Raw genomic sequence first — 411653 nt, 5'->3', positions numbered from 1 at the left:
GCCCGGTCCCATTCCGAACCCGGAAGCTAAGCTCCTCAGCGCCGATGGTACTGCACTGGTGATGGTGTGGGAGAGTAGGACGCCGCCGGACTTTTACGTTGACGGAGAGCCGTCACCGCCCAACCCTTAGCGGGGTTGGCTGCGGTGGCGGCTCTTCGCCGTTTCCCCGGCCCGCCGGATGACCCGTTCCGGGGCTGTAACAGACGCGTACACCCCGGTTTCGTATGCCACGGCGGCCTTCCGGCCACGGCGCCCTCTACTGCACCCCCCGGCGCGGAGCTCGGGCTGCCGCTTCCGTTGGTATCCAAAGTGGGCGCATCCAGGCGCCCTATAGGTCCCCTGAACGCGTTCACTCACCGCGCTGAAGGGCCGGTGCCTCGCAGCGCACGGATCGCTATCCCGATCGGGTCACCCGCCGTGGCCGGCCACGACGGTCGCGGGCAGCGGGGATGTAGGCACGCACCAGACGGTCCGCTCCGTGATGAAACGCGGATAGGGCCAGCCAGGGCTGGCCCTATCCGCGTTTCATCACGCGCCGCTCCCGCGAGCGACGCAACTCCGGGCTACACAGCGGATCACGGCCCCTCGGCGAGCGCGCGGATCAGCCTCGGAAGTACGCCCTCGACCGGGGCGTCACCAGCAGGATCAGCAACACCAGCGATCCGAGCGCCAGCCCCCAGCCGTCGATCGCGGTGAGCAGGACGTCCACCGACGTGTAGCCGAGCGTCATGACGAACGCGAAGCTGTTGCCGCGGGACAGCCCGTACGCGACCAGCGCCGCAACCACGAACCCGACGCCCAGCGCGGCCGCGGTGCCGAAGTCCTGCTCGGACGCGTGCCGGAGAGCGCTCAGCAGGAACACTGTTGCCTGCAGGCCGACCAGGATCGCGGCGACCACGACCCGGCGGGGACGAGCCTCCGACGTCCGGATCCAGGCGGCGAGACGCCGGATTCGGCTGGTGCGCTCGGTTCGCCGGTAGGGCGCGGTCAACGCCGCCGCGAGTGCGGACGGCTGCTGGTCGGTGGTCATGGCTCCTCCTGTGGCCGGAACGGGTTCCGCTCAAGCGTCCTGGGGAAACCGCAGGTCGACCGTCTGAGGCCCGACCCGGAAACTGTTCGCGCGCCGACGGTGCGCGACAACTGCCTTGCTCGAGCAGGAACTGATCAGTAGGAACAGGACATGACTTCACTCGGTGTCGTTTTTCGTCCCCAAGTACCTCCGGAGCAGTTGCGCGCAGTGGCCCGCGCGGCCGACGAGGCCGGGCTGGAAGAACTCTGGCTCTGGGAGGACTGCTTCTGGCAGAGCGGCATCGCGGCGGCGGCGGCAGCGCTGGCCGTCACCGAGCGGCTGCGGGTCGGCATCGGACTGCTCCCGGTGCCGTTCCGGAACGTCGCGCTGGCCTCGATGGAGATCGCGACCCTGGAGCGGATGTTCCCCGGCCGTTTCCTGCCGGGCGTCGGCCACGGCGTGCAGGAATGGATGGGTCAGGTCGGTGCGCGGGAGTCCTCGCCGATGACCCTGCTCCGCGAACATGTGGACGCCATGCGGACGCTGTTGCGCGGCGAGGAAGTCTCCACGTCCGGCCGGTACGTGACGCTCGACAAGGTGAAGCTCGACTGGCCACCGGCGCAGCCACCCCAGATCCTGGTCGGCGCGGTCGGCCCGAAGACGCTGCGGCTCGCGGGGGAGGCCGCCGACGGCACGATTCTGGACGGCCAGAACTCGCCGGAACGCGTCCGCTGGGCGGTCGGCGAGATCGAGGCGGGCCGGGCGGCAGCCGGTCGCACCGATCCGCACCGCGTCGTCGTGTTCACGTCTGCCACGACCGGCCCGGACGCCGCCGAGCGTCTGCGTCGGGAGCACCAGGCGTGGGGGCACGACGTCACCAGCGATCTCGGCGTCGCCGGCGACGCGGAGGCGTTCGCGAAGGGCACCGCCCGGTACGTCGACGCGGGTGCGGACGCCCTGGTGTTCACGCCGACCGCCGACGAGGCGGATCTGGAGGGCTATGTGCGCTTCGTCGCGCAGGAAGTCAAACCGCTGGTCGGGTAATTCTTCGATCATGTGTGCGATGATCGCCGGGTGGCTGAGCCCTCGGCGCGGGCGACGATCCTGCACGCTGACCTCGACGCGTTCTACGCGTCGGTCGAGCAGCGGGACGACCCGCGCCTGCGCGGCCGCCCGGTGATCGTCGGCGGCGGGGTCGTGCTCGCCGCCAGCTACGAGGCGAAGGCCTGCGGCGTCCGCACCGCGATGGGTGGCCGGATGGCCCGCGCGCTGTGTCCGCAGGCGATCGTCGTCCCGCCCCGGATGAGCGCGTACAGCGCGGCCAGCAAGGCCGTCTTCGAGGTGTTCCGCGACACCACTCCGCTCGTCGAAGGTCTCTCGATCGACGAGGCGTTCCTCGACGTCGGCGGCCTGCGGAAGGTGAGCGGCGAGCCGGCCGACATCGCGGTCCGGTTGCGGTCGGAGGTCCGGGCGCGGGTCGGCCTGGCGATCACGGTCGGCGTGGCCAGGACGAAGTTCCTGGCGAAGGTCGCCAGCGGTGTCGCCAAGCCGGACGGCCTGCTGGTCGTGCCGCCGGACGCCGAACTGGACTTCCTGCACCGGCTGCCGATCGAGCGGCTCTGGGGTGTCGGCACCGTCACCTCGGCCAAGCTGCGGGAACGACGGATCACCACGGTCGGTCAGGTGGCCAGGCTCGGTGAGGCCTACCTGGTGTCGGTGCTCGGGCCGGGGGCCGGGCGGCACCTGCACGCGCTCGCGCACAACCGCGATCCGCGCCCGGTCGTGGTGGGTCGCCGCCGCCGCTCGATGGGTGCGCAGCGGGCGCTCGGCCGCGGCCCGCACGCGGTCGCCGACCTGGAGGCCGCGCTCGCCGGTCTGGTCGACCGGGTCAGCCGCCGGATGCGCGCGGCCGACCGGGCCGGGCGCACGGTGACGCTGCGGCTGCGGTTCGACGACTACACGCGCGCCACCCGCTCGCACACGCTGCCCCGGCCCAGTTCGTCGACGGCCGTGCTGCTCGACGCCGCCCGTGAGCTGCTCGCCGCCGCGCTGCCGCTGATCGAGGAGCGCGGCGTCACGCTGATCGGGGTGGCGGTCGCCAACCTCGACGGCGTCGGTGAGCAGCTGATGCTGCCGCTCGACCGCCCCGACGACGGCGGGCTCGACTCGGCACTGGACGCCGTCCGCACGCGGTTCGGCTCCGCTTCGGTGACCAGGGCCGCGCTTCTCGGCCGCGGCGAAGGCTTCACGGTTCCGCTGCTTCCGGATTGATCGGACTCCCGAATCGATTGTGCGCGGGCCTATCCTCGACGTGTGGCCACGCTTCCGGAACCCACGTCCCCCGGTCACCCCGAGACCGGCGTCCTCCGTGCGTCCAATGCCGACCGCGAGCGAGTAGCGGCGGCGCTGCACGAGGCGGCCGCTGAGGGTCGCATCGACTTGAACGAACTCGACGCGCGGCTGGCCCAGGTCTACTCGGCCCGCACGTACGCCGAGCTGCAGCCGCTCACCGTCGACCTGCCTGCCCCGCGTGCCGAGTTCGTGCCCGCGCCGCCGGAGCCGCACGGCTTGGTGCTGCCGCCCTCGAGGAGCGCGGTGGCGATCATGAGCGGGTTCAAGCGCAGCGGCCGCTGGACGGTGACCAGCAAGTTCGAGTGCCTGGCGTTCTGGGGCGGCGGCACCATCGACCTCCGGGACGCGGTGTTCACCGAGGGCACGGTGACGATCCGCGCGGTCGCGATCATGGGCGGGATCGACGTGATCGCACCCGAGAACGCGACCGTGCACGTCACCGGCTTGGGCATCATGGGCGGCTTCGACCACGGCGCGTCGGCGGTCGGCACGCCCGGTGCGCCGATGATCGTCGTCACCGGGTTCGCGTTCTGGGGCGGCGTATCGGTGAAGCGGCGGCCGAGCAAGGCGGAGGCTGAGCGTCGTCGGCTGGAGCGCAAGCGCCTGAAGGCCGAGAAGAAGGCCCAGGACGAGATCAGCGACTGACGGCCGGGCCGCGGAGACGGCCGGGCGGGAGCGTGCGGCCGCACAGGTACAGCAGCAGGTCGGTGCCGTGTCCGGAGAGCGGCTCGCCGTCCCCGAGCGTCCAGTCCAGGTCGTCCGCGCACAGGCGGATACCGGTCAGGTCGACGCCGAAGACCTTCCGGCCGCGCTCCGCCGACCAGCCGTCCAGCACGGTTCGCAGCGTGGACTCCGGCACGTGCCAGTCGAGCCCGAGGGGCACTGCGATGTCGAGCGCGTGCACGGTGTCGTGGGTGAGCGCGCCCCCGTAACCGCCGCCCGGCGGCTTCCACGGGTGGTTGACGTTGTCCCGGACGGAGGCGGTCAGCTCGGCGGCGGTGAGCGCCGCGGCGTCCGCCTTGGCCCGGCGGTCGGCGAGCCGGTTGAAGTTGCCGCGTGCCAGCGCGAAGTGCCAGAAGAACTGGGCGGGGGAGTAGCGGAACGCCATCGTGACGTGGGCGATCACTTCGCGGACGCGCCAGCCGGCGCAGAGCGTCGCTTCGTCCCAGCGGGGCTCGGGCAGGGCGGCGAGCGTGTCGGCGAGCTGTCGGCGCTGGGCCGCGATCGCGGCGCGGATCTCGTCCATCGGGGGTCCTTCCGGAGTGCGGTGGTCACTCCACCGACGAACGGTGACCCGTGAGAGAGGACAGGCGGCGCTGCAGATATCGGCGTTCGGGTTCGGTCGCGGCCCGGTCGATCGCCTCCCGGTAAGCGTGCGCGGCTTCGGACGCGCGGCCGAGGCGCCGGAGCAGGTCGGCGCGGACGGCGGGGAACAGCGGATAGTCGGCCAGCTCGCCCCGGAGCGCGTCGGTGAGCGCCAACCCGATGTCGGGCCCGTAGGCCATGCCCACGGCCACCGCCTGGTTCAGCGCGACGACGGGGGAGGGGGTCAGCTCGCGCAGCGTGCCGTAGAGCGTGGCGATCTGCCGCCAGTCGGTGTCGGCGGCGGTGGGGGCGGTCGCGTGGCACGCCGCGATCGCCGCCTGCACCTGATACGGCCCCGGCCGCCCCGACGGCCCGAAGCGGCCTGGGGACGGTCCGCGGCTGCGGCGCAGTGCGGCGTCCAGAATGGCCTCGGCCTCGGCGATCGCCACGGCGTCCCACCGGCTACGGTCCTGTTCCTCGAGCGGGACGATCTCCCCGTCCGCAACCCTGGTCGCGGACCGCGACCCGTGGAACAACATCAGCGCCAGCAGGCCGGCGGCCTCCGGCTCGTCCGGCATCAGGCGGTGCAGCAGCCGGGCCAGCCGGACCGCCTCGCCGGTCAGCGGACGACGGACCAGCTCCGGGCCGGCGGTGGCCGCGTACCCCTCGTTGAACAGCAGGTAGAGCACCGCGAGCACGGCGGGTGTGCGTTCCGGCAACAGATGCGCCGGCGGCACCCGGTACGGGATCCCGGCGTGCCGGATCTTCTGCTTCGCCCGCACCAGGCGCTTGGCCAGCGTCGACTCGGAGACCAGGAACGCGCGCGCGATCTCGGCGACCGTGAGCCCGGCGAGCGTCCGCAGGGTCAGCGCCACCTGAGCGTCCAGCGCCAGGGCCGGATGGCAGCAGGTGAACATCAGCCGCAGACGATCGTCGTGGATGTCGTGCGTCTCGGGCGGAGCCGGTGGGTGCGTCGCGACCTCCCGGAGCTTGGCCGCGCCGACGGCGTCGCGGCGCAGCCGGTCGAGCGCCCGGTTCCGGGCGGCGGTGGTCAGCCACGCGCCGGGGCGGCGGGGGACGCCGTCCTCCGGCCACCGCGCGAGCGCCTGGGCGAACGCGTCCTGGGCTGCCTCCTCGGCCAGGTCCCAGTCACCGGTGACGCGGATCAGCGTCGCGACGATCTGCCCCCACTCGGTGCGGAAGGCGTCGTCGATGATCGCGGTGACGTCAGTACTCACGGGATCAGCGGGCGGACCTCGATCGAGCCGTACGTCGCGGCCGGGTGCTTCGACGCGATCTCGATCGCCTCGTCCAGATCGGCGCACTCGATCAGGCAGAACCCGCCGATCTGCTCCCGGGTCTCCGCGAACGGCCCGTCGGTGAGCAGAGCCTCGCCGTCCCGGACGCGGATCGTCGTCGCGTCCGCGGGTGGCCGGAGCCCGGCGCCGCCGTACAGGACGCCCCGTTCGATCATCTCGGTGTCCCAGCCGCCGCAGCCGTCGTTCGCGTGTTCCTCGGCCGTCTCGTCGCCGCAGATCAGCAGTACGTATTTCATGGAGTCCTCCTCCGCTCACCCAACCGACGAACGGCGGCGGCGCGCAAGGACACGATCAGCGCCAGGCCCAGACCGGCTGTTCGAGGTGGGCGACCTGGGTCGCGCGTCCGTGCAGCGCCACCTCGCGGAACTGGTGGAGGACCGCGGCGGTCGGCGCGTGGATCAGGCTGCCCACCAGCGGCACTTGGATCACCGGATGCTCCGACTCGGGGATCCGCAGGTAGCGCGGTTCGACGTCGAGGTCGGCCAGCGGAATGGTGTACACCTCGGCGACCTCGTCGCGGTTCGGCGCCAGCGGGGGCGCGTCGCCGAGCGCGAACACCACCGGTGTGATCACGTAACCGGATCGGGTGGCGTAGTCGTCGAGCGTCCCGACGTACGAGTTCTGCGGCGCCACCACACCCAGTTCCTCGCCGAGCTCGCGGAGCGCGGCGTCCACCGCGTTCTCGCCCGGGTCGAGGCGGCCGCCCGGCAGCGCGAACTGGCCGGGGTGGGCGCGCAGCCGCGACGCCCGACGGGTCAGCCAGATGCCCAGCGTCGAGCCGGTGCGATTTACGACCAGCGCGACCGCGGCGTGGCGTAAGCCCTCGGTGGGGAGTGCGGTGGGACGGAACGCGCGGACGTTGGCGACCAGCGCGTCCAACCCGATGTTCATGCCACGGACTCTACGTCGGGGCTCGCGGTGAACGATGTGGACGGTCGGTTACCCTGCACGCGTGGACGCGCAGACCGACGGCAGGACACCCGCGGAGCTGGACACCGGCGTTCCCCACCCCGCCCGGGTCTACGACGCCTTACTCGGGGGCAAGGACAACTTCGCGGCCGACCGGCAGGTCGCCGACGCGATTCGCGCCAACCCCGCGGGTGAGATCGGGCCGCTGGCCAACCGCGACTTCCTCCGCCGGGCCGTGACGTACCTGTCCACCGAGGCCGGGATCGACCAGTTCCTCGACGTCGGCACCGGGTTGCCGACCGCTCCGAACGTGCACGAGGTCGCGCAGACGATCAACCCCGCGGCCCGCGTCGTCTACGTCGACAACGATCCGATCGTCCTCGTCCACGCGCGGGCGCTGCTGGTCAGCGCGCCGGAGGGTCTCACCAGCTACGTCGACGCGGACATCCGCGACCCCGAGACGATCCTCGCTCACGCTCGGGAAACCCTCGACTTCAGCCGCCCGATCGGTCTGCTGCTGTTGGCGATCGGGCACTTCCTGGACGACGAGGACGACGCCTACGGTGTCGCCGGCCGGCTCGTCGAGGCGCTGCCGTCCGGCTCCTACCTCGTGATGTCGCACCTGACCGGCGAGTTCCAGCCGGAAGAGACGAAGAAGACCGAGGCGATGTACAAGGCGCAGGGCATGAAGCTCCGCGCCCGCTCCGAGGAGGAGTTCACCCGGTTCTTCGACGGCCTCGCGCTGATCGAACCCGGCGTGACGCTGACCCACCGCTGGCGTCCGGACGCACTCGACCGGATCCCGGCGGACACCCCCGGTGAGCAGGCTCCCGGATACGGCGCGGTCGGTCGGAAGGCCTAGGTCAGGGCCAGCGTCACCATCGTGAGGTGGTGCAGGCCCGCCGATCCTCGGGTGCGGGCGATCTCGCCGTTGGTGTACCAGCCGGCGAACGGCACCGATCCGGCCACGGCGCCCAGTGCCGCGGTCTCCCGCTCGACGCCTTCCGGGCCCAGCATCAGCTTGCGGACCGCACAGTCGAACGTCAGCAAGCCGAGCGGCGGCGTGCCGTCCAGCTTCTCCAGGGCCTGACGGCAGGACTCGTCGGCCGCGGCGACCAGCGCGTCCTCGTCGGTGTCCATCAGCCAGACCAGCCCGCCCTGCGGCACGTCCGCGAGGCAGGCCAGCGACCGCTCGTCCGGGTCGCCGCCGTGGATCACCCGGATGTCCTCGCCGCCGCGCCGGTTCAGCCCGAGCGGTGAACGCAGCGCGGCCAGGGCGAACGCCGCCGGGTCGCGGGCGAGGTCGGCGTCCAGGCCGGCGCGGGCCGCGTAGACGTCGAGGGCCGGCTGCTCGTCGAGCTCGTAGACCCGCCCGGCGGCGCTCCGGGTGACCGACATCGGCGCGCCGGTGTGCCGCCAGCCGTGGGCGATGCCGACGCCCAGCGGCGTCTCGCAGGCCAGCCCGACACCGACGACCGCTCCGGAGAGCACCTCGATGCGGTCCGCGGTGCCGGCGATCTGGTAGGTCCGGACGTACGCGAGGTCGTCGCCGGAGCTGCCGCCCACCAGCGGGGTCGCTGCTCCGGCGACCGAGTACGCGCCGCGGACGAGTTCCTGCTGATCCTCGTCGAGGCTGTCGAAGAACAACAGCAGCGCCCGGTGCGGCAGCGTGAGGTCGGCGGTGCACTCGGCGGCGTCGGCCGCGGCGTCTCGTCCGGAACGGTTGAGTGGGGCCACCCGATACGAGGCCTGCAGCCCCGGGCCGCCGTAGGCGGCCACCGTGACCGCGTCGGTGCCGTCGGCGCCCGCTGTGTACTGCCCGGACGTCGAGGTGCCGACGACGATCGGGTTGCCGGTGAGCTGAGACCGGACGCCGTCGACGAGCGCGTCCAGGTCGTCGCGCACCCGGGTGAGGACGACGACGAGCGTGGCGTCCCGGCCGGCCACCGCGGCAGCCGTGGCCTCCCTGCCCGCCCGGCCACCGTCCGCAGCGTCGCTCGTGCCCACGCTGAACCAGCGGGTCGGTCCGTCACCCATGCCAGCCGGGTCGTCCGGCCAGACCCCGACCTTAGGGTTTCGGCTCGGGGCCGACGTGATCGCGCCAACTCCGACGGGGCTCCCAGCCGAGCAGCCGTTTCGCCTTGGAGCAGTCGATGCCGCTCGCGTCCGGCCGGGAGACCGGCCGCAGCTCGGTGGGCGCGTCCGGGTACGCCGCCCGCCAGGACGCGTGCAGGTCCCGGCCGCCGACGGTGTCCGCAGCCGCGATGTAGAGCACCTCGTGGCCAGGTATGTCGGATTCGGCCGCGAGGACGATCGCGTCCCCGAGGTCGTCGGCGTCCACATACGACCAGCCGGTGAGGCTGGGAGCGTCCGGGTCGGCGACGATCGGACCGAGGTTCAGCGGGTAGCTCGCGGCGTTCTGCACCCAGGTCGGCCGGAGCGAGAGCACCTTCAGGTCCGACCGCCGCACGGCGGCGTCGCAGAGCTGCTCGCCGAAGTGCTTGGCCAGCCCGTACGGGTCCTGTGGCGCGGCCGGGTGTTCCTCGTCGAGCGGGAGGTACACCGGGTACCAGGGACGCTCGGCGAAGTGGAACCCGGTGACGGTCTCGCTGGAGATGTTCACCAGCCGGGGCACACCGCACCGGACGCAGGCCTCGACGACGTTGAACAGCGCGCCCAGGTTGTTCTGGAACACGGTGGCCGGGGCGTGACGTCCCGGTGCGGGGATGGCACCGGCGTGGACGACCGCGTCATAGCGGCCGGCTTTCTGGCCCTCACCCGCGCTGAAACCGCCCACCAGCGCATAGACGTCGCCGGCATCGGTCAGGTCGGCCCGCACGTACGGGACCCTCTCTGCCGCGGGCGCGTCCGGCGCCGGACGGTCGAAGGACGGCGGCGCGAGGTCGGTCGCGGTGACGTCGTGTCCGGCCGCGACGAGTGCCTCGACCGCTGCGACGCCGACCTTGCCCCGGGCGCCGGTCACCAAAGTCCTCACGATGTAACTCCTACTCTGAGCGCATGCGCCTCGTGATCATGGCCGACACGCACGTGCCGAAGCGCGCCCGGGACCTCCCGGCGCCCCTCTGGGACGACGTCGACGCCGCTGACGTGGTGTTTCACGCCGGTGACTGGGTCGACGTCGCCCTGCTGGACGCGCTGGAAGCGCGGGCCGCCCGGCTCGTCGGTGTCTACGGGAACAACGACGGACCGGCGTTGCGGGCCCGGCTGCCGGAGGTCGCCCGGGTCGAGCTGGACGGGCTGCGGGTCGCGGTCGTGCACGAGACCGGTGCGGCGGGCGGCCGGGAGCGGCGGTGCGCGGCCCAGTACCCGGACGCCGACGTGCTGGTGTTCGGGCACTCGCACATCCCGTGGGACACCACGGCTCCGAACGGGCTACGGCTGCTCAACCCGGGGTCGCCCACGGATCGACGTCGCCAGCCGTTTGCGTCGTTCATGACCGCAACCGTTCTCGACGGTGCGCTGGTCGACGTCGATCTTCACCGTTTGTGAAGGCTCACGCGGGGGTGCGCCAGACCCTCCCGTGGCGGCCGATCAGGCGGTCGGCGTCGGTCGGGCCCCAGGACGCGGCCTCGTACGTGGGGATCGGGCTGGTGTCGTTCGCCCAGTGCTCGATGATCGGGTCGACGATCCGCCAGCACTGCTCGACCTCGTCGGTCCGGATGAACAGCGTCGCGTCCCCGAGCAGCGCGTCCAGGATCAGCCGCTCGTACGCTTCGGGCGATTCCTCCTGGAACGTCTGGTCGTACGAGAACTCCATGCTCGCGGTCCGCACCCGGAACGAGTGACCGGGCACCTTCGCGCCGAACCGCAGCGAGATGCCCTCGTTCGGCTGGATGCGCAGGATCAGCGCGTCCGCCTCCAGCTCGGTGAGCTGGTTGCCCGGGATCGGCAGGTGCGGCGGACGCTGGAACTGCAGCGCGACCTCGGTGACCCGGGCCGGGAGCCGCTTGCCGGTCCGGACGTAGAACGGCACGCCTGCCCAGCGCCAGTTGTCGACGTCCAGCCGCAGCGCCGCGTACGTCTCGGTCCGGGACAGCGGGTCGACGCCCGGCTCCTCGCGGTACCCGGGCATCAGCTCCTCCCGGGTGCCGCCGCGGGTGTACTGGCCGCGGACGGCGACGTCGGCGACGTCCCGGTCGGTGGGCAGCCGGATCGCCTGCAGCAGCTTCACCTTCTCGTTGCGCAGCGCCTCGGCGCCGAACGAGGCCGGCGGCTCCATCAGCGCCAGCGCCAGCACCTGGAGCACGTGGTTCTGCACGATGTCGCGCATCGCACCCGCGGTCTCGTAGAAGCTGCCCCGGGTGCCGACGCCGAGCGTCTCGGCGACCGTGATCTGGACGGAATCGACCCAGGACCGGTCCCAGATCGGCTGGAAGATCGAGTTCGCGAACCGCAGCGCGAGCACGTTCTGGACGGTGTCCTTGCCCAGGTAGTGGTCGATGCGGAAGACCTGCTGCTCCTCGAACGCCGAGTGCACGGTCGCGTCGAGCTGCCGGGCGCTGGACAGATCGGTGCCGTACGGCTTCTCGATCACCAGCCGGGAGAACCCCTCCTCGGAGCGCGGCCGGTTCAGCCCGGCGCCGGCCAGGCCGTTGATGATCGGCGTGAATGCCTGCGGCGGCGTCGAGAGGTAGAACAGGTGGTTGCCGCGGGTGCCGCGCTGGTGGTCGAGCTCGTCGAGCAGCGTCGCGAGGCTCTTGTACGTCTCCGGGTCGTCGTAACCACCGGACACGTACCGCAGACCCCCGCCGGCCAGCTGCCCCAGATCGCCCAGGCCGGAGTCGCCGAGGACCGAAACTCGGAACTCGTCGTCGGACATCGGCGTGCGCGCGACGCCGACCAGCGCGAACTCCTTCGGCAATCTCCCGTGCCGCGCCAGGCTCGCGACAGCAGGGATCAGCTTCCGCCTGGTCAAGTCCCCGGACGCGCCGAAGATCACCAGCGTGGATGGCGGTGCGCTCCGGTCGTCCGCGTACTGCGCGGCGATATCCATCGTCGATCCCTCTCGTGCTGCGGCCGTCTGTATCGATGCAATCGTTAGTCGACGTCGGTCAGACTGCCAGGTCCGACTGAACTACGGATGACTGGTGCGTTCGGTTGAATGCGGGACCGAATCCGGCGGTCCGGGGCGCTGCGCTCAGTATGCGAGTCGCTCGGTCGGGTTGACGACCGCGATGGTGGCTGCAGGATGGGACCCTGCAGCGAATGCGTACTTCATTGCGGACGCCGCTCGCGGGGTCATCCCGGGTGCCGTTCCGGGCTCCCTCGTGGTCGCCGTTCGGGGCCTCGTTGCAGGTGCCGTTCCTGGTCGGTGCGGTGGTGCTGGCTGCGGTGCTCGTACCGGTGCTCGGGGTCGGTGGCCGCCCGCTCGGTGTCGACCTGGCCGTTGGGCGTGTGTTGTCGTCGCCGGGGTCCGACCTCGCCGGCGCGGTGACACAGCTGGGTTCGGGCGCGGTGCTCTATCCGGTGCTCGCCGTGCTGGCGTTCGTGCGCGTTTCGTCGGGGTCGTCGTGGCGCCGTGCGGTGGTGCCGCTGGTCGTGCTGGCCGTCGCGCAGATGATCGAAGCGGTCACGTTCGTGACGCTGGTTCGCCCGACGCCGCTGGACGGCTCCGGCTCGTTCTCGTCCGGGCACGCGATGGCGGCCGTGCTGGGGTGGGGCCTGGTGGCGCGCGAGTTCCGGCGACCGCGCCTGTTCTGGCTCGTCGGGATCGTGGGCGTCGCGGTGGGGCTGAGCCGGGTCGTGCTGGGGTTGCACTGGGTCACCGACGTGGTGGCCGGGTGGGCGCTGGGCGTCATGGTGCTCGCCGCGGTGGCGGCGTGGCCGGCGCCGGTCGGTGGGGTCCGTGCGCCCGTCCTCGAGCCGTCGGGCCCTCCGCGGTGGCTGACCACGTCGCGGGGCGCCTGGGTGTTGCCGGGGCTCGCGCTGCTGGTTCCGCTGGTGCCGCTGTTCCTGGTGTCCGGCGACGATCGGATGAAGGACCTGCTCGTCTACTACGGCGCCGGCAGCACCGCGGGGACCGGCTCGGACGTCTACGAGTTCCGCACGGTGTTCGACATGCCGTTCACTTACCCGCCGTTCGCCGCGGTGCTCAGCGAACCGCTGTCCCGGGTGCCGCTCGGGCTGTTGCAGGTGCTGTGGGTGGCGGCGTCGCTGGCCGCGCTGGTGGGCGTGGCGCGGTTCGCCATGCAGCCGGTCGTCGCGCGGATCGGGTTGCCGTTGACGCTGGCGCTGCTCCTGGTGTCCGCGCCGGTCCGCAGCCACCTCCGGTTCGGGCAGGTGGGGCTGTTTCTGGTGTTGCTGGTCGCGGTTGATCTCCTTCGCCGGCACCGCCGGGAGGGGATCGGTCTGGGCGTCGCGATCGCGGTGAAGCTGACCCCGGCGGTGTTCGTCCCGTGGCTGCTCGTCACCCGTCGCTGGCGGACGTTCATGACCGTGACCGTGACCGCGGTCGGCGCCACCCTCGCCGGGCTGTTGCTGCTCTGGCCCAGCGCCGCAGAGTACCTTTGGCGCGCGCTCTGGGACTCGGACCGGTTCGGCGCCAACGACGTCGTCGGCAACCAATCGGTGCGCGGCATGCTGCTGCGCACCGGCCTCCCCGACCACACCGTGTCCCTGCTCTGGCTCGCGTCCGCGCTACTACTCGTGGCGGTGGCGACGCTCGGCGCCCGCCGGCTCGAGCGCGACGGAAACCGACTCGGCGCGGTCGGCGTGCTCGCGGCGCTGTCGGTCGCGGTATCGCCGATATCCTGGGTGCATCATCTGGTGTGGCTGGTGCTGCCGCTGTCCGCGCTGGTGGCGGCGCGCCGCTACGTGCCTGCCGCGGTCTGGGCGGTGCTGCTGACGGTCAGCCTTCCCTCGATCGGCGCGGCCGGTCTGCGCGCGGGTGCTGCTCACCCGGTGTTCTGGCACTTCGTGGTGGACGCTCAGGGGCTGACCGCCGTGGCGGCGGTGCTGTTCCTGCCGTGGGCGGTGCGGGCCCGACCCTAGCTCAGCGTGGGACGCGGCCGGTGGCGGCGATGAGCTGGTCGAAGAGCGGCGCGTCGGCCGGGACCTTCACCCTCGGACCGAACAGCCCGGGGATTCCGTCGGGGCTCGAGGCGGCGATCGCGTCCACCCACGCATGGGCGGCGCGCACGGCGTCAGCCAGCGCCGGGTCGTCGCCCGGGTAGCGGCGGCCGAGGGCGACGGCCAGGTCCCAGCCGTGGACGAGCACTTCGTTGAGCGCGACGGCCGCGGCCTCGTCGGCGGCCATCGGGAGGCCGCCGGCGCTGGTGTGGCCGCTGCGGGACTCCGGCGCAGCCCAGGCGTCGGCGAGTGCGGTCAGGCGGGTGGGGATTCGGTCGCGCCAGTCGTCGCCGAGGTGCGACACGTCTGGGGTCGGCGGCGGGCCCGGGTCGACGGACTTCGTGGCGGCTCCGGTGAACGCGACCGCAAACGTGTCGATGTGGTCGAGCAGCTCACCGACGGGGATGCCGCCGCAGGGCGTCCGGGTCGTGAGCTGGTCGTCGGACACGTCCCGGATGAGCCCGCACAGGATCTCGGCGGGAGGACGCAGGTCGGCCGTCATGACACCGACCGTAGACGGCGGCGCGCCGAACGAGCGGCGGTACGCGTGAGCCAGCTACCCGACAAATCGGTGGCGAGGGTTGCGCGGGGTGGCTACGGTGCGAAACGCGCCTGGACAGGCGCTGTATCAGGACTCGAAACGAGGGGAGCCGGCCGTGCGCTACCGCACCGCTGTCATCGTCCCCCGGTCGTTGTTCGAGGTGATCCTGGTGTCTTCGGTGAGCCCGGTGTTCCAGCCGCGCGGCTGATACCGGAAGAACGGACGCCCACCCGCGAGAACGCCTCTCGCCGGGCGTCCACATTGCGCAGTTCTGGCAGAGCAACCAGAGAGGGCCGGAAGGCCATGCGCGCCGTACGCACCACCGAAACCCTCGCCCGCGTCCGCAACCTGGGCATTCTCGCCCACGTCGATGCCGGCAAGACCACCACCACCGAACGGATCCTCTATGCGACCGGTACCACCTACAAGCGGGGCGAGGTGCACGACGGCACCACCGTCACCGACTTCGACCCGCAGGAGCGCGACCGCGGGATCACGATCTTCTCGGCCGCGGTCAGCTGCGTCTGGGACGACCACCGCCTGAATCTGATCGACACGCCCGGCCACGTCGACTTCTCGGTCGAGGTGGAACGGTCGCTGCGGGTGCTCGACGGGGCCGTCGCGGTGTTCGACGGCGTGGCCGGCGTCGAGCCGCAGAGCGAGTCGGTCTGGCGGCAGGCCGACCGGTACGGCGTGCCGCGGATCGCGTTCGTCAACAAGCTCGACCGGGCGGGCGCGGACCTCGACGCCGCGGTCGAGTCGATCCGGACGAGGCTGTCCGCGGTGCCGCTCGTCGTGCAGCTGCCGATCGGCCGGGAAGACGGTTTCACCGGCGTCGTCGACCTGGTGGCGATGCGGTCGTTGACCTGGGAGGACGAGCTGAAGCGCGGCCCGATCCCGGATCAGCTGCGGGAGGAAGCCGACGCGCGGAGGAGACGTCTGGAAGAGGCCGTGGCCGAGTTGCATCCGCTCGCGTTGGAGGAGTTCCCGAACCTCTCCGAGGCGACGCTGACCGCAGCGCTGCGCGACCTGACCCGCACCGGCGCGGGGCTGGTCGTGCTGTGCGGGTCGGCGTACCGCAACCGGGGCATCGAGCCGCTGCTCGACGCGGTCGTGGCCTACCTGCCGTCGCCGCTGGACGTGCCCGCGGTGCGCGGTACCTGGCAGGGGCACGACGAGGAGCGTCCGGCCGATCCGGAGGCACCGTTCGCCGGGCTCGTGTTCAAAGTGTCCGCGACCCCCACCGGTCGGCTGACCTACGTCCGCGTGTACGCGGGCACGCTCGCGAAGGGAGGACACGTGCTGGACGCCGCAACCGGACGCACCGAACGGATCAGCCGGATCCTCCGGGTGCAGGCGGACCGGCACACCGAGGTGCCGCGCGCTGGTGCCGGCGACATCGTGGCGCTGGTCGGTCCGAAGGCCGCCGCGACCGGCGCGACGCTGTGCGCACCGAACGCGCCGCTGCTGCTGGAACCGCCGACGTCACCGGAACCGGTGGTGTCGATGGCGGTCGAGGCTCGGCGGGGCACCGACACCGAACGGCTGGCCACCGCGCTGGCCCGGTCGGTGGAGGAAGACCCGGCGCTTCGCGTCCGCACGGATCGGGAGACCGGGCAGACGCTGCTCTCCGGCATGGGGGAACTCCACCTCGAGGTGGCGGTGGAGAAGCTGCGCCGGGACTACGGTCTCGCGGTCAACGTCGGCCGGCCGCAGGTGGCGTACCGGGAGACCGTGGTCTCCGGCACCGAGGGGTTCACGTATCGGCACGTCAAGCAGGACGGCGGCGCGGGTCAGTTCGCGGTCGTGGTGCTCGACGTCTCGCCGGGCGAGGACTTCGAGTTCACGTCGTCGGTGGTCGGTGGCCGGGTGCCGCGCGAGTACGTCCGGGCGGTCGAGGCCGGCTGCCGGGACGCGCTGGCCGAGGGTCCGCACGGGCATCCGGTCATCGGCGCCCGGGTGCGGCTCACCGACGGCGCGACGCACTCCAAGGACTCCTCGGAGTTCGCGTTCCGCACCGCCGGCAAGCTCGCGCTGCGGGCGGCGCTGCGGGCGTGCGTCACCGCCGTGCTCGAGCCGGTCGTCGAGGTCACGGTGACCGTGCCCGAGGGCGCCGTGGGCAGCGTGCTCGGTGACCTGACCGCGCGTCGCGCCCGGGTCACCGACTCGGCGACCCGCGGTGGGACCGTCGTCGTGACGGCGGTCGTGCCGCTGTCCGGGCTGTTCGGGTACGCGACCCGGCTGCGGAGCCGCAGCCAGGGCCGCGGCACGTTCAGCACACGTCCGGCCGGCTACGCGCAGGTACCGGCCTGACGCGACGCGGGGTGCCGCCTTCCGGCGGCACCCCGCTTTGCGTTCAGAGCAGCCGCAGGTCCTCGGCGGTGATCGAGCGGCGGCGTACGAGCAGGTGCGCCACCTCGTAGTAGTCCGGCAGGGTCAGCGCCCGGCGACGGCTGACCTCGACGTCCTCGTCGGTCTCCGGCGCGGGTGCGAACACCCGAATGCCTTTGTGGACGACGCTCGGCGCGGCGGGAAGCCCGAGCTCCTGCTCCTCCAGGCGCCGCCGTGCCTCCACCCGTTCCCGCAGATCGGGGACCTCGGTGAAGTAGAGGTCGCAGAGCCGGCGCACCTGGTCGCGGATCTGCTTGCGGCTCCTGGTGGCGAGCCTGCGCTGCACCTCCTCGTACGAGGCGGGCAGTTGTTTGCCGCGCAGCAGCGGTTCGCAGAGCGCGGCGGCCACCGGTCTCAGCTCGGTCGGAACCGGCGGGAGGCTCGTCGTCGGACGGTCGTCGAGCACGGTCGGCAGCGCCGGCTCGATCCGCTGCTGAGCGACGACGAGCACGCAACCGTCCGGGCCCCGGACGTACGCCAGGTCACCGGGGATCGATTGGGCCGCCCCGGGATCGGGCCGGGCCGGGTCGCGCGGTGGCAGCGGCGGTTGCGGTGGCATCCCCGGTTGGGTGATCCACAGTTCGTGCTTCTCCGACAGGTTGCGAACCCAGAGTTCCCCCTCCATACGCCAGATCCGTCCGGCGACGCGTGACAGTGACTCTCCGTTGATCGCCGAAAAAATGATGAGATCGCATTTGTCGTCGCGACCGAACGTGATGCGGTCGCCTTCCTTGACGAAGGAATAGACTTCCTCCGGCTCATACAGGTACCAAACGGATAACACAGGGTCTTGCGACATCGGTCCCCCCACCCCAGTGATCGGCCCACCCCCGTATTCACATTCTGCGCCCAGGAATCAAATCGGAAGAGGGGCGTCCGGTGAGCACAGTGGGTAATCAGGCTGGGCGGCCGCCCAGGGATCAGCTGGGCGCGACGGCGAACGCGGTGACTGCTTTGGCCAGAACCTGGTCGCTACCAGCGGAGTCCGACAGCGTCAACGCACCCGGCGGCGACCCGTGGACCCCGTCCGGCGCCACCGTCGACGGACCGGTCAGCAACGCCGTGCGCCCGTCGCCGAGGTCGGCGCCCTGGCGCGCCCGTGCGCCGGTGCTGCGCCACACCGTGCCGTCCCGGCGGTGGACCTGCGCGGTCGCCGAGGCGGTCGGCCTGCTCGCGGGCGTCGCCGCGCACGGGCCCGGACCCTCCAGAAGGGACGCGTAGACCGTCCCCGCCTCGTCGAACCAGAGGTCGGAGACGAACTGCGGCACCGCGGAGAGCGGTGGTGCGATCGGGGATCCCTGGCCGGACGCGAGGTCGACCAGGACGACGGTCTCGGTAGCGGGACAGCCGGTGACCGTCCGGTCGACCGCGTATGCCAGCTGCGACCCGTCCGCACTGAGCGTGCCGTGCCGCGGCGTGGCCTCGGCGCCGGTGTCGTGGACGCCTGCCGCCGTGCCGTCGGCGTTCACCCGGTGGATGGCGCTGGAGCCGCCCGGCGCCGCGGCCGTGGCCACGAACACGCCGTCCGCGCTGCCCACCAGCAGCGACAACACCGGGCGGTCGCCGCCCAGATCCACGGACAGACCGGAGAGCTGCAGCGGCTGCGGCGAACCGGAGTCGGGGTAGCGGTTCACGGTGTCGACGGGCTCCGCGGCGTCGGAGATCAGTTCGTCGCCGTGCCACGCGACCGCGCCGCAGCGCGGGTCACACGTCCACTGCCGAACCGCGCCGCCGGTGACCGGTGCTTCGCCGACCCGGGTCGTCCCGGTCGTGGTCTGCACGGCCAGCCACGCGAGCCGCTCGCCGTCACCGGACCAGATCAGGCTCTCGACACGCCAGCCCGACGGAACCGGCGCGACGGTCGTGAACGTGCCGGTGGAGTCACGGATCCGGACGCCGGCGCCGTCGGCCACCGCGAGCCGCGGAACGGCCTCCTGGGGCGCGGCGTCCCGCTCGTCGGCGGACGTCTGGCAGGCGGACGCCGCCACCGCCACGACCAGGCCGGCGACGAGAGTTCTCGACCTCGTCATGGGTACCCCCGGACCACGACTACCACGGCAGGTGCTCATCCTGGCCCCGGGGGAGGACCGGGCGGGTGGCTTTTGGCCGCTGCCCAACCGGTTGGGGCACCTGCATGACAGCCGGACGGAGGAAGTGCCGACCCGCTACCGCGGACGCCAGCGCTTCCACAGCGCGGTCGCGGCCGCCCGCGTCTTGCTGTCCCAGACCAGCTCCACCTCGACGGTCATCTCCGCCTCGGTGGCCGACGCGACGACGGCTCGCAACTCGACGGTCTCGGTGAGCGGGGCCGGACGCAGATACCGGACGTCGAGCCCGGCGGTGACGTACGCCAGCGCCGCGCCGGGCAGCGGTGGCCAGCCGCGCCGCTCGGCCTCCAGCATCACCGCCGCCGCGCTGTGGCAGTCGAGCACGGTGGAGATGATGCCGCCGTTGAGATAGCCGAGGCCGTTGTCGTGCTCCGGCCACGGGGTGAACGCCGCACTGACGTGGCCATCGGCGGGGTAACTCCGCAGTTTCAGCCCCTTCGGGTTGCCGTGGCCGCAGCCGAAGCACGGCAGCTTCGGATAGAGCCGCTCCTGGATGCTCAGGGTGTCGTCGGTCATCGGGCCTCCGCTCGTCGCAAATTCAATTGTCGCCTCATCCGGCGGTCTCTACGGTGGTTCCCGTCAGCGCGGAACGAAGGGCAGGAACCATTATGTGCACCGGCTTCGAGCTGGGACATCGGCGGGAGTAGCGGCGAATTCCGCGCTCTTCTCGCCGCCCTTTCGGATGCCGAATGAGGCGGCTTTTTGTTTTGCGCTCTCACCAAGGACCGGTGCCGGGAACGGACAGTGCAAGCCTCGGGCCGGCTGCGACCTGACGCGTCGTCGCGGCTCGCCGGCGGGAATGGCCACCCGCACAACGAGGCAGGTGCGCCGTCCCACCCCGGCACCTCAAACGACACACCGATCGACGAAGGGAGACCCGGTGGACGTCCTCGTACTGAACGCCGACCTCGGCCCGCTGCACCGGGTCAGCTTCCGGCACGCCGTCCGGATGCTCGTGCGCAGAGTCGCCGAGGTGCACGAGTCCCACCCCGGCCGGCTCGTCGGCACCTACCCGGCCCCGCGAGTGGTGCGGCTGGTCACGTACGTGGTGACCCGCTGGCGGCACAACCGCGGCCCGGCCTGGACCCGGCCCGGCGTGCTGGTCCGCGACGGCAGGCGCTGCGCCTACTGCGGACGCCCGGCCTCCACCGTCGATCACGTGCTGCCGCGCTCGCGTGGCGGCGCCAACACCTGGACGAACACGGTCGCCGCGTGCGGCCCGTGTAACCACCGCAAGGGCGACCGGACGCCGAGCGAGGCCCGGATGCCGTTGCAGATCATCCCGGCGGCGCCCACCTGGGCGGCGCTCGGAAAGTGAGGCCGGCGGGCCCGGGCGAATCCCGGGCCCGCCGGACTAGTTTGTACGCGTGAACGGACCGCGCCGCGCACCGGGCGACCTGCTCGTGCACCTGCGCCGAGCGCGCGACCACGCCGACCGGCACTACCGCGAACCGCTCGACCTGGACGCGCTGGCAGCGGTCGCCGGGCTCAGCAAGTACTACTTCCAGCGGATGTTCACCGCGACCTACGGGCTCTCACCCGCCGCGTACGTCTCGCAGCGCCGGGTGGAGCGCGCCCAGGACCTGCTCCGGGCCACGAACCTGACCGTCACCGAGGTCTGCACGGCGGTCGGCTTCGCCAGCCTCGGCTCGTTCAGCAGCCGGTTCCGCGAGATCGTGGGGGAGAGCCCGAGCGAGTTCCAGCGCCGCTGGGCGGCGACCGGCGCGCCGCACATCCCCGGCTGTTTCGTGTTCATGTGGGGGCTCGCCGAGAAACGAGCAAGCGAGGAGAAGCGCGAGGAAAAGCCGTCCTCCTAGCCTGGTCCCATGATCACCAACATCTCGATCACCAGCGTTTTTGTGAAGGACGTCGACGCGTCCAAGGCCTTCTACCTCGACGTGCTCGGGTTCGCCGAGCACACCGACATCACGCTCGCCGACGGCTCCTACCGCTGGTGCACGATCATGCACCCGTCCCAGCCCGAGCTCCAGGTGCATCTGACCGTGCCCGGCCCGCCGCACTCACCGGAGATGGTCGCGGCGATCAACCGCGCGCTCGACGAGGGCGGCATGCACGGGCTCGGCATGGACGTCGACGACTGCCGCAAGACCTACGACGACCTGCGCGCGAAGGGCGTCGAGTTCCTGCAAGAGCCCGAGGAGCGTCCGTACGGCGTCGAGGCGGTCGCGCGCGACAACTCCGGCAACTGGATGGTGCTGGTCGAGCACCGCGCCTTCTCGCCAGGTGACTTCGACTGATACCCGGCCCATTACGGTGGGGGTATGGCATCTACTGCGCCGTTGGTCGTGGTCATGGGTGTGACCGGCTGTGGCAAGAGCACAATCGGCGCGCTACTCGCCGAGAAGCTGGACATCGCGTTCGCCGAGGGCGACGACCTCCATCCGCCGGAGAACGTCGCCAAGATGAGCGCCGGTCAGCCGCTGACCGACGAGGACCGGTGGCCCTGGCTCGGCAAGATCGCCGACTGGCTCGCGGATCACGCCGCCGAGGGCGGCGTGATCCCGTGTTCTGCGCTGAAGCGCAGCTACCGCGATCGGCTGCGGCAGGGTGCCCCGGGTGTCTGGTTCCTTCATGTGGACGTTGATCGCGAGACGATCGTGCGGCGGGTGAGCGAGCGCAAGGGGCACTTCATGCCGGCAACGCTCGTCGACTCGCAGTTCGCGACGCTCGAGCGGCTCGGCCCCGACGAGGCGGGCGCGGCGATCGACGGCACGCAGACACCCGAAGGCATCGTCGAAGAGGCGCTGCGCACGCTTGGATAGGCCCATGGGTAGCGAGGAACGTGCCGGGGTTTCGCTCACCAACCTCGACCAGCCACTGTTCGACGGGGCCGACGCGACCAAGCGTGACCTGGTCGACTACGTCGACGCGCTGCACGAGCGGATGATTCCGCACCTGCGGGACCGGCCGCTCTCGGTGATCCGGGTGCGGCCGGGCCAGCAGCCGTTCATGCAGAAGAACGTCTCGAAGTACACGCCGGACTGGGTGCCGACCGTCAAGCACTGGGCGGAGTCGTCGCACCGTGAGATCGCCTACGCGCTCGGCAACGACCGCCGGACGCTGCTCTGGCTGGCCAACCAGCGGGCGATCGAGTACCACGCGGCGCTGGTGCGCGCCGGGCACTGGGACCGCCCCACGCACCTGATCATGGACATCGACCCGCCAGAAGGTGGCGCGTTCGAGCTGGCGGTCCGCGCGGCGCACCTGGTCCGGCGCGCGCTCGCCGACATCGGGATGGCCGGGGCCGTGAAGACCAGCGGTTCCAAGGGCGTGCACATCTTCGTCCCGGTCGAGAATGCCGACCCCGAGGAGGTGGCGGCCGCGACCAGGGCGCTCGCCGCTCGGGCCGAGCGGCTCGACCCGGAGCTGGCCACGACCGCGTTCATCCGGGAGGACCGCGGCAACAAGGTGTTCCTCGACTCCACCCGGGCCGGTGGCGCGACCGTCGCCGCCGTGTACAGCCCGCGGATCCGGCCGGGCACGCCGGTGTCGTTCCCGGTGTCCTGGGACGACTTGGATGCGGTGTCGCCGCGCGACTTCACGCTGCGCACAGCGTCCGCGTTGTTGGGGGAGCGGGATCCGTGGGCAGACGCCCTACCCGAACCGCAGCCCCTCGACGAGGGGCTGATCGCCGAGGGACGCACGATCCCGGTCGCCAGGGTGCAGGCGATGCACGAGGGCAAGCGCCGCAAGCGCGCGGCCGAGAAGAAGGACCTAGGCGAGCAGGCCCAGTAGCTCGGCCTCGGCGGCGACGCCGCGCGCGAGCTCGTCGAGCAACACCCGCTCGTCCGGGCCGTGTAGGCCGCTCAGCGCGTCCTGGACGCCGAACAGCAGCACCTCCGGCGGGTGCGGAACCCGCTGCAGGGCACCGGCGAACGGCACCGAACCACCGTCGGCCTGCAGGATCGGCTCCCGGCCCCAGGCCGTCGCCAGTGCCTCGCGCGCTGCGCGCGCGGCCGGTCCGTCCGCGGCGGTGCGGACCCCGCCGCTCACCGCGCGGCGGGTGACCGCGACCGGCACGCCGAACGGCCGCTGCTGCTCCAGGTGGGTGACGAGCGCATCCTGTGCGGCGACCGGGTCCTGCGTCGGGGCCAGCCGGACGCTGATCCGCGCTCGCGCGACCGGCGGGACGACGTTCATCGCGGCGGTGAGCGGCGTGGCGTCCAGACCGATGACGGTGAGCGCCGGGGAGGCGTAGAGGCGTTCTCCGGCCGTGCGTCCGGAGCCTCTGCCGAGCACGGGGACTCCGGGGGTCTTGCCGGGGACGTCGATCGGATCCGTACCGGGCCACTCTTCGTGAACCAGCCCCGGGGACGGCTACCGTGCCGTGCTCGTCCAGCAGGCTGTCCAGTACCCGGACCAGCGTGAGCAGCGCGTCCGGCGCGAGGCCGCCGAAGCCGCCGCTGTGCACGGGGTGATCCATCGTGCGGACCTCGACGTCGACCTCCGCGAGACCACGCAGGGTCAGCCCGAGCGTCGGGACGCCGGGCCGGATGTTGCCGGTGTCGGCGATGACCGCGGCGTCGGCGCTGAGGTAGTGCGGTGGTACCGCGTCGAGGGCGGCGGCCAGCCCGGCACCGTACTCCTCCTGGCCCTCCACCAGCACGGTTACTCCGACCGGCGGCCGTCCTCGCCAGGCCCGGATCGCACCCAGGTGCATCGCGAAGTTGCCCTTGTCGTCGGCGGTGCCGCGCCCGAACAGGGCACCGTCGCGGACGACCGGGTCGAACGGCGGCGTGGTCCAGGCGACCGGGTCGCCCGGCGGCTGGACGTCGTAGTGGGCGTAGAGCAGCACCGTGGGCGCGCCCGGCGGAGGAGGGATCCGGCCGGCGACGGTCGGTGGCTGGCCCGGGATCGGCAGCAGCTCGACGTCCGGCACGCCGGCGTGCGTCAGGAGATCGGCGGTCAGGTCGGCGGCCCGGCGCAGCGGTTCGGTCGGATGGCCGGGAAACGCCACCGACGGGATCGCGACCAGCCGCGCCAAGTCGGTGACGAGGCCGGGCAGGAGCGAGGCGGTTTCCACCATGTCGCTGTCTTCACCACGCGGGGTGGAGTTCACACTAGTGATGGGTGTTTTGTGCTGATTGTGATCGGGAATCCCGTGGTGACCGAGGAGGGATGATGACTGCTGACGACGTCGACCTCGAGGCGGTCGACTTCCTGTTGAACCAGCACGCACAGATCCGAGCCGGGCTCCGCGAGGTGGCGAGTGCGCACGGCCCGGCGAAGGCCGCCGCGTTCGCCGATCTGCGGCGGCTGATCACCGTGCACGAGACCGCGGAGCAGGAGGTGCTCCATCGGAGGATGCGCGAGTTCGCGGACGCTGAGCCGCCACCGGAGCCGCGGACCCTCCGCGCATCGGTGGACGAGTCGCCGTTGCGGGCTCGCCCCGCGGGCCTGGACATCAACGCGCTGCTGGGGCAGGAGCAGCACGGCACCGAGCTGCTGGCGGAGCTGGACCGGCTGGACCCCGCCTCGGACGAGTTCGACGCCCGCTTCACCCGGTTGGCGGTGGAGATCATCGCGCACGCCGACCACGAGGAGACCGAGGAGTTCCCGGTGGTGCGGGAACGCCTGGACGCGAACGAGCGGCTCCGGATGGGGCGGGCGCTGCGGGTGGCGGAGGCGTCCGCGCCGCGGCATCCGCAACCGGCTACGCGGAGCACGATCGCCGACCGTGTCCGCGAGGCGATCCGCGAGGTCTTCAGCTCACGCTGACGACCCCGCGCCCCGCGGCCGCGTCGGCCAGCGTCGGTGGCAGGCCGAGTGCCGGGAACAGCAGCGTGCCGAACGTCGTGATCTCGACGATCCGGCCGTCGGCCACCCGCAGGACGTCGATCTTGAACGCGCGGAACACCGTGTCTCCGGGGCGCCGCAGGTAGCTCGCCGCAGCCGGCATCCGGTTGACCGCGATCGGCACCAGTCGCCAGTCGCCCTCCCGGTCCGGTCCGACGGCCCGCTCGATCAGCGGTGCGATCGCGTCCAGCCCGCGGAACTCCAGGCGGTCCGGCGGCATCGTGATCCGGATGTCCCGGGACGCGATCCGGATCGCCGCCGCGGCGTCGCACCGCTCGTTGGCCTCGACGAACTCGGCCAGCAGCCGCTTCTCGTCGGCGGTGAGGTCGGGGGACGGCCAGTCGGCCCGTCGTGCCGGGATGTGCCCGGCCAGCGTCGTCCTGGCCCGCTGCAGCGCGCTGTTCGCCGCCGCGACGCTGGTGCCGAGCAGCGCGGCAGCCTCGGCGGCCGGCCATCCGAGCACGTCGCGGGCGAGGAACACCGCACGCTGCCGCGGCGGCAGCACCTGCAGCGCGACGATGAACGCCAGCTCGATCGTCTCCCGGGACACCGCCACCGCGTCCGGCTGGTCGTCGGTCGGCGCGATCTCGTCGAGCAGCCGGTCCGGGTACGGCTGCAGCCAGGACGCCTCCGCCGTGGCGTCGGCGGCGGGCAGCCTGCGCGACGTGCGGCGGAGTGCGTCCAGGCAGACGTTGGTCGCGATCCGGTACAGCCAGGGCCGTACCCCGGAACGGTCCTCGAGACGATCCCGGCTCCGCCACGCCCGCAGGTACGTCTCCTGCACCGCGTCCTCGGCCTCGTGGAACGACGCGAGCATCCGGTAGCAATGGACGTGCAACTCGCGGCGGTGCGGCTCGGTGAGCGTCTCGAACGCGGTCACCCCCGAGGCGTCCGGTTCGTTACTTCCTGCACCAGCCAGACGTTGCCGTCCGGGTCGGTGATCTGCAGGAACGAGCCGTAGCTCTCCCGCTCCGGGTGCAGCCCGGCGGTCTGACCGGCAGGCCCGAAGTGGAACGGCTCCCCGGCCTCGACGCCGCGAGCGACCAGTTCCTTGTGGGCCGCCTCCAGGTCTTCCACGACCAGGTGCAGGCCGCGCAGCGTGCCCGGCTCCATCTGGTTGCGCATCAGCGTGATCGAGCACGCCGAGCCGGTCGGCGTCAGCTGGACGATGCGAAAGTCCTCGCCTGCGCTGTGGTCGACGTCCAGCTGGAAGCCCATCTTGTCGAGGTAGAACGCCTTCGCGCGATCGATGTCCGACACCGGCACGATGACGAGTTCCAGCTTGTAGTCCACGGTTCTCTCCTCCGCAGCGACGACTCTTCACTGATACAACGTCGGCCGCGCGGAGAACTCATCGGTCGACCGATGACCTATTCCGCGTCGCGCACGAGCAGCGCCACCTGCACCCGGTTCGTCAGCTCGAGCTTGGTGAGGATCCGCGACATGTACGCCTTCACGGTCGCCGTGCTCATCAGCAGTTCGCGCCCGATCTCGCTGTTCGTCCGCCCCTGGCCGACCAGCACCGCGACCGCTCGCTCACCGTCGGACAGCCGCCCCAGCAACCGCTGTGCCTCGTCGCGCCGCGGATCGCCGTCGGGCTCTGCCGCGAACGCCATCACCCGCCGCGTGACGTCGGGTGACAGCATCGGCTCCCCGGCGGCGACCAGCCGGATCGAGCGCGCGATCTGCGCCGGGGGCGTGTGTTTGAGCAGGAATCCGCTGGCGCCCGCCCGCATCGCCCGGCGGATGTGCCGGTCGGTGTCGAAGGTCGTCAGCACGATCACCTCGGGCGGGTCCCGCCGTGCTCGGAGCTGTTCGGTGGCCGTCAACCCGTCGATCAGCGGCATCCGAATGTCCATCAGGACGACGTCCGGATGTAGGGAATTGACGGCGGGAAGTACCTCGGCGCCGTCGCTGATCGCACCGACGACCGTGAGGTCGTCGAACTGGCCGAGCATCATCTCCAGACCGGCACGGACTAGCGCGTCGTCGTCGACGATCAGCACGCGGATTGAATCCTTGTCGGCCGACCCCTGCGGACGACGTTCAGTCTGCGGCGATTCGTGGGGTTGAAAAGGGTTCATTGTCACGGCGTCCGCTCCGGGACCCAGGCGGAGAGGCGGAAGTCGCCGGTGTCCGTCCGCCCGTGTTCCAGCGAGCCGCCGACCAGCTCCATCCGTTCCCGCAGCCCGACCAGCCCGCTGCCGGCGCCGGGCAGCGAGGCGCCCGCGGCGGACATCCGGTTCGTGATCTCCACCGCCAATCCGCCGTCGCGGTCGGAGAGCACCACGCGGACCGGCGCGTCCGGTGCGTGTTTCCGGGCGTTCGTGAGCCCTTCCTGGACGACCCGGTAGACGTGCCTGCCGACCCCGTCGGCGACCGGGCCATCGCTCCGGTTGTCGAGCGTGACCGGAACGCCTGCCTGCCGGGACTGCTCGACCAGCGCGGGCACGTCCGTGAGCGTCGGTTGCGGCCGGTCGGCGTCGTCGCCGTCACTGCGGAGCATGCCGATCACCTCGCGCAGGTCCTCGAGCGCGGCGTACGCGGATTCCCGGATGACCCCGGCCGCCCGCCGCTCGTCCTCCGGTGCCGACTTGCGTACCTCCAGCGCGCCCGCGTGCACCGCGAGCAGCGAGATTCGGTGAGCGAGCACGTCGTGCATCTCCCGGGCGATCCGCTCCCGCTCGGCGTGCCGGGCCTCCTCGACACGCAAACGCTGGCCCTCCTCGGCCTCCCGGGCACGCGCCTGCCACGACTCGACGAGCAGGCGCTGGGACCGCACCAGTTTGCCGGAGGCCACCATCGCGGCGTCCAGCGCGAGCACGATGACGACCGCGGCCACGTACTCCGGTGACCCGTGGGCGACCACCGTGAACGCCCCGACGAACAGCGAGGCGTGCAGCCCGGCGACGGCCAGCGTCACCGGCCACGACCGGTACCGGGCGACGACCGCGAGCACGACCACGGACGCCCCCATCGAGACCGTGGACACCGCCAGCATCGGGATCAGCGCGACCGCGATCGGCACGGTCCAGCGGCGTCGGGCGATCACGAGCCCGCCGCACGCGAACGCGCCCAACACCACGTCTGCGACCGGGTGTTCCACGCCGTCGTCGGCGAGGAAGAGCAAGCCGAGGGCGAGGGCCAGCACGGTCAGGCCGACATCGACCCGCCAGTTCCGCATGTGGTCACCGTACGGGGCGCCGCGCGGGGGGACTGCTCTCGAAAGATGACGGCCTCGTCGACCTTGGTCTATGCCTCCGGGTGCAGCACGTCGCCGGTCTCCAGCAGCGACTTGAGGTTGGCCAGGATCTCCGGCCGGCCGCCGGTCTTGGGGGTGCGTCCGCTGAGCGCCCCACTGCCGCGCCATGTCCAGGCCCGCCCAGGGCTCCTGTAGCGTCTGGCCGTTGCGCCGGTTGAGGCGGTCGAGCAGCTCGCGCCGGTGGGGATCGGGTTGCCTGTCAAGGTTCTAGCGCTCGGACGCCGGGCGTGCGTCCCAGCGCCACGTGTCGCCCCGGTCGGGGTGTCCGGGCAACGCGCCGCGGCCGGTCGCCCACAGCAGCGCCGGCCACGGCTCGGCCTCCGGCGGCGCGTCCGGGAACAGCCGGTGCAGGGAGCGGCCGCACAGGTCGGCGGGCGGTGACCAGGGGCGCTTCAGGCCGCGGGCCAGGTCCTCGCCGTGCACCAGCGTCTCGACGACGCCCATCGCCGCGAAGCCCTCCGGGTCGGACAGCCCGTAGCCGTGGTGCGCGCGCCGGTCCGGTGGCGCGTCCCGGACCGCGGTCGCGAGAAAGACCCCGCAGACCTCCAGCGCCTGGAGAAGGCCGGCGGTACCGGCCGAAGGCTGGAGGAACAGGGAGTTCGCCGGTCCGCCGTCGCGGGTGGTGCGGTAGTCGAACGGGACGACGTCGTCCCGCGGCGGATCGGACGCAGCCACCTGGATCGCGTAACTGAACAGGTCGTCGACCAGGTGCTCCAGCGTTTCCCAGCAGCTCCACCGCAGGTCACCGGCCGGCACTCGCCAGGAGCTGTCGGGGACGTCGGCGAACGAGCGCCGCAACAGGTTGACGCTGGCGGTCACGTCGTCGCCGGTGACGGGATCCATGGGCCGGACTGTATTGCCTCCCGCGCGGTCCGGTGGAGCGCTTATTCGACGCCGATCCGCCGCAGCGCGTCGAGCGATTCGCGCCGATCGCACTCGATGCGCGCGTAGGCGACCGCCTCGGCGACGCGCTCGTTGCCGGACGTGATCGCACGGTAGAGCTGGCTGTTGCCGACCGACGGGTCGGGCGCACCCGGCTCGGCCGTCAAGTAGAACAACCACGTCATCCGGCCGGAGACCGGACGCATCAGCGTCGCCATCAACGCGTTCCCGGTGAGATCGACGATCGCGTCGTGGAACGCCGACCGGGTCTGCGCGATCCGGTACCGGTCGCCCTCCGCCGCTCCGGCCGCCGACCGCTCCAGCGCGGCGGCGAGCAACTCGGTCGACGCGCCGGCCGCGACCTGGCGCGCCGCGTACGTCGCCGCGCCCACATCGAGACAGAGCCGCAGGTCGAAGAGGTCGTGCGCGGCCGCGAGCGACCAGGTGGAGACGACGGTCCCGCGGCGCGGCAGCGTTCGGACGAACCCGTCCATCTCGAGCAGCGGCACGGCTTCCCGCAGCGGTACGCGGGAGACCGCGAGTTCCTCGGCGAGCCGCTGCTCGGCCAGTCGTGAGCCTTGTGCGTACTGTCCGCGGATGATGCCTTCGCGCAGCGTCGCGTAGATCTGCCGGGAGAGCGATTCGGGTCTCGACAGCGATCCGTTGGGATCAGCCATCGAGGTTCTCGCGAGTATCCGGGCGCATGACCCCACTATCCCGGATCGGAAATCCGCCCCGGTCGGCGGTGGGTAGACATTGGACAGTCGGCGGGGGTACTTCAGGGGTAGGACAGGTCGATACCTCGGCGGGACGCTGTTCGCCGGCTTCCGGAGCACGCTCGGTACACGGCGGGATCACCGCTGGTTTCCGCGACCGGACGAGGTGCGAGATGTCGGAACGAACGATGGTGGCGCCCACGGCGTCGCCCGGGCACAAGCCGCCCTCGGCGGTGCAGGCGTCGGCGGCGTGGTGGGTGACTGCGGTAGCGGCCGGCGTGGTGGAGACGATCGGCACGGTGGCCGTGCTCGCCAACGACGGCGAGGCGATCGGCCCTCTGCTGGCGGGCGTCGGCGTGCGGGCCGTGGTGTACACGGTCGTACTGCTGGTGGTGGCTGCGTTCTGGCGGGGACGCCGCTGGGCGCGGATCGCGCTGGGGCTCGGGCTCGGCGTGGTCGGCATGCTCTCGCTGGTTGCCGACCCGATCTCCTGGCTGGCCGACGGCAATTCGCTGGGCGACGCGCTCGGGTCGGCGGACCTGCAGCTCGCGCTGGTGATCGCGATCCGCACGCTGCACGTGGTAGCGGTCGTCATGGCGTGCGTGTTGATGTTCCGCCCGGCCGCGAACCGGTACTTCCGTCGAGCCGGGTAGTGAGTTCTGTCGGCCGACCCCTGCGGACGGCGAGGCGGTCAGTGCGTTCGGGTGAGGTTCGGCAGGGCGTCGCGGGTGTGGGTGAGGAACGTCCTCGCGGCGGGGTTCGTGGGCCCCGCTCCGTTGGCCGCCTTCGCCGCGCGCCAGGCGAGCGCGAGTTGCCCGCGGAGCGGCGGGTCGACGATCGCCACCGCGCGGACGCCGTCCGGCGGTGGTGCGACGACCGACGCCGGCAAGATCGCGACGCCGAGCCCGCGGGCGGCCAGGTCGGCGAGGAGGAACGGGTCGCTCGCCTCGAACGCGATGTGCGGTGCGAATCCGGCCGCGGCGCAGGCGTCCTCCAGGCGGGCCCGGATCCCGGTGCCGGTGGGCAGGCTGATCAGCGGCTGCCCGCGCAGGTCCGGAATCGCCAGGTCGGAGCGGACGGCCAGCGGGTGGTCGTCCGCGACCGCGCAGACGACCGGTTCGTCGGTGACGATCTGGGTTGCGAGGTCGGCCGGTGGGGTGGTCGGCAGCCCGATGATCGCGGCGTCGAGCGTCCCGGCGCGCAGCGCGTCGACGAGGTCGTTCGAGTCGCCCTCGGTGAGCGTGATCTCGACCGCGGGATGCTTCTGGTGGAACTCGGCGAGGATCTCCGGGAGACCGAGCGGGCCGCAGGACGTGATCATCCCGAGCGCGACCCGGCCGCGCAGCAACCCGGTGAGCTCGTCGACCGCGTGCCGGGCGGCGTCCACGGCGGCCAGCGCGGCGCGGGCGTAGGGGAGGACGGCGGCGCCGACCTCGGTCAGGCGGACCGCGCGGCCGGAGCGGTCGAGCAGCGGCTGGCCCAACTCGCGTTCGAGCTGGCGGATCTGCGCGCTGACGCCCGGCTGGGCGACCCGCACCTGGGCCGCGGCCTTCGTGAAGCTGCCGTTCTCCACGACCGCGAGGAAGTACGCGAGCTGGCGGAGTTCCATAACTAGCGATTCTAGTTGGGAGAAGAAGCTGGTCTTTGACGTCTGGATCGGTGCGGAGCACGGTGGAGGTGTTCGTTCCCCTACCCGTACAACGGAGCTGAGATGACTGCCGACCGCGAACGTGCCGCCACTCCCGAAGACCTGGCCCGGCTGTTCGTCGAACGGGCCAACGCCGACGACGCCGAGGGCATCGCCGCGCTGTACGAGCCGGACGCCGTGCTCGGATACCCCGTCGGTGCGACGACCGTCGGACGCGAGGCGATCCAGGCCCTGTTCGAGAAGGTCGTGGCGAAGATGCCGCCGCAGAAGGTCGAGGAGCCGCTGCCGACGCTGTACCACGGAGACCTCGCGCTCACCGCGACCCGCCCGGCCGACGGAACCGGCGGCCGCGCCCAGGTAGCGCGCCGCCAGCCCGACGGGACCTGGCTGCGCATCCTCGATCGGCCGGAGTGACGCCTGACGTCGCTCTCAGCCCCGCCCTTCCAGGCGGGGCTTCTCGCGTGATCAGGACTCGGCTCGGCGGAGGAGCGCGTAGGCCAGCGTGGCCAGGCTGGCGGTGGCCAGAACGGCGCGGACGATGTTCCAGCGGACCCAGGACGCCTCGAAGTCGGCCCTGACGGCGGCGAGGTCCGCGATCCGGGCCGGGTCGCCGGCGTCGTTCAGCTGGTTGTTCAGCGGCACGTTGAGCACGAACGTGATGAGCAGCGTCGTGACGTAGATCGCGGCGGCCACCGCGATCCAGAGCGCCGCCGACCGCTCGCCGGCCCGCCACTCCAGGATCCCGGCGAGCACGGTCAGGATGAGCGCCCCCGCGAAGCTGAGTGCGAACCACCCGTTCAGGATCGCCACGTTGATCCGCTGCATGGCGTCCACGAAAGTGCGGTCGTCGACCTGGCGCAGGCCGGGCATGACCGCGCACGCAAACGTGTAGTACAAGCCGGCCGCAAGGCCGGTCGCCGCCGTCGCGGCGATCAGCGTGACGTTCCTGAACAGCATCGAAATCTCCCGTTGAGTGTTGTCCGATCCGGACTTCAGTCAACGGCGTCGCGCCGCCCGGAGGCCATCGTCGGGCGGCTCGCCCGCATGCGCGAGCGTCCACCCGGTCGACCCGGCCCCAAGGCCGCGGCGCACGCGTTGCCGTTCTGGTTCACCCGCGAGATCGGCGAGTACGCGATCGTGCACGGCGCCGGCGCGAACCACGTCGTCCGCGATCTGGTGCACACGTCGATCACGCTCGCGGTGGTGCTCGCGCTGGGAGCAGGCGCCTCGGCCCTCCGGCTCCGGCGCCTGACCCCGCCAGGCGTGGGGGTCAGCTGAACGCGTTGCGGGCGGCCTTGGAGCCCCGGCGAGCCAGGCCGAGGAACCCGTACGTGCCGTGGTCGCGGAACTCGGCCGCGGCCTCGGCCGCCGCGCCCAGCGCCGCGAACGCGAAGCTGCCGCCGATCGACACCCGGCTGACGCCGAGTTCGGCCAGCTCGGCGACCGGCGGTGTGCCCGGGAAAGCGAGCACGTTGACCGGCCGGTCGACCGAGGTGACCACCGCGCGGATGTCGTCGGCGCTGATCAGGCCCGGCGCGTAGAGCACGTCGGCGCCGGCCTCCTGGTACGCCTGCAGCCGGGCGATCGTGTCGGCGAGGTCGGTGCGCTCGTAGAGGTAGTTCTCGGCGCGCGCGGTGAGCACCAGGCGCGTCGGACCGGAGTGGGCGGCCTCCGCGGCGGCGGCGATGCGGTCGGTGGCCGCCGCGAGGTCGTAGATCGGCTCGTCGTCGCGGCCCGTGGCGTCCTCGACGGAACAGCCGGCCAGACCACTGTCGATCGCCGCGCTGATCAGCGCAGCCACCGCGGCGGGCACGTCGGCGAAGCCGTTCTCGAAGTCGGCGGAGACCGGCACGTCGGTCGCGGCGGCGATCGCCGCTGCGTGCGCGAGGGCCTCCTCCCCGGTCACCTGGCCGTCGCTCCGGCCGAGCGTGGCCGCGAAACCGCTGCTGGTGGTGGCCAGCGCGGAGAAACCGAGCGTGGTGAGGAGGAGGGCGGAGCCGACATCCCAGGGGTTCGGCAGCAGCAGCGGACGCTCGCTGCGGTGCAGATCGAGGAAGTGCTGCGCCTTGGCAGCAGTAGTGGTGGTGGGTGACTCGGTCATGGCGTGACCGTAGCCATGAGCACCGACAGAACTCTCGATGTGGCCCCTCGGCGGGCGCGGGCGGCGGTGGGGTGCGAGGCTACCTCCGCAAACGCTGACCTCGACGAAGGGCGGACCGGAGTGGCCGAGCAGATCCGGGCGGCGCGGCCCGGCGGTGACAGTTGGATCGACTCCGCTGAGCACCGGGCGTGGCTGGACGTCGAGCGTGACGGGTTGTTCGACTTCGCGGCACGGTCGGTGCACCCGGCGGGGTTCGGCTGGCTCAGCGACGACGGGACGATCGACCCCGAGCGTCCGATCGAACTGTGGATCACCTGCCGGATGACGCACGTGTTCGCGCTGGCCACGCTCGTCGGGCGACCGGGCGCCGCGGAGCTGACCGACCACGGCCTCGCGGCGCTGACCGACCGGTTCCGCGATCGGGTGGACGACGGGTGGTTCTCGTCGATCACCGTCGACGGCCCGGTCGACGACGGGAAGGCCGCCTACGCGCACGCGTTCGTGGTGCTCGCGGCATCGTCGGGGGTCGCGGCCGGGCGCCCGGGGGCGGAGGCGCTGCTCACCGACGCGCTGGCCGTGAACGAGCAGCGATTCTGGCGCGAGGCCGACGGCATGGTGGTCGACGCGTGGGATCGACGCTGGTCGGCGGCGGACCCGTATCGCGGCGTCAACGCGAACATGCACACGGTGGAGGCCTACCTGGCGGCGGCGGACGCCACCGGCGACCTCGTCTGGCAGGCCCGCGCCGACCGGATCACCCGGCGGGTGCTGGGCTGGGCGTCCGCGAACGACTGGCGGATCCCGGAGCACTTCGACGAGGACTGGAACCCGCTGCTCGAGTACCACCGGAATCAGCCCCGCCACCGATTCCAGCCGTACGGAGCGACGATCGGGCACGGCCTGGAGTGGTCGCGGCTGTGCCTGCACCTGGCCGCGGCACTGGCCGCAGCCGACCCGACCGCCGAGGTGGACGCACTGCGCGAGGGCGCGATCGCGCTGTACGACCGGGCGGCGGCCGACGGGTGGGCCGTGGACGGTGCGGACGGCTTCGTCTACACCACGGACTGGTCCGGGCAGCCGGTCGTGCGGGACCGGTTGCACTGGGTGGTCAACGAGGCCACGAACGCGGCGGCCGCGCTCTGGATCGAGACCGGCGACCCGCGTTACGCGGCGCCGTACCGGCAGTGGTGGGACTACGCCGACCGGTACCTGATCGACCGCGACCGCGGCTCGTGGCGTCACGAGCTGGACCCGGGGAACGCGCCGTCCGCCGAGGTGTGGAGCGGCAAGCCGGACGCGTACCACGCGGTGCAGGCGACGCTGATCCCGCAGTTGCCGCTGGCGCCGTCGCTGGCGGCGGCGCTCGCTCGGGGCTAGGGGGTTAGTCCTGTGTCAGGCCGCTCCCCGGTGACCACGACGCGCGGCTGAGGGCCGAGGCCGCCGCCTGTTCGTACACGGCGGCGGCCAGCCAGGCCACGACGAAGCGTCGTCCGTCGTCGTCGGCGAGCCGGCCGAACGTGTCGCGGTGGCCCGGTCGCGCCGAGGCGTTGAGCGTCGCGAGCAAGTCGGCGCCGGTCTCCCAGCGGCTCCGGCGCAGCAACTGCTGGTCGCCGCGGGCGAACGCCTGGACCGCACGGCCGCCCTCGACCGTGCGGTCGAGGTGACGCCGGAGCAGACGCAGCGCGGGGTCACCGGCGAGGGGCGCCGGGCTGTCCGACGGCGGGCCGTCGGCGGGGGCCGGGGTGAGCCCGGCGAGCGGGCCGGTGATCATGCTGCGGTGGAGGCGGTCGTAGCCGAGGTCGGCGTGGCCGCCCCACGCCGCAGGCAGCCGAAGCCCGGCAAGACGGTCGGCGCCAGGTCCGCCAGGTCCGCCAGGTCCGTCGGGTCCGCCAGGTCCGCCAGGTCCGCCAGGTCCGTCGGGTCCGTCGGGGCCGGAGCCGGGGCTGGGGCCGTCGGCGTCGTCCGACGCGGGGCCGTTTGAGGCTCGGCCGTCCGACTCGGGCGCGGGGGCGTCCGACGCGGGCCCGTCGGGCGCGGGGGCGTCCGAGGCCGGGCCGTCGGGCGCGGGGCCGTCGGGGGCTATGGCGAGGGCGTGGACGACACCGGGGCGGGCCGGGTCGGGCCGGCCGATCAAGCGCAGCGCGACACCGCCCGCAGCGGCCAGCACCCGCAGGTTGTCGCGGTACGCCAGCTCCGGGCCGTCGATCGCGATCGCGAGCGTGACCAGCCGTTCGTCCTCCGTGACCGCGAGCACGCCGCCGCTGGCCGAGCCGATGATCTCGACCCGGAGGAACAGCAGGTCGGCCCCGGCCGGCCGGTCCTGCACGGGCAACTCGATCGCGGCGAAGGCCCGGTCGAGCTGAGCCTCGACCGGCTCGTCCCAGAGCGCGGCCAGCGGTGCCTCGTCCCACGTGGCGCCACCCGACCGCACCGCGCGGACGCCCTGCCCGGCGCCGAGTTGCCGGGACTCGCTGGCCGTGGCGCCGGTGACCATCAGCCCGGCGCGGGCCAGCTCCCGATGGCTCAGCAGACCTTCGCCGAGCGGGATGCCCGCGTCGCCGGTGACCGCCGCTCGCTGGACGTCACCGGGATAAATGTCCGCGACCAGCCAGAACACGCCGTCCCGGTCGACGGTGTAGGTCGCGGTGCCCGCGTGCCCGGAGCGCGCGAGCACCGGCACCGAGCAGAGGCCGACCAGGCGGAGGCTGCCCCGTGCGGTGTACTCGCGACGGGCGGTGCCCAGCAGGGGTGCCGCCTCGGCGTCGGGAAGGCCCGGATCACGGAGGCGATGGGCCAGCAGGAGCAGCGCGCGCAGGTCGTCGCTGAGTGTGCCCAGCCGGTACTGCGGAGCACCGGACCGGGCGTCCTGCAGGTGCGCAGCGACCTGGCGGGCCCCTGCGGCGAGGTGGTGCAGGCCGTGCGCGCGAGCATCGTGTGCGGCGCGCAGCAGCGCGGCCCGGAGCACGACGCCGCTGCCGGTGACACCGGCGGTGAGGACGGCACCGGCCGCGGACCAGACCGCGTCCGCGGCGGCGCGTTGCACGGCACTCAAGCCCGTGGCAGCCGGTTCGTCACCGGGTTCCTCGGCGGGCGCCTCCGTCGCGTCCGACGCCGCACCGGTCGCTGGGTCCGTCGCACCGGCCGCCTCTTCCGTCGCCACCGGCGCGGCTGACAGCACAGCCGCGCGGTGCAGGCAGGCCGGGGCGAGCAGGCACGTGCACCGTGCGTTGTCCGCGGCACGCACCGCACCGTCGACCGTGCGCAGCGTGACGACCGTCGCGTCGTCGACGTGGACGGACCATTCGGCTCCGTCCACGCTGACCGTCCAACCGGCCACCTTCGACACCGCGGCGTCCAGCCGCTTGCGCAGCCGCCCGGGTAGCGCGTCGACGCCGTCGGCAAGAACCAGCGCGTCGACCGGGGGTAGTGGTTGGTTCATCGGACGTGCTCCCCGACCCAGCGAGCCAGCTCCAGCGGGCTGAGCGCGGCTACGGGCATGCCTGCGGCCACCAGCCGCTCGGCGATCGGCACCGAGTACCGCGGCTTCCCGGCGTCGTCCAGGCTCGCGCAACCCAGCAGCGTGCAGCCCGACTCGGCCAGGGCTCGCACCTCCGACAGCAGGCCACCCACGCTGTACCCCTCCTCGAAATCGCTGATCACCGCAACCAGCGTCCGGGTCGGCACGGTCACCAGCGAGCGGGCGTGCCGCAGCCCCGCGGCGATGTGCGTGCCGCCGCCGACCCGGACCTCGAGCAGGAGGCCGAGCGGGTCGTCCACCCGGTCGGACAAATCGATGACGTCCGTGGAGAACGCTACGAAGTGCGTGGTCAGCGCCGGGACGCCGGCCAGCACGGAGGCGGTCAGCGCCGACCAGATCACCGACGCCTCCATCGAGCCGGACACGTCGACGACCAGCACCAGACGCCAGTCGACGCTGCGCCGCGCCCGGGTCCGGAACACCGGCCGCTCCGGAACGACGACCACCCGGCCGTCGTCGGTGCGGTGCGTGGTGGCCAGGTTCGCGCGCAGCGTCCGGGGCAGGTCGAGCGGCCCACCCGGCCGGTACGTCGGGCGCGGGGACGCCAGGCCGGTCAGCGCCGGTCGGATCCGGGTCGCGAGCTGTTGGGTCAGCTCGGCCACCAGCCGGGCGACCAGCGGCCGCAGCCGGGCGAGCGTCGCCTCGGGGACGCCGCCCACCAGCGAGAGCACGGACTGCAGCAGCTCCACCGACGGACGCGCCGACGCGGGATCGAGCTCCAGCGCCGCGTCGGTGCGCCCGGCTTCGACCGCCCGGCCGAGCACCTCCTCGCGGACGCCCGGCCCGAACAGCACCGCGAGCTCCTCCGACCACTCGCGGGCCGTGGGATAGGACGCCGCGCGCCCGGCGCGAGCGTCGGCGTCGTCCTGGGCGCCCTCACCGCGTCCGGCGCCGTACAGCTCGTCGAGTGCGCTCGCGTAGCGGACGGCCTCCTTGCCCTGGGCGCCGGGGCGACCCAGCACCAGCCGCCACCGGTCCACGGTGCTCAGCTCACCCCCAGAAACCTGCGCGCCCGCCGAGCGGAGCCCTTCCGGCGCGGGCGGCTCAGCAGAGACGGCCGCCGCCACCGGCAGGTGATACCGCTCGAGTGCCGCCCTCCCGGCACGGTCGGCGAGCAGCCGGTGCAGCAACGCCTCGGGGTCGGGCACCACGTCGATCTCGGCCGCCCCACCGATCTCGGATATCCCGTCGCCGAGCCGGTCGGTCACGACCGCGAGCAGCCGGTCGCGCCCGGCGGGGCTCAGCACGTGGAAGCCGCCGCGCAGCGCGGGTAGCCGCTCCAGGAAGTCCTGGTCGGCCAGCGTCTCGACTCGGTCGAACAGGCCGTCCAGCACCGCGCCCCCGGTCTCCAGCAGCGGACCGGACGCCGCGAGCAGGCCGGTCAGGCGCCCCTGCAGGACCCGGCGGCGGTCCGCGTCGGTCGCGCTGTCCACCCAGGACGCGACCCGCTCGCCCAGCCACTCCGGCTCCGCCAGCCCGAGCAGCACCTGCGCCGCGCTCGCGGCCGCCGCGATCAGCGGGCTCCCGTCGTCCGCCAGCCGCCCCAGCGCGTCGGCCAGCCGCAAGCCGACGTCGTTGCGGAGCGCGAGCGCGATCAACGCCCGCGCGTCCCCGACGTCGGTGGAACCGGCCAGGCCGTCGAGCTGACGGACGGCGGCGGCCCGGATCGCCTCGGTCGCCCCGGCGAGGTCACCCAGCTCGGGGAGGACCGACGGCGGCAACCCCGGCACGTGACCCAGCCGGACGCGGTCCAGCGCCGCCAGCGCGTCGAGCAGCTCCGGCAGCGTGCCGGTGGCCGGTGCCGTCAGCGCGAGCGCCGTCAACCGCTCCGCGGCCAGATCGATCAGCCCGCACGCGGCCGCGGTGGTGAAGCCGTCCACGACCTCACCCGCGGTCGGCCCACCCGCGTCGACCTGACGGCGGTGCCGGAGCCGGAGCGCGCCCTCGGCGGCCTGGGCGAGCGTGACGCCCTGGACGCCCGCGACGTCCAGCGACGCCTCGGTCGACGGTGTCCAGTCGGCCGTCCACCGCGTGGTCAGCCCCGCGAGCCCGCCCACGCCGACGACGTCGGTCTCGGACGCGTAGGGCACCCGGCAGACCGTGAGCCGGCGCAGCGCGATCTCCCGTCGGCGGTCGAGATCGGAGCGCAATGGGTCGAGCCGGAGATCCCGGGGCGGGTCGCCCGGGCCGGGCAGGCGGAGCGCCACCAGGTCCCGTTCGATCGCCGACCGCAGTCCCGAGCGCGGTGCCGCCGGTGCCACCCGGCCGCGGCGCTCGCCGACCAGCACCCGTTCCATCGCCTTGGCCACTACGCGGCCACGGCCCTGCACCTCGCCTTGAGCGAGGACGCTTTGCACCGCCTCCACCAGCTCACCGCGCCCGGGCGCGGGCAGGCCGCGCAGCTGAGCCAGCCCGGTCGCCAGCTGGACGGCTTGTCGCGCCTCGCCCGGACCGGCCGGATGACCCGCCTCCCGGACCTGCGCGGTGATCCCGACCAGCGCGGCGATCGCCGCGTCCTCGACGGCGGCGGTGTCGCCGCCCGCGGCCAGGACCTCCTGCTGCCACTGCGGATCGCGGATGCCCGCCGGGTAGCCCGACCGGGAATCGAGCAGCGCGAACGTGTAGGGCACCAGCGACGTCACGATCTGGGTGTCCGGGCGCTCGGCGGCGGGCGGGGTGTTGCCCGCGGCCGCAGGGTCGACGTGCAGCGCCGGGGCGTGGAACGCGCCGACGACCGCCGCGATCCGCTGTGCCCCGGACGCCAGTGCCTCCGCGACGCACCGGCGCATCCACTCCTCGCGGCGCAGGTCGACCGGGTCGACGCCGCCCTCGCGCTGGGCGTCCGTGCGGAACGCCCAGCCCACCAGCAGCGCGGCCCGCCGCACGGCCTCCGGCGTCGACCCGGGAGCACGCGCCTCGACGGCGCGGTCCCAGAGGTCGTCGTCGACCCGCCCGGTGTTGCCGGCCCGCAACGCATCGGACAGCAGCGGACCGCCCGGCCCCGCCGTGCCGGGCCCGGCCGTACCGGGCCGAGCCGAGTCCGGTCCAGCCGAGTCCGGTCCAGTCGAGTCCGGTCCAGCCGAGGCCGGGCCCGCCGCGGCAGGCTCGGTGTCGGTCCGGTCCCAGCCGCGGTCGGCCAGCGGCAGGTCGCACGGGACGACCCGGACGCCGTTCCGTGCCGCCCACCGCACCGCCGCCAGCTCCGGCGAGAAGTCGGCGAACGGGTAGAACGCCAGCGCGTTGTCGCGCCCGTCGGTGCCGGCCAGGGCCACCGGCGCCACGGTCGCCGGATCGGCCAGCCACGGCAACCAGTCCGCGAACTCGGCGGGCAGCTCGACCAGCAGGACGTCCGGCCGCGCGGCGTCGAGTAGCCGGGGCACCACCGCCGCGAGCGCGGGGGAGTGGTGCCGCACCCCGATCAGGTACGGCGTGGCCTGCTCGGCGAGAGCGTCGACGACCCGCGCGGGATCATCCGACTGCATGCCGTAGCTCCCAGAGCTGACGCCAGAGCCGCGACCCCTCCTCCGCGCGCCGCCGGACGGCGCCGTCCCAGTACCCGAGCAGCGTGGCGGCGTCCGCCGGGTCGTCCTTGGCGGCGACGCCGCGCAGGTGACCCGGCAGCAGCGACAGCACGTCCCGGTCACCGGGGAAGTAGGCCGCGGCCAGCGCCAGCGACGTGGCCACCGACACCGCCTCGGCCGTGCTCATCACCGTGGACGGACGTTGGACCTGCCACCCCTCCACGGACTCGCCGGTACGCAGGTCGCGGAACGCGGTGAGCAGCGCCTCCAGCACCGCATCATCCACGCCGAACGCCGCACCCGACCGAGCCACGGTCTTCGTGGCCTGACGCTTGACCAGCGCGATCTCGTCCGCGAGCGTCGGGATCGGACCGACGGTCTCCACGTTGAACCGCCGCTTGAGCGCCGCGGACATCTCCGAGACGCCGCGGTCGCGGATGTTCGCGGTGGCGATGACCGTGAAGCCGGGCGCCGCGGCCACCGTGGCGTGCTCGGTCGCCGCCAGCTCCGGTACCGCGATCCGCCGGTCGGAGAGGATCGAGACCAGCGCGTCCTGCACCTCCGGCAGGCACCGGGTCAGCTCCTCGATCCGCCCGACGGCGCCGGTCCGCATCGCGGTCAGCACCGGGGACGGCACCAGCGCCTCCGGGCTCGGCCCGTTCGCCAGCAGCAGCGCGTAGTTCCAGCCGTACCGGAAGTGGTCCTCGGTGGTGCCCGCCGTGCCCTGGACGACGAGCGCGCTGGTGCCGCTCACCGCCGCGGCCAGCAGCTCGGACAACATCGACTTCGCGGTGCCGGGCTCGCCGACGAGCAGGAGGCCCCGCTCCCCGGCGAGCGTCACCACGCACCGCTCCACCAGCGCCCGGTCACCGACGAACTTCGGGCTGATCTCCCGGCGTTCCTTGCCCGCGGCCAACGCCTGCCCGTCGCTGCCCAGCACGAACGTCACCACGGCCCGGGGCGTGAGCTGCCACCCCGGCGGCCGCGGCCCGTCGTCGTACCGGGCCAGGAACGCCAGCTCCTCCGCGTAGGTGTCCTCGGCGGGATCCACCTGCCGGGCGAGTGCGGTGTCGGTCGGGGTGCTCATCGGCGCCTTCCGGTCTGCAGTTCGTCGAATCGCGGTTCGTCGCCGTTGCGCACGCGATCCCAGGCTGCGGCGAACAACTCGGGGATCGGGAGCAGCGGCACCACCCGCCGGTGGGTGGGTTCGCCGGCCGCGAACCCGTACAGCGGGCTCTTCCAGGCCTCGATCGGCGGAAGCGGTGACTTCAGTGCCAGCCAGCCACCGGGCAGGAACAACGTCCGGCTCGCCCGGGAGCGCTTCGCCTCTGTGACCAGCGGCGTCGCGGCCAGCTCGGCGCGCGCCTTCTTCAGCCGGGCGGGCTTCCACCCGGTCCACTTCGCGACGTTGCGGTCGGTGGGATCGGGCAGGGCCAGCAGCTGGAGGTAGACCGTGGCGGCGTCGGCGCTCAGACCGAGCGTCGTCGCGGCCTCGGTGACCAGGTCGGGCACCGAACGGCTCGGGTCCTGCGGTGGGCCGGCCGCCGGATCGACGGCCGCCGCGGCGTCGAGCAGGCGCGGCAGCCAGTCCGACAGCACCACCCGGAGCGCTTCGATCTCTTCCGATTCGTCGGCCCTCGCCTCGAACGCGCGCAGCGCCGGGTCGTCGGGACCGGAGAGCAGCGCCGGGCGCACCCGGACCCGCCGTCCGTCGCTGCGGTCCGGCGTCACGAACGGCCCCAGCTCGATGCGGTCCTCGTCGCGGCTACTGCGGTCGACGGGGGTGGTGCCCAGGTCGTCGGCGAGCGCGGCCCACTCGTCCTCGTCGAAGTACTGCAGGGGGATCTCGTGCTCCGGCTCGGAGATCCGCGCCCGGTAGAGGCGAAGTGCCTCCGGCAGCACCGTGCGCAACTCGTCGTCGACCGGCAGGTGGTATGCCAGCCACGGCAACGCCCTGGCCATGGCCGTCAGAACGTCGTCGGCGTCGGGGTCGCGGATGTCCAGCCGACGGTGGTCGACCTGCCCGGCCGCGTCGCGGGGCAGCGGCGCGATCCACCGGCACGCCTCCGGCGAGCGCAGCCCGATCGCGAGCGTCAGCGGACGTGGACGCCAGCACAGGTTCGCTTTGGACAGCGCGATGAGCACGGTTTCGGACACCGGCGCGCGCCGACCCAGGCTCCGGTAGAAGTCCACGAGGCCGTCCAGGGCCGGTCCGTCGTCCCAGATCCGGCCGGGCTCGGCGGGCAGGAGGGTGCCGACCAGCGCGGCCCGGTTGATCCTTCCGCCGTAGTCCCACGTGTCGTCGACGATCTCCAGCGCCGCGACCGGGATGCCGATCTCCTCCGCGGCCGCCCGCACCGGCGCGCCGGGGTTGACGAGGCCGTACAGCAGGAGGAGCGCCTCGGCGCGCGTGATCCCGGCGCGCTTCGACAGTTCGTCGACCCGCTCCGGACGCCACTCGATCGGCCCGCGCTCGCGCGCCGCCGCGACGTACGACCGCACGGTCTCCTCGTCGAATCCGGCCAGCAGCGGGTAGTCGTAGGAGATCTGGATGCCCGGTATCGGCGCGAACTCGCCGTCCGGCTGGTAATCGAGCAGGTCGACGCTCCACCGTTGCGGGTCGTCGTCGGCGGCGTCCGGCTCGCTCAGCCGCAGGATGCGGCCACCGTTCCCGTTCGGCTGCAACCGGTCGGGGCCCGGCTCGGTCTCGGTCGACCCGATGATCCGGCGCAGTCGCCCGCCCGGCGCCAGCAGGCCGAGGTCGGCGATCAGCTCGGCCAGTTCGAGCAGTGCCTCGCGCTCCGCGAGCCCGACCGGCAGCACGAGCGAGCGGTAGAGCGGCGACACCGCGCGGTAGAGCACGGCCGGGAACACCTGGAGCGCCTTGAACCAGTCGTGGTCGCCCTCCAGGTCACCCTCGCGCGGAGGTACCCCGTCGACCAGGGCGCGGCCGGCGGCCGTCAGCAGACGAGCAGCCTCGCCGCCGCGGTCGTAGCAGCGGGGGATCAGCAGCGTGAGCCCGTCCATGAGCGGACCGTCGGCGGGCTTGCCGCTGACGACCTCCTTGACCGCCACCGGCTCCGCCGACGCGGCGTGCTGGAGGCCCGCGCTGAGCTCGGCGAGCAGCGCGGCGCGCTCGGCGGCCAGCGCGACGATGCCGACCAGCCCGTTGACCAACTCGGGGTGGGTGACGCCGGGCAGCACCTCGGCCACCGCGGCGCGGACCTCGGCGGTGGCCTCCGCAGGGGTCAGCCGCCGCTTCGCCGCCTCGGCTTCCTCCACCACGGCGTGGTCACGGGCACCGGCCGCGAGCAGCAGCGCGGCCTGCTCGTCGGTGACCGCACGCAGCACCGCAGACCCGGCGAGGTCACGGGGGCGCAGGTGGTGCCAGCCAGCCGGGCGCGTCACCAGCGGGGTGCCCGCGGCGAACGTGGGTCGGCGCGCACCGATGTTCACCGCGGCGACCACGAAGCCGTCCGCGTCCACCACGGACAGCGTGTCCTCGCGCCACTGATTCCGGCGCAACAGGCCGAACACGGTGTCCGACCCGGGGAAGCGCACCGCCTGGATCAGGCGGGTGTCCTCCGGTGTCCGGACACGGATCGATCGTCCGTCGATGCCGGTACCGATGGAGATGCCGTCGGCCGTGGTGCGCAGTCGCAAGCCCACCAGTCCGTCGGCGGCTGCGAACGGGCTCGTGTGGCTACCGGACACCGCGGTCTTCAACGTGCTGCCCGCGATGTCGAGCTTCTCCCCGTCGACCGGGTCGGCCTCGAAGAACGCCGGCATCGACACCCGGCCGCGCTCGCCGGTCGCCGGGTCGAACTCGACGATCGTGGAGGCACCCTCGTCGTCCTGGCCGTAGACCCAGAACGACCGCCCGTCGGTGTACACGCGCCCGGCCACGCTGTGGGACCGGTCGCCGACGTGCAGCGGCCTGCCCCCGGCGGTGCGACCTCCGCCGGGCAGCGGCAGCGAACCGTCGTCCGGATGCCACGCCGAGAACGGCAGCTCGATCAGAACGTCGTCGGGCGTGCCGCTCCAGTAGGCCGACCGGTTGGGCCCGGTGTCCCAGGAGACCAGGAGCTGGCCGTCGACGTAGCGGAACGCGGTGAGCCAGAGGTACTCCCGCTGGTCGCGGGGGATGCGGAGTGCGTGCCGCAGTACGACACCGTCGGAGTCGAACACCGCGACGTGGGTGTTGTGCCGGAGGACGACGTGGGGCCACTGGGTGAACTGCTGGACCTTCTCGTCGTCGTCATCGGACCGGGGCGGCGGCACGGACTCGGTCACGTACTGCTCGAACGCGGGCCAGCCGTACTCGTCGACCAGACCGGAGCGGAGCGTCCGGCCGAGGACCGCCGCCAAGTCGTGCGTCCGGATCCGCTCGGTAGCGGCCGGGTTGAGCGCGAGCAGGCGCCCGTCGACGAGCTTGTCGAGCCGCTGCAGCTGCGGCTCCAGCGTCGGCAGGCCCTGCTGCTCGATCGACTCGGCCAGGTCGTCGAGGAAGTGGGTCAGCGCGACCCGCAGCCCGGCGGACGCGAGGGCCGTCTCCACCAGCGCCGGGGAGGGCCGCCGCGGCAGCCCGGCCTCCGCCGCCCGTACCAGCGCGCCGAGGAAACGGGGGTCGGCGGCGAACGCGGCGAGATCACGACGACCGTCGGTCTCGTCCCTCAGCCACTGGCCGACGTCGACCTGGAAGCTGTCGCTCGGGTCGGCCACCGGAAGGCCCAGTGCCAGCGCGGTGTCGTACAGGTCGAGATCGGACGACCAGTCGAGTTCGAGCTTCAGCGGGACGCCGTCGGCACGGACGCGGTCGGCGGCGCGCTCCAGTAGCGCGTACAGCGGGGCGGACCGCTTCGTGCTCCGCCTGGTCTGCGAGTCGCGGTGCTGGGCGAACCGGTGGAACCAGCCGGCGACGCTGTCGGCGGGATCGGCGGCCGGGTCGCCGCTCCCCGCGGGCGCCACCAGCGCCTCGGTCGCGCCTGCTTCGGCCAGTAGCTCCAGCCAGGCCTCGCTGTCCAGGTGCTCGGGGAAGAACGTCAGCAGCCGCCCGCGGATCGCGGGGACCTCGGCGGCGAGCCGGACCAGCGCCGGTCGGTACGCCTTCCAGAACGCCTCCGGCGCCTTCGGCAGCGTCGGCGCCTCGATCAGGTCGCGCAGCACCTCGGCGTCGGCCTCGGCCTGGTCGAGCCGGGCCGCCTTCGCCAGCCGACGCAGGTCGGCGACCATTCCGGCGTAGGGGGCCAGGCCGCCCAGCGTGCGCTCGACGCAGAGGCGGCGGAACCGGTGGTAGGCCGCCGCCGGCTCACTGCGGGCCGCGAGCGTCCTGGCGTGCGCGGTGAGCGCCTTCGCGGTCAGCGCCCCGGCCAGCGCGAACTCCAGGAACACCGCGTGCTCGCGGTCCTCGTCGACGGCCAGCGCGTACGACTGCTCCGCCTCGCGGGCCTTGCCGAACATCATCGCGGCGTACGAAGGGCTCTCGGCGGCGATGAACGCCCGCCCGGCCTCCTCGTAGTACGTCGGGAGGAAGTGCGGCACGGCGCGGGCCAACCGCGCGCCGAGCTCGTCGAAGCCCTCCTTCGCCGGGCCGACGCGGGACTTCGCGATCCGGGCCAGCCGTTCGATCTCCTTGACCAGCGCCAGGGCGTGGTGGCCGTTGGCCGGGTCGTTGACGAGCGCCCAGGCGGGGAACCCGAGCGCCTGCCTGCGGACGGTGCCGACCTCGGTCGACCGCTCGGGCGCCACGAAGCCGAGGAACTCCATCGAGAGGTCCTCGGCCGCGTGCAGCGTGCCGGGCACCAGCCGGACCACCGTGCGGCCGTCCAGCACCGGGTGCTGGTAGGCGCGGGTGAACAGCGCGTCGACCGTGTCGGACGACGCGACCTCGGTGCCGACCGGGAGCACCGCACCCGCGTCGAGCAGCGCGTCGAGAGAGGTGCTCACGCCGCGTCCTCCTTCTCTACGACGCGTCCGGCGTACAGGCCGGCGGCCATCCGGTTGCCCTCGGACCAGGCCACCGGCCCCACCTCACGCAGCGGCAGCGCGACGCCGTCCGAGCGGGTGAAGAACAGGTCACCGGTCTCGGTCGAGTAGTACGGATCGTCCGACCCGACCCAGGAGCGGGCCTCGACGACCTGGCCGTTCTCGAAGACACGACAGACCGCGAACCCACCGCGGACGCGGAAACCCAGCTGCGAAGCCCTGGCGGTGAGGTGACGCAGCTGGTCGTAGCGCCCGCCGGAGTACCGGGTAACCCGCGTCGCGGCCGCGTCGAGGTCGGCCGGGCGCACCCAGACCTCCCGGAACAGCTGGTCGATCGCTTGGGACAGCTCGAGGTCGGCGGCGAATTCGCGGAGGTCGTCGATGTCCTCGAGCAGGACCGGGTGCGGGAACAGGATCTGGTCGGCGTCGAGCCGGACGGTCTCACCGTCGAGGTCGACGATGCCGATGCCCTTCTCGCTCGCGTCGCGGAGGAAGCCGACCTGTTCGCCGTCGGGGGTCGTGACCACGAGGTTGCGAGCGGCGGACGCCCAGGCCTCGTCGGCCCAGACCTCCGCCAGCAGGGTGGCGGGAACCTGCAGCGAGCGGACCATCCAGCGTTCGACGTCGGCCCGGCATTGGGCTTCGTGCCGGGTGAGCCATTCGGTCAGCTGTTTCAGGCCCACGACCACCGGATCCTCGCGGACCGCCTTGGGCACTGAACGTAGCGTCTTGCCCGCCGCGTTGCGGCACACGAGGTTTTCGCCGTCCAGCGTCACCTCGTAGCCGCCCGCCACCGCTAACCAGGCCATCCAGCCACTCCCTCCACGTCGAACGTGGCTGGAGGCTAGCGAGCCCGTCCGACAGTTCGGCGGGCGGCTACGGAGAGTCCCAATCCGGCCGTGCGGCCCGGCACGCCGCACGGCCGGGCACCGCACTCCCACCGGCGACGATGCGCCCGGTGTCTACCATGGAGCGGACGGTAATCCGGGTCCGGCGGCCTAGCCTGGTGCCAACGCTGCTACCCACGATCGCATCCGGGGCGGGATAGTGGTGGATCGATCCGAACTCGGTGCGTTCCTCCGTGCCCAGCGGGCCCGGCTCCAACCCTCCGACGTCGGCCTGCTCCCGGCCGGCGGTCGTCGTCGCACCCCCGGCCTGCGCCGGGAAGAGGTCGCCGAGCTCTCCGGGGTCTCCAGCACCTGGTACACCTGGCTCGAGCAGGGCCGCCCGATCGTCGCGTCCGTTCAGGTGATCGATGCGCTGGCCCGCGCGTTGCGGCTCGACCCCGACCGGCACCGTCACCTGCGCACGTTGGCCGGCCTGCCGGTGCCGCAGGTGGAGACGGCCGCGGCGGACGTCGCGCCGCGGCTGCAGCGCCTGGTCGACAACGCGTCGCCGAGCCCCGCGGCCGTTTACGACCGCCACTTCGACTTCGTGGTCTGGAACAAGCCCTACGTCCGGGTCCGGCACGATCCGGCCACGCTCCCCGACGACCGGCGCAATCTGATGTGGACGATGTTCACCGACGCCGAGTACCGGGCCAGGATGGTGCGCTGGACCTCGGCCGCACAGGCTGTGCTCGGCCAGTTCCGCACGTCGGTGGGGCAGCGTCCGGACGACCCGCGGTTCACCGAGCTGGTCGCCGCGCTCATCGACGCGAGCCCCGAGTTCCGCACGTGGTGGCCGAACTACCTCGTCCGTGACGTCAACCCGGAGGCCGTCGAGGTCGACCACCCGGCGGCGGGCCGCCTCTCGCTGGAGCTCTACCAGCTCCGTCCGGTCGAGTTCCCCGACCTGCTGCTGGTGTTGCAGGCACCGGCCACTCCGGACGACCGCCGCCGCGTGCAGGGCCTACTACGGTAGGGCGCATGTCGGTCCCGAACGCGGCCCGCGCACTCGGCGGCACCGACCAGCCGAACGCGGCCCGGATGTACGACTACCTCCTCGGAGGCTCGCACAACTTCGCCGCCGACCGGGCCGCCGCGGACGCTCTGCTGGCCGTGGCACCGGACGCGCGGGCCAACGCCAGGGCGAACCGCGCGTTCCTCCGCCGGGTGGTGGGCTACCTGCTCGACCAGGGCGTCCGGCAATTCCTCGACCTCGGGTCCGGCATCCCGACCGCGGGCAACGTCCACGAGATCGCGCACGCGCGCGATCCGGGGACGCGGGTGGTCTACGTCGACGTCGAGCCGATCGCCGTGGAGACCAGCCGCCGGCTGCTGGACGACAACCCGTGCGCCGAGATCGTCCACGCCGACCTGCGCGACCCGGCGGCCGTCCGGAGCGGCACCACGCTGCTCGACCCGGACGAGCCGGTGGCCGTTTTAGCGATCGCGGTGCTGCACTTCGTCCCGGACGGCGACGCACCGGCCGACGTCCTCGGCGCGTATCTCGAACCGCTGGTCGACGGCAGCTACCTCGCGCTCTCGCACGTCGTCGTCGACAACGCACAGCCACCGGCGTCGGAGGGTGGGCTCGCGGTCTACGCCCGCACCACCACGCCCGTGACGCTGCGGGACTCCGGCCAGGTCGCCGCGTTCTTCCACGGGCATCCCCTGGTCGAGCCCGGCCTGGTCCCGGTGTCCCGATGGCGGGCCGAGACCACGGCGGAGCCCTCGGCGATCCACGGCGCGGTCGCGCGCGTCACCCGATTTTCCTAGTTAACCGCTATGTTTCGTGTCGCATCTTCGTCGAGTCCGTTGACCCCGCCTTTCACGGGGTGTTTCGTGGAGGACGTGGAGCGGTTCGTGAGCGTCGTCCGCCGCCACGTGGACCTGCTCCGCGTGGCGAGTTCGCTCTGTCCGTCCAGCGGGTAACGCCTCTCGTGAGCCGGAGGGGTGCCACCGTCCACCCCCCGCCGTGAGAGGACCTGCCATGACAGCCGCCACCGACCACCCGGTCGACCAGGTGACCGCGGACGTCCTGGTCATCGGGGGCGGCGCCGCCGGCACCTGGGCGGCCCTCGCGGCCTGCCGCGCCGGTCGGTCGGTGGTGCTCGCGGACAAGGCCTACACCGGCACCAGTGGCGCAGCGGCGGCCGGCGGCGCCGACGTCTGGGACGTCCCCGCGGACTGGGACACCCAGGAATCCGAAGTCGGTCACCGGGCGAGCCTCGGGGACGGCCTGGCCGACCCCCGCTGGCTGGAGCGGGTGGTGGAGGAGACCAGGACCCGGCTGAGCGAGTGGGAACAGGTGTCCGGCGAGCGCACGCTCCCCGGGTCGGCGCACCTGCGGTGGCAACGATCCCGGTTGCAGCGGCGCGGAGTGCGCATCCTCGACGACAGCCCGGTGCTCGAACTGCTGGTCGACGCAGACGGCGCGGTGGCAGGTGCGCGCGGTCTGACCCGGGGAAGGGGCTACGAGGTGCGGGCCGGGGCGGTCGTACTGGCCACCGGCGGCTGTGGGTACGAGGCCCGCGCGGTGGGTTCCGACGTGAACAGCGGTGACGGGGCGCTGTTCGCCGTCGAGGTCGGCGCGGACCTGTCCGGAGCGGAGTTCACCGCGATCCACCCCGTGATCCCCGAGCCGAACCCGGTACTGACCACCGGCTTCTCCCGGTGGGCCCGGTTCTACCGCGCGGACGGCACACCGGTGCCCGGCACGACCGGCGTCCGGGGCCGATCGGTACTGGCCAGGGCGGCCTCGGCCGAGCCGGTGTTCTGCCGCCTCGACCGCGTGGACCCGCCGATGCGCTCGGCGCTGCGCCTGGCGCAACCCGCGTTCTTCGCGCCGTTCGACGCCGACGGCGTCAACCCGTTCGTCGATCTGTTCCCGGTCTCGGTGCTGTTCGAGGGCTCGATCCGGAGCAGCGGCGGTGTCAGCCTGCGCGGCGACGACTGCGCGACCGGCGTCCCCGGCCTGTACGTGGCGGGTGACGTGGCCGCACGGGATCACGTGTTCGGTGCGACGCCGGGTACCGGCGCGGAGAACACGGCCTGGGCGATCGCGTCCGGCAATTGGGCGGGTGCGGGAGCCGCGGACTTCGCGGCCCGGCTGGGCCGCAGGCACGGCTCCCGGACCGTGCGCGCGACCGGCGCAGCCGGGCTGCGCCCGACGGGCACGCCCGGTACTGACTTCCGGGACGTGATCCGGACGGTGCAGGCCGAGGTACTGCCCTACGACGTCGGTCACCTCCGGCACGGCGACCGGCTGAGCGCCTCACAGGCCGAGTTGGACGCCATGTGGGGGCACGTCCGTAGGTCGCTGGGCGGTGCCGACGCTGTCCGTGCGCGTCGGGCCGCTGCGATGCTCGCCGCCGCCCGCTGGCTGCACGCGGCCGCGCTGGCCCGCACCGAGAGCCGCGGCGTGCACCAGCGGTCGGACTTCCGCGCCGCGGATCCGGCCCAGGCCCGCCACCTCACGGTCGGCGGTCTGGACCAGATCTGGACGCGTCCGGGCGAGATCCTGCCCTCGGTCCCCGCCAGGCTGCCGTTACTGGCCGCCGGTCACCGGGCGTAGTCGTAGAAACCGCGTCCGGACTTCTTGCCCAGCAGACCGGCGTCGACCATCCGCAGCAGCAGCGGAGGCGGGGAGTACAGCGGCTCTTTGAACTCCTCGTACATCGACTCGGCGACCGACTTCGTGGTGTCCAGGCCGATCAGATCGATCAGCCGCAGCGGCCCCATCGGGTGGTTGGCGCCGAGCACCATGCCGTTGTCGATGTCGTCGGCCGAGGCGAAGCCGGACTCGAACATCCGGATCGCCGACAGCAGATACGGGATCAGCAGCGCGTTGACGACGAAACCGGCCCGGTCCTGGGACCGGACCACGGTCTTGCCCAGCCGCTCGGTCGCCAGCTCCTCCACCCGCGCGCGGGTCTCGTCCGAGGAGAGCAGCGACGGGATGATCTCGACCAGTTTGAGCACCGGCGCCGGGTTGAAGAAGTGCACGCCGATGACCTGGGTCGGGCGGGAGGTCGCCATCGCCAGCTTCATGATCGGGATCGAGGACGTGTTCGACGCGAAGATCGCGTCCGGCCGCGTCACGATCTTGTCCAGCTGGGAGAAGATCTCGATCTTCAGCGGCTCGACCTCGGCCACCGCCTCGACCACCAGATCACGGTCGCCGAAGTCGTCGATCGACGTGGTGTAGCGAATCCGGCCCGCGGCGGCCTCCCGGTCGGCGGCGGAGAGCTTGCCCGCCTTGACGCCCCGGTCGAGCGAGTGCTCGATCCGGCGCTGCCCGGCGTCGAGCGCCCCGGCGTCCACCTCGGCGACGATGACGTCGAGGCCGGCCCGTGCGCACACCTCGGCGATGCCCGAGCCCATCAGCCCGGCGCCTACGACGCCCACCCGCTCGATCGTGCTCATGATTGCTCCTTCCGGTTGTCCAAGACCTATCACGGCCCTCGCAACGAGCACTCGTAGGTGGCTCCCGGTAGTGCGCCGTAACACCGACAACAACTCGTTGGAGCGTGTACTCTGGTAACTCGCCGCTACTGACGCCGCATCGCTGCGGAGTCGGATCCGTGCGGCAGCGGCACTGTCGACGAGGGGCCGATGGGTGGGTTCGTAAACGTGCCCGACGTGTCCGTCGGTCGGTCCGCGGCCGGGCTCCCCAGGGTTCCCGGTCTGGTACTGCTCGGCGAGATCGGTCGCGGTAACGACACCGTCGTCTACCGGGCACGCCGGGAGAGCACCGGCGGTCCTCCCGGTCCGGACTACGCGGTGAAGGTGCTCGGCGTCGCTGCGAGCGTCGGGGAACCGGCGCGGCATCGGTTCCGCCGTGAGGCCGCGGTGCTGGCCTGCGTCGACCATCCGGGCGTCGTCCGAGTGCACGCGGTCGGGGAGGTCGACGGCCGCCCCTACCTCGTGATGGAGCTGGTCGAAGGCCGGTCGCTGGCCGAGACGCTGCACGCGGGCGCGCTGTCGCAGGCCGACACCGCCGCGCTCGGCGCCGCGGTGGCCGACGCGCTCAGCGCGGCGCACCGCGTCGGGCTCGTCCATCGCGACGTGAAGCCGCACAACATCATGGTCCGGCCGGACGGGTACCCGATGCTCGTCGACTTCGGCCTGATCGACTTCGGGCCGGGCTCCGTTTCGGACGAGGACGACGGACCCTGCGGCCTCGTGCTCCGGCCCGGCACCGGCGTCGTGGCGGGCACGCTCGCCTACAGTTCGCCGGAGCAGTGCGGCATGCTGCACCGCCCGGTCGACGGCCGATCGGACCTGTACTCCCTCGGTGTCGTGCTGTTCGAGTGCGTCACCGGCCGCCCGCCGTTCGCCGCCGCGGACGTCGGCGAACTGATGCACCTGCACGCGACCGCGCCACCGCCCGACCCGCGCGCCTTCCGGCCCGACCTGTCCCCGGGGTTCGCCGCGATCGTGACGCGCCTGCTGGCCAAGGACCCCGACGACCGGTACCCGAGCGCGGGCACGGTCGCCGACGACCTGCGGCGGCTCCTCCCGGACGCCGTCCCGCCCCGCGCCGGCGCCGTCCCGGCGGGCATCGACGCCCGCTCGCCGCTGCCGCTGGTCGGCCGGGAGCGGGAGCTGGCCGCGCTTCTGGGGCACTGGCACCACGCCGCCCGCGGTGTACCGACGGCCGTCGTGCTCGACGGGCCACCGGGCATCGGCAAGTCGCGGCTGGCCGAGGAGCTGGTCGCGGCGATCCGGGCCCGTGCGGCCGGGCGGCCCGGTCCGGTCGTGCTCACCGCCAGAGCGACCGACGGCGCGGCCCCGCTGGCCGGTCTCCGGGCCGCCGTGGAGCAGTACGTCCGCGCCGTCGAGCACCTGCCGGGCGCGGTCCGGCGCGAGGCCAGGCACTGGCTGGCGACGGCCGCGGCCCCGGTCAGCACCCTGTTACGTCCGCTCTCACCGTCGCTGGCCGCGCTGCTGCGCCTGCCGGAACCGGCGGAGGAGTCCGGCAGGCACCAGTTCCCGGCCGCGGTGGCCACGTTCCTGACCGAACTCGCCCGCTGCGCGGGCGGGCTGCTCATCCGGGTCGAGGACGCTCACGTGCTGGACGCCGCGAGCGTGCGGGTGCTGGCCCAGATGCTGACCGAGCAAGCGCGCACGCCGGTGCTGGTGGTGGCGACGTCCCGCGGCACGTCGAACGCGACCAGCCTGCTGGCCTCCCGGGAGATGCAGGCGCTCGTCGACGAGCGGATCGCGCTCGGGCCGCTCAGTCCCACCGCGGTCGCGGAGCTGGTCGAGCGGCTCTCCGGCCGGATGGATCTGGGCGTCGAGTTCGCGGCGCGCATCGCGACCGCTGGGGCCGGGAACCCGCTGGCCGTCCTGCAGTACTTCCAGGCCGCGATCGAGGGCGGCCTGATCCGGCCGTCCTGGGGGCGCTGGCTGGTCGATCTGGACGGGCTGGCGAACGTCCGGCTGCCCACCGACGTGGTGGAGTTCCTGGTCGCGCGGTTGGAGCAGCTGAGCACGCCGGTGCGGTCGATACTGGCGGCGGCGGCCACGCTCGGCGTCCGCTTCGACCCGGACCTGCTCAGCGCGGTCAGCGGCGCGACGCCCGACGACGTCCGCGCCACCCTCGACGAGGCCGGCCGGATGCGCGTCGTGGAACGACGCGGCGGTGGCGACTTCGGGTTCGTGCACGCCGGGATCAGGCGCGCGCTGCTGAAGGCTGCGGATCCGCTCGCCCTCCGCGCCGTGCACCAGCGCGCCGCCGAGCTGCTCACCCCGGCCGACGGAACCGGCACCGGCGACCCGGGCCGGACGTACGCGCTGGCCAAGCACCGGATCCAGGGGGAGGTCGAGCGCAACCCGGCGGCGGCGGTCCGAGCCTGTGTGGACGCGGCGCAGCAGGCGCTCGCCGACTACTCGGCGATCGACGCGGTCATGTACTGCGACACCGCGGAACGGACCGCGAACGCGTACCGGATCCCGCTCCCACCGGAGTTCGACGAGACCATCGGCATCGCGCTGCACCAGGGCGGACGCTACGCCGAGGCGCTCGACCGGCTCGCGGCGGCGGCCGCGCGGGCGGAGAACCCGCTGGACCAGGCGCGGCTGGTGATCGGCATCGGACAGGTCCACCTGAGCCGGTGGGATCCGGCGGCCGCGGACGACGCGTTCGAACGGGCGCTGGTGGTGCTGGGCGAACCGCTGCCGCGGCACCGGATCGCGCTCGCGGTGTCCAGCGGCTGGGCGGCGATCCGCGGCGTCACCCGGATGCGCACCGGGCTGGGTGCGGGCACCGCGTCCGGTCCGGAGCGGGAGCGCCTCCGCCTGGTCACCCGCGCGCTGGTAGGGCTGGCGAACAGCTGCCTGTTCGGAATGCGTCCGCACCAGATGCCCGCCTACGCGTTCCGGGCCCTGCTGCCGGCTGCCCGGATCGGTCCCACCGCCGAGTACGTGACCGTCTGCGGCCTGATCGGCGTCGTCAGCGGCGCAGCCGGTCGGCGCCGCTCCGCGCGCCGGGCGTTCCACCGGGCCCGCGAGGCCGCGGACCTGCTCGGCGACCCGCAGCTGGCGGTACAGACCGCGATGCACGAGGCCGAGGCCAGGTACCTGATCGGCGACAGCGCGTCCGACCGGGCCGCGGCGCTGCTCGGCGAGCGTGGCCACTGGCTCGACCTGTTCCTGTTCCTCAACGGCATCGCGGTGTTCTGCTGGCAGCGGTTGATCCGCGGTGACGTCGTCACCGCGATGGCCGCCTACCGGCGCGGCGCGCGCCGGCTCACGTTGGGCGACGAGGACGACGCGGCGTTCTTCCTGGTGGGGGCATCGGTGACCGCGGCGTGCGGCCGGCTGACCGACGCTGCCGAACAGCTGACGCAGCTCCGCGAACTGGTCGCGGCCCGCGAGGGCGGAGCACCGGGGCTGCGTGTCAACGTGGTGCTGACCGAGGTCCAGGTGGCGGTCGAGTCCTCCGACGTCGGCGAGCACTTCGACGCGACGCTGGCCTGGTTCGCGTCGTTCGGCCTGGCTCCCGCCGCGCTGCTCCCGGTTCAGCGTGCGATCTACATCTACCAGGCCTACGGGCGGCTCGAGCAATGTCGTCAAGCACGGCGTCGGAACCGTACCGACGGGGTGCCGGACGCCGCGCTCGGCGCGGCACGACGGGCGGTGGACGAACTCGCGAAGGCCGTACGCGGCCGCAACCTACGAGTGCACTCGCTGGTCACGCGGGCTGAGCTGCTCCGGCTGGAGGGTGATCCGAAGGCCGCGCTGGATGCGGTGCTCGCGGCCGCCGCCCCGATCCGGGAGGCCTCGTCGGCGCTGGCCGAGTACGAGGCGGCCCGGGTCCGCGCCAGGGCGTTGCTCGAGCTCGGCGAACCCGGTGCGGCCCGGCGCGCGGCGCGGGACGCGGTCGACCTGGCCACCGAGCACGGCTGGCCCCACCGGGCGGACTGGGTCCGGCTGGAGTTCGAGCTGGTCGCCGAGTCACCGATCGGCACTCACGACCCGGACTGGGATTTGTCGCGGTCGGCGGTGGACCGGGAGCGGCTGGTGGCGCTCGAGCAGGTCAGCAAGGCCGCCGCCCGGGTGCTCGATCCGCGGGAGCTCGCGCGGGTCGGGCTGGACGAGTCGATCCGCATCCTGCGAGCCGAGCGCGGGCTGCTGTTCCTCACCGACGAGGAGACCGGCCGGTTGGAGCTGTGGCTCGGCCGCACCGCACGCCGGGAAGACCTGGTCGCACCCGCCGGGTACGCGACGTCGCTGGTCGACCGGGTCCGGCTGAGCCGCAGCGAGCTCGTGATCACCGGCACCGAGGACGGCGCGGCGCTGGGTTCGGCGAGCGTGCTGGAGCACGGGCTGCGCAGCGTCGTCGTCGCGCCGCTGGAGCTCGACGGGCGGCTGCTCGGCGTCGTCTATCTGGACAGCCGGCTCGCGACCGGCGTGTTCCGGCCGCGCGACGCCGGCATCCTCACCGCGATCTGCGCGCACGTGGCGGCGGCGCTGGAGACGGCCAGGGCGGCACAGTTGGCCGGCGAGGTCCGGGCCGTCCAGCAGGAGTACAAGGTCGCCGACCTGCTGCGGGTGGCGATGACCTCGGTGTCCGGCACGCTGGACCCGACCGAGGTCCTCAACCGCCTGCACCGTGCGCTGGAGGCGATGCTGCCTGGCGGCGTGTCGTGGCTGGTCGAGCAGGACGAGACCGGGCAGCTATTGGTTTCGGGCGAGGCCGGGTTCGAGATGGTGCGCCCGGCGACGCTGAAGCTGCTGCTCGCGGTCGACGAGCCAACCGTGGTGGCGATCGACGCACCGACGAGCCTGCTGGTCGTGCCACTGACCGTTCCGGAGTCGGCGGAGAGCCCGGCCACGCGGATCGGTTTTGTGCTGCTCGCGGCCGACGGCCCGGACGCGTTCCGGGAGAGCCACCTCGGGCTGGCCGACGCGCTGGTGCGGCACGGGATGGTCGCCTACCAGAACGCGGTGCTGTTCCGGCAGGTCACCGAACTCGCGACGATCGACGGACTGACCGGTGTCGCCAACCGTCGGCACTTCTACGAGACGGCGACCGTGATGACCGCGGCGGGTGGCCCGGCGGCGGCGATCATGGTCGACATCGACCATTTCAAGCAGGTCAACGACGGCCACGGGCACCGCGTCGGCGACCAGGTGATCGCCGAGGTGGCGGCCCGCCTGCGGCAGGCGCTGGGTGCGACGGGGGTGCTGGGCCGGTACGGCGGCGAGGAGTTCGCGATCGTGCTGGACGGCGCCGACGCCGCACGTGCGGTGCAGGTGGCGACCGAGCTGCACGCCGACATCGGTGCGCGGCCGGTCGACACCGACGCCGGCCCGCTGGCGGTCACCGTGAGCGTCGGTGTGCACTGCGCGAGCGGCGTCGACCTCGGTCTGTTGCTCAGTACCGCCGACGAGGCGCTCTACGAGGCGAAGCGCGGCGGCCGTGACCGGGTCGTCGTGGCGAACGGTGCACGTTCCGGCGGCCGCTAGGTGCGCGCAGGGGCCGCCGGAACGTAGCGGTCACACCGGGCGGCCGAGGCCGTTCGGGTCGGGCTCCGGACCGGCCGCGCCGGCTCGCAACTGCCCGCCCGGCGGGGTCCCGTCGCCCCCCTCGTCCGCCAGCGGCGCCGGACGGCCGACCTCCTCGGCGAGGCGGTCGGCCACCTCGTGTTCGGTGAGTGCCGGCAGCATCGTGTCGACCTTCGCGTCCGCGGCCAGCTCGTCGTACACCTCGCGGACCTCGTGCTCGATCGTCTCGCGCTCGACCGAACCCTCGTAGCGCTCGTCGAAGCGATCGGTGATCCGGTCGAGCACCTTGTCGGTGTCCTCGAACGGGTTGTGCGTCGTCACGGCCGTCTCCCTCCCACAGGCTGTCTGTCCGGCCCTACCCGGGCCCGTTCGGCGGTTAACGGTCCAGAAGATGAACAATCACGGACCGAAGGTGACCCCGGTCGCGTAGGCGTTCGTGACGAACGCGAGCTGGCTCGGGCTCGTGATCAGCGTCGACCCGCCGTTGAACCGCAACCCACGGAAGTCGACGTCGTCCAGCAGGCCGTTCGGGTTGCCCGCGACGACGGTCGGCAGCGCCCGCGGCGGGCCGGCGAAGACGACGTCGTCCACGTCGACGCCGGTGAGCGACCCGGAGCCGGTGACCTCGAAGCCGAGGTACCGCTCCTGGCACTCCTCGACCCGGATGTCGCGGTAGTTGATGTCGCTGACGTCGCCCCCGTCGCGGACGAAGATCGAAATCGCGTCGCGGGCGTACGGGTCGCTGCGCGCGAGCTTGTGGATGACGTCGATGTTCTCGTAGCTGACGCCGGTGATCGGGGCGCCGGTCTCACGTCCGATCTCCAGCGCGTTGCCCGCGCGTCCGTTGAAGACCACCGAGTCGTGGACGTAAATCTGGCTGGTCGATCCGGCCCACGCGCCGTCGGACATGCTGCTCTTGATCGCGATGCCGTCGTCGTAACTGCGCACGAAGACGCCGTCGACCTCGACGTTCCGGGATGCCACCACGTCGATGCCGTCCGGGGTGCCGGTGCCGTCGTCGTCGCGCCAGTTGATCACCTTGATGTTCCGCAGCGTGACCTGCGCGGAGCGGCGGCTGACCACGCCCCAGTGCTTCTGCCCGAGGAAGATCGGGCCGTCGATCGTCACGCCGGTCGAGTTGTTGATCCGCAGCGGGCGTCCGTGGTCGATGACCGCGGTCGAGTCGACGATGCCGCGCCCGGTGACCGCGGTGCCGTCCGCGCCGGGGCCGCTCTCGCTGTCCGCACCGATCCGGATCTTGCCGCGCAGGATCGCGCCGCCGGCCAGGTACAGCCGCGTGCCGGGCGGTACCGCGTAGGTCCCGCCGGGGCCGGAGGCGCCGGGCACGATCTGGCCGGCCCCGTCGACCGTCCAGACGCCGGGGCCGACATAACGGGTGGTCGGCGTGTTTCCGGTGGGTGCCCCCACCTCGAGCGGGTTCGCGAACAGGAACAGCGGCGGGTAGGTGTCGGTGTCCGGGTCGATCTCGAAGCTGTAGGAACCGGGCACCGGGATCGTGAAGCGGAACGTCCGGGGCGCCAGGCGGGTCACCCGGACGGCGGCATCCCGCGGGCGTAGCACCGCGGTCGGGGAGTCCTTGCTGGTCGTCACCGTGACCGCCACCGGGCCGCCGCCGAACGAGAAGTTCGTGAACGCGCCGAGCCCGGTCGGGTGGACGGGCGAGCTGCGGCCGCCGACCGAGACCGCGTACTGGCCGGTCGTCGGCGCCCCGGGGGGAGCCGGGTAGGTGACTACGGTCGCCGCGGACGCCGGCGCGGCGCCCCACGGCGCCAGAACCGTCAAACCGAGCAGCGTCGCCGTGGCCACCAGCGTGATGCTGAAGCGTCGCAAGATACTTAAAAGACCCATACCCGCGGAACGACCCGGCCGAGTCCACAGTGATGAGAACGCGGCGACGCGCAGCCGATCGGCCACAGAGGACTGCCCGTAGCGCTCATCACCCCGGTTGGGTCGCGGTCACCGGCGTTGCCGCGGTGCGGGTGAGTATCCGCCTGTGGTGCGGGGCCCGGCGGCGAGGGGGGAGTGATCCCCCGAAGGGCGTAGTAACCCGTCGACTGTCCAGTTCGAGTCGGAAAGCGACCACTGCGCAGTGCGGCATGGGGGTGCCAAGAATGTCGTAGCGGGGGTGAACCATCCTCCGCGTATTTCCGTGGTGACGTTGCGCTATGGGTCACGCGGCGAGTTTCTGTGCCGACACAGCGCTGCCGAAGAAGGGGCTTGCGGATGCATCCGGGCAAGGCTGTCCGCGCGGCTGCGATGCTCGCCGTCGCCGCCGTGGGGTACGCGACCCTCGGGGGCCCGGCCGTCGCCGAGCCGCCACCGTCGGGCGGGGCGACGTGCCCGCCCGGCGAGGACTGCGAGGTGCGCGCCGAGCAGCCGGGGACCGGGCCGCGCCCTCGCCCGGAACCGGGTGACCCCGATCCCGGCCCAGGCCCGACCGGCCCGCCGGAGCGAGCCTGCAACAACCCGGTGTTCTGCCCGCCGGGTGAGGCGCAGCCCGAGCCGGAAGGCGAGACGGCACAGCAGGTGGCGCTCCGCGAGTTCGCGAAACTGCCGATCCGGGGGCCGCAGATCGGCGTCGCGCCCGACCCCGAGGGCTCCGGGCTGGTCGGCCTGCCGGTCTGGCTCTGGACGGACGTCACGCCGCTGACCTGGGGGCCGTACACCGCGACCGCCGCGGTGCCGGGGCTCACCGTGACCGCCACCGCGACCGCTACCCGGATCACCTGGAACATGGGCGACGGCAGGCAGGTCGTCTGTGACAACCCCGGCACGCCCTACCGGCCCTCCTACGGCAACGCCGCGTCGCCCGACTGCGGCTACCGGTACGCCCGCTCCAGCCGCTCGCAGCCCGGCGGCACGTACACGATCACCGGCACGACCAACTGGGTCGTGAACTGGGCCGGTGGCGGCCAGAGCGGCACGATCCCGCAAACCAGGCAGACCCAGATCCAGGTCCGCATCGACGAGCTCCAGGTGGTGACGCAGTGAGCCGCAGCGCGACGGGAACCCCGACGCAGACCCCGGTGACCTCGGGGCCGGTGCCGGCACCGCGGGTGGTCGGCCAGCGCCGGGTCCGCACCGGGCACCTCGGCCTCGCGGTCGCGCTGGTCGCGATCGGCGGGCTGCTCGCGGCGTTCGCGTTCTACGCCGCCACCCGCACCGGCGACTACCTGGCGGTGGCCCGCCCGGTGGCCGCGGGCGCCACGATCACCGCCGAGGACCTCGCCGTCGTGCAGGTGAACAGCACGGTCGGGCTCACCCCGCTGGCTGCGTCCGAGCGGGGCTCGGTGGTGGGCAAGCGCGCGAAGGTCTCGCTGGTGCCCGGCACCCTGCTGACGAAGGACCAGCTCACCGACGTCGAGCTGGTCGGCCCCGGCCAGCAGCAGGTCGGCATCGGGCTCAAGCCGGAACGGATGCCCGCGAAGCGGCTCAGCCCCGGTGACAAGGTGCAGCTCGTCTCCACTCCGGCACCCAATGCCACGTCGGACGAGCCGGATTCGTCGGAAACGTTTGCCGCGACCGTCGTCGACACCTCGCCGCGGACCGACAACGACGCGACGACCGTGCTCTACGTCGCGGTCTCGGCGAACGACGCTCCGCGCGTGGTCGAGCTGGCCGCCGCCGAGCGTCTCGGCGTCGTGCTGACCGGGGCCCGCTGAGATGGCGCTCGTTGTGCTGGCGTCCGCGAAGGGATCGCCCGGCGTCACGACCGCCGGTCTGGCGTTCACGTTCGCGTGGGCGACGCGCACGGTACTGGCCGAGTGCGACCCGGCAGGCGGTTCGGTGCTGGCCGGCTACCTCCAGGGCCAGGTCGACGCCGGGCGCGGGCTGATGCCGCTGGCCGTCGCCGACCTCCGCCACTCCGGTGCCAACGATCGACTGGAGAGCGAGTTCTGGGCCCAGCTGGTCGACCTCGCGCCGCCGGACCGGCAGCGGCTGCTCCTGCCGGGGCTCACCGACCCGGCCCAGTCCGGCACGCTCGCGCCGCTCTGGAACCGCTTCGCCGGCTTCTTCGCCCAGCTGGAGTTCGGCGACCCCGGCTACGACGTGGTCGTCGACTGCGGTCGGCTGGCTGCGCCTGCCACCCCCTGGCCACTGCTCTGGGCAGCGGACGCCGTCCTGCTCGTCGTCCGCCCGACGCTGCCCTCGGTGTCGGCAGCGGTGCCGACGCTGGGCGCGATCCGTGCGCAGCTTTCCGAGCGCACGGCGAGCCTGTCGTCGCTGGGGCTGCTCCTGGTGGGTGAGGGGCCCTACTCGGCGGCCGAGGTGTCGGGCCAGCTCGGTGCGCCGGTGGTCGCCGCGCTGCCGGACGACCGCAAGACCGCCGACGTCCTGAGCACCGGCGGTGACGTGCGGCTCTCGCGTCCGCTGCTGCGGGCCGCCGCGAACGCCGAGGCGCGCGTACGTGCGTTGGTCGCCGACCACCGCCAGCAGGTGCCGCGTCGCGCGGTCCGGAGGGAGGTGGCAGCGGGCCATGGGCCTTTCTGATCCGCCCACCGACACGAGCGCCGAGGCGGGCACCGGTAGCGCGCCCGTCGATCCGCTGGCGGTGCCCGAGTACGACACGCCACCACCCGCCACGAGCTATCCGCGTCCGCCCGAAGGCGAGCCGGTCCAGGTCTCGTCGGGCACAACCGTGTTCCCCCAGGCATTCCCTTCGGGGCCGGCCGGATATGCCCCGTCGGCGACGGGGATGCCGTCGAACGCGCTTCGCTCGGCGCTACCGCCGCCGCCGCGTCGCCCGCCGGGACCGCCCGGACCGCTGGGTCCGCCGAGTCCGCCGGGACCGCCGGACCCGCCGTCGTCGAGTGGATCCGATGCGGTGATGTTCCTGCCGCCCTCGGTCGTCGATGCGACGCCCCGCCGGCCGCAGCCCGGGCCTCCGCCCACCGTGGGCCCGGGGTCGGGTTCGGGGCAGGGTCCGGGGCCGCGACACGCGGCACCCGCCGCGGTCGACTACGCGGCGGTGCGGTTGCTGGGGCGGCAGATCAGCGAGCGGCTCTCGCTGTGGTTGCGCAATCATCCGGACGCTTCGGAGGACGATCGCCGTCGGGAACGGGACCGGGTCGCCGGCCAGCAGGTCGCGGAGTGGGTCGACGCACAGCGGCGGGCCGGGGTGCCGCTGGGGGCGGCGGACGAGCGGGCGCTGCTGGAGGCGGTGATCGCCGACCTGGTCGGGTTGGGTCGTCTGCAGGCGTTGCTGGCGGATCCGTCGATCGAGGAAGTGCACATCCTGGGGTGCGACCGGGTGCGGATCACCCGGCGGACCGGTGCGGTGGAGATCGGTTCGCCGATCGCGGAGTCCGACGACGAGATGGTGGAGATCCTGCAGACCGCGGCAAGGCGGGCGGGGTCGACCGAGCGGTCGCTGTCGACGTCGCGTCCGGTGCTGGATCTGCAGTTGCCGGACGGGTCGCGGCTGGCGGCGGTGTATCAGGTGTCGCACCGGCCGTACGCGGTGATCCGGCGGCACTCCACGCTGGACGTCACGCTGCCGGATCTGGCCGGTGGGCGGGGGGATCTGGCGGAGATGATCGATCCGCTGATGGGGGAATTCCTGTCCGCGGCGATGCGGGCCGGGCTGAACATCATGGTCGCCGGGCTGGCCGGTGCGGGAAAGACGACGCTGTTGCGGGCGCTGGCGGCCGAGATACCGCGGCAGGAAGCGTTCGTGGTGCTCGAGGAATCCCGCGAGCTGGGGCTGCACGCGTCGCCGCGGCATCCGTGGGCGATGTCGTTCGAGGCCAGGGAGGGGCACGGGGAGCGAGACTTCTCGGGGCGTCCGGCCGGTGAGGTGACGATCGCGGACCTGATCCCGCTGTCGCTGCGGCTGGGTGTGCTGCGGGTGATCGTCGGTGAGGTGCGGTCGCGGGAGATCGTGCCGATGTTGCAGGCGATGACGACCTCGCGGGGGTCGATGTGCACGATCCACGCGCGGACGCCGCAGGCGGTGACCGAGCGGATCATCGAGTTGTCGCTGTCCCACGGCAAGGACATGACCGTGGAGCTGGCCCGGCGGATGGCCGGGAACGCGCTGGATCTCGTGGTGTACGTGACCGTGCAGGACGAGACGCCGATCGGCGGGCGCAAGCACCGGTTCGTCTCGCACATCGAGGAGATCGACGGCGTCACCGGCGACCGGATCGCGACCACGACCGTGTTCGGCCCCGGCACCGACGGCCGGGGCGTTCCCAAGCACCTGCCGGGGCGGACCCGCGAGCAACTGCTGCGGGTCGGATACGACGCCCGCGCGCTCGGCGGCTGGATCGAGGCCGGTCACGGCGCCTGGCGACGGCCGCTGGAAAGTCTGCTCAACCGGGTGCCGACGAGCACGGCGGGGGTGATGGTGTGAACCTGCGGCTGATCGCCGGGCTCGGCGGCGCGCTGGTCGTCGCGGGGGTCGCGCTGGGCGTCTTCGCGTTGATCGGCACCGCCCGTCCGGCGCGCCCGACGTCGTCCGCCGTGCTCTGGTGGCGGCGGGCGTGGAACGGCGACGGGCTGAGCGCGCAAGACCGGCGGGTCCGGCAGGCGTTGCTGCTCGGCGCGCTGGCGGCCGGGGTACTCGGCTGGCTGTTCACCCGGATGCCGATCGCGGGACTGCTGGCCGCGCTCGCGGTGCCGGGCGTCCCGTGGCTGTTCACGGTGGGGAACAGCGAGAAGCGGGCGATCCTGCGCATCGAGGCCGTCGGGGAATGGGCGCGTCGGCTCAAGGACATCTCCGGCACCGGCGTGGGGTTGCAGCAGGCGATCGTCTCGTCCACCGCGACCGCGCCCGCGGCGATCTCCACCGAGATCGGGACGCTCGCCGCGCGGCTCCAGGCCGGGTGGAACGGGCGGATCGCGCTGCTGCGGTTCGCCGACGAGATCGCCGACCCGGTGTGCGACCAGGTGGTGGCCGCGCTGATCCTGCATCTGTCCGACCGGGGTGAGCACTTGGGCGACGTCCTGAACTCGATCGCGTCGGCGGCCTCCGCCGAGGTGGCGACGCGCCGCGAGGTGGAGGCGAAGCGGACGCAGCCGCGGTTCGCGGTCCGCTTCCTCACCGGTCTGACGCTGCTGGTGCTGGTCTACGGCGCGAGCCGCCCGGACTACATGGCGCCGTACGGCACGTCGACCGGGCAGCTCGTGATGGCCGGGCTCGGTGGCGTGTTCATCGCGCTGCTGGTGTGGGTTCGGGCGATGAGCCTGCCGCCCAAGGCGCCCCGGTTCCTCTCGGTACCCGGGAAGGGCGAGTCATGATCGCGTCCTGGCAGTTACCGGCCGCGGTGCTCGGCGGTGCGGCGGTGGGCGGTGGTGGCTTCCTGCTGATCCGGGAGATGCTGCCCGCGGTACCGGCGCTCGGCCCGGCGTTGCGCCGGCTGCACGAGCCCACGGCTACTCCCGTGGCGTCGGCGTCGGGCTTCTCCGGGCTCACGCGGAGGATTCGCGTCCCGCAGCGGGACCTGGCGTTGCTCGGCCGGACACGGGAGCAGTACCTGGTCTCGCTGCTGCTCTCCGCGTTGATCGGGTTGGCGACGCCGCCGGTGGCCGGGTTCATCTTCGCGGCCGCCGGCATCCACCTGCCGGTAGCGATCCCGGTCGGTGCCGGGCTGGTCTGCGCGGTGCTGTTCATGTTCGTCGCGCACCGGGACGTCATCGAGAAAGCCGCCAGCGCCCGGGCTGAGTTCGTCCGGGCGGTCTGCACCTATCTGGACCTGGTGGCCCTCCAGCTCGCCGCAGCGCACGGACCGGTGCAGGCGTTGGAGCAGGCGGCCACGGTGTGCGACGGCTGGGTCTTCCAGCGGATCCGGGAGGCGCTGCTCCGGGCGCAGATGCAGATGCGGTTCCCGTGGGCCGAGCTGCGGTTGATGAGTCAGGAGATCGGCGTGGCCGAGCTCGGCGACGTCGGGGCGATCATGCAGTCCTCCGGCACCGAGGGCGCCCAGGTCCAGCAGACGCTGCGGGAGCAGGCCGACTCGCTGCGGGATCAGATCCGGACGACTGATCTGGCCAGGGCCGAGTCGATCACGTCGCGGCTCGACATCCCCGGGGCGGCACTGGTGTTCGTCCTGGTCCTGTTCGTGCTCTATCCGTTCATGACGCGTATCTGAGGGAGTCTCATGAAGCTGTGGCTCACGCTGTACCTACGGGTGCAGGAACTGACGCGGGAGCGCGACCGAGGTGACGGACCGGTGCCGACCTCGATCATCATCGCCGGGCTCGCCGTGCTGGCGGCGGCGGTGGTGGCGTGGGCCACCACCAAGGCCAATAACGCGATGAACTCGGCGCCCTGACCGATGCTGCGTCGTCGCCTGCGGGGAGAGCGGGGTTCGTCGCCGGTCGAGTTGGCAATCCTCGCTCCGGCCGTGCTGCTCGCGTTGTTCGCGTCGATCCAGGTCGCGGCCGTGTTCATGGCACGTTCGGTCGCGCTCTCCGCAGCCCAGGAGGCGTCCACGGCCGAGCGCGCGTTCACCGCGCCGCCGGGGGCGGGGGAGGACCGCGGCCGGTCGTTCCTGGCCAGGGCCGGTGACTGGCTCACCGACGGCCAGGTGACGGTCGAGCGTGACGGGCAGCAGGTCACGACGACGGTGACCGGGCAGGCGATCTCGCTGATCCCGGGCTTCACGTTCACCGTGTCGCAGTCGTCCCGCGGCGAGGTGGAGCGGTTCACGACGGACGACGGTCCATGAGCGCCTACCGGGGTCTCGACGAGGACGGGTCGATCGCGGTCGAGTTCGCGATCCTGGTGCCGGCGTTCGTGCTGCTGATCGCCGTCGCCGCGGTCGTGGGCAGGCAGACCGTGGCGCAGACCGCGATCGAGGGTGCCGCCCACGACGCGGCGCGGGCGGCGTCGATCTCCCGGACGGCGGCCACCGCCCAGGCCCGGGGGGACGAGGCGGCGCGCAGCGTCCTGGAGGACCACGGCCTGCACTGCGACCCGGTGACGATCACCGTCGACACCGGCCAGTTCGCACGTCCGGTCGGGCAGCCCGCCGCGGTCACCGCGACCGTCTCGTGCTCGGTGGCGTTCTCCGACATCGCGGTGCCGGGCATGCCGGGCAACCGGACGCTGTCCGCCACGTTCACCAGCCCGCTCGACGTCTACCGGAGCCGGTCGTGAGCGGGGACCGGGGGCGGGTCAGCGTTTTTCTGGCGATCGCGCTGACCGGTGTCCTGATCCTGATCGGCATGGTCGCCGACGGCGGTGCGCGGCTCCGGGCGATGCAGCGCGCCGACAACATCGCGGCCGAAGCCGCCCGGGCGGCCGGGCAGGGCATCGACGGCGGGACGGCGATCCCCGGCGGCGAGAAGCGGCTCGACCCCGAGTTGGCCGTCCAGGCGGCGCAGACCTACCTCGCCGAGGCCGGGGTGCCCGGTACGGCGACGGTCAACGAGGAACGCACCCAGGTCGTCGTCGAAGTCCAGGTCACCCGTCCGACCGCCATGCTCGGCCTGATCGGGATCGACACGATCCAGGTCACCGGACGCGCGACGGCGGTCCTCATCACCGATCAGACCCAGCCCAACCAGTGAGACGGAGGCGGCGATGAGTTCCACGTCCACGAGCCGGCGCGCCGGTCGGAGCAGACCGCGGCAGGTGCTGTCCGGTCTCGCTGCCCTGCTCGTGCTGCTGGGGACGCTGATCGGCGTGCCTGTGCTGCTGGCCGTGCTGGGCGGCAACCCGCTGCCGGACCACGTGCCGTCGGCGGCCGAGGTCGGGAACGCGCTGACGTCGCCGGACGACGGGACGCTGTTCCTGCGGGTGCTGACGGTCGCGGGGTGGCTGGGTTGGGCGACGTTCGCGCTGTCGGTACTGGTCGAGGTGCCGGCGGCGGTGCTGCGGCGGCCGGCGCCGCGCTTGCCGGGGTTGCGGGCCCAGCAGCGGATCGCGGCGACGTTGATCGCGGCGGTGGCGCTGATCGCGGGTTCGTCCACTGTGGCGAGCGCGGCGATGGCGCCCGCGGCGAGCGCGGCGATGACGCCCGCGGCGAGCGCGGCGATGGCGCCACCCGCGGCGAGCACCGCGGGCACCGTGGGCACCTCGGTGGGAACTGCTGGGACCGTGGTGGGCACCGCCGCGCCGGTCGCCGGGTCGCTGGGTACCGCGTCGTGGTCGGCGGCGGTCCCTCGGGACGCGTTGCCGCCGCTGCCGGTACGGACGGTGTCACACCTGCCGACCGATGCGGCGTCGTTCCCGGGTAGCGCGGTCCGCCCGGTGGCGGGGGGCAGCACGTACGTGGTGGCCCCAGGGGACCGGCTCGCGGACATCGCCGCGCGGTTCCTGGGCGATCCTGATCGGTACCCCAAGCTGGCGGCCGCGAACAGTCTGTCCGATCCGGACGAGATCGCGGCCGGGCAGCGTCTCGTGCTTCCGGCGGACGCACGGGACCGCGGAGCGTCGCAGTACGCGGCGGGCCCGGTGCAGGGGGCGTCGTCCGGGAGCTACGTGGTGGCGCCCGGTGACCGGCTGTCGGACGTCGCCGAGCGGTTCCTGGGTGATCCGGATCGGTATCCGGAACTCGCGACGGGTAGCGGCGTGGATGATCCCGACGAGATCCGGCCGGGGGAGCGGATCACGCTCCCGCCGGACGCGCGCGACCGTGGCACGGACGAACACGCCTCCGGCCACGTAGACACCAAGGCCCCGGACACCAAGGCCCCAGAGGGTAAGGCCCCGGACGGCAAGGCCCCGGACGGTAAGGCCCCGGACGGCAAAGCGCCTGACAGCAAGGCGCCGGACGGGAAGGCCCCCGACGGCAAGGCTCCCGACAGCAAAGCACCGGCCGAGCCCGCGCCGGGCGGCGGCAAACCCGCCCCGGTGCCGCCGGCGCCCACCCCCGACTCACCCCGAACTCCCGACTCCACCCGAACTCCCGACCGGAGCCCCGCCACGCCGGCACCGGGCGGCGTTCCCCAGACCCAGGAACGGCCGGATTCCACCCTCCCGACGGGCGCGAGCGGCGGCGCCGACCCGCAGACCCGCCCGGCGGCCCACCACGAAGGGCTGTCCCCGCTGCTCCCGGTCGGCGTCCCACTCGCCGGGGCCGGACTGCTCACCGCCCTCCTGCTCGCCCGCGGACGCCGTCAGCAAGCCTTCGTCGGCCGCCACCGCAGGCACCGCGGCCACCGCAAGCCCCCGCCGAAGAACAACCGCCCCACGGTCGTCCGCGACGGGTTCATCGCCGCACCTCCGCGCCCCACTCCGGGGATCCCCGCCCAACGGCAGACCGAGCCCCGCGCCGACCTCCCACCGAGCACCCCGGCCGAACCGGACGCCAATGCCCGGCTCGACCTGGCGCTGCGCGTCCTGGCCACCGGCCTCACCGACCGCTCCCCGGACGAGATGCCGGACGTCCTCGGCGCCTGGGTCGAACAGGACACCGTCCGGCTCATCCTCAGCCGCCCGTGCCCCGACCCGCCCGCGCCGTGGACCGGCGCCGAGCTGACCTGGGAGCTCGCCGCCGACGCGGAGCTCCCGGACACGACCGGTGTCCCCGCGCCCCTGCCGATGCTGGTCACGGTCGGCACCCGCGGTTCCACGCCGCTGCTGCTCGACGTCGAGCGGCTCGGCGTCCTCACGCTCACCGGCGACGAGTTCCGCGCCGACGACCTCCTCCGGCACATCGGCGCCGAACTCGCGGGCGCCCCGTGGAGCGACGACGTCGAGATCTTGATCGCGGGCTTCGACTCCGAGCAGACCAACCACCTCGCGATGCTCGGCGACGGCCGGATCGAGCCGGTGCCGACGATCGCGGACGGCATCGGGAGGATGCGGCGCCGGGTCTCGCAGGCGCTGGGTATCGAGCCGAGCGCCGCCGGCCGCCACGCGGCCAAGGACGAGGAGGACGAGGACGAGTGGGCGCCGACCATCCTGCTCGCGGCCGATCCCGACCTGGAGGAGACGATCGCGCTCGGCGAGCTCGACGCCGACCTGGCCACGACCGGGCGGTGCGGGGTCGGCGTGGTCGCGTCGCTCCGCGGCGACCTCGGACGGTGGCCGCTCCCGGTGACCGAGGACGGTGCCATGTCCGCGGGTTTCATCGGGATCCACGAGCCGGACCTCCTGGCAGCACGGCTCTCACCCTCGCGGCTCGGCAGCCTCGCCGAACTGTTCGTCGACTCCGCGCTCAAAGGCTGAGCACGGCGCGAAGGCTGGGCACGGCGCAAAGGCTGAGCACGGGCGCCAAACCCCCCGCCAACCCCGCGACCCGTGACGTTCGGCATGCTGAAGACGCCCGGCGTGTCCGGGTGACCACCGATGCCGGTGCGGGTGATGGTGGCGTGTGTCCGGACCGACGGCGTGGTAGGGGAGAAGCATGGGGCTGGTCGTGGGAGTCGACGTCGGCGGCGCACGCATCGCGGCCGGCCTTGTCGACCCCGACGGTCGGGTGCTGATCCGGCAGACCGTCCCGACCCCGCCGCGCCCCACTGACCTCGTGCCTTGCGTCCAAGCCTTGGTGAACGCGTTTCGCGGCGGGTACACGATCTCGGCGGTCGGGCTGGGCATTGCGGGTTTTGTCGACCGGGACCGGTCGACGGTCCTGTTCTCATCGCTCGCCGGATGGGCGGACCAGCCGATCGGAGTGGAACTCGAGCAGCATCTCGACCTGCCGGTCGTGGTCGAGAATTCCGGCAGCGCCGCCGCCTGGGCAGAAGTGCGTTACGGCGCCGGGATCGGCGAGACGAGCCTGGTCAGCTGCGTGATCGGTACCGGGCTCGGTGGCGGGTTCGTGATCGACGGACATCCCTACCGCGGCCGGTTCGGCGTGGCGGCGGAGTACGGGCACATCCCGGTGGTCCCCGGTGGACTGCTGTGTGGGTGCGGCAACCGTGGATGCTGGCAGATGTACGCGTCGGGTGCCGCGCTGGCCCGCGAGGCCAAGCAACTCGCCGTGTCCGGAGCGCCCGAGGCCAAGCCGCTGCTCGCGCGGGCCGGGGGTGACGTCGACGAGATCGGTTACCGGGTGGTGGCCGCGGTGGCCCGGGACGGCGACCCGGCCGCGCTCGCGCTGGTCGAGAACCTGGGGCGCTGGCTGGGTACCGGCATCGCGACGGTCGCGTCCGTGCTCGACCCGGGGTGCGTCGTGATCGGCGGGGGACTGCTCGCGGCGCTGGCCGGCGTGGCAGCGAGCGCGGACGGCGACGGCGTCGAGCTGCTGCTCGAATCCGCGCGGGACGAGTTCCGCCGCAGCCTGCCGGGGCGCGGTTATCGACGCGAGGCGAGCATCGAGCCGTCGCGGCTCGGCACCGACGCCGGGCTCGTCGGGGCTGCCGACCTTGCCCGCTCCCGCCGCTGAAGTCGGGGCGTTTCGGTCCGGCGACCGACTCCCTGGTCCGCTCGGGTAGGACCGATTGGGGGTCGCGTGTCCCCCAATTGGCCCCCAGCTCGGGGGCAGTTCGTCGTGGAGCGCTGGTCTGAGCCTTTTCGGGGCGGTACGCATGCCCACGTATCTGCCATGGTGTAGCCGTGTTCGGGTGCCCGCGCGGACGTCAGTCCGTTCTCGACGGTCGCGCTGACGTGTTCGGCTGTTGCCCGGGCACGTTCGCCGCCTTCCTCGGGATGCCGTGACGTTCTCGCCAGCCTCCGGCGACAGACGTGCGGTCAACCACGACGGCGCGCTCCCCGGGGGTGCCGATCAGCTGGCCGAGGACGTCGAGAACCAGCGTCGCGCGGCCGCGTTCGTCGCCCACCGGAAAGCGGTCTGCCGGGACGAGCTGTGCCGGGTGTCCGCGGTGTGCGCGCTGGGCTGGCTGATCGCCTACCAATTGTTCGCCTGGGCGGCCAGCGGCACCTGGGCCGCGCCGCTGATCACCGATGCGCTGTACCTGCTGCCGATCGCGGCCGCGACGCTCGCCGGTATGTTCGCGGCGCGCAGCAGCACCGGCCGGATCAGGCTGGTCTGGAGCTGGCTCGCCGCGTCGCACGCCTGTTGGCTGGCGGGCGAGCTGACGTGCAGCGTCTGGGGCGTCTGGATGTCGTCCGACCGGGCCGCGGCGATCGTCGAGACCGATGCGTCGATCCCGCTCGCCGAGATCGGGTTCACGGCCTCGTACGCGCTGTTGGTCCCGGCCGCGTGGGTCGGGTTTGTGGAGACCCGGAAGCTCTGGCGAGCCCGCGCGCTGCTGGACGCCGCCCTCGTCGTGCTCGCGGTCGGGTCGGTCGCGTGGCGCCTGCTCGGCGGCACCGACCCGGTACGCGCGGACATCGTCGCCGACCTCGCCTACCCGGCCGTCGGCCTGGTGTTCGTCGTCGCGCTCGTCGGTGCCGGACTCGCCGGCCACCGCGGGATCCCGTGCTCGATCCTGCTGTCGATCGTCGGGTACCTGTTCGGCATCGTGGCCGACGCCGGGTACGCGTTCGCCGACGCGAACGACACGTACTCCGACGCCAGCCTCGTCAACCTCGGCTGGCAGGCGCAGGCCGTCCTGCTCACGCTCGGCGGCCTCGCCGCGATCCGGCATCCCGACGTGGAGCCGCCGGCGGAACGGTTCGACCACGACCGGGCGTTCGGTGCGGTGCTGGTCTCCGGTCTGGTGGTGGCGCTGCTGGTCGGTGTGGACCAGATCCGGAACCAGAAGGTCGATACGGTCTGGCTCGCGGTGACCGGTCTGGTCCTCACCGGTCTGCTCGTCCGCCAGGTCCTCACCACCCGGGAACGGACCAGGCTCGCCCAGGAGCTCGACCGCGCGCTCCAGGAGCAACGGCGCACCGCGGTGACGGACGGCCTCACCGGCCTCTACAACCGGCCGTTCTTCCAGGCGCTCTTAGGGGTCGAGGCCCGCCGGGCGATGCACGGCAACGGACGGGCCGGGCTGATCCTCGTGGACCTCGATTCGTTCGCCGAGATCAACAAGGTTCACGGCTGGGCGACCGGTGATTCGGTGTTGGTGCAGGTAGCCGACCGGCTCCGGATCGCGGCCCGCCCCGGTGACGTCCTGGCCCGGTATGGCGGTGAGGAGTTCGCGTGTCTGCTGCCGCAGACCGGTGAGGAGGCCGCGATGGAGGTCGCCGAACGGTTCCGCCAGACGCTCCGTCGGACGTCGATCGTCGTCGGGAGCGGTGCCTCGGTGGCGGTGACCGGGTCGTTCGGCGTCGCGACCGCCGCCGGCCGACCCGCCGAGGCGCCCACCGACGACGTGCCGGAGACCGCCCTGGACATGGAGCGGCTGGTGCGGGACGCCGACCGAGCGCTCTCCGACGCGAAGGGCCGCGGCGGAGACCGGGTGGTCGTCGCAGGAAGAGCCGACCGGCGGACGCTCGCCGACGACCTCGACGTCCCGGCGGAGCTCGCGTGGCTCGCCGATCGGGTCGATCGTGTGCTCAGCGACCACGAACACAGCACTGCGGTGGCGCGATGGTGTCTGCTGGTCGGCGGATACCTGGCGCTCGACCACGTCGAGCTGCGCCAGGTCGTCGCGGCCGGACGCTTGCACGACATCGGGAAGTTCGGGGTGGGCGCCGCGATCTTGCAGAAGACCGATCCGCTCACCGAGAGCGAGTGGGGAGCGCTGCGCTGCCACCCGGAGGAGGGGGCACGGCTGCTCCGTGGCGTCGGCGGGCACGCGGCGCTCGCACCGTTGGTCGCGGCGCACCACGAGCGGTGGGACGGCCTCGGCTACCCCGCCGGGATCAAGGGTGAGGACATCCCGCTCGGTGCACGGATCATCGCGATCTGCGACAGCTGGGCCGCGATGCGCGTCGACCGGCCCTACGCGCCGGCCTTGGACGCCCGCTCGGCGCGCGACGAGATCGAACGCGCCCGTGGCACGCAGTTCGATCCGATCGTCGTCGACGCGTTTCTCGCGCTGCTGGATCAGGACCTGATAGACGACCCCGCCCCTTTGTAGGCGGCCCGTCCAGAACGAGGCTGACGGCCGTCTCGCGCGGTTGCGACCAAAACTAGGTCGCGGCCCTCACTGCGACGGACGTCAGCCTCGCCCTGGACGGGCTCCAGGTTCGAGCAAGAACGGGCGCGCCTGGCGGCGCTTCATGATGTGGACGCTGAGCGCGGCGGCGGTCGCGCCCACCGTGTTGAGCAGGACGTCGTCGACGCTCGTCACGCGGCCGATCGCCAGGGCGTACTGGAGAGCCTCGACCGCGAGGGAGCCCGCGCAGGCGAGCGCCGCCACCGTCGTCACACGGAGGTCCCAGCGCAGCGGGGCGCAGAACCCTAGCGCTGCGAACACCAGCAGGTTGCCGCCGATCTGCTCCACGGCGACCGCGGGCTCACCGCTGAGCTGGGACAACAGCCCGACCAGGGGCACCGCTTCGATCGACCGTCCCGATCCGCTCGGGGTCAGGATCATCCAGAGCCAGGGCGCGGTGCCGACCACGAGCCCGACCTCGGCGAACGACCACCGCCACGGATGCGGCGACCCGCGACGGGTCCGCCACCGCGCCAGCGCCACCACGAGACCCGCCGCCGGCACCAGCGCGATCGTCGCCACCGCCACGACGTTGCCCCACGCGCCACCCACCATGGGCGAGATCGTGCCACACACCCGGGAATGGTTGACACGTCATCTACATTGAGAGGTGTAGTCCACCCGGGGAGGTCCCGATGCCCGCCGTAACCGTCGACAACCCGCTCGCGCTGCCGAGGCTCGCTCCGGTCGATCCCGTCGTCGACCGCCCGCGGCTGGTGACCAGCCTGACCACGGCGCCACAGGGTTACGAGGGGGAGGGGTTCCCGGTCCGGCGGGCGTTCGCCGGTGTCGACCTCCGGGCCCTCGACCCGTTCATCCACATGGACCAAATGGGCGAGGTCGAGTACGGCGCCGGTGAGCCCAAGGGCACGCCCTGGCACCCGCACCGGGGCTTCGAGACCGTGACCTACATGATCGACGGCGAGATGGCCCACCAGGACTCGAACGGTGGCGGTGGCCTGATCACGAACGGCGACACCCAGTGGATGACTGCCGGTGGCGGGATCCTGCACATCGAAACGCCGCCCGAGCACCTGGTCGCGAGCGGCGGGCTGTTCCACGGCTTGCAGCTCTGGGTGAACCTGCCCCGGACGCTGAAGTTCGCGCAGCCGCGGTACCAGGACATCCGGGGGAGCAAGGTGGCGTTGCTCAGCTCGGACGACGGTGGGGCGCTGCTCCGCGTCATCGCCGGTGAGCTCGCCGGGCACGCGGGGCCGGGAAGCACGCACACGCCGATCACGATCGTGCACGCGACGCTGAGCCCTGGCGCCAGCGTGACCGTGCCCTGGCGACGTGACTTCAACGCGCTGGCGTACGTGCTGGGTGGCTCGGGAACCGTCGGCGCCAAGGGCCGTCCGTTCCACACCGGGCAGCTCGCGGTGCTGGAGGACGGCGACACGATCACGGTCACCGCGAACCCGACCCAGGAGTCCCGGACGCCGAACCTGGACGTCGTCCTGCTCGGTGGGCAGCCGATCCGCGAGCCGGTGGCGATGGCCGGGCCGTTCGTGATGAACACCCGCGCCGAGGTGGTGAAGGCGTTCGAGGACTTCCGCGCCGGCCGCTTGGGGAGCATTCCCGCAGCGGACGGCGCCGCGTCGTAAGCGGCGCATGCCGGTGACCGGACTCCCCGAGGGGGCCCGGTAACCGTGCTGCGGTCAGCCGCTCAGAACGGCGGTGGGTCGTCGTCCGGGTCGGAATCGACGGCACCGACCGGAACCAGCGGCGCGGGCTCGGCGGGAACGGGAGCGTCGGTGGCCTTCCGGCCGTCTCTGGGCACGGTGAACTCCGTGAGTTCCTCCGGCAGGTCGTGCCCGGCTGCCTCGACGGAGTAGGTGTGGCCCGTGGGGCTCGTCCACGTGCAGGTCCGGCGCTCGACGTCGTGGACGACCTGCCAGCCGGCTTCGTCCTTGACACGATGATGCCGGCGGCAGAGCGGCACGAGGTTCGCGCGGTCGGTGGTGCCGCCGTCGATGCGCCTGACCGTGTGGTCGAGGTCGCAGCGGTACGACGGCTGTGAGCAGCCGGGGAACATACAGGTCGGATAGGTCGCCCGGACCAGCGCCGCCAACGGTGCGGGCGGGCGGTAGACCGACCGGCCGAAGTCGGCGATGATGCCGCGCCGGTCGGCGAGCCACTTTTCCCAGGCCGCGTCTCCGGCCAGCTCGCGGGCGATCGACGGCGGGACGGGGCCGTAGCCGGTGAGGTCGCCGGGCCCCTCGGTGGCGCCGAGGACGGTGCTGAGCGGGGCGACGAGCGCTACCCGGGGTGGGGCGGCGCGCTTGCCGGTGACGATTCCCCGGACGGCGCGCGCCCACCGCCGCAGGAAGGCGTCGGACGCGCTGCCCGGCCCGGCAGCGCCGCCGTCGCAGCCGCCGTCGCCGGTAGTCGCGTCGTCGTCTGTGGTGGTGCCGCCGGTGGCGTTCGGCCGACCGGTCGGTGTCGCCGCCTGGCCCGGGCCGGCCGCGCTGTCGGGGCGGGCTGCCTTGTTCGGGGTAACCGCCTCGTCCGGGAGGACCGTCTCGTCCGGGAGGACCGTCTCGTCCGGGAGGACCGTCTCGTCCGGGAGGACCGTCTCGTCCGGGAGGACCGTCTCGTCCGGGAGCCAGGCACGATCGCCGGCGGCGAGGAAGCCGAGCTCGGCGAGTGCGACGAGCGCATCGGCGCGACGCTGGTCGATCGTGCGATCGTCGCCCTGGAACCGCGAGCGGCCCGCCAACCGGTCGAGCGTGGCGCGTACCCGCGCGGCTCCCTCGGCCGGGAGGAATGCCCGCAGCTCGGCCATGGCGTCGGGAAGCGGGTGGAAGTCGACGCGCCGGCCCTTGCGGGCGCGCTTCGCTCGCTTGTCGGCACCCTGAGGGTCGGCCTTGATGACTTCCTTCCGTGCCCGGCTGGCGGTCTGTGCCGGTGTCTTGGTGGCGGCCGCACCGAGCAGCCGTGCCTCCGCCTCGGCGGCGCGATCGTCGTCCTCGAGTGGCTCCAGGCCTTTGACGATCTCGGCGGCGTGCCGGTAGGTGATGCGTCCCTCGGCCAACGCGCGGCCGGTGAGGAACCGGCGGGTCGCCAGGGTGCGGGCCACGTCGATGCGCTCGGCGGCCCCGGTGTTGGACATGCGTAACGCCGAGGCGACTTCCTCGCGACCCCAGTCCTCTTCCTCGGAGATGGGCGTGATCCCGGTGATGTCGAGAATCGCGGCGTTCAGTCGCGAATCGACCCAGGCGGCCACCTTCTGCCAAGCCTGAGCGATGACGACCTGGTCGGCGGCGTCGGGCAGCGCCTCGAGGAGGCCGTTCGCGTCGACTCCGGACCGGGGCATCGGATCGATTGCCGCGAGGGCGGCAACCAGCTCCGGGCCGGGCGAGTGAGTCCGCAGGTGCGAGAGATCGGGGTGATCGTGCATGACCAAAGGCTAGAACGCCTGTACGACAAGTTACGGTTGTCCACAGGTTGAAATTCGGTGGGCGGATCCGGGCCGAGGCCCGGATCCGCCCAGTCGTTCGAGCGAGGTCAGCCTCGCCCGGCAGATCCCGACGCACGCCCGACGGCGCCGTCGCGTCGCGTTTCTCCCTCGCACTGCCCCTCGGCCGGCGACGCGACCGGTGGCCCGACCGTTGGCCCGGCTGGTGGCGCCTCCGATACCGCGGCCGGCAGCACACGCGACGGAACGAACCGGGCTAGCCACTCGGTCCGTACCACCGCCAGCGGCCCGATGATCGCCAGCACCAGCACGTATCCGGCCGCGAACGCCGCCACCCGTGGGTCGAGCCCGGCGCCGATCGCCAGCGTCCCCAGCACGATCGAGAACTCGCCCCTGGTGAGCACCGTCACCGCGACGTTCGTCCCGGCGCGTCGATCGAATCCGTACAGGCGCGCGGCACCCAGCCCCGCCACCAGGTTCAGCAGGATCGTCAGCACGACCGCCACCGCGATCGGACCGGCCACCGCCAGCACGTCGCCCGGGTCGATTGTCAACCCGAACGTGAAGAAGAACAGCGCGGCGAACGCGTCCCGCAGCGGATGCACCAGCGTGGTGACCCGCTCCGCGTGCGGTGTCGACCCGATGACGAGGCCGATCATGAACGCCCCGATCGCGTCCGAGACCCCGAGCTCCTCGGCGGCGCCCGCGGCCACCACCGCCAGCCCGACGAACATGACGACGAGCAGTTCGTCGGCCCGGACGTCGAGCAGCCGCGACACCAACCGGCTGCCCCAGCGCGCCAATCCGAACAGCAGCACGAGGAACGCGAACGCGACACCGAACTGCCCAGCTGCGGCGGCGAGCGACGAAGCGTCCCCCAGAACAGGCTGCAGTGCCGCCAGGTAGAAGGCCAGGAACACGTCCTCGACCACGATGATGCCGAGGATCAACCGGGACTCCGGGTTCCGGAGCCGCCCGAGCTCGATCAACAGCTTGCTGACGATCGCCGAGGACGAGATGCCGACGACCCCGGCCATCACCAGCGCTTCCCGGGTGCCCCAGCCGAGCGCGAATCCGAACGCCAGACCGCCGCCGATGTTCAGGACCAGGTACCCGAGACCGGCGATGACGAGCTTCCGTCCGCCGTTGACCAGGTCGTCCAGATGGAACTCGAGGCCCAGGTAGAACAGCAGGAACACCAGGCCGAGTGTGGACAGCAGCGTGAAGTGCGACGGATCCTCGACCAGGGCGATCCCCGGCGTGTGCGGGCCGAGCAGCACCCCGGCCAGGACGAACAGCGGGATCGTCGGCAGCCCGATCTTGGCCCCCAGACGAGCCAGCACTCCGGCGGCGAGGAACGCACCGCCGAGCGCGAGCAGGATCTCCGCGGTGTGCATCAGACCACCGCCCCGTTGCCGACCCGAACGGGCGACTTCGCGGTGCCGCGGACGCGACCCGGCCACCGGTTCTCCAGTACGACCGCGAGCGGTGTCGCGGTCAGCGCCGACGACGCCGTGCCGACCAGCACGCCGGCGAGCAGCGCGATCGCGAAGTCGGTCAGCGAGTCACCACCCAGCACGGCCAGCGCGGTGAGGATGAACAGCGCGCCCAGCCCGGTGTTGACCGTGCGCGGCACCGTCTGCAGCACTGCTTCGTTCGCGACGTTCGCGAACGGGGTCGCGCGGTTCGCGCCGCGCCACCGCTCCCGGACCCGGTCGAAGATCACCACCGAGTCGTTCACCGAGTACCCGATCACGGTGAGCAGCGCCGCGAGGAACACCCCGTCGAGTGACTTCCCGAGCCAGGCGAACAGGCCGACGACGATCAGGACGTCGTGCAGCATCGCCACGACCGACGAGACCGCGAACGTCCACCGGAACCGCAGCGCCAGGTAGGCGGCCTGCGCGACCAGCGCGACGGCGAGGCCGATCAGCGCTTTCGTCCGTAGCTCGCTGCCCAGCGACGGGCCGATCTGCTCGTCCCTGATCCGCTCGACCGCTCCGCCGGACGCCTCGGTGAGCGCGTTCCGGATGCGCTGCTCCTCGTCGTCGGAGATCCGTTCGGTCCGGACGCTCACGTCGGAGTCGCCGGACTCCACCACCACCGCGCGCGGGAACCCGGCGTCGGCCACGGCCTGCCGCGCGTCACCGATCGCGATCGGGGACGCGGTCGTGTACTCCATCAGCCGGCCGCCGGTGAACTCCACGCCGAGGTTCAAGCCGCGGAGACCGATCCCGGCCAGCGCCACCACGACCAGCACGGCCGAGCCCGCCAGGAACACCTTGCGGCGCCGCATCAGGTCGAGGTTGCGCCCGGTGATCCACCGCTGCACGCGGCCGGGGCCTGCCAGGCCGGTCCAGGCCGGGTGACGCCGCACCCACGGCAGCGCGACGAGCACCTCCATCAGCACGCGGGTGAACAGCAGCGCGCTCACCATCGAGGCCAGCACACCGATCGACAGCGTCACGCCGAATCCGCGGACCGGCCCGGACGCCAGGAAGAACAACAGGCCTGCGGCGAGCAGCGTTGTGACGTTCGAGTCAGCGATCGCCGAGAGCGCATGCCGGAATCCGCCGCTCACCGCCGCTGGGAGACCGCGCGACACCTCTTCCCGCGAGCGCTCGAAGATCAGCACGCAGCCGTCGATCGCCATCCCGATCGCCAGGACGAATCCGGCCAGCCCGGGGAGCGTCAGCGTCGCGCCGAGCGCGGTCAGCGCACCGTAGGACAGCGCGCCGTACCCGGCCAGCGCGACGGCGGCGACCAGACCGGACAGCCGATAGACCAGCAGCAGGAACCCGACCGTGAGCGCGACGCCGATCACTGCGGCCTCGGCGCTCGCGCGGATCGCGGCGGCACCGAGCGTGGGGCCGACCGTCCGCTGCTCGACGGTCTCCACCGGCACCGGCAGCGCGCCCGCCTTCACCAGCAGCGCGAGGTCGTTCGCCTCGGCCTTGGAGAACGATCCGGTGATCTGGGTCGACCCGCCCACGATGCCGACGTCACAGCGCACGTCCTCGCCGACCTGCGGCGCGGACACGATCTCCTGGTCGAGCACGATCGCGACCCGGCGCGTCGGGTCTCCCGCCGGGGAGCACGCGGCCCGGCCGGTCACGGTCTCCCACGCCTTCTCGCCGGAGCCGCGGAAGTCCACGGTGACGAACCAGCCGAGGCCGCTGGTGGCGTCGAACGACGCCGCGGCGTCGGCGATCCCTTCCCCGGTCAGCGCGGGCGGGCCGAGCCGGAGGGGCACTCCCGAGTCGTCGGTCAGCGTGACCTCCGACGCCGGGTCGGACGGCGTGGAGGACGGCGGGTCGGACGGCGGTGAGGGCGGTGGCGGGCTGGGCGCCGTGGCGTCCTCGGCATGACCGAGGACCGGCCGCACGGTGAGCTGTGCGGTCCGGCCGATCACGGCTGCCGCTTCGGCCGGGTCCTGGACGCCGGGCAGCTCGACGATGATCCGGTTCTCACCGGAGCGGGTGATCGTCGGCTCGGTCACGCCGAGCGCGTCGATCCGGCGGCGGAGCACCTCGACCGTGCGGTCGGTCGCTTCGGCGTCCGCCTTCGTCGTTGAAGTGTTCTTGGTCTCGAGCACGATCTGGGTCCCACCGCGCAGGTCGAGGCCCAGCCGTGGGGTGGCAGTGACGGTCAGATAAACGGAGACGGCGACGACAGCGCACGCGAACACCGCGCGCGCCAGGATGGCGCGTGTCATGGAAGTCCTCCGGACGGAAAGCGGTCACCGGCGCGCGCACGAGGAAACGGCGCGGGCCGGACGGCTCAGAAGTGTCCGGAGGTGGGTGGGGCTCGGGTGTCGGGGAGTCCGGTGGGCGCCGGTGGCGCGCGGGTGGGCGCACCGGTCAGCGCCCGGCCGGCCGGGAGCAGCGGGTCGGCGACGTCGACGCCGGTGACCGTGGTCCCGAGCGGCAAGGCGTCGGGGTGTGCGCGGTAGGCCGGTGCCGAGTTCTCGTGCCTGCTCTGCGGCCGCTGTCGGTTCGCGGTGCCGGTGACCGCGCCGTGCACGGCGGCACGAACGACGGCCGGTGCGGCCCCCGAGGATGGTGCCCCCGAGGACGGTGCGGCCGAGGTGGGCGATGCGGTTGCGACGCCCAGGCCCGCCGTCGCGAGCAGCGCCGCGCAGAGCGTCAGGACGAGCCGAGCCGCCGCGCGCACCACGAGGGGCACGTGCCCTGCGGTGGCGTGCGGCATCAGCGGACGTGGTCCTCTCGAAGGGCGGCGGTGACCACCACCCTACGTGACGAACAGGTCAGCTGCTGTCAGCGCGGCGCTGGAGGGCGAGCACGCAGACGTCGTCCTCCAGCGCACCGGCGGCCACCATTCCGCTCGTGACGCCCTCGATGACCGCATCGGCAGACACCGGCGTCGGGGACGCGACGATCTGGGCCAGGAGCGTGGCGAGCTTGTCCTGACCGACCTCCAGGTCGGCGTACCGTCGCTCGATCAACCCGTCCGTGTACCAGAGCAGCGTGCCGTCCTCGGGCAGCGTCAGCGTCCGGGTCGTGTAGACCCGGGTACTGGCCGCGCCGAGGATCGGGTCGCTGCTCTCCAAGACGCTCACCTGCGGACACGCGCCCGGGACCGGTGGACTGGCGAGCAGCGGATACGGATGGCCCGCGTTCGCCCACTGCAACACGCCGGTGCCCGGGTCGTACAGGCCGGTCACCGCGCTGACCAGCGTTCCGCTCGGATAACCGAGGATCAGGAGCCGGTTCAGCCGGGTGAGGACCGCGCCCGGATCGGGCTGCTCGAGCGCGTACCCGCGGTTGATCGCCCGCACCTGGCCCATGATCGCTGCGGCCTGCTGATCATGGCCGACGACGTCGCCGATCGACAGCGCGATCCGCCCGTCCGGCAGCGCGAACGCGTCGTACCAGTCGCCCCCGACGTCGATCCGGTCGGCGACCGCGAGGTACTCGGCTCGCAGCGCACCACCGGGGACGTCCGGCAGCTCTTTCGGCAGCATCGCCCGCTGGAACAGCTCCAGCACCCGGCGCTCGGCCTTGGCCTCGGCGCGTGCCTCGGCGATGTCTCGTTGCGCGGCAACCAGCTCGCCCTGAGTGGCGGACAGCTCGCCTTGCGCGGCAGACAACTCGCCCTGCGTAGCGAACAGCTCGTCCTTGGTGACCTTGGCTTCGGTGACGTCCTGCACCACGCCCCAGAGGCCGATGACCTCGGCGTCCGGGTCGTTGCCCGCGCGGACGGCCTCGCCGTGCACCAGGATCTCCCGCACCGAGCCGTCGGTACGGATCATCCGGGTCTCCACCGTGAACGGCCCACCCGTGGAGAGCGCGCGGAGGTACACGGAAGTCAGGCGCTCGAACTCGTCCGGATGGACGTGCGCGCGGAAGTCCTCGTCGGTGACCGGCGGTTCGGTGCGCCCCATCAGCGCGCACAACTCCTCCGACCAGATGGTCCGCTGGCCGGCCACGCTGACCTCGAAGCCGGCGAGCTGGGCGATCCGCTGTGACTCCAGCAGCCGGTGGCTGAGCTGCGCGGTCACCTGCAACTGGGACGTCTCCCGCTCCAGCTGCTCGAGCCGGTTCCGCTCGGTGATGTCGGCTACGACCGCGCCGATGCCGGTGATCGAACCGCTCGGCCCGCCGGACAAGCGCACCGGGAACGCGTCCACCATCAGCTGGCGGGACGTGCCGGCCGGCGTGGTGACCGACAGCAGCTGGTGACGCAGCACCGTGCCCACGGTGAGCACCGACCGGAGCTGCTCGGTCAGCTCCGGCGGCACGTCCGGAATGACGTCGGCCAGCGTCCGGCCCAGATGCGCGCTCGGCGACAGCCTGCTCAGCCGGGCCAGCGCCGCGTTCACCCGGACGAACCGCAGGTCGCGGTCGAAGAGCGCGATGCCGACCGGCGCCGCCTCGACGAGCGGATCGAGCACGGCGGTGGCGCGGCGGGCGGCGTCGCCGAGCAGGTTGTCGACCCAAGCCACCGCGAGGACGGTCAGCGCGAGGAACACCCCGGCCCAGACCCATTCGTTGGTCTGGTCCTGCGGGAGCGGCTTCGTGGACAACTCGACCGCGGCGACCAGCGCGCCGGTGGCCACGACGGTCGCCAGCAGGCCGGGGCCGCGACCTCCGATCACGGTGGCGGCGACCACCGCGACGAGAAACAGGAAACCCGGGATCACCTGCGCGGCGGGCGTCGTCGCGATGACCAGACCGGGGGCGATCGGCAGCAGGGCACCGACCACCCACCGACCGGGCCCGGCGATCCAGACCCGTCGCCTGCCCTGCAGCGTTCGACGCAGCAGGGTCCGCCTGGCGAGCTTCACCGCTGTCCGCTCCGTTCGCCGGGGGTCGACCGTTCGTCGGCGAGCTAAGGGTCGTCAGGAGACGGCGCCCTGACCAGAAGGCCCAGCGTTCGCCAGCCAGAACGGTTTCATGGCGACGCACGGTGGACAACCCGGTGCGTCGTGTCGCCCGGGTTATCGGAATCCGAGGGCCGATTCCGGCCCTCGGACGAACGTCAGCCGAACTGACGCAGGCAGACCGTCTCCGGCATTGCCTCCAGCGCGGCGAGGACGTCGTCCGAGAGCACGCCGGGCACGTCGGTGACCACGTAACCGAGCTCGCCGCGCGTGTTGAGCAGCTGCCCCTCGATGTTGACGCCGTGCTCGGCCAGGATCCGGTTGACGGTCGCCAGCACGCCCGGCGTGTTGCGGTGCAGGTGGGCGAGCCGGTGCGTGCCCGGCGTCGGCTCCAGGTTGAGCGGCGGCAGGTTGACGCTCAGCGTCGTGCTCCCGGTCTCCAGGAAGCTGCGCAGCTTCCCGGCGACGAACCGGCCGATGTCCTCCTGCGCCTCCTCGGTGGAGCCACCGATGTGCGGGGTCAGGATGACGTTCGGCAGGCCGCGCAGGTCGGAGTGGAACTCGTCGCCCCGCCGCTTCGGCTCGTGCGGGAACACGTCGACCGCGGCACCGGCCAGGTGACCGCTGACGATGTGGTCGCGCAGCGCCTCCTGGTCGACCAGGAAACCGCGGGACAGGTTGAGGAAGATCGAGCCCGGGCGCATCCGCTTGAACTGGGCCTCGCCGAACAGGCCGGCGTTGCCCGACCGCCCGTCGACGTGCAGCGTGATGACGTCCGCCCAGTCGAGCAGGTCCTCGAGGTTGCTGTACCGGCGAGCGTTGCCCAGGGCCAGCTTCTCGGCGGTGTCGTAGAACCCGACCGACATGCCCAGCGCCTCGGCGAGCACCGACAGCTGGCTGCCGATGTTGCCGTAACCGACGATGCCCAGCCGGCGCCCGCGCACCTCGTGGCTGCCCTCGGCGGACTTGTCCCAGACGCCCTCGTGCAGCGCCTTGTTCTTGTCGGTCAGCCGGCGGGTGAGCGCGACGATCTCGGCCAGCGCGAGCTCGACGACACTGCGGGTGTTGGAGAACGGCGCGTTGAAGACCGCGACGCCACGTCCGGCGGCGGAGACGAGGTCGATCTGGTTGGTGCCGATGCAGAACGCACCGATCGCCAGCAGGTCGGGTGCCTTCTCCAGCACCTGCTCGCTCACCTGGGTCTTCGACCGGATGCCGAGCAGTTGGACGCCGGACAGCGCGTCGATGAGTTCCGACTCGTCGAGCGCGCCGGACCGGGCGTCGACCTCGACGCCGGCCGCGCTGAGGATCGCCTCGGCGTGCGGATGCAGGTTCTCCAGCAGCAGTGCCTTGAGCATGCACCCATTGTCACCCGATTCCGCGCGGACTCGAAATCGCCGAGGTCGAGGCTCAGGCTCCCCGACCGGCGCGATCAAGGAACTGTGCGGAGGGTCACTGGATCGGTCAGGGTCAGCGGTGCTCGGACTCGGAGCGTTCCGCGGCCGGGCCGTCGAGCGCGAACAGCAGGTCGAGGCCGACCGTGACCATGGCCTTGCGGACGAGCGGCGGGACGCGCTGCAGCGTCGTCAGCCGCCCTTCCTCGGCGGTCAGGTGGTGCAGCCGGACGAGGAAACTGAGCGCCTGCGACCCGATGAACGTCACACCGGTGAGGTCGACGACGACGTCGGAGGGCTGTGCGTCGGCGGCGGTGGCGAGCGCCGCTTCGAGGGCGTCGGCGGCGAGCAGGTCGATCTCTCCGGAGAGCGTGATCGTCACCAGGCCGGGGGCGGTGGAGCAGGTGACTCGGCTCGGCGAACCCGGCCAGCCGTTGTGCGTGGAGCGGTTCTCCATCGAGGTCCTCCTGCGGCAGGACCCCGGTGTGAGAGCACCGCGAACCCTGGCCGCGTCAAAACGCGCGGAGGCCGCCTGCTCGACCCGGAAGTCACGCGGGGGGCGTGACCCGGGGGACATCCTAGGCCGTAGTGCGTATCTGCCCGGCAGGCGGGTAAATCCCTCCCGACTCGGACGAGGATTCTTTCGACGCGTGGGAGGCACGATGACGGTCAGCGGTGGCGCAGGAGCGCTCGGCGTCGACCCGGAGCAGTTGACCGACGACGATCTGCTGCGCGAACTGCGACGTCTGCACGACATGCGGCACGAGACGCTCCGCCACGGCTCGGACGACGCGCTGGACGCTCACACCGTCCGGACCGGCGACCTGGAGGCGGAGTACCTGCGGCGGTGGCCGCAGCGCGAGGTCGACCCGGAGCGGCTGCGGGCAGGAGCGCGCAGCCGGGGCTGAGTGGCGAGGCGGGCCCCTAAGGTAGTTGCATGCGCTATCTACCTCTCGGGACGTCCGGGCTGCTGGTGTCGGCGGTAGGCCTGGGGTGCAACAACTTCGGTGGACGACTGGACGTGGAGCGGACGCGTGCGGTGGTGGACGCCGCGCTCGACGCGGGCATCACGCTGCTCGACACCGCCGACGGGTACGGCGGACGCGGAGCCTCGGAGACCGTCCTGGGTGAGGTGCTCGCCGGACACCGCGACGAGGTCGTCCTCGCGACGAAGTTCGGGCACCAGCGCAGCGACATGGGCTACGGCCCGGCGGCCGGGGCCAAGGGTGGCCGGGCCTACATCCGGCGGGCGGTCGAGGGGTCGCTGCGGCGGCTGCGGACCGACCACATCGACCTCCTGCAACTGCACACGCCCGACCCGGTGACGCCGATCAGCGAGACGCTCGCCGCGCTGGACGAGCTGGTGCGCGCGGGAAAGGTCCGGTACGTCGGGCACTCGAACTTCACCGGCTGGCAGCTGGCCGAGGCCGCGCACGTGGCCCACGAACTCGGCACGGTTCCGTTCGTGTCCGCGCAGAACCACTGGTCGCTGCTGGAGCGTGACGTCGAGCGGGAGGTCGTGCCCGCGGCGTTGCACTACGGCGTCGGGGTGCTGCCGTACTTCCCGCTCGCCAACGGGCTGCTGACCGGCAAAGTGCGGCGTGGGCAAGCGGTGCCGGAGAACTCCCGGCTGGCCACCCGCGAGGGTTACATCACCGAGGACAAGCTCGACCGGGTCGAGGAACTCGCGAAGTGGGGCGCGGAGGCCGGACGTTCGCTGCTCGAGATCGCGATCGGCGGGCTGGCCGCGCTGCCCGGCTGCAGCTCGGTCATCGCCGGCGCGATGACGCCCGAGCAGGTGCGCGCGAACGCCGCCGCGGGTGCCTGGGTGCCCACCGCCGACGAGCTCGCCGCGATCGACACGATCGTGCCGCCGCCGTCGGCCTGAATTGTCGGTGGGCCGCGCGAGAATCCGTGCCGTGCTGATCGCGCTCGTTCCGGAGTGGGGCGGCGGCGGCTCGCTGGCGGAGATCGACGCGGCGGGTAACGTCGCCGGCCCCGTGCGGTGGTGCGCTGACGGGGCGGCGCTGGCCAGGGAGGTCGCCGCCCGCGAACGAGCCGACCGGCCGCGCTGGCTCTGGCCCACCGCCTCGGCGGTCTACCCCGCGCTGCTCGCGGCCGGGGTGCGGGTGGAGCGCTGCCACGACCTCGAGCTGGTCGAGTCGCTGCTGGTCGGCTACGAGGGTCACTGGGGTGAGCCGCGGTCCCTCGCGGCGGCGCTGGCCAGGGCGCGCGGCCTGCCGATCCCGCCCGATCGGCCGCCGCGTCCGCGCGACGTCCAGCCGGTGCTGTTCGCCGCCGACGTCGAAGCGAGCGCCGACGCCGTCGACGTCGCCGTGGTCGCCGAGGTCTATCGCGCCCAGCTGGCCCGGATCGCGGCCGTCGAGCACCCCGAGCGGTTCCGGCTGCTGGTGGCCGCGGAGTCGGCGGGCGCGCTGGCCGCAGCCGAGATGGGGCACGACGGGCTGCCGTGGTCCGTCGAGCGGCACGACGCGCTGCTGGAGAAGATGCTCGGGCCGCGCCCGCTCCCCGGTGACCTGCCGGCGCGGCTGCACGAGATCGCGGCCGAGGTACGCGTGGCGTTCGGCGGGATGCCGGTCAACCCGGACGCCCCCGCCGACGTGGTCCGGGCCTTCGGGCGGGCGGGCATCCAGATCCCGTCGACCCGCTCCTGGGTGCTCAAGCGCGTCGACCACCCGGCCGTCGCGCCGATCCTCGCCTACAAGGAGCTGTCCCGGCTGTTCGCGGCCAACGGCTGGGCCTGGCAGGACACCTGGGTCTCCGGCGGGCGGATGCGCCCGGAGTACGTGCCCGGCGGTGTCGTCTCCGGGCGGTGGGCCACCCGCGGTGGTGCCGCGCTCCAGCTGCCCAAGGTGGTCCGGCAGGCGGTGGTGGCCGACCCGGGGCACGTACTCGTGGTGGCGGACGCCGCGGCGCTGGAGCCGCGGGTCCTCGCCGCGCTCTCCGGTGACCGGCGGATGGCCGAAGCCGCCGCGGCGGGCGACCTCTACACCGCGCTGGCCGCCGACGCGTTCGACCACGACCGTGCCCGGGCCAAACTCGGCATGCTGGGCGCGCTCTACGGCCAGACCAGCGGCGAGGGCGGCCGGTTGGCGCACGTGCTCCGCCGCCGGTTCCCGGACGCGCTGGCGGCGGTCGACGCCGCGGCGCGGGCCGGGGAGGAGGGGCGGCTGGTGCGGTCGCAGCTCGGCCGCACGTGTCCACCGGCTACCGGGTCGTTGCCGACGACCGACATCGAGGAGGGCGAAGCCGGCGACAGCGCCGCGCGGCAGGCGGCCCGCGGCCGCTTCACCAGGAACTTCCTGGTGCAGGCGACCGCGGCGGAGTGGGCGTTGATCCTGCTCGCCGGCTTGCGCCGGCGATTGAATTCGCTTCCGCCTGGGCCGACCGATCCGGGCGGCGCCCGGCTGGTGTTCTTCCAGCACGACGAGGTGGTCGTGCACTGCCGCGCGGAGGCCGCGGACGACGTGCGGAGCGCGGTTCTCGCGGCCGCCGACGAGGCACGTCAGCTGCTGTTCGGCCCGACGCCGGTGAAGTTTCCCCTGGACCTGGCCGTGGTGACGTCTTACGCGGACGCGTGAACCTCGTTGCGCGATTCGAGCTGGTCGAGCACCTGGCGGTGGACCCGGTGCTCGATCACGAACGAGAGGAACGGAACCGTGCCGGCGAGCATGACGCCGATGATCTTCCGCACCGACCAGCGCAGCCGGAGCGCCAGATCGAGCGTCACCGCGAGGTACACCATGTAGAGGAAGCCGTGGATCGGGCTGACCACCGCGCTCAGCTCCGGGGTGTCGCCGATGTACTTCAGCGGCATCGCGACGAGCACCAGCACGAGCAGGCCCACGCCCACCACGTAGGCGGCGATCCGGAAGCGGGTCAGCGCCGACTTCACTGAGGGGTTCACGGGGCGGTCCTCCGGGCTGCGGGGTCTTCAGGGGGTGTCGCGGGCGCGTTGAGCGTGGCGAGGTAGGCGTTGTACGCGTCGAGCTGCTCGTCGGACGGCTCCGCGGGCTCTGCCGTGGTCGGCCGGTAGTGCCGCCGGACCTGGACCGTGCGAGGCCGCGGTGCAGCGTCGTCCGAATTGGTTTGAGGCGGGTCCGATTCGGCCGTAGGGCGAAGTTCGATCCGCAGCATCCGATACCAGACGTAGCAGACGAACGCGGCGAACGCCGGCCATTGCAGGGCGTAGCCGATGTTCTGGGCGCTGCCGGTGAGCGACTGCGCGCGGCCCCACTGCCACCAGGCGAGCCCGAGGAAGACGCCGATCAGCACGATCGCCACTGCGTGGCGAACCAGCCATCGCCGGGAGAGTAGGAGCGACCGCACACCCCGAGGCTACCCGGCCGCCCCCCGGTCGCGGAGAGGCCTACCGAGGTCCGTGACGCTGATCGCGCCGCAGGTCGAGCTATGGACGCCTACGCGAGGTCGAAGAGTGCGTCGACACCGGTGATCTGGAGGATCCGGAGCGCCGCGGGCGACGGCCGGGCCACTTGGAACTTTCCGCCGACGTTGCGTGCCTCGTGCCAGAGCGTCACGAGCATGCCCAGGCCGGTCGAGTCGAGGAACGTCACCTCGGCGAGGTCGACGGTGAGCGTCGGCGAGGGCGCAGCCGTGCGGAGCGCCGACGTGGCCGCCGACCGCACCTGACCGGCGGTGTCGAGGTCGAGCGCACCGGAAGCGCGCAGCACGATCTCGCTCCCGATCTGTTCGATCGTGAGCGACCAGGGCGTGTTCTCCAGCATCTGGTCCTCTCCCGCCCGCTGCGCCGCCGTGCGGTGGTACAGCGACCGCGGGCGGTCAGGCGCCGGCATCAGAATCTGTGTTCTGCTTCGGGGCCCCCGGAGCCCCTTCTCGCTTCGGAGCGTAATGGGGAACGTACTCCTGGCCGGACAGGGCACCGATCGCCGCTACGATTCGGTCGGTGACCGCGCGGCGCGCCTTGGCCTTGCCTGCCTGGCCCTTGTGCTCCTCGAACGTCATCGGCTCGCCGAACCGGATCCCGACCCGCACCGGGCGGGGGACCGTCCGGCCGGGCGGCAGCGCCCGCTCGGTGTTCATCATCGCGACCGGGACGACCGGGACGTCGGCGGTGAGCGCGAGCCAGGCGACACCGGTCCGGCCGCGGTAGAGCCGCCCGTCGGGGGAGCGGGTGCCCTCCGGGTAGATGCCGAACAGACCGCCCGCGCGCAGCACCTCCAGGCTCGCGTCCAACGCCTCCTGGGCGGCCCGGTTGTTGCCCCGGTTCACCGGGACCTGCCCGGCGCCGCGCATGAACCGCGCGGTGAGCCGGTTGATCGGACCCTTACCAGTGAAGTACTCCTGCTTCGCGACATAAACGACGTCGCGGTCGAGGACCAGCGGGACGAACACCGAGTCCATGATCGAGAGATGGTTGGAGGCGAGGATCGCCGCGCCGGTGGCCGGGACGTGCTCCTTGCCTTCGACCCAGGGACGGAACGCCAGGTGGAGGATGGGGCCACCGACCGTCTTGCTCAGGCCGTACGCCATGGGAGTTCCTCCTCAGGCACCGCAGTGATTCGGGCCTACCCTAAGGCTCCTGCGGTCGGGGCGACGCGGCCGGGCGGCGAAGACCTCTGGGAAAGAGTGACTCGTCGCACTCATGGCGCAACGGAACGTTCCGACTCCGTGTCCCGGTGTATCGCGTCGTGCATCGTGGACAGCCGCGCCCCGGTGCCGCCCCATCGCCCGGCGACGATCTCGGCGGCGATGCTCACCGCGGTCTCCTCCGGGGTTCTCGCCCCGAGGTCGAGGCCGATCGGCGACGCCAGGCGGGCGGTCTCCTCCGGGGTCAGACCGGCTTCGCGCAGCCGCTGGAGCCGGTCGTGGTGGGTGCGGCGGGAACCCATCGCGCCGACGTAGGCCGTGGGGAGCCGCAGCGCGACCTCCAGCACCGGTACGTCGAACTTCGGGTCGTGGGTGAGGACGCACAGCACCGCGCGCTCGTCCACCCGCCCGGCGTCCGCCTCGGCTTTGAGGTACCGGTGCGGCCACTCCACGACCACCTCTTCGGCGTCCGGAAAGCGTTTTTTGGTGGCGAAGACCGGCCGAGCGTCACAGACCGTCACGCGGTAGCCGAGGAACGACCCGATCCGGGCCAGCGCGGCCGCGAAGTCGATCGCGCCGAACACGATCATCCGCGGTCGCGGAGCGAAGCTCGAGACGAACAGCGTCAGGTCGTCACCGCGGCGCTCGCCGTCGTGGCCGTAGTGGACGGTCGCGGTCCGGCCGGTGGCCAGCAGGCCGCGGACGTCGTCGGTCACCGCCTCGTCCAAGCGGTCCGAGCCGAGCGTGCCCGCGACCCGGTCCGGCCACACCACCAGGCGGCGGCCGACCCGGTCGTCGCCGGTCGGGGCCGCGGTGCTGGCGACGCAGGTCACGACCGCGACCGGTGCGCCGCCGCGGATCGACGCCACGACCTCGCCGAACTCGGGGTATGAGGCGCGGTCGATCCGCTCGACCCAGATGTCGAGGATGCCGCCGCAGGTGAGTCCGACCGCGAACGCGTCGTCGTCGGACACGCCGTACCGCTCCAGGCTCGGCGTACCGGTCTCGATCGTCTCGGTCGCCCGTTCGTAGACCGCGCCCTCGACGCAGCCGCCGGAGACGCTGCCGACCGCGGTGCCGTCCGCGCCGACGAGCATCGAGGCTCCGGCCGGCCGGGGCGCGCTCTTCCAGGTCGCGATGACGGTGCCGACGCCGACCGACTCGCCGGCTTCCCACCACGCGTACAGGTCGTCGAGCACCTCACGCATACGCCACCGCCTCCACGTACGGGCCCATCCCGCAACTATGACCGGTGTGTGGCGGGACTGCTACGCCGCGGCGACGTCGAAGAGGTAGCCGTAGAAGAAGCCGCCGAGGACCAGGGCGCCGACCCCGATCACGAAGATCCGGTTTCGGCGCGACATTCCCGGCATCCACTTGCGCTGCGCCCAGTTCAGCAGGAGGCCCGCCAGGATGACGAACACGACGATGATCATCGTGTCCGGATTGTCGCGCAGCGTTCCGTCCTCCTGACCCAGCAGCACGCCTTCCACGGTACGACACCGGGGGAGGACGCTCGGTGCCCGAGGGGTGAGCGAACGTGAGTTCGCACACGGTCCCAGCGGGTGCCGAACGGATGGGACAGAATCCGCGAATGGCATCTCGTTGGAAGAAGGCGTCCCCGGCGTTATTGGCCGCAGGACTCGGGACGATGGGCGCCCTGCACTTCGTCGCCCCGAAACCGTTCGCCCGGATCATCCCCAAGGCCCTGCCGTACCCGGAGGCGCTGGTCGCGCTCAGTGGTGCGGCCGAGCTGGCCTGCGCGGCGCTGGTCGCGGTGCCGAAGACCCGTCGCGTGGGTGCGCTGGCGTCCGCGGCGCTGTTCGTCGCCGTCTACCCGGCCAACGTGCAGATGGCGCTGGACGCGCGGAAGACGTCGAACACGCAGTACAAGGCGATCGCCTACGGGCGCCTGCCGTTCCAGGCACCGCTTATCGCCTGGGCCCTATCAGTGGCACGAACGGCCTCCCCAGAACGACGCTGACGGCCGTCTCGGTCGGTTGCGACCAAAGGAGCGGTCGCGGCCCTCCCTGCGACGGACGTCAGCCTCGCCCTGGGGAGGCCGAACGGCCCGCCCAGGCGAGTAGGTCGTCGGCGGCCCAGGTGTTGATCACCGTTGCCGGGTCGACGCCGCACGCCGCGGCCCGGGCACAGCCGTAGGGCTGCCAGTCCAGCTGCCCAGGCGCGTGCGCGTCGGTGTCGATCGCGAAGTGGCATCCGGCCTCGACCGCGAGCCGCAACAGGCGCTTCGGCGGGTCGAGCCGCTCCGGGCGGGAGTTGATCTCGACCGCGACACCGCGCTCCGCGCACGCCGCGAACACCGCGTCGGCGTCGAACTGGCTCTCCGGACGCTTGCCCTGGCCGGTCTTCTCCCGGCCGGTGACCAGCCGCCCGGTGCAGTGCCCGAGCACGTCGGTGTGCGGGTTCTCGATCGCGGCCAGCATCCGCTTGGTCATCACGTCCGCCGGTGCCCGCAGCTTCGAGTGCACGCTGGCCACAACCAGGTCGAGCTCGGCCAGCAACTCGTCCTCCTGGTCGAGGCTGCCGTCCTCGTTGATGTCGACCTCGATGCCGGTGAGGATCCGGAACGGCGCGAGCTCGGCGTTCAGCTCGGCCACCACGTCCAGCTGCTTGCGCAGCCGGTCCGCGCTCAACCCGTTGGCGACGGTCAGCCGCGGCGAATGATCGGTGAGGACGACGTACTCGTGGCCGATGTCGCGGGCGGCCTCGGCCATCTCCCGGATCGGCGAGCCGCCGTCCGACCAGTCCGAGTGCGTATGGCAGTCACCGCGCAGCAGGGCCCGGAGCGCGCTGCCCGCCTCGTCCACCGAGCTACCCGCGGTGGCCTCCAGCCGCCGCAGGTACACCGGCACCTCGCCGGTCAGCGACTCGGCCACGCAGCGGGCGGTCACCTCGCCGATGCCCGGCAACTGCTTGAGCGTCCCGGCCTCCGCGCGCTCGCGCAGGTCGGCCTCGTCCAGTTTCGCGACCGCCGCGGCCGCCGAGCGGAAGGCCCGCACCCGGTAGGTCGCCTCGTGCGCCCGCTCCAGCAGGAACGCGATCCGCCGCAGGTCGGCGACGGGGTCGCGGGCTTGATCGGTCACGGCCTCACCGTACCCGCGAGGGCGTCGAGGCGTGGGATACCTCATGCTTGGGGCATGACCTCGCGCAAGAGCATCGAGTGCTGGCTGATGGACATGGACGGGGTGCTCGTCCACGAGGGCGTCCCGGTTCCCGGCGCCCCGGAGTTCCTCGGTCGGCTGGTCGAGAAGGGCCGTCCGCACCTCGTGCTGACGAACAACTCGATCTACACGCCGCGTGACCTCTCGGCGCGACTGCAGCGGGCGGGCATCGCGGTGCCGCCGGAGTCGATCTGGACCTCGGCGCTGGCCACCGCGCGCTTCCTCGACGACCAGCGTCCGGGCGGTACCGCGCACGTCGTCGGCGAGGCCGGGCTCACCACCGCACTCCACGAGATCGGCTACATCCTCACCGACGCCGAGCCCGACTACGTCGTGCTGGGGGAGACCCGCAACTACAGCTTCGAGGCGATCACGACCGCGATCCGGCTGATCGACCGCGGCGCCCGCTTCATCGCCACCAACCCCGACCCCACCGGGCCGTCGCACGAGGGCGCGCTGCCGGCCACGGGGGCCGTGGCGGCGCTGATCAGCAAGGCCACCGGTGTCGAGCCGTACTTCGTCGGGAAACCGAACCCGCTGATGATGCGGTCGGCGCTGAACGCGGTCGACGGGCACAGCGAGAGCACGGTCATGATCGGTGACCGCATGGACACGGACGTGATAGCCGGCATGGAGGCCGGGCTGGAGACCGTGCTGGTGCTCACCGGCGTCACTCAGGCCGGGGACGTCAACCGGTTCCCCTTCCGTCCCTCCCGCATCCTCGAGTCGGTGGCGGATCTCATCGACGAGGTTTAGGGGCGGGGTGCCCATGGCACGATGGACGGCGAGATGGCGGACGACGGACTTCGGAGCGAGCGGCGGCCCGATCGACGCGTCGAGCGTCGACTGGCCAACCGCCAGGTCATCGAGGACGCCGCCCTCTGGCTCTTCGCGACGAAGGGCTACGAAACCACCACGGTCGACGAGATCGCTGCCGCCGCTGGGGTGAGCGTCCGGTCGTTCCACTACCACTTCCCGACGAAGCGGGACGTGCTGGTCGGGGACCTCAGCGGCCAGGCGGACGACCTGGCCGCCGCGCTCGCCGCCCAGCCGGACGGGCAGCATCCGCTGGTGGCGCTGCGGGCCGCGCTGCACGCGATCGGCCTGCAGCAGGACGTGCGCCACCGGGAGCGGACGCTGCTGCGGGCGCGCATCCTGCGGGGCGAACCGCACCTGATGCCGCTGGCGCACGAGCTGTTCCGCGGGTTCGGCCGGGTGCTGGCCGAGGACGTCGCCCGCCGCTCCGGTCTCGACGCCGAGCGGGACGCCTATCCGCGGCTCGTCGCCTCGGTGGCGGTGGCGGCGCTCGGCGCGACCGTGATGTCGCTCGCGCCGGAGCGCTGCGATCAGGGTGCGCTGGAAGAGGCCATCGACAGTGCGCTCGGCTGCGTGCTGGCCGGGCTGCCGACGCCGCCTGCCTGAAGCGGTTCGGACTGAAGCGCTTCGGTCTGGCGGGCCTCGGTCTGGCGGGCCTCGGGTTGCGGGGCATTGGCCTTGGCCGGGATCCGTGCCGCGGGGAAGATCTTCGTGCCGAGCAGCAGGTAGCGCGCCAGGCCGCCGACCGCGGACGCGGCGAGCATGACGGTCAGCTTCAGCCCGGTGCTCGCGTCGGTCACCGTCAGGTCGAGGACGAGCAGCGCGCCGGTGGTCACCAGGTACGAGAGCAGGACGGTGCCGGCCGCGGCGATCCGGGCGGGCAGGCCGCGCCGGTCGCTGCGGAACGTCCAGGACCGGTGCGCCTCGTTCGAGGCCAGCGTCGAGATGATCGCGGCGACGGTGTTCGCGGCCGCGGACGGCATGACGACCAGCAGCGGAACGAAGATCACCGACGAGAGCAGCGTCGACGCGCTCCCCACGACGACGAAGCGGACGAACGGCCAGACGTGCTCCCGAGCCACCGCGATGGCCTTCGTACGGGCGGCGCTGGGCCGCACCACGGCCAGCGCGACGAGCAGCAGCGCGCACCCGATGATGCCGTCCAGCCAGTAGTGGTTGCCGGTCACCACGACGACGATCACGGTGATCACCGGGTGCGCGACCGCGAGCCACCGCCAGCGGCTGCGCAGCGTCCGGACCAGCGCGATCGCGACCAGCACGGCCCAGGCCACGTGTAACGACGGCATCGCGGCGAACTGGTTGGCCAGGCCGGTGCCGACCGGCCCGTAGACGGACTGGCCGTAGACGTGGGCGGTGTCGATCATGCCGTGGCCGGTGAGCATCCGCGGCGGCGCCAGCGGGTAGAGCACGTGCCCGATCAGAGCCAGGCCGGTCAGCAGCGCGAGCGTCCAGCGGAACCACGGATACGCCGACGGCCGCCGCACGAACAGCCAGATCAGCACCGCGGCGGTCGCGGGGAAGTGGACCCGGGCGTAGTAGACGCCCATCGCCTCCACCAGCCATGACCAGTGCAGCGCGGCCTGCTGAACGGTGTACTCGCTGGGTAACCCGATCAGCCGCTCGAAGTCCCAGACCGACTCGGCGTGGCTGAACGCGGTGCCGGTGTGGTGCGACGCGAGGAGCCGCCCGCCCATGTAAGCCAGATACAGCACGGCAACGAGCGGGATCTCCCGGAGCGCACGGCGCAGCAACGTGTTGCCGGCCGACGACGCGACCATCGAGGTCCCAGGAAGAAGAAGTAATCGCAGGGAGCTCATCCGTCACCTCCTACGCGGCACACACTACTGCGCAATGCAAACTAGTACTCAGTGCGCAGGTGAGGGTGCTGGGTTCGGGAGGCTCCGCATCGTCGCTGCTCACAGCTCTTACGGTCTACTAATTTTCAGGATCTGCAAAGTTGCTTAGTACATGCTCTTAATCACAGAGCTAGATCCCTGACACTTCCTGGACATCAAACGGTCCAGTTGACGTTAATCAGCCGCTTTGGGCGGTCCGCTGGAGGCGCGGACGACCAGCTCGGGGGAGAAGCGCACCTGGCGGTGGACGTGCGTATCGGTGGCGTCGGCCTCGGCCAGGAGTAACTCCGCGGCCGTGCGTCCCAGCAGGTGGCGGGGCTGGCGCACGGAGCTGAGCGGCACCGCCGCCGCGGCGGCGAACTCGATGTCGTCGTACCCGACGATCGACAGGTCGCCGGGCACCGACAGCCCTCGCGCCACCATCACCTGCAGGACGCCGAGCGCGAGCAGGTCGTTCGCGCAGAACACGGCGGTCGGCGGGGTGCGCAGGCCGAGCAGCCGCTCGCCGGCATCCCGGCCGGACGCCACGTTCAACGCCGCCCCGGCGATGATCTCCATGTCGCCGCCCGCGAGCGCGCCCCGGTAGCGGTCCGCGCACTGGGCCAGGCTCATCGGTCCGCTGACGTAGGCGATGCGCTCGTGGCCGAGGTCGCGGAGGTGCGCGGCGGCCAGCTCGCCGCCGAGGACGTCGTCCACCGCGACCGAGCAGTGGTCACCCTCGCCCGCGTGCCGGTCGACCAGCACGACCGGCACACCACGCTGACGCATCCGGGTCAGGCGGTCGCCGTCGACGTCGACCGGGGTGATCAGCACACCCTGGACGCGCTGCTCCTCGAGCAGGTCGAGGTAGGCCTGCTCCTTGTCCCGGCGCTCGTCGGAGTTGCAGAGGATGACCGCGAGCCCGGCCTCGTTCGCGGCGTCCTCGACCCCGCGGGCGACGTCGGTGAAGAACGGGTTCGTGACGTCGAGGACCACCAGGCCCAGGGTCCGGCTGCGGCCGGCGCGCAGGTGTCGCGCGGACTCGTTGCGGACGAAGCCGAGCTCGTCGATCGCGCGCCGGACCCGCTCGCGGGTCGCCGGAGCCACCGCGTCCGGGCGGTTGAGCACGTTGGAGACGGTGCCGACCGACACGCCGGCTCGCTCCGCGACTTCGCGGATGCTCGTCGTCCCCATGGGTGCCTCCTGTACGCGGCCTTTGTCTCCGGTGGCGCGGCCTGCGCCGGAGCGTACTGGTTGCCCGAACCTTTTTGAAACGTCTCAACCGATTGCGAGCGGTGCTCGCAGCGCCATCGCCCGTTAACCGCCAGGGTCACGAGAATGTCACGCAGGCGAAACCATTGACACGTGATGGCGCTCACTCGTACGGTCAGCGCCACCGCGTTGAAACGATTCATTCCCCTCATCGGGAAGACCTGCAACGGAGCGTGTCCCGTGTCCCACAGCGAGCCCTCCCGGCCGCTGCTCTCCCTCGAAGGGGTGGGCAAGACGTTCGGAGCGTTACGTGCGCTCGACGGCGTCTCGCTCGACCTGTACCCCGGTGAGGTGCACGCCCTCATGGGTGAGAACGGCGCCGGTAAGTCCACCCTGGTCCGCATCCTGGCGGGCGTCCACCGGCCCGACACCGGCGTCGTCCGGCTCGACGGCGAAGAGGTCACGTTCGCCGACCCGGCCGCCGCGCGCGACGCCGGCATCGCGGTGATCTACCAGGAGCCGACGCTCTTCGGTGACCTCTCGGTGACCGAGAACGTCTTCATGGGCCGCCAGCCGCTCGGCCGCTTCCGCGCGATCGACCGCAAGGCCATGCGGACGCAGGTCGAGGCCCTGTTCGCCCGGCTCGGCGTCGCGCTCGATCCCGACCGTCCGGCCAGCGGCCTCTCGATCGCCGATCAGCAGCTCGTCGAGATCGCGAAGGCGCTCTCGCTCAACGCGCGCGTCATCATCATGGACGAGCCGACCGCCGCGCTGTCCTCCCGCGAGGTCGAGCGGCTGTTCACGGTCGCCCGCACGCTCCGCGAAGACGGCGCCGCCCTGGTCTTCATCTCGCACCGGCTCGACGAGGTCTACGCGCTCTGCGACCGGGTCACGGTGCTGCGCGACGGCAAGTTCGTCTCGGCCGATCCGCTGGCCGACGTGACCGAGGACGAGCTGGTCCGCCGGATGGTCGGCCGCGACCTGGACGCGCTGTTCCCGAAGATCGACACCACGCCCGGTGAGGTCGCGCTGAAGGTCGAGCGGCTCACCCGCGAGGGCGTCTTCACCGACGTCTCGTTCGAGGTGCGCGCCGGGGAGATCGTCGCGCTGGCGGGCCTGGTCGGCTCCGGCCGCAGCGAGATCGCCCGGTGCGTCTTCGGTATCGACAAGTACGACGCCGGGTCGGTCACGGTCCGGGGTTCGTCGCTGAAGGCTGGGCGCCCCACCGCGGCGATCGACGCCGGGATCGCGCTGGTCCCCGAGGACCGTCGCCAGCAGGGCCTGGTCATGGAGCTCTCGATCGAGCGCAACGCCACGATGACGCAGATGGGCGGGCTGGCGCGCTTCGGCCTGCTCAGCGGCCGGGCGGAACGGGCCCGCGCCAAGGAGTGGTCGACCCGCCTGCAGCTGAAGTACCGGCGGCTGTCCGACGCCGTCGGCGTGCTGTCCGGCGGTAACCAGCAGAAGGTCGTCCTCGCCAAGTGGCTGGCGACGCAGCCGAAGGTCCTGATCGTGGACGAGCCGACGCGGGGCATCGACGTCGGCACCAAGGCCGAGGTCCACCGGCTGCTCTCGCAGCTGGCATCCGAGGGCGTCGCGGTGCTGATGATCTCGTCAGAGCTTCCGGAGGTGCTCGGCATGGCCGATCGCGTGCTCGTGATGCGGGAAGGCCGGCTCGCCGCCGAGTTCGACCGCGCCGACGCGACCGAGGAGACCGTGCTTTCCGCGGCCGTCGGGCGGAGGGCAGCATGACCACGGCAGTCGTAGAGAAGCAGCGTTCCGCCGCCGCGCTCCTCGGCCGGTTGGCCAAGGCCCGCGAGCTCGGGCTCCTCGTCGCCCTGTTCTTGCTGTTCGGTGCGACCGCGATCGTCAACCCGCGGTTCATCGGGGTGCAGAGCCTCAAGGACATCCTGCTCAACACCGCGATCGTCGCGTTGCTGGCCGTCGGCCAGACGCTCGTCGTCGTGACCCGCAACATCGACCTGTCGGTCGGGTCGGTCCTCGGGCTCTCCGCGTTCGTCACCGGTCTGCTCTTCGCCGACCACGACATCCCGATCGTGGTCGCGTTCGCCGTCGGCATCGTGATCGGCGCGGTCTGCGGTGTGGTCAACGGTGTGCTGGTCGCGGTCTGCCGCATTCCGGCGCTGGTGGTGACGCTCGGGACGATGTACGTGTTCCGGGGCATCGACTACTGGCTGGCCGGCGGGCGGCAGGTCAACGCCGCGGACATGCCCTCGGCGTTCCTGAAGATCGGTAGCGGCTCGATCGCCGGTATCCCGATCCTTCCGCTCATCGCGCTGGTCCTGCTCGCCGCCGCGGCCTGGGGCATGCGCAACCTGCGCTCGGGCCGCGAGCTGTACGCGATCGGCTCCAACCCGGACGCGGCCCGGCTGGCCGGTATCCCGGTCGGGCGGCGGCTGTTCGTCTCGTTCGTGCTCACCGGTGCGCTCTCCGGTCTGGCCGGTGTGCTCTGGGCCGCCCGGTTCGGCACGATCGACGCCACCGCGGCGACCGGTTTCGAGCTGAACGTCGTGGCCGCGGTCGTCGTCGGCGGTGTCGCGATCTTCGGTGGTAGCGGAACCGTGGTCGGCGCGGCGCTCGGTGCGCTGCTGCTCTCCACGATCGGAAGCGCGCTGGTCGTCCTGAAGGTCGAAGCGCTGTGGGAGCGGGCCATCACCGGCGCGCTGCTGCTGCTCGCGATCACGATCGACCGGGTGCTGGCGATCCGCGCCGAACGTGCCCTGCGGGCCAGCGCGAGCCGAGGCGCCACGACCGTGCCCAACGGCAACGGGGCCGCGCCACCACCCCCACCGGCAGACGAGCCTGCCGTGGCCACCAACGTCTCCGAGGGGAGCACCCGCCGATGAGCACCACGGTTCTCCCTCCGAAGGAGACGTCCGAGCCGCGGCCGTCGGCCTTCGCCGAGCACTCGCCGCTGCGTCGGCTGCTGTCCTGGGAAGGCGCGATCACCGCGCTGCTGATCTTCGCGGTGCTGGCGGCCTCGTTCGGCGTCGAGGGCTTCGCCGACTCGTTCAACCTGACCAACGCTCAGCTCGACATCGTCGAGATCGCGATCCTGTCGCTGACGCTCACGCTGCTGGTGGTGATCGGCGAGATCGACCTGTCGATCGCGTCCAACCTCGGCATGTGCAGCGCGCTGATGGGCGTGCTCTGGAACGCCGGCCTCTCGATCGAGACGATCATCCCGATCACGATCCTGGTCGGCGCCGTCGCCGGAGCGCTCAACGGGTTCCTGGTCACCGTGCTCGGCCTGCCGAGCCTCGCGGTGACGATCGGTACGCTCGCGCTCTACCGGGGCCTGGCGTACGTCCTGCTCGGAGACAAGGCCGTAGCCGACTTCCCGGTCGACTACACGAGCTGGACCAGCAAGACGATCGGCAGCCTCCCGATTCCCAACCCCACGGTGCTGGTGATCATCCTCGCGATCATCGTCGGCATCCTCCTGCACGCGACCCCGATCGGCCGCTCGCTCTACGCGATCGGTTCGAACAAGGAAGCCGCGCGGTTCGCCGGCATCCGGGTCAAGCGGATCACGTTCTGGCTGTTCGTCGCGTCCGGTGCGTTCGCCGGCCTGGCGGCGATCATCTACACGTTCCGCTTCTCCAGCGCCCGCGCCGACAACGCGAACGGGCTGGAGCTGACCGTCGTCGCGGCGGTGCTGCTCGGTGGCGTCTCGATCTTCGGCGGCCGGGGCACGCTGCCCGGCGTCATCGTCGCGGTGCTGCTGGTCGGCGTCATCCGCAACGCGCTGATCCTCGACGACGTCGCGCCGGACACGCTCATGCTCGTGACCGGCGGGCTCCTGATCATCTCCGTGCTCGCTCCCAACGCCGTCACCTGGGGACGGGAGCGATGGCGACTACGAAAGCTGGCCCAGAAGGCCGCTTCGACGTCCTGAATTACCCAACCCCCGCCACACTGTCCGAAAGGCCTCAACAATGATGTTGCTCCGTGCACGGAGAGCCGTCGCGTTCTCCGCCGCGCTCGTCGCGGTGACGCTCGCCGCGGCCGCCTGCGGTGGCACCACCAAGGACTCCAACGACGACTCGGCCGCCGGCCCGGCGTCCTCGGCCTCGGCGAACCCGGACGCTCCCCTCAAGGAGGGGCTGAAGATCGCCTTCCTGCCCAAGCAGGTGAACAACCCGTACTTCACCGTCGCCGACAAGGGCGGCGAGAAGGCGGTCAAGGAGTTCAAGGGCACCTACAAGGAGGTCGGTCCGTCGGACGCGAGCGCCTCCTCGCAGGTTCAGTACATCAACACGCTGACCCAGCAGGGCCAGGACGGCATCTGCGTCTCCGCCAACGACGCGAACGCGGTCGTCCCGGCGCTGACCCAGGCCCGTCAGCGTGGCGTCAAGGTCGTCACGTTCGACTCGGACGCCGCGGTCGCCGGCCGCGACGCGTTCGTGAACCAGGCCGACCCCGAGGCGCTCGGCCGCACCGAGGTGCAGCTGCTGGCGAAGCAGATCGGCGAGAAGGGCAAGATCGCGATCCTGTCCGCGACGCCGAACGCGACGAACCAGAACGCCTGGATCGAGTTCATGAAGGACGAGCTCAAGAAGTACCCGGGCATGGAGCTGGTGAAGGTCGCCTACGGCAACGACGACGACCAGAAGTCCTTCCAGGAGACCCAGGGTCTGCTCCAGGCCTACCCGGACCTGAAGGGCATCATTTCGCCGACCACGGTCGGTATCGCCGCGGCGGCGCGTTACCTGTCGGGCTCGCCGTACAAGGGCAAGGTCGCGCTGACCGGTCTGGGCACGCCGAACCAGATGCGTCAGTACGTCAAGGACGGCACGGTCAAGCAGTTCGAGCTGTGGGACCCGGCCAAGCTCGGTTACCTCTGCGCCTACGCCGCCGCTGCGCTGTCCTCCGGGCAGATCACCGGTAAGGAAGGCGAGAAGTTCAAGGCCGGCGAGCTCGGCGAGTACACGATCGGCAAGGACGGCGCGATCCTGCTCGGCCCGCCCCAGGTGTTCGAAGCCGCCAACATCGACCAGTTCAACTTCTAGTAGTGCACGGCCCGCTGAGGGCCACGCTGCCGAGCCGGCGCGACAACTTGAGTGTCACCTATACGCGGCGTCGTCGCCCCGGATCGGCAGCGAGGCCCTCAGCGGGCTCCAGCTTCAAACCAAGGACAAAACATGCAGCGCGTTTGTCTTCTGGGTCAGGTTGACCCGGAACGTCTGGACGAGTATCGCGAGCGGCACGCCGCGGTCTGGCCCGAGATGCTGGCCGCGCTGTCGAAGCACGGCTGGACCAACTACTCGTTGTTCCTCAAGGACGACGGCCTCCTGATCGGTTACCTGGAGACCGAGGACTACGAAGCGGGGTTGGCCGGTATGGCCGGCGAGGACGTGAACGCCCGCTGGCAGGCCGAGATGGGCCCGTTCTTCATCGGCCTCGAGGGCCGCCGCCCCGATGAGGGCTTCCTGGTCGTCCCCGAAGTTTTCCACCTCGACTGAAAGAAACACCATGTCCCGAGTGACCGAAGTACTCAACAGCCAGCACATCGAGCTGCCTTCCTGGGCGTTCGGCAACTCGGGGACCCGGTTCAAGGTGTTCGCCCAGGCCGGCGTCCCGCGCGACCCGTACGAGAAGATCGCCGACGCCGCCCAGGTGCACAAGTACACCGGTGCCGCCCCGACCGTCGCGCTGCACATCCCGTGGGACAAGGTCGACGACTACGCCGACCTGGCCCGCCACGCCAAGGACCTCGGCGTCGCGATCGGCACGATCAACTCGAACGTGTTCCAGGACGACGACTACATGCTCGGTAGCGTCACGAACCCGGACCCGCGCGTGCGGCGCAAGGCGACCGATCACCTGCTCGAGTGCGTCGATGTCATGGACCAGACCGGCTCCCGTGACCTGAAGCTGTGGTTCTCCGACGGCATCAACTACCCGGGCCAGGACGACATCCGCGCCCGGCAGGACCGCCTGGCCACCGCACTGGCGGAGGTGTACGCGCGGCTCGGTGACGACCAGCGGATGCTGCTGGAGTACAAGCTGTTCGAGCCGGCGTTCTACGCCACCGACGTGCCGGACTGGGGCACCGCCTACGCGCACACGCTGGCGCTCGGTGAGAAGGCCGTGGTCTGCGTCGACACCGGGCACCACGCCCCGTCGACCAACATCGAGTTCATCGTCGCGTTCCTGCTGCGGGCGAACAAGCTCGGCGCGTTCGACTTCAACTCCCGCTTCTACGCCGACGACGACCTGATGGTCGGTGCGGCGGACCCGTTCCAGCTGTTCCGGATCCTGTTCGAGGTGCTGCGCGGCGGCGGCTTCGACCGCGAGCACGGCGCGCTGGACGAGATCGCGTTCATGCTCGACCAGTGCCACAACATCGAGCCGAAGATCCCCGGCCAGATCCGCTCGGTGATGAACGTCCAGGAAGCCACCGCCAAGGCGCTACTCGTCGACCGGGAGGCGCTCGCCGCGGCCCAGGCCGAGGGTGACGTGCTCGGTGCGAACGCGGTCTTCATGGACGCCTACAACACCGACGTGCGGCCGCTGCTGGCTTCGCTGCGCGAGGAGAAGGGGCTGGACCCGGACCCGATGGGGGCCTACAAGCGGTCCGGTTACGCCGAGAAGATCGTCGCCGAGCGCGTCGGTGGGACCCAGGCCGGTTGGGGAGCCTGACCCCTTTCAGACCCCGGCTCGGGCGGGCCGGCCAGGAACCCCCGCCCGAGCCGGTACACACCCGAGTCGCTACCGATCGACCGCGAAGGACTCCGTAATGACGAGCGAGACAGTCGCCGCGCTGCTGGCGCGATCCAATCGACTGGGCGCCGACCCGCGCAACACCAACTACGCCGGCGGGAACACGTCCGCGAAGGGCACTGAGATCGACCCGGTCACCGGTGGGCCGGTCGAGCTGCTGTGGGTGAAGGGCTCCGGCGGTGACCTGGGCACGCTGAAGGAGTCCGGTCTGGCCGTGCTGCGCCTGGACCGGCTGCACGGACTCGTCGACGTCTACCCGGGCGTCGAGCGCGAGGACGAGATGGTCGCCGCGTTCGACTACTGCCTGCACGGCCGCGGGGGTGCCGCGCCGTCGATCGACACCGCGATGCACGGCCTGGTGGACGCCGCGCACGTCGACCACCTGCACCCGGACTCGGGCATCGCGCTGGCGACCGCCGCCGACGGTGAGGCGCTGACCAAGGAGTGCTTCGGCGACAAGGTCGTCTGGATCCCGTGGCGTCGCCCGGGCTTCCAGCTCGGACTGGACATCGCCGCGGTGAAGGAAGCGCACCCGCAGGCGATCGGCTGCATCCTCGGCGGGCACGGCATCACCGCCTGGGGCGCGACCGCCGAGGAGTGCGAGGCCCGCTCGCTGGAGATCATCCGCACCGCGGAGAAGTTCATCGCCACCCGCGGTGCGGCCGAGCCGTTCGGGGCCGTGGTGGATGGGTTCTCGCCGCTGCCGGAGAACCAGCGCCACGCGAAGGCCGCGGCGCTGGCCCCGGTGATCCGCGGCCTGGCGTCCACGGACAAGCCGCAGGTCGGGCACTACACCGACAGCGACGTCGTGCTCGACTTCCTGTCCCGGGAGAAGCTGGCGCCGCTGGCCGCGCTCGGCACGTCCTGCCCGGACCACTTCCTGCGCACGAAGGTCCGTCCGCTGGTCGTCGATCTTCCGAGTACGGCAAGCGTCGAGGAGATCGTGGCGCGGCTCTCCGAGCTGCACGCGGAATACCGCGAGGAGTACCAGGCCTACTACGACCGGCACGCGACGCCGGACTCGCCTGCCCTCCGTGGCGCCGACCCGGCGATCGTCCTGGTGCCGGGTGTGGGCATGTTCAGCTTCGGCGCGAACAAGCAGACCGCCCGCGTCGCCGGTGAGTTCTACGTCAACGCGATCAACGTCATGCGTGGCGCCGAGGCGATCTCCACGTACGCGCCGATCGCCGAGTCGGAGAAGTTCCGCATCGAGTACTGGGCCCTCGAGGAGGCCAAGCTCCAGCGGATGCCGAAGCCCAAGGCGCTGGTCGGCAGGGTCGCGCTGGTCACCGGCGCGGCGAGCGGCATCGGCAAGGCGATCGCGGCCCGGTTCGCCGCCGAGGGCGCGTGTGTCGTCATCGCGGATCTGGATCTGGAGAAGGCGAACGCCGCCGCGGCCGAGCTGGGCTCGTCCGATGTGGCCGTCGGCGTCGCGGCGAACGTCACCGACGCCGCGGGCGTCAAGGCCGCCTTCGACGCCGCCGCGCTCGCGTTCGGCGGTGTGGACCTGGTCGTCAACAACGCCGGCCTGTCGATCTCCAAGCCACTCGCCGACACCACCGAGGCCGACTGGGACCTGCTCCACGACGTCCTGGCCAAGGGCTCGTTCCTGGTCTCGAAGGAGGCCGCGCGGGTGATGACCGCCCAGAAGATGGGCGGCGACATCCTCTACATCTCCTCGAAGAACTCGGTCTTCGCCGGCCCGAACAACGTCGCGTACTCCGCGGCCAAGGCCGACCAGGCGCACCAGGTCCGGCTGCTCGCGGCCGAGCTGGGTGAGCACGGCATCCGGGTCAACGGCATCAACCCCGACGGCGTGGTCCGCGGCTCCGGCATCTTCGCCGGTGGCTGGGGCGCCTCCCGGGCGGCCGTCTACGGCGTGCCGGAGGAGGACCTGGGCAAGTTCTACGCCCAGCGGACGCTGCTCAAGCGTGAGGTCCTGCCCGACCACGTCGCCAACGCCGCGTTCGCGCTGGTCGGCGGCGAGCTGACGCACACCACCGGCCTGCACGTCCCGGTCGACGCAGGCGTCGCGGCAGCGTTCTTGCGATGACGTCACTGTTCGCAGCGGTCGACCTCGGCGCGTCCTCCGGACGCGTCGTGGCCGGCCGGGTCGGGCCGGAGACACTGGAGCTGACCGAGGGGCACCGGTTCGTCAACGAGCCGGTGCGCCTGGCCGGGACGCTGCACTGGAACGTCGCCGGCCTGTACGCCGAGATCCTGCGCGGCCTGCGGTTCCTCGGCCGCGACCACGGCGTTCCGACGTCGATCGGCGTCGACTCGTGGGCTGTCGACTACGGCCTGCTGGACGACGCCGGCGCGCTGCTCGGGCCCCCGGTGCACTACCGGGACGAGCGGACCGAGGGCGTCGCCGAGGAGATCAATCGTCGACTGGGGCCGGACGCGCTCTACCAGCGGACCGGCCTGCAGATCCTGCCGTTCAACACGATCTACCAGCTGGTCGCCGCGCGCGACACGGCGGCGTACCGGGCCGCTCACGACCTGCTGCTGGTGCCGGACCTGATCGGGTACTGGCTCACCGGGGCGCGCGGCGCGGAGGTCACCAACGCGTCCACCACCCAGCTGCTCGACGTCCATACCCGGACGTGGGACACCGCGCTGGCCTCGTCGCTGGGCCTGCGTCCCGAGCTCCTACCGGCGCTCCGGCAGCCGGGGGAGTCGCTCGGCGGGCTCCGGGAGGACGTGGCCACCGAGGTCGGGTTCGACGCCCCGGTCGTTGCCGTGGCGTCGCACGACACCGCTTCCGCGGTGATCGGCGTCCCCGCGGTGGGCGACCGCTTCGCGTACATCTCGTGCGGAACGTGGGGCCTGGCCGGGCTGGAGCTCGACCGCCCGGTGCTCTCGTCGGCGAGCCGGGAAGCCAACTTCACCAACGAAGCCGGGATCGACGGCACGGTCCGGTACCTGCGGAACGTGATGGGTCTCTGGCTGCTGCAGGAGTCGGTGCGGTGGTGGGAGCGCTCAGGTTTGCCTGCCGATCTGCCGACGCTGCTCGCGGACGCGGCGGGGGTCCCCGCGGGTCGCACGGTGATCGACGTCGACGATGCCCGCTTCCTCCCGCCGGGTGACATGCCGGGCCGGATCGCCGCCTACGCCGCGGAGACCGGTCAGCCGGTGCCGAGCGCGCCCGACGAGATCGTCCGCTGCATCCTCGACAGCTTGGCGCTGGCGTTCCGCCGCACGCTGCGGGAGGCCGCCGACCTGGCGTCGCACGACGTCGACGTCGTCCACATCGTGGGTGGCGGAGCGCGCAACGCGCTGCTCTGCCAGCTGACCGCGGACGCGACCGGCCTGCCGGTCGTGGCCGGCCCGGTCGAGGCGACCGCGCTCGGCAACGTGCTCGTGCAGGCCCGTGCTGCCGGGCTGATCGCCGATCTGTCGGACGCCAGGCGCCTGCTCGCCGCCACTCAGGCGACAGTTCGCTACGAACCCCGGCCCGGCATCGACTGGGACAGCCTCGCGGGCCGGCTGGCCTCGAGCATCGCTAAGGTATGAATTAGTGCGAGTTGCCCTGTTTTTGACGTGCTTCAACGACACCATCTTCCCGGACACCGGGAAGGCGGTGGTACGGCTGCTGGAGCGGCTCGGCCACACCGTGGATTTCCCGCTGGCCCAGACGTGCTGCGGCCAGATGCACTTCAACACCGGGTACCAGCGCGAGGCGATCCCGCTGGCCCGGAACTTCGTCGACGTGTTCGGTGAGTACGACGCGGTCGTGGCACCGTCCGGGTCGTGTGCCGGGATGGTGCGGCACTTCTACCCGCGGCTCGCCGCGGTGTCGGGGAGCGCCTCGTTCGCCGACGACGTGGAAGCGATTCGGCCGCGGGTGTACGAGCTGAGCGAGTTCCTGATCGACGTCGCGAAGGTCGAGGACGTCGGCGCGTACTTCCCGCACCGCGTCACCTACCACCCGACCTGCCACTCGCTGCGGATGCTGCACGTCGACGACAAGCCGCTGCGGCTGCTGCGTAACGTCCGCGGGCTGGAGTTGCTCGAGCTCGGCGGTGCCGAGGAGTGCTGCGGGTTCGGCGGGACGTTCGCGCTGAAGAACGCCGAGACCTCGACCGCGATGCTGGCCGACAAGGTCCGGCACGTCCTCGACACCGGCGCCGAGATCTGCGCGGCGGGCGACAACTCGTGCCTGATGCACATCGGGGGCGGCCTGTCCCGGCTGCGGACCGGCGTCGGCACCCTGCACCTGGCCGAGATCCTCGCGTCCACCGAGTCCGAGCCGTACGGGGTGGTTTCGTGACTACGTTCCTCGGTATGCCGCCGGTCGGACAGGGGCGCCTGCACGGTCGGCCGTTCCCCGGCGAGGCCCGGAACGCGCTCGGCAACGACCAGCAGCGTGCGAACCTGCGCAAGGCCACCGGCACGATCCGCGGCAAGCGCGCGGCCGTGGTCGGCGAGCTCGACGACTGGGAGGAGCTGCGCCTCGCCGGCGCCGCGATCAAGGACCAGGTCCTCTACGACCTGCCGGCGCTGCTCCAACAGTTCGAGGAAGCGTTCACGGCGGCCGGGGGCGTCGTGCACTGGGCGCGGGACGCCGCCGAGGCGGGTTCGATCGTCACCGGGCTCGTGCAGGACGCCGGCGCGAAGCACGTGCTGAAGGTCAAGTCGATGGCCACCCAGGAGATCGAGCTCAACGAGGTGCTGGAGGCCGCCGGGATCACCGCGCGGGAGACCGACCTCGCCGAGCTGATCGTCCAGCTCGGACACGACCAGCCCTCGCACATCCTGGTGCCCGCGATCCACCGCAACCGGGCCGAGATCCGGGAGATCTTCCGCCGCGAGATCCCGGGTGTTGATCCGGAGCTGTCCGACAGCCCCGCGGATCTCGCGGGTGCGGCGCGGACCTACCTGCGGGAGCAGTTCCTCGACGCCACCGTGGCGATCTCCGGCGCGAACTTCGCGATCGCCGACACCGGCACGCTCTGCGTCGTCGAGTCCGAGGGCAACGGCCGGATGTGCGTCACGCTGCCGAAGACGCTGATCTCGGTCGTCGGCATCGAGAAGCTGCTGCCGACCTGGCAGGACCTCGAGGTGTTCCTGCAGCTGCTGCCCCGGTCGTCCACCGGGGAGCGGATGAACCCGTACACCTCGTTCTGGACCGGCGTCACCGAGGGCGACGGCCCGTCGAACGTGCACGTCGTGCTGATCGACAACGGTCGGACGCGGGTCCTCGCCGACGAGATCGGACGCCAGGCGCTGCGCTGTATCCGGTGCTCGGCGTGCCTGAACGTGTGCCCGGTGTACGAGCGGGTCGGCGGGCACGCGTACGGGTCGGTGTACCCGGGGCCGATCGGCGCGATCCTGTCGCCGATGCTCACCGGGTTCGGGGACCACGGTTCGATCAACACGACGTTGCCCTACGCGTCCTCGCTATGCGGGGCCTGTTTCGAGGCGTGCCCGGTGCGGATCGACATCCCCGAGGTGCTCGTCCACCTGCGAGCCGGGGCGGTCGACGCGAAGCGCGAGAAGAAGCTCCCGACCGCCGAGCGGCTGGCGATGAAGGCGCTGGGCTGGGTGTTCGAGAAGCCGTCGAGGCTGGCCGCGGCGCAGAAGGCGGGCTGGGCCGGGTCGGCGCCGCTCGGTGGCAGGAGTGGTCGCATCGGAGCCTTGCCCGGGCCGCTGGTCGGCAAGTGGACGTCGGCGAGGGACGCACCGACCGTACCGAAGGAGAGCTTCCGGGCCTGGTGGAAGAAGAACCACTCATGACGAGCGCGAAGGACGAGATCTTCGCCCGGCTCCGGGCGGCCGTGGCCGAACACCCGGGGCGGGGCGCCGGGGGCCTGCCGCGCGACTACCGGGGCGCCGGGGGAGTTGACGGCCCGGTCGACCTGGATCTGCTCGTCGAGCGGCTGGAGGACTACAAGGCGACGGTTCGCCGCACCACGTCCGCGGGGCTTGCCGCCACCGTGGCCGCGGCGCTGCGTGATCGCGGGGTGCGGCGGCTGGTCGCCCCGGCGGGGCTGCCGGAGGAGTGGCTCGGGGCCGTCGACGGCGTGGAGTTCGTCGCCGACTCCGCGGACCTCGGGCCGCACGATCTGGACACCGTGGACGGGGTGATCACCTCGTCCGCGGTGACGATCGTCGCGACCGGCACGATCGTGCTGGACGCCGGGCCGGGCCAGGGGCGGCGTGCGCTGTCGCTGGTGCCGGATTATCACCTGTGTGTCGTCCTGGGCGACACCGTTGTCGACGGCGTACCCGCCGCCGTCGCGCGGTTGGACGCCACGCGTCCGCAGACCTGGATTAGCGGCCCGTCGGCGACGAGCGACATCGAGCTCAATCGCGTCGAAGGCGTCCACGGCCCCCGCACCCTCGAAGTGATCGTCGTCGCGTAGCGGGAGCGGACCCGTTCGGGCCGGCTATGGCTCGCCTACGTGGGTCCACTTACCTCGTCAGCCTCGGGCACGATAGGTGAAATGGGGAACCTGCTCGCCGTCAGCGACCTGCACGTCGGATACAAGGAGAACAGGGACGTCGTCCGGTCGCTGCGTCCTCTCGCCGAGGACGACTGGCTGATCGTCGCCGGGGACGTCGCCGAGCGGCTGGAGCACGTCGCCTGGACGCTCAAGGTGCTGACGCTCTCGTTCTCCACGGTGATCTGGGCACCCGGCAACCACGAGCTGTGGACGTCGCCCAAGGACCCGGACGCGCTGCGCGGAGCAACGAAGTACGACGCGCTGGTGGAGATGTGCCGCGCGCTCGGTGTACTGACCCCGGAGGATCCGTACCCGACGTGGGACGGCGGCGCGGAGCCGATCACGGTCGCGTCGCTGTTCACGCTCTACGACTACTCGTTCCGGGCCGAGGGCCTCACCGCCGAGCAGGCGCTGGCGCAGGCCTACGACGCCGGGATCGTGGCCACCGACGAGGCGCTGCTGCACCCGGACCCGTTTCCCAGCCGTGCGGAGTGGTGCCGCGCCCGGGTGGAGCACACCCGGGCCCGGCTCGACGCCGAGCTGCCGGAGGATCAGCGGACCGTGCTGGTGTCGCACTGGCCCCTGCACCCGACGCCGACCAAGCGACTGCGGTACCCCGAGTTCGCCCAGTGGTGCGGAACGACGCTCACCGCCGACTGGCACCTGCGGTACCGGGCGGCGGTGGCGGTCTACGGGCACCTGCACATCCCGCTGCGGGACGTCGTCGACGGGGTGCCGTTCCAGGAGGTTTCGCTCGGCTACCCCCGCGAGTGGAAACCGCGGTCCCGCCCCCACGGCCTGCCCCGCCTGATCCTCCCCGCCGCTACTCCCTGACGGTCCTCAGAAGTCCTCGTCGTCCAGCGCCTCGTGGACCACGTGCCGGAGCCAGTTCACGTCCCCGTCCCCGACAGTGGCCACGAGCCCGGCCACCAGCCAGATCATCGCGGGCGCGGACTCGTCCCCCAGCAGGTCGAGCAGGTCTCCCACGGTCAGTTCGCCGGACTTACCGAAGAGCTCCTGCTGCGCAGCCGGATCCTTCGTCCGGCACAGGGGGATTGCCACCACCGCGGCCCGCTGGGCGTACTCGCAACCGAAGGTGTCGCTGACCCACGCGGTGGCGGCTTGCAGCTCCACTTCGTCGATCCCGGCTCGCGAGGCGGCGAACAGCAGGATCAGCGTGCACCGCAGGACCGCGAGGTACGCGGCCTCGGCGGCGTCCTCGTCCTCCTCGTACGAGACGCGCCGGGGTAGGTCGAGGATGGCGCGTGCTGCCGCGGTGTCAGCGTCACCGTCGACCAGGGCGGAGACGATGTCGTACAGCTCGTCGATGGCTTCCGCGTAGTACTCCGCCTCGGGCCCGGCGTCCAAGTACCGGGAGACCGCGGCCTCGTAAGCATCGATCTCCTGCACGGAGTACAGGTGCTCGTTCTCGTCGGTGATGAAGTAGCCGACCTCGACCGCCGCCCGCACCAGAGCGATCGTCAGTTCGTCGCCGGACTTCTCAGCTGCGGCGAGCAGCGCCGCGTTGAGCTTTTCCGGAGGATAGGGAACGGGGGTGTCGGCCTCCGGATCGAAGAACACGGGATCCCCGGGCTCGATGTCACGTCCGAACTTCGCCCGGAAGCGTTCACGCTGGTCGGAGAAGAGTCCGCCGACGTGCGGAGGCAGCGTCACGCACTCGGAGCCGTCGGCGAGGATCGTCCGCTGGGCGAATCGGGGGTCCCCGGTTCGTCGGGCGACGAGCGCGGCGTGACGCTCGGCGTGCCTCTCGTACGCGGCCAGGCTCCGTGCGCGGCGCGGCTTGCTCATCGGGGCGGCACCCACCTCTCGGCGATCGGGTGCCGCCATCCTCGAATCCCGCGGGGCCGCGACCTCGGTTATCCACAGCCCCGCAAAAACCTCAGCCGGCCACGGGGACAACCGCTCCGTCGCGGAGGTAGACCGGGATCTCGTGCAGGGGAGCGTCGGCCTCGATCGTGGTGCCGCCCTCGAGAACCTGCCCGCTCCAGACGTGCGTCCACCGCGATCCGCGCGGCAGGTACACGCTCCGCGCACGGGCGCCGGCTTCCAGGACGGGTGCGACCAGCACGTCGGGCCCGAACATCAGCTGGTCGTCGACGTCCCAGGCCTGTTCGTCGTCCGGAAAATCGACGAAGAGCGGCCGCATGGCCGGAAGCCCCTCGGACGCCGCTCGATCAAGCTGTTGATGCAGGTACGGCCGCAGCCGTTCCCGCATCTCCATCACCGATTTGATGATCGGGTACGCGGTGTCCCCGAACGCCCACACCTCGTTCGGGCCGCCGGTCATGTCCCAGCCGGTCGACATCCGTGGCTCGCGGTTGCCGTGCAGCCGGAACAGCGGACAGAACGCCCCGTACTGGAACCACCGGACGATCAGCTCGCGGAAGTCCTCGTCGGACGCGTCGCCGCCGTGGAAGCCACCGATGTCGGTGGTCCACCACGGAATGCCGGCGATCGCGATCGACAGCCCGGCCCGCACCTGGCGGCGCAGCGATTCCCAGGTGGCCGGGATGTCACCCGACCAGACCGCCGCCGAGTACTTCTGCGAACCCGCCCAGGCGGAGCGGCACAGCAGCACGGTTTCCGGGTCACCGGCGGCAGCCATCCCCTCGGCGAACATCCGCGCGGTCTCCCGCGGGTAGATGTTCGCGACCTCCGCGCCCGGCCCGGCGTGAAACGCCAGGTTCGCCGGGTGGCCCGGGTTCAGCTCCGGCTCGCAGGCGTCCAGCCACCAGACCCGGACGCCCAGGTCGAAGTAGTTCTTCTTGGCGACCGACCAGAGGAACTCCCGGGTCCGTGGGTTCGTCGGGTCGTGGAACGCGATCGGCATCGGCACGGCCATGCCCTTGTCGCGGATCGTGGCGTGGAACTCGGCCCCCTGGTCGGTGCCGACCAGCATCCCGCCGTCGCGCAGCGTCTCGTAGTTCTCCGAGAGCGGCGAGATCGTCGGCCAGATCGAGACCATCAGCCGGACGCCCAGGTCGGAGAGCTCGGCCATCATCGCCGCCGGGTCCGGGTACTCGGCGGGGTCGAACTTGTAGTCGCCCATCGCGGTCCAGTGGAAGAAGTCGGTGACGATCACCTCCAGCGGGAGGCCCCGGCGCTTGTGCTCCCGCGCCACGGACAGCAGCTCCTCCTGGTTCCGGTAGCGCAGCTTGCACTGCCAGAACCCGGACGCCCACGACGGCAGCCGCGGCGCGTGCCCGGTGGCGTCCGCGTATCGGGCCAAGATCGCGGCCGGCGACCCGGCCGTCATCCAGTAGTCGATCCCGCGCGCCTGGGACGCCGTCCAGCGGGTGACGTTGTCGGCGAACTCCACCCGCCCGACCGCCGGGTTGTTCCACAGGAAGCCGTAGCCGCGGTTGCTCAGCACGAACGGGATCGACACCTCGGCGTTGCGCTGCACCAGGTCGAGCGCGAGTCCCTTGTGGTCGAGGCGGCCGTGGGTGCGCTGGCCCATCCCGTAGAGCCGCTCGCCCGGGTACGCCTTGAACTGCTGGTGCACCTCACCGGCGCCGGACCGGTTGCCGTAGAAGACCCGCGCACCCGGCCACCAGAAGTGCTCACGCTCCTCGGCCAGCAACTCCTCGCCGGTCGACGTCCGTACGAATCGCACCACCGGAAAGGGGAACCCGTCGCCTTCCGGGATGTCCACGAGAACGGTCAGCTCGCCGTTGACCAGCTTCCCGCCGTCGATCGTGACGGGACCGGACGGCGGCGGGTCGGTCAGCGCCCCCACGTCTGACGACGGAATCGCCTCCCGCGCGGAACGGACCCGGACGCTGTCCGCGCCCCACGGTTCGATCCTGAGCACCTCGTGCTGGAAGCGCACTTCCAGTGCGTTCAACGGTTCCTCCTACTTGAGAGAGCCTGCGGTGGTGCCTGCCGCGACGTACCGCTGCGCCACTGCGAGCAGCACGACCGCGGGGATCGACGCCAGGACCGCGGTGGCCATCACCGAACTCCAGTCCTCGACGAACGTTCCGATGTACGTGTAGAGGCCGAGCGTCACCGGCCGGACGTCCTCGGTCGTGGTGAGCGTCAGCGCGAACAGGAAGTCGCCCCAGGTGAACAGGAACGTGAAGAGCGCGGCGGTGACCAGCGCGTTCCGGCTCATCGGCAGCACGATCGAGCGGAACGTGCGCAGCGGGCCGGCGCCGTCGACCCACGCCGCCTCGATCACTTCGCGGGGCAGCGCGCCCATGAACGCGCGCAGGATCAGCATCGCGAACGGGATGCCGGTGCTGGAATCGGCGAGGATCAGGCCGCCGATCGAGTTGAGCAGGCCGAGGTCGTTGTACGCGCTGTAGAGCGCGTTGGCGACGACGATGCCGGGCACCATCTGGCTGAGCAGGACGCCGAGCAGCACTGCGCCGGCCCAGCGGATCCGCAGGTGTGCCAGCGCGTACGCGGCGGGCGCGGCGATCAGCAGGCTGAACACCACGCTGCCGAGCGAGATGATCAGGCTGGTCATCAGGTGGCCGCCCTGGTCGCGGATCGCTTTCGCGTACCCGCTGAAGTCGAGGTCGACCGGGACCCACGGCGTCTCGACCGCGCCGCTGGACGGCTGCAGCGAGACGTTGACCATCCAGTAGATCGGGAACAGGACGACGGCGAGGATCAGGATGCCGCCGGCGGTCCATCCCCAGGACTTCATGCTTCCCTCCGGGCGGCGCGCAGGTAGAGAAAGGCGAACACCAGCGACACCGCGATCAGGATGTTGCCGAGTGCGGCGCCCTGTCCGAAGTCGAACTCCACGAACGACAGGTGGTACGACTGCGTCGCGAGCGTCTGGGTCGCGTTGGCCGGGCCGCCCCGGGTCAGGCCCAGGATCAGGTCGAGCACCTTGATCGTGTAGACCAGCCCGAGCACCAGGACGACGTTGACCACGGGCCGCAGCAGCGGCCAGGTGACGTAGCGGAACGCCCGCCAGCCCGTGGCGCCGTCCAGCGCGGCGGCCTCGTAGAGATCGGTGGGGATGTCCTGCAGCCCGCCGTAGAGGATCGTCGCGTTGAACGGGATGCCGATCCAGATGTTGACGATGATGCAGGCGATCAGCGCCAGCGACGTGCTGGTCAGCCAGCCCGGATCGGTGGGGAGAACCCGGTTCAGGACCCCGTTGTCCTGGTCGAGGATCCAGCGCCACACCGCGCTGGCCACGATCAGCGGGATCAGCCAGGGCAGCAACAGCAACGAGCGCAGCAGGCCCGACAGCGGGAACCGGCGCCGGAAGTACACCGCGATCGCCAGGCCGAGCACGAACTGCCCGGCGATCGACCCCGCGGTGAACAGCGCGGTGTTGAGCACCGCCTTGTCGAACACCGCGGAGCCGATCACCGCGCTGTAGTTCGCGAGCCCCACCCAGGGCGCCTCGCCGGTGTAGAACGTCGACGTCGTGTACTTCTGGAAGCCCATCACGACGTTCTTGACCACCGGGTAGCCGAAGAACAGCACGAGGTAGGCCACCGCCGGCACCAGGAACAGGATTTCCAGTGCCCGGTGCCGGCGGCGTAGATCAGCCATTCTGGGCGTCCTGCAGCGCCTTCAGCGGGGGCGCCCCGCCGGTCAGCGCTGACTGGACGGCCGTGTAGATCTTGGTGGCTGCCTTCGGCCAGTCCTCACCGAGCTCACCGGTGCGGGCCCTGGCGTCCTCGACGAGCTTGCTGAACGCGGCCATCGTCGGCTGATCGGCGACGAACTTCGCCTGCAGCGCCGACTTCGTCGGCACGGTCTGCCGCTCCTTGGCGAGCAGCAACTGGTTCTCGTCCGAGTTCAGGCAGGCGACGATCTTCGCCGCGTTCTTCTGCTTGTCTTTGTTGCCGGTGTTCGGGACGGTCCAGGTCTCGCCACCGAGCGGGGCGACCGCGGTGCCACCCGCCTTCGGCGCCGGGATCGGGACGACGTCGTAGTTCAGGTCCTTGTTCTCGTTGAGCAGCGGGAACTGCCACGGTCCGTTCACCATCAGCGCGGCATTGCCCGCCCGGAACTGGTCGGCGACGTCCGCCTGCGTCCAGCTGACCACCGACTTCGACGCTGAGCCGTCGTTCACCAGGTCGACCCAGAGCTGGAGCGCCGCGGCGGTCTCCGGTGTCGCGATGTTCTTCTCGTCGCCGCCGTTCGACCACATGAACGGCAGGAACTGCCAGGTGCCCTCGTAGTTGGCCGGCGCGGAGAACGCGACGCCGTATTGCTTGCCCTTGGTCAGCTTCTTCGCGGCGGTGCGGAGCTCGGCCCAGGTCGTCGGCGGCTTCACGCCGGCTTTCGCCAGGATGTCCTTGTTGTAGAACAGTCCGATCGTGTTCGTGACCGGCTGCAGACCGTAGAGCTTGTCCTCGTAGGTCGACGCGGCGACGACGCCGGGCACGTACCCGTCGGCGTTCAGGTTGTAGTCGGACAGCGGGGAGAGCGCACCGGTCGCCGCGATCTGCTGCAGGTCGGGGTTGTCGAGCATGAGGACGTCCGGCAGCGTCCGGGACGAGCTCTGCTGCAGCACCTTGGCGATCAACGTGTCGCCGGGCACCGCCTCCCGCTCGATCGTCAGGCCGTTCTCGTCGGCGCAGGCCTTCAGCACCCTGTCGTAGACGGGCTTGTCGGGGTCGTTGTTGTAGTAGTCGAGGACTCGTAAGGACGTGGAGTCTCCGGACGAGCCGCCGCCACCGCCGCAGCCGGCGAGAGCGAGCGGAAGCACCAGCGCCAGAGCGGCTGCGGTGCGGAACATCGATCGACGCTGATCCATGTGCGGTCCTTTCCCGGGGGATCGTCGATGCGTATCGATGAGCGGCGTGCGTAAGGACGGTGACCTCCCCGCGTGCTACGGCGCGGGCATCACCGTCTGCCGACGGGTGAGTTGGGGGGCGACCAGGTCGACCCGCGGGGGACGAGGTGCCTCCGCGGGCTGTTCGAGCAGGCGGAACAGGGTCTCCATCGCGCGCCGGGAGACGTCCCGGGGTTCGAGGGAGACGTTGGTGATCGGCGGCTCGGCTTCGGCCGCCGCGGCGTCGGTGAGCAGACCGATCACCGAGAGGTCCCGGCCGGGGACCACGCCGCGCGCGGTGAGCGCGTGGACGACCGGCTGGACGGTGTTCGACGCCGGGATGATCACGCCGAGCCGGCCGGCCACCCGGGTGGCGAGCCGGTCGGCGGTCTCGCCCGCGGCGGCCCGGCCCCACTCCACCGGCGCCACGACCTCCAGCGGCAGGCCGTGGCCGGCGGCGGCGACCCGGGCAGCGTCGTAGAAGCGCCGGACGTAGTTGAGGTCGCGTTCGATGATCTCCCCCGGATGGCCGACCAGCACCAGGCGGTCGTGGCCGGTCGCGGCCAGCTCGTCCACCGCGAGCCGGGCGGCCTGTCCGAAGTCGAGGTCGACGCAGTGCAGGCCGTGCGGATCCTCGGGGACGCCGATCAGGATCACCGGCGTGCGGACGCTCGCGGCGACCGGCAGCCGCTCGTCGTCGGTGGCGTGCAGGTCCATCAGGATGATCGCGTCGCACAGCGACCGTCCGGCGAGCCGCCGGATGCCCGCGGAACCCTCGTCGGTGGTGACGAGCAGGACGTCGTGGTCCCTGGCCCGGGCCGCGCCGGCGATCGTCTCGATGAACGGGAGCAGTCCGGTGGTGTCGACCCCGCGTCCGAACGGGACGACCAGCCCGACGACGTTCGTCCGCTGGCTGGCCAGCGCACGCGCCCCGGCGTTGGGTTCGTAGGTGAGGCGGTCGATCGCGTCCAGCACCCGGCGGCGGGTCTCCTCGGAGATCGGGCGCTTGCCGCTCATCACGTAGGAGACCGTGCTCTGGGAGACCCCGGCGAGCCGGGCCACGTCTTTGCTCGTGAACGCGACCACCGGCCACCTCCTCGCGCCGCTCCGTCGATGCGTATCGACGGACGCGAGGTTAAGCCCAGTCGCGAATCGAGCGCAAGCACTCCGCGGATTCACCCGTGATCGGCCTCTAAGGAGCGCTTAGAGGCCGATCACGCGTGAATCAACGCCGGGCGAGCGTCTCCCCGATGAGCTTTCCGTAGCGGGCCAGGTGGCGGTCGGCGGTGAAGAGGTCGAGCGCGCGTTCGCGGCCCGCGTCGCCGATCTTCGCGGCGTAGTCGGCGTCGGTGAGCAGGCGCCGCAGGGCGTCGGCGAACCCGGCCAGGTCGGACGCCTCGACGAGCAGCCCGGACTCCGCGTCGACGATCTGCTCCAGCAGCCCGCCGACCGTGCTGCCCACGACCGGCGTCCCCTTGAGCATCGCCTCGACGACCGTGAGCCCGAACCCCTCGGAGATGCTCTTCTGGGTGATCACCGCCGCGTGCCGCTGCAGCGCGTTGATCACCAGCGCGTTCTCCTCCAGGTCGGTCATCGGGATGCACGCCAGGTGGATCCGTTCCCGGGCCGCGCCGGGCAGCGCGCGCCAGGCGCTCATCGCCTCCAGCATCTGCTCGGCGCCCTCCGGGTCGTCCGCGTAACCGCTGATCGCGGGCCCCACCAGCGCCAGGTGCGCGTCGGTGTCGAGCAGGTGGTCGGCGAACGCGCGGGCGACGCCCGGCATGTCCTTCATCCGGTCCCAGCGTGAGATCTGGACGACGAGCGGCGCGTCGGCGGGCGCGGGCGGCCCGGCCTGGAGGATGTCGGCACGGCGGGCGATCGGGCTCGTCGAGCCGTCCTTGCGGGTGAACGTGAGCCCCGCGGGCGCGGAACCCGCGATCAGCCCGTAGTGGGCCAGCACGTCGCGGACGAACTGCGGCTCCAGCGGGCGGTTCTTCGGCGCCATCGGGTCGATCGACGACCGGAGCGTCCGCAGCCGGCCGCGTTCCATCCAGTCCGGCGCGTACTCCACCCGGGTCAGCAGGTACGTGTCGGCGGGTTCGACGTACCGCCGGATGAACTCCCAGCCCTCGACGTCGTGCGGCGTGCTCACGTCGACGCCGATGTGGCACCGCCACAGCACCGGGACGCCCAGCTGCTTGGCCAGCGGCACCAGCCCCGCGGGTTGCGGGTCGTGCACCACGACGATGTCGTCCGGGCCGACGATCTCCGCGAGCCGGGCCTGCACTCCCTGATGAACGGCGAAGTAGTCGGCGTGCTCCGCCTCGCCGAGCGGGCCGTCGTCCCCCGGTAAGCCGTAGATGTGGTTGTGGATCCGCTTGGTGATCTCGAAGAACCGCTCGTCGCCCTCGATCACGTGCCACTGGGCGTCGATGTCCAGGCCGCGGGCGTAGGAGACCAGGCTCTCCAGCATCTCGGCGACACCGCCGCCGGCGGGCGTGGAGTTGATGTTGACGATCTTCCGTCCGGCGAACCGCTCGGCGGCGTCCCGGCCGGCCGCGGCGAACGCGGCGTACCGCTCGGCCCCGATCGACTGCTCGAGCAACCGCGGGTCGCGGGCGGGCGGCGTGACGTCGTACAGGCGGCTCATGAGGCACGGTCCTTCCGGTTCGGGGCGGGGTGTCGCGGCAGGGGGTCGTGTCGCCCAGGGGGCGCTGCACGGACGTCGATCGACGCCGGTGGCAGGCGGCCATATCGCCACGGACGGACGTCGATCGCGGGCATGCCGGCGCGGGCCGCCGCGAGCAGTCCTTCGTCGCTGTCCTCGTAGACCAGGCATCGCTCCGGCGGGACACCGACCCGCTCCGCAGCGAGCAGGAAGATGTCCGGCTCCGGTTTGCCCGCGCGGACGTCCTCCCTGGTCACGATCGCGTCGAACAGCCCGTCGAGGCCGAGCGTCCGCATCGTCGCCCGGATCACCGGCCCGGATCCGCCGGACGCGACGACGAGCGGCACCCGGCCGTGGAACGCGCGGGCGATGCCGGCCACCGCGGACAGCTCGCGGACGGCGTCCGGGGACTGCAGGAACAGCGCGTCCCGCTCGGCGCTCACCGCGACGGCGTCCAGCGCCCCCGCCGACAGGACCTCGATCATCTCGTCCGACGACATCCCGGTCCGGGCGCGGTACCAGTCCTCGTCGAGCGGGATGCCGTAGCCGGCGAGCGTGCGCGCCAGGGCCTGGTAGTTCGCCGAGGTGCTGTCGACGAGCGTCCCGTCCCAGTCGAAGACCAGGCAGCCGGCGTCGTCGGGGCGTGCGACCAGCGGCACGTTTCCACCTCGCCCTCATCGGCCGGCGCCGGAACCGACAGTACGAATCGGATGGACGGCGGGACAAGAACCGACCCTGCCATCCGACAGTGGTAAGGAGACAAACTGTCCGCACCGGAATTAGCGCCTTCTGACAACTGCAGATTCATAACTGTGGGATTTCACAATCTGCTTGACGATTTTGCATATCGCCGTTACGGCATCCGGGTGCACCGATACAGAAATTCGGATATTGACCGCTCGCTGTCACATGAATACGGTCTACTCGCCAGTAGGGGCCTGACCAGAAAGGCCGTGAGGTGACGAGTTCTTCGGCGAAATGGGAAGTGCGAGCCGAACTTCCGATCCATTACGAGATCGAGGAAACCCTCGACCTGTTGTCGGTGGACAATCCCACCCTGCTCGGTTCCGTGGACCGTGCGGGAACAGGCGCGACTCAATTGGTCCTGGTCGACACCACGATCGACCGGCTGTACGGCGACCGGCTCCGGGCGTACCTGGAGTACCACCGCGTGCGGTACCACCTGATGCCGCTCCCGAGCGCCGAGGAACAGAAGACAATCGACCTGGTCCTCGCGGTGGCCAGCGCGATGAACGAGGTGAAGGCGTTCCGGGTGCGGAACCCGCCGATCGCGATCGGCGGCGGGGTCATGCTCGACATCGTCGGCCTCGCGGCCAGCCTGTACCGTCGCGGAATCCCGTACATCCGGGTGCCCACGACGCTGCTGGGCCTGGTCGACGTGAGCGTCGCCGCGAAGACCGGGGTTAATTTTGAGGGCTTCCGGAACCGGCTCGGCTCATACTCGCCGCCGCTCCGGACGTTGATCGACCGCAGTTTTCTGGCCACCCTGCCGCGGCGTCAGCTCCGCAACGGAATGGGCGAGATCTTCAAGATGGCGCTGATCAAGGACGTCCGGTTGTTCGGGCTGCTGGAACGGTATGGCGCCGCGTTGATCGAGGGCCGATTCCAGGACGCCGCCCCGCCGGGTGGTACCGCGGCGGGCGGTGGTCCTCCGGCTCGGGTCGGCTCGAACGTGGCCGACGAGGTCATCGGTCGCGCGATCCAAGGAATGGTCGAAGAACTTCAGCCAAATTTATGGGAAAAGAAACTCGAGCGCTCGGTCGACTACGGCCACTCGTTCTCCCCGCTGCTGGAGATGCGCGCGCTCCCCGAGCTCTACCACGGCGAGGCGGTCGCGCTCGACTGCGTGTTCTCCGCGTTCCTCGCCGAGCACCGTGGCTTCCTGGAACCGGAGGACGTCCACCGCGTGGTGGCCTGCGCCCGGTCGCTCGGACTCCCGGTCTGGCATCCGCTGTTTTGCGACCCGGACGCCCTCGGTGAGGCGCTCGCCGACACCGTCCGGCACCGCAACGGCGACCAGAACCTGCCGGTGATGGCCGCGATCGGCTCCGCCCGCTTCCTCAACGACGTCACGCCGGCCGAGATCGAGGCCGCGGCGGCGGCGATGGCCGAACTCGCGCCGGTCGGTGCGCGATGAACGACGACTTCGAGGGCCGCGTCGTCCTGGTGACCGGCGGCAGCACCGGAATCGGGCAGGGCGCCGCCGAGGCGTTCGCCGTCGCCGGCCTGCGGGTGATGATCGCCGCCAGGGACGCCGCGCGCGGCGAGGCTGCGGCCGCCGCGATCCGCGACGCGGGCGGCGAGGCCCGCTTCCACCGCGCCGACATCACCGATGCCGACGACGTCCGGACGCTCGTCGAAGCGACCGTGGACGCGTACGGCAGCCTGGATTTTGCGTTCAACAACGCGGGCGCCGCACACGGTGGCGGCATCGCCGACCTCACCGAGGAGGCGTTCGACGCGACGTTCGCGGTGAACTCCCGCGGCCTCTGGCTCTGCCTGAAGTACGAGATCGCGCAGATGCGCAGGCAGGGCCACGGCGCGATCGTCAACAACACGTCGGTGCACGGCTTCCGTGCGGTGTTCCCGAACGTCGCCGCGTACATCGCGTCCAAACACGCGGCGGTGGCGCTGACCCGGGTGGCCGCGATGGAGGAGGCGGCCCACGGCATCCGGGTCAACGGCGTCGCGCCCGGCCCGATCGACACCGCGATGCTCGCCGAGTCCGAGCGCACGGTCGGCGGCGCCACGGCCTGGAAAGCGCTGATCCCGGCGGGCCGGGTCGGCCGGGTCGACGAGGTGGCCGGGGTCGCGCTCTGGCTGTTCTCGTCGGCCGCGAGCTACGTCAACGGGCAGGTCGTCGCGGTCGACGGAGGTTTCCTTGCGAGCTGAGGAGTACGACTACATCGTGGTCGGGGCGGGCCTCGCGGGGTGCGTCGTCGCCGGGCGGCTCGCCGAGACCGGCGCGACGGTCCTGGTGCTGGAGGCCGGGCCCTGGGTCGAGGACGAGCGGATCACCCGGCCGAGCGGCTGGCCCTGGCTGCTCGGCTCGGACTACGACTGGCGCTACCGCACCGAACCGCAGCGCCACCTCGGTGGGCGGGTGCTGTCCTGGCCGCGCGGCCGGCTCGTCGGTGGTTCCGGCGCGATCAATGCCCTGGTGTGGATCCGTGGTGCACCGTCCGATTTTGCCGCCTGGGCCCGCTACGGCGGGCCGTCCTGGGGTCCGGACGCCATGAGCGAGCGATTCACCGCGCTGGCATCGTCCGGACGCGTGAGCGTCGAGCCCCAGTACCGGCCGCACCCGTACGCGCTCGCGTTCGTGGAGGCGGCGGTCGCGAGCGGCCTGCCGCCGAACCCGGACTTCAACCGCGGGGACCAGGAGGGGATCGGCCTCTACCGGATCACCCGCCGCGGCCCGCACCGGTTCTCCACGGCCGAGGGTTATCTGCGCCCGGCGCTGGAGACCGGCCGCCTCACGGTGGTGCCGGACTCGCCGGTGGAGCGGATCGTCCTCGAGAACGGCCGGGCCACCGGGGTGACCAGCGGTGGCTCCACGTACCGCGCGAGCAGGGAGGTGGTGCTCACCGCCGGAACCGTCGCGAGCCCGCAGCTGCTCCTGCTCTCCGGCGTCGGCCCGGCCGACGAGCTCCGGCCGCACGGCATCACCCCGGTACTGGACCTGCCCGGCGTCGGCGCGAACCTGCACGACCACGTGCAGATCTCGGTCTCCTACCGGACCCAGGACCTGGTGCCGCTGGCGCCCGAGTCGAACCTCGGCGAGGCCGGTGGGTTTGTCGCGTCGCGCCCCGGGCTGCCCGCGCCGGACATCCAGCTCTCGTTCGCGCCGATGGAGAACCTCAACCACGCCGAGGCGCTCGGCGGCGGGTTCACGATCGGCCCGGCGGTCACCCGGCCCCGCAGCCGGGGGACGCTCACCCTGCGCTCGGCGGCCCCCGGCGAACCACCGCGGATCGACCCGAACTACCTCGCCGACCCCGCCGACGTCGAGACGTTGATCGAGGGCGTCCGGATCGCGCGGGCGATCGCGGCGACCAAACCGCTGGCCGACCTGCGCGCCGACGGTGCCGCGGACCGTTTTCCCGAACCCGGCAGGCGGGAGCTGGAGGAGTTCGTCCGGGCCGGTGCCGAGACCCAGTTCCACCCGGTCGGCACCTGCCGGTTCGGCACCGACGACGAGGCGGTGGTCGACCCGGAGCTCCGGGTGCGCGGCGTCGAGGGACTCCGGGTCGCGGACGCGTCGGTGATACCGGAGATGATCACCGGCAACATCCAGGCCGCGACGATCGTGATCGCCGAACGCGCCGCGGAGCTGATCCGGGGAGGGCACTCGTGAGGTGGGGAATCCTCGGCGCCACCGGGTACATCAGTTCGCTGCTGATGCCCGCGATCGTGGCGTCCGACAAAAGCAGTTTGGTGTCGGTCGCCAGCCGGGACCCGCGGGGTGCCGAGGTCGTGGCCGAGCAGTACGGAGTTCGGGCGCAGCCCGACTACGCGGCCTTGGTGGCCGACCCGGACGTCGACGCGGTCTACGTGCCGCTGCCCAACACCGAGCACCTCGAGTGGACGCTGCGCGCGCTGGCGGCCGGGAAACACGTGCTGGTAGAGAAGCCGATCGTGTTGCGGGGCGCCGACCTGGCGCGGATCGCGGACGCCGCCAGGGACGCCGACCGGCTGGTGATGGAGGCGTTCATGTACCGCTTCCACCCGCAGCAGGCGCGGGCCGCCGCGCTGCTGGCCGACGGCGCGGTCGGGTCGCTCCGGCTGGTCCGGGCGTCGTTCGCGTACCCGATCGCCAGCGGGAGCGGGAACATCCGGCTCGACCCCACGCTGGGCGGCGGTGCGACCTGGGACGTCGGTGTGTACGCGGTCGACGTCGCCTGCGTGGCGTTCGACCGGGAGCCGCTGACGGTCACCGGGCAGTCGACCGTCCGCCCGGGAGAGTCGGTGGAGACCAGCCTGGCCGGGGTGCTCGACTTCGGCGAGGGCCGGCGTGCGGTGCTCGACTACAGCATCGACTACGGGCCGTGCGCGGAGTACCAGCTGCAGGGGGAGTCCGGCACGATCACCGTCCACAACGCCTGGGCCAAGGACGGACAGCCCGGCCGTATCACGGTGACCACCGAGAAGGAGACCTGGACCGAGGAACTGCCCGCGGTCGACCACTACCGGCTGCAGGTCGAGGCGTTCGTCGCGGCGGCCACCGGGCGGGGCCCCGCCCCGGTCACGCTCGCGGAGAGCGAGCGCACCGGCCGGGTAGCGGCGGCGTTGCGGGCCGCGGCGGCCGAGGGTCACATGTTGCCGCTGCCGGAGTACACCTGGTGATCCCCTAGCGCTCCACGATACGGACGACCCGGACGATCGGTCCCACCTCGAGCGTCGCCACGTTGCCCCACTCCACCACGAGGTCGCCGTCGGCGGTGGAGTACTGCAGGCGCCCGCCGCGATGCAGATCCTGCGGAAAGCGGCGGAGCGCGTCCTGCGGTGACCGCGCCACGACCCGGATCACGCGCGCGGTGCCGTCGATCGCCACCCGCACCCAGAATTCGCGGACCTCCGTGGTGCTCGCCCCGGACGCCGCCGCTGTCGGTTCTGACGGGTGTTCGCGCTGCATAGCGGCACAGTATCGAACGAAAGTTCGAAGCGTCGTGCGGGTGGTACCGGCGCGTCGATCGTGAGCTGCGTGGTGATTGAGTTGTTCGGGACGAACGGGGCAGGTCGATTCACTCATGTTCCTTCGGCACCCGGTCGTACCGATTGCCAGCAACTCGTGATTTTCTGCAGATCACTCTTCAGAATTAAGTCGGCACCCTCAGCGACGAGGGTCGTTCTACTGGTCCATGGCGACGGGATCGGAGACAAGTTCATGGGTCGTTACGTCAAGGAGCGCGGCGAGGGCGCGCAGACGTATTACTGGTACCCCGGTCAGAAGACCGACTGGGTACAAGCGGGCATTGCCGTGGGCAGCGGCTTGGTCGCCGCCCTGGCGATCCGGTTGGCCACCGACAGCACGATGTGGGCGGCGGCGGTCGGGTTCTCGGTATCCGCCGGGTTGGCCGGTACCTATCTCGGGCGCCGGGACGCCCGGGCGCTGGCCGTGACCAACGTGAGCCGGCTGTCGGGGATCGTGCTGATCGCTCTGGCGTTCGTGCGGGCGCTGGCCAAGGGGTCCGGTGCCGCGCTGGCGGCGATCGTGATCGCCAGAGCCGCGACGCCCGGCTTCTGGACCGAGTGGGTGCTTCCGCTGGTGCCCGCCGTGATCGGTGCGATCGCGCATCACGTCGGCATGGTCTACGAGAACCTGGAGAAGGCGTCCCAGACGCCGGTCAAGGCCTCCGACTCGGAGCTGGCCAAGTTCGCCGCCGAGATGCGGGCGGCGAAGGAAGCCGCTGCGGCGCAGGCGCCCACGGAAGAGATCTCCTCGGTGTCGGCACCGCCCGCACCGGCGACCGCGCCGGTGACCTCGCCGGCGACCGCGCCGCAGGGGGTTGCGGCGTCGTTGCCGGGGGAGGTGGACGACCGGCCGGAGACCGCGTTCCGTTCCGAGGGCGCACCGACGAGCGGGCGGCGCGCGGTGTTCTCCCGCCGCCGACCGGGGATGAGCGAGGCGTTCTGACTCCACCGGCGGGTTGACGTTTCGGGTGCTCCGCTGACGTCGTCCCGGCGGTTCGGCACACTCGGGGCATGCGTGGGTGGGTGTCCGGGGACGGTTGGCTGACGAGGGCCCGCCGTAACGGCGCCTACCAGCGCTTCGTCGATCGCACCGACGACGTCATGCTGGTCCTCGCGCTGGTGTTCGTCGTCGTGCTGGTCTGGCCGTTACTCGACCGCGATCTCCCGCCCGGTCTGCGTGAGGCCCTGCACTGGGCCGACATCGCGATCTGGCTCGTGTTCGTGGTCGAGTACGGCATCCGGCTGCTGCTCGCCCCGCAGCGGTGGACGTTCGTCCGGGAGCACATCCCGGACCTCGTCGTCGTGCTGGTGCCACCGCTGCGCAGCCTGCGGGTCGTGGCGGCGCTGCTGCGGCTGCTCGGGCTCGTCAGCATGGTCGGCAGGCTGTCCAGGCAAAGCCTCGAAGTACGCACCGGCACCTACACCGCGATCCTCGCCATCGGGGTGCTGTTCGCGGGCGCGGTGACCGTCTACGACGCCGAGCAGGCCGACCCGGACGCCAACATCAAGACGTTCCCGGACGCCCTCTGGTGGGCGATGACGACGATGACGACGGTCGGATACGGCGACCGGTTCCCGGTGACCGGTCAGGGGCGGTTGATGGCGGCCGTCCTCATGCTCGCCGGGATCGCGATCCTCGGTATCGTCACCGCGAGCATCGCCGCCTGGTTCATCGGCCAGTTCTCCGCGGTCTCCGCGGCGGTCGAGACCGCGGCCGAGTCGGTGGAGGAGGCCGCGGAGTCGGTCGAGGACGCGGTGGATCACCAGACCGAACTGCTCGCCGCGGTGAGAGAACTGTCTCAGCGTCTCGCGGGTTTGGAGAGTCGGGTTGACGACGCGGTGCGCCGTCTTGACGCCGTCCGACACACCGAAAAAGGCGAAACCGGTACAGAAACGGCTCTGATGCGCGACGATTAGGGCATCTGACCGGGTAGAACGGCTTGGCACGGCACCTGCCCCGAGGGCATCATGAGTGTCGACCACCTGAGTGATGAGGGCGTTGGGGAAGGCGTACCTCGTTCCTTCGGGAGGTCTCCGGTGCCAGCACGTGGCGTTCTGTACGTCCACTCCTGCCCGCCTGCGGTGTGCCCGCATGTGGAGTGGGCTGTCGCACGGGTCCTTGGCGTGCCCGTGAATCTGAAGTGGACGGCGCAACCTGCCGATCCCACGACCCTGCGTACCGAGTCCCAGTGGACCGGTAGCCCGGGGACCGCGGGCGAGATCGCCACCGCGCTGCGTGCGTGGCCGATGACCAGGTTCGAGATCACCGAGGAACCCAGCCCCGGCGTCGACGGCGAGCGGATCATGCACGTGCCGGGCCGCGGCGTGCACCGCAGCGCGATGAGCGCCAACGGCGACATCATGGTGTCCGAGGACCGGCTGCGGAGCCTGCTGGCCACCGCGGTCGGCCCGGACGCGATCGCACACGGCCTGGAGAAGCTGCTCGCCGCCGAGTGGGACCTCGAACTCGAGCCGTACCGCCACGCCGGCGACGGCGCTCCGGTCACCTGGCTGCACAGGACAGGGTGAGTACGGTGGGGCCGTGCCCCGCACCGCACAGCTACCTCTCACCCGTTCTGGCCGTCCCGGCTCAGGAAGATCGCGCCGACCGCTCGTCCTGGCGATCGCCGGGGTCGTCGTCCTCGGCCTGGTCGTCAGCGGCGTCTGGGTGGCGCGGTCAGGGCCCGACCCCGACCCGGAACGCTCAGCCGCGCCACCGTCGCCGTCGCCGTCCTTAGCCGTGCCGTCCGGGGATCCCGCCACCCAGGCGAGAGCCATCGCGGCCCAGCTGGCCGACGTGGACCTGGTCGGCCAGATGCTGATGCCGTTCGTCTACGGCGACGAGGTGGACGACGTCGACGACGCGACCCGGAAGGCCAACCTGGCCCGCACCGGAGCCGCGACGCCGTCCGAGATCGTGCGGAAGTACCGGCTCGGCGGCGTGATCCTGGTGCGCAAGGCAGCCGGCGACCCCACCGCGGCCACGAACCCCGCGTCCAACGTGGGGTCGCCCGACCAGGTACGGCGGTTCACCGACGGGCTGCAGAAGACCGCCGCGACGCTGCCCGCCGGGGTCCCGCTGATGGTGGGCGTCGACCAGGAGCACGGCACGGTCACCCGGATCCGGGACGGCGTGACCCGGCTGCCGACCGCGATGGCGTTCGGTGCCGCCGACGATCCGGAGCTGACCGAACAGGCCGCGTACGTGTCCGGCACCGAGCTGGCCGCGCTCGGCATCCACGTGGACTTCGCCCCGGACGCCGACGTGATCGGCGGACCGGGCAACACCGTGATCGGGTCCCGCTCGTACGGCGCCGATCCGACGGCGGTCTCGCGCCACGTCGCGGCGTCGGTGAAAGGTTACGAACGCGCCGGGATCGCGACCGCGCTCAAGCACTTCCCCGGCCACGGGCACACCGACGTCGACAGCCACGAGGCGATCCCGGTCCTGGGCCAGGATCGGGCGTCGCTGGAGCGCGAGGACCTGGCGCCGTTCCGGGCCGGGATCGACGCGGGCAGCGAGATCGTGATGTCCGGCCACCTGGACGCGCGGGCGATCGACCCGGGGACACCGGCGTCGCTGAGCCACAAGGTGCTCACCGACGTGCTGCGCGGCGAGCTGAAGTTCACCGGGATGGTGGTGACCGACGGCCTGGACATGAAGGCGCTGACTGACAAGTACTCGCCGGGTGAGGTGGCGGTGCGGGCGGTGCTGGCCGGGAACGACCTGCTGCTGTTACCCCCGAACGTCGCGGCCGCGCAGCAGGCCCTGCTGACCGCGCTGAAGTCCGGACGCCTGCCCCGGGAACGGGCGGTGGAGGCGGTCACCCGGGTGCTGACCGTCAAGCTGACGTCCCGGCCGGCGGCGCCTGCGCTGTCGTCGCTGAAGTCGCCGGAGCACCAGGCCGTGGTGGACGAGGCCGCCGCGAAGGCCGTGACGGTGTTGCGCGGGAAGTGCGACGGTGCGCTCGTCGAGGGGCCGGTGACGATCACCGGTGGCTCGGCCGAGGCGCGGGAGGCCCTGACCGCGGCGCTCGGAAAACAGGGCGTGCGGGTCGGCGGCGGTGGGGACTCGATCCACCTGACCGGGTACCTGGACGAGCCTGCGGACCTTCGACCGGCGACGGTGACGGTGGCGACGGACACCCCGTACCTGCTCGCATCCGCGAAGTCGCCGACGCTGCTGGCGACCTACGGCAACGTCGAGGCGTCGATGAAGGCCCTCGCCGCCGTACTCGCCGGCAAGGCAAAAGCGCCTGGCCGCTCCCCGGTCCCGGTGAGCGGCCTGCCCCGCAGCGCCTGCTGAAGCGGATTGCGTTCGGAAGGGTTATAGCCCTTCCGACCGCAATCCGCGTGGGTCAGATCGCGCGGAACGCCAGCGCGACGTTGTGGCCGCCGAAGCCGAACGAGTCGTTGACTGCGGCGGTGATGTTCATCTTCCGCGCCGTGTTGGCGGCGATGTCCAGGCAGACCTCGTCGTCCGGGTCCTCGAGGTTGATCGTGGGCGGCACGACGCCGTCCCGGATCGCGAGGACGGTAGCGATGGCTTCCACCGCTCCGGCCGCGCCGAGCAGGTGCCCGGTCATCGACTTCGTCGCGGTGACGACCGGGTGGTCGCCGATCGCGGTCTGCAGCGCCTTCAGCTCACCCATGTCGCCGGCCGGGGTCGACGTCGAGTGGCCGTTGACGTGCTGGATGTCGGCGCCGGTCAGGTCGCCGTCCTCGAGTGCCTCGCGGACGGCACGCGCCTGCCCGGTACCCGAGGGATCCGGCTGCACGATGTCGTAACCGTCGGCGGTGATGCCCGCACCGGCGAGCACCGCGTACCCGGAGCGTCCACGCGCGCGGGCGAAGTCGGCACGCTCCAGGACGACCATGCCGCCGCCCTCACCCAGGACAAAACCGTCCCGGGCCTTGTCGAACGGACGCGACGCGCGGTGCGGCTCGTCGTTCCGCGTCGACATCGCACGCATGGCGGCGAAGCCGGCCATCGGCAGCGGGTGGATGCAGGCTTCGGCGCCACCGGCCAGGACGACGTCCGCCTTGCCGGAGCGGATGAGCTCCAGGCCCATCGCGATCGCCTCGGCGCCGGTCGCGCACGCGCTGACCGGGGCGCGGACGGCCGCCTGCGCGCCGAGCTCGAGCCCGACCACGGCGGCCGGGCCGTTCGGCATCAGCATCGGGACGGTGAGCGGGGAGACCCGGCGAGGGCCCTTTTCCCGCAGGATGTCCCACTGGCCGAGCAGCGTCAGCGCACCACCGATGCCGGAGCCGACCACAACGGCGAGTCGCTCCGGATCGACTTCAGGGGCACCGGCGTCGGCCCACGCCTCGCGGGCCGCGACGACCGCGACCTGCTGGACGCGGTCCATCCGGCGCGCCTTGACGCGCTCGATGACCTCGGTGGGCTCGACCGCGAGCCGGGCGGCGATCCGCACCGGCATCTCGGCGGCCCAGTCCTCGGTCAGCGTCTTCACGCCGGACCGGCCGTCGAGCATGGCTTGCCAGGTAGTAGCGGTGTCGCCACCGAGCGGGGTGGTCGCACCCAGCCCGGTGACGAGTACCTCGACCTTCGCCCCGGAGCCGGTGGGCGCCGAAGCGGCGGAGACCTTAGCGGAGGGGCGCTCGGTCATGAGCTCAGGCCTGCGCCTGCGAGATGTAGGCCACCGCGTCGCCCACGGTCTTCAGGCCCTGCACGTCGTCGTCCGGGATCTTGACCCCGAACTTCTCCTCCGCGGCGACAACCACCTCGACCATGGACAGCGAGTCCACGTCCAGGTCGTCGGTGAAGGACTTGTCGTCCGCCACGTCCTCCTTGGAGACGTCCGCGATCTCCTCGAGGATCTCGGCCAGACCGGCGCGGATCTCGTCGTTGCTGCTCACAGTGAGTGGGTTCCTTTCGTTGTGTGGTGGAACGGAACGGCTCAGGGGATGGTGACTACCTGGCCGGCGTACGTGAGGCCGCCACCGAAGCCGAACAGCAGGGCCGGGCCACCGGATGGCAGCTCACCCCGTTCGACCAGCTTCGACAGGGCCAGGGGGATCGAGGCCGACGACGTGTTGCCGGACTCGACGATGTCCCGGGCGATGACCGCGTTGGTAGCGCCGAGGCGCTTCGCGATCAGATCGATGATCCGGACGTTGGCCTGGTGCGGGATGAACGCGACGAGCTCCGACGGGTCGACCCCGGCGCGCTCGCACGCCTGCTTGGCGAGCGGTGCGAGGGCGGTGGTGGCCCAGCGGAACACCGCCTGACCCTCCTGACGGATGTACCCATCGTCGTCGATGTTCAACACTTCGCCGCGCGGGCCGTCGCTGCCCCAGTACACCGGCCCGATGCCGTTCTGCTCGGACGCGGTGACGACCGCGGCGCCCGCGCCGTCGGCGAACAGGATGCACGTGGTGCGGTCCTGGAAGTCCATCACGTCGGTCAGCTTCTCCGCGCCGATCACCAGCGCGGTCTTCGACGCACCCGCGGTGATCGCGTGCTGCGCGGTGGCCAGCCCGTAGCTGAAGCCGGAGCAGGCGGTGTTGACGTCGAACGCGCCCGGGGCGTTGATGCCGAGCCGGGCGGCGACCTGGCTGGCCACGTTCGGCAGCATGGTCGGCGGGGTCAGCGTCGCGACGACGACGAGGTCGACGTCGGCGGCCTCGATGCCGGCGGCGGCCAGCGCCTTACCGGACGCGGCGACCGACATGTCCAGAGTGGTCTCGCCCTCGGCGGCGAACCGGCGAGCCTTGATCCCGACCCGCTCCTGGATCCAGGCGTCGTTGGTCTCGACGCCCCAGTCGGCGGCGAGGTCGTCGTTGGTGACGACCCGGGCCGGCTGGTAGTGGCCGAGGCCGACGATGCGAGCGCCGGGCCCGTCAGAGAAGCGGCTCATGAGGAAGCCTCCGAACTGTGCTCGGCGATCAGCGCGGCGGCGGCCGGCAGGTCGTCTGGAGTGTTGACGGTGACGACCTGGACGCCCTTCATCGCGCGCTTGGCCAGCCCGGCCAGCGTGCCCGCGGGGCTGAGTTCGATCGCCGCGGTGACGCCGAGTTCGAGCAGCGTCGCCTGGCAGGAGTCCCAGCGCACCGGCGCGGTCACCTGCCGGACGATCCGGGCGAGTGCGTCCGCGCCGCTGGTCACCGCGGTGCCGTCGGCGTTCGAGAGGAGCGTCCGCTCCGGTTCGCTCACCGTGACGTCGACCGCGCCGAGCGCCTCGCGAGCCGGCGCCATGTACGGGGTGTGGAACGCGCCCGCGACCTGCAGCGCGATCACCCGGGCGCGGGCCGGCGGGTCGTCGGCCAGCTTGGCCAGCGCGGGCAGCGGGCCGGCGGCGACGATCTGCCCGGCACCGTTGCGGTTCGCCGGGGTCAGACCCAGCGCGTCCAGACGCTCGAGGACGTCGGCCTCGACGCCACCGAGCACGGCGCTCATGCCGGTCGGTTCGAGTGCGCAGGCGGCGGCCATCTCGCGGCCACGCACACCGGCCAGCGTCACCGCCGCCTCCGGGGAGAGGACGCCGGCCAGCGCGGCAGCGGTCAGCTCACCGATGCTGTGTCCGGCGACGACGTCGGCTTTGTCGACGGGGAGGAAGGTGCTGACCATCAGGCCGGCGCCCACCAGGAGAGGTTGGGTCTTGGCGGTGTCCCGGATCTCGTCCGCGTCGGCTTCGGTTCCCAGCCCGGCGAGATCCAGGCCGGTGGCGGTGGAGTAATCGCGGAGCACAGCGGTGGCCCGGTCGGCGCCATCCCAACCGGTGAGCCATGGAGAGAGGAAACCTGGCTTCTGCGAGCCCTGTCCGGGGGCGAGTAGGGCGAGCACGTACTGAGCCTTGCAACTGAACGGCCCCTTGCGCGGTATGGCGAGCGACTAACTCCTACGCAGCTTTTTGGAGGTTTCCTCCAAAGGTTGGGGGGTGCCGGTGACGCGGGTCACCAATGGGCCTCATTAGCCAGCGTGTGATGGTCTGAATCGGTACACCGGGTGTGGTTCTCAGGACTGGCCGTGCATCCGTCCGATCGCGAGCGCCAGTCGCAAACTGAACGCGTCCCGGGGATTGGTCGGCACCAGGCCGGTGATCTCCCCGATCCGTCGCAGCCGGTAACGGACGGTATTGGGGTGAACGAACAACATCCGTGCGGTCCCCTCCAGCGCGCCGCCGCTGTCGAGGTAGACCGAGAGCGTCTCGACGAGCGTCGGGCCCGCGGCGTCCAGTGGCTTGTAGACGTCGGACACCAGCCGCCTGCGGGCTTCGGTGTCGCCGGCCAGGACACGCTCGGGCAGCAGGTCGGCCGCGGCGACCGGACGGGGCGCGGCCGGCCAGGCCGCGACCGCACGCCAGCCGGCTTCGGCGGCGCGCGCGGACTCCGGTGCGCCGGAGAGCGTCGGCACCGCGTGGCCGACGACGACCGGGCCCGGCCCGAACTCGGCGAGCAGCATCTGGGTCGCGCGGACCGGATCGTCGGCGCCACCGAGGACGGCGACCAGCCGCTGGCCCTGCACACCGGCCAGCACGTCGAGCCCGGCGCGGCGGCCGGTGTGCACGAGGCTGTCGACGATCTGGTCCGAGTCGGTCACGGTCGCCGGGCTCGGGGCGGTGCCGATCACCACCGCCACCGGTGAGAGGTCGGTCCACCCCAGGGCGGCGGCGCGACTGGCCAGCGCGTCCGCCGGGTCACCGCGGAGCAAGGCGTCCACGAGCAGGGCTTGAAGGCGCAGGTCCCACGCGCCGCGGGTCTCGGCGGCCCTGGCGTAGACCTCCGCGGTCGCGAACGCGATCTCCCGCGAGTACCGGAGGATCGCCTCCCGCAGCTCGGACTCCTCGCCGGGCGCGGCCAGCTCGCCTGCCTGTTCCTCGGCCACCTCGACGGTGATCTTCACCATCGCCAGGGCCTGCTGCAGCGTCACCGAACGGGCCATCTCCCGGGGAGCGGCGCCGAACACGTCGCCGGTCACCTTCGGCCGCATCACCGGGCTGCGCATCCACTGCACGAGCGAGCCGATGCCTGCCTGCACCACCAGCGTGACCCAGGAGCGCTGATCAGCCGGGAGCGAGCGGAACCAGGGGAGCGTGTCGTCCATCCGGGCCACGCTCCGAGTCGCCAGCGCGCCGGACGCCCGCTCGAGGCGGCGAAGGGTGGCGGTGAGCGGGGCGGTGGTCACGGCCGAAGCGTGCCACGTCCGCGTGCGGGCTACACCGTTCGGGGCCCGGGCATTGTCCGGGCCCGCACGCGGACTAGAAAAGCTCCTATGAGCGAACCTCTGCCGGAAGGCGGCGCGCCGGGCCGGCTGGTGCGGTACGGCGACGGCCCCGATCAGGTGGCCGAGTACTACGCCGCCGAGGATCCGGTGGCGCTGGTGCTGTTCCTGCACGGCGGCTACTGGCGGGCGCGCTACGACCGGACCCACGCCCGGCCGCTGGCGGGCGCGCTGGCCGAGACCGGGTTCGCGGTGCTGCTCGCGGAGTATCGCCGGGTGGGGCAGCCCGGCGGGGGATGGCCGGGCACGCTGCGCGATGTCGCGACGGCGGTCGATGTGCTTCCGGGTGCGGTGGCGCCGGAACTGCCGCTGTTGCTCGCCGGGCACTCGGCGGGCGGGCAGCTCGCGTTGTGGGCGGCGGCCAGGCATCACCTGCCCCCGGGCGCGCCCGGCGCTCTGCTCCGGGGCGCGCCCGGCGCGGGTGACAGCGCAGTCGCCGGGGTTCTCGCGTTGGCGCCGGTCGCGGACCTGGTGGCCGCGTCGCGGCTCCGCCTCGGCGACGGCGCGACCGACGCGTTTCTCGGTGGCGGCCCGGCCGACCACCCCGACCGCTACGCGGTCGCCGACCCGGCGGCGCTGCCGCCGCCGGGTGTCCCGGTGACGGTTCTGCACGGCGCGTCCGACGACGTCGTTGTGCCGGACGTCGCCGAGCGGTACGCCGCCGACGGGCGCGCCGAGCTCGTCCTTCTGCCTGGCGCCGACCACTTCGGCGTGATCACCCCGGGGTCGCGGGAGTGGCCGCACGTCGTCGCCGCTCTGCGCGCGCTCGTCCCGATAGTCCGTTAAGCAGGCAAATGCCCGTAAGCTTGCCGCAACGTCTGCCTTATGGGGGGTATGAGGTGCGGGAAGGTGCGCGGAAAAGGCCGGTGCCGACGGGCGTGGAACGGACGCTCGGCGAGGACGAGTTGATCGTCAGCAAGACCGACCCGAAGGGGATCCTGACCTACGTCAACGACGTGTTCCTCCGGATGTCGGCCTACACGGAGGACGAGGTGCTCGGCCAGCCGCACAACATGATCCGGCACCCCGACATGCCGCGCTGCGTCTTCAAACTGCTCTGGGACACGATCAAGTCCGGGCAGGAGATCTTCGCCTACGTGGTCAACCTGGGCGGGGACGGCGCGCACTACTGGGTGCTAGCCCACGTCACGCCGTCCTTCGGCCCCGCGGGCCAGATCGTCGGATACCACTCCAACCGCCGCAGCCCCGACCGGCTGGCGATGGACATCATCCGCCCGCTCTACGGGGAGCTGGTGGCCGAGGAGCGTCGGCACTCCCGCCCCGCCGAGGCGATGGCCGCGTCGACCGCGATGCTGCACGAGCGCGCGGACGCGGCCGGCGGTTACGAGCGGTTCGTCTGGTCGCTGGAGTCGACGAAGGTGGGCGGCCGGTGAAGTCGCGTGGGGGCGCCGACGGCCTGTCCGAGCTCGAGGTCTACCGCGCGGTGCTGCGGGCCGTCGCCGCGACCAGCGAGGCCGCCAGCAACGGCGACTTCGAGGCGCGGGTTCCGCGGCTGCCCGGCGAGGACGTACATCCGGACGTCGCCACCACCCGGCACAGCATCAACCACCTGCTCGACATGACCGACGCGTTCGTCCGGGAGGCCGGTGCGTCGCTCGCCTCGGCCACCGAGGGCCGGTTCCACCGGCGGTTCCTGGAGCGGGGGATGCACGGTGCGTTCCGCGCCGGCGCCCGGTCGATCAACCAGGCCCGGGACGCGATGCAGGTCGGCGCCCGGCAGGCCGAGGAGGTGGCCGGCCATCGGCTGGAGCTGGCCGGTGAGTTCGAGAGCGCGGTGCTGTCGGTGGCCGAGCACGTCGCCGCCGCGTCCACCGAGCTCGGCGCGTCGGCACAGACTCTCGCGACCGCGACCCGGAACGCGGTCGACGCCACCGACCAGGCCACCGGCACGATCCAGACGATGAGCGAGGCGTCCGCGCAGATCGCGCAGATCGTCCAGATCATTACGAAGATCGCCGCGCAGACCCGGCTGCTGGCGTTGAACGCCACGATCGAGGCCGCCAGGGCCGGCGAAGCCGGCAAGGGCTTCGGTGTGGTCGCGACCGAGGTCAAACAACTGGCGGACGAGACGTCGCGCGCCAGCGAGCGGATCCTTGAACAGGTCACCGACGCCGGTTCCCGGACGGACGACGCGGTGGGGGCCATCCGCAGCGTCACCGCCTCGGTCTCCGAGATGGACCAGATGGCGGCCGGTATCGCCGAGGCGGTCGAGGGCGGCGGGGGTGTGGGTGGCCTGTCGCAGATGGCCGAGACGCTGAGCAGCGAGGTGACGAAGTTCCTGGGAGTGCTACGTCAGGGTTGATCTCTGGCGTGTCACATCTGTGTAATTACGTCACCGAAGTTCTACTCTGTGCGTATGGCGAAGCATCGTGCGATTTGTCCGTCTCTGGTCACTGTCGCGTCCCTCCTGACCCTGGTGCTCGGGGCCGCGGTCATGGCCGAGGTCGTGATCGCCGCGGTGCCCGGAGCCCTGTTCTGGCAGTTGGGCGTGGGCTGGGTGGCCTGCTCGGTGGCTCTCGGGCTGCGCGAGGGGCGCCGCTGGGCGCTGTACGCCGCCGCGACGCTGGCGGTGATCAGCCCCGGCCTCGCGATCGTCGCGGCGGACGAGGTCGCGGCGGTGGCCGCGGTTCCGTTCCTGCTGGCGCCCACCGCGCTGGCGCTGCTCGTCCCCGAGCGGTCGGCGCGCTGGCTGCGCCGTCGCCGCCCGGTGGCCGCCACGGTCGGCGCCCCGGTGGGTGCGCCGGCCGGAGCCCCGACCCGTACGTCGGCCGCGCTCGCGGTCCAGAGCGACTACGCCCTCGTCGGCGTCGCGCCCGGTGGACGCGTGAGCGGGTGAGCTCCCCGGGCTGAGGGCCGGTGAAATCACCGGTCGGGGAGCCACGGCCGGCGAGCGCTGAGCGCTCGCCGGCCGCGCCGTTCTCCGGGCTCAGATGTCGCGTAGGCGGGGCAGGACGCGCTCGGTCACCTCGAGCGTCCACGTCGACGGGTCGTCGGTGCCCTTCGGGCTGAGCCAGACCTGTTCGACGCCGACCTTGGCGTACTCCTCCATCGCGCGGAGGAACCCGTCGGTGTCGCGGATCGGGTCCAGGCTGGTGATGATCGTCTTCTCGATCTGCGCCGGGTCGCGGCCGACGTCCGCGCAGTGTCGGCTCAGGACGTCGATCTTGTGCGCCACGGTCTCGACGTCCGGCGCGAACAGGTTGCACGCATCGCCGTACTGCGCGACCAGCCGCAGCGTCTTCTTCTCGCCGGAACCGCCGATCATCACCGGTGGGCCGGGCTGCTGGATGGGCTTGGGCTGACAGATCGTCTCCGCCAGCGAGTAGTGCGTGCCCTCGTACGGACCGTCGTCGTCGCTGAACATCTGCCTCGTGATCCGCAGCGTCTCCTCCAGCCGCTCGAACCGTTCGGCGACCGGCGGGAACGGGACGCCCAGCGCGCGGTGCTCCTTCTCGTACCAGGCGGCACCGATGCCGAACATCGCCCGGCCGCCGGAGAGGACGTCCAGCGTCGCGACGGTCTTCGCGAGCAGGCCCGGGTGGCGGTAGGTGACGCCGGTGACGAGCAGCCCGAGCCGGACCTTGCGGGTGATCCCGGCGAGGAAGCCCAGCCCGGTGTACCCCTCCAGCATCGGCTCGGTCGCCGGGGCCATGGCCTCCATCTGGAACCAGTGGTCCATCAGCGTGAACGTGGTCGCTCCACCCTCGTCCGCGGCGCGCGCGGTCGCGGCGAGCAGCGGCGCGATCGTGGTGTTCCCACCCGGGTAGGAGAAGTTCGGATAGTGGATCGCAAGTTTCACGTCTCGAACGTAACCGGCCCCGCCCTCCGGCGCGGGATTCGGCGGGGGTAGGCCTTCGCGGTTTCGGCGAGGCGTTCGGCGTGCTCGGCTTGGCGTCGCCAGTGGCCGTAGAGCGCACCCTTGGCGGCCAGCCGGTCGAACGTCGTGATCGTGTCGGCCGAGACGAACGCCGGCTCGGCGTCCCGCCACGGCGTGCCGGGCAGTGGCATGAACGTGTGCGCGTGCACCCGCCCGCCCAGGTCGGCGACCGCCTCCGCCAGCCGCAGGGACGCCTCGGCGTCCGCGGCCTCCTCGCCGGGCATCCCGAACAGGAAGTCGACGTTCGGCCGGAACCCCGCCTCGACGGCGATCCGGACGGCGTCGAGCACCGGCCCGGCGCCGTGGCCGCGCCGGGACGCTGCCAGCATCCGGTCGGACCCGGACTGTGCCCCGATGATGATGTTGTCGTTCGAGACGTACTTCCGGAGCATCCGCATCGCTTCGGGCGTCACGTGCTCCGGCCGCACCTCCGACGGGAACGACCCGAAGAACAGCCGGCCGTGCGGTGGCAACTCCGCCCGCACCGTGCCGAGCAACTCCTCCACCGCGTCCAGGTTCGGCTCGTCGGTCTGGGTGCCGTAGGAGAGCGACGTCGGCGTGGTGAACCGGACGTCCTTCATCCCGTCGTCCACCATGGCCTTCACGTGCCACCGGACGTTCTCCACGCTGCGGTGCCGGAACCGGGCCGAGAACATGAACGGCGTCTGGCAGAACTTGCAGGCGTAGATGCAGCCGCGCGTCAGCTCGATCGGGCCGAACTTGTGGTAGCGCAGCGAGAACGAGCCGAACGCGTCCAGTTCCCGGGTCACCGCGGGCCCGGTCCGCAGCGCGACACCGTCCGCGTCCCGCACGGCCAGCCCGCGGACGCCGGTCAGCGGAGCGCCGGTGCCGACGGCGTCCACCAGCCGGATCACGGTCGTCTCGCCCTCGCCGATCGCCGCGACGTCCCAGCCCGCGTCGAGTACCTGCTGCGGTTCGGCGGTCGCGTGCACACCGCCCGCGACGTGCAGCACTCGCTCGTCGTCGGCCAGCGTGCGGATCGTCGCGAGTTCCACGGCGAGCGCGGCGGCGTCCGGCGAATAGAAGGACCAGAGGACGAGCACGCGGTCAGCCGACCGCAGGCCCTCGGTGATCGCCTCCGCGGTCGCCTCCGGCGAGGTCGCGAACGCGACCGTGAACGGCGTTTCGGGTGGTTCGGCCTCCAGCGCGCCGAGCAGCGCATGGTGGCCGTAGGTCACGGCCTTCCGGTACCGAAGGACGACGGCGACGCTCACCCCGCCATTCTGACGGACGCCAGCGCGCGGTCGAGGTAGTGCTGGGCGCCCGCGCGGCGAGCCAGCACCTCGGCCGCGGCGTAGTGGGCAGCCGCCGCCTCGGCGTCGCCGAGATACCGGGCCGCGTCGCCGAGGTACTGGGCGACCGGCGCGAACGTCAGCGTCCCGGTGATCCCGCCGCAGAGCTGATCCTGGTACGGCCGGAGCGTCCGGTACGTGGCGCGCACGACCGCGGGCTCGTCGAACGCGATCGCGGTGGTGATCCGGCACGCGTACCAGCCGGGGGCCAGGAAGTCCGGCGGTAGTTCCTCGTCCGGCCGCCAGATGCTCCGCGCCTCGTCGAGCCGTCCGGCCGCGAGCAGGATCCGGGCTTGCGGTTCGTGGGCGATGCGTCCGAACTCGGCAAGCGTGGGCAGCTCGCCGGCGAGCGCGGCCAGCGCGTCCTCGCCGCGCGCCTCGGCCACCCCGACGCGCGCGGCGAACCCGAGCAGCGGACCGCCGTTGCCGCCCGCAGCCGTGATCGCGTCCGCCAACTCGGAGTAGGCCGCGTCGGCCTGCGCGAACCGCCCGGCGAGCGAGTGCCGGAGCCCGAGCGCGGCGATGCCGACCAGCCGCGCAGCGCCCAGGTGCAGTTGCGAGGTCATCTCGTCCGCGGCGCGGCGGTGCCGGTCGAACGCGTCGACGTCCCCGGTGGCGGCTGCGACCTGCGCCGACGCCTGCTCACCGAGCAGCGCGAGCAACACCCGGCCCGACCGCCGTCCGACGTCCAGCGCGGTCCGGGCCAGGTCCCGCCGCCGCTCCAGTGGAACGCCGAAGTACGACGTCCGCAGCGCGGCCGCGGTCGCGAGACCGATCAGGTCCGGGTCGCCGGAGCGCCCGGCGAGGGCCACCGCTTCGTCGGCCAGTTCCCGGCGCCGGGCGGCCGAGATGCCGGCCGCCGGGTCCTCGGACTCGTTGACCAGCGCGCACAGCAGCCGGCAGCGGTCGTCGTCGTCCGCGCTGCTCGCCAGCAGCGCGGAGACCTCCGCGACCAGCGCCGGATCGTGGTGCCGGAACCGGCCCTGCAGCCAGAGCGTGGGGACGGCCCACGCGGTCATCGCGGTGCCGAGCAGCGCCGGATTGGCCGCCGCCCTGGCCAGCGCGATCGCCTCACCTCGCGCGACGACCGCCTCCGCGCGGGCGCCCTGGGTGGTCAGCGCGCGGCAGAGCGAGAGCAGGAGCGCGACCCGGTCGCGGGCGGGGGAGCCTGCGGTCGCGGCGGCGTCCGCGGCCTGCCGCCAGAGCCGCGCGGCCTCGGTGTACGCGCTCCGGCTCTCGGCTTGGGACGCCGCGCGCCCCGCCGCCGACGCCGCGGCGGCGCTGTGGCCAGGGCCGGCCAGGGCGTAGTGGCGGGCCAGGGCCGCGACGTCGTCGGGACGGACCCGGCTGACGGCCTCGGCGACCAGCCCGTGCCAGCGCGAGCGGCGGGGTGGCGAGATCTGGTGGTACAGCGCGTCGCGGGTGAGCAGGTGGCTGAACCGCAGCCGGTCGCCGTCGGCCTCCAGGAGCCCGGCGACCAGAGCGGCGTCCACCGCGTCGAGCACGTCGTCCTCGTCGACGCCGGTGTCCTGGAGCAGCTCCAGCAGGACGTCGAGGTCGACCTCGCGGCCCACGACGGCGGCGAGTTTGAGGACGGTTGGTCCGGGGGCGGGCAGCAGCGAAACCCGGTGCCGGACGACGTCCAGAACACCGGCCGGGACCGCGGGCGCCTCGGTGGTGCCCAGCAGCAGTCCCAGCTCACGGGCGTAGAACGGGTTGCCGTCGCTGCGCCGGACCGCGTTCGCGACCGCGAGGTCGTCCAGCGGGCGGGCCGCGGCGGCCCGGACCAGTGCCTCCACCGCCTCGGCGGGCAGCGCGCCGAGCGGCACCCGCGCCGGGTGATGGCGCGCCACCTTCGCCAGCGCCGACTCCAGCGGCCCGGCGACCTCGCCGTCCCGGTACGCGACGACGGTCGTGACCGCGGCCCCGTGCAGGTTCCCCAGCAGGTGGCACAGCAGGTCGAGCGTCGCCTGGTCGGCGCGGTGGGCGTCGTCGAGGATCAGCAGCAGCGGACACTCGGCGGCGAGCGTCCGGAGGAACGTGGTGGCCGCGTGCCGCAGCCGGAACCGGAGCGTCGCCGGGTCGACGTCGGCGGGCGCGCTGTCGTCGACCAGCAGCGGTCGCAGCTCCGGGACGTCGTCCGCGCCGGGCAGTGCCCGCAGCAGTTCCACCCAGGGCCAGAGCGCGGGGGCGCCGTCCACTTCGGGGCAGTGTCCCCAGGCGACGCGCCAGCCCTGCGAGCGGCGGTGCCGATCGAGTGCGGTGAGCACCGCGCTCTTTCCGCTGCCCGCGTCGCCGGTGACCAGCGTGAGCGGCGCTGAGGCGTCGCGCAGCCGGGCGAGAACGTCGGCCCGCCCGAACAGCGCGGGCGGCGGTACCAGCGCCACGCCCTCGGTCAGGGCCGAGACCCCGGCTCCGGCGCCGGCCCAGGCCTCGGCCCCGGCCGCCGGCCCAGCCGACGCCGAGGTGGCCGACGCCGCCGTGGCGGGCGCTGCGAGGGACTGTGCTGTCAGCGACGGGGCCTGGGCGAGGATGTCGGCTTCCAGCGCGCGTAGCGCCGGCCCCGGATCCACGCCCAGCTCGTCCCGCAGCGACTCCCGCGCCCGTCGCAGGGCCCGGAGCGCGTCGGCCTGCCGGTGCGCGCGGTAGAGCGCCAGCGCCAGCAGCTGCCACCGCTGCTCCCGCAGCGGTTCATCGTCGACCATCGCTTCGAGCTCGGCGATCAGCGGGCCGGTGTCACCCCGTTCCAGGCGGACGCCTGCCAGCGTCTCCCGTGCCGCCGACCGCAGTTCGCCGAGTCGCGTCCGCTCGGCGACGGCCCAGGGCGCCTCCGGGTAGTCGGCGTACGGATCGCCGCGCCAGAGGTGCAGGGCGGACTCCAGCCCGTCCGGGTCACCGCGTTTCACCGCCTGCTCGAACCGCCAGGCGTCCACCGCGTCGACATCCACCCGCAGCGCGTAGCCGGCGGGCAGGCTGACGATCAGGCCGGTCCTGGCCCGCGCCGGACGGTCGGGTTCCAGCGCCCGGCGGAGGTGCGAGACGTAGGCCTGCAGCGCGCTCTGCGGCTTCGGTGGCGGTTCGTCCGGCCACAGCGCCCCGATCAGCCGCTCGGCGGGCACCACCGCACCCCGGGCGACGACGAGCAGGGCCAGCACGGCTCGCTGACGTCGGCCACCGAGGTCGATCGGTTCACCGTCGCGAGACGCGCTGACCCCGCCCAGCACGGCGAACTCCAGCCCCACGGCGGGTCACGCTAGCCGTCGTCACCGCACCGGACCGCGTAACGGTCAGCCACCCGACTGGGCGGATCAAGCGCTCCGCAAGAGCGACTCAAGAGCGCGGGGTGACGCTGCCGGCGACAACCGACCGACCGGAGGATCCGATGACCACCGCCACCGCTCACCCCGCCGTGCCCGACCTGTCCGCGTTCCTGCTCGCCCACGCGGGCTTCCGGGTGGAGTTCGGCCGCCTCGCCGAAGCGCTCCCGCACCCGCGGGACGCCGCCCACGCGGCGCTGCTGGAGGACCAGGCCGACTTCCTGCTGTCCTACCTGCACCACCACCACAGCGACGAGGACACCGTGATCTGGCCGTGGCTGCGGGAGCGAGCCCCGCGCTCGGCGCCGCTGCTGGACGAACTGGAGGAGCAGCACGAGCAGATCGACCCGGACGTCGCCCTCGCGGGCGATCGGTCCCGCCCGGTCGCCGAACGCGCCGCGGCGTTCGCCCGGCTCCACGTGGCGCTGAACCGCCATCTGGACGACGAGGAGCGCACCGCGGTCCCGCTGATCCACCAGCACGTCAGCCACGCGGAGTGGCTGGCGCACGGGCAGGAAGTGGTCAAGAGCTACGACAAGAAGCGACTGCCGCTGCTGTTCGGCTGGGCGTGCGGCGCGGGTGCTCCGGCGTTGGTCGCCCAAGCGCTGGCCGAGTTCCCGGTGCCGATCCGGGTGCTGTTCCGGCTGGTCTGGTGGCCGGCCTACCGTCGTCGGCACCAGGCGCTGTACGGGACGCCGCTGCGCCGCCGCGCCGACCGTCCTTAGAGCGGGCTGGTGGGCGGACCGGCGCCGGGGCGCTGGCTCGGGAAGACCACGCCGGGGGGCGGACCGGGCGGAGCGTCCGACGGCGACGGCGGCCGCTCCGGCGCGACGTTCCACGTCAGGGTCACCGAAACCGGGGCACGGGCGCCGGGCGTGGGGGACTCGTAGGTCACGTCGACTCGATCCGGTCGTCCCGGTGCACCGTTGCAGACGCACTGCGCGAGCCACGTCCCGGAGGGCGTCCGGTCGGGACCGTCCGGCGCGGAGCTAATGACGACAGCTGTTCCGTCGGAGAGTCGGACCTGGTCGGGCACGAGGGATCGCCTCCTTAGCGGGAGCCCGGCCGGTTCGGGGCATGGGGCATCGCAGGCGTCGTTGATCTGAGATGACCGGTGTTGCGCGGACGGCCGGGGTGACCACGCGCTAGCTGGGGGTTACCCGCTCATCCGGGGGGCAATCGGATCGAACCAGGGTGGCCTCGGGGCGTACGCCCGCAGGCCACTGTGTGGACGGCGTCGCGTCGTTACGGTGGCCGGATGGATGGTGCCCTGCCGCAACGTCGAGTCTTGGCGCTGGTGTCGGTGGTGGTCGTGGTGGTGCTGAGCCTCCTGTACGTGCTGCCGTACGGAACGGCGGGGGCGGCCGGTCCCTGGCTCGTGCCCCCGCTGATCGTGGTACTGGGCTGGCCGCTCGTGGCGCTGCGGCGCCACCCAGTATCCGCGCTGTCGGTGGTGCTGCTGTCCACCGTGGCCCTGACCCCGCTGCTGGACGTCGAGGTCGTCGGGCCCGTGGGGGTGCTGGCGATGGACGCGGCCGTCGGACGGCTCGCGGCCACCCGGTCCTGGCGGGTCTCGCTTCCGGGCGCGGTGGTGGCGCTGCTGGTCCAGGCCGCGCTCGCCGCGACGTTCTACATGACGGCGGCCGACGACGCTCAACGCTCGATCGCGCTCCTGACGCTGATCATGGTCTGCGTGTGGACGATCGGGAACTCGGTGCGGCAGCGCAGCGAGTTCGTCCGGGCGCGGCGGGTCGAGGAGACCGAGCGTGCGGTCACCGCCGAGCGCCTCCGCATCGCCCGCGACCTGCACGACCTGATCGCCCACAGCATGGGCGTGATCGCGATCCAGGCCGGCGTCGGCCGCCGCGTCATCGACAACCGCCCCGACGAGGCCCGGAACGCGCTCGACGCGATCGAGACCACCAGCCGGGAGACGCTCGCCGAGCTGCGCCGGACGCTCACCGCGCTCCGCCGCACCGAGCCCGAGGGCCTGCCGACCGCGCCGTCACCCGGTCTCGCCGACCTCGACCGGCTGATCACCACGGCCGCGGACGCCGGGGTCCGGGTGGAGGTCGAGCGCACCGGCGCGATCCGGGACCTGCCGGGAGATCTCGACCTGTCCGCGTACCGGATCGTCCAGGAGGCGGTGACGAACGTCGTGCGCCACGCGAGCACCGACCGATGCCGGGTCCTGCTGGACTACCGCGACGACGCGCTCTCGATCGAAGTGCTCGACGACGGGCCCGGCACCGGCGCGCCCGGCACCGGATACGGCCTGGTGGGAATGCGCGAGCGGGTGACGCTGCTCAACGGACGATTCACCGCCGGGCCGCGTCCCGAAGGCGGGTTCTGCGTGGCGGCGTCCATTCCGGTGCCCTCATGATCCGGATCGTGCTCGCCGACGACCAGCCGCTGATCCGCACCGGCCTGCGCGTGCTGCTCTCCGAGACGCCGGACCTGAAACTGGTCGGCGAGGCGGCAACCGGCACCGAGGCGGTGGCGCTGGCCGAGCGGCTGCTGCCGGACGTCGTCGTGATGGACCTGCGGATGCCGGAGATGGACGGCATCGAAGCGACCCGCGCGATCAGCGCGGCCACCCCGGACGTCCGTGTGCTGGTGCTGACGACGTTCGACGACGACGAGTACGTCTACGGGGCGCTGCGGGCCGGAGCCAGCGGCTTCCTGGTCAAGGACATGGGGCTGGACGAGATCCTGGCGGCGATCCGCGTGGTGGCCGGCGGCGACGCGCTGATCGCACCGAGCGTCACCCGGCGCCTGGTCGACATGCTGGCCGGCCGCACGGCAGCCCCACCCGAGCGTCCGTCGGCCAACGGGATCACCGACCGGGAACGCGAAGTGCTGACGCTGGTCGGACGCGGACTGTCGAACGCCGAGATCGCGTCCGAGTTGTTCATCAGCGTCGCCACCGCCAAGGCGCACGTGGCGCGGCTACTGACGAAGCTGGACGCCCGCGACCGGGTGCAACTGGTGATCCTGGCCTACCAGTTCGGCCTCGTCAGCCCACGGGATTAAGCCTGCTGACCAGGGGCGATATCGCCCGCGGAGCGATGTGGACGGACGGTGCCCGGCGGCAGCGTCTAGCGCATGTCGAAACTGCGCGTCGCGTTCGGGGTCCAGCTGCTGGTCGTGGTGGTGTTCACCCTGCTCTGGAACCCGCTGGACTTCTCCATCTACCGGCTCGGCGGGCAGGTCGTCGGCGACGGCACCCGGCTCTACCTCGAACAGCAGGCCGCGCACTGGTTCACGTACACCCCGTTCGCGGCGGTCACGTTCGTACCGCTCTCGGCGGTGCCGCTCGTGCTCGCGCGGACGCTCTGGGCACTGGCGTCGGTTGCCGCGTTCGTGGTCGCCTGCCGCGGAGTGCTCGCGCTGGCGGGCTATCGGCGCGTGCTCGCCGTGGTGGTCGTCGGCGGGCTGCTGCTCGAGCCGGTCTGGCACTCGCTGTTCCTGGGGCAGATCAACCTGATGCTTTGTGCGCTGGTGGTGACCGACCTGCGGCGGGGCGCGTCCGGGAGGTGGGCGGGCATCGGCATCGGGATCGCGGCGGCGATCAAGCTGACCCCCGGGATCTTCATCGTGCTGCTGCTGGCCGCGGGACGGGTCCGGGCCGCGATGATCGCCGGGGCGACGTTCGCCGGCGGGACGCTGCTCGGGTTCCTGGTGGCCCCGGATGCCTCGCTCGTGTACTGGCGGGACATCTTCTACGACACGACGCGGGTCGGCGTGCCGTACGTCAGCAACCAGTCGCCCTATGGGGCGCTGGTGCGGCTGCCGGGTGAGGTCGGCGGGTGGTACGTCCTCGTGCCGCTGGTCCTCGGAGCCGTCGGGATCGGAGTGGCCGCCGTGTACGCCCGGCGCGGGGACTGGCTCGCCGCGCTGGCCACCACCGGGCTGACCGGTCTGCTGGTGTCGCCGATCTCGTGGAGCCATCACTGGGTGTGGGCGCTACCGGCGCTGGTGGTGCTGGTGCGGGACGGTTACCGCCGAGCCGCTCTGGCCGCCGTCGTGGTGTTCGCGACGTCGCCGATGTGGGCCACCCGCCTCGTCGACCGCCCGGGCGAGCCCTGGCTCGCCGTGCCGTTCACGGTCGTCCAGAACGCGTACCTGCTCCTCGGGCTCGCACTCCTCGCGCACCTCACGCTGTGCCTACAGAAACGCTCCGGCACCGTCGAAACGGCACCGGAGCGTGTTCTGGCTTAGGACGCGCCGCCGGTCTCGCCCGGAGGGGCCGCGGTCACGTCGTCGATGCGGTACTTCGCGACCGCGTCCGCCGCCACCGAGGCCTCGATCTCGCCCCGGCGGGCCAGCGCCCGCAGCGTCGCCACCGCGATCGACTCGGCGTCCACCTTGAAGTGCCGCCGCAGCGCGTGCCGGGTGTCGGACGCGCCGAACCCGTCGGTGCCGAGCGAGGTGTAGTCGCTCGGAACCCAGCGCGAGATCTGGTCCGGCACCGCCCGCATCCAGTCGCTGGACGCGATGACCGGCCCCTCGGAGTCGGCCAGCTGGGCAGTGACCCACGGCGTCCGCGGCTCGGCGTCCGGATGCAGGAGCGCGTCACCGTCCGCGGCGACCGCGTCCCGCCGGAGCTCGGTCCAGGACGTCACCGACCACACGTCGGCCGAGACGTTCCAGTCCTCGGCCAGCAGCTGCTGGGCCCGCAGGGCCCAGGGCAGTGCGACGCCGGACGCGAGCAGCTGCGCCCGCGGCGCGCCGTCCACGGTCCGCCGCGACGGCGCGAACTTGTACAGACCCCGGAGGATGCCCTCCTCGGTCACGTGGTCCGGCATCGCGGGCTGGACCATCGGCTCGTTGTAGACGGTCAGGTAGTAGTAGATGTTCTCCGGGTCGTCCCCGTACATCCGGCGGAGAGCGTCCTCGGTGATCACCGCCACCTCGTACGACCAGGCCGGGTCGTACGAGACGACCGCCGGGTTCGTCGAGGCCAGCAGCAGCGAGTGGCCGTCCTCGTGCTGGAGCCCCTCGCCGTTCAGCGTCGTGCGGCCCGCGGTGGCGCCGAGCACGAACCCGCGGGCCAGCTGGTCGGCGGCCGCCCAGAACGCGTCGCCGGTCCGCTGGAAGCCGAACATCGAGTAGAAGATGTAAACCGGGATCATCGGTTCGCCCTGGGTGGCGTACGACGTCCCGACCGCGGTGAACGACGCGACCGAACCGGCCTCGTTGATGCCCTCGTGCAGGATCTGGCCCTGCTGCGACTCCTTGTACGCCAGCATCAGCTCGCGGTCGACCGAGGTGTAACCCTGGCCGTGCGGCGAGTAGATCTTGGCGGTCGGGAACAGCGAGTCCATGCCGAACGTCCGTGCCTCGTCCGGGATGATCGGTACGAAGCGGGCCCCGATGTTCTTGTCCTTCATCAGGTCCTTGAGCTGCCGGACGAAGGCCATCGTGGTGGCGATCTTCTGCTTGCCGGAGCCCTTCTTCAGCTGCGCGTAGGCGTCCTTGCCGGGCAGCTGGAGCGGCGTGGCCTTCACGACCCGCTTGGGAACCGAGCCGCCGAGCTGGCGACGACGCTCCATCAGGTACTGGTACTCGTCCGAGTCCTTGCCGGGGTGGTAGTACGGCGGCAGGTACTTGTCGAGCTTCTCGTCCGGAATGTCGATGTAGAGCCGGTCGCGGAAGGCCTTCAGGTCCTCCACCGTCAGCTTCTTCATCTGGTGGGTGGCGTTGCGGGCCTCGAAGTGGCTGCCCAGCGTCCAGCCCTTGATCGTCTTCGCGAGGATCACGGTCGGCTGGCCGGAGTGCTCGGTCGCGGCCTTGTAGGCGGCGTAGAGCTTCCGGTAGTCGTGGCCACCACGCTTGAGGTTCCAGATCTCGTCGTCCGAGAGGTGCTCGACCATCTTGCGGGTGCGCGGGTCGCGCCCGAAGAAGTGCTCGCGGACGAACGAGCCGGACTCGGCCTTGTAGGTCTGGAAGTCACCGTCCGGCGTGGTGTTCATGAGGTTCACCAGCGCGCCGTCGGTGTCGGCGGCCAGCAGCGGGTCCCACTCGCGGCCCCAGACGACCTTGATGACGTTCCAGCCGGCGCCGCGGAAGAACGCCTCCAGCTCCTGCATCACCTTGCCGTTGCCGCGCACCGGGCCGTCGAGCCGCTGCAGGTTGCAGTTGATGACGAACGTGAGGTTGTCGAGCTCCTCGCGGGCGGCCAGGCCGATCGCGCCGAGCGACTCGGGCTCGTCCATCTCACCGTCGCCGAGGAACGCCCAGACGTGCTGCTTGCTCGTGTCGCGGATGCCGCGCGACTGCAGGTACCGGTTGAACCGGGCCTGGTAGATCGCGTTGATCGGGCCGAGACCCATCGAGACGGTGGGGAACTCCCAGAAGTCCGGCATCAACCGCGGGTGCGGGTAGCTGGACAGGCCGCCGCCGGGGTGCGAGAACTCCTGCCGGAACCCGTCGAGCTGGTGCTCGGTCAGCCGGCCCTCGAGGTACGCCCGCGCGTACATGCCCGGGGACGCGTGCCCCTGGAAGAAGATCTGGTCACCGCCGCCCGGGTCGTCGTGACCGCGGAAGAAGTGGTTGAAGCCCACTTCGTACAGGCTCGCGCTGGACGCGTACGTCGAGATGTGACCGCCGACCTCGACGCCGGGACGCTGCGCCCGGTGCACGAGGATCGCGGCGTTCCACCGCATGTACGCGCGGAGCCTGCGCTCGATGTGCTCGTCGCCGGGGAACCACGGCTCCCGCTCCGGCGGGATGGAGTTGATGTAGTCGGTGCTGCGCAGCGCAGGTACGCCGACCTGCTTCTCGCGGGCACGCTCCAGCAGGCGCAGCATGATGTACCTGGCCCGCTGACGGCCGGCGTTGTCGATCACTGCATCCAGCGACTCGAGCCACTCGGACGTCTCCGTGGGGTCGATGTCCGGGAGCTGACTGGGCAGCCCGTCGCTGATCACCGGGAGCCGTTCGCGTGAGTTCGCCACGTCGATCCTCGTCACACTCGTCGGTGGGTAGGTCCGGTCGATCACGGTCGGCGACCGGCCGAGGCCACTTTTCGCTTTACCGATCCATCCTGCCCCCTGGTGGCCTGGATGGTTAGCGCCGGGGGACCGTTACTGGTGGGTAGTGTGTTCGCCCGCACCACCCGTCGCAGCGGACACGGAGGCGACGGGCAGGATAGGGGATGTGGACAGCGAGATCATCACCGTCCGTACCGGATCCAAGCCGGTCGTGCTCGACCTGACGGACAAGGCGTCGGCGTTCGTCCGAGGTCGGGGCGACGGCCTCCTGCACGTCTTCGTCCCGCACGCGACCGCAGGCCTGGCCGTCCTGGAGACCGGTGCGGGTAGCGACGACGACCTACTGGCAGCGCTGGAGGACCTGCTGCCGGCCGACGACCGGTGGAAGCATCGGCACGGCAGCCGCGGGCACGGGCGCAGCCACGTGATGCCCGGGCTGATTCCGCCCTATGCGTCGCTGCCGGTGCTCGGCGGCGCGCTCGCGCTGGGAACCTGGCAGAGCCTGTGCCTGGTTGACCTGAACGTCGACAACCACGATCGCCAGGTCCGCTTCTCGTTCCTCGCCGGGTGAGTGTGAGGGGGCCTGACCTGCGGGTACAAACCTGGCGCAGGTGGTCCGTCAATACCCGGTGGGCGCGACGCGTCGCGTCCATCTGAGGCCAACACTTGCGTTGCGCTGGATGAATGTGTGGACTACCGGACTAGGCGGCGACGCGCCGCCATCAGTAGGAGGAGGGAACCGAAGAGTGAGCGCGACCGCGGGTCACGCCGACGGCGTCAAGAGCCCGGCCGACCGGCTCGGCATCCAGCCGGGCATGGTGGTCATGGAGATCGGCTTCGAGGAGGACTGCGCCGAGGAGCTGCGTGACGCCGTTGCCGACCGGGTGGGTGACGACCTGGTCGACGAGGACTCCGACGAGGTCGTCGACGTCGTCATGCTCTGGTGGCGGGAGGACGACGGTGACCTGTTCGATGCACTGGTCAACGCGCTGAGCCCGCTCGCCGACAACGGCGTCGTCTGGCTTCTGACGCCGAAGGCCGGCCGGCCGGGGCACGTCGAGCCGAGCGACATCAGCGAGGTCGCTCCGACCGCTGGCCTTCAGCAGACGTCGAGCATCAGCGCCGCGCAGGACTGGTCCGGTGCGCGACTCGTCGCACCGAAGGCGGCGCGCTCCAAGCGCTGACCTGGGCCGCCCGCCGGCACCGGCAGCGTTCGCTCCGGTGCGTCTTTGGCGTGCGTTCACTCGAGGAGGGACAAACTCATGCCCGTCGAGGTCGGTGACCTGGCCCCGGACTTCACGCTCGCGGACCAGAACAACCAGCCGGTGTCGCTGTCGTCGTTCAAGGGCGACAAGAACGTGCTCGTGGTGTTCTATCCGCTCGCGTTCTCCGGGGTGTGCTCCGGCGAGCTGTGCGCGCTGCGTGACGACCTGCCGCGGTTCCAGAACGACCGCGTGCAGATCCTGACGATCAGCGTCGACTCGTTCTTCGTGCACCGGGTGTGGGCGGACCAGGAAGGTTTCGACTTCCCGCTGCTGTCGGACTTCTGGCCGCACGGGGCGGTGGCGCAGAGTTACGGCGTGTTCGACGAGCAGAAGGGCTCCGCGCGGCGCGGGACGTTCCTCGTCGACACCGAGGGCGTCGTGCGGTGGAAGGTCGTCACCGAGCTCGGCGTCGCCCGCTCGGCCACCGACTACGCGAGCGCGCTCGCGGCCTTGGAGTCGTGACGGGGGTTCGCGTTACGGGTGGCGGGCTGCGGCCCGCTACCCTCAGAGGAGTCCCATCCGGGCGCATAGCTCAGCGGAAGAGCACTCGCCTTACAAGCGAGGGGTCGTAGGTTCGAACCCTACTGCGCCCACCTGCACGGCCCGCCCAGAACGACGCTGGACGGGCTCCACCGCCGTTTTCTTAAGGGAGGGCCGTCCCGCCGTTATTGGGCGTTCGCTACTGCGGCGGGCACTCGGCGGGGAGGTCTCGTTCCAGGATGTTCGTGGCTCTGGCGTAGTCGGCGCCGCGGATGGCGGTCGCCATGTTGTCGCCGATCAGGGCCAACTCCTGATCGGCGGCTTTCCGGGCCTCGCCCGCGAACCGCTCCCACTGCACCGGGTCCGGGTTGCCGCCGAACAGCGCGGCCATGTCCATTGCCCAGTCGCAGAGCTCCGCGTGCGTCAGCGGCACCAGCGGTCTCGTCTGCAGCGGCGACGGCGACGGCGACGGCGAGGGCGCCGGTAACGCGCTGGAGGTGACCGGGGCCGGGCTCGGCGGCGTCGGCGTGGGAGCCGGATCGTCGTCGCGCAACAGCGAGCAGCCGGCCACGGTGGCGAGCAGAAGCAGAGCAGCGAGGGCGCGCACGGCGCCGAGAGTAAGGGCAGCCGCCCCGTGCGGGAAGATTCTTTCGGGTCCGAGGATTGGATCTGTTCCAGCTTGGTAACCCGGGTCCGTGGTTACCACGACCGACGAGAACCGGGAGCGGCTGCGTTCGGCCGGCCTCCGGATCACCACGCCGCGCCTCGCCGTGCTCACGCTGCTCGCTCAGGGCGGCCATCACACGGTCGACGAACTGACCGACGCCGTCCGCGCGCGCATCGGCGCGGTGTCGACCCAGGCGATCTACGACGTGCTGGCCGCGCTCGTGGACAGCGGCCTGGCCCGGCTGATCGAGCCGGCCGGGAGCGCACGGCGCTACGAGGCGCGGGTGGCCGACAACCACCATCACCTGGTGTGCCGGGATTGCGGCCGGATCGAGGACGTCGACTGCGCGATCGGCTCCGCGCCCTGTCTCGTCCCCTCCGACCACCGCGGCTTCCAGCTGGACGAGGCCGAAGTCACCTGGTGGGGCCGGTGTCCTTCGTGCGTGGCCAGGTCAGCAAACGGCCAGCGCGTCGCTGGACTCCCAGAGGTCGCGGAGTGACGTTTCCAGGGAGCGTGTCGGGGCCCAGCCCAGGGCGCTCCGGGCGGCGCTCACGTCGCACTGCTGCCACGGCACCGCGGTGTCCCGGTGGATTCCGCCACCGTCGGTCCGCAGCCCGCCGGTGTAACCGGCCAGCGTCAGCAGCGTGTTCACCATCTCGCGCACCGGTGTCGCCACCCCGCTGCCGACGTTGAGCACCGAGGGCAACGCGCCGTGGCCGCGCGGCCGGAGCGCGGCCATCGCGACCGCGTCCGCCACGTCCCGGACGTCGACGTAGTCGCGGACGTCGTCCAGCGGGCCGGTGGCGATCACGCCTGCGCCCTCCGCCTCGACCTGGCGCAGCTGCGCGACCACCCGCCCGGGGATCGTGGTCGTCGGCGCCTCCGGGCCGATCGGCGTGGTCACGCGCAGCGCGACCGCGTCCAGACCGGCCGCGGCCGCGGTCCGCACCAGCCAGGTGGCGGCCAGCTTCGAGAGGCCGTACGTGGAGACCGGCCGCTCCGGCGTGTCCTCGCTGGCCGCGATGCCCGCGGGCACGCGTCCGTACTCGGCGGCCGAGCCGACGTGCACGAGCCGCATCGGCTGCCCGGATGTGAGCAGCGCGTCGACCAGGTTGCCGACCGCAACCAGGTTGTTCGCGGCCATCGCCGCCGGGTCCGTGTTCGGTGCGGAGGCGGCGCCCGCGCAGTTCACCACGGTGTCGGGGCTGACCTCCCGGACCGCGTGGGCGACCCCGACGACACCGTCGGTCAGGTCGAGCTGCACGTCAGCGTGGACGTCGCCGCGCCGCGCGACCGTGATGACCGTGACGCCGGGCTCGGATGCGAGCCGGGCCCGGACGTGGTGCCCGACGAACCCGTCCGCTCCGAGCAACAGGAGTCGCGTCTGCGTCGTCATGGCACCGTAATGCCCTAATTGTGAGCAAATCACGCCTGTGAATTCCGGCGGCGCCGAGCGTTCCGATCGAGCGAGGTTCGCTCTGGTCCGGGTAGGGCACCATGAGTTCGGCGCCCGAACAGCAGGATGAACCGGACGATGGGGAGGTCTCGATGTGTTGCCGGGAATTTACCGGCTCCTCACGGCTTGGGTACGCAAGCCGGAAACCATCGGGGCTCGCTAGTCCAGCCGCCAGTGGGCGGCACACGCAAAGGCGGTGGATAGGTGGGCGGAGAGCGTGAGGCTGTGGTGACGCCGACGGTTCGACAGGTGGCGGACGCCGCCACGGTCCGGGCATCGGAGCCGTTGACGCTCGGCGTCGAAGAGGAGTTCCACGTCGTCGACCTGGACAGCCGCGAGCTGGTCCCGCGTGCGCCGGAGCTGCTCGCGCACCTGCCCGCCGCGTCGTACTCGCCCGAGCTGCACCGCTCGGTGGTCGAGACGAACACCCAGGTGCACACCAGCCTGGAGCGGCTCCGCGACGAACTCGTCGCGCTCCGCCGCCAGGCCTGCGAGGTCGCGGACGCCGTCGGACTGGGCATCGTCGCCGCGGGCACGGTCCCGCTGGTGGACGTCGAGGAGCTGTCGGTCACTCCGAACGCCCGCTTCGAGCGGATGCTCGACGACTACCAGCTGCTCGCCCGTGAGCAGCTGATCTGCGGCGCGCAGGTCCACGTCGGCCTGCCCGACCGGGACGTCGCGGTCGCGGTCGCCCAGCGGGTCTCCCAGTACCTGCCGGTGCTGCTGGCGATCTCGGCCAGCTCTCCGTTCTGGATGGGGGAGGACACCGGTTACGCGAGCATCCGGTCGTTGCTCTGGCAGCGCTGGCCCACCGCGGGTGCCAGCGGGCTGGTCGAGTCGGCCGAGGACCACGACGCGCTGGTGGCCGAGCTGATCGCGTCCGGGACGATCACCGACCCCGCGATGATCTACTTCGACGTACGGCCGTCGGCTCACGTCCCCACGCTCGAACTACGGGTCACCGACGCCTGTCCCGCAGTCGACGACGTCGTCCTGCTGGCCGGTCTGTTCCGGGCCCTGGTCCGGCGTGAGCGCGACGCGGTGGCCAACCACTACCCCCTGCCGCGCATTCGGGGACCGCTGCAGCGGGCCGCGATGTGGCGGGCCGCGCGTTCCGGGCTCGAAGGTGACCTCGTCGACCTGTCCGGGTTCGCACGTCCGGTACCGGCCGCCGAGGCCGTCCGTGGGCTGGTCGACTCGCTCCGGCCGCAGCTGGAGGCCGCGGGCGACTGGGAGTACGTGTCGGCGCTGGCCGGTCAGGCGCTGGCCCGCGGCAGCGCGGCCGACCGCGCGCGGCGTGCGTTCGCCCGCCGCGGCCGGCTCGCCGACGTCGTCGACATGCTGCTGGCCGAGACGCGCGCCGGTGGCGCGGTCACGGTCGGCGGCTTCGGTGGCCAGGAGGCGCTGCTCGCCGGCTACCTCACCGGCGACGCGCTGGTGCGCCCCGACGGCGACGAGGTGATCGCCGAGGACGGCAGCGTCGTCCCCGCGTACGAGCCGATGCTGCAGGTGCTGGAGCGGCTCGGGGCGGGCGGGATCCGCGACCGGGAGAAGGAGCGGGACGCCGAGCAGCGGTCCCACCGGATGACGTTCCGGGTGGCCGGCGAGACCACCGCCCGGCTGTTCCCGTTCGACGTGATCCCGCGGATCGTCCAGGGCGACGACTGGGAGGCGCTCGGCCGCGGCCTGGTCCAGCGAGCCCGCGCGCTGGACGCGTTCCTGCGGGACGTCTACGCGGACCGCGAGGTCGTCAACGACGGCGTCGTCCCGGCCTGGGTGGTCGACGGCGCACCCGGCCTGCTGCCGCTGGCCGCGCTGATCCGCCAGCCGGTCCGGGCGCACATCGCCGGGATGGATCTGGTCCACGACGCGTCCGGCCACTGGAGCGTCCTCGAGGACAACCTGCGCGTGCCCTCCGGCCTCGGCTACGCGGTGCAGAACCGCCGGCTGACCGAACACATCTGGCCCGACCTGCCCCGGCCTGCCGGGTTGCTGTCGGTGGAGACGCTGCCCGCCTTACTGCGGACGACGCTGGAAGCCGCGGCGCCGCCTCGCATGTCCGGCCGGGGCGGCGGCCCGCAGGTCGTCGTGCTGAGCCAGGGCCCGGTCGACTCCGCGTGGTTCGAGCACCAGCTGCTCGCCGAGGAGATGGGTGTGCCGGTCGTCCGCACGACCGACCTCGTCGTCGACGACCGCGCGGTCTACCTGCACCGGCACGGGACCCGGCGCCGGGTCGACGTGATCTACCTGCGGATCGACGAGGACACGCTGGTCCACGCGCCCGCCGGGGACGGGCGGCCGCTCGGGCCGCCGCTGCTCTCCGCGGTCAGCGCGGGCACGGTGACGCTCGCGAACGCGCCCGGCAACGGCGTCGGCGACGACAAGGCGGTGTACGCCTACGTCCCCGACTTCATCGAGTACTACCTGGGGGAGAAGCCGCTGCTCGCGCACGTCCCCACCTACCTGTGCGGCGACCCGGAACAGCGCGACGAGGTGCTCCGCAGGCTGGACCAGCTGGTCGTCAAGCCGGTCGACGGGTACGGCGGCGAGGGCGTGCTGATCGGGCCGCGCGCCACCGACGAGGAGATCGACGCGGTGCGCCGCCAGATCCGGGCGGCACCGCACCGCTGGATCGCGCAGGAGACCCTGCACCTGTCCACGAACCCGGTGTTCGACGGCAGCCGGCTCACACCACGCCACGTGGACCTGCGGGCGTTCGTGCTCCTGGGCGACAGCCCGGCGGTGGCTCCGGTGGCGTTGACGCGGGTGGCTCCGGAAGGCAGCCTGGTCGTCAACTCTTCCCGCGGTGGCGGGGCGAAGGACACCTGGATCCTGGGGGCCTGACGCGCCACGGGCTGTGGCGCATGCGACGTCGATCCGCGCATGAGAACCGGTAATCGCGGACACCAATCGGGGAAGTTACACCTGAGACACGCCCGTGTAACCGGGACGGCCGAGGCTCGAAAGCCGTCGAGGTGCACTCCGGCGTGAGGAGGAGGACTCGATGTGCGGATTCGGCGGAGAGCTGCGCCTGGACGGTCGGGCCGCGGACGTGGACGCGGTGGCCAGGATGGTGCCCTGTCTGGTCGATCGCGGACCTGACAGCGGTGGTCACTGGTCGAAGGGGCCGCTCGCGCTGGCGCACCGCCGGCTGCAGATCATCGACCTCTCGGAAGCGGGCGCGCAGCCGATGGTCGACGAGGAACTCGGGCTCGTGCTCGTGTTCAACGGGATCATCTACAACTACAAGCAGCTGCGCGAGGAGTTGCGAAGCGCCGGTTACCGGTTCTTCTCCACCTCCGACACCGAAGTCGTCCTGAAGGCGTACCACCGCTGGGGGCCGCGGTGCGTCGAGAAGTTCCTCGGCATGTTCGCGTTCGTGATCAGCGAGTGGGAGACCGGCCGCGTCGTGCTCGGCCGCGACCGGCTGGGCATCAAGCCGCTGTACCTGTCCGAGGTCCCCGGCCGGCTCCGCTTCGCCTCGACGCTTCCCGCGCTGGTCGCCGCCGGTGACCTGGACACCTCCGTCGACTCGGTCGCACTGCACCACTACCTGACGTTCCACTCGGTGGTGCCGGCGCCGCGGACGATCCTCAACGGCGTCCGGAAGCTGCCCCCGGCCACCGTGCGGGTGATCGAACCGGACGGCACGACCGACGAGATCCTGTACTGGAAGCCGGAGTTCTCCCGCCTGCACGACTACTCCGACGACGAGTGGCGCGACCGCACGCTGGCGGCGCTGCGGCTGGCCGTGGAACGCCGGATGGTCGCCGACGTCCCGGTGGGCGTCCTGCTCTCCGGTGGCCTGGACTCCAGCTTCGTCGTCGCGTTGCTGGCCGAGTCGGGCCAGACCGGCCTGCAGACGTTCAGCATCGGGTTCGAGGACGCCGGCGGCGAGAGCGGCAACGAGTTCGTCTACTCCGACCTGATCGCCGAGCGGTTCGCGACCGATCACCACCAGATCCGGATCGAGACCCGGAACATGGTGCCCGCCGTCGACGCCGCGATCGGCGCGATGAGCGAACCGATGGTCAGCCACGACTGCGTCGCGTTCTACCTGCTCTCCGAGCAGGTCGCCAAGCACGTGAAGGTCGTCCAGTCCGGACAGGGCGCCGACGAGGTGTTCGCCGGCTACGACTGGTACCCGCCGCTGGCCGACGTCCCCCGCCGGGACGCGCTCGACGCGTACCGGAGCGTGTTCTTCGACCGGCCGCACGCCGCGCTCAACGACCTGCTGCAGCCGGAGTGGCGGCTGCCCACCGACGTCAGCAAGGCGTTCGTCCAGGCGCACTTCGCCGCGCCGGGGGCCGCGGAGACCGTCGATGCGGCGTTACGGATCGACAGCCAGATCATGTTGGTGGACGATCCGGTCAAGCGTGTCGACAACATGACGATGGCGTGGGGCCTGGAAGCCCGGGTACCGTTTCTCGACCACGAGTTGGTGGAGCTCGCGGCGGCCTGCCCGCCCCGGCTCAAGCTCGCGGCCGGCGGCAAGGGCATCCTCAAGGCCGCTGCTCGCGGGGTCGTCCCGGACGAGGTCATCGACCGGACCAAGGGCTACTTCCCGGTCCCGGCGATCCGGCATCTGTCAGGGCCGCTGCTCGAGCAGGTCGCCGACGCTCTGACGTCGGAGGCCGCCAGGCAGCGGAACATCTTCGATAGTGGGCAGGTGTCGGCCCTGCTCGACAAGCCGAACGACACCCGTACGACACTCGGGTCCAATGCGCTCTGGCAGTTGGGGTTGCTGGAGCTGTGGTTGCAGAAGAGGGGAGTTGGATGACCACTGGCCTCGGCACCGGCGACGGTGCGAACTGGGTGGCTCAGCCGGAGCCGGAACCCGCACCGTATGCGGGGGATCCGGCCGCCGCTCCGGCCAGTTGGGGCGCGACGCTCTCGCCGCGGGGGGACGCGATCGCGTTCGTGTCCGACCGCGGCGGCGAGCCACAGCTCTGGACCAGTTCCGTCGACGGCGCGCACCCGGTCGAAGTCCCGACCGGGCCGGAGCCGGTGGAAGAAGTGCGGTGGTCACCGGACGGCGAATGGCTCGCCGTGCTGATCGCCCCCGGTGGTTCGGACCGCACCGAAATCTGGGTGGTCCGGCCCGACGGAACCGACCTGCACCAGATCGGCGGGTTCGGTGGTACCAACGGGTTCTTCGGCCACTGGAGCCACGACGGCGCCTGGCTGACCGTCGCCGAGGCGGACGCCGCCGGGCGCAGCGCCGCACACCTGATCGACCCGTCCACCGGCTGGCGGGTGACGGTCGGCGAGGCCGACCTCCGCGCCGCGATCGACGTGAGCCGCGACGGCACGACCGCGCTGGTCCGCTGCGGCCTGCGCAGCGCCCGCTGGCTCGAGGTCGTGGACGTCGAGAGCGGTGCTGCGCACCGGCTGTTCCCCGCCGACGGGGACGGCTCGACCGACCTCGGTCACCTCTCCGCCGACGGTGGATCCGTCTACGTGCGTACGGACGTCGGACGACGGCTCCCCGCGCTGGTCGCGGTTCCGGTCGGCACCGACGGTCACCCCCGCGTGCTGGCCCAGCGCGACGACGCGGAGCTCGAGTACTTCACGCTCAGCGAGGACGGTGGCACGGCCGCGCTGCTCTGGAACGTGTTCGGCGGCCGCAGCGAGGTGTCGGTGCTCGACCTGCGCACCGGCGAGGAACGGTCGCTGACCGACCTGCCGGGCGACGTCGTGGGCGACCTGGACCTCTCCGCCGACGGGGTGACGCTCGCGCTCACCGCCGAGAGCCCGTCGCTGCCGCCGACGATCTGGGTGATCGAGGTGGCGAGCGGCGCGGCCAAGCCGGTGACCTACCCGCCGCCGCTGCCGGTCGCGCCGATCGTCCCGGAGTTGCACCGGTTCATCGCGCACGACGGCCTGGAGCTGACCGGGTGGCTCTACCCCGGCGCCGGAACGTCCGGAGCCGGGCCGATGGTGCTCCACTTCCACGGCGGACCGGAGGCGCAGGAGCGTCCGGTCTGGAACCCGCTGTTCCGGGAGGTCGTGTCCCGCGGGATCTCGGTGTTCGCGCCGAACGTCCGTGGGTCCTCCGGGTTCGGCCGGGCGTTCGTCAACGCGGACAACCTGGAGAAGCGGCACGCCGGCATCGAGGACGTCCGGACCGCGGCCCGGTACGTGATCGACGCCGGGCTGGCCGACCCCGCGCGGCTCGGCGTGTTCGGCCGGTCGTACGGCGGTTACCTGACGCTGGTGGCGCTGACCCAGTTCCCGGAGCTGTTCGCAGTGGGCGTCGACACCTGCGGGATGGCCGACCTCCAGACGTTCTACGAGCGCACCGAGCCGTGGGTCGCCGCGGCCGCCACCAGCAAGTACGGTCACCCGGACCACGACCGCGAGCTGCTGGCCGAACTCTCGCCGATCCACCGGATCGACCGACTGGTCGCCCCGCTGCTGGTCGCCCACGGTGCGAACGACACGAACGTGCCGCTGTACGAGGCCGAGCAGGTGGTGGCGGCGCTGGAAGCGCGGAACCATCCGGTGCAGTACCTGCTGTTCGACGACGAGGGCCACGAGGTGCTGCGCAAGCCCAACCGGGTCGTGTACGTGAAGGCCGTGGGGTCGTTCCTGGCCGCGCATCTCGCGTCGTGAGCCGTACCGCCAGTGCGGTGGTGACGCTCGGGGACGAGTGTCTCGGGGAGGTCGGGCCGTTTCCGGTCGACGTCCCGTGGTGGGCGGAGGTCGCTCCGGTCGTGGACGCCGTCGAGGAAACCCTCGGCGTGCCGGTGGTCGTGCTGCGGCTGCTGTCGGTCGAGCAGGGCGAGGGTGCTCGGGACGGGCACGTCACCTACCACGTCGAGGCGTCGGAGCGGCCGGGGTCGCTGCGAGCCACCGCGTTCACGCTGGACACGCAACCGCTGCGGCTGCCGTGGGCGACCGCTGACGGCGTGCGGGAACTGCTCGCGTGGGCGGCGGACGCGGTACCGCTGACCGGTCGGCCGCGCCAGCACAAGTCCTGGAACCTGGCCGCGCTGTTCTACCTCCCGACCGCCGACGGGGGTGCGTGGCTCAAGGCCACACCGCCGTTCGCCGCCGACGAAGCCGCCGCGATCGGGTTGCTGCGCGAGGTCGACGCCGGGATCGTGCCGCGGGTGCTGGCGTCCGCGCCGGGGCGCTTGCTCCTCGCCGACGTTCCGGGCGAGGATCTCTGGAACGCATCCGAGACGCAGGTGACCAGCACGATCACCCGCTTCGTCGCTGCCCAGGCGGCGGTTGGGGGATCGACGACTGCGGCGCCGGGATACTCCGGAAACGCGTCGGCCCCTCTTCGTGATCGGACGTCGGCGGTACTGCGCGCACACGTCGAGGCGCTGCTCGACGGACCGGTCGCGGCGGAACTGAGCGCCGACGAGATCATCCGCGCCCGCGCGCTGAACACACGCTGGGCGGCGCTGGAGGAATGCGGGCTGCCGGACACGCTCGTGCACGGCGACTTCCACCCCGGCAACTGGCGCGGCACCCCGGAAAGCCCGCCGACGGTGATCGACTTCGCCGACGCGTACTGGGGCAACCCCGTGCAGGACGGCCTGCGGGCGATCGACTATCTCCCGGAGAGCCGGCGCGCCACGGCCGCGAAGGCCTGGATCGCCGCCTGGGGCGCGGCGGCCCCTGGGTCGAACCCGGCCGAGGCGCTGCGCCTGGCCGAGCCACTGGCGCACCTCGCGTTCGCGGTGCGGTACCAGGAGTTCCTCGACGGCATCGAGCCGTCCGAACGCATCTACCACCACGGCGACCCCGCCGCCGCGATCCGTCACGCGCTGGCGTCCGCCTGAGCCTCCCGCTCGGCGATGTACGCGTCCAGCACCGCGATCGCCGCGCCGAGCGTCGTGCTGTCGGTGTTCCGCCCTCGGTGACCGAGGTACGCATTGACGGAGTCGAGCAGTCGTTGGTAGGTCGATCCGGACGGCAGGCCGGCCAGGAACCGCCGGAGGGCCGTCGGAGCCACCGCGGGCCACGCAGTCTCGGGCTGGTGCCCGAGGTAGGCCAGCAGCTCACCGGCGGCCGACTCGCTCAACACGCCGCCGAACTGGTCGAGCATCTCGACCGCGACGCCACCGGAGATGAAATCCCCCGGGCCGATGTGCGTGAACCGCTGCTCGAGCGCGGCGAGCACTTCGCTGCGGTGCTCGAGCGGAATCCGCTCCGGTGATCGCGCCAGCAGGAACGCGGGCAGGATCGTCGGGTACTCGATCGAAAGACGCAGTTCGGCGGCGAGCAGTGGGTCGTCCCAGAGATACGGACAGCGGAGCGCGAGCGCGGGCAGCCGGTGGCCGCCGAGCAGCCCGGCCGCGCCGTCCGGCGGCGGACCGCTTCCCACCAGGAGCCGCACGAAGCGCAGGACCAAATCGGGCGGGAGCTGCGGGCCGTCGTCGATCAGGCAGTTCACGAGCACGTTCACCGCGTGCTCGGAGAGCGTCGGCAGGCGCTCGACGTTGGCCTCCAACGTGGCCAGCAAGTCCCGGTAGACGTCCTCGTCGTAGGTCACCAGGCGGCGGAGGCCCGGTGTCGGCCAGCGGTTGCGGAGTAGTTGGGCCAGCTCTCTGCTGACGTCGCGGGTGAGCTGGGTCGGCGTGATGAACGGCATCCCCAGGAGCTCGGCGCCGATCGCGAGGACGCCGTCCAGCGTCGGGTCGTCGGTCAGCTGCGCCACCCGGCGCTGCTCGGCCGAGGTTCCCCACACGTGCTCGGGGTAGTTGGGAACGACGAGCTCGGCGTCGGTGCGGACGAGCTTGCTGAACAGCGCCGAACGTCCCTCGGCGTCCAGGCCGGCCTGCCAGAGCCGCACGGTCGACGTCCACTCGTCCGGCTCGGCCAGCGCCGCCACCGGGACCGGCTCACCACAGAGCACGGCGAGCGTCACGAGGTTCGCCGTGTAACAGGCCAGCCGCCGCACCGGGTCGTACCGCGTCGGCGCGTACCCGGCGGCACCGTCGTTCGGCGCGCGGTCCCGCGCCCGCCGGAACAGGTCGATCGCGGCCTCGCGCACGTCCGCCGCCTCGGCGCCCAGCGCGGCCAGCCGCTGCCGCGCGAACGCCACGATCGGTGCCCGGACGAACAGCGTCTGGTGGGACAGCAGCTCGCGGAGCCGTGGACTGTCCAGCGGCGCGGCGTCGATCCGGTCGGCAGTCCGGGCCCGGTCGGCGGCCAGCTGGTGCATCAGCGTGACCGTGAACTCCGCGACCAGGTACTCCTGGAACGTCGCGTGCAGGAACTCGTACGTGCGCAGCTCGGTCGCCTCGTCGGTCGAGCGAGCGACGTGGATGAAGAAGAACGCCGCCAGCGCCTGCTCGGCCCGGCTGACCGGTTGCCCGGCGTCGGTGCGGGTCACCTCGCTGCTCCGCGGCAGCAGCGCCCCCAGGTCGTGGCCGAGGTCGTCCTCGCTGACGAACTGCTGACCGCGGTTGAACATCGCGAACGCGGCGAGCGACAGATCGCCGCGGAGCTGGGTCGCCCGCCGCCGCGCGTCGGCCGGATCCAGGTCGCGGGCCACCTTGTCCCCGACCTGCCGGGCGATGAACGTGTCCAGCAGCCGCCGGTACAGCTCGGCGCCGGACAGGTCCTCGGCGGCCAGCGACTCCACACCGCCCTGCGCGGCGTACACGGCCAGCAGCGTGAGCAGCAGCGGCTGCCGGGCGATGTCCCCGTGGTGCAGCGCCTCCGCGGCGGTCAGCGCACGAAAGCCCGGCGTCGGCGCGTTCGCCCGGTTCCACGCACCGATCCACCGCTCCACCTGGTCGTCGTCGAAATCCTCCAGCCTGATCAGGACACTGCCGTCCGGCACCTTGGCCCGGTCCATCACCAGCGTGCGGGACGTGACGATCGGGATGACCGAGTGCCCGTAGTGCCACTCCTTGGCCTGGAACGCGGCGATCCGCTCCAGGTAGCGCGACTGGACTACGCCGGTGGTCTGGATCAGCTCGTCAAAACCGTCGAAGATCACGACCTTCGTGGTCGCGGTCTCCCGGGAGAACTTGCCCCAGTCGACCCGCTCGTGCACCTCGGCCCGCAGCGCCTCCTCGATCTGCTCGTAGATCTCGGCTTCGGCGTCGGCGCGGCGCAACCGGATCAGGATCGCGGTGTACGCGGTGGACGGCAGCCGAGCTGCCACGATGCGGCTGAGCAGCGACTTCCCGGCGCCCGGGTGACCGAGGACGATCAGCGGGTGCCGCGCGGCGTGCGGGTTGGCGAGGTAGCGGGCGAGGTACCCGGCGAGCCCGTCGTGCGTGTCCTGAGTCGCCCACCACGCCTCGTCGCTCGGCATCGCGTCATTGGTCGCGACGGCCTGCCGGAACCGCGGGCTCACGAACCCGTCGGCGACCAGCGGGAAACGCGCGCCGGGGGTTTCCCGCCACAGCCGCTCGCCGAGGACGGCCGAGGCCTGGGTCGCGAGCTTCGCCGTGACGTCGGAGGCCTGACCGTCGCCGGCCACCGTCGTCGTGAGCAGCCGGGTCAGCTCGGTCAACGTCTCGGTCTGGGCCGCCAGCGCGCCGCCGACCGCGTCGACGGAGCGGCGGGTCGCGGCATGCTCGTCCAGGTCGGACCAGAACGCGAACTCCGGCAGGTCAGCGCCGAGACGGACGTACCGGTCGCGGTAGTAACCCAGCGCCCGCTCGACCACCGCCCGCCGCAACTCGGCGTCGTCGCCCGGCGGCCGGACGTGCGTCCAGGCCGCGAGTCCGGACACGAACCAGAGCGTCTCGTCGGCCAGCAACTCGAGCCGGGCCTGGATGTGGCCGAGGTTCTCGGTGAACGGGCTGGTCACCGTCGGCAGCGCGATTCCCGGTGCGCCCAGCAGGTCCGGCGCGTCCGCGCGCTGGACCAGCGCCGACCGTTCCGCGTCGGTCACCTCTAACCGGTCGTAGCCCGGCCCGACCTCCTGCCGGAAAGCGTCGAAGAACGCCGACAACACCAGCACGGTGTGGGCGGCTTCCAGCATCTCGAGGTGCTGCTTGCCCCGTGCCACCTTGATCCGGGCCGGCGCGATGTCGGTGACGTGCCGGAGCAACGCCATCAACTCGGTCTTCGGATCGATCAGCGCGAGCGAGGAACCGCCGGTGAACGGTGCCGCGGCCAGCAACACACCGCCGAGTGCCCGGTCCAGCCGCGTCATCCGCTCGTCGCCGCGGGCGAGGAGTGTGAGCGCCGCCCCGTAGCTGAGCCGAGGGGTGTCGAACATGCGAATCTCCTCGCCGCGTGGCCATCGGCCCCGACAGGTTAGCCTCCTGGCGTGGTCACGATCGGGAAAGTCGTCCGGGTGTTCGACGAGCTCTATCCGCCGGATCTCGCCGAGAGCTGGGACGCGGTCGGCTTGGTGTGCGGTGATCCGTCGACGGACGTGCAGAAGGTGTACTTCTGCGTCGACGTCGTCGCCGCCACCGTGGACGAAGCGCTGGACTGGGGCGCCGACCTGATCGTCGCGCACCACCCGCTGCTGCTGCGTGGCGTCACCGCGATCCCGACGACCACGCCCAAGGGCCGCACGCTGCACCGGCTGATCCGGGCAGGCGTCGGCCTGTTCGTGGCCCACACCAACGCCGATTCCGCCCTTCCCGGCGTCTCCGATGCCCTCGCCGCGCGCCTCGACCTGCAGGATCTGCGTCCGCTCAGCCCGCGGCCCAAGCAGCCGTTCCACGGCATCGGCCGGATCGGCACGCTGCCGACCCCGCTGCGGCTCGCCCGGCTCGCCGAGCTGGCCGCCAAGGCCCTGCCGGCTACGCCCGGCGGGATCCGCTACACCGGTGACCCCGACCGCCTGGTGCGGACGGTGGCCGTCAGCGGTGGTGCGGGTGACAGCTATCTGGGGGACGCCACGCGGGCGGGCGTCGACGCGTTCCTCACCGCCGACCTGCGCCACCACCCGGCCTCCGAACACACCGAGGCGGGCGGCCCCGCGCTGCTCGACGTCGCGCACTGGGCGACCGAGCAGCCGTGGCTCGTCCAGGCTGCTACGGCCCTGACCACCGGCTTGCGGAACGCTACGGTGGAGACCTTCGTATCCGACCTCGTCACCGACCCGTGGACGAACGCGGTGGTGCCGGTCCGACAGCTCTGACGTACCGGCACCTGTGAAGTATGGGAGAACAGTGAAGGCACCCGCCGCAGACCAGCTCCGCCTGCTCGACCTGCAGGCGGTGGACCTCTCGATCGACCAGCTCGCGCACCGGAAGCGCACGCTGCCCGAACACGCCGAGATCGAGAAGACCGCCGCCACGCTGGCCGCGCTCCGCGACGAGCTGACCGGCGCCGAGTCCGCGGTGGAGTCGCTGGACACGAAGATCCGGAAGCTGGAGAACGAGGTCGAGCAGGTGCGGGCGAAGGCCGACAAGGACCGGCAGCGGATGGACTCCGGTGCGGTCGGGTCGGCGAAGGAGCTGGAGCGGCTCCAGCACGAGGTCGAGACGCTCGGCGCACGTCAGTCCGCGTTGGAGGACGACGAGCTGGCGCTGATGGAGGAACGGGAGACCGCGGACGCCGTCCGCGCGGAGGTGCAGGGCCGGTTCGACGCGGCGAACGAGGGGCTGGCCGCGCTGGAGCTCCGCCGCGACACGATCGAGTCCGAGATCGACACCGACGTCGCCGCCCGAACGGCCGAGCGCGAGCCGCTCGCCGCCGCGATCCCGGACGACCTGCGTGCGCTGTACGAGAAGCTGCGCGCCTCCAGCGGTGGCATCGGCGCCGCGGCGCTGCGCGCCCGCCGGTGCGGCGGCTGCCGGATCGAGCTGTACGGCACCGCGCTTCAAGACGCCAAGGCCGCGGACGAGGACGAAGTGCTGCGCTGCGAGGAGTGCCGCCGGATCCTGGTGCGTACCGCGGAGTCCGGTCTGTGAGCGTTGAGCACGTTGTCGTTGAGGCCGACGGCGGATCGCGGGGCAACCCCGGCCCCGCCGGATACGGCGCGGTGGTGCTCGACCCGGAGACCGGCATCGTGCTGGCCGAGCGGGCCAAGGCGCTCGGCGTCACGACGAACAACGTCGCGGAGTACTCCGGGCTGATCGCCGGGCTGGAGGCCGCGCAGGCGCTCGGTGCGCGCCGGGTCGACGTTCGGATGGATTCCAAACTGGTCATCGAGCAGTGCTCCGGGCGGTGGCAGGTGAAGCAGCCTCACCTGCGACCGCTGGTGAGTCGGGCCACCGCGTTGCTGGGCTCGTTCGAGGCGACGACGATGACCTGGATCCCGAGGGCGCAGAACAAGGCCGCGGACGCACTGGCCAACGCGGCGATGGACGGCGAGGACATCGCCCGCGACCACGCCGCCGTCGCGCCGGCCACGGACGATGCTTCCGGTGCCGCGGCGACGCTGTTCGACGCCGACGGGCCCGCGGCGGAGAGCGGCTCGAGGGATACCGCTGGTGTGAGTGGCACCGACCCGACGGCGACCGCACCGGCGGAGGCGTTGCGCGGTACGCCGGCGCAGGACCGTCCTGCGGTGGCGCCCCGGCACGCGTCGATAAAAAACGCGGGACCGGGGTGGGGGCCGCAACGGCGGGCCACCACGACGGTGCTGGTCCGGCATGCCTCGTCGGTGCTCTCGCCGGAGAAGCGGTTCTCCGGGCGTGGGGATGTGCCGCTGTCGGAGGACGGTGTGGCGCAGGCCGAACGGGTGGCCGCGCGGCTGGGGGCGCGGCCGGGTCTCGACGTGGTGGTCAGCTCGCCGCTGCGCCGCGCCCGGCATACCGCGGAGCTGATCGCGAAGGCCGCCGGTATCGAGTTGGTCACCGACGACGACCTGGTCGAGACCGATTTTGGCGCCTGGGAGGGGCTGACGTTCAGCGAGGCGCGGCGGGCTGATCCGGCTGCGGTGGACGCCTGGCTGGCCTCGCCCGACGTGGCGCCGCCGGGCGGGGAGAGTTTCGCACAGGTCGCCGAGCGGGTGCAGCAGGCCCGGGAGCGGCTGGTCGCCGACTACGCCGGGCAGACGATCGTCGTGGTCTCGCACGTCACGCCGTTGAAGACGCTGCTGCGGATGGCGCTGGAGGCGCCGCCGACGATGCTGTACCGGCTGCAGCTCGACGTCACGGGCGTTTCGGAGGTCGACTGGTACGCCGACGGTCCGGCGAACGTGCGCCTGGTGAACGACGCGCACCACCTGACCGGCTGAGCGACCGCCGAGCGCGCTGGCGTGACCGCTTGGCGCGGCATCGGTTCCCGGTGGGGCATTTGCGGGCTAGTGTCTTGTGACCTGCACCACTGCGATTCGGTGTGAGGAGACCGCTATGTCCACTACCGAGGAAACGCCGTCGCCGCCTCCCTCGGAACCGCCGGTACGGTCCGACCGCAATCACTGGTACTGGTTGCTGCTCGTTCCGATCGTGATCCCGCTGATGCCGATGCTCTACAACCACACCGATCCGATCTTGTGGGGCATTCCGCGGTTCTACTGGCTCCAGCTGCTGTTCGTGGTGCTGAGCGTCGGAATCACGCTCGTCGTCTACCGGCAGACGCGGAGGCGATGACCGATGGAAGTCAAAGTCACCGAGCTGACGATCTTCATCATCCTGTTCGCGTTCGTCAGCGTGCTCGGGTTCGTCGCGTCGCGCTGGCGGCGGCCCGACACGATGGAGCACCTGGACGAGTGGGGGCTCGGCGGTCGGAACTTCGGCGGGTGGATCACCTGGTTCCTGCTCGGCGGTGACCTCTACACGGCCTACACGTTCGTCGCGGTGCCCGCGCTGATGTACGGCGCCGGCGCGATGGGCTTTTTCGCGCTGCCGTACACGGTGGTGCTGTATCCGCTGGTGTTGCTGCCGTTGATCCGGCTCTGGTCGGTCTCGCACGTGCACGGTTTCGTGACGCCCGCCGACTTCGTCCGGGCCCGGTTCGGGTCGTCGACGCTGGCGTTGCTGGTCGCGGTCACCGGGATCGTCGCGACGATGCCGTACATCGCGCTGCAGCTGGTCGGCATCGAGGCCGTGCTGAAGGCGATGGGCGTCGAGGGCAAGTGGCCGATCACGATCGCGTTCCTGATCCTGGCCATCTACACGTACAACTCGGGTCTGCGTGCACCGGCGCTGATCGCGTTCGTCAAGGACACGCTGATCTACCTGACCGTCATCGTCGCGATCGTCGTGATCCCCACGAAGCTCGGCGGCTGGGACGCGATCTTCGCGGCGGCGGGGGAGAAGTTCAGTCAGCCGGCCGCGCAAGCCGCGGGGTCGGGGTTGCTGCTCAACGCGAACAACCAGCTGAACTACATCACGCTGGCGTTCGGCTCGGCGTTGGCGCTGTTCCTCTACCCGCACTCGTTGACCGGGGTGCTGTCCGCCCGTTCACGCGACACCGTCAAGCGGAACATGGCGGCGCTGCCGGCGTACTCGTTCGTGCTCGGGCTGCTGGCGCTGCTGGGTTTGATGGCGATCGCGGCCAAGATCGTTCCCGTCGGGGCGGACCCGGAGGCCGGCGTTCCCGGAGACCGCAACACGGTCGTGCCGTTGCTGTTCGACTGGGCGTTCCCGTCCTGGTTCACCGGGATCGCGCACGCGGCGGTCGGGATCGGTGCGCTCGTTCCGGCGGCGGTCATGTCGATCGCGGCCGCGAACCTGTTCACGCGGAACATCTACACCGAGTACATCCGGCGGGAGGCTTCGCCGGCCGAGGAAGCGCGGGTCAGCAAGCTGGTCTCGCTCGTCGTGAAGTTCGTCGCGGTCGTGCTGGTGCTGGGGCTGGACACCCAGTACTCGATCGACCTGCAGCTGATCGGCGGCGTGATCATCCTGCAGACGCTGCCCGCGGTGGCGCTCGGCGTGTTCACCCGGTGGTTCCACAAGTGGGCGCTGGTGGCCGGATGGGTCGCAGGGATGGCGTTCGGGTTCTGGATGCTGTGGACGATCCCGAACCCGGCGACCGACCGGAAGCACTTCGGCGGCTCGGCGTTCAAGCTGTCCGAGCTGGGGATCGACACCAAGTGGACGATCTATGCCGGGTTCCTGGCGATCGCGCTGAACCTGCTCGTGGTCGTGCTGGTGACGTGGGGTCTGCGCGCGGGCAAGGTCGCGGACGGTGGGGACGTCACCAAGCCGTCGGACTACACCGCCGACCTGGGTGACCCGAAGGTGCACGACATTCCAGAACTGGTCGGGGAGGGGCGGCCGTCGTCCTCGTCGACGTAGTAGGGCTGCCGGGTGGCCTGCCGTCCCGGTCGGCAGGCCACCCGGTCCTTTGCCCGCGGTCGTTCACCGTCCGGCCGCGCCGGCTGCTGGGCCGGGCGGCCCGGCGGGTTCCGGCGGTTACGCCGGTGGGATGGGGCGGGCCTTGGCTGCCTCGACGGCGGCGGTGTAGTCCGCGGGACGCAGGAACCCGGCGTCCCGCGCCTTCGCCGCCGCAGCGGTGTACTTCGCGACGTAGTCGGCGTGGGTCGGGTAGCGGCTCCGCAGCTTCGCGGCGTCGAACGCCGTTGTCGTGCCGAGCAACAGACACGCACCGGCGACGTTGCCGCCGCTGTTCGTCGGTCCGTAACTCGCGATCGGCGCCTCGATGTCGGGCAACCGGATGCCGCCCTTGACGTTCTGATCGGCGTCCCGCTCCAGCAGCACCGGCAGTCCGGCGATCACCGGAGCGCGCGGCGCGGGGGTCTTCGTCCGGATCCACTGGTTGAGCGCGTGGTACGCCGCGTTGTGCACGTAGTGCGCCGGCATCGAGTTGAGCGGCTTGTCGCACCGCACCGGGTTGCCGTTGTCGATGATTTTCTCCCGGGCGTTCACCTTGTCGAGCGACTCGGTGAGGTACTGGTCGCCGTGCGCGGTACCGGCCACCTCCCATGTGCGGAGGTTCGCGGCGTCCGGCTGACGGCTCACGCTGTAGACGATCGTGTCGGTCTCGGACTGCACCTGGAGCGTGGGCACGCCCAGGTCAGACCGGATGTTCGACACCAGCGGAGTGGTCTGGCCGCTCGCGAGCTCGGCTGAGCCGGTCGAGCGTCCGTGGATGAGGAAGCCGTCGAACACCTTGTCCCGCGGCTGGATCGCGTTCGCGTAGGTGACCAGCCGAAGAGCTGACTGCGAGTGGCCGGACGCGATCAAGCGCTCGGCCTTGAGGTGCTGGCCTGCGGCTTTCGCGGCCTGGGAGAAAATGTCGTACGAGGCGGCGTCACCGGGTGTGGTCACATCCGGGTAGCGGACCGGGTCGTAGCTCTTGAGCTTGTCGATCCCGACCTTCTGCGCGGAAACTCCCACGTACGCGTACCCCTCGCGGACGAACTCCTCCCAGGACTGGCCGAACTCCACCGGGATGTCCACGCCGAAGCTGACGTTGACCCACTCGACCACGACCGTGCCGTTGAACTTCGCCGGGTTCGTCGGACGGCGGACGACGATCCGCGTCGTGTACGGCGCCTGGCTCGCGGGCTTCACGTTCCACTTGCCGTCGCCGCCCAGGCTCCCGTCGGCGGTGTAGCTGGTGGCCGTGCCTTTGACCTTGTACTCCTCCTCGGTGTAGCCGAGCGCGGGAAGGTCCTGGGCCGTCGGGCTGACTCGCCCCTGAATTCCTTTGCCGAGGTCGGCGGGGATCAGCGTGAGGGTGGGGGTTTCGACCGCGTGCGCGGGCGCGTGAAGCCCGGCCGCGACCAGTGCCATGAGGATGAGGACGCCGTACCAGCGGCGTTTTCGCGGGGCTGCCATGTCGCTCCTCAGCAGTGAGGGGTGTTGGGGGCCGCGACGTTAGCGCTGGCTTGCGGTGATTCGCAGAGGAATAAGGCGATAAGAGCAGTTCTTGTCACGCCGCTACATCGCGCAGGTCCAGGGGGCGATCGGGGTTGTTCGCGGCCGGATAACCCCGGCGCGAGGGCGGGCTCGCCCGGCTGCCCGCTGGGGCGTGCCTGCGGCACGGGTCACTCTTTCCTAGCCTCAGAAATTTGGCCATCTACCGACGTGTCCCCGCGCGGGGATAGGTCGGTGCATGGCCACATTTCTCGCGGTGTGGCGGGTCGTCGCTGCTCCCGCACTCCGTGGCCGTACTCGGGTGCGCCTGGCGAGCGCTCGGGCACCTCGTTCCGCGCGGGGCGTCAGGCCCAGATCGCGCGGTAGAGCAGAACCAGGCCGATCACCGTGCCGAAGATGACGATCGTCCAGCGCAGGGCGTTCGCCGACAGTCGCCGTGCCAGCCTGGCGCCCAGGTACCCACCCGCGACCGTGGCCGGTGCCGTCACCGCTACCCCGAGCCACGACACCGGTCCGAAAATCGCGTACACGACGACCGTGACCAGCCCGACGACCGCCGAAAGGACGTTCTTCAACGCGTTGACGCGCTGCAGCGTCTCGTCCAAAACCAAAGCAAGAACCGCAACCAGGACGACGCCGAGCGCAGCACCGAAGTAGCCGCCGTAGGCGGAACCGAGGAACGTGAGAATCACCAGCGTGGCGTTTTTCCGCGCGCGCGGCAGCTGGGCGGGGTGGCCGACCAGGTCACGGAGCTTCGTCTGGAAGCCCAGCACCGCCGTCGCGCTCAGCACCAGGAACGGGACGATGTACTCGAACACACCGGCCGGCGTGACCAGCAGCAGGATGCACCCGGCGATGCCGCCGACCAGTCCGATGGGTGCCAGGCTCAGCGCCCGCCGCCGCTGGCCCGTGAGTTCGGCGCGGCTGCCGTAGACGCTCGACCAGTATCCGGGGGTGACCGACAGCGAGTTCGTCACGTTGGCCGACACCGGGGGCAGGCCGGTGGCGATCAGCGCGGGGAACGTCAGGAGCGATCCACCCCCGGCGAACGCGTTGACGACCCCCGCAGCCAGCCCCGCGACGATGAGCAGTGTGATGTCGGTCAGTGACAGGTGCATCGGCCTCACCGTACGGGGCGGGGTGCGTAACATTGGCGCCGCGGCGGACGAGCCGGCCGGGCGGTCGCGTCAGTACCCAGTGGTGCTGCCGAGGAACGTCCGGGCTTCACAGGGCAGGGTGGTTGTTAACGGCAACCCGGGGTGACCCGCGGGAAAGTGCCACAGAAAACAGACCGCCGGGCGCGGCTTCGCGACCGGTAAGGGTGAAACGGTGGTGTAAGAGACCACCAGCGCCCCGGGTGACCGGGGCGGCTCGGTAAACCCCACCCGGAGCAAGGTCAAGAGGGGCGACCTCGGTCGCCCTGCGTGAGCGTTCGAGGGCTGCCCGCCCGAGCTCACGGGTAGACCGCTAGAGCCTGTCGGCAACGGCAGGCCGAGATGGATGGCCGCCGGCCAGGGCAGTGCCGCGAGGCGCCCTGGCAACAGGACCCGGCGTACAGGCCGACTCGTCCGCCGCCCTTCGCTGTTGAGAACGCCGGTCCTACCCTCCGCAGCGGCGCGCCGGGCAAGTGGGGGTGGGAAAGCCCCCAGCGTCCCCGATGCGGAGTAAATCACGCGACCGTGAGGTTGGATGCGCCGCCGGGGCGGCCGCGTAGGAGTTCGCGCCCGTTGACCTCGATCGTCCGCTCGGAGTCTGCTCCTACGCAGAAGTGCAGCGTCGCCCGCCCGCCCACGAAAAAGTGAAAATTTCCTGCCCGCCACAGGCGGTGCGGAAGGCGGTCCACCAGCCACCTGAGCATGGCATCAGCCTAGGACCGGCGGTCCCCGCGACGGAACGGGGTTGATCAATTTGTGGGCTCGTGCCAACGTGCTCGCTTGAAATGCGGTAACCTCTCGCACACACATGTGTACGAGTGGAGGTTGGCTGTGGCGGAGCGGTTGAATCGAGCGAGCGACCGGCCGGCGTATCGGCAGATTGCTGACCGGCTACGCGCCGAGGTTGCTCGGGGTGACTTCGCGCCTGGAGCGCAGCTGCCGTCGGAGAGCGCACTGGAGGCCCGTTTCAAGGTCAGCCGGGTGACTGCGCGGCGGGCGCTGAGCGTGCTGGTGAACGACGGTCTCGCGCAGTCCGAGCACGGACGCGGTTACTTTCTCCGGACTCCACCGCCGGTCCAGCGGCTGTCGTCCGATCGGTTCGACAGCCGCGACGCCGGTACGGAGGACGCGCCGGTCGAGGTGCTGTTCGTGGGAAGGGGACCGGTGCCGGCCAAAATGGCTGAGCGGCTCGGGCTGGTCGCGGGAGACGACGTCATCGTGCGGAATCGTCGATACCTCCTCGAGGGGAGGCCGGCTCGATCGGCGGTTTCTTATATCCCGCTCGACATCGCCGCGGGAACTCCGATCGCCGAGGAGGACCCCGGTCCCGGTGGGATCTACGCGCGTATGGAGGAACAGGGCTTGACCTTCGACAAATACGACGAGGAGGTCACTGCTCGAGTCGCCACCGAGGAAGAGTCGCGCTTGCTGCTGCTTCCTGGGTCCACCCCGGTGCTGCAAGTGGTCCGGACAGCTTTCGCCGACGGTCGGCCCGTCGAGGTCTGCGAGGCGGTCATGGACGCCGCAGCGTTCGTGCTGGACTACTCACTCCCGGCGAGGCGCTCCTAGGCGAAAGATCGCGAGGGCTCGGGCGACCGGTGCACCAGTGCGCGAATCGCCCGGGACGGTCACGGGGCACCCATCCGGCGAATCTGACGGCGGGTGATCGCCGCCCCTGGCCGTCGCATGCCGAGGGGCGCGGTCGATGGTTGTCGCGTTGTCGGGGTGCGGCTCTCGTGGGTGTCCCCGCGTGGGTGCTGGAGCACCCGCGCGGGGACACCCATCTGCCGGCGCCCGCTCCGCGAGGGCTGGCGCGGAGGCGGACGGTGCCCACCCGGCACGGGACGGGGGAGCCGGACGGCCTAGACGAACTTCGCATCACGCGGCCAAGGCACCGGCTCCTGAGCCGCTGCGCGGCGTCGCTGGTAGTACGCGAACGTCGCGATACCCAGCGCCACCCCCCACGGCAACCACAGCAAACCCGGCACCCCGGCACCAGTGAGCCCGTCCGTGAACGCGTACCGCAGCACGGTCAGCCCCGCGACGCTCACCGCCAGCGCCACCACGGTCGCCGGCACCACCGCCAGCAGAGCCGGCACCCGCCGCCCACCGAGAGACGGCACCCACGCGGGCAACCGCTCGCCCCAGCGCATCACGAGCCCGAGCGTCAGCAGCACCCCGATGACGTCCGGGATCACCAGGCTCCACGCCGTCAACGGGCTCAGCCCTTTCGCTTCCAGGTCCGCGGCGAGCTCGTCGACGAACTCCTCCGACACCCCGAGCGGAACGCCGAGGTTCCACGCGGCTCGCTGGAGCGCGTACGGCAACGGCGCGAGCACCGCGACCAGCGTTGCCCAGCGGCCGATCTGCAACCAGCGCGCGGAGGTGCCCGAGGCGGCGTCCACATGTAGTGAACGGAACCCGGCCCGGCCCAGCAGGGCCGCACCGAACAGGCAAAATACCTGGTTGAGCAATGGCCAGTCGACCAGGCCGAAGTACCCCCGCAGGCCGTACGCGAGGTTTTGCAGCACGCGGGCGTCCGGCACGCACACGACGATCAGCGCCGCAGACGCCAGCAGGATCACACCCGACGCACGCCGTTGCGGGAGCACCGCGGCCAGGAACGCCACCAGGCAGCCGACGAACAGCACGGCGCCGGTCGGGCCCGGCTCCGCGTGGGCGAGCCAGTGATCCATCTCGACGGCGCGCCGGTCGCCAACGCCGAGCGGGAAGCCGGGCGCGCCGAACGCCCAGGCAAGGGACAGGGAGCCGTAGACGGCGCACCACAGTGCGGCGAGTGATCGAGACATGCCTCGAGCCTCGGGCGACCGCCCGCCCGGAGGTATCTGCCGATCGGCAGAGGTGCGCTGCCGCCTCGCCGCTCTATCGTGGACCGGTGACTCGGCTGATCGGCACCGCCTCGGTCGTCGCGGTGGTGCTGGGGACGGCCATTGTTGCCGTGCCGCTGCCAAGCCCGGCGCTCGTCGTCCCGTCGGTCGTCGGCGTGCTCACGCTCGCCGCGGTGGTGGCCACGTGGCCGCGCAGCAAACGGTGGCTGGCCCCGGCGACGTTCGGCGTCGCCCTGGTGAGCCTGGGCGGTTCCGCGCTCTGGTTACGCAGCCCGGGCCTGGGCGGCGGCACCTGGACGCTGCTCCTGACCGCGGTGCTGATGGTGCTGCTCGCGTTGCTCTGCCGCTGGGCTCCGCCGGTGTGGGCCTGGGCGGTCGGTGTGCCGGCCGTGGTCGCCGAGGCACTGCTGATCCTGCCGACCACGGGTTCCCCGCCGCTGCGCGGCTGGGAGGCGGTCGGGGCCTGCGCGTTCTGGTCACTGGCGGGCCTGGTCGGCGCGGCTTCCGGCACCTACTTACGCCTTTTGGACGCTCGACGCGGCGCCGCCGTACGCGCCGCGCGCCGTGCCCAGCAGGTGCGGCTCGCCGCGGACCTGCACGACCACGTCGCCCATGACGTGAGCGCGATGGTGCTGCAGGCGCAGGCAGCACGGGTGCTGCTCGGCGACCGGGCGGGTGACGTCGCAGCGGTGCTGGAGCGGATCGAGGCCGACGGGGCGCGAGCACTCACCTCGATGCAGCAGTCGATCCGGGTCCTCCGGGAGGACGACCCGAAGGACCGGGACGTCGCCGACCTCACCGCGCTCGTCGAGCAGCATCCCACCGCGGTCCTGCACGTCGACCCCGAACTCGCGCAGGTGCCCGCCGCGCTGTACCGGGTCGTCGCGGAGTCGCTGACCAACGTCCGCAAGCACGCCGGACCCGACGCCGGAGCGGTCGTGCGTCTCGAGCGCGACCAGGACCGTCTCGTCGTCACGGTCACCAACCCCGCCGGGACGAGCAGCCAGGGCCCGGGCCTCGGGTTCGGCCTGTCGAGCCTGGACGAACAGGTGCGGACGCTGGGCGGAACATTCAGCGCCGGACCGGTCGGCCACCACTGGGAGGTACGGGCCGTGATGCAGCGATGATCCGAGTGTTGATCGCGGACGACCAGGACGCCGTGCGGTTCAGCTTCCGCACGATCCTCGGCGCGGCGCCGGACATCAGGGTCGTGGGTGAGGCCGCGGACGGCAACGCGGCACTGACCCTGGCCAAAGAGCAACTCCCCGACGTCGCGCTCGTCGACATCCGGATGCCCGGGATGGACGGTCTGGAGCTCACTCGGGTCCTCGGCGAGGCCGTCCCGGCAACCCGCGTCGTGGTGGTGACCACTTACGACCTGGACGCCTACGTGCACACCGCACTCCGCAACGGCGCGTGCGGCTTCCTGCTGAAACACTCCGGCGCCGGGTTGCTGACCGAGGCGGTCCGGGCCGCGGCGGCGGGGGACGCGCTGATCAGCCCCGAGGTCACGGTCCGGCTGCTCCGCGAGCTCGCGACGCCGAGCCCCGCCGAGCACCCGCTCACCGACCGCGAGCTGGACATCGTCGCGCTGGTCGCGGAGGGCAGGACGAACGCCGAGATCGGCGCGACGCTCTACATCACCGCGGGCACGGTCAAGACGCACCTCGCGAACATCCAGCAAAAGCTCGGTGTCGAGAATCGCGTCGCGATCGCGGCATGGGCGTGGGACACCGGCCACTGCACGCCGCGCCGCCCGACGCGGCCGTAGGCTCGGAACATGGCGACTTTTGTGCCCCAGCACCTGACGCTCCGCTCGGAAACCTTCGCGATCGAGCGACACGACACCGACGAGATCGTCGGCAGCGGCGACTGGGTCGCGCTGGTCCGTGGAGCGAGCGGCCTGACCGTGATCCGTACCGCCGCCAACGGCGCCGACGGCTGGCGCGCGTTCGAGGGAGACATCGGGCACGAGCTCGACGTCCCGGGAATGCTCGTCAGCATCCTCTCCCCGCTGAGCGAAGCCGACCTGCCGGTGTTCGCGGCGTCCACCTACAACGCCGACCTCGTCCTGGTGCCGGCGTCGTCCGCCGAGAAGGCGGTCGTCCTGCTGCGAGCCGCCGGCCACACCGTAACCGACTAGAGTTTTCCTACCGACAAAGTAGGGGGTTGCGATGGGGCTCGACCAACACGGCCTGCAGACGACCGTGGGCAGCCAGGCGGCTCTCGACCACTACGACCGCGCGGTCGACGAACTGCTGCACTTCCGGGCCGAGGTGGTCGCCGAGTCCGACGCCGCGCTCGCCGAAGACCCGACGTTCCCGATGGCGGTCGCGCTCCGCGGATACCTCGGACTGCTCACCACCGACGTCGACGACGCGGTGGCGGCCCGGACGTACCTCGCGAGCTACCAGCCCGGCGCCGCGAACGAGAGGGAGCGCGCCCACCTCGGCGCGGTCCGGACGCTGGCCGACGGCGACTTCCACGGCGCCGGACGGATCCTCGCCGAGCTCACGGTGGAGTACCCGCGGGACGCGCTCGCGCTGGCGGTCGGCCACCAGATCGACTTCTTCACCGGCAACGCCACGAGCCTGCGCGACCGGGTCGGGGGCGCCCTGACGTCGTGGCGTCCGGACGACCGGCACTATCCCAACGTCCTCGGCATGTATGCGTTCGGCCTCGAAGAGGCCGGTCACTACGACCGGTCAGAGGACGTCGGACGCGAGGCCGTCGAGCGTGACCACCGGGACGTCTGGGGTATCCACGCGGTCGTGCACACGTACGAGATGCAGGGCCGCTTCGGCGAGGGCACCCGCTATCTCGACGACCGGCTGGACGACTGGTCGACCGACACGTTCTTCAACGTCCACAACTGGTGGCACTACGGGCTCTACGCGATCGAGGCCGGCGATCGGAACCGTGCGCTGGACATCTACGACACGGTGTTGCACGGGCCGAAGTCGTCCGGTGTTTCCCTCGAGCTGCTCGACGCCGCCGCGCTGCTGTGGCGCTTCGCGCTGGCCGGTGACCCGCAGCCGGAGCGGTTCGCCGACCTAGTCGAGCCGTGGCAGCAGCGAACGGCGACCGCCTTCTACGCGTTCAACGACGCGCACGCCGTGATGGCCTACGTCGGCGCCGGACGATTCGACCTCGCCGAAGCGCTGATCGCCGACCGGGTCGCGTGGCTGCGCACGCCGCACCCCGGCGTGAGCAACCAGGAGATGACCGCCCGGGTCGGCCTGCCGGTCTGCCAGGCGCTGCTCGCGTTCGGCCGCGGCGAGTACGACACGGTCGTCGACCTGCTGTATCCGATCCGGGGTCACGTCAACGAGTTCGGCGGCAGCCACGCGCAGCGGGACGCGGTCTACAAGACGCTGATCGAAGCGGCTCTGCGGGCCGGTCGCCTTGCGATCGCCCGATCGTTGGTCAGCGAACGGTTGAACGTCCGGCCGTGCAGTCCGTACAACTGGCTCAAGCAGAGCGAACTGGCCCGCGCCCTCGGCGACGAGGCCGCCGCGGTGGCGGCGGGGGAGCGGGCCGCGGCGCTGGCCCACGCGGGCGGTGCTCGTTTGTCGGACGATGCGGCCGGGCATCTGCGGGATGGATCCGACAGAGAGGTCAGGTGATCGGTATGGCGGAGGAAACCCGGTACTGGTGGAACCTCAAGCACAAGCGGGTCGAAACCGACGAGGACAAGGGCAAGGCCGCTGACCGGCTCGGCCCGTACACGACCCGCGAGGCCGCCGAGAAAGCGTTGGACACCGTCGCCGCGCGTAACGCCGCCGCGGATGCCGAGGACCGTCGCTGGAACGACTGACCGGCGCTCCCGGGGTACCGTCGGTAGCGGACTCTTTTCGGTCGGCGTCTGCGGAGGTCGCTGAGGCTGAGCGAAGGCCGGTGGGTTGAAAAGGGTTCGCTGAGTACTTCGGGAGGCACCCATGGCGCAGCACGGCTCCGAACCCGTCCGTCCTCTGCGGGCCTCCGACAGTGACCGGCAACGGGTAGCCGACCTGCTGCGTCAGCACACCTCCGACGGCCGGTTGACGATCGAGGAGTACGAGCAGCGGGTCGACGCCGCGTACTCCGCGCGTACGGTCGCGGAGCTACGGCCGTTACTGGCCGACCTGCCGGTCGCGCTGGACGAGGTGCTGCCGCTGCGGACGCCTGCTCCGGCCGCCCCGGTCCCGTGGCGCGGCGAGCAGGCCGATCCGTGGATCCGCGTCGCGGTGATCGGGATCGCGGTGCTGCTGGTGGCCGGCGCGGTGGCGGCGGCGAGCCGCGGCTTCTTCGCGCTCTGGCCGCTGTTGCTGATCGGCATCTTCATGTTCGGCGGCCGCGGTGGTGGCCATCGCCACCACCGCTAGCCGCCGGCTGTCACGAGGTCAGTGGAACGTGTGTTCCTCGGCCGGGAAGGCCCCGGCCCGGACGTCCTCGGCGAAGCGGCGCGCCGCGTCGTCCAGGATCGCGTCCAGATCCGCGTACTGCTTGACGAACCTCGGCAGCCGCCCGGTGCGCAGGCCTGCCATGTCCTGCCAGACCAGCACCTGAGCGTCGGTGTACGCGCCGGCGCCGATGCCGACCGTGGGGATGCGGACGGCGTCCGTAATGCGCTTGGCGACGTCGGACGTCACCATCTCCAGAACCACCGCGATCGCACCGGCCTCGGCCAGCGTGACCGCGTCGTCGACGATCCGGTCGGCGTCGTCGCCGCGACCCTGGACGCGGTAGCCGGACAGCAGGTTCTCGTGCTGCGGTGTGAACCCGACGTGGGCGAACACCGGGATGCCCGCGCCGGTCAGCGCCTCGACCTGCGGTGCGACCCGCGCTCCGCCTTCGAGCTTGACCGCGTGCGCGCGCCCCTCCTTGAGGAACCGCACGCCGGTGGCGAGCGCCTGCTCGGGACCGGCCTCGAACGAACCGAACGGGAAGTCGGCCACGACCATCGCGCGCTTCGCTGCCCCGCTCACGGCTCGAACCAGCGGGATCAACTCGTCGACGGTCACCGGCAGCGAGGTCTCGTTGCCGAACACGTTGTTCGACGCGGAGTCGCCGACCAGCAGCACGGGGATGCCGACCCGGTCGAACAGGGCGGCCGTGTACTGGTCGTAGGACGTGAGCATCGCCCACCGCTCGCCGCGCTCCTTGGCGGCGACCAGGTCACGGGCACGGACCCGGCGATGCGCCGGTCCGCCGTACAGAGACGTCTCTTCGGACATCATCGTCCCCTTTCCTCCTCGAGGCCCACGTGCGCGGGTCCCCGGGTACGGCCTCATCGTCGCACCGGAGCGGCCGCTGCGGGCGTGGGGTTCGTCACCCTTGCGGAGGTTCGGTCAGGGGAGGGTTACCCGCTGCGCGCGGTTCACGCGCAGCGCTCGGAGAGCGTCCCCAGCGAGTTGTCGCTGCCGGTCGCCCCCACGTTCCGGGCTGCCTTGTCGAAGTACCCGGCCGCTGCCCGGATGTCGGTGGCGAGCCCGGTGTCGGACGTCGCTGCGGCCTCTTTCCGCAGTTCGTCGGCCGCGGCGGCGTAGTACTGCTGGGCCTTGCTCTTCGCGGCGTTCACCTTGGCCTGGTCGCCGGTCTGGAGCGCGGGGGTGAGGACGGCGAGCGCGTTCCGGCTGGAGTCCTGGACGATCTTCACGACCCGGTCGCAGACCGCGTCCGTGCCGCTGCCGCCGGTGCTCGACGGTGTGGAGGCGGGTGCGGTGGTCGGCACGGAGGTGCTGGTACCGCTCGCCTGCGGAGCGTCGTCCGAGGAAGAACAGGCAGTCGCACCGAGGAGCAGCAGACCGACGACCACGAGCATGGGTTTGGAAATCACGAGCCCGACGCTACTGACGAGTAACGTCGGCGGTGGGTCTTTCGCCCGTTTTTGTGCAGGCGGTATATCTCGTCTGTGCACGAACTCGCCGAATAGGATGAAAGTTGATCCGGCCGGATGTGATGAGGGCGTCAATCCGGGGCCACAACCGGCGATTCCCCACATGGTGCCCCAAGGCCGTAACGTCGTCGTAACACCGTCCCGGAAGACTCCGGGGCCAGGCTTCGAGCACCAACTGGAGGGGTAGGCGTCGTGGACCGTCAGCAGGATTTCGTGCTGCGCACGCTGGAAGAGCGAGACATTCGCTTCGTCCGGCTGTGGTTCACCGATGTGCTCGGGACGCTGAAGAGCGTCTCGGTCGCGCCGGCGGAGCTCGAGGCCGCGTTCGAAGAGGGCATCGGGTTCGACGGGTCGGCGATCGAGGGCTTCACCCGCGTCTACGAGGCCGACATGGTCGCGATGCCGGACCCCTCGACGTTCCAGGTCTTCCCCTTCGAGGGCGCGGGCTCCGGTGAGAGCGCCCGGATGTTCTGCGACATCCAGATGCCGGACGGGTCGCCGTCCTGGGCCGACCCGCGGCACGTGCTGCGCCGCGCGCTGCGGAAGGCCGCCGACAAGGGGTTCACGTTCTACACGCACCCCGAGATCGAGTTCTTCCTGCTCGCCGACCACCCCACCGACGGTCGCCGGCCCACGCCGGTCGACTCCGGCGGCTACTTCGACCACACCACGCATGCCACCGCCCGTGACTTCCGGCGGCAGGCCGTCCTGGCGCTGGAGCGGATCGGCATCTCGGTGGAGTTCAGCCACCACGAGACCGCGCCCGGCCAGCAGGAGATCGACCTCCGCTACGCCGACGCGCTGGCCACCGCCGACAACATCATGACGTTCCGGCACGTCATCAAGGAGGTCGCGCTCTTCCAGGGCGTCTCCGCGACGTTCATGCCGAAGCCGTTCACCGACCTGGCCGGCAACGGCATGCACACCCACCTGTCGCTGTTCGAGGGCGAGCGCAACGCGTTCCACGACCCGGGCGACCCGATGACGCTGTCGAAGACCGCGAAGGCGTTCATCGCGGGCATGCTGTTCCACGCCCGGGAGTACACCGCGGTCACCAACCAGTGGGTGAACTCCTACAAGCGGCTGTTCGGCGCGATCCAGCCGAACACGGTGAACGAGGCGCCGAGCTCGATCTGCTGGGGTCACCTCAACCGGTCGGCGCTGGTCCGGGTGCCGCGCTACGGCAAGCCGCACTCGGCCCGGGTCGAGATCCGTTCGGTCGACGCCGCGTGCAACCCGTACCTGACGTTCGCGGTGCTGCTTACCGCCGGTCTCAAGGGCATCGAAGAGGGGTACGAACTCCCGCCCGGTGCCGAGGACGACGTCTGGTCGCTCTCACCCGACGAGCGGCGGGCGCTGGGCTACCAGGACCTGCCGCACGACCTGTCCGAGGCCCTCGGCTACATGGAGAAGAGTGAACTGGTCGCCGAGGCGCTCGGTGAGCAGATCTTCGACTTCTTCCTGAAGAACAAGCGGGCCGAGTGGGACGACTACCGCCGACAGGTGACCGCTTACGAGCGGCGTCGATACCTGCCCTTTTTGTAAGCGGGCACTGGCTCTGAGCGTGCCCGCGCGGGCAGTCGATAGCCTGCAAGGGTGAGCAACCCACGACTGCTGGTCGTCCAGAACGACGCCGAGGACGACGCCCGCCGACTGGGTGACTGGCTCACCGAAGCCGGCGGGGAGCTCCACGTGGTGCGGGCCAACGACGGCGAGCCGCTCCCGGCCGACCTGACCGGCTACGACGGCCTGGTCGTGCTCGGTGGCGCCCAGCCCGCCTACGACGTCGACGGGAAGCCCGCATCGCCGTGGTTCCCGGCGTTGCGGGGCCTCCTGCGCGAAGCGGTGGCCAACCGCGTGGCCACGCTCGGCGTGTGCCTCGGCGGTCAGCTGCTCGCCGGTGCGCTGGGCGGCCGGGTCGAGCCGGCCCGCAACGGACCGGAGATCGGGGCGTTCCTGGTCGCCAAACGCGACCTGGCCGAGACCGACCCGCTGTTCGCGATGCTGCCGTTCACTCCCGACGTGTACCAGTGGCACGTCGACGAGATCACCGTGCTGCCGCCGGGTGCGGTCCTGCTGGCGTCCTCGCCGCGGGTGCCGCACCAGGCGTTCCGGCTCGGCGAGCGGGCCTGGGGCATCCAGTTCCACATCGAGTGCGACGTGCCGATGCTCGCTGACTGGGCGGCGAGCGACGACGGCTCGTTGAGCCGGACCGGCCTCGACGCCGAGGACGTACTCACCCGCTGCGCCGCCGTGGAGGACGACATCGAAGAAGTGTGGCGTCCGTTCGCCGGGCGGTTCGTCGCGCTGGCCGCCGGCCGTCTCTCCGGCCGCGGCATCCCGCTGCCGGTGGTAGACGCATGACCCGGCCCCAACCGGTCGGCACCAGCCGGTTGGCGCGGCTCGGTTTCGTCAACCCGGGGCGCGCCGCCGAACTGCTCGGTCCCGACGGCCTCGGGTGGTGGAGCCCGGAGACGTCCACACCGGCCGGTCCGGACGGCGAGGTGCTGATCACCGAACTCGCGGCCGCCGCCGACCCCGACCTGGCGGTGCTCACCCTGCACCGGTTGAACGCCGGTCAGAAGGACCCGACGACGCTGACCGAGGCCCTCCGGACGGACGTCGGTCTCCGGCACCGGCTGGTGGGCATCCTCGGAGCGTCCGCGGCGCTCGGCGATCACCTGTGCGCGTTCCCCGACGAGTGGCGCGCGTTGGTGACCGGTGTGTGGGAGCCTTCCCCGCCGTCACCCGAACTGCTCCGTGAAATCCTGTTGGACGCTGTGGGCGCGCCCACCGACGCCGGGGAGACCTGGGGTAGCGGCGGGGTGAAGGCTCGGGGTGCCGGGCCGGAGATCGTCGCCGATCTGCGGCTGGCCTACCGGCGCTGTCTGCTGCGCACGGTGGCCAGGGACCTGAGCGACGCCGGGCCGAACGGCCGCTCGGACGTCGCGATGATCGCCACCGAACTGGCCGACCTCGCCGAGGCGACGGTGCGGGCAGCGCTCGCGGTGGCCGCAGCCGCACTTCCGGACGACGCTCCCGCGGTCCGGCTCGGCGTCATCGGGATGGGCAAGTGCGGCGGCCGGGAGCTCAACTACGTCAGCGACGTCGACGTGGTGTTCGTGGCCGAACCGGGTGCGCCCGGCGAAGATTTCCCGGCGACGGAGAACCCGGGACCGGCACTCCGTACCGCGACCACGCTGGCCGGCACGATGATCCGGATCTGCAGGGACGTGGCCTGGCAGGTCGACGCGGCGCTGCGGCCGGAGGGCAAGGACGGGCCGCTGGTCCGGACCCTGGCTTCGCACGCCGCGTACTACAAGCAGTGGGCCCGCACCTGGGAGTTCCAGGCGCTGATCAAGGCCCGTCCGATCGCCGGTGACCTCGACCTGGGCATGGCGTGGATGGCCGAGGTGACGCCGCTGGTCTGGGGCACCACCACCGGCTCGTCGCGCCGCGAGGGTGCGGCCGGCCGCGAGGGCGCGGTGGCCGAGATCCGCGCGATGCGCCAGCGGGTCGAGCAGTCGCTGCCGGTCAAGGAGGCCCCGCGGGAGATCAAACTGGGCCCCGGTGGCCTGCGGGACATCGAGTTCGCGGTGCAGCTGCTGCAACTCGTCCACGGTCGGGGCGACGCGACGCTGCGCAGCGGCAACACGCTGGACGCGCTGCGGGCGCTGATCGACGGCGGGTACGTGGGTCGGCTCGACGGTGAAGCGCTCGACTCGTCCTACCGGTTCCTCCGCACGGTCGAACACCGCCTGCAACTGCAGCGCCTACGCCGTACCCACCGGCTCCCGACCGACCACGACGAGCTGCGGTGGCTCGCCGCGACGCTCGGGCACCGCGGTGGCGGCGACCCGGTGGAGGGTTTCTCCGCGGAGTGGGCCCGGCACGCGCGCGAGGTCCGCAGGCTGCACGAGAAGCTCTTCTACCGGCCGCTGCTGGAGGCGGTTGCCACGGTCTCCAACGAGGACCTGCGGATGCTCCCGGCGTCCGCGCAGGCTCGGCTGGAGGCGCTCGGGTTCAGCGACCCGGCCGGCGCGCTGCGGCACGTCCAGGCGTTGACGCAGGGCGTGTCCCGGCGGGCGCACATCCAGCGGGCGCTGCTACCCGCGATGCTGGGGCTGTTCGCCGACGCGCCGGACCCGGACGCCGGCCTGCTCGCCTACCGGCAGGTGTCCGACCGGCTCGGCGCCACGCCCTGGTTCCTGCGCCTGGTGCGGGACGAGGGGCTGGTGGCCGAGCGGCTGCCGACCCTGCTCGGGACCAGCGCTTACGTCGCCGACCTGCTCACCCACGACCCGGAGGGGCTGCGGCTGCTGGCCGACGACGCCGAGCTGGTGCCACGGTCCCGTGACGTCCTGCACGGGGCGCTGCGCGCTGCGGCCGGCCGGCACTCGGAAGCGGAGTCCTCGGTGGTGGCTGCCCGGGCGCTGCGCCGTCGTGAGCTGCTGCGGACCGCGTTCGCGGACCTGCTCGGCTTCGACGACGTCTCAGCGGTCGGCCGCGCGCTGACCGACGTCACGGACGCCGTCCTGGTGGCTGCGCTCTCGGTCGCGGAGCGAGTGGTCGCCGAGAACCGGGGCGGCCGGCTGCCGATGCGGATGGCGATCATCGGCATGGGGCGGCTCGGCGGCGCGGAGATGTCGTACTCCTCCGACGCCGACGTGATGTTCGTCCACGAGCCGCTCGACGGCGCGACCGAGCAGGAGGCGACGGTCGCGGCCCGGGCGGTGGCCGAGGAACTGCGCCGGTTGCTCAGCTCGCCGGCTCCGGACCCGCCGCTCGGGATCGACGCGAACCTGCGTCCGGAGGGGCGGCAGGGTCCGCTGGTGCGGTCGATGGGTTCGTACAGCGAGTACTACCGACGCTGGTCGAAGCCGTGGGAATGGCAGGCGCTGCTGCGCGCCCGGCCGGTCGCCGGCGACGAGGACCTCGGGCGGCGGTTCATCGAGCTGATCGACCCGCTGCGCTACCCGGCCGAGGGCCTGGACGCGTCCGCGATCACCGAGATCCGCCGGATCAAGGCCCGGGTGGACGTCGAGCGGCTGCCACGCGGCGCCGACCCCGCCACCCACACGAAACTCGGGCGCGGCGGGCTCGCCGACGTCGAATGGACCGTGCAGCTGTTGCAGTTGCGCTCCGGGGCGAAGGTGCCGGGGCTGCAGACGACGCAGACGATCGCGGCGCTGGAGGCGGCACGGGACGCCGACCTCATCACGGCGGCCGACCACGACGCGTTGGTCGCGGCGTGGGAGATGGCGGCGGAGGTCCGGAACGCGTTGATGCTCGTCCGGGGTCGCCCGTCGGACCAGTTGCCGCGGCACGGGAGCGAGTTGCACGGGGTGGCGCGGGCGCTCGGGCGACCCGCCGACGCCGATACCGGCGAGTTCCTCGACGACTATCTGCGGACGATGCGGCACGGACGGCAAGCGGTGGAGCGGGTGTTCTATGCCTGAAACGGTGTCGCCGGCGTCGCCCCACCGGGACGCGCCGACCTCGGATTCGTCCGCGTCTGCCGCAGCCGAAACGGACACCGACGCGTCGTCCTCGGCGTCATCCTCCGACGGCGAGCCGGGCGCGGCGGCTCCGGTCTCGCCGCCGGTGGAGGCCGCGGACGCCGCCGCGCCGTCCGCGGCGGCGCCGGCTGACGAGGTCGCCGCCGCGGCGGATGAGGCGCGGCCCGCGTCTGCGGCGGATGAGGCTCGGCCCGTGGCCGCGGCGGGCGGGGCGCGGCCCGCGTCTGCGGCGGCGGCCGATGAGTCTGGGCCCGCGTCGGCGGAGGCGTCGGTGGCGCCGGAGGCGGAGCCGGTGGCGGTCGAGTCGGCGGCGCCCGCGGAGGCGCCGGTGGCGGCGCCTGCTGGGGCTGGCTCGCGGGCTGTCGTCGATGCGGGCGCTCAGGTGAGGGCCGCGGAACCCGCGACGGCTATGCACGGAGGGCTCGGCGGCGTGAGCCTTCGGCTGCCGGTCGGCTCGGAGCCACCGCGGCGCGACGGCGGACGCTGGGACGGTTTCCTGGACCGTCTGCTCCCGGAGTCCCACCGCATGCCGGTGACCGTCACATTCCTGACGTCCCTGCTGCTCGCGGTCGGTTTCCTGTCGCTCCCACTGGCAGGCACCGACCTGTCCGCGCAGGTCGCCCGCGGTCACTTCTTCGACGAGCACGGCTTCGTCCCGATCGACTTCCGCTGGTACGGCGGCGTCTATCCGTTCGGCTACAGCGCGTTCACCGGCCCGGCGAACGCGATCTTCGGCTCCCGTGGCGTCGGCGCGATCTCGGTCGTCGTCTCGGCCGTCGCGTTCGCCTGGTTGCTCGCCCAGGTCGGCGCCAGGCGTCCGCTCACGGCCGGCGTGCTGGGCGCCGTCACCGGCGTGTTCAACCTGGTCAGCGGCCGGACGACGTTCGCGATGGGCATCGCGCTCGGGATGCTCGCGCTCTGCGTCATCGCCGCCTCGGCCCACCGCTACCGGGCGCCGTACGGCACGGCCGGGCACTGGATCAGGGGCCTGTTCTCCTCCCGCGCGACCTGGTGGGAACTGCTGCTGGCCGGAGCGCTCGCCGCCGCGAGCACCGCGGCCAGCCCGGTCGCCGGGCTGTTCGTCGGGTTGTGCGGCGCCGCCCTTCTCCTCTCCGGGATGGTCACCGAGGGCCTGGTCCTCGGCATCGGCGCGGGCATCGCGATGGCCGTGCCGACCTTCGTCTTCCACGACGGCGGTGTGCAGCCGTTCAGCGAGGAGTCGATGAAGGTCTGCGTGGCGGCGTGCCTCGCGGTCGTGCTGCTGGTGCCGCGCCGTGGCTACCAGGCGGTGCGGATCGCGGCCCTGCTGTCGGCGGTCGGCGCCGCGTTGACGTACTACACGGACAACCCGGTCGGCAGTAACGTCGTCCGGCTGTCGATGCTGTTCGCGGCGCCGGTCGTCGTCGCGATCTCCACGCTCGACCGGCGGCTGCTGGCCGGTGTCGTCGCGTTGCTCTGCTGGTGGCAGCCGCCGTTGATCGGTGGCGACCTCGCCTACGCGGGCGCGCGCGAAGCGACCCGGCTGTACTACCAGCCGCTGATCGCCCAGCTGGAACACCGCGGCCCGGTGGGCCGCGTCGAGGTGGTGCCGCTCCGCGACCACTGGGAGTCGACCTACGTCGCGGACGTGGTCCCGATCGCGCGCGGCTGGGAACGCCAGGTGGACGTCGATCGCAACCCGTTGTTCTACGACGACACGCTCGCCCCGGACACGTACCTCTCCTGGCTCTACGAGAACGCGGTCAGCTACGTGGCGGTGCCGCGGGAATCGCGGCTGGACCCCGCAGGGCGCGAAGAGGCCGCGCTGGTCGAGGCGAACCTCTCCTACCTGCGCAAGGAGTGGGAGAACAGCGACTGGTCGCTCTACCGGGTGGTCGGCGGACCGGCCGTGGTGCCGTACCCGGCGCAGCTGGTGTCCAGCGGGGCGACCGGCGTCCGGTTCACCAGCCCGGTCGCGACCGACCTCACCGTGCGCGTGCGGTGGTCGCCGTGGCTGACGCTGCGCGGGCCGGAGGGCTGCATCGAGCCCGACGGCACCTGGGTGAAAGTGAAGCTGCAGCGGGCCGGTACGTACTTCCTGACCGGGACGTTCGACCAGCCCTGGCGCTCCCGCTGCTGACCGCGCACTCCCGCCGCACGCGCTGGGGCGGCCCAGCCTCAGGCCGCCGAGCCTCGGGCCGCTCGCGTCCGGGCACGCGCTCAGGCTGCGCGCGCTCAGGCTGCGCGGCTGAGGACCGTGCGGACGGGCGCCGGGCGGCCCGATCCCTCGGCCGCCCTGGCGAGTTCTTCCGCCGCACCGGCCTGGGCCAGCACGGACGCCGAGCCGGTGGCCTCGCCCACTGCCCGGCTCCACGCCGCGGCCCGCAGCGCCTCGTCCGCCGCGCCGAGGCGGGCGTACGCCTCGGCGAGCCAGCCGGTGACCAGACCGCGATTGCGCCGGTAGACCGGAGCGAGCCCGGCCAGCGCCGTGCGGAGCTGTACCGCGGCCTCCGCCGGAGCGTCGAACCGCAGCGCGCAGGCGCCGCGGTGCGCGAGCACCCACGCGCGAGTGCAGTGGCCGCCGTAGCCGGCCCGTCCGTCTCCTGCGGTCTCGCGGGTGTCGGCGAGAGCGGCAGCCCGGCGTAGCAGGGCTACGCAGCGGCGCCGGTCGCCGACCGCCGCGTAGGCCCGCGCCTGCTGGACGTGCAGCGCCGCGGCCAGCGGGGGATCCGCGTCCGCACCGGACCGCCGCGCTGCCCGCGCGAGCGACAGCGCACCGGCGGCGTCGCCCCCGGCGGCCCGCAGCTGGCTGCGCCGGTGCAGCACCCAGGCCAGCGCGGTGCGGTCGTCGCCCTCGTGCGCCCAGTCGAGCGCCCGGTCGGCCCAGACCGTGGCGTGATCGAGCTGCCCGACGTCCTGGTGCAGCCAGGCGGCGGTCTCCGCGTACCGGACGGAGAGGCAGAGCAACGCGGTGCGGGCCGGGCCGGCGGCGGTTCGCAGCAGCGTCGCCAGCGTCGACAGGTGATCGAGCGCGGTGGGCAGCGCGGCTTGCGGACCGAGCAGGTTGTCGGTGCGGACGAGGAGGTGCCAGTGCTGCCGCAGGTGCTCGATCGCCTCCTCGACCGGCACCGGCCCGGACGGTGCGTCCGCCGCGAACGCGGCCGCAGCAGCGCGTCCGGCTGCACCGGGCGAGTCCGACGCAGAACGGCCACCTGCGCGGGGCTCGCGTGACGCGGGCTGGCTGGAGGCGCCGGGTTCGCGTGACGCGGAGTGTCCGGAGGCGCCGGTCTCCCGCGACGCTGGGCGTCCGGTGGCGTCGGGTTCGTGTGATGCGGTGTGTCCGGTGGCGCCGGGTTCGTGTGATGCGGTGTGTCCGGCGGCGCCGGGTTCGCGTGACGCGGTGTGTCCGGCGGCGCCGGGTTCGCGTGACGCGGTGCGTCCGGTGGCGTCGGGCGGGCCGGACGGGGAACCGGAGGACGCGGGCGGCGAGGACCCGGCACGCGGGTGGGCGGCCGTGCCGAGCGCCCTTCGAGCCGCTTCCAACGTGCCGCCGGTGCCGAGGGCGGCGTCGCAGCGGCGGTACAGGTCGACCGCGCGGACGTCGCCCGCCTCGGCGTTCGCGATCGACGACCGGCTGTACCGCACCCGCAAGGCGAGTTCGCGCTGCGTCAGACCGGCTCGTGTCCGGTGCTGCCGGAGCGCCGCCGCCAGCCGGTGCGCGTCGGCAACCGGCGACCTCTGATCCACCCGATCCATGCGCCTCACCCTCCCCCGGCGAATCCAATTTGTCCCCTGACCGAGGCGTCCGGTCCAGTGCCGCGGGCGTCCGGACACTGTCCGGTCTTGTCCGGCCGTCCGTCCGGTGTCCGGCATCGTAGAAGCGCCGTCGGACATTTCCCCGGACCGACTTTGCTGCCTCCACGAACGCCGGAAACGCCGGCGTCCGACGGGGAGGTAGCACCGATGGCCGAGCGCAATCCCTGGTTCGACCCCACGCCCGTGCGGGCAACGCCGCCCACGCCGCCCACGCCGCCTGCGCCGCCTGCGCCACCCGCGCCGCCTGCGCCACCCGTGCGGCCCGGGCGGCCCGCGCGGTCTCGCACCGGTCAGCCCGACCCCGCCGAGGAGGATCCACCGTCGCCCTGGCAGCTCCGTCCGCTGCCTCGAACCCGGTGGCTGCTGCTGCGGGAGGAGGTACCGGTCGCCGTGCTCGGCGTGCTCAGTACCGGCGAATGGTGGATCTGCCCGGTGGAGGAATCGCTGCCGTGGGCCGAGACGTACGCCTCCCGCCGTGCGGCGACCCGCGCGGTGTTGATCTGGTGGATGCACACTCATCCGTTCACGGACGACTGAGGCTCCCGGGCGGGGCGCGAAGTTCGCTCGCCGGGGCCGCGTCTCGCCGGTACTGTGTGCGTCGTTCGGATCCGTGCACGAGTCGAGGAGGTGAGACCCATCAACGTCTGGTTTGGCTGGGTGCTCCCTCCTCACCGCCGTCCGGGCTCCTCCCGGTAGGGGAGGGACCGCGGGAGCGCCCTTCAACAGGTGAAAGGCCCTCTCATGTCGGTTTCCTCGCTGTTCCCTTCCGAGTCGGTCATCGTGAGCCGTCTGCGTGCCGCCGGATGCGTCTTCGCGGAGGACGAAGCCCAGCTGCTCATAGCCGCGTCGCCGTCGCCCAACAAGCTGATCGCCATGGTCGATCAACGCATCGCCGGTCTGCCCCTCGAACACGTCCTCGGCTGGGCTGAGTTCTGTGGGCTCCGGATCACCGTCGACCCGGGGGTGTTCGTGCCCCGGCGCCGGACCGAGCTGCTCGTTCGGCAGGCCGCGGCGCTGGCTCCGTCGGCGGCGACGATCGTCGACCTGTGCTGCGGCTCGGGGGCGCTGGGCGTTGCGCTGGCGGCTGCTCTGGACGGCGTCGCGCTGCACGCGGTCGACATCGACCCCGCCGCCGTCCGGTCCGCGCGGCGCAACGTGCTCCCGGTCGGCGGGCATGTGTACGAGGGCGACCTCTACGCGCCGCTCCCGCCGACGCTGCGCGGCCGGGTGGACGTCCTGCTCGCCAACGCGCCGTACGTCCCGACCGAGGCGATTCGGCTGCTCCCGCCGGAGGCGCGTGTGCACGAGCATCGGGTCGCGCTCGACGGTGGTCCGGACGGACTCGACGTGCTGCGGCGGGTGATCCGGGACGCGGCGAGCTGGTTGGCGCCCGGGGGACACCTGCTGGTGGAGACCAGCGAGCGCCAGGCGCCGACGCTCGCGTCGTTCGTCACGGCGTCCGGGCTGGACTGCCGGACGGTGTCCGCCGACGAAGCGCACGTCCTCGTGGCCACCGCCGCCTAACGGCGACGAGCTCGCCGCGCGCTACGCCTGGGCGACGAGATCGCCGCGCTACGCCTGGGCGACGAGGTCGCCGCGCTACACCCGGGCGACGAGGTCGCCGCGCGCTACGCCCGCGCTGCCGATCCGCTGGCAGCCGGTCGCGGATCACCTGTTCCGGGCGAGGCGGTGATCCCGCGCGGACGCGAGGATCAGGGCGCAGATTGCCCCAGCCCCGCGGGCCGACGGCTCGCGGGACGGGAGAGAAGGGCGGACGCAGTGGCCGACGAGCACTCGGCGGGACGACCGACGACCGCACAGCGGCGGGCCCTGATCCCGCTCGCGCTGGCCCAGTTCATCTGCAGCTTCGCCGGTTCGAACATGAACGTGATGATCAACGACATCAGCTCCGATCTGGACACCACGGTGCAGGGTGTGCAGACCGCGATCACCGCGTTTCTCCTGGTGATGGCCGCGTTGATGATCCCCGGCGGCAAGCTCACCGACCGCTACGGGCGGAACCGGTGCTTCCTCGCGGGGCTGGCCCTGTACGGCGTCGGCGCGCTGGTGAGCGCGCTGGCGCCGGGCTTGGGTGTGCTGATCCTCGGCTACTCGATCCTGCAAGGGGTGGGCACCGCGCTCCTGATCCCGCCGGTCTACATCCTCACCACGTTGCTCTTCACCGGCCTGACGTCCCGTGCTCGCGCGTTCGGCGTGATCAGCGCGCTGGGCGGCGTCGGCGCCGCGGCCGGCCCTCTGATCGGCGGGCTCATCACCTACGCGATCAGCTGGCGGGTGGCGTTCGTCTTCCAGGCGGTGATCGTCGGCGTGATCGTCTGGCTGGCCCGCCGGATCCGCGACCCGCTTCCGGCGAACCCCACGCTGCCGTTCGACGGGCGGGGCGCGGCCCTGTCAGCGGTCGGGCTGATACTGCTGGTGCTGGGAATCCTGGCGGCCGACGACAACGTCTGGTTGATGCTCGGGCTCATCGCCGCAGGCGCCGCCGTGCTGGCGTGGTTCTTCCGTTCCACGCGCGCCCGGGAGCGGGCCGGCGACGAGGTCCTGCTGCCGACGCGCCTGTTCCGCAACCGCACGTCCAATCTCGGCCTGGTCACCCAGAACGCGCAGTGGCTGGTGCTGATGGGGTCATCGTTCGTGGTCTCGGCCTACCTGCAGGTCGTCCGCGGCTACGACGCGATCGAGACCGGCGTCATCTTCACCGCGGTCACGGTCGGCCTCCTCACGTCGTCGCTGGCCGCCGCGCGACTCGCCAAGCGCCGGTCGCAGCGCACGCTGATCATGGCGGGCTTCGGCCTCACGGCCTGCGGCATCGGGGTGCTGCTGGCGATGGTGATCGGCTCGCCCAGCGCGTGGGCGTTCGCGCCGGGGCTGCTGCTGATCGGGTTCGGTCTGGGCGCCATGCTGACCCCGTCGGTGAACGTCGTCCAATCGAGCTTCGACGAGGACCTGCAGGGCGAGATCTCGGGTCTCTCGCGCAGCGTGTCCAACCTGGGCTCGTCGCTCGGCACCGCGATCGCGGGCACGATCCTCGTCGCCGGTCTCACGAGCACGCCCGAGCGGGCGTACGGGTTGGCGATGGCGGTGCTGGCCGTGGTCTCGGTGACCGGCGTCCTGGTCGCGTGGCGTCTACCCACCTCGCTGTCGGCGGCCGACGCACGAGCCTGAACCTGCGTGGGGCGCCGGTACCCTCCGCTGCGTCGTCCCACGGATCGTCGCAAGGACCGGGATCTGCCGCTGATCGGCTGAGCGAAAAGCCGCCGGCCGCGTGCTCCGTGCGGAGCAGAGGCGGCCGGCGGCTCGGCGACGTCCTGACGGGGCCTACCGCTCGATCAGATGTCGAAGTACAGCGCGAACTCGTGCGGGGTCGGGCGCAGACGCACCGGGTCGACCTCGTTGGCCCGCTTGTACTCGATCCACGTCTCGATCAGGTCCGAGGTGAACACGCCACCCTCGAGCAGGTAGTCGTGGTCGACCTCGAGGCGGTCGAGCACCTCGGGGAGCGAGCCCGGAACCTGCGCGACCTCGGCCAGCTCGTCCGGCGGGAGCTCGTAGAGGTCCTTGTCGACCGGCGTCGGCGGCTCGATCTTGTTCTTGATGCCGTCCAGGCCGGCCATCAGCATCGCGGAGAACGCGAGGTACGGGTTGGCCGACGGGTCCGGCACCCGGAACTCGATCCGCTTGGCCTTCGGGCTGCTGACGATCGGGATACGCGTGCAGGCGGAGCGGTTGCGCTGCGAGTAGACCAGGTTGACCGGGGCCTCGTAGCCCGGCACCAGCCGGCGGTACGAGTTGACGGTCGGGTTGGTGAACGCGAGCAGCGACGGGGCGTGCTTGAGCAGACCACCGATGTACCAGCGCGCGGTGTCCGAGAGACCGGCGTAGCCGACCTCGTCGTACATGAGCGGGTTGCCGTCCTTCCACAGGCTCTGGTGGGTGTGCATACCCGAGCCGTTGTCACCGAAGAGCGGCTTCGGCATGAAGGTGACGGTCTTGCCGGCGTTCCACGCGGTGTTCTTGATGATGTACTTGAACAGCATCAGGTTGTCCGCGGAGTGCAGCAGCGTCGAGAACTTGTAGTTGATCTCGGCCTGGCCGGCGGTGCCCACCTCGTGGTGACCACGCTCGACGCTGATGCCCACCTGCTGCAGCTTCTGCACCATCTCGTCGCGCAGGTCGGCGTAGTGGTCGACCGGGGGGACCGGGAAGTACCCGCCCTTGTAGTTCGTCTTGTAGCCGCGGTTGCCGCCCTCTTCCTCGCGGCCGCTGTTCCAGGCGCCCTCGATCGAGTCGACGTAGTAGAACGAGCTGTGCTGGTTCGTGTCGAAACGAATCGAGTCGAAGATGTAGAACTCCGCCTCGGCACCGAAGTACGCGGTGTCGGCGATGCCGCTGGTGGCCAGGTACTGCTCGGCCTTCTTGGCGATGTTGCGCGGGTCGCGGGAGTAGGCCTCGCGGGTGAACGGGTCAGCGATGAAGAAGTTCAGCGCGACCGTCTTCTGCACTCGGAACGGGTCGACGAAGGCCGTCGAGACGTCCGGCAGCAGCAGCATGTCCGACTCGTGGATGGCCTGGAAGCCACGGATCGAGGATCCGTCGAACGCCAGTCCCTCTTCGAGGATGTCCGTGTCGAACGACTCGACCGGGACCGTGAAGTGCTGCATGACACCCGGGAGGTCACAGAACCGGACGTCCACGAAGCGAACGCCTTCGTCCTGGATGTACCGAATCAGTTCATCGGGCTGGGAAAACATCCGTCCTCCGTCAGTGTGGGTCGCTGGCCACAACGTAGGAAGCGCCCGTTGCCTGCCAATGTCCCATCAGTTTCGCGGATGTTAACCAGGGTGACGGTACGAAGGCGGGAGCGCCCATTCTCGGACAGCTTAGGACGAAGCAACGACGCTGCGTAGGCCGCCCCGGGTGTTCCGGCTCCGTACGTGTCAAACCTTGTTCACGCTGCGGGTTCACGGTTGGCTAGGCTCGGGGGGTGAGTGAGGACCGGTCCAGTGCGTCGCGCGGCGGTTCGGCCGCCGTCGAACTGCCAACTGCGTCATTCGGACGCCGTGTCGCGGCGTTTCTCGTGGATGGCGTGCTGTGCGCGATGGTCGCCGGGCTGTTCACCTACCCCGACCCTCCGGGCGGCTGGAGCACGCTCGTGTTCCTGGTCGCCTACACGCTCTTCATCGGGCTGTTCGGAGAGTCGCCGGGGATGCGGCTGCTCGGGATCCGCTGCCTGGGGGTCGCCGACAGCCGTCCGATCGGGCTCTTCCGGGGGCTGCTGCGCACGCTGCTGATCATCGTGCTGATCCCAGCGCTACTCACCACCGCCGACGGACGTCGCTACCACGACAAGATCGCCGGCAGCATCGTGCTCCGCAACGCGCCCACCGCATAGCCCGCCGCGCCGCCCCGCCCGCGACGCATGGCGCGCTGCACCCATGAGAGCGGCCCCACCTAGGCCACCCATAACGCGCCCAACCGGGTCCACTCCCAGGCCACCCCGCGGAACAACGCGGCTCGCCGCCAGGCGCGCGCAGTTGTCGTTCAAACAACGGCGCTGGAGCCCGCCGCTCACCGCCCCCGGTACATTTGTTGTTTGGCGCCCTTCATGGCCCGCGCGCTCTTCGGCATCGGGCCCTTGGGGATCGGGGGACGGGCGCCGCCGAGGCCCTGGAGCCGCTGCGCAACCTGCCCGACCTGCCCCGGCGTCAAGCTCTTCGGCAGCTTCTGCAGGTGCGACTGGAGCTTCCGGATCGAGACCTTGTCCTCGTCCTCGCCCACGATCACGTCGTGGATCGGCACGTCGGTGAGCACCCGGCTGATCCGCTTGCGCTCGGTGTTGACCAGCTGCTTCACCCGGTGGCTGGCGCCCTCGCCGAGCAGGATCACGCCCGGCCGCCCCACCACCCGGTGGACGACGTCCTGCTGCTGGCTGACCTGCACAGCGGGCGTGAACTTCCAGTTGCGCTGATTCCGGTTGCCCGGCATCGACTCGAGCACCGCCAGCGCGGCTCCCGGTTGCCCCTCCACCTGCGCATACGTCGCCTTCTGCACCCGCCGGCTGAACACGATCAGCGTGGCGAGGATCGCGATCAGCACCGCGAGCGGGACGATCACCCACAGCCCGGTGAACCAGGCGACCCCGATGCCGATGAGCAGCGGCACCAGGAACGCCACCAGCATCAGCGGGACGATCAGACGATCGTGCCCCCGAACGAACTTGAATACCTGGAAGATCTGCCGAAGCCGCTGGCGGAAGCCGACTTTCTCGGGGGTGGTGGAGGCCATAAGTCGAGTCTAGAGCGCCAGGCGCGGTAGGGAACCGTGAGCCTGGCTACCAGCGCAGTTCAGTGGGTGTGGCCGGCACCCCGGTTCGCCTGACGAACCACTCCGGGCACCGCGGTGAACGCGGTGGCGGCTTCGCGACGGTCACGGGCACGGCGGTTGTCTTCGCTCATTGCGGCCCAAGCGTTACGACGCGCGGTGCGCTGCCCACCTTCGGGGAGGAGCGCGATCGCGGACGTGAACAGCTGGCGCAGCGGCTCGACGGGAGTCACAGGCACCTCCTGCTTACTGTCAGTAGTAGGTCGTTTGCGGTCCGCACAGAACATCATGCCGGACCGTCATGTCCGATGTGTGTCCTCCGGATAACTGCTCCGGGACAGCTCAAACCGAACAGCGGTCGCTGAGCAGCGTTAATTGAACGCGACAGCAGGCGCGGACGCCGCCGCGCGAGCCTCGATCGCCTGCTGGTAGAGCCGGCCGGCGCGGTACGAGGAGCGAACCAGCGGTCCGGAGAGCACCCCGGCGAAGCCGATCTGCTCGGCCTCCTCACGGAATGCGACGAACTCCTCCGGCTTCACCCAGCGGGAGACCGGGTGGTGCCGCGCGGACGGACGCAGGTACTGGGTGATCGTCACCAGGTCGCAGCCGGCCTCGTGCAGGTCGCGCAGTGACGCGGAGACCTCCTCCGGCTCCTCGCCCATGCCCAGGATCAGGTTCGACTTGGTGACCAGCCCGGCGGCGCGGGCCTGGCGGATGACGTCCAGCGAACGCTCGTAGCGGAAGCCGGGGCGGATCCGCTTGAAGATCCGCGGCACGGTCTCGATGTTGTGGGCGAACACCTCGGGCGCAGCCTCGAACACCTGGCCGAGCAGCTCCGGCCGGGCGTTGAAGTCGGGCGCGAGCAGCTCGACACCGGTGCCCTGCCCCAGCCCGTGGATCTGCCGCACGGTCTCGGCGTAGAGCCACGCACCACCGTCGGCCAGGTCGTCGCGCGCTACGCCGGTGACGGTCGCGTAGCGCAGCCCCATCGAGGCGACGCTCTCCGCGACCCGCCGCGGCTCGTCCCGGTCGAGCGCCTGGGGCTTGCCGGTGTCGATCTGGCAGAAGTCACAGCGCCGGGTGCACTGGTCGCCGCCGATCAGGAACGTGGCTTCCCGGTCTTCCCAGCATTCGTAGATGTTCGGGCAGCCGGCCTCTTCGCACACCGTGTGCAGGCCCTCGCGCTTCACCAGGCCCTTGAGCTCGGTGTACTCGGGGCCCATCTTGGCCGTCACGCGGATCCAGGGTGGCTTGCGCTCGATCGGAGTCTCCGCGTTGCGGGCCTCCAACCGAAGCAGTTTGCGTCCTTCGGGCTGCACCGTCGTCACGTTCGTTGAGCCTACGCCGGATCACCGACAAGTCGCCGAGCCGCGGAACGCAGATTTGGTCGGGCGGTGGCCGCGGGGAAGTTGTCACCTCGTTGTCAGCGCGGAAACGAGCCGTTGGCTGTGGCGCGATGATACTTACGAACCGACTTGTCCGGATCTTGTGGTCTCGCTAGCGTGCGTGCGCCCCACCCACGGTGTCGAAGCTCACCTGAAGGAGCCCCGCTCGTGCGCCTACTCAGCCTGTTACTCGTTCTGGTGGTGGGGTGCGGAGTTCTCACACCGGCCGCCAGGGCGGACGAGAAGTTCACGGTCCGGTTCGTCGACCTCGCCGGGCACGACGGCATCAAGCTCGGCGCGAACGTCGTCACGCCGACGTCGCCCGGCCCGCACCCGCTGATCGTCCTCCCGGGGTCGTGGGGCGGTGGCAACACCCAGAACCTGCTGTGGTCGACCGAGCTCGCGAAGCGCGGCATGATCGCGGTCAACTACGCGACCCGGGGTGCTGGCGACTCCGGCGGCACCGTCGACTTCGCCGGCCCGGACGACGTCCGTGACGTGCGGTCGGTGATCAACTGGGCGCTCGCGAACACCGACGCCGACCCGGCGCGCATCGGGTTGGCCGGGATCTCCTACGCGGGTCCGATCATGCTCAACGCGGCCGCCGCCGACCCGCGGATCAAGGCCGTCGTGATGACCAGCGGGCTCGTCGACATCGAGGAGATGCTGATCCGTCAGGAGACCCGGTACGGGCTGCTCGCGCTCGGGTTCCGGGTGACCGCGGCGATCACCGCCCGGACCGCACCGGACTTCAACACGATGCTGGACGACTTCTTCGCGAACCGGAACATGGACGAGCTGCGCGCCTGGGCTCGGGAGCGCTCGCCGGTCACCCGGCTCGACGCGCTCAACCGGAACGGCACCGCGGTCTACATGGCGCACGCGTGGAACGATTCGGTCGCGCGGAACGGGCAGATCATGCGGTTCTACGACCGGCTCACCGGACCGAAGCGGCTGGAGCTCTACCCCGGCGACCACGTCAGCCCGGAGCTCACCGGCGTGCTGACGCTCCCCAACGAGGCGTTCGACACGCTCTACCGGTGGCTGGAGGTGCACGTCGCCGGAGTCCGGAACCCCGCCGACGTGGCGACGCCGATCCGGTTGCGCCCGCGCACGCCCGATCGGTCCGGCCCGCTGGAGACCTACCGGTCGACGGCCGAGTTCGAGGCGCCGGCCACCCGGTACGGGCTGGGGGCGCCGGGGACCGCGTTGGCGCCGGGGGAGACCTCGGCGTGGCAGTCGTCGATCACCGCCGATTCGACGACGTCCGACGCCGGCATCACGATGGGGACCTCGACGCTGGAGGCGCTGACCGGGCGTCCGCCGACCGTCTGGCTCCCCGGGGTGGACCGCCGCCGGGCGTTGCTGTGGCAGTCGGCGCCGCTGGCCAGGGCGACGAAGCTGCGCGGCACCGTCGACCTGCACTTGACGGTGGTGCCGAACGATGCGGTGGGAACCGTCTTCGGCTACCTCTACGCGGTGGACGGCGCGGGCACCGGTGAGCTGATCAACCACGCCTCGTTCACCTGGACCGGGGCGACTCCCGGGCGCGCACGGACGATCGACGTGCGGTTCGACCCGATGGCGTTCGACGTGCCCGCCGGACGGCGGCTGGCGCTGGTGGTGGACGCGAAGGACCTGATGTACCTGGACGAGAACACCACGGGGGAGACGCTGCGGTTCACCGGCCCGGCGTCACTCGACCTGCCGAGCCGAAACTAGGCCTCGAGCGTGATCTCCAGCCCGATCTGGCCGGGGCGTGCGATGCCGATCACCCGGCCGATCGCGGCGCCCAGCGCGGAGATCCGGAACTGCCAGCCGTACTTGGCCTTCATCGCGGTGTTCAGGGCCGGGTTCTCGTCCCGGCGCATGATGCGCGCGTGGGCCGCCACCGGTTCGCCGAGCAGCGAGCCACCGCGGTCACACGGGGCGACGGTGGCGACCGGCGTGTGCCGCAGCCGCTTGACCTTGCCGGACTCCGCGCCGGTCCAGACCAGCAGGTGGCCGCCCGACGGGGCGGCCCAGACCGGCGTCGGCACGGGGGTGCCGTTCCGGCGGTAGGTGGTGAGGCTCAGGTAGGGCTCGGCGGCCAGCGCGCTGAACGTGTCCGACGTGGTACCGCCATCCATCTGGGACACCTGGCCACCTCCGGTAGGGCGGATACGGTCGGGTCTGCCTACCACGAGTGTGGGCTTCCCGTCGGCCGTTACCCCCGCAACCGGGCCGCGAAACGTCAGACCCGGTCGGGTCCGCCCGCCAAAGAGGGGAGCCGCGGCTCCACCAGACCGACGACGTCATCGACGGTCACGGTCCGGCCCAACTCGGCCGTCAGCGACGTGACGCCGGCGTCCTGGATGCCGCACGGCACGATGCGGCCGAACGCGTCCAGGTCGGGGTTGCAGTTGAGCGCGAAGCCGTGCATCGCCACCCGGCGGCTCACCCGGACGCCGATCGCGGCGAGCTTCCGCTCCGGCCCGCGCTCGTCGGCGGGCACCCAGACGCCACTACGGCCCTCGACGCGGCCGGTCGCGAGGCCGAGGTCGGCGCAGACCTCGATCAGCATCGCCTCGATCCGGCGGACGTAGGCCACCACGTCCAGCGGGCGCGGCAGCTGGACGATCGGGTAACCCACCAGCTGACCGGGGCCGTGCCAGGTGATCTTGCCGCCGCGGTCCACATCGACGACCGGGGTGCCGTCGAACGGCCGCTCCCAGTCCTCGGTGCGGCGGCCGGCCGTGTAGACGTTCGGGTGCTCGAGCAGCAGCACGGTGTCCGGAATCGCGCCGTCGACGCGCGCCGCGTGCAGCCGGCGCTGCTCGTCCCAGGCCTCGCGGTACTCGATCAGACCCGGCAGCCGCCGGACGTCGGTAGGCGCCGTCGGGACCAGCATCTCCGTCATGGTCGCGAGCCTACGCCGCGCGGTGGCGCCCGACCGTGCGCCAGGTCACGTCCTCACTCACGCCGCTCACCACGCCATCGTGCACGGGTAGCGATAGCGTGCGGCGGGTGAGGAACGTCCGCTGGCTGGTGCCCGCGCTCTTGATCGTCGGCTGGTTGGTCGTCGGCGGAGTGTTCGGTCCGTACCAGGCGAAGCTGTCCGAGGTCCAGAAGAACGACAACGCCGCGTTCCTGCCGAGCAGCGCGGAGGCCACCGAGGTAGCCGAACTGCAGGAGCGGTTCGTCGACCAGCCGACGGTGCCCGCGATCGTCGTCTACCTGCACCGCGGCGGCCTGACGCTGGAGGACGCCCGCACGATCCAGGGCGACGTGGCGAAGATCCGCGCCGCGAACATCACGGTCGGCGAGATCTCGCCGATCATCCCGTCCCGGGACGGCGAGGCAGCGCAGGTCATCGTGCCGCTCGCCGGCGCCGACGGCGAGGTCACCGAGCGCGAGGTGTCGCTGATCCGCGACATCGTGCAACGCCCGGGGCCGCTGACCGCGCACGTGGCCGGGCCGTCCGGCATCATCGCGGACTTCTTCGAGGTCTTCGGCGCGATCGACGGCCTGCTGATCGGCGTCACCGCGCTGGTCGTCGCGGTGATCCTGATCGTGGTGTACCGCAGCCCGATCCTGCCGCTGGTCGTGCTGACCACGGTGGGGCTGGCGCTCGGTGCCTCGGCGGGCGTCGTCTACGCGCTGACGAAGAACGGGACGCTCGACCTCAACGGTCAGTCCCAGGGCATCCTCTCGGTGCTGGTGTTCGGCGCCACCACCGACTACGCGCTGCTGCTGATCGCCCGCGCGCGGGAGGAGTGCGGCAGGCACGCGAGCCGCTGGGACGCCGTGCGGGCCGCCTACAAGGGCGCGTTCGAGCCGATCGTCGCGTCCGGCGGCACGGTCATCGCCGGCCTGCTGTGCCTGCTCTTCTCCGACCTGGCGTCCAACCGCAGCCTGGGGCCGATCGGAGCGATCGGCATCGTCGCGGCGCTGCTCGCCTCGCTCACGTTCCTGCCCGCGGTGCTGGCCCTGCTCGGGCGCGCGGCGTTCTGGCCGTTCATGCCGCGCTACGGCTCGGAGCGCGCGCTGCGGCACGGGATCTGGGACCGGGTCGCGCAGATGGTGTCCCGGCGGCATCGCCGGATCTGGATCGTCACCTCGCTGGTGCTGCTGCTCGCCGCGGCGTTCGCCCCGACGTTCCGGGCGAACGGCGTCACTCAGACCGACGCGTTCCTGAAGCGGGTGGACGCGGTGCAGGGCGAGGAGATCCTGCAGGGGTACTTCCCGGCCGGGTTCGGGACGCCGGCGGTGGTGATCGGCCGGGCGGAGGCGCTGGAGCCGATGGTCACCGCGGTGAAGAGCGTGGACGGCGTCGAGGCGGTCACGCCGTTCACCGGCACGCTGGACTTCGACCCGAACGCGAAGGCGAAGCCTCCGAAGATCGTCGACGGCCTGGTCGAGATCGACGTCACGCTGGCCGACGCCGCCGACAGCCCCACGGCGATGCGCGCCGTCCGCGACCTGCGCGAAGCCCTGCACGCCGTGCCCGGTGCGGACGCGCTCGTCGGCGGGTACACCGCGACGCTGCTGGACACCCAGACGACGACCAGCCGTGACCTGCGGACGATCGTCCCGATCGTGCTCGCGGTGATCTTCGTGATCCTGGCGCTGCTGCTCCGTGCGCTGGTGGCGCCGCTGATGCTGATCGCCACCGTCGTGCTCTCGTTCGGCGCGACGCTGGGCGTCGCCGCGCTCGTCTTCGACCACCTCTTCGGGTTCCCGGGGTCGGACCCGGTGGTCCCGCTGTTCGCGTTCGTGTTCCTCGTCGCGCTCGGGATCGACTACAACATCTTCCTGATGACGCGGGTCCGCGAGGAATCGCTGCGACACGGCACCCGAGCCGGCACGCTCACCGGCCTGCGGGTCACGGGCGGCGTGATCACGTCGGCCGGCGTTGTGCTCGCCGCGACGTTCGCCGCGCTGTCGGTGCTGCCGATCCTGTTCCTCGCCCAGATGGCGTTCCTGGTCGCGTTCGGCGTCCTGCTCGACACGCTGGTGGTGCGGTCGCTGCTGGTGCCCGCCGCGACGCTGGAACTCGGGCGGCGGATCTGGTGGCCCAGCCGCGCCGCCCGGATCGTCGACGCCGACGACGAGGAGTCAGTGCAGGACGCCCGCCCACCCGTGAGTGCGGGCGATCGCGCCGAGCGTTGAGTCATCCAGCGCGCCCAGCGCGTCGGTGTCGTTGCCCAGCCGCGAGGCCACCGCGCTCGCCAGCTCGGTCGCGCGGTACGGCGCCAGCTCGAGCAGGTCCAGCGCGATCCGCCACCAGCCGGGGTTGGCGTCCACCGCGAGCGGGCCGCCGCAGCGGTACCAGACGGCCAGGCCCTCGATCAGGTCGGCGCCCAGACCGTCCGGGTCGGTGAGCCGGGCGACCGCAGCCACCGTGCGTGCCGCGCCGCCGTCCCAGCCGTCGAGGTGACGCAGGACGAGCGGGTGCAGCGACGTGTCGCCGAGCGCGCCGGCCGCCTCCACCTCCAGCAGCCAGACGTCCGACCGGCACAGGGCGGTCCGGACCGCGGGGAGCGCACGCGGGTCGCGCCGGCGGGCCAGGCCGATCAGCGCTTCGCGGCGGGCCTCGCCGTGCCGGTCGGTGAGCCGGGCGGCCAGTGCCTCGCGGATCGTCGGGCCGTCGATCTCGTCCATCTGCGTGCCGAGCCCGAAGCACGCCCAGTTGCGGACGTCACCGTTCGGGTCGGCCGTGAGGCTGATCAGCGCGTCGACCGCGAGCGGTGCGAACGGTGCGTTGATCTCCATCGCGGCCAGGTGCGGCAGTGCACGGGCGACCGCCGTGCGGACCGCGGGCGCGTCGTGGTCGACGAGCCCCAGGACGGGCCCGAATGCCGCGACCTCTCCGGCGGCCGCGTCGACGGCGCCCGCGAGGTCGTCCGGCTCCGAGGTCGGGTCCCCGGCGAGTGTGGTGAGGTCCATGCGATCACCGTCCCCCGAACGCGAACGCCTTACACCGGAACAATCGCATCCTCCGGTGGGGATGAGACTACGGCGCGCCGTCCCGTTTGTGACCGGCTCCTTCAGATGCTTGTGGATAACTACGTTTGCGCCAGTGCCGGATGTCCCGAATATGCCGCTCTGGTGTCGGTCAGACGAAATGCGCTTGTGGACGCTCGACGCGGCGCCGATCCGGCCGGGCTAGCGTCCCCGGGCCATGGACGGAACTTCACTGGCCGAATTACTCGCGCGGGTCGACCGGGTGCGGTGCGGCGAAGCAGTCGCGCTGTTCGCACCGCTCGCCGACGCGCTGGCGGCCGCACACGCCGCGGGCGGCACACACGGTGCGGTCGGCGCCGACACCGTCGTGGTGGCGCCCGACGGCATCCCGTACTTGGACGCGGGCCTGGCTCCGGGCGCACCACCCCCGGACGACGTCCGGGACCTCGCCGCTCTCCTCGTCATCGCGCTGGTCGGGCCGTGCGGCGTCGACGACTGGGCCGAGCGCGCCTTCGCGCTCGGGGTGCCCGCCGGGCTGGTGACGATGCTGGCCGGCGCGCTCGCGACCGAGCCGGAGCGGCGTCCCACCGCCGCCGAAGTCGCCACCGCACTCCGAAAGACGTGCGACCCGCTCCCGCTCGACCGCCTACTCGTAATCGAGGATCTCAGTGCAGGGCATACCGAAGCGCCGACGCCACCGTCGGATCAGTGAACGTGAACCCGTGGTCCAGCAACACGCCGGGGATCGCCCGCTGACCGCTCAGCACGCCCTCGTCGGCGAAGTCGGCCAGCGCGATCCGCAGCGCGAACGCCGGTACCCGCAGCACGGTCGGCCGGTGCACCTGCCGCCCGAACTCCGCGGTGAACTCCGCGTTGGTCACCTGCTCCGGCGCGGTGAGGTTCACCGGCCCGGAGATCTCGTCGGTGTCGATCAGGAACCGGATCGCGGCGACCTCGTCGCGCAGCGAGATCACCGGCCAGTACTGGCGCCCGGTGCCCAGCGACCCACCCAGCCCCATCATGAACAGCGGCTTCAGCCGACCCAGCAGGCCGCCCGACGGCGCCAGCACCAGGCTGGAGCGGAGGTGCGCGACCCGCACACCCGCCTCCTCGGCCGGCGTCGTCGCGCCCTCCCACGCGCGGCAGAGGTCGGCGAGGAACGTGTTGCCCGCCGGGGCGTCCTCGCGGATCTCCCGGTCGCCGGTGTCCCCGTAGTAGTCGATGCCGGACGCCGAGATCAGCGTCCGGGGAGGCTTCTCGGCCCTGGCGGCGGCGGTCGCGATCGTGGTGGTGCCGTCGACCCGGCTGTCGATCAGCTTCGCCTTGTACCGCGACGTCCAGCGCCGGTCCCCGACGCCCGCGCCGGCCAGGTGCACGACCGCGTCGACGCCGGAGAGCACCTCCGGGTCGAGGCGTCCGGTGGCCGGGTCCCACCGCTCCTCGTCGGGCCGGGTCGGTTCGCGGCGCACCAGCCGGGTCACCGTGTGCCCGTCCAGTCGCAGCGACTCGACGAGGGCCGTTCCGATCAGGCCGCTGGCACCGCTCACCACGATCCGCATGGAGAGATCGTCTCGCGGCGGCACACCGCGCGCGAGTCGGGGCGCGCCGGGAACGGCACCGGCCCGCCCCTGACGGGACGGGCCGGTGCCGGTGTCGTGCCGGGAAACTCAGGCCAGGCCGAGCTCGCCCTCGAACGCCCCACCCTCCAGGCGCTCCTTGACCGCGGTGAGGAACCGCGCGGCGTCCGCGCCGTCGACGATCCGGTGGTCGTAGGAGAGCGCCAGGTACACCATCGACCGCGGCGCGATCACCTCGCCGAGGTTCGGGTCGTTGATCACCACCGCGCGCTTCACCACGGCGCCGGTGCCGAGGATCGCCGAGTTCGGCTGGAAGATGATCGGCGTGTCGAACAGGGCGCCGCGGCTGCCGGTGTTGGTCAGCGTGAACGTGGCGCCGGCCAGCTCGTCCGGGCTGACCTTGTTGTTGCGGGTGCGGTCCGCGAGGTCGGCGATCTTCCGGGCCATGCCGGCCAGGTTGAGGTCACCGGCCTCCCGCACGGTCGCCACCAGCAGGCCGCGCTCGGTGTCGACGGCGATGCCCAGGTGCTCGGCGTCCGGGTAGGTGACCGTGCCTTCCTCGAGGTTGAGGATCGAGTTGACCTGCGGGTACTGCTGCAGGGCCTCGACGGCGGCGACCGCGAAGAACGGCAGGAACGAGAGCTTCACGCCGTGCCGGGCCTGGAAGTCGTTCTTGGCGCGCTGCCGCAGCTGGGCGATCTTCGTGACGTCCACCTCGACCACCGTGGTCAGCTGCGCCGCGACCTGCAGCGACTCGACCATGCGCTGGGCGATCACCTTGCGCAGGCGGCTCAGCTTCTCGGTGCGGCCGCGCAGCGGCGACGGCTGGGCCGGAGCCTTCGGCGCGGCGGCCGGGGCCGCCGCGGAGGCAGCGGCGGGCGCCGGAGCCGCGGCGGCTGCCTTCTTGGCCTCGGCAGCGTCCAGGATGTCCTGCTTGCGGATCCGGCCACCGACCCCGGTGCCCTTGACGCTGTTCAGGTCGATGCCGTGCTCGTTGGCGAGCTTGCGGACCAGCGGCGTCACGTAGGCGCCGTGACCGTTGTCGGTCGACTCGGCAGCCGGGGCGCTGGGGGCTGGGGCGCTGGGCGCCGGGGCGCTCGCGGCCGGCGGCGGCGTGGACTCGACCGCGTTCCGGGCCGGGGCCTCGGACTCCTCGGCCGGCGGGTTCTCCGGCTCGGCCTGCTTCGGCTCGGGCTTCGGCTCCGACTCCGGCTCGGCCTGCGCGGCGGGCTCCTGCTCGGGGGCGTCCTGCTTCGGGGCGTCCTGCTTCGCCGGTGCGGCACCGGCCGCGCCGATCACACCGAGCTCGCCGCCGACCTCGACAGTGGCGTCCTCGTCCGCGGTGATCGAGAGGAGGGTGCCTGCCACCGGGGAGGGGATCTCGGTGTCGACCTTGTCGGTGGACACCTCCAGCAGCGGCTCGTCGACGGCGACGGTGTCGCCGACCTGCTTGAGCCAGCGGGTCACGGTGCCCTCGGTGACCGACTCGCCGAGCGCGGGCATCTTCACCGACGTGCTCTCGCCACCGCCGTCGGCGGGCTCGGCTTCGGCCTGCGGCGCGGGCGTGTCCTCCGGCGCGTCGGTGGAGGGCGCCTCCGCGACGGGCGCCTCGTCCGGAGCGTCCACGGTCTGCTCCTCGGCCGGGGCCGGTGCGCCGGAATCGGCGTCCTCACCGGCCTCGCCGATCACGCCGAGCTCGCCGCCGACCTCGACAGTGGCGTCCTCGTCCGCGGTGATGGAGAGGAGGGTGCCTGCCACCGGGGAGGGGATCTCGGTGTCGACCTTGTCGGTGGACACCTCCAGCAGCGGCTCGTCGACGGCGACGGTGTCGCCGACCTGCTTGAGCCAGCGGGTCACGGTGCCCTCGGTGACCGACTCGCCGAGCGCGGGCATTGAGACGGAGGTCGGCATGGTCTGTGCGGCTCCTTGAACTATTCGGGCAGTGGATCTGGGTTCGGCGGCGTCGACCGGTTAGGTGTGCACGTGTAGCGGCTTCCCGGCCAGCGCGAGATGAGCCTCACCGAGCGCTTCGGACTGGGTGGGATGCGGATGCAGGAGCGGCGCGACATCCTCGGGAAAAGCCTCCCAGTTGTAGATCAGCTGGGCCTCGGCGGCCAGTTCACCCATCCGGCTGCCGACCAGATGGACACCGAGGACCGGGCCGTCCTTGGCGCGGAGCACAGTTACCGCGCCGGCGGCCCGCAGAATCGTAGCCTTTCCGTTCCCGGCGAGGTCGTACTGGACTTCCTCGATCTCGTACCCCCGGGCCCTGGCCTGCTCGGTGGTCAGCCCCACCGAGGCGACCTCCGGCTCGGAGTAGGTGACCCGGGGCACGCCCGCGTAGTCGATCGGCGTGACCGGCAGGCCGGCCACCCGCTCGGCCACGAGGATGCCCTCCGCGAACCCGACGTGTGCCAGCTGCGGCGTCGGGATCAGGTCCCCGACCGCCGAGATCGTCGGCACGTTCGTGCGGCACAGCTCGTCGACGAGGACGTGGCCCCGCTCCATCGCGACCCCGGCGTCCGGATAACCGAGATCGGCCGAGACGGGCGCGCGGCCGACCGCGACGAGCAACACGTCGGCGTCGAGCGCGGAGTCGTCGGAGAGGACCACCCGCACCCCGGTCTCGGACGGCTCGGCCGACACGAAGCGGGTACCGGTGCGGAACCCGATCCCGCGGCGGCGGAACGCGCGTTCCAGCCGATGGGAGGACGACTCCTCCTCGGTGGGCAGCAGCCTCGGCAGCGCCTCGACGATCGTCACGTCCGCGCCGAGCGAGCGCCAGGCGCTGGCGAACTCGACCCCGATCACGCCGCCGCCGAGGATCACCGCGCTACCCGGCACCTCCTCGAGGCGGAGCGCGTGGTCGCTGGTGAGCACGCGCCGGCCGTCGATCTCCAGCCCGGGGAGCGTGCTCGGCACCGAACCGGTGGCCAGCACCACGTGCCTGCCCTCGTAGGTCTCGCTGCCGACCTGGACGGTCGTCGGGGACGTGAGCCGGCCGGTGCCGTGCACGACCGTGACGCCGCGGCTGTTCACCAGGCCGGTCAGGCCGCGGTACATCTTGCTCACGACGCTGTCCTGGTAGGCGAGGACGGCCGCTAGGTCGACGCCGTAGAACTCGGCCTTGATGCCGAAGCGGGCGGCGTCCCTGGTGGTGTCGGCGACCTCTCCGGCGTGCAGCAACGCCTTGGTCGGGATGCATCCGCGGTGCAGGCAGGTGCCGCCGAGCTTGTCGCGCTCGACGAGCACGACCGAGAGCCCGAGTTCGGCCGCCCGGAGGGCACAGGAGTAGCCGCCACTGCCACCGCCGAGTACGACGATGTCGTGCGTTGGCCGCCCTCCGCTCACTGCGTCTCCCGCGCTCCTGAGTTCGGTAGCCGTTGGCTGGGTCGCCGACCGGTTCGCCCGGTGGCTCCACCAATCTTGTCACTCGACGAAGTCCGGCCGCGACGTGGGTGTCGTCAGTGTGAGCATCTCCAGTGGCGTACCGAACCACGCCTCCGCAGGTCGTGCAGGGTGCCTACACTGACCGGAGGAGGTGCCCCCGTGAGTTGGTTACGCCGAAAGAAAACCCGGCCGGGGACGCCGCGCGGCGCGCAGCGCGAGGATCTCGCGCACCTGGAGGAGTTCGCCAGGACTCGGCGCGGGGTGGAGGCGTTCGTCGAGCCGCAGACGAACGTGACGGCGATGACGGTCATCCTGATCGCCACCGACGGCGAGTGGACCCGCCGCCGGATCGGCAGCCCGGACGACGCCCGCAAGCTCGGCCAGCGTCTCGGCATGCCCGTCTACGACGTCGCCGCGGTCGGCTACCCCCAACGAATGCGCGACTGGAGCCGCCGCAACAAGTAAGTGCGGCGGCTCACCGCGCTATCCCTTGAGAGCGATGTCTTCTACCAGGGCGAGCAGGGTGCGGATCGGGACGCCGGTGGCGCCCTTCGGGGTGTAGCCGAACGGGGCCTTGGTGTTGTACGACGGCCCCGCGATGTCGATGTGGGCCCACTCGACACCGTCCGGCACGAACCGGGACAGGAACGAGCCGCCCTGGAGCATGTGCCCCGCCCGGTCGAACCCGGCGTTGATCTGCGTGACATCGGCGATCGCGGAGTCCATGCCGGAGCGCACCTCGTCCGGCAGCGGCATCGGCCACATCGGTTCGCCGGTACGGCTCCCCGCGTCCTTGACGCGGTCGAGCAGCTCGGTCGACCCCATCACCCCGGAGATCCGCTCGCCGAGCGAGACGATCTGGCCGCCGGTGAGCGTCGAGGTCTCCAGCAGGTAGTCCGGCGAGTCCTCGGCGGCTCTGGCGATCGCGTCGGCCAGGATCATGCGGCCCTCGGCGTCGGTGTTGAGCACCTCCACCTTCGTGCCGCCGTACATCGTCACGACGTCACCGGGGCGGTAGGCCGAACCGGACGGCATGTTCTCGGCCATCGGCACGTACGCGGTGACCCGCACCGCGGGCTGCAGCGCGGCGATCGCGGTCATCGCCGCCACCACGCACGCCGCGCCCGACATGTCGCTCTTCATGTCCTGCATGTTCTGCGCCGGCTTGATCGAGATACCGCCGGTGTCGAACGTGATGCCCTTGCCCACCAGCGCGACGTGCTTGAACTCGTCGCCGTTCGCCGGGGGCTGGTACGCGATCCGGACGAGCTGCGGGCCCGCCGCCGATCCCAGGCCGACCGCGAGGATGCCGCCGTAACCGCCGGCCTGCAGAGCGTCCGTATCGAGGACCTCAACTTCCAGGCCGGCCTCGGCCGCCGCCGCGGCAGCCTGAGCCGCGAACGCCGGCGGACGCAGGTCGTTCGGCGGGGTGTTGATCCAGTTCCGGGCCAGCCGCACCGCGTCGGCGACGGCCTTTACCCGGTCGACCTCGCCCTGCAGCTCGATCTCGCCGCGCCCGGTGGCATCGGCGAGGTACACGATCTCCCGCACCGGCGGACGGTAGGTCGGCGGCAGCTCGCTCTTGTACTGGACGAAGTCGTAGGCGGCGAGCGCGGCGCCCTCCAGCACGGCCCGGGTGAGCGTCGGGTCGGAGTCGACCAGCGCCAGCCCGACCCGGTCGGTGCCGATCAGCGCGCGGATCGCCGCACCGGCGGCCCGGCGGTAGTTCTCGTGCGGTTCCGGGCTGCCGGGCGTGGGCTCGGCGGGCCCGAGACCGACGGCGGCGACGACCGGAGCGGTGGTCGCGCCGAGCGTCGCGACCTTGACGACCTCACCCGCGACGCCGTTCGCCCCGAGTCGGGAGAGGACGTCGAGCAGGCGTCCGCCGAGGGCCGCGTCGACGGCTACGGCACCGGGGCCGAGACTCAGCTGCTCGCCGTCACGATGGACGCCGACAACGACGGCGTCGACCTCCGCGTCGACGGCGCCAGCGGCGGAGACGGTCAGCACGGCTGCCTCGGTGGGTCGCGTCATTCTCGCTCCAGAGCTCGGTTCGGTGCCTCGGCGATGCTACGGCTCGACACCCGGGCCGCCTGCGCTCGGCCCTGACGGTACGTTCGCCAGCATGACCAGCAGCGACCCGAGTAGCCACCTCGCCGCGCCCGAATCCCCACTTCGACGCTCGCCACTGCACGACCGGCACGTGGCGCTCGGCGCCAAGTTCGCCGAGTTCGGCGGGTGGGAGATGCCGCTCCAGTACTCCGGTGTCATCGACGAGCACACCGCGGTCCGGACGACGGTCGGTGTGTTCGACGTCTCGCACCTCGGAAAAGCGCTCGTTGCCGGGCCGGGGGCGGCGGAGTTCGTCAACTCCTGCCTCTCCAACGACCTCGGCCGGATCGGGCCGGGGAAGGCACAGTACTCCCTCTGCTGCGACGAGAGCGGCGGCGTCGTCGACGACCTGATCGTGTACTACTACGCCGACGACAAGGTCTTCCTGGTGCCGAACGCGGCGAACACCGCGGAGGTCGTCCGGAGGCTGGACGCGGCGAGGCCGGACACCGTGACGGTCACCGACCTGCACGCCGAGTACGCGGTGCTGGCGGTGCAGGGCCCGCGGTCGGCCGAGCTGCTGGCGACGATCGGGCTGCCCGGCGACCACGACTACATGGGTTTTGTCGAGGCGGAGCACGAGGGCGTGCCGGTGATCGTCTGTCGCACCGGTTACACCGGTGAACACGGGTACGAGATCCTGCCCCGCGCTGAGTACGCCGAGCCGCTCTGGGACGCGTTGCTGGGCGCCGGTGAAGACCTCGGCGTCCGCCCGGCCGGCCTGGGCGCGCGGGACACGCTGCGCACCGAGATGGGCTACCCGCTACACGGCCAGGACCTCTCGCTCGACATCAGCCCGGTGCAGGCGCGCAGCGGCTGGGCGGTCGGCTGGAAGAAGCCCGCATTCTGGGGCCGCGAGGCGCTGCTGGCCGAGAAGGAAGCCGGGCCGCGTCGCCGCCTCGCCGGGCTGGAGTCGCTGGACCGGGGGATCCCGCGGCCGGGGATGGCGGTGCTGGACGCGGACGGAGGCACGATCGGCACCGTGACGAGCGGCACGTTCTCGCCGACCCGGAAAGTGGGCATCGGTCTCGCGCTGCTGGACACCGCGGCGGGCGTGTCAGCCGGGGACGAGGTGACGATCGACGTTCGGGGACGGCGTTCGCGGGTTCGAGTGGTCGATCCGCCGTTCGTTCCGTCGCACGTTCGGTAGAAGCTTCGCTTCGATCCGCGCTGATGTGTGTTCGCTGAGGGATCACCGGGTAGGCCGTTGAGGGCCGCGGCGGACTCGTATTTCGACGTAGCCTGGAAGCTGACCACCCGAAATCAACCGCAGTCGACCTGCCTGAGGCGAATGACTGAGCCAACTCTGCCCGCCCGTCCGAATCCATCCAGCCGCGAGGCCGCTCCGGACGTGAAGCCCGCGTCCCCGGCGGTGGACCCGACCCCCGGCGCTGTCGTGCCGGACGGCCGAGGTGCGGCCACCCCGTCGTCGTCCGGTACAAGACCGGGGGACGTGACGGGTGACGCGGAAACGGGGATGGCGAGGGGGAAGCCACCAGCCCTCGAGGAGCCGACGACACGCGGGATCGACGCGTTCGAACTCCCGCCGCTGCCGCCGCTCTCGGCCGCCCCGGATCCCGCGCTGGCCACCCCAAACCTGGCCAATCCGCCGAAGCCGGCGGAAGCGCCAAACCCGGCCGAGGCGCCGAAGCGGGCCGACGTGTCCGCGCCGTCCGAGGCGCGTGGTGCTGCGAAGCAGTCTGCGGCGGCGGAGGCGGCGATTCCGCGGCCGACGGTCGCTGGGGAGACGAGCGGCGCGGCGCGTTCCACCGGCATCCGTGGGGCGGCGTCGGTGCGGCCGACGTCGGGCGGGGAGTTTCGGGCCGCTGCTGCGGCGGCCACCGGTGGTGCGCTCTCGACCGGCTACCCCGGTTACACGACCCGTCGCGCCGGCTCCGCGTCGACCGGCTCCGCGTCGACCGGCTCCGCGTCGACCGGCTCCGCGTCGACCGGCACCGCGTCTTACGGGACGCCGCGGGCGCCCGGGGCGTCGATGCCGGCGTCGGAGGTGCCCGCAGCGCTCCGTGGTCCGACCACGGAGAAGGCGGAGGAGGAGAAGAAGAACTTCCTCGGCATCTCCGGCCCGCAGGTGCTGGCCGGAGCGCTCGCCGCGTCGACGTCCGCGGTGGCGGCGTCGTACCTGGGAGTCGCGGGCACGGTTCTCGGCGCCGGTCTCGGCAGTGTGATCGCGACCGTGACCACGGCTGTCTACCAGAAGTCGATCCAGCGCTCGAACAAGGTGCTGTTGAAGGTCACGACGACCGTCGTCGGCGGCCAGGAGGGCGTGGACGACGTCCTGCACGCCGGGCACGACTCGACGGTGCTGGCCCCCGACCCGAACCTGCCGGACGCCGCGCAGGTCGGCCGCGGTCTACCCGACCCGCGCCTGGCCGATTCGCACCACGCCGATCCGAGCAGGGCTGATCCGCACCACGCTGACCCGAGCCGTGTTGATCCGCGCCGCGCTGACCCGAGCGGGGCCGATCTGGACGGCGCCGACCCGAGCCGTGTTGATCCGCGCCGCGCTGACCCGAGCAGGGGCGATTCGCACCACCCCGATCCGAGCGGGGCCGATCTGGACGGCGCCGACCCGAGCCGTGTCGATCCGACCTGGGCCTATCTGAACGGCGCTGGTTCGTCCCGTTCCGGCCCGGGCTGGGCAGAGTCGAACCGGACCGACCCGAGCCGGGCTGAGACGCACGTGATCGGCGCGGTCCCGGACGCGACCCGGCCGTTCGGTGTGCCCGTCGACGAGACCGTCGTGGCCGGACCGACGCGGCCCGCCTACGGTTCGGCTGCGGTGCCGCCGCCCAACCGACCGGCGGGCAACGTCTACGGCGGTGGCCCTTCGTGGTACGACGGTTTGCCGTGGAAGCGGATCGCGATGACGAGCGCGGCGCTGTTCGTGCTGGTCATGGGCATCGTCACGACGATCGAGGTGATCGAGGGCCGGAGCTTGGCCGACGCGGTGAACGGCCGGAAGGGCGACGGCACCACGGTCAGCCGGGTCGTCGGGAAGGACAACAGCGGTGCGTCCACGTCGCCGACGCCCTCGGAGTCCGAGAGCAGCGACGACACCACGCCGACCGAGACCCCGAGCGACGGGTCGAGCCCGTCGGACGGGTTCAGCGAGAGCCCCACCGACCAGCCGACGGAATCGCCAGGTCCGTCCGACAGCGGTGACCCCTCCGACGGCTCGGACGAGCAGCCGATCCCGGCCGAGACGCAGGGCGGCGAGGATGTCGAGTCGTCGGCGCCGGTGCAGCCGATGGGCCGCACGGCGACCACGACGCCGAGCGCGAGCCCGCTCCGCTGAGCTTCCGCACGCGGGGGTGGTGAAGCGCTGCACACTTTGTGCCGTCAGAGGGGCACAAAGTGTGCAGCGCCTCCACGTGGTTCGCGCGGGCTAGCGGGTGAGGGGTACGGACAGCGACCAGGGCTCGATCACCAGCACGACGAGCGCGGCCGTGGTCGCCACCTCGCACGCGGCGCCCAGCACGTCGCCGGTGATGCCGCCGAACCGCCGGACGCAGTGCCGGACGAGCGCCCAGGCCACGACCAGCCCCGCCGCGACGGCGAGGGGGCCGCGTAGGACGGTCGGGCCGCCGAGTGCGGTGGCGAGTGCTGCGCCGATGACCACGACCAGCGTCGTCACACCCACGGCCACCGGGGACAGCGTCCCGGCGACCAGCGCCCCCAAACCGGTCGGACGGGCGGACGCGACGCCGGCCCGGCAGGCCCAGGTGATCGCGGCGCGTCCGGTTGCGGCGCCGACCGCGGGCAGCAGCAGGATCGGCAGCACCGCGCGCTGCTCGGTCACCGCGGTCAGGCAGGCGACCTGGGCGACGCCGACCAGCAGCAGCGTCACGACGCCGAACGCACCGACGTCGGAGGATTTCATCACGGCCAGCGCGCGGCTCGGGTCGCCGTAACAGCCGAGGCCGTCGGCGGTGTCGGCGAGCCCGTCGAGGTGCAGGCCGCGGGTGAGCAGCGCGAGCGTCCCGACGCCGAGCACCCCTGCCACCAGCGACGGGATGCCCACGACCAGCGCGATCAGCAGGACGGCACCGGCGGCGAGGCCGACGGCTGCGCCGACCAGCGGCGCCAGCCGCATGGCACCGCTCGCGGTCTCCCTGTCCATTCGGCCTGCGCGTACCGGAACGACGGTGAGCAGGGAGAACGCGAGCCGCGCCGAATCACCCACCGCTCGGCGCCGCCCCGTCCCCGGGCTTCACCCCGGCGGCTGGCCGTCGCTCGGCCGGCTCCGGGTCGACCGCGAGCGGATCGACCGGATCTACCAACGCCGGATCGCCGGGATCCACCCCGGCGGCTGGCCGTCGCTCGGCCGGCTCCGGGTCGACCGCGAGCGGATCCGTGGGATCGTCCACCGCCGGGTCGGCGGGGTCAACCGCGGCCGGGTCGGCGGGAGCGTCCAGCGCCGGGTCGGCGGGCGGTGCTGGGTCGGCGGAGGGTGGGGCCGGGGCGCTCTCGTCGGGAGCCGTGGCGGTGGTGACCTCCGGGGCGGGTGACGCGGCCTCTTCCGGGCCGCGGGGGCCCGCGTCGTAGCCGCCGACGCCGCCGATCACCTCGTCCGGATCCGTCGAGACGGGCAACACCGGCTCGGGCTCGGGTTCGGCCGGGCGCGGTGCCGCCGCCGTCAGCTCGACCGTGGCGGTGAGCATCGGCAGCGTGAGCAGCGCGGCGGCGCCGTCACCGAGCCGCACCCCGAGGTCCATCGCCGGCCGCAGCTTCAGCGCGTTGAACGCCTGCTTCTCCCCGGCCCGTCCGGACGCGTGCGGTACACACCACCAGCCGGGCGCGTCCGGGGCCAGCGCCCTGGCCACCAGCGCCGCCGCAGCGACCCCGACGCCGTCCAGCAGCGCCGGTGTGCGGCGGGCGGCGGTGCGCACCAGGAACCCGGCCGCGGCAGCCAGGTCGGCCCCGCCGCCGATCGCCAACAGCCGCCGTGTCGCCAGCGTCGCCGCGGACTTCGCGACCCGATGCATTCCGTCCCGCACCGCCGCGCAGCGTGCGATCCACACCGCGTCCGGGAGGTACGCGTCGTAGCCGAGCGCCTTCACCGGCTCGACCTCGGAGAGCGCACCGATCAGCACGGTGGCCGGAACGATCGCCGACTCGGTGGCCACGGCCGGGATCACCAGGTCGGCGCCGGCGTCGACCTCCTCGTCCGCGACCACGGCGCCCAGGTCGAGCGCGGCCTCGACCTCCTCGGGCGTGAGCGGATCGTGCCGGTCGACCGAGGGACTGCCCGCCCGCACCCGCCGCGCCGAGACGTTCCCCGGCAGCGGCCCGCCGGCCAGCGCGGCGTCCACCACCCGGATCGAGACGTCGGCCCGCCGGGCGAGCAGCGGAAGTACCCCCTCGCCCGCGAGCAGCGCGTGGACCGTGGCCGCGCCGTCGGTGACCCCGTGGTCGGCGGCGAACGCCACCAGCCGCACCCGCTGGAACGGGGCATCATTGCCGGGACGCACCGAACCCACCCACCGGGCGAAGCCGGCGAGCGCACCGGTGGTGGTGCCCCAGCCGGACAGCCGCGCCTCGGCGGCCTCGCCCGCGGCCCAGTCGGCAGCGACCGGCGTCAGGCTCTCCAGCAACGACGGCGGAGCTTCAGGTTCGGGCGGCGGAGCGCCCTCGACATCCGGCTCGCTCATGAGGTGGCTTCCACTGAGTTGACTCGGGAGAAGAGGAGCCCTGGCGGCCGCGCGGCGGAGCGCAGGAGGTCGCCGGGATACACAGTCACGACAGGAGGCTATCCGGCCCATCCGACAACCGAAGTGCCCGCCCGGCGACCACCAGCACCGCGTCCGTGCAGACGGTGGCCAGCCGCTGGTTGAGCGTCCCCTGCGCGTCGACGAAAACCCGGCCGGAGCGGGTGGCGGGCACGACCGTCCAGCCGACCTCCGGACTGACCAGGACGGCGTCCGCCCGGCACTCGGTCAGCGCCGTGACCAGGTCGTCCACGTCGGCCGCGATCGCCGACCAGGGGTCGGGCAGCTCCCAGGCCGACGCCGCGTCGAACGCGCAGACCAGCCAGCTGCCGACGTCGTCGACGAGGAGCACGGTTCCCGGATCGGCGGCCCGGAGCGCCGCCGGGAGCGCGGCCGCGGAGGTGCCGACCTCGAGCGTGTCCCAGCTCGCCGGGCGGCGTTCACGATGTGTACGGACGCGGGTGGCCCAGTCCGGGTCGCCGGGGCGGTCCGGTGCGGTCGCGAGGTAGCGGACCGGTCGACCGTCCGATGCGGCCCGCTGCTCGGCCCACCCCGACTTGCCCGAGCGGATACCACCGAGAACCAGCGTGTGCACGGGACGTCCTTCCTGGTCGTGCCGCCGCGCGGGCGCCGGGCCGCTGCGCGGAGCGGGCGGATGAGGCGCGATCCGGCGGGCGGTGTCGTAGGTTCGGCCTGAACGGTCGAGGGGAGAGACTGCGGATGACGTGGCAGTGGCGATACCAGGGCAGCAGCAGCGGCAGCGAGGTCGGTGAGGTCTCGGAGGAGTTCCCGAGCCAGTCGGACGCGGAGAGTTGGCTCGGTGAGCAGTGGCGGGAGCTGCTCGCGGCCGGCGTCGACGAGGTCGTCCTGGAGGAGAACGGCCGCAAGGAGTACGCCATGCCATTGACGGCGGAGTAGTGCACGGCCCGCCCAGGGGGCGAGCCTGACAGGCGAGCGAGCCTCCTTATGACAGCAGGCCAAAGGTCACGACGTCGGCTCGCTCGACTGCCAGCCTCGTCCTGGGCGGGCTCCACGTCAGGGCACGCGCCTGCGGCGCGCGCCCTGCAGGCGTAGTCCTAAACGCGGGTGCGAGGCGAGCGGGTCAGCGCGGGATCGCGCTCGATCACCGGGTCGAGGGCGTCGTCGATCGCCTTCAGCAGGTCGGCGTCGAGCTTCACCCCGGCCGCCTTGACGTTCTCGGTGACCTGCTCGGGCCGGGAGGCACCGATGATCGCGGCCGCCACGTTCGAGTTCTGCAGCACCCACGCGATCGCGAGCTGGGCGAGCGAGAGCCCGGCCTGCTCGGCGAGCGGGACCAGCTGCTGGACGCGGGTGAGGACGTCGTCGCGGAGGAGGTCCTTGACGAAGTCGGCGCCGCCCTTCTCGTCGGTGGCCCGAGAACCGGAGGGCACCGGCTGACCCGGCTTGTACTTGCCGGTGAGGACGCCCTGGGCGATCGGTGACCAGACGATCTGGCTGATCCCGGCCTCGACGCTGGCCGGGACGACCTCGGCCTCGATGACCCGCCACAGCATGTTGTACTGCGGCTGGTTGGAGATCAGCGGGATGCGCAGCTCACGGGCGAGCTCGGCGGCGCGGGCGATCTCCTCCGCGCGCCACTCGGAGACGCCGATGTAGAGCGCCTTGCCCTGCCGGACGACGTCGGCGAACGCCAGCATCGTCTCCTCGAGCGGGGTCTCGTGGTCGAACCGGTGGGCCTGGTAGAGGTCGACGTAGTCGGTGTTCAGCCGCTTCAGCGACCCCTCGATGCCCTCCATGATGTGCTTGCGGGACAGCCCGCGGGCGTTCTTGCCTTTGCCGACCGGGAAGTACACCTTCGTGAACAGCTCGTAGTCGGCGCGGCGGACGCCGTCCAGCGCCTTCGCGAGTACCCGCTCGGCCTTCGTGCCTGCGTAGACGTCGGCGGTGTCGTAGGTGGTGATTCCGGCGTCCAGGGCGGCTCGGACGCAGGCGATCGCGGCGTCCTCCTCGACCTGCGAACCGTGGGTGATCCAGTTGCCGTAGGCGATCTCGGAGATGTAGAGCCCGGAACGACCGAGTGTGCGGAATTCCATGACCCGACCCTAATCGGGTCGCCCGGCGGCCGGGCGCGGCGCTAGGGTCGATCCCTGCCGGCCGGCGGCGGGCACCTGCTCAGGTGCGCGGCGTGGTGGCTCATTCGAGCACATCACGCGAGGGGAGAGCTCGGTGTCGGCGTTTGCCGCCCTGGTCAGGGCTGGTTTCCGACGTCATGCCACGTACCGCCGCGCGATGCTGGCCAGCGCGTGCACGAACTCCGTCTTCGGGTTCCTGAAGACCTACGTCCTGCTCGCCGCCGCCGCTGCTACCGGGACGGCCGCCGGGTACGACGCGGCGGAACTGGCGATGTTCGCCTGGGCGAGCCAGGGGCTGCTCGGCGTCGTCCAGCTGTTCAGCTGGGTGGAGGTGGCCGACCGGATCCGCACCGGCGACATCGTCACCGACCTGCTCCGGCCGGTGAACCCACTGGTGGCGTTCCTGGCCGCGGATCTCGGACGGGCCGGCCACGCGCTGGTCATCCGGCTGACCGTGCCGATCGCGCTCGGCGCGCTGTTCTTCCCGCTGCGCTGGCCCGCCCAGGCTCGGACGTGGTTGTGGCTGGTCATCTCGGTCGTGCTGGCCACCGTGACCAGCTTCGCCACCCGGTACCTGGTCAACCTGCTGGCGTTCTGGTGGCTCGATGCGCGCGGGCCGAACACGCTCTGGCTGTTCGGTGGGTCGCTGTTCTCCGGGCTCGCGGTGCCGATCCCGTTCTTCCCGGAGTGGGTGCAGACCGTGCTCTGGTGCACGCCGTTCCCGTGGATGCTCCAGGCGCCGCTCGACGTTCTGCTGGAACGGGGCTCTCCGGTGGCGTTGGTGTGCGGTGGTGCGCTGGCCGCTGGTGTGATGCTGGCCGCTGCCTCCCTGCTGCAGCGGATCGCGCTGCGACGGCTGGTGGTGCAGGGTGGCTGACGCGTATGTGCAGCTGCTCCGGGCGCAGGTCCGGAGTCAGACGCAGTACCGGCTCTCGTTCGCCGTTGATCTGGCGCTCAACGCCGGCATCACGGTGATCGACGTGCTGGTGTTGCTCGCCGTGTTCCGGGTGACGCCGTCGCTGGCCGGTTTCGGCGTCACCGAGACGCTGCTGATCGCCGGCATCGCCCAGCTGGCGTTCCAGCTCGCCGACGTCGCGGTGGGCAACCTCGAGCGGGTGCCGTTCTACCTGCGCACGGGACTGCTGGACGCGGTGTTGCTGCGGCCGCTCTCGACGTTCGGGCAGCTCGTGGTGCTGGACTTCTCGCTGCGCCGGGCGGGCCGGGTGGTGCAGGGGCTGGCGACCTACGGGGTGGCGCTCGCCGTGGCCGACGTCGACTGGACCGTGCCGCGGGTGCTGCTCGCGGCGGTGGCACCGTTCGCCGGGGCGGTCTGCTACGGCGCGATCTTCACGGCCGGCGCCGCGACGATGTTCTGGCTGGTGGACGGGGGAGAGGTGGTGAACGTGTTCACGTACGGAGGCCGCGACTTCGCGAGCTATCCGACGCCGGTGTACGGCCCGTGGTTCGGGCGGGTGTTCGGGTTCGTGATCGGGTTGGCTTTTGTCGGGTACTTCCCGGCGTTGGCGTTGCTCGGGCTCTCCGACCCGCTGGGGACGCCTGCCTGGCTGCATTGGTGCGGGCCGGCGGTCTCGCTCGTCTGGGCGGCGGTGGCGAGGGTCGTCTGGCGGGTCGGCGTCCGGCACTACCAGAGCACGGGCTCATGAGCGTCGTGCTGGCCGACGGGCTCCGGAAGGAGTTCGTGGTGTGGGCGAAAGCGGGGCGGTTCCGGCGGTCGCGGCGGACCGTGGCCGCGGTGGACGGCGTCGACCTGCGGATCGAGCCGGGCGAAATGGTCGGCTACCTGGGGCCGAACGGCGCGGGCAAGTCGACGACGCTCAAGATGCTGACCGGCATCCTGACGCCATCCGGCGGATCCGTGCGGGTGTGCGGACTGAACCCGGTGCCGGACCGGACCCGGTTGGCGCGGCGGATGGGCGCGGTGTTCGGACAGCGCAGCCAGCTGTGGTGGGACCTACCGCTGTCCGAGTCGTTCGCGCTGTTGCGTTCGGTGTACCGGGTCTCGTCCGGGCCGCACGGCCGGCGCCTGCGTGAGTGCGTGGAGCTGCTGGAGATGGGGCCGTTCCTGGCCACCCCGGTGCGGCAGCTCTCGCTGGGACAGCGGATGCGCGGCGAGCTGACCGCGGCGCTGCTGCACGACCCCGAGCTGCTGTTCCTGGACGAGCCGACGATCGGCCTGGACGTGGTGAGCAAAGAGGCCGTCCGCGGGTTCCTGGCCGAGCTGAACCAGCGGCACGGCACGACGCTGGTGCTCACGACCCACGACCTGGCCGACATCGAGCGGCTCTGCGACCGGCTGGTCGTGATCGACCGTGGGCGGGTCGTGCACGACGGGACGCTCGCGGCGCTGCACGAGCGGTACGGGTCGCGGCGGCGTCTGGTCGTGGAGCTGGACGGACCGTGCGCGCCGCTCGCGGTGGCGGGAGCCTCCACCGAGCTGGTGGAGGCTGACGGGCGGCGTCAGACGTTGGCGCTGGACGGGCCGCTGCCCGCGGTGGTGGCCGCGGTGGCTGCGGCAGCACCGCTGCGCGACCTGCGGGTGTTGGAACCCGCGATCGAGGACGTGATCAGGAAGCTGTGGGTCGGTTAGACCTTCTCGCCGATCTTGACCTGCGGGGACGGGGAGCGCATGCGGCGGAACTGCACCGAGCGCATCACACCGTAGAACGTCAGGCCGCCCATCTTGTCGGGCGCGTTCGGGAACCGCTCCCGGACGTTCTTCTTGATCATCCGGGAGATCAGGAACACGTCGGCCAGGATCGCGACGATCAGCAGCAGCCAGAGGATGTTGGCGCCGAACCGCACGGGCGCCGGCCACTGCGGCTGCGAGAACAGCAGTACGGCCAGCGCGCCGATGAGGAAGTACGAGCCGACGTTGCGGCGCGCGTCGACGAGGTCGCGAACCAGGCGCCGGACCGGGCCCTTGTCGCGGGCGGGGAGGTACTTCTCCTCGCCGCGACGCATGCCCTCGTACGCCCGGGCCCGCTCCTCACGCATCTTGGCCCGCATGGCCTTCTTGTCGGTCGGCGCGGGCGAGCTCGACACCGCGCGCGGCCGGCTGTTCGCGGTGCGCTTCGGCGTCGGCCGGCCCTTGGCCGGGGTGTACGCCTTGCCCGCAGGGGCTTCCACGGGTTCAACCGTCTCCGGCACGTTCTCGGAGGCGGGGGCGGACTTGCGACGGAGAAGGCTCACCTGTCCAGCGTATCGGCCGCTCGCAGGGGCACCAGGGCTCACCCGGGAAGTGCCAGCATCTGGTCCAGGGCGACTCGGGCGAAGTGTGCGGTTTCGGCGTCGACGGTGATCCGGTTGACGACCTCACCGCGCGCCAGCGACTCCAGCGACCACACCAGGTGCGGCAGGTCGATCCGGTTCATCGTCGAGCAGAAGCAGACCGTGCGGTCGAGGAAGACGATCGTCTTGTCCGGGTGGGCCAGCGCGAGCCGCCGCACCAGGTTGAGTTCGGTGCCGATGGCCCACGACGAGCCGGCCGGCGCCGCGTCCAGCGTCTTGATGATGTACTCGGTCGAGCCGACCAGGTCGGCGGCCGTGACCACCTCGTGCCGGCACTCGGGGTGCACGAGCACGTTGACGCCCGGGATGCGGTCGCGGACGTCGAGCACCGACTCGAGCGTGAACCGGCCGTGCACCGAGCAGTGCCCGCGCCAGAGGATCATCGTCGCGTCGCGGAGCTGCTGGGGCGTGAGGCCACCGCCCGGCTTGTGCGGGTCGAACAGCACGCAGTCGCTCTTCTCGAGGCCGAGCTCGAGGACGGCCGTGTTCCGGCCCAGGTGCTGGTCGGGCAGGAACAGGACCTTCTCACCCTGGGTGAAGGCCCAGTCCAAAGCCCGCTTCGCGTTGGACGACGTGCAGATCGTGCCGCCGTGCCGACCGGTGAAGGCCTTGATCGCGGCGGAGGAGTTCATGTAGCTGACCGGCACCGTGGCATCCGCGACGCCGGCGTCCTTCAAGACCTCCCACGCCTCGTCGACCTGCTGGTCGGTGGCCATGTCGGCCATCGAACAGCCGGCGGCCAGGTCGGGGAGGATGACCTGCTGGTCGTCCTTGGTCAGGATGTCTGCGGACTCGGCCATGAAGTGCACACCGCAGAACACGATGTACTCGGCGTCCGGACGCGCGGCGGCGTCCCGGGCGAGCTTGAACGAGTCGCCGGTGACGTCGGCGAACTGGATGACCTCGTCGCGCTGGTAGTGGTGACCGAGGACGAACGCGCGGTCGCCGAGCTTCTCGCGGGCCTTCGTCGCGCGCTCCACCAGCCCGGGGTCGGACGCAGCAGGCAGGTCGCCGGGGCAGTCGACGCCGCGCTCGGCGTTGGGGTCGGTGCCACGCCCGAGGAGCAGCAGCGCCGCAGCGGTAGGGGAGGGCTCGGCGAATCCCTGAGCGGTCAGGGTCGGCAGCCCGAGGTCGGTGCTCACGCTCACTCCGATCGACGCGTATTACCGCGGGGTTAACCATCCTGGCACCAACTCCGCCCACGGCCAGTAACGCTCATCACTCCCGGACGCACAGGTCGCGCCGGATAATGCTGTTTTCCGGCCGTCGAAACAGCAATCCGCGGTCACGGCCATACGGCACGATTGGCTCATGCGCGTACTGGTGGCTCCGGACTCGTTCGGCGGCACGTTGTCGGCGGGAGAAGCCGCGGCGGCGATCGCGGCCGGGTGGAAACAGACGGCGCCCGACGACACGGTGGTGACCCGCCCGCTGTCGGACGGCGGGCCCGGGCTCGTCGAGGTGATCCGGGCGACGCTCGGTGGCTCGCTGGTCCCGGTGCGGGCCTGCGGCCCGCGGATGGAGCCGCTGGACGCGTCGTTCCTGCTGGTGGACGACGTGGCCTACCTGGAGTGCGCGACGGTCGCCGGTCTCCAGCTGGTGCCGAAAGCCGAACGTGACCCGAAGGTGACGACGACCTACGGGCTCGGGCTGCTGCTCGCGGCGGCGGTCGAGTCCGGCGCCCGCAGGGTCGTCATCGGGTTGGGCGGAAGCGTGACCAACGACGGGGGCGCGGGGCTGCTGGCGGCTCTCGGTGCCGGGCCGGTGGGCGTCTCGGGTACGGCGCTGCCGCCGGGCGGTGGCGCGCTCCGGGCCTGTGAGGGACTGGCCGGGCTCCCGGCGCTGCGGGGCGTGGAGATCGTCGCGGCAACCGACGTCGACAACCCGCTGACCGGTATTCACGGGGCGTCGGCGGTGTACGGGCCGCAGAAGGGCGCCACCGACAACGACGTCCAGATTCTGGATGCGGCGCTCTCGCGCTGGGCCGACGTTCTGGTGCGTGACCTGCCCGGTTGCCCGCCGGACGTCGCCGCGCTGCCCGGAGCGGGTGCCGCGGGTGGGCTCGGTGTGGCGTTGCTCGCACTCGGCGGTCGGCGGGAGGCCGGGATCGGGCTGGTCCGGCGGCTGATCGGGTTCGACACCGCGGTCGCGGACGCCGATCTGGTGATCACCGGTGAAGGGTCGTTCGACTACCAATCGCTGCGCGGGAAGGTGGTCGCCGGGGTGGCGTCGGCCGCTGCCGAGCACGGTGCGCCGTGTGTCGTCCTCGCGGGGCAGGTCGCGGTGGGGCGGCAGGAGGCCGCGGCCGCACACGTTGACGAGGCCCGTTCGCTGGTCGAGCACGCCGGATCGGTGGAGCGAGCGATGGCGGACGCCGGCGAAGTGCTGACGTCGTTGGCCGCCCGCACCGCGCGCGACTGGAGCCGGGCCCGGCCGATTCGCTGAGTCTTGTGCAACCATGGGGAATGGACGCCGGGACCCCTCTGGTTGTCCCGGTAGTTGACCAGCGACCTAACGGGAGCCGACTGTGACCGTCTCCGACACCACCCACGAGCACGCTCCGACCAACAACGGTGTGCTCCTGACCGATGGCGCCGCCAGCAAGGTCAAGGCTCTGCTCGACCAGGAGGGCCGGGACGACCTGCGCCTGCGCATCGCCGTCCAGCCCGGTGGCTGTTCCGGCCTGCGGTACCAGCTCTTCTTCGACGAGCGGTCGCTCGACGGTGACACGATCCTCGACTTCAACGGCGTCGAGGTCGCGGTCGACCGGATGAGCAAGCCCTACCTGGGCGGCGCGACGATTGACTTCGTCGACACGATCGAGAAGCAGGGCTTCACGATCGACAACCCGAACGCGACCGGGTCCTGCGCCTGCGGCGACTCGTTCCACTGAGCTAGAGCCTTTCGCGACGGCGTCCGTCACCGGTTCCCGGTGGTGGACGCCGTTTCGTGTGCCCACACGTCGGGTGCGCAGCGCGTCCGGTGGCTCACCCGGTGTGCCCGCATCGTGGGCGTACGGGAGTGAGCGCCGGAAGTGTGCATTAGGCTGTCGCCCGTCGATGTCCCCACCGACTGTGTCGGCCCGCAGCGGCCGTGTCATATCTCTAGCGCCCGGCTCTCGAGGCGCGGTGCCCTTCAGCTGTTTACCCGGATGGAGAAAACCCCGGATGGACGCCCTATGAAAATCGCTGTCACCGGGTCGATCGCGACCGACCACCTGATGCACTTCCCGGGCCGGTTCGCCACGCAGCTGATGCCGGACCAGCTGGACCGCGTCTCGCTGTCGTTCCTGGTCGACGACCTGGTCGTTCGGCGTGGTGGGGTGGCCGCCAACATCGTGTTCGGGATGGGCCAGCTCGGGCTCCCCGGCATCCTGGTCGGCGCGGTGGGCAACGATTTCGCTGACTACCGCTCGTGGCTGGAGCGGCACGGCGTCGACTGCGACTCGGTGCACGTCTCCGAGTACGCGCACACGTCCCGGTTCGTCTGCACGACCGACGACGACATGTGCCAGATCGCGTCGTTCTACGCCGGGGCGATGAGCGAGGCGCGGAACATCGAACTCGGCCCGATCGACGAGCGCGTCGGCGGGCTGGACCTGGTGCTGGTCGGGGCCAACGACCCGGAGGCGATGGTCCGGCACACCGTCGAGTGCAGGCAGCGCGGGCTGCGGTTCGCCGCCGACCCGTCGCAGCAGCTCGCCCGGATGACCGGTGACCAGGTGCGGCAGCTCATCGACGGGGCCGCGTTCCTGTTCACGAACGAGTACGAGAAGACGCTGCTGGAGTCGAAGACCGGCTACTCGGCGGACGACGTGCTCGACCGGGTGGACGTGCGGGTCACCACGCTCGGCAAGGACGGCGTCGAGATCGTCGGCCGGAACATCGGGCGGATCCACGTCGCGTGCGCGACCGAGGCCGTGAAGGCCGACCCGACCGGCGTCGGCGACGGGTTCCGCGCCGGGTTCCTCACCGCGCTGTCGTGGGGCCTGGACCTGCAGCGGGCGGCCGAGGTCGGCAACCTGCTGGCGACGTACGTGCTGGAGACCGTCGGTACGCAGGAGTACCAGGTTGACGCGACCGAGTTCGTGAAGCGTCTCGGCGACGACTACGGGGACCGCGCCGCTGAAGAAGTAGCCGCCCACATCGCCCGTTAGGTGGGCGGCCCGCCGAGGACGAGCCTGACGGCCGCGCGCAAGGCCCCTGCGCGCGCACGCCAGCCTCGTCCTCGGCGGGCTCCGGGTTAGAACGAGGGCCGCTTAATTGTTACGACGGACGTCGTGCGCGTCGCCGTCGGCGCCCTGGTACTCGTGGGCGCGCATGCGGCACCAGGCCGGGATGTCGACGCGGGCCGCGGGGTCGTCGGCGAGCACTCGCACTACCGCACCCACCGGCACCTCACCGATCCGCCGCGCCAGGTGAATCACCGGGAGCGGGCATCGCATCCCGCGGCAATCCAGGGTGAGTTCGGGCGTCACAGGCCGGTCACCCCCGCCGTCGCGCGCAGGTCAGCCACGATTCCCGGCAGCTCCGCGAGGAACCGCTCCACGTCCGCCTCGGTCGTCGCGTGGTGCAGCGACACCCGCACGTTTCCGTGGCTGAGCACCCCCATCGCCTCCAGCACGTGCGACGGGGACAACGTCGACGAGGTGCACGAGGACCCGGACGACACCGCGAACCCCCGTGCATCCAGTGCGTGCAGCAGCGCCTCGCCGTCCACGTACAAACACGAGAACGTGACGAGGTGCGGCAACCGGTCCACCGGGTCACCGACGACCTCGACGTCCGGGACCGTCGCCGCCACCCGCTCCCGGATCCGGTCGACGAGCGGTGCCAACCGTGCGCGCTCCGCGTCGGCCGACGCCGCGACCGCCCGCAGCGACGCGGCCGCGGCCACGATCGCGGGCAGGCTCGGCGTCCCCGGAGCACGACCACGCTCCCGCTCGTCCGCCGGCCACGGCGAGGTCCAGCGCGTCCCGGCACGGACGACCAGCACACCGACGCCGGCCGGGCCGCCCCATTTGCGTGCGCTCCCGGTCAACAACGACCAGCCGCCGGGTACCGGAGTACGGCCCAGCGACTGCGCAGCGTCCACATACAGGGGAACGCCGGCCGAGGCGCACGCCGCAGCCACCTCCGAGACCGGTTGCACCGTCCCGACCTCGTGGTTGGCGCTCATCAGCGCTGCCAGCGCGACCCCCGGTCGCGCGACCTCCTCGGCGAAGGCCGAGGTGGACACCCGGCCGGCACGGTCCACTCCGACCGGGACCGCCGTGCCGTGGGTCTCGGCGGCGTGCAGCACCGCGGAGTGTTCGACGGCGGAGTGGACGAACACGGATCCGGCGCGCCGCCGCCCGGCCAACCCGCCGAGGACGGCCGCGTGCGCGGCCACCGAGCCGTTCGCGCAGAACGTGACCTCGTCCGGGCGGGCGCCGATCACCTCGGCGACCACGGCCCGGGAGGCCTCCAACAGCTGACCGGCGCGTCGCGCCTCGGTGTAGAGCCGCGCGGGGTCGGCCCAGCCGTCGTCGAGAGTGGCCAGGAACGCCTCCCGCGCGACCGGGTGCAGCGGCACCGCGGTGGCGGCGTCGAAGTACGTCCGTATTGGCGGTTCCCGGTCGTCGGACACGTTCCGGAACGCTACCCCGGCGCGTCGGCGACCCCTGCGGGTCGGCGCCTCGGGGGTCCAGTAGTCTACGTTCGGTCGAAGGGATTAGACCCGACTGGAGCAGGTACGTCGGGCGCCGATGAGGAGGGCGACTGGTGGGGGCAAACCCGTCAGCGAGTGCCGAACGTCGTACTCGGCGTTCTGGTCGGGCCGGGCGCTTTGCCGCCGTCACCGGCGTTGCCGGCGCGACGGCGCTGCTGCTCTCCGGCTGCTCTACCGAGGAAGTACTCCGGTTCGGATGGCCGAAGGGGATCACCCCGCAGGCCGAGCAGATGGAAGACCTCTGGACCGGCTCGGTCATCGCCGCCCTCGCGGTCGGCGTGTTCGTCTGGGGCCTGATCTTCTGGGCGGTGATCCGGTACCGCAAGAAGAGCGACGAGCTGCCCGTGCAGACCCGCTTCAACCTGCCGATCGAGATCCTCTACACGGCGGTTCCGTTCCTGATCATCGCGGTGCTCTTCTACTACACCGCGATCGTTCAGACGTTCGTCGACAAGCAGAAGGCCAACCCGGACCTCACGGTCTCCGTGGTGGCGTTCAAGTGGAACTGGCAGTTCCTCTACCCGGAGCTCCAGGACAAGGAAAAGCAGCCGATCGGCACCATCGGGTCCACGACCGAGATCCCGGTGCTGGTTGTGCCGACCGGTGAGCGGATCCGGTTCATGGAGACCTCCGACGACGTCATCCACTCGTTCTGGGTGCCTGCGCTGCTGTTCAAGCGCGACGTCGTTCCGGGGCGGACGAACTCGTTCGAGGCGACGATCAACAAGGGCGAAGAGGGTGCCTACGTCGGTCGGTGTGCGGAACTCTGCGGCACGTACCACGCGAACATGAACTTCGAGCTGCGCGCGGTGACGTCGGAGAAGTTCGATCAGTTCATCGCGGCGAAGCAGAACGGTGCTTCGACCTACGATGCGCTGGAGTCGATCGGTGAGAGCCCGATCGCCACTACGACGACGCCGTTCAACCCCGACCGCACCTCGCGTCAGCCGAGCTAGGAGAAGCGACCATGAAGAGCGAGTCCAGGATCTTCAACCTGCTCGCCGTGTTCCTGTTCGCGTCTGCGGCGCTGTACGGCGTGTGGACGTCGAAGACCACGTACCACACCGACTGGGTCGGTACGACGGCGCTGGTCCTGTCCGGTCTGCTGTGCGGCATGTGTGGGCAGTTCTTCTCGCTGGTCGCCCGGCGGATCGAGCCCCGTCCGGAGGACCGGTCGGACGCGGAGATCTCCGAGGGCGCCGGTGACCTGGGCTTCTTCAGCCCGGGCAGCTACTGGCCGTTCGGCATCGCGGTCGCCGCGACGGTGACCGGGCTGGGTGTGGCGTACTGGTTCCCGTGGCTGATCGCGCTCGGCGTCATCGCCGTGCTGATGGCCGTGACCGGGCTTCTCTTCGAGTACTACACCAAGCCCGGCGAACACTAACGACGGCGGCCCGTCCAGACCGACGCTGACAGCCGCGCGCAAGGCCTTGAGTATCAGTCATACGAGGCGGCCTTGCGCGCGGATGCCAGCGTCGCCCTGGACGGGCTCCAGGTTAAAACCAAGAGCCGACCCCTACCGGGTCGGCTTTTTTGCTTTTGTACCTGCTACGGCGGGAGCGCGCCCAGAGCGGAGCTGGCAGTCGAGCGGGAGGCCGCCTCGTATGTACTGATACTCAAGGCCTCGCGCTCGCCTGTCAGCGCCGTTCTGGGCGGGCCGTGCACTATGCGGCGTGTTGGGTGGCCCAGGCTAGTTCAGCGGCGGACCGGACCACGGCCAGCTGATCGGCGTTCAGGTACGGCTCGACCACCGGGGCCAGCTGGGCGTAGAGGCCCAATGCGGCACGGCACGAGTCGGCCAGCTGTTCGCCCCGCAGACCCAGCGCCGCGTCCTGTGAACGGCGCCAGGACGGCCCCATCGCGTCGGCCACCAGGTCGAACAGGCGGTGCTCGGCGTCGTAGAGGATGCGGTGGTGCACGGCGGCGACCACCGGTAACCGCGTCGACAGCCGGTTGCGGGTGACCGCGGCGGACGTCCGGCGCCCGGCTGCGAGCGACCCGACCAGCCGCTGGACGACCTCGGCCCGCCCGGTCATCTGGCCCGCGATCCAGGCCCGCCGTGGCCCCTCGATGTCCGACCAGCGCCACGCACCGGCCTCCGCCGAGAGTTCGTTGGCGGTGCCGTCGGCGTCGTGCAGGATCACCGCGGCGCGCCAGCCGGGCACGGTGCTGCCGGCGAGTTTGGGGTCGGCGAACGATCCGCGGACGGCGTCGGCCGTCCGCCAGGACACCGACATGAGCAGACCGCCCAGCTGGCGGTGCGTGTACTCCGGGCCGTTGCCGAGCGCGACGAGATCGACGTCGCTGTGTTCGTGGGCGTCACCACGGCTCTGACTACCGAGCAGGACGACGCCGCTCGTCCCTGCGGCGACGAGATCGGCGACAGTCGCTGCCACCGCGGCGGCAACCCGCGGAGGGAGAGGGGGCGGCACGGGCTAAGTGTCCCATCGGGTCCGGACTGACGGAACGTTTCGTCAGCATTTCTTCACGTACTGTCGTCCAGTGTCCGCATGCTGTTCGCACGCGGCTCACCTGCGACAACGCTAGTTCCCGGACGGCCCCCGGTGGACGTCATCTTCGTCACGCCGCCGGGCTGCGGCGGCCCGCCACCGGGGCCGCGGCTGCCTCGCGACGGGGCCGCGGCGGCCCGGCCACCGGGCTGCGGTCGCCCCGCGCCGGGGGCAACGGTCGCCCCGCGCCGGGGGCAACGGTCGCCCCGCGACGGGGGCAACGGTCGCCCCGCGCCGGGGGCAACGGTCGCCCCGCGACGGGGGCAACGGCCGCCCCGCCACCGAGGGCTGCGGCGGGCTCCGCCGTAGCCCCGGTGAGCGAGCGTCAATCCTGGGTCGCGACCGCGATCCAGCGGTCCAGCGCCGTGCCGGCCGCCCCGGAGTCGACCGCTGCCGCCGCCCGCTCCAGACCGCCTCGCAGCGACGCCTCCAGCCCGCCGGAGAAGCCCTCGTACGCGGCGATCCCGGCGGCGGCGTTGAGCAGCACGGCGTCCCGCACCGGGCCGCGCTCACCGGCCAGCACCGCGCGGGCGACCTTCGCGTTGAACGCCGCGTCGGCGCCGCGCAGGTCCGACCGCTCGGCCCGCGGAACGCCCAGATCCAAGGCGTCCAACACGACCTCGGTCACCGATCCATCAGCGACCACCCAGAGCCGCGTAGCGGCCGTGGTGGTGAACTCGTCCAGGCCGTCCTCGCCGCGCATCACCAGCGCCGAAGCGCCCCGCTGTGCGAAGACCCCGGCCATCACCGGCGCCATCCGCAGGTTCGCGCAGCCCACGGCGCTGGCCCGGACCCGGCCCGGGTTGGTGAGCGGGCCGAGGAAGTTGAAGAACGTCGGGACGCCCATCTCACGCCGCGCCACACCGGCGTGCCGCAGCCCGGGGTGATACGTGGGCGCGAAGCAGAACGCGATTCCGGCCTCGCGGACGCACGTGGCCGCGCGCTCGGGCGTCATCGTGATCGGCACCCCGAGGTACTCGAGGAGGTCGGCCGCGCCGGTGCTGCTCGACGCCGCCCGGTTGCCGTGCTTGACCACCGGGATACCGGCGCCGGCCACCACGATCGCGGCCATCGTCGAGATGTTGACGGTGTGCGCCTGGTCGCCGCCGGTGCCCACGATGTCGACGGCGTCCGGCGAGACGTCGATCGGCGTCGCGGCCGCGAGCATGCCCGCGACCAGCCCCGACACCTCCTCCGGCGTCTCACCCTTGGCTCGTAGCGCCATCGCGAACGCCGCGATCTGCACCGGGGTGGCGTCGCCGGACATCACCTGGCTCATCGCCCAGGTGGTCTGTTCCGGGCTGAGCGACTCCCGCGCCAGCAGCGTGTTGAGCAGCGACGGCCAGGTCTGGGGGAGCGGGGCCGTCATCGCGCGACAGGCAGCGCGCCCAGCGTGCGCCGCAGCACGTCGGCTACGGTGCTCGCGGCGGCTACCGGGTCGAGCGGGTGGGACAGCACCGCATCGGCCTCCGACCACGTCGCCAGCCAGCGGTCGACCTTGCGCGCCAGGACGATGCACACCGGCGGGCAGTCGTCCACCTCGTTCTTGAGCTGGCGGGAGATGCCCATGCCGCCGGTGGGCCACGCCTCGGCGTCCAACAGAAGAAGGTCGAGCCCACCGGCGTCGGTCAGCGCGACGACCTCCTCGCCCGTGCTCGCCTCCACCCAGGTGATCGGACCGACGTCGGCCGCAGGCCGGCGGCCGACCGCCATCCGGATCCGCTCGCGGACGGCCGCGTCATCGCTGTATACGAGGACGGTCGCGGGCGTGGCACTGGCCTTGGTCATCTGTCCGGGCTCCCAACGTGCGGCGGCTTGAGCGGATCGTAGCGCCGACCCCCGACACCGCACCGCCTGGTTATGGCCGCCGCTCGGCGAGCCGGGCCAGCCGGGCGTTGTACGCGTCCAACGCGTTGTCCTCGCCGGAGGTGCGGTCGAGCTGCCGGTCGATCCGGGCCGCGGTGCGCTCGTCGGAGCGGATCCACTGGGTGACGAACGCGGCGAGCATCAGCAGGCTGATCAGGTCGCCGGACGCCCAGAGCAGGCCGCCGCCGACCTGCTGGTCCATGGCCGGAGAGACCCAGCTCAGGTTCAGGCCCTCGTAGTAGGAGGTCGCGATCCGGCCAGCCATCTGCATGATGATCACGCCCAGCACGGCGTGCAGCGGCATCGAGATGATCATCATCAGCGCCCGCGCCGGGTACGGCCAGCGTCCGGGGAGCGGGTCCAGGCCGATCAGCGGCCAGAAGAACAGCGAGCCGACGACCAGGAAGTGCACGTGGGTGAACTCGTGCAGCAGGGTGTTGGTCAGCGTCGCCGGGTACCAGCCGGAGAGGTAGAGCGCGTACGGCGTCGCGATGAAGAACACGAATGCGATCAGCGGGTGGCTGATCAGGCGGAAGTAGCGGCTGTGCAGGAACGCGAGCAGCGCTTTCCGGCTGCGCGCGGGCAGCGTGCGCAGCGCGAGCGTCACCGGCGCGCCGAGCGCCATCAGGATCGGCGCCACCATGCTCAGCATCATGTGCTGAACCATGTGAGCGCTGAACAACGTGTCGTCGTACGTGCCGACGCCGGACAGCGTCGCGAGCGCGATCACGCCGAGCCCACCCGGTACGAACGCGAGTGTTCGTCCGATCGGCCACCGGTCACCCCGGGCGCGCAGCTTGTGGACGCCGTAGAGGTACAGCCCGGCGACGACCACGAGCGCGATCGCCATCCACTGGTCGAGGTTGGCCGCGGTGAACACCGTGGCAGGAGTGAACACCGGTAGCTCGACGCTGGTCAGGGCCGTATCGACACCCGTGGTGGACAGCACCGCTCCACCTTAGGCCGGAATCTACGACACGACGTAGGCACCCGGTGCGTGCGCTGGGATTCGGGCGGGACATAATGCTCCCGTGACGACGGCCACGACCAGTATCGAGAAGAGCCAGATCCACTCGCTGACCCGGCCGAACATGGTCAGTGTCGGGACGATCGTGTGGCTCTCCAGCGAGCTCATGTTCTTCGCGGGTTTGTTCGCGATGTACTTCTCGATCCGAGCTTCCGGCCCGGGTCAGAGTCTCTGGCACGAAGAGACCGAGAAGCTGAACATCCCGTACGCCCTGGTCTTCACGGTGATCCTGGTGGCGTCGTCCGTGACGTGCCAGATCGGCGTGTTCCGCGCCGAGGTCGGCGACGTCTACGGGCTTCGGCGGTGGTTCGCGATCACGTTCGTGATGGGGCTGATCTTCGTGCTCGGCCAGGCGAACGAGTACCGCAACCTGGTGCACGAGGACGTGACGATCGCGTCCAACGGCTACGGGACGATGTTCTATCTGACGACCGGCTTCCACGGCTTGCACGTGGTCGGCGGGTTGGTCGCGTTCTTGCTGATGATGGGGCGGAGCACGCTCGGGCGGTTCACCCCGGCGCAGGCCACCAGCGCGATCGTCGTCTCGTACTACTGGCACTTCGTCGACGTGGTGTGGATCGGACTGTTCGCGACGATCTACTTCGTCAAGTGATGCCGTCCAACCAGTGGCCGTCCGCCACGACTGGCTCCTCGACCGACAAGGTGAATCCATTGACCGAGCGCTTGCGCGAGGTACGGCTAGCAGAGTCGCCGTGCGATCATGCCGGCTCCGAGCGGAGCGAGGAGTCGGCATGATCGCCTCCGCCGCCGCCCGTTTGAGGCGCCGGTTTCGAAACCGGGCTGGAAAGGCCGGGCGAATCGTTGTCCTCGCCCTGGCGCTCGGGCTGATCGGCGGCGCGTACGCCACGTTCGCGCCGACCGGGCAGGCTGACGAGACTTCCAGCTCGCTCGCGGTCCGCGAAGGACAGAAGCTCTACGACAAGAGCTGCATCAGCTGCCACGGCACCAATGCGCAGGGTGTGGAAGACCGCGGTCCCAGCCTGATCGGCGTCGGTTCCGCCTCGGTGGAGTTCCAGGTGACCAGCGGTCGCATGCCCGCCGCGCGCCAGGAGGCCCAGGTCCAGCGCAAGCAGCCGGCGTACGACGACGAGCAGGCCAAGCAGCTCGCCGCCTACATCCAGTCGATCGGCGGCGGCCCGGAGATCCCGGACGGCAACCTGCGCGGTGACGAGGCCCTCGGCGGCGAGCTGTTCCGGGTGAACTGCTCGTCCTGCCACGCGTTCTCGTCCAACGGTGGTGCGCTGTCCTCCGGCAAGTACGCGCCGTCGCTCGAGCCGGCCACCGACCGTCAGCTGTACGCGGCCATGCTGACCGGGCCGCAGAACATGCCGGTCTTCGGTGAGAACCAGCTCACGCCGGAGGAGAAGAGGGCGATCATCGCCTACGTCCAGACGCAGAAGACCGACGCCGACCCGGGTGGCTGGGGCATCGGCCGGACCGGCCCGGTGCCGGAGATGGTCGTGATCTTCGCGGTGGGCATCGTGGTGTGTCTGTTCGGGGCGTTGTGGATTGCGGGTAAGTCATGAGTGAGCACGGGAGCGGGACCCCGGTCGACTTCGACCCGACCGACCCCAAGCACAACCAGTTCGACCTGGTGCGGGAAGGTGCCCGGCGGGACGGCGTCGAGATCGTCCACTACCAGCCGCGGTTCGCGGTCGCCGGCACGAAGCGCGAGAAGCGAATCGAACGTACGATCGCTTTCCTGCTGATCCTGACCGGCCTGGCGGCGCTGGCGTTCATCGTCGTCTACGTGGCCTGGCCGTACGAGTACGAGCAGGGCCGGGGCCCGGACAAGCTGTACACGCCGCTGCTCGGCTTCACGATGGGCACCGCGCTGTTCGCGCTCGGCGCGGCGATCATCGTCTGGGTCAAGAAGCTGATGCCGGAGGAGGTGGCGGTCCAAGACCGCCACGACAACAACCCCAATTTGGACGAGCGGGCGCTGACCGCCGCGACGATCATGAACATGGTCGACGAGACCGGCATCAAGCGCCGTCCGCTGCTCAAGGGCGCGCTCGCCGTCGGTGCGGCGCCGCTCGGCCTGATGGCGATCGTGCCGCTCGGCGCGCTGATCAAGGACCCGCACGGGGACGACCAGCCGCTGTGGACCACGGGGTTCAAGGAGGGCGTCCGGCTGGTCCGGGACGACGGCACGCCGATCCGTCCGGGCGAGGTCTCGGCCGGCGGTCTGGAGACCGTGTTCCCGGGCATCCCGCACGGCACCGGCCTGAAGTACGCGGACTCGCCGACGCTGCTGATCCACCTCCGCGAGGAGGACGCCAGGGAGTTCAAGCCGCGGAAGGGCTTCGAGAACGCCCACTACGGCAACTACTTCGCGTACTCGAAGATCTGCACGCACGCGGGCTGCCCCGCCAGCCTCTTCGAGCAGCAGACCAACCGGCTGCTCTGCCCGTGCCACCAGTCGCAGTTCGACGTCAAAGACAGCTGCCGACCGATTTTCGGTCCCGCGACGCGGCGACTGCCGCAACTTCCTATTACCGTGGATGAAGAGGGCTACTTCGTCGCCCAGAGCGACTTCAAGGAAGCTGTCGGACCGGCCTTCTGGGAGCGTCCGTAATGCCACTGCTGCCGAAGATCAAACCAGCTGCTGTCGGCACCTGGGCGGACGACCGTCTGGACGCTTCGACGCCGCTTCGTCGCGTGTTCAACAAGGTCTTCCCTGACCACTGGTCGTTCATGCTGGGCGAGATCGCGCTCTACTCGTTCATCGTCCTGCTGCTGACCGGCACGTTCCTGACGCTGTTCTTCACCCCGTCGCCGCAGGAAGTCATCTACGACGGCTCCTACACCCGGCTGCAGGGCGTGGAGATGTCGAAGGCGTACGACTCGGCGCTGAACATCTCGTTCGAGGTCCGCGGTGGTCTGGTCATGCGCCAGATCCACCACTGGGCCGCGCTGATGTTCGTCGCGGCGATGCTCGTCCACATGTTCCGGACGTTCTTCACCGGTGCGTTCCGCCGCCCGCGTGAGCTGAACTGGGTCATCGGTGTCACGCTGTTCGTCCTGGGCATGTTCGAGGGCTTCCTCGGCTACTCGCTCCCGGACGACGCGCTCTCCGGCACGGGTCTCCGCATCGCCAGCGCGATCATCTACTCGATCCCGGTGGTCGGTACCTGGGTCTCGTTCGCGCTGTTCGGCGGGGAGTTCCCGGGTGAGTTCATCTTGGAACGCTTCTACATCATCCACGTGCTGCTCCTGCCCGCGGCGATCCTCGGTCTGATCGCGGCGCACATGGGCCTGCTCGTCAAGCAGAAGCACACCCAGTTCCCCGGCCCGGGGCGGACCAACCAGAACGTGGTGGGTCACCGGATGTTCCCCGGGTTCGCGGCCAAGGCCGGCGGCTTCTTCATGCTGGTGTTCGGCGTCATCGCCGCGCTCGGCGGTCTGGTCCAGATCAACCCGATCTGGCTGTTCGGCCCGTACGAGGCGGCGGTCGTCTCGGCCGGTTCGCAGCCCGACTGGTACATGATGTGGCTCGACGGCGCGGTCCGGCTGATGCCTGCGTGGGAGTTCCGCAGCTTCGGCTACACGATCCCGGCGATGTTCTGGCCATCCGTGGTCCTAGCCGGCGTGATGTTCACGCTCGCCGGCGCTTATCCATGGTTGGAACAGAAGTACGGCAAGGACCGCGGGCACCATAACCTGCTCCAGCGTCCGCGGGACGCGCCTGCCCGCACCGGCCTCGGCGCGATGGCGATCAGCTTCTTCGTCATCCTGCTGCTGTCGGGTGGCAACGACATCATCGCCGACAAGTTCGACATCAGCCTCAACGCGACGACGTGGGCGGGCCGGATCGGCCTGTTCGTCGTGCCGCCGCTGGCGTACTTCTTCACGTATCGGATCTGCCTCGGTCTGCAGCAGCACGACCGCGAGGTGCTGGCCCACGGCGTGGAGAGCGGCATGATCCGGCGGCTTCCGTCCGGACAGTTCATCGAGGTGCACCAGCCGCTCGGTGAGCCGGACGAGCACGGCCACGTCGAGCTGGACTACGTCGGCGCCCCGGTGCCGAAGAAGATGAACAAGCTGGGTGCCGGTGGGCGCGCGATCCGGGGCTTCTTCATCCCGCTCGAGCGTCCGGAGGAGGTCGCGAAGACCGCCGTCGGGGCGGGCGACGACGGCAAGAAGCCGTCGGAGCTGAGCGGCGCCTCGTCGGTCGACTCCGGCAACTACTGACCGAACGACCAGGGCCCCGTCGATCCTCGTGATCGGCGGGGCCCTGTCGTGTGCATCGCCGCCGAGGCGGTGAACACTTTGTGCCCCTATGGCGGCACAGAATGTTCATCGCTTGGGACGGGTCGCCGCGGCATGCGGGCGGGGTGGGTCAGTCGGTGCCCTCGAGGCCGATGGAGAACGCAGCGTCGAGGTCGTGGCGGGAGTAGGCGCGGAACGCGATATGCGTCTCGGTGTCGACGATGCCGGGAACCTTGCTGATTCGGCCCGCGATCACCTCGGCGATCTCCTCGAACTCGTGGACCCGCACGATCGCGATCAGGTCGACGTTGCCCGCGGTCGAGTACACCTCGCTGACCCCGGGCAGGTCGGCGAGGGTCTGGGCGACCTCGGGAATCAGATCGGTCTCGCAGCTGATCATCACGATCGACGTGATCACGTGGACGCTCCTCGGGGTCCCCCGCGGCCCGTTCCGCGGTGCGGTCGCCAGCCTAGTCACTTGGGTTCAGAGGGGCGCCGTCGCAGCCCGGAGCGGCTTGTATCCGCGCTTCGGCGAGTTAGGCGTGGACAGTGAGCGCGTCGGCGCGGATGGCGTCGGTGAGGGACTCGTGCGCGTCGACGCGCGCTCCCGGCCACACCACGCAGCGGACGATTCGCCCCGCGACCACCGCTCCGGCGCCGACGACGGACTCAACGGCTTCGCCGGTCACGACCGCGGCCGGGTCGATGCCGGGCTCGACGCCGGCGACGTAGCGGCGGTCACCGGCGCCGGGGCCAGCGCCGTCGGAGGCGGCGGATCTGGCGTCGGCGTCGGTGTCGGAGCTGTCGGCAGTGCCGGCGCCAGCGCTGGCGTCGGAGGCAGCGCTAGCGGGGGTGTCGGCGGCGTGGCGGCGGGCGTGCAGGTTCGCGGCGAGGTAGTCGGCGGGGTTGCCGCAGTCGATGAACGTTCCGTCGAACGGCGTGAGCTCCAAGGCTCCGGCGGCCCAGGCGGCGCGCCACAGCACCTCGTAGAGCCCGGTCGGCTCCGGACGCAGCCGCGCCGCCGCCTCCGCCGGGAGGAGGGAGACCCCGGCGAACCGCCACCGGTCGAAGTCACGCCGCCGGTCACCCGCCTCGACGACGAGCAGCCGCGGCCGCTCCCCGCTCCACCCGGCGACAAAATCCGCGGGGAGCGCTCCCGCGAGGTACGCGTCGGCGTTGACCACGAGGACGTCCCGCCCGGCCACCCAGTCGCGCAGTGCGGCCACGGCGCCTGCGGTGCCGAGCGCCTCCGGCTGCTCCACCGAGAGGTGCGCCCGGCCGGCGACCGCCGCCGCGATCTGCTCAGCATGGTGGTGGGCGTTGACCGCGACAGCCCCTGGGCCGCTCAACCCGAGCGACGTCAGGCGGGCGAGCGCGCGGTCGAGCAGCGGGACGTTACCCACCGGGCAGAGCGCCTTCGGCCGCAGCTCGGTGAGCGGGCGCAGCCGAGTGCCCGCTCCGGCGGCCAGCACAACCGTGCAGAGGCCCCGATCGGTCACGCGCGCTCTCCGCGGCTCGGCGCGTCGTGCTTCGCGGCGGCAACATCGGCTTCCGGGTCGGCAAACGGTTCCCCGGGCTCCCCGAGCACCTCGTCGGTCCGCGCTCCGGCAGCGCCGCGCCCGTCAGCAGCCGGTGGGAGCGCCGTGCGGAGGTCTCCGCCGTTCCGCGGACCGGCCGCGCTGCCGTCGTCGGGCCGAGCGCTGGCCGTGCCGCCTTCGGTGGCCTGCGGTCCGGCCGCGCCGTCTTCGTCGGGCTGTGCGTCGGCTGTGCTGTCTTCGTCGGGTCGAGTGCCCGCCGCGCGGAGGTCTCCGCCGGCCCGCGGACTGGCCGTGCTGCCGTCGGTGGACTCAGCGCTCGCCGCGTCGGCGTCCTTGGGCTGTGCGCCGGCCGCGCCGCGTTCGTGGGGGTGAGCACTAGCCGTGCTGCCTTCGTCGGGCTGTGCGCCCGTCGGGCTATCTCCGTCGGGTCGAGCGTCGGCCGCGCTGATTTCGTCGGGCCGAGAGGCCGCCGCGTCGGCGTCGTCTGGCTGAGCGCTGGCCGTGCCGTCTTGGCGGGGCTGAGCGCTGGCCGTGCCGTCTTGGCGGGGCTGAGCGCCGGCCGTGCCGCTTTCGCCGGCCCGCGGATCAACCGTGTCGCCGTCGTTGGGCTGGGCGCCGGCCGCGTCGACTACGTCGGGCTGAGTTCCCCTTGCGCCGGGGCCGTCGGTGGTTGGTGGGTCCTCGGCGGTTCGGGGGGCGGCTGCGTCGTGGGGCGTCTCGTCGGCATTGGGGTGGGCGGGCGAGCCATCGGGGCTGAGCAGACCCGCACGACCGAGGAGGCGGAACGTCGGGCCGGTGAGCGGCGGCAGGGCGTCGAGCGCGAACCAGCGTGCTTCGCCGATCTCGACCTGGTCGACGGTGACCTCGGTGGCGTCCGCGTCGACGGTCGCGGTGAAGATCAGGTCGACCTGCTGGACGAAGGGGTTCACGTGCGCGTTGGGCACGATCGGCGCCACCGCGTCCGCGTCCAGCGTCACCCCGATCTCCTCGCGCACCTCGCGGACGGCAGCGTCCCGGGGATGTTCGTGCCGGTCGAGCAGGCCACCCGGCAGCGACCACCCCGTGGACGGCGGCTGTCGCACCAGCAGGAGCCGGTCGTCATGGTCGCGTAGTAGCACCACCGACCCGAGGGTGTAGTTCGGCGTCCCCAGCCGGACCAGCCGCCGCCGTACCCGCAGCGGAAGCCGCCGGAACACCTCGATCGCTCTGCGGCGCAGCACCGCCCGGGCCGTACGGGCTGGACTCGGGTTCACGGGTGCCATGACTGGACAGGTTAGAGCGCTCTGCGGCGGCGCCCGGTACGGGAGTCGGCGTCGCGCTCACCCGGGACAGGTCGGGGACCACGGACGCCGTCGGCCTCGGCGCCCGCGCCGGACGTGACTCCGGCCGCAACCGGCGGCGGTCGTCGAACGGATCCGCGCCCTGCCTGCCCGCCTCGATGCGGGTCAGCAAGTCGGCCCATCGCCCGGCGCCCCTCGCCGGCGACGCCCAGATCGTGTCGACCTTGACGAGCCGGGTCTCCGGACGCTCCACCCAGGCCAACACCCGCTCGATCTCCTCCAGGTGGACGCCGTCGGACGCCGGATCGCGCACCACGGTCTCCGCGGACGCCACCAGCTGGTCGACCACCGGCAGCGGCGGGACGCCGCGCGCCGCCACACCGGCTGCCGCGAGCCGCCCGTGCCGGACGACCGAGATCTCCCAGCCGCCCTGCCCGTCGGCACGGGCGGCGACCAGCTCCGGCACGCTGCTGATCGCCTTGGTGCGCTGCGACCGGATGCAGGCCCGCAGCAGCGCCGCGAGGCGGTTCCGCGCGGTGGCGGCGTCCTCGTACCGCTGCCGGTCCGACAACGCGTCGATACGGGCAAGTAGACGCTCTACCAGCGGCGACGGGTCACCCTGCACCGCCTCCCGGAACGCCTCGGCGTGCCGGCCGTAGGCCTCGACCGAGACGCGGTGCTCGCACGGCGCCTCGCACTTGCGGATCTCGTAGAGCGCGCAGGCCGGGCTGGTGCGCCGGGTCGACAGCACACCGCCGCACTGCCGCAGCGGAAGCACCTCGTACACCGCGGTGGCGGCCGCCTCGGCGGACCGGCGGGAGGAGAACGGGCCGAGGTAGGCCGTGCCGTCGTCCCGGGCCTGCCGGACCACCGACAGCCGCGGGTAGGCGTCGGTGGTGAGCCGGAGCCACAGCCGCCGTTCGGGATGCTTCGACCGGCGGTTGTACGGGGGCTTGTGCGCCGCGATCAACCGCAGCTCACGGACCTCGGCCTCCAGCGAGTGCGCACAGACGATCGCCTCGATGCGCTCGGCGGCGTTGATCATCTCGGCCATCCGGGACCGCTGCTCGGACGAGTGGAAGTACTGGCGCACGCGCGAGCGCAGGTCTTTGCTGGTGCCGACGTACAGCGGCCGGTCGGTCGCGTCCCGGAACAGGTAGACGCCCGGCGCGCTCGGGACGCCCACCGCCAGATGCCGCTTGCGGCGCTGCGCTTCGGAGACCTGGGTGGTGAACGTCTCCAGCTCTTCCAGCGTCTGGATGCCGAGGTTGCCCAGCCGCTCCAACAGCCCGTGTAGAACGTCCACCGTGGCCCTGGCGTCGGCCAACGCACGGTGCACCGGCGTGGTGGCGGACCGGAAGAACGCGGCGAGCGTGGCGAGCTTGCAGTTCCGGACCTCGTCGCGGCTCAGCGCCCGGCGGGCCAGCACGGCGGTGTCGACCTTGCGGAAGCCCGGCCACACCTGGTCGTGCGCTTCGCAGGCGGCCTTGAGGTGGCTCAGGTCGAACGGCGCGTTGTGCGCGACCAGCACCGAGCCGTACGCGAACTCCAAAAAGGCCGGCAGCACCTCGGCGATCGGAGGTGCGGCTGCGACCATGGCGTCGGTGATGCCGGTGAGCACGGTGATGAACGGCGGAATGCCGATACCGGGGTCGACCAGCGTCTGGAACTCGCCGAGCACCTCGCCGCCGCGCACTTTGACCGCACCGATCTCAGTGATCGCCGATCCACCCGGCGCGCCGCCGGTGGTCTCCAGGTCGACGACGACAAACGTGGTGTCGCGCAACGGCTGGCCGAGTTCGTCGAACGTCGACTGAATCCAGCGTCCGGACCCGGCGGGCTCCGCGGCCGGGATGGGGATTGTGGTCGACGGGTGGTGCTGCTGCATGGGCCGACCGTAGGGGGTGGGTGGGACAAAAACGTGGCCTGCCACCTTCACCTGGTCAGACGTGGTCCGTCGTGCCGCCGTCGACCGGTGGGGAGTGGAAGACTGGCAGCATGTCCACCATCCGGCCCGGGCGGAACACAGGCTGGCGCGTCACTCCGCGGCCCCTGTGACCGGCGACCACCACAGAACGGACGGCGCTCAGGACGAGACTCCGAGCGCCGAACCGTTGCTGCCGGATGCCGTTCGGGCGCGAGTCACCGCGCTCGCCGTCGACTTGTTCCCCGGCCTGGGGCCGGACGTGCTGCCCGCCCAGCTGCGTCGATTCGCGCAGTTCACGCCCGCGCGGCGCGCCCGGCTGGCCGGTCCGGCCGTGGTCGCCCAGCTCGCCGCCGACCCCGTGTTCCGGGAGCGCCTGGCGGAGCGGGCGGTCGAGGCCGCCGGACCGCTCGGCGCGGCCGTGGCCGCCGGGACGCCGCCCGGAGCCGCGGACCCCGTCGAGGTCGCCGCGCTCGCCTACCTGGCCCGTCCCTCGCACTGGACGACGCTGGTCGAGGCCGCGTCGGCGACCGTGGTGGCGGCGGCCGAGTCCGAGCAGGTGCAGGCCGCGGCCCGGCAGGTGGAGCGGCTCACGGAGCAGCTCGAACGGGCCCGGGTGAACGCCAAGGCCGACGCCGACAAGCTGCGATCCGACCTGGCCGCGGTTCGCGCCGAGGCCGACGAGCTGCGCGCTCGCGTCCGGGAGTTGAGTAAGGCGCTGCGCGACTCCGAGCAGGACGTCCGGCGGCTCACCGACGCGGTCTCCACCGAGCGGGGCCGGGTCGCGGCCGCGTCCAGCACCTCGGACGCCGAGATCCGCCGCCTCCGTTCTCGGCTGGCCGACGCCGAGCGGGAGCTGGAGCTGGCGAAGTCGGCGAGCCGGGCCGGTCGGGTGACCGACGAGGCCAGGCTCTGGCTGCTGCTGGAGACGATCGGCAACGCCACCCAGGGCCTGCGACGCGAGCTCGCGGTCGCACCGCCGGACACGCTCCCCGGGGACGCCATCGCGGCGTCCGCGGCCGCTGCGGCGGGCAGCCGGACCAAGGCGGGCGGGCAGCTCTGGGCCGCCGACGATCCGGCCCGGCTCGACCAGCTGCTCGGGCTGCCCCGCGTCCACCTGGTCATCGACGGTTACAACGTCACGAAGACCGGGTTCCCCGGGATCGCGCTGGAGCAGCAGCGCACGCGCCTGCTGGCCGGGCTGGCCGGCCTCGCCGCGCAGACGAACGCCGAGATCACGGTGGTATTTGACGGAGCGGGGCGGCCACCGGCGGCGCCCGGGTCACCGCGCGGCGTGCGGGTGATCTTCAGCCCGCCGGGGGAGACCGCCGACGAGGTGATCCGGCGGCTGGTGCGCGCCGAGCCGAAGGGGCGGCCGGTCGTGGTCGTGTCGTCCGACAAGGAGGTGGCCGACGGGATCCGGCGCGCGGGTGCGTACGCGGTGCCGTCCGTAGTGCTGGTGCGGCGGCTCGACCGGGCGTAACCGGTTTTGTCGTACCCCTTGCCTACTGTCCGTGGCAGAAGAGATGCACGGAAGGAGGCGACGAAGGATGCTCATCGACTGCGACGCGTGTGGGGTTCGCGGCTCCGGCTGCACCGACTGCGTGATCAGTGCATTGGTCGGTGCCCCACCGGCAGGCGTCGAGCTGACCGAGCTGCCGGCCGGCGTCGAACTCGACGAGGTGGAGAACGCCGCACTGCAGGCGTTCGTGTCCGCGGGGTTCGACCCGGAGTTCGTGTCGATCACCGCGGCCACCCCGCCCGAGCACGAGCGCCGACGGGCCGACTGGCTCGGCGCCCGCCACGCCGACGAGGAGCGTGCCCGCAGGCGAGCGGGCTGACCGCGCGCCCCGACCGGCCCCGCGCGGTTAGACCCGCGTGGACGGGCGGACGCGGCGCGAGCGGCTGGGCCATGCGGACGGTGGTGCGGCGCTGAGCGGACGCCCGCGGGGACGGTGGTGCGGCGCTGGACGGACGCCCGCGGGGAGGGTGGTGCGGCGCGAGCGGATGACCGCTGGTTGGGGAGTGGGGTGGGGCTGGGATGATCGGAGAGTGTCCAGCCGAGCCGTCGCCCTGATCGCGTTCCTGGTGCTCGGTGCCGCCGTCGTGGTGACTGCCGGGTTCCTCACGCCGTGGCGCACCGCCCCCGCTGGTGACGCCCGCCCCGCGGTCACCGTGCCCCGCGCCGACGCGAGCACCGACTTCTCCGAGGACGAGATCCGCCGCGGCAGCGTGTTCCGCGCGGCGCTGCGGCCGTGGTCGCTCACCCGGCTCGGACTGGGACTCGTGATCGCGCTGGCGTTCGGCCTGACGCCGCTCGGCGCCCGTTTGGTGTCCGCCGTCGCGCGTCCGCTCGGTGGCGCGTGGTGGGTGGAGGCGCTGCTCGGCGGCGTCGTCCTGGGGGCCGTGGCGACGGTGGTGACGCTTCCGCTCGCTGCCTGGTCGGAGGTCCTGCTGCGCCGGTACGGCCTGTCGACGCAGAACTGGGGCGGCTGGCTGGCCGACCAGGGCAAGGCGTGGGCGGTCTCGGCGGTACTGACCGCGGTGGTGACGCTGGTGCTGTTCGCGCTGATCCGCGCCACGCCGAACTGGTGGTGGACATGGGCCGCGGCCGGTGCCGCCGCGTTTGTGTTCGTCGCCTCGTTCGCGTTCCCGATCCTGATCGAGCCGCTGTTCAACAAGTTCACTCCGATGCCCGACTCCGCGCTCCGGACCAGCCTGTTGCAGCTCGCCGAACGCGACGGCGATCCGGTGAAGGACGTGCTGATCGCCGACGCATCCCGGCGGACGACCGCGCTCAACGCGTACGTCTCCGGTTACGGCGCCAGCCGGCGGATCGTCGTCTACGACACGCTGCTGAAAGACGCGCCGCCGGAGGAGGTGGAGTCGGTCGTCGCCCACGAACTCGGCCACGCCGTCCACCGCGACGTCGTCACCGGCACCGTGCTCGGGGCGCTGGGGGCGGCGTCCGCGGTGTGTGGGCTCGCGGTCCTCGGCGGGTGGGCTCCGCTGCTGCGCCGGGCCGGCGTCGACAGCCTCGCGGACCCACGGTCGGTCGGCCTGGTGCTGGCGATTATCGCGGTCGTCGGGGCCCTGTCGACACCGCTGCAAGCGCTGGTCTCCCGCCAGATCGAGGCGCGTGCGGACGAGCACGCGCTGGAACTCACCCGCGACCCGGAGGCGTTCGTGTCGATGGAACGCAGGTTGGCCCTGCAGAACCGGGCCGACCTCCGTCCGAACCAGTTCTTCCAGCTCTGGTTCGGCACCCACCCGACCACAGTGGACCGCATCGCGGCCGCCAGGGAGTTCGCCGCCCGCGAAGGCCTCCCGGTTCCGGCACCCGCCCGATGAGCGCCTCGGGCTCCCCGCCGGACGGCCCGGGCTCCCCGCCGGACGGCCCGGGCTCCCCGCCGGACGGCCCGGGCTCCCCGACGGACGCACCGGGCTCCCGGACGGACGGACCGGAGTCCCGGACGGACGGCCCGGTGCGCCGGGCGGACGCGTCGCCGCCGCCGACGAACGTCCGGCGGACGTTGCTGGTCACGAACGACTTTCCACCCCGTCCGGGTGGCATCCAGACGTTCGTCCACCAGCTCGCGGTGCGGCAGCCGCCCGGCTCGCTGGTGGTCTACGCGTCGCGTTGGAAGGGCTGCGAGGAATTCGACGCCGAGCAGCCGTTCCCGGTCGTCCGGCACCCGACGTCGCTGCTGGTCCCGACGCCCGGCGCGGCCCGGCGGGTCGTTGCGACCGCGCTGGAGTACGGCTGCACCACCGCCTGGTACGGCGCCGCCGCCCCGCTCGGGCTGCTGGCGCCGGTGTTGCGGCGTCGCGCCGGTGTGGACTGGCAGGTCGCCCAGACCCACGGCCACGAGGCCGGATGGGCGGCGTTGCCCGGTCCGCGGCAGCTGCTCGGCCGGATCGCCGACGGCGTCGACGTGATCACGTACCTCGGCGCGTACACGCGGTCCAAGCTGGCCGGTCCGGTCGGTGACCGGGCCGAGCTGGTGCACCTGCCCGGCGGCGTGAACACCAGCGAGTTCCACCCCGGCGTGGACGCGTCGGCGGTGCGTGAGCGGTACGGGCTGGGTGACCGGCCGACGATCGTCTGCGTGTCCCGGCTCGTTCCGCGCAAGGGCCAGGACCAGCTGATCCGGGCGTTGCCGGAGATCCGGCGCCGGGTGCCGGGTGCGGTGTTGCTGCTGGTCAGCGGTGGCCCGTATCGCGAGAACCTGCAGAAACTCGCGGCGCGGCACGGCGTCACCGAGCACGTGAAGTTCACCGGGTCGGTGCCGTGGGCGGAGCTGCCCGCCCACTACGCAGCGGGGCACGTGTTCGCGATGCCGTGCCGGACCCGGCGTCGGGGGCTGGACGTCGAGGGGCTGGGGATCGTCTACCTGGAGGCGTCGGCGACGGGGTTGCCGGTGATCGCCGGTGACTCCGGGGGGGCGCCGGACGCGGTGCTGGAGGGGGAGACCGGGTACGTGGTCGGGGGACGCGACCTCAGCGCGCTGGTCGACCGCGCGTCCGAGCTGCTCGCCGACCCTGCCAAGGCGCAGGCGATGGGGAAGGCCGGCCGCGTCTGGGTGGAGCGCGACTGGCACTGGGACACCCTCGCCGCGAGGATGGCAAAGCTCCTGAGCGGCCCGCGCGCCGGCGCCTGACGCCGATCGACGCGAAACCGGGCTCTAAGCGCGCCTTAGAGCCCGGTTTCGCGTGAACCAGCGGCCAGCCGCCGCGCGGCCATCCGGAACGCCGCCGCGCGGCCATCCGGAACGCCGCCGCCGCGCGGCCATCCGGCACGCCGCCGCGCGGCCATCCGCCGCCGCCGCGCGGCCATCCGCCGCGCGGCCTGCGGGCGTCGGCCCCGGCCTGCGGGCGTCGGCCCCGGCCTGCGGGCGTCGGCCCCGGCCTGCGGGCGTCGGCCCCGGCCTGCGGGCGTCGGCCCCGGCCTGCGGGCGCCGGCCCCGGGTGCGGGCTGGCGGGCGGTGGCGCGCGGCATCGCGTCCGCGTGACGCAGAAACAGCAACCGGCCCGGTCGCGCAGACCGGGCCGGAGCGGAAGTACTGCCTACAGACCCGGGGTGTTCGGGGCTTCCAAGAGCCCCAGCCGCAACGCGGTCATCAGGGCCTGGGCGCGGTTTCCCGCACCGAGCTTCTCGTAGAGCTTCGAGATGTGGGTCTTCGCCGTCGACTCGCTGACGTAGAGCTGCTTCGCGATACCCGCGACGCTCATCCCGTCGGCCAGCAGACGAAGGACCTGGCTCTCCCGCGGGGACAGGTGCGGGCCACTCGGGGTCAGCCGCCGCTTCATGGCGCTGGCGAGGTCCGAGGCTGTGAACGCGTTCGGGGACGACGCCGCGTGCCGCGCGGACGCGACCACCTCGTCGGCCGGCGCGTTCTTCGGCACGAAGGCCGAAGCCCCGGCTTCCAGCGCACCGAACAACTGGTCGTCGCCGGCGTACATGGTCAGGACCACGATGCCGATGTCGGCGCGGGACGAACGCAACGCCTTCGTCGCCTCCAGGCCGCTGCCGTCGGGCAACCGGAGATCCATGATCACGACGTCGGGCTTGAGTTCGGCCGCTTTCCGGAGAGCGTCGGCGACGGACCCGGCCTCCCCGACCACCTCAAAACCCGGATCGCGCTCGAAAGCGTGGCGGAGCCCTTGCCGAATCAGATCGTGGTCGTCGACGAGGAGAACAGTCGTTACCCCGCCGCTGGCCTCGCCCCCCGGCGGGCTGGGGAAGGACCTGTTGTCAGTCACTGTCTGGCCGCACCTCCTGCAGTGTCACGTTATACGATCCGTCGCCTAAAGTTCTCATATCAGGGCCTCTGTAGCTGATGGCCTGGGAAGATGCATTCCGTTCGGCCATAATGGACGAACTAGGCCGCGCGTTCGAGGTGCGGAAAACGCTTGTTGGTATGAATTATGCCATTAGCAACACTGCGTAGGCATCCCCGTACGAATCGTGCCGAATACATAGGGATAAATGGGACTATTAACGACTCTGTCCGACGGTACGGTTCAGTAACCGTCGCAGCTTATCGGGCCCCCGGTCAAGCTCTGCGCGAGCCCACCGTCACCCGGCGGTTCCTTGACGTGTCTTCCCACCGAGCACGACTCTGACCGTCGTCCCTTTGGGGGCACGCGGCACGATCTCCAGCTCCGCCCGGACCCGATTTGCTCGCTCAGCCATGATCGTCATTCCGTAGCGCCCGTCCGGCCGGCCCCGGCCGAGCCCCTTTCCGTCGTCGCTGACCTCGATCTGCGCGTACGGCGGGTCGACCTCGCAGGTGACCCAGAGATTCGCGGCCCCGGCGTGCTTGCGCGCGTTCGTCACCGCCTCCTGCGCGATCCGCAGCAGTTCGGATTCCACGGCGGCGGGCAACCGGGCGGTCGACTCGTCCAGCGACAGGTGCACCCGCAGGCCGGCCGAACTGCCGATCGTCCGGGCGTAGTCGGCGATCGCGCTGCCCAGGCCGCCGTGCCGGTCGACGTCGCTGCGCAGCTCGAACAGGCTCAGCCGCAGCTCGGTGATCACGCGGGTGACCTCGACGCGGAGCAGGCGCAGTGTGCTCTCCGCCGCCTCGCTGCCCTCCGGCAGGTCGGCGATCGCGTTGTCGATCCCGTACCCGACCATGACCAGTTCCTGGGCGACGCCGTCGTGGATCTCCCTGGCCAGGCGCTGCCGTTCCTCGACCGTGGCCAGCCCGCGCACCTCGTCGAAGAGCAGCGCGGTCTCCAGCCGGAGCGCGGCGTTGTTCACGACCTCGGTGGCCTCGGTGACCGTGGTCGGCGAGTACGCCCCGACCCGGTCGGTCTCGAGCACGACCAGCCCGACGGTCCGCACCCCGGTGATCATCGGCAGCACGAGCACGGAGACCGGCGTGCCCGGCCCCGCGCGGTCGAGCGTCCGGGCGGAGACCTGGGGTTGCTGGCTCGCCCAGGTGTCGGCGAGCGGGGTGTCGGCGTCGAACGACGTCTCCCAGGCGACGCGGCCGGGCGCGCGCTGGGTCAGCACCTCCAGGCGGCCGCCGCCGCTGCCGGTCAGGACCGCGCTGCGGTCGGCGGGTGCGACCCGCTCCAGCTCGTCGAGCAGCCGGTCGGCGAGGCTGCCGGGGTCGAGCGTGCCGGGAAGCTGCCGCGCGATCGTCCGCAGCTGGGTGAGCAGACGCGCGGCCTGGACGAACTCCGGCTCGACGGCCTCGCTCCGGCTGCGGATGAGCCGGCGGACGGCGAGGCCGACCGTCCCGGCCACGGCGGCCAGGATCGTCCACTCGAACGCGGCGAGCCCGAACGCGTCCTGACCGAGCTGGTCCTGCAGCGCGCCGGAGACGAGGAGCGCGGCGATCGCGACCGCGACCAGCGCGACGAGCTCCACGGCGCCGAACACCGCTCCGACCGCGAACGCCGGTGCGGCCAGGTAGGACAGCACGAACGCCGGGTGGACGAACGCTTCCTCGGCAGGCGGTGTCGCGGCCGCCATCGAGACCACGATGACCTCGGCGAGCCAGCCGATCCGGGCCGGCCACGGCCGCTCCGGTGCGATCAGGCCCGGGGCGGCCGCCAGCGCGAACAGCGCGCACCACAGCAGCGTCGGGGCGATCGCGTCGGTGCTGGCCAGCGACAGGACGATGAGCAGTACCAGCAGCGAACCGCGGACCAGCCGGGTCAGCGCAGCGGTCTCCCACAGGGCGGCGGGTGGAACCACCCGGCGGAGCCAGGCCGACCGGCCGGGGCGGGTGTCGTCGTCAGGTGTAGATCGCGGCGATCTCGTCGGCGTACTCCTTCTCCACGACGGCGCGCTTCAGCTTCAAGCTCGGCGTCAGTTCGCCCGTCTCCTCGGTGAAGTCGCGGGGGAGGATACGGAAAACCTTGACCGCTTCGGCGCGCGACACGGCCTGGTTAGCGTCGTCCACCGCAGCCTGAATCTCCGACCGCAGGTCAGGGTCGTTCGCGAGATCGCCCACAGTAGCGTCAGCGGGCTTGTCGTGCTTGGCCTTCCACGGTCCGAACGCGTCCGGGTCGATCGTGACGACGCAGCCGATGAACGGCTTGCCGTCGCCGACGACCATCGCCTGGCTCACCAGCGCGTGCGCCCGGATGCGGTCCTCCAGCACGGCCGGAGCGACGTTCTTGCCGGCGGCGGTGACGATCAGCTCCTTCTTGCGGCCGGTGATCGTCAGGAAGCCGTCGTCGTCGAGCGCACCGAGGTCACCGGTGTGGAAGAAGCCGTCCTTGAGCGCGACCGCGGTCGCCTCCGGGTTGTGCCAGTACTCGGCGAACACGTGGTCGCCGGCGATCAGCACCTCGCCGTCGTCGGCGATCCGGACCGTCATGCCGGGCAGCGGCCTGCCGACCGTGCCGAGCTTGACCGCGTTGTCGACGTTCGCGGCCGTGGCCGGCGACGTCTCGGTGAGGCCGTAACCCTCGGAGACCCAGAGCCCGATCCCGCGGAAGAAGTGCGCGAGCCGGGCGCCCAGCGGGGCGCCACCGGAGATCGCGTGCGTGCAGGCGCCGCCGAGCGCGCCCCGGAGCTTGCCGTAGACGAGCTTGTCGAAGAGCGCGTGCTGGGCCTTCAAAAGGAGCCCTGGGCCCCCGGAATCCAGCGACTCGCTGTACGCGACCGCCACCCGGTCCGCCCGGTCGAAGATCGCGCCCTTGCCCTCGGCGTGTGCCTTCTGCTTCGCGCCGTTGTAGACCTTCTCGAACACCCGCGGCACGGCCAGCACGAACGTCGGGCGGAACTCCTGCAGGTCGCCCATCAGGTTCTTGATGTCCGGCGCGTGGCCCAGCGTGACCCGCGAGTAGACGGCGCCGAGCTGGATCAGCCGGGCGAACGCGTGCGCCAGCGGCAGGAACAGGAGCGTCGAGGCGCCCTCCCGGAACATGCTCGGCAGCGACGGGATCGCGTTCCCCACCTCGAACAGCAGGTTCTTGTGGGTGAGGACGCAGCCTTTCGGCCGGCCGGTGGTGCCGGAGGTGTAGATGATCGTGGCGGTGTCGGCCGGGCCGAGCGCGGCGCGGCGTTCCTCGATCTGCGCGTCGTCGACGGATGCCCCGTCCGCGGTGAGCAGGCCCACCGCGTCCGCGTCGATCTGCCAGATCCGCCGGAGGTCGGGCAGGTCCGATCGGACGCTCTCGACCAGCGACTGGTGGCCCGAGGACTCGACGACGACGCCGACCGCGCCCGAGTCGCCCAGGATCCACTGGACCTGCTCGGCCGACGAGGTCTCGTAGATCGGCACGGTGACCGCGCCGGCGGACCAGATCGCGTAGTCGACGAGCGTCCACTCGTAGCGGGTGCGGGCCATCAGGCCGATCCGGTCGCCCGGCTGGACACCGGACGCGATCAGGCCCTTCGCCACGCCGATCACCTCGGACCGGAACTGGGCGGCGGTGACGTCGGCCCAGCCGGACCCGGACGGGCGGCGGAACGTGACCTTCTCCGGGACCTCGTCGGCCGCGCTCCAGACCATGTCGGTCAGGTCGGCCCCATCGGGCACCGTGTAGACGGCGGGCTGAGCGAACTCACGCACCACGGCCTCGCTTTCCTACTGTCCGGACGCTGGCAGGTTAAGCCCGGTTCGGGCTGACGCGGGGCTTCGAGCCCGGCGCGTCGGAACCGCACGGTACCGATGGCCTGCGACGACCCTCGGAGCGGAGGTACCCGTTTCCGCATCGACGGTATCTCGGACGGGTCGGGCGTGGCGCGGGTCACGCCGCCGGGCGTGCGCCTGGTGGCATGCTTCGGGAGTGCCTCACGTGGACCTGATCGAGGAGACGTTCCTCGCCGTTGACCCCGACGTGGTGTCCGCCGCGATCCGCGAACCCCGGTTCACCGCCGACCTCTGGCCGGACCTCGACCTGTCCGTGTTCATGGATCGCGGGCGCGACGGTGTGCGCTGGAGCGCGACCGGGGCGCTGGTCGGCAGCGTGGAGGTGTGGCTCGAGCCGTACGGCGACGGCGTCGTCGCCCACACGTTCGTCCGGGCCGATCTGACCCGCAGGGGCAGCACGACCGAACCCGCGCAGATCGACGACTGGCGGAAGACCGCCGCCGAACACCAGCGCAGGGCCCGGCACGCCAAGGCGGTCTGGTGGGGCGTGAAGGACCGTCTGGAAGCCGGCCGGAAGCCGGGGGAGCCTGCGGTATGACCCGGATCCACGTGGTGTCCGACGTCCACGGTCGGGCCGACGCCCTGGCGCGAGCCGGTGACGGCGCCGACGCGCTGGTCGTCCTCGGCGACCTGCTGCTCTACCTCGACTACGCCGACCCCACCCAGGGCATCCTGGCCGACCTGCTCGGCGCGGAGGCCGGTGCGGAGTTCGCCGAGATGCGCAAGGAACACCGGTTCGGCGACCTGCGCTCGGTCGGCGCGCGGCTGATGAGCGATCCGGCCGGGCTGTCCGCCGCGATCACCGAGGCGGCGAAAGCCCAGTACGCCGAGCTGTTCGACGTGATGCCCACGCCCGCGTACTGCACCTACGGCAACGTCGACATGCCCAAGCTCTGGCCGGAGTTCGTCGACGACAAGCGCCGGATGTTCGACGCGGAGGTCGTCGAGATCGGCGGCTGGCGGTTCGGATTTGTCGGCGGCTGGCCCCGCAAGGTCCTCCCGGCTGCTCAGCCCCGGCGCACCACCGGCGCGCGCCCCCCGATCGTGCAGTTCGGAGCGGACTTCTCACCCGAGGAGTACGCCGCCAAGGTCGCGGCGCTCGGCCCGGTCGACGTCCTCTGCTCGCACGTGCCGCCGGCCGTGCCGGAGCTCCGGTGGGACACCGTGACCCGGCGTCCGGAGGTGGCGTCCGAGGCCCTCCTGAACGCGATCGAACAGCACCAGCCGCGGTACGCGCTGTTCGGGCACGTCCACCAGCCGCTCCAGCACCGCCTGCGGATCGGCCGCACCGAGTGCGTCAACGTGGGTCACTTCCGGGCAACCGGCGAGCCGTTCGTGCTGGAGTGGTAAGCAGAGCACATGGCGGACTCTTCCCAGCAGTCGATCAGCATCGCCGCACCGGTCGACACGATCGCCTCGGTCATCAGCGATTTCGCGTCCTACCCGGAGTGGGTGGGCGCGGTGAAGAGCGTGGAGATCGTCAGCGAGTACGAGGACGGCTACGCGCACCAGGCCCGGTTCGTCCTCGACGCGGGTGTGGTGAAGGACGAATACACGCTGGAGTACGCGTACGCCGAGGACCTCAGCCGGATCGAGTGGACGCTCGTCGAGAGCACGATGATGAAGGTCCAGGACGGCAGCTACGACCTCGAGGACAACGGCGACGGCACCACCACGGTCACCTACACACTCACCGTCGAGCTGAACATGCCGATGCTCGGCATGTTCCGGCGCAAGGCCGAGAAGATGATCATGGACACCGCGCTCAAGGACCTGAAGAAGCGCGTGGAATCGTGCGGGTAGTCCTCTTCACCGGTAAGGGCGGAGTCGGCAAGACCACCTCCGCGGCGGCCACGGCGGTCCGGGCAGCCGAACGCGGGAACACGACGCTGGTCGTCTCCACCGACCCGGCACACTCGCTCGCGGACGCGCTCGACGTCCCGGTCGGGCCCGAGCCGACGCCCGTCACGGACGGGCTCTGGGCCCAGCAGGTCGATACGCAGGCGCGGTACGAGCGATACTGGGGCACGCTGCGGAACTACCTGACGGCCGTGCTCCGGCACGGGGGCCTGTCCGGCGTCGCGGCCGAGGAACTCGTCGTGCCGCCCGGGCTCGACGACCTGTTCGCGCTGTTCGCGGTGCACGAGGAGGCGCGGTCCGGGCGCTGGGACACGGTCGTCGTCGACTGCGCGCCGACCGCGGAGACGCTCCGTCTGCTGACGCTTCCCGACGTGCTCGGCTGGTACACCGACCGGCTCGCGCCCCTGCACCGCCGGCTGTCCGGGATGGCCCGGCCGGTGCTCGGCCGGGAACTGCAAATGCTTATTCCGGACGACGGTGTGCTCGACGCCGTACTGCGGCTTCAGGGCGCGCTCGCCGACGTCCGGAACCTGCTCACCGATTCGCTGACCAGCACGGTCCGGCTCGTGCTCACGCCGGAGGCCGTGGTGCTCGCCGAGGCGCGTCGCACGTTCACCGCGCTGGCGCTGCACGGGTTCGTGGTCGACGGCGTCGTCGTCAACCGGGTGATCCCGGACGGTGACGACCCCTGGCGCGCCGGGTGGGCCGCCGCGCAGCGCGAGCGCCTCGCCGAGGCCGAGGAGAGCTTCGTCGGCGTCCCGCTGCGCACCGTCCCGTACTTGCCGGTCGAGCCGGTCGGAACCGAGGCGCTCGCCGCCCTCGCGTTCGAGCTGTACGGCGCCGACACCGACCCGGTTGCCGCCGTCCCGGTCGAACCACCGCTGCGGCTGGACGGCACGGTCCTCTCGGTCGCGGTGCCGCTGGCCGACCGTTCGGAGATCGCGCTGTCGCGGGTCGCCGACGAGCTGATTCTCACCGTCGCCGGCCGGCGCAGGCTGCTGGCGCTGCCCGAGGTGCTCCGGCGGCGTTCGGTCGCCGGTGCGACGCTGCAGGACGGACGGCTCGAGGTGCGGTTCGCGGCGGCACAGGCCGGTGCGTCGGCGGGTTCGTCCGCCGGTTCGTCGGCGGGTTCGCCGGCCGGTTCGTCGGCGGGTTCGTCCGCCGTCGGAGGTGGGGACGCATGACCGTCCCGCCGCCGGGGCCGCTGGTCGACGAGGCCGTCCGGTTCGCCGAGGCGCTGTTGCAGCGTGTCCGGGGCGCCGGTGCGCCGGAACTGCCGCCCGAGCTCGTGGCCCGGTTCTCCGGCGCGGTGGCGGACGCGGCGGTGGCCGGCGCCGACCTGCTGCGCGTGGTCGCCGAGGTGGCCACCGTGGTCGGTGAGCGCGCCGCCGCGGAGACTGACGACGACGATCCGCCGGTGGAGCGCATCGATATCGGCTGAGCCACAGCCGAAAAAAGGCAGAACCGTACGCCACGGGTGGAGCGATCGACACCGCCTGACCGGCGTGCCATACGCTGCGACGGAACCGGCCGCACGCCGGTGAACGCCGGAGATTCTGACCGGCGCCGTTGCACTCACGGGAAGGTGCATTGGTGTGGTGAGGCGCGCGTGACGCTGACTGTCGGAGTCGACGTCGGAGGAACCAAGGTGCTGGCCGGAGTAGTTACTCCGGAGGGTGAGGTACTGGCTACGGTGCGGCGTCCCACGCCCAGCCAGGACGTCAACGACACCGCGCGGGTCATCGCCGAGGTCGTCCGCGAGCTGGACGAGGACTACGCGATCGAAGCGGTGGGCGTCGGCGCAGCGGGCTGGATCGATGCATCTCGGTCGGTCGTGCTGCACGCGCCGAACCTGGCGTGGCGCCGGGAGCCGCTGCGCGACCGGATTCAGGAGCGGGTCGACCTGCCGGTCGTCGTCGAGAACGACGCGAACGCGGCGGCCTGGGCCGAGTACCGGTTCGGCGCCGGACGCGACCAGCACCACCTACTGCTGATCACGGTCGGTACCGGCATCGGCGGTGGCGCTGTCGTCAACGGCGAGGTCTACCGCGGCGAGTTCGGCATGGCCGCGGAGTTCGGCCACGTGCGGGTGGTGCCGGACGGGCACCCGTGCGGCTGCGGCGCCAGCGGCTGCTTCGAGCAGTACGCGAGCGGAAAAGCGCTGGTCCGGTTCGCCAAGGAACGCGCCAGGGACGACCGGACCGGCGCGCGGACGCTGCTGGAGATGGCCGGCGGCGACGTCGACGCGATCGACGGTCCGATGGTGACCCGGGCCGCACAGGCGGGCGACACGGTGTCGCTGGCCTCGTTCAGCGAGCTGGGCGACTGGCTCGGCTGGGGAATGGCCGATCTGGTCTCGGCGTGGGACCCGCGCTGCATCATCCTCGGCGGCGGGGTCGCGGAGGCCGGTGACCTGCTGTCGATCCCGGCCAGGGAGACGTACGCGAAGGTGACCGCGCTGCGGGGCCGGACCGAGGCGGCCGAGGTGCGGATGGCCGCGCTCGGCAACAAGGCCGGCCTGGTCGGCGCGGCCGACCTCGCGCGCATCCGGTGATGGCTGGGGCGGCTGAGCCTGCTGGGGCCGCTGAGGCTGGGGCCGCGGTGGCTGCCGGGGCGCCTGCGGCGCCGCGGGTGTGGCTGCGGGTGCTCAACTGGAACGTGCGCGGGCTTCGCGACGACGTGGACGCTCTGGCGCGCACCATCCGGGGCACCGCACCACACGTTGTGGTCCTTCAGGAGGCACCGCGCGTGCTGCGGTGGCGCGCTCGTGCGGCGCAGCTGGCCCGCCGCTGCGGGCTGGTCGTGGTGCGCGGTGGCGGCGACGCGTCCGGGAACCTCGTCCTGGCGTCGCTGGCGGTGACCGTGCGCGAGACCGCGGTGGTGCGCCTGCCGTTCACGCGGTTCCAGCATCCACGGGCGGCGGTCGTCGTCCGGGGCGCGCTGGCCGGTGCGCCGTTCACGGTCGTCGGCGTCCACCTCGGACTCACCGGTCCGGAACGGGCCGCGCACGTCCCGGTGCTGCTGGACGCCGTGCCCGGCGACGAGCCGACCGTGGTCGCCGGCGACGTCAACGAGACCGCCGACGGCCCGGCCTGGCGCGCGCTCACCGAACGGCTGGTCGACGTCGGCGCCGACGACCCGACACCGACGTTCAGCACCCGGTCTCCGCGTCGCCGCATCGACGCGTTGTTCGTCTCGCCCGGCGTACCGGCCCGCGGCTACCAGGTGCTCGACACGCCGGAGGTCACCCGGGCCAGCGACCACCGGCCGCTGGTAGCGGAGTTCGGCCTCACGCGCTGACGTCCGGTCAGGCGCTGAGGTTCGGCGTCAGGCGCTGACGCGGGCCGCCGGGCGAACCACCCGTACCGCGGCGAGCCACCGTTCCAGCGGGAGCGACGTCCCACGCCGCACCGCCAGCCCGGCGTCCATCAGCACCGCGTCGGGCACCTCGGCCAGCGCCGCGACCTCGGTCCGCGCCAGCAGCGCCTCCCGCTCGGGCTCGTCGAACCAGTCGGGGTCGTGCCCGGTAAGCGTGCACCAGAGCGCGAGTACTCGTGTGTGTCTGTGCGGAGTGAGCGTGCCGACCATCGGGACCACCTCCCACCGTCCACGGTGAGGGATGCGCGCTACCGGCTCGCGGCGGCCACGTGTCCGTCCGGGAAAGAGTCTTAGACCACCGCTCCGTCGTCCGGGTCGTCCTCGTTCCAACCGTCCCGCAGACGCCACACCAGCGCACCGGCACCGCCGAGGATGCCGCAGAGCGCCAGCAGCAGCCGCACCTGCTCGCTGAGCCCGAGCGTGTCCGACCGGAACAGCAGCACCAACCCGGCCGCGATCGCCAGCAGCGCACCGACGACCGGCGCGGACAGCCGGGGGAGCGGCGGTGGCGGTGGCGGCTCGTATCCCTCGTCCTCGTCGGTCGGGAAGTCTGTCGGTGGCGCGTCGGTGCCGGTCAGCCGGTCCCGCCCGAGAGGACGCTGCTCCGCCTCCGGTGAGCGAGGCTTCTCCGGGCCGGGCTCCGCCGGTGGCGCCGTCGGGTCCGCGGGAGGCTCGACGGTCGTCGGCGGGTCGGGTGCCCGGTCGGACGCCGCCGGATCGGGCCGCACCGGCTGGTCGGCCTCACCCGGGGTGCGGATCGGCAGCGGATCGGCGGCCGGATCGGTCAGCGCCGGAGCGTCCACTACGTCGGACGCGGATTCGGGCCCTGGCGACTGGGACGGCTCGGGTGAGTCGGGCGGATCGGGCACCGCGCGGCGGCTCGGACGGTCGGGCGCGGCGGTCGCGTCGTACCCGGCGACGATCCGCTCCCACTCGACATCGATGTCGATCTCCAGCGGCTGCGTCGGCGTCGTCGGCAGGCCGGACCCGGGCCCACCGGCCGCGTCGTCCTCCTGCACCGCCTCGAGCAGGCCGCGGGCCTCGTCCAGCCGGTCGCGGTCGACCCAGAGCCGGTCGGTCGGCCGGGCAGGCAGCGACGTCGACCGGACGACCGGGTTCAGGTCGGCGCTCGGCGCCAGGTACGCGGCGATGCCGACGATGCCGAGGACGTCGAGCAGGTGCTCGCCGATCCGCGGGTCGACGTCGGCGAGCGGCACGAACTCGGTCGCGTCCAGGCCGTTGTCACGTCTACCCCGATGCGGACGCCCAGGAGTTCCGGTCATCGGCTACCGTCCGTCCCCGCCGGGCTCAGCAGCGACGCGATGAACTCCGCACTGCCCTCGAAGATCGCCGGTGCATCGTTGTCGAGCGTCGCGACGTGGTAACTCTCCGAGAGGAGAACCTCGGACTTCACCGCCGACGCGACGCCGGCCAGCAGGGCCTCGCCGCTCGCGGGCTCGACCACGTGGTCTTCCAGGCTGCGGAACAGCCGCACCGGCACCGTGACCTTGCCCAGGTCGGCACGGACCAGCTTCCAGAGCTGGCTCAGCGACGCCGCGGCCTTGAGCGGTAGCCGGTCGTACGCGAGTTCGTGCGCGCCCGGCTTCTTGATGTCGTCGCTGATCCCCGGGAACGACCCGAGGACCCGGCTGACCACCGGCAGCAGGGCGGCGTCCTTGCGGAGCGTGAGGTACGACGGGTTGACGAGGATCAGGCCGGCCGGCTCGGTGTCGCGTCCGGCGTGCTGCTGGACGAGGCGGGTGACCAGCGTGCCGCCCATCGACAAGCCGCCGACCACCACCGGTGTGCCGGGAGGGAGCCGGTCGCGCAGCGCGAGGTACTCGTCGTCCACCGCGCGGTACCAGTCGTGCCACGTGGTGCGGTTCATGTCCTGCCAGCGCGTGCCGTGCCCGGGCAACAACGGGCACGCCACCGTGTACCCGGCGGCGTGCAGCGCCTCGCCCCACGGGCGGATCGACTGCGGAGTACCGGTGAAGCCGTGGCTCAGCAGCACGCCCGCCGGCGCGTCGGATCCAGCGTCGAAAAGGAATGGTTCTGCGCCGGGCAGCACGGACGGTGAACTCTTTTCAACCTCACCGATCCCCGCAGGCTGATCGCCGTCTGCAGGAGTCGGTCGAAAAGAATTCATCCCCACCTCCCAGGAGCTCCGCCGGGCGCCCGGTCCGGGCAGCGCCGAGCGGTCGTGTCAACCGTCCGTGTGCGGTACGCACGGTCATCGTCGGCCGGCCGCAACCGGATGGGCACGGCGAGCTTCGGCCACCATCGTGACACGAGGCGGCGTCATCGGCCCCGCGTTCGGGGCACCTCGACACCGTGCGGACCAGTGAGTCGGAAGTGGCAGCTGGGACAACGTGCGCCCCACCGGCCCGGGAAGGGGGTATTCGGCCGGGCTTGCCCCGCTCGCGCCCCTGTTCGGCGGGCGTGGCGAACGCCACTCTGGGTACACCCACCCAGAGAGACCGGAGCGCCGCCGGCCGTCCAACCGCCGGTACGCTCGACCCGCACGGCCGTCGAGGAGGTCTGGTGTTCTACTGGGTGTGCAAATACATCCTGATCGGGCCGATTCTCCGGGTGCTCTTCCGGCCGGTGCTGGAGGGGGTCGAACACATCCCCGCGCACGGCCCGGCAATCCTGGCCAGCAATCACCTGTCGTTCTGCGACTCGTTCTTCTTCCCGCTGATGGTGCCGCGCCGGATCACGTTCCTGGCCAAAGCCGAGTACTTCACCGGTAAGGGCCCCAAGGGTCTGTTCTCCCGGCTCTTCTTCAGCGCGGCCGGGTGCGTCCCGATCGACCGGGCGTCCGGCTCGGCCGCCGAGGCCGCGCTGACGACCGGTGCCCGCATCCTCGGCGAGGGCCACCTGCTCGGTATCTACCCCGAGGGCACCCGCTCGCCGGACGGCAAGCTGTACCGCGGCAAGACCGGCGTCGCGCGGCTGGCGCTGCAGACCGGCGTGCCGGTCATCCCGGTGGCGATGATCAACACCGACCAGGTGCAGCCGATCGGGCAGCTGATCCCGAGGATCATGCGGGTCCGGATGCGGGTCGGAACGCCGCTGGACTTCTCCCGCTACGCGGGGATGGACGGCAACCGCTTCGTCGAGCGGTCGGTGACCGACCAGATCATGTACGAGCTCCTGCAACTGTCCGGCCAGGAGTACCGCGACGTCTACGCGGCGTCGGTCAAGAGCAACACGTCGGACGCCGAACCCGGCCGCACCGCGGCCGAGCGCATTGCCGCCTGACCGGGCAGGTGACCGGCGCCCTGCCGGCTTCACCGTCGAGGTCACCGGGTGGCGAGGGCTCGCCGCGTTCCGGTTCCTGACGCTCACCTACGCGGTCGCGCTCAACCTGGACGACCTGGGCCGCGTGCGGAGCCCCGCCTGGTGCGTCGCGACGCTCAGCGTGATGGCCGGGTGGAGCGTCGTCGCGACCTACTGTTACGCGCGTCCCCGGCTGCGGACACCGGTGCTGCTCGCCGTCGACCTGGTCGTCGCGCTCGCCACCGTGCTGGCCACCCGGCTGGTCGAATCGCCCGAGCGGATCGCCGGGGGCGAGTTCACGGTGCCGACGGTGTGGGCCGCGACCGCGGTGATGGCCTGGGCGCTGCGCTGGGAGATCGTCGGCGGCCTGCTGGCGACGCTCGCGCTCGGCGTCGCGAACGTCCTGGTGGTGAGCGGCCAGCCGACCCGCGGGACCGTGCACAACATGATCCTGGTGTTACTCGCCGCGATCGTGATCGGCTACGTCGCCGAGGTGCTCCGGCAGGTCGACCGGATCATGGTCGACACCTGGCGGGAGCAGGGCGCGGCGGCCGAGCGTGACCGGCTCGCCCGCCAGATCCACGACGGGGTGCTGCAGGTGCTCGCGCTGGTGAAACGACGTGGGGCCGCGCTGGACGGCGAGGGGCGGGAACTGGCGGAGCTCGCGGGTGAGCAGGAGGCCGCGCTCCGCTCGTTGATGACCGGCGGTTCGGCGGCCCCGTCCGACGGCGAGGTCGACCTGACCGCACTGGTCGCGCCGTCCACCGCGCACTCGACGATCGAACTGGTCGCGCCCGCGTCGCCGGTGCTGCTGCCGGCGGCGGTGGCCTCGGAGGTCGCCGCGGCGGTCGGCGCGGCGCTGCACAACGTCGCTGAGCACGCCCCCGGCGCGCACGCCTGGGTGGTGATCGAAGAGGTTCCGGACGCCGTCTGCGTGACCGTCCGGGACGACGGACCGGGCCTGCCGCCGGGGCGCCTGGCCCAGGCTGCGGCCGAGGGTCGACTCGGTGTGGTTCAGTCGATCCGCGGCCGGATCTCCGAACTCGGCGGCACGGTGACGATCATGGGTGAGCCTGGTGAGGGGACAGAGGTGGAACTAAATGTCCCTCGGTGACGAGTCCGTCGGTGAGTCTGTGCGGGTCATGGTTGTCGACGACCACCCGATGTGGCGTGACGCCGTGGCTCGCGACCTAGGCGCGGCGGGCTTCGACGTGGTCGCCACCGCGGGCGATGGCGCCGCCGCGGTGCGGATCGCGGCCGCCAGTCGTCCGCAGGTCGTCGTCATGGACCTGCAGTTGCCGGAGCTGTCCGGCGTCGAGGCGACCGCGGCGATCCTGGCAGCCGACCCGGCCTGCCGGGTGCTCGTGCTCTCGGCCAGCGCGGAAAGGCCGGACGTCCTGGACGCGATCCGGGCCGGGGCCACCGGCTACCTGGTCAAGTCGGCGGGCGCCGGGGAACTGGTGGACGCCGTCGCCCGCACCGCCCGCGGCGAGGCCGCGTTCACCGCGGGCTTGGCCGGGCTGGTGCTGGGCGAGTACCGGCGGCTGGCCGCGGGCCCCGAACCGGCGGCCGGCCCCGCGTTGACCGGCCGGGAGACCGAGGTGCTGCGGCTGGTGGCCCGCGGGCTGACCGCGAAGCAGGTCGCGTCCCGGCTCGGGTTGTCGATCCGCACCGTGCAGAACCACCTGCAGAACGTCATGGACAAGCTGCAGGTCCACAACCGGGCCGGGCTGGTGCGCTACGCGATCGAGGCGGGCCTCGACGACGGCGCCTGATCAGTCAGTCCACCCGGATCGTCGGGAACCTCCGGATCCGGGTCAGGAACTTCCGGGTCCGGGGTGTCCAACGGATCGGTCGTCGCGAATCGGAGCAGCAGGCGGGCGCGGTTACGCAGGCCGAACGTGGTCAGGCGGGTGGTGAGCTCCGGCACCGGCGCGACTTCACCCGCTCGCGCGGCCCGCAGCGACCAGGCCGTGGCCAGTGCGGCGTCGGTCGCGTCGCCCATCCGCTCGTACACCGATGCGGCGACCGCGTGGTGCAGCGCGGCCGTGCCGTGGTCACCGCCGTGGCCGGCCAGCCCGCCGTTGACCACCGAACGGGCGGCCCGGACCCAGAGCGTCTCGCGGGGAGCGGCGTCCAGCACGCCCTTCAGCCAGCCCGCGGACTCCTCGGCGCGCGAGCCGCAGCGGACGCCGGTGAGGACCGCCGCGTGCGCGGCCGCGGCGAGCCACTCCCGCGGTGCCAGCGGCTCGGCCGCGTGCTCGGCCTCCAGCCGGCGGAGCGCGACCGTCGCCTGGTCCGCAGCGCCGGTGACCGCCCGGTAGAGCGCGCCGTGCGCGAGCGCGTTGGCCAGCGCCAGCCGGGTGCCGTGCCGGGCCGCGGTGACGACGATCAGCTCCGGGTTGAAGCCGGTGTCCTCGCCCCGCAGCGCGCGGAGCCAGGCGGCCAGCGTCCGCAGGTGCGCCCACTCGGCGTCCAGCGTCTCGTCGCCGGTGAACGCGGCGTCGGCGGAGGCCAGCGTCGCGTCCCAGTCGCCGTCGAAGTAGGCCCGCATCGGGGTGTGGCCGGGGTGCGGCTTGCCGCGGTAGGCGAGCGTGGTGGCGGCCGCCTCGTCCAGCAGCGCGAAGCTGCGAGCGATCTCGCCCTCCTCCTGCAGCGCGCTCGCCAGGTTCTCCGACGCCCGGCGCAGCGACCGCAGGTGATCGGTGCGGCTGCGGTCGACGGCGCGCTCCAGCAGCGTGAGCCCGGAGAGGTCACCGGCCAGGTAGCGGGCCGCGCCCTCGGTGATCTGCGCGTTCACCTCGAGCTCGGGCAGGCCGAGCCGGCGGGCCAGGTCGCCGGCGGTCTTGGCGGCGTTGGTGGCCTCGTCGACCTCGTAGCTCATCATCCGCAGCCGGGCGAGTTCGGCGTGCGCGGCGGCGCGGACCGGACTCTCGTCGCCGGCGCCGTACGGGGCCAGCGCGCGGTCGAGGTGAGCGAGGGCAGCCGTACGGTCGCCACGGGCCCACGCGACCTGGCTGAGCAGCGTCCGGGCCGACGCGGAGGCGTCGCGGGCGCCGAGCACCTCGAGCTGGCTGGCGCACCGCGCGACCTCGGTCGCACCACCGGCCGCGGTGAACTGCTCCGCGTCGGTCGCGAACCGCAGGCGCCACCGCAGCACGAGCGCGGTGAGCCGAGCCACCTCGTCGTCCCTCGCGGCGGGGTGTTCGAGCGCGGCGAGGTCGTCGAGCGTGACGCTCGTCGACGAGTCGTCCCACAGCGCGAGGGCCTTGTCGAGCAGGTCGACGGCGGTCGGGGCGGCGTGCAGGCTCGCGGCCCGTTCGGCGGCGGCCACCAGTGCGGTGCGGGCCGGCTGCAGGAACGGGCGGACGTCCATGTGCAGCGTCCGGGCCAGCTCCAGCGCGGCCACCCGGTGGTGGGCGACCGCGTCGACGGTCTCGGTGGTACGACCGGTGACGTGCGACTGCAGCCACCGGGCGGCCCGCTGGTGACGGACCACCCGCAGCGCGCGCGGCTGCCTGCGGTAGGCCAGGTCACGGACCACCGCGTGGGAGAAAGCCAGCGCCGGCTCGCCGGCCAGCACGTGTCCGGTGGCCGGCCGGATGAACGCCTTGGCCCGCAGCTCGGCCAGCAGCGCCTCGACCTCGTCGCGGGCCAGCTCGGCGACGGTCGCCACCGCACCCGGCCAGAACACCTCGCCGATCACCGCGGCGGCCTGCAGCGCGCGCTGGTTCCGCGGCCCGAGCAGGTCGACACGGCTGGCGACGACCGAGAGGACCGAGTCGGGCAGCGGCAGCGCGTTGTCGAGGTCGTCAGGATCGCCGTCCGGACGCTGGTCGGCCAGCATCCGGACGTACTCGTGGGCGTAGAGCGGCGTGCCGGCGGCCAGCACCGTGAGGTGTTCCAGCGCCTCGTCCGGGATCGGTGAGTCGCCGGAGAGCGCGCGGAACAGCGTCAGCGTGTCGTGCGGGTCGAGCGGCGGCAGCTCGACCAGCGCGTGCCGCGGGTGCGCGGCGTCGTACCAGGGCACGTTCTTGCCTGCGGCGAGGAGTTCGGGCCGGGCGGTGGCGAGCACGAGCAGCGGCCCGTCGACGGTGTCGACGAGCTGGCGCAGGAAGTCCAGCAGCGGCGGCTCAGCGAGGGCCAGGTCCTCGATCACCACGACCAGCGGACGCCGTGCGGCGAGCCGCCCGAAGAACATCCGCCAGGCGGCCTGGGCCTCGTCTGCCTCGACCGGCGGTGCCGCGTAGCCGACGAGCGGGGCGAGTGCGTCCACGACGCTGGCCCGCTCGGCGGTGGTGAGCAGGCCGTGCAGCGAGTCGACGACCTTGCGGCGGGCGGTGTCGGCGCTGTCGGACTCCAGCACACCCGCGTAGCCGGTGACGACCTCGGCGATCGCGGCGAACGGACCGCCCTCGCCGCCGGCCAGGCAGCGGCCGCCCACCCAGCGGACGCCGACCGGCATCGCCTGCTCGGCGAGCCGGTTCAGCTCCCGGACCAGACGGCTCTTTCCGACGCCGGCCGGCCCGACGACCGTCACCATGCGCGGCGCCCGGTCGTCGATCGTCGCCCGGAGCAGACCGGCGAGGTGATCGAGGTACGGGCCGCGGCCGACGAACGGGCCGTGGTCGCGGTGGCGGTCCCACCGGCGCTGGACCAACCGCAGCGGACGCCAGACCGGAACCGGACCTGCCTTGCCCTTGACCATCACCGGCGGCATCTCGGCGTACTCGACGTACTCCCGGCTGGCCCGCCACGTCGCCGACGAGACGACGATGCCGCCGACCGGGGCGTGCGACTGCAGCCGGGACGCCACGTTCACGACGTCGCCGGCGACCAGGGCCTGGCCGCCGTCGCGGATCGCGTCCAGATCGACGACGACCTCGCCGGTCGCGATGCCCACCCGGGCACGCAGCGGCCCGGCCGGGCCGATGATCCGGCCGTCGAGGTCGGCCTGCAGCTCGAGCCCGACCCGGACCGCCCGGACGGCGTCGTCCTCCTGGGTCACGGGTGCGCCGAACACCGCCATCACGGCGTCGCCGATGTACTTCTCGACGACGCCGCCGCGACGGCGGATCGCGCGCGCGACCGTGTCGAAGTAGCGCTGCTGGAGCGCCCGCAGGTCCTCCGGGTCCAGCCGTTCGCCCAGGTTCGTGAAGCCGGTGAGGTCGACGAACAGGATCGTGACGACCCGGCGCTCCTCCCGGGACGGGTTGCCGGGGACCGGCGTGCCGCGCGCGGCCGGGTCGAGGTCGGCGGCGCAGTTCGGGCACGCCTCGGCGGTCAGGTCGACGCCTGCCGTGCAACTCGGGCACTTGCGCAGCAGGGGAGAGCCGCACCGACCGCAGAACCGGTCGCCGGGGCGGCCCACCGCGGCGCAGCGTGCACAGTGCGTGTCGATGGGACGTTCACCCCGCTCACGTGCTCGGAACCTAGGTGTCGAGTATTTGCTGTGAATCGTCTCAGTGGCTTTGGCCAACAGCCACCCATCCGGCGAGAATTCATCCGGTCGGAGGTTTCCTCAGTCGCCTACCGGACGGTCCGCTGACACGTCCGGGTGAGGCGTGACTACGGTGTGTGGCGACTTGAGCGGCGGAGTCCGGTGCGTCCGGTGAACCGAACCGGCAGTGTTCCTAGTGTGGTGGGAGTCGGATTTCCGTAATGCCCGGAATGTCGAGTATGGTCACCGTGACCCTGAAGACCGCGTGGACTGATTCCGCGGGAGTCGGCCATCCGGCGGGGTCGACCGTCCGCGTTCCCGAGGCACAGCTCGACGAACTCGTCTGTACCGGCGTCGTCGCCACCGACGCAAGTGATAACTGGGTCACATGCGAGTAGTGGGCGGCGGGCTCCAGGTCAGAACCTTGCGGCGCCTACCGCGTCGGCATTGAGCGGTCGCCTCCTCGTGGGCGCCCGGAACGATGTGTTCCGAGGCTCGCCTATCGAGCGGACGGCCGCCGGGGCGCTTCGTCGCAGCCGGCCGTTGCGCGCGAGCTGGTTGGTGTGGATGGGCGGCGCTGGAATGGTTGCGGCGTTCTCCGCCTGCCTCGCTTCATGGCTGTGGCGTTTTCCGTGCCAGGGCACGGAAACCGCCGCAACGACACCGCGCGCGACGCGGAAACGGCCACATCCATTCGGTGGGGAGCGGCGCTCACCCCATCACGAGCCCAATGCGGCATCGTTCGACGCGCCCCGCCCGGTACCCGCGGAGCTCCGGCTCGGATTGGCACGCCCTGGGCCCGCGCCGGCCACCCGGATCAGGTCATTCCGGCGCGGCGGCGGAGGGCGGGGATGTCGGTGACGACGATCTTGCGGCCCTCGGTGTGGAGCCACCCGCGGGTCGCGAACGTTCCGAGCGCCTGGTTGACGCTCTGCCGCGACCCACCGGCCATCTCGGCCAGCTGAGTCTGGTTCAGGTCGATCGTGACCACCGGCGAGCGATTGTCGCCGACCAGCCGGATCAGTGTCTTCGCGACCCGGCCGGGCAGGTCGAGGAAGATGTGGTCGGACGTCTGGTCGGTGAGGCGCCGGATCAGGCCGCCGAACGACCGCATCACGCCGTCCAGGATCGGCGGCTGCGTCCGCACCAGCTCGAGGAACGCGCCCCGGGAGAGCGCCAGGACGTGCGTCTCCTCCAGCGCCTCCGCCGACGCCGACCGCGTACCGCCGTCGAGCAGCGACAACTCACCCAGGACGCCGGGCGGCCGGACGACGTAGAGCAGGGCACGGTCGCCGGTCGGCGCGGTCCGGAACACCGAGACGGCGCCGCGCCGCACCATGATCAGCGAGTCGCCCGGGTCCTTCTCCAGGAACAGCAGCTGCCCGCGGCGGTAGCTCCTGGGCACGGCCGCGGCCGCGACTCGGCTACGCACCGCGGGCGCGAGCCCGGCGAACAGGTCGACACCGGCCAACGGGTCGTCCGCCTGCGGGTTCACCGGTACGGTCATTGCCGCCCCCCGCTGTCGGTCCGCCCTGCTATTACCCCGGCCTGCATCGTCCCGGTCGCCTCGTTCCGTGTTCGCGCGTCATCAGGCATCTGGCGCCCCATGATGCCGTGTCCTGTCGTATGTCTGACAGTGGGACCGGCCGGAAAGCGGTATGGGGGGTCTGTTCGGACCGCGGCGCTCTGCACATCACAGAGTTGTCGGCGGGGCCGACTAGGCTTTCCTGCGTGCCCGACCCGTCCACGTACCGCCCTTCTCCGGGAACGATCCCGGAGTCTCCCGGTGTCTACCGCTTCCGGGATTCACGCGGCACGGTCATCTACGTCGGGAAAGCGAAGAACCTCCGCAACCGTCTGAACTCCTACTTCGCCGACCCGGCCGGCCTCCATCCGCGTACCTATCAGATGGTGACCTCAGCGGCCAAGGTCGACTGGGTTGTTGTCACAACCGAGGTCGAAGCGTTGCAGCTGGAGTACTCCTGGATCAAGGAGTACGACCCGCGTTTCAACGTCCGCTACCGCGACGACAAGAGTTACCCGAGCCTGGCGGTCACGCTCTACGAGGAGTACCCGCAGCTGCGGGTGATGCGGGGCCCGAAGAAGAAAGGCGTGCGGTACTTCGGGCCGTACGCCCACGCCTGGGCGATCCGCGAGACCCTCGACCTGTTGCTCCGGGTTTTCCCGGCGCGCACCTGCTCCAGCGGTGTGTTCAAGCGTGCGGGGCAGATCGGGCGGCCGTGTCTGCTCGGGTACATCGACAAGTGCTCGGCGCCGTGCGTCGGCCGGGTCTCCGCCGATGAGCACCGGCAGATCGTCGAGGACTTCTGCGACTTCATGGCGGGCAAGACCGACCAGATGCTCCGGCGGCTGGAACGGGAGATGCGGGACGCCAGCGACGAGCTGGAGTTCGAGCGGGCGGCCCGGCTCCGCGACGACATCGGGGCGCTTCGCCGGGCGATGGAGAAGCAGGCCGTCGTCTTCGGTGACGGCACCGACGCCGACGTGGTCGCGTTCGCCGACGACGGGCTCGAGGCCGCCGTGCAGGTCTTCCACGTCCGTGGCGGCCGGGTCCGCGGGCAGCGCGGCTGGGTGGTGGAGAAGGTCGAGGACCTCGGCGTCGGCGCGCTGGTCGAGCAGTTCTGCCTGCAGATCTACGGCAGCGACGACGCGAGCGAGGCGGTGCCGAAGGAGGTGCTGGTCCCGGAGCTGCCGACCGACGCCGGCGTGATCGAGGACCTGCTCTCCGAGCTGCGCGGGAGCCGGGTCGCGCTCCGGGTGCCGCAGCGCGGCGACAAGAAGACGCTGATGGAGACCGTGCGGCGCAACGCCGAGCAGGCGTTCACGCAGCACAAGCTGAAGCGGGCCAGCGACCTCACGGCCCGGTCGAAGGCGCTGCAGGAGATCCAGGACGCGCTGCTGCTTGACGAGGCGCCGCTGCGGATCGAGTGTTACGACATCTCGCACGTCAGCGGCACTGACATCGTCGGCAGCATGGTGGTGTTCGAGGACGGGCTGGCGCGGAAATCGGAGTACCGCCGGTTCGCGGTGCGCTCCGGGTCCGACGGCCCGCCGGACGACACCGCGTCGCTGGCCCAGGTGCTGCGCCGCCGGTTCAACCGCTACCTCGACGCCCACGCGGAGACCGGCGACCTGCCTGGCGAGGCCGCCGACACCCCGGATGCTCCCGGGAGCGCCGAGCCCCCCGGGACGGCTGGCACCTCTGAGGTACCCGGGACGGCTGGGGGACCCGGGACGGCTGGGGTACCCGGGACGGCTGGGGTACCCGGGACGACTGTGGCGGTCGGGACGGCTGGGACGCCGGGGACGGCTGGGGCGGTCGGGACGACTGGGGCGGTCGGGACGACTGGGGCCGCTGGGGCGCTCGAGACCGGCGAGGCGGCTGGGAGCGGCGGGGCCGCGGGAGCCGGTGACCGGGGCGACGAACCGCACACCGACCGGGGCGTCCCGGTGGGGATCGACCCGACCACCGGGCGGCCGCGGAAGTTCGCCTACCCGCCGAACCTCGTGGTCGTCGACGGCGGGGCGCCGCAGGTGGCTGCCGCCGCCCGCGTACTCGCCGACCTCGGCATCGACGACGTGGCGCTCTGCGGGCTGGCCAAGCGGCTGGAGGAGGTCTGGCTGCCCGGCGACGACTTCCCGCTGGTCCTGCCCCGCACCAGCGAGGGCCTGTACCTGCTCCAGCGCGTCCGGGACGAGGCGCACCGGTTCGCGATCACGTACCACCGGCAGAAGCGGTCCAAGCGGATGACCGAGTCCGCGCTGGACGGGGTACCGGGCCTGGGGGAGACGCGGCGCAAGGCGCTGCTGCGGCAGTTCGGGTCGGTCAAGCGGCTGCGGCAGGCGACGGCCGACGAACTGGTGACGGTGCCGGGAATCGGTCGCCGCACGGCCGAGGCGATCGTGGCGGCGCTGGCCGGCGAGGCGCCGGTGCCGTCAGCCCGGACGGCGCCCGAGGCCCGGACGGCCCCTGAAGGACGGACGGCGCCCGAGGCCCGGACGGCGCCTGAAGCACGGACGGCGCCTGAAGCACGGACGGCGTCCGAACGCCGGGCGGCACGCGAGGGCCGGACGGCCGCCGAGGGTCGGGCGGCGCGCGAGGACGCGGCGGCGCGCGAGGACCCGGCGGCGTCGCGGGATTCGCCACGGGCTGGGCAGCCGCCGGTAGACGCAGGAGAATCAGGGGTAGCGAGCGAAGCGGGCGTACCGTCGGTCACACCTGCGGAATCACCCACTGCGACCACAGCCGGAGACGGGGCGGACGGCTTGGCCACCGCCCTCCGAACGGGGGGACACGAGGACCCATGACGATCGGGGAACGGTCGCCGGAAGCGGACGACATCGGCGAGGTCGACGGCATCGCCGCCGCGCGGGCCGAGATGGACCTGGTCGTGGTCACCGGCCTGTCCGGGGCCGGGCGGAGCACGGTGGCCAGGGCGCTGGAGAACGTCGGATACTACGTCGTCGACAACCTCCCGCAGACGCTGATGGTGACGATGGCCGAGCTGGCGTTCGCGTCCGGGGGGGCCGGGCGGCGCACCGCGATGACGCTCGACGTCCGGAGCCGTGCGTTCTCCACCGATCTGCTCGGTGCGGTCGCCGACCTGCGGGTACGCGGCTTCCACCCGCGGGTGGTGTTCGTCGACGCGTCCGACGACGTGCTGATCCGTCGTTTCGAGAGCGTGCGGCGTCCGCACCCGCTGCAGGGCGAGGGTCGGCTCGCGGACGGCATCGCGGCCGAGCGGGTGCTGCTCGCCAACGCGCGCGAGGTCGCGGATGTGATAATCGACACCAGCCTGCTCAACGGCAACCAGCTCCGCGGCCGGATCGAAGAGCTGTTCGTGACGCCCGAGCAGACGCTGCACGTCACGACGTTGTCGTTCGGGTTCAAGTACGGGCTGCCCGCCGACGCCGATCTGGTCGTCGACATGCGGTGGCTGCCCAACCCGCACTGGGTCCCGGAGCTGCGGCCGTTCAGCGGCAAGGACGAAGCGGTCAGCGACTACGTGATGGCGCAGCCCGGCGCGGTGGAGTTCCTCGACCAGTACGCGGCGGTCGTGGCGATGGCCACCGACGGATACAAGCGTGAGGGAAAGCGTTACCTGACGATCGCGGTGGGGTGCACGGGTGGTAAGCACCGAAGCGTCGCCAGTGCTGTCGCGTTGGCATCGCGGCTCGAAGCGCGGGGTATCCCCACCACCGTGAGCCACCGGGACCTGGGCCGGGAGTGACGGCGGTCGCGAGACACGATACCGTCCGCCTCCGCTACGCGTTGCAGTCGATTAATGCAGCGCGAGGCATCAACGGCGCAGAACACGTCAATGCGGACCTGCTGCGTCCGGGCAACGGCTGCGGCAGAGGGGCGGACGGGGAATGAGGCTAGGGGCGTGATCGGTTGGGACACCGAGCGACCTCCACGGGTGGTGGCCTTCGGAGGCGGACACGGGCTGTTCGCGTCACTGAAAGCGTTGTGCCTGCTGGGCATCGACCCGACGGCCGTGGTGACGGTCGCCGACGACGGGGGCTCCAGCGGCAGGTTGCGGCGGGAGTTCGGCGGAATCCCGCCCGGTGACCTGCGGCAGGCTCTGGTCGCGCTGGCGAACCCCGCCGACCCGGTGACCGCGGCGGTGTTCCAGCACCGTTTCTCCGGCTCCGGTGAGCTCGGCGGACACGCGATCGGCAACCTGATCCTGGCCGGGCTGACCGACATCCTCGGTGGCACGGTGCCTGCGCTGGACCACGCGGCCCGTGTCCTGGGATGCCGCGGGCGGGTGCTCCCGATGGCGGCTCGGCCGCTCGACATCGAGGCCGACGTCGCCGGCGCGCTGGGTAACGTCATCACGATCCACGGGCAGCACGCGGTTGCGACGACCCGGGGACGGGTCCGCCGGGTCCGGGTGACCCCGGCGTCCGCGCCCGCCTGCCCGGATGCGGTCGAGGCGGTGACGACGGCCGACGCGCTGGTACTCGGCCCCGGCTCGTGGTTCACCAGCGTGCTGCCGCACTTCCTGGTGCCCGAACTCGCCGACGCGATTGTCGGCTCGTCGGCTCGTCGCATCGTCGTCCTGAACCTCAGCACCGACGGTGAGACCCAGGGAATGCCGTTCGAGGACCATCTCCACGCGCTGGCCGAACACGCTCCGGCATTGAAAGTGGACGTCGTACTGGCGGATCCACACATTGTCGGGGACCACACCGGTCTGTCCCGTGCGGCAGAATCACTGGGGGGACGACTGGTCGTTGCGCCGGTAGCGGCGTCCGACGGTAGTCCGCGGCACGACCAGCAGGCTCTCGCCGCCGCACTCCGGGGAGTGCTCGGTACCGGCTGACACCGGCCGGCAGGGCCTACCGTGCCGTAACGGGGGCAGAGCGAGACGACTGGAGCAGCGATGGCGATGACGGCCGCGGTCAAGGACGAGTTGAGCCGGGTCGCGATCACCAAACCCTGTTGCCGGAAATCCGAGATGGCCGCGTTGCTCCGGTTCGCCGGTGGGCTGCACATCGTCGCCGGCCGGGTCGTGGTCGAGGCCGAACTCGACACCGGCAACGCCGCGCGTCGGCTGCGGCAGAGCATCGCGGAGGTCTACGGGCACGGCAGCGAGGTGCACGTGCTGACCGCGGGTGGCCTGCGCAAGACCAGCCGGTACATCGTCCGGGTGGTCCGCGAGGGTGACTCGCTGGCACGACAGACCGGGCTGCTCGACGTCCGCGGACGGCCGGTGCGCGGGCTGCCGCCGCAGGTCGTGTCCGCGGCGGCGTGCTGCTCGGAGGCGGCGTGGCGGGGTGCGTTCCTCGCGCACGGCTCGCTCACCGAACCCGGGCGCTCGGCCGCGCTGGAGATCACCTGCCCCGGTCCGGAGGCTGCGCTGGCGCTCGTCGGCGCGGCCCGGCGGATCGGCGTCACCGCGAAGGCGCGCGAGGTGCGCGGCGTCGACCGGGTCGTCGTCCGGGACGGGGACGCGATCGGGGCACTGCTCACCCGGATCGGTGCCCACGCCAGCGTGCTGGCGTGGGAGGAGCGGCGGATGCGCCGCGAGGTGCGGGCCACCGCGAACCGGCTCGCGAACTTCGACGACGCGAACCTGCGCCGGTCGGCCCGGGCCGCGGTCGCGGCAGGCGCGCGGGTGGAGCGGGCGATGGAGATCCTGGGCGGCGACGCCCCGGAGCACCTGCTCGCGGCCGGCCGGCTGCGGCTGGCGCACGGGCAGGCGTCGCTGGAGGAACTCGGGTCGCTGGCCGACCCGCCGCTGACGAAGGACGCGGTGGCCGGCCGGATCCGGCGGCTGCTCGCGCTGGCCGACAAGCGCGCCCACGACACCGGCGTGCCCGACACCGAGGCCAGCGTCACCCCGGAGATGCTCGCGCCCTGAGCAGCGAGGTTCCCGGGAAGACCGCTGGTCTTCCCGGGGGACCGCCTAGCGGGACTTCCAGACGCCGAGCAGCAGCGGCCAGAGCAACGGTCGCTCCGGATGCGCGGCGACGTCGCGGTCCAGCGCGGCGAGCGTGTCGGTGGCCGCCTCCTCGGTGGTGACGCCATGGGCCAGCGCCACCGGGAGCAGGCTGCGATACGTCTGCTCGACCATGATCCGCGACCGTTCCAGCGTCTCCAGCCGCCCGACCACGTCGGTGCCGTCCGGAGCGTCGATACCGGCCCGAGCCAGCAGGTCCGGCAGACCCGCGCCGATCCGCGGGTCGGCACCGGCGGCGGTGAACGACTCGATGATCACGCGGGTGATCTCCTCGACGCTGTCGAGCGACGGCCGGACGCAGACCGGACCGACGTCGTACTCCTGGACGACGAGGTGGCCGCCGGGCGCGACCGCCTCCCACAGCCGGCGCAGCACGGCGACGCGCTCCGGGAGGTGGAACAGCAGCAGCCGGGCGTAGACCAGGTCGTACGGTCCGCCGGGAACCGGCTCGTCCGCGCTCAGGTCGTGCGTCTGCACCGTGCACTGCCCGTGACCGGCCTCGGACAGCATCGTCCGGGTCAGGTCGCCCAGCGCCGGGTCGATGTCGAGGCCGACCACCCGGCCGGTCGGACCCACCCGGCGGGCCAGCAGCAGCATCGTCTCGCCCGGTCCGCAACCGGCGTCCAGGCAGCGGGCCCCTTCCGCGACGCCGATCCGGTCGAAGAGCCGGTCGGTGGCGGCTTCCCAGCCCCGGGCCTGCGCGCGCAGGCGCTCGTACTCCTGCGGTGTGTGCCCCAGCGAATAGCGCTCGGCCGTCGTCGTGTTCATGCGCGGTGCCTCCGATCCCCGTTGGGTGTCGACACCGAGGGTTCGCTTCCGCGCGGTGGCCCACATCGTGGTACCCACCGTCATCTTTTGGAGGGGTCGGCTGCCCGCGTACCGTCGGTCCGTGCCTCGCGTACTACTGCAACGCGATGCGGAGCTGGCCGCGCTCGGCCGCCAGCTCGCCGAAGTGCGCTCGGGAGCCGGCCGGGTGATCGTCGTCGAGGGACAGGCCGGGATCGGGAAGTCCAGCCTGCTCGCCGCGGTGGCCGGCGCCGCGGGCGAGTCGGGCGTCCGGACGCTGCGCGCCTGGGGTGGCCCGCTGGAGCACGACGCCGGGTGGGGGATCGCGCGGCAGCTGTTCGCGCCCGTGCGCGACGGTCCGGAATGGTCTCGGCTGGCGGTCGGAGCGGCCGGGCTCGCGCGCCGGGCGCTGGACGCCGACGACGCCGAACCCGCGCTGGCCGGGGACGCCGTGCACGCCGCCGCACACGGCCTGACGTGGCTGGCCTGCGGGCTGGCCGAGCGCGCACCGACGCTACTGACGATCGACGACGTGCACTGGGCGGACGCGCCGTCGCTGCGCTGGCTGGCCCAGCTCGCCCGCCAGCTCGCGGAACTCCGGCTGGGGATCCTGTGCGCGGTGCGGGCCGGTGAACCACCCGCCCAGCCGGAGCTGCTGGCCGAGCTGTTGGCGGTGGCCACCGAACCGCCGGTGCGGCCCCGTCCGCTCGGCCCAGCGGCGGTGAGCGCCCTGGTCGGCCGGCGGCTGCCGGGCGCCGGTCCGCTGTTCGTCGACGCCTGCCACGCCGCCAGCGCGGGCAACCCGTTCCTGCTCGGCGCGCTGCTCGACCACCTCGTCGCCGAGGGAGTCGAGCCCGCGGACGAGATCGCCGGACAGCTCGGCGACTTCGGCCCTGAACAGGTCGCTCGCAGCGTCGAACGTCAGCTGGCCAGGCTGCCGTCCGGAGCGGGGGCCCTGGCCAGGGCGTTAGCCGTGCTCGGGCGGGCCGCGCCGCTGCGGCAGGCGGCGGTGCTCGCCGGTGTCGACGCCGTGGAGGCCGCCACGTTCGCCGATCAGTTGCGCGCCGCCGGATTACTCGAGCGCACCACCGAAGGGCTCGGGCTGGCACATCCCCTCGTCGCCGCCGCGCTCTACGACGCGCTACCCGCCGGCGAGCGAGCGGCCAGGCATGCCGGAGCGGCCCGTCTGTTCGCCGGCGAGGACGCCGACCCGGAGCTCGTCGCGCTGCACCTGCTGCGCACCGAACCCGCGCGGGACCCGGCGACGGTCGAGACCCTCTGCGTCGCCGCGGAGCGCGCCGGTCAGCGCGGCGCGCTGGAGAGCTCGGTCAGCTTCCTCCGGCGCGCGCTGGCCGAGCCGCCACCCGACCGGCGCGGCGAGGCCGACGTCCGGAGCCGCCTGGGCCTGGCCCTCGCGGTCGGCGTCGAACCGGAGGCCCCGGATCTGCTGGCCACGGCGGTCGAACTCGCCCCCTCGGACGATCAGCGGGCGCGGATCGCGCTCTCCGGTGCTCGCGCGCTCGGCCTGGCCGGGCACTTCGACGACGCGGTCCGGCTCTGCCGCGCCGGGCTCGGGACCCCGCACACCGCGCCGAACGAGCTGGTCATGCGGCTGGACGCCGAACTGGTCTGCAACGCCTGGCTGGACGTGGCGACCGTCGCCGAGGCACGGGAGCGGCTGCGCGCCGCGATGGCCGCCCGGCCGGAACCGGGACTGTGGAACGTCCTCGCGGCCTGGGACGCGATCTGCGCGGCGCGCCCGGCGTCGGAGCCGCTCGCGCTGCTGGCGCCGGTGCTCCCCGAGCTGGACCACGAAGAGGACTCGCTGCTCGCCACCGTCGCGCGGCTCACGCTGATCATGTGCGGCGACCTCGACGCGGCCGAGGAACGGTGCGACGGACTGATCGACGTCGCACGCCCCCGCGGGTGGCTGATCGCGCTCGCGCACGCGAGCCTCGCCAGGGCGATCCTGCTGGTGCAGGCGGGCCGGGTCCGCGACGCCGAGGTCGACGGCCGGCTCGCGTTCGCGTTCAAGCTCGTCAACAGCCCGCTCCCGGCCCTGCTCTGGTCGCTGTTCTCCCTGGTGGAGGCGTTGATCGAACTGGACGAGCCGGACCAGGCCGCAGCGGCGCTCGACCGGGTCGGGTTACTCACCGACGCACCGCCGCCCCACGCGCTGGCGTCACCGCGGGTGCTGGAGAGCAGGGCCCGCCTCCGGCTGGCGGAACACCGGCCCGCCGACGCGCACGCGGACCTCGTCACCGCCGCCGACGGCTGGCGCGCGCTGGGGATCGAGCACCCGACGCTGGCAGCCTGGCGGGTGGGGGACTGCGCGGCGCTGACCGCGCTCGGCGATCCCGGCGGAGGCCGCCGGCTGGCCGAGGCCCATCTGGAGCTGGCCGACCGGGTCGGGCTCCCCGGGCCGCGTGGTGCGGGTCTGCGCGCGCTGGCCATGACCGTGGACCGCCGGACCGCGGTCGACCTGCTCGGGCAGGCGGTCGAACTGCTGGCGGACGCGCCGGATCAGCTGGAACACGTCCGCGCGCTGGTCGACCTCGGGGCCGCGCTGCGGCGAGCCAACCAGCGCGCCGAAGCTCGGGAGCAACTGAGCCGCGCGCTGGCGTGCGCGGAGCGCCTCGGCCTGCGCCGGCTGGCCCGCCGTTCCCGGGCGGAGCTGCGGGCGGCAGGCGCCCGTCCACGCCGGACCGCGGTGTCCGGGCTGGCGGCGCTGACGCCCGCCGAACACCGTGTCGCGACGCTCGCCGCGCAGGGCGAGAGCAACCGGGAGATCGCACAGCAGCTGTATGTGAGCCGCCGGACCGTCGAGACCCACCTGACCCACGTCTTCCAGAAACTGGGCCTGGCGACCCGCGCGGACCTCGTGGTCCTTCTCAGCGGGCCGGGTCTCGTCAGTGGGCCGGGCGACGCCTGACCAGCGAGACCAACCCACCGATCAGGACCGCGTTGACGAACGCCCCGAGAGCCACGCCACCGAGCAACGCCGGACCGGCGGCCGAGTCCGGCGCGAGCACGCCGAGGAACGAGAACGGCAGCGTGACGAAGATCAACCAGACGGCTGCCAGGTTGGCGTCCGGCTGGTCCCAGGTCACCAGGCTGACGGTGACCAGCGCGGCCACCACCGCGACGCCCGCCAGGTAGGCGCGGGAGAACCAGTTACCGAAGGCGAGTCGAAGAATTCGCATGCGTTCACCTTCGCCGGGATTCATTCGTCCGGCGTGAGTGCTTGTACTCAGAGGCAGTGCGCAGTCCGACCCCGTCACGCCATGACGAAGCTCGCAGAAAGTGTCGATGCTCCGTAACCCACGGAGCCCGTCCGGTCCGGTACCGATAAGAGGCGACGCGACGAGCAGTAGGGAGATGTTTGATGAAGGTGGCAGTGGTCGCTGGAAACCCGAAGCCGCAGTCGCGGACGCTCGACGCCGCCACCCGGGTCGCCCGCGAACTGACCGGCCAGGACCCGGACGTCGTCGTGGACGTCGTCACGCTCGGCGCCGGGCTGCTCGGCTGGGGCGACGCCGGGGTGGCCGCCGCGGTCGAGTCGGTGCGGTCGGCGGACGTCGCGGTCGTCGCCAGCCCGACGTTCAAGGCCACCTACACCGGAGTGCTCAAGCTGTTCCTCGACCAGTTCGCCACCGCCGAGGGCCTGGCGGGTGTGGTCGCGGTACCGGTGATGCTCGGGGCGGGTCCCGGCCACGCGATGGCCCCGGACCTGCTGCTCAAGCCGGTGCTCGTCGAGCTCGGGGCGTCCTGCCCGACGCCAGGCCTGTACCTGATCGACTCGACCTACACCGAGAGCTCCGCGATTGCGGACTACGCCAAGCGGTGGTCGGGCGCGGTGGCAGGCACCGTCTCCGGCCTGCGATGAGGGACGGCTCCGCGATGAGGGCGGTCGCCGGGGCAGCACCCCGGGACCTGCGGAACGTCTACGGCGCGTTTCCGAGCGGCGTGGTCGGGCTGTGCGCGGTCGTGGACGGCGTCCCGGTCGGCATGGCGGCCAGCAGCTTCGTCGCGGTGTCGATGGAGCCGGCGCTGGTGGCGGTCTGCGTCCAGCACACGTCGACGACCTGGCCGCGGCTGCGCGACCGGCCGTTCGTCGGGGTCAGCGTGCTGGGGGAGTCGCACGACCTCGCCGCCCGTCGGCTGGCGGCGAAGACCGGTGACCGGTTCGAGGGGTTGACGGTCGGCACCACCCAGGGTGGTGCGGTGCTGATCGAGGGCGCCAGCGCCTGGCTGGAGTGCACGGTCGAGCGGGAGGTCCCGGCCGGCGACCACAACATCGTGCTGCTGCGGATCGAGGCGTTCGACGTCGAGCCGGCCGTGGCGCCGCTGGTGTTCCACTCCAGCGGTTTCCGGCGCCTCTCGGCCTGAGCCCCGCGTCACAGAGTCGGATGCAAGACCCATCACCTCTCGTGGTGGGCGATCACCTAGGGTGGCTGGGTGGTCGTGGACACCTACCGGCTCGGCGTCGACTTCGGAACCTCCAGCACCGTCGCGTCGCTCCTCAGCGCGGACGGGCGGGTGCGTCCGCTGTTGTTCGACTCGTCGCCACTGCTCCCGTCCGCGGTGTTCGTCGGCCCGGACGGCGCACCGCTGACCGGTGCGGACGCCGAGCGTGCCGGCCTGGGTTACGCGTCGGGCCTGGAGCCGAACCCGAAGCGCCGGATCGACGACGGCACGCTCTGGCTGGGCGAGCGGGAGATCAGCGTCGCCGATCTGGTCAGCGTCGTGCTCCGGCGCGTCGCCGAGGAGGCGTACCGGGTGACCGGCGGCCCACCGGGAAGCATCGTGCTCACGCACCCGGCGGCCTGGGGACAGACCCGGCTCGGCGTGCTCACGTCCGCTGCCGAACGCGCCGGTCTCGGCCGGGTCGAGCTGATCCCGGAACCGGTGGCCGCCGCCGCGTACTTCGTGCGCGTGCTGGGGCACCAGTTAGCCGGCGAACGCTGCCTCGTCGTCTACGACCTGGGCGCAGGAACGTTCGACGTCAGCGTCGTCCGGCCGGTGGGGGCGGGGTTCGAGGTCGTCGCCTCCGCGGGCCTGCCCGACGTCGGAGGGCTCGACCTGGACGCGGCGGTCGTCGCGCACGCGCGCGGGCTGACCGGCGGCGCGAGCGCGGCCTGGGCGCAGCTGGACTGGCCACAGACGCTGGCCGATCAGCAGGCGCGGCACGCGCTCTGGCGGGGCGCGAAGGCCGCGAAGGAGCAGCTGTCCCGGCATCCGGCGACCGACCTGCACGTGCCGCTGGTGAACACCGGCGTACGCCTCACCCGCGAGGAGTTCGAGAAGCTCGCGACGCCGCTGCTGGACCGCACGTCCGCGTTGACGTTGAGCGTCCTGCGTACCGCCGGGATCGCGCCGGAGCAGGTCGGCGGAGTGCTGCTGGTCGGCGGGTCGTCCCGGATCCCGCTGGCCGCCACGCTGCTGCACCGGACGCTGCGGATCGCGCCGACCGCGCTGGACACGCCGGAGCTCGTGGTCTCGGAGGGAAGCCTGCACGCGGTGGTGGCCGCGGCGACCACGGTGATCGAGCCGCCGACCGAAGTGCTCCCGCCCGGTCCGGTCGCGCCGCGATCCCCAGCGGGGCCGCCGACGCAGGCGGTGTCTCCGCCGACCCAGCCGCTGTCACCCTCGGGTCCGCCGCACCTCTACCCGGCCGATCCGACCCCGGTCTCCGGCGGCCAGGCCGCCCACGGCGGCCCGGCTCCGGGCAGCCAGACCGGCCACGGCGCTCCGCCCGGGCACGGCGGCCCGCCCGGCCACGGCGCTCCGCCCGGCCACGGCGCTCCGCCCTTCGCGGGGCCGGTCTCGCCGGTGGCCGGCCAAGGCTGGGCGTCGCAACCGACCCCCACGCACCCGACCCCCGCGCACCCGACCCCCGCGCACCCGGCCACCGCGCACCCGGGCCCTGCGGGTCCGGCGGGTCCGGGCCCGGCCGGTCCAGGGTCAGCCGGGACGCCCCCCGCTCCCGGCAAGGCCTGGTGGCGCAAGCGGACGGTCCTGATCGGAGCCGTCGCCGCGGTCGTCGTGCTGGCGATCGGCGCGACGCTCGTCGTCATCCTCCGCGACCCGTGGGTCGAGAAGCCGATCACCGGCGCGACGTCCGCCGGAACCCTGGCGAAGCAGAAGGACGCGCTCAACGCGGTCGCGTTCAGCCCGGACAGCACGCTGCTGGCCAGCGCGGGCGACGACGAGGCGATCCGGTTCTGGGACGTCGAGAAGCGCACGGAAACCGGGCTCGCGCTGACGAGCTTCGACTACGACGTCGACGCGATCGTCTTCGACGCCGAGGGCAAGCGGCTGGCGTCGATCAGCAACTACAAACCGCGGGTCTGGGACGTCGAGAACCGCCGGGCGGCCTCGGATCCGCTCGACGCCGAAGGCACCTACATCTACCTGATCCGGTTCAGCTCGGACGGTGAGTCGCTGTACGGCGTCGACACGGCGACCACCGTGCGCACGTGGAAGGCCACCGGCGACGGTGCCGTCGTGGACCAGGCGGATCGCGTGTCCGGCACCCCCACCTCCGTGTCGCTGTTCTCGCTGAGCCGGGACGGCAGCAAGCTCGCCGCGGTCAACGACGGCCTGCGGATCTACGACGTCGAGAGCCGGAAGCAGACCGCCGGAGTGCTCAAGCCGGAGAAGGACGACTACTTCAACCTCGACCGGCTCGCGTTCAGCCCCGACGGAAAGATCCTGGCGGCGGTCAACAGCTACGGGAACTCGATCGTGCTCTTCGACGTCGCCTCCGGCCGTGCGCTCGGCGCCGACCTCACCGGCCACACCGACCGGATCTCCGCGCTGGTGTTCACGGCTGACGGGAAGTATCTGGCCAGCGCCGCCGCCGACAAGACGATCAGGCTCTGGGACGTTCAGGGCAGGAAGGCGATCGGTTCGCCGCTGAAGGGTCATTCCGACGCGATCTCCGGTCTGACGTTCAGCCCCGACGGGAAGTACCTGGCCAGTTGCAGCGACGACAAGACGATCCGGCTGTGGGAGCTGACCCGAGGCGACTGACCGAGCGCTCACCCGCCGTGACCAGGGGTGGGGACACCGCGGGCCGGTCCGGCACGAACTGGACGCTGAATCGATTCGGCGGGACCGGTACGATGTCACCCGCGGCTCATCGATAGGCTCGACAGCGAGATCGGCACGACTCGACGGGGGCACCGGCGGATGACGGGCCGGTCGCACCGCACCGCAATTCTCACTTCGGCGAGGGAGTACGCGTGACCATCCGGGTAGGCATCAACGGGTTCGGACGTATCGGGCGCAACTTCTTCCGTGCCGCGCTCGCATCGGGTGCAGACATCCAGGTCGTCGGGGTCAACGACCTGACCGACAACGCAACGCTGGCGCACCTCCTGAAGTACGACAGCATCCTCGGTCGCCTGCCGCACGACGTGAAGGCGAGCGCGGACGAGATCTCGGTCGGCGGCCAGACGATCAAGGCCCTGGAGGAGCGCGACCCGGCCAAGCTGCCCTGGGGCGACCTGGGTGCCGACGTCGTGATCGAGTCGACCGGCTTCTTCACCGACGCCACCAAGGCCAAGGCGCACATCGACGGTGGCGCGAAGAAGGTCATCATCTCGGCGCCCGCCAAGAACGAGGACGTCACGGTCGTGATGGGCGTCAACCACACGGACTACGACCCGGCGTCGCACAACATCATCTCGAACGCCTCCTGCACCACGAACTGCCTCGGCCCGCTGGCCAAGGTGCTGAACGACGAGTTCGGCATCGTCAAGGGCCTGATGACGACCGTGCACGCGTACACGCAGGACCAGAACCTGCAGGACGGCCCGCACAAGGACCTCCGCCGCGCACGCGCCGCCGCGCTCAACGTCGTCCCCACCAGCACCGGAGCCGCGAAGGCGATCGGCCTCGTGCTGCCGGAGCTCAAGGGCAAGCTGGACGGTTACGCGCTGCGGGTGCCGATCCCCACCGGCTCGGCCACCGACTTGACCGTCGAGCTGAGCCGTGAGGCGTCGGTCGAGGAGATCAACGCCGCCTACCAGGCCGCGGCCGAGGGCGCGCTCAAGGGTTACCTGTCGTACAACAGCGACCCGATCGTGTCGTCGGACATCGTCACCGACCCGGCGTCCTGCATCTACGACGCGCCGCTGACCAAGGTGATCGGCAACCAGGCGAAGGTCGTCGGCTGGTACGACAACGAGTGGGGTTACTCGAACCGCCTCGTCGACCTGGTCAACTACATCGGAAAGTCGCTCTGAGAACGTGAAGACCCTCGACGACCTGCTCGCCGAGGGCGTTGAGGGGCGGCGCGTGCTCGTGCGCGCCGACCTCAACGTCCCGCTCGACGGACAGAAGATCACCGACGACGGACGGATCCGTGCCGTCCTGCCGACGATCACCGCGCTCCGCGACGCCGGCGCGAAGGTGGTCGTCTTCTCCCACCTCGGCCGCCCCAAGGGCGCGCCGGACCCGAAGTACTCGCTGGAGCCGGTCGCCGAGCGGCTCGACGAGCTGCTGGGCGCGCCGGTCGCGTTCGCGTCCGACACGGTCGGGCCGCAGGCCCAGGAGATCGTCGCCGGGCTCGGCGACGGCGGTGTCGTGCTGCTCGAGAACCTTCGGTTCAACAAGGGCGAGACCAGCAAGGACGACGCCGAGCGCAAGGCGTTCGCGGAGCAGCTGTCGCACTTCGCCGGTCGCGACGGCGCGTACGTGGACGACGCGTTCGGCGCCGTGCACCGCAAGCACGCGAGCGTCTACGACCTGGCCGAGCTGCTGCCCGCGTACGCGGGTGGCCTGGTCCGCCGTGAGCTGGAGGTGCTGCAGACGCTGACCGGCGACCCGGCTCGGCCGTACGTCGTCGTGCTCGGCGGCAGCAAGGTCTCCGACAAGCTCGGCGTCATCGACGCGCTGCTGCCGAAGGTCGACACGCTGCTGATCGGTGGCGGCATGTGCTTCACGTTCCTGGCCGCGCAGGGCCACGGCATCGGTGGGTCGCTGCTGGAGCAGGAGATGATCGACACCTGCCGCCGGCTGCTGTCCGAGGGCGGCGACAAGATCGTCCTGCCGACCGACGTCGTGCTCGCCGACGACTTCAGCGCGGACGCGAACACGAAGGTCGTCGCGGCCGACAAGATCGAGGAAGGCTGGAAGGGCCTGGACATCGGCCCGGCCTCGGTCGAACTGTTCGCGGGCAAGCTCGCGGGCGCGAAGACCGTGTTCTGGAACGGCCCGATGGGCGTGTTCGAGCTGGCGCCATTCGCGGCGGGCACGCGCGGGGTGGCCGAGGCAGTGGCCTCGGTCGACGGGCTGACGATCGTCGGCGGCGGCGACTCGGCTGCCGCGGTGCGCCAGCTGGGGATCGACGAGTCCCGGTTCGGGCACATCTCCACGGGCGGCGGTGCCTCGCTGGAATTCCTGGAGGGCAAGGAACTGCCCGGCGTCGCTGCGCTCGGGAAGGCGTGACATGGCCAAGAAGGTGACGTTCGAGCGTCGTCCGCTGATCGCGGGCAACTGGAAGATGAACCTCAACCACCTCGAGGCGATCGCGCTGACGCAGAAGGTCGCGATCAGCCTCACCGAGGAGCAGCTGGCGCTGGTCGAGGTCGCGGTCATCCCGCCGTTCACCGACCTGCGCAGCGTGCAGACGCTGGTCGACGGCGACAAGCTGCACCTCGTCTACGGTGCGCAGGACCTGTCGCCGCACGACTCCGGCGCCTACACCGGGGACATCTCCGGGTCGATGCTGGCGAAGCTCGGCTGCACCTACGTGGTGATCGGCCACTCCGAGCGGCGCGAGTACCACCACGAGGACGACACGGTGGTCAACGCCAAGGTGAAGGCCGCCTACAAGCACGGGCTCACCCCGATCCTGTGCATCGGTGAGCGGCTCGACGTCCGCGAGGCCGCCGGGCACGTGCCGCACTGCACGGCGCAGCTCGACGCGGCGCTGGCGAAGATCTCGGCCGAGCAGGTCGCGAGCATCGTCATCGCCTACGAGCCGGTCTGGGCGATCGGCACCGGCAAGGTGGCGACGCCCGAGGACGCGCAGGAGGTCTGCGCGGCGATCCGCACCCGGCTGGCCGAGAAGTACTCGCCGGAGATCGCGAACGGCATCCGGATCCTCTACGGCGGCTCGGTGAAGGCGAAGAACGTCGCCGCGATCATGGCGCAGCCCGACGTGGACGGCGCCCTGGTCGGCGGCGCGAGCACCGACGCGGACGAGTTCGCGACGATCGCCCGGTTCCCCGAGCACGCGACGGCGAGCTGAGTACGTCGGCATGCGAATCGGCCGGCGGGGCAACTGCCCCGCCGGCCGATTCGTCCTGCGTGATCGTGGTGGCCGGGGGTGAGACACCCTCCGCCGAATTTCTGAAGGGTCTGCCCACCGACGCGTTCGTGGTGGCCGCCGACTCGGGTGTGGACGGCGCGCACGCGATCGGGCTGCGGGTCGGCCTGGCGATCGGTGACTTCGACTCGGCGTCGCCCGGCGCGGCCGAGCGGGTGGAGGCGGCCGGCGGCCGGGTCGAGCGTCATCCGGCGGCCAAGGACGCGACCGACCTGGAGCTGGCGTTGGACGCCGCCCTGGCGCTGCGCCCCGCGCGGATCGTCGTCCTGGGTGGAGCCGGCGGGCGGTTCGACCACTGGCTGGCGGTGGCGTTCCTGCTCGCGTCGCCGCTCTACGCGGGTGTCGAAGTCCAGGCGCGGTGGGCGTCCGCAACGGTCACGGTGGTGCGGACCGAGGCGGTGCTCACCGGCGAACCCGGCGATGTCGTCACGCTGCTGCCGGTGCACGGAGCGGCCATCGGCATCCGGACCGAGGGCCTGGAATACCCGTTGCGGGACGAGGATCTGCCGCCCGGCACGACCCGCGGCGTCTCGAACGTCCTGAGCGGCACCACCGCCCGGGTGGCGCTCCGCGACGGCGTCCTCCTAACGATCCAACCGCGGTGAAGGGCCGACCGTGGTCGGCCTTCACCGGCTCAGCCGGTCTCGCCGCGCACGCTGTACGCGCTGAGCCGGTCGATCGCCAGCGTGGTCGCCGCCACCGCCAGCACCGCCGTGGCCAGCACCGCGTAGAGCGCCGGGACATCGACCGACAGCAACTCGGTCGACGCCGCGCGATCACCCACCGCTGACGCGAACTGCCGGATGCTCAGCCACCGCACCCCGGACAGGATGCTGACCAGCGTGCCTTCCCAGATCACCAGGTAACCCAGGGCGATCAGCACCGGCCGGCGGCTGATGACGCTCAACGCGATGAACAGCGTGGTGTAAGCGACCGTGCCGACGAACGCCCCGACCGCCAGCCCGACGCCGAGCCGGGCCGAATCCACGATGACGCCGGCGATGAACATCGGCACCGCGGTGGCCACCGTGGTGATCCCGATCGCGACGGCCAGCTTCGTCAGCACGATCGTCCCGCGCGACACCGGTGTCGTCAGGATCGTGACCGCGCTGCCGTCCTCGAGCTCCGAGCCCAGCACGCCGGTGCCGACGATCAGCGCGATCAGCGGCAACACCACCGCGAACCCGACCTGCGTCAAGACGGCCTCGGCCCACTCCGACGGGGAGACCCCCGAGATGCGGCCGATCGACGCGGCCGCGATCAGCAGCAGCGGGAGCGGCAACAGCAGCAAGAACCGCCGTCGGCCGAGAAGGCCTCGAACAGTGATCCGCGCGATTACTCCGGACACGACAACCCCTCAGCCTGCGATGAGATACGAGAAGACGCTTTCCAGCGACTCGTCGGCGGGCAGCACCTGGTACAGCCGCACCCCGGCGGCGCGCGCCGTCGGGGGCAGCGCCAGCGTGAACGCGCCGTAGTCACGGGCCCGCACCAACAGCCCCGGCGGTTCCAGCTCGATGCCGGAGACGCACTCCAGGCCCAGCAGCGCCACGCCCAGCGCACGGTCGTCGCTGGAGGCCAGCCGGAACTCGTGCGGCCGCTGCGTCATCAACCGGCGGATCGCCCGGTGATCGCCGGACGCGGCGAGCCGCCCGGCCACCATCACCTGGATCGACTGCGAGACCTGCTCGACCTCCTCCAGGATGTGCGAGCTGAACAGCACCGTGCGTCCGGACTCGCCCATGCGCTGCAGGAGCTCCATGAGCTCCAGCCGCTGCCGGGGGTCCATGCCGTTGAACGGCTCGTCGAGCAGCAGGACGGCCGGGTCGTGCACCAGGGCGGCGGCCACCCGGGCGCGCTGGCGCATGCCCTTGGAGTAGGTGGCGATCCGGCGGTCGGCCGCGCTGCCCAGCCCGACCATCGCGATCGCCCGGTCCGTCGCGGCCCGTGGCTGCGGCAGCTTGTGCAGCTTCGCGGTGGCCTCGACCAGCTCACGGGCGGACAGGAAGCCGTAGGTGTCCTCGCGGTCGACGACCAGACCGAGCGACGCGTAGATCGCCGGGTTGCGCCAGACCGGGGCGTCGGCCAGCGTGATCGAACCGCGGGAGGGCTGCAGCAGACCGGCCATCAGATGCAGCAACGTGGTCTTTCCGGCCCCGTTGGGGCCGAGCAGGCCGGTGACGCCGGTGCCGATCGACATCGAGATGTCGTTGACCGCGACGACGTTGCCGAACCAGCGCGACACCCCGTTGATCTCGAGCACGGCCTTCGCCGGTGCGTCCGAACGCGTATCGGAGACGGTGGTCGCGCTCATGCCGGGACCTTCCGGTATCGGGCCACCAGCAGCGCGGCGCAGGCGGCGATGACGGCGACGGTGTACACCAGCAGCCACGGGCCGTGGACGACGTGGGCGTCGCTGTACTCCCACTGGCCGTCCGCGTAGAGCCACGTGCTGAGGTAGCTCAGCGCGGTCGGCGGGCTGACCATCGAGACCAGTTCGTTGACGCCCTGGCTGTTGCTCAGCTCCTCGGAGATCCCGACGGCAGGCAGCGTCACCAGGAACACCGCGACGACCGCGGCGGCGGCGACCGCCCGGCGCTTGATCAGCGACGCGATCAGCAGGCTGATCGAGGTGAGCACGAGAACGACGGTCGCCGCGTGCGCCAGGCCTGCGGCCCAGTCCCCGGCAGCGTCGGCGACGCCGCGCGCGCCGTCCTTGGTGGAGAGCGCCGTGCCGGCGAACATCAGCGTCAGCGGGCCGGCCAGCACCAGCCAGAGCGTGGTGAGCGCGCCGGTCAGCCGGGCCAGCGCGTAGTCCGAGCGTCGCATCGGCCGGGCCAGGTACAGCCCCAGGGCGCGGGTCTGCTGGTCCCGGGAGGTCAGCTCGGGCGCGACCGCGGCCAGGAGCAGGATGATCAGCGTCGACATGTTGTCGACGAACTGCGGACCGGTCATCACTTCCTCGCCGGTCTGCGCCTCGATCGCGGTGACCACGACGCCGACGCCGCCGATGAGACCGATCATCGACCAGCTGAAGATCTTCGCCTTGACGCCGCGGCCGAGGCCGAACGCGGTTCGGACGGTATGGGCGTACAGCGTGCGAAACGCGTACCCGCGGCCGAGGCGCGGCCCGGTGTACCGCTGGTACCCGAGGTCATGGATGACGCCGGTAGTCATGAGGCCCTCGCAAAGAGTTCGGCTACGCGGTGACGCCGCTGGTCCAGCCGGTGCAGTGCCAGGTGGAGATCGGCGACCGCGTCCAGGATCTGGTCGTACGTCCCGGGGTCGACCAGCGGTACGGCCACGGTGCGGCCATCTTGCGTGGCGTCCACACCGCGGGTGGACAGCAGCTCGACGAGGGCCTCCGCGTTGGAGTCGACCTCGATGACGAGTTCGTCCTGACCGGTGGTCATCGCGTCGACGCGGTCGGCGCGCAGCAGTTTGCCGCCGTCGAGAGCCACCAGGTAGTCGCAGATGCGCTCGATCTCTCCGAGCAGGTGCGAGCAGATGACGACCGTGATCCCGAACTCGGCGCCGATCCGGCGGACCAGGTCGAGCATCGCGTCCCGGCCCGCCGGGTCGAGGCCGTTGGTCGGCTCGTCGAGCAGCAGCAGATCGGGGTCGTGCACGAGCGCCTGGGCCAGCTTCACCCGCTGTTTCATGCCGGTCGAGTAGCCACCGATCTGCCGGTAGCGCTCCTCGTACAGCCCGACGTGGCGCAGCGTCTCGGACGCCCGCTCGCGGGCCGTCGCCTTCGGCAGCCCGCTGATCCGCCCGAGGTGGGTGACCAGCTCGGACGCGGAGATGTCGGGCGGCAGGCAGTCGTACTCGGGCATGTAGCCCACGCGGGCGCGAACGAGCTCGCCGTCGACGGTCGGATCGAGCCCGAGAACCTGGATGCCGCCGCTCGACGGGGGCAGCAGTCCGAGAACGATCTTCAGGAACGTCGACTTACCGGCGCCGTTCGCACCGACGAGGCCGACGACGCCGCCGGCTTCAGCGCCGGACACCACCGCGGAGTCGATCGTGACGGACAGGTTGTCGAGCGCCCGAACGCCACCGTCGTACTGTTTCGACAGGGATTGAGTCGCAATGACGGTCACGGCGCGAACTGTAGGGACCCTTAGCTCGTCGGCACATCGGGTATACCCCTGACCCGCACCCCTGGGAATCTCCGACCCCGAACATGACGAAGGCCCGTTGCCCGTGGGGGTGTCGCACGGGCAACGGGCAGCAGCCGAGCGGTGACGACCAGACCGACCCCGCCGCGATCCGGTCCGGTCGGCCGTTCGCTCGGTAACTCAGCCCCAGAGAGCGGGGTCGATCTGGATCTGGAACGGCTCGTCGGTCGTGAACAACTCGCGGTGCTCGGTGGGCTTCTCGTACGTCTTGTTGCTGCCCAGCCGGTAGGCGTACAGCACGACCTCGGGCTCGGTCTCCAACCGCAGGTAGAGCGGGATGCCCCAGGCCGCGTAGACCGCGACCTTCGTCGTGCGGTCCGGCGTGTACGAGTGCCGGGAAACCACCTCGGCGGCCAGCGAGACCTCGTGCGGGTGCGCCCAGCCGCGGTACGCCCCGCGCCGGGTCAGCTCTCGCGGCACGACGAGGATGTCGGGCGCCCGTAATTCGGCGACGACTCGACCGTCGTAGATTCGGACTTCACCCTCTTGCACCGGCCAGAACTGGCTCGGGCACTGCTCCTCGATGACGTTCGTCAATCGGCGGCACGCTTCCTGGTGCCAGAACGTCGGCCGGGGAGAGACGACCAGCCGGCCGTCCTCGATCTCGTAGTGCACGCCCTCCGGGACCTGCACCAGCTCTTCGTCGGACCATCCGTCCGGTGGTTCGTAGAGTCCTACCGCGGCTGTCATGCCGGTCACCGTAGAGACCGGCGTGCCCGTCGGTGATCCCTCCGCGTATCGGCTCACGTCTCACATGCATCATTTGGACGCCGAGCGTCTGGCAGTCTCCCCGCTCCCTACCGTCCCGCGAGTCGGCGTCGGCTCACGCCAGCTGCGAAAGCTCGAGCGGAATCGGAAACGGATCATCGGTCTCGAATACGTCGAGGTATTCCATCGGTGTCCGGTACTGACCGGTCGTTGTATCGAGTCGGTACTCGTACAGAGCGAGGCGCGGTTTGCTCTCCACTCGCAGATACAGCGGGATCTTCCATTCCGCGTACAGCGCGGCTTTCGTCATGCGATCCGTGATGCGCGATGACCGCGAAACGATCTCCAGAGCAAGCGCGATCTCCTGCGGATAGACCCAGCCTCGGTCGGCCTCCGTGGTGGTCAGTTTCGTCGGCACCACCATCAGGTCGGGCGAGCGCGATTGAGTGATCTTGTCGTTCTCGTAAACCCGGATCTCGGCCTCCGGAACCGGAGTCCATTCTTCCGGGCACTGAGAATCGAGCATCGTCGCGACGATCAGCAAGAACCTCTGATGCCACAGGGCTGGACGCGGCGACACAGAGAGAATTCCGTCCTCGATCTCGTACCGGACCTTCTCCGGCACCATTTCCAGTTCGTCCTCGGTCCATCCGATCGCCTCTTCCTCTTCTTCGAGGTGCGAATCGTAGGAGCTCGTTACTGCTGCCATGAGATCGACGCTATCGGGCTCTCCGGTCGCTGTGGGAGCCCGAAAAGTATCTGGGGAAAACTTCGTGCATATCCGCTCGCGGAGGCTTCGTTGTTGCTCGATTCGCTCGGGATCTGCCTCACTCGGCCACTCGTCGTCCACAGCTCGAAGGTTAGCTCTTGACAGCGGCGGCCCGGCACCCCTAGAGGGATGCCGGGCCGCCGGTGAATGCTCGGATCAGGCCGGGACGCTGGCTACGCCCGGAGCCAGGAATCGCTGGCCGGTCACCTTCTCGGACACACCGGCCCGGTCCAGGTACGGCGTGATCCCGCCGAGGTGGAACGGCCACCCAGCGCCGAGAATCATGCACAGGTCGATGTCCTGCGCCGCCGCGACGACGCCTTCGTCCAGCATCAGCCGGATCTCCTCGGCCAGGGCCGCCTGGGCGCGCTCGCGGATCTCCTCCGCCGACGGGCCGCCGCCACGCGGGCCGTAGAGCGCGGCCACCTCGGCGTCGACCTGCGGTGCGCCGGTCGACCAGTCGAGGAACGCGGTCTTGCCCGCGCCCACGACCTTGCGCATGTTCTCCGAGACGTAGAACCGGTCCGGGTAGTGGCCGTGCAGCGTCTCGGACACGTGCAGCGCGATCGCCGGACCCACCAGCTGGAGCAGCAGCAGCGGGCTCATCGGCAGGCCCAGCGGCTCCAGCGCCCGGTCGGCCTCGAGGAAGTCGGTGCCCTCGTCGATCGACTTCGTGACCTCGCCGAGGAAGCGGGTCAGCAGCCGGTTGACGACGAACGCGGGGGCGTCCTTGACCAGCACGCACGACTTGCCCAGCGACTTGCCGACCGCGAACGCGGTGGCCAGCGAGGCGTCGTCGGTCTGCTCGGCGCGGACGATCTCGAGCAGCGGGAGCACCGCGACCGGGTTGAAGAAGTGAAACCCGACCACACGCTCCGGGTGCGCCAGCTTCGACGCCATCTCGGTGATCGACAGCGAAGAGGTGTTCGTCGCGAGGATGCACTCCGCCGACACGACGGCCTCGACCTCGGCGAACACCTGCTGCTTGACGCCGATCTCCTCGAACACCGCCTCGATGACGAAGTCGGCGTCGGCGAACGCGTCCTTGGTCAGCGAGCCGGTGACCAGCGCCTTGAGGCGGTTGGCCTTGTCGGGGGAGACCCGGCGGCGCTCCAGCAGCTTGTCGATCTCGGCGTGCACGTACCCGACGCCCTTGTCCAGGCGCGCCTGGTCGAGGTCGGTCAGGACGACCGGAACCTCGAGCTTGCGGGCGAACAGCAGCGCGAGCTGACTGGCCATCAGACCGGCGCCGACGACGCCGACCTTCGTCACGGGCCGGGCCAGTTTCCGGTCCGGCACACCCACCGGGCGCTTGGCGCGCTTCTGGACCAGGTCGAACGAGTACAGACCGGCCCGCAGCTCGTCGCCCATGATCAGGTCGGCGAGCGCCTCGTCCTCGGCGGCGGTGCCCTCCTCGAACGTGTTCGACTTGGCAGCCGCGATCAGGTCGAGCGCCCGGTACGGCGACGGCGAGGCGCCGTGCACCTTGCCGTCGGCGAAGGCCCGTCCGTTGGCGACGGCGGCGTCCCACGCGTCGCGGTCGACCGGCTTGCGCTCGACCGTGATGTCACCGCGGAGAACACCGGCGGCCCATTCGAGGGACCGCTCGAGGAAGTCGGCCGGCTCGAACAGCGCGTCGCCGATGCCCAGGCCCAGGTACTCCTTGGGCTTGAGCATCTTGTTCTGGTTGAGCGCGTTCTCGATGATCACCTTCACCGCGCCCTCGGCACCGATCAGGTTCGGCAGCAGCCAGGTGCCACCCCAGCCCGGAACCAGCCCCAGGAACACCTCGGGCAGCGCGAGCGCCGCGGCGCCGGACGAGATCGTCCGGTAGTCGCAGTGCAGCCCGATCTCGACACCGCCGCCCATCGCCGCGCCGTTGACGAACGCGAACGTGGGCACGGACGCGTTGCGCAGCCGCGCGAACGCCGCGTGGCCGAGCCGCGCGACCTCCAGGCCCTGGTCACGGCTCGTGATGCGGGAGACGCCGCTCAGGTCGGCGCCCACCGCGAAGATGAACGGCTTGCCGGTGACCGCGATCGCCCTGACCGCGGGGGTGTGCGCCTCGATTTCGTCGAGTGCGGTGTTCAGGCTGGCCAGGCCGCCCGGCCCGAACGTCGACGGGCGCGTGTGGTCCTTGCCGTTGTCGAGCGTGATCAGCGCGATCTCGCCGTCGAGGTCCGGCAGGGTGACGTAACGGACGTAGGCGTTGGTGACGACCTCGTCGCTGAATTCAGGCGTGGTCACTTGCCACCCTCCCAGTTGGGGTTCTCCCAGATGACCGCCCCGCCCATGCCGATGCCGATGCACATCGCGGTGAGGCCGTACCGGACCTGCGGACGCTCCGCGAAGTGCCGCGCGAGCTGGGTGAAGAGCCGGACGCCGGAGGACGCCAGCGGGTGACCGATCGCGATCGCGCCACCCCACGGGTTGACGCGCTCGTCGTCGTCGGCGATGCCGAAGTGGTCGAGCAGCGCGAGCACCTGGACGGCGAACGCCTCGTTGAGCTCGAACAGGCCGATGTCGTCGATCGTCAGGCCTGCCTTGGCCAGCGCCTTCTCGGTGGCGGGCACCGGGCCGACGCCCATCACCTCGGGCTCGACGCCGACGAACGCGTACGAGACCAGCCGGGCGCCGATCGGCAGGCTCAGCTCGCGGGCGACGTCCTCGGCGGCCAGGATGCTCGCGGTCGCGCCGTCGTTGAGACCGGCGGCGTTACCGGCGGTGACCCGGCCGTGCGGGCGGAACGGCGTCTTCAAGCCGGCCAGGCCCTCGAGCGTCGTCTCCGGGCGCGGCGGCTCGTCGGCGGTGGCCAGGCCCCAGCCCTTCTCGGCGCTGCGGGTGGCGACCGTGACCAGGTCCTGCTGGATCTTGCCGTCCGCGAGCGCCTTGGCGTACTTCTGCTGGCTGCCCAGCGCGAACGCGTCGCAACGCTCCTTGGTCAGGTGCGGGAAGCGGTCGTGCAGGTTCTCCGCGGTCTGGCCCATGACCAGCGCGGACGGGTCGACGATCCGCTCGGAGAGGAACCGCGGGTTCGGGTCGACGCCCTCGCCCATCGGGTGGCGGCCCATGTGCTCGACGCCACCGGCGATCGCGACGTCGTACGCCCCGAACGCGATGCCACCGGCGACGCTGGTGGCCGCGGTCATCGCGCCGGCGCACATCCGGTCGACGGCGAAGCCGGGCACCGACTTCGGCAGCCCGGCCAGGAGCGCGGCGGTCCGACCGATCGTGAGGCCCTGGTCGCCGGTCTGGGTGGTCGCTGCGATCGCCACCTCGTCGATGCGCTCCGGCGGCAGCGACGGGTTGCGGCGGAGCAGCTCGCGGATGGTGCGAATCACGAGGTCGTCGGCGCGCGTCTCGGCGTAGATCCCCTTCGGTCCGGCCTTGCCGAACGGGGTGCGGACGCCGTCGACGAAGACCACGTCACGGCTGGGACGGGACACAGGTCCTCCACAGATTGGTGGTAACGCTGTTGATACGGCGAATGCTACTCGCCGGTAATACTGGCGGGTAACTCCACGCGGCATGTGACGCCGCACACCCGCCATGTAACAGCCGGGCGCGGCACGGCTCAGGAGCGCCTCTTCCCCGTCGCCGGGCGCGCTGAATCACGCGAAAGCGGGGTGTAACGCTGCCGTAGAGGCCGAGAACGCGTCATTCGGCGCGGCGCGGGGCACGCGATAGGCTCACGTGGTCGCGACTGGCGTAGTCGAGGTGGAACTGACCACCGGGAAGCGGCACCGACCCGTACGAACACCGTGCGCCTGGGTGGCGGGGCTGACGACACCAGTGTGTCCGGCGGGTGCCGCCGGGCCGCAGCAGCGAGGGAGCCCGCGATGCCACTGAACCAGCCCCCGACCCCCCACCTGACCGCCGAGGACCCCGAGGTCGCCCGACTCATCGACGCCGAGGCGCAGCGTCAGCAGGACACGATCCGGCTGATCGCGTCGGAGAACTACGTGTCGGCGGCGGTGCTCGAGGCAACCGGCTCGGTGTTCACGAACAAGTACTCCGAGGGCTACGCCGGCAAGCGGTACTACGAGGGCCAGCAGCTCGTCGACCCGCTCGAGGAGCTGGCGATCGCCAGGGCCAAGGCCGTGTTCGGCGTCGAGCACGCGAACGTGCAGCCGTACTCCGGCTCACCCGCGAACCTCGCGATCTACCTGGCGCTGCTGCAGCCGGGCGACACCGTGATGGGCATGGGGCTGCCGCACGGTGGTCACCTCACGCACGGCTGGAACGTGTCCGCGACCGGCAAGTGGTTCCGCGCCGTGCACTACGGCGTCCGCAAGGAGACCGGCCGCGTCGACCTGGACGAGGTGCGCGAGCTGGCGCTGCGCGAGCGTCCCAAGCTGATCTTCTGCGGCGGCACCGCCGTGCCCCGCACGATCGACTTCGCCGGCTTCGCGGCCATCGCTCGCGAAGTGGGAGCGGTGCTCGCGGCGGACATCGCGCACATCGCCGGGCTGATCGCCGGTGGCGCGCACCCGTCGCCGGTCGGGCACGCCGACATCATCTCGACGACGACGCACAAGACGCTCCGCGGGCCGCGCGGCGCGATGCTGATGTCGACCGAGGAGTACGCGAAGCCGCTGGACAAGGCGGTCTTCCCGGGCCTGCAGGGCGGGCCGCACAACCACACAACGGCGGCGATCGCGGTCGCGCTCAAAGAGGCGGCAACGCCGGAGTTCGGCACGTACGCCCACCAGGTGGTGGCGAACGCGAAGGCGCTCGCCGAGGCGCTGCTGGAGCGCGGCTTCGACCTGGTGTCCGGCGGCACCGACAACCACCTGATCCTGGCGGACCTCTCGCCGAAGGGCATCGGTGGAAAGCCGGCCGCCAAGGCGCTCGACCGGGCAGGCATCGAGCTGAACTACAACACGGTGCCGTTCGACCCGCGTAAGCCGTTCGACCCCTCGGGCATCCGGATCGGCACCGCGGCGGTGACCACGCGCGGTCTCACGACCGCGGAGATGCCGTTGATCGCCGACTTCATCGACCGCGCGGTTGCGGCCGAGGGCGACGAGCCCGCCCTCGACGCCATCGCGACCGAGGTCCGTACCCTCCTGGGATCTTTCCCGGTGCCCGCCTAGCGCACCGCCCGCTGAGAGCGTCGGCGCGCTCGCGCGTCAGCCGTCGCTCTCAGCGGGCCGCTTCCAAGAGGCCGGGGCCTACTAGGCCGATCTGCCACTCGCGGGCGCCGTGGGTGCGTAGCGCCTGCTCGATACCGTCCAGGTCCAGCGGGTCCGGCGGTGCCCAGCAGACGCGCCGCACGGTGTCCGGCGAGATCAGGTTCTCCGCGGGCAGGTTGTGCTCGGCCGCCAACGCGGTGACCATCGCCTTCGCCTTGACCAGCCGGGCCGCGGCCGCCGGATCGCGGTCGGCCCAGCGGTGTGCGGGCGGTGGCCCGTCGCCGCCGGTCGCGGTCGTCGGCAACTCGTCCTGCTTCAGCGCGCGTGACGTCGACAGCGCATCGAGCCAGGTACCGGCGAGCCGCCGGGTCGCCCGTCCCGAGTACACCGGCAGCGAGAGCAGCGCTCGCTCGTCCGGCGGGTCGGCCTGCGCCGCCGCGACGATCGCGGAGTCCGGCAGCACCCGTCCGGGCGCGAGGTCCCGACGGCGGGCGATCTCGTCCCGCGCCTCCCAGAGCGCCCGGACCCTGGCCAGCCCGCGGGCGGTCCGCACGCGGTGAATTCCGGACGTCCGGCGCCACGGCTCGGCCCGCGGTGCCGGCGGTTTACTCGCCACCAGCGCGGCGAACTCCTCCTCGGCCCAGCCCTGCTTGCCCTGCCGCTCGAGTTCCTCGGCGAGCGCGTCCCGCAGCTCGACCAGCAGCTCGACGTCGAGCGCCGCGTACGTGAGCCACTCCACCGGCAGCGGACGCGTACTCCAGTCCGCCGCGGAGTGCCCCTTCTCCAGCGTCCGGCCGAGCACCCGCTCGGTCATCGCGCCCAGGCCGACCCGCTCGAACCCGGCCAGCCGCCCGGCCAGCTCGGTGTCGAACAGCTTCCGGGGACGCAGGCCCAGCTCGGCCAGGCACGGCAGGTCCTGGCTCGCCGCGTGCAGGACCCACTCGGTATCGACGATCGCCGCGTCGACCACCGCCAGGTCGTCGAACGGCAGCGGGTCGATCAGCACCGTGCCGCCGGCCTCCGAGCCACCCCGCCGCAGCTGCACCAGGTACGCACGCTGGCCGTACCGGTACCCGGACGCCCGCTCGGCGTCCACCGCGACCGGCCCGCCCGCGGCGGCCAGCCGTGCGGCTGCCTCGGCAAGGGCCTCGGCGGTGTCGACCGGCTCCGGGGTTCCGTCGCGGGGCACCAGCAGAGGAACCGGCGCGGGAGCGTCGACAGGTGGCTCGTGGACCGGCCCGGTAGTCGGCGGCAATGCCGGCTGCTCCGTGTCGTCTGCACCCATGTTCGCCGCCTCGTTCACACCTTCACCGTAGCGAGACGTCCGGTCCCGGTGGGTGTCGGCACGCTCTGGGGTTACGCGTGGGCGTCGGATCGGCGTCAGAACACCCCCGATCGGTCGACCGGGTCGACGGCGGTCGCTACGGTGAGTTCCGGCCCTGGGAACGAGCTGTGTGTGCACTCCTAACCCCCAGTGGCCTCGAAGCGGTCGGACCGGACGACCGGTACCGGTTCACCGGGCAGGAAGGCAGCACAGGTATGTCAGACCGCGGGGACGAGAACTCCGCCGCGCCCCACGCGCCCGGCGCGCCGACCGGTCCGTTACCGGGCCCGCGGCCGCCGACGAGTGGCTGGTCGCAGCAATCGCCGAACGGCGCCTACGGCGGTACCCACGTGCCCCCGCCGTCACCCAGCCAGACCACCGGAGCGTTCGGCGCGCCCTCGCGCACCGTCTCGGCGCCGCCGTACGGCAGCGGCTACCCGACGGCCGGTCAGCCCGGGTCACACTCGTCGACGTCCGCGTTCGGCGCTCCGGCGCCCACCGGCCCGCTGCCGCACGCTTCGACCCAGCCGCTCGGAACCCAGCCGCCCGGAGCCCAGCCGCTCGGCGGCTCGCCGCTCGGAACCCAGCCGCTGGGCGGCTCACCGCTGGGGACCACCCCGCCGGGTTCCCGCCCGCCGTCCCGGCAGCTCGGTCCGATCGGTTTCTGGCTCGCCGTCTTCCTGTTGATCGTCGTCGTGGTGCAGGCCGTGTTGCTGGCCCGCTACTCCGGTGATCTGGACGAGGCGAAGGCCGCGCAGACCTCGGCTGCGGCGTCCGCAGCCAAGGACCGTGAGGACCTCGGCAACCTGACGAAGCGCGTCCAGTCGCTCGAGGAGCGCACCAAGGGCACGCTGAACTCCACCGCGGTGGCCAAGCAGGTTCTGCCCTCGGTGTTCAGCGTCCGGGCCGGGCAGGCCACCGGCACCGCGTTCGCGTTCGGCAAGGACGCCGAGGGCGGCACGCTGCTGATCACGAACTACCACGTCGTCGACGGGCTGGTGTCCTCCGGCGGACGCAACGCGACGATCCAGCGGGAATCGGAGAGCTACCCGGTCACGGTCGAGGACACCGACAAGGGACGTGACCTGGCAGTCCTCCGCACGACCGCAAAGTTCACACCGCTCAAGAAGGCCACCGTCGAGGTCGCGCCCGGTGACCCGGTGATCGTCGTCGGTGCCCCGCTGGGCCTCACCGACACCGTGACCACCGGCGTGGTCAGCGCGGTCCGCGACGACGTCCAGGGCCTCTCCACCCGGGTGATCCAGTTCGACGCCGCGATCAACCCGGGCAACTCCGGTGGCCCGGTCATCAACGCCGACGGCGAGGTCGTCGGCATCGCCCAGGCCAAGATCGTTGCCGAGGGGGCCGACGGACTCGGCCTCGCGATCCCGATCGAAGAGGTCTGCAAGGGCCTCATCCGCTGCTGAGAAGGCTCTACCCCCCGTCCCCCGCCGGGTCTCGTCACCACCTCCGGGCCCCGCCGAGCTACTTCACCGCCACGCGAACGACCAGGAGGAACCCCGTGTCCAATCCGGGCTACGGCAACCAGGGCAGCCCCTACTCGTCCGATCCGCAGTGGAACGGCTCGTCGCCGTACCAGCCGGCCCAGCCGGAGCAGCAGCCCGCCCCGGCGTCCGACCCGTGGGCGCAGCCGGCGGCCAGCCCGTACCCGGCGACGCCCGGCTCCGGCAGTGAGTACGCCGCGCCGGTGTCCGGCGCCGAGTACACCGTGCCGAGCTACTCCTCGCCTCCGGAGGTGGCGCCGCCGTCCGGTCCGCCGGCCTCCGCGCCCCCGGCCTCGGTACCGCCCGCCTCGGGCCCGCCCACGTCCGTGCCCCCGGCCGGATACGGCGCGCCCGGCTACGGGCCTGCGCCCACCGGCCCGATCCCGACCGGCCCGATCCCGGGTGTGCACCAGACCGCACCGATCCCGGGCGGGGAGGTCGGCCCGAGCGCCTACGGGCAGCAGCCCGGCGCGCCGAAGAAGAACCGGCTGGTCATCGTTCTCGGTGCCGCGACCGCGGTGCTGCTCGTCCTCGGGCTGACGATGAGCGGGCTGTTCATCGCGAAGAACGGTGAGCAGAACGACACCCAGGCCCGGCTGACCGCGGCCGAGGACACGATCGCCGCCCGCGACTCCAAGATCTCCACGCTGGAGAAGGACCTCACCGACACCAAGACCAAGCTCACGAACACCGAGCAGCAGCTCGACGGCACCAAGGACTCGCTCGGCACCGCCAACGCCGACAAGCAGGTCATCGCGCAGTGCCTGAAGCTCGTGATCGAGGCGCTGGACGCGATCGGCAAGGGCGACCAGGCCAAGACCGATCAGCTGATCAAGCAGCTCGACGCCCCGTGCACGAAAGCGGAAGGCCTGATCTGACGCACGCGAAGGGGCCCCGCCACGGCGGGGCCCCTTCGCGTCTCAACCGGCCCGCACGAACCGGTTCCGGTCCCAGCGGTAGTTCTGGACGCCGCTCTCCAGCCGCACCGTGACGAGACGGTCGTGCACGCTCACCGAGGGAGGCGCGGCCTTCTCGATCCACGTCACCAGCCGCGCGGGACCCGCCTCGACGTACGCGATCACCGCCCACGACGACGGGCCGGACATCGGACGGATCTCCAGCACCAGGACGGCGTCCTCGGCCGTGGTGACGAGTGGACCGAACGCGGGCGGAAGACGGTCGACGTCGACGACGTAGCGCACCGGCCGCCCGTCCGGGTCCCGTCCGAGCGCCTGGCCATCGGCGAGCACGATGTACGGGGAGCCGCCCTGCCGATCGAGGTTGTCCGCGCGCCCGACGACCTCCTCGGCGATGTCAGGGACCGCGCGCGGCTCGGGCAGCCGCTCCATCGCCGCGGCGTGGCGTCGGCGGGTCCGGGTGGTGTTGCGGGATACGTTCGTGGCGATTCCGAGCAGCCAGGGCACGAGCGGTCCGCCGTCGGCGTTGACCTTGTGTCGCCCACGCCAGGCTTCGAGGAACGTCAGCGACACGACGTCCTCGGCCCCTGCCCAGTCGCCGAGCAGCCGGAACGCGTAGTTGTACACGCGGCCCGCGGATTGCTCGAACAGCTCCGCGAACGCGTCGCCGTCGCCGTCGCGGACGCGTTGTCGCAACGATCTCGTCATGCCCTTGCCCTGTCCGGTGAGAGACCGGCGTTACCAGGAGCGCTCAGGCCGAGTTGTGCGCGGCCAGGACGGTGACGCCGGGGGGCGGTAGGCCCGCGGTGGACGCCAGCAGGCCGCACCACGCGTCCAAGTGCGGTGAGAGGTCCACCGAACTGCCGAGCATCGGCGTCCAGGACGCCCTGACCTCGACGTCGGAGCTGGTCGGAGGACCGGCGAGGTCGCCGAAGCGGGTCGAGCTGACCTGGGTGACCGTGCCGCCGATCGCGGCGTAGCGGGCGCCGGCGAGGTCGAGCGCGTCCAGGAGCCAGCTCCAGCCGACGGCGGCGAGCATCGGGTCGGTGCCCATCTCGGCCTCGAGTTCGGCGGTCACGTACGAGACGACGCGCCAGTGCCCGTCCCACGCCTCCTGGCCGGACGGGTCGTGCAGCACGATCAACCGTCCCGTCGCTACCTCCTCGTCGCCGCGGAGGACGGTGCCGGACAGCGCGTGACTGCGAGGGGCGAGCCGCTGAGGAGCCGGGACCTCCTCGAGCAAGATCTCCGGGCGCGTCCGCACCGCGCGCAACGTCGCCACGGCGCGCGCGAACGGGTCGGGCTCGGCGCCGGTGGGGGCCATGACTCAAGAGCGTAGGGGGAGCGGCGGAGACCGCGCAGCGAGGCGCGCCGGTCCGTCGACCGGCGCCGCTTCCGGGTGGCACGTCGGCGGGCGCCGTATGCCGACGTGCCGTCCGGAGGCGGCTCCGTGAAACCATGGCCGTCATGACCGACACCGCAGCACCCCGCGGCGCCGCGCCGCAGCCCGCAGCCGACGCCGCTCCGCAAGCCGTCGCGGAGCAGGTCACCGGGCGTGCGCCGGTACCGGCGGAGCTGGCGGACGGCCCGTTCCTGCGCGCCTGCCGCCGGGAATCGGTGTCGCACACGCCGGTCTGGTTCATGCGCCAAGCCGGCCGGTCGCTGCCGGAGTACCGGAAGGTCCGGGAGGGCATCGGCATGCTCGATTCGTGCCGTCGCGCCGACCTTGTGACCGAGATCACCCTGCAGCCGATCCGTCGGCACGGGGTGGACGCGGCGATCTTCTTCTCCGACATCGTCGTCCCGCTGATCGCCGTCGGCGTCGGGCTCGACATCGTCGCGGGCGTCGGCCCGGTGGTCGACGAGCCGTTCCGGACGGAGGCCGACCTCGAGCGGCTGCGGCCGCTGGAGCCCGACGACGTTCCGTACGTCACCGAGGCGGTCGGTGCGCTCGTCGGTGAGCTCGGCCCGATCCCGCTGATCGGCTTCGCCGGTGCACCGTTCACGCTCGCCAGCTACCTGGTCGAGGGCGGCCCGTCGCGGACGCATGCCCGCACGAAGGCGCTGATGTACGGCAACCCCGGGCTGTGGAACGCGCTCTGCGGCAGGCTGGCCGGGATATCGTCGGCGTTCTTGCAGGTGCAGGTGGCGGCCGGGGCGTCGGCCGTGCAGTTGTTCGACTCCTGGGCGGGTGCGCTGTCGGAGGCCGACTACCGGAGGTACGTCCAGCCGCACTCGGCGCGCGTCCTCGCGGACCTGGCCCCGACCGGCGTGCCGAAGATCCACTTCGGGGTCGGAACCGCGGAGTTGCTCGGTGCGATGGGCGAGGCCGGCGCCGACGTGGTCGGCGTCGACTGGCGGACGCCGCTGGCTGCGGCGTCCGCCCGGATTGGCCGCGACCGTGCGGTGCAGGGCAACCTCGACCCGGCCGTCCTGCTGTCCGAGCCGTCGGTGGTCGCGGAGCACGTCGAGAGGGTGCTCGCCGACGGCGCGTCGGCGCCGGGGCACATCTTCAACCTGGGGCACGGCGTGCTGCCGGAGACCGACCCGGACGTCCTGACCCGCGTCGTCGAGCTCGTACACGAGCGCTCCGCCCGCCCAGCCTGACGCCCGCGCCGACCCGACCGGGCCGCCCCGCGCTGCCGGGCCGCCCCGCGCTGCCGGGCCGCCCCGCGCTGCCGGGCCGCCCCGCGCTGCCGGGCCGCCCCGCGCTGCCGGGCCGCGTTGCCAGCTGCGCCGCGGCCCGACCGGCGCCGCCCGGCCGTCAGGCCGGGCGGCGGGGGCTCAGGCCCGTGGACCGACCGGCTGGGCGGGCGCCGACGGCCCGCTCGGCCCCGCAGGCGCGGACGGCCCGTTCGGCCCGCCCGGCCCGTTCGGTCCGTGAGGTCCGCCGGAGCCGCCCGGGCCGTTCGAGCCGCCGGGGCCGTTCGGCGTGGACGGCCCGTTCGGGCCCGTCGGCGGCGCCGGGGAGGACGGCGAGGCAGGCGGGGTCAGGTGCCGCCGGGACCGGCGGACGCCCCACCAGATCGGGATGGCGATCAGCGCGATCGTCACCAGGAACGGCGCGAGCCAGCCGAGCACGGTCAGCAGCACGGTGATCGTCGAGACGAACGCGTCCCAGCCGTTCCGCAGCCCGACGATCAGGCCACGCTCCTTCTTCTCGACCTTCGGTTCCGCCGACGGCTCGGTGAGCGTCAGCGTGATCGTCGAGAGGTTGACCCGGTCGGTGTTCGTGCGGCGGCTCGCTTCGAGGGCCGCCAGCTCGCTCTCCCGGGAGGTCAGTTCGCGCTCGATCGACGCGAGCTCGGTGATCGAGTTCGCGCGCGAGAGCAGCGACCGCACCCGCGCGACGCTGGCGCGCTGGGCGGTGATGCGGGACTCCAAGTCGATCGCCGAGGACTGCAGGTCCTCGGTGCCGAGCTGCCGCGACCGCTCGGTGCCGAGCGCGGACAGCGCGTCCACGGTCGCGGTGAACTTCCCGGACGGCACCCGCAGCGTCAGCGTGATCGTGACGTCGTCGTCCTCGCCGGTGACCCGTCGTTCGTCGGCGGAGACGTAACCGCCAGCGGCCTCGGTGGCATCGATGGCGCGCGTCGCGGCGTCCGGGACGTTCTTCGCGGTGACCGACAGGCTCCCGATGTACACCAGCGCCCGGTTGCGCGTGCCCAGCGTCGTCACGGTGCCGGGGCGGCCCGCCTGGTCCTCGGTGGTGGTCTTGCCGGAGTTCACATCGGGGTTCGCCGGGGCGCCGCCGGCCGACGCCGCTTCCGGCGCACTGGAGTCGGACCCGCTGTCGTCACCGCTGCATCCGGCGAGTACCAGCGCGGCGGTCAGCAGGACCGCGACCAGCAACGGTGGTCCGGACGCTCGGCGTCGGGGGCGGATCAGGCGGGCGTCCATGGTGGTCCCTCTCGTCGGCGTCGTGGGGGCTTCGAGCCTGTGCGAGTTCGACGTGGCGATGGGCCCGGTGGTTGCATCCGTTCGACGGTCGTTGTCCGGCCGTGACCGAACGGTGCCCCGGACGCGTGACGCTGCCCACGTCCGGCAGGTTCGCGGGTGTTCGCACCGGCCGGACGCCGTTCGGGTGCGGCACGATGGTTTCGTGCTGTTCGAGGACCGCGTCACCCGTCCGCTGCACGTCGTCGTGGTCGGCGGTGGTATCGCCGGCCTCGCCGCCGCGCTCCGCATTCGTGACACCGCGCCGGACGGGACCGCGGTCACCGTGATCGAGCAGTCGGGCAGCGTCGGCGGGAAGCTCCGAACCGGCCGGGTGGCCGGAGTGCCGGTCGAGGACGGCGCCGAGTCGTTCCTGCTGCGGGTCCCGGAGGCCCGCGCGCTGGCCGAGCGGGTCGGGCTCGCGCACGATCTGGTCAGCCCCACGGCCGCCGGAGCGACGGTCTGGGTGGACGGCATGCTCCGCGCGCTACCGGCGGGCACGCTGCTCGGCGTCCCGGCCGACCTGGAGGCCACCGCCGCGTCCGGTGTGCTCAGCGACGACGGGCTGGCGCTGGTCCGCGCGGAGTCCTGCCGGCCCGGCGTCCCGCTCGGGGACAGCGACGTCGCGGTCGGCGCTCTGATCGCCGACCGGCTCGGTTCCGAGGTCCTGGATCGGCTGGTCGAGCCGCTGCTCGGCGGCGTGTACGCCGGGCAGGCCAGCCGGTTGTCGCTGCGAGCGACGATGCCGGCGCTGGCCGCGGGCCTGGCCGACCAGCCGTCGCTGGTGAAGGCCGCCCGCGCCGCCCGGGGCAACCCGCGCCCGGAGACGCCCCCGACGCCGATGTTCGCGACCGTGCGCGGTGGGCTGTCCCGGCTGGTCACCACCGTCGCGCACGAGTCGAAGGCCGCGATCCGGACCGGGTTGCCGGTGCGGGCGTTGCAGCGCACCCCGGACGGCTGGCAGCTCACGGTTGGGTCCGCGGGGCTCGGCGGCAGCACGACCGTCCGCGCCGATGCGGTGGTGTTGGCGGTGCCGGCCGCTCCGGCGTCCCGATTGCTGGCAGACGTGGACGCGACCGCGGCGGGCACCGTCGGCGTACTGGAGTACGCGAGCGTCGGGTTGGTCTCGCTGGTCCTGCCGGGCCGGCTGCCGCTGCCGCCGGGCACCGGCGCACTGGTCCCCGCCAGCTCCGGACGCCTGGTCAAAGCCGTCACCTACGTCTCGCAGAAGTGGGGACACGTAGTTGAGGCACGCGGTCTCGACGGGTACGTCGGCGACCCGGTCACCGTCGTGCGGGCCTCGGTCGGCAGGCACGGCGAGGAGACGGCGCTCCAGCGGGACGACGAGTCGCTGGTCGCCACCGTCCTGGAGGAACTCGGCACGCTGGTGCCGCTACCCGGCGGCTGGCCGGCGCCGCTCGGCGTCAAGGTGAACAGGTGGGGCGGCGCGCTGCCGCAGTACGCACCCGGTCACCTCGACCGGGTGGCCGCCGTGCGCGCGGCGCTGGCCACCGAACCGACCCTGGCGCTGGCCGGGGCCGCCTACGACGGCGTCGGCATTCCGGCCTGTATCCGGTCCGGCCAGGCCGCTGCCGACCAGATACTGTCGGCGCTCGCCACCCGAGTGCCGGCATGAACCGAGGGGAGAGCCAGTCCAATGGCTGAGCAGGCTGCCGGGAACAACCCGAACGCCCAGCGGATCCGGGAGCTCAACGACTCGATCCGGTACACGATGTGGTCGGTGTTCCGGGCCGAGAACCGCCTGCCCGCCGACCGTGCGTCGATCTCGACCGAGGTCGAGGAGCTGTTCGAGCAGCTGGCCCAGAAGGACGTCGTCGTGCGTGGCGTCTACGACGTGTCCGGCCTCCGGGCCGACGCCGACCTGATGGTCTGGTGGCACGCGTCGTCCTCGGACGCGCTGCAGGAGGCGTACGGGCGGCTGCGGCGCACCGAGCTCGGCGCCCATCTCCAGCCGGTCTGGTCGCAGCTGGCGCTGCACCGCCCCGCGGAGTTCAACCGGAGTCACATCCCGGCGTTCCTGGCCGACGAGCAGGCGCGTGCGTACGTGTGCGTATACCCGTTCGTCCGGTCGTACGAGTGGTACCTGCTCCCGGACGAGGAGCGCCGCGCGATGCTCGCCGAGCACGGCAAGATGGCGCGCGGCTACGCCGACGTCCGGGCGAACACCGTCGCGTCGTTCGCGCTGGGCGACTACGAGTGGATGCTGGCGTTCGAGGCCGACGAGCTGCACCGGATGGTCGACCTGATGCGTGACCTGCGGGCTTCGACCGCGCGCCGGCACGTCCGCGAGGAGACGCCGTTCTACACCGGTCGTCGCAAGCCGGTCGCCGAGATCGTCGCGTCGCTGCCGTGACGCGTGCGGGCCCCGGCGCGCCGGGGCCCCACGGGCGTCAGCTCTCGGCCGGCTCCAGCGTGAGCGAGATCGAGTTGATGCAGTACCGGTCGTCGGTGGGGGTGCCGTAGCCCTCGCCGTGGAAGACGTGACCGAGGTGCGAGTCGCAGGCCGCGCAGCGGACCTCGACCCGCCGCATCCCGAGCGTGTTGTCCTCGATCAGGACGACGTTCTGCGCGTCCGACGGCGCGTAGAAACTCGGCCAGCCGCAGTGCGATTCGAACTTGGTCTCGGAGCGGAACAATTCTGCCCCGCAAGCGCGACAGTGGTAGACGCCGACCGTCTTGGTGTCGGTGTATTCACCGGTGAAGGCCCGCTCGGTGCCGGCTTGACGAAGAACCTGATACTCCTGCGGAGTGAGCTGGGCGCGCCACTCCTCGTCCGACTTGACAACAGTCGGCCGCGTGTGCTGAGTCATGCCTACAACCGTACCTCGGTCAGGGGGTGGCCGACTCGGGAGACGATGAGCTCTCCGGCTGCGGTGGTCCGGCCGGGAGCCGCACGTGACCCACCACCGGATCGTGGTCCGACCAGCGCGCCGCGAACTCGCTCTGTGCGTGGACGACGTCGACCGCCGTGCCCTTCAGCGCGCGGCTGACCAGCACGTGGTCGAGCAGCACCGCGTTGCCCTCCAGGACCATGCTGTACCGGTCGGCGGGGTTCAGCGTCGCGGTCGGGTCCAGCAGCCCGCCGCCCGCGGTCAGCAGCCCCAGCGTCGGCGTGTTCTCCGCGTCGGCGATGCCACCGACGACCACGACAGCGGCGTTCGGATCGGCGGCCAGCAGCGCGTCGACGAACGAGCGGACGACCGAGGCCTGGCTGCCACGCTGCTGTTCGGACGTCCGCTGTGGGGGTTGGTGCCGTCCGAAGAGCGGCTCGTCACCACGCCCGGTGACGAAGTGGTTCCCGATCACGAACACGGTCTGCCCGCGGAAGCGGAACTCGCCCGCCAGCGACTTCCTGGCGTCCTTGAACGCCGGGCTGGCGGCGTCGACCCGTCCCGGCGACAGCGTCAGCCCGGTCTTGCCGTCGAGCGACGTCACCTGAGTGGCCGTGATCGCGTCCGGGGCACCGCGGTCGACGAACGTCACTCGCGCGGGGTTGAAGAGGAAGCCCAGCCGCCGGTTCTCCGGTCCGGAGCCGTCCTTCCCGCTCACCGGGTCGATCTGCCGGTAGTCGTAGCGCGGGCCGCCCGCTGCCCGGATCGTGTCGATGAGCGCTTTCCAGCCCTGCTCGGCGTCGACCTGCGAGTCGGAGGCGCGTCCGTCATCGTCCGGCATCTCTTCGACCGACACGATGTCCGGGGACCGCAACCCTCGCACCACCGTCGCGGCGAGCTGGCGCACGCGGGTCGTCTCGCCGGTCGGGTTGACCGTGGTGACGTTGATGCTGGAGACCGTGAGGTCGGTCGGTGCAGCCGGCCGGGCGGTCTCCGGAGCGATCTTGCTGCCGACGATCCCGGGTGTCGCCAGCACCTCGACGCGGTAGTCACCGCGGCCGTAGTCGAGGACGCCGTCGATCGCGCCGCGCAGCCGGTCGCCGACGTTCGCCACCGGCAACGGCGCGAGCAGGTCGTCGAGCAGGACCCGTTCGGTGTTCGGATCGGTGGGGGTGAGGCGTAGCCCGCCGCGTGCCGTGCGCGGTGACCCGACACCGCTGGGCAGCACCGGCAGCTGGCCGTTCACGCTGGTCGGCCCCACCACGACCGGTTCGACGACGCGAACCAGCATGCCTTCGAGCGACTCGTAGAAGTCCAGTGCGTTGGTGGCCGGTGCGAACATCCTGGCGGTCTCGACGTCGCCGGGGGCATCGGTGCGGACCTGGGTGGGTGGCACCCGGCCGCCAGGGCCGATCAGCACCGGGATCGGTCGCCGCGCGGCGCCGGTGGCGACCGAGACCGTCGGCCGGATGAGCTCGGTGGTGGTCAGGTTGTCGCCGCCTACGGCGCCTCCCGGCCGGTACTCGGTGACGGTCCCTGCCACCCGGACCGTGTCACCACTCTGGACGCGCGGCGCGGTGCCGGTGAAGACGAACAGCCCGTCGCTGGTCGCCGGATTGTTGTCGGGAACGGGATCCTGCATCCAGAAGCCGGTTCGCCCGACCCCGGTGACCACGCCGGGAACCGCGGTCACCAGCCGGCCGGCGAGCGGCGACATGTGAGATTTGCCCTGGATATCAGCGATCCGAGCGGTCTTGCCCGCCGAGTCGCCGTGCCCGCCGGGAGGAGCCGGCGTCGCGACCGCGAAGTCGGCCGCGTTGTTGTCGGTGTCGACGCCACCCTCGGTGGTCAGCCCGGAGACGCCGTCAGCCGGGTCCGGGCCGCCCTCCACCCCCGCCGGGCCACCGGGGTCGTCCTCGATACTCGACGCGCTCTGGCCGCCGCTCGGGACCTTGATGTCCCGCCGGACCACGGCGGTGGTGGGGGAGAGCGCCGGTGCCGGGCGTCCCTCGGAGTCGTCGACGCTGCCGTAGCCGACGAAGTCGCGGACGCCCTCGACCGTGGTGCAGCTCGCGACGCAGCGCAGCGGCGACGAGTCGTGGACCAGCGCGACCTTTCCGCTGGTGGAGCCCAGGTCGAGGGTGCCGGTGACGTCGGGCTCCGGTAACCGGGTCGTGCCGCTGCGGCCCGTCGACTCGGCGATCAGGAACCGCCCGCCCGCCGGGATCCGGCCGGACAACCGGGTGAGGCCCCAGGAGCGCTCGCGCGGCGGGGCGAACTGCACGCTCCAGCCGGTCACGTCGACCGGTTCGTCGCCGCGGTTGGTCAGCTCGACGAAGTCCGCGGTCCAGATCGAGCCAGGCTCGCCGCCGCCGCCGTAGACCTGGCTGATCACGATGTCGGGGGGGCGGCCGGAGGTGCCGACCGTCGAGGACGTGGCGGTCGCGGTCAGCGCGATCGCGACGAGCAGGGCGGGGACCGCCGAGGGGAGGTAGAACGACGGCCGCCGTAACAGCTTGGCCAGCTCACTGCGGCGTACGTGTCGCTGGGGACGCGTCGTGCGCACATGCCGTACCCGATGTACATGCCTCCCCTGCGTCCGATTGCGTCCCACGAGCGCACACGCTACCTGCGGATCCCACCGGGCGGGGGTGGGCGTACGAGCCGCCCACCCGCGGGTCGGCCGAACGGTGGATCAATCCACCGTCGCGTACGACGCCCGGGTCGGGGGCATCAGGCTGTGGCCCTTCCGATCCGGACGGACGGCGAGCACCTGGTGGATCGAGATCCGGTTGCGCTCGAACGCCAGCGCGGAGCCGGCCATGTAGAGGCGCCACACCCGGGCCCGGCCGACGCTGCTCAGCTGGACCGCCTCGGCCCAGTGGTCTTCCAGATTGGTCACCCAGGCCCGCAGCGTCTTCCCGTAGTGCTCGCGCAGCGACTCGACGTCACGGACCTCGAACCCGGCGCTCTCCAACTGGTCGGAGATCCAGCCGGACGACTGCAGTTCGCCGTCCGGGAAGACGTACGCGGTGATGAACGTCCGCTCGGTCTTGCCCTTCCGGTGCGACTCGATCTTCTCGGTGACGGTCGGCGGCTGCGTGATCTGGTGGCTGAGCAACCGGCCGCCGGGCTTGAGCAGGCCGTAGAGCAGGCTCGCGTAGGTGTGCCACTGGTCGGTGCCGACGTGCTCGGCCATGCCGATGCTGGAGATCGCGTCGTACGGACCGTCATCGATGTCGCGGTAGTCCTGCTCGCGGATCTCGACCAGGTCTCCGACGCCTGCGGCGGCGGCGCGCTTCGCCGCGCCGACTGCTTGCTCGTGCGAGTTCGTGACGCCGACGACGTGGACGCCGTACTCGCGGGCGGCGTGGATCGCCATCGTGCCCCAGCCGCACCCCACGTCGAGCAGCCGCATGCCCGGCTTCAGGCCCAGCTTGCGGGCGATCAGCTCGACCTTGTTCCGCTGGGCCTGCTCGAGCGTCGTGGTGGCGGCCGGGTCGTCGAGCTCGGGCCAGTAGGCGCACGAGTACGTCATCGACTCGCCGAGCACCAGCCGGTAGAACTCGTTGCCGACGTTGTAGTGGTGGCCGATCGCCGCGGCGTCCCGGCGGACGCTGTGCAGCAGGCCGCTGGTCGGCCGCATCTCCTCCGGCGGGGGCGGCGGGTTGCTGCCGATCGCGCCGAGCCGGAGCGCCGACGCGACGATCGTCCGCTTGTCCTGGCTCGTCAGGTGCATGCCGTTGGTCGAGTCGAACAGGTGCAGCATCTGGTCGAGCGCGGCGATGAAATCGCCTTCGACGGCTAAGTCCCCGGCGACGAACGCGCGGGCCATGCCCACCTCGTTCGGGGACCACACCAACCGCCGCAGGGCTCGGCGGTTCCGGACGACCAACGTCGGACCGCCGTCCCGCTCGGCCGGACCGATCGTGCTGCCGTCCCAGGCGCGGATGCGCACGGGCGGCTCGGTGCCGAAAATCGTCGTGATCACAGGGCGTAACCGGTCGGCGACCGTGGCGCGGTCGGCAACGAGGTAACTCATCGACAACTTCCTTCCGTTCACCCACCGTGGCGACCCGGTGGAGTCACGAGGGCTCTGCGGCAGCCTCAGCTATGAGGTTGCCTAAACCAACTTCTTTTCCTTGATCATGCGCCTGTATGGGGGTTAGCGGTGCCGACCAAACGCCGTGATCGCGCCCACAGCCCTGGCCAGGCGGCTTCGCGGGGCCAGCGGGTCCACCGGGGATCCGGGACGGCGGGCGGCGATGTGGGGCAGCTGTGAAAATGTGTTGGGAACAGTCGTACCACCGAATCCTCCGGTTCGACACCAGTTAAGTGGGGCGGCGGTACGGTGCTGTTATGGCGTCCCGAGCAGCGTCACCGGCGGTCGAAGTCACCGTTGGTGACCGTGCGGTGAGGATCAGCAACCCCGATCGGGTCTACTTCGACGAGCCGCACGTCACCAAGCTCGACATCGTCAACTACTACCTGTCGGTCGGCGACGGCATCGTGCGCGCGCTGCGAGAGCGGCCCTGCATGCTGCACCGATACCCGGACGGTGTGTACTCGGGCGGCGTCGAGGGCGAGAAGATCTACCAGAAGCGCCTGCCGAAGGGCGCGCCGGACTGGGTGCAGAGCGTCCAGGTCCGGTTCCCGAGCGGCCGCGCGGCCGACGAACTCTGCGTGACCGAGCTGGCGTCGGTGGCGTGGGCGGTCCAGATGTCGACCGTCGAATTCCACCCGTGGCATTCGCGACGAGCGAACACCGAACAGCCCGACGAGCTGCGCATCGACCTCGATCCGCAGCCCGGCACCGGCCTGGCGGAAGCCCGCCGGGTCGGCGGCATCGTCCAGGAGATCCTCGCCGAGCTGGGCTGGGCGGGGTGGCCGAAGACGTCCGGCAACCGCGGCATCCACATCTACGTCCGGATCCGGCCCGACTGGACGTTCACCGAGGTCCGCCGCGCGGCGCTGGCGTTCGCGCGCGAGGTGGAACGGCGGGTGCCCGAGCTGGCCACCACCAAGTGGTGGAAGGAGGAGCGGGGCGAGCGGGTGTTCGTGGACTTCAACCAGAACGCCCGCGACCGGACGATCGCCAGCGCCTACAGCTTGCGTGGCCGGCCCGGCGCGCTGGTCTCGGCGCCGATCACCTGGGACGAACTGCCGGACGTCGAGAGCGAGGACCTCACGATCCGCACGGTGCCGCCCCGGTTCGCCGAGCTGGGCGACCTGCACGCGGGTATCGACGACGTGGCGGTCGGGATCGAGCCGCTGCTGGAGTGGTCGGAGCGGGACGCCCGCGACCACGACCTCGGCGACGCTCCCTATCCCCCGAATTACCCGAAGATGGAGGGCGAGCCGATGCGTGTGCAGCCCAGCCGCGCTCGGAAGCGCTGAGCACCGCCTCACTCTCCGGTTGTTTTCCGCGTCCGGATGGTGACGCGGAGCACATCCGCGGGTCATGCTCAGTACGACCGGCACTCCGGTGCGACCCGCCCTCGAGGAGGCGCGCATGCCCGAGCAGGCCCGAACCCCACTGACCAGGCCGCAGCGAACCCTGTCCCCACACAGCCACCCGCAGAGTGGATCCGGCCGGTCAGCCGCAGGTGGTAGCGACCGCGCGGACGTCAAGGAACGGGTCACCGAGGTCGTGGTGCGCGTGAGCGACGCGGAGCTGGCCGGGGTACTCGGCCGGCCCGACTCCGCGCGGGGTGTGGTGCTGTTCGCGCACGGGTCCGGCAGCTCCCGGAACAGCCCGCGGAACCGGCAGGTGGCGAAGGCGCTCTACCGCGCCGGCTATGCCGTGGTGCTCGTCGACCTGTTCACCGCGGCCGAGGAGCAGGAGGACCAGCGGACCGGGCGGGTGCGGTTCGACATCGACCTGCTGGCCCGCCGGGTCGACGACGTCGTCGGCTGGGTGATGGACCACCCGGAGACGCAGGGGTTGCCGCTCGGGCTGTTCGGTGCCAGCACCGGCGCGGCGGGTGCGCTCGCCGCCGCCGCGCAGCGGCCGGAGACGGTGCGGGCGGTGGTGAGCCGGGGCGGACGTCCCGACCTCGCGAGCAGTTGGCTCCCGACCGTGGCGGCGCCGACGCTGCTGGTGGTAGGGGCGCTCGACCATCCGGTGCTGGAGCTGAACCGCCAGGCCGCAGACGCGCTCGGCGGCCTCGCGCGTGTCGAGATCGTCCCCGGCGCAACCCACCTCTTCGAAGAACCCGGCTGCCTCGACAGAGTTGCGGCTCTCACCACGTCGTGGATCCAGACGCACCTCTGAGTGCACGGCCCGCTCAGGGCGGCGCTGACAGCCGCGCGCAACGACTTGAGTATGACGGTATACGCGGCGTCGTCGCGCGCGGATGTCAGCGCCGCCCTGAGCGGGCTCCACGTCAGAACACTCGCGCCTGGCGGCGCTAGTTCGCAGGGCAGGTGAGGCCGTCCGGGGGTGGGGCGGTGGTGATGAGGTAGTTGGTGATGTTCTCGCGGATGCAGTTCGTCTGCGGGTACGCGGTGTGCCCCTCGCCCTGCCACGTGACGATGTGGGCGGTGCCGATCTCGTTCGCGAGCTTCGCGGTGTTGGCGTACGGCGTCGCCGGGTCGCCGGTGGTGCCGACGACGACGATCGGCGGCGCCCCGATCGCCGCGCCGACCGGGTACGGGTCGTGCGAACCGGGCCACGCCGCGCAGCTCAGCAGCGTCATCGCGAGCGGCGCACCGAACAGCGGGTACTTCCGCCGCCACTCGGTCTGCAGCTTCCGCACGACGTCGATGGTCGGCGGGTTCCGTTCGTCGGTGCACCCGATCGTGGTGAACGCGTCGGTCATGTTGTTGTACGTGCCGTCCGAGTTCCGGCCGGTGAAGCTGTCGCTGAGCGAGAACACCGTCGTCGGGTCGCCCTTGGAGATGTCCGCGATCGCCTTCTCCATCGTCGGCCACTGCGCCTTGACGTAGAGCGCTGCGGTCACCGCCGAGAGGACGTGCCCGGTGGTCGCGGTCCGCCGCTCGCCGCCCACCCCGGGAACCGGCTTCTTCTGGATGGTGATCAGGACGTTGTGCAGCGTCCGCCGGGCGTCCGGGCCGATCGGGCAGCCGCTGCCCTTCGCCCGGCACGCCGCCGCGAAGTTGTCGAACGCCTTCTCGAACCCGGCGGCCTGCCCCTCCGAGGCGGTGATGCCGTCGAGGTTCGGGTCGACCGCACCGTCCAGGACGAACGCCCGCACCTTGGTCGGGAACAGGTGCGCGTAGACCGCGCCGAGCAGCGTCCCGTAGGAGTAGCCGAGGTAGGTCATCCGGCTGTCGCCGACGGCCTCCCGGATCGCGTCCATGTCGCGGGCGGTCTGTTCGGTGCTGTAGTACCCGAGCTTCGCGCCGTACTTGGTGACGCACGGGTTGATCGAGGAACGCCACAGCGCGAGCTGCTGGTTGAACTCGGCCGCCGGCTCCGGATCGGGGTTGGCCGCGGTCACCGCGTCCTTACTGGCCGGCGAGAGGCAGTCGACCGGGTCGGACAGGCCGACCCCGCGCGGGTCGAAGCCGACGATGTCGAAGCGCTCGAGCACCTCACCGGGCAGGAACAGCGGGGTCTGCGCGGCCAGCTCGATACCGGACGCCCCGGGGCCGCCGGGGTTGACCAGGAGCGAGCCGATCCGGTTCTTCTGCTGCAGCCGGCGGACGCGGACCAGCGCGATCGCGAACGTGTCGCCGCTGGGGTTCGCCCAGTTCTGCGGAACCTTGACCGCGCCACAGTCGACCTGGACGCCCGACAGCGTTGTGCCGATCGACCGCTCGATCTCCGCCTTGCAGTCCTTCCAGGCCACAGTGGTCTGCCCGGGGGTACCCGACGGGTTCGGCTGCGCCGGTGCGGACGACTCCGCACGCGGGACCGACCGCCACTCACCGTCCGCGCTGGACGCTCCGCACGCGGACAACCCGAGTGCGGCAACAAGACTCAGGATCAGGAGGGGGAGCCGGGGGGCGCGGCGTAGCGTCACGGAGAACCCTTCAGAACGCGTTCCAGATCAAAACGGACAGGACGGTCGAGCTGAGCATAAGTGCATGAACGGGGTTCTCGGTCGGGCCGCCAACGCTCGAAGCGGGCGGTATGCCGAAATCGGTCCCCCTCCATGTGGTCGTAGGCCACCTCGACGACCAGTTCTGGCCGCAGCGGCTCCCACGACAGGTCCTTCTTCCCGGTCCACCGGCTGGGCGCGCCGGGCATCCGGGTGGGGTCGGCGCCGGGGGCGGGCTCGGCGCCGGGAGTCGGGGGAGTCTGCGCGGCCCAGGCGGCCCACGGGTGTTCGGAGAGATCGGACATTCGATAGGGAGCCAGCTCGTCCAGGAGCTCCTGGCGTCGTTTCGCGGTGAACGACGCGGAGACGCCGACGTGGTGCAGGTGACCGTCGTCGTCATAGATGCCGAGCAGCAGCGAGCCGACGACCGGACCCGACTTGTGCCAGCGGAAGCCCGCGACCACGCAGTCGGCCGTGCGCGCGTGCTTCACCTTGCGCATCGTGCGTTTGCCCGGCTCGTACGGAGCGTCGGCGGCCTTGCAGATCAGGCCGTCGAGCCCGGCCCCCTCGAACTGCTCGAACCACTCGCGGGCGGTCTCCGGGTCGGTGGTCACCGGCGTCAGGTGGGTCCGCGGGCCGGCCGGGCCACCGTCGGCGGGGAACAGCTCGGCCAGGCGGGCGCGGCGGCGTGCGTAGCCGATCTCGGTCAGCGCCTCGTCGCCGACCGCGAGCAGGTCGAACGCGATGAAGTGCGCCGGGGTCTGCTCGGCCAGCAGGCGGATGCGGGACGCCGCCGGGTGGATGCGCTGCGCCAGCGCGTCGAAGTCGAGCCGTTCGTCGGTGACCACGACCAGCTCGCCGTCGACGACGCACCGCTCCGGCAGCGCGGTGAGCGATTCCTCGACGACCTCCGGGAAGTACCGCTGCAGCTCCTTACCGCCGCGGCTGCCGAGCACGACCCGGTCGCCCTCGCGGAAGATCAGGCAGCGGAACCCGTCGAACTTGGGCTCGTAGTGCATGCCCTCGTCCACCGGGATGCCCTTCACCGGGCTCGCGAGCATCGGTTCGACCGGCGGCGGTACCGGTAGGGACCAGGGCTGCTCGGCTGTCTCCGTGGTTTCGTCGTCACCCGTCGCGCCAGGACTCATGGCGGTCAGTGAAGCAGAGCCGGGCGACAATAGCGCAGCAAAAGCACGCTCGCGTCTTCGACGACGTGCGCCAGGGCCAGTTCTCGGGGGTCGGGCGTGTGCGGGCCGATGCTGATCCGCCCGGGGCCACCCCCGGCCAGCAGCGGACTCACCGTCAGACAGACCTCGTCGACGCGGTCCGCGGCGGTCAGCCCGGCGAACAGCCGCGGACCGCCCTCGCAGAGCAACTGGCTCAGCCCACGCTCGTGCAGCGCGTCCCTGGCCGCGGCGAGGTCGACGCCCAGGCCCGGCCGGCCCAGCACCAGGACGTCGGCGACCTCCGCCAGCGCCGCGCGCCGGTCGGCGGGGGAGTCCGGGCCGGTGACGACGATTGGCCTTACCGGTGCCTTGGCCAGCGACGCATGGGTCGGATCGATCGACAGCGCGCCGGACACCACCACCAGCGTCGGCGTGGGCGCGAGCCCGGCCGCGACCCGGCGGGCGCGTCGGTCGGCGTCCAGCGTCACCGGGCCGTAGTCCTCGGCCAGGACCGTGCCCGCGGCGACGACGAGCCCGTCGCACCACCCGCGGAGGACCTTGAACACCCGCTTGTCGGCCGGGCTGGACAGACCGGCGGAGAGCCCGTCGACGCTGACCGCGCCGTCCGCGCTCGCCACGAAGTTCATTCGCAGCCGGGGGACGTCGCGGTCGGTCGCGTACAGGCGCTCGAGCGCGGCGTCGTCCAGTTCGACGGCCGACGGCGGCGCGGACGCGGAGTAGAGAACACGCATCGTGCCATCCCACCATCGGCCGCCGGGCGCTGTGCGCGAGGTCATCGCGCTGCCCGGTGGGCCGGGGGGCCGCCCGACCGTAGGCTCGTACCGTGTCCGAGCCCGCAGTCGACGTCCGCTCCCGCCGGCTTTCCGACCGGCAACCGCAGGTCGCCCCCGCGCGGCTCGTGGCCGAACTGGTGCCGCCGCCCCGGTTCGCGGACGCGCGCTTCGAGACCTACCGGCCGGATCCGAACGAGCCGTCGCAGGCCGCCGCGCTCGCGGCGATGCGCGGGTTTGCCGAGCGGCTGGCTGCTCCGCCGCCCCGCAAGAGCCTGTTCCGGCGCGCGGCGCCCGCGCGTGCCGGACGTCCGGGAATCTACCTGGACGGTGGCTTCGGCGTCGGTAAGACCCACCTGCTCACGTCGCTCTGGCACGCCGCACCGAAACCGGCCGGGTACGGGACGTTCGTCGAGCTGACCCACCTGGTCGGTGCGCTCGGTTTCGGCGGCACCGTGGACGCGCTCGGGTCGCTGCGGCTGCTCTGCGTCGACGAGTTCGAGCTGGACGACCCGGGCGACACCGTGCTCGTCTCGTCGCTGCTGACCCGGCTGGTGGAGCGCGGGGTCGCGCTCGCCGCGACGTCGAACACGCTGCCGGACAAGCTCGGCGAGGGCCGCTTCGCGGCCGAGGACTTCCTGCGCGAGATCCAGGCCCTGTCCCAGCAGTTCGACGCCGTCCGCGTGGACGGTCCGGACTACCGGCACCGGGACGCGGTGGACGCGCCGGAGCCGCTGGACGAGGCTGTCGTGCGGGACCGGGTCGCGGCGGACCCGACGGCGACCGCCGACGACTGGCCGACGCTGCTCGCGCACCTGGCCACGCTGCACCCGTCCCGGTACGGCGCGCTGCTCGACGGCGTCGAGTCGGTGGGGCTGACCGGGTTGACGCCCGTCCCGGACCAGAACACCGCACTCCGGGTCGTGGTCCTCGTCGACCGGCTCTACGACCGCAGCCTGCCGGTTCACGCGTCCGGCTGCCCGGTCGACCAGATCTTCACCCCGGAGATGCTGGCCGGCGGCTACCGCAAGAAGTACCTGCGTGCGCTCTCGCGGCTCACCGCCCTGGCTCGGGCGGCCGGCTAGCGCTATTCCGTGCTGGGACCGGTCGGGCGTTGTGGTGGGCGCGGCGGGCGGTGCTGGCATGCGCACCAGTTACCGCCGCGGCACTCGGAGTGGCGACCTTCGCGACAGGCGGAACAGATCACCGCATCAGTGTGCGGGCACGCCTCCCTTGCCTGGCAAGTAGCGTGTTACATAATAAATCGGGGTGAAACGGACTCGCTGTAACGAAGGGGTGGTAACACCGGCCTATGACCTCGACGGCGAGCATCCTCCGCGCAGGGTTCGGTGCGCTCGTAGCGCTCCTCCTGCTGCTCGGTGGTGCCCGGCTGGCGGTCGGCCAGTACCTCGCGACGAACGTCGACGCGACGATCGGGCGCGCCGCGAACGCCACTGCGGCCAACGCTGCGCTGCTCCAGGCCCTCACCGACGCCGAGACCGGTCTGCGTGGTTACCAGCTGACCGGCGAGCGGTCGTTCCTCGAGCCGTATCGCCGCGGGATCGCGCAGTACCCCGCCGCGCGGGACGTCGTGGTCGACGCGGCCGACGATTCCGGGACCGACGCGCTCCGGGCGCTGGTGGCGACGCAGGTTGCGCGCGCGGATGCCTGGCTGGCGTTCGCGGCTCCGCTGGCCGGTTCCCCGGCGGGTAGGGACCCCGGGTCCGCCGCTGCGGTCGCGCGCGGCAAGGCGCTGTTCGACCAGCTGCGCGCCGTGAACACTCAGGTCAGCGCCGAGTTCCACGCGCAGCGCACGACCGTGCTCGACCGGTTCCGGACGATCACGCTGGTCAGCGACGTGGTGACCGCGCTGCTCACGATCCTGGCCGCGGTCGTCGCGCTCGTACTCGGGCTCCGGACCACCCGGCTGTTCGTCACGCCGCTGGAGAACATCCGGACCACGCTCGCGCGCCTCAACCGCGGCGACCGATCGGCGCGCGGCCGCGTCACCGGGCCGCCCGAGGTACGGAAGGTCGTCCGGGAGATCAACGAGCTGGCGGACGAGAGCGAACGGCTGCGCTCGTCGGAGGCCGATCGGGCCCGGATTCGCCAGGAGGCCCACGACCTCGGGGCGAGCGTGAGCGGTTCGCTGGACCGGGACGCGATCCTCGACCAGGTCGTAGCGGGGCTGGGTGTCGCGCTCGGCGTCGACTACGTCTACGTGCGGCTCGCCGAGGGGGGATCGGCGAGCTCCGTCGACCGGCTCTGGAACCGCCAGGGTCGGACGCCGCCCTCGGTCGAAGCGTTCCGCGAGGCCACCGCCGCGACGCCGTGGCCACGCAACAGCGTGTGGGCTGACCGATCGGCGCCGGCGCAGCCGGACGCGCCCGACCGTGTGCTGGCGGCGGCGGTGCTGGCGGCCGGGGGAGCCCGGTCGTGTCTGCTGACCGGTTTTGCCGTGGACGGGGAGGCGTCCGGCCTCATCGTCCTCGTGCAGGCCGACGCGGCGCGCACCTGGACCGGCGACGAGCGGGCGCTGCTGGAGGCGGTCGCTGCCGACGCAGGCCGCGGGTTGCACGTCGCCCAGGTCTACGGGCACCAGCGGGAACTCGCCGAGCGTTTCCAGGACCTGGACCGGCAGAAGACCGACTTCATCTCCACCGTGTCGCACGAGTTGCGGACCCCGCTGACCAGCATCCTCGGTTACCTGGAGATCCTGCTCTCCGGCGATCAGGGTGAGCTGACCGAGGCGCAGGAGCGCAGCCTGAAGGTGGTCGAGCGCAACGCCGAGCGGTTGCGTGAGCTGGTCGGTGACCTGCTCACGCTCTCCCGGATCGGGTCCGGCAGCCTGGAGATGACCGCGACCAGGGTGGAGATCGCGTCGCTGGTCGAGAGCGTGCGTGGGGTGTTCGGGCCGGTGGCGGCCGGGTCCGGGCTCACGCTGGAGTGCGACGCGGCCACCGACCTCGCGGTGAACGGCGACGCCCGTCAGCTCGAGCGGGTGCTGCTGAACCTCGTCGGCAACGCGGTGAAGTTCACGCCGGCCGGCGGGACCGTACGCGTGGTCGCGCGGCCCGAGCGAGCCGATCGGGTGATCGTGGAGATCACCGACACCGGGATCGGGATCCCGGTGTCGGACCAGGAGAGGCTGTTCCAGCCGTTCCAGCGGGCGTCGAACGCGGTGGCGAGCGCGATCCAGGGCACGGGCCTGGGGCTGGCGATCGCGCGTTCGATCGTCGAGCGGCACGGCGGTGAGGTGACGCTGCGCAGCGCGGCGGGCGAGGGGACGATGCTCACGCTCGTACTGCCCCGAGCCGTCGGCGCGCCCAGCGACGACGGTGAAGACGAGTCCACCCCCGCCGACAGCGCGATCCGTGCCGCGAAGGCCAGAGCACTGACCCGCTCCTTGCTCTCCTGAGGCGTTACGCCGGACCCAGGATCGCGGCGATTCGTGCGACGAGTTCGCGGGGGCTGAACGGCTTCACGACGTAGTCGTCGGCTCCGACGTCGAAGCCGGCCTCGATGTCCGCCTCCTGCGCCCGCGCGGTCAGTAGCAGCACCGGCACCTTCGCGGTGGCCGCGTCCGCGCGCAGTTCACGGCACACTTCGAGTCCGGACATCCGCGGCATCGACACATCGAGCACGACCAGGTCGGGCGTGGTCTCGCGGGCAGCGGCCAGCGCCGCGGCGCCGTCGGTCGCGGTGATGAGCGTGTACCCGGCTTGTTTCACCTTGAACGTCACCAGCGCCAGAATGTCCGGATCGTCGTCGGCGATCAGAACCGTGCTCATAGCCGTCGCTCCCCGCGGTCGGGCCTCGTTCCTGGACCTGAAACGGGGAACGGGCATTTCAGATGTAATGATAGCGAAACGGGTGCAGATTTCGCTCGACGGTGCCCGGGCGCGCCTTTCCCTCAGGTGAACGCCTGTCGCGTCGATGGAAGCCGCGACGACAGAGGGAGACAAACGTGGACGAGTTGGACGACATCGTTCAAGAGTTCCTGGTCGAGAGCCACGAGAACCTCGATCAGCTCGACCGGGACCTGGTCGCGCTGGAGCAGCACCCCGACTCCCGTGAGCTGCTGTCGAGCATCTTCCGCACGATCCACACGATCAAAGGCACCAGCGGCTTCCTGGCGTTCCACCGTCTGGAGACGGTGACGCACGCCGGTGAGTCCCTGCTGTCCCGGCTGCGGGACGGCGCTCAGTCGATGAACGTCGAGAGCGCCGACGCGCTGCTCCGCATGGTCGACAGCGTGCGCGCTCTGCTCACCTCGATCGAGGAGTCCGGCGCCGAGGGCGACATCGACGTCCAGCCCGCCATCGAAGCGGTGACCGCGTGCATCGAGGACGGGTCCGGCAAGCCCAAGGCCGCCGCTCCGGCGGCACCGCCGCCCGCCGAGGAGACGCTCGCAGAGACCGAGCCAGAGGCGGTCGCCGACGACACGGTCGAGGCGGAGCTGGAACCCGAGCCCGAGCCCGAGCCGGTCGGCAAGGCACCGGTCCCCGCGCCGCGCGCCGGGCTGACGCCCCCACCGGGCGCCCCGGAGCCCGGCGAGGAGGGGAACGCCCCGCAGCGCCGCAGCGTCGCCGAGAGCTCGATCCGAGTGGACGTCGACCTGCTCGACGCGCTGATGCGGCTGGTCGGCGAGCTGGTGCTCACCCGCAACCAGCTCGTGCGTGGCGTCAGCGAGATGTCCGACCCGGCGCTGACCCGGACCACCCAGCGGCTCAACCTCATCACGTCCGAGCTGCAGGAAAGCGTGATGAAGACCCGGATGCAGCCGATCGACCAGATCTGGTCGAAGCTGCCCCGAGTCGTCCGCGACCTGTCGAGCCAGCTCGGGCGGCAGATCAAGCTGGCGATGGAGGGCCGGGAGACCGAGCTCGACCGGAGCCTCTTGGAGTCGGTGAAGGACCCGCTGACCCACCTCGTCCGCAACGCGGTCGACCACGGCATCGAGCCGCCGGACGTCCGCCGCGCCGCCGGGAAGAACCCCGAGGGCACGCTGACGCTGCGCGCGTACCACGAGGGCGGCCACGTGGTCGTCGAGGTGGCCGACGACGGCGCAGGCATCGACCCGGACCGGGTGGCGAGCACCGCGCTCGACCGCGGTGTGATCACCCGCGACCAGCTGGCCCGGATGGAGACCTCCGATATCCTCCAGCTGCTGTTCCAGCCGGGCTTCTCGACCGCGAAGAAGGTCACGAACGTCTCCGGCCGCGGCGTCGGCATGGATGTGGTGAAGACCAACATCGAGAAGATCGGCGGCACGGTCGACGTCGACTCGACCCCCGGCCGGGGGACGACCTGGCGGCTGACGATCCCGCTGACGCTGGCGATCATCCAGGCGCTGACCGTCGAGTGCAGCACCGAGCAGTACGCAATCCCGCAGATCGCGGTCGACGAACTGGTCTTCGTCGACGGCTCCTCGGACAAGAATATCGAGCACGTCTCGGGTGCGCCGGTCTACCGGCTCCGGGGCAAGCTGCTGCCGCTGGTCCGGCTCGACGAGACGCTCGGGCTGCCGGTCGGCTCGAACGACAAGGACGTCTACATCGCGGTCCTCCAGGCGGAGGGACGGCGGTTCGGCCTGGTCGTCGACCGCGTCCTGAACACCGAGGAGATCGTGGTCAAGCCGCTCGCGGCGCTGCTCAAGGACATCGGCGTGTACCAGGGGTCGACGATCCTCGGCGACGGAAAGGTGGCGCTCATCCTCGACGTCCAGTCGCTCGCCCGCCGTTCGCTGCTGGCGGCCCAGGCCGTCGAGAAGTCCGGCATCGGTGCCGAGGCCCAGCAGGCGCAGGGCCGGGTCGGCAGCGGCAACCGGCTGCTCATCACCGGTGTCGGCGACCGCAGGGTCGCGGTGCCGCTGGACATGGTCACCCGGCTGGAGGAGTTCCCGGTCGACAAGATCGAGCGGGTCGGCAGTCGCGAGGTCGTGCAGTACCGCGGCCGGATCCTGCCGCTGGTGCGGCTGGCCCACTTGCTCGGCGCGTACCCGGCCGAGGATGGCGACTCGGTGCCGGTGGTCGTGTACAGCGAGCGCGGACGCAGTGTCGCGCTCGCCGTCGAGAAGATCGTCGACATCGTCGAGGACTCGCTGGCCACTCACAGCGATCTGGACGACTCCGGCCTCACCGGCTCGGCCGTCATCCAGCAGCGTGTCACCGAGATGCTCGACGTCCGGCAGGCGATCCTGGCCGCTGACGTCAACTTCTTCGACGCGATGGACGAGTACGCGGAGAACTACAGCGGTGGCCTCGAGGAGATGAGCGGCGTATGACTGTGCTTCCCTACGGCCTCCGAGGCTCCGATCCTCACTGCGGAGGCCTCCGATGACCAGCCGTCAATACACGACGTTCGAGGTCGCCGATCAGCTGTTCGGGGTCGACGTCGCCAAGGTCGTCGAAGTGCTCCGGTTCAGCGAGTACACCCGCGTTCCGCTCGCGGACAAGTCGGTCGGTGGCCTGATCAACCTGCGTGGCCAGGTGATGGCCGCGGTCGACCTCCGGGTGCGGCTGGGGCTGGAGCCCCGGGACATGTCCAAGCCGTCGATGAACGTGATCGTGTCGGAGAACGACGAGCCGATCAGCCTGCTCGTCGACAAGATCGGCGACGTCGTCGAGCTGCAGGACGACACGTTCGAGCCGCCGCCGGACACGCTGGCCGGCCCGGTGCGCGAGCTGATCATCGGCGCCTTCAAGCTCGACAGCAGGCTGATGCTGGCGCTGGACGCCAAGCGCGCCGTGGACTCGGCCTCGAACGCGGCCAAGGTCGCGGCCAGATAGGTCCTGTGAGCACGCCGAACCGGTGCAGCCGGTTCGGCGTGTTCGCGTGTCCGGAGTTCTCAGATTCGCCGGACGCCCGGCGATAGGAACGCTGGCGGTCGGAGTGACGTCCGCCGGAGTTCGGGAGGAGTTCGCCGTGCCCAGATCGCAGTCGAAGCTCGAGGTCGAGAGCCCGTCCGGAGCGCAGCCGGACCACCCGGCCACTCAGGTTCCCCAGGCAGCCGGCCAGGACACCCCGGCGGACCCCGGACAGGCGCTGCGGCTCGCGGTGAGCCAGCAGGCCGAGTTGCTCGCGTTGCTGACCGGCTCGGCCAGGGCCGGCGTCGGTGCGCTCGACGAGACGCCGCCCTCCGGGACCGTGGACCTGATCGGTGCGCTCGGCCCGCTGGAGCGTCCGGACGTTCCCGGCAGCGATCCGCTGCGGGCCTTCGCGGTCGTGGCGCCCCGGTTCGCGCAGGACGCCGAGCAGGTCATCACCGACCTCGGCGGACGCGGGCAGGCCGCCTGATCTCACTGAACGCATTCCGGTAGTAACCATGCGTGTGACCGCTCCGGGAGCACACCACGCTGGGTGACGGTATGCCGCAGTTCACATCCGACGACGGTGCGTAGCCACCGCCGTTCGGATCCGTGCGTCGCGCGCCACTGTGGACGGTCGAATTCGGCCGGTGGTCCCGGGCGAAGCCTTGGCGGACCGGCGAACGGGTGTCAGACTGGCTTGCGTGTACAGCCTGGTCAGCGCCCCAGTCCTCGGTTTCGACCTCACCCGGATCGAGGGTGGGGCCGGTGTCTCCGACGTCCTGACCCGCGCTCTGTCGCTGGGTCCGGACGACCTGGAGGTGCTCGCCGAGCATCGCGCCGACGACGGGCAGCGCGCCGATCTCTGGGCCGCGGTGGAGATCGCGACGACCGTGCAGCCTACGGTCCGTGATGTCGCCGGGCTGAGCCGCGCAACCGACCCCGCGACGCCGGTCGAGAAGCGGGCCAGCGCCGCGCTGGGGCTCCTTCAGCGGGCGCCGCTGGGCACCGTCGACGGCTTGCTGCAGTGCGTTCGCTATGACGTCCTGGACTGGACGTGGAGCGCGGCAGGCGAGGCCGAGCCGGACCAGGCCCCGCAGTTCCCGCCGGTGCAGCGCACCGGCGAGCCGGCTCCCCGGCCGCCGAAGGTGCAGTCGGAGGTCGCCTCCCGGGCGACCGCGGTGATTTGCGACGCGATCGTGGCCGGGTACCTCCGGCAGGAACTCGACGACCAGAGCAGGCGGCGGCTGGCTGCCCCGTGGGTGGCCGCGAGCCGGCGTCTGCCCGAGCGGGAGGTGGGCCTCGGCCCGACCGGGTCCGCGATGCGGACGCTGATCGACCGGGTTGCGAGCCTGAGCCAGCAGGACGGCGCGCGGCTCTACAAGGCTGCGGAGGCGGCGCGCCGCGAGTCGGCGAGCTGGGCACCGGCGATCCACTCCGCGTCCTGGGCGGTCCACCTGGCCGACCGGGTCCGCGAGGCGGCAGCCGGGCAGTTCTTACTCGTCCAGGCAGTGGAGACCAGCGGGATTCCGGTGACCGAGCGGGCAGCCGGAGTGTGGAACCTGCTGAGCGGCGCCGTCCAGGCGCTGGCCGCCCGCGACCTGGTGGACGCAGAGACCGCCCACCGCCTGCTCGGGCCGGTGCTGTCCACCCTCGGGCCGTCCGCCCTGGGTTCGTAGTCGCACGCGCTTTCCCCGTCGGCCCGCGCTTCGGCGCGGGCCGACGCGTTTCGGGGGGCCCGGGTCCGTCAGGTCGTGGTCCGGGTCACACCAATTCCTCAGCCTGGTCACCGCGCGACCGATAGGGACGCCGTGACGGCCCCGAGGTGCATCCCGCCCGGCTGCGGCTGCGGTTGCCGGCGCGTGCGGGGCCTCGGCACGGGAAGGCGGCGCGTGTGATCTCAGTTCTGGTGGTCGACGACTCGGTCGTCGTCCGACGCCTGATCGTTGACGCACTCACCGACGACCCGGGCATTCAGGTCGTTGGTACCGCGTCCAACGGACGGCTCGCTCTCGCCAAGATCGACGAGCTGAAGCCCGACGTCGTGACGCTGGACATCGAGATGCCGGTGCTCGACGGCCTGGGCACCCTGCGAGAGCTGCGCCCCAAGCACAAGCGTCTTCCGGTGATCATGTTCAGCACGCTGACGGCCTCCGGGGCGTCCGCCACGCTGGAAGCGCTCGCGGCCGGCGCCAGCGACTACGTCACGAAGCCGGCGAACGTCGGCAGCGTGCGGGAGTCGATCAAGAGCGTCCGTGAACAGCTCATCCCGCGGATCTACGCGCTCGCGCCGCGGCAGCGGCCGAGCGCGGTTCCGCCGCGCCCCGGCGCGTTGCCCGGCCGCCCCGGCGCGCCGGCGACGGCGCCCGGCGGGCCACCCGCCCGCGCGGGTGCACCGCTCGGGCGGCCGCAGGCTCCGCCGCCGGCCGGTGCGCGGCCGCCGGGAAAGGCCGCCCCCAAGACGCCCGGGACCCGGATCGACGTCATCGCGGTCGGGTGCTCCACCGGCGGCCCGGACGCGCTGGCCAAGGTCGTCCAGGGCTTCCCGAAGGATCTGCCGGTGCCGGTGGTCGTCGTTCAGCACATGCCGCCGATTTTCACCAAAATGTTCGCCGATCGCCTAGATCGGGCAAGTGCAGTAAAAGTGGTCGAAGCGACGGCGGACACTCCCTTGACGGCCGGCACGGTGTACATCGCGCCGGGCGACAAGCACCTCGAGGTCATCCGGCGGGGGACCTCGGTCGTCACCAAGCTGCACGAGGGGCCGCCGGAGAACTCGTGCCGCCCCGCGGTCGACCCGCTGTTCCGGTCGGTGGCGACGGTCTACGGCGCGCATGCCCTGACCGTCGTGCTGACCGGAATGGGACAAGACGGTAAAAAGGGTTGTGAAGTTCTCGCAAGGGTCGGTAGCGAAATAGTGGTCCAGGACGAGGAGACATCCGTGGTCTGGGGAATGCCCGGCGCCGTCGCCGCGGCCGGGCTCGCAGACGCCATAGTGCCGCTCGGCTCGATTTCCGACACTCTGCTCGCTCGCGTCGGCCACGGCCGAGCTAACCGGTTGGCGGTGGTCAGATGACCCTCTCGGCGCACGAGTTCCAATTCGTCAGCAGCCTGGTACGCCGGGAGGCGTCGATCGTGCTGGAACCGGGGAAGGAATACCTGGTCGAAGCCCGGCTGCTGCCGCTGGCCCGCAAAGCGGGCCTGGCCTCGGTCACCGAGTTCCTGCTCCGGGCACAGGGCCCGGCCGGTCGTAGCGACCGGGACAGCATCGTCGATGCGCTGACGACGAACGAGACGTCCTGGTTCCGGGATCGGGAGCCGTTCACCGCGATGACCGACCTGGTCATCCCGCAGCTGGTGAAGTCCAGGGGGACGGCGCGCAGCATGCGGGTCTGGTCGGCCGCGTCGTCCAGCGGCCAGGAGCCGTACACGCTGGCGATCCTGCTCAAGGAGAACCTGCCGCCGGGCTGGACGTACGAGATCCTCGGAACCGACATCTCCACCGAGATGCTGGCCAGAGCCGAGACCGGCCGGTACAGCCAGCTCGAGGTGAACCGAGGTCTGCCGGCGCCGTTGCTGGTCAAGCACTTCACCCGGGTCGGTCCGGAGTGGGAGGTGGCCGCCCCGATCAAAAAGGCGGTCAGCTTCAAGCGGCTCAATCTGGCGGCGCCGTTCCCGCCGATGCCCGCATTCGACGTGGTGTTCCTGCGGAACGTGCTCATCTACTTCGACGTCGAGACGAAGCGGGGCGTGCTCAAGCGCATCCGCAATCTGCTGAAGCCCGATGGGTGGCTCTTCCTCGGCGCTGCCGAGACCACGATGGGAATCGACGACGGCTTTGAGCGCGTCGTCACCGGACGGACGTCGGCCTATCGGCCGCGGACCGGTACTTCGGCGCCGGTCGGCGTCACGGGGAAGGGGTGAGGCGAGTGCTCGCCATGGTGATCGACGACTCCCGAGCGATGCGACTGATCCTCAGACGCATCGTCTCCGGTCTGAACTTCGACGTGGTCGAGGCCGGTAACGGGCGCGAGGCGATGGATCGCCTCGCCGAACTGGATACGGTGCCCGAGCTTGCGCTGATCGACTGGAACATGCCCGAGATGAACGGTCTCGAGTTCGTGACCGCCGTTCGCGCGGACAAGAAGTTCCGCGGGATGACGCTGATGATGGTCACGACTGAGAGCGAGCACGGACAGATCGTCCGCGCGCTCGCGGCCGGCGCCCACGAGTACGTGATCAAGCCGTTCACGCCGGATGCGATCGTGGACAAGCTGGTCATGCTCGGGTTGATCCCGGACGGGGCGCACGCATGAGCGCGACCATGGCCCCCACCGGCGACGATCTCCAGCAGATCGCCGAACAGGTTTGGGCGTCCTACCTCGATACCGACGGTGAGAAACCGCTGGTCCCGCTACCGCCGGACAAGCTCTCCCGGGACGTGGTGGCCGGGGTGGCGGTCAGCGGTGCCTGGCACGGGCTGGTTCTGGTGGCGTGCTCTGCGGCGGCCTCCAAGGAGGCGGCCGCGGCGCTGCTCGGAATGGGAACGGACGAGGTCACCGACGGCGACGTCGACGACGCCCTCGGCGAACTAGCGAACGTTATCGGCGGCAACGTCAAGAGCCTCCTACCCGAGCCCTGCACGCTCGGCCTGCCCGAGGTGCACAACGACGCCGACAACGACCCGTGGCTGGCGGGGGACGAAATCTGTCGGTTTGAGGCCACCTGGATGGGTGAGCCTATGGAGGTCAGCGTGCTGGAAAAGCCGCAAGGGGGGGAGACCGAATGAAGATCCTGATCGCCGACGACAGCCGGGTGATGCGTCAGATCGTCACCCGCACACTCCGGCAGGCGGGGTACGACGGTCACGAGCTGATCGAGGCGGAGGACGGAGCCCAACTCGTCCAGAAGGCCAACGACGAGAAGCCCGACCTCGTTCTCTCGGACTGGAACATGCCCAACATGACGGGGATCGAGGCGATCCGGGCGCTTCGTGCCAGCGGCAACAACACGCCGTTCGGCTTCGTCACCTCGGAGGGCACGCAGGAGATGCGTGACACCGCGTCCGCGGCCGGCGCGCTGTTCCTGATCGCGAAGCCGTTCACGGCCGAGATGTTCAAGGAGAACCTCGACTCGATCCTGGGGTGAGCCCTTCGGAGGGTGAGGCCAGGGTCGGGCACGGGCCGCGGCGCGGTGCCGCCGGCTGCGACGCAAGGGGTGGACGATGACACAAGCGACGACACAGTTGCCGTCACCGAAGGACGTCCGGGACATGCTCGAGGAGCTGCTCGGCAAGGACGTCACGGTCGGCGACGGCTCGCCGGCCTCCACGGCTGACCTGCAGAAAGCCGTGGTCGCGATCTACGTCGACGACACGAACAAGATCGGCGCCGTCGGCGGGATGGACCTGCCGCTGGCGGCCTGGGTGGGTGCTGCGATCGGTCTGCTCCCCAAGGGGGGCGCCGAGGACTGTGTCGACGAGGGGCAGCTCACCAAGCTGATCGGGGAGAACGTCCGCGAGGTGTGCAACATCATGGCGGCTCTGCTCAACAAAGAGGGCACGCCGCACCTCCGGCTGGAGAAGGAGAGCGTCTTCCTGCCCGGTGAGGCGGCGCCGCAGGAGGCGCAGGCGCGAATGGTCGCGCTCGGCGCGCGGCTCGACCTCGCCGTGGCGGTCGCGGGGTACGGCGCCGGGCGGCTCTGGATCTCGCTGGCGGGTTGACGTCGGAAAGGCAAGCACGGGGTGATCGCGGCGCGGTCACCCCGTCGTCCGTTCGGGGTGCCTCCTTGAGGGGGTCAGGCGGCTTCGCCGTGGGTCAGGCGGCTTCGCCGCCGCCCGCCTGCTCCTCGGCGGCGGCAGCGGCGGCGCGGCGTTCGGCCTGCTGCTGGCGGAGCTCCTCCAGCTGACGCTGGACCTCGTGCTCCTGCTGGATCCGGTGGTACACCCGGAACAGCGCGCGGAGAATGCCCAGCATGAGCGAGGCCAGCAGGACGGCGATCAAGTAGCGGATCAGCGCCGTGTCGACGTCCAGGTTGCCGACCACGAACGCCTGCCAGAGCGCGGGCGCCGCCAGCAGTGCGGCGAGCAGCAGGACCGAGTAGCGCGCGAACATCAGTAGCCGTCCGGATGCTCGTCCGGCCACCAGGTCCGGACCGCGTGGCCGTTGTGCCGCGCGCCGCCGTTGACCTGTCGGGAGCTCGCGTCCGCGGGCTGGGGTTGGGGCATCGCGAACACCGCGGCGTAGTCCGCGAACTCGGGTTCCGGCGCGCGGTGGGTGGTCCGCCGCGACCGCTCGATCGGTTCCTCTGCGGACGCCGCGTGTGCTCCCCGCCGTCCGACCGGCAGCTCCAGCGGCATGACCGGAGCGATCGGGCCCTCGCCACCGGCGGGCAGCGGTCCACCGGCCAGCCGCTCGCAGAGCAGCGTCGTCCAGCGCCGTGCGGTCGCCGGACGGCCGTCCAGCATGACGACCGGGAGCCCGAAGTGCAGCACGCTGCCCGGTTCCACGGTCGCGTCGGCGCCGTGGACCGCGAGCGCGTCGACCCGCTCCAGCGCGTCCAGGAAGCGCGCGGTGTCCGCGTTCTTCTTGGTCGCGTCCACGCAGGCCCAGATCTGCGTCGGGTCCAGCGCCGAGATCGTGGCCCGTGGTGAGGCGTCGACCGACGACGTCACCGCTGCGGCCCTGCCGATCGGCGAGCCGGCGGTCGCCTCGACCACCACGATCCGCGGACCGGCGGACGAATGCAGCTCGGCGGCTCGCCGGATCGCCTCGTCCGGGCCGGAGATGCGGTGCGAGCGGCGTAGGCCGGTGCCCGCGATCGAGCCCGCGACCAGCGTCGCCGACGGGTCGATGGCTGCGGTCAGCGCGGCGATCTGTCCGGCGACCATCAGCGCCGAGTCGGTCTCGCCGACGATCACCAGCACCTCGCCCGGGCGGGAGGGCAGCGCGGGCGGGTACGGCAACCCGGCGACCGCGCGCGCGACCGCCGTCCACGGATCGGGTCCGACCGCGCGAGCCGCGATGTGTACCGGCACGCCGTTCCGCACGAGTTGGACGGCCGGGTGGTCGTAACCTGGGCGGGCGACCGGTTTCGGGCCGGTGCGCCGGAGTGCCTGCACGGCGGTGGGTGGTTCGTCCGGCTCGGGGGTGCTCGTCGTGCCGGGGACGGTGGCGCGTCCGCTCACCGGTGTTGCTCCAGGGACGCTCGCCGTTCCGGTGGCGGTCGGGGGGTGCGGCTCCGCGTCCGCGTGGGCTCCGTGCGGTGAGTTCGACGTCGGGAGAGCGGGCGAGACGGGGTGCGTGCCCCGCGCGGTGCGAATGTGCGTGGTCTCGTCGTCGGGGTCAGCGTCCGCGATGGCCGCCGAGTCCGCGATGGCCGCGGCGGCCGCGGTGGCCACGGGCCGCATCGGGTCCGTGGGTCGCGCCGGGTCTGCGGGTCGCGCCGGGTCGGCGGGTCGCGCCGCGTCGGCGGGCTGGGCCGACGCAGGCGCGGGGGATACGGCGGGCGCCGGAGATGCGGAGCGCGCCGCGACGCGGCCGGTGATGCGCGGCGCGGAGCGGATGTCCGGCGCGCTGTCGTCGGCCGGGTACTCGTCGGCGGGGTCGGTACCCACCGCGCTCTCGTCCACCGCGGCACCGTCGGCGGGCTCCGCCGCCGGCCGCTCCTGGACCGCCCGATCCCCGACGTCCGCGCCGTCCACAGCACGCCCGTTCACGCGGCCCTCCACAGCCCGCCCGTTCGCGACTCGACCGGCCGCAGCTCGGTCGTGCGCGGCGGTGTCGTGCCGCACGGGATCGTCCGTCGTCCGCTTGCGGCCCACCGCGTCGGCCGGGCCGCGGCCGTTGCCCGCGTGGTGGTCGTGCGCGGCGCGGCCGGGGCGCGCCCGACCGTCGGCCGTGTCGGGGTCGGCTGCGCGGCCGGTGGCGGCGGCGCGTTCCGCGTCGTGGGCCTCGGCCGCGCGCTGCCGGGCCCGCTCGGCCAGTCGCGCCGCGACCGCCGCCCGTGGCGGCCGGTCGAACGGCACCGCAGCGGACGCCCCCCGGGCGGATGGTGACCCGACGGACGGCGTTCCCCCGGACGACGCCGTTCTCGACGGTGACCCAGCGGAACGAGCCGCTGCGGACGGGGCCGCTCCGGACGGCGTTCCCCCGGACGATGCCCCCGCGGACGGTGCCCTTCCGGACGGCGTTCCGTTGGAGCGCGCCGCTGCGGACGGTGCCGCTCCGGACGGGGAGGCTCCGGACGGGGAGCCCCCGGATAGTGACCCTCCGGACGGGGGGCTCGCGGACGGCGTCCGGATCGGCGTTGTCGGCGTGGACGACGGGTCACCCGACCGCGCACCGTCACCCCCCGAGACAGCCCTCTCGGCCAGCACCTGCGCGAACCGGGCCGCCGTCATCGGCGCCCGCTCCACCTCGCCGAACTCACGCTCCTGCGCCTCGGCCCGAGCCAGCAGCGCCGACAACCCGTCCGCGGTCGGCGGCACCGCCTCGTCGGCGGTCGCCGCGGACGAGTCGGCGAGCGCCGCCTCGTCCGGATCGAGGATCTCGACCGCGATCTCGAACCGCTGTTTGGCGAAGAAGCCGGCCAAACCCCCGCTGCGCACCCGCTCGGCGGAGACGATCCGCGCCGCGGCGCCGTGCTCCTCCTTGATCTTCGCGAGCAACTGCTCCAGATCCGGGCCCTCAAGCAACAGCCGGGTAGACACCGCCCACCACCCCCACGGTCTCGATCTGAGCGGAGACGCCCGAGATCTCGGTGTACGACAGCACCGGGAGGCGCGGCGTCACGAGCCGGACCAGCCGTTGCAACGGCAGCCGCAACACCGGCGAGCAGACCAGCACCGCGGTGATCCCGCGCTGCTCCGCCGTGTCGAACAGCCGGTGTGCCTCGGTGACCAGCGACTCCGCCCGCGCGGTGTCGACGCCCAGCTGGATGCCGCCCTCGCCGGGACGGAGCGACTCCAGCAGCATCTGCTCGATCTGCGGGTCGAGCGTCATCACCGGCAGGCGTCCCTCGTTGATGTACTGGTTCGCGATCGCTCCGCCGAGCGCCGCGCGGGCCGCCTCCAGCAGGCCGTCCGGAGTGCTCCCGGACTTTGCCGCCAGCGACAGCGCCTCGAAGATCCGCACCAGGTCGCGGATCGGAACGTTCTCGTCCAGCAGCGCCTGGAGCACCCGCTGGATGTCGCCGAGGCTGAGCAGCGTCGGGGTGAGTTCCTCGACCACCACCGGATGCGTCCGCTTGACCACCTCGGTGAGCGCGCGCACGTCCTCCCGGCCGAGCAGCCTGCTCGCGTTCGTCCGGACGACCTCGGCCAGGTGCGTGATCACTACCGAGGCGCGGTCGACGACCGTGGCACCCATCATCTCGGCCTGGTGCCGCAGCTCGGCGGGGATCCACTTGCCTTCCAGCCCGAACACCGGCTCGTGTCCGGCCCGGCCGGGCAGCGCCTCCAGCCCGTCGCCGATCGCCAGCGCGGTGCCCGGCGGCGCCTGGCCGCGAGCCACCTCGACCCCGCTGATCCGGATCCCGTAGCTGGACAGCGGGAGATCCAGGTCGTCGTGGGTGCGCACCGGCGGCATGATGATGCCGAGTTCCAGCGCGACCTTGCGACGCAACGCCCGCACCCGGTCGAGCAGGTCACCACCGGCGGTGTCGACCAGGTCGACCAGGTCCGGGGCGAGTGCCAGCTCGAGCGGGTCGACCCGCATCTCGCCCAGCAGCGCCTCCGGCGAGTCCGGCGCGGGTCCGGTCGGCGCCGCGGCGGCTGCCTGCTCCGCGGCCTCCTCGACGGCGCGTTCGGCCGGCGACGGCATCTTCTGTGCGATCAGCAGGACGCCGGCGCCGAGCAGCAGGAACGGCAGTTTCGGCATGCCGGGCACCAGGCACAGTGCGACCGCGGCAGCGCCGCCGATCTGCAGCGCCCGCTTCTGGGCGCCGATCTGGGTGATCACCGACGACCCCATGTCGCCGGACGTCGCCGAGCGGGTCACGATCAGACCGGTCGACACCGAGAGCAGCAGCGCCGGGATCTGCGAGACCAGGCCGTCGCCGATGCTCAGCAGGCTGTAGGTGTTGACCGCCTCCATCGGGGCCATGCCCTTTTGGAGAATGCCCACCGTCATGCCGCCGATCAGGTTGATCAGCGTGATCACGATCGCGGCGATCGCGTCGCCCTTGACGAACTTCGCCGCACCGTCCATCGACCCGTAGAAGTCCGCCTCGGCGGCGACGTCCTCGCGGCGGCGCCGCGCTTCACCCTCGTCGATGAGCCCGGCGTTGAGGTCGGCGTCGATCGCCATCTGCTTACCGGGCATCGCGTCCAGCGTGAAGCGGGCACCGACCTCGGCGACGCGCTCGGCGCCCTTCGTGATGACCAGGAACTGGATGACGACCAGGATCAGGAACATCACCATGCCGATGACCAGCGAGCCACCGATGACGATGTGGCCGAACGCCTCGATGACGTGGCCGGCGAAGCCGTCGATCAGCACCAGCCGGGTGGCGCTGATGTTCAGCGCGAGCCGGAACAGCGTCGCGACGAGCAGGAGCGCGGGGAAGATCGAGAAGTCCAGCGGCCGCGTCACGTACAGGCTGACCAGCACGATGACCAGCGAGAGCGTGATGTTCAACGCCAGCAGGAAATCAAGCAGGAAGGCCGGCATGGGGACGACCATCATCACGATGATGGCCACGATCCCGACCGGGACGGCGAACGGCCCCAACGCCTTCAGATTCACGGCGCTCCGCAGGTACGACGGCATGCCCGATCCGTCGGGCTCCCCGCTGCCGTCCTGGCTTGTGTCCCATCGGCGCCGGACTCTCCTGCCTGAGAGTTTCGTGCCGGAACGTTGCACGACGGGTGCGCCGCCCGCGCTTTCCCTACACCGGGACAACGGCACGCCGATGACACCGACGTGCAATCAGTCCCCGCGCCGCCTCCGCCGGTCGCCGACGGCACGTGGACCACCTACGTCGCCCGGCAACCGATCGTGAACCGTGCCGGTCGCCTGGTCGCCTACGAGCTCCTCTTCCGGGACGCGCCGGGGGCGACGGTCGCCACCGAGCGCGCCGCCGAGGCGACCAGCCGAGTCCTCGTGAACACGTTCGCGGAGTTCGGGTTGGAGCGGCTGGTCGGTGACCGGCTCGGCTTCGTCAACCTGACGGCCGAGTTCCTCGTCGGCGAGTTGCCGCTCCCGTTCGCGCCCGGGCTGGCCGTCCTCGAGGTGCTGGAGACCGTCGAGGTGAACGACGCCGTGCTCGTCGGCGTCGCCTCGCTCGCCAACCAGGGGTACGAGATCGCCCTGGACGACTTCGTCTGGGGCACCAGCCACGACCGGCTGCTCCCGTACGCGTCCTACATCAAGTTCGAGGTCGCCGGCATCGATCCGGACGTCCTCGCCGAACGGGTCGCGATCGCCCGCAAGCGGCGGCGTGGAATCACGCTGCTGGCCGAGAGGCTGGAGACCGACGACGACTATCAGCGCGCCCGTGACCTCGGCTTCGACCTGTTCCAGGGCTACCTGCTGGGTCGGCCGGAGGTGCTCTCCGCGGAGACGCTGGCGCCCTCGCGTGCCCGGCAGCTCGAGCTGCTGGGGCTGCTGACCAGCCCGGACGTCGACCTGCCGACGCTGAGCGCGGTGATCACCGCCGACCCCGGTCTGGCGCTGCGCATCCTGCGGGCCACGAACTCGGCGTCCGTCGGGCTGAAGCGCCGGATCGCGTCGATCCAGGACGCGGTCGTCATCATGGGGCTGGAGCGGCTGCGGCAGTGGCTCGCGGTGATGATCGTCAGCGACCTGTCCCAGGCCGGCGAGGCCGATCTGTCGATCCCGATGGTCCGCGGCCGGTGGTGCCAGAACCTCGCGAAACAGGCGGCGCTCCCCGCCGATGTCGGGTTCACGGTCGGGTTGCTGTCCGGCGTCGCCGACCTGCTCGGTGTGGACGCCGCTGAGCTGGCCGAACGTATCCCGCTCACCGACGAGGTCGCGGCAGCGCTGATCGACCAGAAGGGTGAGCTCGGAGCGGTGCTGACCGCCGTCCGCGCGTACGAGGCCGGTGAGATGGCGATGGCGACGGCGGCCAAGGGCAGCCTGTCGATGGCCGAGCTCGCGAAGAGTTACCTGGAAGCGATCGGCTGGCAGGTCTCCACCGCCGCCGCCATGCGCTGACGCCCTCACGTGGGGAGCGGAGGGCGGCGGTTCGGGGGCAGACGGTGCGTACCCGCCGCCGATCCCTTCGCCTTCAGCGACATCACGAACGCGAGCACGGTCGCCACCGCCGTGTACAGCTCGGGCGGGATCTCCTGTCCGATGTCGCAGGCCTTGTAGAGCGTCTGCGCGAGTCCCACGTCCTGGATCACCGGCACCCGGTTCTCGGTGCCGAGCTCCCGGATCTTCTGCGCGATCGTCCCGGTGCCCTTCGCGACGACACGCGGTGCGCCCTTCAGCGGGTCGTAGCGCAGTGCGACCGCGTAGTGGGTCGGGTTGACCACGATGGCGTCCGCCTTCGGGACGTCGGCCATCATCCGGTTGCGTGACATCGCCATCTGCCGAGCCCGGATCTGGCCCTTGATGTGCGGGTCACCCTCGGTCTTCTTGTACTCGTCCTTGATGTCCTGCTTGCTCATCCGCAGTTGCTTGCCGATGCGACGGCTGGCCACCGCGTAGTCGGCGGCGGCCATCACCAGACCGGCTGCCGCCGCCGCCCGGATCAGCCGCTCGACGGTGTCGATGACCTCGCGGATGATCACCTCGTTCGGGATCTGGCCGCCGCCCATCAGCACCGGGATCAGGTCCTTGACCGACCAGTAGAGGACGGCCCCGAGCACCGCGCTCTTGACGATGGTCTTGACTGCTTCCCACAGAGCGTGCGGACCGACCACCCGCTTCAGGCCGCTGAGCGGGTTGATCTTGCTGAACTTCGGCATCAGCAGCTTCGTCGCGAAGTTCAGGCCGCCCTGGGCCGCGGTGGACGCGATGCCGGTGATCAGCATGCCGATCGCCAGCGGAGCGACCGGGATCGCTACCGCCAGCAGGGTGTCGGGGAGCAGGCCGAGCATGCGGTGCGGGTCGGGGTCCGTGATGATGTCGGCGGCCTTGTCCAGCAGTATCCGCGCGCGCTCCAGCATCCAGCGGATGACGATCGGCAGCAGGAAGCTCGCGAGCAGCATGCCGACCCAGGCGCCGAGGTCGGGGGTGCGGGCGATCTGACCTTCCTTGCGGCCCTGTTTCTTCTTTTGTGGTGTCGGCTTCTCGGTCTTCTCACCGGACAGCGGGGATCACCTCCTCGCCTAGGCCCGGACGACGGCCATGACGGCCTCGACGGCGCGATCGACGATCTCCTCCACCATGCTCGGCAGGATGCCGATCGCGATCCCGGCCAGCAGGACCGTGAGCAGGATCTTCGCCGGGAAACCCAGCGAGAACGCGTTCAGCGCCGGCGCGACCCGGGTCAGCAGGCCGAGCGCGACGTCAGCGCAGAACAGCACCGCGATCAGCGGTCCGGCGATCTGCAGCGCGGCCAGGAACATGTGGCCCAGACCGGTGCTCAGCGCGTCGCCGAGCGCCGCGAACGAGAGGATGCCGGTCAGCGGCACCGCGTCGTACGAGGCGGCGAACCCCCGGATCACCAGCGCGTGCCCACCGGTCGCGAACAGCAGCGTGGTCGCCAGCAGGTTGTAGAAGCGCCCGAACACCGCCGTCTGGGTGGCTGCCATCGGGTCGTAAGCCATCGCGACCTGGAAACCGCCGAACATGTCGATCAGGTCGCCGGCCATCTGGAACGCTGCGAAGTAGAGCGCGGTGATGAACCCCAGCGCACCCCCGACGACGACCTGCTGCGCGGAGCTCGACACCACCGCTGGCCAGTCCATCGGCGGCGCCTGGCCGCGCAGCGCGGGCGCCACCGACAGGGCGATCGCCAGCGCGAGGATCGCCCGGATCCGCGGCGACACCAGCGGAGACGCGAACGGGGGCGACACGGTCACCCAGGCGGCGGCGCGGACCATGGCGAGCAGCACGGTCACCAGGACCGTCCCGTCGAACTGCCACGTCATCCGGCCCGCCCCCGGTCGCGGACTCAGGATCCGGACAGCAGCGTAGGAATCCGGGCATAGAGCTGAGTGGTGTACGAGACCAGCTCGTGCAGCATCCAGTTCCCGGTGAGCAGCAGCGCACCCCCGGCGGCGATCGCCTTCGGGACGAACGAGAGCGTCTGCTCCTGGATCTGGGTCACCGACTGGAACAGCGAGATCAGGAAGCCGACCGCGAGCGTCGTGAGCAGGATCGGCGCGCTGAGCTTCGCGATGATCGTCATCGTGAAGAGCCCGATCTCGATGATCTGGGCATCCGTCATGACGCCTCCTAGCGATAGCTGGCGACCAGAGCGGTCACCACGAGGGTCCAGCCGTTGGACATGACGAAGAGCAGGAGTTTGAACGGCAGCGACACCATCACCGGCGGCAGCATCATCATGCCCAGCGACATCAGCGACGCCGACACGACCATGTCGACGACGATGAACGGCAGGAAGATGACAAAGCCGATGATGAACGCGGCTCGCAGTTCGGACAGGACGAACGCGGGGATCAGCACCGGCAGCGAGACGTCGTCCCTGTTCTTCGGACGCGGTTTGTCGGCGACGCGGTTGAGCAGCGCGATCTCGTCCTTGCGGGTGTGCTTGAGCATGAATTCCCGCATCGGCTTGACGCCGTCGTCGAACGCTTGCGCCTGGGTCTTGGTGCCCTTCAGGTAGGGCTGGACGCCTTGCTCGTTCACCTGGCTGAACACCGGCGTCATGATGAACATGCTGAGGAAGAGCGCCAGCCCGGCGATCACCTGGTTCGGTGGGACGGTCTGCAGGCCGAGCGCGTTCCGGACGATGCTCAGTACGACGTAGACCTTCGTGAACGACGTGCAGAGCAGCAGCACCGACGGCGCGATCGAGAGCACGGTCAGTGCGATCAGGAGCGTGATCGCGGTGCTCGGCTTGCCGTTCGGCCCGTTGTTGACGTTGACCGTGACCTGCCCGCCCGGCGGAACCGGCGGCGTAGGCGCGGCTGGCTCCACCCGCGGCGCGCCTGGCTCCACCCGCGGCGCGGCGGGCCCGGCAACAGGAGCGGCCGGCTCGGCGAACGGCGCGAAAGGCGCGGCGGTGTACGCGGCGGGCAACGGTGCCGCGGCCGCTACTCCGGACAGGAGGGACGGGCCGCCCCAGAGTCCTAGGGCGGTGGCGAGGCCGAGGAGCACCATCCCCGCCCGGTGCGTCATCGTGGGCGGCTCGACCGATCGCGCAGGAACTCGACCGCCTGGTACCAGGTCGCGGGGGAGAGCATCGAGCCGGCGAGCGGCCCCCGGTCGGCCTCGTGGGCCGCGTGCCGCGCCCGCGACGCCGACCGCGCCTCCGGCGCCGACCTCGCGCCCGGCGCGGCCCCCGAAACCGCCCCGGACGAACGCCCGGACGAATCCAGCACGTCGTCGCCCTGAGCGTCGGCCAGGACATCGGCGAACGGAACCCGTTCGAACGCGGCGAGCGGCGCCTCGGTCAGGTATGTCACCTGTCCGTCGGTGACGCCGAGGACCAGCGCTCGATCGTCCACCTTGACGACGGCCACCGACGCGGTGCGGCTCAGCGGCTGCCGGGACAGCACCGCGAGCGCGCCCGCACCGCGGGCACCGAGCGGGCGCCGCACCAGGCGAGCCAGCCCCCACATCAGGAACAGGACGACCGCGAGCGAGAAGATCGCCCGTAGCGTGACCTCGATCATGGTCCTCCTCCCTGGGGGCGATCGCTGTCCGGCGTGATGATCTCGGTGACCCGGATGCCGAAGTTCTCGTCGATCACGACCACCTCGCCGCGGCCGATCATTCGTCCGTTCACCAGCAGATCGGCCGGGCTCCCGGCGAGCCGGTCGAGCTCCACCACCGACCCGGGGATGAGCGACAGCAGGTCGCGAACCGTCATCCGGGTCTGCCCGAGCTCCGCGGTGACGTCCATCTCGACGCCGTGCAGCAGGTCCAAGCCGTGCCGCAGCGGAGCACCGGACCCACCCGGCCCGCCGGGCGCCGCCGTGCTGGTCACCGCCGTGATCAGCAGGCCGACCAGCGCACGGACGCCGGTGTCGTCGTTGAGCAGTACGAATGCGGCGTCACCGGAGTCGGCGAGCGCGGTGAGTCCCGCCTCCAGGTCCGGAACCGGAATGCCCTGCTCGACGACGACCGCGCCGAGCGTGGCCGCCGCCGCCTCGGCGACCGGCTGGAGGGCCTGGGTGAGGTCCAGCGCGCCCATCGGGCTCTGGGCCAGCGCGTCCACCAGGTCCTGGCTGACCGCGACCAGCAGCTGTCCCTGCGCCGCACCGGAGAAGCTGGCGAGCACGCCCTGCCCGACCAGCCCACCGGTGTCGGGCGCGACCTGGGGCTCGCCGGCGGTGAGCGGATCGACCGCGGGCAGCAGCGGCAGCGCCGCGGTGGCTGCGGCGCCGACCTGTGCGAGCACGCTCGCTGCGGCCTCAGTGGGAGCGGTCAACGCCTGGCGTCCTCTCTCGGGGAGTCGACGACCAGGCAGGCCAGCCGCGCGCCGTGGTTACCGGGGACGGCGTGAGCCAGAGTGATGCCGGCCGTGCTGACCGTCAGCGGCCGGTTGACCGGGTGGTTGAGGGTGACCACGTCTCCCGGTTCCAGCGCGACGATCTGTTCGGGGTACATCTGCGTGGCGCCGAAGCGGACGACGACCGGCAGCTTCGCGCCGAGCAGGCCGGCGGTGAGGTTACGCAGCGCGGCGTCCCTGGCCTGCCGCTCGGCCGGCGTCAACGCGAGCGCCTCGTCGACCTTCTGCAGCGCCAGCATCACCGCGGCGAACGGCAGCGCCATCGTGGCGACGCATTCCTGGCCGCCGACCTTCATCTCCAGCGAGACGACCACCATCGGGTCCGACGGCGCCGCGGCCTGGGCGAACTGCGGGTTGTACTCGATCGCGCCCGCTTTCGGGTCGATCGTCTTGACCGTGTCGAACGAGTACCGGAACTCGCCGAGGATGCGCTCGAGCAAGCCGCGGAACAGCACGGTCTCGATCTCCGACAGCTGGCGCTGCGGCTGCGCGCCGCCGGGTCCGCCGAGCAGGTGGTCGAGGCACGCGAGCGCCATCTCCACCGGGACCTCGAACAGTGTGATGCCGGGCAGCGGGTCGAGCGTCACCATCGTGAGCAGCGTCGGGTTGCCGATCTGCGCGATGTACTCGTCGTAGCTCAGCTGTTCGATCGAGAGCAGGGTCACCTGGGAGATCGCCCGGAGGCTCGAGGTCAGCAACGTGGTGTACTGCCGCGCGAACGTCTCGTACGTCATCTGCAGGGTGCGCGCGTGCTCCCGGGAGAGCTTCGTCGGCCGACGGAAGTCGTACAGCTGGGGCCCGGTGCCCTTCGAACGCCGTGACAACCGGCCGGCGTTACGGGGGGCGCCGGCGGGCGCGGACGACGAAGTCACGTCCGCCCGATCGTCGGGCTGAGCGCAATTCTGAGCAGAATGCGTTTCATGTAATTGTGAACGGCGATAACGCCCGTCACTGGATGACGAACTCGGTGAAATACACCGCCATCACGTATTCGTGCCCCTCCTGGGTGTAGGCCTCGACGACCTTCTCGGTCAGTTCGGCCTTCTCTGCTTCCCGCTGTTTGTTGGTCGAGAGCTCCGCCACCTCGAGGTTGCTGAACTGCGAGATGACCAGGTCGAGCGCCTTGCTGGTGTCTACCGTCTCGTGCGCTTCGGTGGTCGTTTGCAGGCCGATCGCAATCTTCAGGTAGTGCCCGTCGGCGAGGTTGACCGTGATGGCCTCCGCGACGACGACGGCGCTGGGCGTGGGCTCGGGATGGGCCTCTTCTTCGCCCGAGCCGGAGAAGAACGCGAAGTAGGCACCGAGGCCGCCGCCGATCAGGACCACCACCGCAGCCACGATGATGATCAGCAGCTTCTTGCTGCCGCCCTTCTTCTTCTCCTTGTCCTTGTCCTCATCTGCCATCGAACGTACCGATCATCATTTTTCGCACTTTAGTCGTGCGAATCGGTTTCCGTCGAGTGATCGGAGGTCGTGGCGGATGGGGTAGCGCCCTCCTCCGTCTCCGCAGGCTCCGCGGTTTCGCTCGCGGTCGGCGTCGGTGTGGCCGTGGCCGTCGAGGACGCCGAGACGGACTTCGCCGCGGCCGGGAGGAGCGAGCTGGTGTCGTCGGGCAGGTCGGAGAGGACGACGATCTCCACCCGGCGGTTCTGCCTCACCGAACGCGGGTCGCTGGGGCTGATCAGCGGCTTGGTGCCGGCGAAGCCGACCGCGCGTAGACGGTTCGCCGCGATGCCCTCGTTGCCGGTGAGGTACCGGACGACGGCGCTGGCCCGCGCGGTCGACAGCTCCCAGGCCGACGGGTAGTTGCGCGTCGGTACCGGCAACTGGTTGGTGTGGCCGTCCACCTCGATGCTGTTCGGCAGCGCCTTGAGCGTCGGGCCGACCGCGTGCAGGATCCTCTGACCGACCGGGCGGAGGACCGCGCTGTCACCGGTGAAGATCACCGCGTTGGTGATGATCGTGACGACCAGGCCGCGTTCGTCGATCGTGAACGAGGCGTCGCCGGCCAGGCCCTGCTGCTTCAGTGCGGCGGTGATCTTCTGCTGCGCCTCGGTGAGGTTTTCCGCCTCGGCTTCGGCGGCCAGCATCCGGGTCTGCGCCGCGGCGAGATCCGCAGCCGCGACCGCCTTCTTGACCAGCGCCTTCTCTTCCTCGGTCAGCTGGCCGGCCGGGCCGGAGCCCGCCGCCATGTCGAGCCCGGCGCTGTCAGAGGAACTGCTCTGCAGCACCGAGCTCGAGCCTTGCAAGACGGTGTTGGTGCCGAACGCCTGGTTGAAGCCCTCCTGGAGGAGGATGACCTTCGTCTGGTCGACGTTGCTCATGGCGAAGAGCACGAGGAACAGCACCATCAGGAGCGTCATCATGTCCGAGTAGCTGACGAGCCACCTTTCGTGGTTCTCGTGCTCCTCGTGCTCTTCGTGCTTCTTCCGTTTGCCGTGGCCCCCGCCGCCGGACATGTCAGGCAGCCGCCTTGGCGGGCGCCGGGTTCGGAAGCAGCGACTTCAGCTTCTGCGCGACCAGACGCGGGTTGGCGCCGGCCTGGATCGCCATGATGCCCTCGATCGAGAGGTTCATCTGGTCGACCTCCAGCTCACTGAACCGCTTGAGCCGGGAGGCCATCGGCAGCCACATCAGGTTCGCCGACAGCAGACCCCAGAGGGTCGCGACGAACGCGGCCGCGATGACGTGACCGAGCTTCTCGGGCTCCGCCAGGTTCTCCAGCGCGTGGATCAGACCGGTGGTGGTACCGATGATGCCGATCGTGGGTGCGTACGCACCGAGGTCGGCGAAGAACTTCGCGGCGGTCTTGTCCCGCTTCTTCTTCGCCTCGATCTGCCCCTCGAGGATCTCCCGGAGCTCCTCCGGGTCGGTACCGTCGACGGCGAGCTGCAGGCCGTCCTTGAGGAACGGGTCCTTGACGTCCTTGATCGCGTCCTCGAGTGCGAGCAGGCCTTCCTTACGGGCCCGCTCGGCCAGCTTGACGATCGTGTCGACGGACGCACCGGCGTCCACCTTCTTGGCCGTCAGGCCACCGACGAAGTTCTTGAAGAACGCGATCGTGTCCTGCAGCGTGCTGCCGGTCATCGCGGCGGCGATCGCACCACCGAATACGAGCAGCAGTGGCGCGACCAAGAAGATCGAGCCGACGCTACCGCCCTCGAGGATGATCGTGGTGAAGACGATGGCAAAGGCGACAACTAGTCCGATAATGCTAGCGGGGTCCATCAGCGCTCCCGGCGGTGCAGCGGGACGACGGTCTGCGGCGCAGCGTCATCCACGGCGGTCAGGGTCGGGGTGTTGGTGGGCGGTACGGCCCGCTGGGCTTCGGCAATGACCGAAGCCCGAAATTCACGGATCAGGCGTGCCACCTCGCTCAGGGACTCGGAGACGAGGTACTTGGTCCCGTCGACGAGCGTGATCACCGTGTCGGGCGTGCTGTCGGCACGCTCGATCAAGTCGGGGTTCAAGGCGAATTCCTGGCCGTTCAGGCGCGTCACGATAATCACGGCAGTCCGTCCCTGGAGTTCGTCTCGGCGGGCTCATCCCTGAGTCCTGTCAACTGAGTCATCGGCCGACCGCCCACACGCGTGAGGAATCGCAGGTCGCGGTACGGGCGCACTCCGGTTGGTTCCCGGTTGCGGAAAGTACGTGCGTACGGTTTGAGTTGGGGTGGCGTTCGGGCGGTCTTTCGACCGCCCGAACGGACCAGCTCGGGGAGTGCGCCGGTGCGCGAAATGCGCCTTCCGGCCCATGCAACCCGCGTGCACCCGTCGGGCCCTGCAACGCCTGTTCGAACGGCACTTCCGGACGCTCTGCCGCGCGCCACCGCAAGCGGCCGGGGCGCCCGGCCGCCTCCCGTCCCGCCGCCCGCCGCTTCGTGCGGCGGGCGCGGCCCCGGCACATCAGCGCTTGAGGTTGACCAGGTCGTTGAGGAGCTCGTCGGAGGTGCTGATCACCTTCGAGTTCGCCTGGAAGCCGCGCTGGGCGATGATCAAGTTCGTGAACTCGCTGGCCAGGTCGACGTTCGACATCTCCAGCGTGCCGCCCATGATCGAGCCGCGGCTGCCGCCGCCCGGCGTGCCGAGCTGGGCGACACCGGAGTTGACCGTGCCGCGGAACATCGAGCCACCGGCCTTCTCCAGGCCGGCCGCGTTGTTGAACGACGCCAGCGCGATCTGGCCGAGCGGCTTCCGCAGCCCGTTGGTGAACGAGCCGACCAGCTGGCCGTCCTTGGTGATCGAGAAGCCCTGCAGCGAGCCCATCGCGTACCCGTCCTGGTTCTGGGGTGCGACGGTCGTGGTGCCCGCGTAGTTCGTCAGGCCGGCCAAATCGACGTCGATATCGCCGGCCGTGGCCGCGAACGTCAGGGGAGACGGGTCGGTGACGGGGTTGGTGCCGTCGTCATCGAAGGTGATGGTTCCGGTGACCTCGGGCGCGTTGGTACCGTCGCCGACGTTCAGATTCCAGACGTTCGTCGCCGCGGTCTTGGTGAGCGTGACGGTGAGCTCGGTCGCGTTGCCGGAGCCGTCATAGACGGTCAGCGACGGGGTGACGACCGTGCCCTCCTCGGCGTCGCTGGGCAGGTTGCCTGCGAACGTGACCTCGGTGGTCTGCGACGGGGCGAGCAGCGTGCTGATCGGGAGCGACAGGTTGGTCGGTGTCGTGTTCGACGGGATCTCGCCGGTCTCCGGGTCGGCGACCCACCCCTGGACCCGGGCACCGTCGGCGGTGACGAGCGACCCGTCGGCGTCGAACGAGAACGAGCCGGACCGGGTGTAGAGCGTCTCCTCGTTGTTCTTCACCGTGAAGAACCCGTCGCCGGTGATCATCAGGTCCGTGCTGCGGCCGGTGGTCTGGGCCGAGCCCTGGGTGAAGTTCGTGGAGATGCCCGCCAGCTGGACGCCGAGGCCGACCTGGGCCGGGTTGGTACCGCCCTGGACCTCGTCCTGGGGTGCGGCCGGGGATTTCAGCATCTGGTTCAGGGTGTCTTGGAAGACGGCTTGGCTGGATTTGAAGCCGGCCGTGTTCACGTTCGCGATGTTGTTGCCGGTGACGTCCATCATCTGCTGGTGGGCGCGAAGACCGCTGATACCGGAGAAGAGCGAGCGCAGCATGTGATCGGCTCCTTTGATCGATAACGCGTGGCGCTCAGGCGCCCGCAGTGGTGGCGCCGGGCGCCGTGCCGGGTGTGGTCGGGCCAGGCGGCGTGGTCGGCGACGCGGTGGTGGGCGTCGGGCTGCCGGTCGTGGTCCCGGTGTTGACCGTGGTGGTGCTCGCCGGAGCGGTACCGGGCGCTGTAGCGGCCGGCGCGGCCGTGCCTGGTGCCGTAGCACCGGGCGCCACCGTCCCGGGGGCCGCCGTGCCGGGCGCCGTAGCACCGGGCGCCACCGTCCCGGGCGCCGCCGTCCCGGGCGCGGTTGCGGTTCCCGGGGTGGTTGCGCCCGGCGCGGCCGGGGCGGTCGCGCCCGGAGCAGTCGTTGTGCCTGGGGCTGTGGTGCCTGGGGCTGTGGTGCCTGGGGCTGTGGTGCCTGGGGCTGTGGTGCCTGGGGCTGTGGTGCCTGGGGCTGTAGTGCCCGGAGCCGTGGCGGTGCCTGGGGCTGTCGTGGTGCCGGGAGCCGGGGTGGTGCCCGGGGCCGGGGTGGTCGCGGGTGGGGGCGTCGCGCCCTGGGGAGTGGTCGCGCCCGGAACCGCATCACCGATCGGCGTGAAACTGCCCTCGGCGGCACCGGTCGTCGGCGCCGCGGTCGTCTGCGCGACCTTCCCGATCCCGGTCACGTTCGACATCGGGATCGAGAGTCCGTTCACCGTGACGCTCGGGTTCGTGCCGATCGTCGCGCCGGTCACCGTGCCGGTCACCGGGTTGCCGTTCGAATCCGTGTAGGTGACTTCCTTACCGACCAGGTTCGCGGCGCCGAGCGTCAGCTGCGCGGTGAGCATCTGCTGCTGCACCTCGGCCAGGTCGGTGAGCTTCTCCACGGTGGTGAACTGCGCCGTCTGGGAGACGAACTCGGTGCCCTGCGCCGGGTTCAGCGGATCCTGGTACTTCAGCTGGGCGACCAGCAGCTTGAGGAACGCGTCCTTGTCGAGTTCCGCGGACGGCGGTTTGGTCGGCGGGGCGCCGAGTGCCTCGTTGAGCGCGGCACCGCGGTTCGCGGAATTGTTGATGGGAGTCGTCATCGTCAGACCTGGAGGTCGAGGGCGTGGCGGCTGGTCCCCGGGGTCGTCGGCTCGGCGTACCCCGGCGGCCGCTGGCCGGTGGGTCGTGGGTTCTCGCCGCCCGGGTTCTCCCGCTGACCGCCCCGGCCGGGCTGGTTACCGAAGCCCTGGTCGGCCGCGCCGAACCCGCGCCGGTCGTTCTGGCCGGCTCCGGAGCCCTCGGTGAAGTCGAACGCGGCACCGGCGAACCCGGCGTCCTCGAGCTGCTGCCGCAACTCCGGCAGCGCCGCGCGCAGCGTCTCCCTGGTCAGCTCGTTGGCGCCGGTGAAGTGCAGGTGGACCTGGCCGTTGCGGATCTCCGCGACGACGCCGATCGTGCCCAGGTCGTCCGGGCGCAACTCCATCGCGATCCGGTGCACGCCGTCGCCCTGCGTCCGCAACGGGATGATCTGGTCGGCCACCTGCGCGGCCGGGGGAGGCGCCGGCGCCTGCTCGGCCGCCCCGGCACCGGTGAGGTCGACCGACGTGGTCGCGCCCAGGTCCGGTGTCGCGAGGTTCGGCGTGATCAGGTTCGGGTCGGGTCCGGCCGCCGCCGGGGTGGGGGCGAACGTGGCCTCCGGCATCGCAGTGCCCTCGGCGCCGCGCTGCTCGGACTCCTCGCCGGTGCCGTCGTCCCCGGCCGGGCCGGCGTCGACGCCGGTCGCCGGGGTGTAGGCCGTCAGGCCCGGCGGAGCAGCCGGCGCAGGGAGCGGGCCGCCGGGCGCCGGGATCGGTGCGGCTGCGACGGCCTGCGCCGCTGCGTCCGCACCGATGCCCGGTACGGCTCCGGCCTGGGTGGCGGGGTTGAGCTGCCCGAGCCAGCCGGTGGCAGGCTGCGTCGGCACGGTCGGCGGTCCGGCCGCGAGCGCGGCCGCTGCGGCGTCCGGCGGGCCACCCGCGGGCGGCACGGTGCCGGTGGCAGGCGTTCCGACCGCGGCACCCAGGTCGACACCCGGTACGGCGGTGCCCGTCGCGGCGGCCGTGCCCTGCCCGGCGGTGGTGCCCGGCTCTGCGGTGGTGCCTGGGACGGCGGTGCCCGGCACGGCGGCGGTTACGGGGGTACCCGGCCCGGGGACGCCGGCTCCAGGCATGCCCGGTCCGGTGGTGCCCGGCACGGCGGCGGTGGCGCCCGGAACCGGGACACCGGTCTCGGTACCCGCGCCCGCGACACCCGGCGCGAGCGCAACCGGACGCAGGCCCAGCGGGAACGCACCGGCCGTCGGTGTCGCGCCACCGACGCCGGGCACCGGGTTCGGACGACCCGCGCCCGCCTCCGGCGCGACTGTCTCACCGGCGAACGCGGCCGCGGCGGCGGCGCTGTCGGCGTTGGCAGTGATCGCGGCTTCGACCGCGGGGCGTGCCTGGGCGGCGTCGACGACGGTCAGTCCGGGCGCTCCGGCGTCGGCCAGGCCGGTCAGCCCGGGGAACCCGGTCAGCCCGGTGGCATTACCCAGCGCGGCCGGCTTCAGCGCCGGGCCGCCCGGCACGCCGCCCTCCGGCTCAGTGACGACGCCGATGCCGACGACGGCCACCGGCGGAGCGTCCGCATTGATGTCACCGGACCCGGTCGTGCCGAGCGCGAGCTGGCCGTGGGCCAGCAGCGCCGCGGGCAGCGCGAGCGCGCCCGCCGCGTCGGGCGCGGGCATCCCGGTCATCGTCGTGTGCCAGGTCTGGCCGGTCAGCACCGCACGCCGGTCGGTGTCCTCCTCGGCACTGCGCGCGGCGGCCTTGCGGCGCGGCCCCTCCGAGGGGCCGCGCTCGGAGACCGTCGCGTCCTCGGCGCCCTTGCTGCTGGACGCGGCCTGCAGCGCGGAGACGAACTCCTCGTCCTGCTCCTGCCGCTGGCGGCCACCGTTGTCGGTGCCCATCTCACCGGCCGGGCGGGCCGGCACGCTGTTGGTCGCGGCGGCCAGCGACATGGCGGTCGTGGTCGCCGGGGGAAGGGGGAGGATGCTCATGATGCGTCCTTTCCGAGCGCGCGAAGGGCGTTCTGCACCTTGACGACGTAGTCCTGGGTCTCCGCGTACGGCGGGATGCCGTCGTAGCGGCGGACCGCGCCCCCGCCCGCGTTGTAGGCGGCGAGGGCCAGTGGCAACGACCCGAACTCGGTCAGGTGCTGCCGGAGAAGACGTGCGGCACCGTCCACCGCCTGGGTCGGGACGAACGGATCGACCCCGAGGTCGCGAGCGGTGCCGGGCATGATCTGCATGAGGCCGCGAGCGCCGGCCGGGCTCACCGCGTCCGGGTCGTAGTTCGACTCGATCTTCGCGACCGCGGCCAGCAGGGCGGGTGAGATGCCGCGCCGGGCGCCGGCGTTGGTGAACAGGCCCGCGAACGGCACGCCGGCGAGCACGCTCCCGGCGGTGCCGGCGGCGGACGCGGACTCGCGGAGCGCGGCGGTGCGCAGCAGGCTCCCCGCGGCGTTGGCCGCTGAGGTCTGTAGCTCCTCGGCGGGTAGCACGCGGCGGATCGAGGTCGGCGTCTCGTAGACGGAGCCGATCTTCACCCGTTCGCCGGGCTCGGGGGCGTGCAGCATCTTGCCGTTGCCGACGTAGATGCCGATGTGTTCGTACCCGTCGAAGACCAGCAGGTCACCGGGTTTCGCCTGCTTCATCGAAGGCACCGGGGTGCCCTCCAGCCGCTGGTGCCGGACCAGCCTGGGGACGTCGACACCCAGGTCCTTGAACACCCGCTGGACGAGCCCGGAGCAGTCCAGGCCCCGCATCGGGTCGGTGCCGCCGAACACGTACGGCACGCCGAGGTACTTGCGGGCGGCGGTCACGATGTCGCCGCCGGTCGGACCGCTCGGGTTCAGCGCGTTCCCCACCCGGGCGGCGGTGCTGGTGTTCGAGGCTCCGGCGGTTCCGGCGCTGGTGTCAACGGACCCGGCGGCGTCGGCGCGGGCGGCGTCCAGCGCACTGGCGAACCCGGTCGGGCCGATACCGGCACCGAACCGCGTCGCCATCTGCTGCATCTGGGTCTGGATCGCCAGGATCCGCGAAGAGACCTCGGCCAGTCCGGTCAACGTTGCCCCCCGTACTGCACCGGTGCATCGCCCCCGCATGCACCCGTACTGCTCCCCTTCAGGGCGCGTCGGTGCGCTCGGCAGGGGACTCCGTACTCTCCATCGGCGGTTTGACCCGCGACCTTCGGGTTGTCGCCAATTCGTCGACGAGGAGCTGGTCCTCGGCGAGCTCGGCGGCGGCCTGCTCGGCGGCGTGTTTCTCCTTGAGCTTCTCCACCGCGCGCCGGGCACGGGAGGCCTCGGAGTGCTCGCGGAGCTTCTCGGCGACCGCCTCCTGCGCCGCGGCGGCGACGCGGTTGGCCGCGAACAGCTCCGCCGCGAGCGCCTGCCTGGCCGAGATCGCGGCGACGTATGTGCGAGCCATCGCGGCGTCCGGCACGTGACGCCCGCGCAGCACCTCACCGCGCTCCTCGGCAGCCAGCTCGGCTTCGCGCAGCGCGGCGCGCGCCGCCAGCACCTCGCCGCGGACCGCGTCCTCCTTCGCTTGGCGGGCCCGTAGCACGGTCGCCAGCCGGAACTTTTTCTTCGCCATGTCGGGTACCTATCCGTGCAGCAGTTGTGCGAGGGCGTCCCAGGCGGCGCCGGCGGGGTACGGATCGCCGATGCTCTGCCGCAGGAACGCGTTGATCGCCGGCCACAGCTCGCGGGCCCGGTCGGCGTCCGGGTTCGTACCCGGGACGTAAGCGCCGATCTCGATGAGCTCCCGGACGTCCCGGTAGGCGGCCATCAGCCGACGCAGCTCCGACGCCATCGCTTTCTGTTCCCGGGAGGTGATCGCGCCGGACACCCGGGACACCGACTCCAGCACGTCGATGGCCGGGTAGTGGCCGGAGGTGGCGAGCTTCCGGGTGAGCACGACGTGGCCGTCGAGGATCGACCGTGCGGTGTCGGCGATCGGCTCGTTCTGATCGTCGCCCTCGACGAGGACGGTGTACAGGCCGGTGATGGTTCCGGCCGACCCCGGCCCGGCCCGCTCCAGCAGCCGGGGGAGCAGCGCGAACACCGACGGCGGATAACCGCGGGTCGCCGGCGGCTCGCCGGCCGAGAGGCCGACCTCCCGCTGGGCCATCGCGGTGCGGGTGAGGCTGTCCATCAGCAGCAGGACGTCCTTGCCGCGGTCGCGGTACCACTCGGCGATCCGGGTCGCGACGAAACCGGCGCGCAGCCGGACCAGCGGCGGCGTGTCCGAGGTCGCGACCACGACGACGGCCCTCGCCAGGCCCTCCGGCCCCAGGTCGTGTTCGAGGAACTCCCGCACCTCGCGGCCGCGCTCGCCGATCAGCGCGACGATCGTGATCTCCGCTTCGGTGCCCCGGGTGATCATCGACATCAGGCTCGACTTGCCGACGCCGGACCCGGCGAAGATGCCGATGCGCTGGCCGCGGCCGCACGGCACCAGCGTGTCCAGCGCCCGGACGCCGAGCGGCAGCGGGTAGCGGATCAGGCCCCGCTCCATCGCGGACGGCGGTTCGCCCTCGACCGAGACCCATTCGGTGTTGGACAGCGGCGGACCGTTGTCCATCGGACGGCCGAGCCCGTCGAGCACCCGGCCGCGCAGTGACTCGCCGACCTGGATCTGGAGCGGTGCGCCGGTGTTCACCGCCCGGTCCCCGGCGCCGACGCCGCCGAGCGGGCCGAGCGGCAGGCAGGAGAGCCGGGCGCCGTCCAGCGCGACGACCTCGGCCGCCACGGTGTTCGTGGCGGCGTGGACCGAGCCGCTCCGGACGCCCGCGATGCCGCCGACCCCGCCGATCCGCACCAGGTCACCGACCCGCCCGGGGACGCCGACCACCGCCACCGACAGGCCGAGCACGGAGTCGACCCGCCCGGTGACCTCCGGACGCGCGGCCCGGAGCGCGGGCGCCAGCCGGTGGTGGAGCAACCTGCTCACCACGGCTGGGCCGCCGAATCCACCATGCCCAAGGCTTCACCGACCCGGAGCAGCGCGGCGGACAGCCGCGCGTCGACCACCGTGGCGTCGCTCTCGGCGATCGCGTCGCCGCTGGCCAGCGACGCGTCAGCCTCCAGCGCCACGGTCCGGCCGTCGATCACCAGCGGCCCTTCGTGGCCGGCCTCGGCGGCGAGCGTCGCGTAGTCGGCGGGGTTGATCCGCACCAGGACCGGCCGGCCGACCGGGACCAGCTCCAGCGCCCTGGCCACCGCGTCCCGGCCGGGGGAGTCGGCGAGCGCGAGCTCCCGGCCGAGTACCGCCTCTGCGAGCACGAAAGCGGCGCTGACCAGCTCGTCCTCGAGCTCGGTCGCGCTCGGCGCTGCCCGCTGCTCCAGGGCGGTGGCGGCCGCGGCGACCGTCTGCAGCGCACGGCGCAGCGCGGCCTGCCTGGTCTCGTTGAAGCGCCTGGTCTCCTCCTCGACGACCTTCCGGGCGGCGTCCGCCTCGAGTTTGGCGGCTCGCTTGCCCTCGGCCCACCCGGCGGCGTAACCGGCGGCCTTCGCGGCTTCCTTCGCCGCGGTGAGCTCGGCGTCGACGCTGGGCGCGCGCGGTATCCGCGCGCCGGCCCGGCTCAGGTTGGTGTCGAACGGCGCTTTGACCGCGCCGTCCGCGGCGGCGCCGCGCAGAACGCCCGCCGACGTCGGGTCAGGCGACGAACTCATCGTCTTCTCCGCGTCGGATCGTGATCTGGCCGGAGGCTTCCAGCGCCCGGATGTTCTGGACGACCTTCGCCTGGGCCTCCTCGACCTGCCGCAGGCGGACCGGGCCGAGCATCTCGATCTCGTCCGCGAGGTTCTCGGCCGCCCGGCCGGACAGGTTGCGCATGATCTTGTTGCGCACGGTGTCGCTGACGCCCTTGAGCGCGGTCGCCAGGTCGGCGGACTCCACCTGCCGGAGCACCAGCTGCACCGACCGGTCCTCGAGGCCGATGATGTCCTCGAACATGAACATCTTGCTGCGGACCTCTTCGGCGAGCTCCGGATTGAGTGACTCCAGGCCCTCCAGGATCATCTTCTCGGTGCCTCTGTCGGCGCGGTTGATGATCTCGACCAGCGGTTGGAGGCCGCCGACCGTCGACATCTCGGTGGGCTGCAGTACCGAGGAGAGCTTGCGCTGGAGCGTCTCCTCGACCGACCGGATCGTGTCCGGTGAGGTGCGGTCCATCACCGCGATCCGGTTGGCGACGTTGGCTTGCAACTCGGGGGACAGGCCGGACAGGATCCCGGACGCCTGCGTCGCGGTCATGTGGGCCAGCACCAGCGCGATCGTCTGCGGGTGCTCGTCCTGGAGGAACGAGAGCAGTTGCCGGGGCTCGGCGCGCTGCAGGAAGTTGAACGGGACGTCGGCGATGCTCTTCGAGAGCCTGCCGACGATGTCCGCCGCCCGCTCCGCACCGACCGAGGCTTCCAGCAGGTCCCTGGCGAAGTCGAGGCCGCCCTGGCCGGCGTACTTGTTCGCGGTGGCGAGGTCGTGGAACTCGAACAGGACGTCGTCCGCGACCTCGGTCTCGATCTGACCCAGCCGGGCGATCTCGGCCGTCAGTTCCTCGATCTCGTTCTCGCGCATCTGCGCGAGAACCTTCGAGGACGCTTCCTTGCCCATCTGGACGAGCAGGATCGCGGTCTTGCGCAGCCCTGACATCTCGCCGGTTGCGGTACTCATCTACGCACCCCGCTCTCCAGCCCCGCGCCCCCCGCCCCGAGGCGGAAACCCGCTCATCGACGTGCCGATTCGCGCCGATCACCGAGCCAGCTCCGCAGCAGCTGCGCCACCTCCTCGGGTTGGGTCTCGACCATCGCGGCGATGTCCCGCTGACGGGTCTCCTTGTCCGGGCCGAGGCGGGTGGTGGGCCCGGCCTCCAGGGCCTGCGGTGCGTTGGCCCCCTCCAGCTCGCGTGTCCGCTCGCGCTCCAGTGCGGCCTGCATCTCCTCCAGCTGGAGGCGCTCGGACGGAGTGAGCGTGGAGCGCTGCTGCCGCTTGCGGTTGCGCCTGCTGACGAACGCGGCGATCAGCATCAGCAACGCGATCAGTCCGATCGCCGCGCCGCTCTTGATCGTCGACATCAGCTGGGCCTGCCTCTCCGCGGCCTGGGACGCGGCCAGCTCCTTCGCCGCCTCGGTCGCCGCGGTGGTGTCGAACGGCAGCGCGGTGACCGCGAGGCTGTCGCCGCGGGTCGCGTCCAGGGCCGCAGCCGACTGCACGAGCGTCTGGATCTGCGCGGTGTTGGCGGAGGCGGCGACGCTGGAGTCCAGCAGGACCGCGATGCCCATCCGGCGGATCGTGCCCGGCGCCGACTGCCGCGTCTCGGTCACCGAGTTCACCGCGTTGTTCCGCGTCGTCGTGCTGTTCTCGTAGCTGTTCGTGCCGTTCTGGCCGCTCGGGACCTGGATGTTGTCCGGGCCGAGGACGCCACCGACCGCGGTGCCGTTACCGGAGAACGTCTCGGTCTTCTGCGACTCGGCCAGCGGTGCGGTGTTCGCGTCCGAGTTGTAGGACTGGGTCTTGGTCTCGGTGTTGTCGTAGTCGAGGTCGGCGGTGACCGTGACCGCCGCCTTGCCCTTGCCGACGACCTGCTCGAGCATCGACCGGATCGAGTCCTGCATCTTGTTCTCGAACGCCACGGTCTGCTTCGTGCTGGCGTCGCCGCCGGCCGCGGTCGTCGTCTGGCCGCCCTTGGCCAGCACCGCGCCGTCGGCGCCGGCGAGAGTGACGTCCTTGGCGTCCATGCCCTCGACGCTGGACGAGACCAGGTTGACGATCGCCTGCACCTGGCTGTCCGTCAGGTCCTTGCCCGCCGCGGTCTTCACCAGCACCGACGCGGTCGGCCGTTGCTCGTCGTCGGCGAACACGTCCTTCTGCGGCAACGCCAGGTGGACGGTCGCCGCCTCGACGCCGTCGATCGACTTGATCGTGCTGGCCAGCTCGCCCTCCAGCGCGCGCTGGTAGCTGACGTGCTGCATGAACTCCGACGTCGTCACGCCCTGCTTGTCCAGCAGCGAGTACCCGGTGTCCTCACCGGCGGGCAGCCCCTGCCCGGCCATCTGGATCCGTAGCTCGTAGACCTGGTCCCGGGGGACCATGATCGTGGCGCCGCCGTCGGCCAGCTCGTACTGGACGTTCGCGGCGCCCAGGTCCTCGACGATCGCCGACGCGTCGGTCGGGGAGAGGTTGCTGAACAGCGCGGCCATCGTGGGTTTGGACGCCCACGTGGCGAAGAAGTACCCGCCGACCGCCAGGGCCAGGACCGCGATGACGATCACCGCTTTCTGGCCCGGGGAGAAGGCCTTGAAGCCCTCTACCCCGCGCCGCAGTGCGCGCTTGAGGCGGTCGACCATCGTTTACCTGAGCCCTCTACTCACTGCATCCGCATGATTTCTTGGAATGCGGCCACGGCCTTGTCCCGCACCGTGACGCTCAGCTGGGTGGCCAGCGAGGCTTCCGTCGCGGCGATCGTGTAGTCGTGGACGTCGTTCAAGTTGCCGCTGGCGGCCCGGACCGCCAGCTCGTCCTTCCGGGTCTGCATCGCCTGCAGGCTCTGCAGGCTGTCGGCGAGCTGGGCGGCGAAGCCGCGTGCGCTCTCGGTGGTGCCGTCGCCGTTGTTCGCGGCCGCGTCGAGCGCGGTGGCACTGCCGCCGGTGCCGGCGGTGCCCGTCACACCGATGCCGGGGATCAGAACCGGAGCGATCGGGTCGGCGGCGCCGATCGTGTTGCCGGACAGCCCGATCGCGTTGAGCGAGCCGACGGCGCCGATGGGAGGAATGCTCATCAGGCCTTCCCGAGTTGGATCGCCGCCTGGTAGGAGTCGCGTGCCCGGTCGATGACGGCGAGGTTCGACTGGTATCCGCGCTGGGCCATCAGCAGCTGACCCATCTGGTCGGCGAGGTCGATGTCAGGCATCCGGACGTAACCCTCGGCGTCGGCCAGCGCGTTGTCCGGCGCGTAGACGAGACGGCCCTCCGGATTGCCCTGGACGATGCCCCCGACCTGGACGCCGCCGGTGCCGTCGCCGTAGTCGACGGCCTGCGCGACGACCTGCTTCTCCCGATACGCCTCGCCGCTGGTCGGCCGGGCGTCGTTGATGTTCGCGAGGTTGTCGGAGATGGCGTCGAGCCACTTCCGGTGCACGGTCACGCCGGTGCTGGAGATGCCGATGGCGGGAAAGAGCGTCATGTCGTGTCCTGTGTCAGCCCGCGCTCGCCGCGACCGTGCGGATCGACGAGTACTGGTCGTCCATCGCGCGGATCATCAGCGAGTAACGCAGCTGGGTGTCGACGTTGGTGATGACCTCGCGTTCGAGGTTCACGTTGTTGCCGTCGGTGCGGGTCGGCTCCAGAGAGCGGGCCAGCGACGGCTGGGTGGCCTGGTCGGCCAGCGCGGCCTTGCTGATCTGCGCCCTGGTTTCCCCTTCGAAGCCCTGACCGGCGTCGACGGCCTGCCGCAGGGCGTCCTCGAACTGGACTCGTCCGGCGAGGAACTGGGGCGTGTTGATGTTGGCGACGTTGTCCGCCGTCACGCGCTGCCGCATCGCCAGACCATCCATGGCGGTCTTCAGCACGGTGGACGTGACCGATTCGAACACGGGTCGACGCCTCCGTTTCTCCTCGCGGGTGTCGGTGGAACACAGGTCTCTACGGCGTCCCCGCCGCGTTCCTGAGAGATTCGGTCGATTTCGGGAGCAGTTCGGGTGTCCGTCACATCGCGCGGTCGAGGTACGCCGGTGGGGCGGCGCCGCTGTCGAACAGCTCGATCCGGTTGGCGAGGGCGGCCTGCCGCCGGTTGCCCGCCATCGCGCGGGCGATGCCCTCGGCGGCCGCGATCTGGCGCGCCAGGATGCGGTCGGCGCGAGGCCGGAGGTCGAGCGGCAGCGGACCCATGCCCTCGGGTGGCGCCCAGGGGTCCGTGGCCGGGGTGTCGCGGTTGAACTGGTCGGTGCGCAGCAGCTCTTCGATCCGGGTGACGTCCGCCTCGAGGTCGTCGAGGGCCGCGACCCAGGCCGACCGCCAATCGCTCATGGTCAGGCCGACCCGATGGCCATCGCGGCCTCGCGCCAGGCGTCTCGCAGTTCGCTCGCCAGTTCCTTGGTCGACGCCGCCTTGCCGGCGTCCTGCTTGATGTTGGCCTGCACTAGTTCCTGCAGCATCCACCGGTAGAGCGCGGCGACGTTCTCGGCACCGTCCCAGGCGGTCAGGTCGAGCGTGGCGAGCAGTTCGCTGACGATCTCCTGGGCGTGCATCAGCCGCTCGGCCGCGACGGCCCGGTTGCCGTCCCGGATCGCCTCCTCGCCCTGGGTGATGTCGAGCACGAGCCGGTCGTACAGCATGACGAGCAGCCGGGCGGGTGACGCGGTGGTGATGCTCTCGGCCAGATAGCGGGCCCGCATCGCGGCGGCGGGGTTAGTCATCGGTGACCTCACTCGCTGCTGCTACTGCTGCTCGACATCTGGCTGCTCAGCCAGCTGGACTGGCTGGAGACCTTCGCCAGGGCCGTTTCCATCGCGGTGAACTGGCGCTGCAGGGCGGTCCGGCGATCGGCGAGCTTGGTGTCCCAGTCCAGGATCTCCTTGTTCAGCCGGGTGAGCATCGTCGCGTTGCTCTTGATCTTCGTGGTCAGGCTTCCGCTGATCGAGTCGGTGGCGGCCTTCGCCACGTCCTCCATCGTCTTCGCGAGCCCCTCGGTGACCGCGGTCTGGATCTTCGCCGGGTCCCCGTTGTAGGCCGAGACGAACGTGTCCTTGTTGAACGTCAGCTTGCCCTCGCGGGTCAGCTCGATGCCGAGCTTCTTGAAGCTGCCGAAGGTCTCCAGACCCACGACGTCCTTGTCCGCGCCGCTGCTGACCGAGCTGAGGATCTTGCTGGAGAGCTGCCGGACCGTGTAGTCGCCTGCCAGCGGTCCGCCGGACGACGCGGCGCCGCTGGCGGATGCGGTCCCGGCCGCGGAGGACAGGTTGATCTGGGCGAGCGCACCGTTCGCGGCGTCCACCAGCGCCTGCATCTTCGCGGCCATCGCGTCGGTGTCGGACACGACGCTGACCGTGGTGTCGGCGGGGGCTTTGGTGGCGGTGATCGTCACGCCGGGCATCACGCCGGTGAACGTGTTGCTGGCGTTGGTGACCCTGAACCCGCCGAAGTCCGGGTCGCCGACGATGAGTTCCGCGTCGCTGCCCTGGTTCATGATCTGGGGCTCTTCGTAGAGGCCGGTGATCGCGAACGCGTTCTCGCCACCGGTCTTCGTCGACGCGATCTGCAGTACCGGGCCGTCGCTCGTGGTGATGACCGACGCCCGGACGGGCAGGCCGGTCTTGGACGCGACCTTGTTGATCGCGTCGGCTGCGCCCTGCGGTGTGTTCTTGTCCGGGTCGAGCACGATGGGCTCGGTTTGGGTGCCGACCGTGATGTCGAAGCTGCCGCTCGGGGCGACCGGGGAGCTGGCATCGACGAAGCGCGACGTCGTCCGGTGTGCGGTCGCGAGCTTGTCGATCTTGAACGTCATGTCGCCGGTCTGCGCGCCGGCTGCGGCGGTGACCGTGACGTCGGTCGAGGTGGACGTCGCCTTCGCGGCTTTCCAGGTGTCGGGCTTGATGAGGTCCTGCGCCGCGGTCAGCAGCGACTTCATCTTCGTGTTGACGGTCTGGTAGGCGGTGTTGGCCGTCGTGACGTCCGAGACCCTGGACTTGAGCGAGGTCTGCGGCTGGGACTCCACCTGGATCAGCGAGTTGATCAGCGAGGTGGTGTCGATGCCGCTGGAGAGGCCGCCGATGCTGGTGACCATTACGGTTCCCCCTGTCGGTGGTGCGGGTACGGCGGCGAAAATGGGCAGGGGCGGTCCGCGGTGCGGACCGCCCCTGCTCGTCAACCGTGAGCTCGGGTGGAGCTCACCACTCAGGTGTCAGATCAGCCGAGGAGCTTGAGGACGCCCTGGCCGCTCTGGTTGGCCTGCGCCAGCATCGACGTGCCGGCCTGCTGCAGGATCTGGTTCTTCGAGAACTTCACCATCTCCTGCGCCATGTCGGTGTCGGTGATGCTCGACTTCGACGCGCTCAGGTTCTCGATCGCGACGTTGACGTTGTTGATCGTGTGCTCGAACCGGTTCTGGATCGCACCGATCGAGGAGCGGACCGCCGACACACCCTTGATCGCGGTGTCGAGCTGCGTGATCGCCGCGGTGGCGGCGTCACCGTCCAACAGGTTGGTCCGGGTGGTCGGGTCGGCGGCGTCCGGGTCGCCCAGGCCCAGCGACTCGGCGTCCAGTCCGGTGATGCCGTCGGCGAGACCCGCGGCGCTCTCGGTCATTGCCTCGATCGTGTCGCTGGTCAGGTCCAGACCGATCTGTGCGCCCGGGTTGTTGGTCGCGTCGTAGGCGGCCGAGTCGACCTGGAACTTGCCCTCGTAGGTTCCGCCGAGCAGCGACTGGCTGCCGAACATGGTGCTGCCGGCGATGCGGGTGAGTTCCTTGCCCAGCGCCGCGAACTCGGTGTCGGCCGCCTTCTGGGCGTCCGCGTCCTGAGAACCGGTGTTCGCCGCCTGCACGGCCAGGTCACGCATGCGCTGCAGGATCGACGACGTCTCGCTGAGCGCGCCGTCCGCGATCTGGGCGACGTTGACGCCGTCCTGCGCGTTACGAGCGGCGACCGTCAGGCCACCGATCTGCGACTTCAGGCCCTCACTGATGGAAAGGCCGGCCGCGTCGTCCGCTGCGCGGTTGATCCGGAGACCGGAAGACAGCTTCTCGAGCGAGCCGGAGACCGCCTTGTCGTTGACCGACAGGTTCCGGTAAGCATTGGCGGCCGAGACGTTGGTGTTGATTCGAAGGGACATTACGGAATTCCTCCTGAACGAATGGTCCTTCCACCCGGCCCGTCCGTGGACCGAACACCCAAGTCATCGCTCAGCCTGCCGCTGCCTTGAGTGTTTCGCGAAAAAAGTTTCGATGAAGCTGCGTCCGATCGCTTCACGAGGTTTCGCTAGTTCTAGGATGCTCCGCGCGTGTCCGAGCGCTGTTTACCGCTACCTGACACTATGTGCAGCATGGGGGGTCCGCAGCGCAGCGCGCAGGAGGCGATCCGGCTGCGAAGTCTGCGTGACTACGGAATCCTCGACACCGGCCCGGAGCCGGACTTCGACGCGATCGCGCAGCTCGCCGCCGAGATCTGTGAGGCGCCGATCGCGCTGATCACGCTCGTCGACGAGCAGCGTCAGTGGTTCAAAGCGCGCGTCGGGTACGACCTGGAAGAGACCGACCTGTCGTCGTCGTTCTGCGTGCGGGCCCTCGGCGGCCCGGACGTGCTGGAGATCCAGGACGCGCGCGCCGATCCCCGGTTCAAGGACAATCCGCTGGTCACCGAGGAGCCGCACGTCCGGTTCTACGCGGGCGCACCGCTGCGGGTCGGAGACGGGTACGCGCTGGGCACGGTCTGCGTGCTCGACCACCGGCCGCGCACGCTGTCGCCGGCCCAGCGACGGGCGCTGCGTGCGCTGGCGCGACATGCCACCGCGGAGGTGGAACTGCGCCGGTACGCGCGGGAGGCCGCGGACAACGCGGGCCGGGCACAGGAGCTGGACGTACTCAAGGAGCGGATCCTCAGCACGGTGGGGCACGAGCTGCGCACCCCGCTGTCGTCGATCCGCGGTTACCTCGAGATCCTGCTGGACGACGCCGACCCGGTGGACCCGGCGCTGGCCCGCCAGTTCCTGGGCGTGATGCAGCGCAACTCCGAGCGGCTGCTGCACCTGGTCGACGACATGCTCACCGCGGCCGAGTTCGGCTCAGGCGCGTTCAGCCTGCGCCTGGCCGAGGTGGATCTCGCGGCGCTGGTGACCGCGGTCGTGGAGGAGAACCGCCCGCTCACCGACCATCAGCGGGTGCAACTGGTGCTTGAGGCGCCGGAGCGGGTGCCGGTGCCCGCGGCCCGCCGACCGCTCGAACAGGCGCTGCGGCACCTGCTGCTCAACGCGATCCGCTACACGGTCGAGGGGGAGATCCGGGTGCGGGTCGAGAAGTCCCCGGTGCCCGCGGTGGTGGTCAGGGACACCGGGACCGGGATCGCGGCCGAGGACCTGCCCCGGCTGTTCGACCCGTTCTACCGCGCGCCGGCCGCCGAGGTGGACGCCGTCCAGGGCGCGGGACTCGGCCTGACCGTGGTGCGAGCGATCGTCGAGGCACACGGCGGCACGATCACGATCGACAGCACGCCCGCGGTCGGCACCACCGTGCGCCTCACGGTCGGGGCGGCGCCGGAACCGCGGTGACCCGGGTCGTCCGCCAGAGGTCGTAGGGATGGGCGCCGGGCCGGAAGCCGGCGGCCTCCACCATCGCCGCCGCCTCGCGCAGGCCGGTTCCCAGGTTCTCGGGGAAGTGCGCGTCGCTGCCGAACGTCAGCGTCTCGCCGCCCTCCTCCCGCCACCAGCCGACGATCACCGGGTGCAGCGGTACCCGGGTGTTCACCTCCAGCGCGCGGCCGGTGCCCGCCAGCGCCCGGAGCGCGTACCGGTACTCCTCCTCGAACGCGTGCGGGTCGCACGGACCCGCGTCGGTGGGCCAGTACCGGATCGGGTAGTCGATGTGGGCCAGCACGTGGAAGACGTCGGAGCCGGTGGCCAGCCGCGCCACCTCCGCGAGGTAGTCGCGGACCACGGTCTCGGCCGCGAGCACGTGGTAGGCGTCGCCGGCGTCGTACTCGCGGACGCCGGTCGCGGCGGTGCCGGGCTCCTCGGTGTGTCGGATCGTGTGCACGGACCCGAGGACCCGGTCGAACCCGCCGAGGTCGAGGAGTTCGGCGGTGCGGCGGGTGTGCCAGTGCGGTTCGCTGAGCTCGACGCCGGTGAGGATGCGGAGCCCGGGGAACTTCTCCCGGCAGCGGGCCACCGAGGCGAGGTAACCCTCGACGTCCAGCGCCGGGGGAGTGATCACGCCGTCCGGGTCGGTGTACTGGGACAGCCAGTCGGGGAGCTCACGGTCGGGGTCCACGAGCGTCGTGATGCCGAATTCGGCGTGCTCGGTGAACGCGATCGACGGTAACCCCAACTCGACGGCTCGTGCGCACGTCCGCTCCATGTCCCCGAACGGCGCATCCCACGAAAACTGCGTATGTACATGCCCATCAGGTGGGTACGAGGCCATGGCCCCAGTCTCACCCGGCCGCCCTCGTAGGGGTACCTAGGGGGGTGGTGTGGGAGAGGCGGGTGCGGAGGTCGCCGCGGGCGGCGACGTCGGCGTAGTAGGCCGCGCGCCGGCGCGCCACGCACCCCTCGGGCCGGTCGACCCCTACCACCTGGTCCGGGTCGAGCTGGCTGTTGATGCCGTCGCGGAGGAGCGTGAGTGCTTCGGCGCGGAGTTGGGAGACGCGGGATTCGGTGACGCCGAGTTCGGCGGCGATGACGGCCATCGGGCGTTCGTCGAGGAAGTAGGACTCCACGACGTTGCGCAGCCGTTCGGGCAGCGCGGCGATGGCCTGGTGGAGGTAGCCGATCTTCTCGCGGTGCAGCAGGAGCTCTTCGGGGCCCTGGGCGCGGTCGGGGACGAGGTCCTCGGCGGTGCCCGCGGCGAAGCCCTGCAGCGAGAGCACGACCGCGCGCTGGACGTCGTCGGCGGCGGAGTGCAGTTCGGCCACCGCCACACCGAGGGTTTCGGCGAGCTCGGTGTCGGTAGGGGTGCGGCCGAGGTTGGCGGTGAGTTCGGCGGTGGCCGTTTCGATCTTGCGAGCGCGGTGGCGGACCGAGCGGCTGGCCCAGTCCAGGCCGCGGAGCTCGTCGAGCAGCGCGCCGCGGATGCGGACGGTGGCGAACGAGCCGAACGGGGTGCCGCGGGTGGGGTCGTAGGACTTGGCGGCCGCGGCGAGGGCGGCGAGGCCTGCGCTGGTGAGGTCGTCGCGGTTGACGTGGGCGGGGACGCGGCCGAGCATTTCGCGGACGAGGTGACCGACCAGCGGTAGGTGCTCGCGCACCAGGTCTTCGACGTGCCGGTCGGTAGTGGTGTCAGCGGTGAGGCGCACAGTTTCGGCCCTTTCGCGTCGATCGACGTCTCTGCTTGCCTCGGCTCCCGCCCCCCGCAAAACGGGACCGTCCGAGCCGGGTAATCGCAGACCCTCTGGGCGCAGAGTGCGGTTATCGGTAGCCACACGGGTGCGCCTAGTTGCAGGGTGTAACCCCTTCGACCATCAAAAACACTATTGATCCCATTTGCAACAAAAGTTGCAGCTCGGATCCGCCCCGGGTGCACGGAAACCTCTCAGGCTGTTCGAGGCGCTGCCGACGGTCAGTGCAGCAAGGGGTGCCGTTCCGGTGCTCCGCCGGAGCAGAGAAGGGTCGACCCGTGGCTTTTGCGGATCTGTCGAACATCCTCTGGCGCGGACGGGAGATGCTCGAACTGCTGCTCTTCAAGCTCGAAGAGGAGCAGCTGGTCCTGGCTTCGGCCCGCACCCGCTGGCTCGCTCACGCCACGCGTGAGGTCGAGCTCGTGCTGGAGCAGATCCGCCAGGTCGAGGTGCTGCGCGCGGCGGAGGTCGAGGTCGTCGCGGCCCTGCTCGGCCTACCCCCCAACCCGAGCCTGTCCGCGCTGGCCGAGGCCGCGCCGGACCCCTGGGGAAAACTGTTCGCCGAACACCGGAAAGCCTTTCTGACGCTGACCGCCGAGATCACCGCCCTTGCCGACGCCAACCGCGACCTGCTCACCTCCGGTCACCGCGCGGTCCGGGAAACCTTGCTGACGGTCGGCGGCGCCGTCGAAACCTACGGCCCCCGCGGGAGCACCGTCACCGCGGGCGTCCGTCCGCGACTCGTCGATGAGGCGATGTAGCTATGGCCAGTACCTTTTCCGGCATTTCCACGGCGCTGAGTTCACTGCGGGCCCAGCGTCAAGGGCTCGACGTCGCCGGTCAGAACATCGCGAACGTCAACACCGAGGGTTACAGCAGGCAGCGCACCGAGATGACCGCGGTCGAGGGCGTCTCGAACGTCCCGACGATCTGGGCGAAACAGGACCCGGTCGGAACCGGCGTGAACGTCGGGGACATCACCCGGATCCGCGACGAATTGCTCGAGGCCCGGGTCCGCACGGAGCATTCCCACAATGCGTTCCTGTCCGGCCAGCACGACGTGTTCGAGAACATCCAGACCGTCTTCAAGGAGCCCAGCGACACCGGTCTGCAGGCACGGATGTCCTCGTTCTGGTCGGACTGGCAAGACCTTTCGAACAACCCCGGTGACGACGCTGTTCGGACCAAGGTGATCCAGCAGGGCGGCGCGGTCGCCGGCGCGATCAACGACGCCAACACCCAGCTGAACACGATCTGGAAGTCGGCCCGGACGGCGGCCACGTCGCAGATCGCGGACATCAACACCGCGACGGCCGAGATCGCCAGCCTCAACAAGGGCATCATGCAGGCGAAGGTCGGCGGGCTGCCCGCCAACGAGCTGGCCGACCGGCGAGACGCGCTGGTGCTCAAGCTGGCCGACCTGGCCGGTGCCACCGCGACGCTCCGCGAGAGCGGCGCGGTCGACGTGTCGCTGTTCGGCTCGACGCTGGTGAGCGGCACCGCGTCCCGCGACCTCGCGCCACCCGGCGGCGCCAACACGCTGGCCGAACGGCTGGCAGGCAACAAGGTCGGGGTGACGTTCGCCGACAACGGCCAGCCCGCGGTCGTGACGCGCGGCGAACTCGGCTCCTCGCTCGAGTCGATGAACACGGTGGTGCCGAAGTACGCGACCGCGCTGAACGAGGTCGCGACCGCGCTCATCTCGAACGTGAACACGATCCACACGGCCGGCTTCGACAAGACCGGCGCCGAGGGGGGTCCGTTCTTCTCGGGCACCGACGCGGGCACGGTCAGTATGGCGATCACCGAACCCGACGAGGTGGCGGCGTCGACCGCGGCTAACCTGCGGCTCGACGGCGGGAACGCGGACGCCCTGGGTGACCTCGCGACGTCCGGCACCGGACCGGACGTCACCTATCGGCAGTTGGTCGCTGACCTGGGCGTCGCCGCGAAGAGCGCGACGCTGAAAGCGGAGACCCAGTCGACGATCACCGCCGACCTCGACAGCTCGCACGAGTCCACGTCCGGCGTGAGCCTCGATGAGGAGATGTCGAACCTCCTCCAGTACCAACGGGCCTACGAGGCAGCGGCGAAGTTGATGAACACGATCGACTCGACGCTCAACACCCTGATCAACAACACCGGTCGGTAAGGACTCCTCCCGTGGTCATCCGCGTCACCGAACGCTCGCTCTCGCAGAACGCCATGCGCGGTCTGCAGGCCAACCAGTATCGGTTGAGCCGCACCGAGGAGCAGCTGACCAGCGGCAAGCTGATCTCCAAGCCCTCCGACTCGCCGACCGGCACGATGACCGCGATGCTGCTCCGCAGCGACATGCGGACGCAGACCCAGTACGCGCGCAACGCTGCGGACGGCGTGAACTGGCTCAACACGATCGACTCCACGCTCGGGGGCATCCACGACGGCGCCCAGCGCGTCCGCGACCTCACGTTGCAGGGCGTCTCCGCAGGCACCGGCGGCTCCGACACCGCACGCGCCGCGATCGCCGCCGAGGTCGACCAGATCCGGGACGCGATGATCGGGCTGGCCAACACCCGCTACATCGACCGGCCGGTGTTCGGGGGCACCACGGAGAGCCCGTCCGCCTACGGCGGCGAGGACCCCGACAACCCCGGCGTGGTCACGTTCCTCGGCGATACCGGCGCGGTCACCCGGACGGTCGCCGAGGGCACAAAGCTCCGCGTGGACGCCGACGGCCCGACCGTGTTCGGCACCGGCGACGACCAGATCTTCAAGGTTCTCTACGACATCTCGAAGAACCTGAAGGAGAACCCGGACCAGCTCTCCGCCGACCTCAAACGGCTGGACACCGCGATGAGCTCCATCCGTACCGCACAGGCCAGCGTCGGTGCTCGTTCGAACCGGATCGAGACCATGCAGCAGACCGCCAACGACAGGCAGCTCGAGCTACAGAGCCAACTGACCGAGGTCGAGGACATCGACCTGCCCAAGACCATCACGGACATGACCTTGCAGCAGACCGCCTACCAGGCGGCCCTGGGTGCCACGGCCAAGGTCATCCAGCCCTCACTGATGGATTTTCTCCGCTGACATGCGGACCCAGGAACGGCGTGATGCCGATGAGAAACCCGACCGATCAGTCCAGAGGGAGCCCATGACCCTCACCGCCAAAAAGCTGTCGAATAACCCAGGAGGAGTACATGTCCACGAAAACCAAGTCCGCAAAGTCATCCTCTGACATGGCAACCGACATGTCCCTCGAGCGGTCTGCCAAGTCCGCGGAGGCGGCGGCAGCGGCTGCTGGTGAGACGCTGCCGACGATCGAGTTCGTGTCGCCGATGCCCGGCTTCCCGGGCCGGACGAGTTTCATGCTGGTCCGGCTCGACCAGGTCGGACTGCTCAACTCGCTTCGGTCGGTGGATGACCCGGATCTGCGCCTGTTCACGATCGCGCCGCACCAGTTCTTTCCGGAGTACGCACCGGAGATCGACGACGAGACGATCGCCGCGCTCGGGACTACCGACCCGAGCCAGCTGCTCGTCCTGTTGATCGTCACTGCCGGTGACTCCCCGCGGGACTCGACGGCCAACCTGATGGCACCGATCGTCGTCGACCCGATGACGATGCGGGCCGCGCAATGCGTCCTGACCGGGAGCAACCTGCCGGTCCGCGCTCCCCTCGGCTAGGTCGTCACTCGGCTACGCTGCGGGTACTCGTCCTCGAGGGGGGATACTGCCCGTGCTCGTGCTGACCCGTCGGCCCGGTGAGAGCGTGATGGTCGGTGATGACGTCGTGATCACCGTGCTCGAGGTCCGAGGGGATGTGGTTCGGCTCGGAATACGGGCCCCCCGCAGTGTGCCGGTGCATCGGGAAGAGGTCTTCCTCGAGCTGCGCGCCGCGAACCAGGAAGCGGCGTCTTCCAGCGAGGATGCGGTCCAGGCGCTGAGTCGCCTGATCGGCAGCGACGGCGAGAAGGGCTGACAGGGCGGGCTTCCGGCCGCGTTCCGCCGCCGTGGTGGAACGCGGCCTGCCGGCATGCGTGCGTACGACGGCGCGAGGCTGGGTACCGAGGGTGCGTACCCGAGTTGTGGAGGAGGCTCCCGTGTCGTCTGTGACTGAGCACCCCGAGGTCGTGTCCGACGCCGTCGGCCAGTCCGACGCTGTGGACGTCGTCGAGCTCGCCGAGGTCGTGGAAGAGGGCATCGCCGCCGCTTACGAGCAGGCCGCAGGCGCCCCGGTCGAAACGGCGCTGGAAACCGTGCTCGACGAGGAGCAGGCTCGCGGCGTCGAGCTGAACGAGGACTTCGCACGCCCGTTCGCCGAAGCGATCAGCCGCGGCGAAGATCCGCTTTCGAGTTAGAGGGCGGGACCCTTGGCGAACTAAAGGCTATTCAGCGCGCCGGGTCGGCTGTTGCCGCCCGGCGCGCACTGCTGTCCGGGAGCCCTGCGCCGGTACGGTAGGAGGGGGTGGCCCCCACGCCCCGGAATGCCGACGCGCTCAGCCGACTTTCACCGGATGAGCCGCCGCGGTACCCCCACCGTGGTGACCCCCTCGCCAGGCAGCACCGTCTGGCGAAGAGCCCGCTGTCTGGAGAGGTCGCCGTCATGCCGGACCCCGCGGAGCTGTACGAGATCGTCGGCGACTGGGAGCCCCCGGCCGGCACGGACGCCGACGGTGGGCTCGTGCTGATGCACGCCCTGGACGGGTTCCTCGACGCCGGTTCCGCCGCGCAGCTCGCCGCCAACCACCTGGTGGAGACGCTCGACGGCACGGTCGTCGCCCGCTTCGACATCGATCTGCTGCACGACTATCGCGCGCGCCGTCCTCCGATGGTCTTCGTCGAGGACCACTACGAGTCCTACACCGCGCCACAGCTGGAGCTGCACGCGCTGAAGGACTCCACCGGCGTGCCGTTCCTGCTGCTCACCGGCCCGGAGCCGGACGTCATGTGGGAGCGCTTCACGACCGCGGTGGGCCAGCTCGCCGACCGGTTCGGCGTCCGGCTGGTGATCGGCATGGGCGGCGTCCCGATGACCGTGCCGCACACCCGGCCCACCACGCTCACCACCCACGGCACGCGTCCGGACCTGGTGCGGCGACCGAACGTGTGGCGGGGGAACCTGCGGATCCCCGGCAGCGCGTCGGCCCTGCTCGAGCTGCGGCTCGGTGAGCGGGGCAAGGACGCGATCGGGTTCGTCGCGCACGTGCCGCACTACCTCGCGTCGGTGGAGTTCCCGCAGGCGTCCGCCGCGTTGCTCGACGCGGTCGCGGAAGAGACCGGGCTGCTCCTGCCGGTCGGGTCGCTGCACCAGGCCGGGGTGACCCGGCTGCGCGAGATCGACGCTCAGCTCGCGGACGATCCGCAGGCGGTCGGCGTCGTGAAGGCGCTGGAGGAGCAGTACGACTCGTTCGTGGCCAACCGGCAGCAGGGTGAGCTCGGCGGGGAGCTGGACGAGAACGTGCCCAGCGGTGAGGAGCTCGGCGCCGAACTGGAGCGGTTTCTCGCCCAGCTCGAGCGCGGCGAGGACGACGGCCGCTAGCCGGGCCGCACCTCGGAGGTGTCACGCGGCGGCGCGCGGGGAAACAGTGTTCGCATGAACCCCCGCGCGTCGTTCCACCACCGGCGACCGCATTGGGTCGTGTCCGGGGGATTCTGGTCGCTCCTGGTCTTAGCCGACCTGGCGATCCTGAGCATCTGGGCCGCGATCGGTGCGTTCGTTCTCGCGCTGTGCTGCGGCACCGGGCTGCTGATCCGCCATCGGCGGTTACTGGCGACCGCGGGCGCGTCGGTCGTGATGGGTCCGGGCGGTACGCCGGTCGAAGCGACACCGCTCGCCGTCGCGCCAGAGCCGCCCCCGTGTCCCGCCGGCCCGCCCCCCGCGGCTCCCGCGCCGGTGGCCGACGCGGCTGCGCCCCCTGCGCCCCCTGCGCCCCCTGCGCCCGCGGTTGACGAGGCGGCGCCTGGGGAGCGACCGGCGTCACCGGCCTGATCCGGCGATCCCCTCATTCCGGGCATCCCGGATCCGATGGTCTGACTGCGGCGTGTGCCGGTATCTCCGCGACGTTCGACGCCGAGGCGCTCCGCGATGTGGACGCATGGCACACTCCCGCGGACAGCGGGTAATCAGACGACGGGTGGGCTGCCGGTGACCGACGGGGTGGCGAACGTGCACCGGGGCACCGAGGTCCCCGCGCGTCCGACGATCCCCCGGTTCCGCCCGACCCCGCTGCTGGCCGGCTCGCTGCTCTCGCTGGTCGTCGCGTTCGGCTGGGCCGCGTTCGCCGTCTCCACCGACGTCGAACGGCACGTCACCTCGGTCGTCGCCTGGCTGATCGTCCCGTTCGCGATGCTGCTGACCGCCGAGGCCTGCCGCCGGGCCGGCCGCTCGCCCCGGTTGCCCGCGCCCGGCCGGGCGCTGTGGAGCCGGCTGCCGGTGACGCTGCTGCTCTTCGCCGCCGGGATGACCGCGAACGCCGCCGAGGTCTGGGCCGACCACAACGGCAACCGCGAACCCGGCTGGTTCTCGATGGCCTGCTACGCGGTCGGTGCGCTGCACCTCGTCTGGACGCTGCTGCGGGTCCCCACCGGTAACCGGCCCCGCAGGCAGCTGCTCACGCTCGGGCTGGACATCGGCGCCGTCGTCATCGCCGCCGCGCTCTACCCGATCTACTTCTGGATGAACCAGCTGCTCTACGCCGACCGCGCCGACTGGCTGCCCGCGCTGTTCGTCGCCGGCGTGCTGGAGTTCATCGCGGTCGTCGTCATCGTCAAGGTGACGGTCGCGGGCCCGCAGCTGGTGGACCGCGCCGCGCTCATCCTGCTGGCGCTCGGCGTCCTGGCCGGGATCAGCGTCGCGATCGCGTTGCCGCTGCTCGGTGTCGACGACCGGCTGGACAGCGGCCAGCTGGCCACGCCCGCCGCGTGTTTCCTGATCGTCTGCGCGGCCGACCGGCAGGTCCGGGCGGCCGGCCGTGGCACGCGCCGGTCCGGGCAGCCGCAGCGCCAGCGAGCCTGGAGCGTGATCCCGTACGTCGCGATCGGCGCCACCGACGTCCTGCTGCTGGTCGCGGTCGGCACCGAGGTCGGGCCGTTCGACGCGGCCTGGGTGGTCGCGGTCGCCGCGGTGGTGCTCACCGGCCTGGTCGTCGGACGACAGGTCGCGGCCCTGCACGAGAACGGCCGGTTGCTGCGGAGCCTCGACGGGACGCTCGCCGAGATCCGCAGCCAGGAGCGGCGGTTCCGGGCGCTGGTCCAGAACTCCACCGACATCGTGCTGATCACCGACCGGGACGACCAGACGCGGTTCGCCACCCCGAGCACGTTCCGGGTGCTCGGGTTCGCGCCGGACGAGCTGCCGGCCCTCAACCCGATGACGCTGATCCACCCCGACGACGCCGAGCCGGTCCGGGCGGCGATCGACTCGATCGCCGACGAACCGCGGGGCGTCGTGACCTACCACGCCCGGGTCCGGCACGTCGACGGCTCGTGGCGGATGCTGGAGATCGTCAGCACGAACCTCTACGACGACCCGGACGTCCGCGGTCTGGTGAGCAACGCCAGGGACGTCACCGAGCGGCGCCGGTACCAGGATCAGCTCAGCCACCAGGCGACCCACGACGGGCTCACGCGGCTGCCGAACCGGACGCTGTTCCTGGAGCGGACGCAGACCGCGCTGGCTGAGCTGGCCGAGTTCCCTGACGCGCCGGTCACCGTCGCGCTGATCGACCTCGACGACTTCAAGACGATCAACGACCGGCTCGGCCACGGCGCGGGCGACGAACTGCTGGTCGCGCTCGCCGACCGGCTGCGCCACGCGGTTCCACCCGGGCAGGTCGTCGCCCGCCTCGGCGGGGACGAGTTCGCGGTGCTGCTGGTCGGGTCAGAGCCTGAGCAGGCGACCGCGCTCGCCGAAGCGCTGATCGACGCGTTCTGCGCTCCGGTGCCCGCCGGTGGTCACGACCTGCTGGTCCAGGCCAGCATCGGGCTGGCCGACGCGCGGCTCGGCGACGACAACACGGAGCTGCTGCGCCGGGCCGACGTCGCGATGTACGCGGCGAAGGAGGCCGGGAAGGGCCGGTACGCGCACTACGACGCCGACATGGACCGGCGGAGCATCGAGTCGGCGCGGATGGGCGCGCAGCTGCGGCAGGCACTCGACAACGGCGAGTTGCGGATGGTGTACCAGCCGATCGTGACGCTGCCCGACGGCGCCCTGACCGGCGTGGAAGCGCTGGTGCGGTGGCGGACCCCGGACGGGCAGTCGATCTCGCCGGCTCGGTTCGTGCCGGTGGCCGAGCGCAACGGGCTGATCGTGGGGCTGGGCGAATGGGCGCTGCGGACCGCGTGTACGCAGGCCGTCCGCTGGCGTGACCGGCCCGGCGGATCGCCGCTGACTAGCGTCAACGTCAACGTCTCTGCCCGGCAGCTGCGGGAGCCCGGCTTCGCGGAGCGGGTGCGGACGATCCTGGCGGATGTCGGCTTGGCGCCGGAGTGCCTGACCGTCGAGGTGACCGAGACCGCGGTGTTCGACGGCGGCCGGGCACTCGACGAACTGCGTGCGCTGGACGATCTGGGCGTGCGGATCGCGCTGGACGACTTCGGCACCGGGCACTCGTCGCTCGGGCTGCTGCGGACCTGCCCGGTCGACGTCCTGAAGGTGGACAGGTCGTTCGTCGAAGGGATCACCGGGACGACCGAGCAGGCGGCGATCGCGACGTCGCTGATCGAGATCGCGAAGGGGCTCGGGCTGCGGGCGGTGGCCGAGGGGGTGGAGAGCGCGGCGCAGGCCGAACGGCTGTACGAGCTGGGATACCAGTACGCGCAGGGCTTCCACTTCGCCGGCGCGATGGACGTCGACCAGATCGACGCGCTGCTCGAGCGGCTGGACGATGAAGCCCGGGTGGTCGGCGACCTGACGCATTCCTAAGCTGGGCGGGTGACAAAACCGGCGTTGGCGCAGGCACTCGACCTCGAACCGCACCCGGAGGGCGGGTGGTTCCGGCAGACCTGGCGGTCGCCGGTGGAGTTCCGGCCGGACGGATATCCCGGTCCGCGGGCGGCGGCCACCGGCATCTACTTCCTGCTCGCGCCCGGCGAGGTGTCCCGGTGGCACGTGGTGCGCTCGGACGAGCTGTGGCTCTGGCAGAGCGGCGGCCCGCTGGTGCTCACGATCGCGTCCGGCCCGGATGCGGACGATGCGCGCGAGCTGGTACTCGGACCGGATTTGACCGCCGGGCACCAGTTTCAGGGGTTGGTGCCCGGAGGCCAGTGGCAGGCCGCCCGCCCCGCGGGCGATGCCCCCGTACTCGTGAGTTGCATCGTCGCCCCCGGCTTCGAATACGAAGACTGGCAGCTCGCTTAACCCTGCACACCCCCAGCGCGCGAGGGTGGGTGAGCAACCACGCACGGGCGGGCGGGACGACTCGGTGGACGCGGTGAGGGCCGGTCGCGGAAGCGACCGGCCCTCAGCCATGCAGGCGTAGATATCGCCCTAGACGCCCGCGAGCTTGGACGGGGACTTGCGCAGGTACACGAACCAGGTGACTGCGAAGCAGACGACGTAGAGGCCGATGAACCCGAGGTAGGCCGCGTCGGCGTTCTTGTAGGTCAGGAACGACTGGCGGAACATGATCTGCACGAGCGCTCCACCGAACGCGCCGATCGCGCCCGCGACGCCGACCAGCGCGCTGGACAGGCGGCGGGCCTCGTTCGCTTCCCAGTCGGCGTCAGCGCCCTCGGACGCGTGGCGCTGAGCCTTGGCGCGGAAGATCGCCGGGATCATCTTGTAGGTCGAGCCGTTGCCGACGCCGCTCAGGATGAACAGCGAGATGAAGCCGACGTAGAACAGCGCCAGCGACTTCTCCTGCGAGGCCAGCAGCACCAGGCCGGCGAAGAGGCCCATGCCGACGAACGTGACGAGCGTGATCCGGGCGCCGCCGAAGCGGTCGGCCAGCCAGCCACCGGCGGGGCGGGCGATCGAGCCGAGCAGCGGGCCGAGGAAGATCACCTTCAGCGCGTCCAGCGAGGCCGCGGCCTGGGCGGCCTTGAGCACGGCCGGATCGGCGGTCGCGACGGTGACTCCGGCCGGCAGGTTGTCCGGCACCAGGAACTGGGTCAGGACCTGGCCGAACGCGAAGCTGAAGCCGATGAACGAGCCGAACGTGCCGATGTACAGCAGCGACATGATCCAGCTGTGGCGGTCCTTGATCACGTCCCGCATCGCGCGCTTGTCGTTGCTTGCGTGGCTGAGGTTGTCCATCTTCACCGCGGAGAGCACGGTGACCAGCACGATCGCCGGGATGTACAGGGCGGGCACCAGACGCGGTTCGACGCTGGCGGCCACCCCGCCCGCGGCGGCCAGCACGATCAGGCCGACGATCTGCACGAGCGCGACGCCCAGGTTGCCACCGGCCGCGTTCAGGCCGAGCGCCATGCCCTTGAGGCGGTTCGGGTAGAACGCGTTGATGTTCGCCATCGAGCTGGAGAAGTTGCCGCCGCCGACCCCGGCGAACGCGGCCACGATCAGCAGCGTGCTGAACGAGACGCCCGGCTCCAGCACGATCGCGGTGGCGATCGCCGGGATGAGCAGGAGGCTCGCCGAGACGATCGTCCAGTTCCGGCCGCCGAACTTCGCCACCGCGAACGTGTAGGGCAGGCGGAGGAACGAGCCGACGAACGCGGGAACCGCGGTGAGCAGGAACTTGTCGTCCGGGGTCAGCCCGTACTCGGCGGCGGGCAGGAACAGGACGAGAACGGACCACATGGTCCAGATCGAGAACCCGATGTGCTCGGAGAGGATCGAGAAGATCAGATTGCGGCGGGCGACTTTTTTGCCGCCCGCTGCCCAGAACTCGGGGTCCTCGGGGCGCCAGTCGTCGATCCAGCGGCCTGAGCGGCGTACCGGCGCGGCCGCCGTGGTCGTGGGTGTGGTGGTGGTCTCGGTGGGTGCTGTGGGCACTGCCATCGGGTTCCCTCTCGTCCGGCGTTGCCCGACGCTAAAAATTCGCTGTTTCCCTTCGGTTGGATGACCGCGTCGCCTGCGCAACATCTCCCGCACGCGGCGAATCGGCGACGGTTAGGGGCGGCCGTCGGTGCAGAACGGTTGATTCGTGGGGGAAGGCTCGCGAGTCGGCACGGCGGCGCCGATGGAACGCCGTGACCATGCGTGTACGTCTCACCGAGCAGCCGGGGCGGCTGACCCGGGCGGCGTTGCTGTGCGCGTTGCTCAGCTTCGGTTACCTGGTGCTCGCCTGGAACGGTCCGATCGCGCCGCCGATCGTCGGCTGGATCCCGCCGCTCGCCGTCGTGCTGATCGGGGTGGTGGCAACCGGCCGGCTGGTGGTCGCGACGCCGCTCCCGGACGCGTCCCGCCGGTTCTGGCGGATGATCGCCGCCGCGGTCGGCCTGATCGCGGTCGGTGCGGTGAGCCAGCTCGTCGACGCGGTCGGGCATCCGGGCGGTCCCAGCCAGGTGATGACCCTGCGGACGACGTCGTGCTTCCTGGCCGGGTTGGGCTTGATCCTGGTCGCGCTGCTGATGGTGCCGGTCAACCGGATGACGCGGACCGCGTGGGTGACGTTCGCGCTGGACGCGGGCACGGTGCTGGCCGGGAGCGCGCTGTTCACCTGGTACTTCGCGCTGCGGTCGGCCGGCGGCTTCGTGGCGGCGACCGGCTCGACGCTCCCGCTGGTGGGGACCGTCGCGGCGGGTTTCCTCGGCGTCCTGGCGTTGCTGAAGATCTCGTTCGCCGGCGTCCGGCAGGTCGACGCCGGTGCGCTGCAACTCCTCGCGCTCGCCGCGCTCACCTCGGCGAGCACGGCGGGGCTCACGCCGCTTTTCGCGGTCCGGCCGTACGTCAACTCGTCGCTGCTGTCGTTCCCGCTGGCCTATCTCTTCCTCACCGCGGCGGTGGAGCGGCAGCGGCGGGCGGCGCTGGCCGCGCTGGACGCGTCGCCGGTGGCGGCCGAACCGCGTCCGGGGCGGTTCCGATGGCTGTACCTGCTGCCATACGTCGCGATCGCGCTCACCGACGTCCTGCTGCTGCACACCGTCCAGGGCCACCGCGACGAGCAGCCGGTCATCCTCGGTGCGGTGCTGGTGACCGCGCTGGTGGCGGCCCGGCAGCTGGTGAGCTTCCGGGAGAACGGCCGGCTGGTCGACCAGCTCGACCAGACCGTCGCGGAACTGCGGACGTCGGAGAATCGGTTGACGTTCCAGGCGAGCCACGACGGGCTGACCGGGCTGGCCAACCGCGTTCTGCTGGCCGAGCGGATCGATGCCGCGTTGACGTCCCCGGCCGCTGCCGACGACGTGGCGATGGCGCTGATCGACCTGGACGACTTCAAGTCGGTCAACGACCGGCTCGGGCACATCGTCGGCGATCAGTTGCTGGTCGCTGCGGCGGCGCGGATCCGGGAGGCCGTCGGGGAGGGTGACACCGTTGCCCGGCTCGGCGGGGACGAGTTCGCGGTGCTGTTCCGTGGTGTGCGTACCGACCCGGAGCGGCCGGCGGCCCGGGTCGGGCAGATCCTCGCCGCGCTCGCGGAGCCGCTCCGGATCGACGGTCACGAGCTGCGGATCCGGGCCAGCGTCGGGCTGGCCGACGGATGGGTGGCCGCCGACTCCAACGAGCTGATCCGTCGGGCCGACGTCGCGATGTACGCGGCGAAGACCGGCGCCGGTGGCTGGGCGCGTTTCGTCCCGGCGATGGACGCGTCCGCGGTCGAGGCGGCCCGCCTGGCCGCCGGCCTGCGCGACGGTCTGGGCCGCGGCGACTTCCGGGTCGTCTACCAGCCGATCGTCACGCTGCCCGAGCAGCGGATCGCCGGGGTGGAGGCGCTCGTCCGCTGGCACGACCCGGAGCGGGGGCTGATCCCGCCGGACCGCTTCATCCCGGTCGCCGAGCGCAGCGGGCTGATCGTCCCGCTCGGCCGCTGGGTGTTGCGCGAGGCCTGCGGGCAGGCTGCTGCGTGGTCGGCCGTGTACGGCGGCGCCGCGCCGTCGCGGGTCTGCGTCAACGTGTCGCCCCGTCAGCTGGACGAGCCGGACTTCGTCGACGACGTGGCCGCGGCGCTCGCCGACTCGGGGCTGCCCGCGGAGTACCTGGTCGTCGAGGTGACCGAGACCGCGGTGTTCGGCGGCGGGCGGGCGGTCGAGGCGCTGCACGCGCTGCGGGCGCTCGGCGTCCGGGTCGCGCTGGACGACTTCGGCACCGGCCACTCGTCGCTGGGGCTGCTGCTGACCTGCCCGGTCGACATCCTGAAGGTGGACAAGTCGTTCGTGGACGGCGTCACCGAGCCCGGCGACCGCGCGGTGATCGTCGAGTTCCTCTGCCAGGTCGCGCGCGGCCTGGAGCTGGACACGGTCGCGGAGGGCGTGGAGGACGCCGCGCAGGCGGCGCGCCTGCACGAGCTGGGCTACCGGAAGGGACAGGGCTACTTGTTCGCGCGGCCGCTACCCGCCGCGGAGCTGGCCGATCTGTTGCTCGCCGCGCTCGCCCCGGCGGCTCCGCAGGCGCTGTCCGCGGCGGGTGCCGCGGCGGGTACCGCGGCTCCGCAGCCGGCGCTCTCCGCGTAGACGGGATTGTCCGACGGGTGGGGTAGCGTCCGGTGGTCATGGGGCACCTGATTCTGACCGGGACGCAACGATGACGGCCGCGCCGAGCTGGCTCGCCGAAGGGGGCGCCGTGGAGCCTGCCGTCCTCCCGTGGGTAGGCCGGGTGCTGGGCACCGAAGACGCCACCCCGCTGCAGTTCCATGTGGCGCTCCGGGACGACGCGTATCTGCAGCTCGACGACGTGGTGGTCACCGTCCGCGACGTGCCGGGGCTGGGCCCGGTGCTCACCGCGGGCGTCGTCACCCAGGTCACCGCGCGGCACGAGGGCGCGCAGTTCAGCTCGGACGTGTTCCTGATCGCCGACGGCGTCCTCCCGGCGCAGGTGCAGGAGGTGGCGGAGATCGCCACCACCCGGGTCGAGCCCGAGGTGTACGTGCCGCCGCGCCCCGGCGAGCCGGTGCGTCGCGCCACCGGCGAGGAGCGGGCGATCGCGCTCTACTTCGACCGGATGGACCGGAAGGTGCCGGTCGGCCTCGGCCGCGACGGGACGCCGATCTACGTCAACCTCGACTTTCTCGACGGCACCCGGGGCGCGCACGTGTCGATCTCCGGCGTCTCCGGCGTCGCGACCAAAACGAGCTTCGCGTTGTTCCTGCTCTACGGCCTGTTCCGGTCGGGTGTGCTGGGGCGCCGGACGGTGAACACCAAGGCGCTGATCTTCAGCGTCAAGGGCGAGGACCTGTTGTTCCTCGACCATACGAACACCAAGCTGGACGAATCACTCCGGGCGCAGTACGCGATCATGGGGCTGCCCGCCGAGCCGTTCGCCTCCACCGGGTTCTACGCGCCGCCGCTGCCCGGCGACACGACCGGGCGGCCCGACGTCCGGGAGCGGGCGACCGGCGTCCACGCGTTCTGGTGGACGATCGCCGAGTTCTGCCGCAGCGAGCTGCTGCCGTTCGTCTTCGCGGACGCGGAGGACGAGCGCAACCAGTACACGATGGTGATCCACCAGGTCGCCGCCCGTCTGCGGATGGACGCCGTCCCGGCGGGCACCGACGGTGCGGTCACGATCGACGGCCGCCCGGTGCGCACCTACGACCAGCTCGTCGATCTGATCGCCGACAAACTCGCCGACGACGACACCCGCTCGGCCTGGGCCGGTCCGGTGACCGGTGCCGGCACCGTGAACGCGTTCCTGCGCCGGCTGCGGTCCTCGTTGCGGGCGTTGCGGCCGCTCATCCGCGGTGACCTGCCGGAGACGCCGACCCGCCGAGTGTCGACGGAGAACCAGCAGCTGACCGTGGTTGACCTGCACAATCTGCCGGAGCGGGCGCAGCGGTTCGTGGTCGGTGTCGTGCTGGCCGCGGAGACCGCCCGCAAGGAGGAGGCCGGGGCCGGCGGGCTGCTGTTCACGATGCTCGACGAGTTGAACAAGTACGCGCCGCGGGAGGGGTCCAGCCCCATCAAGGAGGTGCTGCTCGACATCGCCGAGCGGGGCCGCTCGCTGGGCATCATCCTGATCGGGGCGCAGCAGACCGCCAGCGAGGTCGAGCGGCGGATCATCTCGAACAGCTCGATCAAGGTCGTGGGGCGGCTCGATCCGGCGGAGGCGGGGCGGCCCGAGTACGGGTTCCTGCCGCCGGGCCAGCGGCAGCGGGTCACGCTGGCGAAGCCCGGCACGATGTTCGTCGCGCAGCCGGAGATCCCGGTGCCGCTCGCGGTCGAGTTCCCGTTCCCGGCGTGGGCCACGAGGCGCAGCGAGGCCGGGGATACCCCGGCGGGGACGCCGCCGACCACGGTGAACCCGGTGACCGGCGAGATCACTGGTCGCGACCCCTTCAAGCGGCTGCCCGCCGCCCCCGCCGACGACGCGCCGTTCTGACGGGGGAGCGGACCCGTTTGCGCGCGTCATAGCTAGCCCGAACGGGTCCGCTTCCGGCGGTGATCCACAGATCACTCGCGGGCCCCCGTGCGGCGGGCGGGTGCGGGCACGGTGGTCGGGTGGACGAGCCGATGGCCTGGGAGGAGCTGCTCCGGCGCCAGCAGGGCGCGGTGTCGCGTGGTCAGCTGATCGGGCGTGGCTTCAGCCGCGGTGACATCGCCGCGCATCTCGCCGCCGGGCGGTGGCGGTGCCCGATCCCTGGTATCTATGTCACTTTCACCGGGCCGTTGCCGGTGCTGACCAGGTACTGGGTCGCGCTTCTGCACGCGGGTACTGGTGCCGTGCTGAGCCATACGACTGCCGGGGCGATCTGGCGTCTGCTGCCCGACCGGGGCGAGCCGGTGATCCACCTGACGATCCCCCGGCCCCGGAACGTGCGATCGAGGCGTGGCCTGGTCGTCCATCGCACCCGGATCCAGGTGGTGCCGGTCGGTTCGCCGCCGTGTACCGGGGTCGCGCGGACGGCCATCGATGTCTGTGTGGAGGCTACGGATCCGGCGGGCGTGGCGGCCGTGCTCGGCCGGGTGGCTCAGCAGTACCACTCGGTTCTGGAGGAGGTGCGGGAACTGGCTCTCGGCTATCCGACGATGCCTCGCCGCGCGGAGTTCCTCGCGGTGCTGGACGACGTCAGCGGGGGCGCCCATTCGGCGTTGGAGTGGCACTACCTCGTTGACGTCGAACGGGCCCACGGCCTTCCGTCCGGCACACGGCAGCGTCCCGTGGGTGGTACGCGGCAGGATGTCCACCTCGATGAGTACCGGACGACGATCGAGCTCGACGGGCGGGTCGTGCATCAGCGTGTTCCCGCGGCATGGCGGGACATGATCCGGGACAACGCCGCCGCGCGTCGCGGAGAAACGACCCTTCGATACGGCTGGCAGGACGTCCGGTGGCGTCCGTGCGCGATAGCCGCCGAGGTCGCAGCCATCCTCCGCGCTCGTGGCTGGACCGGCGCACCAACCGCGTGCGGGCCTGGCTGTCCGCTCGGGCCGTTGGAGTGGACCCGTTCGGGCTAGCTATGACGCGCCGGAAGGGGTCCGCCCCGGACGCGGTGGGCACGTTCTGTCGCAGGAGTGAGCTAGCGTTCTGTGCCGTGAAGTTCCTGCACACCTCCGACTGGCATGTGGGCAAGGTCCTCAAGGGCCGTAACCGCCTCGACGAGCAGCGTGCGGTGCTCCGCGAGATCGTCACTCTCGCGCGAACACACCAGGTCGACGCGGTGTTGGTCGCCGGTGACCTCTACGACTCGGCGGCTCCCTCGGCCGAGGCGCAGGAACTCGTCGTCCGGGCGTTGATGGCGCTGCGCGACACCGGCGCCGAGGTCGTCGCGATCGCAGGCAACCACGACCACCCGCGGACGTTCGACGCCTACCGGCCGCTGATGAACGTCGCGGGCATCACGATGGTGGGCAGCGTCCGCACCGCCGAGAGCGGGGGTGTCGTCACGTTCACCGCGCCGCACACCGGGGAGCCGGTCCGGGTCGCGGTGCTGCCGTTCCTGTCCCAGCGGCACGCGATCCGCGCCGCGGAACTCGTCGCGAACACACCCGCCGAGAACAGCGCGGGTTACGACCAGCTGATCCGTGACCTGCTCACGACGCTCACCGCAGGGTTCGCGGACGACGCGGTCAACCTCGTCACCGCACACCTCACGGTCACCGGCGGCGCGCTGGGCGGCGGTGAACGGGCCGCCCAGTCGATCTTCGAGTACCACGTGCCCGCCGGTGCGTTTCCCGCCGACGCCCACTACGTCGCGCTCGGCCACCTGCACCGGCGGCAGACGCTGCCCGCGGCCTGCCCGGTGGTCTACTCCGGCGCTCCGCTGGCGGTCGACTTCGGTGAGCAGGACAACACGCCGACGGTCTGCCTGGTCGAGGCCACACCGTCCACTCCGGCCCGGGTCACCGACCTGCCGCTGACCAGCGCGCGCAGGCTTCGCACGATCTCCGGCACGGTCGCCGAGCTGGGCGAACACGCTGCCGAGTACGCGGACGCCTACCTGCGGGTGATCATCCGCGAACCGGCTCGCGCCGGTCTGCGGGAGGAGGTCCAGGCGGTGCTTCCCGGCGCGCTGGAGGTGCGGATCGACCCGGAGTTCGCGGCCCCGCTGCAGATAGCCCGGCCGGATCGGACCCAGGGAAAGAACGGACCGGCGGAGCTGTTCGCCGAGTTCTGCGCCGAGCGCGCGGTCGTCGACGACCGGGTCCAGGCGCTGTTCGGCCGGTTGCACGACGACGTGACGACGACCACCGACGCGCCGGCGCACTAAGGGGGACGACATGCGACCGGTACTCCTGGACATGGCCGGGTTCGGTTCGTTCCGCGAGCCGACCACCGTCGACTTCGCCGAGGCCGACTACTTCGCGCTGGTCGGTCCCACCGGCGCGGGCAAGTCCACGGTCATCGACGCGATCACGTTCGCGCTGTTCGGCAGCGTCCCGCGCTGGGACGACAAGCGGAAGGTCGCGCTGGCGCTGGCGCCGACCGCGACGCGCGGCACGGTCCGGCTGCTGTTCGACGTCGGGCCGGAGCGGTACGTCGTCGTCCGGGAGTTGCGGCGGGCGGCGTCCGGCTCGGTCACCGTGAAGAACGTCCGGCTGGAGCGGCTGGCCGACCCGGCCGCGCTCGGCGACCTGGAGGACGACACCGACCTGGTCGCCGCCGACAAGGAAGTCACCCCGGCCGTCGAGCGTCTCCTCGGCCTGACGTTCGAGCACTTCTGCACGTGTGTCGTGCTGCCGCAGGGCGACTTCGCCGAGTTCCTGCACGCCCGGGCGGGTGACCGGCAGAAGATCCTGGTCAAGCTTCTCGGGCTGGAGGTCTACGACCAGATCGCGAGGGCCGCGAACACCGAGGCCGCCCGCGAGCGGCAGAACGCCGAACTGCTCGCCGAACAGCTCGGCCGGTACGACGACGCCACCGATGACGCACTGGCCGCGGCCGAGGCGCGGGTCGCCGCGCTGGTCGACGCCGAAGCGCAGGTGGCCACCGCACTCCCGGAGCTGGCCGCGGCCGCTCAGCAGGCCCGCACCGCCCGGGAGACCGTGGCCCGCCTGTCCGCCGAACGGGAGCGGCTGGCCGCGGTGGAGGTCCCGGCGAGCCTGGGTGAGCTCGACGCCGCGCTCCGGTCGGCGCGCGGGGTGGCGGCGAAGGTCGGTGAAGCGCTGGCGGACGCGGAGACCGCGGATTCGGCGGCGCGGGCAGCGGTGGCGGCGGCCCCGGAGCGCGGCCCGCTGGAGCACGCGCGGCGCGCCCGGGCGGAGCTGGACGCGCTGGTGGAGGGGCGGCCCGCGCTGGTGGAGCGCCAGGCGGAGGCGGCCGAGGCGCTGAGCAACGCCGAGGCCAGGGTGGTCGCCGCCGAGCAGGTCGTGGAGCAGGCGCGCACCGCGCAGCTCGAGGCGGTGTCCGCGGCCGACGCTGCCGGGAGTGCGGTGGTGCGTCTGCGGGCGGAGCGGGCCCGGTTGGAGTCGGTGACGGTACCGGCGGCGGTGGGGGAGCTGGACTCGCGGCTGCGGTCGGCGCGGGAGGCGGCGGCGCGTGCCGGGTCGGTGCTGGCCGAGGCGGAGGCCGCGGACTCGGCGGCTCGCGCGGCGGTGGCGGCTGCTCCGCCGCGGGGACCGGTGGAGTCGGCGCGGCGCGCGCGGGTCGAGCTGGACGCGGTAGCGGGCGGCCGCCCGGCGCTGGTCGAACGCCGGACGGCCGCGGCGGCAGCGCTGGACGACGCCGAGCGGGACGTCCGCCGGGCGCAGGACGCGCTGGAGCAGGCCCGGTCGGAGCGCGACGCCGAGGCGCGCACCCGCACCGCGGCGGTGCTGCGTCCGCACCTGGTGGCGGGGGAGCCTTGCCCGGTCTGTGCGCAGTCGGTGGCGACGCTGCCGCCGCCGCTCGACGACCAGCACGGCGCGGCCGACGCCGACCGGCGCGTCACCGAAGCCCAGCGCGCCGCCGACGCGGCGGTGGCCGGCCGGAGCGCGTCCACGGACGTGCTTCGGTCCGCCGAGGCCGCGCTGGCCACTGCGGACGAGGCGATCGACCGTCTCCAGACGGTGCTCGCCGACCCGGCCCTCCACGAGACCGTCCGCCGCGGCCCCGCGGCGTCACGCGGCAAGCGCCCGCCGACCCGCCGCAGCCGCGCGGCGGCCCCCGCCGCCGACGGCGACCTCGCGGAGGCCCGCGACGGCGGCGACCGAGCGCCGGCCGCCGCGGCCGCGGGCAACAGCGGCGACCTTCTGGGGCTCGAGGAGATCGACCGGTGGCTCACGGCCCGGGACGCGCTCGACGCCGCCGCCCGCGCCGCCGACGCCGCGCTCATGGCCGCCAGGGCCGCCCGCGCGGACGCCGACCGCGACGCCGCCAAGGTCGACGCCGAGGCGAGCGGCGTTCGCTCCGCACTCCGCGAGGCTCGTGACGCGCTGGCTCCGCTCGGCGCACCGGCCGGCCTGGTCGAGGACGTCGCGGCCGGCTGGGCGGCGCTGGCCGGCTGGGCGGCGTCCGCGGCGGAGGAGCGCAGAAGCCAGCTCACCGACGCGGAAAAGAGCGCCGAGGCAGCCGACGAGCGTCAGGCCGAGGCCGAACACGCGCTGACGGTCGCCGGGGAGCGGCTCACCGCCGCCCGCCGCGCGCACACCGAGGCCGCCCGCGCCGAACAGCGTGCCGCCGCCGAGCTGGCCGCCGCCGACCGCACCGCGCAGACGCTCACCGCCCAGCTGGGCGACGCGCCGGACGCCGCCGCGCTCGCCGCGACGCTGGCCGAGCTCGACGCGCTCGAGCGGGCCGCCCGCGACGCCGACCAGCAGCTGCGGGCCGCTCGGAACGCGCTGACCGCCGCGCAGCGCGCCGAGAAGGCCGCGTACGAGGAGGTCGCGACGACGGTCCGCGGGCTGACCGCGGTCCGCGAGCCGCTCGTGTCGCTCGGCGCTCCGGCGATCCCCTCCGACGACCCGGTGGGTGGCTGGCGGGCGTTCGCCGAGTGGGCAGTCGCGGCGGCGGCCACCCGCACCGAGCAGCTCGCCGCCGCCGACGAGGCGGTCCACGCCGCCGACCGGCTTCTCGCCGGCCGGGAACACGACCTCGCCGAGTCGCTCGACGCGCTCGCGGTGCCGGTTCCGCCCGACAGACCGCTGGCCGAGACCGCCGCGCCCGCGCTCGCCACGACCCTCGCCGAGGCCCGCGCCGCCGAGCGGCGCCTCGCCGAACGGCGCCGGGAAGCTGCCGAGCTGGCCGAGCGGCGGAAAGCGGCGGACGAGGCTCAACACGTGGCCCGGCAGCTCGGCCAGCTGCTCCGGTCCGACGCGTTCCCGCGCTGGCTGGTGGCGTCCGCGCTCGACCTGCTGGTGGCCGAGGCGTCCGCGACGCTGAACGAGCTGTCCGGCGGTCAGTTCGCGCTCACCCACGAGGCCGGTGAGTTCGTCATCGTCGACCACGCCGACGCCGACAGCAGGCGGCCGGTCAAGACGCTCTCCGGTGGCGAGACCTTCCAGGCGAGCCTGGCGCTGGCGCTCGCGCTCTCGGCCCACCTCTCGACAATGGCGGCGTCCGGAGCCGCCCGGCTCGACGCGATCTTCCTCGACGAGGGCTTCGGCACGCTCGACGAGGCGACGCTGGAGGTGGTCGCCGCGACGCTGGAGAACTTGGCGGCCGGTGGCGACCGGATGGTGGGGCTGGTCACGCACGTCGCCGCGCTCGCCGAGCGGGTGCCGGTACGGTTCGAGGTCAGCCGCGATCAGCGCACGTCCGTGGTGACGAAGGTGATGCAATGAGGTTCTCCGTCGACGCCTGGGACCCCGGTTACGGCACCAGCACCGAGGACGACGCGTCTCGGACCAAGTCGAGCGCCCGGGTCGACCTCGACGTCGAGCGGGACCCTGCCGACTGGAAGCCGATCGAGCCGAGCCCGGTGGAAGCGCCCTCCGCGGTGCTGTTCGTCGACGGCGTCCGGCGCATCGATGCCCAGCTCTGGGTGCACAACGGGCCGACGGCCTCGCTGGCGATTTGTGCCTCCTACGCCGCCGGTGTCGTCTGCTGCACCGCTTCCGGCGCGACGGTGCCGACCGTCCAAGTACGCCGCGGAGTGTTCACGGCGGCCGACGAGGCAACGGAGGTCACCACCGCTGCGGGTGTTTACGCGCTGCACAAGGTGCGGCGGGACGACGCGGACGCGTTGAGCCTCGGCGTCCAGAACCAGCTCGCGGACGTCGAGGTGGAAGCCGCCCGCCGGGCGCGCGACGGGCTCAGCGAGGCCGCGACCGGCGCCGACCTGCTGGTGGTCGACGGACCGTTGCGGGGGCGGCAGCACCTGCCCCGGGCGATCGGTTTCATCAAGACCCACCGCGCGGAATACCTGCCGGCCCAGCTCAACGGCGTGGTGGCGCGGCTGGAGGCGGCGCACCGGTCACCGGTGTTCCGGATGGGCACCTCCTGGCACCGGTACGCCTGGTACCTGCGGCTACCGGGCGCGGCCGGCGCTCCGTGGGCGGGCGTCGTCCGGGTGGAGTGCGCGGCCGAGATGACCGCGGCCGACGCGGTCGCGCTCGCGAACCTGAGCCAGGAGACGCTCTGCCGGTACGCGTCGGTGGAGTTCAAGGACTCCCGGGCACCCCAGAACCTGTTCCCGATCGCCGGGCTGGAGCGCGCACTCCGTCGTCGCCTCGGTGACCCCAAGCTGCTCTACCGCGCGCTGCGAGCCGCTGCCCGGCCGCGATAACCGCGCGGATCAGGACGCCGTACCGATACCGTTGTACCTAGCAGCCGGTTTCGTTCCTCGACTGAATGGACTCCTGTGCCGACGTTCCGCGTGACGCGCTACGTGCTCTCCTACGGCGCGGTCAAGACCGCTGGTGAGCGGCCGTTCCCCTGGCACTCGATCATCCTCGTCTTCGACCCGGACGGACGTCCGCCGGTGGCCGACGCGGTGGTGCTGTTCACCCCCAGCAACAGCCTGGGCAACCTGGGCACCCCCAACCGGCTGACGGCCTACCTCCCGGTCGAGGACTTCGACACCTATCACCGAATCCTGCAGACCGAGAGCCCGGTCTTCGCGGAGTGGACCGAGGACAACGGCGGTCGGCTCACCAGCTTCTACCTGAAAACCCAGGAGGAACCGGTCGGCGAGGGCCCGGTCGACCGCTCCGAAGGCCCCTCGTAGTTGCGTAACGTCTGCATCGTCGGCGCAGGCGCGGTCGGCGGCGTCCTGGGCGCCCGGCTGGCGGCGTCCGGCGTGCGGACCGCCGCGCTGGCCCGCGGCGCCACTCTGGACGCGCTGCGTACGCACGGCTGGCGCCTCCGCGAGGGCGCGGCCGGCGAGATCGTGACTGCGCCGGCCGTCGTGAGCGACGACCCGGCCGAGCTCGGTGTGCAGGACCTGGTGGTGCTCTCCGTCAAAGCCACTGCCCTTGTGGACGCCGTCCGCGCGCTGCCTCCGCTGCTCGGGCCGCACACCACGGTGCTCACCGCGATGAACGGTGTGCCCTGGTGGTTCTTCGCGGCGGGCGCCGGTGTTCCGGCGGAGCTGCGGGGGCTACGGCTGCGGGCGGTGGATCCGGACGGGTCGGTGGCGGCGGCCGTGCCTGCCGACCGGGTGCTCGGCGGCGTCGTCCACTACAGCGCGTCGGTCGTCGAACCGGGATTCGCGGCTCGCAACGCCGGGCGTGAGCTGATCATCGGCGAGCCGGACGGCAGCCGCTCGGACCGGGCCACCGAGGTGACCGCGCTGCTCACCGCGGCCGGATTCGCCACGACGCTGTCCGACCGGATCCAGGCCGACGTCTGGTACAAGCTCTGGGGCAACATGACGATGAACCCCGTCTCGGTGCTGACCGGAGCGACCAGCGATCTGATCCTCGACGACCCGCTCGTGCACGAGTTCTGCGTCGCGGTGATGCGGGAGGCCGCGGAGGTCGGTGACCGGATCGGCTGTCACATCGACGAGACGCCCGCCGATCGGATGGTCGTCACGCGCAAGCTCGGTGCGATGACCACGTCGATGCTGCAGGACGCCCGGTCGGGGCGCCCGATCGAACTGGACGCGCTGGTCGGCGCCGTCCGCGAGATCGCCGCCGCCGTAGGTGTCGCGACGCCCCACACCGACGCCCTCCATGGCCTCGCCCGCTTGAACGGGCGCACGCGCGGTCTTTATCCCTGAATTACGGACTTGGAGCCGGCGAGGGCGTCGTTCTCGGCGGGCCGCTCACTCAGGCACTGCCCAGTGCGGGAGGCGGTTCTCCAGCAGGGCCGCGATACCCTCGTTGGCCTCGGCGGACAGGCTGAGCCGCGCCCACGACTTCACCATCTCCGGTCCGTGTTCGATCAGCTGCGCGCGGATCGGCCGGGTGAGCATCTCCTTGGTGGCCGCCAGCGCCCCCGGCGACCCGGCCAGCAGGCTCGCGACCGCGAAGTCCACGGCCGCGTCCAGCATCTCGTCGTCGACGACCTGGCTGACCAGGCCGATCTCCTCGGCGATCCCGGCGTCGATCGTCACCCCGGTGAGGTACGCCCGCGCCGCCGCCCGGGGCGCGATCCGCGGCAGCGTGGTCAGCGAGGCGAGCGCGGGCGCCAGGCCGATGCGGGTCTCGGTGAAGCCGTAGGTCGCGCTCCGCTCGGAGATCACCAGGTCGCTGGCGCCGATCAGCGCGAGCCCGGCCGCCACCGCCTCGCCGTGCACCCGGGTGACGATCGGCTTCGGCAGCTCCACCATCGTGCGCAGCAGCGTCAGCAGAGCCTCGGCGCACACGGCCGGGTCGTGGTCGCCGGGCTCGGTCAGCTCGGTGAAGTCCGCGCCGGCGCAGAAAACCTCACCCTCCGATACGAGCACGACGACCCGGACCTCGTTGTCCTCGGCGGCGGTGGTCATCGCGTCGATCAGGCCGGTGACCACCGGCAGCGAGAGCGCGTTGCGGTTGGCCGGGGAGTCCAGCATGACGACGGCGACCGCGCCGTCCAAGCGGGTCCGCACCAGGGGCCGGCCCGCGTCGGCGGGTGCCGACGCTCCTCTGGTCGATTCCTCCATATCTCCCACAATTGCACATTTGGTACGCCCGGTATGTGAGCGATGGGCCGTAGCGCGCCGGTGTCGCGCACGCGTCAGACCGGGAGTGGCGGCGCCGCTTCGGCGAGCGTGCCGTCGGCCAGCCGCAACCAGCGGTTGATCCCGAGCGCACGGAGGAACGTCTCGTCGTGGCTGACCACGATGAACGCGCCCTCGTACGCTTCCAGGGCGTTCTCCAGCTGCCCGACGCTCACCAGGTCGAGGTTGTTCGTCGGCTCGTCCAGGAGCAACAACTGCGGCGCCGGTTCGGCGTAGAGCACGCACGCCAGCGTGGCCCGGAGCCGCTCACCGCCGGAGAGCACGCCCACCGGCAGGTGCGCCCGCGCGCCCCGGAACAGGAACCGGGCCAGCAACGTCAACCGCTCGGCCTCCGGTCGCGCCGGTGCGAACGCGGCGAAGTTCTCCGCCACGGTCCGGTCGAGGTCCAGCAGGTCGAGACGCTGGGACAGGTAGGCGACGCGGCCCGCCGCGTGCCGGAGCACCCCGCTGACCGGTGTGGCGTCCCCGGCGATCAGCCGCAGCAGCGTGGACTTGCCGACGCCGTTCGGACCGGTCAGCGCGACCCGTTCCGGTCCACGCACGGTCAGGTCGACGCCGTCGCCGGCGAACAGCGTGCGGTCGCCGAGCCGTACCTGCATGTGTTCTCCGCTGAACACCGTTCGCCCGGCGGGAACCCGGGTGTCCGGCAGGTCGAGCACGATCGTCGCCTCGTCCCGCAGGGCCCGCTCGGCCTCGTCCAGGCGCGTCTTGGCGTCGCCGAGCCGGGCGGAGTGCGTCTCGTTCGCCTTCGCCGCCGACTCCTGCGCGTCGCGCTTGAACTTCCCGGCGACGATCTTCGGCAACCCGGCGTTCTTCAGGTTGCGCGCCGCGTTGCTCGACCGGCGTGCCGCCCGTTCCTTGGCGAGCTGGGCCTCCCGCTTCTCGCGTTTGACCTCCTGCTCGGCGCTGCGGACGTTCTTCTCCGCGACCTCCTGCTCGGCCCGGACGGCGTCCTCGTACGCGGTGAAGTTGCCACCGTAGAAGCGCATCTGCCCACGCTCGAGCTCGGCGATCCGGTCCATCCGGTCGAGCAGGGCCCGGTCGTGGCTGACCACCAGCGTGCAGCCCCGCCAGTCGTCGAGAACCCGGTAGAGCGCCTGCCGGGCGTCCAGGTCGAGGTTGTTCGTGGGTTCGTCGAGCAGCAGGACGTCCGGCTGCTCCAGCAGCCGGGCCGCGACGCCGAGCGAGATCACCTCGCCGCCGCTGAGCGTGTCCAGGCGCCGGTCGAACGCGAGCCCGCCGAGCCCCAGCCGGTCGAGCTGGGCGCGCGTGCGCTCCTCGACGTCCCAGTCGTCGCCGATCGTGGCCAGCACCGCGTCGCTGGCGTCGCCGGCCTCCAGCGCGTCCAGCGCCCGGATGACCGGTGCGATGCCGAGCACGTCGGCCACCGACAGGTCACCGGCCAGCGGCAGCGTCTGCGGGAGGTAACCGACCCGGCCCTCCGCCGAGATGCTGCCGCCGGTCGGCCGGTACTCGCCCGCGATGAGCTTGAGCAGCGTGCTCTTCCCGGCGCCGTTCGGCGCGACCAGGCCGGTGCGGCCCTCGCCGACGGTGAACGACAGGCCGCTGAACACGAGGGTGCCGTCCGGCCAGGAGAACGACAGGTCGGAACAGGTGACAAAAGACATGTGAGCCCTCGGAGTGGAAACGTGGGCATGCCGGGGGCAGCCCAGCGGTGGAACGGGGGAACGACGACAGCGGCCACGGCGCAGCGTGCGCGTAGCCGACTCACATTCCGGGCTCACCCGGAGATGTCGTCGTCACCTGCCACGTTCGTCTCCCTCACGAGGTGTTCGAATACGACCGTAACAGGTCAACGCGCGAGGCGATCGATCCCTTCCAGGACGGCGCCGGCCCCGTCCTCCGCGGCCAGCACGGCCGCGAGACGAGCGGTGTTGGCCCGGTACTGCGGGTCGCCGATGGCCGCACGGACGGCGTCCACCAGGCGGTTTGCAGTTGCTGAGCGCAGGCGGAGCGCCCCGGGCGCGACCCCCAGTTGCACGGACCTGCGGGCCCACAGGTGCTGGTCGGCCTGGATCGGCACCGGGACCACCGGCACACCGGCCCGGAGCGCCGCAGCGGTGGTTCCGGCCCCGCCGTGGTGCACGACCGCGGCCACGTGCGGGAACAGGCGCGCATGCGGGACGTCGCCGAGCGGCAGGACGCCCTCGTCGGCCGGCGCGGGTCCCTGTGCCACGACGCGGAAGCCGTGGCGGCGTAACTCCTGGACGGCCAGTGCGGCGAACCGCCGTGCGCGCGGACCGTCCCCGAGGCTGCCCAGCCCGACATAGACGGGTGGGTCTCCCGCGGCCAGGAACTCGACCAGCGACGCGGGCGGACGCCAGTCGACCGGCGGCTCCGGCCACCAGTAGCCGACGACGCGGAGGTCCGGGTGCCAGTCCGGAGGCGGTGGCAGCACCGCCGGGCTGAACCCGTAGTACACCGCGTCGGGCGGGCGGTGCGAGCCGCCCAGGTGGGCGCGGGCGGCCGGAGCCGAGAACCCGTCGAGAACCGTTCGGACGACGTGCGCGGCGACACGGTTGCCGAGCCCGCCGAACGTCCGGGCGGCCGTGATCGGTGGGGGGAACGCGCGCGTCGGGTGCGCCGGCTGCAGGTACGCGCCGAGCACGGGGACGCCGAGCCGGGCGCCGAGGCGGCCGACCAGCGGCGCGGTGGCGCTGCCGGCCACCAGCACGTCGACGCCGGGCCGGGCGGCGTCCGCCAGCGCCGCGGCGAGCCGGTCGAGGTACCGGACGATCTCCGGCACGGCGCGGACCGAGAGCGCGGCGGCGTTCAGGAGCGTCTGCGGATCGCCGGGCAGGGCGTGGAACGCGCATCCGGTGCCGGTGACCAGCGTCTCGAAAGGACGGTGGGTGGCGATCGTCACCGCGTGGCCGGCCGCCCGCAGCCGGGCGGCCAGCCCTGTATAGGGCGCGACGTCACCTCGCGACCCGACCGTGACGATCAGCACCCGCACGTCCGAAGTATCAGGGGTCGGCGCGCTCGTTCCGCCAGGATTCGGGTCGGCCGCTCGAACCGGCGACGGCGAGGCGGACGCGCTCCCTGGGGTGTGTTCCCGCGCGGCGCGCCGCGATCGCCGTGGGCTGCGCGCCCCGTATCCGGTCGCGGCGGAGCGTGGCGAGGTAGATCGAGACCTGGTCGGCGGCGCGGCTCAGGTCGAGGCCGAGCCGCTCCTCGATCCGGCCCAGCCGGTAGAGCAGCGTGTTGCGGTGGATGTGGAGCGTGGCAGCGGTCGTCGTCCGATCGAAGCCGAACGCGACCAGCGCGTGCAGCGTCGCCTGCAGCTCGGCCGGGAGCGGGTCGTAGATCCGCGCGGTCAGCGCGTCGCTGACCTCCGGGCACAGTTCGACCAGCACCTCCGGGGCGAAGTCCGCGAGCCCGATCGGCCCGGTGCGGCCGCGCCGTACCGCGACGTCGATCACGACGTGCAGGTCACGGCAGGCGGCCGCGAGCCGACCGCGGGACGCTCCGGTGCCCACCGCCACCGCGACGCCGTCGGCCTCGGTGAGCCAGTCCAGTTGCGAGGGCGCACCGCAGATCCCGTCGATGCGCTCGCCCTCGCTGAACGCGAGCATCCCGCCGGCGGCGGTCAGCTCCGCGGCCAGGCGGGCGTGCTCGGCGGCACCGGCGCCCCGCCGCGCGGCCGCGAACGGGAGGTAGGGGCCGGTCGTGGAGAGGCCGATGTCCTCGGCCAGCTCGACCAGGTCGGGGGTGAGCGCCGCGGCGCCGTCGATCGCGTCGAACAGGCGCCGGAACCGCCGCTCACGCTCCGACCGCCGCAGGTCGCGGTCGTCGAGGCTGGCCTGGACGACCGCGGCCGTCATCAGGTTGACGTACGCCATCATCTCCTCGGTGACCGTGAGGACGGCCGCGAGGTCGTCCGGCCCGGCGGCCGACCGCACCGCGCGGCACGCGGCCTCGGACCCGATCCGGTACGAGTGCAGCAGCTCCTCGACCGGCGATTGGGACGCGGCGGCGGCCCGCAGCGCGAGCGCGCGCAGCTCGGAGCGGGTCGGCTGGGTGCCCGAAAGCAGCATCCGGGTGAACATCCGGACGTGGTCGCGGACCACCGGGGTGACCGCGGCCCAGCGCGGGTTTCCCTCCCGTTCGGACGCTGTGCCCTCGGCGTCGGCGGGACGGCCGGTGCTCTGGCCGGTGCTGTGGCTTGCGCTCTGGTCGGTGCCGTCGATGCCGCGGCCGGTGCTGTCGATGCCGCGGCTGGCGCGCAGCGCGCGGATCACCGCGATGGCGACCGCGTCCCGGTCGACGGCGTCGGTGAGGCGCCGCACCCGGGCGCGGTGGGTCAGCGGGGGAGGCTGGTCGGGGTCCGGCATGCGGCTCTCCAACGGTCGGGCCGTCCTGGACGGAGCGACCGCGGGAGCGAACGCGTCGAGCCACCGTCGCCAGGAAATGTGTGAGGATCAGCCTGCCGTGCCATTCGCTGATGGGACGGCCGGTGGGGACTGCGATAGGTCGCGGATCGGGTTTCTTTAAGGTTGCCTGGTCGTCTTCGATTCAGCTGATCAACCGCAGGTTGGAAACTGTTCGTCTGCGATGAAACAGACCGTCTGGGTATTCGCGTCACATTCGGTTTTCCACAGTGGAAATGGCATTTCCACTACATATTGACCGGCGATCGTCACGACACTAGATTGCCGAATCACGAGCGGCCCGAATGTGTGCTTCACCACATGGCATCGACGCCAGGAGGTTCACCGTGCGGATCCGGATGGCTCCCTTCCTCGCGGCCGTGCTCGTAGCGGCCACGCTCGCCGGATGTGATTCCGGCAGCGAGGATTCCGAATCCGGTCCGATCAGGATCGGCCTGACCGTGCCCCTCACCGGCAACTATCAGGCCCTCGGCACCGGCGACCAGCAGGGCGCCCAGATCGCCGTCGAGCAGATCAACGCCGACGGTGGCATCGACGGCAGGCGCATCGAACTCGTCGTCAAGGACGACAAGACCCAGCCCGACCAGTCGGTGCTGGCGTTCAACGCGCACAAGAACGAGGGTGCGGTCGCGGTCATCGGCTCCTCGTTCTCCAACTCCGCGCTGGCCGCGATCCCGCTCGCCGAGCGCAACTCGATGCCGTACATCTCGCTCGCGGCGGCCGATCAGCAGGTCGACCCGGTCCGGAAGTTCGCGTTCCAGATCCCGGCGCGGTCGTCCACCTACGCCGAGCAGACGCTGAAGTACCTGCAGGCCAGCAAGATCACGAAGATCGCGCTCGCGCACGACACCAAGAGCTCTTACGCGGTGGCCGGGTACGAGGCGGTCAAGGAGAAGGCGAAGGACTACGGCGTCACGGTCGTGGTCGACCGGGCGTTCGACACCGGCACCCAGGACTTCAGCGCGGTGTTCTCCCCGGTGCGAAGCTCCGACGCGCAGGCGGTGTTCCTCTGGGCCACCGGGCCGCCCGCGGTCATCGCGACGAAGCAGTTCGCGGCCTCCGGGCTGACGATCCCGCTGGTGCTCACCGGCGCGCAGGCCACGCCGCTGTTCACCAAGCCGGCCGGCGCCGCCGCCGAGAAGGTGATCCTGTCCAGCGCGATCGGCGTCATCGGGCCGGACCTGCCCGACTCCGACCTGAAGAAGGCCGTGGACGAGCTGGCGACCGACTACCAGAAGAAGTACGGCACGCCCCCGCCGCAGTTCGCGGTCGACGGGTATTGCGGCGTGATCGTGCTGGCCGAGGCGATCCGGAAGGCCGGGAGCACCGACGGCAAGAAGGTGCAGGCCGCGCTGGAGGAGCTGTCGCTGCTCACCCCGAACGGGCGGTACCGCTACACCGCCGACGACCACTCGGGCCTGAGCACCGACAACGTCGCGATCGCCACGGTGACCGGCGGCAAGTTCGCCCCGACGCCGTGGATGACCCAGCAGCTGAGCACGAACCTGCCGAAGTGACGCCGGTGCTGCGTCTCGACAACCTGTCGCGGTCGTTCGGCGGGGTGTTCGCCGTCCGGGACGTCAGCCTGGCCGTCCCGTCCGGTGAAACCCGTGGCCTGATCGGCCCGAACGGCGCTGGCAAGTCGACGCTGTTCAACCTGGTCGCGGGTCTGCTCCGGCCGGACGCCGGGCGGGTCGCGCTGGAGGGCGACGAGGTCACCCGGCTGCCCGCCCACCGGCGGGCAGCCCAGGGCGTCGCGATCGTGTTCCAGGGCGCGCGGGTGTTCCCCGGGCTGACCGCGGTGGAGAACGTGATGGTCGGCGCACACACCAGCGCGCGCCACGGGTTCCTCGGGGCGGCGATCCGCTCGCGCCGGTGCCGCCGCGAGGAACGCGAGATCCGCGAGGCCGCGCTTGCGGCCCTGGAGCGAGTCGGCCTCGCCGAGTGGGCGGACGTCCCGGCCGAGTCGCTCCCGCTCGGCCAGCAGCGCCGGGCGCAGCTGGCGCGGGCGCTGTGTGCCCGCCCGCGTCTGCTGCTGCTGGACGAGCCGGCCGCCGGGCTGCGCGGCGCCGAGCGTGCCGCGCTGGCCGGCGTCATCGACGGTCTGCGCGGCGAAGGGCTGACGATGATGCTCGTCGAGCACGACGTCGGGTTCGTCTCCCGGCTGGCCGACCGGGTGACGGTGCTCGACCTCGGCGCGGTGATCGCGGAGGGCACCCCGGACGAGGTCCGGCGCGACCCCGCCGTGGTGGCGGCCTACCTCGGCGCCCCCGCCGACCCCGCGGCAGGCTCCGCCGCGCCGGGCTCCGCCGCGCCGGGCTCCGCCGCGGGCGGACCCGCTGCGCCCGGGGCTGCCGCGGGCGGTCGCGCGGCCCAGGCGGCTGGGGCCGCGGCGGCCGATGGCGCAGGGGCTGACTCAGCGAGGGAGGGGGACCGGGATGCTGGAAGTGCGTGAGCTGGTCGTCCGGTACGGGACCGCCACCGCGCTGGACGGCGTCGACCTGGACGTGGCGGCCGGTGAGATGGTGGCGCTGGTGGGCGCGAACGGCGCCGGGAAGTCGACGCTGGTCAACACGCTGTCCGGGGTCGTGCGCCCGGCGGCGGGCCGGGTCCGGCTCGACGGCAGGCTCGCCCAGGTCCCGGAGGGCCGCCAGCTGTTCGCCTCGCTCACCGTCGACGACAACCTCCGGCTCGGCGCCTGGCGCAACCAGCGGTCCCGCCGCGACCCCGCACGCATCTACGACCTCTTCCCCGACCTCGTCCGGCTCCGCACCCAACAGGCCGGTTCGCTCTCCGGCGGCCAGCAGCAGATGGTCGCGGTCGGCCGGGCGCTGATGGCCGACCCAGACCTGCTCGCCGTCGACGAGCTGTCGCTGGGGCTGGCGCCGCTCGTCGTCCGCGACCTGGCCGCCCACCTCGCCGAGCTCAACCGCGATCGCGGGCTCGCCCTGCTGCTGATCGAACAGGAGACGACGTTGGCTTTCGACCTGTGCGCCCGCGCTTACGTCCTGGAAGCCGGGCGGGTGGTCGCGGCCGGGCCGTCGGAAGAGCTGCGGGCGAGCCCGACCGTCGCCGCGGCGTACCTCGGCGGCCTCGGATGAGCGACTTCCTCGGCTACCTGATCGCCGGCGCCGCGCTCGGCTGCACGATCGCGTTGCTCGCCAGCGGCTTTGTCGTCGTGCACCGGGTCACCGGCGTGGTCAACTTCGCGCAAGGCATGTTCCCGGTCGTCGCGGGCCTGGCCGCCGGTTCGCTGCTCTCCGCGAGCTGGCCGCACGGTGTTGCCGAGATCGGCGGTGTGCTGCTGGCGGGTGCTGTCGGACTGCTGGTCGGGCTGATCGCGATCGGCAAGCCCGGCACGCCGCCGCTGGCGTCGCTGGTGATCACGTTCGGACTCGGCTTCCTCGGTTACGCCGTGGAGATCGTCATCTGGGGTGACCAGCCGCGCGGATTCGACGGCCTCTCCGGTGTGCTGACGATCGGCGGCGTGCGGATCCAGCACCAGTGGTTGCTGGTGATGGCCGTGGCGGCGGCGACGTTCGCCGCGCTCGGCGCGTTCTTCGGCCGCACCTATCTGGGCAAGGGGCTGACCGCGTGCGCGTCGAACCCGTACGCCGCGCGGTTGGCCGGCATCGACGTGCGCCGGATGGGGCTCTACGCGTTCGCGCTGGCCGGGCTGCTCGGCGGCGTCGCCGGGGTGCTGCTGACGCCGCTGCAGTCGATCGCGTTCGACCGTGACGTGGCGCTCGCGGTGAACGGCTTCGCGGCGGCCGTGCTCGGCGGCCTCGACCGGCCGGGTGCCGCGCTGGCTGGTGGGCTGCTGCTGGGCATCGGCCAGACGCTGTTCGCCGGGTACGTCGACGGCTCGTTCCAGACCGAGGTCGCGCTCGGCTTCATGGTGCTGGTGATGGTCGTCCGCGCCACCAGGCAGCGAGAGGCGATGGCGGTATGAAGCGGGCGTGGCTGGTCGGTGCGGGCTTCGTCGTCGTCACGCTGACGCTGCCGTTCGTGCTGGACGACACGCGGCTGTCGATCTACGTCCTGATGGGTCTGGCCGTGCTCGCGGTCACCGGCATCTCGCTGCTGATGGGGTACGCCGGGCAGGTCTCGCTCGGGCAAGCGGCGTTCTACGCGGTCGGCGCCTACACCGCGGCGATCCCGGCCGTGCACGGCTGGCCACCGCTGGTCGGGCTGGTGGCCGCGCCGCTGGTGGCCGCAGCGGCGGCGGCGCTGCTCGGCGCGGTGCTGCTGCGGCTGCGCGGGCACTACCTGGCGTTCGCGACGCTGGCGCTGCAGCTGATCATCCTGTCGGTCGCGGCCGAGATCGAGTTCTTCGGTGGTGCGATCGGACTGCAGGGCATCCCGCAGTTCGGCGTCGGCTCGGTGACGCTCGACGACGCCCAGGAGTACGCGTTGCTCACCTGGGCAGCGGTCGCGGTCGTGCTGCTGCTGACCGCGAACATCGTCGCCAGCCGCCCGGGCCGGGCATTGCGCGCGTTGGCCCGCAGCGAACAGGCCGCCGCGGCCAGCGGCATTCCGGTGACCCGTTACAAGGTGACGGTGTTCGCGCTGTCGGCGGCGTTCGCCGGGCTGGCCGGCGGGATCTACGCGTTCTTCCTCGGTTACATCGCGCCGGGCTCGTTCACGATCGCGATGTCGGTCGAGTGGGTGGTGATGGCCGTGTTCGGCGGGCTCGGCACCCGCTGGGGCCCGGTCGTCGGAACGGTCGCGGTCACGCTGGTCGTCCAGGTCCTCAACGACCTGAGCACGCGGCCGGGCGCTCCGAGCTACGCGCCGACCGTGCTCGGGTACGCCGCGTACGCCGTGCTGCTGATCGGCGTCCTGCTGTTCATGCCGGCCGGGGTGGTGCCGTGGCTGCGGGGCCGGTGGGACCGTCTGCGGCGCTCCCGCGGCGACGGCGGGTCCGCGCCCTCGCAGGCTCCCGACTGGCCGGAGCCCGCGACCGTCACGGGCCGGTGACCGGGTCCGGCTCGACGTCCGGCGGCCCACCCCGGCCGGACGATCGGGCCGGAACGAGCGGTGCCGGCCGGGCCGCGAGCGGTGGAACCGGCCGGGTTGCTGGCGGTGGTGCCGGCCGGGCCGCGAGCGGTGGGGTGCCGCGGCGGCGAGGGTCGCGCCGGTCGCCCCGCGGCCGGGGTTCGTATGATCCGGAGATGCCCCCCTCGACGAGCGCAGAGGTCGCTGCGGGCTTTGCCGTGCCCGTGAACGGCGGTGTCACCGCCGGGCTCGAGGCGGACAGCACCGACATCCCGCTCCCGCGCAGGCAGGCAGGCACCTCACCGCAGCACCTGCTGGTGACGCTGCTCGGCGACTACTGGAACGGACGCCGGGAGCACCTTCCGTCGGCGGCGCTGGTGGCGCTGGTCGAGGAGTTCGACGTCGGCGAGGTCAGCGCGCGGGCCGCGCTGCGGCGCCTGGCCCGCCGCGGGGTGCTGGAGTCCAGCAAGGTCGGACGCAACACGTACTACGGTCTCTCGGCGTCGGCGACCCGGACGATCGTGCAGAGCTCGAGCCGGATCGTCCAGCTCGGTGCGGGCGAGCAGTCCTGGGACGGCGTCTGGACGCTGGCCACGTTCTCGCTGCCCGAGGAGCAGCGGGACCTGCGTCACCTGCTGCGCAGCCGGCTGCGCTGGCTCGGGTTCGCGCCGCTGTTCGACGGCGTCTGGGTCTCGCCGCGGGCCTCGACCGACGAGGTCCGCGAGTTCCTGGACGAGCTGGAGATCAGCAGCGCCGCGGTGCTCCGCGCCGAGCAGGCGGTGGGCACACCGCTGATCTCGGCGTGGGACCTGGGGGAGATCCGGCACGCGTACGACGCGTTCCTCGCCGACACCAGCCCGCTGCGGGAGCGGCTGGACGGCGGCGACGTGGGCTCGGCGGAGGCGTTGATCGCGCGCACCCGGCTGATGGACGTGTGGCGGACGTTCCCCGCGCTCGACCCGGACCTGCCCGAGGAGGTGCTGCCCGCCGACTGGCCGCGGCGGCGTGCCCGGGCGGTGTTCGGCGAGCTCTACGACGCGCTGGGTCCGCTGGCCGAGGCCCGCGTCCGCCAGGTACTGGCCCGTTTCGACGCCACGCTCGCCCCGCTCGTCGCCCACCACACCACGGCAGATCTGAGTGCGGCCCGCTGAGTGTTAGCGCGCGGTCCAGCGGAGGGTGCCGTTGGCGGTGTCGCGGGCCAGCTCGCGCGACAAGGCGAGGGCCGCGGTTCGGACGGCGGGAGCCAGGCGTTCCAGGTCGAGGTGCTGCGCCCAGCCGGTGATCGAGATCGCCGCGATGACGCACCGCCGATGGTCGAACACCGGCGCGGCCACCGCCGACACCCCGACCTCGGCCTCCTCGCGGTTGACGCCGTACCCACGCTCCAGCGCCCGCGCCAGCTCCTGCCGCAGCAGGCCGGGCATCACGATCGTCCGGGGCGTGAGCCGGGTCAGCCCGGCCTCCACCACCTGCCGCAGCCGGTCGGGCGACCCGTACGCGAGAAACACCTTGCCGGTGGCCGTGCAGTACGCCGGTAACCGCCCGCCGACCCGGGAGACGATCGGCGTCGAGCGGTGTCCACTCACCTTCTCGAGGAACAGCGTGTCGTTGCCGACCGGCACCGCCAGGTGGATGTTCTCGTGCGTCGCCTCGTACAGATCCTCCAGGTACGGCAGCGCCGCCTCGCGCAGTTCCCGGTGCCGGGGCACCCGCTGACCGAGGACGAACAGGCTCATCCCCAGCCGGTAGCCGCGGGTGGTGCGCTCGACGCCGCCCCAGGCGACCAGTTCGTTGAGCAGCCGGTACGCGGTCGGTTTCGGGAGGCCGGTGCGCTCGGCCAACGCGGAGAGGGTCAGGTCGACGTCGGTCGCGGTGAACGCGTCGAGCAGCCGCAGCCCGCGCGCCAGCACCGACTTCGGCACGGCGTCGCTGCCGTCCGCACTATCCGGCTGGTCCATTCGCTGATCGTGGCCTTCTGCGCCCCCGGCGGCAACAACGCTCACGTCGCCTCCGCGCTGGAGGCACCGCTGGCTGCGGTGAGCGGACTGTGCGCGTGCGTGGTGACCGGAACCTCGACCAGCAACGGCGTCTGCCGGTCGCCCGCGCCGGCCACCACCGCGTGCAGCTCGGCGGCGTTCTTCACCCGGGTCGACGCCAGCCCGAACGTGCTCGCGGCGGCGCACCAGTCCAGGCCGGGGAGGTCCAGGCCGAGGTACTCGCCGCGCTCGGTCGACCGGCTCTTCGAGCCGTCGAGCGTGTCCTTCAGCGTGCGGTACTCGCCGTTGTTCACGACGACGAACGTCACGGGGACGCCGTACCGCGCGGCGCTCCACAGGCCCTGCAGTCCGAACATCGCCGAGCCGTCGCCGAGTACCGCGACGACGGGACGGCTCGGGTCGCCGATCCGGGTGCCGACCGCGGCGCCGATGCCCCAGCCCAGCCCGCCGCCGACCGTGTGCACATAGGAGCGCGGACGCTCCGGCCGCAGGACCGAGCGCAGCGCGAGGCCCGCGGTGATCGCCTCCTCGACCACGACGGCGTCGGGCGGCAGCCCGTCGGCGAGCGCGTGCATCGCGGCCAGCGGGTCGAGCGGCGCCGGGCCGTATCGCTCCCGCGCGTCCTGGTCGATCGCGGCCCGGTCCGCGCGCGTCCGAGCCCCCACCGTCGCCGCCCGCTCCCGAATCCGCGCCGCCGCATCGGTCCCGACCGGCCCCGCGGCCCCGACCGGCCCCGCGGCCCCGACCGGCCCCGCGGCCCCGGGTGCGCCCGCGGACGGCGGCGACGCGAGGGCCTCGGCTAGGGCGGCGTCCAGGGTGCGCAGCGTCGGGCCGAGCGGGCCGATCAGACCGGCGGCCACCGGGAAGTTCCGGCCGGGCTCGTCCGGGTCGGAGTCGAGCTGCACGACCGCGGTGCCCTCCGGGATCGCCGGACCCGGCGTGTAGTGGTGCGGCATGAACGCGTGGCAGCCGACGATCAGCACGACGTCGTGCGGCTCCAGCGCCGAGCGGATCGCGGAGTGCCGCGGCGGCAGCATCCCCAGGTGCAACGGATGGGTGCCGGGAAAGTTGACGCCGTCGTGCATCGGCTGTGACCAGACCGGCGCCCCGAGCCGCTCGGCCACCGCGACCAACGCGTCGACCGCCCCCTCGCGCCCGACGCCGTCGCCGGCCACGATCACCGGTGACGCCGCGCCGGTCAGCAAACGCACAGCGTCCGCATGGTCGTTGACGGCACCGGGGCCCGCCACCCGCGACGGAGGCGGGACCACGATCGAGGACTCCTCCTCCAGCACATCCATCGGGACCGACACGAAGACCGGCCCAGCCGGTGGGCGCCGGGCCAGCGCGAACGCGCGCCGGAGCAGCACCGGAAGGTCGTAGGCCTGGTGCACCTCGACGGCGGACTTCGCGACCGGCGCGGCCAGCCCGACCAGGTCGCCGGAGAGCATCGGATCGGCCTGCAGGTGCCGACGGTCCTGCTGCCCGGCCAGCACGACCATCGGCGTGCGGGAGCGGCTCGCGTTGAGCATCCCGATCAGCCCGTTGGCCAGCCCCGCGGCGACGTGGAGGTTGACGAACGCGGTGCGTCCGGTGGCGCGCGCGTACCCGTCGGCCATCGCGACGACCGACGCCTCCTGCAACCCCAGGACGTATCGCAGGTCGGGCGCGTCGACCAGGGCGTCCAGCAGCGGTAACTCGGTGGTTCCCGGATTGCCGAACACGTGCTGGACGCCCTCGCTGCGCAGGATCTCCAGCAGCGCGTCGACCGGTTTCACGAGAGCTCCTTCTGCAGGGAATCGGCGACCAGGGCCGCGAGCGCCATCACCGTGACCGACGGGTTGACCGACAGGGAGGCGGGCACCAGCGACGCGTCCCCGACGTAGAGCCCGGCGACGTCGTGGCTCCGTCCGGTCGGGCCGACGACCGACCGGGCCGGGTCGTCGCCCATCCGAGCGGTGCCTTGGACGTGCGACGTCGACAACCCGCTCCACACCACCTCGCGCGCGCCGGCCGCCCGGAGCGCCGCGACGCTGAAGGCCAGCGCATCCGCCAGGCGTACCCGTTCCGCCTCCGAGAAACGCTTCGTCACGACCGCGTCGTCGTCGGCGCCGCGCTCGACCACGCCGGTGTTCTCGTCGTTCGCCATCGCGAGGATGCCCGCCCAGTAGCGGTACCGGCCGACGACCTCGACGAGCCGCCGTCCCCAGAGCGGGTGGTTCGCGGTGTCGATCAGGCTCCCCGCGAACGCGACCGGGTCCTGGATCGTCGTGCCCTCGATCACGAAGCCGCCGTCCGCGTCGTCCTGGTGATCCACGCAGTGCGCGGTGATCGGATACACCTGGTGGCAGTCCTGCGGCTCGTCGAACCGGCCGTAGACCAGGCGGGCCGGGTGCAGGCCGAGCGTCCGTCCGATCTGGCGGCTGCTGGGGGTGTCCGGCAGCTTGCTCCGGAGCAGGATCAGCGGTGTCTGCAACGCGCCCGCGGCGAGGACCACGACCGGGGCGTGGACCTCCGCGCGCCGTCCGTCCTGGCCGCGGTACGCGACGCCGACCGCGCGGGTGCCACCGTCGGCGAGCAGCACCTCCTCGACGGTCCGGTGGGTCCGGACGCGCACCTCGCCGCGGGCCAGGGCCGGCGCGAGGAACGCGTTGAGCGCGGACTTGCCCGCGTTGCTCGGGCAGCCGGTCAGGCAGGCGCCGCAACGTGTGCAGTTGTGGTCGGTGTAGGAGCGGACCGGCTCCAGCGTGGCGTCCAGCGCGCCGAACCCGGCGGCGAGGCGGTGGACGCTCGGCGTCCAGTCGGCGCGGGTCCGGACGCCGAGGATCGCCTCGACGTAGCCGTACCAGGGCTCCAGGTCGACGTCGAGACCGGTTGCGGTGGTGAAGCGTGCGAGGTCGGCTTCGGACGCCCGCATCGCGACCTTCGTGTTGATCACCGTCGAACCGCCGACGCACCGGCCGGCGAGCAGCGCCACCGGTCCACCGGCGTCGCCGGTCTGGGCGAAGCGGATCGGCCACCAGAGCCGGTGCCGGGCCTCGAGCTCGAACCGGGTGTAGGACTCGGCCGGGTGGTAACCACCGGCCTCCAGGACCAGGACGTCGTGGCCGCGCCGGCCGAGTTCGGCGGCGATCAGGCCACCGCCCGCGCCGGAGCCGACCACGACGACGTCGGCCGTGCGCGGGACCGGGCCGGTGGTGTCGTAGGGGTCGCCCCCCGGTGCGGTGGTGCCGTCGAGGAACGACCAGTCCTTGCGTAGCCGCGTCGCCGCCGGTGGGGTGAACCCGATCGTCTCGTGGGGGGTGGGCCCGGTGTGCCCCGGCGGAGTGAAGTCGCCGTAGTACGCCTCGATGGCCAGCCGCCGGAGCAGCGCGAACGCCGCGGTGCCGGTGAGCCGGGCCAGGCTCTCGGCACCGGCCTGACCACCGCCGAGCAGACCGATCGCGGCGTGCAGCTGGTCCTCCTCCGCGGCGGTCAGCCCCGCGACGGCCCGTTCCACGTACGCGAGCGCACCCGCGGCGACCGACCCGGGGACGATCAGATCGCACAGCTCGGCGAGGACGGCTTCCTGACCAGGCCCGAAGGGCATCACGGCCTCCTAGTGCCGGGCCGAGCCGCCGTCGACGTTGATCGTCTGGCCGGTGAGGAAGCCGCTGCCCTCGTCACACACGTAGAGCAGGGTCGAGATCAGATCCTCCGGGCGTTCGGTCCGCGGCACCGCCTGCAGCGCGCGGACGCGGTCGAAGCCGCCGTCGGCGCCGGTCGTGGCGATCGCGGTCTCGGTGGCTGTGAGGCCGGGCGCGATCGCGTTCACCGTGATGCCGTCGGCGCCGACCGCGGTGGCCAGCGCGCGGGTGAAGCCGACCAGCCCGGCCTTCGACGTCGTGTACGCGACCAGGTCCGGCGGACCGAGGAACACCACCGCCGAGACGATGTTCACGACCCGCCCCCAGCTGGCCGCCCGCAGGTGGGGGAGCGCCGCGCGGGTGACCAGGAACGGGCCGTCGAGGTTGAGCCGCAGGATCCGGTGCCAGTCGTCGAGCGTGGTGTCCTCGAACAGGATCGGCGGGAAGATGCCCGCGTTGTTCACGACGATGTGGAGGCCACCGAAGTAGTCGGCGACGGTCGTCACCGCGGCCCGCACCGAGGTCTCGTCGGTGACGTCGACCGGAACCGGCAGGAAGCTGCCGCCCGCGTCCTCGATTCGCTTCTGCGTGACGGACTGGTCGGCGATGTCAAACCCGGCTACCGGGCACCCGCGGCCGGCCAGGGCGACCGCGAACTCCTGCCCCAGCCCGCGGGCTGCACCGGTGATTACCGCAACACGGGGGGACATAGAGGCTCCTTCTGGAAAAGCGGCCGGCGGGGATGGCGGAGTGAGAGGGCCCCACCGGACCGCGCTGCGCAGCGTGGTCCGTCGGCGGCGCAAAGGACAAGGGACGCATTTCGGTGAGTGAAATCGGTCCTCGCTGACGCGATTCCGTAGCCGAGCGGTTTCGGTGACTGAAACGACGTCCTTGTGACCGGCCAGGGACCGGACCACCCTGCTGCACACCGCGGCCCCGGCTCCTGACCAGGGTGACCGCAGGCCGCGAGGAGGCACCCCCGATGACCGACCGCTCGGCGACCGGAACGGAGCCGCCACCGGCCGTGGAATCGGCCGCGCCGCCTCCGCGGCGGCGTTCGGTGACCTGGTTGCGGGAGGAGGCAGGCGTCCTCGTCGTGCTGGTCGCGCTGGTCGTGGTCGTCGGCGCGTTCCAGCCGGACTTCTGGCTCGCCGACAATCTCACCGAGATCGCCCGCCAGTCGTCGTACATCGGGATCCTCGCGATCGGCATGGTGTTCGCGCTGGCGATGCGGGAGGTCGACCTCTCGGTCGGCGGCACGTACGCGCTGACGATCGTGGTCGGGGCGCTGCTGATCCGGGACGGGCTCAGCCCGTGGATCGCCGCGGTGGTGGCCATCGCGATCGGCGGTTTCCTCGGCTTCCTGAACGGCCTGTTCACCACCTACGTCCAGGTGCCGTCGTTCATCGCGACGCTCGGCACGCTCTCGCTCTACAAGGGCCTCGCGCTCGCGCTCTCGAACGGTCAGCAAGTCGGTGGCCTGGACCAGGACCACCCGTTCTTCCAGGTCATCGGCGGCACGATCCTCGGGTTGCCCGGTGCGGTCTGGGCGCTGGTGCTGTCCGCGGCGCTGATGACGGTCGTGTTCACCCGGACCCGGTTCGGCGCGCAGATCCGCGCGGTCGGGTCCAACCCGGACGCCGCGGCGTTCACCGGCATCCCGGTGAACCGGGTCCGGATCAAGGCCCTCACGGTGACCGGGCTGTTCGCCGGGGTCTCCGGTGTCCTCGCGCTCTCGTTCTTCGTCGCCGGTGACCCGACGGTCGGCACCGGCTACGAGCTGATGGCGATCGCTGCCGCGATCATCGGCGGCACCCCGCTGCGCGGTGGTACCGGCTCGGTGCCCGGTGCGGTCCTCGGTTCGCTGATCCTCAGCGTGGTCGCGGCCAGCCTCGTGTTCTTCAGCGTCCCGATCAATTGGACGACGTTCGCGACCGGCGCCGTGATCCTGCTCGCCGTCGCCCTCGACAGTTTGCTCCGCCGTGCCCGCGCGGCCCGCCGCCGCTCCACCTCCTCCTGACTCCCTCCGCCGGCCCCCCGGAAGGAAACCCCCGATGGCTCGCTACTCACGCGTCGCACGCTGTGGCGTCGCTCTGCTCACCGCGGCGTCGCTGGCCGCGGCGGCCGCCTGCAGCGACTCCGGCGGTGGCTCCGGCGGCACCAAGAAGATGTCGTTCGTCGTCGCGAACATCAGCCTGAACTTCGCCCTGGAGATGGCGAACGGCGGCAAGTTCGCCGCGGAGGAGGCCGGCGGCATCGACCTCAAGGTCGTCGGCCCGGCCACCACCGACGGGCCGCAGGAAGTACAGATGTTCCAGAACACGATCACGACCAACCGCGACGGCGCGGTCGTCGAGAACCTCGCCCCGGACCTGTTCACCCGTCCGTACGCGCAGGCCGTGGACAAGGGCATCCCGATCGTCGCGCTCGACACCGTGCCGCTGGACGGCAGCAAGGTCGAGCTCTACGTCGGCAACGACAACTACGAACTCGGCACCCAGCTCGCCGACGAGGCGATCAAGCGGCTCCCGAAGGACGCCAAGGGCACGATCGTGCTCGGAGTTCCGAACCCGGGCGTTCCGGTGCTGGACATGCGGGCCAACGGCATCCGGGACACGTTCGCGAAGAAGCTGCCCGGCGTCACGGTCAAGGGCCCGTTCCAGACGTTCAGCGACCCCGGACAGAGCTACAACGCCTGGTCGTCGCAGGTCCGCGCGAACCGCAACGCGCTGGCGTTCCTCGGCGTCGGCGACGCCGACAGCTACTCGCTCGCCCGGCTGAAGAAGGAGACCGGCGGCAAGTGGCTCTCCGGCGGCTTCGACCTGGACGCCAAGACGCTGGAAGCGGTCAAGGACGGCACGAACTTCGTGACGATCTCACCCGAGCACTACCTCAAGGGGTACGTCGCGATGCGGTTGCTCGCCGAGGCCGTGAAGGACGGCAAGGAGCTGCCGAAGGGCTGGTTCTACACACCCGGCCTGATCGTCGACTCCAGCAACATCGACGCGATCATCGCGCGCCAAGCGTCCGACCAAGCACGCCGGGACGGGATCGCCGACGAGGCGAAGAAGCTGTTCGCCGACACCGACGCCTACCTTCGGCCGCTGAAGGACGCGCGCTGATGCTGCTCGCCACCGACCTCACCAAGCGGTACGGCGGGGTCACCGCCCTCGCCGGCGCCGGTCTCCGGCTGGCGCCCGGCGAGGTGCACGCACTGCTCGGCGAGAACGGCGCGGGCAAGACGACGCTGGCCAAGATCCTGGCCGGGGTGGTGGCGCCGGACACCGGCCGGCTGACGATCGACGGCGCCGACGTGCGGCTGACCGGCCCCGCCGACGCGCGGCGGCACGGCATCGCGGTGGTGTCCCAGGAGCTCTCGCTCTTCGGAGACCTGGACGTGCTCGGCAACCTGTTCGTGATCGACCAGCCGGTGCGCGGCGGCCTGCTGGACCGGGCGGAGATGACGCGTCGGGCCGCGCCGATCCTCGACGAACTCGGGCTGGACGACGTCCCGCTGCGGACGCCGGTCGGGGAGCTGGACCTGGCCCGACGCCAGTTGCTGGAGATCTGCCGCGCGCTGCTCGCGGATCCGGGCGTCGTGATCCTCGACGAGCCGACGTCCGCGCTACCGGCTGCGGCGGTGGCCCGGCTGCACACCGTGATCAGACGCATCACCGCACGGGGGAAGGCGGTCCTCTACGTCTCGCACTTCCTGGAGGAGGTCGCCGCGCTCGCCGACCGGGTCACGATCCTCCGGGACGGACGGAACGTGGTCAGCGAGGCCCCCATCGCGGAGCTGTCGGTGCCGGCGATGGTGACCGCGATGCTCGGCGAGGCACCGCTCGCGGCCCGGGAAGCGATCGGGGCGTCGGCGGCCGGCGAGCTGGGGGACCGTGCGGTGACGCTCGACCGGGTCACGGTCCCGCACCGGCTGGACGACGTCTCGCTGACCGCGCGGGCCGGGGAGGTCGTGGGCCTGGCCGGGCTGCAGGGCGCCGGGCACCTCACGGTGTTCGAGGTGCTGTGGGGCCGGGCGGCGCCGACCTCGGGTGACGTCCGTCTGCCCGACGGACGGCCGCGGCCCCGCACGACGGCGGAGGCCGTGCGTCGTCGGGTGGCGTTCGTGCCGAGCGACCGGAAAGGGCTCGGGTTGACGCTCGACCAGACCGTCACCGAGAACATCACGTGCGTGTCGTGGCTGGCGCGGCGGCGCGGCGGGTTCGTCCTGCGGCCGGGCAAGGCCAGGGCGGCGGCGCGACGGCATATCGCCGAGCTGCGGATCAAAGCGGAGCCGGACGACCTGGTCAGTCAGTTGTCCGGCGGCAACCAGCAAAAGGTGGCGTTCGCGAAGTGGCTGGAGGCCGAGCCGGACGTCGTGCTGCTCGACGATCCGACCCGCGGCGTCGACGTGGGCGTGAAAGCCGAGATGCAGCAGATCGTGCGGCGGCTCGCGGCGGACGGGAAGGTCGTGCTGATGTGCTCGACGGACCTCGCGGAACTCGCCGAGGTGTGCGACCGCGTCGTCGTCCTGCACCGCGGCCGAGTCCGCGACGAACTCGCGGGTGAGCAACTCACCGAACATCGCCTCATGCACGCGGTGAACGCGGGCGCCGCAGGGTCAGCGAACGTCGGCGGCGGGTAGCGGATGGCCGTAGTGCCAGCCTTGGGCGCGGGGGATTCCTAGGCGGCGGGCCAGGCCGGCTTCGGCGGCGTTCTCGACGCCCTCGACCGTGGTGGTGAGCCCGAGCTGCCCGGCCAGCGCGGTCACCGCACCGAGCACCTCGATGCCGGCCTGCGCCGCCGAGAACGGCAGCTGCCGCACCGGGTCGAGCAGCGCACCGGCCAGCTTCAACCCGTGCACGGGCAGGGTCGGCAGCATCGACAACCGGGACAGCCCGGTGCCGAAGTCGTCCAGCACGAGCGTCACGCCGGTTGCGGCCAGTCCGCGCAGCAGCGGCAGGTCGGCGTCGCCCAGGACGACGTCCTCGGTGATCTCCAGGTGGAGCAACGCCGGGTCCAGCCCGGTGCGCTCGAGCAGCCCGCGGACGTCGTCGGTCAGGCGGGGATCGCTGAGCTCGGCGGGGGAGAGGTTCACGCCGACGAACACCGGACGCCCGGCTTCGGACTGCCAGCGCACCGCCGCGCGGCACGCGTCCTCGCGGAGGCGGCGGCCGAGCGTCCGGAACAGGTCGGCGTCCGCCGCGGTCGGCAGGAAGACCGACGGCGGCAGCGTCCCGCGCGTCGGGTGCTCCCACCGGGCAAGCGCCTCGAAGCCCAGCACCCGCTCGTCATCCAGCGCGACGATCGGCTGGTAGTACGGGACGACCTCGCCACGGTCCAGCGCTGTGGGCAGCTCCTCGCGGAAGCGGGTGTCGATCGGACGGCCGGTCCGCCCCACCGGCAACCCGCTCGCCCCGGCGAGCTGGGCCTGCAGCGCCCGCTCGGCGCGCTGGCGGGCCACCAGGTCGGAGCTGCGGATCGCGTCCTGCTGCGCGAGCGTCCGGTCGTGGGCGGCGCGCGCGAAACCGACGCCCACCGCGGCCAGCAGCGCCGGTGCGCTCCCGTCCACCGGCTCGATCCCGAGATCGGCGGGGAGCCGCTCGGCCAGCAGGTGCAGCGTCCGGCCGAGCGCGTCCGGCGCGGCGAACCCGATCGCGACCACCCCCTCGCCGATCGCCCGCCCGGTCGACGACGGTTCCGCGTGCCCGAGCAGCGCGTCCGCCGCTTCCTCGGCGAGCCGCCGTAGCCGCTCGGCGATCACGGTCCGGTCGTCCGGCACCCAGCTGGTGCCGCTCAAGTTCCGTGCCCACTCCCACGAGAACACCGCGATCGTGACCGCACGGCCGTCGACCTGCCCGACGGGGATCACCGGCCCCTCGGGCGCTGTGGTCACCGCTTCCACCCGACCGCGCCGTAGTTGCCGCACCAGGACGGGTCGCGGTCGCCCGCGTCCGGCCAGTCCGGCTTCCACTGCACGGCCCAGATGAGGCCGGGGTCGATCACGTCCCACCCGTTCAGGAACCGTTCGATCTGCCCGTAACTGCGGGTGGTCGCCGGGTTCGCGCTGGCCTTGTAGACCTCCTCGATCCGCTTCATCTCGTCCGGACGGCTGTCCAGCGTGGCGTGCGCGAGGACCAGGCCGCTGCCGGTGGGCAGCGCGTCCCGGAACGTCCCGACGATGCCGGCCGCCTCGTCGTCCGAGCCGATGAAGTGCAGGACCGCGACCATCAGCAGCCCGACCGGCTGGGTGAAGTCGAGCAGTTGCCGGGTGACCGGCGACTCCAGCACGTCCTGCGGACGCCGGATGTCGGCGTGCACGATCCCGGCCCGGTCGACGTCGGCGAGGATCGCCTCACTGTGCGCGACCGCAACCGGGTCGAGGTCGACGTAGACGACGGTCGCGTCGTCGGCGATCTCGTGCACGTTGCCCATCGTCGGGATGCCGGAGCCGAGGTCGAGGAACTGGCGGATGCCCTGGTCGCGCAGGTACCGGACGCCCCGGTGCAGGAACGCGCGGTTGGCTTGGGCGGCGAGCTGACCGTCCGGGAACAGCGCCAGCGCTCGGCGCGCCATCTCCCGGTCGGAGGCGAAGTTGTGCGAGCCGCCGAGGTAGTAGTCGTACATTCGAGCGGCCGACGGCTGATCAGGATCAACCGTGTCCGAAACCCAATCCGGACGTTCCACGCGCATGCTCCCGGTGCAGGGGGTGGGACGACGATCCTAAGGCCACTGTGGCCGGTGCAGGTTTCCCACCAGCGTCAGTTCTGTAGTTTTCTCACGGTTTCTCAATGCGGATCGGTTCACACCCGGAACTCGAAATATGCGAGCTGGGTCAACGAGTAGCGCGACAGGTCCTGGCCGGACAGCCCGTCGGCGGCCTGCGAGTCGGTGACGATGCTGCTCGCGAACCGCTCGGGCAGCAATACCACGACGTATCGCAGGCGCATCCCGGCGAACCCGGCGTAGCCGATCTGGTTCTCTGGAACGTAAACGCATGATCCGACCGTGCGGATCGACGGCCGCGGGTAGTACCGGCCGTTGCCGGGATTGTGGCCGGGCGTCGAGTCGACCGTGTTCGGATCGGCCCGCTCCAGCATCTGGACGATCGTGCCGTCCGGCGGGGGCTCGGACAGCTTCGCGGCGATCTCCATCCGCGGCGGGTCGGAGCGTTGCAGGTGGAACGCGAGCGCCTCGAGCCTGGTGGGTGCGCTGCGTTCGGCCGGGAGCCGCGTCAGCTGCGGGACGCTGTCCTGCGCCGGGGAGAGGCACGGTCCGCCCGCGGCTGCGGGCTTCTCCGAGTCGGACGGCCACCGGTCGACGCCCGTCCGGACGCCGTTGACCAGCGTGACGACCGCGAGCGCGGCTAAGGCCGCGTAGAGGGTCCGGGGCCAGGCCCCGACCGGCAACCACCGGTTCCTACCGCCCCGCCCCGCATCGGTCTCCGTCTTTTGGGGGACGCCCGGCAGCGCGCCACCGCCCGAAGCCGCCGTCGCGCTCGGGGCTGTCGTGCTCGGGGCTGTCGTGCTCGGCCCCGCCGTGCTCGGCCCCGCCGGGGTCGCGGCCGCCGCCGGTTCGGCCGACGGTGCCGCTTGGTCTGGGCGGGTCGCTCGGTCTGGGCGGGTCGCTCGGTCTGGGCCGGTCGCTCGGTCTGGGCCGGTCGTACTGTCTGGGCCGGTCGTACTGTCTGGGCCGGTCGTACTGTCTGGACCGGTCGTGCTCCCTGGACCGGTCGTGCTCCCTGGGTCGGCCGCGCTGCCTGGGTCGGCCGCTTCGAGCGCGTCTGGGGGTGTCGGCCGGCGGGGGCGGCGGGGTGGCTGGACGCGGTGCCATGCCTGCCGTGCCGCGGCGACCTCGGCCGGCGCGTACGCGGAGACAACCTTGGTCAGCGCGTCCAGGCTGACCCGGCGGCGACCCATCCGCAGTTCGTTCACGGTCGTCTTCGACAGGCCGGTCTCGGCCGCCACCGCACGGACGTTCGTCCGCGCCTCCATCAGCGTCCGGAGATAGTTCCGGAGCTCCTCCTCTGTGCCCACCTGAGCCGGTGTCGGTCTTCCGGCCGAGGGTTCGTTCATCCCGGTCTTCTCCTCGCCCCGGAGACAGCGATCTCGGTGAGGTTCTCGGGAGAATATCGGCTCGAAGTTCAGAGCATCCGCCAGCCGACGCGCGAACAATGCGACTGAGGGCTCGTATTCGCGGGCCCCCCGCCGCATCTGATGTTGGGGCTGGTCGGTTACACCGATCGGCATAGGTGCGGGTATGCCGTTCACCCGATTCCCGTACGGGTGTGCGATGAATAGGGTTGCGGGTATGGACACAGGGCTCGGACGGTTAGCCGCGGCGGCGGCTGTCGTTGCTGGTGAGGACTTCACCGGCGGCTCCGACGGGGCCTTGTGTGAGCGGGTGCGGGAGTTGTATCGGATTCGGTCGCAGGTCGACGCCGCGCTGGTGGCGGCGGTGGGTGTGGTGCATCAGCGGGGCGCGGTGGAGTACGACGGAGCGGTCTCCACCAAATCGTGGCTGCGGGCCCGGTTGCATGTGTCGCCGGTGGAGTCCTCGGAACTGGTGGACGTCGCCCGGCATCTGCCCGACGACCCGGCCTTCGCCGAGACGTTCCGGGCCGGTCGGGTGTCGCGGGCGCATGTGCTGGTCGCCGCCCGGTTAGCGAAGAAGGTCGGCCCGGACCTGGCGGATGAAGCCGCCGACGCGTTGCTGGGTCCGGCGTTGACGATGGACCCGGCCGCGTTGAAGCACGTCTCTAAGCGGATCGAGGCGTATCTCCGCCCAGAGACCGACGCGCCCGATGAGGACGGTGAGGAGCCGGATGAGGCCGACCGGGCGGTCTACCACGCGCAGACCTTCGGCGGAACGTGGGATTTGGCCGGGACGTTGACTCCGGAGGCCGGTGCGTTGGCGCAGACGTATTTGAATGCCGCTTCGGGCCGGCGGGACGCCGAGGACGACCGGAGCCCGTGTCAGCGTCGTCATGACGCGCTCGCGGAGTTGTTCCGCCTCGGGCTGGACACCGCGCATCTTCCGACTCATGGGGGTGAGCAGCCGCATCTGGCGGTGCTGGTGCACGCCCGGGATCTGCAGCACAGCGGCCGGGCGGGCCGGAAACGACGGCGGCTGGCCCCGGTCCGGTTCGACGGCGAGGACGTCCTCACCGCTGGATGGGCCTACCTGGACGACGACCCGGCCCCGGTCCCACCCGACTGGGCCGAACACCCCGACGACACCGGGGGCGCCGGCATCGATTGGGACGCCGCGTTGGCGGTCTGGGCCGATGAACTCGACCTGACCCCACCCCACCCCCGAATCCCAGCCCACACCGACGCCGGGCTGCCGGACCCGGGCCTGCCCGGCACGGCTCCAACGGATACGAGCCTCGCGAACGCGGACTTGGCGGGCGCGAGCCTCGCGGACGCGGGCCTGGCCGACGTCAGCCTCGCGGACGCGGACGCGGACGCGGATCTGGCGGGCGGGAGCGTCGCGGACGCGGGCCTGGCCGACGTCAGCCTCGCGGACGCGGGCCTGGCGGACGCGGGCCTGGCGGACGCGGGCCTGGCGGACGCGGGCCTGGCGGACGCGGGCCTGGCGGACGCGGGCCTGGCGGACGCGGATCTGGCGGGCGCGGGCGTGCCCGGTGCGGGGCTGCCGGAGTGGGGCGCGGCGCGGGATCTCGGGTTGGCCGAGGCGATCGCCGGGGTGACCGGACGCCGCAGCGGTCTGCCCACCGAAGGCACGGGAGGGATCACCGAGTACGGCGGCCTGCTCTCCCCTGAAGCCGTCCGCCGCCTCGCCTGCGACGCCGGCATCAACCGCGTGGTTCTCGACCCCGCTGACGTGCCGATCAACGCCGGACGCCTCAACCGCGTCCCCCCACCCGCCATGCGCCGCGTCCTGGTCGCCCGCGACGGCGGATGCCGCTTCCACGGCTGCGACCGCCCACCCGCCTGGACCCAC

General features: G+C 71.8%; 368 protein-coding genes, 1 tRNA gene, 1 rRNA gene, 1 other RNA gene, 2 pseudogenes and 1 riboswitch. Of the genes and pseudogenes, 196 read left to right on the top strand and 177 right to left on the bottom strand.

Going from position 1 to position 411653, the window contains the following annotated elements; translation table 11 throughout:
- Positions 1-91: ribosomal RNA gene (gene rrf / locus BUB75_RS26900) — 5S ribosomal RNA — on the top strand; the annotation flags it as partial.
- A 510-nt stretch (positions 92-601) separates the two neighbouring features.
- On the opposite strand, the gene BUB75_RS26895 is transcribed toward rrf, so the two are convergent.
- Positions 602-1030, bottom strand: coding sequence for a hypothetical protein (locus BUB75_RS26895; protein WP_073260592.1), 429 nt, complete (start codon positions 1028-1030; stop codon positions 602-604).
- Positions 1031-1180: 150 nt separating this feature from the next.
- Here BUB75_RS26895 and BUB75_RS26890 point away from each other — a divergent pair, with 150 nt between their 5' ends.
- From BUB75_RS26890 to BUB75_RS26880, 3 genes are read left to right on the top strand one after another with little or no spacing between them, the layout of a single operon-like run.
- On the top strand, positions 1181-2053 hold the full coding sequence (locus BUB75_RS26890) for an LLM class flavin-dependent oxidoreductase (protein ID WP_073260591.1): 873 nt from the start codon (positions 1181-1183) through the stop codon (positions 2051-2053).
- A gap of 30 nt (positions 2054-2083) precedes the next feature.
- Positions 2084-3280 (top strand): DNA polymerase IV, encoded by a 1197-nt coding sequence (gene dinB / locus BUB75_RS26885; RefSeq protein WP_073260590.1) that lies wholly within the window; start codon positions 2084-2086, stop codon positions 3278-3280.
- Positions 3281-3322: 42 nt separating this feature from the next.
- On the top strand, positions 3323-4006 hold the full coding sequence (locus BUB75_RS26880; RefSeq protein WP_073260589.1) for a DUF1707 SHOCT-like domain-containing protein: 684 nt from the start codon (positions 3323-3325) through the stop codon (positions 4004-4006).
- Here BUB75_RS26880 and BUB75_RS26875 read toward each other — a convergent pair.
- From BUB75_RS26875 to BUB75_RS26860, 4 genes are read right to left on the bottom strand one after another with little or no spacing between them, the layout of a single operon-like run.
- Positions 3996-4607: a maleylpyruvate isomerase family mycothiol-dependent enzyme gene (locus tag BUB75_RS26875; protein WP_073260588.1), complete on the bottom strand. Its 612-nt coding sequence runs from the start codon at positions 4605-4607 to the stop codon at positions 3996-3998. The two genes, BUB75_RS26880 and BUB75_RS26875, sit on opposite strands and share 11 nt — an antisense overlap.
- A 25-nt stretch (positions 4608-4632) precedes the next feature.
- Entirely contained in the window at positions 4633-5904 is a 1272-nt protein-coding gene (locus tag BUB75_RS26870) for an RNA polymerase sigma factor (RefSeq protein ID WP_073260587.1), read from the bottom strand.
- Entirely contained in the window at positions 5901-6221 is a 321-nt protein-coding gene (locus BUB75_RS26865) for a YciI family protein (RefSeq protein ID WP_073260586.1), read from the bottom strand. The genes BUB75_RS26870 and BUB75_RS26865 overlap by 4 nt, the downstream gene beginning before the upstream one ends.
- 55 nt (positions 6222-6276) lie before the next feature.
- Entirely contained in the window at positions 6277-6876 is a 600-nt protein-coding gene (locus BUB75_RS26860) for an NUDIX hydrolase (RefSeq protein WP_073260585.1), read from the bottom strand.
- Between the two features lie 61 nt (positions 6877-6937).
- Between BUB75_RS26860 and BUB75_RS26855 the strand changes: the two genes are divergently transcribed.
- Positions 6938-7756 carry an SAM-dependent methyltransferase gene (locus tag BUB75_RS26855; protein ID WP_073260584.1) on the top strand — a complete coding sequence of 273 codons (819 nt, stop codon included), beginning with the start codon at positions 6938-6940 and terminating at the stop codon, positions 7754-7756.
- On the opposite strand, the gene BUB75_RS26850 is transcribed toward BUB75_RS26855, so the two are convergent.
- Together BUB75_RS26850 and BUB75_RS26845 are read right to left on the bottom strand one after the other, a co-directional pair.
- A complete protein-coding gene (locus BUB75_RS26850) occupies positions 7753-8931 on the bottom strand; it encodes an FIST signal transduction protein (RefSeq protein WP_073260583.1) in 1179 nt (392 codons plus the stop codon). The genes BUB75_RS26855 and BUB75_RS26850 overlap by 4 nt on opposite strands.
- 31 nt (positions 8932-8962) lie before the next feature.
- The gene (locus tag BUB75_RS26845) at positions 8963-9889 is read right to left on the bottom strand and encodes an NAD-dependent epimerase/dehydratase family protein (RefSeq protein WP_073260582.1); all 927 of its coding nucleotides are present in this window, start codon (positions 9887-9889) and stop codon (positions 8963-8965) included.
- A 23-nt stretch (positions 9890-9912) separates the two neighbouring features.
- Between BUB75_RS26845 and BUB75_RS26840 the strand changes: the two genes are divergently transcribed.
- Positions 9913-10404, top strand: a complete 492-nt coding sequence (locus BUB75_RS26840; RefSeq protein ID WP_073260581.1) for a metallophosphoesterase family protein — start codon at positions 9913-9915, stop codon at positions 10402-10404.
- 4 nt (positions 10405-10408) lie between these two features.
- Here BUB75_RS26840 and zwf read toward each other — a convergent pair whose 3' ends face one another.
- On the bottom strand, positions 10409-11908 hold the full coding sequence (gene zwf / locus BUB75_RS26835) for a glucose-6-phosphate dehydrogenase (RefSeq protein ID WP_073260580.1): 1500 nt from the start codon (positions 11906-11908) through the stop codon (positions 10409-10411).
- Positions 11909-12120: 212 nt separating this feature from the next.
- On the opposite strand from zwf, the gene BUB75_RS26830 reads away from it, so the two are divergent.
- Positions 12121-13905: a glycosyltransferase 87 family protein gene (locus tag BUB75_RS26830; RefSeq protein ID WP_084741763.1), complete on the top strand. Its 1785-nt coding sequence runs from the start codon at positions 12121-12123 to the stop codon at positions 13903-13905.
- A 1-nt stretch (position 13906) separates the two neighbouring features.
- On the opposite strand, the gene BUB75_RS26825 is transcribed toward BUB75_RS26830, so the two are convergent.
- Positions 13907-14485 (bottom strand): TIGR03086 family metal-binding protein, encoded by a 579-nt coding sequence (locus tag BUB75_RS26825; RefSeq protein WP_073260578.1) that lies wholly within the window; start codon positions 14483-14485, stop codon positions 13907-13909.
- 342 nt (positions 14486-14827) lie between these two features.
- On the opposite strand from BUB75_RS26825, the gene fusA reads away from it, so the two are divergent.
- Positions 14828-16837 carry an elongation factor G gene (gene fusA, locus BUB75_RS26820; protein ID WP_073260577.1) on the top strand — a complete coding sequence of 670 codons (2010 nt, stop codon included), beginning with the start codon at positions 14828-14830 and terminating at the stop codon, positions 16835-16837.
- A gap of 43 nt (positions 16838-16880) precedes the next feature.
- On the opposite strand, the gene BUB75_RS26815 is transcribed toward fusA, so the two are convergent.
- From BUB75_RS26815 to BUB75_RS26805, 3 genes are all read right to left on the bottom strand, one after another.
- Positions 16881-17540, bottom strand: coding sequence for a hypothetical protein (locus tag BUB75_RS26815; RefSeq protein WP_143175417.1), 660 nt, complete (start codon positions 17538-17540; stop codon positions 16881-16883).
- A 295-nt stretch (positions 17541-17835) separates the two neighbouring features.
- Positions 17836-18945 carry a hypothetical protein gene (locus tag BUB75_RS26810; protein ID WP_143175416.1) on the bottom strand — a complete coding sequence of 370 codons (1110 nt, stop codon included), beginning with the start codon at positions 18943-18945 and terminating at the stop codon, positions 17836-17838.
- A gap of 135 nt (positions 18946-19080) precedes the next feature.
- Positions 19081-19539, bottom strand: coding sequence for a PaaI family thioesterase (locus BUB75_RS26805; protein WP_073260574.1), 459 nt, complete (start codon positions 19537-19539; stop codon positions 19081-19083).
- Positions 19540-19903: 364 nt separating this feature from the next.
- Here BUB75_RS26805 and BUB75_RS26800 point away from each other — a divergent pair, with 364 nt between their 5' ends.
- From BUB75_RS26800 to BUB75_RS26780, 5 genes are read left to right on the top strand one after another with little or no spacing between them, the layout of a single operon-like run.
- Positions 19904-20341, top strand: coding sequence for an HNH endonuclease (locus BUB75_RS26800; RefSeq protein WP_073260573.1), 438 nt, complete (start codon positions 19904-19906; stop codon positions 20339-20341).
- 49 nt (positions 20342-20390) lie between these two features.
- Positions 20391-20840, top strand: coding sequence for a helix-turn-helix domain-containing protein (locus BUB75_RS26795; RefSeq protein ID WP_073260572.1), 450 nt, complete (start codon positions 20391-20393; stop codon positions 20838-20840).
- A gap of 9 nt (positions 20841-20849) precedes the next feature.
- Complete coding sequence (locus tag BUB75_RS26790) at positions 20850-21281, top strand: VOC family protein (RefSeq protein ID WP_073260571.1); 432 nt, start codon at positions 20850-20852, stop codon at positions 21279-21281.
- A 54-nt stretch (positions 21282-21335) separates the two neighbouring features.
- The gene (locus BUB75_RS26785) at positions 21336-21806 is read left to right on the top strand and encodes a gluconokinase (protein ID WP_245806309.1); all 471 of its coding nucleotides are present in this window, start codon (positions 21336-21338) and stop codon (positions 21804-21806) included.
- 4 nt (positions 21807-21810) lie between these two features.
- Positions 21811-22779, top strand: coding sequence for a DNA polymerase domain-containing protein (locus BUB75_RS26780; RefSeq protein ID WP_073260569.1), 969 nt, complete (start codon positions 21811-21813; stop codon positions 22777-22779).
- Here the strand turns inward: BUB75_RS26780 and BUB75_RS48195 are convergent.
- Together BUB75_RS48195 and BUB75_RS48560 are read right to left on the bottom strand one after the other, a co-directional pair.
- Positions 22759-23283 (bottom strand): M20/M25/M40 family metallo-hydrolase, encoded by a 525-nt coding sequence (locus BUB75_RS48195; protein ID WP_218617779.1) that lies wholly within the window; start codon positions 23281-23283, stop codon positions 22759-22761. The genes BUB75_RS26780 and BUB75_RS48195 overlap by 21 nt on opposite strands.
- Positions 23284-23554: 271 nt before the next feature.
- Positions 23555-24070: pseudogene (locus tag BUB75_RS48560) on the bottom strand (M20/M25/M40 family metallo-hydrolase); the annotation flags it as partial.
- Positions 24071-24165: 95 nt separating this feature from the next.
- On the opposite strand from BUB75_RS48560, the gene BUB75_RS26770 reads away from it, so the two are divergent.
- Positions 24166-24762 carry a hemerythrin domain-containing protein gene (locus BUB75_RS26770; protein ID WP_073260568.1) on the top strand — a complete coding sequence of 199 codons (597 nt, stop codon included), beginning with the start codon at positions 24166-24168 and terminating at the stop codon, positions 24760-24762.
- Here the strand turns inward: BUB75_RS26770 and BUB75_RS26765 are convergent.
- The 6 genes from BUB75_RS26765 to BUB75_RS26740 form a co-directional block, all read right to left on the bottom strand.
- Complete coding sequence (locus tag BUB75_RS26765; protein WP_218617778.1) at positions 24749-25720, bottom strand: RNA polymerase subunit sigma-70; 972 nt, start codon at positions 25718-25720, stop codon at positions 24749-24751. The genes BUB75_RS26770 and BUB75_RS26765 overlap by 14 nt on opposite strands.
- Complete coding sequence (locus BUB75_RS26760) at positions 25717-26133, bottom strand: glyoxalase superfamily protein (protein WP_073260567.1); 417 nt, start codon at positions 26131-26133, stop codon at positions 25717-25719. The genes BUB75_RS26765 and BUB75_RS26760 overlap by 4 nt, the downstream gene beginning before the upstream one ends.
- A 77-nt stretch (positions 26134-26210) precedes the next feature.
- Positions 26211-26846: a response regulator transcription factor gene (locus tag BUB75_RS26755; RefSeq protein WP_218617776.1), complete on the bottom strand. Its 636-nt coding sequence runs from the start codon at positions 26844-26846 to the stop codon at positions 26211-26213.
- An 80-nt stretch (positions 26847-26926) separates the two neighbouring features.
- Positions 26927-28024, bottom strand: a complete 1098-nt coding sequence (locus tag BUB75_RS26750; protein ID WP_073260566.1) for a sensor histidine kinase — start codon at positions 28022-28024, stop codon at positions 26927-26929.
- Between the two features lie 285 nt (positions 28025-28309).
- Positions 28310-28945 carry a maleylpyruvate isomerase N-terminal domain-containing protein gene (locus BUB75_RS26745; RefSeq protein ID WP_073260565.1) on the bottom strand — a complete coding sequence of 212 codons (636 nt, stop codon included), beginning with the start codon at positions 28943-28945 and terminating at the stop codon, positions 28310-28312.
- Positions 28946-28986: 41 nt separating this feature from the next.
- The gene (locus BUB75_RS26740) at positions 28987-29661 is read right to left on the bottom strand and encodes a GntR family transcriptional regulator (protein WP_073260564.1); all 675 of its coding nucleotides are present in this window, start codon (positions 29659-29661) and stop codon (positions 28987-28989) included.
- A gap of 212 nt (positions 29662-29873) precedes the next feature.
- On the opposite strand from BUB75_RS26740, the gene BUB75_RS26735 reads away from it, so the two are divergent.
- A complete protein-coding gene (locus BUB75_RS26735) occupies positions 29874-30353 on the top strand; it encodes a hypothetical protein (RefSeq protein WP_073260563.1) in 480 nt (159 codons plus the stop codon).
- A gap of 38 nt (positions 30354-30391) precedes the next feature.
- Here BUB75_RS26735 and BUB75_RS26730 read toward each other — a convergent pair whose 3' ends face one another.
- The gene (locus BUB75_RS26730) at positions 30392-31309 is read right to left on the bottom strand and encodes a LysR family transcriptional regulator (RefSeq protein ID WP_073260562.1); all 918 of its coding nucleotides are present in this window, start codon (positions 31307-31309) and stop codon (positions 30392-30394) included.
- A gap of 102 nt (positions 31310-31411) precedes the next feature.
- On the opposite strand from BUB75_RS26730, the gene BUB75_RS26725 reads away from it, so the two are divergent.
- A complete protein-coding gene (locus BUB75_RS26725) occupies positions 31412-31762 on the top strand; it encodes a YybH family protein (RefSeq protein WP_073260561.1) in 351 nt (116 codons plus the stop codon).
- Between the two features lie 51 nt (positions 31763-31813).
- Here the strand turns inward: BUB75_RS26725 and BUB75_RS26720 are convergent, their stop codons facing one another.
- The gene (locus tag BUB75_RS26720) at positions 31814-32305 is read right to left on the bottom strand and encodes an anthrone oxygenase family protein (RefSeq protein WP_073260560.1); all 492 of its coding nucleotides are present in this window, start codon (positions 32303-32305) and stop codon (positions 31814-31816) included.
- A gap of 87 nt (positions 32306-32392) precedes the next feature.
- On the opposite strand from BUB75_RS26720, the gene BUB75_RS26715 reads away from it, so the two are divergent.
- On the top strand, positions 32393-32626 hold the full coding sequence (locus BUB75_RS26715) for a hypothetical protein (RefSeq protein WP_073260559.1): 234 nt from the start codon (positions 32393-32395) through the stop codon (positions 32624-32626).
- Here BUB75_RS26715 and BUB75_RS26710 read toward each other — a convergent pair.
- Positions 32619-33449 (bottom strand): isocitrate lyase/PEP mutase family protein, encoded by an 831-nt coding sequence (locus tag BUB75_RS26710; RefSeq protein WP_073260558.1) that lies wholly within the window; start codon positions 33447-33449, stop codon positions 32619-32621. The genes BUB75_RS26715 and BUB75_RS26710 overlap by 8 nt on opposite strands.
- A 120-nt stretch (positions 33450-33569) precedes the next feature.
- Here BUB75_RS26710 and BUB75_RS26705 point away from each other — a divergent pair, with 120 nt between their 5' ends.
- Positions 33570-34826, top strand: a complete 1257-nt coding sequence (locus tag BUB75_RS26705) for an AGE family epimerase/isomerase (RefSeq protein WP_218617775.1) — start codon at positions 33570-33572, stop codon at positions 34824-34826.
- 4 nt (positions 34827-34830) lie between these two features.
- On the opposite strand, the gene BUB75_RS26700 is transcribed toward BUB75_RS26705, so the two are convergent.
- Genes BUB75_RS26700 through BUB75_RS26680 form a run of 5 tightly spaced genes read right to left on the bottom strand, consistent with a single transcriptional unit; the run spans position 34831 to position 47302 of the window.
- The gene (locus BUB75_RS26700; protein ID WP_073260557.1) at positions 34831-36888 is read right to left on the bottom strand and encodes a hypothetical protein; all 2058 of its coding nucleotides are present in this window, start codon (positions 36886-36888) and stop codon (positions 34831-34833) included.
- Positions 36885-40469 (bottom strand): DUF5682 family protein, encoded by a 3585-nt coding sequence (locus BUB75_RS26695; RefSeq protein ID WP_073260556.1) that lies wholly within the window; start codon positions 40467-40469, stop codon positions 36885-36887. Before BUB75_RS26695 ends, BUB75_RS26700 begins: the two co-directional genes overlap by 4 nt.
- Complete coding sequence (locus tag BUB75_RS26690; protein ID WP_073260555.1) at positions 40456-41595, bottom strand: ATP-binding protein; 1140 nt, start codon at positions 41593-41595, stop codon at positions 40456-40458. Before BUB75_RS26690 ends, BUB75_RS26695 begins: the two co-directional genes overlap by 14 nt.
- Positions 41592-46454, bottom strand: a complete 4863-nt coding sequence (locus tag BUB75_RS26685; protein WP_073260554.1) for a hypothetical protein — start codon at positions 46452-46454, stop codon at positions 41592-41594. Before BUB75_RS26685 ends, BUB75_RS26690 begins: the two co-directional genes overlap by 4 nt.
- Complete coding sequence (locus tag BUB75_RS26680; protein WP_073260553.1) at positions 46451-47302, bottom strand: DUF4132 domain-containing protein; 852 nt, start codon at positions 47300-47302, stop codon at positions 46451-46453. Before BUB75_RS26680 ends, BUB75_RS26685 begins: the two co-directional genes overlap by 4 nt.
- Positions 47303-47543: 241 nt before the next feature.
- Here BUB75_RS26680 and BUB75_RS26675 point away from each other — a divergent pair, with 241 nt between their 5' ends.
- From BUB75_RS26675 to BUB75_RS26665, 4 genes are read left to right on the top strand one after another with little or no spacing between them, the layout of a single operon-like run.
- The gene (locus BUB75_RS26675; protein WP_073260634.1) at positions 47544-48356 is read left to right on the top strand and encodes a helix-turn-helix transcriptional regulator; all 813 of its coding nucleotides are present in this window, start codon (positions 47544-47546) and stop codon (positions 48354-48356) included.
- A gap of 5 nt (positions 48357-48361) precedes the next feature.
- Positions 48362-49153 carry an SAM-dependent methyltransferase gene (locus BUB75_RS26670; RefSeq protein WP_073260552.1) on the top strand — a complete coding sequence of 264 codons (792 nt, stop codon included), beginning with the start codon at positions 48362-48364 and terminating at the stop codon, positions 49151-49153.
- A gap of 9 nt (positions 49154-49162) precedes the next feature.
- Positions 49163-49309 (top strand): putative leader peptide, encoded by a 147-nt coding sequence (locus BUB75_RS48890; RefSeq protein WP_425430899.1) that lies wholly within the window; start codon positions 49163-49165, stop codon positions 49307-49309.
- A gap of 58 nt (positions 49310-49367) precedes the next feature.
- Positions 49368-50951 carry an FAD-dependent oxidoreductase gene (locus tag BUB75_RS26665; protein WP_073260551.1) on the top strand — a complete coding sequence of 528 codons (1584 nt, stop codon included), beginning with the start codon at positions 49368-49370 and terminating at the stop codon, positions 50949-50951.
- On the opposite strand, the gene BUB75_RS26660 is transcribed toward BUB75_RS26665, so the two are convergent.
- Positions 50939-51802 carry a 3-hydroxybutyryl-CoA dehydrogenase gene (locus BUB75_RS26660; RefSeq protein ID WP_073260550.1) on the bottom strand — a complete coding sequence of 288 codons (864 nt, stop codon included), beginning with the start codon at positions 51800-51802 and terminating at the stop codon, positions 50939-50941. The genes BUB75_RS26665 and BUB75_RS26660 overlap by 13 nt on opposite strands.
- Before the next feature lie 189 nt (positions 51803-51991).
- Here BUB75_RS26660 and BUB75_RS26655 point away from each other — a divergent pair, with 189 nt between their 5' ends.
- Positions 51992-57352, top strand: coding sequence for a diguanylate cyclase (locus BUB75_RS26655; RefSeq protein WP_073260549.1), 5361 nt, complete (start codon positions 51992-51994; stop codon positions 57350-57352).
- Between the two features lie 30 nt (positions 57353-57382).
- Here the strand turns inward: BUB75_RS26655 and BUB75_RS26650 are convergent, their stop codons facing one another.
- Together BUB75_RS26650 and BUB75_RS26645 are read right to left on the bottom strand one after the other, a co-directional pair.
- Entirely contained in the window at positions 57383-57712 is a 330-nt protein-coding gene (locus BUB75_RS26650) for a three-helix bundle dimerization domain-containing protein (protein ID WP_073260548.1), read from the bottom strand.
- 78 nt (positions 57713-57790) lie between these two features.
- Positions 57791-59218, bottom strand: coding sequence for a glycosyl hydrolase family 28 protein (locus tag BUB75_RS26645; protein ID WP_178379984.1), 1428 nt, complete (start codon positions 59216-59218; stop codon positions 57791-57793).
- A gap of 417 nt (positions 59219-59635) precedes the next feature.
- Between BUB75_RS26645 and BUB75_RS26640 the strand changes: the two genes are divergently transcribed.
- The 13 genes from BUB75_RS26640 (at position 59636) to BUB75_RS26585 (ending at position 73243) form a co-directional block, all read left to right on the top strand.
- Complete coding sequence (locus tag BUB75_RS26640) at positions 59636-60403, top strand: hypothetical protein (protein ID WP_073260546.1); 768 nt, start codon at positions 59636-59638, stop codon at positions 60401-60403.
- The gene (locus BUB75_RS26635) at positions 60400-61074 is read left to right on the top strand and encodes an SAF domain-containing protein (protein ID WP_073260545.1); all 675 of its coding nucleotides are present in this window, start codon (positions 60400-60402) and stop codon (positions 61072-61074) included. The genes BUB75_RS26640 and BUB75_RS26635 overlap by 4 nt, the downstream gene beginning before the upstream one ends.
- Before the next feature lies 1 nt (position 61075).
- Positions 61076-61903 (top strand): CpaE/TadZ family protein, encoded by an 828-nt coding sequence (locus BUB75_RS26630; RefSeq protein ID WP_073260544.1) that lies wholly within the window; start codon positions 61076-61078, stop codon positions 61901-61903.
- 337 nt (positions 61904-62240) lie between these two features.
- Entirely contained in the window at positions 62241-63767 is a 1527-nt protein-coding gene (locus BUB75_RS26625) for a TadA family conjugal transfer-associated ATPase (protein ID WP_073260543.1), read from the top strand.
- Positions 63764-64654: a type II secretion system F family protein gene (locus BUB75_RS26620; protein WP_073260542.1), complete on the top strand. Its 891-nt coding sequence runs from the start codon at positions 63764-63766 to the stop codon at positions 64652-64654. Before BUB75_RS26625 ends, BUB75_RS26620 begins: the two co-directional genes overlap by 4 nt.
- Positions 64654-65505: a type II secretion system F family protein gene (locus BUB75_RS26615; protein WP_425430901.1), complete on the top strand. Its 852-nt coding sequence runs from the start codon at positions 64654-64656 to the stop codon at positions 65503-65505. Before BUB75_RS26620 ends, BUB75_RS26615 begins: the two co-directional genes overlap by 1 nt.
- A 9-nt stretch (positions 65506-65514) precedes the next feature.
- Positions 65515-65688 (top strand): hypothetical protein, encoded by a 174-nt coding sequence (locus BUB75_RS46480; RefSeq protein ID WP_178379983.1) that lies wholly within the window; start codon positions 65515-65517, stop codon positions 65686-65688.
- A gap of 3 nt (positions 65689-65691) precedes the next feature.
- Entirely contained in the window at positions 65692-66084 is a 393-nt protein-coding gene (locus BUB75_RS26610) for a TadE family protein (RefSeq protein ID WP_073260540.1), read from the top strand.
- Entirely contained in the window at positions 66081-66515 is a 435-nt protein-coding gene (locus BUB75_RS26605) for a TadE family protein (protein ID WP_073260539.1), read from the top strand. Before BUB75_RS26610 ends, BUB75_RS26605 begins: the two co-directional genes overlap by 4 nt.
- Positions 66512-66928 (top strand): hypothetical protein, encoded by a 417-nt coding sequence (locus BUB75_RS26600; protein ID WP_073260538.1) that lies wholly within the window; start codon positions 66512-66514, stop codon positions 66926-66928. Before BUB75_RS26605 ends, BUB75_RS26600 begins: the two co-directional genes overlap by 4 nt.
- A 13-nt stretch (positions 66929-66941) precedes the next feature.
- A complete protein-coding gene (locus BUB75_RS26595; RefSeq protein ID WP_143175413.1) occupies positions 66942-69533 on the top strand; it encodes a LysM peptidoglycan-binding domain-containing protein in 2592 nt (863 codons plus the stop codon).
- Positions 69534-69711: 178 nt separating this feature from the next.
- Positions 69712-70692: an ROK family protein gene (locus tag BUB75_RS26590; protein WP_073260536.1), complete on the top strand. Its 981-nt coding sequence runs from the start codon at positions 69712-69714 to the stop codon at positions 70690-70692.
- Between the two features lie 268 nt (positions 70693-70960).
- The gene (locus BUB75_RS26585; protein WP_073260535.1) at positions 70961-73243 is read left to right on the top strand and encodes a bifunctional diguanylate cyclase/phosphohydrolase; all 2283 of its coding nucleotides are present in this window, start codon (positions 70961-70963) and stop codon (positions 73241-73243) included.
- An 81-nt stretch (positions 73244-73324) separates the two neighbouring features.
- Here the strand turns inward: BUB75_RS26585 and BUB75_RS26580 are convergent, their stop codons facing one another.
- The gene (locus BUB75_RS26580; protein WP_073260534.1) at positions 73325-73876 is read right to left on the bottom strand and encodes a VanZ family protein; all 552 of its coding nucleotides are present in this window, start codon (positions 73874-73876) and stop codon (positions 73325-73327) included.
- An 80-nt stretch (positions 73877-73956) separates the two neighbouring features.
- Between BUB75_RS26580 and BUB75_RS26575 the strand changes: the two genes are divergently transcribed.
- Positions 73957-74925 carry a pirin family protein gene (locus BUB75_RS26575; RefSeq protein ID WP_073260533.1) on the top strand — a complete coding sequence of 323 codons (969 nt, stop codon included), beginning with the start codon at positions 73957-73959 and terminating at the stop codon, positions 74923-74925.
- A gap of 62 nt (positions 74926-74987) precedes the next feature.
- Here BUB75_RS26575 and BUB75_RS26570 read toward each other — a convergent pair whose 3' ends face one another.
- The 7 genes from BUB75_RS26570 to BUB75_RS46475 form a co-directional block, all read right to left on the bottom strand.
- On the bottom strand, positions 74988-76721 hold the full coding sequence (locus tag BUB75_RS26570) for an HNH endonuclease signature motif containing protein (protein ID WP_073260532.1): 1734 nt from the start codon (positions 76719-76721) through the stop codon (positions 74988-74990).
- A gap of 107 nt (positions 76722-76828) precedes the next feature.
- Positions 76829-78136 (bottom strand): cation:proton antiporter, encoded by a 1308-nt coding sequence (locus BUB75_RS26565; RefSeq protein WP_084741787.1) that lies wholly within the window; start codon positions 78134-78136, stop codon positions 76829-76831.
- On the bottom strand, positions 78136-80454 hold the full coding sequence (secD, locus tag BUB75_RS26560) for a protein translocase subunit SecD (protein ID WP_073260530.1): 2319 nt from the start codon (positions 80452-80454) through the stop codon (positions 78136-78138). The genes BUB75_RS26565 and secD overlap by 1 nt, the downstream gene beginning before the upstream one ends.
- Positions 80455-80519: 65 nt before the next feature.
- A complete protein-coding gene (locus tag BUB75_RS26555) occupies positions 80520-80948 on the bottom strand; it encodes a hypothetical protein (RefSeq protein ID WP_073260529.1) in 429 nt (142 codons plus the stop codon).
- Between the two features lie 58 nt (positions 80949-81006).
- Complete coding sequence (locus BUB75_RS26550; protein WP_073260528.1) at positions 81007-83046, bottom strand: SpoIIE family protein phosphatase; 2040 nt, start codon at positions 83044-83046, stop codon at positions 81007-81009.
- Between the two features lie 194 nt (positions 83047-83240).
- Positions 83241-84440: a phosphoglycerate dehydrogenase gene (gene serA, locus BUB75_RS26545; protein ID WP_073260527.1), complete on the bottom strand. Its 1200-nt coding sequence runs from the start codon at positions 84438-84440 to the stop codon at positions 83241-83243.
- Between the two features lie 112 nt (positions 84441-84552).
- A complete protein-coding gene (locus tag BUB75_RS46475; protein ID WP_073260526.1) occupies positions 84553-84933 on the bottom strand; it encodes an STAS domain-containing protein in 381 nt (126 codons plus the stop codon).
- A 205-nt stretch (positions 84934-85138) separates the two neighbouring features.
- Between BUB75_RS46475 and BUB75_RS26535 the strand changes: the two genes are divergently transcribed.
- From BUB75_RS26535 to BUB75_RS26525, 3 genes are read left to right on the top strand one after another with little or no spacing between them, the layout of a single operon-like run.
- Positions 85139-85384 carry a DUF6158 family protein gene (locus BUB75_RS26535; protein ID WP_073260525.1) on the top strand — a complete coding sequence of 82 codons (246 nt, stop codon included), beginning with the start codon at positions 85139-85141 and terminating at the stop codon, positions 85382-85384.
- 29 nt (positions 85385-85413) lie between these two features.
- Positions 85414-86364: an aldo/keto reductase gene (locus tag BUB75_RS26530; RefSeq protein WP_073260524.1), complete on the top strand. Its 951-nt coding sequence runs from the start codon at positions 85414-85416 to the stop codon at positions 86362-86364.
- A gap of 31 nt (positions 86365-86395) precedes the next feature.
- Complete coding sequence (locus BUB75_RS26525) at positions 86396-88078, top strand: bifunctional 3'-5' exonuclease/DNA polymerase (RefSeq protein WP_073260633.1); 1683 nt, start codon at positions 86396-86398, stop codon at positions 88076-88078.
- Here the strand turns inward: BUB75_RS26525 and BUB75_RS26520 are convergent.
- From BUB75_RS26520 to BUB75_RS26495, 6 genes are all read right to left on the bottom strand, one after another.
- Entirely contained in the window at positions 88063-88404 is a 342-nt protein-coding gene (locus BUB75_RS26520) for a DUF3817 domain-containing protein (RefSeq protein WP_218617773.1), read from the bottom strand. The genes BUB75_RS26525 and BUB75_RS26520 overlap by 16 nt on opposite strands.
- Entirely contained in the window at positions 88401-88826 is a 426-nt protein-coding gene (locus BUB75_RS26515; protein WP_073260522.1) for a hypothetical protein, read from the bottom strand. Before BUB75_RS26515 ends, BUB75_RS26520 begins: the two co-directional genes overlap by 4 nt.
- Positions 88827-88915: 89 nt before the next feature.
- Positions 88916-89311, bottom strand: coding sequence for an STAS domain-containing protein (locus tag BUB75_RS26510; protein WP_084741753.1), 396 nt, complete (start codon positions 89309-89311; stop codon positions 88916-88918).
- Positions 89298-90008 carry a lysophospholipid acyltransferase family protein gene (locus tag BUB75_RS26505; RefSeq protein ID WP_073260521.1) on the bottom strand — a complete coding sequence of 237 codons (711 nt, stop codon included), beginning with the start codon at positions 90006-90008 and terminating at the stop codon, positions 89298-89300. The genes BUB75_RS26510 and BUB75_RS26505 overlap by 14 nt, the downstream gene beginning before the upstream one ends.
- A gap of 110 nt (positions 90009-90118) precedes the next feature.
- Positions 90119-91273 (bottom strand): XdhC family protein, encoded by a 1155-nt coding sequence (locus BUB75_RS26500; RefSeq protein WP_073260520.1) that lies wholly within the window; start codon positions 91271-91273, stop codon positions 90119-90121.
- Positions 91274-91333: 60 nt separating this feature from the next.
- A complete protein-coding gene (locus tag BUB75_RS26495; protein ID WP_073260519.1) occupies positions 91334-91549 on the bottom strand; it encodes a hypothetical protein in 216 nt (71 codons plus the stop codon).
- A 110-nt stretch (positions 91550-91659) separates the two neighbouring features.
- Between BUB75_RS26495 and BUB75_RS26490 the strand changes: the two genes are divergently transcribed.
- Positions 91660-92049 (top strand): DoxX family protein, encoded by a 390-nt coding sequence (locus tag BUB75_RS26490; RefSeq protein WP_073260518.1) that lies wholly within the window; start codon positions 91660-91662, stop codon positions 92047-92049.
- Between the two features lie 58 nt (positions 92050-92107).
- Here the strand turns inward: BUB75_RS26490 and BUB75_RS26485 are convergent, their stop codons facing one another.
- Positions 92108-93169, bottom strand: a complete 1062-nt coding sequence (locus tag BUB75_RS26485; RefSeq protein ID WP_218617772.1) for a PHP domain-containing protein — start codon at positions 93167-93169, stop codon at positions 92108-92110.
- Positions 93170-93223: 54 nt separating this feature from the next.
- Between BUB75_RS26485 and BUB75_RS26480 the strand changes: the two genes are divergently transcribed.
- Together BUB75_RS26480 and BUB75_RS26475 are read left to right on the top strand one after the other, a co-directional pair.
- Positions 93224-94003, top strand: coding sequence for an HAD-IIA family hydrolase (locus tag BUB75_RS26480; protein WP_073260516.1), 780 nt, complete (start codon positions 93224-93226; stop codon positions 94001-94003).
- A 21-nt stretch (positions 94004-94024) separates the two neighbouring features.
- The gene (locus tag BUB75_RS26475; RefSeq protein ID WP_073260515.1) at positions 94025-94669 is read left to right on the top strand and encodes a TetR/AcrR family transcriptional regulator; all 645 of its coding nucleotides are present in this window, start codon (positions 94025-94027) and stop codon (positions 94667-94669) included.
- Here BUB75_RS26475 and BUB75_RS26470 read toward each other — a convergent pair.
- On the bottom strand, positions 94594-95901 hold the full coding sequence (locus BUB75_RS26470) for a phosphatase PAP2 family protein (RefSeq protein ID WP_143175412.1): 1308 nt from the start codon (positions 95899-95901) through the stop codon (positions 94594-94596). The genes BUB75_RS26475 and BUB75_RS26470 overlap by 76 nt on opposite strands.
- A gap of 213 nt (positions 95902-96114) precedes the next feature.
- Positions 96115-97113 (bottom strand): LacI family DNA-binding transcriptional regulator, encoded by a 999-nt coding sequence (locus tag BUB75_RS26465; RefSeq protein WP_073260513.1) that lies wholly within the window; start codon positions 97111-97113, stop codon positions 96115-96117.
- Positions 97114-97371: 258 nt separating this feature from the next.
- On the opposite strand from BUB75_RS26465, the gene BUB75_RS26460 reads away from it, so the two are divergent.
- From BUB75_RS26460 to BUB75_RS26405, 12 genes are all read left to right on the top strand, one after another.
- The gene (locus BUB75_RS26460; protein WP_073260631.1) at positions 97372-98883 is read left to right on the top strand and encodes a sugar ABC transporter ATP-binding protein; all 1512 of its coding nucleotides are present in this window, start codon (positions 97372-97374) and stop codon (positions 98881-98883) included.
- Entirely contained in the window at positions 98880-99998 is a 1119-nt protein-coding gene (locus BUB75_RS26455; RefSeq protein WP_073260512.1) for an ABC transporter permease, read from the top strand. Before BUB75_RS26460 ends, BUB75_RS26455 begins: the two co-directional genes overlap by 4 nt.
- Positions 99995-101050 carry an ABC transporter permease gene (locus tag BUB75_RS26450; protein WP_084741749.1) on the top strand — a complete coding sequence of 352 codons (1056 nt, stop codon included), beginning with the start codon at positions 99995-99997 and terminating at the stop codon, positions 101048-101050. The genes BUB75_RS26455 and BUB75_RS26450 overlap by 4 nt, the downstream gene beginning before the upstream one ends.
- Before the next feature lie 43 nt (positions 101051-101093).
- Positions 101094-102164, top strand: coding sequence for a rhamnose ABC transporter substrate-binding protein (gene rhaS / locus BUB75_RS26445; protein WP_084741786.1), 1071 nt, complete (start codon positions 101094-101096; stop codon positions 102162-102164).
- Positions 102165-102296: 132 nt separating this feature from the next.
- Positions 102297-102617 carry an L-rhamnose mutarotase gene (locus tag BUB75_RS26440; RefSeq protein WP_073260510.1) on the top strand — a complete coding sequence of 107 codons (321 nt, stop codon included), beginning with the start codon at positions 102297-102299 and terminating at the stop codon, positions 102615-102617.
- Positions 102618-102636: 19 nt separating this feature from the next.
- A complete protein-coding gene (gene rhaI / locus BUB75_RS26435) occupies positions 102637-103797 on the top strand; it encodes an L-rhamnose isomerase (RefSeq protein ID WP_218617771.1) in 1161 nt (386 codons plus the stop codon).
- Positions 103798-103894: 97 nt separating this feature from the next.
- A complete protein-coding gene (locus BUB75_RS26430) occupies positions 103895-105931 on the top strand; it encodes a bifunctional rhamnulose-1-phosphate aldolase/short-chain dehydrogenase (RefSeq protein ID WP_073260508.1) in 2037 nt (678 codons plus the stop codon).
- On the top strand, positions 105928-107394 hold the full coding sequence (locus tag BUB75_RS26425) for a rhamnulokinase (protein WP_073260507.1): 1467 nt from the start codon (positions 105928-105930) through the stop codon (positions 107392-107394). Before BUB75_RS26430 ends, BUB75_RS26425 begins: the two co-directional genes overlap by 4 nt.
- A 4-nt stretch (positions 107395-107398) precedes the next feature.
- Positions 107399-108151, top strand: a complete 753-nt coding sequence (locus BUB75_RS26420; protein ID WP_073260506.1) for a (Fe-S)-binding protein — start codon at positions 107399-107401, stop codon at positions 108149-108151.
- Positions 108148-109617 carry a LutB/LldF family L-lactate oxidation iron-sulfur protein gene (locus BUB75_RS26415; RefSeq protein WP_073260505.1) on the top strand — a complete coding sequence of 490 codons (1470 nt, stop codon included), beginning with the start codon at positions 108148-108150 and terminating at the stop codon, positions 109615-109617. The genes BUB75_RS26420 and BUB75_RS26415 overlap by 4 nt, the downstream gene beginning before the upstream one ends.
- A complete protein-coding gene (locus BUB75_RS26410) occupies positions 109614-110246 on the top strand; it encodes a LutC/YkgG family protein (protein WP_073260504.1) in 633 nt (210 codons plus the stop codon). Before BUB75_RS26415 ends, BUB75_RS26410 begins: the two co-directional genes overlap by 4 nt.
- An 81-nt stretch (positions 110247-110327) precedes the next feature.
- Entirely contained in the window at positions 110328-111161 is an 834-nt protein-coding gene (locus BUB75_RS26405; protein ID WP_073260503.1) for a metallophosphoesterase family protein, read from the top strand.
- 6 nt (positions 111162-111167) lie between these two features.
- Here the strand turns inward: BUB75_RS26405 and BUB75_RS26400 are convergent, their stop codons facing one another.
- The 8 genes from BUB75_RS26400 to BUB75_RS26365 form a co-directional block, all read right to left on the bottom strand.
- Entirely contained in the window at positions 111168-112136 is a 969-nt protein-coding gene (locus BUB75_RS26400; protein WP_143175411.1) for a hypothetical protein, read from the bottom strand.
- 91 nt (positions 112137-112227) lie between these two features.
- Complete coding sequence (locus BUB75_RS26395; protein ID WP_073260501.1) at positions 112228-114195, bottom strand: glycoside hydrolase family 31 protein; 1968 nt, start codon at positions 114193-114195, stop codon at positions 112228-112230.
- 9 nt (positions 114196-114204) lie between these two features.
- Positions 114205-115005, bottom strand: a complete 801-nt coding sequence (locus BUB75_RS26390) for a carbohydrate ABC transporter permease (protein ID WP_073260500.1) — start codon at positions 115003-115005, stop codon at positions 114205-114207.
- Positions 115002-115871 (bottom strand): carbohydrate ABC transporter permease, encoded by an 870-nt coding sequence (locus BUB75_RS26385; protein ID WP_073260499.1) that lies wholly within the window; start codon positions 115869-115871, stop codon positions 115002-115004. Before BUB75_RS26385 ends, BUB75_RS26390 begins: the two co-directional genes overlap by 4 nt.
- Positions 115864-117084 carry a sugar ABC transporter substrate-binding protein gene (locus tag BUB75_RS26380; protein ID WP_073260498.1) on the bottom strand — a complete coding sequence of 407 codons (1221 nt, stop codon included), beginning with the start codon at positions 117082-117084 and terminating at the stop codon, positions 115864-115866. Before BUB75_RS26380 ends, BUB75_RS26385 begins: the two co-directional genes overlap by 8 nt.
- 75 nt (positions 117085-117159) lie before the next feature.
- Positions 117160-118188 (bottom strand): LacI family DNA-binding transcriptional regulator, encoded by a 1029-nt coding sequence (locus BUB75_RS26375; RefSeq protein WP_073260497.1) that lies wholly within the window; start codon positions 118186-118188, stop codon positions 117160-117162.
- Positions 118189-118327: 139 nt separating this feature from the next.
- The gene (locus tag BUB75_RS26370; RefSeq protein ID WP_073260496.1) at positions 118328-119752 is read right to left on the bottom strand and encodes a glycosyltransferase; all 1425 of its coding nucleotides are present in this window, start codon (positions 119750-119752) and stop codon (positions 118328-118330) included.
- Positions 119749-120429: an HAD family hydrolase gene (locus tag BUB75_RS26365; RefSeq protein ID WP_073260495.1), complete on the bottom strand. Its 681-nt coding sequence runs from the start codon at positions 120427-120429 to the stop codon at positions 119749-119751. The genes BUB75_RS26370 and BUB75_RS26365 overlap by 4 nt, the downstream gene beginning before the upstream one ends.
- A gap of 299 nt (positions 120430-120728) precedes the next feature.
- Between BUB75_RS26365 and BUB75_RS26360 the strand changes: the two genes are divergently transcribed.
- From BUB75_RS26360 to BUB75_RS26345, 4 genes are read left to right on the top strand one after another with little or no spacing between them, the layout of a single operon-like run.
- Positions 120729-121928 (top strand): sedoheptulose 7-phosphate cyclase, encoded by a 1200-nt coding sequence (locus tag BUB75_RS26360; RefSeq protein WP_073260494.1) that lies wholly within the window; start codon positions 120729-120731, stop codon positions 121926-121928.
- Entirely contained in the window at positions 121925-122683 is a 759-nt protein-coding gene (locus BUB75_RS26355; RefSeq protein WP_073260493.1) for an SDR family NAD(P)-dependent oxidoreductase, read from the top strand. Before BUB75_RS26360 ends, BUB75_RS26355 begins: the two co-directional genes overlap by 4 nt.
- Positions 122673-124148 carry a GMC family oxidoreductase gene (locus tag BUB75_RS26350; RefSeq protein WP_073260492.1) on the top strand — a complete coding sequence of 492 codons (1476 nt, stop codon included), beginning with the start codon at positions 122673-122675 and terminating at the stop codon, positions 124146-124148. The genes BUB75_RS26355 and BUB75_RS26350 overlap by 11 nt, the downstream gene beginning before the upstream one ends.
- Positions 124145-125137 (top strand): Gfo/Idh/MocA family protein, encoded by a 993-nt coding sequence (locus BUB75_RS26345; RefSeq protein WP_073260491.1) that lies wholly within the window; start codon positions 124145-124147, stop codon positions 125135-125137. Before BUB75_RS26350 ends, BUB75_RS26345 begins: the two co-directional genes overlap by 4 nt.
- 4 nt (positions 125138-125141) lie before the next feature.
- Here BUB75_RS26345 and BUB75_RS26340 read toward each other — a convergent pair whose 3' ends face one another.
- A complete protein-coding gene (locus tag BUB75_RS26340; RefSeq protein ID WP_073260490.1) occupies positions 125142-125426 on the bottom strand; it encodes a hypothetical protein in 285 nt (94 codons plus the stop codon).
- Positions 125427-125678: 252 nt separating this feature from the next.
- On the opposite strand from BUB75_RS26340, the gene BUB75_RS26335 reads away from it, so the two are divergent.
- From BUB75_RS26335 to BUB75_RS26320, 4 genes are all read left to right on the top strand, one after another.
- The gene (locus tag BUB75_RS26335; RefSeq protein ID WP_073260489.1) at positions 125679-126428 is read left to right on the top strand and encodes a hypothetical protein; all 750 of its coding nucleotides are present in this window, start codon (positions 125679-125681) and stop codon (positions 126426-126428) included.
- A gap of 68 nt (positions 126429-126496) precedes the next feature.
- Positions 126497-127402 (top strand): potassium channel family protein, encoded by a 906-nt coding sequence (locus BUB75_RS26330; RefSeq protein WP_084741743.1) that lies wholly within the window; start codon positions 126497-126499, stop codon positions 127400-127402.
- A 120-nt stretch (positions 127403-127522) separates the two neighbouring features.
- A complete protein-coding gene (locus BUB75_RS26325; RefSeq protein WP_073260487.1) occupies positions 127523-128014 on the top strand; it encodes a DUF3145 domain-containing protein in 492 nt (163 codons plus the stop codon).
- An 88-nt stretch (positions 128015-128102) separates the two neighbouring features.
- On the top strand, positions 128103-129791 hold the full coding sequence (locus BUB75_RS26320) for a glycoside hydrolase family 3 N-terminal domain-containing protein (RefSeq protein ID WP_073260629.1): 1689 nt from the start codon (positions 128103-128105) through the stop codon (positions 129789-129791).
- 52 nt (positions 129792-129843) lie between these two features.
- Here BUB75_RS26320 and BUB75_RS26315 read toward each other — a convergent pair whose 3' ends face one another.
- The 5 genes and pseudogenes from BUB75_RS26315 to BUB75_RS26295 all read right to left on the bottom strand — a co-directional run bounded on the left by BUB75_RS26315 (position 129844) and on the right by BUB75_RS26295 (position 134636).
- Positions 129844-131118 carry a beta-ketoacyl-[acyl-carrier-protein] synthase family protein gene (locus BUB75_RS26315; protein WP_073260486.1) on the bottom strand — a complete coding sequence of 425 codons (1275 nt, stop codon included), beginning with the start codon at positions 131116-131118 and terminating at the stop codon, positions 129844-129846.
- Between the two features lie 4 nt (positions 131119-131122).
- Positions 131123-131368 carry an acyl carrier protein gene (locus BUB75_RS26310; RefSeq protein WP_073260485.1) on the bottom strand — a complete coding sequence of 82 codons (246 nt, stop codon included), beginning with the start codon at positions 131366-131368 and terminating at the stop codon, positions 131123-131125.
- A 41-nt stretch (positions 131369-131409) separates the two neighbouring features.
- On the bottom strand, positions 131410-132369 hold the full coding sequence (locus tag BUB75_RS26305) for a beta-ketoacyl-ACP synthase III (protein WP_073260484.1): 960 nt from the start codon (positions 132367-132369) through the stop codon (positions 131410-131412).
- A 5-nt stretch (positions 132370-132374) separates the two neighbouring features.
- Positions 132375-133295: pseudogene (locus BUB75_RS26300) on the bottom strand (ACP S-malonyltransferase); the annotation flags it as partial.
- A gap of 171 nt (positions 133296-133466) precedes the next feature.
- On the bottom strand, positions 133467-134636 hold the full coding sequence (locus tag BUB75_RS26295; RefSeq protein WP_073260482.1) for a PucR family transcriptional regulator: 1170 nt from the start codon (positions 134634-134636) through the stop codon (positions 133467-133469).
- 87 nt (positions 134637-134723) lie between these two features.
- Between BUB75_RS26295 and BUB75_RS26290 the strand changes: the two genes are divergently transcribed.
- The 4 genes from BUB75_RS26290 (at position 134724) to BUB75_RS26275 (ending at position 137589) form a co-directional block, all read left to right on the top strand.
- Positions 134724-135518: an alpha/beta hydrolase family protein gene (locus tag BUB75_RS26290; RefSeq protein WP_073260481.1), complete on the top strand. Its 795-nt coding sequence runs from the start codon at positions 134724-134726 to the stop codon at positions 135516-135518.
- 80 nt (positions 135519-135598) lie between these two features.
- Positions 135599-136126, top strand: a complete 528-nt coding sequence (locus BUB75_RS26285) for a PAS domain-containing protein (RefSeq protein WP_218617770.1) — start codon at positions 135599-135601, stop codon at positions 136124-136126.
- Entirely contained in the window at positions 136123-137055 is a 933-nt protein-coding gene (locus tag BUB75_RS26280) for a methyl-accepting chemotaxis protein (RefSeq protein ID WP_073260479.1), read from the top strand. The genes BUB75_RS26285 and BUB75_RS26280 overlap by 4 nt, the downstream gene beginning before the upstream one ends.
- Before the next feature lie 54 nt (positions 137056-137109).
- A complete protein-coding gene (locus tag BUB75_RS26275) occupies positions 137110-137589 on the top strand; it encodes a hypothetical protein (RefSeq protein ID WP_073260478.1) in 480 nt (159 codons plus the stop codon).
- Between the two features lie 90 nt (positions 137590-137679).
- On the opposite strand, the gene BUB75_RS26270 is transcribed toward BUB75_RS26275, so the two are convergent.
- The 3 genes from BUB75_RS26270 to BUB75_RS26260 are packed head-to-tail and all read right to left on the bottom strand — an operon-like array spanning position 137680 to position 143185.
- Positions 137680-138552 carry an LLM class F420-dependent oxidoreductase gene (locus tag BUB75_RS26270; protein WP_073260477.1) on the bottom strand — a complete coding sequence of 291 codons (873 nt, stop codon included), beginning with the start codon at positions 138550-138552 and terminating at the stop codon, positions 137680-137682.
- Positions 138549-139865: a TIGR04013 family B12-binding domain/radical SAM domain-containing protein gene (locus tag BUB75_RS26265; RefSeq protein WP_073260476.1), complete on the bottom strand. Its 1317-nt coding sequence runs from the start codon at positions 139863-139865 to the stop codon at positions 138549-138551. The genes BUB75_RS26270 and BUB75_RS26265 overlap by 4 nt, the downstream gene beginning before the upstream one ends.
- Positions 139862-143185 (bottom strand): ATP-binding protein, encoded by a 3324-nt coding sequence (locus tag BUB75_RS26260; protein ID WP_073260475.1) that lies wholly within the window; start codon positions 143183-143185, stop codon positions 139862-139864. The genes BUB75_RS26265 and BUB75_RS26260 overlap by 4 nt, the downstream gene beginning before the upstream one ends.
- Positions 143186-143325: 140 nt before the next feature.
- On the opposite strand from BUB75_RS26260, the gene BUB75_RS26255 reads away from it, so the two are divergent.
- Positions 143326-143985 carry a hemerythrin domain-containing protein gene (locus BUB75_RS26255; protein WP_073260628.1) on the top strand — a complete coding sequence of 220 codons (660 nt, stop codon included), beginning with the start codon at positions 143326-143328 and terminating at the stop codon, positions 143983-143985.
- On the opposite strand, the gene BUB75_RS46470 is transcribed toward BUB75_RS26255, so the two are convergent.
- Complete coding sequence (locus BUB75_RS46470; protein ID WP_178379982.1) at positions 143982-144155, bottom strand: hypothetical protein; 174 nt, start codon at positions 144153-144155, stop codon at positions 143982-143984. The two genes, BUB75_RS26255 and BUB75_RS46470, sit on opposite strands and share 4 nt — an antisense overlap.
- Positions 144156-144518: 363 nt before the next feature.
- On the opposite strand from BUB75_RS46470, the gene BUB75_RS26245 reads away from it, so the two are divergent.
- From BUB75_RS26245 to BUB75_RS26235, 3 genes are all read left to right on the top strand, one after another.
- On the top strand, positions 144519-145643 hold the full coding sequence (locus BUB75_RS26245; protein ID WP_084741735.1) for a sensor histidine kinase: 1125 nt from the start codon (positions 144519-144521) through the stop codon (positions 145641-145643).
- Positions 145640-146293 carry a response regulator gene (locus BUB75_RS26240; protein ID WP_073260473.1) on the top strand — a complete coding sequence of 218 codons (654 nt, stop codon included), beginning with the start codon at positions 145640-145642 and terminating at the stop codon, positions 146291-146293. The genes BUB75_RS26245 and BUB75_RS26240 overlap by 4 nt, the downstream gene beginning before the upstream one ends.
- A gap of 72 nt (positions 146294-146365) precedes the next feature.
- Complete coding sequence (locus BUB75_RS26235) at positions 146366-147481, top strand: glycosyltransferase 87 family protein (RefSeq protein WP_073260472.1); 1116 nt, start codon at positions 146366-146368, stop codon at positions 147479-147481.
- Here the strand turns inward: BUB75_RS26235 and aceE are convergent.
- Positions 147478-150219 (bottom strand): pyruvate dehydrogenase (acetyl-transferring), homodimeric type, encoded by a 2742-nt coding sequence (aceE, locus tag BUB75_RS26230; RefSeq protein ID WP_073260626.1) that lies wholly within the window; start codon positions 150217-150219, stop codon positions 147478-147480. The two genes, BUB75_RS26235 and aceE, sit on opposite strands and share 4 nt — an antisense overlap.
- 202 nt (positions 150220-150421) lie before the next feature.
- Between aceE and BUB75_RS26225 the strand changes: the two genes are divergently transcribed.
- From BUB75_RS26225 to BUB75_RS26210, 4 genes are all read left to right on the top strand, one after another.
- On the top strand, positions 150422-150826 hold the full coding sequence (locus tag BUB75_RS26225) for a YjbQ family protein (RefSeq protein WP_073260471.1): 405 nt from the start codon (positions 150422-150424) through the stop codon (positions 150824-150826).
- A 175-nt stretch (positions 150827-151001) separates the two neighbouring features.
- Positions 151002-151439 carry a DUF3052 domain-containing protein gene (locus BUB75_RS26220; protein WP_073260470.1) on the top strand — a complete coding sequence of 146 codons (438 nt, stop codon included), beginning with the start codon at positions 151002-151004 and terminating at the stop codon, positions 151437-151439.
- A gap of 78 nt (positions 151440-151517) precedes the next feature.
- Complete coding sequence (locus tag BUB75_RS26215; protein WP_073260469.1) at positions 151518-151982, top strand: peroxiredoxin; 465 nt, start codon at positions 151518-151520, stop codon at positions 151980-151982.
- Between the two features lie 59 nt (positions 151983-152041).
- Positions 152042-152113 (top strand) — tRNA-Val (locus BUB75_RS26210).
- Between the two features lie 86 nt (positions 152114-152199).
- Here BUB75_RS26210 and BUB75_RS26205 read toward each other — a convergent pair.
- Positions 152200-152607, bottom strand: coding sequence for a hypothetical protein (locus BUB75_RS26205; protein ID WP_143175409.1), 408 nt, complete (start codon positions 152605-152607; stop codon positions 152200-152202).
- An 88-nt stretch (positions 152608-152695) separates the two neighbouring features.
- Between BUB75_RS26205 and BUB75_RS26200 the strand changes: the two genes are divergently transcribed.
- Positions 152696-153166, top strand: coding sequence for a Fur family transcriptional regulator (locus BUB75_RS26200; protein WP_073260467.1), 471 nt, complete (start codon positions 152696-152698; stop codon positions 153164-153166).
- On the opposite strand, the gene BUB75_RS26195 is transcribed toward BUB75_RS26200, so the two are convergent.
- On the bottom strand, positions 153119-154063 hold the full coding sequence (locus BUB75_RS26195; protein WP_073260466.1) for an NAD-dependent epimerase/dehydratase family protein: 945 nt from the start codon (positions 154061-154063) through the stop codon (positions 153119-153121). The two genes, BUB75_RS26200 and BUB75_RS26195, sit on opposite strands and share 48 nt — an antisense overlap.
- Before the next feature lie 309 nt (positions 154064-154372).
- On the opposite strand from BUB75_RS26195, the gene BUB75_RS26190 reads away from it, so the two are divergent.
- The 4 genes from BUB75_RS26190 (at position 154373) to BUB75_RS26175 (ending at position 161919) form a co-directional block, all read left to right on the top strand.
- On the top strand, positions 154373-156967 hold the full coding sequence (locus BUB75_RS26190) for a carboxylate--amine ligase/circularly permuted type 2 ATP-grasp protein (protein ID WP_178379981.1): 2595 nt from the start codon (positions 154373-154375) through the stop codon (positions 156965-156967).
- A gap of 160 nt (positions 156968-157127) precedes the next feature.
- On the top strand, positions 157128-158903 hold the full coding sequence (locus tag BUB75_RS26185; protein WP_073260465.1) for an N-acetylglutaminylglutamine amidotransferase: 1776 nt from the start codon (positions 157128-157130) through the stop codon (positions 158901-158903).
- Entirely contained in the window at positions 158900-160738 is a 1839-nt protein-coding gene (locus BUB75_RS26180) for a S9 family peptidase (protein ID WP_084741733.1), read from the top strand. The genes BUB75_RS26185 and BUB75_RS26180 overlap by 4 nt, the downstream gene beginning before the upstream one ends.
- A complete protein-coding gene (locus tag BUB75_RS26175; RefSeq protein WP_218617769.1) occupies positions 160735-161919 on the top strand; it encodes an aminoglycoside phosphotransferase family protein in 1185 nt (394 codons plus the stop codon). Before BUB75_RS26180 ends, BUB75_RS26175 begins: the two co-directional genes overlap by 4 nt.
- On the opposite strand, the gene BUB75_RS26170 is transcribed toward BUB75_RS26175, so the two are convergent.
- Entirely contained in the window at positions 161898-165323 is a 3426-nt protein-coding gene (locus tag BUB75_RS26170; protein ID WP_073260463.1) for an NACHT N-terminal helical domain 7-containing protein, read from the bottom strand. The two genes, BUB75_RS26175 and BUB75_RS26170, sit on opposite strands and share 22 nt — an antisense overlap.
- A gap of 51 nt (positions 165324-165374) precedes the next feature.
- Between BUB75_RS26170 and BUB75_RS26165 the strand changes: the two genes are divergently transcribed.
- The 5 genes from BUB75_RS26165 to mctP all read left to right on the top strand — a co-directional run bounded on the left by BUB75_RS26165 (position 165375) and on the right by mctP (position 170253).
- Entirely contained in the window at positions 165375-166199 is an 825-nt protein-coding gene (locus BUB75_RS26165; protein ID WP_073260462.1) for a Nif3-like dinuclear metal center hexameric protein, read from the top strand.
- Positions 166200-166230: 31 nt separating this feature from the next.
- Positions 166231-166974, top strand: a complete 744-nt coding sequence (locus tag BUB75_RS26160; RefSeq protein WP_073260461.1) for a zinc ribbon domain-containing protein — start codon at positions 166231-166233, stop codon at positions 166972-166974.
- The gene (locus tag BUB75_RS26155) at positions 166971-168245 is read left to right on the top strand and encodes a bifunctional RNase H/acid phosphatase (protein WP_073260460.1); all 1275 of its coding nucleotides are present in this window, start codon (positions 166971-166973) and stop codon (positions 168243-168245) included. Before BUB75_RS26160 ends, BUB75_RS26155 begins: the two co-directional genes overlap by 4 nt.
- A gap of 115 nt (positions 168246-168360) precedes the next feature.
- Complete coding sequence (locus BUB75_RS26150; protein ID WP_073260459.1) at positions 168361-168600, top strand: DUF3311 domain-containing protein; 240 nt, start codon at positions 168361-168363, stop codon at positions 168598-168600.
- A gap of 3 nt (positions 168601-168603) precedes the next feature.
- Positions 168604-170253 (top strand): monocarboxylate uptake permease MctP, encoded by a 1650-nt coding sequence (gene mctP / locus BUB75_RS26145; protein WP_073260458.1) that lies wholly within the window; start codon positions 168604-168606, stop codon positions 170251-170253.
- A 117-nt stretch (positions 170254-170370) separates the two neighbouring features.
- On the opposite strand, the gene BUB75_RS26140 is transcribed toward mctP, so the two are convergent.
- Both BUB75_RS26140 and BUB75_RS26135 read right to left on the bottom strand, forming a co-directional pair.
- Positions 170371-171759 carry an alpha/beta hydrolase domain-containing protein gene (locus BUB75_RS26140; RefSeq protein ID WP_073260457.1) on the bottom strand — a complete coding sequence of 463 codons (1389 nt, stop codon included), beginning with the start codon at positions 171757-171759 and terminating at the stop codon, positions 170371-170373.
- A 383-nt stretch (positions 171760-172142) separates the two neighbouring features.
- On the bottom strand, positions 172143-172910 hold the full coding sequence (locus BUB75_RS26135; RefSeq protein WP_073260623.1) for a TSUP family transporter: 768 nt from the start codon (positions 172908-172910) through the stop codon (positions 172143-172145).
- A gap of 54 nt (positions 172911-172964) precedes the next feature.
- Here BUB75_RS26135 and rnpB point away from each other — a divergent pair.
- Positions 172965-173369: RNase P RNA component class A (gene rnpB, locus BUB75_RS26130), an RNA gene on the top strand.
- Positions 173370-173467: 98 nt separating this feature from the next.
- Here the strand turns inward: rnpB and BUB75_RS45490 are convergent.
- Complete coding sequence (locus BUB75_RS45490) at positions 173468-173656, bottom strand: hypothetical protein (protein ID WP_143175408.1); 189 nt, start codon at positions 173654-173656, stop codon at positions 173468-173470.
- Positions 173657-173708: 52 nt separating this feature from the next.
- On the opposite strand from BUB75_RS45490, the gene BUB75_RS26125 reads away from it, so the two are divergent.
- A complete protein-coding gene (locus tag BUB75_RS26125) occupies positions 173709-174521 on the top strand; it encodes a GntR family transcriptional regulator (RefSeq protein WP_342761157.1) in 813 nt (270 codons plus the stop codon).
- 293 nt (positions 174522-174814) lie between these two features.
- On the opposite strand, the gene BUB75_RS26120 is transcribed toward BUB75_RS26125, so the two are convergent.
- Positions 174815-175762: a hypothetical protein gene (locus tag BUB75_RS26120; protein ID WP_073260455.1), complete on the bottom strand. Its 948-nt coding sequence runs from the start codon at positions 175760-175762 to the stop codon at positions 174815-174817.
- A gap of 86 nt (positions 175763-175848) precedes the next feature.
- Between BUB75_RS26120 and BUB75_RS26115 the strand changes: the two genes are divergently transcribed.
- The 6 genes from BUB75_RS26115 (at position 175849) to BUB75_RS26090 (ending at position 180165) form a co-directional block, all read left to right on the top strand.
- Positions 175849-176928, top strand: coding sequence for a sensor histidine kinase (locus BUB75_RS26115; RefSeq protein ID WP_073260454.1), 1080 nt, complete (start codon positions 175849-175851; stop codon positions 176926-176928).
- Positions 176925-177572 carry a response regulator gene (locus tag BUB75_RS26110; protein ID WP_073260453.1) on the top strand — a complete coding sequence of 216 codons (648 nt, stop codon included), beginning with the start codon at positions 176925-176927 and terminating at the stop codon, positions 177570-177572. The genes BUB75_RS26115 and BUB75_RS26110 overlap by 4 nt, the downstream gene beginning before the upstream one ends.
- A gap of 9 nt (positions 177573-177581) precedes the next feature.
- A complete protein-coding gene (locus BUB75_RS26105; protein ID WP_073260452.1) occupies positions 177582-177944 on the top strand; it encodes an ACT domain-containing protein in 363 nt (120 codons plus the stop codon).
- 31 nt (positions 177945-177975) lie between these two features.
- Positions 177976-179427 (top strand): tetratricopeptide repeat protein, encoded by a 1452-nt coding sequence (locus BUB75_RS26100; protein WP_073260451.1) that lies wholly within the window; start codon positions 177976-177978, stop codon positions 179425-179427.
- A gap of 5 nt (positions 179428-179432) precedes the next feature.
- Positions 179433-179618, top strand: a complete 186-nt coding sequence (locus tag BUB75_RS26095; protein WP_073260450.1) for a hypothetical protein — start codon at positions 179433-179435, stop codon at positions 179616-179618.
- A 121-nt stretch (positions 179619-179739) separates the two neighbouring features.
- A complete protein-coding gene (locus BUB75_RS26090; RefSeq protein WP_073260449.1) occupies positions 179740-180165 on the top strand; it encodes a DUF1707 SHOCT-like domain-containing protein in 426 nt (141 codons plus the stop codon).
- A gap of 18 nt (positions 180166-180183) precedes the next feature.
- Here the strand turns inward: BUB75_RS26090 and panB are convergent, their stop codons facing one another.
- Positions 180184-181017 carry a 3-methyl-2-oxobutanoate hydroxymethyltransferase gene (gene panB / locus BUB75_RS26085; protein WP_218617767.1) on the bottom strand — a complete coding sequence of 278 codons (834 nt, stop codon included), beginning with the start codon at positions 181015-181017 and terminating at the stop codon, positions 180184-180186.
- Positions 181018-181160: 143 nt separating this feature from the next.
- Positions 181161-181619, bottom strand: coding sequence for a hypothetical protein (locus BUB75_RS26080; RefSeq protein WP_143175407.1), 459 nt, complete (start codon positions 181617-181619; stop codon positions 181161-181163).
- 252 nt (positions 181620-181871) lie between these two features.
- Between BUB75_RS26080 and BUB75_RS26075 the strand changes: the two genes are divergently transcribed.
- Genes BUB75_RS26075 through BUB75_RS26060 form a run of 4 tightly spaced genes read left to right on the top strand, consistent with a single transcriptional unit; the run spans position 181872 to position 189317 of the window.
- The gene (locus BUB75_RS26075; protein ID WP_073260446.1) at positions 181872-183224 is read left to right on the top strand and encodes a glutamine synthetase family protein; all 1353 of its coding nucleotides are present in this window, start codon (positions 181872-181874) and stop codon (positions 183222-183224) included.
- 51 nt (positions 183225-183275) lie between these two features.
- Positions 183276-184043 carry a type 1 glutamine amidotransferase gene (locus BUB75_RS26070; protein WP_218617766.1) on the top strand — a complete coding sequence of 256 codons (768 nt, stop codon included), beginning with the start codon at positions 183276-183278 and terminating at the stop codon, positions 184041-184043.
- A complete protein-coding gene (locus BUB75_RS26065; RefSeq protein WP_073260445.1) occupies positions 184040-187138 on the top strand; it encodes a bifunctional [glutamine synthetase] adenylyltransferase/[glutamine synthetase]-adenylyl-L-tyrosine phosphorylase in 3099 nt (1032 codons plus the stop codon). Before BUB75_RS26070 ends, BUB75_RS26065 begins: the two co-directional genes overlap by 4 nt.
- Positions 187131-189317, top strand: a complete 2187-nt coding sequence (locus tag BUB75_RS26060) for a hypothetical protein (protein ID WP_143175406.1) — start codon at positions 187131-187133, stop codon at positions 189315-189317. Before BUB75_RS26065 ends, BUB75_RS26060 begins: the two co-directional genes overlap by 8 nt.
- Before the next feature lie 95 nt (positions 189318-189412).
- On the opposite strand, the gene BUB75_RS26055 is transcribed toward BUB75_RS26060, so the two are convergent.
- A complete protein-coding gene (locus BUB75_RS26055) occupies positions 189413-190933 on the bottom strand; it encodes a helix-turn-helix transcriptional regulator (protein ID WP_073260444.1) in 1521 nt (506 codons plus the stop codon).
- 207 nt (positions 190934-191140) lie between these two features.
- Here BUB75_RS26055 and BUB75_RS46465 point away from each other — a divergent pair, with 207 nt between their 5' ends.
- The 3 genes from BUB75_RS46465 (at position 191141) to BUB75_RS26040 (ending at position 194179) form a co-directional block, all read left to right on the top strand.
- Complete coding sequence (locus tag BUB75_RS46465; RefSeq protein WP_084741727.1) at positions 191141-191530, top strand: hypothetical protein; 390 nt, start codon at positions 191141-191143, stop codon at positions 191528-191530.
- A gap of 204 nt (positions 191531-191734) precedes the next feature.
- Positions 191735-192517 (top strand): putative protein N(5)-glutamine methyltransferase, encoded by a 783-nt coding sequence (locus BUB75_RS26045; RefSeq protein ID WP_073260442.1) that lies wholly within the window; start codon positions 191735-191737, stop codon positions 192515-192517.
- Positions 192518-192772: 255 nt separating this feature from the next.
- On the top strand, positions 192773-194179 hold the full coding sequence (locus BUB75_RS26040; RefSeq protein ID WP_073260441.1) for an MFS transporter: 1407 nt from the start codon (positions 192773-192775) through the stop codon (positions 194177-194179).
- 164 nt (positions 194180-194343) lie between these two features.
- On the opposite strand, the gene glnA is transcribed toward BUB75_RS26040, so the two are convergent.
- Positions 194344-195765: a type I glutamate--ammonia ligase gene (gene glnA / locus BUB75_RS26035; protein ID WP_073260440.1), complete on the bottom strand. Its 1422-nt coding sequence runs from the start codon at positions 195763-195765 to the stop codon at positions 194344-194346.
- Between the two features lie 326 nt (positions 195766-196091).
- Between glnA and BUB75_RS26030 the strand changes: the two genes are divergently transcribed.
- Positions 196092-196406, top strand: coding sequence for an RDD family protein (locus tag BUB75_RS26030; protein WP_218617765.1), 315 nt, complete (start codon positions 196092-196094; stop codon positions 196404-196406).
- 176 nt (positions 196407-196582) lie between these two features.
- Here the strand turns inward: BUB75_RS26030 and BUB75_RS26025 are convergent, their stop codons facing one another.
- The 3 genes from BUB75_RS26025 to lipA form a co-directional block, all read right to left on the bottom strand.
- Positions 196583-197299, bottom strand: coding sequence for a DUF4191 domain-containing protein (locus BUB75_RS26025; RefSeq protein WP_073260438.1), 717 nt, complete (start codon positions 197297-197299; stop codon positions 196583-196585).
- A 59-nt stretch (positions 197300-197358) separates the two neighbouring features.
- Entirely contained in the window at positions 197359-197568 is a 210-nt protein-coding gene (locus tag BUB75_RS26020; RefSeq protein ID WP_178379974.1) for a hypothetical protein, read from the bottom strand.
- A 138-nt stretch (positions 197569-197706) separates the two neighbouring features.
- Positions 197707-198663, bottom strand: coding sequence for a lipoyl synthase (gene lipA / locus BUB75_RS26015; RefSeq protein WP_073260436.1), 957 nt, complete (start codon positions 198661-198663; stop codon positions 197707-197709).
- Positions 198664-198888: 225 nt separating this feature from the next.
- Here lipA and BUB75_RS26010 point away from each other — a divergent pair, with 225 nt between their 5' ends.
- Positions 198889-200442, top strand: a complete 1554-nt coding sequence (locus tag BUB75_RS26010; RefSeq protein WP_073260435.1) for a CocE/NonD family hydrolase — start codon at positions 198889-198891, stop codon at positions 200440-200442.
- Here the strand turns inward: BUB75_RS26010 and BUB75_RS26005 are convergent.
- Positions 200439-200849 carry a PPOX class F420-dependent oxidoreductase gene (locus BUB75_RS26005; protein WP_073260434.1) on the bottom strand — a complete coding sequence of 137 codons (411 nt, stop codon included), beginning with the start codon at positions 200847-200849 and terminating at the stop codon, positions 200439-200441. The genes BUB75_RS26010 and BUB75_RS26005 overlap by 4 nt on opposite strands.
- Positions 200850-200953: 104 nt before the next feature.
- Positions 200954-201610 (bottom strand): lipoyl(octanoyl) transferase LipB, encoded by a 657-nt coding sequence (lipB, locus tag BUB75_RS26000; RefSeq protein ID WP_073260620.1) that lies wholly within the window; start codon positions 201608-201610, stop codon positions 200954-200956.
- Positions 201611-201726: 116 nt separating this feature from the next.
- Between lipB and BUB75_RS25995 the strand changes: the two genes are divergently transcribed.
- Positions 201727-203871: an MMPL family transporter gene (locus BUB75_RS25995; protein WP_084741780.1), complete on the top strand. Its 2145-nt coding sequence runs from the start codon at positions 201727-201729 to the stop codon at positions 203869-203871.
- Here the strand turns inward: BUB75_RS25995 and BUB75_RS25990 are convergent.
- Entirely contained in the window at positions 203818-204648 is an 831-nt protein-coding gene (locus tag BUB75_RS25990; RefSeq protein WP_073260432.1) for a HEAT repeat domain-containing protein, read from the bottom strand. The two genes, BUB75_RS25995 and BUB75_RS25990, sit on opposite strands and share 54 nt — an antisense overlap.
- Before the next feature lie 235 nt (positions 204649-204883).
- Between BUB75_RS25990 and BUB75_RS25985 the strand changes: the two genes are divergently transcribed.
- Positions 204884-205378: a hypothetical protein gene (locus BUB75_RS25985; protein WP_073260431.1), complete on the top strand. Its 495-nt coding sequence runs from the start codon at positions 204884-204886 to the stop codon at positions 205376-205378.
- On the opposite strand, the gene BUB75_RS25980 is transcribed toward BUB75_RS25985, so the two are convergent.
- From BUB75_RS25980 to lpdA, 3 genes are all read right to left on the bottom strand, one after another.
- Positions 205332-206225: a TIGR01777 family oxidoreductase gene (locus BUB75_RS25980; RefSeq protein WP_073260430.1), complete on the bottom strand. Its 894-nt coding sequence runs from the start codon at positions 206223-206225 to the stop codon at positions 205332-205334. The genes BUB75_RS25985 and BUB75_RS25980 overlap by 47 nt on opposite strands.
- A 108-nt stretch (positions 206226-206333) precedes the next feature.
- The gene (gene sucB, locus BUB75_RS25975) at positions 206334-208154 is read right to left on the bottom strand and encodes a 2-oxoglutarate dehydrogenase, E2 component, dihydrolipoamide succinyltransferase (RefSeq protein ID WP_073260429.1); all 1821 of its coding nucleotides are present in this window, start codon (positions 208152-208154) and stop codon (positions 206334-206336) included.
- A gap of 60 nt (positions 208155-208214) precedes the next feature.
- Positions 208215-209594, bottom strand: coding sequence for a dihydrolipoyl dehydrogenase (gene lpdA / locus BUB75_RS25970; protein WP_073260428.1), 1380 nt, complete (start codon positions 209592-209594; stop codon positions 208215-208217).
- Between the two features lie 198 nt (positions 209595-209792).
- Here lpdA and BUB75_RS25965 point away from each other — a divergent pair, with 198 nt between their 5' ends.
- Positions 209793-210098: a hypothetical protein gene (locus tag BUB75_RS25965; protein ID WP_073260427.1), complete on the top strand. Its 306-nt coding sequence runs from the start codon at positions 209793-209795 to the stop codon at positions 210096-210098.
- A gap of 18 nt (positions 210099-210116) precedes the next feature.
- Here BUB75_RS25965 and BUB75_RS25960 read toward each other — a convergent pair whose 3' ends face one another.
- Entirely contained in the window at positions 210117-211667 is a 1551-nt protein-coding gene (locus tag BUB75_RS25960; protein ID WP_073260426.1) for a leucyl aminopeptidase, read from the bottom strand.
- Positions 211668-211758: 91 nt separating this feature from the next.
- On the opposite strand from BUB75_RS25960, the gene gcvT reads away from it, so the two are divergent.
- Entirely contained in the window at positions 211759-212895 is a 1137-nt protein-coding gene (gene gcvT, locus BUB75_RS25955) for a glycine cleavage system aminomethyltransferase GcvT (RefSeq protein WP_073260425.1), read from the top strand.
- A gap of 327 nt (positions 212896-213222) precedes the next feature.
- Positions 213223-215061 carry a hypothetical protein gene (locus BUB75_RS46460; RefSeq protein ID WP_073260424.1) on the top strand — a complete coding sequence of 613 codons (1839 nt, stop codon included), beginning with the start codon at positions 213223-213225 and terminating at the stop codon, positions 215059-215061.
- Positions 215062-215151: 90 nt separating this feature from the next.
- Here the strand turns inward: BUB75_RS46460 and BUB75_RS25945 are convergent, their stop codons facing one another.
- From BUB75_RS25945 to BUB75_RS25935, 3 genes are all read right to left on the bottom strand, one after another.
- The gene (locus BUB75_RS25945; protein WP_084741779.1) at positions 215152-215886 is read right to left on the bottom strand and encodes an adenosylcobinamide-GDP ribazoletransferase; all 735 of its coding nucleotides are present in this window, start codon (positions 215884-215886) and stop codon (positions 215152-215154) included.
- A gap of 55 nt (positions 215887-215941) precedes the next feature.
- The gene (locus BUB75_RS25940; RefSeq protein WP_073260422.1) at positions 215942-217417 is read right to left on the bottom strand and encodes a nicotinate-nucleotide--dimethylbenzimidazole phosphoribosyltransferase; all 1476 of its coding nucleotides are present in this window, start codon (positions 217415-217417) and stop codon (positions 215942-215944) included.
- An 85-nt stretch (positions 217418-217502) separates the two neighbouring features.
- Positions 217503-218069: a bifunctional adenosylcobinamide kinase/adenosylcobinamide-phosphate guanylyltransferase gene (locus BUB75_RS25935; protein ID WP_073260421.1), complete on the bottom strand. Its 567-nt coding sequence runs from the start codon at positions 218067-218069 to the stop codon at positions 217503-217505.
- Between the two features lie 125 nt (positions 218070-218194).
- On the opposite strand from BUB75_RS25935, the gene BUB75_RS25930 reads away from it, so the two are divergent.
- Positions 218195-218392: a hypothetical protein gene (locus BUB75_RS25930; protein WP_073260420.1), complete on the top strand. Its 198-nt coding sequence runs from the start codon at positions 218195-218197 to the stop codon at positions 218390-218392.
- A gap of 158 nt (positions 218393-218550) precedes the next feature.
- On the opposite strand, the gene BUB75_RS25925 is transcribed toward BUB75_RS25930, so the two are convergent.
- Positions 218551-219549 carry an aldo/keto reductase family protein gene (locus BUB75_RS25925; RefSeq protein ID WP_073260419.1) on the bottom strand — a complete coding sequence of 333 codons (999 nt, stop codon included), beginning with the start codon at positions 219547-219549 and terminating at the stop codon, positions 218551-218553.
- Positions 219550-219682: 133 nt separating this feature from the next.
- Here BUB75_RS25925 and BUB75_RS25920 point away from each other — a divergent pair, with 133 nt between their 5' ends.
- Genes BUB75_RS25920 through BUB75_RS25910 form a run of 3 tightly spaced genes read left to right on the top strand, consistent with a single transcriptional unit; the run spans position 219683 to position 222196 of the window.
- Positions 219683-220465, top strand: coding sequence for an ABC transporter permease (locus BUB75_RS25920; protein ID WP_218617761.1), 783 nt, complete (start codon positions 219683-219685; stop codon positions 220463-220465).
- On the top strand, positions 220458-221252 hold the full coding sequence (locus BUB75_RS25915) for an ABC transporter permease (protein WP_073260417.1): 795 nt from the start codon (positions 220458-220460) through the stop codon (positions 221250-221252). Before BUB75_RS25920 ends, BUB75_RS25915 begins: the two co-directional genes overlap by 8 nt.
- Positions 221249-222196 (top strand): ABC transporter ATP-binding protein, encoded by a 948-nt coding sequence (locus BUB75_RS25910; RefSeq protein WP_073260416.1) that lies wholly within the window; start codon positions 221249-221251, stop codon positions 222194-222196. The genes BUB75_RS25915 and BUB75_RS25910 overlap by 4 nt, the downstream gene beginning before the upstream one ends.
- On the opposite strand, the gene BUB75_RS25905 is transcribed toward BUB75_RS25910, so the two are convergent.
- Together BUB75_RS25905 and nadA are read right to left on the bottom strand one after the other, a co-directional pair.
- Complete coding sequence (locus BUB75_RS25905; protein WP_073260415.1) at positions 222193-222798, bottom strand: DUF3043 domain-containing protein; 606 nt, start codon at positions 222796-222798, stop codon at positions 222193-222195. The two genes, BUB75_RS25910 and BUB75_RS25905, sit on opposite strands and share 4 nt — an antisense overlap.
- A gap of 38 nt (positions 222799-222836) precedes the next feature.
- Positions 222837-224039: a quinolinate synthase NadA gene (gene nadA / locus BUB75_RS25900; protein WP_218617760.1), complete on the bottom strand. Its 1203-nt coding sequence runs from the start codon at positions 224037-224039 to the stop codon at positions 222837-222839.
- Between the two features lie 169 nt (positions 224040-224208).
- On the opposite strand from nadA, the gene BUB75_RS25895 reads away from it, so the two are divergent.
- From BUB75_RS25895 to BUB75_RS25885, 3 genes are all read left to right on the top strand, one after another.
- Positions 224209-225342 (top strand): glycerate kinase family protein, encoded by a 1134-nt coding sequence (locus BUB75_RS25895; protein WP_073260414.1) that lies wholly within the window; start codon positions 224209-224211, stop codon positions 225340-225342.
- 82 nt (positions 225343-225424) lie between these two features.
- Positions 225425-225790, top strand: a complete 366-nt coding sequence (locus BUB75_RS25890; protein WP_073260413.1) for a HesB/IscA family protein — start codon at positions 225425-225427, stop codon at positions 225788-225790.
- Positions 225791-226075: 285 nt separating this feature from the next.
- On the top strand, positions 226076-227053 hold the full coding sequence (locus BUB75_RS25885) for a carbohydrate kinase family protein (RefSeq protein WP_073260412.1): 978 nt from the start codon (positions 226076-226078) through the stop codon (positions 227051-227053).
- A 102-nt stretch (positions 227054-227155) separates the two neighbouring features.
- Here BUB75_RS25885 and BUB75_RS25880 read toward each other — a convergent pair whose 3' ends face one another.
- Together BUB75_RS25880 and BUB75_RS25875 are read right to left on the bottom strand one after the other, a co-directional pair.
- A complete protein-coding gene (locus BUB75_RS25880) occupies positions 227156-227341 on the bottom strand; it encodes a sulfurtransferase TusA family protein (RefSeq protein WP_073260411.1) in 186 nt (61 codons plus the stop codon).
- A 29-nt stretch (positions 227342-227370) separates the two neighbouring features.
- The gene (locus BUB75_RS25875) at positions 227371-228525 is read right to left on the bottom strand and encodes a cysteine desulfurase family protein (RefSeq protein ID WP_178379980.1); all 1155 of its coding nucleotides are present in this window, start codon (positions 228523-228525) and stop codon (positions 227371-227373) included.
- A 134-nt stretch (positions 228526-228659) separates the two neighbouring features.
- On the opposite strand from BUB75_RS25875, the gene ctaC reads away from it, so the two are divergent.
- Together ctaC and BUB75_RS25865 are read left to right on the top strand one after the other, a co-directional pair.
- The gene (gene ctaC, locus BUB75_RS25870; protein WP_073260410.1) at positions 228660-229562 is read left to right on the top strand and encodes an aa3-type cytochrome oxidase subunit II; all 903 of its coding nucleotides are present in this window, start codon (positions 228660-228662) and stop codon (positions 229560-229562) included.
- 11 nt (positions 229563-229573) lie between these two features.
- Positions 229574-229990: a cytochrome c oxidase subunit 4 gene (locus BUB75_RS25865; protein WP_073260409.1), complete on the top strand. Its 417-nt coding sequence runs from the start codon at positions 229574-229576 to the stop codon at positions 229988-229990.
- A 280-nt stretch (positions 229991-230270) separates the two neighbouring features.
- Here the strand turns inward: BUB75_RS25865 and BUB75_RS25860 are convergent, their stop codons facing one another.
- The 4 genes from BUB75_RS25860 to BUB75_RS25845 form a co-directional block, all read right to left on the bottom strand.
- On the bottom strand, positions 230271-231038 hold the full coding sequence (locus tag BUB75_RS25860; RefSeq protein ID WP_143175402.1) for a nucleotidyltransferase domain-containing protein: 768 nt from the start codon (positions 231036-231038) through the stop codon (positions 230271-230273).
- A 403-nt stretch (positions 231039-231441) separates the two neighbouring features.
- Positions 231442-232485 carry an anthranilate phosphoribosyltransferase gene (gene trpD, locus BUB75_RS25855; RefSeq protein ID WP_073260407.1) on the bottom strand — a complete coding sequence of 348 codons (1044 nt, stop codon included), beginning with the start codon at positions 232483-232485 and terminating at the stop codon, positions 231442-231444.
- A complete protein-coding gene (locus BUB75_RS25850) occupies positions 232482-232904 on the bottom strand; it encodes a hypothetical protein (RefSeq protein ID WP_073260406.1) in 423 nt (140 codons plus the stop codon). The genes trpD and BUB75_RS25850 overlap by 4 nt, the downstream gene beginning before the upstream one ends.
- A 70-nt stretch (positions 232905-232974) precedes the next feature.
- Complete coding sequence (locus tag BUB75_RS25845) at positions 232975-233931, bottom strand: cytochrome c oxidase assembly protein (RefSeq protein WP_073260405.1); 957 nt, start codon at positions 233929-233931, stop codon at positions 232975-232977.
- A gap of 82 nt (positions 233932-234013) precedes the next feature.
- Here BUB75_RS25845 and ctaE point away from each other — a divergent pair, with 82 nt between their 5' ends.
- From ctaE to qcrB, 4 genes are all read left to right on the top strand, one after another.
- Entirely contained in the window at positions 234014-234622 is a 609-nt protein-coding gene (ctaE, locus tag BUB75_RS25840) for an aa3-type cytochrome oxidase subunit III (RefSeq protein WP_073260404.1), read from the top strand.
- A gap of 139 nt (positions 234623-234761) precedes the next feature.
- Complete coding sequence (gene qcrC / locus BUB75_RS25835) at positions 234762-235556, top strand: cytochrome bc1 complex diheme cytochrome c subunit (RefSeq protein WP_073260403.1); 795 nt, start codon at positions 234762-234764, stop codon at positions 235554-235556.
- Positions 235553-236608 carry a cytochrome bc1 complex Rieske iron-sulfur subunit gene (gene qcrA, locus BUB75_RS25830; protein WP_073260402.1) on the top strand — a complete coding sequence of 352 codons (1056 nt, stop codon included), beginning with the start codon at positions 235553-235555 and terminating at the stop codon, positions 236606-236608. Before qcrC ends, qcrA begins: the two co-directional genes overlap by 4 nt.
- The gene (gene qcrB / locus BUB75_RS25825) at positions 236608-238224 is read left to right on the top strand and encodes a cytochrome bc1 complex cytochrome b subunit (RefSeq protein ID WP_073260401.1); all 1617 of its coding nucleotides are present in this window, start codon (positions 236608-236610) and stop codon (positions 238222-238224) included. Before qcrA ends, qcrB begins: the two co-directional genes overlap by 1 nt.
- A 148-nt stretch (positions 238225-238372) precedes the next feature.
- Here qcrB and BUB75_RS25820 read toward each other — a convergent pair whose 3' ends face one another.
- From BUB75_RS25820 to BUB75_RS25805, 4 genes are all read right to left on the bottom strand, one after another.
- Positions 238373-238660 carry an Lrp/AsnC family transcriptional regulator gene (locus tag BUB75_RS25820; RefSeq protein WP_073260400.1) on the bottom strand — a complete coding sequence of 96 codons (288 nt, stop codon included), beginning with the start codon at positions 238658-238660 and terminating at the stop codon, positions 238373-238375.
- Between the two features lie 118 nt (positions 238661-238778).
- The gene (locus tag BUB75_RS25815; RefSeq protein WP_073260399.1) at positions 238779-239741 is read right to left on the bottom strand and encodes a sugar phosphate nucleotidyltransferase; all 963 of its coding nucleotides are present in this window, start codon (positions 239739-239741) and stop codon (positions 238779-238781) included.
- A complete protein-coding gene (locus BUB75_RS47755) occupies positions 239738-240997 on the bottom strand; it encodes an NUDIX hydrolase (protein ID WP_245806311.1) in 1260 nt (419 codons plus the stop codon). Before BUB75_RS47755 ends, BUB75_RS25815 begins: the two co-directional genes overlap by 4 nt.
- The gene (locus BUB75_RS25805) at positions 240879-242948 is read right to left on the bottom strand and encodes a DEDD exonuclease domain-containing protein (RefSeq protein WP_073260397.1); all 2070 of its coding nucleotides are present in this window, start codon (positions 242946-242948) and stop codon (positions 240879-240881) included. The genes BUB75_RS47755 and BUB75_RS25805 overlap by 119 nt, the downstream gene beginning before the upstream one ends.
- 226 nt (positions 242949-243174) lie before the next feature.
- Here BUB75_RS25805 and BUB75_RS25800 point away from each other — a divergent pair, with 226 nt between their 5' ends.
- The 4 genes from BUB75_RS25800 to BUB75_RS25785 all read left to right on the top strand — a co-directional run bounded on the left by BUB75_RS25800 (position 243175) and on the right by BUB75_RS25785 (position 247645).
- Positions 243175-244467: an NYN domain-containing protein gene (locus BUB75_RS25800; protein ID WP_218617759.1), complete on the top strand. Its 1293-nt coding sequence runs from the start codon at positions 243175-243177 to the stop codon at positions 244465-244467.
- A gap of 67 nt (positions 244468-244534) precedes the next feature.
- Positions 244535-244825 carry a hypothetical protein gene (locus BUB75_RS25795; RefSeq protein WP_073260395.1) on the top strand — a complete coding sequence of 97 codons (291 nt, stop codon included), beginning with the start codon at positions 244535-244537 and terminating at the stop codon, positions 244823-244825.
- A gap of 211 nt (positions 244826-245036) precedes the next feature.
- The gene (locus tag BUB75_RS25790) at positions 245037-246335 is read left to right on the top strand and encodes a M48 family metallopeptidase (protein ID WP_073260394.1); all 1299 of its coding nucleotides are present in this window, start codon (positions 245037-245039) and stop codon (positions 246333-246335) included.
- A gap of 134 nt (positions 246336-246469) precedes the next feature.
- A complete protein-coding gene (locus BUB75_RS25785) occupies positions 246470-247645 on the top strand; it encodes a glycosyltransferase family 4 protein (RefSeq protein ID WP_073260617.1) in 1176 nt (391 codons plus the stop codon).
- A 406-nt stretch (positions 247646-248051) separates the two neighbouring features.
- On the opposite strand, the gene BUB75_RS25780 is transcribed toward BUB75_RS25785, so the two are convergent.
- The 3 genes from BUB75_RS25780 to BUB75_RS25770 all read right to left on the bottom strand — a co-directional run bounded on the left by BUB75_RS25780 (position 248052) and on the right by BUB75_RS25770 (position 252523).
- The gene (locus BUB75_RS25780; protein WP_051569974.1) at positions 248052-248747 is read right to left on the bottom strand and encodes a response regulator transcription factor; all 696 of its coding nucleotides are present in this window, start codon (positions 248745-248747) and stop codon (positions 248052-248054) included.
- 316 nt (positions 248748-249063) lie between these two features.
- Positions 249064-250695: a sensor histidine kinase gene (locus BUB75_RS25775; RefSeq protein ID WP_073260393.1), complete on the bottom strand. Its 1632-nt coding sequence runs from the start codon at positions 250693-250695 to the stop codon at positions 249064-249066.
- A gap of 40 nt (positions 250696-250735) precedes the next feature.
- The gene (locus tag BUB75_RS25770) at positions 250736-252523 is read right to left on the bottom strand and encodes an AMP-dependent synthetase/ligase (protein WP_073260616.1); all 1788 of its coding nucleotides are present in this window, start codon (positions 252521-252523) and stop codon (positions 250736-250738) included.
- 217 nt (positions 252524-252740) lie between these two features.
- Here BUB75_RS25770 and BUB75_RS25765 point away from each other — a divergent pair, with 217 nt between their 5' ends.
- The 7 genes from BUB75_RS25765 (at position 252741) to BUB75_RS25735 (ending at position 257764) form a co-directional block, all read left to right on the top strand.
- Positions 252741-253142 (top strand): hypothetical protein, encoded by a 402-nt coding sequence (locus BUB75_RS25765; protein WP_073260392.1) that lies wholly within the window; start codon positions 252741-252743, stop codon positions 253140-253142.
- On the top strand, positions 253139-253954 hold the full coding sequence (locus BUB75_RS25760; protein WP_073260391.1) for a metallophosphoesterase family protein: 816 nt from the start codon (positions 253139-253141) through the stop codon (positions 253952-253954). The genes BUB75_RS25765 and BUB75_RS25760 overlap by 4 nt, the downstream gene beginning before the upstream one ends.
- Positions 253955-253963: 9 nt before the next feature.
- A complete protein-coding gene (locus BUB75_RS25755; RefSeq protein WP_073260390.1) occupies positions 253964-254407 on the top strand; it encodes an SRPBCC family protein in 444 nt (147 codons plus the stop codon).
- A complete protein-coding gene (locus BUB75_RS25750; protein ID WP_073260389.1) occupies positions 254398-255648 on the top strand; it encodes an ArsA family ATPase in 1251 nt (416 codons plus the stop codon). Before BUB75_RS25755 ends, BUB75_RS25750 begins: the two co-directional genes overlap by 10 nt.
- Positions 255645-255905 carry a hypothetical protein gene (locus tag BUB75_RS25745; protein ID WP_073260388.1) on the top strand — a complete coding sequence of 87 codons (261 nt, stop codon included), beginning with the start codon at positions 255645-255647 and terminating at the stop codon, positions 255903-255905. Before BUB75_RS25750 ends, BUB75_RS25745 begins: the two co-directional genes overlap by 4 nt.
- A gap of 168 nt (positions 255906-256073) precedes the next feature.
- Positions 256074-257018 (top strand): ROK family glucokinase, encoded by a 945-nt coding sequence (locus BUB75_RS25740; RefSeq protein ID WP_073260387.1) that lies wholly within the window; start codon positions 256074-256076, stop codon positions 257016-257018.
- 47 nt (positions 257019-257065) lie between these two features.
- Complete coding sequence (locus BUB75_RS25735; protein ID WP_178379979.1) at positions 257066-257764, top strand: endonuclease/exonuclease/phosphatase family protein; 699 nt, start codon at positions 257066-257068, stop codon at positions 257762-257764.
- Between the two features lie 27 nt (positions 257765-257791).
- Here the strand turns inward: BUB75_RS25735 and BUB75_RS25730 are convergent, their stop codons facing one another.
- From BUB75_RS25730 to BUB75_RS25720, 3 genes are all read right to left on the bottom strand, one after another.
- Positions 257792-258052: a hypothetical protein gene (locus BUB75_RS25730; protein WP_143175401.1), complete on the bottom strand. Its 261-nt coding sequence runs from the start codon at positions 258050-258052 to the stop codon at positions 257792-257794.
- An 80-nt stretch (positions 258053-258132) separates the two neighbouring features.
- Positions 258133-259125 (bottom strand): hypothetical protein, encoded by a 993-nt coding sequence (locus BUB75_RS25725; RefSeq protein ID WP_073260384.1) that lies wholly within the window; start codon positions 259123-259125, stop codon positions 258133-258135.
- Positions 259122-259856: an alpha/beta hydrolase gene (locus BUB75_RS25720; protein ID WP_218617758.1), complete on the bottom strand. Its 735-nt coding sequence runs from the start codon at positions 259854-259856 to the stop codon at positions 259122-259124. The genes BUB75_RS25725 and BUB75_RS25720 overlap by 4 nt, the downstream gene beginning before the upstream one ends.
- Positions 259857-260386: 530 nt before the next feature.
- Between BUB75_RS25720 and BUB75_RS25715 the strand changes: the two genes are divergently transcribed.
- The 3 genes from BUB75_RS25715 to BUB75_RS25705 are packed head-to-tail and all read left to right on the top strand — an operon-like array spanning position 260387 to position 262899.
- A complete protein-coding gene (locus BUB75_RS25715) occupies positions 260387-261106 on the top strand; it encodes a lysophospholipid acyltransferase family protein (protein ID WP_073260382.1) in 720 nt (239 codons plus the stop codon).
- Positions 261096-262238 carry a MacS family sensor histidine kinase gene (macS, locus tag BUB75_RS25710; protein WP_073260381.1) on the top strand — a complete coding sequence of 381 codons (1143 nt, stop codon included), beginning with the start codon at positions 261096-261098 and terminating at the stop codon, positions 262236-262238. Before BUB75_RS25715 ends, macS begins: the two co-directional genes overlap by 11 nt.
- Positions 262225-262899 (top strand): response regulator transcription factor, encoded by a 675-nt coding sequence (locus BUB75_RS25705; RefSeq protein WP_073260380.1) that lies wholly within the window; start codon positions 262225-262227, stop codon positions 262897-262899. The genes macS and BUB75_RS25705 overlap by 14 nt, the downstream gene beginning before the upstream one ends.
- Here BUB75_RS25705 and BUB75_RS47205 read toward each other — a convergent pair.
- Both BUB75_RS47205 and BUB75_RS25695 read right to left on the bottom strand, forming a co-directional pair.
- Positions 262863-266603: an adenylate/guanylate cyclase domain-containing protein gene (locus BUB75_RS47205; protein WP_084741707.1), complete on the bottom strand. Its 3741-nt coding sequence runs from the start codon at positions 266601-266603 to the stop codon at positions 262863-262865. The two genes, BUB75_RS25705 and BUB75_RS47205, sit on opposite strands and share 37 nt — an antisense overlap.
- Before the next feature lie 778 nt (positions 266604-267381).
- Positions 267382-268071, bottom strand: coding sequence for a Crp/Fnr family transcriptional regulator (locus BUB75_RS25695; protein ID WP_073260378.1), 690 nt, complete (start codon positions 268069-268071; stop codon positions 267382-267384).
- 224 nt (positions 268072-268295) lie between these two features.
- Here BUB75_RS25695 and uvrC point away from each other — a divergent pair, with 224 nt between their 5' ends.
- From uvrC to whiA, 4 genes are all read left to right on the top strand, one after another.
- Positions 268296-270893: an excinuclease ABC subunit UvrC gene (gene uvrC / locus BUB75_RS44400; protein ID WP_218617757.1), complete on the top strand. Its 2598-nt coding sequence runs from the start codon at positions 268296-268298 to the stop codon at positions 270891-270893.
- Positions 270890-271816 carry an RNase adapter RapZ gene (gene rapZ, locus BUB75_RS25680; RefSeq protein WP_084741705.1) on the top strand — a complete coding sequence of 309 codons (927 nt, stop codon included), beginning with the start codon at positions 270890-270892 and terminating at the stop codon, positions 271814-271816. The genes uvrC and rapZ overlap by 4 nt, the downstream gene beginning before the upstream one ends.
- A 156-nt stretch (positions 271817-271972) precedes the next feature.
- Complete coding sequence (locus tag BUB75_RS25675) at positions 271973-272914, top strand: gluconeogenesis factor YvcK family protein (RefSeq protein ID WP_245806308.1); 942 nt, start codon at positions 271973-271975, stop codon at positions 272912-272914.
- A 60-nt stretch (positions 272915-272974) separates the two neighbouring features.
- Positions 272975-273955 carry a DNA-binding protein WhiA gene (gene whiA / locus BUB75_RS25670; protein ID WP_073260377.1) on the top strand — a complete coding sequence of 327 codons (981 nt, stop codon included), beginning with the start codon at positions 272975-272977 and terminating at the stop codon, positions 273953-273955.
- A gap of 45 nt (positions 273956-274000) precedes the next feature.
- Here the strand turns inward: whiA and BUB75_RS25665 are convergent, their stop codons facing one another.
- Positions 274001-274822, bottom strand: coding sequence for a methyltransferase domain-containing protein (locus BUB75_RS25665; RefSeq protein WP_178379978.1), 822 nt, complete (start codon positions 274820-274822; stop codon positions 274001-274003).
- Positions 274823-274943: 121 nt separating this feature from the next.
- On the opposite strand from BUB75_RS25665, the gene BUB75_RS25660 reads away from it, so the two are divergent.
- Positions 274944-277772: a helix-turn-helix transcriptional regulator gene (locus BUB75_RS25660; RefSeq protein ID WP_073260375.1), complete on the top strand. Its 2829-nt coding sequence runs from the start codon at positions 274944-274946 to the stop codon at positions 277770-277772.
- Here BUB75_RS25660 and BUB75_RS25655 read toward each other — a convergent pair.
- The gene (locus BUB75_RS25655) at positions 277750-278043 is read right to left on the bottom strand and encodes an SCO4225 family membrane protein (RefSeq protein ID WP_073260374.1); all 294 of its coding nucleotides are present in this window, start codon (positions 278041-278043) and stop codon (positions 277750-277752) included. The genes BUB75_RS25660 and BUB75_RS25655 overlap by 23 nt on opposite strands.
- A 182-nt stretch (positions 278044-278225) precedes the next feature.
- Here BUB75_RS25655 and BUB75_RS25650 point away from each other — a divergent pair, with 182 nt between their 5' ends.
- The 7 genes from BUB75_RS25650 to BUB75_RS25620 all read left to right on the top strand — a co-directional run bounded on the left by BUB75_RS25650 (position 278226) and on the right by BUB75_RS25620 (position 285784).
- The gene (locus BUB75_RS25650) at positions 278226-278726 is read left to right on the top strand and encodes an NADPH-dependent FMN reductase (protein WP_073260373.1); all 501 of its coding nucleotides are present in this window, start codon (positions 278226-278228) and stop codon (positions 278724-278726) included.
- Positions 278723-279229, top strand: a complete 507-nt coding sequence (locus tag BUB75_RS25645; protein WP_218617756.1) for a flavin reductase family protein — start codon at positions 278723-278725, stop codon at positions 279227-279229. The genes BUB75_RS25650 and BUB75_RS25645 overlap by 4 nt, the downstream gene beginning before the upstream one ends.
- A gap of 69 nt (positions 279230-279298) precedes the next feature.
- Positions 279299-281875, top strand: coding sequence for an Hsp70 family protein (locus tag BUB75_RS25640; RefSeq protein WP_073260371.1), 2577 nt, complete (start codon positions 279299-279301; stop codon positions 281873-281875).
- 212 nt (positions 281876-282087) lie between these two features.
- The gene (gene gap / locus BUB75_RS25635; protein WP_073260370.1) at positions 282088-283092 is read left to right on the top strand and encodes a type I glyceraldehyde-3-phosphate dehydrogenase; all 1005 of its coding nucleotides are present in this window, start codon (positions 282088-282090) and stop codon (positions 283090-283092) included.
- Positions 283093-283096: 4 nt separating this feature from the next.
- Positions 283097-284296, top strand: a complete 1200-nt coding sequence (locus tag BUB75_RS25630) for a phosphoglycerate kinase (RefSeq protein ID WP_073260369.1) — start codon at positions 283097-283099, stop codon at positions 284294-284296.
- A 1-nt stretch (position 284297) separates the two neighbouring features.
- On the top strand, positions 284298-285101 hold the full coding sequence (tpiA, locus tag BUB75_RS25625; RefSeq protein ID WP_073260368.1) for a triose-phosphate isomerase: 804 nt from the start codon (positions 284298-284300) through the stop codon (positions 285099-285101).
- 59 nt (positions 285102-285160) lie between these two features.
- The gene (locus BUB75_RS25620) at positions 285161-285784 is read left to right on the top strand and encodes a thiamine diphosphokinase (RefSeq protein ID WP_073260367.1); all 624 of its coding nucleotides are present in this window, start codon (positions 285161-285163) and stop codon (positions 285782-285784) included.
- Between the two features lie 29 nt (positions 285785-285813).
- On the opposite strand, the gene BUB75_RS25615 is transcribed toward BUB75_RS25620, so the two are convergent.
- The 8 genes from BUB75_RS25615 to BUB75_RS25580 all read right to left on the bottom strand — a co-directional run bounded on the left by BUB75_RS25615 (position 285814) and on the right by BUB75_RS25580 (position 294283).
- On the bottom strand, positions 285814-286527 hold the full coding sequence (locus tag BUB75_RS25615; RefSeq protein ID WP_218617755.1) for an ABC transporter permease: 714 nt from the start codon (positions 286525-286527) through the stop codon (positions 285814-285816).
- Positions 286528-286536: 9 nt separating this feature from the next.
- Positions 286537-287493: an ABC transporter ATP-binding protein gene (locus BUB75_RS25610; protein ID WP_073260366.1), complete on the bottom strand. Its 957-nt coding sequence runs from the start codon at positions 287491-287493 to the stop codon at positions 286537-286539.
- Positions 287490-288356, bottom strand: a complete 867-nt coding sequence (locus tag BUB75_RS25605; protein ID WP_073260365.1) for an ABC transporter permease subunit — start codon at positions 288354-288356, stop codon at positions 287490-287492. Before BUB75_RS25605 ends, BUB75_RS25610 begins: the two co-directional genes overlap by 4 nt.
- Complete coding sequence (locus BUB75_RS25600) at positions 288353-289282, bottom strand: ABC transporter ATP-binding protein (protein ID WP_073260364.1); 930 nt, start codon at positions 289280-289282, stop codon at positions 288353-288355. Before BUB75_RS25600 ends, BUB75_RS25605 begins: the two co-directional genes overlap by 4 nt.
- Positions 289283-289480: 198 nt before the next feature.
- Entirely contained in the window at positions 289481-290050 is a 570-nt protein-coding gene (locus BUB75_RS25595) for a Uma2 family endonuclease (protein ID WP_143175399.1), read from the bottom strand.
- Between the two features lie 133 nt (positions 290051-290183).
- Positions 290184-290777 carry a Uma2 family endonuclease gene (locus BUB75_RS25590; protein ID WP_073260362.1) on the bottom strand — a complete coding sequence of 198 codons (594 nt, stop codon included), beginning with the start codon at positions 290775-290777 and terminating at the stop codon, positions 290184-290186.
- Between the two features lie 216 nt (positions 290778-290993).
- Positions 290994-293084, bottom strand: coding sequence for a 3-hydroxyacyl-CoA dehydrogenase NAD-binding domain-containing protein (locus tag BUB75_RS25585; protein WP_218617754.1), 2091 nt, complete (start codon positions 293082-293084; stop codon positions 290994-290996).
- Positions 293081-294283 (bottom strand): thiolase family protein, encoded by a 1203-nt coding sequence (locus BUB75_RS25580; protein ID WP_073260361.1) that lies wholly within the window; start codon positions 294281-294283, stop codon positions 293081-293083. Before BUB75_RS25580 ends, BUB75_RS25585 begins: the two co-directional genes overlap by 4 nt.
- A gap of 243 nt (positions 294284-294526) precedes the next feature.
- Positions 294527-294617, top strand: a riboswitch (ZMP/ZTP riboswitch).
- Positions 294618-294676: 59 nt separating this feature from the next.
- On the opposite strand from BUB75_RS25580, the gene BUB75_RS25575 reads away from it, so the two are divergent.
- Positions 294677-295933, top strand: a complete 1257-nt coding sequence (locus BUB75_RS25575) for a serine hydroxymethyltransferase (protein ID WP_218617753.1) — start codon at positions 294677-294679, stop codon at positions 295931-295933.
- 49 nt (positions 295934-295982) lie between these two features.
- On the opposite strand, the gene BUB75_RS25570 is transcribed toward BUB75_RS25575, so the two are convergent.
- On the bottom strand, positions 295983-297257 hold the full coding sequence (locus BUB75_RS25570; RefSeq protein ID WP_084741775.1) for an HRDC domain-containing protein: 1275 nt from the start codon (positions 297255-297257) through the stop codon (positions 295983-295985).
- Between the two features lie 254 nt (positions 297258-297511).
- Between BUB75_RS25570 and BUB75_RS44395 the strand changes: the two genes are divergently transcribed.
- The gene (locus tag BUB75_RS44395; protein ID WP_084741696.1) at positions 297512-298723 is read left to right on the top strand and encodes a S1C family serine protease; all 1212 of its coding nucleotides are present in this window, start codon (positions 297512-297514) and stop codon (positions 298721-298723) included.
- Positions 298724-298818: 95 nt separating this feature from the next.
- Positions 298819-299679 carry a hypothetical protein gene (locus tag BUB75_RS25560; RefSeq protein WP_073260360.1) on the top strand — a complete coding sequence of 287 codons (861 nt, stop codon included), beginning with the start codon at positions 298819-298821 and terminating at the stop codon, positions 299677-299679.
- Between the two features lie 42 nt (positions 299680-299721).
- Here the strand turns inward: BUB75_RS25560 and BUB75_RS25555 are convergent, their stop codons facing one another.
- Positions 299722-300426 (bottom strand): RNA polymerase sigma factor, encoded by a 705-nt coding sequence (locus BUB75_RS25555; protein ID WP_073260359.1) that lies wholly within the window; start codon positions 300424-300426, stop codon positions 299722-299724.
- Between the two features lie 43 nt (positions 300427-300469).
- Complete coding sequence (locus BUB75_RS25550; protein ID WP_073260358.1) at positions 300470-301042, bottom strand: DUF3000 domain-containing protein; 573 nt, start codon at positions 301040-301042, stop codon at positions 300470-300472.
- A 143-nt stretch (positions 301043-301185) separates the two neighbouring features.
- On the opposite strand from BUB75_RS25550, the gene hemE reads away from it, so the two are divergent.
- Positions 301186-302325, top strand: coding sequence for a uroporphyrinogen decarboxylase (hemE, locus tag BUB75_RS25545; RefSeq protein WP_084741773.1), 1140 nt, complete (start codon positions 301186-301188; stop codon positions 302323-302325).
- A gap of 177 nt (positions 302326-302502) precedes the next feature.
- Here the strand turns inward: hemE and BUB75_RS25540 are convergent, their stop codons facing one another.
- On the bottom strand, positions 302503-303618 hold the full coding sequence (locus BUB75_RS25540; RefSeq protein WP_073260357.1) for a DUF4349 domain-containing protein: 1116 nt from the start codon (positions 303616-303618) through the stop codon (positions 302503-302505).
- A gap of 202 nt (positions 303619-303820) precedes the next feature.
- On the opposite strand from BUB75_RS25540, the gene hemG reads away from it, so the two are divergent.
- Positions 303821-305290, top strand: a complete 1470-nt coding sequence (gene hemG / locus BUB75_RS25535) for a protoporphyrinogen oxidase (protein ID WP_218617751.1) — start codon at positions 303821-303823, stop codon at positions 305288-305290.
- Positions 305291-305311: 21 nt separating this feature from the next.
- Complete coding sequence (gene hemQ, locus BUB75_RS25530; protein ID WP_073260356.1) at positions 305312-306028, top strand: hydrogen peroxide-dependent heme synthase; 717 nt, start codon at positions 305312-305314, stop codon at positions 306026-306028.
- 37 nt (positions 306029-306065) lie between these two features.
- Here the strand turns inward: hemQ and msrB are convergent, their stop codons facing one another.
- The 3 genes from msrB to BUB75_RS25515 all read right to left on the bottom strand — a co-directional run bounded on the left by msrB (position 306066) and on the right by BUB75_RS25515 (position 310548).
- A complete protein-coding gene (gene msrB, locus BUB75_RS25525) occupies positions 306066-306485 on the bottom strand; it encodes a peptide-methionine (R)-S-oxide reductase MsrB (RefSeq protein ID WP_073260355.1) in 420 nt (139 codons plus the stop codon).
- A gap of 19 nt (positions 306486-306504) precedes the next feature.
- Positions 306505-309072: a lamin tail domain-containing protein gene (locus BUB75_RS25520; RefSeq protein ID WP_073260354.1), complete on the bottom strand. Its 2568-nt coding sequence runs from the start codon at positions 309070-309072 to the stop codon at positions 306505-306507.
- Between the two features lie 129 nt (positions 309073-309201).
- Complete coding sequence (locus tag BUB75_RS25515; RefSeq protein WP_073260353.1) at positions 309202-310548, bottom strand: class I SAM-dependent methyltransferase; 1347 nt, start codon at positions 310546-310548, stop codon at positions 309202-309204.
- Positions 310549-310865: 317 nt separating this feature from the next.
- Here BUB75_RS25515 and ligD point away from each other — a divergent pair, with 317 nt between their 5' ends.
- Positions 310866-311903 carry a non-homologous end-joining DNA ligase gene (gene ligD / locus BUB75_RS25510; RefSeq protein ID WP_073260352.1) on the top strand — a complete coding sequence of 346 codons (1038 nt, stop codon included), beginning with the start codon at positions 310866-310868 and terminating at the stop codon, positions 311901-311903.
- A gap of 115 nt (positions 311904-312018) precedes the next feature.
- Entirely contained in the window at positions 312019-312780 is a 762-nt protein-coding gene (locus BUB75_RS25505; RefSeq protein WP_084741772.1) for a dienelactone hydrolase family protein, read from the top strand.
- Between the two features lie 136 nt (positions 312781-312916).
- On the opposite strand, the gene BUB75_RS25500 is transcribed toward BUB75_RS25505, so the two are convergent.
- Genes BUB75_RS25500 through BUB75_RS25490 form a run of 3 tightly spaced genes read right to left on the bottom strand, consistent with a single transcriptional unit; the run spans position 312917 to position 316430 of the window.
- Positions 312917-314494 (bottom strand): alpha/beta hydrolase, encoded by a 1578-nt coding sequence (locus tag BUB75_RS25500; RefSeq protein WP_073260351.1) that lies wholly within the window; start codon positions 314492-314494, stop codon positions 312917-312919.
- Positions 314491-315660, bottom strand: a complete 1170-nt coding sequence (locus BUB75_RS25495; RefSeq protein ID WP_073260350.1) for an ATP-dependent DNA ligase — start codon at positions 315658-315660, stop codon at positions 314491-314493. The genes BUB75_RS25500 and BUB75_RS25495 overlap by 4 nt, the downstream gene beginning before the upstream one ends.
- Positions 315661-315665: 5 nt before the next feature.
- Positions 315666-316430, bottom strand: a complete 765-nt coding sequence (locus tag BUB75_RS25490; protein WP_073260349.1) for a pyrimidine reductase family protein — start codon at positions 316428-316430, stop codon at positions 315666-315668.
- A gap of 92 nt (positions 316431-316522) precedes the next feature.
- Here BUB75_RS25490 and zapE point away from each other — a divergent pair, with 92 nt between their 5' ends.
- Both zapE and BUB75_RS25480 read left to right on the top strand, forming a co-directional pair.
- Complete coding sequence (zapE, locus tag BUB75_RS25485; RefSeq protein ID WP_073260348.1) at positions 316523-317554, top strand: cell division protein ZapE; 1032 nt, start codon at positions 316523-316525, stop codon at positions 317552-317554.
- Between the two features lie 227 nt (positions 317555-317781).
- Entirely contained in the window at positions 317782-319887 is a 2106-nt protein-coding gene (locus tag BUB75_RS25480) for an ATP-binding protein (protein WP_073260347.1), read from the top strand.
- Between the two features lie 4 nt (positions 319888-319891).
- On the opposite strand, the gene BUB75_RS25475 is transcribed toward BUB75_RS25480, so the two are convergent.
- A complete protein-coding gene (locus BUB75_RS25475) occupies positions 319892-320260 on the bottom strand; it encodes a response regulator transcription factor (RefSeq protein WP_073260346.1) in 369 nt (122 codons plus the stop codon).
- A gap of 176 nt (positions 320261-320436) precedes the next feature.
- On the opposite strand from BUB75_RS25475, the gene BUB75_RS25470 reads away from it, so the two are divergent.
- From BUB75_RS25470 to BUB75_RS25425, 10 genes are all read left to right on the top strand, one after another.
- The gene (locus BUB75_RS25470; RefSeq protein ID WP_073260345.1) at positions 320437-322755 is read left to right on the top strand and encodes a chemotaxis protein CheW; all 2319 of its coding nucleotides are present in this window, start codon (positions 320437-320439) and stop codon (positions 322753-322755) included.
- Between the two features lie 52 nt (positions 322756-322807).
- Entirely contained in the window at positions 322808-323260 is a 453-nt protein-coding gene (locus BUB75_RS25465; RefSeq protein WP_073260344.1) for a chemotaxis protein CheW, read from the top strand.
- A 136-nt stretch (positions 323261-323396) separates the two neighbouring features.
- Positions 323397-323768: a hypothetical protein gene (locus tag BUB75_RS25460; protein ID WP_143175397.1), complete on the top strand. Its 372-nt coding sequence runs from the start codon at positions 323397-323399 to the stop codon at positions 323766-323768.
- Between the two features lie 214 nt (positions 323769-323982).
- Positions 323983-324957 (top strand): hypothetical protein, encoded by a 975-nt coding sequence (locus BUB75_RS25455; protein ID WP_073260342.1) that lies wholly within the window; start codon positions 323983-323985, stop codon positions 324955-324957.
- A gap of 215 nt (positions 324958-325172) precedes the next feature.
- Positions 325173-326354: a protein-glutamate methylesterase/protein-glutamine glutaminase gene (locus tag BUB75_RS25450; RefSeq protein ID WP_073260605.1), complete on the top strand. Its 1182-nt coding sequence runs from the start codon at positions 325173-325175 to the stop codon at positions 326352-326354.
- Positions 326351-327202 carry a CheR family methyltransferase gene (locus BUB75_RS25445; RefSeq protein ID WP_073260341.1) on the top strand — a complete coding sequence of 284 codons (852 nt, stop codon included), beginning with the start codon at positions 326351-326353 and terminating at the stop codon, positions 327200-327202. Before BUB75_RS25450 ends, BUB75_RS25445 begins: the two co-directional genes overlap by 4 nt.
- A gap of 14 nt (positions 327203-327216) precedes the next feature.
- The gene (locus tag BUB75_RS25440; protein ID WP_073260604.1) at positions 327217-327594 is read left to right on the top strand and encodes a response regulator; all 378 of its coding nucleotides are present in this window, start codon (positions 327217-327219) and stop codon (positions 327592-327594) included.
- Positions 327591-328067 (top strand): chemotaxis protein CheX, encoded by a 477-nt coding sequence (locus tag BUB75_RS25435; protein ID WP_073260340.1) that lies wholly within the window; start codon positions 327591-327593, stop codon positions 328065-328067. The genes BUB75_RS25440 and BUB75_RS25435 overlap by 4 nt, the downstream gene beginning before the upstream one ends.
- Complete coding sequence (locus BUB75_RS25430) at positions 328064-328426, top strand: response regulator (protein ID WP_073260339.1); 363 nt, start codon at positions 328064-328066, stop codon at positions 328424-328426. The genes BUB75_RS25435 and BUB75_RS25430 overlap by 4 nt, the downstream gene beginning before the upstream one ends.
- A gap of 76 nt (positions 328427-328502) precedes the next feature.
- A complete protein-coding gene (locus BUB75_RS25425) occupies positions 328503-329000 on the top strand; it encodes a hypothetical protein (protein ID WP_073260338.1) in 498 nt (165 codons plus the stop codon).
- A 94-nt stretch (positions 329001-329094) separates the two neighbouring features.
- Here the strand turns inward: BUB75_RS25425 and BUB75_RS25420 are convergent, their stop codons facing one another.
- From BUB75_RS25420 to flhA, 3 genes are read right to left on the bottom strand one after another with little or no spacing between them, the layout of a single operon-like run.
- Positions 329095-329391 (bottom strand): hypothetical protein, encoded by a 297-nt coding sequence (locus tag BUB75_RS25420; RefSeq protein WP_073260337.1) that lies wholly within the window; start codon positions 329389-329391, stop codon positions 329095-329097.
- On the bottom strand, positions 329391-331988 hold the full coding sequence (locus BUB75_RS25415) for a hypothetical protein (RefSeq protein ID WP_143175395.1): 2598 nt from the start codon (positions 331986-331988) through the stop codon (positions 329391-329393). The genes BUB75_RS25420 and BUB75_RS25415 overlap by 1 nt, the downstream gene beginning before the upstream one ends.
- Positions 331966-334047 (bottom strand): flagellar biosynthesis protein FlhA, encoded by a 2082-nt coding sequence (gene flhA, locus BUB75_RS25410; RefSeq protein WP_073260335.1) that lies wholly within the window; start codon positions 334045-334047, stop codon positions 331966-331968. Before flhA ends, BUB75_RS25415 begins: the two co-directional genes overlap by 23 nt.
- 153 nt (positions 334048-334200) lie before the next feature.
- Between flhA and BUB75_RS25405 the strand changes: the two genes are divergently transcribed.
- Positions 334201-335454 carry an EAL and HDOD domain-containing protein gene (locus tag BUB75_RS25405; protein WP_073260334.1) on the top strand — a complete coding sequence of 418 codons (1254 nt, stop codon included), beginning with the start codon at positions 334201-334203 and terminating at the stop codon, positions 335452-335454.
- Between the two features lie 5 nt (positions 335455-335459).
- Here BUB75_RS25405 and BUB75_RS25400 read toward each other — a convergent pair whose 3' ends face one another.
- The 27 genes from BUB75_RS25400 to BUB75_RS25270 all read right to left on the bottom strand — a co-directional run bounded on the left by BUB75_RS25400 (position 335460) and on the right by BUB75_RS25270 (position 358877).
- Complete coding sequence (locus BUB75_RS25400) at positions 335460-336557, bottom strand: EscU/YscU/HrcU family type III secretion system export apparatus switch protein (protein ID WP_073260333.1); 1098 nt, start codon at positions 336555-336557, stop codon at positions 335460-335462.
- A gap of 18 nt (positions 336558-336575) precedes the next feature.
- On the bottom strand, positions 336576-337340 hold the full coding sequence (fliR, locus tag BUB75_RS25395; RefSeq protein ID WP_073260332.1) for a flagellar biosynthetic protein FliR: 765 nt from the start codon (positions 337338-337340) through the stop codon (positions 336576-336578).
- 23 nt (positions 337341-337363) lie between these two features.
- Positions 337364-337639, bottom strand: coding sequence for a flagellar biosynthesis protein FliQ (gene fliQ / locus BUB75_RS25390; RefSeq protein WP_073260331.1), 276 nt, complete (start codon positions 337637-337639; stop codon positions 337364-337366).
- A gap of 8 nt (positions 337640-337647) precedes the next feature.
- Complete coding sequence (fliP, locus tag BUB75_RS25385) at positions 337648-338553, bottom strand: flagellar type III secretion system pore protein FliP (RefSeq protein ID WP_073260330.1); 906 nt, start codon at positions 338551-338553, stop codon at positions 337648-337650.
- Entirely contained in the window at positions 338550-339050 is a 501-nt protein-coding gene (fliO, locus tag BUB75_RS25380) for a flagellar biosynthetic protein FliO (RefSeq protein WP_073260329.1), read from the bottom strand. Before fliO ends, fliP begins: the two co-directional genes overlap by 4 nt.
- Positions 339047-339808, bottom strand: coding sequence for a flagellar motor switch protein FliN (gene fliN / locus BUB75_RS25375; RefSeq protein ID WP_073260328.1), 762 nt, complete (start codon positions 339806-339808; stop codon positions 339047-339049). Before fliN ends, fliO begins: the two co-directional genes overlap by 4 nt.
- Entirely contained in the window at positions 339805-340713 is a 909-nt protein-coding gene (locus BUB75_RS25370; RefSeq protein WP_084741771.1) for a flagellar motor switch protein FliM, read from the bottom strand. Before BUB75_RS25370 ends, fliN begins: the two co-directional genes overlap by 4 nt.
- Before the next feature lie 124 nt (positions 340714-340837).
- Positions 340838-341293, bottom strand: a complete 456-nt coding sequence (locus tag BUB75_RS25365) for a flagellar basal body-associated FliL family protein (protein ID WP_073260326.1) — start codon at positions 341291-341293, stop codon at positions 340838-340840.
- Positions 341294-341322: 29 nt separating this feature from the next.
- Positions 341323-342348, bottom strand: a complete 1026-nt coding sequence (locus BUB75_RS25360) for a flagellar motor protein MotB (RefSeq protein WP_073260325.1) — start codon at positions 342346-342348, stop codon at positions 341323-341325.
- Between the two features lies 1 nt (position 342349).
- A complete protein-coding gene (locus BUB75_RS25355; protein WP_073260324.1) occupies positions 342350-343117 on the bottom strand; it encodes a flagellar motor protein in 768 nt (255 codons plus the stop codon).
- Positions 343117-343398, bottom strand: coding sequence for a flagellar FlbD family protein (locus BUB75_RS25350; RefSeq protein ID WP_073260323.1), 282 nt, complete (start codon positions 343396-343398; stop codon positions 343117-343119). The genes BUB75_RS25355 and BUB75_RS25350 overlap by 1 nt, the downstream gene beginning before the upstream one ends.
- A gap of 396 nt (positions 343399-343794) precedes the next feature.
- On the bottom strand, positions 343795-345006 hold the full coding sequence (locus BUB75_RS25345; RefSeq protein WP_073260322.1) for a flagellar hook protein FlgE: 1212 nt from the start codon (positions 345004-345006) through the stop codon (positions 343795-343797).
- 34 nt (positions 345007-345040) lie between these two features.
- Entirely contained in the window at positions 345041-346069 is a 1029-nt protein-coding gene (locus BUB75_RS45470) for a flagellar hook capping FlgD N-terminal domain-containing protein (RefSeq protein WP_073260321.1), read from the bottom strand.
- 2 nt (positions 346070-346071) lie between these two features.
- Positions 346072-348045 (bottom strand): flagellar hook-length control protein FliK, encoded by a 1974-nt coding sequence (locus tag BUB75_RS25335; protein WP_143175394.1) that lies wholly within the window; start codon positions 348043-348045, stop codon positions 346072-346074.
- Positions 348042-349112, bottom strand: coding sequence for a transglycosylase SLT domain-containing protein (locus BUB75_RS25330; protein ID WP_073260319.1), 1071 nt, complete (start codon positions 349110-349112; stop codon positions 348042-348044). The genes BUB75_RS25335 and BUB75_RS25330 overlap by 4 nt, the downstream gene beginning before the upstream one ends.
- Before the next feature lie 58 nt (positions 349113-349170).
- Positions 349171-349644, bottom strand: coding sequence for a hypothetical protein (locus tag BUB75_RS25325; protein ID WP_073260318.1), 474 nt, complete (start codon positions 349642-349644; stop codon positions 349171-349173).
- A gap of 9 nt (positions 349645-349653) precedes the next feature.
- Positions 349654-351003 (bottom strand): FliI/YscN family ATPase, encoded by a 1350-nt coding sequence (locus BUB75_RS25320; protein WP_073260603.1) that lies wholly within the window; start codon positions 351001-351003, stop codon positions 349654-349656.
- Positions 351000-351725: a FliH/SctL family protein gene (locus BUB75_RS25315; RefSeq protein ID WP_073260317.1), complete on the bottom strand. Its 726-nt coding sequence runs from the start codon at positions 351723-351725 to the stop codon at positions 351000-351002. Before BUB75_RS25315 ends, BUB75_RS25320 begins: the two co-directional genes overlap by 4 nt.
- On the bottom strand, positions 351709-352725 hold the full coding sequence (gene fliG, locus BUB75_RS25310) for a flagellar motor switch protein FliG (protein ID WP_073260316.1): 1017 nt from the start codon (positions 352723-352725) through the stop codon (positions 351709-351711). The genes BUB75_RS25315 and fliG overlap by 17 nt, the downstream gene beginning before the upstream one ends.
- Positions 352726-352778: 53 nt before the next feature.
- Positions 352779-354398: a flagellar basal-body MS-ring/collar protein FliF gene (fliF, locus tag BUB75_RS25305; RefSeq protein WP_073260315.1), complete on the bottom strand. Its 1620-nt coding sequence runs from the start codon at positions 354396-354398 to the stop codon at positions 352779-352781.
- 20 nt (positions 354399-354418) lie between these two features.
- A complete protein-coding gene (gene fliE / locus BUB75_RS25300; protein ID WP_084741687.1) occupies positions 354419-354829 on the bottom strand; it encodes a flagellar hook-basal body complex protein FliE in 411 nt (136 codons plus the stop codon).
- Complete coding sequence (locus BUB75_RS25295) at positions 354829-355233, bottom strand: flagellar basal body rod protein FlgC (protein WP_073260314.1); 405 nt, start codon at positions 355231-355233, stop codon at positions 354829-354831. Before BUB75_RS25295 ends, fliE begins: the two co-directional genes overlap by 1 nt.
- 13 nt (positions 355234-355246) lie before the next feature.
- Positions 355247-355642 (bottom strand): flagellar basal body rod protein FlgB, encoded by a 396-nt coding sequence (gene flgB / locus BUB75_RS25290; RefSeq protein WP_073260313.1) that lies wholly within the window; start codon positions 355640-355642, stop codon positions 355247-355249.
- A gap of 112 nt (positions 355643-355754) precedes the next feature.
- Positions 355755-356075 (bottom strand): hypothetical protein, encoded by a 321-nt coding sequence (locus BUB75_RS25285; RefSeq protein WP_073260312.1) that lies wholly within the window; start codon positions 356073-356075, stop codon positions 355755-355757.
- A 2-nt stretch (positions 356076-356077) separates the two neighbouring features.
- The gene (fliS, locus tag BUB75_RS25280; RefSeq protein ID WP_073260311.1) at positions 356078-356464 is read right to left on the bottom strand and encodes a flagellar export chaperone FliS; all 387 of its coding nucleotides are present in this window, start codon (positions 356462-356464) and stop codon (positions 356078-356080) included.
- A gap of 8 nt (positions 356465-356472) precedes the next feature.
- Positions 356473-357831: a flagellar filament capping protein FliD gene (gene fliD, locus BUB75_RS25275; RefSeq protein ID WP_073260310.1), complete on the bottom strand. Its 1359-nt coding sequence runs from the start codon at positions 357829-357831 to the stop codon at positions 356473-356475.
- A 122-nt stretch (positions 357832-357953) separates the two neighbouring features.
- Positions 357954-358877 (bottom strand): flagellin N-terminal helical domain-containing protein, encoded by a 924-nt coding sequence (locus BUB75_RS25270; RefSeq protein WP_073260309.1) that lies wholly within the window; start codon positions 358875-358877, stop codon positions 357954-357956.
- Positions 358878-359087: 210 nt separating this feature from the next.
- On the opposite strand from BUB75_RS25270, the gene BUB75_RS25265 reads away from it, so the two are divergent.
- Positions 359088-360308, top strand: a complete 1221-nt coding sequence (locus tag BUB75_RS25265) for a GAF domain-containing sensor histidine kinase (RefSeq protein ID WP_073260308.1) — start codon at positions 359088-359090, stop codon at positions 360306-360308.
- On the opposite strand, the gene BUB75_RS25260 is transcribed toward BUB75_RS25265, so the two are convergent.
- Together BUB75_RS25260 and BUB75_RS25255 are read right to left on the bottom strand one after the other, a co-directional pair.
- Positions 360277-361113 carry a PHP domain-containing protein gene (locus BUB75_RS25260; protein ID WP_245806307.1) on the bottom strand — a complete coding sequence of 279 codons (837 nt, stop codon included), beginning with the start codon at positions 361111-361113 and terminating at the stop codon, positions 360277-360279. The two genes, BUB75_RS25265 and BUB75_RS25260, sit on opposite strands and share 32 nt — an antisense overlap.
- A gap of 76 nt (positions 361114-361189) precedes the next feature.
- Positions 361190-362050, bottom strand: a complete 861-nt coding sequence (locus tag BUB75_RS25255; RefSeq protein WP_073260306.1) for a sigma-70 family RNA polymerase sigma factor — start codon at positions 362048-362050, stop codon at positions 361190-361192.
- Between the two features lie 365 nt (positions 362051-362415).
- On the opposite strand from BUB75_RS25255, the gene flgN reads away from it, so the two are divergent.
- The 10 genes from flgN (at position 362416) to BUB75_RS25205 (ending at position 371437) form a co-directional block, all read left to right on the top strand.
- Positions 362416-362853, top strand: a complete 438-nt coding sequence (flgN, locus tag BUB75_RS25250) for a flagellar export chaperone FlgN (protein WP_425430900.1) — start codon at positions 362416-362418, stop codon at positions 362851-362853.
- A gap of 2 nt (positions 362854-362855) precedes the next feature.
- Positions 362856-364244, top strand: a complete 1389-nt coding sequence (flgK, locus tag BUB75_RS25245) for a flagellar hook-associated protein FlgK (RefSeq protein ID WP_073260304.1) — start codon at positions 362856-362858, stop codon at positions 364242-364244.
- Between the two features lie 11 nt (positions 364245-364255).
- Positions 364256-365164 carry a flagellin N-terminal helical domain-containing protein gene (locus BUB75_RS25240; protein WP_143175393.1) on the top strand — a complete coding sequence of 303 codons (909 nt, stop codon included), beginning with the start codon at positions 364256-364258 and terminating at the stop codon, positions 365162-365164.
- 149 nt (positions 365165-365313) lie between these two features.
- Positions 365314-365760, top strand: coding sequence for a flagellar assembly protein FliW (fliW, locus tag BUB75_RS25235; protein WP_218617749.1), 447 nt, complete (start codon positions 365314-365316; stop codon positions 365758-365760).
- Positions 365761-365812: 52 nt separating this feature from the next.
- A complete protein-coding gene (gene csrA, locus BUB75_RS25230) occupies positions 365813-366055 on the top strand; it encodes a carbon storage regulator CsrA (RefSeq protein ID WP_035850138.1) in 243 nt (80 codons plus the stop codon).
- A 121-nt stretch (positions 366056-366176) separates the two neighbouring features.
- Positions 366177-366434: a hypothetical protein gene (locus tag BUB75_RS25225; protein ID WP_143175392.1), complete on the top strand. Its 258-nt coding sequence runs from the start codon at positions 366177-366179 to the stop codon at positions 366432-366434.
- Positions 366435-366679: 245 nt separating this feature from the next.
- Positions 366680-367615, top strand: a complete 936-nt coding sequence (locus tag BUB75_RS25220) for a proteasome assembly chaperone family protein (protein ID WP_073260302.1) — start codon at positions 366680-366682, stop codon at positions 367613-367615.
- A gap of 54 nt (positions 367616-367669) precedes the next feature.
- On the top strand, positions 367670-368065 hold the full coding sequence (locus tag BUB75_RS25215; protein WP_073260301.1) for a hypothetical protein: 396 nt from the start codon (positions 367670-367672) through the stop codon (positions 368063-368065).
- Between the two features lie 156 nt (positions 368066-368221).
- On the top strand, positions 368222-371002 hold the full coding sequence (locus tag BUB75_RS25210) for a putative bifunctional diguanylate cyclase/phosphodiesterase (RefSeq protein ID WP_073260300.1): 2781 nt from the start codon (positions 368222-368224) through the stop codon (positions 371000-371002).
- 9 nt (positions 371003-371011) lie between these two features.
- A complete protein-coding gene (locus tag BUB75_RS25205; RefSeq protein WP_073260299.1) occupies positions 371012-371437 on the top strand; it encodes a cupin domain-containing protein in 426 nt (141 codons plus the stop codon).
- Between the two features lie 129 nt (positions 371438-371566).
- Here BUB75_RS25205 and BUB75_RS25200 read toward each other — a convergent pair whose 3' ends face one another.
- Entirely contained in the window at positions 371567-373039 is a 1473-nt protein-coding gene (locus tag BUB75_RS25200; protein ID WP_073260298.1) for an MFS transporter, read from the bottom strand.
- Between the two features lie 197 nt (positions 373040-373236).
- Here BUB75_RS25200 and BUB75_RS25195 point away from each other — a divergent pair, with 197 nt between their 5' ends.
- The 8 genes from BUB75_RS25195 (at position 373237) to BUB75_RS25160 (ending at position 385715) form a co-directional block, all read left to right on the top strand.
- Positions 373237-375651 carry a putative bifunctional diguanylate cyclase/phosphodiesterase gene (locus BUB75_RS25195; RefSeq protein WP_073260297.1) on the top strand — a complete coding sequence of 805 codons (2415 nt, stop codon included), beginning with the start codon at positions 373237-373239 and terminating at the stop codon, positions 375649-375651.
- Between the two features lie 70 nt (positions 375652-375721).
- Positions 375722-377515, top strand: a complete 1794-nt coding sequence (locus tag BUB75_RS25190; protein ID WP_218617748.1) for an ATP-binding protein — start codon at positions 375722-375724, stop codon at positions 377513-377515.
- Between the two features lie 119 nt (positions 377516-377634).
- Positions 377635-378591, top strand: a complete 957-nt coding sequence (locus BUB75_RS46450) for a PDDEXK family nuclease (RefSeq protein WP_178379977.1) — start codon at positions 377635-377637, stop codon at positions 378589-378591.
- A gap of 77 nt (positions 378592-378668) precedes the next feature.
- Positions 378669-379844: an exonuclease SbcCD subunit D gene (locus BUB75_RS25180; RefSeq protein WP_073260597.1), complete on the top strand. Its 1176-nt coding sequence runs from the start codon at positions 378669-378671 to the stop codon at positions 379842-379844.
- Positions 379845-379854: 10 nt separating this feature from the next.
- Complete coding sequence (locus BUB75_RS25175) at positions 379855-383334, top strand: AAA family ATPase (protein ID WP_073260296.1); 3480 nt, start codon at positions 379855-379857, stop codon at positions 383332-383334.
- Positions 383331-384278: a hypothetical protein gene (locus BUB75_RS25170; RefSeq protein WP_073260295.1), complete on the top strand. Its 948-nt coding sequence runs from the start codon at positions 383331-383333 to the stop codon at positions 384276-384278. The genes BUB75_RS25175 and BUB75_RS25170 overlap by 4 nt, the downstream gene beginning before the upstream one ends.
- A 75-nt stretch (positions 384279-384353) precedes the next feature.
- Positions 384354-384719: a hypothetical protein gene (locus tag BUB75_RS25165; protein WP_073260294.1), complete on the top strand. Its 366-nt coding sequence runs from the start codon at positions 384354-384356 to the stop codon at positions 384717-384719.
- On the top strand, positions 384720-385715 hold the full coding sequence (locus BUB75_RS25160) for a 2-dehydropantoate 2-reductase (RefSeq protein WP_073260293.1): 996 nt from the start codon (positions 384720-384722) through the stop codon (positions 385713-385715).
- A gap of 45 nt (positions 385716-385760) precedes the next feature.
- Here the strand turns inward: BUB75_RS25160 and BUB75_RS25155 are convergent, their stop codons facing one another.
- The 4 genes from BUB75_RS25155 to BUB75_RS25140 all read right to left on the bottom strand — a co-directional run bounded on the left by BUB75_RS25155 (position 385761) and on the right by BUB75_RS25140 (position 391012).
- Positions 385761-386579 (bottom strand): enoyl-CoA hydratase-related protein, encoded by an 819-nt coding sequence (locus BUB75_RS25155; RefSeq protein WP_073260292.1) that lies wholly within the window; start codon positions 386577-386579, stop codon positions 385761-385763.
- Between the two features lie 74 nt (positions 386580-386653).
- Complete coding sequence (abc-f, locus tag BUB75_RS25150; protein WP_073260291.1) at positions 386654-388285, bottom strand: ribosomal protection-like ABC-F family protein; 1632 nt, start codon at positions 388283-388285, stop codon at positions 386654-386656.
- Positions 388286-388470: 185 nt separating this feature from the next.
- Positions 388471-389634 carry a glycosyltransferase gene (locus BUB75_RS25145; RefSeq protein ID WP_073260290.1) on the bottom strand — a complete coding sequence of 388 codons (1164 nt, stop codon included), beginning with the start codon at positions 389632-389634 and terminating at the stop codon, positions 388471-388473.
- A gap of 10 nt (positions 389635-389644) precedes the next feature.
- Positions 389645-391012 carry a PucR family transcriptional regulator gene (locus tag BUB75_RS25140; RefSeq protein ID WP_073260289.1) on the bottom strand — a complete coding sequence of 456 codons (1368 nt, stop codon included), beginning with the start codon at positions 391010-391012 and terminating at the stop codon, positions 389645-389647.
- 395 nt (positions 391013-391407) lie between these two features.
- Here BUB75_RS25140 and BUB75_RS25135 point away from each other — a divergent pair, with 395 nt between their 5' ends.
- From BUB75_RS25135 to BUB75_RS25110, 6 genes are all read left to right on the top strand, one after another.
- Complete coding sequence (locus tag BUB75_RS25135; protein WP_073260596.1) at positions 391408-392586, top strand: ABC transporter substrate-binding protein; 1179 nt, start codon at positions 391408-391410, stop codon at positions 392584-392586.
- On the top strand, positions 392583-393524 hold the full coding sequence (locus BUB75_RS25130) for an ABC transporter ATP-binding protein (protein WP_073260288.1): 942 nt from the start codon (positions 392583-392585) through the stop codon (positions 393522-393524). Before BUB75_RS25135 ends, BUB75_RS25130 begins: the two co-directional genes overlap by 4 nt.
- The gene (locus tag BUB75_RS25125) at positions 393508-394170 is read left to right on the top strand and encodes an ABC transporter ATP-binding protein (RefSeq protein WP_073260287.1); all 663 of its coding nucleotides are present in this window, start codon (positions 393508-393510) and stop codon (positions 394168-394170) included. Before BUB75_RS25130 ends, BUB75_RS25125 begins: the two co-directional genes overlap by 17 nt.
- Positions 394167-395021 (top strand): branched-chain amino acid ABC transporter permease, encoded by an 855-nt coding sequence (locus BUB75_RS25120; RefSeq protein ID WP_073260286.1) that lies wholly within the window; start codon positions 394167-394169, stop codon positions 395019-395021. The genes BUB75_RS25125 and BUB75_RS25120 overlap by 4 nt, the downstream gene beginning before the upstream one ends.
- Entirely contained in the window at positions 395018-396049 is a 1032-nt protein-coding gene (locus BUB75_RS25115; RefSeq protein ID WP_073260285.1) for a branched-chain amino acid ABC transporter permease, read from the top strand. The genes BUB75_RS25120 and BUB75_RS25115 overlap by 4 nt, the downstream gene beginning before the upstream one ends.
- Before the next feature lie 194 nt (positions 396050-396243).
- A complete protein-coding gene (locus BUB75_RS25110; RefSeq protein WP_084741685.1) occupies positions 396244-397218 on the top strand; it encodes a PaaX family transcriptional regulator in 975 nt (324 codons plus the stop codon).
- Positions 397219-397221: 3 nt separating this feature from the next.
- On the opposite strand, the gene BUB75_RS25105 is transcribed toward BUB75_RS25110, so the two are convergent.
- From BUB75_RS25105 to BUB75_RS25090, 4 genes are read right to left on the bottom strand one after another with little or no spacing between them, the layout of a single operon-like run.
- Positions 397222-398025 (bottom strand): IclR family transcriptional regulator, encoded by an 804-nt coding sequence (locus tag BUB75_RS25105; protein WP_073260284.1) that lies wholly within the window; start codon positions 398023-398025, stop codon positions 397222-397224.
- A gap of 41 nt (positions 398026-398066) precedes the next feature.
- A complete protein-coding gene (locus tag BUB75_RS25100) occupies positions 398067-399842 on the bottom strand; it encodes a thiamine pyrophosphate-binding protein (protein ID WP_073260283.1) in 1776 nt (591 codons plus the stop codon).
- Positions 399839-401653 (bottom strand): FAD-dependent oxidoreductase, encoded by a 1815-nt coding sequence (locus BUB75_RS25095; RefSeq protein ID WP_073260282.1) that lies wholly within the window; start codon positions 401651-401653, stop codon positions 399839-399841. The genes BUB75_RS25100 and BUB75_RS25095 overlap by 4 nt, the downstream gene beginning before the upstream one ends.
- A 9-nt stretch (positions 401654-401662) precedes the next feature.
- Entirely contained in the window at positions 401663-402400 is a 738-nt protein-coding gene (locus BUB75_RS25090; RefSeq protein WP_073260281.1) for an SDR family NAD(P)-dependent oxidoreductase, read from the bottom strand.
- A gap of 272 nt (positions 402401-402672) precedes the next feature.
- Between BUB75_RS25090 and BUB75_RS25085 the strand changes: the two genes are divergently transcribed.
- Genes BUB75_RS25085 through BUB75_RS25075 form a run of 3 tightly spaced genes read left to right on the top strand, consistent with a single transcriptional unit; the run spans position 402673 to position 406332 of the window.
- Positions 402673-403710, top strand: a complete 1038-nt coding sequence (locus tag BUB75_RS25085; RefSeq protein WP_084741684.1) for an ABC transporter permease — start codon at positions 402673-402675, stop codon at positions 403708-403710.
- A 34-nt stretch (positions 403711-403744) separates the two neighbouring features.
- Positions 403745-404812 (top strand): sugar ABC transporter substrate-binding protein, encoded by a 1068-nt coding sequence (locus tag BUB75_RS25080; protein ID WP_073260280.1) that lies wholly within the window; start codon positions 403745-403747, stop codon positions 404810-404812.
- Complete coding sequence (locus BUB75_RS25075; RefSeq protein ID WP_073260279.1) at positions 404812-406332, top strand: sugar ABC transporter ATP-binding protein; 1521 nt, start codon at positions 404812-404814, stop codon at positions 406330-406332. Before BUB75_RS25080 ends, BUB75_RS25075 begins: the two co-directional genes overlap by 1 nt.
- Here BUB75_RS25075 and BUB75_RS25070 read toward each other — a convergent pair.
- The 3 genes from BUB75_RS25070 to BUB75_RS25060 all read right to left on the bottom strand — a co-directional run bounded on the left by BUB75_RS25070 (position 406309) and on the right by BUB75_RS25060 (position 409096).
- On the bottom strand, positions 406309-407583 hold the full coding sequence (locus tag BUB75_RS25070) for an EAL domain-containing protein (protein WP_178379976.1): 1275 nt from the start codon (positions 407581-407583) through the stop codon (positions 406309-406311). The two genes, BUB75_RS25075 and BUB75_RS25070, sit on opposite strands and share 24 nt — an antisense overlap.
- A complete protein-coding gene (locus BUB75_RS25065) occupies positions 407580-408374 on the bottom strand; it encodes an SAM-dependent methyltransferase (protein ID WP_073260593.1) in 795 nt (264 codons plus the stop codon). Before BUB75_RS25065 ends, BUB75_RS25070 begins: the two co-directional genes overlap by 4 nt.
- A 116-nt stretch (positions 408375-408490) precedes the next feature.
- Positions 408491-409096: a hypothetical protein gene (locus BUB75_RS25060; protein ID WP_073260277.1), complete on the bottom strand. Its 606-nt coding sequence runs from the start codon at positions 409094-409096 to the stop codon at positions 408491-408493.
- Positions 409097-409997: 901 nt separating this feature from the next.
- Between BUB75_RS25060 and BUB75_RS25050 the strand changes: the two genes are divergently transcribed.
- Positions 409998-411653 (top strand): DUF222 domain-containing protein (locus BUB75_RS25050; RefSeq protein WP_178379975.1); only part of this gene is annotated, 1656 nt, incomplete at its 3' end.

Origin of the sequence: Cryptosporangium aurantiacum (assembly GCF_900143005.1) — a bacterium.
Classification (GTDB): domain Bacteria; phylum Actinomycetota; class Actinomycetes; order Mycobacteriales; family Cryptosporangiaceae; genus Cryptosporangium; species Cryptosporangium aurantiacum.
The sequence above is the reverse complement of the archived record's forward strand: the minus strand, read 5'-3'. Positions and strand labels throughout refer to the sequence as shown.

Bases quoted from the DNA above. Each gene is read 5' to 3' on its own strand.
- BUB75_RS26895 (WP_073260592.1), bottom strand. From the start codon at position 1,030: ATGACCACCGACCAGCAGCCGTCCGCACTCGCGGCGGCGTTGACCGCG.
- BUB75_RS26890 (WP_073260591.1), top strand. From the start codon at position 1,181: ATGACTTCACTCGGTGTCGTTTTTCGTCCCCAAGTACCTCCGGAGCAG.
- BUB75_RS26875 (WP_073260588.1), bottom strand. From the start codon at position 4,607: ATGGACGAGATCCGCGCCGCGATCGCGGCCCAGCGCCGACAGCTCGCC.
- BUB75_RS26865 (WP_073260586.1), bottom strand. From the start codon at position 6,221: ATGAAATACGTACTGCTGATCTGCGGCGACGAGACGGCCGAGGAACAC.
- BUB75_RS26860 (WP_073260585.1), bottom strand. From the start codon at position 6,876: ATGAACATCGGGTTGGACGCGCTGGTCGCCAACGTCCGCGCGTTCCGT.
- BUB75_RS26850 (WP_073260583.1), bottom strand. From the start codon at position 8,931: ATGGGTGACGGACCGACCCGCTGGTTCAGCGTGGGCACGAGCGACGCT.
- BUB75_RS26840 (WP_073260581.1), top strand. From the start codon at position 9,913: ATGCGCCTCGTGATCATGGCCGACACGCACGTGCCGAAGCGCGCCCGG.
- zwf (WP_073260580.1), bottom strand. From the start codon at position 11,908: ATGGATATCGCCGCGCAGTACGCGGACGACCGGAGCGCACCGCCATCC.
- BUB75_RS26830 (WP_084741763.1), top strand. From the start codon at position 12,121: ATGCGTACTTCATTGCGGACGCCGCTCGCGGGGTCATCCCGGGTGCCG.
- BUB75_RS26825 (WP_073260578.1), bottom strand. From the start codon at position 14,485: ATGACGGCCGACCTGCGTCCTCCCGCCGAGATCCTGTGCGGGCTCATC.
- fusA (WP_073260577.1), top strand. From the start codon at position 14,828: ATGCGCGCCGTACGCACCACCGAAACCCTCGCCCGCGTCCGCAACCTG.
- BUB75_RS26815 (WP_143175417.1), bottom strand. From the start codon at position 17,540: ATGGAGGGGGAACTCTGGGTTCGCAACCTGTCGGAGAAGCACGAACTG.
- BUB75_RS26810 (WP_143175416.1), bottom strand. From the start codon at position 18,945: ATGACGAGGTCGAGAACTCTCGTCGCCGGCCTGGTCGTGGCGGTGGCG.
- BUB75_RS26805 (WP_073260574.1), bottom strand. From the start codon at position 19,539: ATGACCGACGACACCCTGAGCATCCAGGAGCGGCTCTATCCGAAGCTG.
- BUB75_RS26790 (WP_073260571.1), top strand. From the start codon at position 20,850: ATGATCACCAACATCTCGATCACCAGCGTTTTTGTGAAGGACGTCGAC.
- BUB75_RS26785 (WP_245806309.1), top strand. From the start codon at position 21,336: ATGGGTGTGACCGGCTGTGGCAAGAGCACAATCGGCGCGCTACTCGCC.
- BUB75_RS26780 (WP_073260569.1), top strand. From the start codon at position 21,811: ATGGGTAGCGAGGAACGTGCCGGGGTTTCGCTCACCAACCTCGACCAG.
- BUB75_RS26770 (WP_073260568.1), top strand. From the start codon at position 24,166: ATGACTGCTGACGACGTCGACCTCGAGGCGGTCGACTTCCTGTTGAAC.
- BUB75_RS26750 (WP_073260566.1), bottom strand. From the start codon at position 28,024: ATGCGGAACTGGCGGGTCGATGTCGGCCTGACCGTGCTGGCCCTCGCC.
- BUB75_RS26745 (WP_073260565.1), bottom strand. From the start codon at position 28,945: ATGGATCCCGTCACCGGCGACGACGTGACCGCCAGCGTCAACCTGTTG.
- BUB75_RS26740 (WP_073260564.1), bottom strand. From the start codon at position 29,661: ATGGCTGATCCCAACGGATCGCTGTCGAGACCCGAATCGCTCTCCCGG.
- BUB75_RS26735 (WP_073260563.1), top strand. From the start codon at position 29,874: ATGTCGGAACGAACGATGGTGGCGCCCACGGCGTCGCCCGGGCACAAG.
- BUB75_RS26730 (WP_073260562.1), bottom strand. From the start codon at position 31,309: ATGGAACTCCGCCAGCTCGCGTACTTCCTCGCGGTCGTGGAGAACGGC.
- BUB75_RS26725 (WP_073260561.1), top strand. From the start codon at position 31,412: ATGACTGCCGACCGCGAACGTGCCGCCACTCCCGAAGACCTGGCCCGG.
- BUB75_RS26720 (WP_073260560.1), bottom strand. From the start codon at position 32,305: ATGCTGTTCAGGAACGTCACGCTGATCGCCGCGACGGCGGCGACCGGC.
- BUB75_RS26715 (WP_073260559.1), top strand. From the start codon at position 32,393: ATGCGCGAGCGTCCACCCGGTCGACCCGGCCCCAAGGCCGCGGCGCAC.
- BUB75_RS26710 (WP_073260558.1), bottom strand. From the start codon at position 33,449: ATGACCGAGTCACCCACCACCACTACTGCTGCCAAGGCGCAGCACTTC.
- BUB75_RS26700 (WP_073260557.1), bottom strand. From the start codon at position 36,888: ATGAACCAACCACTACCCCCGGTCGACGCGCTGGTTCTTGCCGACGGC.
- BUB75_RS26695 (WP_073260556.1), bottom strand. From the start codon at position 40,469: ATGCAGTCGGATGATCCCGCGCGGGTCGTCGACGCTCTCGCCGAGCAG.
- BUB75_RS26690 (WP_073260555.1), bottom strand. From the start codon at position 41,595: ATGAGCACCCCGACCGACACCGCACTCGCCCGGCAGGTGGATCCCGCC.
- BUB75_RS26680 (WP_073260553.1), bottom strand. From the start codon at position 47,302: ATGGCCTGGTTAGCGGTGGCGGGCGGCTACGAGGTGACGCTGGACGGC.
- BUB75_RS26670 (WP_073260552.1), top strand. From the start codon at position 48,362: ATGTCGGTCCCGAACGCGGCCCGCGCACTCGGCGGCACCGACCAGCCG.
- BUB75_RS48890 (WP_425430899.1), top strand. From the start codon at position 49,163: ATGTTTCGTGTCGCATCTTCGTCGAGTCCGTTGACCCCGCCTTTCACG.
- BUB75_RS26665 (WP_073260551.1), top strand. From the start codon at position 49,368: ATGACAGCCGCCACCGACCACCCGGTCGACCAGGTGACCGCGGACGTC.
- BUB75_RS26660 (WP_073260550.1), bottom strand. From the start codon at position 51,802: ATGAGCACGATCGAGCGGGTGGGCGTCGTAGGCGCCGGGCTGATGGGC.
- BUB75_RS26655 (WP_073260549.1), top strand. From the start codon at position 51,992: ATGGGTGGGTTCGTAAACGTGCCCGACGTGTCCGTCGGTCGGTCCGCG.
- BUB75_RS26640 (WP_073260546.1), top strand. From the start codon at position 59,636: ATGCATCCGGGCAAGGCTGTCCGCGCGGCTGCGATGCTCGCCGTCGCC.
- BUB75_RS26630 (WP_073260544.1), top strand. From the start codon at position 61,076: ATGGCGCTCGTTGTGCTGGCGTCCGCGAAGGGATCGCCCGGCGTCACG.
- BUB75_RS26625 (WP_073260543.1), top strand. From the start codon at position 62,241: ATGTTCCTGCCGCCCTCGGTCGTCGATGCGACGCCCCGCCGGCCGCAG.
- BUB75_RS46480 (WP_178379983.1), top strand. From the start codon at position 65,515: ATGAAGCTGTGGCTCACGCTGTACCTACGGGTGCAGGAACTGACGCGG.
- BUB75_RS26610 (WP_073260540.1), top strand. From the start codon at position 65,692: ATGCTGCGTCGTCGCCTGCGGGGAGAGCGGGGTTCGTCGCCGGTCGAG.
- BUB75_RS26605 (WP_073260539.1), top strand. From the start codon at position 66,081: ATGAGCGCCTACCGGGGTCTCGACGAGGACGGGTCGATCGCGGTCGAG.
- BUB75_RS26595 (WP_143175413.1), top strand. From the start codon at position 66,942: ATGAGTTCCACGTCCACGAGCCGGCGCGCCGGTCGGAGCAGACCGCGG.
- BUB75_RS26590 (WP_073260536.1), top strand. From the start codon at position 69,712: ATGGGGCTGGTCGTGGGAGTCGACGTCGGCGGCGCACGCATCGCGGCC.
- BUB75_RS26580 (WP_073260534.1), bottom strand. From the start codon at position 73,876: ATGGTGGGTGGCGCGTGGGGCAACGTCGTGGCGGTGGCGACGATCGCG.
- BUB75_RS26575 (WP_073260533.1), top strand. From the start codon at position 73,957: ATGCCCGCCGTAACCGTCGACAACCCGCTCGCGCTGCCGAGGCTCGCT.
- BUB75_RS26570 (WP_073260532.1), bottom strand. From the start codon at position 76,721: ATGCACGATCACCCCGATCTCTCGCACCTGCGGACTCACTCGCCCGGC.
- BUB75_RS26565 (WP_084741787.1), bottom strand. From the start codon at position 78,136: ATGCACACCGCGGAGATCCTGCTCGCGCTCGGCGGTGCGTTCCTCGCC.
- secD (WP_073260530.1), bottom strand. From the start codon at position 80,454: ATGACACGCGCCATCCTGGCGCGCGCGGTGTTCGCGTGCGCTGTCGTC.
- BUB75_RS26555 (WP_073260529.1), bottom strand. From the start codon at position 80,948: ATGCCGCACGCCACCGCAGGGCACGTGCCCCTCGTGGTGCGCGCGGCG.
- serA (WP_073260527.1), bottom strand. From the start codon at position 84,440: ATGCTCAAGGCACTGCTGCTGGAGAACCTGCATCCGCACGCCGAGGCG.
- BUB75_RS46475 (WP_073260526.1), bottom strand. From the start codon at position 84,933: ATGGAGAACCGCTCCACGCACAACGGCTGGCCGGGTTCGCCGAGCCGA.
- BUB75_RS26535 (WP_073260525.1), top strand. From the start codon at position 85,139: ATGACGGTCAGCGGTGGCGCAGGAGCGCTCGGCGTCGACCCGGAGCAG.
- BUB75_RS26530 (WP_073260524.1), top strand. From the start codon at position 85,414: ATGCGCTATCTACCTCTCGGGACGTCCGGGCTGCTGGTGTCGGCGGTA.
- BUB75_RS26510 (WP_084741753.1), bottom strand. From the start codon at position 89,311: ATGCCGGCGCCTGACCGCCCGCGGTCGCTGTACCACCGCACGGCGGCG.
- BUB75_RS26505 (WP_073260521.1), bottom strand. From the start codon at position 90,008: ATGGCGTACGGCCTGAGCAAGACGGTCGGTGGCCCCATCCTCCACCTG.
- BUB75_RS26500 (WP_073260520.1), bottom strand. From the start codon at position 91,273: ATGCGTGAGGTGCTCGACGACCTGTACGCGTGGTGGGAAGCCGGCGAG.
- BUB75_RS26490 (WP_073260518.1), top strand. From the start codon at position 91,660: ATGGCATCTCGTTGGAAGAAGGCGTCCCCGGCGTTATTGGCCGCAGGA.
- BUB75_RS26480 (WP_073260516.1), top strand. From the start codon at position 93,224: ATGACCTCGCGCAAGAGCATCGAGTGCTGGCTGATGGACATGGACGGG.
- BUB75_RS26475 (WP_073260515.1), top strand. From the start codon at position 94,025: ATGGACGGCGAGATGGCGGACGACGGACTTCGGAGCGAGCGGCGGCCC.
- BUB75_RS26470 (WP_143175412.1), bottom strand. From the start codon at position 95,901: ATGAGCTCCCTGCGATTACTTCTTCTTCCTGGGACCTCGATGGTCGCG.
- BUB75_RS26465 (WP_073260513.1), bottom strand. From the start codon at position 97,113: ATGGGGACGACGAGCATCCGCGAAGTCGCGGAGCGAGCCGGCGTGTCG.
- BUB75_RS26455 (WP_073260512.1), top strand. From the start codon at position 98,880: ATGACCACGGCAGTCGTAGAGAAGCAGCGTTCCGCCGCCGCGCTCCTC.
- BUB75_RS26450 (WP_084741749.1), top strand. From the start codon at position 99,995: ATGAGCACCACGGTTCTCCCTCCGAAGGAGACGTCCGAGCCGCGGCCG.
- rhaS (WP_084741786.1), top strand. From the start codon at position 101,094: ATGTTGCTCCGTGCACGGAGAGCCGTCGCGTTCTCCGCCGCGCTCGTC.
- BUB75_RS26440 (WP_073260510.1), top strand. From the start codon at position 102,297: ATGCAGCGCGTTTGTCTTCTGGGTCAGGTTGACCCGGAACGTCTGGAC.
- BUB75_RS26430 (WP_073260508.1), top strand. From the start codon at position 103,895: ATGACGAGCGAGACAGTCGCCGCGCTGCTGGCGCGATCCAATCGACTG.
- BUB75_RS26425 (WP_073260507.1), top strand. From the start codon at position 105,928: ATGACGTCACTGTTCGCAGCGGTCGACCTCGGCGCGTCCTCCGGACGC.
- BUB75_RS26410 (WP_073260504.1), top strand. From the start codon at position 109,614: ATGACGAGCGCGAAGGACGAGATCTTCGCCCGGCTCCGGGCGGCCGTG.
- BUB75_RS26405 (WP_073260503.1), top strand. From the start codon at position 110,328: ATGGGGAACCTGCTCGCCGTCAGCGACCTGCACGTCGGATACAAGGAG.
- BUB75_RS26400 (WP_143175411.1), bottom strand. From the start codon at position 112,136: ATGAGCAAGCCGCGCCGCGCACGGAGCCTGGCCGCGTACGAGAGGCAC.
- BUB75_RS26390 (WP_073260500.1), bottom strand. From the start codon at position 115,005: ATGAAGTCCTGGGGATGGACCGCCGGCGGCATCCTGATCCTCGCCGTC.
- BUB75_RS26385 (WP_073260499.1), bottom strand. From the start codon at position 115,871: ATGGCTGATCTACGCCGCCGGCACCGGGCACTGGAAATCCTGTTCCTG.
- BUB75_RS26380 (WP_073260498.1), bottom strand. From the start codon at position 117,084: ATGGATCAGCGTCGATCGATGTTCCGCACCGCAGCCGCTCTGGCGCTG.
- BUB75_RS26370 (WP_073260496.1), bottom strand. From the start codon at position 119,752: ATGAGCCGCCTGTACGACGTCACGCCGCCCGCCCGCGACCCGCGGTTG.
- BUB75_RS26355 (WP_073260493.1), top strand. From the start codon at position 121,925: ATGAACGACGACTTCGAGGGCCGCGTCGTCCTGGTGACCGGCGGCAGC.
- BUB75_RS26340 (WP_073260490.1), bottom strand. From the start codon at position 125,426: ATGCAGCGCGAACACCCGTCAGAACCGACAGCGGCGGCGTCCGGGGCG.
- BUB75_RS26335 (WP_073260489.1), top strand. From the start codon at position 125,679: ATGGGTCGTTACGTCAAGGAGCGCGGCGAGGGCGCGCAGACGTATTAC.
- BUB75_RS26330 (WP_084741743.1), top strand. From the start codon at position 126,497: ATGCGTGGGTGGGTGTCCGGGGACGGTTGGCTGACGAGGGCCCGCCGT.
- BUB75_RS26315 (WP_073260486.1), bottom strand. From the start codon at position 131,118: ATGACCGAGCGCCCCTCCGCTAAGGTCTCCGCCGCTTCGGCGCCCACC.
- BUB75_RS26305 (WP_073260484.1), bottom strand. From the start codon at position 132,369: ATGAGCCGCTTCTCTGACGGGCCCGGCGCTCGCATCGTCGGCCTCGGC.
- BUB75_RS26290 (WP_073260481.1), top strand. From the start codon at position 134,724: ATGAGCGAACCTCTGCCGGAAGGCGGCGCGCCGGGCCGGCTGGTGCGG.
- BUB75_RS26275 (WP_073260478.1), top strand. From the start codon at position 137,110: ATGGCGAAGCATCGTGCGATTTGTCCGTCTCTGGTCACTGTCGCGTCC.
- BUB75_RS26255 (WP_073260628.1), top strand. From the start codon at position 143,326: ATGACCACCGCCACCGCTCACCCCGCCGTGCCCGACCTGTCCGCGTTC.
- BUB75_RS26245 (WP_084741735.1), top strand. From the start codon at position 144,519: ATGGATGGTGCCCTGCCGCAACGTCGAGTCTTGGCGCTGGTGTCGGTG.
- BUB75_RS26240 (WP_073260473.1), top strand. From the start codon at position 145,640: ATGATCCGGATCGTGCTCGCCGACGACCAGCCGCTGATCCGCACCGGC.
- BUB75_RS26235 (WP_073260472.1), top strand. From the start codon at position 146,366: ATGTCGAAACTGCGCGTCGCGTTCGGGGTCCAGCTGCTGGTCGTGGTG.
- BUB75_RS26215 (WP_073260469.1), top strand. From the start codon at position 151,518: ATGCCCGTCGAGGTCGGTGACCTGGCCCCGGACTTCACGCTCGCGGAC.
- BUB75_RS26195 (WP_073260466.1), bottom strand. From the start codon at position 154,063: ATGACGACGCAGACGCGACTCCTGTTGCTCGGAGCGGACGGGTTCGTC.
- BUB75_RS26185 (WP_073260465.1), top strand. From the start codon at position 157,128: ATGTGCGGATTCGGCGGAGAGCTGCGCCTGGACGGTCGGGCCGCGGAC.
- BUB75_RS26180 (WP_084741733.1), top strand. From the start codon at position 158,900: ATGACCACTGGCCTCGGCACCGGCGACGGTGCGAACTGGGTGGCTCAG.
- BUB75_RS26170 (WP_073260463.1), bottom strand. From the start codon at position 165,323: ATGTTCGACACCCCTCGGCTCAGCTACGGGGCGGCGCTCACACTCCTC.
- BUB75_RS26150 (WP_073260459.1), top strand. From the start codon at position 168,361: ATGTCCACTACCGAGGAAACGCCGTCGCCGCCTCCCTCGGAACCGCCG.
- mctP (WP_073260458.1), top strand. From the start codon at position 168,604: ATGGAAGTCAAAGTCACCGAGCTGACGATCTTCATCATCCTGTTCGCG.
- BUB75_RS26140 (WP_073260457.1), bottom strand. From the start codon at position 171,759: ATGGCAGCCCCGCGAAAACGCCGCTGGTACGGCGTCCTCATCCTCATG.
- BUB75_RS45490 (WP_143175408.1), bottom strand. From the start codon at position 173,656: ATGCTCAGGTGGCTGGTGGACCGCCTTCCGCACCGCCTGTGGCGGGCA.
- BUB75_RS26120 (WP_073260455.1), bottom strand. From the start codon at position 175,762: ATGTCTCGATCACTCGCCGCACTGTGGTGCGCCGTCTACGGCTCCCTG.
- BUB75_RS26110 (WP_073260453.1), top strand. From the start codon at position 176,925: ATGATCCGAGTGTTGATCGCGGACGACCAGGACGCCGTGCGGTTCAGC.
- BUB75_RS26105 (WP_073260452.1), top strand. From the start codon at position 177,582: ATGGCGACTTTTGTGCCCCAGCACCTGACGCTCCGCTCGGAAACCTTC.
- BUB75_RS26100 (WP_073260451.1), top strand. From the start codon at position 177,976: ATGGGGCTCGACCAACACGGCCTGCAGACGACCGTGGGCAGCCAGGCG.
- BUB75_RS26095 (WP_073260450.1), top strand. From the start codon at position 179,433: ATGGCGGAGGAAACCCGGTACTGGTGGAACCTCAAGCACAAGCGGGTC.
- BUB75_RS26090 (WP_073260449.1), top strand. From the start codon at position 179,740: ATGGCGCAGCACGGCTCCGAACCCGTCCGTCCTCTGCGGGCCTCCGAC.
- panB (WP_218617767.1), bottom strand. From the start codon at position 181,017: ATGTCCGAAGAGACGTCTCTGTACGGCGGACCGGCGCATCGCCGGGTC.
- BUB75_RS26065 (WP_073260445.1), top strand. From the start codon at position 184,040: ATGACCCGGCCCCAACCGGTCGGCACCAGCCGGTTGGCGCGGCTCGGT.
- BUB75_RS26060 (WP_143175406.1), top strand. From the start codon at position 187,131: ATGCCTGAAACGGTGTCGCCGGCGTCGCCCCACCGGGACGCGCCGACC.
- BUB75_RS26055 (WP_073260444.1), bottom strand. From the start codon at position 190,933: ATGGATCGGGTGGATCAGAGGTCGCCGGTTGCCGACGCGCACCGGCTG.
- BUB75_RS46465 (WP_084741727.1), top strand. From the start codon at position 191,141: ATGGCCGAGCGCAATCCCTGGTTCGACCCCACGCCCGTGCGGGCAACG.
- BUB75_RS26045 (WP_073260442.1), top strand. From the start codon at position 191,735: ATGTCGGTTTCCTCGCTGTTCCCTTCCGAGTCGGTCATCGTGAGCCGT.
- glnA (WP_073260440.1), bottom strand. From the start codon at position 195,765: ATGTTTTCCCAGCCCGATGAACTGATTCGGTACATCCAGGACGAAGGC.
- BUB75_RS26025 (WP_073260438.1), bottom strand. From the start codon at position 197,299: ATGGCCTCCACCACCCCCGAGAAAGTCGGCTTCCGCCAGCGGCTTCGG.
- BUB75_RS26005 (WP_073260434.1), bottom strand. From the start codon at position 200,849: ATGGATGGCGGTACCACGTCGGACACGTTCAGCGCGCTGGCCGCCGAG.
- lipB (WP_073260620.1), bottom strand. From the start codon at position 201,610: ATGCTGGTCCCGACGGCGCCTACCGACGTCCGGCGGCTGCCGGGTCTG.
- BUB75_RS25990 (WP_073260432.1), bottom strand. From the start codon at position 204,648: ATGGACCTCACCACACTCGCCGGGGACCCGACCTCGGAGCCGGACGAC.
- BUB75_RS25985 (WP_073260431.1), top strand. From the start codon at position 204,884: ATGGACGGAACTTCACTGGCCGAATTACTCGCGCGGGTCGACCGGGTG.
- BUB75_RS25980 (WP_073260430.1), bottom strand. From the start codon at position 206,225: ATGCGGATCGTGGTGAGCGGTGCCAGCGGCCTGATCGGAACGGCCCTC.
- sucB (WP_073260429.1), bottom strand. From the start codon at position 208,154: ATGCCGACCTCCGTCTCAATGCCCGCGCTCGGCGAGTCGGTCACCGAG.
- BUB75_RS25960 (WP_073260426.1), bottom strand. From the start codon at position 211,667: ATGACGCGACCCACCGAGGCAGCCGTGCTGACCGTCTCCGCCGCTGGC.
- gcvT (WP_073260425.1), top strand. From the start codon at position 211,759: ATGACCAGCAGCGACCCGAGTAGCCACCTCGCCGCGCCCGAATCCCCA.
- BUB75_RS46460 (WP_073260424.1), top strand. From the start codon at position 213,223: ATGGCGAGGGGGAAGCCACCAGCCCTCGAGGAGCCGACGACACGCGGG.
- BUB75_RS25945 (WP_084741779.1), bottom strand. From the start codon at position 215,886: ATGGACAGGGAGACCGCGAGCGGTGCCATGCGGCTGGCGCCGCTGGTC.
- BUB75_RS25940 (WP_073260422.1), bottom strand. From the start codon at position 217,417: ATGAGCGAGCCGGATGTCGAGGGCGCTCCGCCGCCCGAACCTGAAGCT.
- BUB75_RS25930 (WP_073260420.1), top strand. From the start codon at position 218,195: ATGACGTGGCAGTGGCGATACCAGGGCAGCAGCAGCGGCAGCGAGGTC.
- BUB75_RS25925 (WP_073260419.1), bottom strand. From the start codon at position 219,549: ATGGAATTCCGCACACTCGGTCGTTCCGGGCTCTACATCTCCGAGATC.
- BUB75_RS25910 (WP_073260416.1), top strand. From the start codon at position 221,249: ATGAGCGTCGTGCTGGCCGACGGGCTCCGGAAGGAGTTCGTGGTGTGG.
- BUB75_RS25895 (WP_073260414.1), top strand. From the start codon at position 224,209: ATGCGCGTACTGGTGGCTCCGGACTCGTTCGGCGGCACGTTGTCGGCG.
- BUB75_RS25885 (WP_073260412.1), top strand. From the start codon at position 226,076: ATGAAAATCGCTGTCACCGGGTCGATCGCGACCGACCACCTGATGCAC.
- BUB75_RS25880 (WP_073260411.1), bottom strand. From the start codon at position 227,341: ATGCGATGCCCGCTCCCGGTGATTCACCTGGCGCGGCGGATCGGTGAG.
- BUB75_RS25865 (WP_073260409.1), top strand. From the start codon at position 229,574: ATGAAGAGCGAGTCCAGGATCTTCAACCTGCTCGCCGTGTTCCTGTTC.
- trpD (WP_073260407.1), bottom strand. From the start codon at position 232,485: ATGACGGCCCCGCTCCCCCAGACCTGGCCGTCGCTGCTCAACACGCTG.
- BUB75_RS25850 (WP_073260406.1), bottom strand. From the start codon at position 232,904: ATGACCAAGGCCAGTGCCACGCCCGCGACCGTCCTCGTATACAGCGAT.
- qcrC (WP_073260403.1), top strand. From the start codon at position 234,762: ATGATCGCCTCCGCCGCCGCCCGTTTGAGGCGCCGGTTTCGAAACCGG.
- qcrA (WP_073260402.1), top strand. From the start codon at position 235,553: ATGAGTGAGCACGGGAGCGGGACCCCGGTCGACTTCGACCCGACCGAC.
- qcrB (WP_073260401.1), top strand. From the start codon at position 236,608: ATGCCACTGCTGCCGAAGATCAAACCAGCTGCTGTCGGCACCTGGGCG.
- BUB75_RS25805 (WP_073260397.1), bottom strand. From the start codon at position 242,948: ATGCAGCAGCACCACCCGTCGACCACAATCCCCATCCCGGCCGCGGAG.
- BUB75_RS25795 (WP_073260395.1), top strand. From the start codon at position 244,535: ATGCTCATCGACTGCGACGCGTGTGGGGTTCGCGGCTCCGGCTGCACC.
- BUB75_RS25760 (WP_073260391.1), top strand. From the start codon at position 253,139: ATGACCCGGATCCACGTGGTGTCCGACGTCCACGGTCGGGCCGACGCC.
- BUB75_RS25755 (WP_073260390.1), top strand. From the start codon at position 253,964: ATGGCGGACTCTTCCCAGCAGTCGATCAGCATCGCCGCACCGGTCGAC.
- BUB75_RS25745 (WP_073260388.1), top strand. From the start codon at position 255,645: ATGACCGTCCCGCCGCCGGGGCCGCTGGTCGACGAGGCCGTCCGGTTC.
- BUB75_RS25730 (WP_143175401.1), bottom strand. From the start codon at position 258,052: ATGGTCGGCACGCTCACTCCGCACAGACACACACGAGTACTCGCGCTC.
- BUB75_RS25725 (WP_073260384.1), bottom strand. From the start codon at position 259,125: ATGACCGGAACTCCTGGGCGTCCGCATCGGGGTAGACGTGACAACGGC.
- BUB75_RS25705 (WP_073260380.1), top strand. From the start codon at position 262,225: ATGTCCCTCGGTGACGAGTCCGTCGGTGAGTCTGTGCGGGTCATGGTT.
- BUB75_RS25695 (WP_073260378.1), bottom strand. From the start codon at position 268,071: ATGACCGTACCGGTGAACCCGCAGGCGGACGACCCGTTGGCCGGTGTC.
- rapZ (WP_084741705.1), top strand. From the start codon at position 270,890: ATGACGATCGGGGAACGGTCGCCGGAAGCGGACGACATCGGCGAGGTC.
- whiA (WP_073260377.1), top strand. From the start codon at position 272,975: ATGGCGATGACGGCCGCGGTCAAGGACGAGTTGAGCCGGGTCGCGATC.
- BUB75_RS25665 (WP_178379978.1), bottom strand. From the start codon at position 274,822: ATGAACACGACGACGGCCGAGCGCTATTCGCTGGGGCACACACCGCAG.
- BUB75_RS25655 (WP_073260374.1), bottom strand. From the start codon at position 278,043: ATGCGAATTCTTCGACTCGCCTTCGGTAACTGGTTCTCCCGCGCCTAC.
- BUB75_RS25650 (WP_073260373.1), top strand. From the start codon at position 278,226: ATGAAGGTGGCAGTGGTCGCTGGAAACCCGAAGCCGCAGTCGCGGACG.
- BUB75_RS25645 (WP_218617756.1), top strand. From the start codon at position 278,723: ATGAGGGACGGCTCCGCGATGAGGGCGGTCGCCGGGGCAGCACCCCGG.
- tpiA (WP_073260368.1), top strand. From the start codon at position 284,298: ATGGCCAAGAAGGTGACGTTCGAGCGTCGTCCGCTGATCGCGGGCAAC.
- BUB75_RS25610 (WP_073260366.1), bottom strand. From the start codon at position 287,493: ATGAGCGCGACCACCGTCTCCGATACGCGTTCGGACGCACCGGCGAAG.
- BUB75_RS25605 (WP_073260365.1), bottom strand. From the start codon at position 288,356: ATGACTACCGGCGTCATCCATGACCTCGGGTACCAGCGGTACACCGGG.
- BUB75_RS25595 (WP_143175399.1), bottom strand. From the start codon at position 290,050: ATGACAGCCGCGGTAGGACTCTACGAACCACCGGACGGATGGTCCGAC.
- BUB75_RS25590 (WP_073260362.1), bottom strand. From the start codon at position 290,777: ATGGCAGCAGTAACGAGCTCCTACGATTCGCACCTCGAAGAAGAGGAA.
- BUB75_RS25575 (WP_218617753.1), top strand. From the start codon at position 294,677: ATGCCACTGAACCAGCCCCCGACCCCCCACCTGACCGCCGAGGACCCC.
- BUB75_RS25570 (WP_084741775.1), bottom strand. From the start codon at position 297,257: ATGGGTGCAGACGACACGGAGCAGCCGGCATTGCCGCCGACTACCGGG.
- BUB75_RS44395 (WP_084741696.1), top strand. From the start codon at position 297,512: ATGTCAGACCGCGGGGACGAGAACTCCGCCGCGCCCCACGCGCCCGGC.
- BUB75_RS25555 (WP_073260359.1), bottom strand. From the start codon at position 300,426: ATGACGAGATCGTTGCGACAACGCGTCCGCGACGGCGACGGCGACGCG.
- BUB75_RS25550 (WP_073260358.1), bottom strand. From the start codon at position 301,042: ATGGCCCCCACCGGCGCCGAGCCCGACCCGTTCGCGCGCGCCGTGGCG.
- hemE (WP_084741773.1), top strand. From the start codon at position 301,186: ATGACCGACACCGCAGCACCCCGCGGCGCCGCGCCGCAGCCCGCAGCC.
- BUB75_RS25540 (WP_073260357.1), bottom strand. From the start codon at position 303,618: ATGGACGCCCGCCTGATCCGCCCCCGACGCCGAGCGTCCGGACCACCG.
- hemQ (WP_073260356.1), top strand. From the start codon at position 305,312: ATGGCTGAGCAGGCTGCCGGGAACAACCCGAACGCCCAGCGGATCCGG.
- msrB (WP_073260355.1), bottom strand. From the start codon at position 306,485: ATGACTCAGCACACGCGGCCGACTGTTGTCAAGTCGGACGAGGAGTGG.
- BUB75_RS25515 (WP_073260353.1), bottom strand. From the start codon at position 310,548: ATGAGTTACCTCGTTGCCGACCGCGCCACGGTCGCCGACCGGTTACGC.
- ligD (WP_073260352.1), top strand. From the start codon at position 310,866: ATGGCGTCCCGAGCAGCGTCACCGGCGGTCGAAGTCACCGTTGGTGAC.
- BUB75_RS25505 (WP_084741772.1), top strand. From the start codon at position 312,019: ATGCCCGAGCAGGCCCGAACCCCACTGACCAGGCCGCAGCGAACCCTG.
- BUB75_RS25495 (WP_073260350.1), bottom strand. From the start codon at position 315,660: ATGAGTCCTGGCGCGACGGGTGACGACGAAACCACGGAGACAGCCGAG.
- BUB75_RS25490 (WP_073260349.1), bottom strand. From the start codon at position 316,430: ATGCGTGTTCTCTACTCCGCGTCCGCGCCGCCGTCGGCCGTCGAACTG.
- BUB75_RS25480 (WP_073260347.1), top strand. From the start codon at position 317,782: ATGACCTCGACGGCGAGCATCCTCCGCGCAGGGTTCGGTGCGCTCGTA.
- BUB75_RS25475 (WP_073260346.1), bottom strand. From the start codon at position 320,260: ATGAGCACGGTTCTGATCGCCGACGACGATCCGGACATTCTGGCGCTG.
- BUB75_RS25465 (WP_073260344.1), top strand. From the start codon at position 322,808: ATGACCAGCCGTCAATACACGACGTTCGAGGTCGCCGATCAGCTGTTC.
- BUB75_RS25445 (WP_073260341.1), top strand. From the start codon at position 326,351: ATGACCCTCTCGGCGCACGAGTTCCAATTCGTCAGCAGCCTGGTACGC.
- BUB75_RS25440 (WP_073260604.1), top strand. From the start codon at position 327,217: ATGGTGATCGACGACTCCCGAGCGATGCGACTGATCCTCAGACGCATC.
- BUB75_RS25435 (WP_073260340.1), top strand. From the start codon at position 327,591: ATGAGCGCGACCATGGCCCCCACCGGCGACGATCTCCAGCAGATCGCC.
- BUB75_RS25430 (WP_073260339.1), top strand. From the start codon at position 328,064: ATGAAGATCCTGATCGCCGACGACAGCCGGGTGATGCGTCAGATCGTC.
- BUB75_RS25425 (WP_073260338.1), top strand. From the start codon at position 328,503: ATGACACAAGCGACGACACAGTTGCCGTCACCGAAGGACGTCCGGGAC.
- BUB75_RS25420 (WP_073260337.1), bottom strand. From the start codon at position 329,391: ATGTTCGCGCGCTACTCGGTCCTGCTGCTCGCCGCACTGCTGGCGGCG.
- flhA (WP_073260335.1), bottom strand. From the start codon at position 334,047: ATGCCGTCGTACCTGCGGAGCGCCGTGAATCTGAAGGCGTTGGGGCCG.
- fliR (WP_073260332.1), bottom strand. From the start codon at position 337,340: ATGACGTGGCAGTTCGACGGGACGGTCCTGGTGACCGTGCTGCTCGCC.
- fliQ (WP_073260331.1), bottom strand. From the start codon at position 337,639: ATGACGGATGCCCAGATCATCGAGATCGGGCTCTTCACGATGACGATC.
- fliP (WP_073260330.1), bottom strand. From the start codon at position 338,553: ATGACGCACCGGGCGGGGATGGTGCTCCTCGGCCTCGCCACCGCCCTA.
- fliO (WP_073260329.1), bottom strand. From the start codon at position 339,050: ATGATCGAGGTCACGCTACGGGCGATCTTCTCGCTCGCGGTCGTCCTG.
- BUB75_RS25365 (WP_073260326.1), bottom strand. From the start codon at position 341,293: ATGGCAGATGAGGACAAGGACAAGGAGAAGAAGAAGGGCGGCAGCAAG.
- BUB75_RS25360 (WP_073260325.1), bottom strand. From the start codon at position 342,348: ATGTCCGGCGGCGGGGGCCACGGCAAACGGAAGAAGCACGAAGAGCAC.
- BUB75_RS25355 (WP_073260324.1), bottom strand. From the start codon at position 343,117: ATGGACCCCGCTAGCATTATCGGACTAGTTGTCGCCTTTGCCATCGTC.
- BUB75_RS25345 (WP_073260322.1), bottom strand. From the start codon at position 345,006: ATGCTGCGCTCGCTCTTCTCCGGTATCAGCGGTCTTCGCGCCCACCAG.
- BUB75_RS45470 (WP_073260321.1), bottom strand. From the start codon at position 346,069: ATGACGACTCCCATCAACAATTCCGCGAACCGCGGTGCCGCGCTCAAC.
- BUB75_RS25335 (WP_143175394.1), bottom strand. From the start codon at position 348,045: ATGAGCATCCTCCCCCTTCCCCCGGCGACCACGACCGCCATGTCGCTG.
- BUB75_RS25325 (WP_073260318.1), bottom strand. From the start codon at position 349,644: ATGGCGAAGAAAAAGTTCCGGCTGGCGACCGTGCTACGGGCCCGCCAA.
- BUB75_RS25315 (WP_073260317.1), bottom strand. From the start codon at position 351,725: ATGAGTTCGTCGCCTGACCCGACGTCGGCGGGCGTTCTGCGCGGCGCC.
- fliG (WP_073260316.1), bottom strand. From the start codon at position 352,725: ATGAGTACCGCAACCGGCGAGATGTCAGGGCTGCGCAAGACCGCGATC.
- fliF (WP_073260315.1), bottom strand. From the start codon at position 354,398: ATGGTCGACCGCCTCAAGCGCGCACTGCGGCGCGGGGTAGAGGGCTTC.
- fliE (WP_084741687.1), bottom strand. From the start codon at position 354,829: ATGAGCATTCCTCCCATCGGCGCCGTCGGCTCGCTCAACGCGATCGGG.
- BUB75_RS25295 (WP_073260314.1), bottom strand. From the start codon at position 355,233: ATGACGCTCTTTCCCGCCATCGGCATCTCCAGCACCGGCGTGACCGTG.
- BUB75_RS25285 (WP_073260312.1), bottom strand. From the start codon at position 356,075: ATGAGCGATTGGCGGTCGGCCTGGGTCGCGGCCCTCGACGACCTCGAG.
- fliS (WP_073260311.1), bottom strand. From the start codon at position 356,464: ATGACTAACCCCGCCGCCGCGATGCGGGCCCGCTATCTGGCCGAGAGC.
- fliD (WP_073260310.1), bottom strand. From the start codon at position 357,831: ATGGTCACCAGCATCGGCGGCCTCTCCAGCGGCATCGACACCACCTCG.
- BUB75_RS25270 (WP_073260309.1), bottom strand. From the start codon at position 358,877: ATGTCCCTTCGAATCAACACCAACGTCTCGGCCGCCAATGCTTACCGG.
- BUB75_RS25265 (WP_073260308.1), top strand. From the start codon at position 359,088: ATGGGGGGTCCGCAGCGCAGCGCGCAGGAGGCGATCCGGCTGCGAAGT.
- BUB75_RS25260 (WP_245806307.1), bottom strand. From the start codon at position 361,113: ATGGAGCGGACGTGCGCACGAGCCGTCGAGTTGGGGTTACCGTCGATC.
- flgN (WP_425430900.1), top strand. From the start codon at position 362,416: ATGCTCGAACTGCTGCTCTTCAAGCTCGAAGAGGAGCAGCTGGTCCTG.
- flgK (WP_073260304.1), top strand. From the start codon at position 362,856: ATGGCCAGTACCTTTTCCGGCATTTCCACGGCGCTGAGTTCACTGCGG.
- fliW (WP_218617749.1), top strand. From the start codon at position 365,314: ATGGCAACCGACATGTCCCTCGAGCGGTCTGCCAAGTCCGCGGAGGCG.
- BUB75_RS25220 (WP_073260302.1), top strand. From the start codon at position 366,680: ATGCCGGACCCCGCGGAGCTGTACGAGATCGTCGGCGACTGGGAGCCC.
- BUB75_RS25215 (WP_073260301.1), top strand. From the start codon at position 367,670: ATGAACCCCCGCGCGTCGTTCCACCACCGGCGACCGCATTGGGTCGTG.
- BUB75_RS25200 (WP_073260298.1), bottom strand. From the start codon at position 373,039: ATGGCAGTGCCCACAGCACCCACCGAGACCACCACCACACCCACGACC.
- BUB75_RS25195 (WP_073260297.1), top strand. From the start codon at position 373,237: ATGCGTGTACGTCTCACCGAGCAGCCGGGGCGGCTGACCCGGGCGGCG.
- BUB75_RS25190 (WP_218617748.1), top strand. From the start codon at position 375,722: ATGACGGCCGCGCCGAGCTGGCTCGCCGAAGGGGGCGCCGTGGAGCCT.
- BUB75_RS25175 (WP_073260296.1), top strand. From the start codon at position 379,855: ATGCGACCGGTACTCCTGGACATGGCCGGGTTCGGTTCGTTCCGCGAG.
- BUB75_RS25170 (WP_073260295.1), top strand. From the start codon at position 383,331: ATGAGGTTCTCCGTCGACGCCTGGGACCCCGGTTACGGCACCAGCACC.
- BUB75_RS25155 (WP_073260292.1), bottom strand. From the start codon at position 386,579: ATGGAGGAATCGACCAGAGGAGCGTCGGCACCCGCCGACGCGGGCCGG.
- abc-f (WP_073260291.1), bottom strand. From the start codon at position 388,285: ATGTCTTTTGTCACCTGTTCCGACCTGTCGTTCTCCTGGCCGGACGGC.
- BUB75_RS25140 (WP_073260289.1), bottom strand. From the start codon at position 391,012: ATGCCGGACCCCGACCAGCCTCCCCCGCTGACCCACCGCGCCCGGGTG.
- BUB75_RS25135 (WP_073260596.1), top strand. From the start codon at position 391,408: ATGGCTCCCTTCCTCGCGGCCGTGCTCGTAGCGGCCACGCTCGCCGGA.
- BUB75_RS25125 (WP_073260287.1), top strand. From the start codon at position 393,508: ATGCTGGAAGTGCGTGAGCTGGTCGTCCGGTACGGGACCGCCACCGCG.
- BUB75_RS25120 (WP_073260286.1), top strand. From the start codon at position 394,167: ATGAGCGACTTCCTCGGCTACCTGATCGCCGGCGCCGCGCTCGGCTGC.
- BUB75_RS25115 (WP_073260285.1), top strand. From the start codon at position 395,018: ATGAAGCGGGCGTGGCTGGTCGGTGCGGGCTTCGTCGTCGTCACGCTG.
- BUB75_RS25110 (WP_084741685.1), top strand. From the start codon at position 396,244: ATGCCCCCCTCGACGAGCGCAGAGGTCGCTGCGGGCTTTGCCGTGCCC.
- BUB75_RS25105 (WP_073260284.1), bottom strand. From the start codon at position 398,025: ATGGACCAGCCGGATAGTGCGGACGGCAGCGACGCCGTGCCGAAGTCG.
- BUB75_RS25095 (WP_073260282.1), bottom strand. From the start codon at position 401,653: ATGCCCTTCGGGCCTGGTCAGGAAGCCGTCCTCGCCGAGCTGTGCGAT.
- BUB75_RS25090 (WP_073260281.1), bottom strand. From the start codon at position 402,400: ATGTCCCCCCGTGTTGCGGTAATCACCGGTGCAGCCCGCGGGCTGGGG.
- BUB75_RS25085 (WP_084741684.1), top strand. From the start codon at position 402,673: ATGACCGACCGCTCGGCGACCGGAACGGAGCCGCCACCGGCCGTGGAA.
- BUB75_RS25080 (WP_073260280.1), top strand. From the start codon at position 403,745: ATGGCTCGCTACTCACGCGTCGCACGCTGTGGCGTCGCTCTGCTCACC.
- BUB75_RS25075 (WP_073260279.1), top strand. From the start codon at position 404,812: ATGCTGCTCGCCACCGACCTCACCAAGCGGTACGGCGGGGTCACCGCC.